The organism is Acinetobacter pittii, assembly GCF_034067285.1.
GTDB lineage: Bacteria > Pseudomonadota > Gammaproteobacteria > Pseudomonadales > Moraxellaceae > Acinetobacter > Acinetobacter pittii_E.
The window spans coordinates 1787819-2249191 of the sequence record NZ_CP139286.1 but is presented as its reverse complement, the minus strand read 5'-3'; the positions used below and the strand labels follow the sequence as shown (position 1 = coordinate 2249191).

Annotated in this window: 433 protein-coding genes, 1 tRNA gene and 3 pseudogenes (1 of these 437 running past the window's edge); 251 read left to right on the top strand and 186 right to left on the bottom strand. The window is 38.4% G+C overall.

From position 1 onward, the window contains the following. Positions 1 to 111 carry the 3' portion of an AraC family transcriptional regulator gene (gene ybbB / locus SOI81_RS10565; protein WP_216968991.1) on the top strand. 642 nt of this gene lie to the left of the window's left edge, so the window shows 111 of its 753 coding nt (coding positions 643-753); the start codon falls outside the window, past its left edge; the stop codon is at positions 109 to 111. 67 nt (positions 112 to 178) lie between these two features. Here the strand turns inward: ybbB and abaF are convergent, their stop codons facing one another. The 3 genes from abaF to yveA all read right to left on the bottom strand — a co-directional run bounded on the left by abaF (position 179) and on the right by yveA (position 4930). After that, positions 179 to 1468: a fosfomycin efflux MFS transporter AbaF gene (gene abaF / locus SOI81_RS10560; protein ID WP_061875057.1), complete on the bottom strand. Its 1290-nt coding sequence runs from the start codon at positions 1466 to 1468 to the stop codon at positions 179 to 181. 158 nt (positions 1469 to 1626) lie between these two features. Next, positions 1627 to 3207 carry an aldehyde dehydrogenase (NADP(+)) gene (locus SOI81_RS10555; RefSeq protein WP_320540679.1) on the bottom strand — a complete coding sequence of 527 codons (1581 nt, stop codon included), beginning with the start codon at positions 3205 to 3207 and terminating at the stop codon, positions 1627 to 1629. Positions 3208 to 3358: 151 nt separating this feature from the next. After that, positions 3359 to 4930: an APC family permease gene (yveA, locus tag SOI81_RS10550; RefSeq protein ID WP_320540678.1), complete on the bottom strand. Its 1572-nt coding sequence runs from the start codon at positions 4928 to 4930 to the stop codon at positions 3359 to 3361. A 450-nt stretch (positions 4931 to 5380) separates the two neighbouring features. Between yveA and sdaA the strand changes: the two genes are divergently transcribed. After that, entirely contained in the window at positions 5381 to 6760 is a 1380-nt protein-coding gene (gene sdaA, locus SOI81_RS10545; protein WP_320540677.1) for an L-serine ammonia-lyase, read from the top strand. A 44-nt stretch (positions 6761 to 6804) separates the two neighbouring features. Here sdaA and paaZ read toward each other — a convergent pair whose 3' ends face one another. After that, positions 6805 to 8907, bottom strand: coding sequence for a phenylacetic acid degradation bifunctional protein PaaZ (gene paaZ, locus SOI81_RS10540; RefSeq protein ID WP_320540676.1), 2103 nt, complete (start codon positions 8905 to 8907; stop codon positions 6805 to 6807). Between the two features lie 265 nt (positions 8908 to 9172). On the opposite strand from paaZ, the gene paaA reads away from it, so the two are divergent. The 16 genes from paaA (at position 9173) to SOI81_RS10460 (ending at position 26083) form a co-directional block, all read left to right on the top strand. Further along, complete coding sequence (gene paaA / locus SOI81_RS10535) at positions 9173 to 10111, top strand: 1,2-phenylacetyl-CoA epoxidase subunit PaaA (protein WP_014206395.1); 939 nt, start codon at positions 9173 to 9175, stop codon at positions 10109 to 10111. A gap of 32 nt (positions 10112 to 10143) precedes the next feature. Then, on the top strand, positions 10144 to 10434 hold the full coding sequence (paaB, locus tag SOI81_RS10530; RefSeq protein WP_000389648.1) for a 1,2-phenylacetyl-CoA epoxidase subunit PaaB: 291 nt from the start codon (positions 10144 to 10146) through the stop codon (positions 10432 to 10434). Between the two features lie 12 nt (positions 10435 to 10446). Further along, positions 10447 to 11202 carry a 1,2-phenylacetyl-CoA epoxidase subunit PaaC gene (paaC, locus tag SOI81_RS10525; protein WP_320540675.1) on the top strand — a complete coding sequence of 252 codons (756 nt, stop codon included), beginning with the start codon at positions 10447 to 10449 and terminating at the stop codon, positions 11200 to 11202. 16 nt (positions 11203 to 11218) lie between these two features. Beyond that, positions 11219 to 11719, top strand: a complete 501-nt coding sequence (paaD, locus tag SOI81_RS10520; protein ID WP_005303779.1) for a 1,2-phenylacetyl-CoA epoxidase subunit PaaD — start codon at positions 11219 to 11221, stop codon at positions 11717 to 11719. A gap of 23 nt (positions 11720 to 11742) precedes the next feature. Further along, entirely contained in the window at positions 11743 to 12804 is a 1062-nt protein-coding gene (gene paaE / locus SOI81_RS10515; protein ID WP_320540674.1) for a 1,2-phenylacetyl-CoA epoxidase subunit PaaE, read from the top strand. A gap of 8 nt (positions 12805 to 12812) precedes the next feature. Then, the gene (gene paaF, locus SOI81_RS10510; protein ID WP_320540673.1) at positions 12813 to 13586 is read left to right on the top strand and encodes an enoyl-CoA hydratase-related protein; all 774 of its coding nucleotides are present in this window, start codon (positions 12813 to 12815) and stop codon (positions 13584 to 13586) included. Then, positions 13586 to 14377 (top strand): 2-(1,2-epoxy-1,2-dihydrophenyl)acetyl-CoA isomerase PaaG, encoded by a 792-nt coding sequence (gene paaG, locus SOI81_RS10505; RefSeq protein ID WP_320540672.1) that lies wholly within the window; start codon positions 13586 to 13588, stop codon positions 14375 to 14377. Before paaF ends, paaG begins: the two co-directional genes overlap by 1 nt. Before the next feature lie 2 nt (positions 14378 to 14379). Beyond that, the gene (paaH, locus tag SOI81_RS10500) at positions 14380 to 15918 is read left to right on the top strand and encodes a 3-hydroxyacyl-CoA dehydrogenase (RefSeq protein WP_320540671.1); all 1539 of its coding nucleotides are present in this window, start codon (positions 14380 to 14382) and stop codon (positions 15916 to 15918) included. A 12-nt stretch (positions 15919 to 15930) separates the two neighbouring features. Next, positions 15931 to 17139, top strand: a complete 1209-nt coding sequence (gene pcaF, locus SOI81_RS10495; RefSeq protein WP_320540670.1) for a 3-oxoadipyl-CoA thiolase — start codon at positions 15931 to 15933, stop codon at positions 17137 to 17139. Between the two features lie 40 nt (positions 17140 to 17179). After that, positions 17180 to 18469, top strand: coding sequence for a phenylacetate--CoA ligase PaaK (gene paaK, locus SOI81_RS10490; RefSeq protein WP_320540669.1), 1290 nt, complete (start codon positions 17180 to 17182; stop codon positions 18467 to 18469). 53 nt (positions 18470 to 18522) lie between these two features. Continuing rightward, a complete protein-coding gene (gene paaX / locus SOI81_RS10485; protein WP_270904005.1) occupies positions 18523 to 19488 on the top strand; it encodes a phenylacetic acid degradation operon negative regulatory protein PaaX in 966 nt (321 codons plus the stop codon). Continuing rightward, positions 19475 to 20080 (top strand): DapH/DapD/GlmU-related protein, encoded by a 606-nt coding sequence (gene paaY, locus SOI81_RS10480; protein ID WP_320540668.1) that lies wholly within the window; start codon positions 19475 to 19477, stop codon positions 20078 to 20080. The genes paaX and paaY overlap by 14 nt, the downstream gene beginning before the upstream one ends. A 75-nt stretch (positions 20081 to 20155) precedes the next feature. After that, positions 20156 to 20539 (top strand): PaaI family thioesterase, encoded by a 384-nt coding sequence (gene paaI / locus SOI81_RS10475; protein ID WP_320540667.1) that lies wholly within the window; start codon positions 20156 to 20158, stop codon positions 20537 to 20539. Between the two features lie 439 nt (positions 20540 to 20978). Beyond that, on the top strand, positions 20979 to 25403 hold the full coding sequence (locus tag SOI81_RS10470) for an RHS repeat-associated core domain-containing protein (protein ID WP_320540666.1): 4425 nt from the start codon (positions 20979 to 20981) through the stop codon (positions 25401 to 25403). Next, positions 25400 to 25630: a hypothetical protein gene (locus SOI81_RS10465; RefSeq protein ID WP_032030681.1), complete on the top strand. Its 231-nt coding sequence runs from the start codon at positions 25400 to 25402 to the stop codon at positions 25628 to 25630. The genes SOI81_RS10470 and SOI81_RS10465 overlap by 4 nt, the downstream gene beginning before the upstream one ends. Before the next feature lie 204 nt (positions 25631 to 25834). Then, positions 25835 to 26083, top strand: coding sequence for a hypothetical protein (locus SOI81_RS10460; RefSeq protein ID WP_000042204.1), 249 nt, complete (start codon positions 25835 to 25837; stop codon positions 26081 to 26083). Between the two features lie 92 nt (positions 26084 to 26175). Here SOI81_RS10460 and SOI81_RS10455 read toward each other — a convergent pair whose 3' ends face one another. Then, positions 26176 to 29364, bottom strand: coding sequence for a DEAD/DEAH box helicase (locus tag SOI81_RS10455; RefSeq protein WP_224991615.1), 3189 nt, complete (start codon positions 29362 to 29364; stop codon positions 26176 to 26178). Between the two features lie 809 nt (positions 29365 to 30173). On the opposite strand from SOI81_RS10455, the gene SOI81_RS10450 reads away from it, so the two are divergent. Both SOI81_RS10450 and SOI81_RS10445 read left to right on the top strand, forming a co-directional pair. Continuing rightward, entirely contained in the window at positions 30174 to 30764 is a 591-nt protein-coding gene (locus SOI81_RS10450) for a TetR/AcrR family transcriptional regulator (protein WP_320540665.1), read from the top strand. Positions 30765 to 30833: 69 nt separating this feature from the next. After that, entirely contained in the window at positions 30834 to 31466 is a 633-nt protein-coding gene (locus tag SOI81_RS10445) for a glutathione S-transferase (RefSeq protein WP_320540664.1), read from the top strand. Positions 31467 to 31544: 78 nt separating this feature from the next. Here the strand turns inward: SOI81_RS10445 and SOI81_RS10440 are convergent, their stop codons facing one another. Continuing rightward, on the bottom strand, positions 31545 to 31829 hold the full coding sequence (locus tag SOI81_RS10440) for a DUF1330 domain-containing protein (protein WP_001277471.1): 285 nt from the start codon (positions 31827 to 31829) through the stop codon (positions 31545 to 31547). Positions 31830 to 31891: 62 nt separating this feature from the next. Further along, positions 31892 to 32554 (bottom strand): GntR family transcriptional regulator, encoded by a 663-nt coding sequence (locus SOI81_RS10435; RefSeq protein WP_320540663.1) that lies wholly within the window; start codon positions 32552 to 32554, stop codon positions 31892 to 31894. A 152-nt stretch (positions 32555 to 32706) separates the two neighbouring features. On the opposite strand from SOI81_RS10435, the gene SOI81_RS10430 reads away from it, so the two are divergent. From SOI81_RS10430 to SOI81_RS10385, 10 genes are all read left to right on the top strand, one after another. Further along, a complete protein-coding gene (locus SOI81_RS10430) occupies positions 32707 to 33309 on the top strand; it encodes an amino acid synthesis family protein (protein ID WP_000420415.1) in 603 nt (200 codons plus the stop codon). Beyond that, positions 33278 to 34069, top strand: a complete 792-nt coding sequence (locus SOI81_RS10425) for an alpha/beta fold hydrolase (protein WP_031947970.1) — start codon at positions 33278 to 33280, stop codon at positions 34067 to 34069. Before SOI81_RS10430 ends, SOI81_RS10425 begins: the two co-directional genes overlap by 32 nt. A gap of 30 nt (positions 34070 to 34099) precedes the next feature. Next, positions 34100 to 35032 (top strand): flavin-dependent trigonelline monooxygenase reductase component, encoded by a 933-nt coding sequence (gene tgnA, locus SOI81_RS10420; protein ID WP_061874540.1) that lies wholly within the window; start codon positions 34100 to 34102, stop codon positions 35030 to 35032. A gap of 2 nt (positions 35033 to 35034) precedes the next feature. Continuing rightward, entirely contained in the window at positions 35035 to 36072 is a 1038-nt protein-coding gene (gene tgnB / locus SOI81_RS10415; RefSeq protein WP_004793333.1) for a flavin-dependent trigonelline monooxygenase oxygenase component, read from the top strand. Positions 36073 to 36083: 11 nt separating this feature from the next. After that, positions 36084 to 37553 carry a (Z)-2-((N-methylformamido)methylene)-5-hydroxybutyrolactone dehydrogenase gene (tgnC, locus tag SOI81_RS10410; protein ID WP_320540662.1) on the top strand — a complete coding sequence of 490 codons (1470 nt, stop codon included), beginning with the start codon at positions 36084 to 36086 and terminating at the stop codon, positions 37551 to 37553. 121 nt (positions 37554 to 37674) lie between these two features. Further along, positions 37675 to 37818, top strand: a complete 144-nt coding sequence (locus SOI81_RS10405; RefSeq protein WP_204084769.1) for a hypothetical protein — start codon at positions 37675 to 37677, stop codon at positions 37816 to 37818. Positions 37819 to 37856: 38 nt separating this feature from the next. Then, on the top strand, positions 37857 to 39263 hold the full coding sequence (locus SOI81_RS10400) for a purine-cytosine permease family protein (RefSeq protein ID WP_000081159.1): 1407 nt from the start codon (positions 37857 to 37859) through the stop codon (positions 39261 to 39263). Positions 39264 to 39288: 25 nt separating this feature from the next. Further along, a complete protein-coding gene (locus SOI81_RS10395) occupies positions 39289 to 40458 on the top strand; it encodes a hypothetical protein (protein ID WP_320540661.1) in 1170 nt (389 codons plus the stop codon). Positions 40459 to 40596: 138 nt separating this feature from the next. Beyond that, positions 40597 to 42054, top strand: a complete 1458-nt coding sequence (locus tag SOI81_RS10390; protein WP_320540660.1) for an NAD-dependent succinate-semialdehyde dehydrogenase — start codon at positions 40597 to 40599, stop codon at positions 42052 to 42054. Next, positions 42051 to 42434, top strand: coding sequence for a carboxymuconolactone decarboxylase family protein (locus SOI81_RS10385; protein ID WP_320540659.1), 384 nt, complete (start codon positions 42051 to 42053; stop codon positions 42432 to 42434). Before SOI81_RS10390 ends, SOI81_RS10385 begins: the two co-directional genes overlap by 4 nt. A gap of 62 nt (positions 42435 to 42496) precedes the next feature. Here the strand turns inward: SOI81_RS10385 and pobR are convergent, their stop codons facing one another. Next, entirely contained in the window at positions 42497 to 43312 is an 816-nt protein-coding gene (pobR, locus tag SOI81_RS10380) for an IclR family transcriptional regulator PobR (protein ID WP_320540658.1), read from the bottom strand. A 141-nt stretch (positions 43313 to 43453) separates the two neighbouring features. On the opposite strand from pobR, the gene pobA reads away from it, so the two are divergent. The 8 genes from pobA to phnX all read left to right on the top strand — a co-directional run bounded on the left by pobA (position 43454) and on the right by phnX (position 52945). Next, positions 43454 to 44668, top strand: a complete 1215-nt coding sequence (pobA, locus tag SOI81_RS10375; protein ID WP_262455908.1) for a 4-hydroxybenzoate 3-monooxygenase — start codon at positions 43454 to 43456, stop codon at positions 44666 to 44668. A gap of 173 nt (positions 44669 to 44841) precedes the next feature. Then, positions 44842 to 45564 (top strand): UTRA domain-containing protein, encoded by a 723-nt coding sequence (gene yvoA / locus SOI81_RS10370; protein WP_224991628.1) that lies wholly within the window; start codon positions 44842 to 44844, stop codon positions 45562 to 45564. Between the two features lie 91 nt (positions 45565 to 45655). After that, positions 45656 to 46693: a putative 2-aminoethylphosphonate ABC transporter substrate-binding protein gene (locus SOI81_RS10365; RefSeq protein ID WP_320540657.1), complete on the top strand. Its 1038-nt coding sequence runs from the start codon at positions 45656 to 45658 to the stop codon at positions 46691 to 46693. Positions 46694 to 46715: 22 nt separating this feature from the next. After that, positions 46716 to 47918: an ABC transporter ATP-binding protein gene (locus SOI81_RS10360; protein WP_320540656.1), complete on the top strand. Its 1203-nt coding sequence runs from the start codon at positions 46716 to 46718 to the stop codon at positions 47916 to 47918. After that, positions 47912 to 49621, top strand: a complete 1710-nt coding sequence (fbpB, locus tag SOI81_RS10355) for a putative 2-aminoethylphosphonate ABC transporter permease subunit (RefSeq protein WP_320540655.1) — start codon at positions 47912 to 47914, stop codon at positions 49619 to 49621. Before SOI81_RS10360 ends, fbpB begins: the two co-directional genes overlap by 7 nt. A 105-nt stretch (positions 49622 to 49726) precedes the next feature. After that, the gene (gene msoX, locus SOI81_RS10350; protein ID WP_320540654.1) at positions 49727 to 50881 is read left to right on the top strand and encodes a TIGR03364 family FAD-dependent oxidoreductase; all 1155 of its coding nucleotides are present in this window, start codon (positions 49727 to 49729) and stop codon (positions 50879 to 50881) included. A 26-nt stretch (positions 50882 to 50907) separates the two neighbouring features. Beyond that, positions 50908 to 52095, top strand: coding sequence for a 2-aminoethylphosphonate--pyruvate transaminase (phnW, locus tag SOI81_RS10345; protein ID WP_320541581.1), 1188 nt, complete (start codon positions 50908 to 50910; stop codon positions 52093 to 52095). A 34-nt stretch (positions 52096 to 52129) separates the two neighbouring features. Continuing rightward, a complete protein-coding gene (phnX, locus tag SOI81_RS10340) occupies positions 52130 to 52945 on the top strand; it encodes a phosphonoacetaldehyde hydrolase (protein WP_151962553.1) in 816 nt (271 codons plus the stop codon). A gap of 206 nt (positions 52946 to 53151) precedes the next feature. On the opposite strand, the gene SOI81_RS10335 is transcribed toward phnX, so the two are convergent. Together SOI81_RS10335 and SOI81_RS10330 are read right to left on the bottom strand one after the other, a co-directional pair. After that, positions 53152 to 54402 carry an MFS transporter gene (locus SOI81_RS10335; protein WP_320540653.1) on the bottom strand — a complete coding sequence of 417 codons (1251 nt, stop codon included), beginning with the start codon at positions 54400 to 54402 and terminating at the stop codon, positions 53152 to 53154. A 61-nt stretch (positions 54403 to 54463) separates the two neighbouring features. Further along, positions 54464 to 55615, bottom strand: coding sequence for an acyl-CoA dehydrogenase family protein (locus tag SOI81_RS10330; RefSeq protein ID WP_320540652.1), 1152 nt, complete (start codon positions 55613 to 55615; stop codon positions 54464 to 54466). 331 nt (positions 55616 to 55946) lie between these two features. Here SOI81_RS10330 and caiB point away from each other — a divergent pair, with 331 nt between their 5' ends. Continuing rightward, entirely contained in the window at positions 55947 to 57164 is a 1218-nt protein-coding gene (caiB, locus tag SOI81_RS10325; protein WP_320540651.1) for a CaiB/BaiF CoA-transferase family protein, read from the top strand. 185 nt (positions 57165 to 57349) lie between these two features. Next, positions 57350 to 58195 carry an IclR family transcriptional regulator gene (gene pcaR / locus SOI81_RS10320; protein WP_013198245.1) on the top strand — a complete coding sequence of 282 codons (846 nt, stop codon included), beginning with the start codon at positions 57350 to 57352 and terminating at the stop codon, positions 58193 to 58195. Positions 58196 to 58260: 65 nt separating this feature from the next. Here the strand turns inward: pcaR and pecI are convergent, their stop codons facing one another. Next, positions 58261 to 59070, bottom strand: a complete 810-nt coding sequence (pecI, locus tag SOI81_RS10315) for an enoyl-CoA hydratase (protein WP_320540650.1) — start codon at positions 59068 to 59070, stop codon at positions 58261 to 58263. A 285-nt stretch (positions 59071 to 59355) separates the two neighbouring features. On the opposite strand from pecI, the gene SOI81_RS10310 reads away from it, so the two are divergent. After that, on the top strand, positions 59356 to 60327 hold the full coding sequence (locus SOI81_RS10310) for a nitronate monooxygenase family protein (RefSeq protein ID WP_320540649.1): 972 nt from the start codon (positions 59356 to 59358) through the stop codon (positions 60325 to 60327). A gap of 58 nt (positions 60328 to 60385) precedes the next feature. On the opposite strand, the gene SOI81_RS10305 is transcribed toward SOI81_RS10310, so the two are convergent. The 6 genes from SOI81_RS10305 to dcaE all read right to left on the bottom strand — a co-directional run bounded on the left by SOI81_RS10305 (position 60386) and on the right by dcaE (position 66956). Next, positions 60386 to 61558, bottom strand: coding sequence for an MFS transporter (locus SOI81_RS10305; RefSeq protein WP_320540648.1), 1173 nt, complete (start codon positions 61556 to 61558; stop codon positions 60386 to 60388). Positions 61559 to 61621: 63 nt separating this feature from the next. Next, positions 61622 to 62464 carry an IclR family transcriptional regulator gene (dcaR, locus tag SOI81_RS10300; protein ID WP_000081480.1) on the bottom strand — a complete coding sequence of 281 codons (843 nt, stop codon included), beginning with the start codon at positions 62462 to 62464 and terminating at the stop codon, positions 61622 to 61624. A gap of 107 nt (positions 62465 to 62571) precedes the next feature. After that, entirely contained in the window at positions 62572 to 63777 is a 1206-nt protein-coding gene (gene dcaF, locus SOI81_RS10295) for a 3-oxoadipyl-CoA thiolase (protein WP_005069941.1), read from the bottom strand. Positions 63778 to 63791: 14 nt separating this feature from the next. Continuing rightward, the gene (gene dcaH / locus SOI81_RS10290) at positions 63792 to 65315 is read right to left on the bottom strand and encodes a 3-hydroxyacyl-CoA dehydrogenase (RefSeq protein ID WP_320540647.1); all 1524 of its coding nucleotides are present in this window, start codon (positions 65313 to 65315) and stop codon (positions 63792 to 63794) included. A 61-nt stretch (positions 65316 to 65376) separates the two neighbouring features. Beyond that, a complete protein-coding gene (dcaG, locus tag SOI81_RS10285; RefSeq protein ID WP_239976101.1) occupies positions 65377 to 66138 on the bottom strand; it encodes an SDR family oxidoreductase in 762 nt (253 codons plus the stop codon). A 29-nt stretch (positions 66139 to 66167) separates the two neighbouring features. Then, positions 66168 to 66956, bottom strand: a complete 789-nt coding sequence (gene dcaE / locus SOI81_RS10280; protein ID WP_016141391.1) for an enoyl-CoA hydratase — start codon at positions 66954 to 66956, stop codon at positions 66168 to 66170. 311 nt (positions 66957 to 67267) lie between these two features. Between dcaE and SOI81_RS10275 the strand changes: the two genes are divergently transcribed. From SOI81_RS10275 to dcaY, 6 genes are read left to right on the top strand one after another with little or no spacing between them, the layout of a single operon-like run. Further along, a complete protein-coding gene (locus SOI81_RS10275) occupies positions 67268 to 68422 on the top strand; it encodes an acyl-CoA dehydrogenase family protein (RefSeq protein ID WP_004793088.1) in 1155 nt (384 codons plus the stop codon). A 58-nt stretch (positions 68423 to 68480) separates the two neighbouring features. Then, positions 68481 to 69764 carry an MFS transporter gene (dcaK, locus tag SOI81_RS10270; protein ID WP_239976102.1) on the top strand — a complete coding sequence of 428 codons (1284 nt, stop codon included), beginning with the start codon at positions 68481 to 68483 and terminating at the stop codon, positions 69762 to 69764. A 47-nt stretch (positions 69765 to 69811) separates the two neighbouring features. Continuing rightward, positions 69812 to 70480: a 3-oxoacid CoA-transferase subunit A gene (dcaI, locus tag SOI81_RS10265; protein ID WP_016141389.1), complete on the top strand. Its 669-nt coding sequence runs from the start codon at positions 69812 to 69814 to the stop codon at positions 70478 to 70480. Then, entirely contained in the window at positions 70480 to 71133 is a 654-nt protein-coding gene (gene dcaJ, locus SOI81_RS10260) for a 3-oxoacid CoA-transferase subunit B (RefSeq protein WP_016141388.1), read from the top strand. The genes dcaI and dcaJ overlap by 1 nt, the downstream gene beginning before the upstream one ends. 38 nt (positions 71134 to 71171) lie before the next feature. Then, positions 71172 to 72488, top strand: coding sequence for an outer membrane trimeric porin-like protein DcaP (gene dcaP / locus SOI81_RS10255; protein WP_239976103.1), 1317 nt, complete (start codon positions 71172 to 71174; stop codon positions 72486 to 72488). An 18-nt stretch (positions 72489 to 72506) separates the two neighbouring features. Beyond that, entirely contained in the window at positions 72507 to 73724 is a 1218-nt protein-coding gene (dcaY, locus tag SOI81_RS10250; RefSeq protein ID WP_239976104.1) for an MFS transporter, read from the top strand. 20 nt (positions 73725 to 73744) lie between these two features. Here the strand turns inward: dcaY and SOI81_RS10245 are convergent, their stop codons facing one another. Then, complete coding sequence (locus SOI81_RS10245) at positions 73745 to 74194, bottom strand: PaaI family thioesterase (protein WP_163119317.1); 450 nt, start codon at positions 74192 to 74194, stop codon at positions 73745 to 73747. A gap of 305 nt (positions 74195 to 74499) precedes the next feature. On the opposite strand from SOI81_RS10245, the gene SOI81_RS10240 reads away from it, so the two are divergent. Together SOI81_RS10240 and SOI81_RS10235 are read left to right on the top strand one after the other, a co-directional pair. Next, positions 74500 to 76302, top strand: coding sequence for an acyl-CoA dehydrogenase C-terminal domain-containing protein (locus tag SOI81_RS10240; RefSeq protein ID WP_239976105.1), 1803 nt, complete (start codon positions 74500 to 74502; stop codon positions 76300 to 76302). Between the two features lie 196 nt (positions 76303 to 76498). Further along, a complete protein-coding gene (locus tag SOI81_RS10235; RefSeq protein ID WP_239976106.1) occupies positions 76499 to 77302 on the top strand; it encodes a thioesterase family protein in 804 nt (267 codons plus the stop codon). Between the two features lie 72 nt (positions 77303 to 77374). Here SOI81_RS10235 and iorA read toward each other — a convergent pair whose 3' ends face one another. Beyond that, complete coding sequence (gene iorA, locus SOI81_RS10230) at positions 77375 to 80857, bottom strand: indolepyruvate ferredoxin oxidoreductase family protein (protein ID WP_239976107.1); 3483 nt, start codon at positions 80855 to 80857, stop codon at positions 77375 to 77377. Between the two features lie 206 nt (positions 80858 to 81063). Between iorA and SOI81_RS10225 the strand changes: the two genes are divergently transcribed. Beyond that, a complete protein-coding gene (locus tag SOI81_RS10225; protein ID WP_016141382.1) occupies positions 81064 to 82005 on the top strand; it encodes a LysR family transcriptional regulator in 942 nt (313 codons plus the stop codon). 252 nt (positions 82006 to 82257) lie between these two features. Here SOI81_RS10225 and mvaB read toward each other — a convergent pair whose 3' ends face one another. The 5 genes from mvaB to ivd are packed head-to-tail and all read right to left on the bottom strand — an operon-like array spanning position 82258 to position 88771. Continuing rightward, positions 82258 to 83160, bottom strand: a complete 903-nt coding sequence (gene mvaB, locus SOI81_RS10220; protein WP_239976108.1) for a hydroxymethylglutaryl-CoA lyase — start codon at positions 83158 to 83160, stop codon at positions 82258 to 82260. After that, the gene (locus SOI81_RS10215; RefSeq protein ID WP_239976109.1) at positions 83157 to 85148 is read right to left on the bottom strand and encodes an acetyl/propionyl/methylcrotonyl-CoA carboxylase subunit alpha; all 1992 of its coding nucleotides are present in this window, start codon (positions 85146 to 85148) and stop codon (positions 83157 to 83159) included. Before SOI81_RS10215 ends, mvaB begins: the two co-directional genes overlap by 4 nt. Before the next feature lie 11 nt (positions 85149 to 85159). Beyond that, entirely contained in the window at positions 85160 to 85963 is an 804-nt protein-coding gene (locus SOI81_RS10210) for an enoyl-CoA hydratase/isomerase family protein (RefSeq protein ID WP_000121718.1), read from the bottom strand. Positions 85964 to 85972: 9 nt separating this feature from the next. After that, positions 85973 to 87574, bottom strand: a complete 1602-nt coding sequence (locus tag SOI81_RS10205) for a carboxyl transferase domain-containing protein (protein WP_032052942.1) — start codon at positions 87572 to 87574, stop codon at positions 85973 to 85975. Positions 87575 to 87598: 24 nt separating this feature from the next. Beyond that, a complete protein-coding gene (gene ivd, locus SOI81_RS10200) occupies positions 87599 to 88771 on the bottom strand; it encodes an isovaleryl-CoA dehydrogenase (RefSeq protein ID WP_016141377.1) in 1173 nt (390 codons plus the stop codon). 144 nt (positions 88772 to 88915) lie between these two features. On the opposite strand from ivd, the gene SOI81_RS10195 reads away from it, so the two are divergent. The 5 genes from SOI81_RS10195 to SOI81_RS10175 all read left to right on the top strand — a co-directional run bounded on the left by SOI81_RS10195 (position 88916) and on the right by SOI81_RS10175 (position 95098). Then, a complete protein-coding gene (locus SOI81_RS10195) occupies positions 88916 to 89533 on the top strand; it encodes a TetR/AcrR family transcriptional regulator (protein WP_031969006.1) in 618 nt (205 codons plus the stop codon). Between the two features lie 109 nt (positions 89534 to 89642). Beyond that, positions 89643 to 91337 carry an AMP-binding protein gene (locus SOI81_RS10190; RefSeq protein ID WP_320540646.1) on the top strand — a complete coding sequence of 565 codons (1695 nt, stop codon included), beginning with the start codon at positions 89643 to 89645 and terminating at the stop codon, positions 91335 to 91337. A 71-nt stretch (positions 91338 to 91408) separates the two neighbouring features. Further along, positions 91409 to 92080: a class I SAM-dependent methyltransferase gene (gene cmoA, locus SOI81_RS10185; RefSeq protein ID WP_320540645.1), complete on the top strand. Its 672-nt coding sequence runs from the start codon at positions 91409 to 91411 to the stop codon at positions 92078 to 92080. Positions 92081 to 92358: 278 nt separating this feature from the next. Continuing rightward, positions 92359 to 93642, top strand: coding sequence for a DcaP family trimeric outer membrane transporter (locus SOI81_RS10180; protein WP_320541580.1), 1284 nt, complete (start codon positions 92359 to 92361; stop codon positions 93640 to 93642). Between the two features lie 100 nt (positions 93643 to 93742). Beyond that, positions 93743 to 95098 (top strand): MFS transporter, encoded by a 1356-nt coding sequence (locus SOI81_RS10175; protein WP_320540644.1) that lies wholly within the window; start codon positions 93743 to 93745, stop codon positions 95096 to 95098. 49 nt (positions 95099 to 95147) lie between these two features. Here the strand turns inward: SOI81_RS10175 and SOI81_RS10170 are convergent, their stop codons facing one another. Then, the gene (locus SOI81_RS10170) at positions 95148 to 96386 is read right to left on the bottom strand and encodes an SGNH/GDSL hydrolase family protein (protein WP_320540643.1); all 1239 of its coding nucleotides are present in this window, start codon (positions 96384 to 96386) and stop codon (positions 95148 to 95150) included. A 111-nt stretch (positions 96387 to 96497) separates the two neighbouring features. Between SOI81_RS10170 and SOI81_RS10165 the strand changes: the two genes are divergently transcribed. Continuing rightward, positions 96498 to 97403 carry a LysR family transcriptional regulator gene (locus SOI81_RS10165; RefSeq protein ID WP_320138020.1) on the top strand — a complete coding sequence of 302 codons (906 nt, stop codon included), beginning with the start codon at positions 96498 to 96500 and terminating at the stop codon, positions 97401 to 97403. Here the strand turns inward: SOI81_RS10165 and SOI81_RS10160 are convergent. Continuing rightward, positions 97396 to 97698 carry a hypothetical protein gene (locus tag SOI81_RS10160; RefSeq protein ID WP_016141369.1) on the bottom strand — a complete coding sequence of 101 codons (303 nt, stop codon included), beginning with the start codon at positions 97696 to 97698 and terminating at the stop codon, positions 97396 to 97398. The genes SOI81_RS10165 and SOI81_RS10160 overlap by 8 nt on opposite strands. A gap of 904 nt (positions 97699 to 98602) precedes the next feature. Here SOI81_RS10160 and SOI81_RS10155 point away from each other — a divergent pair. The 3 genes from SOI81_RS10155 to SOI81_RS10145 all read left to right on the top strand — a co-directional run bounded on the left by SOI81_RS10155 (position 98603) and on the right by SOI81_RS10145 (position 99761). Beyond that, positions 98603 to 98746 (top strand): hypothetical protein, encoded by a 144-nt coding sequence (locus SOI81_RS10155; protein ID WP_016141368.1) that lies wholly within the window; start codon positions 98603 to 98605, stop codon positions 98744 to 98746. 284 nt (positions 98747 to 99030) lie between these two features. Then, positions 99031 to 99441 carry a hypothetical protein gene (locus tag SOI81_RS10150; RefSeq protein WP_320541579.1) on the top strand — a complete coding sequence of 137 codons (411 nt, stop codon included), beginning with the start codon at positions 99031 to 99033 and terminating at the stop codon, positions 99439 to 99441. A 101-nt stretch (positions 99442 to 99542) separates the two neighbouring features. Then, complete coding sequence (locus SOI81_RS10145; protein ID WP_016141366.1) at positions 99543 to 99761, top strand: hypothetical protein; 219 nt, start codon at positions 99543 to 99545, stop codon at positions 99759 to 99761. Positions 99762 to 99879: 118 nt separating this feature from the next. Here SOI81_RS10145 and SOI81_RS10140 read toward each other — a convergent pair whose 3' ends face one another. The 3 genes from SOI81_RS10140 to SOI81_RS10130 form a co-directional block, all read right to left on the bottom strand. Next, positions 99880 to 100185, bottom strand: coding sequence for a hypothetical protein (locus SOI81_RS10140; protein WP_239968989.1), 306 nt, complete (start codon positions 100183 to 100185; stop codon positions 99880 to 99882). A 116-nt stretch (positions 100186 to 100301) separates the two neighbouring features. Beyond that, a complete protein-coding gene (locus SOI81_RS10135) occupies positions 100302 to 100529 on the bottom strand; it encodes a hypothetical protein (RefSeq protein ID WP_016141364.1) in 228 nt (75 codons plus the stop codon). Positions 100530 to 100795: 266 nt separating this feature from the next. Beyond that, complete coding sequence (locus tag SOI81_RS10130; protein WP_320540642.1) at positions 100796 to 101284, bottom strand: CinA family protein; 489 nt, start codon at positions 101282 to 101284, stop codon at positions 100796 to 100798. 316 nt (positions 101285 to 101600) lie between these two features. On the opposite strand from SOI81_RS10130, the gene SOI81_RS10125 reads away from it, so the two are divergent. Continuing rightward, complete coding sequence (locus tag SOI81_RS10125) at positions 101601 to 103013, top strand: iron-containing redox enzyme family protein (RefSeq protein ID WP_224991659.1); 1413 nt, start codon at positions 101601 to 101603, stop codon at positions 103011 to 103013. A 49-nt stretch (positions 103014 to 103062) separates the two neighbouring features. Then, complete coding sequence (gene katE, locus SOI81_RS10120) at positions 103063 to 105207, top strand: catalase HPII (RefSeq protein WP_320540641.1); 2145 nt, start codon at positions 103063 to 103065, stop codon at positions 105205 to 105207. A 56-nt stretch (positions 105208 to 105263) separates the two neighbouring features. On the opposite strand, the gene yhxC is transcribed toward katE, so the two are convergent. Together yhxC and SOI81_RS10110 are read right to left on the bottom strand one after the other, a co-directional pair. Then, positions 105264 to 106142, bottom strand: a complete 879-nt coding sequence (yhxC, locus tag SOI81_RS10115; RefSeq protein ID WP_016141360.1) for an SDR family oxidoreductase — start codon at positions 106140 to 106142, stop codon at positions 105264 to 105266. Positions 106143 to 106282: 140 nt separating this feature from the next. Further along, positions 106283 to 106684: a DUF6367 family protein gene (locus tag SOI81_RS10110; protein ID WP_320540640.1), complete on the bottom strand. Its 402-nt coding sequence runs from the start codon at positions 106682 to 106684 to the stop codon at positions 106283 to 106285. 471 nt (positions 106685 to 107155) lie between these two features. Between SOI81_RS10110 and SOI81_RS10105 the strand changes: the two genes are divergently transcribed. Next, positions 107156 to 108478 (top strand): KGG domain-containing protein, encoded by a 1323-nt coding sequence (locus SOI81_RS10105; protein WP_320540639.1) that lies wholly within the window; start codon positions 107156 to 107158, stop codon positions 108476 to 108478. 62 nt (positions 108479 to 108540) lie between these two features. Here SOI81_RS10105 and SOI81_RS10100 read toward each other — a convergent pair whose 3' ends face one another. Further along, positions 108541 to 108774 carry a hypothetical protein gene (locus SOI81_RS10100; protein WP_002114518.1) on the bottom strand — a complete coding sequence of 78 codons (234 nt, stop codon included), beginning with the start codon at positions 108772 to 108774 and terminating at the stop codon, positions 108541 to 108543. Between the two features lie 286 nt (positions 108775 to 109060). On the opposite strand from SOI81_RS10100, the gene umuD reads away from it, so the two are divergent. After that, on the top strand, positions 109061 to 109672 hold the full coding sequence (gene umuD, locus SOI81_RS10095) for a LexA family protein (RefSeq protein ID WP_016141356.1): 612 nt from the start codon (positions 109061 to 109063) through the stop codon (positions 109670 to 109672). A gap of 73 nt (positions 109673 to 109745) precedes the next feature. Here the strand turns inward: umuD and SOI81_RS10090 are convergent, their stop codons facing one another. Next, positions 109746 to 110357 (bottom strand): LysE family translocator, encoded by a 612-nt coding sequence (locus SOI81_RS10090; protein WP_239975933.1) that lies wholly within the window; start codon positions 110355 to 110357, stop codon positions 109746 to 109748. Positions 110358 to 110514: 157 nt separating this feature from the next. On the opposite strand from SOI81_RS10090, the gene putR reads away from it, so the two are divergent. Next, positions 110515 to 110970, top strand: a complete 456-nt coding sequence (gene putR / locus SOI81_RS10085; protein ID WP_000376213.1) for an Lrp/AsnC family transcriptional regulator — start codon at positions 110515 to 110517, stop codon at positions 110968 to 110970. Positions 110971 to 111026: 56 nt separating this feature from the next. Here putR and SOI81_RS10080 read toward each other — a convergent pair whose 3' ends face one another. Continuing rightward, entirely contained in the window at positions 111027 to 112643 is a 1617-nt protein-coding gene (locus SOI81_RS10080; protein ID WP_239975934.1) for a purine-cytosine permease family protein, read from the bottom strand. A 195-nt stretch (positions 112644 to 112838) separates the two neighbouring features. Here SOI81_RS10080 and SOI81_RS10075 point away from each other — a divergent pair, with 195 nt between their 5' ends. The 3 genes from SOI81_RS10075 to SOI81_RS10065 all read left to right on the top strand — a co-directional run bounded on the left by SOI81_RS10075 (position 112839) and on the right by SOI81_RS10065 (position 117687). Then, the gene (locus SOI81_RS10075; RefSeq protein ID WP_320540638.1) at positions 112839 to 116303 is read left to right on the top strand and encodes an ATP-binding protein; all 3465 of its coding nucleotides are present in this window, start codon (positions 112839 to 112841) and stop codon (positions 116301 to 116303) included. Further along, positions 116300 to 117259 carry a response regulator transcription factor gene (locus SOI81_RS10070; protein ID WP_320540637.1) on the top strand — a complete coding sequence of 320 codons (960 nt, stop codon included), beginning with the start codon at positions 116300 to 116302 and terminating at the stop codon, positions 117257 to 117259. The genes SOI81_RS10075 and SOI81_RS10070 overlap by 4 nt, the downstream gene beginning before the upstream one ends. A gap of 143 nt (positions 117260 to 117402) precedes the next feature. Then, positions 117403 to 117687 carry a GNAT family N-acetyltransferase gene (locus SOI81_RS10065; RefSeq protein WP_017390443.1) on the top strand — a complete coding sequence of 95 codons (285 nt, stop codon included), beginning with the start codon at positions 117403 to 117405 and terminating at the stop codon, positions 117685 to 117687. A gap of 106 nt (positions 117688 to 117793) precedes the next feature. Here SOI81_RS10065 and SOI81_RS10060 read toward each other — a convergent pair whose 3' ends face one another. Further along, the gene (locus tag SOI81_RS10060) at positions 117794 to 117907 is read right to left on the bottom strand and encodes a hypothetical protein (RefSeq protein WP_086263290.1); all 114 of its coding nucleotides are present in this window, start codon (positions 117905 to 117907) and stop codon (positions 117794 to 117796) included. Positions 117908 to 117971: 64 nt separating this feature from the next. On the opposite strand from SOI81_RS10060, the gene artM reads away from it, so the two are divergent. The 5 genes from artM (at position 117972) to SOI81_RS10035 (ending at position 121860) form a co-directional block, all read left to right on the top strand. Continuing rightward, positions 117972 to 118631, top strand: coding sequence for an amino acid ABC transporter permease (gene artM, locus SOI81_RS10055; RefSeq protein WP_016141350.1), 660 nt, complete (start codon positions 117972 to 117974; stop codon positions 118629 to 118631). After that, complete coding sequence (gene yckA, locus SOI81_RS10050) at positions 118621 to 119286, top strand: amino acid ABC transporter permease (protein ID WP_320540636.1); 666 nt, start codon at positions 118621 to 118623, stop codon at positions 119284 to 119286. Before artM ends, yckA begins: the two co-directional genes overlap by 11 nt. A gap of 2 nt (positions 119287 to 119288) precedes the next feature. Beyond that, the gene (gene glnQ, locus SOI81_RS10045; protein WP_320540635.1) at positions 119289 to 120020 is read left to right on the top strand and encodes an amino acid ABC transporter ATP-binding protein; all 732 of its coding nucleotides are present in this window, start codon (positions 119289 to 119291) and stop codon (positions 120018 to 120020) included. Positions 120021 to 120050: 30 nt separating this feature from the next. Continuing rightward, positions 120051 to 120911: a transporter substrate-binding domain-containing protein gene (locus SOI81_RS10040; RefSeq protein WP_320540634.1), complete on the top strand. Its 861-nt coding sequence runs from the start codon at positions 120051 to 120053 to the stop codon at positions 120909 to 120911. Positions 120912 to 120993: 82 nt separating this feature from the next. Beyond that, positions 120994 to 121860 (top strand): cysteine ABC transporter substrate-binding protein, encoded by an 867-nt coding sequence (locus SOI81_RS10035; protein WP_320540633.1) that lies wholly within the window; start codon positions 120994 to 120996, stop codon positions 121858 to 121860. A gap of 53 nt (positions 121861 to 121913) precedes the next feature. On the opposite strand, the gene SOI81_RS10030 is transcribed toward SOI81_RS10035, so the two are convergent. Next, positions 121914 to 122033 (bottom strand): hypothetical protein, encoded by a 120-nt coding sequence (locus tag SOI81_RS10030; RefSeq protein WP_081313448.1) that lies wholly within the window; start codon positions 122031 to 122033, stop codon positions 121914 to 121916. A gap of 76 nt (positions 122034 to 122109) precedes the next feature. Then, on the bottom strand, positions 122110 to 123045 hold the full coding sequence (locus tag SOI81_RS10025) for a LysR family transcriptional regulator (protein WP_024436138.1): 936 nt from the start codon (positions 123043 to 123045) through the stop codon (positions 122110 to 122112). A 91-nt stretch (positions 123046 to 123136) separates the two neighbouring features. Between SOI81_RS10025 and SOI81_RS10020 the strand changes: the two genes are divergently transcribed. Continuing rightward, entirely contained in the window at positions 123137 to 123775 is a 639-nt protein-coding gene (locus tag SOI81_RS10020; RefSeq protein WP_239975944.1) for a LysE family translocator, read from the top strand. Positions 123776 to 123865: 90 nt separating this feature from the next. Here the strand turns inward: SOI81_RS10020 and SOI81_RS10015 are convergent, their stop codons facing one another. Further along, a complete protein-coding gene (locus tag SOI81_RS10015; protein ID WP_239975945.1) occupies positions 123866 to 124603 on the bottom strand; it encodes an SDR family oxidoreductase in 738 nt (245 codons plus the stop codon). Positions 124604 to 124730: 127 nt separating this feature from the next. Between SOI81_RS10015 and SOI81_RS10010 the strand changes: the two genes are divergently transcribed. Both SOI81_RS10010 and SOI81_RS10005 read left to right on the top strand, forming a co-directional pair. Then, the gene (locus SOI81_RS10010; RefSeq protein WP_239975946.1) at positions 124731 to 125633 is read left to right on the top strand and encodes a LysR family transcriptional regulator; all 903 of its coding nucleotides are present in this window, start codon (positions 124731 to 124733) and stop codon (positions 125631 to 125633) included. Positions 125634 to 125661: 28 nt separating this feature from the next. Further along, a pseudogene (locus SOI81_RS10005) lies at positions 125662 to 125763 on the top strand (AraC family transcriptional regulator); the annotation flags it as partial. A 49-nt stretch (positions 125764 to 125812) separates the two neighbouring features. On the opposite strand, the gene SOI81_RS10000 reads toward SOI81_RS10005, so the two are convergent. Next, positions 125813 to 126415: a LysE family translocator gene (locus SOI81_RS10000; RefSeq protein WP_239975985.1), complete on the bottom strand. Its 603-nt coding sequence runs from the start codon at positions 126413 to 126415 to the stop codon at positions 125813 to 125815. 153 nt (positions 126416 to 126568) lie between these two features. On the opposite strand from SOI81_RS10000, the gene SOI81_RS09995 reads away from it, so the two are divergent. Continuing rightward, positions 126569 to 126976 (top strand): DUF2000 domain-containing protein, encoded by a 408-nt coding sequence (locus SOI81_RS09995; protein ID WP_239975947.1) that lies wholly within the window; start codon positions 126569 to 126571, stop codon positions 126974 to 126976. Positions 126977 to 127051: 75 nt separating this feature from the next. Here the strand turns inward: SOI81_RS09995 and yghU are convergent, their stop codons facing one another. From yghU to SOI81_RS09980, 3 genes are all read right to left on the bottom strand, one after another. Then, positions 127052 to 127900 (bottom strand): glutathione-dependent disulfide-bond oxidoreductase, encoded by an 849-nt coding sequence (gene yghU / locus SOI81_RS09990; protein WP_320540632.1) that lies wholly within the window; start codon positions 127898 to 127900, stop codon positions 127052 to 127054. A 33-nt stretch (positions 127901 to 127933) separates the two neighbouring features. Then, positions 127934 to 128560 carry a glutathione transferase gene (gene yfcF / locus SOI81_RS09985; RefSeq protein WP_320540631.1) on the bottom strand — a complete coding sequence of 209 codons (627 nt, stop codon included), beginning with the start codon at positions 128558 to 128560 and terminating at the stop codon, positions 127934 to 127936. Between the two features lie 97 nt (positions 128561 to 128657). After that, positions 128658 to 129563: a LysR family transcriptional regulator gene (locus tag SOI81_RS09980; protein ID WP_320540630.1), complete on the bottom strand. Its 906-nt coding sequence runs from the start codon at positions 129561 to 129563 to the stop codon at positions 128658 to 128660. A gap of 110 nt (positions 129564 to 129673) precedes the next feature. On the opposite strand from SOI81_RS09980, the gene SOI81_RS09975 reads away from it, so the two are divergent. After that, on the top strand, positions 129674 to 130105 hold the full coding sequence (locus tag SOI81_RS09975) for a CidA/LrgA family protein (protein WP_262446616.1): 432 nt from the start codon (positions 129674 to 129676) through the stop codon (positions 130103 to 130105). A 12-nt stretch (positions 130106 to 130117) separates the two neighbouring features. Beyond that, on the top strand, positions 130118 to 130807 hold the full coding sequence (gene ywbG, locus SOI81_RS09970) for an LrgB family protein (RefSeq protein ID WP_320138068.1): 690 nt from the start codon (positions 130118 to 130120) through the stop codon (positions 130805 to 130807). Here ywbG and SOI81_RS09965 read toward each other — a convergent pair. Beyond that, the gene (locus tag SOI81_RS09965; protein WP_320540629.1) at positions 130790 to 132304 is read right to left on the bottom strand and encodes a PLP-dependent aminotransferase family protein; all 1515 of its coding nucleotides are present in this window, start codon (positions 132302 to 132304) and stop codon (positions 130790 to 130792) included. The genes ywbG and SOI81_RS09965 overlap by 18 nt on opposite strands. A 115-nt stretch (positions 132305 to 132419) precedes the next feature. Here SOI81_RS09965 and SOI81_RS09960 point away from each other — a divergent pair, with 115 nt between their 5' ends. After that, positions 132420 to 133061 (top strand): FMN-binding negative transcriptional regulator, encoded by a 642-nt coding sequence (locus SOI81_RS09960; RefSeq protein WP_320540628.1) that lies wholly within the window; start codon positions 132420 to 132422, stop codon positions 133059 to 133061. Positions 133062 to 133097: 36 nt separating this feature from the next. Beyond that, positions 133098 to 133691 (top strand): GNAT family N-acetyltransferase, encoded by a 594-nt coding sequence (locus SOI81_RS09955; RefSeq protein WP_000060344.1) that lies wholly within the window; start codon positions 133098 to 133100, stop codon positions 133689 to 133691. 7 nt (positions 133692 to 133698) lie between these two features. Here SOI81_RS09955 and SOI81_RS09950 read toward each other — a convergent pair whose 3' ends face one another. Together SOI81_RS09950 and SOI81_RS09945 are read right to left on the bottom strand one after the other, a co-directional pair. After that, a complete protein-coding gene (locus SOI81_RS09950) occupies positions 133699 to 134886 on the bottom strand; it encodes an MFS transporter (protein ID WP_239975954.1) in 1188 nt (395 codons plus the stop codon). 9 nt (positions 134887 to 134895) lie between these two features. After that, complete coding sequence (locus tag SOI81_RS09945; RefSeq protein WP_320540627.1) at positions 134896 to 135570, bottom strand: cupin domain-containing protein; 675 nt, start codon at positions 135568 to 135570, stop codon at positions 134896 to 134898. Between the two features lie 184 nt (positions 135571 to 135754). On the opposite strand from SOI81_RS09945, the gene gcvA reads away from it, so the two are divergent. From gcvA to madM, 10 genes are all read left to right on the top strand, one after another. Then, complete coding sequence (gene gcvA / locus SOI81_RS09940; RefSeq protein WP_320540626.1) at positions 135755 to 136669, top strand: transcriptional regulator GcvA; 915 nt, start codon at positions 135755 to 135757, stop codon at positions 136667 to 136669. 109 nt (positions 136670 to 136778) lie between these two features. After that, the gene (gene mdcA, locus SOI81_RS09935) at positions 136779 to 138458 is read left to right on the top strand and encodes a malonate decarboxylase subunit alpha (RefSeq protein ID WP_320540625.1); all 1680 of its coding nucleotides are present in this window, start codon (positions 136779 to 136781) and stop codon (positions 138456 to 138458) included. Continuing rightward, positions 138458 to 139342: a triphosphoribosyl-dephospho-CoA synthase gene (gene mdcB / locus SOI81_RS09930; protein ID WP_320540624.1), complete on the top strand. Its 885-nt coding sequence runs from the start codon at positions 138458 to 138460 to the stop codon at positions 139340 to 139342. The genes mdcA and mdcB overlap by 1 nt, the downstream gene beginning before the upstream one ends. 2 nt (positions 139343 to 139344) lie before the next feature. Next, positions 139345 to 139644, top strand: coding sequence for a malonate decarboxylase subunit delta (gene mdcC / locus SOI81_RS09925; protein WP_320540623.1), 300 nt, complete (start codon positions 139345 to 139347; stop codon positions 139642 to 139644). After that, a complete protein-coding gene (gene mdcD / locus SOI81_RS09920) occupies positions 139637 to 140488 on the top strand; it encodes a biotin-independent malonate decarboxylase subunit beta (protein WP_320540622.1) in 852 nt (283 codons plus the stop codon). The genes mdcC and mdcD overlap by 8 nt, the downstream gene beginning before the upstream one ends. Next, a complete protein-coding gene (mdcE, locus tag SOI81_RS09915) occupies positions 140485 to 141312 on the top strand; it encodes a biotin-independent malonate decarboxylase subunit gamma (protein WP_320540621.1) in 828 nt (275 codons plus the stop codon). Before mdcD ends, mdcE begins: the two co-directional genes overlap by 4 nt. After that, complete coding sequence (gene mdcG, locus SOI81_RS09910; protein ID WP_320540620.1) at positions 141303 to 141911, top strand: malonate decarboxylase holo-ACP synthase; 609 nt, start codon at positions 141303 to 141305, stop codon at positions 141909 to 141911. Before mdcE ends, mdcG begins: the two co-directional genes overlap by 10 nt. A gap of 12 nt (positions 141912 to 141923) precedes the next feature. Further along, on the top strand, positions 141924 to 142853 hold the full coding sequence (mdcH, locus tag SOI81_RS09905) for a malonate decarboxylase subunit epsilon (RefSeq protein ID WP_262456961.1): 930 nt from the start codon (positions 141924 to 141926) through the stop codon (positions 142851 to 142853). A gap of 56 nt (positions 142854 to 142909) precedes the next feature. After that, complete coding sequence (gene madL / locus SOI81_RS09900) at positions 142910 to 143326, top strand: malonate transporter subunit MadL (RefSeq protein ID WP_320540619.1); 417 nt, start codon at positions 142910 to 142912, stop codon at positions 143324 to 143326. Next, positions 143319 to 144083 carry a malonate transporter subunit MadM gene (madM, locus tag SOI81_RS09895; protein WP_320540618.1) on the top strand — a complete coding sequence of 255 codons (765 nt, stop codon included), beginning with the start codon at positions 143319 to 143321 and terminating at the stop codon, positions 144081 to 144083. The genes madL and madM overlap by 8 nt, the downstream gene beginning before the upstream one ends. A 36-nt stretch (positions 144084 to 144119) precedes the next feature. Here madM and mdcR read toward each other — a convergent pair whose 3' ends face one another. From mdcR to cioA, 5 genes are all read right to left on the bottom strand, one after another. Then, a complete protein-coding gene (gene mdcR / locus SOI81_RS09890) occupies positions 144120 to 145052 on the bottom strand; it encodes a LysR family transcriptional regulator (RefSeq protein WP_191899268.1) in 933 nt (310 codons plus the stop codon). A 100-nt stretch (positions 145053 to 145152) separates the two neighbouring features. Beyond that, positions 145153 to 146571 (bottom strand): PLP-dependent aminotransferase family protein, encoded by a 1419-nt coding sequence (locus tag SOI81_RS09885; protein ID WP_320540617.1) that lies wholly within the window; start codon positions 146569 to 146571, stop codon positions 145153 to 145155. A 98-nt stretch (positions 146572 to 146669) separates the two neighbouring features. Further along, positions 146670 to 146804 carry a hypothetical protein gene (locus SOI81_RS09880; RefSeq protein ID WP_000749813.1) on the bottom strand — a complete coding sequence of 45 codons (135 nt, stop codon included), beginning with the start codon at positions 146802 to 146804 and terminating at the stop codon, positions 146670 to 146672. A gap of 14 nt (positions 146805 to 146818) precedes the next feature. Continuing rightward, positions 146819 to 147826, bottom strand: a complete 1008-nt coding sequence (gene cydB / locus SOI81_RS09875; protein WP_320540616.1) for a cytochrome d ubiquinol oxidase subunit II — start codon at positions 147824 to 147826, stop codon at positions 146819 to 146821. Further along, a complete protein-coding gene (cioA, locus tag SOI81_RS09870) occupies positions 147819 to 149264 on the bottom strand; it encodes a cytochrome ubiquinol oxidase subunit I (RefSeq protein WP_016141318.1) in 1446 nt (481 codons plus the stop codon). Before cioA ends, cydB begins: the two co-directional genes overlap by 8 nt. A gap of 643 nt (positions 149265 to 149907) precedes the next feature. Here cioA and SOI81_RS09865 point away from each other — a divergent pair. The 4 genes from SOI81_RS09865 to yaaU all read left to right on the top strand — a co-directional run bounded on the left by SOI81_RS09865 (position 149908) and on the right by yaaU (position 155369). Continuing rightward, positions 149908 to 150726: a hypothetical protein gene (locus tag SOI81_RS09865; protein ID WP_262456959.1), complete on the top strand. Its 819-nt coding sequence runs from the start codon at positions 149908 to 149910 to the stop codon at positions 150724 to 150726. Between the two features lie 118 nt (positions 150727 to 150844). Beyond that, entirely contained in the window at positions 150845 to 152140 is a 1296-nt protein-coding gene (locus SOI81_RS09860) for an acyl-CoA dehydrogenase family protein (protein WP_320540615.1), read from the top strand. 176 nt (positions 152141 to 152316) lie between these two features. After that, entirely contained in the window at positions 152317 to 153708 is a 1392-nt protein-coding gene (locus SOI81_RS09855; RefSeq protein WP_320540614.1) for an LLM class flavin-dependent oxidoreductase, read from the top strand. 194 nt (positions 153709 to 153902) lie between these two features. Then, the gene (gene yaaU / locus SOI81_RS09850; protein WP_320540613.1) at positions 153903 to 155369 is read left to right on the top strand and encodes an MFS transporter; all 1467 of its coding nucleotides are present in this window, start codon (positions 153903 to 153905) and stop codon (positions 155367 to 155369) included. A gap of 60 nt (positions 155370 to 155429) precedes the next feature. On the opposite strand, the gene SOI81_RS09845 is transcribed toward yaaU, so the two are convergent. After that, on the bottom strand, positions 155430 to 156614 hold the full coding sequence (locus SOI81_RS09845) for a hypothetical protein (RefSeq protein ID WP_320540612.1): 1185 nt from the start codon (positions 156612 to 156614) through the stop codon (positions 155430 to 155432). Between the two features lie 440 nt (positions 156615 to 157054). On the opposite strand from SOI81_RS09845, the gene tauA reads away from it, so the two are divergent. The 4 genes from tauA to tauD are packed head-to-tail and all read left to right on the top strand — an operon-like array spanning position 157055 to position 160655. Beyond that, positions 157055 to 158095 (top strand): taurine ABC transporter substrate-binding protein, encoded by a 1041-nt coding sequence (gene tauA / locus SOI81_RS09840; RefSeq protein ID WP_320540611.1) that lies wholly within the window; start codon positions 157055 to 157057, stop codon positions 158093 to 158095. 9 nt (positions 158096 to 158104) lie between these two features. Then, entirely contained in the window at positions 158105 to 158899 is a 795-nt protein-coding gene (gene tauB / locus SOI81_RS09835) for a taurine ABC transporter ATP-binding protein (RefSeq protein WP_320540610.1), read from the top strand. Further along, positions 158896 to 159765: a taurine ABC transporter permease TauC gene (gene tauC, locus SOI81_RS09830; protein WP_320540609.1), complete on the top strand. Its 870-nt coding sequence runs from the start codon at positions 158896 to 158898 to the stop codon at positions 159763 to 159765. The genes tauB and tauC overlap by 4 nt, the downstream gene beginning before the upstream one ends. An 8-nt stretch (positions 159766 to 159773) precedes the next feature. Beyond that, positions 159774 to 160655 carry a taurine dioxygenase gene (gene tauD, locus SOI81_RS09825; protein ID WP_320540608.1) on the top strand — a complete coding sequence of 294 codons (882 nt, stop codon included), beginning with the start codon at positions 159774 to 159776 and terminating at the stop codon, positions 160653 to 160655. Between the two features lie 71 nt (positions 160656 to 160726). Here the strand turns inward: tauD and hyuR are convergent, their stop codons facing one another. Beyond that, positions 160727 to 161458, bottom strand: a complete 732-nt coding sequence (hyuR, locus tag SOI81_RS09820; RefSeq protein ID WP_239975972.1) for an aspartate/glutamate racemase family protein — start codon at positions 161456 to 161458, stop codon at positions 160727 to 160729. Then, the gene (pucI, locus tag SOI81_RS09815) at positions 161455 to 162924 is read right to left on the bottom strand and encodes an NCS1 family nucleobase:cation symporter-1 (RefSeq protein ID WP_239975973.1); all 1470 of its coding nucleotides are present in this window, start codon (positions 162922 to 162924) and stop codon (positions 161455 to 161457) included. The genes hyuR and pucI overlap by 4 nt, the downstream gene beginning before the upstream one ends. Positions 162925 to 163320: 396 nt before the next feature. Between pucI and SOI81_RS09810 the strand changes: the two genes are divergently transcribed. After that, positions 163321 to 164070: a GntR family transcriptional regulator gene (locus tag SOI81_RS09810; protein WP_239975974.1), complete on the top strand. Its 750-nt coding sequence runs from the start codon at positions 163321 to 163323 to the stop codon at positions 164068 to 164070. Positions 164071 to 164110: 40 nt separating this feature from the next. Here the strand turns inward: SOI81_RS09810 and ttdR are convergent, their stop codons facing one another. Continuing rightward, on the bottom strand, positions 164111 to 165001 hold the full coding sequence (gene ttdR / locus SOI81_RS09805; protein WP_239975975.1) for a LysR family transcriptional regulator: 891 nt from the start codon (positions 164999 to 165001) through the stop codon (positions 164111 to 164113). A gap of 196 nt (positions 165002 to 165197) precedes the next feature. Between ttdR and SOI81_RS09800 the strand changes: the two genes are divergently transcribed. The 3 genes from SOI81_RS09800 to SOI81_RS09790 all read left to right on the top strand — a co-directional run bounded on the left by SOI81_RS09800 (position 165198) and on the right by SOI81_RS09790 (position 168087). Further along, positions 165198 to 165884, top strand: a complete 687-nt coding sequence (locus SOI81_RS09800) for a hydrolase (protein ID WP_001043290.1) — start codon at positions 165198 to 165200, stop codon at positions 165882 to 165884. A gap of 109 nt (positions 165885 to 165993) precedes the next feature. Further along, the gene (aepA, locus tag SOI81_RS09795; RefSeq protein WP_239975976.1) at positions 165994 to 167868 is read left to right on the top strand and encodes an amidohydrolase; all 1875 of its coding nucleotides are present in this window, start codon (positions 165994 to 165996) and stop codon (positions 167866 to 167868) included. 57 nt (positions 167869 to 167925) lie between these two features. Next, the gene (locus tag SOI81_RS09790) at positions 167926 to 168087 is read left to right on the top strand and encodes a DUF1427 family protein (RefSeq protein ID WP_000784879.1); all 162 of its coding nucleotides are present in this window, start codon (positions 167926 to 167928) and stop codon (positions 168085 to 168087) included. Between the two features lie 68 nt (positions 168088 to 168155). On the opposite strand, the gene arsC is transcribed toward SOI81_RS09790, so the two are convergent. Further along, positions 168156 to 168584, bottom strand: coding sequence for an arsenate reductase (glutaredoxin) (arsC, locus tag SOI81_RS09785; protein WP_239975977.1), 429 nt, complete (start codon positions 168582 to 168584; stop codon positions 168156 to 168158). Between the two features lie 83 nt (positions 168585 to 168667). Between arsC and SOI81_RS09780 the strand changes: the two genes are divergently transcribed. From SOI81_RS09780 to arsH, 4 genes are read left to right on the top strand one after another with little or no spacing between them, the layout of a single operon-like run. Then, positions 168668 to 168997, top strand: a complete 330-nt coding sequence (locus tag SOI81_RS09780; protein WP_239975986.1) for a metalloregulator ArsR/SmtB family transcription factor — start codon at positions 168668 to 168670, stop codon at positions 168995 to 168997. Positions 168998 to 169002: 5 nt separating this feature from the next. Continuing rightward, entirely contained in the window at positions 169003 to 169476 is a 474-nt protein-coding gene (locus tag SOI81_RS09775; RefSeq protein ID WP_239975978.1) for an arsenate reductase ArsC, read from the top strand. A gap of 10 nt (positions 169477 to 169486) precedes the next feature. Then, positions 169487 to 170533, top strand: coding sequence for an ACR3 family arsenite efflux transporter (gene arsB / locus SOI81_RS09770; RefSeq protein WP_239975979.1), 1047 nt, complete (start codon positions 169487 to 169489; stop codon positions 170531 to 170533). Continuing rightward, positions 170520 to 171233: an arsenical resistance protein ArsH gene (arsH, locus tag SOI81_RS09765; RefSeq protein ID WP_239975980.1), complete on the top strand. Its 714-nt coding sequence runs from the start codon at positions 170520 to 170522 to the stop codon at positions 171231 to 171233. Before arsB ends, arsH begins: the two co-directional genes overlap by 14 nt. A 57-nt stretch (positions 171234 to 171290) precedes the next feature. On the opposite strand, the gene SOI81_RS09760 is transcribed toward arsH, so the two are convergent. Beyond that, entirely contained in the window at positions 171291 to 172193 is a 903-nt protein-coding gene (locus tag SOI81_RS09760; protein WP_016141295.1) for a LysR family transcriptional regulator, read from the bottom strand. A gap of 101 nt (positions 172194 to 172294) precedes the next feature. Between SOI81_RS09760 and SOI81_RS09755 the strand changes: the two genes are divergently transcribed. The 3 genes from SOI81_RS09755 (at position 172295) to ahpF (ending at position 175123) form a co-directional block, all read left to right on the top strand. Then, positions 172295 to 172855 (top strand): chromate transporter, encoded by a 561-nt coding sequence (locus tag SOI81_RS09755; protein ID WP_239975981.1) that lies wholly within the window; start codon positions 172295 to 172297, stop codon positions 172853 to 172855. Then, complete coding sequence (locus tag SOI81_RS09750) at positions 172855 to 173376, top strand: chromate transporter (protein ID WP_016141293.1); 522 nt, start codon at positions 172855 to 172857, stop codon at positions 173374 to 173376. Before SOI81_RS09755 ends, SOI81_RS09750 begins: the two co-directional genes overlap by 1 nt. Positions 173377 to 173557: 181 nt before the next feature. Next, on the top strand, positions 173558 to 175123 hold the full coding sequence (gene ahpF / locus SOI81_RS09745) for an alkyl hydroperoxide reductase subunit F (RefSeq protein ID WP_320540607.1): 1566 nt from the start codon (positions 173558 to 173560) through the stop codon (positions 175121 to 175123). Positions 175124 to 175176: 53 nt separating this feature from the next. Here ahpF and SOI81_RS09740 read toward each other — a convergent pair whose 3' ends face one another. The 8 genes from SOI81_RS09740 to SOI81_RS09705 all read right to left on the bottom strand — a co-directional run bounded on the left by SOI81_RS09740 (position 175177) and on the right by SOI81_RS09705 (position 188727). Then, complete coding sequence (locus SOI81_RS09740) at positions 175177 to 177183, bottom strand: esterase/lipase family protein (protein WP_239975983.1); 2007 nt, start codon at positions 177181 to 177183, stop codon at positions 175177 to 175179. Between the two features lie 115 nt (positions 177184 to 177298). After that, positions 177299 to 178240, bottom strand: a complete 942-nt coding sequence (locus SOI81_RS09735) for an ABUW_2363 family tetratricopeptide repeat lipoprotein (protein ID WP_016141290.1) — start codon at positions 178238 to 178240, stop codon at positions 177299 to 177301. A gap of 105 nt (positions 178241 to 178345) precedes the next feature. After that, positions 178346 to 179164: a serine O-acetyltransferase gene (cysE, locus tag SOI81_RS09730; RefSeq protein WP_016141289.1), complete on the bottom strand. Its 819-nt coding sequence runs from the start codon at positions 179162 to 179164 to the stop codon at positions 178346 to 178348. After that, complete coding sequence (gene trmJ, locus SOI81_RS09725) at positions 179157 to 179996, bottom strand: RNA methyltransferase (RefSeq protein ID WP_320540606.1); 840 nt, start codon at positions 179994 to 179996, stop codon at positions 179157 to 179159. The genes cysE and trmJ overlap by 8 nt, the downstream gene beginning before the upstream one ends. Positions 179997 to 180010: 14 nt before the next feature. Beyond that, a complete protein-coding gene (gene dnaE / locus SOI81_RS09720; protein ID WP_320540605.1) occupies positions 180011 to 183574 on the bottom strand; it encodes a DNA polymerase III subunit alpha in 3564 nt (1187 codons plus the stop codon). A 198-nt stretch (positions 183575 to 183772) separates the two neighbouring features. Then, a complete protein-coding gene (aspQ, locus tag SOI81_RS09715; protein ID WP_014206524.1) occupies positions 183773 to 184840 on the bottom strand; it encodes a type II asparaginase in 1068 nt (355 codons plus the stop codon). Positions 184841 to 185514: 674 nt separating this feature from the next. Beyond that, positions 185515 to 186822, bottom strand: coding sequence for a dicarboxylate/amino acid:cation symporter (locus tag SOI81_RS09710; protein WP_239976782.1), 1308 nt, complete (start codon positions 186820 to 186822; stop codon positions 185515 to 185517). Positions 186823 to 187296: 474 nt separating this feature from the next. Continuing rightward, a complete protein-coding gene (locus SOI81_RS09705; RefSeq protein WP_320540604.1) occupies positions 187297 to 188727 on the bottom strand; it encodes a pyridoxal phosphate-dependent aminotransferase in 1431 nt (476 codons plus the stop codon). 240 nt (positions 188728 to 188967) lie between these two features. Here SOI81_RS09705 and msrB point away from each other — a divergent pair, with 240 nt between their 5' ends. The 4 genes from msrB to SOI81_RS09685 all read left to right on the top strand — a co-directional run bounded on the left by msrB (position 188968) and on the right by SOI81_RS09685 (position 191411). Then, on the top strand, positions 188968 to 189387 hold the full coding sequence (gene msrB, locus SOI81_RS09700; RefSeq protein ID WP_016141284.1) for a peptide-methionine (R)-S-oxide reductase MsrB: 420 nt from the start codon (positions 188968 to 188970) through the stop codon (positions 189385 to 189387). Continuing rightward, positions 189384 to 189869, top strand: a complete 486-nt coding sequence (gene gpo, locus SOI81_RS09695) for a glutathione peroxidase (RefSeq protein WP_016141283.1) — start codon at positions 189384 to 189386, stop codon at positions 189867 to 189869. The genes msrB and gpo overlap by 4 nt, the downstream gene beginning before the upstream one ends. A gap of 8 nt (positions 189870 to 189877) precedes the next feature. Continuing rightward, positions 189878 to 190714 (top strand): AraC family transcriptional regulator, encoded by an 837-nt coding sequence (locus tag SOI81_RS09690; protein WP_320540603.1) that lies wholly within the window; start codon positions 189878 to 189880, stop codon positions 190712 to 190714. Between the two features lie 64 nt (positions 190715 to 190778). Further along, complete coding sequence (locus tag SOI81_RS09685) at positions 190779 to 191411, top strand: LysE family translocator (RefSeq protein WP_320540602.1); 633 nt, start codon at positions 190779 to 190781, stop codon at positions 191409 to 191411. 55 nt (positions 191412 to 191466) lie between these two features. Here the strand turns inward: SOI81_RS09685 and dapC are convergent, their stop codons facing one another. From dapC to SOI81_RS09655, 6 genes are all read right to left on the bottom strand, one after another. Beyond that, positions 191467 to 192636 carry a succinyldiaminopimelate transaminase gene (gene dapC, locus SOI81_RS09680; protein WP_320541578.1) on the bottom strand — a complete coding sequence of 390 codons (1170 nt, stop codon included), beginning with the start codon at positions 192634 to 192636 and terminating at the stop codon, positions 191467 to 191469. 25 nt (positions 192637 to 192661) lie between these two features. Further along, positions 192662 to 195325: a [protein-PII] uridylyltransferase gene (gene glnD / locus SOI81_RS09675; RefSeq protein ID WP_224991722.1), complete on the bottom strand. Its 2664-nt coding sequence runs from the start codon at positions 195323 to 195325 to the stop codon at positions 192662 to 192664. A gap of 27 nt (positions 195326 to 195352) precedes the next feature. Next, positions 195353 to 196570, bottom strand: a complete 1218-nt coding sequence (purT, locus tag SOI81_RS09670) for a formate-dependent phosphoribosylglycinamide formyltransferase (protein WP_320540601.1) — start codon at positions 196568 to 196570, stop codon at positions 195353 to 195355. Positions 196571 to 196672: 102 nt separating this feature from the next. Then, positions 196673 to 197062: a tautomerase family protein gene (locus SOI81_RS09665; protein ID WP_016141277.1), complete on the bottom strand. Its 390-nt coding sequence runs from the start codon at positions 197060 to 197062 to the stop codon at positions 196673 to 196675. Positions 197063 to 197193: 131 nt separating this feature from the next. Further along, on the bottom strand, positions 197194 to 197535 hold the full coding sequence (gene ygaH, locus SOI81_RS09660; protein WP_057105800.1) for an L-valine transporter subunit YgaH: 342 nt from the start codon (positions 197533 to 197535) through the stop codon (positions 197194 to 197196). Between the two features lies 1 nt (position 197536). Next, the gene (locus SOI81_RS09655) at positions 197537 to 198259 is read right to left on the bottom strand and encodes an AzlC family ABC transporter permease (RefSeq protein WP_239976784.1); all 723 of its coding nucleotides are present in this window, start codon (positions 198257 to 198259) and stop codon (positions 197537 to 197539) included. 121 nt (positions 198260 to 198380) lie between these two features. Between SOI81_RS09655 and SOI81_RS09650 the strand changes: the two genes are divergently transcribed. Beyond that, complete coding sequence (locus SOI81_RS09650; RefSeq protein ID WP_025470320.1) at positions 198381 to 198851, top strand: hypothetical protein; 471 nt, start codon at positions 198381 to 198383, stop codon at positions 198849 to 198851. 72 nt (positions 198852 to 198923) lie between these two features. Here SOI81_RS09650 and SOI81_RS09645 read toward each other — a convergent pair whose 3' ends face one another. Together SOI81_RS09645 and ntcA are read right to left on the bottom strand one after the other, a co-directional pair. Beyond that, on the bottom strand, positions 198924 to 199259 hold the full coding sequence (locus SOI81_RS09645; protein ID WP_016141273.1) for a hypothetical protein: 336 nt from the start codon (positions 199257 to 199259) through the stop codon (positions 198924 to 198926). Positions 199260 to 199430: 171 nt separating this feature from the next. Next, positions 199431 to 200138 carry a Crp/Fnr family transcriptional regulator gene (gene ntcA, locus SOI81_RS09640; protein WP_320540600.1) on the bottom strand — a complete coding sequence of 236 codons (708 nt, stop codon included), beginning with the start codon at positions 200136 to 200138 and terminating at the stop codon, positions 199431 to 199433. Positions 200139 to 200230: 92 nt separating this feature from the next. Here ntcA and SOI81_RS09635 point away from each other — a divergent pair, with 92 nt between their 5' ends. Next, positions 200231 to 200752 (top strand): DUF962 domain-containing protein, encoded by a 522-nt coding sequence (locus SOI81_RS09635; RefSeq protein WP_320540599.1) that lies wholly within the window; start codon positions 200231 to 200233, stop codon positions 200750 to 200752. Between the two features lie 46 nt (positions 200753 to 200798). On the opposite strand, the gene ychF is transcribed toward SOI81_RS09635, so the two are convergent. The 8 genes from ychF to SOI81_RS09595 form a co-directional block, all read right to left on the bottom strand. After that, positions 200799 to 201890 carry a redox-regulated ATPase YchF gene (ychF, locus tag SOI81_RS09630; protein WP_004642544.1) on the bottom strand — a complete coding sequence of 364 codons (1092 nt, stop codon included), beginning with the start codon at positions 201888 to 201890 and terminating at the stop codon, positions 200799 to 200801. 93 nt (positions 201891 to 201983) lie between these two features. Continuing rightward, complete coding sequence (gene metI / locus SOI81_RS09625) at positions 201984 to 202643, bottom strand: methionine ABC transporter permease (protein ID WP_239976770.1); 660 nt, start codon at positions 202641 to 202643, stop codon at positions 201984 to 201986. After that, positions 202624 to 203700: a methionine ABC transporter ATP-binding protein gene (locus tag SOI81_RS09620; RefSeq protein ID WP_239976768.1), complete on the bottom strand. Its 1077-nt coding sequence runs from the start codon at positions 203698 to 203700 to the stop codon at positions 202624 to 202626. Before SOI81_RS09620 ends, metI begins: the two co-directional genes overlap by 20 nt. Positions 203701 to 203705: 5 nt before the next feature. Further along, positions 203706 to 204539 carry a MetQ/NlpA family ABC transporter substrate-binding protein gene (gene metQ / locus SOI81_RS09615; RefSeq protein WP_239976752.1) on the bottom strand — a complete coding sequence of 278 codons (834 nt, stop codon included), beginning with the start codon at positions 204537 to 204539 and terminating at the stop codon, positions 203706 to 203708. A 13-nt stretch (positions 204540 to 204552) separates the two neighbouring features. Then, on the bottom strand, positions 204553 to 205383 hold the full coding sequence (locus tag SOI81_RS09610; RefSeq protein ID WP_005304526.1) for a MetQ/NlpA family ABC transporter substrate-binding protein: 831 nt from the start codon (positions 205381 to 205383) through the stop codon (positions 204553 to 204555). A 14-nt stretch (positions 205384 to 205397) separates the two neighbouring features. Next, complete coding sequence (gene soxA, locus SOI81_RS09605) at positions 205398 to 206810, bottom strand: LLM class flavin-dependent oxidoreductase (RefSeq protein WP_239976744.1); 1413 nt, start codon at positions 206808 to 206810, stop codon at positions 205398 to 205400. Beyond that, positions 206810 to 208033, bottom strand: a complete 1224-nt coding sequence (locus tag SOI81_RS09600) for an SfnB family sulfur acquisition oxidoreductase (RefSeq protein ID WP_239976742.1) — start codon at positions 208031 to 208033, stop codon at positions 206810 to 206812. Before SOI81_RS09600 ends, soxA begins: the two co-directional genes overlap by 1 nt. Before the next feature lie 12 nt (positions 208034 to 208045). Next, positions 208046 to 209281 (bottom strand): SfnB family sulfur acquisition oxidoreductase, encoded by a 1236-nt coding sequence (locus tag SOI81_RS09595; protein WP_239976733.1) that lies wholly within the window; start codon positions 209279 to 209281, stop codon positions 208046 to 208048. Between the two features lie 345 nt (positions 209282 to 209626). Between SOI81_RS09595 and SOI81_RS09590 the strand changes: the two genes are divergently transcribed. The 6 genes from SOI81_RS09590 to SOI81_RS09565 all read left to right on the top strand — a co-directional run bounded on the left by SOI81_RS09590 (position 209627) and on the right by SOI81_RS09565 (position 214914). Then, a complete protein-coding gene (locus SOI81_RS09590; RefSeq protein WP_016141265.1) occupies positions 209627 to 210391 on the top strand; it encodes a glutathione S-transferase family protein in 765 nt (254 codons plus the stop codon). Positions 210392 to 210923: 532 nt separating this feature from the next. Next, complete coding sequence (gene gltI / locus SOI81_RS09585; protein ID WP_320540598.1) at positions 210924 to 211817, top strand: amino acid ABC transporter substrate-binding protein; 894 nt, start codon at positions 210924 to 210926, stop codon at positions 211815 to 211817. A gap of 94 nt (positions 211818 to 211911) precedes the next feature. Further along, positions 211912 to 212754, top strand: a complete 843-nt coding sequence (gltJ, locus tag SOI81_RS09580) for an amino acid ABC transporter permease (protein ID WP_224991732.1) — start codon at positions 211912 to 211914, stop codon at positions 212752 to 212754. A 2-nt stretch (positions 212755 to 212756) separates the two neighbouring features. Further along, the gene (gltK, locus tag SOI81_RS09575) at positions 212757 to 213434 is read left to right on the top strand and encodes an amino acid ABC transporter permease (protein ID WP_016145033.1); all 678 of its coding nucleotides are present in this window, start codon (positions 212757 to 212759) and stop codon (positions 213432 to 213434) included. Between the two features lie 13 nt (positions 213435 to 213447). Continuing rightward, positions 213448 to 214191 carry an amino acid ABC transporter ATP-binding protein gene (gltL, locus tag SOI81_RS09570; protein WP_002114298.1) on the top strand — a complete coding sequence of 248 codons (744 nt, stop codon included), beginning with the start codon at positions 213448 to 213450 and terminating at the stop codon, positions 214189 to 214191. 252 nt (positions 214192 to 214443) lie between these two features. After that, entirely contained in the window at positions 214444 to 214914 is a 471-nt protein-coding gene (locus SOI81_RS09565) for an Lrp/AsnC family transcriptional regulator (protein ID WP_016141261.1), read from the top strand. A 45-nt stretch (positions 214915 to 214959) separates the two neighbouring features. Here the strand turns inward: SOI81_RS09565 and SOI81_RS09560 are convergent, their stop codons facing one another. The 3 genes from SOI81_RS09560 to SOI81_RS09550 all read right to left on the bottom strand — a co-directional run bounded on the left by SOI81_RS09560 (position 214960) and on the right by SOI81_RS09550 (position 217175). After that, on the bottom strand, positions 214960 to 215709 hold the full coding sequence (locus SOI81_RS09560) for a YebC/PmpR family DNA-binding transcriptional regulator (RefSeq protein ID WP_016141260.1): 750 nt from the start codon (positions 215707 to 215709) through the stop codon (positions 214960 to 214962). Positions 215710 to 215869: 160 nt separating this feature from the next. Beyond that, on the bottom strand, positions 215870 to 216415 hold the full coding sequence (locus SOI81_RS09555) for a 1-acyl-sn-glycerol-3-phosphate acyltransferase (RefSeq protein WP_057076096.1): 546 nt from the start codon (positions 216413 to 216415) through the stop codon (positions 215870 to 215872). A gap of 187 nt (positions 216416 to 216602) precedes the next feature. Further along, positions 216603 to 217175, bottom strand: coding sequence for a TetR/AcrR family transcriptional regulator (locus SOI81_RS09550; RefSeq protein ID WP_016141258.1), 573 nt, complete (start codon positions 217173 to 217175; stop codon positions 216603 to 216605). A gap of 279 nt (positions 217176 to 217454) precedes the next feature. On the opposite strand from SOI81_RS09550, the gene SOI81_RS09545 reads away from it, so the two are divergent. Beyond that, positions 217455 to 218318 carry an iron-containing redox enzyme family protein gene (locus SOI81_RS09545; protein ID WP_262456921.1) on the top strand — a complete coding sequence of 288 codons (864 nt, stop codon included), beginning with the start codon at positions 217455 to 217457 and terminating at the stop codon, positions 218316 to 218318. Positions 218319 to 218500: 182 nt separating this feature from the next. Here the strand turns inward: SOI81_RS09545 and SOI81_RS09540 are convergent. Both SOI81_RS09540 and SOI81_RS09535 read right to left on the bottom strand, forming a co-directional pair. Further along, positions 218501 to 218577: transfer RNA gene (locus SOI81_RS09540), tRNA-Ile, on the bottom strand. Between the two features lie 1136 nt (positions 218578 to 219713). Further along, positions 219714 to 220598 (bottom strand): LysR family transcriptional regulator, encoded by an 885-nt coding sequence (locus SOI81_RS09535; RefSeq protein WP_320540597.1) that lies wholly within the window; start codon positions 220596 to 220598, stop codon positions 219714 to 219716. A gap of 89 nt (positions 220599 to 220687) precedes the next feature. On the opposite strand from SOI81_RS09535, the gene SOI81_RS09530 reads away from it, so the two are divergent. Continuing rightward, positions 220688 to 221125, top strand: a complete 438-nt coding sequence (locus tag SOI81_RS09530) for a PACE efflux transporter (protein ID WP_320540596.1) — start codon at positions 220688 to 220690, stop codon at positions 221123 to 221125. 60 nt (positions 221126 to 221185) lie between these two features. Here the strand turns inward: SOI81_RS09530 and SOI81_RS09525 are convergent, their stop codons facing one another. The 3 genes from SOI81_RS09525 to yyaM all read right to left on the bottom strand — a co-directional run bounded on the left by SOI81_RS09525 (position 221186) and on the right by yyaM (position 224464). Further along, positions 221186 to 222601 carry a cytosine permease gene (locus SOI81_RS09525; RefSeq protein WP_320540595.1) on the bottom strand — a complete coding sequence of 472 codons (1416 nt, stop codon included), beginning with the start codon at positions 222599 to 222601 and terminating at the stop codon, positions 221186 to 221188. 238 nt (positions 222602 to 222839) lie between these two features. Beyond that, positions 222840 to 223304, bottom strand: coding sequence for a hypothetical protein (locus SOI81_RS09520; protein WP_224991738.1), 465 nt, complete (start codon positions 223302 to 223304; stop codon positions 222840 to 222842). 230 nt (positions 223305 to 223534) lie between these two features. Beyond that, positions 223535 to 224464, bottom strand: coding sequence for a DMT family transporter (gene yyaM, locus SOI81_RS09515; protein WP_239977316.1), 930 nt, complete (start codon positions 224462 to 224464; stop codon positions 223535 to 223537). Positions 224465 to 224558: 94 nt separating this feature from the next. Here yyaM and hvrB point away from each other — a divergent pair, with 94 nt between their 5' ends. Beyond that, complete coding sequence (gene hvrB, locus SOI81_RS09510; RefSeq protein WP_320540594.1) at positions 224559 to 225410, top strand: LysR family transcriptional regulator; 852 nt, start codon at positions 224559 to 224561, stop codon at positions 225408 to 225410. A 64-nt stretch (positions 225411 to 225474) separates the two neighbouring features. On the opposite strand, the gene SOI81_RS09505 is transcribed toward hvrB, so the two are convergent. The 7 genes from SOI81_RS09505 to SOI81_RS09475 form a co-directional block, all read right to left on the bottom strand. Continuing rightward, positions 225475 to 226101, bottom strand: a complete 627-nt coding sequence (locus tag SOI81_RS09505; protein WP_239977319.1) for a sterol desaturase family protein — start codon at positions 226099 to 226101, stop codon at positions 225475 to 225477. 103 nt (positions 226102 to 226204) lie between these two features. Then, positions 226205 to 227203 carry an AraC family transcriptional regulator gene (locus SOI81_RS09500; RefSeq protein WP_239977320.1) on the bottom strand — a complete coding sequence of 333 codons (999 nt, stop codon included), beginning with the start codon at positions 227201 to 227203 and terminating at the stop codon, positions 226205 to 226207. Positions 227204 to 227286: 83 nt separating this feature from the next. Beyond that, positions 227287 to 227466 (bottom strand): hypothetical protein, encoded by a 180-nt coding sequence (locus SOI81_RS09495; RefSeq protein WP_025470319.1) that lies wholly within the window; start codon positions 227464 to 227466, stop codon positions 227287 to 227289. Between the two features lie 566 nt (positions 227467 to 228032). Continuing rightward, the gene (gene papC / locus SOI81_RS09490; protein WP_239977322.1) at positions 228033 to 229052 is read right to left on the bottom strand and encodes a fimbrial protein; all 1020 of its coding nucleotides are present in this window, start codon (positions 229050 to 229052) and stop codon (positions 228033 to 228035) included. Then, positions 229049 to 231505, bottom strand: a complete 2457-nt coding sequence (locus SOI81_RS09485; protein WP_239977331.1) for a fimbria/pilus outer membrane usher protein — start codon at positions 231503 to 231505, stop codon at positions 229049 to 229051. Before SOI81_RS09485 ends, papC begins: the two co-directional genes overlap by 4 nt. A 140-nt stretch (positions 231506 to 231645) precedes the next feature. After that, positions 231646 to 232392: a molecular chaperone gene (gene mrkB, locus SOI81_RS09480; protein WP_320540593.1), complete on the bottom strand. Its 747-nt coding sequence runs from the start codon at positions 232390 to 232392 to the stop codon at positions 231646 to 231648. A gap of 73 nt (positions 232393 to 232465) precedes the next feature. Further along, positions 232466 to 233038 (bottom strand): fimbrial protein, encoded by a 573-nt coding sequence (locus tag SOI81_RS09475; RefSeq protein WP_032053753.1) that lies wholly within the window; start codon positions 233036 to 233038, stop codon positions 232466 to 232468. A gap of 409 nt (positions 233039 to 233447) precedes the next feature. Here SOI81_RS09475 and SOI81_RS09470 point away from each other — a divergent pair, with 409 nt between their 5' ends. Both SOI81_RS09470 and SOI81_RS09465 read left to right on the top strand, forming a co-directional pair. Beyond that, on the top strand, positions 233448 to 233798 hold the full coding sequence (locus SOI81_RS09470; protein ID WP_016141244.1) for a hypothetical protein: 351 nt from the start codon (positions 233448 to 233450) through the stop codon (positions 233796 to 233798). A 63-nt stretch (positions 233799 to 233861) separates the two neighbouring features. Then, positions 233862 to 234074: a hypothetical protein gene (locus SOI81_RS09465; RefSeq protein ID WP_125699525.1), complete on the top strand. Its 213-nt coding sequence runs from the start codon at positions 233862 to 233864 to the stop codon at positions 234072 to 234074. A 49-nt stretch (positions 234075 to 234123) separates the two neighbouring features. Here SOI81_RS09465 and bioB read toward each other — a convergent pair whose 3' ends face one another. Next, a complete protein-coding gene (gene bioB, locus SOI81_RS09460; protein WP_005069622.1) occupies positions 234124 to 235113 on the bottom strand; it encodes a biotin synthase BioB in 990 nt (329 codons plus the stop codon). Between the two features lie 87 nt (positions 235114 to 235200). Next, complete coding sequence (queG, locus tag SOI81_RS09455; protein ID WP_320540592.1) at positions 235201 to 236301, bottom strand: tRNA epoxyqueuosine(34) reductase QueG; 1101 nt, start codon at positions 236299 to 236301, stop codon at positions 235201 to 235203. A 26-nt stretch (positions 236302 to 236327) separates the two neighbouring features. On the opposite strand from queG, the gene SOI81_RS09450 reads away from it, so the two are divergent. Then, the gene (locus SOI81_RS09450) at positions 236328 to 237788 is read left to right on the top strand and encodes an NAD(P)H-hydrate dehydratase (RefSeq protein WP_320540591.1); all 1461 of its coding nucleotides are present in this window, start codon (positions 236328 to 236330) and stop codon (positions 237786 to 237788) included. 4 nt (positions 237789 to 237792) lie between these two features. Here the strand turns inward: SOI81_RS09450 and ruvC are convergent, their stop codons facing one another. Further along, entirely contained in the window at positions 237793 to 238338 is a 546-nt protein-coding gene (gene ruvC, locus SOI81_RS09445) for a crossover junction endodeoxyribonuclease RuvC (RefSeq protein WP_002121356.1), read from the bottom strand. Positions 238339 to 238535: 197 nt separating this feature from the next. On the opposite strand from ruvC, the gene SOI81_RS09440 reads away from it, so the two are divergent. Further along, the gene (locus SOI81_RS09440; RefSeq protein ID WP_238611153.1) at positions 238536 to 239129 is read left to right on the top strand and encodes a helix-turn-helix domain-containing protein; all 594 of its coding nucleotides are present in this window, start codon (positions 238536 to 238538) and stop codon (positions 239127 to 239129) included. Further along, complete coding sequence (yncA, locus tag SOI81_RS09435) at positions 239126 to 239671, top strand: GNAT family N-acetyltransferase (RefSeq protein ID WP_239968378.1); 546 nt, start codon at positions 239126 to 239128, stop codon at positions 239669 to 239671. Before SOI81_RS09440 ends, yncA begins: the two co-directional genes overlap by 4 nt. 79 nt (positions 239672 to 239750) lie before the next feature. Here the strand turns inward: yncA and blaOXA are convergent, their stop codons facing one another. Continuing rightward, positions 239751 to 240572: an OXA-213 family carbapenem-hydrolyzing class D beta-lactamase gene (gene blaOXA / locus SOI81_RS09430; RefSeq protein WP_239968377.1), complete on the bottom strand. Its 822-nt coding sequence runs from the start codon at positions 240570 to 240572 to the stop codon at positions 239751 to 239753. Between the two features lie 392 nt (positions 240573 to 240964). Between blaOXA and fxsA the strand changes: the two genes are divergently transcribed. Continuing rightward, positions 240965 to 241531, top strand: coding sequence for an FxsA family protein (fxsA, locus tag SOI81_RS09425; protein WP_239968374.1), 567 nt, complete (start codon positions 240965 to 240967; stop codon positions 241529 to 241531). A gap of 66 nt (positions 241532 to 241597) precedes the next feature. On the opposite strand, the gene SOI81_RS09420 is transcribed toward fxsA, so the two are convergent. Continuing rightward, positions 241598 to 241792 carry a hypothetical protein gene (locus SOI81_RS09420; RefSeq protein ID WP_239968373.1) on the bottom strand — a complete coding sequence of 65 codons (195 nt, stop codon included), beginning with the start codon at positions 241790 to 241792 and terminating at the stop codon, positions 241598 to 241600. Between the two features lie 259 nt (positions 241793 to 242051). Here SOI81_RS09420 and SOI81_RS09415 point away from each other — a divergent pair, with 259 nt between their 5' ends. Further along, positions 242052 to 242300 carry a hypothetical protein gene (locus SOI81_RS09415; RefSeq protein WP_002121448.1) on the top strand — a complete coding sequence of 83 codons (249 nt, stop codon included), beginning with the start codon at positions 242052 to 242054 and terminating at the stop codon, positions 242298 to 242300. 124 nt (positions 242301 to 242424) lie between these two features. On the opposite strand, the gene metK is transcribed toward SOI81_RS09415, so the two are convergent. Then, positions 242425 to 243591: a methionine adenosyltransferase gene (metK, locus tag SOI81_RS09410; protein ID WP_016141235.1), complete on the bottom strand. Its 1167-nt coding sequence runs from the start codon at positions 243589 to 243591 to the stop codon at positions 242425 to 242427. Positions 243592 to 244127: 536 nt separating this feature from the next. On the opposite strand from metK, the gene tkt reads away from it, so the two are divergent. Beyond that, a complete protein-coding gene (tkt, locus tag SOI81_RS09405) occupies positions 244128 to 246116 on the top strand; it encodes a transketolase (RefSeq protein WP_239976078.1) in 1989 nt (662 codons plus the stop codon). A 56-nt stretch (positions 246117 to 246172) separates the two neighbouring features. Here the strand turns inward: tkt and SOI81_RS09400 are convergent, their stop codons facing one another. Then, positions 246173 to 246580 (bottom strand): OsmC family protein, encoded by a 408-nt coding sequence (locus tag SOI81_RS09400; protein ID WP_239976077.1) that lies wholly within the window; start codon positions 246578 to 246580, stop codon positions 246173 to 246175. Between the two features lie 215 nt (positions 246581 to 246795). Here SOI81_RS09400 and yceI point away from each other — a divergent pair, with 215 nt between their 5' ends. After that, positions 246796 to 247386 (top strand): YceI family protein, encoded by a 591-nt coding sequence (yceI, locus tag SOI81_RS09395; RefSeq protein WP_224991756.1) that lies wholly within the window; start codon positions 246796 to 246798, stop codon positions 247384 to 247386. A gap of 47 nt (positions 247387 to 247433) precedes the next feature. Here the strand turns inward: yceI and SOI81_RS09390 are convergent, their stop codons facing one another. After that, the gene (locus SOI81_RS09390; RefSeq protein ID WP_224991757.1) at positions 247434 to 248024 is read right to left on the bottom strand and encodes a lecithin retinol acyltransferase family protein; all 591 of its coding nucleotides are present in this window, start codon (positions 248022 to 248024) and stop codon (positions 247434 to 247436) included. A 193-nt stretch (positions 248025 to 248217) separates the two neighbouring features. On the opposite strand from SOI81_RS09390, the gene SOI81_RS09385 reads away from it, so the two are divergent. Continuing rightward, entirely contained in the window at positions 248218 to 248976 is a 759-nt protein-coding gene (locus tag SOI81_RS09385; protein WP_239976076.1) for a phosphodiester glycosidase family protein, read from the top strand. Positions 248977 to 249004: 28 nt separating this feature from the next. Here the strand turns inward: SOI81_RS09385 and SOI81_RS09380 are convergent, their stop codons facing one another. The 4 genes from SOI81_RS09380 to putA all read right to left on the bottom strand — a co-directional run bounded on the left by SOI81_RS09380 (position 249005) and on the right by putA (position 255006). Then, positions 249005 to 249235, bottom strand: a complete 231-nt coding sequence (locus SOI81_RS09380) for a hypothetical protein (protein ID WP_239968363.1) — start codon at positions 249233 to 249235, stop codon at positions 249005 to 249007. 248 nt (positions 249236 to 249483) lie between these two features. Continuing rightward, on the bottom strand, positions 249484 to 250569 hold the full coding sequence (gene trmA / locus SOI81_RS09375) for a tRNA (uridine(54)-C5)-methyltransferase TrmA (protein WP_239976075.1): 1086 nt from the start codon (positions 250567 to 250569) through the stop codon (positions 249484 to 249486). Positions 250570 to 250675: 106 nt separating this feature from the next. Beyond that, positions 250676 to 251149: a GrpB family protein gene (locus tag SOI81_RS09370; protein WP_239976074.1), complete on the bottom strand. Its 474-nt coding sequence runs from the start codon at positions 251147 to 251149 to the stop codon at positions 250676 to 250678. Between the two features lie 104 nt (positions 251150 to 251253). Continuing rightward, on the bottom strand, positions 251254 to 255006 hold the full coding sequence (gene putA / locus SOI81_RS09365) for a trifunctional transcriptional regulator/proline dehydrogenase/L-glutamate gamma-semialdehyde dehydrogenase (RefSeq protein ID WP_320540590.1): 3753 nt from the start codon (positions 255004 to 255006) through the stop codon (positions 251254 to 251256). Positions 255007 to 255130: 124 nt separating this feature from the next. Here putA and SOI81_RS09360 point away from each other — a divergent pair, with 124 nt between their 5' ends. Beyond that, positions 255131 to 255619, top strand: a complete 489-nt coding sequence (locus SOI81_RS09360; RefSeq protein WP_004792785.1) for an Lrp/AsnC ligand binding domain-containing protein — start codon at positions 255131 to 255133, stop codon at positions 255617 to 255619. Positions 255620 to 255652: 33 nt separating this feature from the next. On the opposite strand, the gene putP is transcribed toward SOI81_RS09360, so the two are convergent. The 14 genes from putP to SOI81_RS09290 form a co-directional block, all read right to left on the bottom strand. After that, the gene (gene putP / locus SOI81_RS09355) at positions 255653 to 257143 is read right to left on the bottom strand and encodes a sodium/proline symporter PutP (RefSeq protein ID WP_239976072.1); all 1491 of its coding nucleotides are present in this window, start codon (positions 257141 to 257143) and stop codon (positions 255653 to 255655) included. Positions 257144 to 257553: 410 nt separating this feature from the next. Continuing rightward, positions 257554 to 258261: an SIR2 family NAD-dependent protein deacylase gene (gene npdA, locus SOI81_RS09350; RefSeq protein WP_239976071.1), complete on the bottom strand. Its 708-nt coding sequence runs from the start codon at positions 258259 to 258261 to the stop codon at positions 257554 to 257556. Positions 258262 to 258351: 90 nt separating this feature from the next. Beyond that, a complete protein-coding gene (gene gcvH, locus SOI81_RS09345) occupies positions 258352 to 258726 on the bottom strand; it encodes a glycine cleavage system protein GcvH (protein WP_016141224.1) in 375 nt (124 codons plus the stop codon). A 37-nt stretch (positions 258727 to 258763) separates the two neighbouring features. Then, a complete protein-coding gene (locus SOI81_RS09340) occupies positions 258764 to 259789 on the bottom strand; it encodes an AraC family transcriptional regulator (RefSeq protein ID WP_016141223.1) in 1026 nt (341 codons plus the stop codon). 108 nt (positions 259790 to 259897) lie between these two features. Beyond that, positions 259898 to 260338, bottom strand: a complete 441-nt coding sequence (locus SOI81_RS09335) for a MaoC family dehydratase (RefSeq protein ID WP_002121358.1) — start codon at positions 260336 to 260338, stop codon at positions 259898 to 259900. Then, positions 260338 to 262185 carry an ABC transporter ATP-binding protein gene (locus SOI81_RS09330; RefSeq protein WP_016141221.1) on the bottom strand — a complete coding sequence of 616 codons (1848 nt, stop codon included), beginning with the start codon at positions 262183 to 262185 and terminating at the stop codon, positions 260338 to 260340. Before SOI81_RS09330 ends, SOI81_RS09335 begins: the two co-directional genes overlap by 1 nt. Before the next feature lie 364 nt (positions 262186 to 262549). Next, positions 262550 to 263086 (bottom strand): DUF2058 domain-containing protein, encoded by a 537-nt coding sequence (gene yaiL, locus SOI81_RS09325; protein WP_016141220.1) that lies wholly within the window; start codon positions 263084 to 263086, stop codon positions 262550 to 262552. Between the two features lie 3 nt (positions 263087 to 263089). After that, entirely contained in the window at positions 263090 to 263770 is a 681-nt protein-coding gene (locus SOI81_RS09320; RefSeq protein WP_016141219.1) for a YoaK family protein, read from the bottom strand. A 5-nt stretch (positions 263771 to 263775) separates the two neighbouring features. After that, a complete protein-coding gene (gene sstT / locus SOI81_RS09315; RefSeq protein ID WP_016141218.1) occupies positions 263776 to 264978 on the bottom strand; it encodes a serine/threonine transporter SstT in 1203 nt (400 codons plus the stop codon). Positions 264979 to 265384: 406 nt separating this feature from the next. Further along, on the bottom strand, positions 265385 to 265696 hold the full coding sequence (arsR, locus tag SOI81_RS09310) for an ArsR/SmtB family transcription factor (RefSeq protein ID WP_002121379.1): 312 nt from the start codon (positions 265694 to 265696) through the stop codon (positions 265385 to 265387). A 468-nt stretch (positions 265697 to 266164) separates the two neighbouring features. Further along, positions 266165 to 266728, bottom strand: coding sequence for a TetR/AcrR family transcriptional regulator (locus SOI81_RS09305; protein ID WP_016141217.1), 564 nt, complete (start codon positions 266726 to 266728; stop codon positions 266165 to 266167). Between the two features lie 342 nt (positions 266729 to 267070). Continuing rightward, the gene (locus SOI81_RS09300; RefSeq protein WP_239976070.1) at positions 267071 to 268234 is read right to left on the bottom strand and encodes a cupin domain-containing protein; all 1164 of its coding nucleotides are present in this window, start codon (positions 268232 to 268234) and stop codon (positions 267071 to 267073) included. A 30-nt stretch (positions 268235 to 268264) separates the two neighbouring features. After that, positions 268265 to 268858 carry a Maf family protein gene (gene maf / locus SOI81_RS09295; RefSeq protein WP_239976069.1) on the bottom strand — a complete coding sequence of 198 codons (594 nt, stop codon included), beginning with the start codon at positions 268856 to 268858 and terminating at the stop codon, positions 268265 to 268267. Then, complete coding sequence (locus tag SOI81_RS09290; protein ID WP_002121396.1) at positions 268858 to 269241, bottom strand: DUF2237 family protein; 384 nt, start codon at positions 269239 to 269241, stop codon at positions 268858 to 268860. The genes maf and SOI81_RS09290 overlap by 1 nt, the downstream gene beginning before the upstream one ends. Before the next feature lie 138 nt (positions 269242 to 269379). Between SOI81_RS09290 and pgk the strand changes: the two genes are divergently transcribed. The 3 genes from pgk (at position 269380) to fba (ending at position 272095) form a co-directional block, all read left to right on the top strand. Then, a complete protein-coding gene (gene pgk, locus SOI81_RS09285; RefSeq protein WP_239976068.1) occupies positions 269380 to 270567 on the top strand; it encodes a phosphoglycerate kinase in 1188 nt (395 codons plus the stop codon). Positions 270568 to 270690: 123 nt separating this feature from the next. Beyond that, positions 270691 to 270936, top strand: a complete 246-nt coding sequence (locus SOI81_RS09280; protein WP_016141212.1) for a hypothetical protein — start codon at positions 270691 to 270693, stop codon at positions 270934 to 270936. A 121-nt stretch (positions 270937 to 271057) separates the two neighbouring features. Further along, positions 271058 to 272095, top strand: coding sequence for a class II fructose-bisphosphate aldolase (gene fba / locus SOI81_RS09275; protein WP_004702014.1), 1038 nt, complete (start codon positions 271058 to 271060; stop codon positions 272093 to 272095). 121 nt (positions 272096 to 272216) lie between these two features. Here the strand turns inward: fba and surA are convergent, their stop codons facing one another. Beyond that, positions 272217 to 273527 carry a peptidylprolyl isomerase gene (gene surA / locus SOI81_RS09270; RefSeq protein ID WP_239976067.1) on the bottom strand — a complete coding sequence of 437 codons (1311 nt, stop codon included), beginning with the start codon at positions 273525 to 273527 and terminating at the stop codon, positions 272217 to 272219. After that, a complete protein-coding gene (gene ostA, locus SOI81_RS09265; RefSeq protein WP_320540589.1) occupies positions 273527 to 275965 on the bottom strand; it encodes an LPS-assembly protein LptD in 2439 nt (812 codons plus the stop codon). The genes surA and ostA overlap by 1 nt, the downstream gene beginning before the upstream one ends. A 120-nt stretch (positions 275966 to 276085) precedes the next feature. Here ostA and SOI81_RS09260 point away from each other — a divergent pair, with 120 nt between their 5' ends. The 28 genes from SOI81_RS09260 (at position 276086) to pyrF (ending at position 298141) form a co-directional block, all read left to right on the top strand. Then, positions 276086 to 277099 carry an aminoglycoside phosphotransferase family protein gene (locus SOI81_RS09260; protein ID WP_239976066.1) on the top strand — a complete coding sequence of 338 codons (1014 nt, stop codon included), beginning with the start codon at positions 276086 to 276088 and terminating at the stop codon, positions 277097 to 277099. Continuing rightward, positions 277099 to 277788: an N-acetylmuramate alpha-1-phosphate uridylyltransferase MurU gene (gene murU / locus SOI81_RS09255; protein WP_016141208.1), complete on the top strand. Its 690-nt coding sequence runs from the start codon at positions 277099 to 277101 to the stop codon at positions 277786 to 277788. The genes SOI81_RS09260 and murU overlap by 1 nt, the downstream gene beginning before the upstream one ends. An 85-nt stretch (positions 277789 to 277873) precedes the next feature. Further along, positions 277874 to 278506: a 16S rRNA (guanine(527)-N(7))-methyltransferase RsmG gene (gene rsmG / locus SOI81_RS09250; protein ID WP_224991771.1), complete on the top strand. Its 633-nt coding sequence runs from the start codon at positions 277874 to 277876 to the stop codon at positions 278504 to 278506. A 21-nt stretch (positions 278507 to 278527) separates the two neighbouring features. Next, complete coding sequence (soj, locus tag SOI81_RS09245; RefSeq protein ID WP_002121458.1) at positions 278528 to 279310, top strand: ParA family protein; 783 nt, start codon at positions 278528 to 278530, stop codon at positions 279308 to 279310. Continuing rightward, the gene (spoOJ, locus tag SOI81_RS09240; RefSeq protein ID WP_239976065.1) at positions 279307 to 280194 is read left to right on the top strand and encodes a ParB/RepB/Spo0J family partition protein; all 888 of its coding nucleotides are present in this window, start codon (positions 279307 to 279309) and stop codon (positions 280192 to 280194) included. The genes soj and spoOJ overlap by 4 nt, the downstream gene beginning before the upstream one ends. Positions 280195 to 280244: 50 nt before the next feature. Then, a complete protein-coding gene (locus SOI81_RS09235) occupies positions 280245 to 280880 on the top strand; it encodes a MotA/TolQ/ExbB proton channel family protein (RefSeq protein WP_033849857.1) in 636 nt (211 codons plus the stop codon). A gap of 15 nt (positions 280881 to 280895) precedes the next feature. Then, positions 280896 to 281324, top strand: coding sequence for an ExbD/TolR family protein (locus SOI81_RS09230; RefSeq protein WP_016141204.1), 429 nt, complete (start codon positions 280896 to 280898; stop codon positions 281322 to 281324). Further along, positions 281321 to 283048, top strand: coding sequence for a lipid A export permease/ATP-binding protein MsbA (gene msbA / locus SOI81_RS09225; protein ID WP_016141203.1), 1728 nt, complete (start codon positions 281321 to 281323; stop codon positions 283046 to 283048). Before SOI81_RS09230 ends, msbA begins: the two co-directional genes overlap by 4 nt. A 2-nt stretch (positions 283049 to 283050) precedes the next feature. Then, positions 283051 to 284061 carry a tetraacyldisaccharide 4'-kinase gene (gene lpxK / locus SOI81_RS09220; RefSeq protein WP_239976064.1) on the top strand — a complete coding sequence of 337 codons (1011 nt, stop codon included), beginning with the start codon at positions 283051 to 283053 and terminating at the stop codon, positions 284059 to 284061. 9 nt (positions 284062 to 284070) lie between these two features. Next, positions 284071 to 284832: a 3-deoxy-manno-octulosonate cytidylyltransferase gene (gene kdsB, locus SOI81_RS09215; RefSeq protein WP_239976063.1), complete on the top strand. Its 762-nt coding sequence runs from the start codon at positions 284071 to 284073 to the stop codon at positions 284830 to 284832. 13 nt (positions 284833 to 284845) lie between these two features. After that, positions 284846 to 285826, top strand: a complete 981-nt coding sequence (holB, locus tag SOI81_RS09210; RefSeq protein WP_239976062.1) for a DNA polymerase III subunit delta' — start codon at positions 284846 to 284848, stop codon at positions 285824 to 285826. A gap of 10 nt (positions 285827 to 285836) precedes the next feature. After that, positions 285837 to 286178, top strand: a complete 342-nt coding sequence (gene pilZ / locus SOI81_RS09205; protein WP_025470317.1) for a PilZ domain-containing protein — start codon at positions 285837 to 285839, stop codon at positions 286176 to 286178. 17 nt (positions 286179 to 286195) lie between these two features. Further along, positions 286196 to 286969: a TatD family hydrolase gene (ycfH, locus tag SOI81_RS09200; protein WP_224991778.1), complete on the top strand. Its 774-nt coding sequence runs from the start codon at positions 286196 to 286198 to the stop codon at positions 286967 to 286969. Between the two features lie 36 nt (positions 286970 to 287005). Continuing rightward, complete coding sequence (locus tag SOI81_RS09195; RefSeq protein ID WP_016141197.1) at positions 287006 to 287614, top strand: TetR/AcrR family transcriptional regulator; 609 nt, start codon at positions 287006 to 287008, stop codon at positions 287612 to 287614. 6 nt (positions 287615 to 287620) lie between these two features. Next, positions 287621 to 288172 (top strand): type II secretion system protein, encoded by a 552-nt coding sequence (locus SOI81_RS09190; protein ID WP_239976061.1) that lies wholly within the window; start codon positions 287621 to 287623, stop codon positions 288170 to 288172. Further along, positions 288162 to 288542: a type II secretion system minor pseudopilin GspI gene (gene gspI, locus SOI81_RS09185; protein WP_239976060.1), complete on the top strand. Its 381-nt coding sequence runs from the start codon at positions 288162 to 288164 to the stop codon at positions 288540 to 288542. Before SOI81_RS09190 ends, gspI begins: the two co-directional genes overlap by 11 nt. Next, the gene (gspJ, locus tag SOI81_RS09180; RefSeq protein ID WP_239976059.1) at positions 288542 to 289243 is read left to right on the top strand and encodes a type II secretion system minor pseudopilin GspJ; all 702 of its coding nucleotides are present in this window, start codon (positions 288542 to 288544) and stop codon (positions 289241 to 289243) included. Before gspI ends, gspJ begins: the two co-directional genes overlap by 1 nt. A gap of 1 nt (position 289244) precedes the next feature. Next, a complete protein-coding gene (gene gspK / locus SOI81_RS09175; protein WP_239976058.1) occupies positions 289245 to 290204 on the top strand; it encodes a type II secretion system minor pseudopilin GspK in 960 nt (319 codons plus the stop codon). A gap of 228 nt (positions 290205 to 290432) precedes the next feature. Beyond that, positions 290433 to 291029 (top strand): 6-pyruvoyl trahydropterin synthase family protein, encoded by a 597-nt coding sequence (locus tag SOI81_RS09170; protein ID WP_239976057.1) that lies wholly within the window; start codon positions 290433 to 290435, stop codon positions 291027 to 291029. A gap of 53 nt (positions 291030 to 291082) precedes the next feature. Next, positions 291083 to 291796: a uracil-DNA glycosylase gene (ung, locus tag SOI81_RS09165; protein ID WP_016141191.1), complete on the top strand. Its 714-nt coding sequence runs from the start codon at positions 291083 to 291085 to the stop codon at positions 291794 to 291796. Further along, positions 291793 to 292917 carry an enoyl-CoA hydratase/isomerase family protein gene (gene hibch / locus SOI81_RS09160; protein ID WP_080649467.1) on the top strand — a complete coding sequence of 375 codons (1125 nt, stop codon included), beginning with the start codon at positions 291793 to 291795 and terminating at the stop codon, positions 292915 to 292917. The genes ung and hibch overlap by 4 nt, the downstream gene beginning before the upstream one ends. A gap of 4 nt (positions 292918 to 292921) precedes the next feature. Further along, positions 292922 to 293425: a tRNA adenosine(34) deaminase TadA gene (gene tadA, locus SOI81_RS09155; RefSeq protein ID WP_320540588.1), complete on the top strand. Its 504-nt coding sequence runs from the start codon at positions 292922 to 292924 to the stop codon at positions 293423 to 293425. 70 nt (positions 293426 to 293495) lie between these two features. Then, positions 293496 to 293936, top strand: a complete 441-nt coding sequence (locus SOI81_RS09150; protein WP_239968327.1) for an SRPBCC family protein — start codon at positions 293496 to 293498, stop codon at positions 293934 to 293936. 10 nt (positions 293937 to 293946) lie between these two features. Further along, the gene (gene cmk / locus SOI81_RS09145; RefSeq protein WP_016141187.1) at positions 293947 to 294627 is read left to right on the top strand and encodes a (d)CMP kinase; all 681 of its coding nucleotides are present in this window, start codon (positions 293947 to 293949) and stop codon (positions 294625 to 294627) included. Positions 294628 to 294738: 111 nt separating this feature from the next. Next, entirely contained in the window at positions 294739 to 296412 is a 1674-nt protein-coding gene (gene rpsA, locus SOI81_RS09140) for a 30S ribosomal protein S1 (protein ID WP_002121348.1), read from the top strand. 156 nt (positions 296413 to 296568) lie between these two features. Beyond that, positions 296569 to 296871 (top strand): integration host factor subunit beta, encoded by a 303-nt coding sequence (gene himD / locus SOI81_RS09135; protein ID WP_002121337.1) that lies wholly within the window; start codon positions 296569 to 296571, stop codon positions 296869 to 296871. Positions 296872 to 296896: 25 nt separating this feature from the next. Next, a complete protein-coding gene (locus SOI81_RS09130; protein ID WP_016141186.1) occupies positions 296897 to 297262 on the top strand; it encodes a lipopolysaccharide assembly protein LapA domain-containing protein in 366 nt (121 codons plus the stop codon). A gap of 180 nt (positions 297263 to 297442) precedes the next feature. Further along, positions 297443 to 298141, top strand: coding sequence for an orotidine-5'-phosphate decarboxylase (gene pyrF, locus SOI81_RS09125; protein WP_320138561.1), 699 nt, complete (start codon positions 297443 to 297445; stop codon positions 298139 to 298141). Here the strand turns inward: pyrF and SOI81_RS09120 are convergent. Beyond that, a complete protein-coding gene (locus SOI81_RS09120) occupies positions 298138 to 299049 on the bottom strand; it encodes a lysine exporter LysO family protein (protein WP_239968323.1) in 912 nt (303 codons plus the stop codon). The two genes, pyrF and SOI81_RS09120, sit on opposite strands and share 4 nt — an antisense overlap. A 46-nt stretch (positions 299050 to 299095) precedes the next feature. Further along, positions 299096 to 300643, bottom strand: a complete 1548-nt coding sequence (locus SOI81_RS09115; RefSeq protein ID WP_239968321.1) for a flavin-containing monooxygenase — start codon at positions 300641 to 300643, stop codon at positions 299096 to 299098. Positions 300644 to 300764: 121 nt separating this feature from the next. On the opposite strand from SOI81_RS09115, the gene SOI81_RS09110 reads away from it, so the two are divergent. From SOI81_RS09110 to glcB, 3 genes are all read left to right on the top strand, one after another. Further along, complete coding sequence (locus SOI81_RS09110) at positions 300765 to 301787, top strand: helix-turn-helix domain-containing protein (RefSeq protein ID WP_320540587.1); 1023 nt, start codon at positions 300765 to 300767, stop codon at positions 301785 to 301787. Between the two features lie 77 nt (positions 301788 to 301864). Next, positions 301865 to 303007 carry a cell division protein ZapE gene (gene zapE, locus SOI81_RS09105; RefSeq protein WP_057076148.1) on the top strand — a complete coding sequence of 381 codons (1143 nt, stop codon included), beginning with the start codon at positions 301865 to 301867 and terminating at the stop codon, positions 303005 to 303007. A 367-nt stretch (positions 303008 to 303374) separates the two neighbouring features. After that, positions 303375 to 305540, top strand: a complete 2166-nt coding sequence (glcB, locus tag SOI81_RS09100) for a malate synthase G (protein WP_320540586.1) — start codon at positions 303375 to 303377, stop codon at positions 305538 to 305540. Positions 305541 to 305609: 69 nt separating this feature from the next. Here glcB and SOI81_RS09095 read toward each other — a convergent pair whose 3' ends face one another. The 6 genes and pseudogenes from SOI81_RS09095 to SOI81_RS09070 all read right to left on the bottom strand — a co-directional run. Then, a complete protein-coding gene (locus SOI81_RS09095; protein ID WP_320540585.1) occupies positions 305610 to 306023 on the bottom strand; it encodes a biopolymer transporter ExbD in 414 nt (137 codons plus the stop codon). A 19-nt stretch (positions 306024 to 306042) separates the two neighbouring features. Next, complete coding sequence (locus tag SOI81_RS09090; RefSeq protein WP_151747996.1) at positions 306043 to 306465, bottom strand: ExbD/TolR family protein; 423 nt, start codon at positions 306463 to 306465, stop codon at positions 306043 to 306045. A gap of 15 nt (positions 306466 to 306480) precedes the next feature. After that, positions 306481 to 307362 (bottom strand): MotA/TolQ/ExbB proton channel family protein, encoded by an 882-nt coding sequence (locus tag SOI81_RS09085; RefSeq protein ID WP_239968313.1) that lies wholly within the window; start codon positions 307360 to 307362, stop codon positions 306481 to 306483. Between the two features lie 40 nt (positions 307363 to 307402). After that, positions 307403 to 308119: an energy transducer TonB gene (locus tag SOI81_RS09080; RefSeq protein ID WP_239976049.1), complete on the bottom strand. Its 717-nt coding sequence runs from the start codon at positions 308117 to 308119 to the stop codon at positions 307403 to 307405. A 109-nt stretch (positions 308120 to 308228) separates the two neighbouring features. Beyond that, positions 308229 to 310943 carry a TonB-dependent receptor gene (locus tag SOI81_RS09075; RefSeq protein WP_320540584.1) on the bottom strand — a complete coding sequence of 905 codons (2715 nt, stop codon included), beginning with the start codon at positions 310941 to 310943 and terminating at the stop codon, positions 308229 to 308231. A 547-nt stretch (positions 310944 to 311490) separates the two neighbouring features. Continuing rightward, positions 311491 to 311559: pseudogene (locus SOI81_RS09070) on the bottom strand (hypothetical protein); the annotation flags it as partial. 159 nt (positions 311560 to 311718) lie between these two features. Here SOI81_RS09070 and hbpA point away from each other — a divergent pair. The 7 genes from hbpA to SOI81_RS09035 all read left to right on the top strand — a co-directional run bounded on the left by hbpA (position 311719) and on the right by SOI81_RS09035 (position 321995). Further along, the gene (gene hbpA, locus SOI81_RS09065) at positions 311719 to 313509 is read left to right on the top strand and encodes an ABC transporter substrate-binding protein (protein WP_239975646.1); all 1791 of its coding nucleotides are present in this window, start codon (positions 311719 to 311721) and stop codon (positions 313507 to 313509) included. A gap of 15 nt (positions 313510 to 313524) precedes the next feature. Then, a complete protein-coding gene (oppA, locus tag SOI81_RS09060) occupies positions 313525 to 315348 on the top strand; it encodes an ABC transporter substrate-binding protein (protein ID WP_320540583.1) in 1824 nt (607 codons plus the stop codon). Between the two features lie 20 nt (positions 315349 to 315368). Continuing rightward, complete coding sequence (locus SOI81_RS09055; RefSeq protein WP_239975644.1) at positions 315369 to 317381, top strand: M3 family metallopeptidase; 2013 nt, start codon at positions 315369 to 315371, stop codon at positions 317379 to 317381. A 12-nt stretch (positions 317382 to 317393) separates the two neighbouring features. Next, entirely contained in the window at positions 317394 to 318332 is a 939-nt protein-coding gene (gene gsiC, locus SOI81_RS09050) for an ABC transporter permease (protein ID WP_016141171.1), read from the top strand. Positions 318333 to 318339: 7 nt separating this feature from the next. Beyond that, positions 318340 to 319482: an ABC transporter permease gene (gene appC, locus SOI81_RS09045; protein WP_239975643.1), complete on the top strand. Its 1143-nt coding sequence runs from the start codon at positions 318340 to 318342 to the stop codon at positions 319480 to 319482. A gap of 12 nt (positions 319483 to 319494) precedes the next feature. Beyond that, positions 319495 to 321228 (top strand): ABC transporter ATP-binding protein, encoded by a 1734-nt coding sequence (gene gsiA, locus SOI81_RS09040; protein ID WP_239975642.1) that lies wholly within the window; start codon positions 319495 to 319497, stop codon positions 321226 to 321228. A gap of 107 nt (positions 321229 to 321335) precedes the next feature. Next, entirely contained in the window at positions 321336 to 321995 is a 660-nt protein-coding gene (locus SOI81_RS09035) for an SOS response-associated peptidase family protein (protein WP_239975641.1), read from the top strand. Positions 321996 to 322053: 58 nt separating this feature from the next. Here SOI81_RS09035 and SOI81_RS09030 read toward each other — a convergent pair whose 3' ends face one another. After that, entirely contained in the window at positions 322054 to 322422 is a 369-nt protein-coding gene (locus tag SOI81_RS09030) for a hypothetical protein (protein ID WP_016141167.1), read from the bottom strand. A 297-nt stretch (positions 322423 to 322719) separates the two neighbouring features. On the opposite strand from SOI81_RS09030, the gene cysQ reads away from it, so the two are divergent. Beyond that, complete coding sequence (gene cysQ / locus SOI81_RS09025; protein WP_239975640.1) at positions 322720 to 323577, top strand: 3'(2'),5'-bisphosphate nucleotidase CysQ; 858 nt, start codon at positions 322720 to 322722, stop codon at positions 323575 to 323577. 57 nt (positions 323578 to 323634) lie between these two features. Beyond that, positions 323635 to 324369 carry a histidine phosphatase family protein gene (locus tag SOI81_RS09020; protein WP_239975639.1) on the top strand — a complete coding sequence of 245 codons (735 nt, stop codon included), beginning with the start codon at positions 323635 to 323637 and terminating at the stop codon, positions 324367 to 324369. Between the two features lie 57 nt (positions 324370 to 324426). On the opposite strand, the gene rpsT is transcribed toward SOI81_RS09020, so the two are convergent. Beyond that, positions 324427 to 324693: a 30S ribosomal protein S20 gene (rpsT, locus tag SOI81_RS09015; RefSeq protein ID WP_002117906.1), complete on the bottom strand. Its 267-nt coding sequence runs from the start codon at positions 324691 to 324693 to the stop codon at positions 324427 to 324429. Positions 324694 to 324905: 212 nt separating this feature from the next. Between rpsT and yraR the strand changes: the two genes are divergently transcribed. From yraR to cyaA, 8 genes are all read left to right on the top strand, one after another. After that, positions 324906 to 325568 (top strand): NAD(P)H-binding protein, encoded by a 663-nt coding sequence (yraR, locus tag SOI81_RS09010; RefSeq protein ID WP_320540582.1) that lies wholly within the window; start codon positions 324906 to 324908, stop codon positions 325566 to 325568. 15 nt (positions 325569 to 325583) lie between these two features. Next, complete coding sequence (rraA, locus tag SOI81_RS09005; protein ID WP_224991800.1) at positions 325584 to 326090, top strand: ribonuclease E activity regulator RraA; 507 nt, start codon at positions 325584 to 325586, stop codon at positions 326088 to 326090. Between the two features lie 21 nt (positions 326091 to 326111). Next, the gene (locus SOI81_RS09000; RefSeq protein WP_239975637.1) at positions 326112 to 326894 is read left to right on the top strand and encodes a glutathione S-transferase N-terminal domain-containing protein; all 783 of its coding nucleotides are present in this window, start codon (positions 326112 to 326114) and stop codon (positions 326892 to 326894) included. Positions 326895 to 327037: 143 nt separating this feature from the next. After that, positions 327038 to 327970, top strand: a complete 933-nt coding sequence (locus SOI81_RS08995; protein ID WP_239975650.1) for a Dyp-type peroxidase — start codon at positions 327038 to 327040, stop codon at positions 327968 to 327970. 79 nt (positions 327971 to 328049) lie between these two features. Continuing rightward, positions 328050 to 328406 carry a hypothetical protein gene (locus SOI81_RS08990; RefSeq protein WP_239975636.1) on the top strand — a complete coding sequence of 119 codons (357 nt, stop codon included), beginning with the start codon at positions 328050 to 328052 and terminating at the stop codon, positions 328404 to 328406. 134 nt (positions 328407 to 328540) lie between these two features. Then, entirely contained in the window at positions 328541 to 332002 is a 3462-nt protein-coding gene (mfd, locus tag SOI81_RS08985) for a transcription-repair coupling factor (RefSeq protein ID WP_239975635.1), read from the top strand. A gap of 201 nt (positions 332003 to 332203) precedes the next feature. Beyond that, entirely contained in the window at positions 332204 to 332638 is a 435-nt protein-coding gene (locus tag SOI81_RS08980) for an HIT domain-containing protein (RefSeq protein WP_002117900.1), read from the top strand. A gap of 56 nt (positions 332639 to 332694) precedes the next feature. Beyond that, a complete protein-coding gene (gene cyaA / locus SOI81_RS08975; protein ID WP_320540581.1) occupies positions 332695 to 334161 on the top strand; it encodes an adenylate/guanylate cyclase domain-containing protein in 1467 nt (488 codons plus the stop codon). 53 nt (positions 334162 to 334214) lie between these two features. On the opposite strand, the gene fdx is transcribed toward cyaA, so the two are convergent. From fdx to SOI81_RS08935, 8 genes are all read right to left on the bottom strand, one after another. After that, positions 334215 to 334553, bottom strand: coding sequence for an ISC system 2Fe-2S type ferredoxin (fdx, locus tag SOI81_RS08970; protein WP_009387062.1), 339 nt, complete (start codon positions 334551 to 334553; stop codon positions 334215 to 334217). A gap of 17 nt (positions 334554 to 334570) precedes the next feature. Further along, on the bottom strand, positions 334571 to 336430 hold the full coding sequence (gene hscA / locus SOI81_RS08965) for a Fe-S protein assembly chaperone HscA (RefSeq protein ID WP_239975633.1): 1860 nt from the start codon (positions 336428 to 336430) through the stop codon (positions 334571 to 334573). Positions 336431 to 336467: 37 nt separating this feature from the next. Beyond that, a complete protein-coding gene (hscB, locus tag SOI81_RS08960) occupies positions 336468 to 336986 on the bottom strand; it encodes a Fe-S protein assembly co-chaperone HscB (protein WP_005076214.1) in 519 nt (172 codons plus the stop codon). Positions 336987 to 337078: 92 nt separating this feature from the next. Continuing rightward, positions 337079 to 337399, bottom strand: a complete 321-nt coding sequence (gene iscA / locus SOI81_RS08955; protein ID WP_016141156.1) for an iron-sulfur cluster assembly protein IscA — start codon at positions 337397 to 337399, stop codon at positions 337079 to 337081. Positions 337400 to 337429: 30 nt separating this feature from the next. After that, positions 337430 to 337816 carry a Fe-S cluster assembly scaffold IscU gene (gene iscU / locus SOI81_RS08950; protein ID WP_002117907.1) on the bottom strand — a complete coding sequence of 129 codons (387 nt, stop codon included), beginning with the start codon at positions 337814 to 337816 and terminating at the stop codon, positions 337430 to 337432. 67 nt (positions 337817 to 337883) lie between these two features. Beyond that, positions 337884 to 339101 (bottom strand): IscS subfamily cysteine desulfurase, encoded by a 1218-nt coding sequence (gene iscS / locus SOI81_RS08945; protein WP_016141155.1) that lies wholly within the window; start codon positions 339099 to 339101, stop codon positions 337884 to 337886. A gap of 1 nt (position 339102) precedes the next feature. Next, on the bottom strand, positions 339103 to 339576 hold the full coding sequence (locus SOI81_RS08940) for an Rrf2 family transcriptional regulator (protein ID WP_002117915.1): 474 nt from the start codon (positions 339574 to 339576) through the stop codon (positions 339103 to 339105). 109 nt (positions 339577 to 339685) lie between these two features. Then, entirely contained in the window at positions 339686 to 340333 is a 648-nt protein-coding gene (locus SOI81_RS08935) for a hypothetical protein (protein ID WP_239975632.1), read from the bottom strand. Positions 340334 to 340541: 208 nt separating this feature from the next. Here SOI81_RS08935 and SOI81_RS08930 point away from each other — a divergent pair, with 208 nt between their 5' ends. The 3 genes from SOI81_RS08930 (at position 340542) to ppiD (ending at position 343436) form a co-directional block, all read left to right on the top strand. Then, the gene (locus SOI81_RS08930; RefSeq protein WP_239975631.1) at positions 340542 to 340997 is read left to right on the top strand and encodes a phasin family protein; all 456 of its coding nucleotides are present in this window, start codon (positions 340542 to 340544) and stop codon (positions 340995 to 340997) included. Between the two features lie 169 nt (positions 340998 to 341166). Continuing rightward, positions 341167 to 341439 carry an HU family DNA-binding protein gene (gene hup, locus SOI81_RS08925; protein ID WP_001043034.1) on the top strand — a complete coding sequence of 91 codons (273 nt, stop codon included), beginning with the start codon at positions 341167 to 341169 and terminating at the stop codon, positions 341437 to 341439. 131 nt (positions 341440 to 341570) lie between these two features. Continuing rightward, positions 341571 to 343436, top strand: coding sequence for a SurA N-terminal domain-containing protein (ppiD, locus tag SOI81_RS08920; RefSeq protein ID WP_239975630.1), 1866 nt, complete (start codon positions 341571 to 341573; stop codon positions 343434 to 343436). A gap of 60 nt (positions 343437 to 343496) precedes the next feature. Here ppiD and araC read toward each other — a convergent pair whose 3' ends face one another. Then, a complete protein-coding gene (araC, locus tag SOI81_RS08915) occupies positions 343497 to 344429 on the bottom strand; it encodes an AraC family transcriptional regulator (protein ID WP_414017386.1) in 933 nt (310 codons plus the stop codon). A 189-nt stretch (positions 344430 to 344618) separates the two neighbouring features. Here araC and alkM point away from each other — a divergent pair, with 189 nt between their 5' ends. Next, complete coding sequence (alkM, locus tag SOI81_RS08910) at positions 344619 to 345842, top strand: alkane 1-monooxygenase (RefSeq protein WP_239975628.1); 1224 nt, start codon at positions 344619 to 344621, stop codon at positions 345840 to 345842. A gap of 113 nt (positions 345843 to 345955) precedes the next feature. Here the strand turns inward: alkM and acadM are convergent, their stop codons facing one another. The 4 genes from acadM to SOI81_RS08890 form a co-directional block, all read right to left on the bottom strand. After that, complete coding sequence (acadM, locus tag SOI81_RS08905; protein ID WP_016141149.1) at positions 345956 to 347161, bottom strand: acyl-CoA dehydrogenase family protein; 1206 nt, start codon at positions 347159 to 347161, stop codon at positions 345956 to 345958. Positions 347162 to 347184: 23 nt separating this feature from the next. Next, entirely contained in the window at positions 347185 to 348468 is a 1284-nt protein-coding gene (locus tag SOI81_RS08900; RefSeq protein ID WP_239975649.1) for an acyl-CoA dehydrogenase family protein, read from the bottom strand. A gap of 229 nt (positions 348469 to 348697) precedes the next feature. Further along, positions 348698 to 350071 (bottom strand): ABC1 kinase family protein, encoded by a 1374-nt coding sequence (locus tag SOI81_RS08895; RefSeq protein ID WP_016145145.1) that lies wholly within the window; start codon positions 350069 to 350071, stop codon positions 348698 to 348700. A 232-nt stretch (positions 350072 to 350303) separates the two neighbouring features. Further along, positions 350304 to 350606, bottom strand: a complete 303-nt coding sequence (locus SOI81_RS08890; RefSeq protein WP_224991811.1) for a hypothetical protein — start codon at positions 350604 to 350606, stop codon at positions 350304 to 350306. Between the two features lie 190 nt (positions 350607 to 350796). Between SOI81_RS08890 and ybaK the strand changes: the two genes are divergently transcribed. From ybaK to cobS, 9 genes are all read left to right on the top strand, one after another. Next, entirely contained in the window at positions 350797 to 351264 is a 468-nt protein-coding gene (gene ybaK / locus SOI81_RS08885) for a Cys-tRNA(Pro) deacylase (RefSeq protein WP_016141145.1), read from the top strand. Between the two features lie 153 nt (positions 351265 to 351417). Continuing rightward, positions 351418 to 353649, top strand: a complete 2232-nt coding sequence (iutA, locus tag SOI81_RS08880; RefSeq protein WP_239975626.1) for a TonB-dependent receptor — start codon at positions 351418 to 351420, stop codon at positions 353647 to 353649. Between the two features lie 563 nt (positions 353650 to 354212). Beyond that, the gene (gene mtlD, locus SOI81_RS08875; RefSeq protein ID WP_239975625.1) at positions 354213 to 356360 is read left to right on the top strand and encodes a bifunctional mannitol-1-phosphate dehydrogenase/phosphatase; all 2148 of its coding nucleotides are present in this window, start codon (positions 354213 to 354215) and stop codon (positions 356358 to 356360) included. A gap of 103 nt (positions 356361 to 356463) precedes the next feature. After that, a complete protein-coding gene (locus SOI81_RS08870; protein WP_239975648.1) occupies positions 356464 to 357090 on the top strand; it encodes a 2'-5' RNA ligase family protein in 627 nt (208 codons plus the stop codon). Continuing rightward, a complete protein-coding gene (cobU, locus tag SOI81_RS08865) occupies positions 357078 to 357596 on the top strand; it encodes a bifunctional adenosylcobinamide kinase/adenosylcobinamide-phosphate guanylyltransferase (RefSeq protein ID WP_239975624.1) in 519 nt (172 codons plus the stop codon). Before SOI81_RS08870 ends, cobU begins: the two co-directional genes overlap by 13 nt. Before the next feature lies 1 nt (position 357597). Beyond that, positions 357598 to 358659, top strand: a complete 1062-nt coding sequence (gene cobT, locus SOI81_RS08860) for a nicotinate-nucleotide--dimethylbenzimidazole phosphoribosyltransferase (protein WP_239975623.1) — start codon at positions 357598 to 357600, stop codon at positions 358657 to 358659. Next, the gene (gene cobC / locus SOI81_RS08855; protein ID WP_239975622.1) at positions 358646 to 359245 is read left to right on the top strand and encodes a histidine phosphatase family protein; all 600 of its coding nucleotides are present in this window, start codon (positions 358646 to 358648) and stop codon (positions 359243 to 359245) included. The genes cobT and cobC overlap by 14 nt, the downstream gene beginning before the upstream one ends. A gap of 124 nt (positions 359246 to 359369) precedes the next feature. Beyond that, positions 359370 to 360938, top strand: coding sequence for a histidine-type phosphatase (locus SOI81_RS08850; protein ID WP_239975621.1), 1569 nt, complete (start codon positions 359370 to 359372; stop codon positions 360936 to 360938). Between the two features lie 106 nt (positions 360939 to 361044). Then, the gene (gene cobS / locus SOI81_RS08845; RefSeq protein ID WP_320540580.1) at positions 361045 to 361788 is read left to right on the top strand and encodes an adenosylcobinamide-GDP ribazoletransferase; all 744 of its coding nucleotides are present in this window, start codon (positions 361045 to 361047) and stop codon (positions 361786 to 361788) included. Between the two features lie 76 nt (positions 361789 to 361864). Here cobS and SOI81_RS08840 read toward each other — a convergent pair whose 3' ends face one another. Both SOI81_RS08840 and SOI81_RS08835 read right to left on the bottom strand, forming a co-directional pair. After that, positions 361865 to 362974: a 3-deoxy-7-phosphoheptulonate synthase gene (locus tag SOI81_RS08840; RefSeq protein ID WP_271740980.1), complete on the bottom strand. Its 1110-nt coding sequence runs from the start codon at positions 362972 to 362974 to the stop codon at positions 361865 to 361867. A gap of 96 nt (positions 362975 to 363070) precedes the next feature. Further along, positions 363071 to 363955, bottom strand: a complete 885-nt coding sequence (locus tag SOI81_RS08835) for a sulfite exporter TauE/SafE family protein (protein ID WP_239975618.1) — start codon at positions 363953 to 363955, stop codon at positions 363071 to 363073. Between the two features lie 61 nt (positions 363956 to 364016). Between SOI81_RS08835 and SOI81_RS08830 the strand changes: the two are divergent. Further along, a pseudogene (locus SOI81_RS08830) lies at positions 364017 to 364132 on the top strand (hypothetical protein). Here the strand turns inward: SOI81_RS08830 and SOI81_RS08825 are convergent. From SOI81_RS08825 to SOI81_RS08810, 4 genes are all read right to left on the bottom strand, one after another. Continuing rightward, positions 364107 to 364388, bottom strand: coding sequence for a DUF1634 domain-containing protein (locus tag SOI81_RS08825; RefSeq protein WP_224991820.1), 282 nt, complete (start codon positions 364386 to 364388; stop codon positions 364107 to 364109). The pseudogene SOI81_RS08830 and the gene SOI81_RS08825 overlap by 26 nt on opposite strands. Next, positions 364385 to 365941, bottom strand: a complete 1557-nt coding sequence (locus tag SOI81_RS08820) for a PepSY-associated TM helix domain-containing protein (RefSeq protein WP_239975617.1) — start codon at positions 365939 to 365941, stop codon at positions 364385 to 364387. Before SOI81_RS08820 ends, SOI81_RS08825 begins: the two co-directional genes overlap by 4 nt. Further along, on the bottom strand, positions 365934 to 366233 hold the full coding sequence (locus SOI81_RS08815) for a hypothetical protein (RefSeq protein WP_025470308.1): 300 nt from the start codon (positions 366231 to 366233) through the stop codon (positions 365934 to 365936). Before SOI81_RS08815 ends, SOI81_RS08820 begins: the two co-directional genes overlap by 8 nt. A 66-nt stretch (positions 366234 to 366299) precedes the next feature. Then, positions 366300 to 368435, bottom strand: a complete 2136-nt coding sequence (locus SOI81_RS08810; RefSeq protein ID WP_239975616.1) for a TonB-dependent siderophore receptor — start codon at positions 368433 to 368435, stop codon at positions 366300 to 366302. A 222-nt stretch (positions 368436 to 368657) separates the two neighbouring features. Between SOI81_RS08810 and lpxB the strand changes: the two genes are divergently transcribed. Further along, positions 368658 to 369833, top strand: coding sequence for a lipid-A-disaccharide synthase (gene lpxB, locus SOI81_RS08805; protein ID WP_239975615.1), 1176 nt, complete (start codon positions 368658 to 368660; stop codon positions 369831 to 369833). Between the two features lie 31 nt (positions 369834 to 369864). On the opposite strand, the gene SOI81_RS08800 is transcribed toward lpxB, so the two are convergent. Next, entirely contained in the window at positions 369865 to 370734 is an 870-nt protein-coding gene (locus tag SOI81_RS08800; protein WP_320541577.1) for a DUF2797 domain-containing protein, read from the bottom strand. A gap of 39 nt (positions 370735 to 370773) precedes the next feature. Here SOI81_RS08800 and SOI81_RS08795 point away from each other — a divergent pair, with 39 nt between their 5' ends. Both SOI81_RS08795 and SOI81_RS08790 read left to right on the top strand, forming a co-directional pair. Further along, a complete protein-coding gene (locus SOI81_RS08795; protein WP_239975613.1) occupies positions 370774 to 371235 on the top strand; it encodes a DUF6231 family protein in 462 nt (153 codons plus the stop codon). 99 nt (positions 371236 to 371334) lie between these two features. Then, positions 371335 to 371925, top strand: a complete 591-nt coding sequence (locus SOI81_RS08790; protein ID WP_239975612.1) for a YidB family protein — start codon at positions 371335 to 371337, stop codon at positions 371923 to 371925. 112 nt (positions 371926 to 372037) lie between these two features. On the opposite strand, the gene porB is transcribed toward SOI81_RS08790, so the two are convergent. The 4 genes from porB to SOI81_RS08770 all read right to left on the bottom strand — a co-directional run bounded on the left by porB (position 372038) and on the right by SOI81_RS08770 (position 375486). After that, positions 372038 to 373144 carry a porin gene (porB, locus tag SOI81_RS08785; protein WP_239975611.1) on the bottom strand — a complete coding sequence of 369 codons (1107 nt, stop codon included), beginning with the start codon at positions 373142 to 373144 and terminating at the stop codon, positions 372038 to 372040. Between the two features lie 256 nt (positions 373145 to 373400). Continuing rightward, the gene (locus SOI81_RS08780; RefSeq protein WP_320540579.1) at positions 373401 to 373814 is read right to left on the bottom strand and encodes an HIT family protein; all 414 of its coding nucleotides are present in this window, start codon (positions 373812 to 373814) and stop codon (positions 373401 to 373403) included. 17 nt (positions 373815 to 373831) lie between these two features. Next, positions 373832 to 374101 (bottom strand): YARHG domain-containing protein, encoded by a 270-nt coding sequence (locus SOI81_RS08775; RefSeq protein WP_002122146.1) that lies wholly within the window; start codon positions 374099 to 374101, stop codon positions 373832 to 373834. A 299-nt stretch (positions 374102 to 374400) separates the two neighbouring features. Continuing rightward, positions 374401 to 375486 (bottom strand): alpha/beta fold hydrolase, encoded by a 1086-nt coding sequence (locus tag SOI81_RS08770; protein WP_320540578.1) that lies wholly within the window; start codon positions 375484 to 375486, stop codon positions 374401 to 374403. Between the two features lie 135 nt (positions 375487 to 375621). On the opposite strand from SOI81_RS08770, the gene metZ reads away from it, so the two are divergent. From metZ to rnd, 5 genes are all read left to right on the top strand, one after another. Then, entirely contained in the window at positions 375622 to 376809 is a 1188-nt protein-coding gene (metZ, locus tag SOI81_RS08765) for an O-succinylhomoserine sulfhydrylase (RefSeq protein WP_239975610.1), read from the top strand. Between the two features lie 187 nt (positions 376810 to 376996). Further along, positions 376997 to 377233 carry a hypothetical protein gene (locus SOI81_RS08760; RefSeq protein ID WP_224991829.1) on the top strand — a complete coding sequence of 79 codons (237 nt, stop codon included), beginning with the start codon at positions 376997 to 376999 and terminating at the stop codon, positions 377231 to 377233. Between the two features lie 258 nt (positions 377234 to 377491). Beyond that, positions 377492 to 377821 carry a YbaB/EbfC family nucleoid-associated protein gene (locus SOI81_RS08755; protein WP_016141121.1) on the top strand — a complete coding sequence of 110 codons (330 nt, stop codon included), beginning with the start codon at positions 377492 to 377494 and terminating at the stop codon, positions 377819 to 377821. A gap of 9 nt (positions 377822 to 377830) precedes the next feature. Continuing rightward, a complete protein-coding gene (recR, locus tag SOI81_RS08750) occupies positions 377831 to 378427 on the top strand; it encodes a recombination mediator RecR (RefSeq protein WP_002113756.1) in 597 nt (198 codons plus the stop codon). Positions 378428 to 378757: 330 nt separating this feature from the next. Continuing rightward, positions 378758 to 379882, top strand: coding sequence for a ribonuclease D (rnd, locus tag SOI81_RS08745; protein WP_320138275.1), 1125 nt, complete (start codon positions 378758 to 378760; stop codon positions 379880 to 379882). A 454-nt stretch (positions 379883 to 380336) separates the two neighbouring features. Here the strand turns inward: rnd and SOI81_RS08740 are convergent, their stop codons facing one another. Continuing rightward, positions 380337 to 381008 (bottom strand): FMN-dependent NADH-azoreductase, encoded by a 672-nt coding sequence (locus SOI81_RS08740; protein WP_320540577.1) that lies wholly within the window; start codon positions 381006 to 381008, stop codon positions 380337 to 380339. A gap of 121 nt (positions 381009 to 381129) precedes the next feature. On the opposite strand from SOI81_RS08740, the gene SOI81_RS08735 reads away from it, so the two are divergent. The 3 genes from SOI81_RS08735 to SOI81_RS08725 all read left to right on the top strand — a co-directional run bounded on the left by SOI81_RS08735 (position 381130) and on the right by SOI81_RS08725 (position 382860). After that, entirely contained in the window at positions 381130 to 381981 is an 852-nt protein-coding gene (locus tag SOI81_RS08735; protein ID WP_320540576.1) for a LysR family transcriptional regulator, read from the top strand. Positions 381982 to 382078: 97 nt separating this feature from the next. Further along, positions 382079 to 382345, top strand: coding sequence for a hypothetical protein (locus tag SOI81_RS08730; protein ID WP_320540575.1), 267 nt, complete (start codon positions 382079 to 382081; stop codon positions 382343 to 382345). A gap of 179 nt (positions 382346 to 382524) precedes the next feature. Next, on the top strand, positions 382525 to 382860 hold the full coding sequence (locus SOI81_RS08725) for a hypothetical protein (protein WP_031948238.1): 336 nt from the start codon (positions 382525 to 382527) through the stop codon (positions 382858 to 382860). Positions 382861 to 382928: 68 nt separating this feature from the next. Here the strand turns inward: SOI81_RS08725 and SOI81_RS08720 are convergent, their stop codons facing one another. Continuing rightward, complete coding sequence (locus tag SOI81_RS08720; RefSeq protein WP_016145178.1) at positions 382929 to 383093, bottom strand: hypothetical protein; 165 nt, start codon at positions 383091 to 383093, stop codon at positions 382929 to 382931. Positions 383094 to 383608: 515 nt separating this feature from the next. On the opposite strand from SOI81_RS08720, the gene SOI81_RS08715 reads away from it, so the two are divergent. From SOI81_RS08715 to SOI81_RS08680, 8 genes are all read left to right on the top strand, one after another. Then, positions 383609 to 383869, top strand: coding sequence for a YcgL domain-containing protein (locus SOI81_RS08715; RefSeq protein WP_236698568.1), 261 nt, complete (start codon positions 383609 to 383611; stop codon positions 383867 to 383869). After that, positions 383862 to 384248 (top strand): hypothetical protein, encoded by a 387-nt coding sequence (locus SOI81_RS08710; protein ID WP_025470605.1) that lies wholly within the window; start codon positions 383862 to 383864, stop codon positions 384246 to 384248. Before SOI81_RS08715 ends, SOI81_RS08710 begins: the two co-directional genes overlap by 8 nt. A 29-nt stretch (positions 384249 to 384277) precedes the next feature. Beyond that, positions 384278 to 385129 carry a MoxR family ATPase gene (locus SOI81_RS08705; protein WP_320540574.1) on the top strand — a complete coding sequence of 284 codons (852 nt, stop codon included), beginning with the start codon at positions 384278 to 384280 and terminating at the stop codon, positions 385127 to 385129. Between the two features lie 15 nt (positions 385130 to 385144). Continuing rightward, a complete protein-coding gene (locus SOI81_RS08700) occupies positions 385145 to 386332 on the top strand; it encodes a vWA domain-containing protein (RefSeq protein ID WP_320540573.1) in 1188 nt (395 codons plus the stop codon). A 36-nt stretch (positions 386333 to 386368) separates the two neighbouring features. Continuing rightward, entirely contained in the window at positions 386369 to 387574 is a 1206-nt protein-coding gene (gene trpB / locus SOI81_RS08695; protein ID WP_320540572.1) for a tryptophan synthase subunit beta, read from the top strand. 236 nt (positions 387575 to 387810) lie between these two features. Beyond that, positions 387811 to 388818, top strand: coding sequence for a 50S ribosomal protein L3 N(5)-glutamine methyltransferase (prmB, locus tag SOI81_RS08690; protein ID WP_016141110.1), 1008 nt, complete (start codon positions 387811 to 387813; stop codon positions 388816 to 388818). Positions 388819 to 388830: 12 nt separating this feature from the next. Continuing rightward, entirely contained in the window at positions 388831 to 389922 is a 1092-nt protein-coding gene (aroC, locus tag SOI81_RS08685) for a chorismate synthase (protein WP_239969123.1), read from the top strand. A gap of 332 nt (positions 389923 to 390254) precedes the next feature. Then, complete coding sequence (locus SOI81_RS08680; RefSeq protein WP_320540571.1) at positions 390255 to 390989, top strand: hypothetical protein; 735 nt, start codon at positions 390255 to 390257, stop codon at positions 390987 to 390989. Positions 390990 to 391166: 177 nt separating this feature from the next. Here SOI81_RS08680 and SOI81_RS08675 read toward each other — a convergent pair whose 3' ends face one another. Then, complete coding sequence (locus SOI81_RS08675; RefSeq protein ID WP_016141107.1) at positions 391167 to 392396, bottom strand: GGDEF domain-containing protein; 1230 nt, start codon at positions 392394 to 392396, stop codon at positions 391167 to 391169. A 320-nt stretch (positions 392397 to 392716) separates the two neighbouring features. Between SOI81_RS08675 and SOI81_RS08670 the strand changes: the two genes are divergently transcribed. Continuing rightward, positions 392717 to 393469 carry an iron-containing redox enzyme family protein gene (locus tag SOI81_RS08670; RefSeq protein WP_320540570.1) on the top strand — a complete coding sequence of 251 codons (753 nt, stop codon included), beginning with the start codon at positions 392717 to 392719 and terminating at the stop codon, positions 393467 to 393469. 48 nt (positions 393470 to 393517) lie between these two features. On the opposite strand, the gene SOI81_RS08665 is transcribed toward SOI81_RS08670, so the two are convergent. Next, positions 393518 to 394657: a transcriptional regulator gene (locus SOI81_RS08665; RefSeq protein ID WP_320540569.1), complete on the bottom strand. Its 1140-nt coding sequence runs from the start codon at positions 394655 to 394657 to the stop codon at positions 393518 to 393520. A gap of 156 nt (positions 394658 to 394813) precedes the next feature. Further along, on the bottom strand, positions 394814 to 395800 hold the full coding sequence (lipA, locus tag SOI81_RS08660; protein WP_320540568.1) for a lipoyl synthase: 987 nt from the start codon (positions 395798 to 395800) through the stop codon (positions 394814 to 394816). Positions 395801 to 396161: 361 nt separating this feature from the next. On the opposite strand from lipA, the gene acoA reads away from it, so the two are divergent. Genes acoA through SOI81_RS08630 form a run of 6 tightly spaced genes read left to right on the top strand, consistent with a single transcriptional unit; the run spans position 396162 to position 403011 of the window. After that, a complete protein-coding gene (gene acoA, locus SOI81_RS08655) occupies positions 396162 to 397124 on the top strand; it encodes a thiamine pyrophosphate-dependent dehydrogenase E1 component subunit alpha (RefSeq protein ID WP_004792523.1) in 963 nt (320 codons plus the stop codon). Positions 397125 to 397137: 13 nt separating this feature from the next. Next, positions 397138 to 398157 carry an alpha-ketoacid dehydrogenase subunit beta gene (acoB, locus tag SOI81_RS08650; protein WP_239975600.1) on the top strand — a complete coding sequence of 340 codons (1020 nt, stop codon included), beginning with the start codon at positions 397138 to 397140 and terminating at the stop codon, positions 398155 to 398157. A 1-nt stretch (position 398158) separates the two neighbouring features. Then, positions 398159 to 399697 (top strand): 2-oxo acid dehydrogenase subunit E2, encoded by a 1539-nt coding sequence (gene acoC / locus SOI81_RS08645; protein ID WP_239975599.1) that lies wholly within the window; start codon positions 398159 to 398161, stop codon positions 399695 to 399697. Positions 399698 to 399707: 10 nt separating this feature from the next. Then, positions 399708 to 401111 (top strand): dihydrolipoyl dehydrogenase, encoded by a 1404-nt coding sequence (gene lpdA, locus SOI81_RS08640; protein WP_239975598.1) that lies wholly within the window; start codon positions 399708 to 399710, stop codon positions 401109 to 401111. A 26-nt stretch (positions 401112 to 401137) separates the two neighbouring features. Then, the gene (budC, locus tag SOI81_RS08635; RefSeq protein WP_239975597.1) at positions 401138 to 401923 is read left to right on the top strand and encodes an acetoin reductase; all 786 of its coding nucleotides are present in this window, start codon (positions 401138 to 401140) and stop codon (positions 401921 to 401923) included. Positions 401924 to 401952: 29 nt separating this feature from the next. Continuing rightward, the gene (locus tag SOI81_RS08630) at positions 401953 to 403011 is read left to right on the top strand and encodes a 2,3-butanediol dehydrogenase (RefSeq protein ID WP_239975596.1); all 1059 of its coding nucleotides are present in this window, start codon (positions 401953 to 401955) and stop codon (positions 403009 to 403011) included. Positions 403012 to 403061: 50 nt separating this feature from the next. Here the strand turns inward: SOI81_RS08630 and SOI81_RS08625 are convergent, their stop codons facing one another. Then, the gene (locus tag SOI81_RS08625; protein WP_239975595.1) at positions 403062 to 403973 is read right to left on the bottom strand and encodes a bestrophin family protein; all 912 of its coding nucleotides are present in this window, start codon (positions 403971 to 403973) and stop codon (positions 403062 to 403064) included. A 69-nt stretch (positions 403974 to 404042) separates the two neighbouring features. Further along, positions 404043 to 405314, bottom strand: coding sequence for a sigma-54 interaction domain-containing protein (gene ntrC, locus SOI81_RS08620; RefSeq protein WP_239975594.1), 1272 nt, complete (start codon positions 405312 to 405314; stop codon positions 404043 to 404045). Between the two features lie 191 nt (positions 405315 to 405505). On the opposite strand from ntrC, the gene SOI81_RS08615 reads away from it, so the two are divergent. From SOI81_RS08615 to SOI81_RS08595, 4 genes are all read left to right on the top strand, one after another. Further along, complete coding sequence (locus SOI81_RS08615; RefSeq protein WP_239975593.1) at positions 405506 to 406201, top strand: MBL fold metallo-hydrolase; 696 nt, start codon at positions 405506 to 405508, stop codon at positions 406199 to 406201. 12 nt (positions 406202 to 406213) lie between these two features. Next, on the top strand, positions 406214 to 407869 hold the full coding sequence (locus tag SOI81_RS08605; RefSeq protein ID WP_345791151.1) for a TIGR01244 family sulfur transferase: 1656 nt from the start codon (positions 406214 to 406216) through the stop codon (positions 407867 to 407869). A gap of 238 nt (positions 407870 to 408107) precedes the next feature. Continuing rightward, positions 408108 to 408899, top strand: coding sequence for a sulfite exporter TauE/SafE family protein (locus SOI81_RS08600; protein ID WP_239975592.1), 792 nt, complete (start codon positions 408108 to 408110; stop codon positions 408897 to 408899). 109 nt (positions 408900 to 409008) lie between these two features. Then, positions 409009 to 410013 (top strand): homoserine dehydrogenase, encoded by a 1005-nt coding sequence (locus SOI81_RS08595; protein WP_239975591.1) that lies wholly within the window; start codon positions 409009 to 409011, stop codon positions 410011 to 410013. A 30-nt stretch (positions 410014 to 410043) separates the two neighbouring features. On the opposite strand, the gene SOI81_RS08590 is transcribed toward SOI81_RS08595, so the two are convergent. Next, positions 410044 to 410961 carry a DMT family transporter gene (locus SOI81_RS08590; RefSeq protein WP_239975590.1) on the bottom strand — a complete coding sequence of 306 codons (918 nt, stop codon included), beginning with the start codon at positions 410959 to 410961 and terminating at the stop codon, positions 410044 to 410046. A gap of 166 nt (positions 410962 to 411127) precedes the next feature. Here SOI81_RS08590 and lumQ point away from each other — a divergent pair, with 166 nt between their 5' ends. Beyond that, positions 411128 to 411982, top strand: coding sequence for a helix-turn-helix domain-containing protein (lumQ, locus tag SOI81_RS08585; protein WP_016141092.1), 855 nt, complete (start codon positions 411128 to 411130; stop codon positions 411980 to 411982). Positions 411983 to 411987: 5 nt separating this feature from the next. Here lumQ and SOI81_RS08580 read toward each other — a convergent pair whose 3' ends face one another. Further along, positions 411988 to 412374: a winged helix-turn-helix transcriptional regulator gene (locus SOI81_RS08580; RefSeq protein WP_239969149.1), complete on the bottom strand. Its 387-nt coding sequence runs from the start codon at positions 412372 to 412374 to the stop codon at positions 411988 to 411990. Between the two features lie 95 nt (positions 412375 to 412469). Between SOI81_RS08580 and acpD the strand changes: the two genes are divergently transcribed. After that, a complete protein-coding gene (gene acpD / locus SOI81_RS08575) occupies positions 412470 to 413078 on the top strand; it encodes an FMN-dependent NADH-azoreductase (protein WP_320541561.1) in 609 nt (202 codons plus the stop codon). A 76-nt stretch (positions 413079 to 413154) separates the two neighbouring features. On the opposite strand, the gene chrA is transcribed toward acpD, so the two are convergent. Both chrA and pcaT read right to left on the bottom strand, forming a co-directional pair. Beyond that, on the bottom strand, positions 413155 to 414501 hold the full coding sequence (gene chrA, locus SOI81_RS08570) for a chromate efflux transporter (RefSeq protein WP_320541560.1): 1347 nt from the start codon (positions 414499 to 414501) through the stop codon (positions 413155 to 413157). Positions 414502 to 414685: 184 nt separating this feature from the next. Further along, positions 414686 to 415972 carry an MFS transporter gene (gene pcaT / locus SOI81_RS08565; protein WP_016141088.1) on the bottom strand — a complete coding sequence of 429 codons (1287 nt, stop codon included), beginning with the start codon at positions 415970 to 415972 and terminating at the stop codon, positions 414686 to 414688. A gap of 516 nt (positions 415973 to 416488) precedes the next feature. Here pcaT and fatA point away from each other — a divergent pair. After that, positions 416489 to 418690 carry a TonB-dependent siderophore receptor gene (fatA, locus tag SOI81_RS08560; RefSeq protein WP_320541559.1) on the top strand — a complete coding sequence of 734 codons (2202 nt, stop codon included), beginning with the start codon at positions 416489 to 416491 and terminating at the stop codon, positions 418688 to 418690. A 54-nt stretch (positions 418691 to 418744) separates the two neighbouring features. On the opposite strand, the gene aspA is transcribed toward fatA, so the two are convergent. Beyond that, positions 418745 to 420163, bottom strand: coding sequence for an aspartate ammonia-lyase (aspA, locus tag SOI81_RS08555; RefSeq protein WP_239975585.1), 1419 nt, complete (start codon positions 420161 to 420163; stop codon positions 418745 to 418747). 415 nt (positions 420164 to 420578) lie between these two features. Here aspA and SOI81_RS08550 point away from each other — a divergent pair, with 415 nt between their 5' ends. The 4 genes from SOI81_RS08550 to SOI81_RS08535 all read left to right on the top strand — a co-directional run bounded on the left by SOI81_RS08550 (position 420579) and on the right by SOI81_RS08535 (position 423650). Further along, the gene (locus SOI81_RS08550) at positions 420579 to 420761 is read left to right on the top strand and encodes a hypothetical protein (protein WP_032054959.1); all 183 of its coding nucleotides are present in this window, start codon (positions 420579 to 420581) and stop codon (positions 420759 to 420761) included. Positions 420762 to 420871: 110 nt separating this feature from the next. Then, positions 420872 to 421093 carry a hypothetical protein gene (locus SOI81_RS08545; RefSeq protein ID WP_080649678.1) on the top strand — a complete coding sequence of 74 codons (222 nt, stop codon included), beginning with the start codon at positions 420872 to 420874 and terminating at the stop codon, positions 421091 to 421093. A 536-nt stretch (positions 421094 to 421629) separates the two neighbouring features. Next, positions 421630 to 422523 (top strand): LysR substrate-binding domain-containing protein, encoded by an 894-nt coding sequence (yjiE, locus tag SOI81_RS08540; protein ID WP_002113716.1) that lies wholly within the window; start codon positions 421630 to 421632, stop codon positions 422521 to 422523. Between the two features lie 233 nt (positions 422524 to 422756). After that, positions 422757 to 423650 (top strand): LysR family transcriptional regulator, encoded by an 894-nt coding sequence (locus tag SOI81_RS08535; protein WP_003651675.1) that lies wholly within the window; start codon positions 422757 to 422759, stop codon positions 423648 to 423650. Positions 423651 to 423699: 49 nt separating this feature from the next. Here the strand turns inward: SOI81_RS08535 and SOI81_RS08530 are convergent, their stop codons facing one another. The 6 genes from SOI81_RS08530 to SOI81_RS08505 all read right to left on the bottom strand — a co-directional run bounded on the left by SOI81_RS08530 (position 423700) and on the right by SOI81_RS08505 (position 429438). After that, positions 423700 to 424872 (bottom strand): thiolase family protein, encoded by a 1173-nt coding sequence (locus tag SOI81_RS08530; protein ID WP_320541558.1) that lies wholly within the window; start codon positions 424870 to 424872, stop codon positions 423700 to 423702. A gap of 65 nt (positions 424873 to 424937) precedes the next feature. After that, complete coding sequence (atoE, locus tag SOI81_RS08525; RefSeq protein ID WP_046813340.1) at positions 424938 to 426347, bottom strand: short-chain fatty acid transporter; 1410 nt, start codon at positions 426345 to 426347, stop codon at positions 424938 to 424940. A 116-nt stretch (positions 426348 to 426463) separates the two neighbouring features. Beyond that, positions 426464 to 427105: a 3-oxoacid CoA-transferase subunit B gene (atoA, locus tag SOI81_RS08520; RefSeq protein WP_239975583.1), complete on the bottom strand. Its 642-nt coding sequence runs from the start codon at positions 427103 to 427105 to the stop codon at positions 426464 to 426466. A 1-nt stretch (position 427106) separates the two neighbouring features. Next, positions 427107 to 427811: a CoA transferase subunit A gene (atoD, locus tag SOI81_RS08515; RefSeq protein WP_224991855.1), complete on the bottom strand. Its 705-nt coding sequence runs from the start codon at positions 427809 to 427811 to the stop codon at positions 427107 to 427109. Positions 427812 to 428056: 245 nt separating this feature from the next. Continuing rightward, complete coding sequence (locus tag SOI81_RS08510) at positions 428057 to 428938, bottom strand: LysR family transcriptional regulator (protein WP_016145217.1); 882 nt, start codon at positions 428936 to 428938, stop codon at positions 428057 to 428059. A 113-nt stretch (positions 428939 to 429051) separates the two neighbouring features. Then, positions 429052 to 429438 carry a hypothetical protein gene (locus SOI81_RS08505; RefSeq protein ID WP_239975582.1) on the bottom strand — a complete coding sequence of 129 codons (387 nt, stop codon included), beginning with the start codon at positions 429436 to 429438 and terminating at the stop codon, positions 429052 to 429054. Positions 429439 to 429589: 151 nt separating this feature from the next. Here SOI81_RS08505 and SOI81_RS08500 point away from each other — a divergent pair, with 151 nt between their 5' ends. The 4 genes from SOI81_RS08500 (at position 429590) to SOI81_RS08485 (ending at position 434023) form a co-directional block, all read left to right on the top strand. Next, a complete protein-coding gene (locus tag SOI81_RS08500) occupies positions 429590 to 430006 on the top strand; it encodes a DUF2846 domain-containing protein (protein WP_239975581.1) in 417 nt (138 codons plus the stop codon). Positions 430007 to 430470: 464 nt separating this feature from the next. After that, a complete protein-coding gene (locus SOI81_RS08495; RefSeq protein ID WP_174732120.1) occupies positions 430471 to 431892 on the top strand; it encodes a GntP family permease in 1422 nt (473 codons plus the stop codon). Positions 431893 to 431925: 33 nt separating this feature from the next. Then, on the top strand, positions 431926 to 432711 hold the full coding sequence (bdhA, locus tag SOI81_RS08490; RefSeq protein WP_239976369.1) for a 3-hydroxybutyrate dehydrogenase: 786 nt from the start codon (positions 431926 to 431928) through the stop codon (positions 432709 to 432711). A 325-nt stretch (positions 432712 to 433036) separates the two neighbouring features. After that, positions 433037 to 434023 (top strand): AraC family transcriptional regulator, encoded by a 987-nt coding sequence (locus SOI81_RS08485; RefSeq protein WP_004713138.1) that lies wholly within the window; start codon positions 433037 to 433039, stop codon positions 434021 to 434023. A gap of 69 nt (positions 434024 to 434092) precedes the next feature. Here the strand turns inward: SOI81_RS08485 and SOI81_RS08480 are convergent, their stop codons facing one another. After that, entirely contained in the window at positions 434093 to 435436 is a 1344-nt protein-coding gene (locus tag SOI81_RS08480; protein ID WP_320541557.1) for an aromatic acid/H+ symport family MFS transporter, read from the bottom strand. Positions 435437 to 435764: 328 nt separating this feature from the next. On the opposite strand from SOI81_RS08480, the gene tcbE reads away from it, so the two are divergent. From tcbE to SOI81_RS08455, 5 genes are read left to right on the top strand one after another with little or no spacing between them, the layout of a single operon-like run. Next, the gene (gene tcbE, locus SOI81_RS08475) at positions 435765 to 437015 is read left to right on the top strand and encodes a dienelactone hydrolase family protein (protein WP_239976371.1); all 1251 of its coding nucleotides are present in this window, start codon (positions 435765 to 435767) and stop codon (positions 437013 to 437015) included. 12 nt (positions 437016 to 437027) lie between these two features. Further along, positions 437028 to 437813: an SDR family oxidoreductase gene (gene bacC / locus SOI81_RS08470; RefSeq protein ID WP_239976372.1), complete on the top strand. Its 786-nt coding sequence runs from the start codon at positions 437028 to 437030 to the stop codon at positions 437811 to 437813. 43 nt (positions 437814 to 437856) lie between these two features. Further along, positions 437857 to 439095 (top strand): styrene monooxygenase/indole monooxygenase family protein, encoded by a 1239-nt coding sequence (locus SOI81_RS08465; RefSeq protein WP_217487697.1) that lies wholly within the window; start codon positions 437857 to 437859, stop codon positions 439093 to 439095. 28 nt (positions 439096 to 439123) lie between these two features. Beyond that, positions 439124 to 439654, top strand: a complete 531-nt coding sequence (locus tag SOI81_RS08460; protein ID WP_239967754.1) for a flavin reductase family protein — start codon at positions 439124 to 439126, stop codon at positions 439652 to 439654. 53 nt (positions 439655 to 439707) lie between these two features. After that, the gene (locus tag SOI81_RS08455) at positions 439708 to 440655 is read left to right on the top strand and encodes a transporter (RefSeq protein ID WP_239976373.1); all 948 of its coding nucleotides are present in this window, start codon (positions 439708 to 439710) and stop codon (positions 440653 to 440655) included. 57 nt (positions 440656 to 440712) lie between these two features. Here SOI81_RS08455 and eutR read toward each other — a convergent pair whose 3' ends face one another. From eutR to antA, 4 genes are all read right to left on the bottom strand, one after another. Then, entirely contained in the window at positions 440713 to 441771 is a 1059-nt protein-coding gene (eutR, locus tag SOI81_RS08450) for an AraC family transcriptional regulator (RefSeq protein ID WP_239976374.1), read from the bottom strand. Between the two features lie 452 nt (positions 441772 to 442223). Then, positions 442224 to 443258: an anthranilate 1,2-dioxygenase electron transfer component AntC gene (gene antC, locus SOI81_RS08445; RefSeq protein ID WP_320541576.1), complete on the bottom strand. Its 1035-nt coding sequence runs from the start codon at positions 443256 to 443258 to the stop codon at positions 442224 to 442226. A gap of 5 nt (positions 443259 to 443263) precedes the next feature. After that, positions 443264 to 443755: an anthranilate 1,2-dioxygenase small subunit gene (gene antB, locus SOI81_RS08440; RefSeq protein ID WP_163120440.1), complete on the bottom strand. Its 492-nt coding sequence runs from the start codon at positions 443753 to 443755 to the stop codon at positions 443264 to 443266. A gap of 2 nt (positions 443756 to 443757) precedes the next feature. Further along, positions 443758 to 445173, bottom strand: coding sequence for an anthranilate 1,2-dioxygenase large subunit (antA, locus tag SOI81_RS08435; protein ID WP_206221529.1), 1416 nt, complete (start codon positions 445171 to 445173; stop codon positions 443758 to 443760). 221 nt (positions 445174 to 445394) lie between these two features. Between antA and modE the strand changes: the two genes are divergently transcribed. The 4 genes from modE to modC all read left to right on the top strand — a co-directional run bounded on the left by modE (position 445395) and on the right by modC (position 448316). Further along, on the top strand, positions 445395 to 445745 hold the full coding sequence (modE, locus tag SOI81_RS08430; protein ID WP_239976377.1) for a winged helix-turn-helix domain-containing protein: 351 nt from the start codon (positions 445395 to 445397) through the stop codon (positions 445743 to 445745). Positions 445746 to 446216: 471 nt separating this feature from the next. Further along, complete coding sequence (modA, locus tag SOI81_RS08425; RefSeq protein WP_239976378.1) at positions 446217 to 447002, top strand: molybdate ABC transporter substrate-binding protein; 786 nt, start codon at positions 446217 to 446219, stop codon at positions 447000 to 447002. Then, entirely contained in the window at positions 446999 to 447691 is a 693-nt protein-coding gene (gene modB / locus SOI81_RS08420; protein WP_239976379.1) for a molybdate ABC transporter permease subunit, read from the top strand. Before modA ends, modB begins: the two co-directional genes overlap by 4 nt. Positions 447692 to 447695: 4 nt before the next feature. Further along, positions 447696 to 448316, top strand: coding sequence for a molybdenum ABC transporter ATP-binding protein (modC, locus tag SOI81_RS08415; protein WP_239976380.1), 621 nt, complete (start codon positions 447696 to 447698; stop codon positions 448314 to 448316). Between the two features lie 46 nt (positions 448317 to 448362). Here the strand turns inward: modC and SOI81_RS08410 are convergent, their stop codons facing one another. Then, on the bottom strand, positions 448363 to 449967 hold the full coding sequence (locus tag SOI81_RS08410; RefSeq protein ID WP_320541556.1) for a PepSY-associated TM helix domain-containing protein: 1605 nt from the start codon (positions 449965 to 449967) through the stop codon (positions 448363 to 448365). A gap of 2 nt (positions 449968 to 449969) precedes the next feature. Continuing rightward, a complete protein-coding gene (locus SOI81_RS08405) occupies positions 449970 to 450260 on the bottom strand; it encodes a hypothetical protein (protein ID WP_239976382.1) in 291 nt (96 codons plus the stop codon). 413 nt (positions 450261 to 450673) lie between these two features. Here SOI81_RS08405 and SOI81_RS08400 point away from each other — a divergent pair, with 413 nt between their 5' ends. Next, a complete protein-coding gene (locus SOI81_RS08400; protein ID WP_239976383.1) occupies positions 450674 to 451405 on the top strand; it encodes a 4'-phosphopantetheinyl transferase family protein in 732 nt (243 codons plus the stop codon). Positions 451406 to 451447: 42 nt separating this feature from the next. Here SOI81_RS08400 and entS read toward each other — a convergent pair whose 3' ends face one another. From entS to fes, 4 genes are read right to left on the bottom strand one after another with little or no spacing between them, the layout of a single operon-like run. Beyond that, complete coding sequence (entS, locus tag SOI81_RS08395) at positions 451448 to 452698, bottom strand: enterobactin transporter EntS (protein ID WP_239976384.1); 1251 nt, start codon at positions 452696 to 452698, stop codon at positions 451448 to 451450. After that, entirely contained in the window at positions 452695 to 459846 is a 7152-nt protein-coding gene (locus SOI81_RS08390; protein ID WP_320541555.1) for a non-ribosomal peptide synthetase, read from the bottom strand. The genes entS and SOI81_RS08390 overlap by 4 nt, the downstream gene beginning before the upstream one ends. Positions 459847 to 459858: 12 nt before the next feature. After that, positions 459859 to 460074, bottom strand: coding sequence for an MbtH family protein (locus SOI81_RS08385; RefSeq protein ID WP_003651732.1), 216 nt, complete (start codon positions 460072 to 460074; stop codon positions 459859 to 459861). A 29-nt stretch (positions 460075 to 460103) separates the two neighbouring features. Next, positions 460104 to 461303 (bottom strand): enterochelin esterase, encoded by a 1200-nt coding sequence (gene fes, locus SOI81_RS08380; RefSeq protein ID WP_320541554.1) that lies wholly within the window; start codon positions 461301 to 461303, stop codon positions 460104 to 460106. Between the last annotated feature and the right edge of the window lie 70 nt (positions 461304 to 461373).

The following is a 461373-nucleotide window of genomic DNA, read 5'->3' as shown; positions in this document are numbered from 1 at the left end:
CAAATTGGTTTGCGCTGTGGGTATACCGACCACAGTGCTTTTTGTCGTCAGTTTAAGTTGCATACAGGCATGTCACCTACCTTGTATCGAGCCTCTATCAAAAATATTTAGATAAAAAAATTGGGTTGTATAGAACAACCCAAAATGATTATTAAGCGCTTAATTTATATCTTAAAGATTAATCTTTAAAAGCCAATGACCGGCCTTTGGTTTCTTTCACAAGCAAAATCGAGACAATAGAAATCAGACTTGCGGCAACCAAATATAAAGAAATCGGAACCGAGCTATTAAACTCTTTGAGTAATGTCAGGGCAATTAATGGAGCAAGCGAACCTGCCATAATTGGCGCGACTTGATAACAAAATGAAAGCGCCGTATAGCGGATGTGAGTTGGAAATAACTCGGTCATTAATGCAGAGTAAGGCGAGTAGGTCATGGACTCAATAAATAAACCAAGCACAATTGCCAACATAATGAGCCAGTCATTGCCTGTATCCATTAAAGGAAAGCCGACAAACCCCCAAAAAGCAGTAAGTACAGCCCCAATAAGATAAATAGGTTTGCGGCCAAATATATCGCTTAAATGCCCCATAAAAGGAATAATAAAGAAATGGATCAGATGAGCGCCAAACATGAGCAGTAAAATTTGTGAAGTATCTTTATGAACGACTAACTTTAAATAACTGATCGAAAAAGTAACCACCATATAGTACAAAATGTTTTCTGCGAATCTGGCACCGATACCTGCAATAACAGATTTCTTATGATATTTTAAAACCTCAATAATCCCGAGCTGTTGCTTTTCAAGAAGCTGTTGTTTGGCCTGAGCTTCTTTAAATACTTCGGCATCGTCTACATTTTTTCGAATCCATAAACCAATCAGTACAACGACTGCTGAGAACCAGAATGCACAGCGCCATCCCCAATCTAGGAATTGTTCGGGTGAGAGGTTTTTTGAAAGTAACAATAAAACCAGTGTTGCCACTAAATTCCCGAGCGGTACGCCAGTTTGTGGCCAGCTTGCCCAATAACCTCTGCGATCATCTGGACTGTGCTCTGAAACCAAAATGACTGCGCCGCCCCATTCGCCGCCAAAAGCAAAGCCTTGAATTAAACGCAGTATTACTAGGAGTGTAGGAGCCCAATAGCCAATTTGATGAAAGGTCGGAATACAGCCCATTAAAAAAGTAGTGATACCAACAATAATCAGGCTAATTTGCAATAATTTCTTGCGTCCAATTTTATCGCCGTAATGGCCAAACACGAGGCCGCCAATAGGTCGTGCTAAAAAGCCAACAGCATACAGGGCAAAGGCCGCCAAAATACCATCTATAGCATTGCCCGTTTGTTGAAAGAAAAGTTCGCCAAAGACAAGGGCAGAAGCAGTTCCATATAGGAAAAATTCATACCATTCAGCTACGGAGCCGACCATAGAGGCCGCTACTACCTTTTTTAATGTTGTCGTCATATACCAATATCCTTATTTAAAAATATGTTACGCATTAATTTAATGGAGCATCTTGCTATTCATTTTTTGCACTTTTTTATTTAAATAATGTGCGATTACGCTGGAGGCTTTGAACTAAAAAAAGGAGTTCATCTCTTAGATAAACTCCTTTAAAAATATTAAAGAGCAGCTTTACTCATTTCACCATTGACTAAGCGCGCAATACCAAGCGGATTGGCATTTTGAAGGGCGAGTGGCAATAACTGATCTGGATAGTTTTGATAACATACTGGTCGTAAATAACGCTCGATTGCTAAGGTTCCTACCGATGTACCGCGTGCATCTGAAGTTGCAGGATAAGGCCCGCCGTGTACCATGGCATCACAGACTTCAACGCCTGTTGGGTAGCCGTTTAGAAGTAAACGTCCTACTTTTTCTTCAAGTAACGGAATAAGGGTCGCGAATTTTTCAAAGTCTTGCGGTTCGGCAATTAATGATGCTGTAAGTTGACCACGTAGGCCATTTAAAGCTAGAGTGAGCTGCTCTGCGGATTCAACCTCAATTACAATCGTCGTTGGGCCGAATACTTCTTCTTGCAGTAATTCATCATGCTCTAGTAAAAGAGATACATCGGCTTTAAAGAGCTGAGGATAGGCTTGATGACCTTGCTGCGGTTGGCCCGCTAAATGCTCTATTTTGTCATGTGCGAGTAATTCTTTCAGGCCATGCTCGTAGCTTCTTAAAGTACCTTTGTTAAGCATGGTTTGTGACGGTTGCTGGGCCATTGCAGCCGTAAACTGAGCCATAAATTCGCTGAACTCAGGTGATTTAATTCCAATAATTAAACCCGGATTGGTACAAAACTGACCGCAGCCTAAAACCACTGAACCACTAAGTTCGTTTGCGATTTTGTCACCACGCACTTTCAGAGCTTCGGGTAATAAAACCATTGGGTTAATGCTAGACATTTCAGCAAAAACTGGAATGGGTTCAGGACGTGCAGCAGTTAGATCGCACAGAGCGCGGCCACCTTTAAGTGAACCTGTAAATCCAACGGCTTTAATTGCTGGATGTTTTACGAGTGGTTCACCGACACCTTGACCATAAATCATGCTAAAGATGCCTTTTGGCATAGCGCATTTCTCAATCGCACTACAAATGGCGTTTGCAATTGATTCGGCCGTTGCCATGTGACCGCTATGAGCCTTCACAATAACTGGACATCCAGCCGCAAGTGCTGAAGCGGTATCGCCACCCGCAGTAGAAAAGGCGAGAGGGAAGTTACTTGCACCAAATACGGCAACTGGTCCAACACCGATTTTATATTGGCGTAAATCTGGACGTGGAAGTGGTTGACGTTCAGGTAAAGCCAAATCAATACGCGCACCTAAATAGTCGCCACGGCGTAATACTTGAGCAAACAGACGTAATTGACCTGTAGTCCGCGCACGTTCACCGCGAATACGCGCTTCTGGTAAGGCAGTTTCTTGACAGACTGTTGCAATAAACTGGTCATCAAGCGCATCAATTTCACTGGCAATTGTTTCTAGAAAAACAGCGCGTTGTTCTGGCGTAGTTTGTCTAAAAACCGGATAAGCCAATGCGGCTGCTTGAGCGGCCTGATCAATTTCTTCAGGAGTTGCTTGAGCAAACTGATAAGGTAATGCTTCATCTGTTGCAGCATCGTAGCTTGAGACAAACTTATTGCCTGCACTTGAACGTTGACCTGCAATAAAATTTTGACCAGTAATATTTGACATTATCAACCTCACTTTAGAGTAAACGTCAAAAGTGCTTCTTCTGACGTTGGAGAGTTATCAAAGCGAAGGTTTTACATTTGAAATATTGTATTTTGTATACGGTATTAATCAAAAGAAAACCTTAACTTATATGTGTTTAAGCAAGCAATTGCTAAGCTTCATCGTCATTTTTAATCAGTGCTTTTGGTAAACCTGAGCGTATACCCCAGTAGTAACAACCAAGAGAAATCACCATCACTAATAATGTGTCGAATGGCGCTGCCAATAGGTGTGATGCGCCATCACCGAAGCTGCCAAGATAAGAAGCAATAATCATTAGAATGTAGTAAACAAGGAGCCACGCTGAGGACTTTAATTGTTGAGCTAGGCTGACTTCTTGGGTTGGCACATAGCGTTTAAAAATAACGTAGAGTGCAAACAATACGATTTGTGCGCTTAATAACCATGAAATCACATTCCAGCCAGACCAATAGACAATAAAAGATGCAATGACAAAAGCGAGTGGGCCGAGAACGGTAAAGCCTTTTACATAGAATGGACGTTCTAGCTCAGGAGCATTACGACGTAAAGCACCGACTGTGACAGGAGCTAGGGCATAACTTAAAACTAAAGCTGCCGAAACCACAGAAATTAATTTATCCCAAGATGGAAACGGCATAGTCCAAAATACAGAAAGTGCAAATGTTAACCATAAGGCATAACGTGGAATGCCTGATTTTGGATCTACACGTGTAAAAATACGGAAGAATGTATTACTGTTCGACCATGCATAAATGACACGTGGAGTTGCAGCCATATAGATGTTGCCGCAGCCAGACGGAGAAATAATGGCATCTGAAACAACTAACAGAGCTAACCATCCCAAACCTAATAACATGGCAATGTCGCGGTAAGGTAATGGGAATTTGTCACTGAGTCCTGACCAACCATTTGCTAACATATCGGTGGGTACTGCACCCAAGAAAGCAACTTGAAGCACTACATAAATAATCGTTGCCAAAACGACAGATAAGATGAGCGCAAAAGGAATCGTAAATTGAGGACGCTTTACTTCACTTGCCACCGAAATAATTGGCGTTAAACCTAAATACGCAAAAATAATACCACCAGCAGATACGGCACCTTGTACGCCGTGAGCACCCATTGGGGCAAACTCGGTCATTGAAAAGTTTGCAGGTTTAAAATGGTATAGAAGTGCGACCATTACTAAAACTGGTACAGCAAATTTCAATGCACTGATGAGGTTGTTGGCAATTGCAAAGGTTTTTACGCTGTAATAGTTCAATGCAAAAAATACGCATAAAAGCGCAAACTGAAATAACCATCCAATGGTAGTTGGAGACCGGACACCATCATTGACGGCTGTAAGCGAGGGGAACCATGCTGCTGCATATTCACGAGCAGCGACGACTTCAATTGCAATTAAACTTGAAAAGGCAATGACGGTCACAGAACCCAGTAAGTATCCTTGTAAAGGGCCATGTGAAAATACGGGATAACGGATAATACCGCCTGCTCGTGGTAAGGCTGCACCTAACTCACAATAAATAATTCCCAGAATTAAAACGGCAAAGCCGCCAATAATCCATGACAATATACCCGCAGGGCCGGCTTGAGAGGCCACATGACTTGCTGAAAATAACCATCCTGAACCGAAAATGGCGCCTAAGCCAATGAATGTAAGATCCATTAGAGATAACTGTTTTTTAAACTGACTTGTCATTACGTTTTCCTTAACGACAGAACTATTGTTCTTTCATATATCGTATACGATATATGGTTATTGGTAAATAGGGGAATTTTTATTCTATTTGTTGGCAGAGAATGATCTGAATATTATATAAATTGTTGTTTTTAATTAGTTTTAAATAATTTACTTTTCAAGTATATAGTTTAAAAACCAAATATTTTTTATAAAAAATTAGGAACACTACGCTATTTCTTTCGCTTAAAAGAACAATTTTTAAATATTTATTGAGTAAGTTACCATTTAAATTAATGGAAAATTCCATTTTTTTTTAAATATTGAATTAGAAGTTGATTGCGTTGTTTTTAGGCTATGAGCCATTTATTTTCAGTGCTTTATAGTCGGCTTAATGATAATTTTAGAACTATCCGAAAGGACACAATAATGACGAACATACGAATAATAATGAATCGAAGGTAGGACCACGTGTTTATTAGTGTATTTGATCTTTTTAAAATTGGCATCGGCCCATCTAGCTCCCATACAGTTGGACCAATGCGAGCGGCATACAGTTTTGTGGATGATTTATTGAAGCAAAACGATTTACAAGCAACGGTAAGAGTTCAGGTGAAGTTATACGGTTCGCTGTCGGCAACCGGTGTTGGTCATGCGACAGACAAGGCAGTACTGTTAGGCTTAATGGGCTTTGACCCTGAACATATTGATACTCAAGTAAGTACAAGCTTGATTGAAGATGTACTTGAAAATAAAGCCATCCAGCTTAATCAGCAAAAGAGTATTTCTTTTGACTATAAGCATGATGTGCTTTTTTTAGATGAATCTTTGCCTTATCACCCTAATGCAATGGAATTGATTGCGTATAACGAGGCTCAAGAAATTTTATATGCAGAAACTTACTATTCGGTTGGTGGTGGCTTTATTGTTAGCCAAAGACAATTAGCAGACACCCAAACTGAAACCAACGACGTTAAGGTTCCATATCCGTTTCATAGCGCGGCTGAACTTTTAAGCTTATGTAAAACTCATCATTTATCAGTGAGCGAGTTAATGCTTGAAAATGAGAAAAGCTGGCGTAGTGAAACTGAGATTCGTAGCAAGATTATGGAAATCTGGAAAGTGATGCAGCAGTGCATTCACAACGGATTAATTAATGAAGGCATATTACCGGGTGGGTTAAACGTAAAGCGTCGGGCCAAGAAAATTCATGATAAGTTATTAAATAAGAAAAACTCAAACCTGATTGTGACAACTTTTCATGCCATGGAATGGGTTAATTTATTTGCTTTAGCCGTCAATGAAGAAAATGCCGCTGGCGGCCGAGTAGTAACAGCCCCTACAAATGGTGCGGCAGGGATTATTCCGGCAGTTTTATATTACTACGTGACTTTCTCTAAAGACTTTTCCGAAGATAAAGTGGTTCGTTTCTTTTTAAGTGCAGCAGCCGTTGGCATTTTATGTAAACTCAATGCTTCTATTTCTGGTGCAGAAGTAGGGTGTCAGGGCGAAGTCGGCTCGGCGTGTGCGATGGCTTCGGCAGGTTTAGCCGAAATTTTAGGTGCCTCACCTGAGCAAGTGGAACATGCGGCTGAAATTGGGCTTGAACATAATTTAGGTTTAACGTGTGACCCGATTGGTGGTTTGGTTCAGGTGCCTTGCATTGAACGAAATGCAATTGCAGCCGTAAAAGCTATTAATGCAGCACAAATGGCACTTCATGATGACGATGAACATTTTGTCACGCTAGATAAAGTGATTCAGACCATGAAGGAAACAGGCAAAGATATGTCTGAGAAATATAAAGAGACTTCAAAAGGTGGCCTCGCTGTTAACGCAATTGAGTGCTAAAAAAAAAGAGATGGGGACGAGGTGACCCCATCTCTTTTTAAACATTAAGCTTCGCGAGCAACTAAGGTTAAAATGTCGTAAGTTGCGACAAGTTCCCCACGTTGGTTCTTGACTTTAATATCCCACACGACAACGCCATGTGCAGGCTGAGACGGATCTTTTTGTGGTTTAGGTGTTTTTTGTTTACAGGTGAGTTCAACCTGAATGGAGTCACCGATTTTAACCGGTTCAACAAAGCGTAAGTTGTCCATACCATAATTGGCAATCACAGGGCCTTGTGCTGCATCGACAAATAGACCTGCTGCGGCAGACACAATGAAGTAGCCGTGTGCCACACGCTCACCAAAGAAAGACTCGGCCGCTGCGATTTTGTCGGTATGTGCGTAGAAGTAGTCACCGCTTAAACAAGCGAAATTGACAATATCAGCTTCAGTCACTGTACGACGTGCTGTTAATAGGCGTTCACCAATTACTAACTCATCAAAAGACTTTTTAAATGGATGTACGCGGTCTTCGTTAACTTTCGAGCCGGCAGTCCATGAGTGGGTAATTTGAGTCAGGCTATTTGGGGAACCTTGAATTGCTGTGCGCTGCATGTAGTGTTTAACGGCACGAATACCACCTAACTCTTCACCGCCACCTGCACGACCAGGACCGCCGTGTACTAAATGTGGGAGCGGTGAACCATGGCCTGTACTTTCTTTTGCAGATTCTGCATCGAGTACATGCACACGGCCATGCCAAGGTGCAATTTTTTGAATAATCTGCTCAATATTCTCATCGTTATTTTTAACGACAGAAGCCACTAGGCTACCTTCACCACGTGAAACAAGATCGCTAAGCTCTTCAATGTTTTGATATGGCATGAGTGTACATACCGGACCGAAAGCTTCCGTGGTATGAACATTCGTCGCTTGTAAAGGCTGTTCGCACACCAATAAAGTTGGAGCGAAAAAAGCACCTTTTTCAGGATGGTCTGCATTAAACGTAAAGGTCTCGTTGCCACCAAAAACAATTTTTGCATCTTTGCTGAGTTCAGCAACTTTTTCTGCAACGTCATGTTTTTGTTTAATGCTGGCTAAAGCACCCATGGTGGTTTCTTCTTTTTGAGGGTCACCCACCACAACTTTAGCAAGTTTGGCAGTGAGCTTCTCTTGTACAGTTGCTAATAAATTTTCAGGAACGAAAGCACGACGAATTGCAGTACATTTTTGGCCTGCTTTTGTCGTCATCTCATGGAAGACTTCACGCACAAATAAATCGACAGTTTCTTCATTTGCTTCAGGGCTTAAAATTGCGCTGTTTACCGAGTCAGCTTCCATGCTAAATGGAATTGAATATTTATTGAGGTGAGGGTGGTTACGTAGTTTTTGACCTGTGTAGGCGGAACCTGTAAAAGTCACGCAGTCTTGTGGGCCTAACTGTTCTAACAAGTCATAAGTCTGACCGCAAATGAGTTGTAGCGAGCCTTTTGGTAATACATGTGCTTCTTCAATGGCTTTTACAACCGCTTGAGTTAATTGAGCACCATCGGTTGCAGGTTTAACAATACATGGCACACCTGCAAGTAGCGTCGGAGCGATCTTTTCAAGCATTCCCCAAATTGGGAAGTTAAAAGCATTAATGTGAACGGCCACACCCGCTTTAGGACTTAAAATGTGTTTAGCACCGAAAGTTCCATTTTTAGATAGTTGAATCCAACTGTCTTCGGTAATAATTTTTTCGTCATTAAGTTCACGGCGAACCAAACTTGAATAAGCAAATAATGTCTGGATGCCACCTTCAATATCAATCCATGCATCTTTACGAGTTGCACCTGTTGCATAAGCAAGTTTGTAAAACTCTTCCTTACGTTCCAGTAAATATTGGGCAATTTGTTTTAAAGCATTAGCGCGTTGATGAAACGTCCAGTTAGCCAGTTCTGAACCATTTTGTTTGGCATATTGAACAACACGTTTCATATCAATGCCATGACTACTTACGGCATAAATCGGTTCACCCGTAATGGCATGGTAAACAGGACGTAGTTCTTCGCCCGTCGAATGCCATGTTCCATAGACATAAGAAGCAAGGTGAGGCAGTTGATACTCAGACTGCTGAAAATCTGTGTCAGTTGAGGTTCCTTCTAGGTGTGCTTGTTCAAGCATGACCAAACTCCTTTTTTATGTGATACATCAATTATAAAAAATGCAAAAATATGATTCATAATTTCAGATTAATTTGTCAAAAAGTCAACTTTATTTTGATTTGTAAAAGTAAAAAGGTTTTTTACAATTGATTTAAATCTAGTAATTTCAAATATTTAATTTCAAATTATTGGTTGTATTTAATTTGATACTAAAAAAGTGATTGACTTTGTTTTTGGTGTATCGAAAAATAGATTTAAGGGTGATGCCTACAGGGAATGAAAGAATGGAAAACAACTACCAGAAATTTGAACAAAATATTGCCAATGAAATTACGATCGAGGCTAAGGATCAAATGCCTGATGCCTATCGCAAAACATTGATTCGTCAAATCGGGCAACATGGCCATTCTGAAATTGTAGGTATGTTGCCTGAAGGGAACTGGATTACTCGTGCGCCAACTTTAAAACGTAAAGCAGTTTTATTGGCGAAAGTACAAGATGAAGCGGGTCATGGTTTGTATTTGTATAGCGCAGCAGAAACTTTAGGCGCTGACCGTGATGACATGATGGAAAAATTGATTGATGGGAAAATGAAATACTCATCAATCTTTAACTACCCAACTTTGACTTGGGCAGATGTTGCTGCAATTGGCTGGCTTGTCGATGGGGCAGCCATTGTGAACCAAGTTGCACTTTGCCGTACCTCTTACGGGCCATATGCACGTGCAATGGTACGTATTTGTAAAGAAGAAAGTTTCCACCAACGCCAAGGTTTTGAAGCCATGATGGCTTTGGCAAACGGTACACCGGAACAAAAGCAGATGGCACAAGATGCAGTAAATCGCTACTGGTGGCCAGCACTCATGATGTTTGGCCCAAGTGATGAGCATTCTCCAAACAGCGCACAAAGCATGGCGTGGAAAATCAAACGTTTTAGTAACGATGAATTACGTCAAAAGTTCGTTGATAACACTGTGCCACAAGTGTTGCAGCTTGGCTTAGAAGTGCCGGACCCAGATTTAAAGTTCAATGAAGAAACAGGCCACTATGAGTTTGGCGAGATTGACTGGCACGAATTTAATGAAGTGATTGCCGGACGTGGACCATGTAATCACGAGCGTATCGAAGCACGCCGTAAAGCATGGGAAAACGGCAAATGGGTTCGTGATGCAGCAGTGGTCTACGCGAAAAAGCAGCAGCTTGAAGCAAACAAAGTGGCTTAACAAGATTTATGGAAAAATTTGAGGAAATCAAAATGGAAGATAAAAACAACTGGTCGCTCTACGAAGTATTTGTACGTAGTAAACAAGGCTTAAGCCACCGTCATGTAGGCAGCTTAAGAGCACCTGATGATGAAATCGCACTGCAACATGCTCGTGATGTTTATACACGCCGTAATGAAGGAATTAGCATTTGGGTAGTTCGTTCTGAACTGATTAAATCATCACAGCCAGATGAAAAAGCTGAATTTTTCGATCCTTCTTTAGACAAGGTTTATCGTCACCCGACTTTTTACCATATCCCAGATGGCATTGAGCACATGTAAGGGGAATGGCAAATGAATCATTCAGTTTTATCTAAATTCTTATTACATATTGGCGACAGTCAACTGGTTTTATCTCAGCGTTTGGCTGAATGGTGCGGGCATGCACCTGAGCTAGAAATTGATATTGCCTTAGCAAATATCGGCTTGGACTTGTTGGGTCAGGCAAGAAACTTTCTGACTTTGGCTGGTCAATATGATGAAGCTCAACGTGATGAAGACCAACTTGCGTATTTCCGTATAGAACGTGAGTTTTTAAACCTCTTGTTGTGTGAACAGCCGAATGGTGACTTTGCACAAACGATCGTACGCCAGTGGTTGATGGATCATTATCATCTTCATTTATTTACTGCTTTAACGCAGAGTTCACTTCCTGAATTAAGCGCGCTTGCTGTGAAATCTTTAAAAGAAGTGAAGTATCACATCCGCTTTTCGACAAGCTGGATGGAGCGTTTAAGTTTAAGCACAGATGAAGCGCATCAACGTGTACAAGACGGTTTAAATAATTTATGGCGCTTTACCGCTGAGTTATTTGAACTGAGTGCAGACGAACAAGCATTAGTTGCAGAAGGTGTGATTCCAGATTTTTCAAATGAAAAAGAACAATGGAACCAAATCATTGCAGATGAGCTTAAGCGTTTTGAATTAAATGTTGCTGTGAACGATGCTTATCGCCGTGGTGCGAAACAAGGATTGCATACCGAGCATTTGGGTTATTTGTTGGCTGAAATGCAATGTATTCAAAGAACTTATCCGGGAATGACCTGGTAAGACAAGGAGGTGAGCCATGCAAATGATTCGTCATTGCATCGACCAATGTTGGGATGTTCTACAAACGGTCAGTGACCCTGAAATTCCGGTTTTATCGGTTGTCGATTTGGGGATGATCCGTGGTGTAGAGATTAACGATCAACAAGAAATTATTGTTCGTTTAACCCCGACATATAGCGGTTGTCCAGCAACAGATATGTTGAAAGCACAAATTGCTGAAGCCTTTACCGCAGAAGCTTTGACACCAGTCAAAGTCATGGTCGATTTGTCAGAAGCATGGACCACGGACTGGATGTCTGAAGCAGGGAAAAAGAAACTGCAAGTTTATGGCATTGCACCACCTGAAGGGTTGGCGCATCAGTGTGGAACTCACGTTCATTTAAATGATGGTGTCGAGTGTCCACGTTGTAAAAGCCGACATACCCGACTGTTAACAGAGTTTAGTTCTACCGCCTGTAAAGCACTTTATAAATGTCAGGACTGTCTTGAGCCTTTTGATTACTTCAAATGTATTTAAGTCTTTAGATAAGGAAATCAGCCATGAGCCAATTTGTACCATTAAAAGTAAAAAGTATTACACCGCAAACCGATCAGGCAATTTGTATTGCATTTGACGTTGTACCTGAACAACAAGAACAATTTCAATTTCAACCTGGTCAACACTTAACCATTCGCCATTTAACCGAAGCGGGTGAAATCCGCCGTTGTTATTCAATTTGTAGCTATGCAGGCAAAGAAGACATCAGTATTGCGGTTAAAAAAATTGATCAGGGTCAATTTTCAAACTGGGCCAATGATCATTTAAAAGTAGGTGATGTGCTTGAAGTCATGCCACCACAAGGTGTGTTTTTTCAAAAAGCAGCCAAAATCGGCGGGCAAAACTATTTAGGTGTTGCTGCAGGTAGTGGTATTACTCCAATTTTATCAATTGTTAAGCAAGTTTTATTTGAACAGCCTGAAGCTAAATTTACGTTGCTCTATGGCAATCGCTCATGGAAACAGACCATGTTTGCCGAGCAAATTATGGATTTGAAAGATCAGTTTAAAGAACGCTTTCAACTCATCAATATTTTTTCTCGTGAGTTCAACGATAGTGAACTGATGAATGGTCGTATTGATGAAGAAAAGCTAAAACAACTTTTTGATTTTGAAGTGCTTGAAACGAGTTTTGACCATGTGTTTGCCTGTGGTCCAGACGAAATGATGAATGCTGTAGAAAGCACCTTGCCGAACTTTGGTATTGCAAAAGTGCGAATTCACACCGAACGTTTCCATACGGGACAAGCGCGTAAACGTAGTGTTGAAGCGGATGCAAATCGTAAAGAAGAAAAGGTAAACATCATTTTAGATGGTCGTGAGCTGATTGTTTCTGTGGCTCAAGACGATGAAAGTATTCTTGATGCGGCTTTACGTGCGGGTGCTGACTTACCGTATGCCTGTAAAGGTGGGGTGTGTGCGACTTGTCGTTGTAAAGTTATTTCTGGTGAAGTCGATATGTTCCTGAACTATAGTCTTGAAAAAGATGAAGTTGAAAAGGGCTATGTGCTTAGCTGTCAAACCTTACCAAAAGGCCCAAATGTTCGTTTGAGTTTTGATGAGTAGAGGCTGTCATGCAAGAGTTAATCAAAGCCAGCACAGCAACTGACGGTGTTTTGTTATTAACCCTAAACCGTCCAGAAAAAAGAAATGCTTTAAACAATGCAACATTGCAGTGTTTGTGTGAGTTGCTCGAAGAAGCTGAACATAATGCTCAAGTCAAAGTGGTGGTTTTAACAGGTAACGCTCAGTGCTTTGCAGCTGGAGCAGATCTTAGTGAGTTGGCTGCAATGGACGCCGTGTCTTTGCAACTCGATATTCGCCCGAAGCTTTGGCAAAAGATTGATGCGTTTAGTAAGCCGCTGATCACCGCAGTAAATGGCTATGCCTTAGGCGCTGGGTTTGAGCTGGTTTTGCATTCAGATATGGTGATTTGTGGTGAAAATGCCCGTTTTGCTTTACCTGAAATTGGCCTTGGTATGTTACCCGGTGCAGGTGGAACACAGCGTTTAGCGCGCTTGGTAGGGCAACAGCTCACCATGCGCTGGGCCATGACTGGTGAAATGATTTCGGCAAAACAGGCGGAGCAACACGGCATTTGTAGTCAAGTGGTGCCGACTGAATTAACCGTTGAATATGCGGTTCAACTTGCAGCCAAAATTGCCAAACAAGCGCCTTTAGCGATTCGCGTGATTAAACAATCAATTAAAAGTATTCATGAAACGACTTTAAGTCAGGGACTCAAGTTTGAACGTCAAAACTTTGTCTGGCTGGCGGCTACAAAAGATCGAAACGAAGGGATTAATGCTTTCTTTGAGAAAAGAAAGCCAGTGTTTAGAGGTGAGTGATGGACTATCAAAATATTATTGCTGAAGAAAAAAATGGTGTTGGCTACCTAACATTTAACCGCCCAAAAGCACTAAATAGCTTTAACGTTGATATGCACCGTGAAGTGGCTGAGGTTTTAAACCTGTGGACTAAAAATCCGGATGTTCGCTGTGTGGTGATTAGTGGTGAAGGTCGCGGCTTTTGTGCAGGGCAAGATTTAGGTGATCGTGTAGTTGACCCAAATGCTGAAGCTCCAGATTTAGGATATTCCATTGAAACTTACTATAACCCGCTCATTAAAACGATTGTAAATATGCCAAAGCCTGTGATTTGCGCCGTAAATGGTGTGGCAGCAGGTGCAGGGGCAAATATTGCACTAGCGTGTGACTTGGTGATTGCAGCTAAATCGGCAAACTTTGTACAAGCATTTTGCCGCCTAGGTTTGGTTCCAGATTCGGCTGGTACATGGTTTTTACCACGTGCTGTAGGCCATGCGCGTGCGATGGGCTTAACTTTGTTAGGTGACAAGCTCCCAGCAGAAACCGCAAAAGAATGGGGCATGATTTGGGATGTGGTTGAAGACGCTGAGCTTAAAGCAAAAGTGACTGAACTCGCGGAACGTTTAGCGAAACAGCCTACTTTTGGTCTATCTCTCATTAAAAAAGCCATTCATCAATCAAGCAACAACACCTTTGATGAGCAAATGGTGTTAGAGCGTGATTTACAACGTATTGCGGGTCGTTCAGAAGATTATCGTGAAGGGGTACAAGCCTTTATGAATAAACGTGAACCAAATTTTAAAGGGCGCTAAGCATGACAGATTTAGACTTATCTCGTGCCCGAATTGCCGTCATTGGTTCTGGCACCATGGGCATCGGCATTGCCCAGTTAGCCATCGTTAATGGGCACTCGACCGTTTTATATGATCTGGACGCTCAAAAAGCACAACAAGCAGTTGAGGGCTTGGAGCAGACGTTTAAAAAGCTAGTTGAAAAGAGCAAGCTTACACAACAGCAAGCTGATGAAGCCTTAGCGCGGTTAACGGTGGTGAATCAAGTTGAAGCACTACGTGATGCTGACTTGGTTATTGAAGCGGTTGTTGAGAAAAAAGAAGTTAAACAGTCTTTATTTAAGCAACTTGCTGAAATTTGTAGTGCGCAAACCATTTTTGCAAGTAACACATCTTCAATTTCAGTGACTGCAATTTCGGCGGGCATTGCTCACCCTGAGCGTGTGGTCGGCTTACACTTTTTTAATCCTGCACCAGTCATGAAACTGGTTGAAATTGTACAAGGCTTAAAAACCCCAAACAGCTTATGTTTGGCTTTAAAAAACTTGATGATTGGCTGGAAAAAAATTCCGGTACTCACCAAGTCAACTCCTGGTTTTATTGTGAACCGAATTGCACGTCCGTTTTATGCAGAAGGCTTTAGAGCACTGCAAGAACAAGTCACCAGCTATGACCAGCTAGACTATGCCTTAAAGCAGTGTGGCGGTTTCGCGATGGGACCGTGTGAACTGACAGACCTCATTGGGCAAGATGTTAACTTTTCGGTGACACAAAGCGTTTATCAAGAGTTTTTTTACGAGCCACGCTACCGCCCAAGCCTGATTCAAAAAGAATTGGTCGATGCAGGCGCTTGGGGGCGTAAGTCAAAACAGGGTTTTTATAGCTATAACGAAAAAAATCAGTACGAGACTTTTCAACCTCAAACTGTGACTGTCAAACCAGTTGATGTCCATATTCAGCTCAAAGGAACTTGGTCTCAGCTACCTGCTTTTTTAACGCGTTTAGGCTTAAAAAGCGGATCTGCGAGTGATGACAATATTCTTCAAATTGATGATATCGACTTACGTTTGAGCCAAGGTGAGTCTGCCAATATTCATTACCTAAGCCGTAAAGTAGTTTTAATGGATTGGCACCATGATTTTGCACAGGCAGAGGCTTTAGTACTCAGTCATAACGAACTTTGTGAAGCAAGTGACCTCGCTAAAGTTGAGTCTTACTTTGCACAGTTTGGTATTAGCGTGATGTGGATTAAAGACCATCCGGCACTGTTAACCTTACGCACCATCGCTTTACTCATTAATGAAGCCTGTGAAGCAAGTTTACATGGTGTTGCGAGTCTGGAAGATATTGATAATGCCATGAAATATGGAGTGAATTATCCTAAAGGTCCTTACCAGTGGTTGACACAAATGGGCGGTGCTTATGTGCTCCAAACCTTAAATAACTTATATGCACTGTATGGAGAGGAAAAATATCGCGCGAGTATCTACCTCAAGCAATATGTAGCGAAAACTCAAAACATTGCTACTCAATATTCACGTGATATGACCGAATTTGCATAATCAGGAGTCAACATGGAAGACGTTTTAATTTGCGATTTTATTCGTACCCCAATTGGACGATATGCAGGTGCCTTAAGTGCAGTACGTGCAGATGATTTAGCTGCATTGCCCATCAAATATTTAAAAGATAAACACCCGAACTTACCGTGGAATACAGTAGACGAAGTGTTTTTAGGATGTGCCAACCAAGCAGGTGAAGACAACCGTAACGTTGCACGCATGGCAACACTGCTAGCAGGCTTACCTGATAGAGTGCCAGCGATGACGGTCAATCGCCTGTGTGCTTCTGGTTTAGATGCTGTGGGACTTGCGGCGCGCTCAATTAAAGCAGGCGAAGCGCAATTTGTGTTGGCAGGTGGTGTTGAGTCAATGAGCCGCGCGCCATTTGTACAAGCTAAACCAACCGAAGCCTTTAGCCGTACACCTGAAATTTATGACACCACTATTGGCTGGCGCTTTGTAAATAAGCAACTTAAAGCGCAATACGGCACTGACAGCATGCCGGAAACTGCCGAAAATGTAGCTGAAAAATATCAAATTAGTCGTGAAGACCAAGATGCGTTTGCATTACGTAGTCAACAAAAAACGGCTGCGGCACAACAAAACGGTTTCTTTAACGACGAGATTTTGCCTGTCGAGATTGTAGATCGTAAGAAAAACGTTAACGTTGTGAATCGTGATGAACATCCGCGTGAAACGACACTTGAAGCACTCGCAAAACTAAAAGCACCATTTAAAAAAGAAGGCGGCTCGGTGACTGCCGGAAATGCCTCTGGTGTAAATGACGGTGCCGCATGTGTGCTCATTACCAACCGTGAATTTGCAGATACACATGGTTTAAAACCTTTAGCACGCGTAATTGGCATTGCAAGTGCAGGTGTTGAACCCAAATATATGGGTATAGGTCCTGTTCCGGCTGTGCAGAAAATTTTAAAGCAAACAGGTTTAACGCTAGATCAGATGGATGTGATTGAGCTGAATGAAGCATTCGCAGCCCAATCTTTGGCTTGTATGCGTGAACTTGGTCTAAAAGATGACGATGAACGCGTTAACCCAAATGGCGGTGCGATTGCGCTAGGACATCCGCTCGGTATGAGTGGTACTCGCTTAGTGATTACCGCAACACGTGAGCTAAAAAAACGAGGTGGACGCTATGCACTTTGCACGATGTGTGTGGGTGTTGGACAAGGCGTCGCACTGATTTTGGAAAATTTAAATTAATTCAGACGGTTTTTAAAATTACATAATGAGGAGAGAGGCGATGGACAGCCTTACAACGGATAATGTTGAGCAATTAACACTTGCAGAGCTTAGAGAGCTGCAAACTAAACGGTTAAAACACACCCTGATTTTTGTATATGAAAATAGTCCGGTCTATAAGAAAAAGTTCGATGAGGCAGGTGTACATCCTGATGACTTCGTGACTTTAGACGATCTGGCGAAGTTTCCATTTACAACCAAACAGGATTTAAGAGACAACTATCCGTTTGGTATGTTTGCTGTGCCACAAGAGCAGATTGTGCGTTTACATGCATCATCGGGCACAACGGGTAAACCGACCGTGGTGGGTTATACTCAAAAAGATATTAACACTTGGTCGGACATTGTTGCGCGTTGCTTACGCATGGCAGGTTTAACCGCTAAAGATATGGTTCAGGTGGCTTATGGCTATGGACTGTTTACAGGTGGTCTAGGTGCACATTATGGTGCCGAGCGCTTAGGTGCAACGGTTATTCCAATGTCTGGCGGCCAAACTGAAAAGCAAGTTCAGCTCATTCAAGACTTTAAACCGACTGCAATTATGGTTACGCCCTCATATTGCGTGAGCATTATTGAAAAGCTCGAGCAACAATTTGGTACTGCACGTAATACGTCTTTAAAAGTCGGAATTTTTGGTGCCGAGCCGTGGACCAACGAACTTCGCCGTGAAATTGAAGAACGTCTTAATATTAAGGCACTCGATATTTATGGTTTGTCTGAGGTGATGGGGCCGGGTGTTGCGATGCAATGCTTAGGCGAGGGCGAAGGGCTAACCATTTGGGAAGATCATTTCTACCCAGAAATTATTAACCCTGAAACAGGTGAAGTCTGTAAAGATGGTGAACTTGGCGAATTAGTCTTTACCACCATTACCAAAGAAGGCTTGCCGATTATTCGTTACCGTACTCGTGATTTGACCCGTTTACTCGCTGGAGAAAATCTGGCAATGCGTAAAATGGATAAAATTGTGGGCCGTAGTGACGACATGCTGATTATTCGTGGCGTGAACGTTTTCCCAACTCAAATTGAAGAGCAAATTTTGCAAGTTCAGCATTTAGTTCCAAATTATGAAATTTTGGTGACTAAAAAAGGCCATATGGATACTTTGCATATTCGTACAGAGATGTGTCATAACTGTACTATACAGGCCAATCAACTTGCTCAGGAGTTGATGAAACGCATTAAAACCATGATTGGGATTAGCGTTACTGTAGAAGTTGTGACAGAAGCGACCTTACCTCGTTCGGAAGGTAAGGCAAAGCGGGTAATCGATATGCGTCAGATTGCTTAACATCAAGATCATTCAGGGTATAGAATCTATACCCTGAAACTAAACGCCAAGACATGAGTATGAGTGCAAAAATACAGCAAATAATTGATTCTGTTGTAAAGAATGAAACCTTAAGTGGAACTTCGCTTATTTCGACAATTTTTGGAGATTCAGTACTTCATCGAGGTGGAAACATTAGTCTTGCCAGCCTGATTCAGTTATTAGAGCTATTTGGTTTTAATGACCGTGCTGTAAGAACCTCTGTTTTTCGTTTAGTTAAAAATGATTGGTTGTGTTCAGATAAAATCGGCAGAACCAGTTTTTATCGCATTACCGATTCGAGCCGTTCGACTTATTTGCAAGCAGAGCAACGCATTTATAACGACCAGATGAAAGAGTGGGACCATTATTGGGACCTTATTCTGATGTCTAGCCTCGACACTGAAAATAAAGCGTTGTTAAAGAAAGAACTCGAATGGTTAGGATTTGCCAATATTTCGACAAACTTAATGGCTTATCCGGGTTGTAACCGTATTGAACTGCAACGCTTGTTGGTTGACTTAAATATGAGTGAGCAAGTGGTGGTGTTTAAAGCCGAAACTTTGCAGCTCTTTAATAATTCGGTCGATACCATTGGCCGTATGCTCAGAACCAACTGGCCAATCGATGAATTACGCCAAAGATACCTACAGTTTCTTGATATTTTTAGAGAAATTGGCGTGTTGCTGATGCAGGAAAACGAACAACTCGAACCTGTTCAGGCCTTTCAAATTCGAACTTTGCTGATTCATTATTATCGACGGATTTTGTTGAAAGACCCTGCATTACCGCTTGAGTTGTTGCCAACTGACTGGCCCGCGATTAGTGCACGAACGTTATCAATGAATATTTATAAAAAAGTATTTGAACCTGCCGATGAATACTTCTTGTCTGTTGCCGCAACAGCAGAAGGGCCAATGCCAAATGCCACAGCACATTATTGGCGCCGTTTCGGAGGTTTGGTTGCAACAAATGAGAGGGTAAATCATGCCTTGTTATAGTATTGACGGTGTTATTCCAGTTGTAAGTCCAGACGCTTTTGTACACCCAACGGCTGTTTTAATTGGTGATGTGATTATTGAAGCGGGCGTATATGTAGGGCCATTTGCCTCGTTACGTGCCGATTTTGGTCGTATTCATATTAAGGAAAATGCCAATATACAAGATAGCTGCACCGTACATGGTTTTCCGCAAAGCGTGACTTTAGTTGAAGAAATGGGGCACATTGGGCATGGGGCAATTTTGCATGGTTGCCGCATTGGAAAAAATGTTTTGGTCGGCATGAACAGCGTAATTTTGGACTATGCCGAAATTGGTGAAAACACCATTATTGGCGCAAATAGTTTGGTCAAAACCAAGGATGTTATTCCGGCAAATGTACTGGCAATGGGTAGTCCTGCTAAGGTTGCACGTGATTTATCAGAACAAGAAAAAAAGTGGAAAACTAGAGGCACGCAAGAATACATTGAGCTTGCACAGCGCTGCTTAAACTCAATGCAAGAAGTTCAGCCTTTAAGCTCAGAGTTGGATGACCGCCTGACCTATAAGGACTTTAATTCTTCAAGCTATCAGATTAAACAAGATAGTGTTTAACGGCTTTTAATCAGTCGATTTCAATACATATAGGTTTAATACTTAAGGAATACTCGCACGAGTAGGGAGACGTTTGTGCAAAAAATGGAAAATACCGCGGTTGACCAATTCGCAGAGCTATTGGGTGTACAAGTGCTGCATCGCAGTTTTGATGAAGCGCGTTGTCAGCTTAATGTAAAAGACGAACACATGAATGCCTTGGGCGGCGTGCATGGCGGTGTGATATTTTCTTTAGCCGATATTGCTTTTGCGATGGCTTGTAATGCAGGCGATGTGCCATATACTGGCTTACAGGCGGATATTCGCTATATGAGCGGTGCGAAAGATAAGGTGTTATTTGCAACGGCAACCAAGGTTGGCAGTAGTAAAAAATTTGCGCATTATGAAGTGGTGATAACAGACGGTTTGAATAATAGAGTCGCTTTGTTTACGTCTACGTGTTATAGGCTTGCGCCGTAATGTGTGGTTAGTTTGGTGGTTAGAGCTAGAGCAGAACTTAATTAAAATAATAAAAGCGTTGAAAGAGAATAAAGTTAATAAAAATATTGCTTAAATTGTATAAAAAAGATAAGAGCTGACCTTATCTTTTTTTGCCATTTTTAAGTTCTATTAAATGACTAATAGGCTGTTTTTCACAATCGAAATTTGCTTTTTTGTTATATAGATAGAATAAAATTGATTTAGTATTTTTTGTCTTATTTATTATAATCAATACATGCAAGGTAATAATAAAAGAATAACAGTTTCTTCAAATTATAAAATTACATTCTGATTAAGGGTTAAAAATAAATTTAATTAAAGTAGATCATAATTATAGTTTATTAGGCATATATTTTGCTTTGTTAAGCGTACTGTTAATTTTTGTATAAATGAAAAATATACCAACGAGAACATATAAATGAAAAAAATATTATTATTTGTGTGGGCTATATCATACTTGTCAGTCACCTATGCTGCTGATCTAGCTCCAACAATACAGGACGCCCAATATCAGATTTCTAAAGCAGTTATTACTAATAGTTGTGAATCTGGTTTTGATTTACTTTCAGGGAGTAGATCATTCTCTCAACAAGAGATTAGCGGTCCTTTGCCATATATTCGTTCTTATTCAAACCCACTATTACCTGATAGAGAAGGAACGATAGATTACTATAATAAGTTAGGAGGTTATGGTGGTTGGAGTGATAACTATACAAATTATTTAATATATAAAGGAACGAGTACAAGTGGGAAAAAGATGTTCTCACTCAGACTTCCAGGCGAATCAAAAAGAACTTTCTTCTTTGAATATTTAGAAGGCGGGATATATAAATATCAACGTATAGCATCAACTGCTACGACTATTGATAATGTTTCGATGCCTGATAGTGTCACATTAATGAGCAATTTAGGACCATATAGCTTCAAAAAGGTGAATGGTCTAACAGTTGTGAATAAAGATGGGGTGGATTATACCTTTAACAGCGCTGGGCGTGTGAGCAAAGTTGATAATCAGCCATCAGGACAAATAATTACATATACTTATGTGAATAATCAAATTTCAAGAATTAATGATAATAGGAATAATGAGCTTGTATTTACTTATGACACGGCAAATGGCGCATATCTTAAAATCGTACAATATCAAAATGGGGTAGAAGGACAATCGGTTATATATGATGGAACAATGGAGTCAACCCTAAGTTTTGTTGGATCAAGCCAAGTTCATCCAGTTATTAGTAAAATTACTTCTACTCTCACTGGTGTGACGGAATTTGAATATCACAAAGGTTTCCATCCCTTAGTCCGTCAAGCCATATTCGATGACCGGGGGACTTTACCAGAATCTGAAAAACAAAAAATTTATACAGCTACATTTCTTTCCTTTATGCAAACTGTAAAAAGAAATGGTAATTCAGTGATTCTTGTAAGCTCCCAAAATTTTGGTGATGCATTTGAAATTTATGCGGATTTTAGCTTCGATAATAGAATGAAAGTTAGGTATTCAAGCAAAAATGACCAAGGTTTAATCAATGTAACACACGATTTAGAAGGAACACAGCAAACATATTCATTTACTACCAGTGGAAAAGATCAGTTTTCAACCACGACTGCTAGTGATAGTTTTCCATGTATGACTGTGAATAATTTACCCATTAGTCAGATTGTAACGGATAACTGGAATGGGGTAACTTTATCTTCAACTGATAAAAAAGGAGTTCTGACAAATTATAGCTATGATTTACGTAATCGAGTCACAAAAATAGAAGAAGCTGTTGGTACTCCAGCTTACAGGGCTACAAGCTATACGTATGGTAGTTTATCCGATGGCTCAGCCAATTTATTTACAATTCCTACTAAAGTTGTATCACCCAATTTGGAAGTAAATAATATTGTTCACCCATTAGGCGTGATTACCAAACAAACAATAAGTTCCCCATTATCAGGAAGTATTAGCCAAACCACTAACTATACATATAACACTGATGCTAGCTTAGCCAATTATAAAACGTTAAAAAGTATTGATGGACCACGCACAGATGTCGCAGATTTGATTTGGTATGAATATGATTCAAATGCTCAATTAACTAAACAGACTCAGCGGGTTCAAAAGTTAAATCCAAGCTCTACAAAAGATTATGTAAAGACGTACTCAGATTACACTCCTGCGGGGTTTCCTCGACAAGAGAAAGATTTTAATGGTTTAGATACCGTCACTGATTATGATGCTTCAGGTGTTCGTATTTTATCAAAAACAGTTGGGAGTAAGAATTCATCAGGTATCATAACGAATGGTCGTATGACTTCCTATACTTATGATTCACTTGGCCAATTGTTGACGGCCAAAGATCCTTCAAATGCGATCACTACTTTCTATTATGATAGTGCAGGGAGAAAGACAAAAGAAAGTTTGCCTGATGGTTCCAGTAAACTTTATTTCTATGCAACAAATGATGAGCTTAAAACAACAGAATATTATAACTCTGCAGGAGTCTTAGATTATCAGGAGTCAGCAGTTTTAGATCAGAACGGGCGTATCAAAACTCGTTATCGTGGTACTAATCAAGCTATATCCATGACCTATGAATATGATGCAAATGGAAATGTCATAAAAAAAACAGATCAGGGCAATCGTATAGAATCTTTTGTTTATGATGAGTTAAATCGCTTAAAAAGTCACACAAATAAACTTGGATATGTTGATACTCAAAATTTTGATGCATCAGACAATTTAATAAGTAAGAAAGCTCCAAATAATTCAGGATCGACTTCTAGTTTTGTAAATACAAATAAGGTCTCAAATGAAAGTAATACTGATTATTTAGTTAAGAGTTTTACTTATGATAGTGCAAATAATATCACCAAAACAGTTAACTCTAATCGTATATGTGACTTTACTAATTACGACTCTCTAAATCGTATATCTAAGCAAAGTTGTTATTTAAGCGACAACACAACTGAAGAATATCTGAAAGCTGCTTATACCTATGTTTACGATCAGGATGTTTTTGGCAATCTCAATCAGGTTATATATCCCTACAGTGATTGGACAACTAAGCCACTGGGGGTAGATTCTTTTTATAGTTATAACGCTTATGGGGAAGTTGTCGATAAATCACAAACATTGCATAAAGCGGCGTCTACAGGCAGTACTAACGCGATCGCAAAGGTTCGTTATGAATATGATCAATCTGGACGAGTGATTAAACTTACTACGCCAAAGGGTAATATTGTAGAGTACATTTATAATGGGGTAACGGGTTCCCTGACTGATGTAAAATTTAATGGAAAAACCTTAATTACCTCAATTGTGCATAATGCCAAAGGGGAGATTATTGGTTGGAAATGGAGTAATGGGGCAACATATTCAATATCGAACGATACAGCAGGACGCGTAAGTTCTATAAACGTGAATGGCTTTACCCCTAATATTAATTTGGTTTATACCTATCAATCTGCCAAAGCTGATTTAGTAAATACCATCACAGACACAGTTTCAGGTATTAAACAGACATTTACATACGATAATGAAGATCAACTGACCGATTATGTGGTTAGTGGCGGTTCTAGAAATGGTCTAAAAACTAGCTATAGCTATGATAGTAATGGAAACCGGATTAGTAGCACAAATAACCTTGCAGGAACTTATAATTATGGTTTCACCTTAACGACGAATAGTAATAAGTTAAATAGTTGGGTAAAAAACAATACGAGTGTACCGTTTACTCTGCATGCCACGGGAGAGGTTAATACTCTTTCTGATATGTTGACTGGTAATTTTAAGTACGATGGAGAAGGTAATAAGCGTAGAGAAATGGGAGTTCCTTGTACTCACCCAACCACTGGCGCAACAACATGTAATATGTGGTTTGATTATAATCACAAAAATGAAAGAGTATTTTCTTATACCGATAATATTTCTGAGGGACGGCAGTTCGTTTATGATGAAAATAGTCATTTAATCGGTGAATATCGAAATAGCGATCAAGCACAAATTGTTGAATATATATGGCTAGGTGATATCCCTATTGCAGCAGAGATGGCTAATGATCGTTTGATTTATATTTTAACAGATCATAGAGGGTCTCCAATACGAGGGTATGATGCTACAACTAAAGCCAACGTTTGGTCATTGGACACCGGACCTTTTGGAGAAAGTGCGGCGACTGTAAGCGTATCGGGAGTTGAAATTAATTTACGCTTTCCTGGAATGTATTATGATAAGCAAACAGGTTTGTATTATAACCATCACCGATATTACAACCCTAAATGGGGTCGTTATATGGAGCCTGACCCTATTGGACTTGAAGGTGGATTAAATCCTTTTGTTTATAGCAATAATGATCCGATCAATAAGGTAGACCCAAGTGGATTAGGTTGGAAAAAACTTATAGGTAGCCTTTTTGATGATATTTTAGCACCCTTAGGTCGAGAGGCTGTTAAAAGACTTTCCCAAAACTCTTCGAAGGAAGCAGCAAAGCAGACTACAAGCAATCAAGCGAAAAGTGCAGCGGCAAGTAATCAGGCAAAAAGTACAGCTACAAATAATCAGGTGAAGAGTACGGTTTCGAAGGGTAATGATGATGTTACAAAAAATACAGAGCAAGTTCTTATGCGTACCACACGTTCAGGGGACCCTGCTGTACGAATCACTAAGCCAGATGGTTCAGTTATTGATATTTCATCAAAACGTGTAAAGGAATACATCCCTAACACTCATCCTAATGCACCGCCTGGAACATTGAATAAGGTTAAATTTCCTGATGCTCAGCCTAATAGTAAAGGATATAAACGCGATCCAACTTTAGAGGAGTTGGAAATATTAAAGAGGAATAGTAAATGAATAACCCAATCTCTAATGTACAAATTATAGAAGACCCTGAATACGGTGTAATACTAGTTTGTCAGGATTTGGAGCTTGCAGATCAATTTGAAGATTTTTTAACGGAAAAGCATTCTGTGCTTTTCCATATAAAGTTTGAACCAAATCAAGTTTCATTCTTTTTTGGTAAAACAAACAATACTTCAGAGATTAAAGAGTTATTCAATCAATTTATGTTATCTAGTTAAATGGTTAAAGACATTCCTAAGTAAGAGCTTACTATGTTTGATGACTGATTTTTAGTGTAATAATGAGGTCTCGGCCTCTTTATTTAGTTTTAAGTAGTTAGATTTAGAGCAAAACTTAACTAACACGACAGTTTGAGTCGTTTATATATTGATCAATTTAACGACTTAGATATGATAAAAACTTCTTAACTATGGGGTTTTATTATGTCAAAAAATTCAAAACAAACTTCTAATAAGGTCGCTAAATTAGCTTCAGAAGTATTGCGAGATCCATCTTCTTCAGCAATTCAGAAAAAGTTAGCTGGATCAGCTTTAGCACAAACGCATTCTTCTAAACAAACGGGAAATGAAATGGAATCAGAAGCATCTAGAGTACTAAAGAGCGACAAATATAATGACACGACTAAGACTTTAGCTGCTTCATTAGTATCGCAGTCTAATAAAGAAAGATAAGTTATTTCACTTATTAATAATAATTAGCTGTATATGAGTACAGCTAATTATATTGAAAAATATTTAAAGCTAGTATTTTCAATAACTAAGGTTCAACTATTGAAATAGCAGAGAAGCTTTGTTTCTGTCATATCAACTACTGCGGAGTAGGTAGAACTTAGCAAATCTGTCATTTCATTATTTAATGCACTATAGCTAACACCTGGTTGCGCAATTGAGAAGAGGAAGCGAACATTTTTATATTTTAGTTCATCACGAATAGTATTAAGTATAGCTTCATTACCTTTATAAAAACGTTTACCTGCTAATACACCCGTTTTATTTCTTCTTTTTAAATGGCTAATTAGATCCTCAGGTTTCCATTTATATCTAAGAGATACGATTACTTGTCCACACACTTCATAAAGATCTGACAAACGTGAACCCGATTCTTGTTTAGAGTATTTACAGTGTGTAACTTTAAAAATAATTTCTTCTTCAGTTGAATAGATAGCTACAACATCTGCAACTTCACCTGAATTATCATCATTGAATACTATATCTGCATTTTCATTAACATATTTTTTCATGATGTATTCTTGAACAGAATTTTCTCTTATAACTCCCTTCTTATACATTGATTCATGAGGGAAATGTACATTTTCCCATTCTAGGATATGAATTTGATCGGAAGGAATCCTATAAGTAGGTTGAGTATTATAAATAGTATGAATACAGCCACTAATTGTGTCACTATTTGATAGAAATAATGTTGGCGGATAGTTTTCAAAGAATTTCTTTAAAGAAATATCTTCTCTTTTTAAATTTGAAATACAAATTTTTTCATTATCTAGATTTTGAATATTAAAACCATTTTCACCACCTGTCAGCTCTATTGAAAAGTCTAAAGTTTCTATTTCTGTTTTAATAGCGAGATCAATCTTTTTAGAACTCACATTTTTTATGATAAGTTTAGTTTCATAAAGACAGTATTCATGTTGGTCAGTCTTGAGCGTAATTCGATGAATTTTTTCATACAACTCTTCGGCCCAATCAGCGGCTAAAATTTTGATGTTTTCAGGAAATTCAACGATATCTTGCTTTTTAGCAGAGTCTTCAAGAATTTGATCTGAATTAATATTCGGATCAGTTATTAAAGCTCCAATTTGAATACACCATTCTTTCCATTCTTTTAAATCTGCAATTTTCGCAGGACTCCAAATTTTTCCTTTGGCTGAAGCTCCAATACTTATAGGTTTTCCATTACGATAACCTATACCTACAAAATCAGATTTCTTACATTTACTACCTTCTCTAATCTTACTCAATTCAATTGTGACATCAGCACCACTGAATCTTGAATATCGATGCAAGTGATTAGCAGGTTTGAACACACCTGCATGAACTATACTTAGGCGTTTGATATCATTAAAAGATTTGAAAACATCATCTTTATCTATTTTCTTTGCAGTTCCCAGTGAAATGATTTTTACTAAATTATCTATATCAAGTAATTTATCTGAATAACCTAAATACAATAATTTTTTTGATTTATCGAAATGAAGAACGACTAAACCCCAAATTTGATCTTTAATATGATCTGATTTCGCCCATTTCACTTTATCTCTACATTGAGTCGTAAAGTAAAAAACATTTTCCACCTCATTAATAAATGGCTGAGAAAGAGAATAGTATTTTGTATTAAAAGCCTCTCTAAATTTATACCAATCTACTTTTTGGGCGTGGAAACATACAAAGCTTAGGGCCGGAAAAACGATTTTAGGATTTAAATCTATATCAGGAGAATCAAAACCAGATAAAGGCTTACATTCCTGTAAAAAGGCGAGTAAGGAGGCAGCTTGTTCTTTTCTGGTATCTGCAATTTGGCTAATTACGTTTTCCCACCCAGTTCCTTCTTGGAAAAGACTCTCTAATTCCATTGTGAGTTTTTCTTCTGCAAAATTCACAATAAATGATGCATCACCAAGATTGTCTTTCGTGCGTGTAAAACGTCCAATAAATTGTAGCAAGACCGAAATAGATTTATGCATACCATGAACTGCTGCTATTTTGAAATTCGGATAGTCAAAACCTTCCTTTAACATATCGACGCATATAACAATATCAAACTCATGATTTTTAATAGATTCAATTATTTGTTTTTTCCCTGAAACTTTAGAATGAACAAGAGTTATTTTTTCTTCAGGAAACCACATACGATATTTGCCTAGTAAGTCTTCTGCTTTTTCTCTAGTCTCTGCTCTAACCATGACTTTATGGTTATAAAAACCCCTTTGGCGATCTTTATATAATTGATTAATAGCAGTATGAGCTATTTCATAATCTTTTTTACTTGGATGACGTTCATCTACTGAGATTAATGAAATTTTAGAAAAACATTTATCATTAAGAGCTTGTGATAAAGGATAATTGTAAACAACTTTTCCTTGAATCGGTTGTCTATCTAATCGATAAGGCGTAGCAGTAAATTGGACAATTTTTGAGGCTGAAAATAATTGTTTTAGCATATCCCATTCTTTTGCTGTTACATGATGGGCTTCATCAAAATATACATGACTAAAAAAGTTTTTTAATTTATGTTTTATAGCAGAGGGGCTTCTTGCTAAAAGAGCTGGAGTAGAAATAATAACTTCTGCATTTAATAAATATTCAACTTCTTCTTCAGATTTAATAGTCTCTTTTAAAGCAATAATTTTAGGATTTCGAAAATTTTGAGGTATCACACCTAGATCTTTAAGGATTCCCCAACTACTAAATTTTTGAAAGAGTTGTTCTTTTAATTCAATAGTAGGGACAATTACTAATGTTCTTTTAGATTGGTCGACTAATGTTGTTAATAGCATAGTCTCCGTTTTTCCAGTGCCTGTAGGTAAGACTACCGTTGCAGGCTCTTTAGAGAGAGTCCAATGTGCTATTAATGAGTATAGAGCACCAATTTGAGCTGCTCTTAATCTTTCTCCATTTTCATTAATTGCATTAATATTAATTGCAGAGGATGTAGTAATAAATTCAAATAATGGAATAAGTAGATTTTTTTCAACTTTTAGTATTCCTTGATTTCTTTTCAAGGTGGCCTTAAATAAAAGATTTGTACTTAAACTTTTTAAAGTATATGTACTTTTATCTTGATAACAGATGGCGAAAGTATTTTTTCTTTCAGGTAATGCTAATTCTTGGATTTGACCAAGACGACTATGTTTATCCCAATAAGTATAGAGAAATTGATCAAATATTATTTCTTCTTGGAAAAGTTGATGTTGTTCAAAGCTATTTGAAGACATAGTGTTTAATTTCCTTATCATCACTCTTAATTAATTATTATTTTTTTTTAAGAATTGTTAAAGAGAAAAAAGAATTAATATTAATTTATAATAAAGATACAAATTTGATTTAATGGAAAAAAGAACAATATAGAAATATGAAACGAATAAAAAGACAATTAATTTCTAATTTCCCCCTTATATTGCAAAATTAGCACAGCATTAATAGTTAAAACCTTAAGCTTTACACCCCCACTTAACAATAACTCCCTCATTATTTAGCCTTGCTTTTCTAATGATTTAATTTAAAACAAATGGCATTTTGCGTGCTTGACTGCAAAAGGGTTGGGCACTATTCTTTGCCTGCTGGCCACATTGCCAGCCGGTCGTCGCGGACCGATTTTTTCGACCACATCAGGATTATTTCTTCTGAGGAATAGTCTTATGTGTAAACTCCCAGTCTCCTCCCGTAGCGGTAGGACGGGAGAGGGACACCTTCGGGTGTGCTGGAGTCGAAACCAGTCCGCGAACCCTTTCTCGTTCTGCCACCATAATTTTAATGTCTGGCAGAACTCCCAATAAAAAGGAGTTGGCTTTGCACATCCATTATTTTTTGGCTCTCAATGCCAAAAGCTATAACGACACAGCTTAAAAAATTTAAAGCAGCTTGAATGCCCTAAGGTTTTCAGGCTTTAAGTCATTTTTACTTAAAACTTAGCAATAACAAACTTGAGATGTGCCAAGCACAGTCTTTACGGCTTTGCTATGCCTTTTTTTCTCCCAAAAAAGTATCTCGCTGAGAAACAACAAGAATTTATAACGGTAAAACTATGCCAAAGTTAGTACTTTCTTCCCGTGCCATACAAGTCATTAATCAGTCGATTGATTTATTTCACCACCGTGGCTTTCATACGGTTGGGGTAGATCGAATCGTGAAAGAATGTGAAATTACCAAAGCGACTTTTTATAACTTTTTTCACTCTAAAGAGCGGTTTATTGAAATCTGTTTGATCGTACAAAAAGAACGTTTAAAAGAAAAAGTGGTTTCAATTGCTGAGTGCGATCAAGGCACAAACGCGAAAGATAAACTCAAAAAGCTTTATTTTTTACACACCGATGTAGAAGAGCTGTACTTTCTATTATTTAAAGCCATTTTTGAAACGAAACTAATCTATCCAAATACCTATCAAATCGCGGTGAGATATCGAACATGGCTGCTGAATGAAATCTATAGCCAACTTATAAAATTAAACACCGATGCGACTTTTCAAGATGCCAAACTATTTTTATATATGATTGAAGGCGCAATCATTCAGCTTTTAAGTTCAGATGGGGCAGTCGATAGGGAAAAGATGTTGGATGGTTTTTTATGCAGTTTGGTAGGGGATGTAAAGTGCTGGGCTGATAACAAAAAATATTAGACCGGTCGTCTACTAATCTATATAGTGAGGTCTTACTTTGTTGTCCTTTTAGTTTTAAAGAGAAAATTAATGTCTATTATTCTTCATCATTTAAATGCTTCACGCTCATTTCGCATTCTGTGGTTACTTGAAGAAATTAATCAACCTTATGAATTAAAAAGTTATTTTCGAGATAAAACTACAAATCTTGCACCTCAAGAATTAAAAAAAATTCATCCTTTAGGAAAATCACCAGTGATTGAACTTAATGGAAAAGTAATTGTAGAATCAGGTGCAATTGTAGAAATTTTGATTGAAAAGTTTGCTCCTCAACTGATGCCCGCAAAAGATTCAGACAGTTATTTTGATTATTTACAATGGGTTCATTTTTCAGAAAGTTCGGCTATGGTTCCATATTTATTAAATATTTTTAATTCGATTGAGTTAAAAAATGGCACTCAATTAAAGTTCTTGGATCAATATGCGCATACTGAGTTGGATAAAGTATTTTCATATTTAGATCAACAATTAGTAGGCAAAAAATTCTTAGTAGGCAATAGCTTAACGGGAGCAGATTTTATGATTGGTTTCGTAGTCTATGGTCTAATTAATTCTTTAAATATTCGTTCAAAATATCTCAATATTGAACAATATGTAAAAAGTCTAGAAAGCTTAGAAAGCTGGCAAAAAGCTATGTATATAGAACAAAATCTTCATCACTAAACCAATGCCTAAAAACGAAATGCCTTTGAGCACTTAAAAAAGAATTGATTTCTCAAGTAGAGAAATCAATTCAGCAATTTAGATCCCTTCAACAAAACTCACCATAACATCACAGCAGCCTTGGCGTTTACTTTTGGCAAGCTGATATTCAGGTGAAAAATAACATTCACGGGCGGTTTCCATATCTGGAAACTCAATCACCACGTGACGCTCAAATTCTTGTCCTTCTAAAACTTCTGAGGCACCGCCACGGGCAAGAAACTTGGCACCGTACTTTTGAAAAGCTTGCGGAGCAGTAGCCATATATTGTTTATATTGTTCCATATCATGAATGGTGACATGAGCAATCCAGTAAGCAGACATATCATATTTCCCTATAATTTATTAAATAAAGGTCTATTTACCTTTTCCTAAAATTTGTGATTTCACGCATCTAAAATATTTTTTGCGACAGCAGCAGCTTCAGCAATATGTTCAGCAACTGCTTGTTTTGCCTTTTCAGGGTCTTTGTGAAGATAGATGGCTTCACACATATTTTTAATACGTTGATAACCTGAAATTTCACGTTTTGTTGATTTCATGGTCATGGCACGAAGGCGGCTAATTCGGCCATTTAAGCGCTGCACCACTTCCCAAGCAATATGATGATTTGCGGTAGCGAAGATGGTTTGATAAAGCTGGGTTGAAGTTTCAATAATCAGATTGATGTCATCGGCAGCAAAAGCAGCTTTAAGATCTTCTAATAGAAGCTTTAATTTTTCAGCAGTTTTACCATCCAGGTTTTTAGTGCAGTCAACCACAGCACTTTGCTCTAACAAAAGACGAATTTCATAGATCTGTGAAGCGATGTCCCAGTTAAGTAGCGAAACGATAGGGCCTTTATTTGGCAAAATCTCAACTAAACCTTCTGCTTCCAAATAACGAATCACTTCGCGAACCACAGAACGGCTCACGCCGAGTTCTTCACATAACGTTCTTTCAACCAGTCTTTTTCCTGAAGGGAAATAGCCCGTAATAATGGCATTGCGCACTTTATCTAAACACAGCTCTCGTAAAGTTACGGGCGGGTTTTCAATTTTAAGATTCATAAATAATTAAATTTTCCTGTTTTTTAACATGTTGAGTTTCATCACATGTTTTTCAATAAAAATTAGGATAGCAAACTCTTGCTTTTTTTTCAGTATGTATTATGGTATACCATAATACGAATGACAAGATAATTTACTTGCAAGGAAGAGCAATGGAACTCATACGTAAAACAGTGCTTCATGTAGAAACCACTTATGTAGATGGCGGCAAAGAAGCAGCAAAGCCTTTAAAAATGGTGGCAGCCGCAGCGGTTATTAAAAATCCGTGGGCAGGGCAAGGTTATGTAGAAAACCTAACACCGGAAATTCGCCGCATTGCGCCGATCTTAAGCGAACATTTAACCAAGCTTATTCTTGATGAAGTCGGTTCGGGCGAAGCTGTTGAAGCTTTTGGTAAAAGTGCAGTGGTGGGCTTAAATGGTGAACTTGAGCATGCATCAGCTTTAATTCACACCTTACATTTTGGTAATACATACCGTAGTGCTGTTGGTGCGAAATCTTATTTGGCATTTAACAATACCCGTGGCCCAGCAAATGCGCCGATTTTAATTCCAATGATGGATAAAAATGACGAAGGCCGCCGTTCTCATTACTTAACATTGCAATTTGCAATTCCAGATGCACCTGCTGCCGATGAGCTGGTTGTTGTGATTGGTGCAGCAACAGGTGGTCGACCACATCATCGTATTGGTGATCGTTATAAAGATTTGGAAGAGTTAGGTCATGATGTCAAAAACCCTGCAGCTGTCAAATAACCGTATTGCTCACTATTTTGAGCAAGGCGAAGGAGAGCCTCTGGTTCTGATCCATGGAGTGGGAATGCAAGCTGCGGCATGGTATCCACAAATTGAATATTTTTCTAAACATTATCATGTAATTTCAGTAGATATGCCGGGACATGGTCAAAGTACCAAATTACCGGCAGACGCAAAATTACAAGATTTTGTGGAATGGACCATCGAATTTATTACCGCCTTAAATTTAGGGCCTGTAAATTTAGCGGGACATTCAATGGGCTCGCTAATTACCACAGGAGTTAGCGTTACCCGTCCTGATTTGGTTAAACGGATGGCGGTGCTCAATGGTGTATATAAACGTACAACCCAAGCACGTAATGCAGTGATCCAAAGAGCTGAAGAGTTAAAAACAGGTCGTATTGATGTTGAAACTCCGCTACAACGCTGGTTTGGTGAAAGTGAAGTCGAGCGTATAGCGGCAGCTAAAGTGAAATCATGGCTCGAAAATGTCGACTTGTCTGGTTATACCACTGCATATTCTGCTTTTGCGCAAGGCGATGAAACCTATGCAGATGACTGGTCAAAGATCACTTGTCCTGCTTTGGTGTTGACCGGAACGGATGATCCGAACTCAACTGCAGAAATGGCTGTGCAAATGGCGAATCAGGCAAAGCATGGCACTGCAATTGTCATTGAAAATGAACGTCACATGGTGAACTTAACTGCACCTGACAAAGTGAATAATGCAATGCAAGCGTGGTTGGAAACCAGCGTTTAATTTGCCACACATTGCTGAAGGAATATAACAATGAGTGAAATGGATACTATTAATAAAATACGTGAACTACGCGATGCGTTCGGTTCATTTATGACGGGCGTTACCGTGGTCACAACCTGTAAAGAAGATGGAACGCCACTTGGCTTTACAGCGAACTCTTTTGCTTCGGTGTCTTTGGACCCAGCTTTACTTCTAGTGAGTATTGCCAAGACATCAAGCAATTATCATAACTTTGCAAATACCACTCATTTTGCAATCAATATTTTGGCAGAAGAGCAAAAAGATGTTTCGAATACATTTGCTCGTCCAAGCGAAGACCGTTTTGCAAATCTTTCATGGTCAAAAAGTGCTTGCCAAAACCCACTCATCGATCATGTGAGTGCATGGTTTGACTGTACAACTTACCAGGTTGTCGATGCAGGTGACCATGCCATTTTAATTGGTAAAGTTGAAGATTTTGCTTCGACAGGTTTTGCAGGTCTTGGTTATTATCGTGGTGGATATTTTACTCCAGCCAAACTTTCTGCCGAGGTCATTTCTGGTCCTAAAGTGGTGATGAGTGCGATTATTGGTCATGAAAATACCATTTTACTTGAAGAAACTGCCGATCATAAATGGACTATTCCACATGTGATGGTAGATAAAGACGGTGCCGATAAAGCGCTTGAGAAAATCTTTGCAGAATATCAGCCAGATGCTTCTGCCAACTTCATTTACTCTGTATATGAAAACGTTGAAAACCAGCAGCAATATATTTCATTTTTATGCAACACACCCGTAGCTCAAGCCACCAAAGGTCAGTTTGTCGATTTAAATGATCTTGAAAAGCTAGAGTTTGTAGACAGCGCTTTAGAAAGTATGCTGATGCGCTATCGCAAAGAAAACCATCTGAAAACGTATGGTGTTTATTATGGAAATCAGACAACAGGTACAGTTCGTCAAATCGTTAAAGAGGAAGTTTAATCATGCGTTTTTCATTATTTGTGCATATGGAACGTGTTTCTGATCAGCAAACCCAGAAGCAGCTTTATGATGAAATGATTGAGCTTTGTCAGATTGCAGACCGTGGCGGTATGCATGCGGTTTGGACAGGCGAACACCATGCCATGAACTTTACCATTGCACCCAACCCATTTTTAAATCTGGTCGATTTAGCCAATAAAACCAAAAATGTTCGTTTAGGTACTGGCACGGTAGTAGCACCATTCTGGCATCCGATTAAACTTGCAGGTGAAGCTGCAATGACCGACATTATTACCAATGGCCGTTTAGATATTGGTATTGCTCGCGGTGCTTATTCGTTTGAATATGAACGTATGGTTCCGGGTATGGATGCATGGAGTGCAGGTCAGCGTTTACGTGAAATGATTCCTGCCATTAAAAACCTTTGGAAAGGCGATTATGAGCATAACGGTGAATTTTGGCAGTTTCCAAAAACCACTTCAGCACCTCAACCGCTTCAACAACCGCATCCACCAATTTGGGTTGCTGCCCGTGATCCGAATAGCCATGAATTTGCTGTGCAAAATGGCTGTAATGTACAGGTAACGCCTTTGCATTTAGGTGACGAAGAAGTTGAAAAGCTCATGGGGCATTTCAATGCAGCTTGCGAAAAGTTCAATGAAATTCAGCGCCCTGAAATTATGTTACTTCGCCATACCTATGTGGCAGATAGTGAAGAAGATGCTCAACTGGCAGCAGATGAAATCAATACCTTCTATAACTATTTCGGCGCTTGGTTTAAAAATGAGCGTGAAATTAATCAAGGTTTAATCGCCCCTTTAAGTGCTGAAGAAATTGCTGCACATCCTTTTTATACACCTGAAGCGATGCGCAAAAATAACGTGATTGGGCAAGCCCAAGAAGTAATTGACCGCTTAAAAGCTTATGAAGCGATGGGTTATAACGAATATTCTTTCTGGATTGATACGGGCATGAGCTTTGAACGTAAAAAAGCCTCATTAGAACGTATGATCAATGAAGTTATGCCGGCATTTGCATAGAGGCGAATATCATGACAGCAGATTTTCAGCTTTATATTAATGGTCAGTTTGAATCTGGTGCAGCGACTTTTGAAAGTATTAATCCTGCAACAGGTGAAGTCTGGGCACACATGCCGGAAGCTCGAAGCGATGAAGTCAATCGAGCAGTGCAGGCGGCATCTGATGCGTTAAAAGCACCGGCTTGGGCAGGTTTAACTGCTTCACAACGCGGTAAATTGCTTTATAAACTGGCTGATTTAATTGAAAAAGCTGCACCGAAATTGGCTCAAATTGAAACCAGTGACACGGGCAAAATTATTCGTGAAACATCGAGCCAGATTGCCTATGTCGCTGAATATTATCGCTACTATGCTGGTATTGCCGACAAATTAGAGGGTAGTTTTCTACCGATTGATAAGGCAGACATGCAAGCGTGGATTGTTCGTGAACCAGTAGGTGTGGTTGCTGCAATTGTTCCTTGGAATAGTCAGTTATTTTTATCGGCAGTGAAGGTCGGCCCAGCTTTAGCGGCAGGTTGTACAGTCGTGTTAAAAGCCTCTGAAGATGGTCCTGGGCCATTATTGGCTTTTGCTAAATTGGTCCATGAAGCGGGTTTTCCGGCTGGAGTGGTCAATGTAATTACCGGTTTCGGGCCTGAATGTGGCGCCGTGCTGAGTAGCCATCCGGACGTTGCTCATGTTGCGTTTACAGGTGGTCCAGAAACGGCAAGACACATTGTACGTAACTCGGCTGAAAATCTTGCAAAAGTTTCACTCGAATTAGGTGGCAAATCTCCATTTATTGTATTTGCTGATGCAGATATCCAAAGTGCGGTAAATGCTCAGGTCGCTGCTATTTTTGCTGCAACAGGGCAGAGTTGTGTAGCAGGTTCACGCTTACTGGTTGAAGAAAGCATTAAAGATGAATTTGTTCAGCGTTTGGTTGAGCGTGTACAAACCATAAAAATTGGTTTACCTCATGAAATGGCAACCGAGTTTGGACCGCTTTGTACCTTACGCCAACGCCAAAAAATCGAGCAAGTCGTTGCAAGTTCAATCCAGCAAGGCGCAAAACTTCTTACTGGCGGTAAAAGCCTTGAGCGAGCAGGGTATTACTATCCACCGACCATTTTAGATTGCACCGATGCACCTCAAGCAGATTGCATTACCACAGAACTATTTGGTCCTGTTTTATCGGTAGATAGTTTCAAAGATGAAGCGGAAGCTGTGCAAAAAGCCAATAGCACGCCTTATGGGCTGGCGGCAGGCGTTTTCACCACCAATTTAAGCCGTGCGCACCGTATGACCAAAGTCATTGGGTCGGGAATTGTTTGGTTAAACACTTACCGCGCTGTTTCACCACTTGCACCTTTTGGTGGACATGGGCTTTCGGGACATGGTCGGGAAGGTGGCGCAAATGCGGTTTTAGATTACACCGCCACCAAAACAGTTTGGTTACGTACCTCAGATGAGCCAATTGATGACCCATTTGTCATGAGATAAGTCATGACTTGAGGTATGAAAATATAACGGGATTTTAATTTCAAGGATGAAAAAATGAATCAGTCAAACCCAGTAATCGCCTAAAGCTTTAATAGTTGAAAACGTAAAACTAGATGTATCGATGCTTAATCAAGTATTGATTGGACTGGCTTTACCTTTTTCTTGGCTAAAACAACACAAACAGAGAAATCAGCTGTTTGTAAAAGGAAATAAAAAGATGAAGCCGAGTCATATTGAAATGACTTTGGCTGGGCAGATTTTTTGATGTTGAGGAAATGAATTCCTCAAAGAGAGATTAAGGATATGAGCCAAAACGAAAATAGCAATAATGCTTTCGCTATCGAAAGTCATTCCATTGATTATGTTGCTCCCTCTGAACGTAATGGGAAAGTTCGCGATCTATTCACATTATGGTTTTGTACCAATATTGCACCGCTTGCCGTGATTACGGGTGCAATGTCAATTTTAACCTTTAACCTCAATATTGTAAGTGCATTGCTTGCGATCTGCTGCGGACATTTTTTTGGTGCAGCAATTCTGGCCTTAACCTCTGCACAAGGTCCGCAGGTCGGCATTCCACAAATGATTCAGAGCCGCGCACAGTTCGGGCGTTATGGGGCATTGCTAGTTGTACTGTTTACCACCCTCATTTATTTAGGTTTTTTCATCTCTAACATTATTTTGTCAGGCAAAACCCTGCATACCGTTGTTCCTGCCATTCCAGTGCCGACCGCGACCGTGATTGGCGCAATTGCAGCAACCACAATTGGTGTGATCGGTTACCACTTTATTCATAAGTTCAATAAAATTGGAACTTGGTTTATGGGTGGTTCGTTGCTCATCGGCCTCATGATTATGGTGCCGCATATTAATGCAGATGTACTCGCTAAAGGCTCTTTCAATATGAAAGGCTGGTTTGCCATGTTTGGTTTGTGTGCGGTATGGCAAATTAGTTTCTCACCTTATACCTCAGACTATTCACGATATTTACCGAAGTCGATTGGTATTTATAAGCCATTTATCTTTACCTATTTAGGCGCATCGTTAGGAACCATTTTTGCGATGGCATTTGGGACGATTGCGGTCAGTATTGGCTCAACGGCAGATGCCATGGAAGCAGTAAAGTCAGGTACTGGGCTGTTCGGCTATGTCCTTATGATTTTGTTCTTATGCAATATCATTGGTCACAATGCCATGAACCTCTACGGTGCGGTTCTTTCCTGTATTACCTCAATTCAGACTTTTGCAGGGCAGTGGATGCCAAGCCGAAATATCCGAGTCGTGTTATCAATCATTGTGTTAGTTCTAGCGACTTTAACGGCACTTTGGGCATCAAGTAACTTTATTAGTTTCTTCTTGAATGTGATTTTTGCGCTGTTATTTATTTTGGTGCCATGGGTATCTATTAATTTACTAGATTTCTATGTCGTGAATAAAAAGTCTTATGACATTCAATCCATCTTTGCACGTGATGGCGGTATTTATGGCAAATTTAATGCAAAAGCGCTTACGGCTTATTTCATTGGGATCGCGGTACAAATTCCATTCTTAAAAAATGCGTTTTTCACAGGTGCATTGGCCGATGTAATTCCGGATGCGGATATTTCTTGGGTCATTGGATTGGTGGTGAGTCTGGTGGTGTATTACGTCTTTAATCTAGGAAAGATTAAATGTTCAGCTCCCGCATTAAACGCAAAATTACCTCAATAAGCATTGTAGTGAAAGGAATTCCACAATGAAAAAAAGCTATTTACAAGCGGCTCTAAGCGCAGCATTGATAGCCGTAATTTATCCAAGTTACGCAGGTGTAAGTTTTGGAGATACCGATGGTGAATACGGTAAGCTCACCGTATCAGGTTATGTTCGCGCTAACTATCAAGATAAACACTATGGAGAATCTGCTTCTGATCAAAAAATTCGTTTTGATGCTGCGCAGTTAAAACTGGACTACGAGCGTGGACCGTTATTTGGCCATGCGGAATATCGTTGTTATCAATATGACCGTCTATGTGATTTTTCTACGTTGGTTGATGGTTATGTGGGATACAAATTAAATAAAACAGATCAGGTGGTGGCAGGTGTTCAGCCGATTCCATTTGGGCCGGGACGTTTCTGGGGCAATAGTCTATATGGAAGTATGAGCACAACCGCAGGTTTAGAGGATGTTCATAATCTTGGTTTGAACTATCACTTTGAATTGCCGACAGCAACCAAATTTGATGTGGGGTATTTTGCGGTAGATGGTGGAAACTACACAGGTTCTACCCAAGATTCAGGTCGCTATACAGCAAACTACGTGAGTTCAGACGATCCGAATAAAACCGATTTGCAAGAAAAAAACATGTGGGTGGGCCGAGTGACTCAAGATGTAAATCTTGGAATTAATGGTTTAAGCACACAGCTCGGTGGTTCATATTGGACATCAGATATTGAAAATAAAGCCGCTTCGAGTGATGGCCGTCGTCATGCATGGGCACTTTTTGGTAAAGCCAATTATGGCAATTTTAATGTGACCCTTACAGGTGGTAAAAATGATGTAACTAATCAGGATCAGCTCAATCCTAATCAGTCACTCATGGGTTCCTACGACACTGAATATTATGTCGCGAACAAAGGTAAGTTCTATACCGCAGATGTGGGCTACTCTTTCAAAAATGTTAAGCAGATCGGAAACATTACGCCGTACTTTATGTACAGTCAGTACGATAAAGATCAGGACAATATGAAAGATTCGATCCGTAATATTATTGGTGTGTCTATTGACCATAAACAGCTATCTTTGGTGGCTGAATACATCATGAGTAAAAATGACCCGTTCATTGGTGGGACTCAAGATTCATTGGCACAAGGGGATGATAACCAGTGGAATAAGTTGCTTAACTTAACGCTGTTTTATTATTTCTAAAAACATTTAAACATTCGGGCATACCGAAAATTTTTTTAAATTAATTTTTGGTATGCCATAATACAAAGTTGATGGTGAGCTATTTAATTTATCTATCGCTCCACTATCAATGCAGAAGATCTCAACAGGATAATGATCATGCAGCTTAATGAACTCGCTTTATTTCGTCAGCAAGCCTTTGTTGCTGGAAAGTGGTGCGATGCAGACCATCAACAAACATCCGAAATTTTAAATCCGGCGACATTAGAAGTGATTGGTACTGTCCCAAATATGGGTAAGGCTGAAGCCGAGCGTGCCATTGAAGCTGCCAAAGAAGCTTGGCCGCTATGGAAAAATAAAACAGCAAAAGATCGATCAATTATTTTAAAAAAATGGTTTGATTTAATTATTTCAAATGCAGATGACTTGGCTTTTATTTTAACAAGTGAGCAAGGAAAGCCTTTAGCCGAAGCCAAAGGTGAAATTTTATATGCTGCCAGTTTTATTGAATGGTTTGCCGAAGAAGCGAAACGAGTGTATGGCGATATTATTCCAAGCCCATATCCCGATGCTCGTATTGTTGTAAATAAACAGCCTATTGGTGTCGTTGCAGCGATTACACCTTGGAATTTTCCGGCTGCCATGATTACGCGTAAGGTTGCTCCAGCATTGGCGGCAGGTTGTCCTTGCATTGTAAAACCGGCACCTGAAACACCTTTTACTGCCTTGGCTTTAGTAGACTTAGCTGTACAAGCCGGCGTGCCTGCTGAAATTTTTAGTGTGATTACGGGCGATGCGGTTCATATTGGTGATGCGATTTTTGAAAGTGATGTTGTCCGCAAGTTTACTTTTACTGGTTCAACACCCGTCGGCAAAATGTTGTTTGAGCGTTCAGCAAAAACCTTGAAAAAAGTTTCCTTAGAGTTGGGTGGCAATGCGCCGTTTATTGTATTTGATGATGCCGATTTAGATGCGGCAATTGAGGGAGCACTCATTGCCAAATTTAGAAATGCAGGGCAAACCTGTGTCTGTGTTAATCGATTCTTGGTGCAGGCTGGCATTTATGAAAAATTTATTGCCGCCTTAAGCCAAAAAATTCAAAACTTTAATATTGGTAATGGATTAGAAGCAGGGCATGACATTGGGCCATTAATTAATGCCAATGCGGTGAAAAAAGTTGAAGCACATATTCAAGATGCCTTAGATAAAAATGGTCGTCTTGTGATTGGTGGTAAAAAACATACAGCGGGTGAATTGTTTTTTGAACCGACACTGATTGCAGATGTTACCGCTGATATGGATGTAGCAACCCAAGAAACGTTTGGTCCACTAGCAGCTGTATTTAAATTTGAAACCGAGCAACAAGCTGTTGAAATGGCAAACGCAACTGAATTTGGTTTAGCTGCATATTGTTATACCAAAGATTTAGGACGTGCTTGGCGAATGAGTGAACAGCTCGAATATGGCATGGTCGGAATTAATAAAGGCCTTATTTCAAATGAAGTTGCGCCTTTTGGTGGAATTAAACAATCTGGTTTGGGGCGTGAAGGTTCTAAATACGGTATTGAAGATTATCTGGAAATTAAATACACCTTGTTTGGAGGATTGAATATATGAGTAATGAAAAATTTGAAAAGGGTTTAGTAATCCGTAAACAAGTTCTTGGCGAAGAATATGTAAATAATTCAATTAATAATGCCGATGAATTTAATCTACCTCTTCAAGAGTTAGTGACTGAATATTGCTGGGGAGCTGTTTGGGGACGTGAAGAATTAAGTAAGCCTGAGCGCAGCTTAATTAACTTGGCAATGATTTCGGCTTTAAATCGTCCACATGAGTTAAAACTACATGTTAAAGGTGCACTTCGAAATGGCGTACCTAAAGAGAAAATTCGTGAAGTGCTGTTACAAGTAGCCATTTACTGTGGCGTGCCTGCTGCTGTAGATAGCTTTCGTATTGCTAAAGAGGCAATTAAAGAGTTTGAATCTGAGCAATAAACTTTCGGTTTGAATATTAAAAAAAGGCCTTGTTCAAGTGGACGAGGCCTTATTTATATAATTTAAATCAAATTTCTAAGTTCATTTGCCGTGTTGCGTAGCAATGGCAAAATTTGCTGAACCAGATAATCTTCTTGTACACGGTTGGTCTGAGACATGCAGTTAAGCGCCGCAATGGCTTGACCTTGGGCGTTAAATACGGGTACGGCAATCGCAATCACGCCAAGCTCATGTTCTTCTTTAGAAAGACAATAATCTGATAATGAAATGCCCTTAAGCACTTCAAAAAACTTTGACTCATCTATGAGGGTAAAAGGGGTTAAACGCTTTAAACCGTAAGTTTTTACCCATGTGTGTTGAGCTTCTTCAGACAGTGCAGCAAGCAATACTTTACCCGTAGAAGTGGCATGGGCAGGCAGTCGGTTACCTAAATGCATACCGTAAGGGCTAACGCGTAAATTATCTTGCTGCGGTAAATAGCTACGGGCAATGGGTACGACTTCGTTATCGTCTAACACCACAATTGAAAAAGTAAGAGATGTCTGTGCACACAAAAGATTTAAAAATGATTGAGCGACTTTAGGCAGGTGAGCAGAGCTTAAATAAGAACTCGAAAAGCGTAGCACACGATGAGTCAACCAAAAGTAATGTTCATCTGTTTCTAAATAGCCTAAGTATTTTAAAGTTTTTAAATAACGCCTTGCCGCTGTACGACTAATACCAGTTCGCTCAGCCACTTGAGTGACATTAAGCCGTTGCCGATCTGTTCCAAAAGCTTCCAGTAAAGCCAAGCCTTTAGCTAATCCTGCAATGTAGTCATCTTGACGAATTTTCTCATGCGAGGTCGGGTGCTCTAAAAAAGCATCGATAGAAGGCATCCATTCATTCCTGTTATTTTGGTTGTTTCTGTCCGCTATCCGGACAAACTAAATGATAAACGGTTATTTTCGTCTTGGATACATAGTGAACAAAACTTAAAGCCAGTAATTTAAAAGTCAGGATGAAACAAGGATGAAGTTATGGATATTTTAAAGACACAGGTTGCAATTATTGGATCTGGACCAGCAGGGTTATTGCTTGGGCAACTTCTATATAAAGCTGGCATCGATCATATTATTGTTGAGCAACGTAGTGCTGAATATGTGGCTTCACGGATTCGTGCAGGAATTTTAGAACAAGTTTCGGTCGACTTGCTGAAACAAGCAGGCGTTGACCAAAACTTAAAAGACAAAGGATTACCGCATTCGGGCATCGAAATCTTAACCAACGGTGAATTGCATCGGGTTGATTTAGCAGCACTCACGGGCGGAAAACAAGTGACCGTATATGGTCAGACCGAAGTGACTAAAGATTTAATGACTGCCCGTGAAGCAGCACAACTCACTTCATTTTATGAAGCTCAAAATGTACAGGTGAAAGATTTCTACACGGCTCCGAAAGTTGAGTTTGAGTACCAAGGTAAAGCCTATCAAATTCAGTGTGACTTTATAGCAGGGTGTGATGGCTACCATGGCGTCTGCCGCGCCAGCGTGCCCGAAGATAAAATTAAGACTTTTGAAAAAGTTTATCCGTTTGGCTGGCTAGGGGTGTTGGCAGATGTTCCCCCTGTAGCCGATGAACTTATTTACGTACAGTCAGAACGTGGCTTTGCTTTATGCAGTATGCGTTCAGAAACACGTAGCCGTTATTATTTACAAGTCCCTTTAACTGATCACGTCGAAGATTGGTCCGATGAAAAATTTTGGGATGAGTTAAAAAACCGCCTAGACCCTGAAAGCCGTGAAAAGCTAGTGACAGGACCTTCTATTGAAAAAAGTATCGCGCCGTTACGTAGCTTTGTGACTGAGCCAATGCGTTTCGGGAAACTATTTTTAGCAGGTGATGCTGCGCATATTGTTCCACCGACAGGGGCAAAAGGTCTAAATCTCGCTGCCTCTGATATTGCTTATTTATCAAGTGCACTTGTTGAATATTATGTGGAGGGTTCAGAACAAGGTATAAATGAATACTCTGAAAAATGCTTACAACGTGTTTGGAAAGCTGAACGTTTTTCTTGGTGGATGACTCACTTGTTGCATCGTTTTGAAACTGAAAGTGAGTTTGATCATAAGATTAAACAAGCAGAGCTAAGTTATGTACTCGGTTCGATTGCGGGTAAAACTACATTAGCCGAAAACTATGTCGGTTTGCCTTATGAGATTAAGCAAATTGATAGTTTTAAACATGCAAGTTAACAATTAAAAAAGATAAAAGGGCACATAGATGCCCTTTTTCTATAGGAAAATTTAGTTGGAAAAAGTCTGAGATGCGGTGCGCTTTGCTTAAAAGATCAGCATTAATAAAAGCTTTTGTCATATTTTTTCAGTATATTGCTATTAATTTCTTTATTTATAAATTCTAAGTTTGTATGGAACAGGACCAAGCACGCATACCTAAATATATTCCTATTCGCGATGCAATTGCCCACGATATTGAATCTGGTGTATTAGACGCCCACGCAAAACTCCCATCGGAAAGAGTGCTATCTGAGCAATTCCAAACCACTCGGGTTGCTGCACGTGAAGCTTTGCTGGCTTTGGAAACTGATGGTTTGATTTATCGATTAGACCGCCGTGGTTGGTATGTTCGTTCTCCGCGTATTATTTATCACCCTCAATCGACAAAAAACTTTAACCAGTTTGTGATTGAACAAGGCTATGAACCTTCTACAGAAGTGATTTCCAGTGAACTGACTCAGGCCACTTCTTGGGATGCCAAGCATTTAAAAGTTGAAAAAGGGCATCCGATTTATTCAGTTTGGCGTCGTCGCTGTATTAATGGACGTCCTGTGTTGGTTGAGCATTTACGTGTGAATGCAGAGCTTTTTCCCGATTTTTTAACTCATGATCTCAAGCAATCCATTACTTTACTGATGGCAAATGAATATAACTGCCATATCACCAGAGCCGACATTAACCTCTATCCAACAGCTTTATCGGAACAACAGGCCAAAGCGCTTCATGTCAATGTCGGTGCACTCGGTTTATATATTTGCCGTAGTAACAGAAATGAAAAGGGTGTAATTACAGATGTTGACCAAGAATATTGGCTACACGATGTCTTAGATTTACATTTCGAAGCACGAGCATAAAAATACAATCTGGTTTAAACCAGATTAATCAAACTGTCATATAAACCTGTTGAAATACGATCATCAAATAATTGCATTCGATGGTTTGCAGATGAAACAGTATGTTCAACAGACAATTAAACTTGGCACTGCATCAGTTTTAGGTGTGGTGGTCGCTTTTCAAATGGGATGTTCATCAGCAACATCAAAAAACTCAGAAGAAATTACCGTCTATACGGCAGTGGAAGCCGACCAGCTTAAACAATACCAAGAAGAATTACACAAAGCTTATCCAGAGCTAAAAGTAAAATGGGTACGAGATTCAACTGGTGTAATTACCGCTAAACTTTTGGCAGAGCAGAAAAACCCACAAGCGGATGTGATTTTTGGTGTGGCTTTAACCAGTTTGCTGGTCATGGAAAAGAAAGACATGCTTGAGCCTTTTAAACCTGAAGGTGTCCAAAATTTAAAACCCGAATTTGTAAGTCAAAAACCTGTACCGACTTGGACGGGTATGGATGCATGGGAATCTGCAATCTGTGTAAATAAAGTCGAATTAGAAAAACGTAAGTTACCGATTCCAAAAACTTGGAAAGATTTAACCAACCCGATTTATAAAAACCTAATTGTGATGCCAAATCCGGCATCAAGCGGTACGGGGTATTTAGATGTGACTGCTTGGATGCAGATCTGGGGTGAAAAGCAGGCGTGGGACTATATGCAGGCTTTAGATAAAAACATTTCGCAATATCCTCATTCTGGTTCAAAACCTTGCAAAATGGCCGCACAAGGCGAAATTCCAATTGGTATTTCTTTCGGTTATCCAGCATTTAAATTAAAAGCAGATGGCGCACCTTTGGAAGTGGTTTATCCAACTGAAGGGTTAGGTTGGGAACTGGAAGCCTCAGCAATTGTGAAAGGAACCAAGAAATTAAGTAGCGCACAAAAATTTATTAATTGGTCGGTAAGCAAAGCGGCAAATGAAGCTTATGCGCATAACTTTTCAATGGTCGCTTATAAAGGTATTGAAAATACCACCATGAGTTTCCCGAAAAACCTTCCTCAACTGCTTGTAAAAAATGATTTTTATTGGGCGGCCGAACAGCGTGAACGTATTTTGGCTGAATGGTCAAAGCGTTTTGAAAAGTGATCTTTTGAATAAGGGCCTCATTATGCAAATTCCTTCGTCATTGCAATCATCGCTGCTAGGTCAAAACCAAAAGGCCGAGTTAGCAGGGCATTTATTGTCGACTTTAACGACCTATAAATATCCTGAACATGGCCCCTCAGTTTTAGAAGTGGTGGATATTCAAAAAAAGTTCCAACACTTTCAGGCTCTAACACATATTAATTTAGACCTGAAAGCTGGCGAGTTCGTCAGCTTTTTAGGGCCTTCAGGATGCGGTAAAACCACATTGTTACGCATAATTGCGGGTCTTGAAAAACCTGATTATGGAAAGGTTATAAAAAAGGGAACAGATATAACTTTGCTGAGTGCTGAAAAGCGTCACTGTGGCATTGTGTTTCAAAACTATGCGTTATTTCCAAACTTAAACGTTGAAGAAAATATTGCTTTTGGCTTGGACAAAAAAAAGTGGGATAAAGCACAGCGTAATCAACGGGTTCAGCAGTTATTAGAGCTGATTGAGTTACCTGATATTGCAAAAAAATATCCAAATCAATTGTCGGGCGGGCAGCAGCAACGTGTTGCGCTCGCTCGGGCAATTGCACCGAACCCGGATATTTTACTGCTAGATGAACCGCTTTCAGCACTTGATGCTCAGGTACGTCTGAACCTAAGACAAAAGATTCGCTCAATTCAATCGCAGCTTAATTTGCCAACCATTATGGTGACGCACGACCAAGAAGAAGCATTAAGCATTTCTGACCGTGTTGTGGTGATGAATCATGGCGTGATTGAGCAAATTGATACGCCACACAATATTTATTACAAGCCACAAACCCAATTCGTTGCAAAGTTTATTGGGACTATGAACTTTTTAAAAGCTACTTGTGCAGTACCGAATCAGATCAATGTTTTAGGTTTTATTCCTTTAAATTTGGAACAGCAAAAACTTAAAGCAGGGCAAAACTACAGTATGGGTTTTAGGCCCGAAGCTGTCGAGTTGGTAGATGATTTTGGCAGTGACAAAGAATCGCTGTATTTGCCAGTTAAAGTATTAAGCACTGAATTTTTAGGTGCAAAACGCCGTTTATTTTGCGCCATTCATATTGATGGAATTGAGCAGACAAAACACCTTTTGCAAATTGAAATTGAAAATACAAAGTTCAAATCTTTGCAAGAACTCATGTTTATAAAAGTACCTAATCAGCTCATCCATGTTTTTGACGATCAAGGGTATGCACTATGTTAAATGAAACTGCTTCAGCGGTTTTAAAAACACAGCCGCGTCAAAAAACTGAATACTCATTAAGGTCAAATATTGCTTTAGCGAGCGTCGCAATTGCTTTGACTTTAGCGATTATTGCTCCCTTAATAATGCTGTTTCAAAGTGCTTTTTTTGATGAAAATCAAAACTTTGTCGGACTTGAAAACTTTTACAATTACTTTGGTAGTTCCGCTTTACTCAGTTCCGTATTTAACTCTGTGTGGATCGCTTGTACTGCTACTGTCATTACAGTTTTTCTCTCCAGTATTTATGCGTTTGCACTGACCAATGTCAATATTAAAGGCAAAGGCTTCTTTAAATTGGTGGCATTTTTACCAATCTTGGCACCGTCACTTTTGCCATCTTTGGCATTGGTTTATTTATTTGGCAAGCAAGGTGTATTCAAGCCTTTATTGGGTGATGTACAGATTTATGGTCCAATCGGTATTTTAATCAGTTATTGCTTTTGGCTATTTCCAGCAATTTTAATGCTGATGATGGTCTCCTTTAGAAGTGTCGATCAGCGTTTAATTGAAGCATCTTTGTCACTGGGTAAAAATGTCTGGAAGACGCATTATCATGTGACTTTACCTGCAATTCGTTATGGCTTAATCAGTGCAAGTCTGGTGGCTTTTATTTATGTCCTAACAGATTTTGGTATTCCAAAAGTCATTGGTGGTTCATTTAACATGATGGCGCTTGATGTCTATAAACAGATTATTGGTCAGCAAAACATGAGCATGGGTGCAGTCATTTCCATCTTATTATTGCTACCAGCAGTGTTCGTATTTATTTTCGACCGTATACAAAGCAAACGTCATGCACGTTTTCAATCTTTTCAGACTAAACCTTATATCTCTGCGCGTAATAAAAAGCTTGAAGTCGTTCTGAGCATATTTTGTGGCGTAGTTTCGGGTTCGATTTTGCTGATTATCTTTACGGCAATTTTGGCGTCATTTATCCAGTCTTGGCCTTACGATTTGTCTTTAACCTTAGCACACTACAGTTTTGAATATGTCGATGGTGGCGGTTGGGCGGCGTACTTTAACTCGGTTCGTATGGCCTTTTTTAGTACGGTTGTGGGCACGGCACTTATTTTTATGGTGGCACTATTAACTGAACGTTTTAAGGCACATCCACTCATTAAAAACTATGTGCAAGCTTTGGTTTTATTACCTCTTGCAGTGCCGGGGCTAGTTCTAGGTATTGCTTATATTCTGTTCTTTAACCAGCAAAGCAACCCGTTAAATGTGCTGTATGGAACCATGACCATTTTGGTGATTTCAACCATCGTGCATTATTACACTGTACCGCATCTGACTTTAACCAATGCCATTAAACAGATTCCGCTACAGCTTGATCAGGCAGCACAAGCTCTAGGGACATCGAAGTGGAAAACCTTTTGGAAAGTGTATTTGCCTATGTGTTTCCCAGCGCTATGCGATGTATCGGTCTATGTTTTTGTAAATGCCATGACGACCGTATCGGCTGCAATTTTCCTCTATTCACCAGACACCAGTTTAGCGGCGGTGGCCGTTTTAAATATGGATGATGCAGGCGATACGGTTGCTGCTGTTGCGATGAGTATTTTGATTTTAACAACCTCATGTGTTGTCAAACTCATTCATTGGTTGTTTACCCGAAAAATCATGGCAAGAAGCCAACAATGGCGTGAAAGTTCCCACTAAGTGATGTTTAGCTAAACATAATTTTTATTTAACCGACTGAAACGAAATGCTTTGTTCAACAAGGCAAGGGTTTGTTCATCCTAAATTTCGCAAATTGGAAGTCTTATGAATAACGTACAGTTTGATTTAATTGTTGTCGGTGCCGGAATTTTAGGTTTGTCCGCTGCTATACAGGCACAAGAGCAAGGCTTAAAAGTCTGTATTTTTGAGAAAAATGCTAAGCCTGTAGGTGCAACTCGCCGTAATTTTGGCATGGTCGGAACATCGACATTAACCCATCCAGAACAACCATGGCGAAAGTATGCACTTGAAACACGCTCTTTTTACCAGCGTATTCAGGCTGAAACCGATATTTCATTTGAGCAAAGACAAGGCGTATATCTCGCCAATACTGCACTTGAATGGCAGGTTTTAAATGAGTTTGCCGAGCGTGCAGGCACGTACCAGATTCCGGTTCATCTGCTCAGCCATGAAGAACTAACCACACAATTTTCATATTTGAATCCTGAGCAGCAGTTCCAAGGCGGCTTAATCTTTGAGGAAGATTATTCGATAGAGCCGCATGTGATCGGTCAGCGACTATTGGCATATGCTGAAAGTAAAGGTGTGGTGATCTATACCAATGCTTGTGTAGTACAAACCAAATACCAGCAGGAAAAGTGTCAGGTTCATCTGGCAAATGGCGAGATTTATTGGGCAAATAAAGTTTTGATCTGTCACGGTGAGGTCATCGATATTTTATATCCAGAATTGCTGCAAAGTTTGAACCTGAAACGTTGCGGTTTACAAATGGTACTGACTCAACCATTTCAACAAAAATTAAATGCTTCTCTTTATTCAGGTTTATCCATTTCGCGCTATCCAGCCTTTGAAATTTGTCCGAGTCATGATGAGCTGATTAAAGCGTCACAACGAGGATTTGTTAAAGAATTTGGGATTCATATTCTGATTAAACAAAACGAATTTGGTGAACTGATTGTGGGTGATAGTCACGAATACCATCCGCTTGATGAAGCACCTCAATTTGAGCAACGCGAAGACATTAATCAATTTATTCAAGCCTACTGTCATGAAAAATTAGGGCTGACTTTACCTCCAATTCAAAAACGTTGGAATGGTTATTACCTGACCCATGAACATGAGATGGCCTGTGTCACTGAAGCCGAGAACAACATCTTCCTGGTGAGTGCGATCGCTGGCAAAGGTATGACCACTGGGGCTGGATTTATGAAAAAAATATTAGAACAAAATATTTACTAGTTTGTCATCTGGTTTAAACCAGATTGGTGTATATTGAAATTAACGTGAACGAAACGAGCAATCTTATGAACATGCAACCACAAATCGATATGGATTTAGAAAACAAATATCTGCTTTTGACACCAGGTCCATTATCAACTTCTGGGACGGTCCGCCGTGCCATGCAAAAAGACTGGTGTACTTGGGATCAAGAATATAATTCGCTTGTACAAGATATCCGCTCTCGATTGGTCAATTTGGCAACCAGTCAACCTGAAACATATACGGCTGTGTTAATGCAAGGCAGTGGAAGTTTTGCGGTGGAGTCTGTGCTTGGGTCAGCTATTCCGCGTGATGGCAAAATCTTGATTATCAATAACGGCGCTTATGGTGCACGTATGGTGCAAATGGCGCGTTGCCTAAATATTGAAGTGATCGAGCTGAACTATTTAGAAACCCAAACACCAGATTTACAAGAGATTGAACGTGTTTTACAAGATCAAACTATTAGCCATGTTGCTTGTGTGCACTGTGAAACCACCACGGGAATTTTAAACCCGATTCAAGACATTGGCCGTTTAGTTAAATCGGCAGGAAAAATCTGGATTGTAGATGCGATGAGTTCATTTGGCGGTGTGCCAATCGATATCGCAGAGCTTGAAATTGATTTTCTGATTTCAAGTGCGAATAAATGTATTCAAGGTGTGCCGGGCTTTGGTTTTATTTTGGCGAAACGTGATTGCCTAGAAGCGTGTAAAGGTTTGGCACGTTCGGTCAGCCTCGATTTATATGACCAGTGGAACACAATGGAGCAGCATAACGGTAAATGGCGCTTTACCTCGCCAACCCATGTAGTACGTGCATTTTACCAAGCCTTGCTTGAGCTTGAGGCAGAGGGCGGAGTTGCTGCACGTTATCAACGTTATTTACAAAACCAGCAAACCTTATCTCAAGGTATGCAACAGCTTGGTTTTGAATTGGTATTAGGCAATCAAGCACCTCAATCACCAATTATCACGACATTCCTTTACCCGACAGTTGAAACATTTAGCTTTCAGTCATTTTACGAAACCTTGAAAAATTCAGGCTATGTAATTTATCCGGGCAAAGTTACCGACCTCAACTGCTTCCGTATTGGCAATATTGGCGAAGTTTATGTTCAAGATATTGAAGGGCTTCTTGCTGCAATTGCCAGCTACTGCAAGAACCATTTACAGAACGCTGTACCAGCATAGTTTTTAAATCATTTAAATTAAAGGTTAATACATCATGAAGACGAACAATACACAAATTCAGGCTGTTGTTTTTGACTGGGCTGGCACAACAGTAGATTTTGGCTCACGCGCACCTATTTTGGCTTTTATGGCTTTATTTAAAGACAATAAAGTTGAAATTACGATTGAAGAAGCTCGTGCACCAATGGGTTTGGAAAAACGCGACCATATAGCTGCTGTTTTAAAAATGCCGCGTGTAGCAGCAGCATGGCAGGAAGTATATGGGCAGGCTGCAACAGAGGCAGATATTGACCGTTTATATAAAGACTTTATTCCTTACCAATTAAAATCGATTCCAACATGTTCTGCTTTAATTCCGGGTGCATTGGCGACTTTTGAAAATATTAAAGGCCGCGGTGCAAAAATCGGCAGTAACACGGGCTATGCATCAATGATGATTGGACGATTGGTTAAAGATGCTGCCGATCAGGGCTATCGACCGGACTGTATTGTTACTGCCAGTGACGTGAAATTTGGTCGTCCATATCCTGAAATGTTATGGAAAAACTTAATTCAACTTGATGTATCAGACATCAAAACTGTTGTAAAAGTGGATGATACCGTGGTGGGTATTGATGAAGGTTTAAATGCGGGATGCTGGACTGTAGGACTTGCGATTAGCGGCAATGAAGTCGGTTTAAGCTATGAAGAGTGGAGTGCATTATCGACTGATGAACAGATTGTGCTAAAAGATAAAGCCTATCGAAAAATGAATGCTTCGGGTGCTCACTATGTGATTGATAGTGTCGCAGACTTGCCAAATGTACTGGACGATATTGAACGCCGTTTGGGGCAGGGTGAGCGACCTTAAATATAGTTTAGGTCAATATATTTTTAAGCTTAGCTCCCTTGGGAGCTAAGCTTACCTAAAAAATTAAAATGAAGAGTAATAAACTCCACATATTTGAAAATAAGGAGCAACCTTGCAGATTAAACTCCTATTTTCCTCTAACTATCTAAACATATGCTCCAATAGTTAGTTCCATCACCACATATAAATATATGTAATGAATCTTTTTACGACTTTTGTGGGTCGTATATTTTTTCTTTAATAAATAGAGCAGGGATCACACCACAAATCAGGTAAGCTGCACCCATCACGACAAAACCTAAACCAATTGAGCCGCCGGATGCTAAGAAGCCGATAGTTGCAGGAGCTAATGCCGCGCCTAAACGTCCAACATTATAAGCGCCGCCAATGGCTGTACCGCGAATAGCTGTCGCAAAACTTTCGGTCATATAGGTTGCATTTACGCCATAAGGGATGCCATAGAGAAAGCCGAAAGTAATGAGTAAATAAAGAATGTTGCTTGGCGAGTTATAAAAAACAATTAGAGGTAAGAAAATAGCAGTACCGATTGCACCGAATGCATAGGTGAAGCGACGTCCTAATTTATCAGCCATCATGCCTGCAAGGACCTTACCTAAAATCATGGCGGTATATGTACCTACCATATAAGCCGTCATTTCTTTGAACTTCATACCCAGTTCACTTTCTAGATATGACGGCATCCAGTTATTTACACCATAATAGCCAAACTGTAAGAAGCCCGCGGTTAATGCCCACAAGATAAACATATTACGGTTTCGTTTATCTTGGAAAATAAGCTTAAATGCTGAAGACTTCGGAGCGTTTTGCGCCAAAACAGGTTGTTGTAGTCGAGACTTTTGCCATGCTTCTGGTTCTGGTACCAGAATATGCATGAGAACAGCAATAACGACGGGAATAATGGCAACATAAAACAGCATACGCCAGCCATGATCAGGAATAATCCAACCTGCAAGTAAAGTCGCAACAATATATCCAACAGTCCAGCCAGCTTGTAAGGTTCCAAGGACTGTTGTGCGGTAACGTGTTGGGACATATTCGGCCATGAGGGTATTACAGGCGATATAGAGTGAACCCAAACCCAGTGACGCAAAAAATCTTAAAATACCAAACTGAAGAAAGCTTTGAGTAAAACCTAAGCCACAGGTGAGGAGCGAGAAAATTAAAATAGAAATAACTACAATGCGCACACGACCAAATTTATCGCATGCCCATCCCCCAAAAATGCCACCAACAGCCATACCTGCTAATGTAAAACTGCCAAGCATACCTGCCTGTACTGAACTTAATCCAAAATCTGCCTTAATACTATTTAAGCTATAAGACAGCAGCATCAAATCTGCACCATCTACTAATAGGGCCAGAAAAGCAAAAATGAATGCTATTTTCCACGTATGAGGCTGTATACGAGAAAGACCTTCTTTGTAATTTGTAGCCATAATCCATTACCTACATTTGATAAAAAGCACTTCAAGTCGTTTTGAAATGCATTAAATTTGATTAAGATGCAGCGCGAATCATATTTCGGGCAATAATCACTTGTTGAATTTGAGTGGTCCCTTCATAGAGCCGGAACAAACGAACATCTCGATAAAAACGTTCAATGGCATATTCACTGATGTAACCCGCACCGCCGTGAATCTGTACACAGCGATCGGCGACACGACCACACATTTCGGTCGCAAACATTTTTGCACATGAAGCTTCAGTGCTAACGTTATGTCCAGCATCGCGTAGGCGTGCAGCGTCTAAGACCATACATTTAGCGGCGTAAATTTCGGCTTTTGAGTCGGCAAGCATGGCTTGAATGAGTTGAAATTCGGCAATAGGTTGTCCAAACTGCTTGCGTTCGATGGCGTAATTTAAAGAATCATCTAGCATTCGTGTTGCTGCGCCGACACTTAAAGCAGCAATATGCAAACGGCCTTTATCGAGCACTTTCATGGCCGTTTTAAAACCAACACCTTCCACGCCACCAATGAGAGCAGAGGCAGGAATACGACAATTTTCAAAAATCACATCACAGGTATGGGCACCTTTTTGACCCATTTTTTTATCGCGTTTACCAAGTGAAATGCCTGGGGTTTGACTGTCGACAATAAACGCAGAAATACCACCAGCACCTTTAATATCAGAATTTGTACGTGCCATGACTGTAAATACGCCAGCATGGGGTGCATTGGTAATAAAGCGTTTAGTGCCGTTTAACACATAAAAATCGCCATCTTTTACAGCGCTGGTTTTTAAAGAAGCTGCGTCCGATCCTGCGTCTGGTTCGGTTAAGCAAAAAGAACTGATCACTTCACCACGTGCTAAACGTGGCAAGAAAAATGATTTTTGTGCTTCCGTCCCGTCAATAATCAGGCCACTTGAACCAATACCATTATTGGTTCCAATCAGAGAGCGAAAAGCAGGAGAGGTACGACCTAATTCAAAAGCGACATAGACCTCTTCTTCCATTGTTAGGCCAAGACCTTCGTACTCTTCAGGAATGGTTAAACCAAATAATCCCAGCGCTTTCATTTGTTCAACGATGTGTTGAGGAATTTCATCCGTTTCAGCGACTTCATTCTCATGAGGAATTAATACACCTTCAACAAATTGCCGAATCATATCAACAAGTTGATCTAAGGTTTCCTGATCTCGAATCATAGTCTCGTCCTTTTACTACATGCAAAAAACATCAATGTGATGTTCGTAAAATCATCAATATTTGAAGCGATAGTAATCAAAGGATGAACGTAAAACAATATATTTTGAAAATTAATTTCGCAATGCGATACTTTGTTGTTGTTTTATGTTTGGCTAATTTATTGATTTATTTAAGCTATATTTTCTTATGAAAAATCATTATTTTTAGTGGAAAATTAAAGTTTGATTTTTAAAATGAGCTGTGTATATTAAAAATATATATCGCTATGCGAAATTTTAAATGGATAAATTTTCCAATAGGAAATGAGTCACAAAATATAGTGGGATGAAGATGGGTGCTTTAAATGGAATTCGGGTGCTTGACTTAAGTCGGGTATTGGCTGGACCTTGGTGTGGGCAGATTCTTGCCGATTTGGGTGCAGAAGTAATCAAGATTGAAAGACCGAAATTCGGTGACGATACTCGTTCTTGGGGGCCGCCTTGGATGAAAAATGACTCAGGCCAAGACACCCAAGAAGCCGCTTATTACCAGTCCACTAACCGCAATAAGTTATCAGTTGCTATCGATATTGCCAGTTCTGATGGACAAGAGCTAATTAAAGCCCTCATTCAAGACACCGATGTCGTGATTGAAAACTACAAAGCGGGTTCTTTGAAAAAGTACGGTTTGGATTATGAGTCTTTATCTGCCATTAACCCTAAACTGGTGTATTGCTCGATTACAGGCTTTGGTCAAACTGGCCCAAGAGCAGAAGAACCTGGTTATGACTTTATTATTCAAGGCATGGGCGGACTCATGTCAGTTACGGGTGAACGTGATGATTTGCCGGGTGGTGGGCCACAAAAAGTAGGGGTCGCATTTTCCGATTTAGCCACAGGTCTTTATTCTACGATTGCCATACAGGCTGCTTTACTCAACCGCCATGTAACGGGTTTAGGCCAATACATTGATATGGCTTTGCTTGATGTTCAAATTGCCACAATGGCAAATCAGGGAATGAACTATCTTTCATCGGGTAATATCCCGAAGCGTTATGGCAATGCACATGCCAATATTGTGCCTTATCAGGTATTTAAAGCTTCTGATCGTGATTTTATTATCGCGTGTGGAAATGACACTCAGTTTATTCAGCTCTGTCGAAGTATTGGGTTACCCGATTTACCAAATGATGCACGTTTTGCTCGAAATGCAGATCGAATCAAACACCGTGAGGAAATTATCGGGATTTTATCAAAACACTTTTTAACTAAAACGGCAGATGAGTGGGTAGATGCGATCTACGCTGCTAAAGTTCCGGTTGGTGTGATTAATAACTTGGAACAAGCTTTTCAAGAGCCTCAAGTCATTGCCCGTGAAATGTTAGTCGAAATGAATCATCCTCAACGTGAAAAATTGAAGGTAATTGGGTCACCAATCAAACTATCTAGAACACCTGTTGAGTACAAAACAGCACCTCCGTTGTTAGGAGAACATACTCAGGCGGTTTTAGGTCGAGTGGTTTCTTCAGAAAAACTAGCTGAGTTGAAAGAAAAGGGCGTAATTGGATAAGTGGCTTAAAGCGGAAGGTTAAAATTATATTTAAAATCAGAAAATAAAATATTTAACCTTTTGCTTTAACGAGTTAAATGAAGTTATGTTTTAGACGCAGACTAGGATGTTTGCTCTTTTGCTATTTATAGAAAAAATAGATTATAATTTTCGCAGTGCGAAACAAAATATGGATTGGTATGACAATGAACGATGCAGTAGATGCAGAACCGACAGAAAAATTATTAGCGCCGTTAAGGCATGAATTATTACATCCGATTGAAGATATGCAGGATGAAAATGATCGCCAATTTATTACTGCATTAGCACGTGGTTTAGAGCTATTACGTTGTTTTACGCCTAAGCATCAGCATTTGGGCAATCAAGAGCTTGCTCAGATGACGGGTTTGCCAAAACCAACCATTACTCGCCTTACACATACCTTGTCTCGTTTGGGTTATATTAAACAAGTACCTAACTCAAGCAAATTCCAGCTTTCAGTGGGGGTTCTTGCGTTTGGTTATTCCATGCTATCTAACGTGTCGATTCGCTCTATTGCTCATCCATATATGAAAAATTTGGCAGACTATGCTGGCGCTGCTGTTGCAATGGCAACACGCGATCGACTGAATATGATTTATCTTGATGTGGTACAAGGCAAAGGCAATATGACCATGCGCCGTCAAGTTGGAACTTATTTACCGATTCATTTAAGTTCAATGGGGCGTGCATGTTTAGCCGCAATGCCTGAAGATGAAAGAGAGTTTCTGTTAGATGCCATTCGTAGTAAACATAAAGAAGACTGGATCAAAATTAACCGTGATCTAGACAAAGCTTTTAAAGACTACCAAGATTTTGGATATTGTTTTTCGATCGGTGAATGGCATAAAGATGTCAATTCGGTTGCGGTTCCACTCATTCATGAACAACATGGTTTACTGGTGTTTAACTGTGGCGGTCCAAGTTTTATTATGAACCGTGAAAAACTTGAAGAAGATATTGCACCACGTCTTTTACACATGGTGAATAATATTCGCACCGAGATTAGCTAAGCCAATCTGATTTACTTATAAAAGCCAGCTTTGAAAATCAAAGCTGGCTTTTTAGTAGGCGAACTTTAAGCTGTTTGCTTGTGAAAGTTCGGTTTTCTTTTTTCTTTGAAAGCATTTAATGCTTCTTTAAACTCGCAACCTTGCAAACAATGCGAGAAAATAGTCGACTCATGATCAATACGATTGAGTAGATCATCAATTGGCATATCTCTTAGTAACTTTTTACTGAGTTGTAAGGCTTGGCTTGGTTTGTGAGCGAGTTTAATTGCCACATCTTCAACGACTTGATCCAGCTCGGTTGCCTCAAATATTTCATTCACTAAGCCATAATTCTTCGCTTGATCTGCCGAAAACTTTTCACCGAGTAAAATAATTTCTGAAGCACGAGCAAAGCCCAATAATCTTGGCAAGATATAACTTGAACCTGCTTCAGGTACCAGTCCCAAGTTTACAAATGGGAACTGAAAAATAGAGTTTTGGCTTGCATACACAAGGTCGCAATGTAGAAGCATGGTGCTGCCGATGCCAATGGCCACACCGTTTACTTTAGCAATAATTGGTTTTGGAAAGGTTGCCAAGCTTTTTAAAAAAACAATGGAAGCGGGCGGTTCGGAACTTGATGTGTCGCGTGTTTCGAATGCGTTGACATCATTGCCACTGGTAAATGCAGCTCCTTCACCAGTCAGTATAACCACGTGAACGTCTTGATTGGTTGCAGCTTCATTTAATGCCAGACTTAGAGTCGCATACATTTCATAGTTAATTGCATTTTTTTTGGTGGGATTGCTCATGGTGAGCGTTAGTATATTTTTATCAAAAAACTGTTGAATTGAGCCTGTTTTAAGCACGTTTTGAGCTCTATTGTCCTGTTGCATCATTCATTCCTTTAAATTAAATATTTGAAAATTATTTGTTTCTTTTTTACGGAAACTCATACTTATTCAAATAACTTGCCGTCTAAAATTTAAACTTATTAAAATGATGCTATCGAAAAATAATTCCGTTATCAATTATTTTATTTTATATTGTGGTATAAAATTTTGTATTGTGAAATTTTTACCTTAAATCACTTTGAATGATGATGGGATTTGTGCGTAAATAAGCATCTAGCTCTGCGAAGGAAATGAGAAGCTAGCTATAGAACAGTGAGTGGAAATAATATGAAGACCAAAATTACAGAACTATTTGAAATCGAGCATCCTATTATTCAAGGCGGTATGCATTATGTTGGTTTTGCAGAGCTGGCGGCTGCGGTTTCAAACGCGGGCGGTTTAGGCATTATCACTGGCCTGACTCAGCGTACGCCTGAAAATTTGGCAAAAGAAATTGCACGTTGCCGAGAAATGACCGATAAGCCTTTCGGGGTAAATTTAACCTTTTTGCCTACGGTGAATACTCCTGATTATCCGGGTTTTGTAGATGCAATTATTAAAGGTGGTGTAAAGATTGTAGAAACAGCAGGGCGGAATCCTGAACAAGTCATGCCGTATTTAAAAGCTGCTGGCATTAAAGTAATTCACAAATGTACTTCGGTTCGACATAGCTTAAAAGCTCAGCAAATTGGGTGCGATGCCGTTTCTGTAGATGGTTTCGAGTGCGGTGGTCACCCCGGCGAAGATGATGTGCCCAATATGATTTTATTGCCTTTAGCTGCCGATGCATTAGAAATCCCGTTTGTTGCTTCAGGTGGAATGGCAGATGGACGCTCACTCGCCGCTGCTTTAGCGATGGGTGCCGATGGAATTAATATGGGAACGCGCTTTATTGCGACTCAGGAAGCTCCCGTACATGCAAATGTGAAACAGGCGATTTTAAATGCAACCGAACGAGATACACGTTTAATTATGCGTGCGTTACGTAATACTGAACGTGTTATGAATAATGCCGCTGTAGAGAAAATCGTGGCAAAAGAAAAAGTACTCGGCGATAACATTAAATTTGAAGATATTATCGAAGAAGTTGCAGGTGTTTATCCAAAAGTCATGATTGATGGTGATGTTAATGCAGGTGCATGGTCATGCGGTTTGGTCGCAAGCTTGATTCATGATGTTCCGACATGCGATGAACTGGTTAACCGAATTGTCAAAGAGGCAGAAGATATTATTCGCGGACGCTTATTAGGACTTTTATAGAATTATCCTAGCTTCTATAACTCATTATTAACCTAATTTATATACATCAGCACAAGTTTTAATTGTGCTGATTTTTTGCATCACTCACACAATAATAAAGACATAAAACGGCAAAAATTAAACCCAAAATACAGACACCCATCCATCCGTAGTGTTTCCAAGCGTAGCTTCCTGCTGTTGTACCTAAAGCTCCACCCGCAAAGTAACCTGTCATATAAATCGCGTTAAACCGTGAGCGTAATTCTTGATTAAGTTTAAATACGATACTTTGGTTGGTGACATGAACAGCAGAAAGTGAAGCGTAGAGAATGAGTAAAGCAATAATGTAAAAGGCGAAGTAGTAGGGTAAAAGTGAAAAAAGAATCCAACTTAAAATAAGCCCGACGCCACAATAAATTGAAATTTTATGAATATAGCCTTGGTCAATAAATTTGCCTGAGAAATTGGCAACGAAAGTCCCTAATACCCCAACAAAACTGAAAAGCCCAATAGTAAAATCGCTAAAAAAATAGGGCGCTGGAGCCAAAAGCAACGACATGGTGGTAAAGGTTAAACTCACACAAGCAAATGTAAAACCACCAATATAAGTTCTGGTTCTTAAACGTCGATTTTGAATAAAAATCAGTGGAAGCGAGCGGATGGTTTTTGCATAGTTTTCAGATTTAGTTGGTGGGAATAACCCAATATTACGGTGCAAAATAAAGGCAATGATAAGTAGTAGAAAACCACTGACCAGATAAATAATGTTCCAAGCAAAAAGCGTAGACATCAATCCTGATAGGGAACGGGCGAGTAAAACCCCCATCATGAGGCCACTTAGTAAAAAACCAACCACACGGCCACTTTGTTGAATCGGAACCAGACTTGCTGCAAGGGGTAATAACAATTGAGCTGAACTGGAAAATAGACCAGTAATGACGGTACCAAGCAGTAAAAGATAAATATTGTGCGAAAAACCGCTAATAATTAATCCACTTGAAGCCAATAACATAAAGATAAATAGCAGTTTGCGCTTTTCTATTATGTCGCCCAACGGCATTAAAAAGAGTAAGCCACATGCGTAGGTGATTTGGGCTAGAGTTGGCACCCACGCTGTAGTTGTTTCGGTTAAATTTAGGCTTACACTAATTGAGTGAATAAGTGGCTGACTAAAATAATTTCCACCTGTGCAAATGCCTGCGGCAATCGCCATTAAAATAATGGTTGGGGTATAGAGTGCGTTTTTCATCATGCCTTAGTCATAATGAAAGTGGAACTTTAATCAACACAACCATGACTGTTTTAAGCAAGATTGTTAGTGCGTTTCATTCAAGGCATCTTGAATGTTGTGCACCATGTGAATTAAACGTGGTCCAATTTCACCTTCAAGTTTTTCCGGATTTAAATGAAAACTTGGCGCACCACAGTTAAAAACATAAAGACCATGTTTGGAGCTGACTAAAGGTACAGCCACCGAGTTCACTTCTTTATGCCACTCGCCTAAAGACAAACAATATCCATAATCTTGGTAATCACGGAAAGCTCGTTCTAAAGAACGTTTTATGGCTGGCCAGTTTTCGGGATTCTTTTGTTTCAACGCATCAAGTAGAAAGTTGCGTTCACGTTCAGGGGTCGCAGCTAAGCATGCTCGGCCCATTGAACTACTATGAATTGGCAAAGTAGAACCAATTGGACGACGCATATTTAATGCAGTTTCAATTTGTACAACATCGATATACACCATATTTAAGCGATCACGTGTTGCCATCGCTACAGGTGCTTGAACATACTGACTCATCTCTTCCATATATTGATGAGCAATATTGCGAATCGAGATGTTAGATAATGCAGCGTATCCTAAAGATAAGACACCAATATCTAGTGTGTATTTGGTCGAGTTAGGCAATTGTTTTAAATAACCTAATGACACAAGGGTATTGGTAATACGTGCAATCGTCGGTTTCGGTAAACCTGTCATTTTTGCTAATTCTTGGTTACCCAGCACCTGATTATTTGCAGAAAAGCATCTTAAAAGTTCTAAACCGCGTGCTAAAGAAGCAATAAATTGTGGGTTATTTTCCCGATGTATATGCGAAATAGGATCTAAACGTATCTCATCAAAATTTATTGGTTTTTCAGTTTCCGTGTTTTGAGACATTCGATCCTCAAATATAATTAAAGCAATAGTTTTGCCATTATATTTCGCTCTGCAAAATAAATCCATTCATCACTGCGCTGTTGTGATGAATGGATATCTGGTGCAGTTTATGAAACGTTTTCAATCACCATTGCAAGACCTTGACCTACACCAATACATAGGCTCACCACGGCATATTTCTTTTTACGACGAATTAGCTCGCGTGCTACTGTTAAGCTAAGACGAGCGCCAGATGCACCAAGTGGATGACCAACTGCAATCGCGCCACCGTTTGGGTTTACACGTGGGTCATTAAAATCAACATTTAAGCCTTTTAAACAAGATAAAACCTGTGAAGCAAAAGCTTCATTAATTTCAATAATATCCATGTCATCTAAGGTAAGACCAGCACGCGCAACGGCTTTTTTAATGGCTTCAATAGGGCCTGCACCCATAATGCGTGGCTCAATACCAGCAGCCGCGGCTGATAAGATTTTTGCCATTGGTTTTAGGCCATATTTTTGACCTGCTGCTTCTGAACCAATCAAAAGTGCTGCTGCACCGTCGTTAATTCCTGAGGCATTACCCGCAGTAACCACGCCACCTTCAAATAGAGGTTTTAACTTTGTGAGTGCTTCAACAGTTGAGCTTGGGCGAGGGTGTTCATCTTCTGAAACGAGTTTAGGCGGTAATTTTTTGCCTTGGAAAACCTCAATTGGAGTAATTTCATCAGCAAAGAAACCTTCTTCTTTGGCTTTTTGATATTTGGCTTGTGATTGAGCTGCAAATAAATCAGCTTGCTCGCGGCTAATACCAAAGTCAGCAGCAACGTTATCACCCGTTTCAGGCATTGAATGGCCGCCGTACTGAGCAATAATTTTTTTATTTGGAAAACGAGATCCAATGGTGGTGTCATAAATTTTTGCATCACGGCTATAAGCACTTTCGGCTTTACCCATTACAAAAGGTGCGCGAGACATACTTTCTACACCACCTGCGATATAGAGCTCACCTTCACCACAAGTAATAGCGCGTGCTGAATCAATTACCGCACCTAAACCACTCGCACATAGGCGGTTTACCGTCTGGCCCGGTACAGTGACAGGTAAACCTGCAAGTAACAGGGCATTTCTCGCTACATTACGACTATCTTCACCTGCTTGGTTGGTGTCGCCTAAAATCACATCTTCAATATCCGCGCCCGGCACACCAGTTTTTTCAAGCAACTTTTGAATGACGGTTGCAGCTAAATCATCAGGACGAATTGAGGCAAGTTCACCTGCATGACGGCCAAATGGACTACGTAAACCATCATAAATATATGCATTTAACATTGAGAAATTCCTTTTCAAGACTCGTGAGTAAAAGTAAGAGGTAAATGAAGTGCGACACGGCGCTGTAACCATGGGCTAGGGCGGTAACGCGGGTCATGCGTAAGCGCTGTTATACGGTTCAGAATGAGTAAGATTTTTTCGCTACCGACTTGATCGCCCCATTCAATTGGTCCAAACGGATAACCTAAACCAAGACGCACCGCGGCATTAATGTCATCTACCGTGGCAACATTTTGCTGGGCAATATCACAGCCTAGATTAATCACCATTGCTAAAACGCGCTGAGCAACAAAGCCAATACTTTCATTAATCATACTCACCAGATTTCCATCTAGATTGAAAATAGAGTGAGCGGCTTGTCGGTATTCAGGTTTGGTAACAAGTGAAGGCATCAAGGTGCGGTGCTTTGCAATGCCATAAAGCATGTCTATAGCAACGGCTTGTTCTGGGTTAATCCCTAAGCGGGTAGCCGCTTGGGTTGTGTCTTCACCGTAGCAAGCGAGTAAACATAAACTATCTGTTTGAGGTTCGGGGTTGATGTCTAGGGCAATATTTTGCTGAGTTAAATAATCTTCAAGCTGTTTTTTATCGTCTAAGAAATCTGCCGCAATCCAAACTTTTGGATATTGCGCTAAACGCTCTACAAACTTGGCAGGTTGTTCACCTGTTTTTGAACCAGTTTCATAATTATAAAAACCTTGATTAACCTTACGTCCGAGTTGCTTGGCGTCTAACATTTGCTTGGTCAGCGGGTTTGGTTTGTAACGGGCTTCTTCATAATACTGATGATAAATCGACTCCATCACAGGATGAGAGACATCAAGGCCTGTTAAATCGAGTAACTCAAATGGCCCCATTCTAAAACCAACGCCGTCACGTAAAATTCGGTCAATTTCACTGATGTCACAGACGTTTTCATTTAAAATTTTAAGTGCTTCGGTTCCATAAGCTCGACCGGCGTGATTAATAATAAATCCAGGGGTGTCCTTCGCAACAACAGGGCGATGACCAAATGCACGAGACAGATCGTTTAAGGCATCAATAATAAGTTGGTCGGTTTTTAAACCACGGATCACCTCGACTACTTTCATGAGTGGAACTGGGTTAAAAAAGTGATAACCCACGACACGTTCGGGTTTTTTGCAGTTTGCCGCAATCGCTGTAATAGAAAGAGAAGAAGTGTTTGAGGCTAAAATGGTATTGTCTGAAACAATGTCTTCAAGCTGTTGCATCAAACTTTGTTTGATATCGAGGCGTTCAACAATTGCTTCTACAATAAGGTCGCAATTTTTTAAATCTTCAATTTGCTGAGCAACAATTAAATGATTATTTGCTGCTGTTGCTTGCTCAGATGTAATTTTATTTTTGTCGACTAACTTTTGAAATGTAGCAGCCAGTTTTTCTTTAGCCTGTTCTGCCGCGCCTGCCTTGACATCATATAAATAAGTAGTATGACCTGACTGCGCAGCAATTTGGGCAATGCCACTGCCCATAATACCGACACCAATCACAGCCATGCTTTTAATATCATAAGTCATGTCGATCATCCTGATAATTAATCTATATTTGAAATTAAACTGAAAAATAGGGCTTGGTGATTTAGCTTAAGCATTGTTTATCACCATCAATTGGTAAGATTTGACCTGAAATAGAGCGTCCGCTATCTGAAGCTATAAATAGGCATAAATCTGCAATATGCTTTGGATTTACAAAATATTTGAGCGACTGATTTTTCAGTGCGTTTTGAGTCACTTCTTCAAGTGAGGTATGGGCTACATCGGCACGGGCCTGTAATACACGTTGAACTCGATCACCATCTACTGCACCCGGAAGAATAGCGTTAACTCGAATATTGTCTGCACCGAGTTCCATAGAAAGCGTTTTGGTAAAACCAATCAGCCCCCATTTTGAAGTGGAATAAGCCAATCGGTATGGATAGCCTAGGCGGCCGGCAATAGACGACATATTTATAATTACGCCTGCTTTTGCTTTTTTTAAATAGGGAATGGCTAACTGGGTAATTGAAAAAGTACTATTCAGGTTTAAATTAATTACCGAGTTCCAATCATCAAAACTTAGTTCATCTGCGGCAACAGTCGGGCCGGAGATACCGGTGTTATTGACTAAAATATCAATACCGCCAAGTTTCTGGACTGCTTCATTAAACATGAGTTTAATTTGCTCATGATCAGCCAAATCACACGTATGTATATGCAGCTTAGGATAATCTTGTTGAAATTGTTCTAAGTTTTTAGCACTAATATCACAAACGAAAACTTCATCATGATTGTTTAAAAAGACTTCAGCAATGTATCGTCCAATCCCTGAACCACCTGCACTAATTAATACTTTTCTACTCATTTTCATTCCTTTGTTACTATCGTTTTAAATTATTTACCTTGATAAGACGGTTTACGTTTTTCAATAAAAGCTTGAACGCCTTCATTTTTATCTTCGGTAGAAAACAGTAACTGGAATGATTTTCGTTCTAGAGTTAAGCCTGCATTTAATGGCACGTCTTCGCTCATGAGTGCAACTTCTTTAATTTGTTGCAGGGCAATAGGAGGCATTTTTGCGAGGCTTTGCGCCATTTGAATCGCAGTTGGAATGGTTTGGTCGTCTTCTGTGACTTGTGAAACAAGACCAATGATATAAGCTTCTTCGGCTTTCACCATAGCACCCGTCATAATCATGCGCATGGCATGAAATTTACCAACCGCACGGAATAAACGTTGTGTCCCACCAGCACCTGGCATTAAACCGACTTTAATTTCCGGTTGACCAAAGGTTGCGCCTTTACCTGCAATAATAATATCAGCGTGCATTGCAAGTTCGCAGCCACCCCCTAATGCATAACCATTTACAGCAGCAATCACGGGTTTAGGGCACTGAGCAATCGCATTCCAATAACGTTCAGTATGACGCAACAACATTTCAGTTGAAGTTGCGGTTGCCATTTCTTTTAAATCTGCACCTGCGGCAAAGACTTCTTCGCCACCTGTGAGCACAACTGCATTGATCTCATCGTTAAAACTTAATTCGGTAAAAGCTTGTGCTAATTGTTTGCGAACCTCTGTATTCAGTGCATTTTTTGCTTCAGGTCGGTTTATTTTTACAATCGCTATTTTTTGAATAGAAAAGTCGACTTCTACGAAATTATTCCCTGTTAATACACTCATTTTTGAATTCCTTGTTTCGCATATCAAAACTATATTCCTTTTATGATGCTTATTTTGGAATTTATTTCAAGTCTTATTTAGTCCATTAGAGCAATTAGGATTTATTAAATAAGCTAAGTATTTGATATTCCGTAATGGTGTGTTTTTAAATTTCGTTTAACGAAATTAATTTTCAAAAAAGCTTGAAATTTGTATTTTTGTTCTCGTACTATGAAACACATCCGCAGTAAACAAGATTTAAAACATGGTATCCAGACAAGCTGGAGATGGCTGATGGGTACGATGGAAATACATAAAAAGGGAGATCACAGATGATCCGTGATGAAGGGATGTTGGAGCAGTTACTTTCAACAATTCGAGATTTTGTAAAAAATGAATTGATCCCTCGTGAAAACGAAGTGGTAGAGAAAGACAAAATTCCGGATGACATTGTGCAGCAAATGCGTGAGCTAGGTTTGTTCGGTCTCACAATTCCCGAAGAATATGGTGGCCTAGGCATCACCATGGAAGAGGAAGTCAGAGTTGCATTTGAACTTGGACAAACTTCACCGGCTTTTCGTTCTTTAATTGGCACCAATAACGGTATTGGCTCAAGTGCAATTTTGATCGATGGCACAGAAGAGCAAAAGCAAAAATATTTACCTCGTTACGCAAGTGGCGAAATTATTGGTTCATTTTGTTTAACCGAGCCTGAATCTGGTTCCGATGCTGCTTCTTTAAAAACCAGTGCCGTAAAAGATGGCGATTTTTATGTATTAAACGGTACCAAACGTTTTATTACCAATGCACCTCACGCTGCAACTTTCACCGTAATGGCGCGAACCAACCCTGAAATTAAAGGGTCAGGCGGTATTTCAGCTTTTTTAGTTGAGGCCAATACACCAGGTATTACATTGGGAAAAATTGACCAAAAAATGGGACAAAAAGGCTCACACACCTGTGATGTAATTTTTGATAACTGCCGTGTACCTGCTTCTGCATTGATTGGTGGGGTAGAGGGTGTCGGTTTTAAAACGGCCATGAAAGTACTTGATAAAGGTCGCTTGCACATTGGTGCGTATAGTGTGGGTGTTGCTGAACGCATGCTAAACGACGCATTGCACTATGCGATTGAACGTAAGCAGTTTGGTCAGCCTATTGCAAACTTCCAGCTGATTCAAGCCATGCTTGCTGACTCAAAAGCCGAGATTTATGCCGCTAAATGTATGGTCCTAGATGCAGCCCGTCGCCGTGATAATGGCGAAAACATTAGTACAGAAGCGTCTTGCGCAAAAATGTTTGCAACCGAAATGTGTGGCCGTGTTGCTGACCGCTGTGTACAGATTCACGGTGGAGCAGGCTATATCAGTGAATATGCCATTGAACGTTTTTATCGGGATGTCCGTTTGTTCCGTCTCTATGAAGGAACCACGCAAGTTCAACAAATTATTATTGCCAAAAATATGATTAGGGAAGCTACAGCCTAATAAAAAATCAAATGCCATGAGGCATGGGATGCCTCATGTTCCTTCTGAGGATATGGATATGACAACAGAAACAGTTACGCAAAATACGGCTAGCAGTGAAGCTATCCAGACACCAAAAAAAATTTGGATTACCGCATTTATATTCGCTTTTTTAACATTGTTGTGTGATGGGGCAGACTTAGGGTTTTTGGCATTAAGCCTGACCAGTCTTAAAACAGAATTTCATTTGACGGGGGTACAAGCTGGAACACTAGGTAGCTTAACGCTTTTTGGATCGGCTATAGGTGGTCTGATTGGTGGCTGGGCGTGTGACCGTTTTGGGCGAGTTCGCATCATTGTGTTCTTTATTGCTTATTCTTCAGTTTTAACCAGTGCACTGGGTTTTGCTGATTCTTATATGCAATTTGCAGTTTTAAGAACCTTTGGAGCGATGGGCTTAGGTGCGCTCTATATTGCTTGTAATATTTTAATGTCAGAAATGGTGCCAACCAAACATCGCTCAACTGTTTTGGCTACCCTCATGACGGGCTATACCTTGGGTTCTTTGCTAGCGACTTTATTAGCAGGACATATTATTCCTGAACATGGCTGGCGTTTCCTGTATTGGATTGCGATTACGCCTGTAGTGTTGTCAATTTTGATGTACTTTTGTGTACCTGAACCAGAGTCTTGGAAAAAATCTCGTCAATTAAAAGCGTTAGAAGTCGCTCAAAGTAACCAGCCTAAAAAACGTCAAAATCCATATCTTGAAATTTTAAGAGATAAGAAACATGGCACCATGTTTGTTCTTTGGATAATTAGTACTGGTGCATTGCAGTTCGGTTATTACGGCGTAAGTAACTGGTTACCGGCTTACTTAGAGTCTGATCTTGGCATCAAGTTTAAAGAAATGGCCATGTATATGGTCGGTACTTTCCTGATTATGATGTTCGCCAAAGTGATTGCAGGAATTATTGCCGATAAATTAGGACGCCGTGCTGTATTCGCCTTCGGAACCATTGGGACTGCCTTATTTATTCCAGTTATTGTTTATTTAAATACACCAACCAACATTTTATGGATGATGCTGTTCTTCGGTTTCCTTTACGGTATTCCATACGCAATTAATGCCACTTATATGACTGAAAGCTTCCCAACTTCCATTCGTGGTTCGGCAGTGGGAGGTGCTTATAACATTGGCAAAGTACTTTCAATCTTCTCTCCATTAACAATTGGTTATCTATCACAACATGGTTCTATTGGCTTAGGGCTTTTAGTAATGGCTGCAGCTTATTTTATCTGCGGGGTAATTCCATTGTTATTTATTAAAGACCGACTATTTAACCCGCAAAAGGCAGAGTGACAGATCAATCTGTCACCTTAAATTAAGGATGAAAAGGGACAAGTGAGATGATAAATAAAATCACCAGTGACATTGAACCAATTTTAAAAGCGATTCCTGATGGAGCAACCATCATGACAGGCGGGTTCGGTGTGACGGGGCAACCTGCTGAATTAATTGAAGCCTTAATTGATTTAGGAAAAAAAGAACTCACCATTGTAAATAACAATGCGGCTTCTGGTGATCGTGGTTTAACTAAGCTCATTATTGCGGGTTGTGTTAAAAAAATGATTTGTTCATTTCCGAAATCTGCTGGGTCAACCGTTTTTCAAGACTTATATCGTGCGGGAAAAATCGAGTTAGAACTGGTTCCACAAGGTAATTTGGCATGTCGGATTCAGGCAGCGGGGGCTGGTTTAGGTGCTATTTTTACTCCGACTGGCTATGGCACCAAAGTCGCCGAGGGTAAAGAAACACGAACTATTAACGGTAAAAATTATGTACTTGAATATCCACTTGAAGCTGACTTTGCATTGATTTATGCCGATAAAGCCGACCGTTGGGGCAATTTAACTTACCGTAAAGCAGCCCGCAATTTTGGGCCAATTATGGCAAAAGCCTCTAAGACCACAATTGTTCAAGTGAATGATACCGTAGAGCTAGGAACGCTTGACCCAGAGTGCATTATTACACCGGGAATTTTTGTTCAGCACGTTGTAAAAGTAGGAGATATCTAATGTCAGTTCAAAAGCGTTCTCGTGAAGATATTGCCAAACTCATTGCTAATGACATTCCGGAAGGTTCTTATGTCAATTTAGGCATTGGCTTACCGACCAACGTTGCTAAATTTTTGCCAAAAGACAAAGAAATCTTTTTACATTCGGAAAATGGTGTCTTGGCTTTTGGTCCACCACCACAACCGGGTGAGGAAGATGAAGACTTAGTGAATGCCGGAAAAGAACTTGTCACTTTATTAGATGGTGGATGCTTTATGCATCATGGTGACTCGTTTGACATTATGCGTGGCGGTCATTTGGACATTTGTGTGATTGGGGCATTCCAAGTTGCGGTAAATGGAGACTTAGCAAACTGGCATACCGGTAAAGCAGATGATGTACCCGCAGTTGGCGGTGCTATGGATTTGGCAGTCGGTGCTAAAACAATTTATGTCTATATGGAACATGTCACCAAAAAAGGTGAGTCCAAAATTGTAAAAGAACTGAGCTATCCAATGACAGGTGAGCAGTGTGTAAATCGTATTTATACCGATTTATGCATTATTGAACTCAAAGACCAAAAAGCTTATGTCACGGAAATGGTGGAAGGCTTAAGTTTTGATGAATTACAGGCAGTCACAGACTGTGAGTTAATAGATGCACGTGTAGCCTAGATTACACACGGAAAAAACGCTTCTTTAAGGATTAAAAGATGAAAAAATTAATTTTAGCTGCAGCTTGCGCTGCGGCTTCAGGGACTATTTTTGCAAATTCTTCAGATACCACAGAACAAAGAATTAATTTGCTAGAAACCGAGCTGCAAAAATTAAAAGCAGAACTTGTTGCTCAGAAACAAACTCAAAATAATTTACAGGTTAAACAGGTAAAGATTGAAGAGAATATCGAAAAAACTAAAGCGACTGTAACAGAGAAGCCCATTGCTCCTTCATGGGTCACTTGGACGGATAATGTAAAGGTTTACGGTATTGCCCGTGTTGATGCAGCGGTCGACTTTAAATCATCACCTGACTCGGGCGGTAGAACAACCAGCAGTCTGTACCGAACACCTTTTGAAAGTGAAAAACGTTCAAATCATGCACGTTCCGATGCCATGATTAATGCAAGTCGAATTGGTGTTTATTTTAATAGCCCAAATAAAGCAGTTACAGGGAATATTGAAGCCGATTTCTTTGATAGCTCTAACATGGGAACAGGAGATGGTAAATTCCGTATTCGTCATGCATTTTTTACCTATAAAGACTGGACCTTTGGTCAAACATGGTCACTCATGTCTAACATGGAAACTCGTACCGAAGCTGTCGATTACACTCAATTTGTAGGAACCTCTTATACACGTACTCCTCAAATTCGCTATGACTGGAAAATCGATGCCAATAATGATTTAAAAGTAGCTTTGGAATATACAGGTTCGAGAGTCTCGGCATTTCCAACTTTAACGGGTCGCTATACTTTTAAACAAGGTCCTTTAACGGCACTTGCTCAAGGCTTTATTAATGAAAAATCTACGGATGTCGCAACTGCTACGGTGAAGAAAGTAAGCTGGGGCGCTGGAGGCGGTTTAAAATATCAACTCACGCCACAACAATCGGTACAAGCAAATTATCAATATATTGTTGGTGATCAAAAGTTTATGCCGTATACCACGCAAAGTGGTTTGGCAAATTCAACAAGTTTAAATGCCGCGGGTGATTTTTCTTTAAACGAAGACAAAACAGATCTGGTGATGAATAAGTTGAATAGCATCAATATTGGTTATTCATATAAATTCAATGAGCAATGGCGTGCAAACTTATCGGCTTCAATGTTTGATTATGATGATGACACGGCTTATGCCAAACTCAACCCAGATGCCAACAAACGTCTAACGGACTATGCCGCGAACGTCTTTTATTCACCGATTGAGCAAATGGATATTGGTATGGAATATCATCAAGGTAAACGAGAAGTGTTTGATGGCAGAACCGCTGATGTATCACGCGTAAACTTTGTATCAATGTATAAATTTTAAAATGGGGCGTAGTTAAAAATGGAAAAAATAGTTGAGCCCAATGCAGAAAATATACTGTCAAAAAGCTTTATTTTTATCATGGCAATGACATGTGGAATTTGTGCGGGTTCAAACTATTATAACCAGCCCTTAATCTATTCAATTGCTGAAGCATTAAGAGTTAATGCAGATCAGGTCGCTTTAACTATTGTGATTAGCCAACTGTCCTATGCGGTTGGCCTTTTTATATTGGTTCCCTTAGGCGACTTCTTTGAAAAGCGTAGTTATATTTGCTTGCTCATGTGTTGTACGGGCTTTGCACAAGTAGGGCTATCCTTAAGTCAAACCTTGCCAGCTTTATATGGCTTTACCTTTTTAGCCACGTTCTTTTCTATTGCGACTCAAGTTTTAGTCCCTTTTGCCGCAGGTTTAGCCAGCCCGAAAAAAAGCCCTCAAGTTGTAGGCACTCTCATGAGTGGTTTGTTCTTGGGAATATTATTGGCACGTTCTATTGCAGGTTTACTTTCTACAGTTTGGTCGTGGCATGCGGTTTATTTAATTAGCGGAATTGTCATTTTGGTGTTTGCTGGGGTAATGTGGGTGAAGTTGCCAGTTGCGCGTAAGTCCCACCAGCTCAATATTCTACAGATTTATGGTTCACTATTTTCATTAGCTGTTCATCAGCCTCATTTACTACGCCGTGGTTTGGCAGGGGGAATTGGCTTTGGTATTTTGGCTCTCATTTTTACCACCATGACTTTTATTTTGGCGAATGAGCCTTATCACTTTAACGATTTCCAGATTGGTTTATTTGGAATTGTTGGGTTAGCTGGTGTATTTGCGACCCCATGGGCAGGTAAGAAAATTGCAGCAGGGCTTGAAAATAAAATTGCAGTGATTTGCATGGGGCTATTAATAAGTGCATGGATACCACTATTTTTTGCCCAGCAGTCTTTGATGGCCTATGCTGTTGGCGTGATTATGGCGTACTTTGGTTTGTCGGCATTTCATGTGCTTAACCAAAATCTGGTCTACCGAATTTCGGCTGAGGCGCGTTCTCGTATTAATTCAATTTATATGACCTTATATTTTGGTGGAGCTGCTTTAGGTTCTTTTATTGCGGTTTATGCATGGAAACACTGGGGATGGGAAGCGTGTGCTGCCTTAGGTTTAGCGATGGCAATGGTGAGTTTTATGATTGATCGCTTAGATTTTTATGAAATGAACAAGATTGCAAAGCAAGAAAAAGCTCCATAAACAGGAGCTTGGATATTTTATTATTTTCGAATAATCATTAAGGTTGCCGAGGCAAAGGCATACACTTTGCCATTTTCATCTACGATTTTTCCTTCGGTACTAATAATATTGCGGCCTGCGTTAATCAACTCGGCTGTCGCATAGTACGACGTATCAACTTGCATGGGACGGATCATTTTTACATTTAAATCAATAGTTCCATAGCCAACGCCATGTTCAAGTAATGTATGAGCTGCGCTGCCTGTTGCTGTATCTAAAGCTGTGGCGCAAAAGCCGCCGTGTACACCGCCTTGTATATTTCTATGTTCTTTGCGAGGAGTAACTTTATAAGTTGCTTTACCTGCGGAAACTTCAACGAGTTCCATTGGTATGGTGTGAGCCATAGGTGATGGAGAAACTTCACCATTTTTTAAAGCGGTTAAAAATTCGAGACCTGTGTATTGCGGGCTTTCCATAAATCGTCCTTGGATGATTAAGCAATCTAATTACCATACTATAAATTGAATTTTTACGGAATGAAATTTTGCTATACAAAATTTAAAATTATTCTTATAAACAATATTCATGATTTTATTTCGAATATTTTTACTTTAAAACATGAGCTTACATTTTATACCTATATTTTGGTGATAATAATTTTATTAAATTAGTGAAAATATATTTTGCTATAAGAAATTTTTTGATATTTTGGTGTGATTGAAACAATAAAAGTCCATTTAAGGAAAAAACGTTATCTGCCCCTATAACAAAGGCAGTAACATGAAAGGGAAAAACTATGCCTTTATATAAAGCTCCATTACGTGATATGCAATTTGTGCTGCATGAAATGCTTCAAACAGAACAGAACTACCAAGGTTTAAGCAAATATCAGGAAAGCGTAAATCGAGAATTAATTGATCAATATTTAGAAGCAGCAGCAGATTTTTGTGAAAATGAGTTGGTACCGATTAACCAAACTGGTGATCAAGAAGGGTGTCATTTAAATCAAGGCGTAGTCACAACGCCGAAAGGTTTTAAAGAAGCCTACCAAAAATATGCCGAGCTTGGATTTACCTCACTAACGGCTGACCCTGAATATGGAGGGCAAGGCTTACCGACATTGCTGCGGATTGCTATTTCTGAAATGTTATGTGGTTCTAATTGGGCGTGGGCAATGTATCCGGGTTTGTCTCATGGCGCGATGAGAACCATTGAGCACCATGGTACTGAGCAACAAAAACAGCAGTATTTGACTAAACTCATTAGCGGTGTCTGGACCGGAACCATGTGTTTAACCGAATCACATGCGGGTTCGGACCTTGGGTTAATTAGAACGAAAGCAGAACCAAATCCGGATGGGAGCTACTCCATTACGGGGGAAAAGATTTTTATCTCGGCGGGTGAACATGATCTTTCCGAAAATATTATTCATATTGTTTTAGCTCGATTACCTCAGGCACCCGCAGGGACCAAAGGTATTTCTTTATTTATTGTGCCTAAATTTAATGTAGATGATGAAGGTAATTTAGAAGACCGTAATAAAGTCGTCTGTAGCGCGATTGAACATAAAATGGGGATTCATGGAAATGCCACCTGCGTACTAAATTTTGATGGCGCAAAAGGTTACTTGATTGGTCCGGAAAATCGCGGGCTCAATTGTATGTTTACCTTTATGAATACCGCACGTATTGGAACGGCAGTACAAGGGCTTGCAGCTTCTGAAATTTCATTTCAAGGCGCATTAAGTTATGCCAAAGAGCGTCTCGCCATGCGTTCGCTATCTGGTCCTAAATATCCTGAGAAAAATGCCGATCCAATTATTGTCCATCCCGCTGTACGTTCAATGTTAATGACCCAAAAAGCGTTTTCTGAAGGCGGCCGTGCACTGGCTTACTTTTTAGCTCAGCATGTCGATATTGTGGAAAGCTCAAATGATCAGCAACAGCAGAAACACTCCGATGAATTACTGGCGTTTTTAACGCCAATTGCCAAAGCTTTTTTAACCGAGTCAGGTAATGAGTCTGCCAAGTATGGCGTTCAAGTATTTGGCGGTCATGGCTTTATTGTTGAGCATGGAATGGAGCAAATTGTACGTGATGCGCGTATCTCCACGTTATATGAAGGAACGACCGAAATTCAGTCTTTAGATCTGCTGGCACGTAAAGTTCTCAAGTCAGAAGGCAAACTTCTAAAAAATATGACAGATTTAATTGATCAATTTATTGGTCAAGCGCAATCCAATGAAGTCTTGAGACCGTATCTAGAAAAATTAGCTGAGCTTAAGCAACAATGGCTGTCACTGACCAAATCGATTGCAGAGAAAGCAAAGCACAACCCAGAAGAAATTGGGGCCGCTTCGGTGGATTATCTTTATTTTTCTAGTTACGTCGTGTTCGCTTATTTGTGGGCGCGAATGGCACAAGTTGCCCATGAAAAATTAGAATTGGGTACACAAGAGCAAGCTTTTTATAAAGCAAAATTAACTACTGCTAAGTTTTTCTATCAAAAACTTCTACATCGTACACAGAGTCATGCTGCTTCTATTGAGTCTGGCGCTGACGCTGTGATGGAACTAGATCAAGATGCTTTTGCATTTTAGTGAATAGTCATTTTTAGAATCACTGGGTGAAATTTATGTGCGGAATTTTACCTAGTGATTAAATTTGTAATTTTAGACTCATGAGTTTTTGGTAGGAAAAACCAGTTGAGCCAAACAAATAGAGGGTTAACATAAGCATTAAAACGTGAATTTTCATCAAATATTGATGTTGAATAAGGACTACGGAAAGAAAATCATGAATGCTTATTATCAATTATTGAATAGAACAATTGGTCCTCAAGGTGAAGTCATTGCTCATTATTGCTCAACTGTTCATGCACAAGGGGCATGGAATCCTCATGAACAGCATATGGCACCTGCAAGTGGCGTAATTGCGGCAGAGTTAGAGCAATTTTCACCACGACAAGATATGCGAATTGGTCGAATTAGTTTTGATATTTTTGGATTGATTGCGTTTGGTGAATTTACGATTAAGACCCATGTAATTCGTGCCGGTAAAACCATCGAATTGATTGAAGCAGAAATGCAAGCGCAAGGTAAAACCTGTATTGTGGCTCGAGCGTGGCGCATGTGTACTCAAGACAGTTCCGCTATTGCGGGGCTTGAAGATCAGCCCATTCATCATCCCGATACCTTTACAGAATGGACGGGCATGAAAAGATGGCCAGGTGGTTTTATCCAGACATTAGTCACTAAAACTGATGATCAGCACCGCGCGGGTAAAGGTATTGTTTGGCTCAATAATGATATTGAAATCGTGGAAGGGCAATCGACCACAGATTTTGCGCATTTAATTGGTATGGTAGATACTGCAAATGGCATTGTACCAAGACAAGAAGGCGAATTTACGTGGGGCTTTCCAAATCTTGATTTGCAAATTCACATGCATCGTTATCCGCAAGGGAAATGGTTAGGTCTAGAAACCGTTCAGCAATATGGGGCTGATGGTATTGGTTTAACTAGTGCAGTTTTACATGATGTGTATGGTCCATTTGGACGAAGCGAGCAGATTTTGACGTTACGTAAAATGGCTAAATAAATTTTTGAGCCAATAAAAAGTCATCCCTAAGGATGACTTTTTTATTTCGAGATTTAAATTTTAAGCAATTTCTTAGCTACGTACTTTAATGAGTGTTGGTGTAAGTTCATCCCAACGCTGTTTTGCAGCATCCATTGCTTTCATTTTGATATGACCATAACCACGAACTTCTGCCGGTAATTTTGCAATTTGTTCAGCAACTGCCAAGTTATGATTGTCTGGTGCTTCAACAAGTGCTTCAACAAATGCGATGTAACGGTCACGCCAAGCTTGTTCGTGTTGACGCTCTTCTTGACGCGCAAATGGGTCAAGGAAAGTTTCACGAAGCCATTGTAAGCGAGCAAGCATCATCATTGGGAAACGCATCCAGTAACCAAACGCACGTTTACGAACATTTTTCAGACCACCGAGTAACGCTGGTGGAGCAAGATGATACGTTAAACGTAAGCCTTTACCGAATTGGGTTTCGATCGATTCTTTAAAACTTTTACCTGTTAACAGACGTGCAACTTCATATTCATCTTTATATGCCATAACTCTATAAAGCTGAGTTGCAATCGTACCTGTTAATTCTTCAGGTAACTTTTTAGCTGCCAGTTCTACAAGTGTACGGTATTTAGTTGCGTAAGCTTCATTCCAATAGTCCGTTAGACGAGCAGAACGGTCTTCAACAAGTTCAGCTAAAGTTTGCGGAGTTTTGGTTTTTGGCATTGCCGCAAGTAAACGTGCAGCTAAAGTTGGGTCACTTGCAAGATGACAACCCACGCGGAAAGCCTCAAGGTTCTTTTCAACAGCCGTACCATTTAAGCGAATTGCTTTTTCAATACTTTCGCGCAGTAATGGAATACGACCAGATTGCCATGCCATACCGAGTAATAACTGGTTGGTATAAATTGAATCACCTAAGAGTAGTGTTGCAATGCGAGCTGCTGGCAGAGAAACCAGTTGACCTTGACGAACACGACCACGAAGGCGGTCAATTAAATCGCTAATAGGCGCATACCAGTCACGAGATTTAATAAACTCAGAGGTAGGAGTACTGTCTTCATTCACAATGACTAAAGCATCATCTTTTAAGCGAGAGAGAGCAGCGCTACCACCAGCGACTACGGCATCAGCACCGATGAGTAATTCACATTGACCTGCTGGAATTTTAGTAGAAGAAATTTGCTCATCACTTGCTGCAAGTTGTACGTATGAATAAACCGTACCACCTTTTTGGGCAAGTCCAGCCATGTCCATAACACGTGTTGCTTTGCCTTCTAGGTGAGCTGCCATACCAAGCAGTGCACCAATCGTCACAACACCCGTACCACCAATACCGCCGACCATAATACGACTTGGAACGTCATATAATTGAGGAATAATTGGTGATGTTGGCCAGCCTGCGCCAATGCCTTCAAATTTAGCTGGACGTTTCATATCACGTGTATGAACAGTCACAAAACTTGGGCAGAAACCTTCAGCACAAGTGAAGTCTTTATTACAGCTACTTTGGTTAATTTGACGTTTAGTACCTAAAGCTGTCTCTACTGGTTCAATAGATAAACAGTTTGATTTTTTCGAACAGTCGCCACAACCTTCACAAATATCACTGTTAATGTATAAACGTTCAGCTGGGTCAGGGTAGACATCACGTTTACGGCGACGACGTTTTTCACTGGCACAGGTTTGTACATAAATTAAAGCGGTTACACCTGAAACTTCACGTAATTCGCGTTGAACTGCATCAAGTTCATTACGATGGCGAATTTCTACGCCCGGTGCAATGCCGTCTTCTTCGTTTAATAATTTAACTTCATCAGTCACGATGACTTGTTTTTTAATACCTTCCGCAGCAAGCTGACGAGTTAACTGCGCAACACTCAAATGCCCATCTACATGCTGACCACCTGTCATAGCGACTGCATCGTTGTAGAGGATTTTGTAGGTAATATTCGTTTTTGCAGCGATAGATTGGCGAATTGCTAAGTAACCTGAGTGGAAGTAGGTTCCGTCACCAAGGTTAGCAAAAATGTGTTTTTCATTGGTAAATGGTGATGCACCAACCCAACTTACGCCTTCACCGCCCATTTGAGAGAATGTTTCGGTACCACGGTCAAGTGAAACAGCAATATAGTGACAACCAATACCGCCCAGTGCGCGGCTACCTTCAGGGACGACTGTTGAAGAGTTATGAGGGCAACCACTACAGAAATACGGTTTACGTTCAGCAAGATCAATGACACGTTTTGATTCTTGTTCTGCTTTTAGCAGTAAGTCAATTCTGCTTTGGATTTGTGTTTTTAAGCTTTCTGGAATATCGAGTTTTAAGAAGCGAGCAGCCAGCATTTTTGCAATTGGTTCTGGTTGGTACTCATAGTGACCAATGAGAGGTGCTTCTTCAATAGTGGTACTCCATTCACCTTTACCATCAGTTGCTTTACCAATGACACGAGGACGTTTGCCATCAGGCAATGAGTACAGCTCGTCTTTAATTTGCGTCTCAAGAATTGGTCGTTTTTCTTCAATAACGATGAGCTCTTCTAAACCTTCGGCAAATTCACGAATGCCTTGTGGTTCTAAAGGCCAAATCAGACCAACCTGATAAACACGTAGCCCAAGCTGTTGGGCAGTTTCATCTTCAATACCTAAAATACGTAAGGCTTCAATGGTATCTAAATAACCTTTACCACTTGCGGCAATACCGACACGGGCATTTTCACAAGGCCATGTTACGGTGTTGATTTTATTCGCGCGAGCATAGGCCAAAACAGCAGGTAAGCGATATTTATAAAGGCGTTCTTCTTGCTGAATGCCATGATCTGGCCAACGAATATTAACGCCGCCCTCTGGGAAATTAACATCTTCTGGGATAACCGGAGTAACACGGTCTAAGTCAACATGAACTGACGCGGAAGTTTCAACAATTTCACTGACCAGCTTCATTGAAGTCCATAGACCAGAAAAACGTGAAACGGCAATGGCGTGAACACCAAAGTCTAAAATTTGTTGAACGGATGTTGGGTAGAAAATTGGAATACCACAACCAATCATGACATGTTCAGACTGGTGAGGGATTGTAGAAGATTTACATGAGTGGTCATCACCAAATAAGGCAACAACACCACCACGTTCAGAGGTACCAGCTAAGTTAGCATGGCGGAGTACATCGCCTGAACGGTCAACACCCGGGCCTTTACCATACCACCATGAAGACACTCCATCATATTTGCCTTGGCCAGAAAGATTAACTTGTTGCGTACCCCAGATTGCGGTAGCAGCCAAGTCTTCGTTTACACCAGGTTGAAATACAACATTATGGGATTTAAGTAATCCTTGAACTTGCCAAAGGAAACTATCATAGTTACCAACAGGAGAACCGCGATAACCAGAAATAAAACCAGCAGTATGATAACCATTCAACGCGTCACGGCGAGTTTGGGCAAGAGGCAACCGAACAAGTGCCTGAATACCGGTCATATATGCTGTACCGTTATCACTTACATATTTATCTTCAAGTGACACATCCTTTGTTGCAATAATATTTGGAGTGACTTTTGTAGCTATATTCATTTATATCTCCTTAGAATTTTTAGTAGCTCGGACTACTTTCTTTTTTCAACATCCAGTTGAATATTTGGAGCAAGTGACATACGAAATAAAAAAAGATCGGTTCCTCTTCTTAAAAAAAGAATTAGTGCCAATGTATGTACATTTAGTCATTGTGGTTGATCTAAACTGGTGCAACAATCCGTAATTTAGGAAAAGATATTTACGTTATGCGCAAAAATCTCGATGGTGGACTATTGCATGCGATGCATGCATTCCTGAAAGTGATTGATAGCGGGAGTTTCACAGCAGCAGCTGAGCAGATGGATCTGACCACAGCACAGGTTTCACGTCTTATCAGCGAGCTAGAAACACGCTTAGGTACAAAATTAATACAACGCTCAACCCGCCAGCAGGCACTCACCGACATTGGTGCGACTTACGCTGAGCGCTGTCGCCAAGTCATTTCAATGGTAGATGAAGCGGAGTCAGAAGTAACAGGAACGGCATCTAAACCCAAAGGGCGTTTACGTGTATTAAGCATGGGAAGCTTTGGGCATCATTATGTCTTTCCAGTGATGGCCGAGTTTTGTAAGCATTACCCCGAATTAACGGTGGAATATACGACTTCACAATACGTCCCAGACCTGTTGGCAAAAGGGGTCGATGTCAGTCTTTATCTCACTGAATCATTAACAGACTCTCGTTTTGTTGCACGTAGAATAGGCACTATTTTTTCTGTTTTATGTGCTTCACCTGCGTATCTCGAGAAACATGGTGTACCGTCTTCTCCAGAAGACTTAAAAAATCATGCTTGTTTACGCTTGGTAAACCCGTCTATTACGCCAGATTGGCACTTGTTAAATGCAAAGGGTGAGTCTTATCAAATAGATACTGGCGGGCAACTCATTGCAGATAATCCAGAGTTGTTATTAGATGTGGTGCAACAGGATATGGGAGTCGCGTTATTGCCGATGTTCTCGGCTTTAGATGCGGTTCAAAATGGAAGATTATGTCATATTTTGCCTGAGTGGCGTTCGCCCGATATTGGAGTTTATACCTTATTGCCTTCACGCCATTTTATAGATGCCAAAACACGTGCATGGTTAGATTGGGTGGAAGAATATATTTCTCCAAGAATCGAAATGGATGCATCTTATTTTTATAAATAATGAGGTAATTTTTTTAAGGATTACAATTGAATAAGGATGAAGAATAATACAGATTAGAATAAAAATAGGGTAGAAAATGCTTCTTTTGACAGAGGCATTTGATACAGAGATAAATGATAAATTTTAAAAAAATTGCGCAAAGATATTTAATCCCAATTCCTGAACGAAATGAGATAAAGATGAGATGGGATGATCTGGTACTTCGCCTAATATTCAGCCTTATACCAGATGCTAAGTGATTTTAATTTATGACTATGCACACTTGGTTTGCCAATAAGCATTTGCATAGTTCGACAAGTTTTTTCGGTTTAACACATTGCTAATATTTTGGCTGGCCTGCATCAGTTTTTCTAAATCAATGCCAGTTTCAAAACCCATGTGAGACAGCAAATAGAACAGATCTTCGGTCGATACATTGCCCGAAGCTCCTTTGGCATAAGGGCAACCGCCCAGTCCTGCAAGAGACGAGTCAAAAACACGAATGCCTTGCTGTAAAGACTGATAAATATTGGCAATTGCCATGCCGTAGGTGTTGTGGAAATGCCCAGCCAAAACCTTGCTGTCGAGTTCAGCAAGGCAAGCTTGCCACACCTTTTGAACGCGATCTGGAGTAGCTGTGCCAATAGTTTCACCTAAAGATACTTCATAGCAGCCTATGTCATAAAGTCGTTTAACAACTTTCACCACTTGCTCAGGAGCAATTGCGCCTTCATAAGGACAATCGACTATACAAGAGACATAACCGCGCACACGGATGTTATGTGCTTTTGCAGCAGCCATGACATCGCTAAACTTCTCAAAGCTTTCGTCGATTGAGCAGTTAATGTTTTTACGTGTAAAGCTTTCAGAAGCTGCAGTAAACACCGCAACTTCTTTGCATCCTACCGCTTGAGCAGTTTCAAAACCTTTAATATTTGGAGTGAGCAGGCTAAATTGCACATCTGTTGTTTGAGGTAACAGCTTAAATAGCTCATCACTTTGAGCCATTTGTGGTACCCATTTTGCCGAGACGCATGAACCCACTTCAATTGATTTCAGGCCTGCATTAATCAGGTCATTAATGAAGTTTAAGCGTTGTTCAACAGTTAAAGCCTGCTTTTCGTTTTGGAGGCCGTCTCTGGGACCGACCTCCACGATTTTGACAAATTCACTCATGCAACTTCCTCCTGCGCAGGCTGAAATTCCACAAGCTCATCGCCAGCTTTGACCTGATCGCCGACTTGGAAGTAGGAGTCTACAATTACGCCGTCTTTAGGAGCGCGGATGGTATATTCCATTTTCATGGCTTCAAGCGTCATTAAAATATCGTCTTTCTTCACGCTGTGATTTGCACTGACTAGCACTTGAGTGACCACACCCGGCATTGGTGCTTTTAAGTGACCTTCATCGGCTTGGCTATCTGCCTGATTAAAGTCTTGGCGAATATAAGCAAACTTATAGCTTTGTCCATTTTGGAACAAGGTAATGCCTTGCTGACTTTGGTTAAAAGATAGCTTTTGCTGAGTTCCATTAATTTGAACAGACGCCGTATGTGCATCAATCAATTGCCCGGAAATCGGGTAGCTTTGACCGTTATATTCTGCGGTGAAGCCATCGTCATTTGAAGCAAATTTAATTTGAATATTTTGGTTTAAATAGTTCAGTTTGATACTGTGCTGATAAGCAATATTTAAGCGCCAAAGTGGTTGAGCCTGCCAAAGCTGTTTTTGGCTTGAACTGTTGTTATTAAGTTTGCTTAGAAACTCAATGAATGCCGCTGCTACTACAAGTTCTGGTTTGATTTCTTCAGGACTAAACAAGAAGTTTTGTTCACGCTGAATCAGATTGGTATCAAGCTTGGCTTGTTTAAACGATTCGCTACGAACGATTTTTTCAAGGAAAGCAATATTGTTGCCTAAACCATCGACATGGAATTGGCTTAGGGCATGTTGCATTTGAATGAGCGCAGCTTCACGGTTTTTACCCCATACGATCAGTTTGGCAATCATTGGGTCGTAATAGGTCGTGATTTCATCGCCTTCAACAATACCGCTGTCTACACGCACATATTGGTTTTGAGTTGGGTAATGCAGATAGTCAATTTTACCAATTGCAGGTAAAAAGCCTTTTTCAGGTTCTTCAGCGTAAATACGTGCCTCGAGCGCATGTCCGTGAATTTTTAATTCGTTTTGTAGTTTAGGCAAAGGTTCGCCATAAGCCACACGAAGTTGCCATTCAACCAAGTCTTCACCTGTAATCATTTCAGTGACTGGGTGTTCGACTTGTAGACGAGTATTCATTTCCATGAAATACGCCGTACCGTCTTGTTCCACAATAAACTCAACCGTACCAGCACCAACATAATTTACCGCACGTGCCGCATCAATTGCAGCTTGGCGCATTGCATCGAGTTTTTCGCTTGGCATTTGTGGAGCAGGGGCTTCTTCTAGCACTTTTTGGTGGCGACGTTGTACAGAGCAGTCGCGTTCAAACAAATGTACATAGTTGCCATGTGTGTCACCAAACACTTGAACTTCAATATGGCGCGGTTGAATCACATAACGCTCAATCAAGACATCATCATTACCAAAGCTCGATTTGGCTTCACGCTTACAAGAAGCTAAGGCATGCAGAAAGTCTTCACTGCGTTCAACCAGACTCATGCCTTTACCACCACCGCCAGCACTGGCTTTAATTAAAACAGGATAACCAATTCGGTCTGCCTGTTGCTTTAAAAAGTCGGCATCTTGGTTGGTTCCGTGATAACCCGGTGTTAAAGGAACACCTGCTTTTTCCATTAAAGCTTTAGAGGTCGCTTTTAAGCCCATTGCCAAAATGGCATCAACTGGTGGGCCAATAAAGCAAATATTGTGCTGTTGGCAAGCGAGTGCGAACTGGTCATTTTCTGAAAGGAAGCCGTAGCCTGGATGAACCGCTTGGCTGCCTGTATCAATTGCTGCTTGAATAATACGGTCAACCTGTAAATAACTCTGAGTTGCAGGGGACTGACCAATATAAACCGCTTCATCGGCAAGTTTGACATGTTGTGCATTTGCATCTGCATCGGAGTAGACGGCAACTGTTGCAATACCTAATTTTTTAGCTGTGCGAATTACACGGCAGGCAATTTCGCCACGGTTCGCAATTAAAATCTTTTCAAACATGATGATCGTCCTTAATTGTTGTTATTCGAGTTAGAAACCCAAGCAGGCTGCTGTTTATTTAAAAAGGCACTCAGACCTTCTTTTGCCTCGCTGCCTTGACGAACTTGAGCAATATGATGTGCTGTCTGTTGCAGCAAGTCATTGCTCATGGTCTGGTTGCTCACCATTTGAATGAGTTGTTTTGATGCCGCTTGAGCATGCGGACCACCGAGTAATAGAGCATCAATAATTTCTTGAACTTTTTTATCTAAGTCTTCGGCATCTGCAACTTCGTGGGCCAAACCGATTTGTTTGGCTTCACGTGCTGAAATTCGCTCGGCAGTTAAGAAGTAACGAGAGGCTTGTCTTGCGCCAATTGCACGAATTACATAGGGACTAATGGTAGATGGAGCAAGCCCTAAACGAACCTCAGACGTTGCAAACTTGGCATCCGTACTGGCAATGCAAATATCACATGCTGACGCTAAGCCCATGCCGCCACCAAAGGCAATGCCATGTACTCGGGCAATGGTCGGTTGCTTAAGTGTTGCAAGTGCATCAAGCATTTGTGCAAGTTTTAATGCATCTGCTTCATTTTCTGCTGAAGATGCCTGACCTGCCTGTTTCATCCAGTTCAGGTCGGCACCTGCCGAAAAGCTTTTGCCGCGACCCGCTAAAACTACAACACGAATATCATCACGGGTATTGATTTGCTTAAAGCAGGCATGTAGCTCTTCAATGACTGTCGTATTAAAAGCATTGTGCAATTCAGGACGATTCAGCCAAACATAGGCAACCTGACCTTGTTGTTCGAGTTGTAAAAATTGATAGCTCATATACACCTCTTACATGCGGAACACGCCAAATTTGGTTGGCTGGATTGGGGCATTCATTGCAGCAGCAAGACTTAAACCAAGTACTTGGCGAGTTTGAGCTGGGTCAATGACACCGTCATCCCAAAGGCGCGCAGAAGCATAGTACGGATGACCCTGACGCTCGTATTGTTCGCGAATTGGTTGTTTAAACTCGTCTTCTTCTTGCGCTGACCACTCGGCACCTTTTTGCTCAATCTGGTCTCGTTTTAAAGTTGAAAGTACGCTTGCTGCTTGTTCGCCGCCCATTACTGAAATACGAGAGTTCGGCCAAGTCCATAAAAAGCGTGGTGAATAAGCACGTCCGCACATACCGTAGTTACCCGCACCAAATGAACCACCAATAATCAGGGTGAGTTTTGGTACATTTGCGGTAGCAACTGCCATCACCAGTTTGGCGCCGTTTTTTGCGATCCCTTCATTTTCATACTGGCGACCAACCATAAAGCCCGTAATGTTTTGTAGGAATAACAATGGAATATTGCGCTGCGTGCATAGCTCAATAAAGTGCGCACCTTTTTGTGCAGACTCAGAAAATAAAATTCCGTTATTGGCAATAATGCCGACTGGCATACCGTAAAGTGAAGCAAAACCCGTAATCAATGTTGAACCAAAACGTGCTTTGAACTCATCAAAACGAGAGCCGTCTACAATACGTGCAATCACTTCACGAACATCAAAAGGTTTACGCGCATCGCTTGGCACCACGCCATAGAGTTCTGAAGCATCAAATAGCGGTTCATCAACTTGTTTATTTAAGTCATTTGGCTTTTTATTTAAGTTAGCAACAATGTTCCGCGCAATCGCAATGGCATGTTCATCATTTTCAGCTAAATGGTCAGCTACACCCGAAAGACGTGTGTGTACATCGCCACCGCCTAAGTCTTCACTGCTCACCACTTCGCCAGTTGCAGCTTTTACTAGAGGAGGGCCGCCTAAGAAAATCGTACCTTGGTTACGGACAATAATCGTTTCATCAGACATGGCAGGAACATACGCACCGCCAGCGGTACAGCTCCCCATCACCACAGCAATTTGAGCAATACCTAGGCTCGACATGCGTGCTTGGTTATAGAAAATACGCCCGAAATGATCGCGGTCTGGGAAAACCTCATCTTGCATTGGCAAATAAGCACCACCTGAATCCACCAAATAAATACAAGGCAAGTGATTTTGTTCGGCAATTTCTTGTGCGCGTAAATGCTTTTTAACTGTAAGTGGGTAATAGGTTCCGCCTTTAACCGTTGCATCGTTGGCAACGATCATGCAAGTGATACCGTTGACTTGACCAATACCCGCAATCACACCTGCGGCAGGAACATCATCTTCATAAACGTTATACGCTGCCAACTGTCCAATTTCTAAAAATGCCGTGCCCACATCAATCAATTGATCAATACGTTCACGGGGTAAAAGTTTACCTCGAGCCAGATGTTTTTGACGGGCATTTTCACCGCCGCCTAACGCAATACGCTGGGCAACTTGTTTTAGATCTGTGACCAATGTTTGCATGGCTTGCTGGTTTGTTTTGAAGTCTTCACTTCGAACATTAATCTTGCTTTGTAATTGGTTCATAAGATGCATCCTTATTTATAATTATTATTTGGTTTCATTGAAGAGTTCGCGGCCAATTAACATACGGCGAATTTCAGAAGTTCCGGCACCAATTTCATAAAGTTTTGCATCACGCCATAAACGGCCAGCAGGGAACTCATTGATATAACCGTTGCCGCCTAAAGTTTGAATTGCCTCACCAGCCATCCATGTCGCTTTTTCAGCAGCATATAAAATGGCGCTTGCCGCATCTTTACGTAGACTGCGGTCATGGTCAGCTTTATCACATGCAGCACCAACGGCATAGACGAGAGCTTTACATGCCAACCAAGTTGAATACATATCGGCAAGTTTACCTTGCATAAGCTGGAATTCACCTAAAGCTTGGCCAAACTGTTCGCGTTGATGTAAATATGGAATGACCACATCTAAACAGGCATCCATAATACCTAAAGGCCCGGCACTTAAAACTGCTCGTTCATAGTCCAAACCGCTCATCAGTACTTTTGTACCGTTACCCACACCACCGAGTACGTTTTCAGCAGGTACTTCTACATTGTCAAAAAACAGTGGGTAAGTGTTAGAGCCACGCATGCCGAGTTTGTCTAAATGATTACCATGGCTAAAGCCTTTCATGCCTTTTTCAACTAAAAAAGCAGTCATACCTTTCGCTCCAGCTTGCGGATCAGTTTTGGCATATACCACTAATACGTCTGCATCCCCGCCGTTGGTGATCCACATTTTTGAACCATTTAAAACGAAGTGATCTCCTTTTTGCTCAGCACGTAATTTCATGCTGACCACATCAGAACCTGCATTTGGCTCAGACATCGCAAGGGCACCTACATATTCACCGGAAATCAATTTTGGTAAATACTTTTGTTTTTGCTGTTCGTTACCGTTACGGTTAATTTGGTTTACACATAAATTAGAATGAGCACCGTAAGACAAACCAATAGCTGCCGAAGCACGAGAAATTTCTTGTAAGGCAATAATATGAGCTAAATAACCCATATTGGCACCGCCGTATTCTTCAGAAACTGTCATACCTAAAAGGCCCATATCTCCGAATTTCTTCCAGAGATGTGCAGGGAATTTATTGTCTTGATCAACTTGTTGGGCAATCGGTGCAATTTCCTTTGCACAAAATGCGGCTACTGAATCTTGAAGCGCAATTAAAGTTTCATCTAGACCGAAATTCAAGCTGCGTAGGTTCATGATGTTTTCATCCTATTGGTTATATTTGTTGTCCATAAAATATTTTGTGGATATCTGATATGTACCATACAATGATTTTTTAAAAAAGTGAATACAGATTCATAAAATGATTTACAATTCATTTTATTTGTTAGAGAATAAATTATGAGCTATAAACGATCATCTTTAATGCAGGAGCGGATGGAGCAAAATCGTAAGTCGATTTTGAGTTCAGCCAGAAAATTAATTTCAGAGGGAGGGTTTAAAGACGCGCAAATACAAACAATTGCAGAGCAAGCGGGTGTATCAAGTGGACTGGTTTATCGCTACTTTGATAATAAAAGCCAAGTGCTGATTGAAGTTTTGTCTGAGGCTATTAATACAGAGTTATTGGTCATCGATTCGATTACCGAAAGTGAGTTATCGGCAAAACAGAAATTACATAAGGCGGTGGCGACCTTTGTAAAACGGGCACTGAATAGTCCTCAGCTTGCATATTCACTCATGTTTGAACCCGTCGATTCAACGGTTGAGCATGAGCGTTTTCGTGTGAAGCAATTGATTAAACAAAGTATTAAAAAAATACTAGCAGATGGAAATGCAAGTGGTGAGTTTGTCTTGGATGATTTAAACACAGCAGCACTTTGTGTTGTAGGCGCCATGACCTATGTGGTGGTTGAACCTCTAGATCCAGCTCAAAATACAAAGTTTGATCATGCCCACAAAGACTATTTTTCAAAACAGATTGCTGACTTTTGTGTAGATGCTGTGCAGAGGAAATAGGGCAGATAAAGGATAAAACAACACAAAATAAGTAGTTTGGAAAAGTAGTTGCAGTAACAAAAATTAGATCAGGTAAGAAGAGAATAAAAGAATCAAGGAGAATGATTCAATGCAACAAGAACGGTTAAGCTACGCCTCGGGACCAAGCACGCAGCCCTTATTGGGTATGACCATTGGTGAACAATTTGATCAGGCCTGTCGGCAATATGCTGAAAAGGAAGCAATCGTTAGTTTTCATCAAAACAGACGATTAACCTATAAAGCTTTGCAGGATGAAGTAAATGCCTTTGCTTGTAGCCTTTTAAAATTGGGATTAAAAAAAGGAGATCGGTTAGCCATCTGGTCGCCCAACTGTGTGGAATGGACAGTTACCCAATTTGCAGCTTTTAAAGCAGGGATTATTTTAGTTAATCTGAATACAGCTTATAAAAGCCATGAACTTGAATATGTGTTGAATAAAGTCTCATGCAAAGGATTGGTGATTGCTTCTCAATTCAAAACGACTGATTACCAAGAATTACTGACAAAAATTGCCCCAGAATTAACTAACTGTGGAGACAAAGTGCTCAGTTCAGCGCGACTGCCACATTTAAACTTTGTCATTAAAATTGATGATCAGCAACATACGGGTATCCATCGCTTTAGTGATTTAGTCATTACACCAACATCAGAACAACTAGAAGAGTTAAAACAGTTAACCAAACAGCTCCAGTTTGATGAAACCATTAATATTCAATTTACTTCAGGTACAACAGGTAATCCTAAAGGGACAATGTTGACCCATCATAATATTTTAAATAATGGTTATTTTGTCGGTGAAGGCATTCGTTTAACCCCTCAAGATAAAGTGTGTATATCTGTGCCGTTATTTCATTGTTTTGGCATGGTCATGGGGAATCTAGCCTGCGTTACGCATGGTTCAACCATGGTCTATCCATCGGCAGTGTTTAATCCTTTAGAAACTTTAAAAGCGATTCATCAAGAACGTTGTACGGCAGCTTATGGCGTGCCAACTATGTTTATTGCCACCTTAGAACATGAACAGTTTAATGAGTTTGATCTATCGAGCTTAAGAACGGGCATTATGGCAGGTAGTCCTTGCCCACGTGAAATTATGCAGCGAGTTATAGACCGTATGCATATGTCTGAAATCACGATTTGTTACGGTATGACTGAAACCTCGCCAGTAAGTGTACAAAGCTCGGTAAATGACTCGATTGATAAACGAGTAAGCACAGTTGGACATGTTCATCCGCATGTTGAAATTAAAATTGTCGATTTAGAAGGGCAAATTGTTCCGCAAGGTACTTTAGGTGAGCTATGTGTTCGCGGTTATTCAGTGATGGCGGGTTATTGGGGCGAAGAAGAAAAGACTCGAGAAGTGATTGATGCTGCTGGTTGGATGCATACCGGTGATATTGCCGAAATGGATCAAGACGGTTTTATTAAAATTAAAGGCCGTATTAAAGATGTCGTGATTCGTGGTGGGGAAAATCTCTTTCCAAAAGAAATTGAAGACTTTTTATATACTCATCCAGATGTGAGTGACGTACAGGTCATTGGGCTCCCAGATGCGAAATATGGTGAAGAACTCTGTGCTTGTATTATTTTGCACGAACATCATCAAATTGATGAAGACAGTATTCGCCAATTCTGTAAAGAGCATATCTCTCATAATAAAGTGCCGCGCTATGTCCGATTCTTTAATGAGTTTCCAATGACTGCTTCAGGCAAAGCGCAAAAGTTTAAATTGCAGGAAATTATGCGAGCTGAACTTAATTTAACAGGCAATGTCTTTGACTAAAGAAGTCAAGAGTCCAGTCAAAGTGCAGCGAACTATAAATGTAAAGGCAGTTTAAATAGAGGGAAAACAAAATGGCAAAAGACTTTAATAGCCCAAAGGTAGTCGACGGGTATGACCAACATATTCGTAAATTGATTCCGGGCTATGAAGTGATCCATCTACAGGTGGATGCCATTTTGCAGTCGGTATTGCCACCAAATGCTCATATTTTAATTGTGGGCTGTGGGACGGGTTATGAACTCGAATATTTACTTAAACGACATCCCGACTGGAAATTTACAGCAGTTGATCCATCTTTGACTATGCTGCAAAAAGCTCAGGAACAGGTTGAACTTTTAGGTAAGCCTTCCCAAGTCAGCTTTGTTCACGGTGAAACGTCAGATTTATCTCTTGAGAATTGCTTTGATGCTGCACTTTCTATACTGGTGGCTCATTTTATTTCAGATGAGATAAAACCTGTTTTTTTTAAGAATATTTATGATCGTTTAAAAGAAAAAGCAGTTTTGCTGACCTACGATTTAATGACTTGTGTAAACCCACAGCAGCTTCAAGCACTACGTTATTTATGCTTGGCTCAAGGTTTAACGGAAGAGCAATGTCAAAAAATGTTAGAGCGTATGGACCAAGACTTTTTTAGCCTAACTACTGAAGGATATATAAAACTTTTAGAAAAAGCTGGTTTTGAAAGTGTGCAATCTTATACGCAAATTTTGACGTATCAGGGATTTATTGCAAAAAAATAATGGGTTTGGGAAAGCGTTAATACGGATGTAAAACTTACATATTCTCAATGAGGAAGAGAATATAAAAACTGAAAAAAATTAAAAGATTTAGCTTTACTTAAAACAAATTAAAAAGTGGCTTTTAGGCCGCTTTAGGGAGGTTTTGTCTAAAAAAATATGATCGAAGTCTTTCTTGTAAAAGAAATACAAATTTTTAAGCACCTATTTTAGGTAGGTACCTAACAAAAGGGATGTCGAGATCTTTAAGTCTAATTAAAGATCAAAAGGAAAATTTCATGATGAAAGTTTTAAATACAACGGTTCAAAAAAGCCTGTTGGCTGTTTCGATCACTCTATATGTGTCTTCTGCTTTTGCAGGCCAAACAGATCTTGAAATAGCACAACTTCGCCAAGAAGTGAAAGAGTTACGGGCTATGTTACAAGCTAACATGGAGGCGCAAAAATCTTTATCGCAAGGGCGAGTGGAACTAGCAAATTCAATAACTCCTCAAGCCGTATCGCCAATACAGCAAGGTTTAACCAAGTCTGGTGCAGAATTTAACTTATACGGTTATATACGGGCAGATGCTTCTTATCAAATGAAGGGGGCCTCTACTATGTATAACAATATTAGTGGAGTACCGCTCGAAAATACGCCAGAAGAGTCCGCACAAAAAGACCAGTTGCACAGCACCGTTAATGTGACACGGTTTGGGCTGAATTTTAAAACCCCAACTGCTGCGGGTGAGGTAGGCGGGAAACTGGAAATGGACTTCTTTGGGGCAGCCACTCGTGATCAGTTTCGGATACGCCATGCTTATTTAACCTTTAACAAATGGCTCGTCGGTCAAACATGGTCAACTTTTATTGCTCCAGAATATTATCCGGAAACGATCGATGCAGGCACATTTGTAGGAAGTGCATTATTAAGATCGCCACTGGTTCGTTATAGCGATAACTTAACTGCCAATACAAGTTTTGCTGTATCGGTTGAAGACCCGAAATATACCGCTGCATCAGACCCCGATAACAAAATGCGTTTACCAGCTTTGGTAGGGCGTTTAAATCATAAATTTGCCAATGGTTCGATGCTATCGGGGCGTAGTTTTGTTGCCGAAAAGAGAACCAATAATGATGAGGAAATGTCTTGGGGTGTTGGCTTCGGCGGTAAATATCAGGTTACGTCCGATACATTACTTAAAGCCGATTATTACCATGTCAAAGGAGATGGGCGTTTCCTACTATGGAGTAATAGCGGCTATGCAATAGATGATCAAAACAATATACACAGCAATGAATTTGATACCGTTTCTTTGGGTATCACTCATCAATTTACGCCACAAATTCGTTCAACCTTGGGTTATGGCTATATGAAAGCCAAAGATGATAACCGTTTTGCTGAATTACAACGTAATAGCACCACTCAAAATAAAGAGCTTTGGCAGGGCTGGGTGAATGCACTTTATAACCCTTACAAACCAATTACCTTGGGCGTCGAATATGTTTATGGCGAACGAGAAACTTTTGATGGCCGTAACGGGATTGATAGCCGCTTCAATATGATGGCGAGTTATGACTTTTAATTTATTCAGCAAAACCTTGAATAATCTGTTTTTTCTTTAGGGTGCAATATGTCGTTTTAAAAAATTGAATATGAATTTATCTCACAGAGGAGGTGAGTAAATGACAACATCTAAATTAAATGTAAATGAAGTTATTGATCAGGCCAAATTTACCCCTTTTCACTGGAGTATTTTGCTTTGGTGTTTATTAATTATTATTTTTGACGGTTATGATCTGGTGATTTATGGCGTTGTACTGCCTTTGCTGATGCAAGAGTGGTCGTTAACAGCAGTACAAGCGGGGATGTTAGCAAGTACAGCACTGTGCGGAATGATGTTTGGAGCAATGTTCTTTGGAACTTTGGCAGACAAAATAGGCCGTAAAAATGTAATTTTAATTTGTGTAACTCTTTTTAGTGGTTTTACCTTCTTAGGTGCTTTTGCATCAAGCCCACTTGAGTTTGGGGTACTTCGGTTCTTGGCGGGACTAGGCATTGGTGGGGTCATGCCAAATTTAGTGGCACTTACCTCGGAGTACGCACCTAAACGTATACGCAGTACGCTGGTGGGGACCATGTTTAGTGGTTATGCGATTGGGGGAATTCTTTCAGCCTTAATTGGTAGTTATTTGGTTGAAAGTCAGGGGTGGCAAATTATGTTTTTAATTGCTGGTATTCCATTACTTTTATTACCTGTCATTTGGAAGTTTTTACCTGAGTCTTTAACCTTTTTAGTTAAAACAGGTAAAACTGAACAGGCACATAAAATTATTCAAAAAATTTCACCTGAACAAACCTTAACCATCAACACGCACTTAATGCTTAATGAAGATAATGTGCCAACAGGTAGCTCTGTAAAAGGATTATTTCAACAGGGCCGTGCATTTAATACACTCATGTTCTGGCTCGTATTCTTTATGTGCTTACTCATGGTATATGCCTTAAGTAGCTGGTTACCAAAACTCATGCTGGCAGCAGGGTACTCGCTCGGAAAGAGTATTTTATTCTTGCTTGCCTTAAATGTTGGTGCAATGATCGGTTCAATCGGTGGTGGGATTTTGTCTGATAAATTCCACTTAAAACCTGTAATTATGGGAATGCTGCTATCGGGTGTTCTGGCACTGGTTGGCTTAGGTTTTAACTCACCAGCTTATGTTTTATATGGTTTGGTGACTGTGGCAGGAGCGGCAACGATTGGTACCTCAATTTTGCTTTATAGCTATGTGGCGCAATATTATCCATTAAGTGTGCGTTCTACTGGAATTGGCTGTGCCTCTGGTGTTGGTCGTATTGGGGCAATTGTTGGGCCTATCTTAACGGGTCTGTTATTAGGTTTTGAACTTCCCCATAAGATGAATTTTGTGATGATCGCAATCCCTGCAATTTTAGGACTTTTTGCTGTCATGGTACTTCGAAGACATGTAGCTGAAAAACAGTCCATTACACCAAAACTTAACGTCGAGTTAGAAGGTAATTAATCAATATTGATACAGGTAGGGAGCAAATTCCTACCTGTATCTGGACGTTTTATTTATGAAGTAACTGGTTTACATCGACCAGATTTGCCATTTGCTGATTACCACGGTCATTAGGATGTAAATGATCTCCCGAATCATAAATTGGATTTAATCGATCAGGATGTTTAGGGTCTTTTAAGCCTTGATCAAGATCAAGTACGCCGTCAAATGTATGGCTGGTTCTCATCCAGTGATTAATGCGCTGACGTAATTCATCTTTATTCGGTTGATAGTAATTATCTAAAGGAGTGTTGGGTAAGGCACCTGAAAATGGAAGTAACGTTGCCCCAATCACTTGAATACCTTGGCGATGTGCTTCATCTACCACACGTTTATAGCCTTGGGTTAATGCTTCAAAAGTCGGTATTGGTTGTTTAGGTGCAAATGCGGTACCCGGCCATGAGATATCATTAATACCCACCAGAACAATTAATGTTTTCACTCCAGAATATTGAAATACTTCTTTTTTCAAGCGTTCTAAAGCACTGTCGCCCATACCGTCGTTAAGTAACCGATTTCCTGAAATTCCACTATTAATGACCGCTACTTGATGTGGTGATAAGCGCTTAGCTAAAAAGTCGGTCCATCTGGTATTTGCATCTAAAGTTGCAGTTGCACCATCGGTAATTGAATCTCCAATGACTGCAATAACATGTGCTTTACGCTTCGGTTTTACTTCCACAGCTGACAATAATAATCGCGCAGTGGTAGTTTTGGCATTGCTAGGCGTATTTAAGTTGGCGGTCTGGTTGCCTGTAATTAGCCAACTGGTTTGTTTGGCGTCCCAATGAAAAGTTTTAAATGTAGTTGGCTTTTGAATAAAGGTATTAACCATTAATTGCCCATGATTGGGAACAGGTAGCTGGATTGGATCACTCATTAGCTGTTTGCCAGGTAAAATTTGTGCTTTAAGCTTTCCAGAAAAATAAACTGGATAAGCACTCTTTGATTTAAGGCTTTGTCCTTTGATTAGTCCCACGGTAGTTTTATCAATATAGATCGGTTGATCCCCATATTGATTGGTAAAAATAAGCCTAACAGCTTCACCACCTAAACTAATTTGACTAATTTGTTTGATGGTCTGATTAGATATTTGATCTGGAATTAGAGTCGGAAAAACGAAATCTTTATTCCAAACTTTTTGTGGACTAGCTGCCCAAGTGGTAATCCATTGGCTATTTTGTACTTCTGCTTGCGCTACAGTAGATGATAAAACAAGAGAAAATAGGGCAGATTGATAAAGTTTCATCTCGTGAACTCTTTAAAATAAATTAAAGTTATCTTGAAACAAATTGCTGGCTTGTTATAGCGACATAAGCGGAATAAGATTTGTGAATGAAATTCATAAATAGCTTTTGTTATGTCCTATTTTGATATTAATCGGTCTGGCGAGTTGGCAATTTTTATTCGTGTAGTTGAATTAGGAAGCTTTTCGGCAGCCGCAAGAGCTTGCGACATGACGCCATCTGCGGTTAGTAAGTTAATTTCTCGGTTGGAAAAAAGACTTGGCGTCAGACTACTGAACCGTTCAACACGTCAATTCCAACTCACCAGTGAAGGATGCCAGTTTTATGAGCAAGGTATTCAAATCCTGAACGATCTAGACGAACTTGAACAATCTGTTACTGCAAACCATATGCCGCAAGGGCGAATTAGAATTCATACTAGTCTTTCATATTGGACGCATTTTTTATTGCCTTGTATTTCTCTATTTAATCAACGCTACCCACAAATAGAATTAGAAGCTCATTTAAGCGATGAAGTGATTAATTTGGTTGAGCAAAGAATAGATGTTGCAATTCGTACAGGGCCTTTAAAAAGCTCAAACTTGATTGCTCGTACACTCGGGAGCACGCAGAAACATTATGTATGTTCACCAGCCTATATTGAAAAGTATGGCTGTCCGCAGCACCCAGAAGACTTATATGGACATCAGCTTTTAGATGTAAGTTATCAACGCCAGAATAAAACATGGTTCTTTAAAAAAGACGATCAAGAAATCACGCTTGTCCCCACTAAAGTATTAAGAGTAAATCATGGAGAAGCGATCTTACAGTTAGCACTTGCAGATGTGGGCGTTGCACAGCTTAATGAATTCCAAATCCAAAAAGCTGTAGAGCAAAAACTATTGGTCAAAATTCTTGAAGACTGGAATACCAATGCTTCTGAAGAATTTCATGCCGTCTGGATTGGACATGATAAATATGTTCCTAAACGTGTCAGGGCTTTTTTAGATTTCTTGGTCGAGCATGCAAACATTAGTTAATTGGTTTTTTTCTGGCACTTAACCGACATTGATCCATGGTTTCATTCATTGTTTCCACAAAGTGCATATCCGCATCAATATTTTGTAAGCTTACTTTTGGTAAGTTTTCTACAAACTGTGGCGAATAATGTTTTTCTAAAGAGTTATAAATACAGTTGCATTGTGAAAGTGCACGACCTGCCCAAACACAATGTGTATTAAATTCATTTTTACTAATAGATCTGCAACCTATTAAACTTATAGAACTTATTAATAGGATGCACGTTAAAACAATACGATATAAAAAAAACATCATTATTGCTCTTTGTTGGTTGTTGTTATCGTTCAGTTGGGTTTGAAGATGTCTTAATCTTTAACATGCGTTAAATATTGAGATCTTTTGTCGAGAGAGAAGAGTGTGTGTATGGGCAAAGAAATACAAAAAGTTTTTTAAAACTGTTTTAAGCCAAATAAAAGGGTAGTGAAGAGTAAGAAAAATAAAATAATATAAAATAATAGTCATTAGAGACTCCTTGATAAAAGAAGTTGCGCCCAATCACTGCTATTAATTATGGTGGTGAAACGAAAGAGGGTTAGCAGACTGATACCTAAGAAACCAGCACACCCGAAGGTGTCCCACTCCCGTTCCTCCGTCAAAGGCACGAGGGGCTCCACACCAAAAAACTTGTTTTTAGTGCACTTAGGTAGACGATCTGCTAAAACCGACTGACAAAATAGGTCAGCGGGAGCATCATAAGCTGAGCCTTAAAGCGGGTCAATTGCAAAAATAAAAGATTGGTTTATATAAACAAATATTAATATTTTTAAATTTTTATTAATAAAATAAGGAGTTATTTAGAATTTGAAGTATTGAATAAACATTCAATCAAATTTAAGAAATGAGTTTTAATGTTTATATATCAAATATTTATTAATTGTGTATTTGTATAGTGTAGAGGGCTATTAACTTAATAAGGCATAAGTCTAAAAAGGGTAAGAATTTTTAATTTTATAAATATGATGTAATTAAATAATTAGCTGTTGCCAAAAAATAATCAAAATATCAATTGCAAGAATAGTAAATTTTTTTAGATTTATTTTATTTAGCTTTTTACAAAAGCTTGCATAACCTACAAAACTTAAGAGAACGATAGCGATAGGTAAACATAAGAAAATGTTATTCATAAAGCTACATCTTAAGATTTAAAAGGGTGACCTCAATGTTAAGAATATTTTGTGCAGTGAGTATGGTAGTGACAATTGCAGTTGGTATGAGTGCATGTCAAGATCGGGATCCGCGAGATAATGGGACCCATGGCGCTAATGACCCAACTACTCCTCAACAAATGGATAAAAACTCATAATGATTGTGCTTAAGAAAACTCACTGTTATGTGGGTTTTCTTATCGTTTATTTCTATAAAATATGTAACATAATAAAAAAAGCAATTATATGAAAATATAAAATTAATCAATAAATTAGTGGGTTATTATGTTTATATAAATTTGTTGTTATTGAATTGTGTCTAACATAAATTATAGTTTCAAAAAATTAATAAAATAAACACAATAAATTACTTATATTCATCCAAAATTCATTTTAGTGAAAACAATTTTTTAAAGGTAAGGATATGCCCCAGTAATTAAGGATAGCTGAGAAAATCTATCAAAATGTTAAAGAAAAAAAAGGATTTACAGATGATCCTATGGAAGACCTTAACAATTTGATGATTGAGCTCAGACACGAGATTAAGGGGACAAAGCTTAAACTTTTATACAATTATATTGATTTCGCTGAATTACTGATTAAACCTCTTCAGGAATCTAAAATTAAATTAGATTTAAGTATTATTCCTAAAAGTAAGAATACACAGGAATTTGTGCTGTGGCTTGCAGGTTTTATCGAACGAATTACGACGGGCGGTCAAGAAAAATTACCTCCCATCCGCGCAAAAGTTGCTTTGCCTGCCTATGCATATGAAGAAACATATCCCTCTACGGGAAGCCCCGTAAATAACGGGGAAGAAATTATTGAATACTTTAAGAAAAAAGAAAATTAAATCAATTTTCAGACAAGCCTGATGTGAACACTAGATCAGGCTTAAATAATATTAGAACTTTATTACGATGATGCTCAAATGAATACTTAAGGTGGTTAAGCATGTTTGTATACTTTACGGATGGGACGTGTATTAATGAGTCTGAAATCTATGGGGTAAAAGCCAAATATGAGCAAAATAAGTATGTAGTTGAAGTAACCATTAAACCGACTCATACATTATCGGCATCGAGTGTACAGTTTAAGAAAGAAGTCTTTGATAATGCTCAATTAGCCAATCAATATTTAAATAATAATTTTAATATGCCGCCTTTCTTCTAAAGAGGGGTTCTAAACTGAAGTTTTTAAGAAATTTTAGCAATAAAAAGAGCTTATTTCCGAGGGCCAATAGGAAATAAGCTCATGGCTTTGGACCAATAGAGAATGTGATTAGAAGAAGTTATCTTCCATTCCATGCGTCTTTAATGGCTTGTTTAGCATGTTCCCATTTTAAACGAGATTCAGCTTTTAATTCTTCCCATTTTTGTTCTAAACCGCCTTCGACATCTTCGAATTGGGTGCCTTGTTCCGATTCAGCACGTGCACGATGACCTAATTCATAGGCTGTCGAAAAGTCTCGGTCATAATCGAGGTCTGGGGTAGTGAGCTGAGCTTCTTGATAATAAGGACGAGTAACGTAACTTTCGCGCCAATAATTATGGTCGCCAGCTGGCAGTCGTGCGTGATCGCTATTTTGATCTGTCATCAGTTTTTTCCTCATCTATTATTTAATTTTATGCTTATGGTAAATTTAGGAAGGTGAGGGCACCTTCCTAAATAAAATGAATGACCGCATCAAATGACATTTAAGTCAGCAACGAATTAACGTTGCTGATTATTGTTATTTGAGTTTTGTTGGCCTGAATCTTTTTGATTAGAGCCTTGTTGTTGGCGGCGGTTGTCATTTTGCTGTTGTTGCTGGTTGTTTTGTTGCTGTTGATCGTTTTGCTGTTGGTTGCCTTGTTGCTGCTGGTTGTTACGGTTGTCATTTTGCTGTTGTTGTTGCTGTTGATTATCGCGTTGATTGCTTTGATTATTAGTAGTGCTCATCTTTAATTACCTCATATCATTTATGATGTGTGTTTTATCTGAGAGCTTCAGATAGGTTCATTAAAACATGAAAATTTTTATTGTGTAGCCTTGGGGTGTTACCCTATATTTAACTGTAACTATGATTATTTAATAAAACCTTGATTTCTATAAAATGTAATTTTAATCAATAAACATAATTAATATGAAGATGGATAAAATTACATTTAGGTACATTGGAATTAAGCAAACACTATGATCATTTCCAAATATGTATTTGTTATCTTTTATAAAGAAAAGCTATTTTTATTATCTAATATTATATATTCAATATCTTGGGTAATGTAATAAAGAAGTTGTCTAAGTTTAAGGCACGGTAAACCTTTAAATACTCTTCTAAAGTTATAAAAATTATTCTGATAATAAATAGAATAAAAGAAAGTGCCTACAGGTTTTTCAGCAGTTTCTGAGCCCCCCTTTTTTAGCAATCCGGTACAGGCAACATACAGGTCGGCACGCAAGAGTTCTTTGCCTTTTTTGATCATCTCTACAGTGACTTGCATAGACTCAGGCGTATATTTTTCAATAAGTTCAGGTGAAATATGAAGAGTATTTTCTTTAACACGTAAGTCATAGCTGACTAAACTCCCAATAAGAATGTCACCTGAATAAGGGCTTAAAGAGAAGCGGTAAGCCAGATAACCAGCCGAAGCACTTTCAAAAAATGCGATTTTAATTTTTTCTTGTGCAAGTAATTTGCAACATGAGTTAAACATTTATTTTCTCCTTACAACTGTTTTTAATTTAGTTATAAGATTATTTTTAATTTCTTTTTGTTAATTTTTAGGTCTTTATAATTTTAAAGGTAGGTTAAATGTAAATAAAATTTATAATTTATTTATTTTTTATAAAAACAAACTGTTAAATTATTCTAAAAGTGAGAATGTAAGTTTGTGTTATTTTTTATCTTATTGAATTTTAATGTTTTTAAATTTATAAGTTGTTTCTTGATAACGTAACCTAACAAAGTTACGCTGGGATTATGGTTTAGCTGAAGTATGGTAATTTATATCTCACTAAAGGAGAATAGAAATGCCTGTTGTAGTGAAAAAAAGATTATTAGACTTATTACAAGATAATCAACAGAACTATTACGAATTATTTGTTTTTTTCCTTGATCCTGATATTTCTAGTTTTGAAAAAGAAAAGACAGCAAGAGAATTTCTTATTAAGGAAATAGATAAAATAGATCAAAATGAAATTGATTTTCCTTCCTCTATAAATATGGTTAAAGAATGGTGTGAAAAAGACAATAAAGAAAATTGTGAGCTATTTCAGACCTATTTGAATCGTAGACAAAGTGGAGGTGAGAGAGAGTACTTTAAAAATGTCGGTCAGGCATTTGAGTTTTTAATTAAAGTTTCACCCACTAAAAAAGTAGACGGTGCATGGCTATATAGTTCAGTTCATTACTGGAATGATCCGGTTTTTCATGACCTTATTATTACCTATTTGGAAGAGCTGGGGCTAGGTGAGCCGAAAGCAAATCATGTGTGTATCTATGATGACTTATTACGTAGTCTTGGGCTCGATAGTTTTGATCTACTCTTAGAAGATGAATATTATCATAATGCTGTGATTCAGCTGGCGCTTGGTTATGCTCCATCTGAGTTTATTCCTGAAATTGTTGGCTTTAATTTAGGCTATGAGCAACTGCCACTTCATCTGCTCATCAGTAATTATGAGCTTGCGGAACTTGGTATTGATTCTAAATATTTTAATTTGCATATCACTATCGATAACATTGATAACGGCCATGCAGATAAAGCAATTAAAGTTATAGAAAATATTTACGATAAATATAGAGACAAAGAACACTTCTTTAATAAATTGAAGCGCGGTTTTGCTCTTAATAGCCATGGCGTATCATCTTCTAAAATTATTAAAAATTTAAATCTTGAAGATTTAGTTCTTAAAATTTTAAAAAGAAAAGCGCTTGTGGGTCAGCTCATTCATAACGAAAAAAGACAGTTTGGATGTAAAACCATTAACCAATGGTTATCAAAACCTGAAGACGTTAAAGGCCTGGTTACACATCTCATTGATCATAAATGGATTAAATTTAATACTGACCCCGAACAGAGCGTGTTCTGGCGAATGATTAATGAAGAAAATGGAAAAATGTTTGGGGTATTTAACCCTGTAGAACGACAAATTATTCATGACTGGATTGCTGGTAATGACCATTCTTCTAACTTTTTGGCTTACAGCAGAGAACTAAAAAATAGTCAACGTATTCAAGATTATCTCTTTAGCTATATATCTGATGGCGAACTCGATGCACTTCAGGAACGTATACGTCAAACACCTGATCTTGCCATAAAGATATGTAAGCTGATCCCGTTTTTGGCCCCAGATTCACATCATAAAAGCATTGGTCTATGGAGCACACGTAAATATGTTGAGCTCCTTTTTCCATATTTAAGTTCCTTTAACAAAAACTAACTCTTGGAGTTTTTTAATTCACCCCACGTTTAACTTTAAAACATAGGTAATGAACATGACTGATAATGTTAAATCAACAAATAAAACAAGTGAAATGGCTGGTGCGGACGCTGCAAATAAAGCCAATACTACCCAAAAAACTGAACAATTAGACTCAGTCAGAGATGATGCAACCAATGAGGCATTAACCACAAACCAAGGGGTTAAAATAGCGGATAACCAAAATAGTTTAAGAGCGGGCATCCGTGGTTCGACACTACTAGAAGATTTTATTTTAAGAGAGAAGATTACTCATTTTGACCATGAACGGATTCCTGAACGTATCGTGCATGCGCGTGGTGTAGGTGCACATGGTTACTTTCAGGCCTATGAAGGAAATGAGCGTTTTACAAAGGCGGGATTTTTAACCGATCCAAGTATTCAAACGCCAATTTTTGTACGCTTCTCAACTGTGCAAGGACCACGTGGTTCTGCCGATACTGTGCGTGATATTCGCGGCTTCGCAATTAAGTTTTATACCCAAGAAGGTAATTTCGATTTAGTGGGTAACAATGCACCCGTATTTTTTGTACAAGATGGTATTAAATTTCCAGACTTCGTGCATGCCGTAAAACCTGAACCAGATACAGAAATGCCAACAGGCGCAACTGCTCACGATACTTTCTGGGATTTTGTATCTTTAGTGCCTGAGTCAGCACATGCAGTCATTTGGGCGATGTCGGACCGTGCTATTCCACGTAACCTACGCTCAATACAGGGCTTTGGGGTACATACATTCCGTCTTATTAATGCTCAAGGCAAATCTCATTTCGTGAAATTCCACTGGACGCCTAAACAAGGTTTAAGTGCTTTAGTATGGGATGAAGCTCAAAAGCTTGCAGGTAAAGATCCGGATTTCCACCGTCGAGATCTCTATGAAGCGATTGAGAATGGTGTTTATCCAGAATGGGAATTGGGTGTACAAATTGTCGAAGAAGATGATGAAATGAACTTTGACTTCGATTTGTTAGATCCAACAAAAATTATTCCTGAAGAGTTGGTTCCAGTAACACCAATTGGCCGATTTGTTTTGAACCGCAATGTAGATAATTTCTTTGCAGAAACAGAGCAGGTGGCTTTCTGTCCAGGCCATATCGTGCCAGGAATTGATTTTACAAATGACCCACTTTTACAAGCACGTCTATTCTCTTACACCGATACGCAGTTAAGCCGTTTAGGCGGACCAAACTTCCATCAAATTCCGATCAATAAACCTGTATGTCCATTCCATAATAATCAACGTGATGGTCTTCACCAACATACGATTCACAAAGGGCAGGCTGCCTATCAACCAAACTCAATTGATAATGATTGGCCAGCAGAAACACCACCTGCGGCTTCAAATGGTGGTTTCGAAAGCTATCCTGAAAATATTAGTGGACATAAACTTCGTCAAAGAAGTGAAACCTTTTCCGACCATTTTTCACAACCGCGCCTTTACTACAAGAGCCTTGCGCCTCATGAGCAAAAGCATGTGGTCGATGCCTATACTTTTGAATTAAGTAAAGTGCAAAGAAAACACATCCGTGAGCGCCAAGTTCAACAAATTTTGGCAAATATTGATCTAGACTTGGCTCGACAAGTGGGTGCTAATTTAGGAATCGAAGTTCCTGATTTAACGCTAGATTATAAGAAAACCGCAGTTGAAAAATCGGCTAAATTATCTTTCTTGGCTTTCCCTCCAGAAGATATTCAAGGCCGAAAAGTTGCTGTGCTTATTCATAACCTTGTGAAGTCAGATACACTTGAAGCTATTAAAAATTGGGCGATTAAAGAAGGTGCGGTTGTTCATTTACTAGCGCCGAGCTTGGCTCCAGTAAAAGACCATAAAGACAACATTATTGTGGCTGATGGCATGCAAATGGCTGAACCTTCAATCGCTTATGATGCGGTGATTATTCCTGATGGCGATAATTTAAATGCTGTTATGCAAGATGGCGTAGCGCGCCACTATGTACTCGAAGCTTATAAACATTTAAAGCCAATTGCATTTTTAGGAAATAAATCTGATTTACTTGAACCGCTAGGTTTAGTCGCCGATGAAGGTACGCTAGTTGAAGATGAATTCCAGCAAATTGCTGAAAAATTCAAAAACTTGATTATGGCTCATCGTGTTTGGTCACGAGAACAAATAGCTGCTCACGTACCAGCTTAACAAATAAAAAAAGCCCTGAAAGCTTTAACTTTCAGGGCTTTTTTATATCTTAATGATTAGCCATTAACGATTTGACCACCGTTTACATGAATCACCTGACCTGTAATATAACTTGCATCATCTGAGGCAAGGAAAAGATAAGCAGGAGCAACTTCACTTGGTTGTCCCATTCTTCCCATTGGCGTATCTTTACCAAATTCTGCAACGGTTTCTGCATCGAAACTACTTGGAATGAGGGGAGTCCAGATAGGGCCAGGTGCCACACCATTCACTCGTATACCTTTTTTCTGTTTCATTAAATTGTTCGATAAGCTGCGCGTAAAAGTAGTAATAGCACCTTTAGTACTTGCGTAATCGATTAGCTCATCATGACCTTGATAGCTGGTAATACTGGTCGTATTAATAATACTGTCGCCTTCTTCCATATAAGGAATGGCTTCTTTAGTAAGATAAAACATTGGAAAAATATTGGTTTTAAATGTCTTTTCTAACTGCTCATTACTAATGCTCTCAATTTCCTTTTGTTGATATTGCACACCAGCATTATTCACTAAAATATTAATTTTGCCGTACTGTTGTAGAACTTTATCAATATCTAGTTTTGCAACATCTGGATCAGAAATATCACCTTTTAATAAAAGGCAATGTTGTCCTTCTCTTTCCACGAGCTGTTTGGTAATTTCGGCATCTTGATCTTCTTCAAGATAAAGGATGGCAATATCGGCTCCTTCACGGGCAAACAATACAGCGACAGAACGGCCTATACCACTATCACCACCACTAATAACGGCAACTTTACCTTTTAACTTCTCGCTACCTTTATGGGAGCTTTTTATAATCTCTGGTTCAGGATGCATTTTTTCTTGGTCGCCTGGTTGATGAGATTGAACTTGTGCTGGAGCAGACGTCGGATACTGATTTGTTGAATTTTCCATGTTTTAAATACCTCTGTATGAATATCTAATTTTCATAGGGTGAACTGTTGTTGCGTAAATATAAGTAAAATGAATTTTTTAATAAGTTGTCTTTGTTATTTTATATATAAGGATGTAAAAAAATATTTTAGATTTGAGAATTACATAATATCCATTAATTTAATTTTATTTTTATCAATCATGCTCTCAATAATAGAGCGGTTTCCTGTATCTTCTAACCAATTTTCTATCGGTATATTGTTAGATAAGTCTAATATTTCCTGAATAACTTTTTTTGCTCCCTCTATATTCTGTGGAGCTTTATTATCTTGATGCACTATATTATCGAGCAATAATTTTATATCTTCTTGTTTCATATCTTTTGATTTAATAATGTATAAGTCTCTTTGGAAGGGGTGGCTTGCATGTGGGGGATCTAATCTATAACTCCATTCTTGATCATAATTTTGCCATGAATTCTTAGACTTAATATGACTTAATAGAATTTCTGGAATAGAAATATGAATATATTGTGGAAGTGATGATTGTTGATCTACTTTCATGGCTAACTCACTCAAAATATCTTAAATTAATTTTTAAATAGTATTTTTTATTACTCAAGTAAAGATTTTAAAGAAATGTAATGATATATGTTTCTGTTTTTTAATAAAATTATTTGTTTTTCATTTGTATTTTTTTAGGTGGGGATGTTTCATAGTTTTACTTTTTGTTTTTATTTAAACTGTTTTGTTATTTATATGATAGTTTTAAAACCGATTGTAAGAATATATTTTAATGTGCGCTTGAGTAATAATGAGTGAATAATTATATAAAAGGTAAAGTTGAATAAAAGTTGGAATATATAAATTCTTATTTAAATAATATAGTTATAAAAAATTAAAATTTTAATTTTATATACATTTAAATCGATTGATACAGAGCCTAGGTGGGAAAATATTACAGATCTTCTATCTTAATTAAATCCGTTAACCAAAAGCGGTAGTGACTATAATTAAATATAGGAAGATATAACTATGGCTAATACTAGATATGAAGATGATGATAACAATAGAACAGGTACTTCAAATCGTGGATTTGCAAGTATGGATCCTGAAAGAGTACGAGAAATAGCCAGCAAAGGTGGGCGAGCAGCTCACGCGAGTGGTAATGCACATGAGTTTACTTCTGAAGAAGCTCGTGAAGCTGGCCGAGCAGCCCATGCAAGTGGTAACGCTCATGAATTTACGTCTGAAGAAGCACGTGAAGCGGGTGCTTTAAGTCATAAAAATGACCGTAATGGTCGTGGCCGCAGTCGTGATGATGACGATGATGATGACGATCGCGGTAGCCGCTCAAGTGGCCGTGGTCGCAGCCGTTATGATGATGACGATGATGACGATCGCGGTGGCCGTTCAGGTGGTCGAGGCCGAGGTCGTAGCCGTGATGACGACGATGACGATGATGATCGCGGTGGCCGCTCAGGCGGACGAGGCCGAGGCCGCAGCCGTGATGACGACGATGATGACGATCGCGGTGGCCGTTCAGGCGGGCGAGGTCGTGGTCGCAGCCGTGATGACGACGATGATGATGACGATCGCGGTGGCCGTTCAGGTGGTCGAGGTCGTGGCCGCAGCCGTGATGACGATGATGATGACGATCGCAGTGGCCGTTCAGGTGGTCGAGGTCGTGGCCGCAGCCGTGATGACGACGATGATGATGACGATCGCGGTGGCCGTTCAGGCGGACGAGGTCGTGGCCGCAGCCGTGATGACGACGATGATGATGATCGCGGTGGCCGTTCAGGTGGACGAGGTCGTGGCCGCAGCCGTGATGACGATGATGATGACGATCGCGGTGGCCGCTCAGGCGGACGAGGTCGTGGCCGCAGCCGTGATGACGACGATGATGATGACGATCGCGGTGGCCGTTCAGGCGGACGAGGTCGTGGCCGCAGCCGTGATGACGACGATGATGATGACGATCGCGGTGGCCGTTCAGGCGGACGAGGTCGTGGCCGCAGCCGTGATGACGATGATGATGACGATCGCGGTGGTCGCTCAGGTGGACGAGGTCGTGGCCGCAGCCGTGATGACGATGATGATGACGATCGCGGTGGCCGTTCAGGCGGACGAGGTCGTGGCCGCAGCCGTGATGACGACGATGATGACGATCGCGGTGGCCGTTCAGGCGGACGAGGTCGTGGTCGCAGCCGTGATGACGACGACGATGATGATCGCGGTGGTCGCTCAGGTGGACGAGGTCGTGGTCGCAGCCGTGATGACGACGATGATTATGATGGCCGTGGTCAAAACTCTCGTAATCAAAAACGTGATGCCTACGGACGTTTTACGTCTTAAGCAGAATGTTTTAACAACAAAGGAGGCTTTTGCCTCCTTTGTTGTTAGCTTACTTACTGTATTTACTGAGGGAGAGGTTGTAGGCCTTTTACAATATCAAGATATTCAGACCCGTTTAACCAAAAAGATTTTTTTAAGAATAGTGTCGTCATAATACTTTCGGCTGCTTCGCTATCTGGATTTTCACAGAATAATCCATAGCTTTCACCTAAAACCGCATCATTTTCAATGAGGCGGATATAATAAGCATGTTGCTCATTTGCATAACCTAAAACCGCATCACGTTGATTTTTCATTTCGCATGTCTCCATACCAAAAACTGAATTTAACCAGAATGTTAAGTGTTCAGAATCTCATTTGATAAAAATCAAAAACAGTCAGCGATAAAGACTATTTCAAAATAGGTTTTGATTTTCTTCAAATTGCCATTTCGCTCAAAACATCCCTGTTAAAAACAAAATGGATTAAAATCTGATCATGAGATTTATTGTTATGCAAAAAAAATATTTCGTCAACTTGAAAATGTAACTTTTTCAAGTTACATTGTTTGTGTAGGATTTGAACGGTGATAAGGGAGGCGATATGCCCAAGAAAAAAGAGTTCGAGCATGGTGGTGCACGAGAAAATGCCGGACGTAAAGCACAGTTCAATGAACCCACCAAAGTTATTCGTGTTCCCGAGTCCCAAGTTAACTTTATCAAAAATTGGTTATTGAATAATGTCAAAACCAATAACTTGACCGACTTTAACTCAAAACTTAACGTTCAACCAGTGCATCCGAATAACGATAAAATTTATCACATTCCTTTGGCAACAGAACGTGTTGCAGCAGGTTTTCCTTCACCTGCACAAGATGATATTGAGCAAGCACTCGATTTAAATGAATATTTAATTAGAAATGAAAATGCCACGTTTATTGTCAAAGCTAATTCTTTATCAATGTTAGATGCTGGAATTGATATTAATGATCCGCTTATTGTGGATCGTAGTATTCCCGCTAAATCGGGTGATATTGTAATTGCACTCATCGACAATGATTTCACCGTTAAGCGCTTAATGATTGATACACAATTTCAGCCACCTAAAGTTTGGCTAAAAGCAGAAAATCCTGATTATCAGAATATTTATATTGAAGAGGGGCAAGAACTGGTGATTTGGGGAGTTGTGACGTATAACCTCAAACGAATGAGATAAATTTTTCTTGTATTTTTTTTACTTAAGTTACTGACCCGTGAAGTGAGCCAGTAACTTTTTGCTAAATAACTTCTTAAATTTGCCCAATCAATAAACATGTAGCGATAGCAACCATCAAACCGCCCGAAAAACGGCCCACTAACTGTGCTGCCTGCGGTCTGGTTTTTAAAATGGCCTCTGAACCATAACCCACCATTAAGTAAATAATCGCGCAGCTAATCATGTGTACAACACCAAAGGCAAGAATTTGTGTCGTCACTGACCATGAAGCAGTGGTGTCAATAAATTGAGGAAGCAGGGCTAAAAAGAGCAAAAAAACTTTCGGGTTTAAGCCACTCACATAAACGCCTTTAGTTGCCCAACTTAACCATGACTGCGCTTTTTCAGAATCGGACTGATTCGGGGTAGGAGGGGTAATGAGTAAATTTATTCCCATCCATAATAAATAAGCAGAACCCGCCACCGTGAGAATCATGAGGGCAGTTGGATGATTTGCTACAAGCAAGCCAACACCAGCCGCTACCAATAAAATCGTAATAAAGTGTCCAAATAGCATACCTGCAACAGCGGGTACGACGACTTTGCCTTTAATTCCTGCCGAAATGGCATAGGCCCAGTCTGCCCCTGGCGTAATAATAAAAAGAATAGAGACGCTCCAAAATGTAATAAAAATATTAAAAGCCATATGCTTATCTCGGCAAATTATTTTTCCAAAGGTTTCGCTCGCGGTTTAGAAAAAATTCCTATTCATTCGAACTTGTTGAAAATAATATGCTCATGTATTTAGAATGTGCTTTTAAATGTTTGCTCATATCACACACATTTGGGGTAAATTTTTCTAAATGGATCGCACAGATAAAAAGATTCTTGCTGAATTGCAATTAAATGGCCGATTATCTATTACTGAGTTGGCAGAAAAAGTCGGTTTGAGTATTTCACCTTGTCACAGACGGGTGAAGGCTTTAGAGGAGTCGGGAGCGATTAAAGGTTATCGGGCAGAACTCGACCCCAATTTAGTGGGATTTGAATTTTCAGCGATTGTTTTTATTACGCTTAAAGAAGGTGATAAACAGGCAGTCGAGAAGTTTGAAAATGCCGTGATTGAGATTCCGCAAATTATTCAGGCACAGCGTTTGTTTGGTGAGCCAGACTATTTGCTGCATGTGGTGGCTAAAGATTTGCCGGCTTTTCAACGGCTATATGATGAAAAGCTATCTGCTATACCGAGTGTGCAACGGCTCATCTCAACTATTGTGATGAAAGATGTAGTGCCTGAACGCTTATTTCCGATTGGCTAAAATCATCAGATATAAAAAAAGAAGCTTTAAAGCTTCTTTTTTAGTTTCGAGAGTATTTAAGCGTCGAGTGTTTTACACAAAGAGCAGATCGTGCCGTTATGTTTGTGAGAGAACATAATATCTGGGCGCTCGTAACCTTGCTCACATACGCGGCAGTGGTAAACCGTTGCAACTGGTGTACCTTCAACATCGTAACGTGGTTCTTTAATACCGTCATCATGTGACTTGATGTAGTATTTTCCTTTGGTTAATAAGCCCATGATTGGCGTTAATACAAAAGCAAGTACAAGCGCGATAAGCGGAGAGTAAGGTGCCAAGAAACTACCGAGTAAGCCGAAGAACGCTGCAATTGATAAGCCTGCTGATACAAGGAACGCAACCATACCGACAGGGTTTACATTGTAGAGCATGTCACGGCGGTATTCCGGTTCTTTCGGTGAAAGTTTTAATACATATTTATTAATTGAAATATCTGTTGCAACAACCACAACCCAAGCAATTGCAAAGTTTGAATAGAACCCTAAGATTTTACCCAGTACCGCGAACATGTTGCCTTCCATTAAAGCAAGCGCAATTGCCAAGTTCACCATCACAAACACAATACGACCAGGATAATGTTTGCTAATACGTGTGTAGGCACTTGTCCATGCAAGGGAACCAGAGTAAGCATTGGTCACATTAATTTTAATTTGAGAAATAACTACCAAAATCACTGCAAGTGTTAAAGCTGCCCAGCCCGGAAGCATGTCATGAAACGCTGCATTAAACTGTTGAACAGGTTCAGTGCTGTTTACGCCCGGAATTTTAGTAAGTAAATAGAACCCTAGAAATGCCCCAATAATTTGTTTAATTGCCCCTAAAATCACCCAACCCGGACCCGCTGAAATAACCGCAGCCCACCATGCTTTGCTATTTTCTTTTGTTTTAGCAGGCATGAAACGTAAGTAATCAATTTGCTCACCAATTTGCATGATTAGCGATAAACATATACCAGCACCTAACATGATTGCTGCCATGTCTACAGTTGCGAAACCTTCGTTACCAGTAAAAGTTGCAAACTGGCTGACTAAAGTAGGCTCTTGATAAATCAGATAGGCCACAGGACCAATCATCAGAACGAGCCAAAGCGGGGTAGTCCAGACTTGTAATTTACTTAAGGCTTTCATGCCGTAAATCACCAGCGGTATGACCATAACTGTTGAGATGAGGTAACCTGCCCAAAGCGGAATGCCTAAACCGAGCAATAACCCTTGCGCCATGATTGAACCTTCAAGGGCAAAGAAAATAAAGGTAAAACTGGCGAAAATGATACTGGTCAGGACTGAGCCGATATAACCGAAACCTGCGCCACGGGTAATCAAGTCAAGATCGATGTTATAGCGCGCTGCGTAGTAGGCTAAAGGAATGCCGGTTAAGAAGATAATAATCGCTGCAAATAAAATGGAGAAAACAGCATTGGTTGTTCCGTAAGACATACCAATACTGGCGCCAATAGAAAAGTCAGCAAGATAGGCAATACCACCAAGAGCAGTAATAGCGACAACTTTGGGACTCCAGCGCCGAAAGCTGTGTGGAGCATAACGTAAAGTATAATCTTCTAAGGTTTCATTCACTGCTTTTTGTGAATCTGTACCTTGCACAGTGTCCAGATTTGGATGTTCAGATACACTCATAACATCAATCTCCCAATCATTTTCGGTCAATCAACACAAATATTGATCATTGTTTTTTGATGGTTTTGAGTGTGTGATTTTTGGGAAAAATTGAAAATACGTTATTTTGCGTATATGTGCGTATTCGAGAAAATCGCCATGATAAATGACTTTTGGCATAAGGATTGCTAAGTTTAATGCAGCCACATCCGAAACATGAGTGTTATGCCAGATTCTTCCCGCCCCCAACAAGCGCCACAACGTGTGATCAAAACACGCCGTGAATATAATATTTGGGTGGCAGATGAAAGTATCGAAGATTATGCACTCCGCTATGCACCTACCTCAGTACGTAAATGGTCGCCTTGGACGGTGACCAACACCGCAATTTCGACCGTTAGCTTTTTGGCTATGGAAGCCATTGGGGCGACCATGCTTTGGCAGTATGGCTTTAGCAATGCGTTATGGGCAGCAATTGTCGTATGCACCATCATATTTTTGACCAGTTGGCCGATTAGTTACTACGCTGCAAAATATAATGTAGATGTTGATCTGCTTACTCGTGGTGCAGGTTTTGGCTACATTGGCTCGACCATTACATCTCTAATTTATGCCAGCTTTACCTTTATTTTGCTTGCGTTTGAAGCCGCAATTATGGCGATGGCACTTGAGCTTGCTTTAGGTATTCCGCAAGTTATCGGGTACTTAATTTCTGCCTTAGTCATTTTACCTTTAGTGGTCAAAGGTATTGGTTTTATTAATAAGGTTCAGGCGATCACACAACCAATCTGGCTATTATTGCTGTTATTACCGTGGTTTTTTGTACTTTGGAAACAGCCGCAAATTTTAAGCAGTAGTTTGCATTTTGTTGGGGCGGTTTCAAACTCAACCGATTTCAATCTGTATTACTTTGGTGCGGCGTGCACTCTTATTTTTTCATTTGTGATCCAAATTGGTGAGCAGGCCGACTATTTACGTTTTTTACCGCAAAAAGAAAAGAACAGAACTGCATGGCGTTTTGCCGTTTTTTTAGGTGGCCCATCTTGGATTATTTTCGGATTTCTAAAAGTTTTGATGGGCATGCTGCTGATGGTGTTGGCTTTTCAGCTGTTTATTCCTGTCTCTGAACTAGACAATCCGACTTATTTGTATTGGGTTGCCTATCAACAATTTATTCCAAATACTCAGCTTGCTTTAATTCTCACATTAGCACTGGTTTGCTTGGCGCAAATTAAAATTAATATGACCAATGCCTACGCTGGCTCATTGGCATGGTCAAACTTTTTTGCTCGTCTGACGCATAGCCATCCGGGGCGAATTGTCTGGCTTCTTTTTAACGTGTTTATTGCCATTGTTTTGATGGAAATGGGCATTAGCCACGCGGTTGAACGTATTTTGGGGCTATATAGCAATATTGCTTTGGCATGGATCGGTGCCGTGGTTGCCGATTTAATTATCTGTAAACCTTTAGGTTTAAGCCCAAAGGGAATTGAATTTCGCCGTGCTTATTTATATGACATTAATCCCGTAGGCGTGGGTGCCTTACTCATCGCTTCAGTGTTATCAATGCTGAGTTATTTGGGCTTTTTCGGACTGATGGCAAAAGGCTTGGCGAGTTTTATTGCTTTGGGGAGTGCGGTGTTATGTGTTCCTGTTATTGCTTACTTAACCAAAGGCAAATATTACATTGCACGCCAGCCTGAAAAAATTCAGGCGACTTCGGTTGCTAACTGCGTGGTATGTGAACGGGACTATGAACTTGCTGATATGGCGGGCTGTCCAGCCTATAATGGTACGATTTGCTCATTATGCTGTTCACTTGAAGCACGCTGCCACGACTTATGCAAACCTGACGCGCGTTGGTCAGTACAGCTCAAAAAAGCCATCTGGCACTATTTACCCGAACGTTGGGCCAGCCGTTTAAATAGCAGGGTCAGTTTGTATTTATTACTGACTCTGGGGTTGTCTATTGTTCTGGCAGTGAGTTTAAGTCTGGTTTATATTCAGGAAAAAACCTATTTAGAAACCATTAATGCGGCAGCGGTTCCACAGCTCTTTACACTGTTTGTCAAAATTTACACCATTTTATTTTTATTGATGAGCGTTGCTGCATGGTGGTTAGTGTTAAACGATGAAAGCCGTCGGAATGCCGAAATCGAGACACACCAACAAACGGCATTATTGTTTGATGAAATTGCTGCCCATGAAGTCACTTCAAAGGACCTGCAAGATGCCAGAATTTCAGCAGAGCGAGCAAATGATGCAAAAAGCCGTTATGTCATTGGTATTAGCCACGAACTAAGAACACCTCTAAATAGTATTTTGGGCTATAGCCAATTGCTTCAAAAACAAGAACAGCTTTCAGAGCAAGGCAAAATGGCGCTCGGGGTGATTAGTCGCAGTGGGCAGCATTTGACTTCACTCATTGACGGTTTACTAGATTTAGCCCGAATTGAAACGGGCAAGATTTCTTTAAATGTAGTGGATGTACATTTCCCAAATTTTATAGAACAAATTATTCAAATGTTTCAGCCACAGTTTGAACAGAAGAATTTACAGTTTGTTTATGAAATTGGAGAGAACCTGCCGCACTATGTTCGTACTGATAAAAAACGCTTAGAACAAGTACTCATCAATTTACTAGGCAATGCTTTAAAGTTTACGACGAGCGGTACAATTACTTTGAAGGTTGAGTACCGTTTTCAAACGGCTTACTTTGAAATTAGAGATACAGGCTGTGGTATCGCCGAAGCGGATTTAGAACGAATATTTAATCCGTTTGAACGGGGCAGTAATGTGGTTCAAGGCGGATTTACCGGAACAGGGCTCGGACTACCCATTGTCAAATTGTTGGTCGATTTACTTGGTGGCCAGCTATCTGTGAGTAGTCAGCTCAATCAGGGGTCACAGTTTAAGATTAAGTTTTACTTACCTTCAAAAGAAGTAGTTCATCCAATTTCTAATGTTTACTCCAACCAAATTACGGGTTATCAAGGCGAGCGAAAACGAATTTTGGTCGTCGATAATGAAGCGGTGGACCGAGGCTTAGTCGCTAATTTTCTAAAACCTTTAGGATTTATGATTGAAGAAGCCGAGTCGGGCATTGACTGTTTAAGACATGTACCTATTTTCCAGCCTAATCTGATTTTGATGGATTTAAATATGCCTTTGATGGGCGGGTGGGAAACAGCGCGGTTATTGCGTCAGAATAATATTACCAATGTGCCGATTTTAATTATTTCAGCGAATGCAGGCGAACGTGAGGTCAATCCACAAGATGCCGTCTTAAGTGAAGACTTTATGCTAAAACCAATCGATCTCAATTTGTTGCTGAGTAAAATTGGAGACAAGTTAGGCTTGGTGTGGATTGATTCTAAATCAGATGCACTACTTGAAAATAATGAAGCTCAATCACTTGATGTAAAGGTGTTTAAGCAGGAGCAAGTCGTTGTTCATACATCAATTACACAATCGGAAAATAATGATCTACTCGATTTACCGCAAAGCTTGCAACAGTTAAATGATTTGATTGGACAGGGCTATATTCGTGGAATTCAACAGACTTTAATGCAATGTCGTCAAAATTTTCCGGAGCATAACGAGTTATGGGAACAGCTTGAACAGGCTATTCAAAAATTTGATTTAAAACAAGCCCAACGATTAATTCAGGATAAGCAATGAGTGCGCAACATGTTTCTTTTCAGCAAGCTTCTCCAAACGAGCAGGCTGTTATTCTGATTGTGGATGATGTGCCAGAAAATCTGGGCTTGCTACATGAAAGTCTGGATCAAGCTGGTTATCGCGTGCTTGTCACAACCGATGGGTTAAGTGCTATTGAAATAGCCCACCGATGCTTACCAGATATGATTTTGCTTGATGGCAATATGCCACATATGGACGGTTTTGAAAGTTGTATACAGCTTAAAGCGAGCCCAATTACGCAGTTTATTCCCGTCATTTTTATGACGGGCTTGTCTGAGACAGAGCATATTGTGCGTGGTTTTCAGGTCGGAGGAGTGGACTATGTAACAAAACCACTGAATATTGAAGAAGTATTAGCAAGGGTAAAAACACATTTGGCACATGCCAAACTATTGCAGCAACAAAAGCAGGTGATTGATGCAACGGAAACAGCCATTCTCGCGCTAGATGTTCAGGGTAAAATTGTGTGGAAAACCCAAAAAGCTAGTGATCTACTAAATCAATATTTACCCGAATTAGAAGGTTTTGAAGCAGGCTTAAAAGCTTGGTTTTCAGACTTAGAGCATGAAAAAGACCCAAAAAAATTAACCAGCTGTTCTTATTCGACACCATCTCAGCAATTACAGCTTTTATTGCTTACGCCGTGGCAATCTGAAACGAGCATAGCAAAAAATTATCTGATCCAGATCAAGACTTCTACGCCTGCGTTGGAAATGGCTGATATTTTGAAATACTGTCCGCAGTTGACTCAACGTGAGGCAGAAGTCATGCACTGGTTGTTGTTAGGGAAAACCAATAAAGATATTGCAGAAATTTTGGAGCTTAGTCCAAGAACTGTGAATAAACATTTAGAACATGTTTTTGAAAAACTTTGCGTTGAAAACCGAACTGCTGCTGTGGCGCACATTAATAGTTTGGTGCAAGAATTTCATTAAGTTAATTGAAGATTGTATTTAAAAAGCATACAGACTCGCTGCTAAAAACAGGCTATTTTTTTACACATAAATTTGTTCTTATAGATAAAGATTATACAAAGTCATTTCTAAATAAATATGAGTCGTAATACGAGGAATTCATTGTGAATATTCAACAAAAAGATGATACAAAACACGGCAGCTTTAGCTTACTTGATGGTGAAACCGTTGCTGGTGAAATGACTTATACATGGGCAGGCGAAGGTATGCTAATTATTGATGCCACAGATGTAAATGAAAATTATCGCGGACAAGGCGTAGGCCGCCAATTACTTGATGCGTTAGTTGCCTTTGTCCGTGAAAAAGAAGTAAAAGTAATTCCGCTTTGCCCATATGCTAAATCGGTTTTTGATAAAGACCCAAGTATTGGTGATGTTCTTAGAAAGTAAGCAATAGATTAAAAATAATTAAATAAAAATCGGGCCTGAGTGTCCGATTTTTTATTGGTTTTATCAGTCATCTTTGTTTTAGTGAATATGTTTTAAACAGTTGTATTCAGCTGATTTGAAAGATTTCGATTGCCAAATCGCATTTATCAAACTTATAGAAAAGCTTATCTAATAAAAATAGTTTTAGACCAATTGGGAAAAAAATAAACTCGTTACACAAATATTTAATGGCTGAATCAAGCTAAATATTTATAACGTTTTAATATTATTTTTTGGAATTTTCCTTGAACTGGCAGTATATCCATAGTGTGTTGCCGCAATTTTTCTCTGCAACTTTGACCACGCTGAAAATCTCAATTATCAGCATTATTTTGGCGATTATTGTAGGGCTGATTTGCAGCATTTTAATCACATATCGCGTGCGGGTGCTAAATAGAATTGCCCAGTTCTATATTGAGTTATCTCGAAATACCCCTTTATTAATTCAATTGTTCTTTTTGTATTACGGTTTGCCAAAACTCGGTATCAAAATCGATGGTTTCGCTTGTGGTGTGATCGGACTGACCTTTTTAGGCGGAAGCTATATGGCAGAAGCCTTCCGAGCAGGTTTGCAGTCTGTTGCAAAAGGGCAGATTGATTCTGCAAAAAGTATTGGTCTACAACCGAGTCAAATTTTTAGATATGTCATTTTTCCTCAAGCACTGGCTATTTCAATCCCGGCAATCGGGGCAAATTGTCTATTTCTGATTAAAGAAAGTTCTGTGGTCAGTGCCATTGCTGTGGTTGAGCTGCTTTTTGTCACCAAAGACTTAATTGGCATGGACTATAAAACCACAGAAGCGTTGTTCTTACTCATCATGGCTTATCTCATTATTTTATTGCCCGTGTCTATTTTAACCAGCTATCTGGAGCACAGAAGTCGGAAGGTGAGCCATGGAACTTGATTATCTATTTCAAGCGAATCACCTCGAACGTTTAATGTGGGGACTTTGGGCAACTGCAAAAATTGCATTTATTTCGGTGTTTTTCTCTGCAATTTTCGGCACAGTTTTCGGCGTCATTATGACCTCTAAAAATATAGTCGTTAAAGCGCTGTGCCGCCTGTACTTAGAAGCCATTCGAATCATTCCAATTTTAGTTTTGCTGTTTGTGTTTTATTTCGGCTTTGCGACATGGTTTAACTGGCAGTTTTCCGCAATGTGGGTGTGCGTTGTTGTATTTGTTTTATGGGGTACGGCTGAAATGGGCGATTTGGTGCGTGCAGCCATTACTTCAATTGATCAGCATCAACGAGATTCAGCTTATGCGCTCGGGCTTAATCATGTTCAAACTTTGATCTACGTCATTTTTCCGCAAAGTCTAAAACGAGTAACACCAGGCGCGATTAACTTATTTACCCGAATGGTGAAAACCAGCTCTTTGGCAGTGCTTATTGGTGTGGTTGAGGTCATTAAAGTTGGCCAGCAAATTATTGAAAATTCGCTGTTGACCGTGCCGAGCGCTTCTCTTTGGATTTATGGCTTTATTTTTATTTTGTATTTTCTGATTTGCTATCCCTTATCTCGTTTGGCGGCACATTTAGAAAAGGTCTGGGAGTAATTATGCCTTTGTTATCGATAAAACAATTACAGAAATCATTTGCACAAAGTCATATTTTACAGGGCATTGATCTGGATGTAGAACAAGGAGAGGTAGTTGTTATTTTAGGCCCATCGGGCTGTGGTAAAAGTACCTTACTGCGTTGTATTAATGGTTTAGAACCGATTCAGGGTGGTGAAATCCGTTTAACTGGTTCAGGTGTTTTGGGTAAAGATGTGGACTGGACTAATGCTCGTCAAAAAATCGGCATGGTTTTTCAGAACTATGAGCTATTTGGGCATATGAACGTTATTGACAATATTTTGCTCGGGCCACTTAAAGTACAAAAACGCCACCGCGATGAAGCTGAACAAGTAGCAGATGAGTTGTTAAAGCGAGTTGGACTGTTTGAGCGAAAACTTGATTATCCACGCCAACTGTCTGGCGGACAAAAACAACGTATCGCTATTGTGCGTTCACTGGTCATGCAACCTAAAGTCATTTTACTTGATGAAGTTACCGCTGCGCTTGACCCAGAAATGGTCAGAGAAGTGCTTGATGTAGTCCTTAAATTGGCGAATGAAGGAATGACCATGTTGATTGTGACACATGAGATGTCCTTTGCACGTAAGGTTGCCGACCGCATTATTTTTATGGATAAGGGCAAAATTATTGAACAGGCTTCACCAGAAGAATTTTTTGAACAGCCAAAAACAGAACGAGCGAAAGCCTTCTTAAATATTTTGTCGTACTAAATTTTTATTATTTGAATCATGAGGAAGTGAATGTTTGAACGTAATTCAATAAAAATATTAAGCAGTCTTGCCGTTGCTGGGGTGTTACTCACTGCATGTAGTAAAACGCCATCCACTGAACAGCCAAGTAATGTTCAAGAAGACCATTCTTTAGAACAAGTCAAAAAAAATGGAGTTCTACGAGTTGCTGTTTTTGCCGATGATCCGCCGTTTGGTTATGTAGATAGCGCGGGGAATAATCAGGGCTTTGATGTCGCTTTAGCAAAACGGGTGACTAAAGATTTGCTCGGTGATGAAAAAAAAGTTGAGTTTATTGTGACTGAAGCTTCAAATCGGGTGGAGTTTTTAAAATCAAATCGTGCCGATATGGTGTTCGCGACATTTACGGTAACCCCTGAACGCAAAGAGGTTGTCGATTTTGCCGAACCTTATTTAAAAGGTGCTTTCGGCATAGTCTCTCCTAAAGCCAAGCCAATTACAGATATTGCCCAATTAGAAGGTAAGACCTTAATTGTAAATAAAGGCACCAGTTCAGATACCTACTTTACCAAGCATTATCCTAAAGTGAATTTACTCAAGTTTGAAAGAAATTCGGATGCCTTTAAAGCCTTAACCGACGGTCGTGGCGACGCGATTTCACAAGATAGTACCTATGCTTTAGCGTGGGCCGCAAAGAACCCAAGTTATGTGGCAGGTATTCAGTCTATTGGTGATCAAGAGTTTATTGCACCAGCAGTTAAAAAGGGCAATACCCAACTATTGAATTGGCTCAATACTGAAATCAAGCAGCTCAGAACAAGTGGTGAAATTAAGAAAATTTATGATGAAACCTTGAAACCAATTTACGGTGACTCGGTCAATCCGAATGTGTTTTTAGATGTAGGCCAATAATTTTTAATATCGCTGAAGCAGTGCCTAAAACTAGGCGCTGCTATTTTAAATACGACTTTTACAAGAACGATAGGGTGAAATAATGACAACATTAACATTTCAAAACGTGAAGTATATTTTGGCGGCATCTTTACTGAGTTTAGGTTTAGTTGCATGTGACAAAGGAACTCAGTCTACTGAAAAAACGGCAGATACCACACAAACTGTGTCGAGTATTGAACAGATCAAAAAGAATGGCGTAGTACGAATTGGTGTATTTAGCGATAAACCGCCGTTTGGATATTTAGATGCCCAAGGGAAAAATCAGGGCTTTGATGTAGAGATTGCCAAGCATGTTGCTAAAGATCTGCTCGGTGATGAAAACAAAGTTGAGTTTGTTTTAACTGAAGCGGCTAACCGTGTCGAATATTTAAAAGCCAATAAAGTGGATATTATTTTTGCAAACTTTACCGTTACGCCAGAACGTAAAGAAGTGGTCGATTTTGCTAAGCCTTATTTAAAAGTTGCTTTGGGCGTGGTTTCTCCTAAAAGCCATCCAATTACAGATGTTGCTCAACTGAAAGACAAAACTTTGTTGGTAAACAAAGGGACAACGGCTGATTCATTTTTCACCAAGACTCATCCTGAAATTAAACTACAAAAGTATGAGCAAAACACTGAAACTTTTGATGCTTTAAAAGATGGTCGTGGCGCTGCGCTTGCCCATGATAACTTGCTGGTTTTAGCGTGGGCTAAAGAAAATCCAAATTACACTGTTGGCATTACCAATTTAGGTGAGCAGGACTTAATTGCTCCAGCAGTGAAAAAAGGTGATAAAGAGTTATTGGACTGGTTGAATCAAGATTTAGAGAAACTGGCTAAAGAAGGGGTAATTCATCAAGCTTATGAAAAGACTTTAAAACCAGTCTATGGCGATACGATTAATCCAAAAGATCTATTAGTTGAGTAATCATACTCATAATTTCTAAAGATTAAGAGCCTTCTAAATAGTATTTGCTCGAGCTAGGATTCATCTACAGCCTGCCCATAATTTATAAAGATAATGTTTTGGCAATATTTTTTATAGATGTAAACAGTGGTCAGGTTCTGTAGATGAGAAAGTTTTTTGGTTACTTTTTTCAAAAAAAGTAACAGAATTAGCTGAGTGCTTTAGAGGTTAAAAGGTAGGATTATATCGTGCTAACTCCTTGACTTTATATTACTTTAACTTAAATAAAGTCGGCTCTGCTGCTAATTTATCAGCCAGATATTGAATCAATACACTCAATTTAGGCGGGACATGCCGTGTCGGTGGGTAAAGTAACCACAGCCCACCGCTATAATAAGTCTTAAAATACCAATCTGGTAAAACCTGAACTAAGGTCCCTTGCTGTAGAGCATGGCGTGCAACGAAGTACGGCAAGCTCGCAATACCTAAGTGCTGTAATGCGGCACTTAAACGTACACCCGTATGGTTTGCAGCATAACGCCCACGCACAGCCACACTTATCGATTTATTTCCTTGTTGAAATTTCCATTTTGAGTCACTCGCTTGTTCCCCCAAGTAAATACATTCATGCTGCTTTAAATCATGAGGATGACTCGGTGTGCCATGCTTTGCCAAATACTCAGGTGTTGCACAAACCAAGTGATCAATATCAATAAGTTTTCGACCCATAAGGCCACCTGGTGGTTGCTCTGTAATTCGAAGTGCTAAATCAACCCCATCATCAATCAGGTCTACATAGCGATCTTCTAAAAGCATTTGAATATCAATTTTCGGGTAGCGTTCTAAAAATTCGGGTAAATGCGGATGAATCATAAAATGTCCCACAGCTTTCGGAACACTCATGCGAATAATACCTTCTGGTTCGACATGAAATTGGCCTGAACTTTCCATCACTGCTTGTGCCGCATTCACCATATCTAGACAACGTTGATAAACCTGCTGTCCACTTTCACTTAAACGAAGTTTCCGGGTGGTCCGATAGAGTAAGCGGGTGCCTAAAGCGCGTTCTAAACGGGCAATCGCGCGACTAACAGCAGAAGGTGTTGTACCAAGTTGCCTTGCAGTTTCAGAAAAACTTTCCGACTCGACAACCTTAACGAAAGTCGCCATTTCATTTAACAGAACCAGACTTTGATTTGTGCTCATGAGGCAAAAGTTATTTGGATTTTGATTGGATTATCGCGTCTAAAAAATCGCAATACAATCTTTTAGGTGATTTTCAGGAAATTAAATTGTTATGTGGCAGTTGTATGGACATGAGTTTTTAACGCTAGCGCTCATTCACTTTATGGCGGTGATTTTACCTGGGCCAGATTTTGTGATTACCGTAAGACAAAGTGTGCGTTACGGCTACTTAATTGGATGTCTAACCGCAATTGGTATTGGTGTAGGAATTTCAGTGCATGTATTTTATACACTTGTTGGTATTGGCTTTTTGATTCAACAAAGCGAATGGCTCATGTCACTGATCAGAACAGCGGGGGCAGCTTACTTAGTGTATTTAGGATGGCAATGTTTACGTAGTCAGCCGAATACAAATCTTGAGATCAATAGCCAAACTGATAGTGATGCTCCAAGTTTGTTTAAAGCTTTTACGATGGGTTTTCTCACCAATGCATTAAACCCAAAAGCCACCATCTTTTTTCTGGCAATTTTTACGACGATTGTAAGTACCACCACACCGATGAAAGTTCAGGTTTTTTATGGAGTGTGGATGTGTATGGTTAATGCTATTTGGTTTATGGTGGTGAGTGTGCTGTTTGCACAGCCTATTGTACGTAAACGATTTTTAGAGTTTGGAGTTTATTTTGAGCGGGTAATGGGAGTTTTATTAATTGGGATTGCATTGAGATTGATTTGGGAATTATTTCTTTAATTTAGACTTGTTACGTTTCACAGCATAGCCATTTATAAGTTTGGAATATACTTTACATATTCCAAACTTAGATTAAATATAATTTAAAAATTAAGCAAATCCACCATTTACTCGAATGACTTGTGAATTTACCCAACGCCCATCTGGGCCAGCTAGCATGGCAACTACACTGGCAATTTCTTCAGGTGTTCCAATTCTTTCCAATGGGGCAAGTTTTGCAATAGCCGAAACCTGCTCGTCAGTTTTTCCATTGTAAAAAAGGTCAGTACCTGTCGGGCCGGGCGCAACTGCATTTACAGTAATATTTCGGCCGCGTAACTCATTTGCTAACACATGTACCAAACCTTCTACACCTGCTTTGGATGCAATATAGGGACCATATGCCGGAAAAGATTTAGCAATTACACTGGTTGAAAGCGTAATAATTCGGCCACCATCTGGTACTGTTTCGGCCGCATGAGCCAATATTAAAAATGCACCCCGTAAATTGGTATGAATCACTTTATCGAAATCAGGCAGAGCTTCAGGTGTAATTTTTGCCATAGGCATAATGCCTGCGCTATGAACCACGACATCTAATTGACCATTAATGGCTTTTGCCTGCTGAAATAAACGGCTAACATCATGTTCATTTGCAACATCGGCTTGAATGGCAGAGGCTTGACCACCTTGCTCAATAATATGATCTACAGCTGCTTGGGCATGATTTGCATTGCCAGCATAATTAATGATCACATAAAAACCATCTTGAGCTAGACGTTCGGCAATAGCACGGCCAATACCACGAGATGCACCAGTGACAAGAGCTGTTTTTTTCGAAATATTCATTGTTTAACTAGCCTGTTCGAGTAAGTATGGTTTATTTTAATAATGTAGAAATATGGGATAAAGTCTCATAATTGGATAAGATAATTCCAAATACATTAATAATGTGGTTGGCTAAAAAGAGAGCATTATGGATAAATTTGATACCTTACAGCTTTTTACCCGCATCGTAGAGTTGGGTAGCTTTAGTCAGGCAGCCGACCAATTGAATATCCCACGCGCTACAGCAAGTAATGCCATTAAAGAGTTAGAAAATAATTTACAGTGCCGTTTACTAGAGCGAACTACGCGGCATGTTAGACCATCACTCGATGGGCAGGCATTTTATGAGCGCTGCACACAAATATTATCGGAACTCGATGATGCCGAATCGTCTTTGCGCAATGTCGTGGCACAGCCACGCGGCTTATTACGTATTGATTTATCTGGTGCACATGCGACTAAAATTGTTTTACCCAGTATTGATCAATTTCACGAGTTATATCCCGATATTGAACTGGTAATTAGTACGGGTGACCGTTTAGTTGATCTTATTAGAGAGGGAATAGACTGTGTGGTGAGAGCAGGACGTCTGGATGATTCATCTTTAATTGCTCGGCATTTGGTCGATATGCCGCAAGTCATTTGTGCGAGTCCTGACTATTTAAATAAGTATGGAACACCTTTGCAGCCAGAAGAATTGTTATTACATTATTGTGTTAATTTCTTCTCAACTACAGGTGGACGAAACTATCCAATTGAATTGATGGTTAATGGCAAAAAACAAGATTATTTTTTGAAAAGCTGGATAGCGGTAAATGACGCTGAAAACTATGTATTAGGTGCTTTACGTGGGGCAGGGTTAATTCAGGTGCCACGCTACCATGTGGCCGAACATTTAAAAGATGGGCAATTGGTTGAGGTTTTGTCTGACTGGAAAAGCCCCGCCATGTCGGTTTCTGCATTGTACCCGCAACATCGACAACTTTCGCCACGGGTGCGGGCATTTGTAGCTTGGTTGAGTGACTTATATACAGGCTATTTTTCAAAATAACGATACCGACTCTAATAATCTGGAACGAATTGCAGGTTTTTTTGATCAAAGTCATATGACACGTCATTTTCTAAAAGCCTTCGGTTTGACTACAGCCATATGGCGGATGATCAATAAGCTCTCTTCTTAAACAAGTTATTTAAAAGCCAGCCTGTGTATAGACCGACCTCAACTTTGTTTTAAATTAGATGTATGCCTTTTAAGAAATCATAAAGCATGAATATGCCGGAAATGATCAGCATTATTCCCATGGCTTTGTTTAGGCGGTTAAACCAGTTTTTATTTTTAATTTTTTTACCTAATACTGTACCTGCCCAAGAGTAAAGGCAGGGCGCACCAGCTGCACCCAGTGAAATGAGCAATGACACTAAAAAGATTTGAATGCCAGTAATATGTGCAGTTGGATACATAATCGTGGTTACAGGCAAAATCACTAATATCCCTTTTGGATTTAAGGCTTGTATCCAAAAGCCATTCCAGAAAGACAAAGTCTGAACTCCAGTGGTTTCATCACGAATATCAATGTCCGCCTTTAACATTTGGTATGAAAGATAAAACGTATAAAGTGCACCGAACAAAGCAATATAGTGCAAAGCATTTCTTGGAATGATCGCTGCGCCAATATATCCAAAAATCATGAATAACATCAGCATTGCACAACCAACACCTATAAAAAAATAAATCGTTTTTTTGAATTGTCCTGTTAGCCCAGCATTTAGACCCATAAAATTTACTGGACCGGGGCTATACATCACACTCAAGGTATAAAAAAAGATTTCCATAAACGCATCTACTAAAACAAAACAACCCAGCATAGTGACTCGCAAATTTAGAATCTTGTACGTTTGTGATGGCTCCTGCACAAACGTACAAGACGAGAAAAATCTGAAGAGTCATGATGAGCGACCTAAAGTTATGACTCAGGATAGGGGTTTATGTTTGACACAAAAATTGCGCTGATTGTCCGTAATGATCTTACGACGTGGCAAAGGCTAAATGTGGTGGCTTTTTTGGCAACGGGAATTGCCTCTGCTGTACCTGAAATGTTGGGAAAACCTTATATCGATGCGAATGGCTATGAGTATGGCAATATGTTAGGGCAGCCAATGTTGGTATTTGAAGGGGATTTATCAGGACTACAAAAAGCGCATCGCAAAGCAATTGAACAAGATTTAACGATAATTCCCTATGTACACGCCATGTTTTCTACAGGAAATGATGAGGATAATCGGGCGGTTTTTTTAGCTGAAGATGCGAATCAATTAAATTTGGTCGGAGTGGCGTTAAGAGGTCCTAAAAAATTGGTCGATAAAGCAATTAAGGGGCTTTCTTTGCATCAATAAGAAATAAGATTTTTATTGGAAGAACGATAAAACCCACTGTTTGAGCAAAAGTGGGTTTTATTTTAACAATGAAAATTAAACTTTATCTTGGGTTTTGGTTTCAAAGTCGCTGGCATCATGGCGTTCATGTAACTGTGTAGCTAAATCGCCAAAAGTACGGTTGACCATTCGACCACGTTGTACCGCAGGGCGCGCTAAAATCGCATCTGCCCAACGCTGAACATTTTTATATTGATCGACACCTAAAAACTCTGCGCCGTTATAGACCCAGTTTTTAACAAGACCACCATACCAAGGGAATGCAGCAATATCTGCAATGGTATATTCAGAACCAGCCAAATATTCATGCTTTGCTAAATGTTGATCTAACACATCAAGCAAACGTTTTGTTTCCATGGCGAAGCGATTAACCGCATATTCAATTTTAACAGGGGCATAGGCATAAAAATGCCCAAAACCACCACCTAAATATGGTGCGCTACCCATTTGCCAAAATAGCCAATTGAGACATTCGGTACGTGCAGCAATATCAGTTGGAATGAAAGCTTTAAACTTTTCAGCCAAGTAAAGCAAAATTGAACCAGACTCAAACACTCTTAATGGCGGGTTCTGGCTATGGTCAACCAATGCTGGAATTTTAGAGTTTGGATTAATTTCTACAAAACCGCTGCCAAATTGCTGTCCTTCACCAATTTTGATGAGCCAAGCATCATATTCAGCATCTTGATGTCCTAATGCTAAAAGCTCTTCTAGCAAAATCGTGACTTTTTGACCATTAGGCGTTGCTAAAGAGTAGAGCTGGAGCGGATGTTTCCCTACCGGAAGTGTATGTTCATAACGCGAGCCTGAAGTAGGTTGGTTTAAATCGGTTTTTTCTCCAGTCCATTGCCAAACTTGTGGAGGAATATAGTTTGAATCACTCATTTTTTATCTCGTGTTTGGTGTAAATATAAGGATTTATTTATGTCGTAAGGCAAGCCATTTTCTTACGCTCGGGCGTTGCCACTGCTGTAATGCATAGTTCTTTAAGCGTTCTGGTACAGCATCACTGTTTTGAATAAGACGTTGCAATATTAATGCAAGTTCAGCATCCACAATGCTCCATGAACCAAAAAGAAATTCGGCGTTCGGGGCAAGAAGTTTTTCTACAACAAAGAACAGTTTCTCGGCTGCTTTTAGACCTTGTTCAGAAAGTGGTTTAGATGTGGGCTGAATAAAAATAACATCGGTTGGTCGTTCAGTTCTTAGAGCCACTAGGTCTGATCGGAGCCATGCTTGAATTTGTCGTGCTCTTGCACGCGCTTGGATATCTTTTGGATAGATAGCTGTGTCTGGATAGAGATCTTCAAGATATTCCAAAATGGCAGATGATTCTGATAAAGCAAAATCGTTATGCTCAAGTACAGGCACTTTGGCTGTTAATGACTTTTCGACATAAGATTTTTCAAACTGGCCTTGCTGACCTAAGTTGATGGTTGCTATTTCAAATGGAATTTGTTTTTCATGTAGCCCTACAAAAACTGTAAACGCATAGGGACTTAGAAATTGTGAATCTGTGTAGAGCTTAAAACGTTCATTATTCATTGTTATTGTCCATGTCATAAAACAATCGGATCTAGTCTAAGTGAGCTGATCCAAGATTGGGTAGCTTTTTTGTGGAAAAGCTTTATCGGTTTTTAAATTAAGCTTTAATGTGCTGAAAATGTTGGCGAATAATGCTCAGCCAAGCTTGAACTGCTGGTGAGGCAGGAAGATTCTTTTTCCAAGCCATGACTAAGTGCCATTGAATATTTGGTTTTTCGAGTGGCACTGCTGCAAATAAACTAGGGTCAAGCATATCGGTATAATATTGAGGAAGAAGTGCGATCCCCATACGTTGTAACACCATGTCTGCCAGAAGATGCCATTGGCTGGTACGGCAAGCAATGGTTGGGTAAAAACCATGCTGTTTACATGCATCGAGAATAATACTGTTTAAAGAGAAATTTTCAGGAAACATTAAAAATGATTGGTGTTGTAGCTCTTCTAGATTTATTTTTTTACGGGTTGCCCACGTGGCATCACGACGTAAAAGAACCATTAAAGGGTAGTTACATAGCTCAATGCTATTGAAAATTTGCGTATCAAAAGGCTGCAATAAAACACCAACATCTAACTCGTTATTAAGTAAAGCTTGTTCAATACCGCGTGAACCCACTTCCATAAAAGCCAATTCAATATCAGGCCACTGTTGGTGATAATCAAACAGGGCAGTCGTTAAGAGCTGTGAACCTAAAGGCGGAACGCCAAGTTTTAAAGTCCCTGTTTTTAATTGTTGATAATTTTCTATCTCAAGAAAGATGTTCTGTTCTGCCTGAAGAAGCTCGACTGCATGTTGATAAATGCGTTCTCCAATTTGGGTTAATTCAATTTGTCTTTTTCGGCCGTGCTCAGGTTTGACCAAAAGTTGGACCTGAAGCTGTTCTTCAAGCTGTTGTATTATTTTACTAATGGTGGGCTGAGTCAGATATAACTCGTCAGCAGCACGGGTAAAGCTTTTAGTTTTTACCAGTGTAACGAAGCATTGTAATGATTTTAGAGAAAGCATAATAAAGAATAGATTATTCCATTTTTGAATAATTTTAACATGAATAATTCATATTTAGCAGCTTTAACCAAGATAGCATAATAGTGTAGTTAACCATTTAATTTCGCAAAATGAGTACTGAATCTGCTTCGGGAACACCCACACAACCTTCATTTTTAATTTTAGTTAAACAAATTTTGATTTTGGCTGGATTTTGGTGGGTAGGATATCTATTACATCAAAAACTTGGTGTACCTGTCTCGGCAGGCATTTTAGGGATGTTTTTATTGCTTTTATGCCTGTTCTTTAAAATTATCAAAATGGATCAGGTGGCAATGGGAGCAACTGTTGTTTTAGGTGAACTGTTGCTGTTTTTTGTGCCTGTTGTGGTCGCCGTAGTTCAGTATAAAACCTTGTTTATGACTGAAGGGTGGCAAATTGTCTTGAGCATTGCAGTTGGGACTATTTCGGTCATGCTCAGTACGTGCCTGACGATTCACTATTACAATCGTTTGAAAGCTTATTTACAGGCTCGAAAACGTCTTCAACATAAGCATATCTAAAGAGCAAACGACATGAATATTTGGTCAATTCTTTGTCTGATCTGGACTTTGGTAGCCTATGTTGTGGCAAAGCGGATCTATCAGAAAAATCCAAAACTTTGGTTATCACCCGCAATTAGTGTGCCTGTACTCACCATTATTTTGATGACGATTTTTGGAATTTCATATCAAACTTATGCAGAAGATACCCAGTGGATTGTGAATTTATTAGGGCCTGCAACGGTTGCTTTTGCTGTACCGATTTATCGCTATCGGGAAACGATTCGTAAAAACCTCGGGGTTCTCTCGATTGCGATTATTGTCGGCATGAGTGTAGGTGTGATGTCTGCCTATGAAATGGCACAGTGGTTCCATTTTAGCCCTGAAGTGACCAACAGTTTAATGGCCCGTTCTATTTCAACACCATTTGCCATGATTTTAGCGGAAGATATTCATGGTTCGGCAGCATTGGTTTCTTTATTTACGGTTATTACGGGTTTGGTTGGTATGATCTGCGGCGATGCAATTTTAGCGATTACTAAAATCCGTTCTAATGTAGCCAATGGGGCAGCCTTCGGTAATGCAGCCCATGGTTTTGGTACAGTTAGAGCACAGCAGCGCAATAGTGAAGAAGGTGTAATTGCTAGTTTGACTATGGTTATTGCCGGTATTTTAATGGTATTAATTGGACCATTTGCGATTCATCTATGGTTGGTGCTGTAGGTTTTCCGATGTGGGCTTGGCATGTTGTTGAATAATGTTTGATAGTTTTTTAATGGCTTGTTTCATCAGCTCAGGTTCAAAATCTCCTAAACCGACAATCAGACCCGGACGTTGCTGTTCTTTTGAAAATGTCGGTGAAATTGCTTTAATGGCAATACCTGCATCGACTGCCGAGCTTGCAACGTCAATATCATTAATATGATGAGCAAGCCATAACACCATATGCATGCCTTGATCGCCCGGCTGTAACCAAGCCAGTTCTTGAGGGATGTATTTTTCAATCAAGCCAATAATGTATTCTCGAACTTCTGCATAGACATTTCGAGTCCGTCGAATATGTCGCTCTAAATAACCCTCTTGAATAAAAGCAGCTAAAACATGCTGGTCGGCAGCAGGCGGGTGCCTATCAATTAAGACTCTAAGCCCACAAAAAGGAGCTACCAGTTCTTTAGGCAACACTGCATAGCCAAGTCTAAGGGATGGAAATAACACTTTGCTGAAAGTACCCAAATAAATCACTTGGTCGGGTGCCATGCCTTGTAAAGATGGGAAAGGTTGACCGTTATAGCGAAGTTCGCTGTCATAATCATCTTCAATGATCCATGCATTTTGCTGTTTTGCCCAAGCCAATAAAGCCGTACGTCTTGCTAGACTCATTGGCATACCAAGTGGGTATTGATGAGATGGCGTCACAAAAGCAGCACGTGCATATTTTGCAAGCTTAATGCCAGTTTCAACCTGAATGCCTTCTTCATCGATAGGAACACGAACCATACGAATGTTTTGTACGGTATGCTCAAAAATGGCTGTGGTCCCCCGATAAGCCGGATCTTCAACCCAAACTTCATCTTTTGCTTCAAATAAAATCTGGCTGCAAATATAAAGTGACTGTTGAATGCCAGGAGTAATCACAATTTGGTCAGGTTCGCAGTGTACAGAGCGTGATCGGCGTACATAGTCTGCTATAGCAACTCTGAGTGATAACACACCTTGCGGCTCGCCATAACCCGAAGGAGCACCTGCACCTCGTGATCTAAATTTATTGCCAAACTTACGCCAGATATCACTTGGTTGAGTACGACCGACGGGGACAGATACCGCAAAAGGAACATGAGGAAGTGGTTTAAATTCTTTAAGCACTTTGGCATAAGAACGTGCCGATTTGGTCAAAGATATCGAGTTAGGTTTATTTTCTTTTTGAGAATGTTGCGGTGTAGTTTTTTTAGTTAAAGCATGAGACACATAAGTGCCCGTTCGTGGTTGAGAGTCAAACACACCTTCAGCTAAAAGCTGATCATAAGCTTCAATAATGGTTCCGCGAGCGACACCTAAGGTTAAAGCCAGTTCACGGGAAGAAGGCAATGGATCACCGGGTTGTAAATCACCACTTTGTACAGCTTCACGTAAAGCTTGGGTCAGCTGAGCACTAATCTTTCCTTGGCTTTTATCAATCTTTGCAATAGACGGAAGTTCAACAACTTTTGCCATTCTTGCCATAATTCTGGTCTACTTAAAAAAATACAAAGTGGTTCTTTTTAATAAACCACATAAACCAGAAAATTTACAACACATAATATAAATAACCCTAATATTTACAGCGAGGTCTTGAGTCATGTATATCCCTGATGATTTTGCAGAAAACAGGTTGGATGTGTTGCATTCTCTTATTACAGAATATCCATTTGGGGTGCTTTTCACACATGGAAGTAATGGCTTAGATGCAAATCATCTTCCATTCGAGTTACAGGCAAATGAAGGGAAATTTGGCATGCTACATGCGCATGTGTCTCGAAATAATTCTGTTTGGCAGGACATTAAAAATGGAGATGAGGTACTCGTCGTGTTTCAAGCTGGCGATGCGTATATTTCACCAAATTGGTACCCATCCAAACATGAACAGCACAGACAAGTGCCTACTTGGAACTATAGGGTTGTGCATGCATATGGCAAGGTGACGATTCGAGATGATGAACGCTATGTTCGTGGTGTAGTGGCTCGTTTAACCCGTACCCATGAAGCATCTCAACCTGAACCATGGAAAATGTCCGATGCACCAAAAGACTATCTTGAACCAATGTTAAAGGCGATTGTGGGAATAGAAATTGAAATTACTAAGCTGCAAGGAAAATCAAAACTTGGGCAAAATAAAGAACGCCGAGACATTTTAGGCGCGGCAGATGGCCTATCGACGTCTGGTCATCAAACTATAGCGAATGCCATGTACAGTGTGGCTGAGTTAAATAAACAATTTTGAAAATATAAAATTTTAATATCAATTGAGGAGATAAAGATGTCTTTGACTACACCTGTTGAGTTAGTGGGTGAACACGTTATTTTAAAGCCGCTCGATGTAACTCAAGCTGAAGCGCTCAAAGAGGCCGTTTGCGATGGGGAACTCTATAATCTTTGGTATACCCGTGTGCCAAGACCTGAACAGATGACTGCTGAAATTGAAAGACGTCTTGATTTGCAAAAATCTGGTTCTATGTTGCCTTTTTATATTGAAGACCGAAAAACGGGGCGAGCGCTGGGCATGACAACTCTCATGCATATTGAAGAAGCTCATCGCCGTGTAGAAATTGGTTCGACGTGGTATCGCAAGTCTGCACAGCGTACGCCTGTAAATACTGAATGTAAAAAGCTCCTATTGGCTCATGCATTTGAGACTTTAAACTGTATTGCGGTTGAATTACGCACATCTTCTTTAAATGTTCAAAGTCAAGCCGCGATTGTACGTTTAGGTGCAAAGCTCGATGGTGTGCTAAGAAGCCATCAAATTGTGAAAGATGATATTTTACGGGACACACATGTTTATAGCATTTTGAAACATGAGTGGCCTGCGGTCCGTCAAAATCTAGAATGGCTATTGAGCAAACCGCGTTAAAAAGAATTTAAACAAACTGCTTTTCTCTTTTTTGGCTTAGCCAGAAGAGAGAAGCTGCGGCAATCACCAACCATGGTATTAACGCCATATTCATTGCTTTCCAGCCAAATAAATCCAGTAAAGCACCTGCACTAAACGAACAAATCAATCCCACAACAAAAACGGTCATATCATTAATCGCCTGGGCTTTGGCTTTTTCAGCTACGGAATAGGTTCCTGTGAGTAAAGAAGTACTGCCAATAAATAAAAAGTTCCAACCCACGCCTAATAAAATGAGCGAGATAGCAAAAGATGCGAACTCAATACCTGAGAGAGCAAATCCAATGTAGCAAGCAAATAATAAAAGACCTGCAAACATGATTTTAATTACCCCAAAACGTGCAATTAAATTTCCAGTAAAGAATGAAGGTAGGAACATACCAAGCACATGTAGCTGAATGACGGTGGTAATTGATCCAAGTTCATGGTGTGAATGTCGCATAGCAATTGGTGTGGCGGTCATACCTAAAATCATGATGCCATAGCCTGTTACTGCGCCAAATAACGCAACCAAATAGGTCGGTTGAAAGACAATCTGTTGCCATGGGCGACCAGCAGTAAAGTCAGACTTTTGCTCAACTGTATCGGCAATATGTAGGCTAGATAAAATTCCCATTGCCACAAATGAGATAATACTAATAATTAAAAATGAACCGATATATTCTAAATGTTGAAATAATGGGCCACCAAAACGGGCTAAAGTCGGACCAATCAGTGCTGCAACAATTCCACCTGCCATCACCCAAGAAATAGCACGTGAGCGAAACGCGTCAGTTGCCACTTCACTGGCAGCAAAACGGTAAAACTGAGCAAAGGACTGATAGGCCCCGACACATAGCGTACCCAAAGCCAGAAGCATGAGTGAACTATAAAAAATACCGATTGATGCAATAATGCCGCCGAGTACACCTAAGAAAGCGCCGAATAGAAAACCATTACGTCGTCCTACACGTGCCATGAGCATTGAGGCCGGAAACATCATTAAGGCTGTCCCCAAAAACATAGATGCGATGGGTAGCGTTGCAAGTGTTGGGGTGTTTGCAATATTAGCGCCAGCCAAGCCACCAATGGTCATGACCATGACGGAAACGGTTTGGAAAAGTGATTGAGAACTCGCCAGAATTAATACTTGGCGGTGCATGGTATTTTGAAGCATAACGAGCCTTTAATTATATTCAGCAATAGCTGAGGCTAGGTGTCCGGTTTTTACATAAATAGAAGCGCCAGACAAACCCGCTTGAAAATGGGCATGTGTTTTCGGAGGTAGGCGTATCCATGTTCCAGCGTCATAAACTATTTCTTTATCGACCAACTGACCTTGGGTGATCAAAATTTCGATTCCACCCTCAGCATCTTCCATAAAAAGTTGCTGCGGTTTGAGTTTTTCTAAATAGGTGTGCTCATAACTTGCATCAACCAATATGCAAATTAAACGCGAACCTATTTCTTGCCATTGTGTTGGATCGTTGGTGTTGATTCGTAAAGTTTGATTTTCTGACGTAGGAATTTGCATAAGTTTGACAAAAATCAATGCACCTTCTTCGCTCGACGGTTGATGTACCGACTGATGGGGACTCCGTAAATACCATCCAGCGGGGTAGTGCTGATTTTGATTTTCAGTAAATACGCCTGAAAGTACGAGGATTTCTTCACCATGATGATGTCGATGTTCAGGGAAGATTGTATGGGGAGCATATTTCACCAAACTAGTCGCACGGGCTACTTCATCACCAACACGATCAAGCATGACACGATCAACTTCCCCGTGGGGAGATTTCGCCCAGTGATAGTCTTCAGGTTTGACAATCACAGCCTGTGAAAAATCGGCATGGATCAACATGAATACTCTCCTCGTAAACTAAATTCTCTTTATTCAATAACAAAATAAATAGAATGAATGAGCAAGCCCATTTAAGATGTAAAAATTTAATCATTATGAATAGATTACAGAACATTTTAGAAATAAAGATTTATAAGTACAAATGAGATAATCTATTTCTACAGTAAAGAAAATCTTTAGCGTTATGAATTCACCAGTTTATTTGAATGCCCTCCGTGCTTTTGAAGCCAGTGCACGCCACAAAAGTTTTTCTGCGGCGGCAAAAGAGTTAAATGTTACTCCGGCTGCAGTGGGGCAATTGGTGCGCACACTCGAAGATTGGCTAGGCTTTCCGTTGTTTCATCGGCAAACTAACGGTAAAAATCGGCTGGTCGCTACTGAAATGGCCGAATCGGTTTTACCGGATATTCGGGCGGGTTTTGATAAGCTGACTTTGGCTTTGGAAAAATTAAAGCAAGATTCTCTATCAGGTGTGCTTAATATTGCGGTAAGTCCAGCATTTGCTGAAAAATGGCTATTACCAAGAATTGATCATTTTCAAAAACAATATCCAGATATTGATATTCGTTTAGACATTAACTTGAAAACCGTAGATTTTTTAGAACAAAAAGTTGATGTAGGGGTGAGATATGGTCAAGGCCAATGGCAAGGTCTAGAAGCAGTTAAACTTATGGATGAAGAGGTTTATCCTGTATGTTCACCTGCATTTTTAAATGAACATTCATCTCTCTTAACCCCAAATGATCTGAGAAATATCACTTTAATTCATGATCTTTCTATGGAAAAACATCAACAATTTCCGGGGTGGCAATCTTGGCTAAAAAGTGTAGGTTTGAATGACATCAATATCAGTCGTGGTATGCAAATCAACAGTTCATCTGCAGTTTTACAGGCTGCAATGGAAGGACATGGTGTTGCATTAGCACGTAGTGTTATGGTGCAAAAAGATATACAAACCGGGCGTTTGGTACGATTATTTCCTCAAATTCACTTCTCATCGCCCTTTTCTTATTATTTGGTGTACCGACCGGAATACGCAAATTTGCCTAAAGTCAAAATCTGTCTAGATTGGTTTTTTGAAGAAATTCATCGAATATAAAATTAATCGTTAACCTGAGGTTAATAACGACTCATCTAGGTTGATTGATTGAAAGTCCATAAAGCGTTTTTATAGATTCAGAACAAAACTGCGATCTATAGGTAAACACATGGAAGGCTCAGTTCAGAATAAAGAACGGTTATGGACAAAGCGGCGTCATGCCAAACAACTAAAACTAGAGATGGCAAACCAATATACCGATGGTGTGGTCATTCCAACTCAAGACATTATTAAAGTTTTAGAAACCCTGATTACTCCGGGCGACAGAGTTGTACTCGAAGGGAATAACCAAAAGCAGGCAGATTTTTTATCGCGCTCTTTGGCTCAAACCAACCCTGATATTTTGCATGATTTACATATGATCATGCCGAGCGTGGGACGTTCGGAACATCTCGATCTGTTTGAAAAAGGTATTGCACGTAAACTCGATTTTTCTTTTGCTGGCCCACAGAGTTTACGTATTAGCCAGCTCATTGAAGATGGATTATTAGAGATTGGTGCAATTCATACCTATATTGAGTTGTATTCACGTTTGGTGGTTGACCTTATTCCAAATGTAGTGCTTTCGGCAGGTTTTATGGCAGACCGTCAAGGAAATATCTATACAGGCCCAAGTACCGAAGATTCTCCTGCACTTATTGAACCTGCGGCTTTTAGCGACGGTATTGTGATTGTACAGGTGAATGAACTGGTCGATGATGTCTCTGATTTGCCACGTGTCGATATTCCTGCTTCTTGGGTGGATTATGTAGTTGTGGCAGACCAGCCTTTTTATATCGAACCATTATTTACTCGTGACCCGAAACATATCAAGCCAGTGCATGTGCTTATGGCGATGATGGCAATTCGCGGAATTTATGAAAAGCATAATGTGCAATCGTTAAATCATGGGATTGGTTTTAACACTGCGGCAATTGAACTGATTTTACCGACCTATGGTGAGTCTTTAGGTTTAAAAGGAAAAATTTGCCGGAACTGGACACTAAATCCGCATCCAACCTTAATTCCTGCTATTGAAACAGGTTGGGTTGAAAGCGTGCATTGTTTTGGTACTGAACTCGGTATGGAAAAATATGTTGCAGCTCGTCCTGATGTGTTCTTTACAGGTCGTGATGGTGCTTTACGTTCCAACCGTATGATGTGTCAGCTCGCGGGTCAGTACGCTGTTGATCTATTTATTGGTGCAACTTTGCAAGTCGATGGAATGGGACATTCTTCGACTGTTACCAAAGGACGTTTAGCTGGTTTTGGTGGTGCACCAAACATGGGACACGACCCGCGTGGTCGTCGTCACGATACGCCAGCATGGCTAGATATGCGTTTACAAGGTGCCAGTGAAACTGAAACGTATTTGGCACGTGGTAAAAAGTTAGTTGTACAAATGGTGGAAACCTTCCAAGAGGGTGGTAAGCCAACTTTTGTGGAACGTCTTGATGCGATTGATGTCGCCAAAAACGCAGGCTTACCTTTAGCCCCGATCATGATTTATGGTGATGATGTGACTCATTTACTGACCGAAGAAGGCATTGCTTATCTATATAAAGCAAGCAGCCAAGAAGAGCGTCAAGCCATGATTGCTGCGGTAGCGGGTGTGACCAGTATTGGTTTAAGTCAAGACCCTAAAACGACAGCACGTTTAAGACGTGAGGGTTTGGTGGTATTCCCTGAAGATTTGGGTATTCGCCGTACCGATGCAACACGTGAGCTCTTAGCTGCAAAAAATATTGCCGACTTGGTGACATGGTCTGATGGTTTATATCACCCCCCTGCAAAATTTAGGAGTTGGTAATGATGGCACAAGTTCAATATCAAACGCTCAGCGATAGTCGGCTTTTGGCAAGTTTAGCGGTCGAGGCTTTAATTGATGAAGTTAATTTAACACCAAAGCCCGCCTTGGTAGATCGCCGTGGTAGCGGTGCCCATGATGACCTGACTTTGGAATTAATGGAACGCTCTGCGAAAAGTTTAGGACCCATGTTTAAGGAAATGGCTCAAGCAGCCATGCACCATGGTGAAGTTTGTTTAGCCCTGCGTGAAGACATTGGTGAAATTGGTCGGCAAGGCGAAAACACCATGATGTTGGCGACAGAGGGCATCAATACACACCGCGGTGCAATTTGGGCCTTAGGTTTAATGGTGACGGCGGCGGCAGTAGCACGCACCAATCAACAATATTTATCGGCTGTTGAGCTATGTCAGTTAGCAGGTCAGATTGCCCAGCTTGAAGATCGTTTTATTCCAAAGCAGGCTTTAAGTCATGGTCAGCAAGTACAAAAGAAATTAGGCATCTTAGGTGCAAAAGAACAAGCTCAGCAAGGTTTTCCAACCGTTGTGAACTTTGGTTTAAAGCAGCTTTATCAAAGCCGTAGTAAACCCATGAAAGAAGAGTTCGCACGCTTAGATGCCTTACTTGCCATGATGACTGATCTAACCGATACCTGTGTGCTTTATCGATCTGGAACAAATGGCTTAAAGCGTATGCAACAAGGTGCTCAGCAAGTACTGGATTTGGGCGGTAGCTCAAGCTTAGAAGGTCGTCGCGCTTTGCATCTTTTAGAGATTGATCTACTTCGGATGAAAGCCTCCGCTGGTGGTGCCGCAGATTTGTTGGCAGCAACATTGTTTATAGATCGTGTTCAGCAGTCATCTTTAAAAAATAAAGAGGGATTTTAATAATGGAAACAATTCATTTTGAATTTGTGGCGACAGAGCCACCTGTAAAAAAAGCATTGGTAGGATGTGTCGGCTCGGGCGATTTAGAAATTTTGATGGAACCTGGTGAAAAGGGAAAAGCCTCTATTCATGTTGTCACCTCCGTAGATGGCAGTGCAGCACGTTGGCACAATCTTTTTGAACGAATTTTTACTGCTCAGATACCACCTGCCGTCAATATTGATATTCATGACTTTGGTGCAACTCCCGGTGTTGTTCGCTTACGTCTGGAACAAGCATTAGAGGAGATTGCTCATGACTGATATCGAGAGCTTGTTAAATAAACAGGATTTTATTGAGCTGAGTGCAAGAGAACGTGCCAAAGCATTATTAGATGAAGGGACGTTTCGAGAGTTACTCGACCCATTTGCCCGTGTTATGTCGCCTTGGCTCGTTAAACAGAATATTGTGCCGCAAGCCGATGATGGGGTAGTGATTGCAAAGGGAACTATTCAAGAACAGCCAGTGGTTTTAATTTCAATTGAAGGTTTATTTCAAGGTGGCAGTTTAGGTGAGGTGGGTGGTGCCAAAATTGCAGGTGCCTTAGAACTTGCGGTTGAAGATAATTTAAAAGGTATTCCAACAGCAGCAATTTTACTACTGGAAACGGGCGGCGTTCGCTTACAAGAAGCAAATCTGGGTTTGGCAGCCATTGCTGAAATTCAGGCTGCAATAGTGAACTTACGTCAGTATCAACCCGTGATTGCTGTGGTTGCAGGTAGTGTAGGGTGCTTCGGCGGTATGTCAATTGCAGCTGGACTATGTAGCTATATTGTAATGACACAAGAAGGACGTTTAGGTCTAAATGGCCCACAGGTGATAGAACAAGAAGCTGGTGTACAAGAATATAACGCCAAAGATCGTCCATTTATATGGAGTATTACTGGTGGTAATCAGCGTTTCGCTAGTGGTTTGGCAGATGCTTATGTTGACGATGATCGCCAGAAAATTCGGCAGCAAGTCATCGATTATTTAACTCAAGGCGTGCCTCATCAGCATCGTAGTTCAAATTACTCATTCTATTTAGAAAAGTTACAACAAGTTGATACGGCTGAGCAGATTACCCCAGCACAGGTTCAAGCTTTGTATCAAGGAGAGCAAGTATGAATATCGCCGTTGATACATTAAAAGCATCTACACGTGGTGCACATTGGTTTAAAGCATTTACACAGGGCTTTAAGACAGTTGAAGGTTTTCCAGCTTCAGTTTGGGTAGCTGATGGTCAAATTGATCAGCAAGCGGTACGTGTGGTTGCAGTTGTGCAAGACAGCAATAATCTGTTCCCACGGGCAAAACAAGGAGAAGTTGGACTCTTGGAAGGCTGGAGTTTAGCAAAAGCGGTTGATGAAGTGATTCAAGCCGATGCACAGGCTGAAACTAAACGCGCTATTTTATGTTTGGTTGATGTGCCAAGTCAGGCCTATGGGCGCCGTGAAGAATTATTAGGTATTCATCAAGCTTTAGCGGGTGCAGTAGATAGTTATGCCAGAGCCAGATTGGCAGGCCATCCTGTTGTCAGTTTATTGGTAGGTAAGTCGATGTCGGGAGCTTTCTTGGCGCATGGATACCAAGCCAATCGTATTATTGCCTTAAAAGATTCAGGTGTTATGGTGCATGCAATGGGTAAGGAATCTGCTGCACGCGTTACCTTACGCTCGGTTGATGAGTTAGAGCAATTGGCCTCAAGCATTCCGCCAATGGCTTATGACATTGAAAGCTATGCCACGCTTGGTTTGTTATCTGAACTGTTATCTGTTGAAAACGCTGAACAACCGACAACCGCTGATCTTTCGTTAGCGAAGCAGGCAATTGCACAAGCGTTTAAAGAAATTAATGCTGAGCAATCGAGAGGATTAGAACAAAGACTTCACGGCCAAAACCGTCAGATGTCTAAAAGGGTCCGTGAATTATTGCGTGAGCAATGGTCATGAAACTTAAGCTCGAAGCCCATGATTTACTGTGGGGCATGACGGTCGACTGCTTAGCCGATGATGCTCCGCATTGGGTGAAAGAGGTGTTACTACGAGGCGATCCTATTGTGGTTCGACGGGCAATTACTCCTGAAGATCAGGTGGCGGTAGGTGTAAGGGGGCAATTTCGCTATCAACGATATGCAGCTCAAATGCCAATATCTGCGATTAGCAGACAGCTTAAACCCGAAGCACTGACTTATGTAGATATGCAGCAGTTTGCACATTTGGCAGAACGTTTACAGACCATTTCCAGCATTATGAAAAACTTTTCGGGATGTTGGGGATATACAGGAAGTTTCGGGTTTGAACTGGCAACCGGCATTAAAACAGTTACTCAGCAAAGTGACATAGATTTGTTGATTCGAGCTGAACAACCTTTTGCCAAAAAGCAGGCGATTGAGCTACTCGAAAATTTTCAGCACGCAGGCCTCAATGTGGATATACAGCTTCAACTTCCACAAGGTGGTTTGGCTTTAAAAGAATGGGCTGGGAACAGTGGAAAAGTTCTATTAAAACGTGCTGATGGTGCTGTTTTAGTAGAAAACCCATGGAATTAGGGAATAGATATCATGGCTTCAATTTGGGTATATCCGGGACAAGGTGTGCAACGAAGCAATATGTTGCACGACTTACCTCAAATCGCTCTAGTTAAAGAGTACCTTGAGCGGGCATCAGATGCACTCAAAGAAGATGTCTTGATGTTAGATAGTCCGGCTGCATTGCAATCGACACGTGCAGTACAGCTTTGTTTACTGATTTCAGGTGTGGTGAGTTCAGCTTTATTAACAGCGGAAAACTTAACACCAGATTATGTTGCGGGTTTATCAATTGGCGCATGGTCGGCTGCGGTTGTAGCAGGAGTTCTAAACTATGAAGATGCTATTCGTTTAGTTGCCTATCGAGGTGAACTCATGCAAAACGCTTATCCCACTGGATATGGCATGACGGCACTAATTGGTACAGATCGTGCAGCTGTCGAAACATGGGTCAAACAAATTTATGAAATAACGCCAGAGGTGTTTGTTGCAAATATTAATGCACATAACCAGATCGTTATTTCAGGAAGTTTTGAAGCCATGAACCAAGTTGCTGTTTTGGCAAGGCAACAAGGCGTGGTGGCAAAAAAATTAGATGTATCGGTGCCATCGCACTGTGAATTATTAAGTCAGCAAGCAAAGCAACTTGCAGCGTCTATGGAGGGAGTCACTTTAAAGCAGCCTAAAATACGTTATTTAAGTGGTACAACGGCTCGTACGCTGAGCAGACCAGAACAGATTGGTGATGACTTGGCTTTTAATATGAGTCGAACTGTAGATTGGGAAAGTACCATCCAAGCTGCATGGGAGCGAGGTGTAAGGTTGCAGATAGAAGCTTTACCGGGAACGGTACTTACTACACTTGCACGTCGAACATTTAAAGAAGGAACCGTGTTGTCATTTCAAGGGACACGTATAGATAGCATTCAGATTGCGATGCAAAAAGAACAGCAGAATTATTGATCTTTTTGATTCTGATTTACAAAAGCATAAATGATCCAAGGATATGAGGGATTGTCATGATTATATATGGAGTTGGTTTACTCGCACTTTGCACCTTGGTGGGTGTTATTGTCGGCGATCTGTTGGGCGTTTTATTGGGAGTAAAGTCCAACGTTGGTGGCGTGGGTATCGCCATGATTTTACTCATTTGCATACGGTTATGGATGGAAAAACGCGGTGTTATGACAGTTGAAACTGAAAAAGGCGTTTCATTCTGGGGCACTATGTATATTCCTGTTGTTGTTGCCATGGCAGCGCAACAAAATGTAGTTGCCGCTTTATCTAGTGGTCATATGGCACTGTTTGCTGCTGTAGTTTCAGTTGCAGTTTGTACACTCACTATTGCCGGTTTAAGTCGTTACAACAAAGCAAGCCCTTTACCTAAAGAAGAGGACACCGTATTAAACCGCATTGGAGGTAAAGTTCATGGTTGAATTATTATTAAAAGACTTAACCCATTTAGGTTTAATTACAGCTTTTGCCTTAATTGCCTTAATTATGTGGCTGTCGACCAAGCTCTCTAAATATTTAACCAACGGACGTGTGCATGCTTCAGCAATTGCGATTGTGATTGGTTTGATTTTGGCATGGTTTGGCGGAAAAATGACAGGTGGTGAAAAAGGCTTGACTGACCTTGCGCTCTTTACGGGTGTGGGACTTATGGGCGGTGCAATGCTTCGTGACTTTACCATTGTAGCAACAGCCTTTGAGGTACAAGCGACTGAGGCGAAAAAAGCAGGATTTATTGGTGCCTTCTCTTTATTTCTCGGGACCATTTTGCCGTTTATTGTCGGTTGTATGTTTGCGTGGATTTTCGGCTATCGTGATGCGGTAAGTATTACCACAATTGGCGCAGGTGCAGTGACTTACATTGTGGGGCCAGTGACAGGTGTTGCAATTGGCGCGAGTTCTGAAGTCATGGCACTTTCCATTGCAACGGGGCTGGTAAAAGCAATTTGTGTAATGGTTTCAACACCACTTACCGCAAAATTTATGGGACTTGATAATCCACGCTCTGCCATGATTTTTGGTGGCTTGGCAGGAACAGTAAGTGGTGTTTCTGCTGGTTTAGCAGCGACAGACCGTCGCTTGGTTCCTTACGGTGCGCTTACAGCAACGTTCCATACAGGCCTTGGCTGTTTAATGGGACCAACCGTTTTGTTCTTTGCTGTTAAAGCTTTAGTCGGTTAATCAGTATTTAATACTCAGTCAAAAAGGCCGTTGCTATTAACAACGGTCTTTTTTATTTTTGAAATTAGAGGCAAACATTCGACATTCAGCAATCAGCGCAAGTAAGTTAGGGTCTCGTTCCTTACTTTTTAAAAAGACCAGACCAATTTCTTGTTGCATATGATATTGCTGTTTTAAAGGAATAAGTTTGACCGAACTTTCATAAACAGCAGAAATACGACCAGGTAGTAGAGCAAAACCGACACCTGAGCTGACCATACTAATGAGGGTAAAAATATCATTGACCTGTAAAGCAACTTTAGGTGAAAAACCAGCTTTTTTAAAAATGATGTCGCTGTCGTTATGAGTAGCAAAACCCTTAGTTAAAGTTAAAAAAGTTTCTTCTTTTAAAAGGCTTAAATCAATATCTTTAAACTCAGCATATTTAGAATCTTTATTGACTGCCAAAAAAATGTCGTCTGAAAACATTGGCAAAATTTCAAAGTCATCATCTTGAGTGGTTTCATTAAGAGCTACGATAATGGCATCAAGCTCTGTCGCTTTAAGCTTTTTCACCAAATCCTGATTTGAACTCAGCAAAAGTTGAATATCAAGCTCACTACGTCTGAGCTTAAGACCGCTAATCACATTTGGAATTGTGTTTACCGTCAGAGAATAAAGCGAACCTAAATGTAAAACCTTAGCCGCAAAACCAGCAGCTTCTCTGGTTTTATTTACGGTAATAAAAATGTCTTGTACGATTTTTTGTGCCCGTTCTTCAAAGACATAAGCACTTTTTAAAGGAATGAGGTTACGGCCTTCATTTTTAAAAAGAGGGCAACGCAAAGCACTTTCTAAAGAATGTAAGGCTTTATGAACACTGACATTACTCAACTGCATTTCTGTGGCTGTTTTAGACAAATTTCCACAGCGCATAAAAGCTAAAAAAATCTGTATTTTTTTAAGGGTGAGTTCTTCATCAATTTCCATATTAATTCCTTGAACCTGTTTCCCTGAAAACTATAGATTTGAGTTATAAAGTTACCACAAAATAAAGTCTATAAAATTGTGCTTAGGTCGAAGCATTTCTTTAGAAACTTGCTTCAACTCTTTGTTGAATGGTTTTGATAACCTGATCTAATGCGCTTTGAATTTTAGTGTTCCATTCAAAAGAACAATTAATTCGTAAATAATGCTGCTGTGCGGGTAAAACACTAAACAGAGGGCTTGGCGCAACGCCAATGTCTTGTTGGATGAGTTCTTCATAAATTTGCATGCTATCGAGTTTATGAGGCAATTTAACCCATAGAAAATAACCGCTTGGGTAGTAATACACTTCGCAAGACGTAGGCAGATGTTGCTTTAAATAATGATAAAACTGCTTTTTATAACGCTCAAGTGAAAGTCTAAGTGTACGCAAGTGCTTTTCATAATGATGATGAGATAAGAACTCAACCAATGCATTTTGAATGAGTGCATTGACTGAAATGGTACTCATAAGCTGCAAGTGTTGAATATGGTCTGAAAACTTACCCGCATAGACCCAACCGACTCGAAAGCCTGCGCCTAACGTTTTAGAAAAAGAAGAGCAGTGAAGCACCAGATTTTGTTGATCAAAATACTTCATTGAAAGTGGTTTTTGGCCACCATAAAAAAGTTCTTCATAGACATCATCTTCAATCAAATAAATTTGGTGTTCGTGAAGCAACTTGGCAATTTTATATTTAATGTCATCACTGACGGTAAAACCAATTGGGTTATGGGCATTCAACATGAGCCAACACACCTTTATTGGATATGTTTGAATAACCTGTTCAAAAGCCTCTAGGTCAAAACCATGTTGAGGATGTTCAGGAATGGTAATCACTTTAAGTCCTAAACGCTCTGCGGCTTGCCAAGCTCCATAAAACACGTTTTGCTGTAATAAAATATAATCGCCGGGTTGAGCGACAGCTTGTAGCGAAAGGTTTAGTGCATCCAAACCACCTGATGTAATGACAATGTCATCTGGATCGGTCTGTATGCCTTGCATACAGTAGCGCTGAGCAATTAATTTTCTTAAGGCTAAATTACCGGGAGGCAAACTGGTTGTCTGGTCATAACTTTGTCTTTGACGGGCAAGCTGTCCCATAATTTGAATAAGTTTGGGTGCTGTTAGAAGTTGACTATCAGGAAAAGCTGAGCCAAAAGGTACGACAGACTCATGTTGAATCGATTTAAGATATTTAAAAACTAATGAGTTAATTTCAATTTTAGAATTCAGGGAAACAACTGAATATTGCTCTAAAGGTTTAAGTGCAATTTGCTCGGCAACAAAGTAGCCAGATTTTTCTTTTGAATAGATCAGACCTTGTGATTCAAGCTCCTGATAAGCATTCATTACGGTCATTAAACTAAAGCCAGAGCGTTGTACCTGATCTCTTAATGAAGGTAATTTTTCATGTGCATTTAAAGTGCCGCTCTCAATGAGTTGGCGAATGCTATGAGCGAGTTGTTCTGATTTATACATGTATGAGCTGCACGAAATAACAAAATGAAAGATGCACTTAATCAATAATAAATGCCGTTTGCAGAATCTACAAACGGCATTTGTTTAGAACGATAGATTTACTTTAAGTAAGGGGCAGCATAAATCAATATGACTTTAAACAAACCAGCAATCACAGCTAAGGCTAAAAAACCGCCAAGCCATAATAGAATAAACCATTGAGTTTGATTGAGTTTAACGGATGACTTTTTCATAAAACCCTCCATACTTAATGATAACCTTCGTCACCTACACGCACTTTGTCACGGAATACCCAATAAGAGACAATGGTGTAAGCAATAATAATTGGAATCAGAATTAACGCACCGACCAAAGCAAACATCTGGCTTGAATGTGGTGCTGCGGCCTGCCAGATGGTGACTGATGGCGGAATAATATATGGCCATAAACTAATCACGAATCCAGTAAATGCAAGGAAAACGAGGGCCAATGTATATGCAAATGGCTTAAGGTCATGCTGCTGTTTTTTACATGCTGATAAAATCAGGCCAACAAACAATAAGACCAAAATAGGTACAGGACTAAAATAGAACAGATTTGGTAAAGAGAACCAGCGATCTGCAATTTCAGGATGAGTCAAAGGAGTATATAAACTCACACCACCAAAAATAATGAGCAATGCAATAATCAGCTTTGGCATAAGCTCATACATACGTTGCTGCAAACCTTTTTCAGTTTTTAAAATAAGCCATCCACATCCTAAAGTTGCATACATCGCAACTACACCAATACCTGTAAAGATCGTAAATGGTGATAACCAGTCAAATGGACCACCAGCATAAATACCATTTTCGGTTTTAATCCCTTGGATATAGGCACCCAAAATAATCCCTTGTAGGAAGCTGGTTAAAACTGAGCCCCAAATAAAGGCTAAGTCCCACAGATGCTTGGTACGGTGAGCTTTAAAACGGAATTCAAACGCAACGCCACGGAAAATCAGGGCAATGACCATGAAAATAATAGGCAGGTAGAGTGCTGATAAAACTGTTGAATAAACCAGTGGAAATGCTGCATATAGCCCAGCACCACCGAGTACCATCCACGTTTCGTTACCATCCCAAACAGGGGCGACGGTATTCATCATCACGTCACGTTCTTGGCTGTTCTTAATGAAAGGGAACATAATCCCGATTCCTAAGTCAAAACCATCCATGACCACGTAAATCAAAACACCTAAACCAATAATACCGACCCATATTAAAGAAAGATCAATCATGATGTTTCTCCCCAGATTTTTGATTATCGTCAATGTTTTCATCGACAGCACTGAGTGGACGCATTGGTGTTTTAAAGTGTCCAACGCCACCAGATTCAATAGTTGGTGTATCGATAAATACAGGGCCTTTATTAATGAGTTTTAAGGTGTAGTAAATACCGCTACCAAAAACGATGGTGTATACCACCACAAAAATAAAGAGACTTAGACCCACCTGATCGGCAGAAACTGTATGTGAAAGCCCATCTTTGGTTCGCATAATGCCGTATACAACCCACGGTTGACGGCCGACCTCAGTGGTAATCCAACCTGCAAGCATTGCCACATAACCTGCAGGTCCCATTAATAAAGCGAATTTATGGAACCATGAAGTTTCATAGAGTTTTCCACGCTTACGTAACCAAAGTGCAATGAGTGATAGGGTGACCATGAGTACACCAAGACCCACCATCACACGGAAGCTCCAGAAAATAATGGTTGAGTTTGGACGATCTTCAGGCGCGAACTCTTTTAACCCAGTCACTTGACCATCTAAACTGTGCGTTAAAATTAAACTACCCAAATATGGAACGCCCACTTCAAAGTGGTTACGCTCTTCTTTCATATCCGGAATGGCAAATAACAATAATGGCATCGGCTCATTGTGATTGGTTTCCCAGTGTCCCTCCATTGCTGCAAGTTTGGCAGGTTGATGTTCACGAGTATTTAAACCGTGGTTATCGCCAATCACCACTTGCAAACAAGAAGTCACAAGCACCATCCATAAACCCATCGAGAATGATTTTTTCACCAACTCATCACGACGGCCTTTTACTAAATGCCATGCAGATGTTCCTACAACCAATAATGATGAAACCAAGAAAGCGGCAGCACCCATGTGTGCAAAGCGGTAAGGGAAGGACGGGTTAAAGACAATTGCAAACCAGTCTTTTGGCACAATAATGCCATTTTCGATGGCAAAGCCTTGAGGGGTCTGCATCCAGCTATTGGAAGATAAAATCCAGAACATGGAAATACACGTTCCGATGGCAACCATAAGTGTTGCGAAGAAATGGGCTCGAGGACCGACACGTCCCCAACCAAATAACATAATGCCTAAGAAACCTGCTTCTAAGAAGAAGGCACTCAAGACTTCATAGGTAAGTAAAGGACCAGTAATACTTCCGGCGACGCGTGAAAATTCACTCCAGTTAGTACCGAACTGGTAACTCATGACCACGCCCGAGACCACACCCATACCAAAGGCAACGGCAAAGATCTTAATCCAGTATTTAAATAGATCTTTATAAATCGGGTTTTGGGTTCTTAACCACTTCCACTCTAACACTGCTAAAAAGCAAGCAAGACCGATAGAGGTGGCCGGAAAAATAATATGGAACGATACTGTAAAAGCAAATTGTATTCGTGCTAATTCTAAAGCGGTTAGACCGAGGCTCATAAACTTTCCCCCTGTGAACTAGCTGATGATGGTTGAATGAGTTAAATACTTATTTTCAGGCAACAAAGTATTTTGACGATTAAACTTGCATCTGTGATAAATGTTCTTAGCAAGTAAAATGCCAACAGGGTAAAGCAATATAATTGCTTGATATTTCAAGAGAATAGACTGATTAATTGTTCTCAGTCTGTTAACAAAGTTTATGCTTGATGTTGCATTTGTAAAAAAGCATGTTGCATTGAAACATTGATGAAATATCTGGCGATATGCAATAGATCGTCTCATGAAAACTACCTACCTTAAGAAGTTTCCTTAATCATGCACTTACTATCTTTGTATATGTAGATACAGAAATTTTTTATAAAACTATAACAGTCTGGAGCTGTCATGAGGTGTGCTATAGTTTTTTTTCAATTATCTGTAGCTATGTATCCATTCTTCAAAAGTTCAAAATAAATGAACAAGATTTACGAATGGCCAAAATCACTTTCCAAAACAAAGTGAATGCGACTTTGGGTAATAAGCGCAGAATAGTTTCTTCTCTTTTATTCCTTTGTTGTTTTGCGTGAGGTCTGGTTGTTACGTAGGTTATTAAAGACCTGATTTAAGTGTAGCTCTTCTAAAATAGCTTGGATGTTAAAAAATGTTTATTACTTCTCAACTCAATGTCCTGCATAAAATTATTAAAAATCAGCCTATTCCTGCATCTATATTGGCTCAGTTAGAGCAAACCTACGTTAATTTTGAAGCTACTTTATTAAGAGCGAAAGTACTCAGAGACTTTTCTAAATCTGAAACTGTATATTTAATCCAATCTCATATTGAGCCACAGCAAAGTAGCGTGGCCTATCTATTTTCACCTTTTATTTTTGCAAACTTAAACAAGCCTGCCATTTATACGACACCTGCAACTGCACCTGTACTTTCTATTCTCAATAAATATTATCAAGCAGATAAAAAGGTGCTATTTAAGGTAGATGAAGTTTTAGAAAGTCTAAAAATTTATATTGATTTGGAACTTGCAGAGCTTAATGAAGTTGAGTTTATTTATTTAAGCTTAATCAAAGCTCTGTGTCGAAGTGAGCTTTCTACAGTTTTTTTAATTACAAGTTTAGACATAGATATTGAGCATTTAGAAGCTCTTGAGCAATTTCTAAAGGTCAAAATTTATTGGATTAAAACGACAAAAGATAAGGACTTAAAAAACTTTAATAGCTTAGAAATGCGGAAATTATTATTCAAAAATAAAGATGAAACCTATGTACAGCTATGTGCACAATTTGCTCAGATGAATGCGAAGCTTGTGGGACTATGTGATACCTTCACGACGCATCAAATGACTCATTTAATTGATGATATGTTTTATTCAGAGCATATTTTCGAAAAGCTATCTGTCTATTCAGAATATATGCAAACCTTATTGCAAAGTCAGCATAGTCTTAACAAGAAAGAAATCGCTTAGCGTTGGCATGCTTTTATTGTGCGTTATATAAAGTTTGAATACTGTTATAAAAAAATAATCGTTTTCATGTGAAATAAATATTTTATGGTAAAAGCAAAGCAATATTGGTTTTACTTATATGACAAATTTAAATTTTGAGCATCATCTCGGTTCACTAACGCATGCGGCACTTAGTCAGGCCACAATTATTTCTCGGGTGTGGGGTGAAGGGCCGTCATCACGTTATGATGAGTTGGCACAACATTTCAGACCGACTTTTGCTCGTATTAAAGAAGGGGTTTTAATTCGTGAGCAACAGCATATTTTGCCCTATGAACAACTTCAGTGGCTCAAAGATGTTGGTTTTACACGGTTAAGACTTCCCAAAGCTCATGGGGGCTTTGATGCCACTATTCCTGAATTATTTGCATTGCTCATTGAACTTGCAGAGGCTGATTCAAACTTACCGCAAGCTTTGCGTGTGCACTTTGGTTTCACTGAAGATGTGTTGGTGAGTAAAGATAAAGCTTTTCAACAGCGTTGGCTTAGCCGAATTGCCAATGGGGAAACGGTGGGCAGTGCTTGGTCAGAAGGCGGGAAAGAGTCAATTGATCAATTTGAAACTCATTTGTATCGAGACAGTGACGGAAAAATTCGTGTTAAAGGTCAAAAATATTACACCACAGGAAGTCTATATGCAGACTGGGTCGAAATTGGTGTAACTGACTTAAAGGGTGAATCTGGTTCGGTCGTTGTTCGCCGCGAAGATGAAGGCGTTGAAATTGTCGATGACTGGAACGGCTTTGGTCAGCAACTCACTGCAAGCGGTACAGCATATTTCCATGACGTATTGGTAGATGAAACTGAAATTTTACCTGACGATGATCGCTTTAAATATTCAGCGGCTTACTATCAACTGGTCCAACTGGCAATCATTACAGGTCTAGGACGTGCTGCAACCTATGATGTTTCTCAAGCTGTTGCTAAACGTACCCGAAACTACACGCATGCAAATGCCCAATTTGTAAAACAGGATCCGCAAATTTTACAAGTAGTAGGACAAATCCGTGGTGCGGCTTACAGTGCAGGGGCGATTGTTGAAAAAGTTGCACAAAGCTTACAGCGTGCTTACTTGGCTGCATTTCAAAATAATGAGCAGTTGGAAGAAGAGCAAAATGCGCTTGCCGAGCTTGAAAGTGCACAGTCACAAACGATCATTACCGATTTAATTTTAAATGCTTCTACGATTTTATTTGACGCTTTAGGCGCTTCGGCAACAGACAAAGATTTAGGCCTAGATCGATACTGGCGTAATGTAAGAACTTTATCTTCACACAACCCGAGAGTATTTAAAAATCGAATTGTCGGAGATTTTAGTGTAAACGGCACATTACCACCTTATCAATGGCGAATAGGGAATGTTGCTAAACAGTAAATTATAGTTTTAGATATTAAGCTGCTATTTTAGTGGCTTAATATTATTTCTATTTGTTAAAATAAATTATAAAAATCTATTAGAATAAAATCATATTTTGTTTGGGGTTTATATTATAAAGAAAACCTGAAAATTGCTTTAGTATAAAAATTAAATAAAATGCTGGTTGATATTTTATGACTAAGAAAATTAGTTTTAATGCTTTTGAAATGAATTGTATTGCCCACCAGTCTCCTGGATTATGGCGACACCCTCAAGATCGATCTGTTGAATATAAAGATTTAGAATATTGGACAGATTTAGCACAAATTCTTGAGCGTGGTTTTTTTGACGGTATTTTTATTGCAGATGTGCTCGGTATTTATGACGTTTATCATCAAAGCGCTGAGCATGCCTTAACAGGTGCAGTACAAGTTCCGGTCAATGATCCTTTGCAGATTGTGCCTGCTATGGCGGCAGTCACAAAGCATTTGGGCTTCGGTGTCACAACCTCGATTTCCTTTGAACATCCTTATCCTTTTGCTAGACGTATTAGCACGCTAGACCATTTAACCAAAGGGCGAGTTGGTTGGAATATCGTGACGTCTTACTTGGAAAGTGGTTCGAAAAACTTAGGTTTAAAAACTCAGGTTAATCATGACAATCGTTATGATATTGCTGATGAATACTTAGAAGTCCTTTACAAACTTTGGGAGGGTTCTTGGGAAAAAGGTTCGGTACTGCGTGATCGTGAAAGCGGTATCTTTGCTGACCATAAAAAAGTACATCCAATTCAGCACGAAGGTAAATACTTTACGGTGCCGGGCATCCATATTTGTGAACCATCACCGCAGCGAACCCCAGTACTCTACCAAGCAGGCGCATCTTCACGCGGTCAGAAGTTTGCGAGTCAAAATGCTGAGTGTGTATTTATTGCAGCGCCGTCTAAAATTGCCACAAAAAAAGTGGTGCAGGGTATTCGCCAAAAATTGGCTCAAGAAGGCCGCGATCCGTACTCAGTTAAAATTTATGCACTTTTGTCGATTGTCACTGATGAAACCGATGCAAAAGCACAGGCTAAGTTTAAAGAATATCAAAACTATGGAAGCTATGATGGGGCATTAACATTGCTGTCTGGCTGGTCAGGTGTGGACTTCTCACAATATCAACCAACGGACAAAGTTGAATATATTCAAACCAACGCGATTCAATCTTTATTAGATTCTTATGTAAATGCAGATCCAGACCGTGTTTGGACCATTGAAGAAATTGCAAATTGGAACAGCTTAGGTGGTAATGGGCCTGTGTTAGTGGGTTCGGCAGAAACCGTTTCAGATGCTCTACAGCAATGGGTTGAAGATACCGATATTGATGGCTTTAACTTAGCTTACATTTTGGCTCATCAAACCTTTGCCGATGTAGTTGAGTTTATTGTGCCAGAATTGCAAAAACGTGGGGTTTATCAAACATCCTATACACAAGGAACATTAAGAGAGAAATTATTTGGTGCTGGGCCATATTTGCCTGAAAATCACCGCGGTGCAAAATATCGTAATCTAAAAGAGTTAAAACTTGCTGAGGCGAGTTAATATTTTTGAAAACCTTTAAATAAATAGCTGGTTAAATGCCAGCTTTTATTTTGTCTTTTTATATCGGTTTTATTGCTGAGTTAATAATGAAAAGATAATTCTATAATTTAGATTAAAACATCAGATTAATTTGTTTTTGTATTATGTGAATAATCATTATTTTGTTCCTGTGATCAAAATACAGGAATTATTAAGTGAGCACACAAGAACTCGATCATAACCATCGTTATGAAATTAAATCTCCCGATGATGTTTCACAATTAATTTCCAAATTTGCAGGGAAGGGTAAATCGAATAAAGTTATTTGGTTGGCACTGATTGGGGTGTTTATTGATGCCTATGATTTAACAACGCTCTCATTTGGTATTGAGCAAGTCATCTCTGAGTTTTCTTTAAGCCCTGTCATGACTGGGGTGGTGGCTTCAGCAATTGTCTGCGGAACCATTGTTGGTAACCTGATTGGTGGTTGGCTGACAGATAAAATCGGCCGTTATCGGGTATTTATGGCAGACATGGTGCTCTTTGTCATTGCGGCAATTGTCGCAGGCTTTGCACCGAATGTATGGGTTTTGATTTTAGCCAGATTTATTATGGGAATTAGTGTTGGTATTGATTTGCCTGTGGCAATGTCATACTTATCTGAATTCTCCAAATTTAACGGCAGTAGCAACAAGGCAGCGCGTTTAGCCGCATGGTGCCCAATGTGGTATGCCGCTTCTTCGGTGTGTTTTGGTCTGGTTTTGGCGCTTTACTTTCTTTTACCGCCTGAACATAGCAATTGGTTATGGCGAGCATCTTTAATTTTTGGAGCAGTGCCAGCGTTACTCATTATTTTTATTCGCGGTAAATATTTAACTGAATCACCTATTTGGCTTGCAAACCAAGGCGATTTAAAAGGCGCAGCTAAAGTTCTACAAGAATCCTATGCAATTCATGCAGTCGCTACAGTTGAAAAAGTAGAAAGAATTGCTGAAAAGAAAAAGCGCGAGGGTTTTGCTGTTTTATTTAATAAAACCTATTTGCCAAGAACGATTGTGGCCATTGTGATTCACATTTCGGTGGCATTTCAGTACACGACCATTGCCTTCTTTTTACCTTCTATTTTAACGCGGTTCTTTCATACTGATGTTTTAACAACGATTACCACCACACTTGGGCTTAATTTATTGTTTGCATTTACGGGCGGGCTGTTAGGCGTATTTGTTGCTAGCAGATTTAAATCTCGTCACGTGTTGCTTACAGGTTTTTTACTCCAGTTTATAGCCCTTATTGCCTTAGCATTAATTGGTGAACCCGGTAATAGCTTTTTACTCTACACCGCAATTGGCATGCTAGGTTTATGGCTTTTTGCCGAAGGCTTTGGGCCTGGGGCACAAATGATGGTTTATCCAACCATGGCTTATCCAGCTTCGATTCGTGGTGTTGGTGTTGGCTTTAACCGTGCCGTAACAGGTGTTGCTCAAGCCATTGCCTTGTTTGTTTTACCAATTTGGATGGCGGGTTATAAAACCGATGTTTACCTGATTATTTCTATCTTTGCCTTTATTCCTTTAATTGTGATTGGGCTACTGATTAAGTTTGAGCCTACTGCCCAAGATGTCGATGTTATCGATGAAGATAAAACAGAACTTCCTCTCAGCAATTCACCAGTAATCGACTAGAGTAAAAATAATTATCTAAATGAAATAAAGGCCAACACATGTTGGCCTTTATTTTTGGAGTTAGAAGTAGTAAGCAAAAATCACAAATGCTTTTTTATTCCATTTATCATTGGTTCCACCAGCTGCAAGGCCTTCACTGTCTCCTAGATATGGATCGTGTTTACCCATCAGTAATTCGGCTTGTACTGTCAATTTTTGATAGTTAAAGGCAATGCCGGGAATAAAACGGGTTGAATCTTTAAAGCCATCTTGTTCTTTTCGATAAGAACTATAGTTTAGGTAAGGACGAACAGAGGTAATGGGGCCAAATTGCTGAGGAAATAAATAGCTGAGTTCGGCTGAATAAATCTGACCTTTGGTTGCCGAGTTAAATGAATAATCGAAACCGCCTAAAGTCAGGTGGTCTTTATATTGAGTGTCGGCATTATCGATATCTTGATAACCAGCTAAAAGCTGTAAATTCCATTGGTTGTAATTGGTATTGCTAAAAACTGAATAGACTTGACGATCGCCATCTTGTCCTGAACGTTTGTTTTCAATGGTGGAATACCAAAGAGAAGCACCCAGTTGGGTAGAGAAATTTTCTTGGCCTAAGACATTTTTAAAGGTATGAGCGCCGCGAACAACAATCGAGTTCTTTTCTTTAGTATTGGTGCCTTGCGGTACAGAGTCATCCGCATTGACAGGGTTGATACTAAATCGACTCGAGTCTTTGCTTTTACCTCTATAGGTGCCACCATCGGTAGGGTAAAAGGCAAGTTGTGCTTCATTGGTTCCATCATTGAAATCATATTTTAAGCCAAGGTTGTGTACATCTTCCCAACCCGCACTATTGGCAATGCCTAAATAATAAGTATTTCCCCAAAATCGACCCAAGCCAAAAGGAACGGGGTTTAAGCCAGCAATAATTTTACTGTTGTCATTAATTTTATAACCCAACCACGCATCGGTGAGCCAGTTGGCATCGCCTAAACGTCCATAATACTCATAAACCCGATAATCTAGATGGCCAATCCATTTCGGTGAGTTGTAGTCCAGCCATAATACTGCGTCATTAAAGGAAAATTTACTGGTAGAGGGTTCAGAGTCAAAATCATAAATATATTTAGCCCGAACAGTACCACTTACTTTAAGTTGACCTTCTTCAGCATTGCCAAAGGTAAGGGCTGCATGACTTGAGAGGCTGAATGTAATCAAAGTCGTCGCGATGAATATTTTTTTGAAAGTTGTAGGACGTTTAAACAAGGGATGATTTCTCCTCTTAAAAATAAAAATTAAATTTGCCTCATGTATAAACCAGAAAAAGATTTGTCCAAATCTTAATATTTGCAGAAGATTCAAGATAAAAAGATAATAAAATCTGTACTTTATATAAAAGAATGAAAATTAATTAGATGCAAAACTCTGGATGCGATAAGCAAAAATAAAAATGATGAAATGAATAGGATAAAATACTTACAGGATGTGTGTCAGCCTTTTCTCATCTTATCTTTTGTGAATATCGTTTTTAATTATTGATATATAAGTATTTTAATTTTACCGCTAATCTATATGATTGCTTAAAATTTGCTTTTTACCAAAAGATAAAAACTTATAAGTAAAAGTTATTTATAAAAATTAGATAAGCAACTCATATTTTTTTATTTTTCATTATAAAGTCGGCTGAATACCATGAGCTTATATTATTGAAAGATCATGAAATTATGAGCACGAAGACCAAACCGTTGATTATCACGGCAATTGTAGTAGTCGCAATTGTTGCATTTATCGTATGGCAAAATAAAAAAGACAATAATACAAGTGCTTCAGTTCGTGACAACAAACCTGTTGTGATTGCTTATCAAACTGGGGTTGACCCAAGCAAAGTGGCGCAGGCGAATGGGGATTATGAAAAACATAGCCAGCGGACTATCCAGTGGAAAAAATTTGATGCGGGTTCAGACGTAGTTAATGCACTTGCCTCGGGCGATGTCGTACTTGGCAATATTGGCTCAAGCCCACTTGCTGCTGCGGCCAGCCGTGATTTACCGATTGAAGTATTCTTAATTACTTCAAAACTTGGTGCATCTGAAGCACTCGTAGTAAGTAATAAATCAGGCATTAAAAGCCCTCAAGATTTAATTGGCAAAACCATTGCTGTACCGTTTGTTTCAACCACACATTACAGCCTTTTGTCTGCACTGAAACATTGGAATATTCCAGAAGATAAAGTAAAAATTATTAACTTGCGTCCACCTGAAATTTCAGCTGCTTGGGAACGTGGTGACATTGATGCTGCCTATGTGTGGGAACCTGCTTTAAGCAAAGCTAAAGCATCTGGCACAGTCTTAACTGACTCAAAACAAGTCGGTGAATGGGGCGCTCCAACTTATGATTTATGGGTAGTACGTAAAGACTTTGCAGAGAAAAATCCTGACTTCTTAAAAGCTTTTGTCCAAACTACGCTTGAGCAGCTTGAAAAATATAATCAAGACCCAGCCGCTTACGTTAAAGATACCGATAACGTGCAAAAAATTGCGCAGCTCACAGGTTCCGATCCAAAAGATATCCCGCTTTTATTAAGTGGAAATATTTACCTTGACCACGCTCAGCAAAAACAAACGTTAGATGGTGAATTTGCACAAAATATTTTTGATACAGCGAAATTCTTAAAAGGTCAGGGTAAGGTCGATCAACTGAAAGCCGATTATAAAGGCAATGTGAACTCTTCATTTTTGCAGCCTTAAGGAGTTGTCATGAGTGTATTAGAAGCCAAACATATTCATCTGACTTTTCCTAAACAGCAAAAGCCAGTTTTACAAGACATTAACCTAACCATTGAAGAAGGTTCTTTAACCGTGATTTTAGGTGAGTCGGGTTGTGGCAAAACAACTTTGCTTAATATCTTGGCAGGGTTTCAAAAGCCGAGTTCTGGTGATGTGCTTGTAAATCATGAAGTCGTAATTGGACCAGATGTAACTCGTGCTGTTGTATTTCAAGATCACGCCTTACTTCCTTGGCTAAATGTTGCAGATAATGTTGGTTTCGCTTTGCAGTTAAAAGGTTTAAAGCGCGTAGATATCGAGGCACAAGTAAACGCAATTTTGAAAATTGTGGGTTTAAGTCATGTTGAAAAAGCCAATATCTGGGAACTTTCCGGTGGTATGAAACAACGTGTTGGTATTGCCCGAGCTTTGATCAGTCACGCGCCGTTTATTTTATTAGATGAACCTTTTGCCGCCTTAGATGCTTTTACGCGTGAAAACATGCAGCAGCTAGTGCTCGATTTATGGATTCAACAAAATAAAAGCTTCTTTTTAATTACACATGACATTGAAGAAGCATTATTGCTCAGCAATCAGTTGATTCTTATGACAGCCCATCCGGGCAAAATTGTAGAAACTCTACACCTCGATTTTGCTCAACGATATCGTCAGGGCGAATCTATTCGCTCAATTAAATCAGACCCTCAATTTATTCAGCTCAGAGAACAGTTATTTGAAAGTTTAAGGGCACAAAAACAAAGCGGTAAGGAGGCGTTACCTACATGAACACTAAAGATAACGTCTACGAATATGACAAAGCAGAGCTAAAACTTAAGCCAGATGCGCAAACAGAAAAAGCTTCATTTCTATCTTCATTTTTTGAAAAGCATCGAACTTTGGCGGTCAGCATAATTAGTGTGGGAAGTGTAGTTGCGCTTTGGTTTCTCATTACTGCTTTGCATATCGTACCTGAGCTATTTTTACCGAGTCCACAGGCAGTCTGGCAAAAATTTATATCGGTCAGCCAAGAAGGCTTTATGAAGGCTACTTTGTGGCAACACTTGGCCGCTAGTATCTCGCGTGTTTTTTTAGCCTTGATTGCTGCCGTGGTGATTGGTGTACCACTGGGCTTATGGATGGGTCTGAACAAATGGGTTCGCGCTGTTCTAGATCCTTTGGTTGAATTATTACGTCCAATTCCACCGTTAGCTTATTTACCCTTACTCGTAATTTGGTTCGGTATTGGCGAAACCACAAAAGTACTTTTGATTTTCTTCTCGATTTTGGCGCCTGTCATTATTAGTAGTGCGCATGGTGTGTTAAGCCATCAGCTTAATCGTGAACGTGCGGCACTGTCGCTAGGAGCAAGTCAGTCACAAGTCTTTTGGCATGTCATTTTACCGACGGCATTACCTCATATTATTACCGGTATTCGTATTGGTTTAGGGGTGGGCTGGTCAACATTAGTTGCAGCAGAGTTAGTTGCAGCGGATCGCGGTATTGGTTTTATGGTGCAATCCGCAGCGCAATTCTTAATTACCGATACGGTAATTCTGGGCATTATTGTGATTGCGATTGTCGCAGTTAGTTTTGAGCTGTTGTTACGTTGGTTACAAAAACAGTTTTCTCCTTGGTATGGTCAGCAGTTGTAGTAAAGAAGATGAATACAGTAGTAGCAAACTTAAATATTGAAGTGATCAAGCCTACCATTGGCGCAATTATTCACGATATTGATTTGAATGCGTTAAATGAACAAACAAGGCAACAAATCCAGCAGGCTTTGCTTGATCATCAAGTCATTTTTTTTCGAAAGCAACAATTAGTACCGCAAGCACAGGCAGACTTGGCACGTAGTTTTGGCAGCTTACATGTGCACCCGATTTATCCTTCAATTGAAGATGTACCTGAAGTGATGGTGCTCGATAGCTGGAAACAAGATTTGCGTGACAATGAACTTTGGCACACAGATGTGACTTTTAGTAAAAATCCACCTTTAGGTTGTGTGTTGCAAGCTATTAAAATTCCACCTGTAGGCGGTGACACGTTGTGGTCGAGTAATACAGCAGCTTTTAAAGGGCTCTCGCTTGAGTTACAGCAAAAATTACGTGGCTTAACTGCAACACACGATATTCGTAAGTCTTTTCCGATTGAGCGTTTTGCTCATAACGAAGAAGAACGTGAAAAGCTTTTGCAAACATTTAAGCGTAACCCACCAGTGGTTCACCCAGTAGTGCGTACTCATCCGGTTACAGGTGAGCCTTTGTTGTTTGTAAGTGAGGGCTTTACCACTCGAATTAATGAGTTACCTGAACAAGAAAGTGAGCAGTTGCTTAATTTCTTGTTTGAACATGCGACTCAAGAGCAGTTTCATTTGCGTTGGAAATGGCAAGATGGTGATGTCGCGATTTGGGATAACCGTTGCACACAACATAAAGCATTATTTGATTATGGCGATGCCCATCGCATCATGCACCGTGCAACTATTAATGGCGATGTACCATTTTATAAAGAAGAAAAACAACCAGAGTTAGCAGAGGCTTAATTCTTTTATACTCTATGTTTCAATTCCAACGCCGCATTTTGAGTTGGAATTGAAACAGTAAGTTATCTCTATTATGCTCCAAAACTAGACAATATGCCTGTGTAGTTCTTTACAGGAGGCAAGGCCCAATCACCAATTTTGCTGGTTTTTAAATTTAATTGAACTAACATTTCAGCTTGTTTAACTGCTGCTGCAACGCCGTCAATAACAATCACTCCCAACTCGTTTTGTAGCTTTAAACATAAATCACTCATGCCTGCACAGCCTAAAACAATCGCATCGCTTTTATCTTCTGCGAGTGCTTTTTTGCACTCATCTCGTATGGTCCTATAAGCGTCTGAGTCAGGAAGCTCCAACTCTTCAACTGCAATGTCACAAGCTCGAACATTTTTACAAAATGGTGTAGCCCCATAGCGATGAGCCAGATGCCAACTCATATTCACTGTGCGTTGTAAGGTTGTGACCACACTAAAACCAGTACTTACATAACTTGCAGTTCGCATAGCTGCTTCGGCAATCCCGATCACAGGTGCCGAAGTGATTTCACGGGCAGCATAAAGCGCGGGGTCACCAAAACAAGCAATAACATAAGCATCTACGCCTAGAAGTTCACCTTGGCGAATTTCTTCTAAAACACCTACTGCGCTTAATGCTTCATCATAATAACTTTCAATCGTTGCAGGGCCCATTTGAGGACTCACTGCAATAATTTTAGTATCAGAACCTGCGACTATCTTGGCTGATGCAGCAATTTTGTTAGTCATGCTTTGTGTGGTGTTGGGGTTAATAATTTTAATTTTCATTGTGCTTTTGCCTTAGTCATTGCCGATTTAGTATGGCCAAGCGGTTGGTTCAGAAACCGATAAATGACAAAACCAAATCCCATCCCAATAAACCATGTGAAATTAGCCAGCCCAGAGAGTTGTGGTAAAAGTACGCAGAGAATAGGAATTAATGAAGCTGGAATTAAGGCATAAAAGGCAGAGTGGTTATAACCATTTTTGTACCAATACGAGCCTTGAGTATCTAAAGTATATAAATCATCTACCACGATTTTTTGTTTTTTAACGAGGTAAAAATCGGCGAGCAAGACACCAAAAAGTGGACCAATAAATGCACCTAAAATATCAATGGTGTAATGGATTACTTGAGGGTTATTAAATAAATTCCATGGCGTAATAAAAATTGAACCCACTGCTGCAATCATTCCACCCATGCGCCAGCTAATTTTACTCGGTGAAACATTAGAAAAATCAAAGGCCGGTGAAACAAAGTTAGCGACAATATTAATTCCGATGGTGGCAATCATTAAGGTCAAGCTGCCTAAAATCACCACAAAAGTATTATCAAGTTTACCGACCATCTCGACAGGGTCTGTAATGAGCTTGCCGTACACTGGCAAAGTTGCTGCAATACAAACCACAGTAAGTAAAGAAAAACCTAAGAAGTTAATCGGTAGTCCAAGAAAGTTGCCCATTTTAATGGCCTTAAAGCTTTTGCCATAACGAGAGAAGTCGCCAAAGTTCAGCATAGGCCCTGAAAAATATGAAACAACAAGCGCAATAGCACCAATCATGACTGGTACAACTGCAAAACCGTCGTATTGAACCCCACTCAAGTTTAAATCAATATTCTGCCAGCCAGCTTTCCAGATCAGCCATATTGCCATGGCAAACATTACGATGTAGACAGCCGGACCCGCCCAGTCAATGAACTTACGAATGCTGTCCATGCCCGACCAGAAAACAATCGCTTGTAGTAGCCAAAGCAGCATGAAGCCAACCCATCCTAAATAGGAAAGCCCAAGAAACCCGTAATTTGAAACATCGGCATAGACTGACCATTCTGGAAAGAACTTTAAAATAACCAATAAAAAGGCACTGGATGCCAAATAGGTTTGAATGCCATACCATGCGACAGCAATAAGCCCACGAATAACGGCAGGAATATTGGCACCAAGCACCCCGAAGGTTGCGCGGCAAATAACAGGATAGGGCGTGCCAGTTTGTTGGCTAGACTTGGCAATGAGGTTTGTAAAAAACTGAACTATAGCAATACCGATCAGTAAAGATAAAAGTACCTGCCAGCTATTGAGCCCTAGTGCAAAAAGGCTCCCAGCCATGACATAACCGCCGACACTATGAACATCGGACATCCAAAAGGCAAAAATATTATAAGCGCCCCACGTTTGCTTTTTTAAAGGAGCTAGGTCTTGATTTGTCAGTTTTGCATCATAAGAAGGTTTAATTATTGCTTCCGTATTATTCATCTTGAACACTCACTTCTTTAAGATGGAGGCACTTTCAGCAGCATTGTTGTTCTGTCTAAAAGAATGAAATTAAAATTGTGTACAATGTGGTATTTAAATTGTGCACAATTCCAATTGAGCAAAAGTTATGCCAAATTTAAGAAGTAGCGTTTATGAGTCATTAAAAATGGTATGAATTTTGGATATGAAGAGAGAGATTTCTAAAATGAGAAGGACTGATTTTTTAATAAAAAGTAAATAAATTTAGTGATATAAGTTGATAGTTTAATAACAAATATTAAATTGTTTAGCTCAACATAAGCGTTGGGGGAATGAGAGAAATATTTCCAACTGCTTAAGTTAAACTTACACTATTCAAAATAGATAAAGTTCTAAAAAGAGGAGACATTAATAAAAATGGAGAAATCAATGTCATCGAATGCACCAAAAAAAGCTGTAGAAATGAGCAATGATGAAATTGATGACCATATATATAATGCAATTGTAGATGCTATTTTAAATCGACAACTCGCACCTGGCGCACGTTTGGTTGAAGCACCTTTGTGTGAAGCATTTGGTGTAACGCGAGGAGTATTAAGACGTGTCTTCGTGAAACTTGCACATGATAAGGTGATCGAAATTCAGCCCAATCGTGGGGCACTCATCGCAAAACATAGTGCTCATGAAACAAAAGAGGTCTTTGAAGCACGCAGCATGCTTGAAATCGCCACGGTAAAAAAGCTAGCTCAAAAGTCACATAACCTAGATTTTAGTGAGCTTCGAGGCTTAGTAGACCAAGAGTCTCATGAGCGTTTAGCTGGCAATTGGGCTGAGTGGATTAAGCTATCAGGTCAATTTCATTTAAAACTTGTCGAGGCAAATCAGAATACGATCATGACCAGTTATTTGCAGACGCTTATTGCGAGGACTTCGTTATTAATTGGGTTATATGAAATTCCAAAACATAATAATTGTTCAGCAGATGAACATCGTGCGATTTTAGATGCCATTGAGCAAGGAAATGAAAAATTAGCTACTCAATTGATGGAGGAGCATTTAGAACACTACGCGACGACATTTATTGAAGAAAATAGCACAGCATCCGTAGAGCAAAATTTATTAAATTTATTTAAAAATAAGAAAATTGAAACCATTCAAACTAACTAAAAAATAATGGGCCAATTCTTCTGGAAAAGGCCCAGTCCCTTTATTTTATAGGAACGATTTGTTGCGTCAGAAAGTCAATAAATAGTTTTACTTTCTTCGATAGAATTTTACGGTTTGGCCATGTCACATATAAGTGAAGGGGTTGACTGGTGTAATCCTCCAAACACTTCTGTAATTTACCTTCTTTGTAGTAAGGTTCAGCAATAAACTCAGGAAGAAAGACAATGCCGTGGTCTTTTAGGCACATATCTAATAATAATTCACCATTATTACAGGTCATCACTGGGAAGCAATTGAACGACACTTCTTTCTGATCTTTTTGGAAAATCAACTTTTTATGCCGACTATCTTGATAGTAAATTAGAAACTTATGTTCTTTAAGTTCTTCTAATGAGTCTGGTAATCCATGCTGATTAAAATACTCAGGTGTTGCATATAGATAGCGCTGATAGGTATTTAATATTTTACTATTTGCCAAATTTGGAGGAGAGCCATCTACACGAATGGTTAAATCAAATTTATTATTATTCATATCTAATAGCTGATCAGTCATGAATAAATCAATTTTGATGCTGGGGTATTTCTCTATAAAGTCTGAAATGATCTGTTGAAGAAAAATATTGCTAAAAGACATTGGTGTATTGAGCTTGAGTTCACCTTCAGGATATTGCTGGTTATAGCTAATTTCATAGGCAGCCCACTCGAACTCACTTAAAATGACTTTACTATGCTGATAAAACTTTTCCCCACAAGAGGTAAGGTTCATCTGTCTGGTGGTGCGGGTTAATAGTGTGGTTTTTAGGTCATTTTCGAGGTAGCAAACACGTTTGGCAACCAAGTCGCGAGAGATATCAAGTGCTCTAGCGGCACTACTAAAATTCCCATGTTCTACGACACTTACAAAAGTGGAAATACAGTCTAATCGATCCATGGATAAGCGAAAGTTAAAAAATATATATCAATGATTAAACTATAAAAATTAAAAAGCAATCATTGTTTTTATTGTATCCATACAGCATACAGATTCGTGCTGATTTGCTGTCTATGCTTTTACATTTTTATCTGTTTTTATAGTGACCAGTAAGCAATTTTAAAGCATTACTCATAAGGAATAATGGAGTTTACCCATGAATAAGTCACTTTTAGAACAACTTTCACCAACGAATTGTCAGGTTATTTTTATTGATCATCAGCCACAAATGGCTTTTGGGGTACAGTCAATAGATCGTCAAGTATTAAAAAATAATACTGTAGGGTTAGCAAAAGCAGCTAAAACATTCAATATTCCTGTCACCATTACCACGGTTGAAACAGAAAGCTTCTCTGGCCATACCTATCCAGAACTTTTAGATGTATTTCCAGATGCTCCATTACTAGAACGTACTTCAATGAATTCATGGGATGACCAAAAAGTACGTGATTCGCTTGCAAAAAATAATCGTAAAAAAGTGATTGTTTCAGGTTTGTGGACTGAAGTGTGCAATAACACCTTTGCTTTTGGTGCCATGCTTGAAGGCGATTATGAAATTTATATGGTGGCAGATGCTTCTGGTGGTACATCAAAAGAAGCACATGACTATGCGATGCAACGCATGATTCAAGCGGGTGTTGTTCCTGTAACTTGGCAACAAGTATTACTTGAGTGGCAACGTGATTGGGCACACCGTGATACGTATGATGCAGTTATGGCAATTGTACGTGAGCACTCTGGTGCTTACGGTATGGGTGTGGACTATGCCTATACGATGGTACATAAGGCGCCTGAGCGGACAACGTCAAAACACGAAGTACTTGCACCAGTTCCGGCAAAATAAAACAGAACTGATTTAGGTAAAGGCATGTCTAGTATTTAATATTTAAGCGATATTAATACAGATATGCTTTTATTTTTTAGAACGATAATTCACAAGAATGGAGTTCAGAATGACCGAAATAAACCTCATATTCAAAAACGGTAAAATTACAACGCTAGATCCTCAAAACCCTGAAGTACAAGCAATAGCGATTGCAGATGGTAAAGTCGTACGTACGGGTACAAATGATGAGGTTATGAAGCTCGCTACTCCAACAAGTAAAGTTGTAGACTTAAATGGTCGTCGCGTTATACCGGGTCTAAATGACAGTCATCTGCATATTATTCGTGGTGGCCTAAATTACAATATGGAGCTGCGCTGGGAAGGTGTACCATCCGTTGCGGATGCACTACGCTTACTTAAAGAGCAAGCAGATAATACGCCAGCGCCACAATGGGTCCGTGTAGTAGGTGGCTGGACTGAGTTCCAGTTTGCTGAAAAGCGTTTACCGACTTTAGAAGAAATTAATAAAGCTGCGCCAGATACTCCTGTGTTCGTTTTACATTTATATGCCAGTGCTTTGTTGAACCGAGCAGCACTTGATGTATTAGGCTTTAATAAAGATACACCGGATCCGCCGGGTGGCAAGATTGTACGAGATGAAAAGGGTGAACCAACTGGTCTGTTGCTCGCAACTCCATCCGCTATGATTTTATATTCGACTCTAGGTAAAGCGCCGAAATTGCCAGTTGAAGATCAAGTCAATTCAACTCGTCATTTCATGCGTGAGCTGAACCGATTAGGCATTACTTCCGCAATTGATGCGGGTGGTGGCGGTCAAAATTATCCTGAAGATTATGATGTGATTAAGCAATTGCACGATCAAAATCAAATGACGGTTCGAATTGCTTATAACCTATTTGCTCAGAAGGCAGGCCAAGAGCTTGATGATTATCGCCGTTGGACCGAAATGACATTTCCGGGTGATGGTGATGAGCTATTTAGAATGAATGGAGCAGGTGAGAACCTGACTTGGTCGGCAGGTGACTTCGAAGATTTCTATGAGCCACGTCCAGATTTACCGGAAAAAATGGAAGGTGAACTCGAAGCTATTGTAGAGCACTTGGCTGAAAAGAAATGGCCATTCCGTATTCATGCAACCTATGATGAAAGTATCAATCGTTTGCTCAATGTATTTGAGCGCGTCAATTCAAAACAGCCATTTGCAACTCGATTTATTATTGACCATGCCGAAACCGTATCTGAGCGTAATATCGAACGTATAGGTGCGTTGGGTGGTGGTATCGCCATTCAACACCGTATGGCATATCAAGGTGAGATTTTCGTAAAACGCTATGGTGCTGAGGCTGCTCAGGCAACGCCACCTGTTAAAAAAATGCTAGAACTCGGTGTGCCTGTGGGTGCGGGCACAGATGCGACCCGTGTTGCATCCTATAACCCTTGGGTTTGTTTGTATTGGCTAAGTACTGGTAAAACAGTCGGTGGTTTGCCACTCTATGATGAAAAAAATCTATTAGACCGTCAGACAGCACTCAAACTCTGGACTAAAGGTTCGGCTTGGTTCTCTGGTGAAAAAGATGTTAAAGGTTCACTCACAGAAGGGGAACTTGCTGACTTGGTTGTGCTGTCCGATGACTACTTCAAAGTTGAAGCAGAAGATATCCAGTGGATTGAGTCTGTACTCACTGTTTTAGGCGGAAAAGTGGTATATGCAGGAGCAGAATTCAAGCAAGAAGATCCGCCGTTACCGCCAGCATCACCAACATGGTCGCCAGTAAAACGCTTCGGTGGACAATGGCGTTTATCTGAAAACCGTAATGCACCATCCAATCAGTCACTACAGTCACAAAGTGCATTGTGCGCATGCGCCAGCAGTTGTGGCATGCATGGACATAGCCACGCTTGGATGCTTGATGTTCCTGTAAATGATAAGGACAAAACATCTTTCTGGGGCGCACTCGGGTGTTCTTGTTTTGCATTTTAAATAAAACAGTTTGGGAACCTGCTTCGTTAAATGGCTTGTTTCCTTAAGGTATGTACGATGAAAATGTACTTGTTATCTTTGGCTGTAGGGTTGCTCGTTGGTGTCTTATATTACGTCTTAAATGTTAAGTCACCAGCTCCTCCTCTTGTTGCATTAGTGGGGTTATTAGGCATGGTAATAGGAGAGCAACTTCTTCCTTTTATTAAGTCTTATTTTTAAACCGTTTCACTCAAAAAAGCTAAATGGTGTTGTGCCATTTAGCTTTTTATATTGATGAGTGTCTTCAATTATTTTATACGACGGCCTTGCTCATCAATAATGACTTCACCATCTTCTTTTGCGAAATAGCCTAAGTTTTGTGAATCTAAAATGTCCAATACAACCTCAGAAGGGCGGCAAAGACGTGTGCCTTTGGATGTAACCACAAATGGGCGATTAATTAAAATTGGGTACTGAACCATAAAATCAATTAACTGTTCACAGGTCCAATGCTCTTGTTCCAGTTCTAAATCTTTATACGGATCAACATTTTTACGGATTGCTTCACGTACAGTTAAGTTTGAATCCCTAATAAGTTGAATTAGTTCATCTTTACTGGGTGGTGTTTTTAAATATTCAATAACGATAGGCTCAAACCCCGCATGACGAATGAACGCCAATGTATTGCGTGATGTGCCACATGCAGGGTTATGATAAATCTTCACTAGTTCCGCCATGATAATTATTCATTGAATTAAGATATTGCATTTATATATGGATATCCGTATATTTGCAATAACGAATATAAGTGGCTGCACATATGATCACTCAAGTCGATTTCTTTAAATGTCTTTCTGATCAAACTCGTTTAAACATTCTTAAGTTAGTTCTGAGTAAACAAAATATCTGTGTCTGCGAGCTAACTGAACAGCTTGAGTTGAGCCAACCAAAAATTTCCCGACATTTAGCCCTATTACGGACCCATGGCATCCTTCTTGATTCAAGACAGGGGCAATGGGTGTATTACAGCGTTAATCCTGAACTGCCGATCTGGGCAATCAACATTTTGAATATTTTGGCGCAGCAAGATGACGATGCAATGAAACCATTGTCTGGTCAGCTAGGGTCTATTTCTACCTTTTGTGAGTAAAGATCATGAAATTTCTATTTCTATGTACGGGTAATAGTTGCCGTAGTATTTTGTCAGAAGTTTTATTTAACAGCCGCGCACCAGAAGGGTGGAATGCTTATAGTGCTGGTAGCAAACCTTCCGGTCAGGTACATCCGCTAACGATTGAAACACTTGAAAATTTAAGTTTATCTACAGATGGCTTATGGAGTAAAACGATTGATGATTGCGAGCAATATCAATCAGATGTAGTGATTACTGTTTGTGACTCAGCAGCGCAAGAAGCATGCCCATTGTATTTAGGTGGTGCAATTAAAGCACATTGGGGCTTAAGTGACCCATCACATCTCGACTTACCAAAAGAAGAAAAACTCAAAGCGTTCCAAAATACTGTTGATCATATTAACCGCCGTTTAGATGCTTTATTTGCATTAGACGTTGCACATTTGAGCCGTTCGCAACTTATTAATGAAATTAACCAAATCTCGCATATTGATTAAAGAGAATGACATGGCCAAATCTAAGCTATCATTTTTAGATAGAAACCTAACGCTATGGATTTTTATTGCTATGGCTTTAGGTGTAGCCATTGGTGTTTTCTTTCCTCAAGCATCAATGTCTTTAAATCAGCTCAGTGTAGATAACGTTAATATTCCAATTGCGATTGGTTTAATTTTAATGATGTATCCGCCTTTGGCAAAAGTAGACTATGCAGCTTTGCCTGAAGTGTTTAAAGATAAGAAAACACTCGCTTTGTCTTTAATACAAAACTGGATTATTGCTCCAGTCTTAATGTTTATTCTTGCGGTTATTTTTTTACATAGCTATCCAGAATATATGACGGGTCTCATTCTAATTGGGTTAGCACGTTGTATTGCAATGGTTTTGGTTTGGAATGGCTTGGCATGTGGCGATAACCAATATGTTGCAGCTTTGGTCGCCTTTAACAGTATTTTCCAAATTTTATTCTTTAGCACTTATGCATGGCTATTTCTGACCTTTTTGCCTCCGTACTTTGGTGTGGCAGGACAAGTCATTAATGTCGATTTTTGGACTATTACCCATGCTGTATTGGTGTATTTGGGTATTCCATTTTTAATGGGTTTCTTGACTCGTCTAGTTTTAGTTAAGGCAAAAGGTTTGAATTGGTATCAAACCAAGTTTTTACCAAAAATTAGCCCGTTAAGTCTAATCGCCTTACTCTTTACTATTGTCGCCATGTTTAGTTTAAAAGGTGGCGATGTGGTGAGTTTACCTCTAGATGTATTGTTAATTGCTGTCCCACTGACGATTTACTTTGTGGTGATGTTCTTTATCAGCTTCTTTATGAGTAAACAGATGGGGAATAACTACCCACGTACGACTGCCATTTCATTTACCGCAGCGGGTAACAATTTTGAGCTCGCTTTAGCAGTGGCAATTGCAACATTTGGTTTAGCTTCTCCGGTTGCTTTTACTACAGTAATTGGACCATTGGTTGAAGTTCCGGTTTTAATTTCACTCGTTTCAGTTTCGCTTTGGTTAAAGAAAAAGTATTTTTCACATGAACAGTTCTAATAATGATTTAGCAAATGTAGAGCTAAGCCTTTTGGATAAGCCTACATTCGAAGAAATACAAGCACAGCAGCTTGAACATCCACCCCGTATTTTATTGTTATATGGTTCTAACCGTGAACGCTCTTATAGCCGTTTTGCTGTGCTAACTGCTGGGCGTATCCTTGAATACCTAGGTGCCGAAGTCAAAATTTTTCACCCTAAAGGTTTGCCTTTGCCCGAAGATGCAGCAACTGATCATCCAAAAGTACAAGAGTTACATGAACTTTTGACTTGGTCAGAAGGTATGGTGTGGTGTTCGCCTGAACGTCATGGGGCAATGAGTTCAATTTTAAAAGCTCAAATTGATTGGATTCCTTTAGCTGGCGGAGCAATACGTGCAACACAAGGTAAAACCTTAGCCGTTATGCAAGTCAGCGGTGGTTCACAGTCTTTTAATGCCGTGAATCAAATGCGTATTTTAGGACGTTGGATGCGCATGATTACCATCCCAAATCAGTCTTCTGTTGCTAAAGCTTTTTTAGAGTTTGAAGAAGATGGCAGTATGAAACCATCCTCTTACTTTGACCGAATTGTTGATGTCATGGAAGAACTCTATAAGTTCACTTTATTAACACGTGGGCAAAAACAGTACCTGACTAATCGCTATTCGGAGCGTAAAGAATCGGCAGAAGAGCTATCAAAACGAGTAAATCAAAAATAAAAAGTTTTATCCCAAAAAGTGCTCTAGTTAGAGCACTTTTTATTGAGTGTTTTGAGACTAAGTCATTGTAGGTAATAGTTTTTGTAATAATTCAATAAAGTTTGAAACTTTGGCCGAATTTTCATTTTCTCTGGTAATCAAGTAAATAGGCGCATTCAGTTTTATTGAATGATCAAACTCGCGATAAATAATTTCATGATCCCAAAAATTATGCATTGAGGCTGGCACAATAGTAATGCCAATTCCGGCAGCAACTAAATTTAATGTTGCGGTAGGACGCGGCGCTTCTTGAATAATGCGTGGACTAAAACCTGCCTGATAGCAACTATATAAAATATTGTCATATAAACCTTGCCCAGAAGAGCGACGGTATAAAACAAAATTCTCATCTGATAAGTCACTTAAACTAATTTTCTCTTTTTGCGTAAGAGGATGTCCTATAGGCAATGCAACCACCATCGGCTCATCTAATATATGTAAGTGTTTTAACCCAATATCACGGCTGATCGGTGCTCTTAAAAAAGCAATATCTAGCTTTTCTGAAATTAACCAGTCCAGTTGTTTTTGACTGCCTGCTTCTTCAAGTTTGGTTTGTACTCCTGGATATATTTCCCGATATGAACGTAATACTAATGAGATAAGCGGATGTAAGCCGGCTGAACTAGTAAAACCAATATTAAGTTGTCCCGTTTTACCTTGGCTAACATCTTGGACTAATTGGGGTATATGTCTGGCATGTTCTAATAAAAGTTGTGCTTCTTTAAATAAGGCTAAACCTGCTTCTGTCGGTTCAATTCCACGCGGTTGACGAATAAGTAATTGAGTACCGAGTTCTTGTTCAAGTTTCTTGAGTAAACGCGTTAGAGGCGGCTGTTGAATAAACAAACGGTTTGCTGCATGAGTAATATTTCTTTCTTCAACCACCACCACGAAGGCATGAAGCTTATGTAAATCTAACATAGGAATACCTTTAGGGTATGGTTAGTGAAAATAAAAGCATTTGTAGATATATCATAAAAGTATCATTCTATCTTGGTCAGTTAAAGTGAAAAGTAACGAAAATGAACCATGTTGAGATTGCCGTGCAGAAGGAGAGCGTACCGTCCTGCACAGAGTTATTTTTAGGTTTTTTAACATTAGGTTTAATTGGATTTGGTGGTGTATTGCCTTTAGCACGTAAAGTTGTTGTAGAGCAAAGGCAGTGGCTAAGTCCTGAAAAATTCACTGAGTTACTTGGTCTATGCCAATTCCTACCAGGTGGCAATATTATTAATTTATCTGTTGCGATTGGGATGGAATTCCGCGGTGTCCGTGGAGCCGCGAGTGCACTCATTGGCCTCATTTTTGCTCCAACAGTCATTGTCGTACTTCTGCATTATGTCTATGAACAGTTCCAAGATAATTTAATGGTTAAGCATCTTTTCGAAGGGTTAGGTGCAGCAGCAGCAGGGCTTTTGGTCGCAACCGGCTTAAAAATGTTGAAACCATTGTTGCGTAACCCAATAGCGATGTGTGTTGTCGTGGCGGCAATTATCAGTATTGCTTTTCTAAAAATCTCCTTGCTTTTGACCATGCTAATTTTGTTGGCTCTTTATTCAACTATTATTTGGAGACGTGTGTAATGGGCGCAGTTCTACTTACTTTAGCCATCATTTTTACTCAGTTGTCTCTTATTGCATTTGGTGGTGGGAATACGATTTTGCCCGAAATGCAACGCCAAGTGGTTGATATTCACCATTGGATGACAGCACAAGAATTTAGTGCTCTGTTTGCTATGGCTCAAGCAGCACCCGGTCCAAATATGATGATTGTACCGTTGGTAGGGTGGCATGTAGCAGGGTTGTCTGGTCTACTCGTGACTTCTATAGCTAAATTTTTACCTTCATCGATTATTACTGTGTTTGTAATGAGAGGTTGGTCAAAATTTAAAGATAAAAAATGGCGCCGTGTTTTACAGCTTGCTTTACAACCTGTCACTGTTGGAACGGTGCTTGCCAGTGCTTGGATTATCTCTGAGGCAGCGGCAATAAATACTTTACTTATTATTATGGTAGTCATTGCAACTTTATTATCTTTAATTAAAAAAGTTCATCCCTTGCATGTCCTGATTGCTGGCGCTGTATTTGGCGTGGTCTTACTCTAGTTTAACCAGTTTGCTGACCTGCGCTGGGATGAGTTCAGGTTGGCTTTTTTTGATTTGAAGTGAATAATAATAAAATCTAAAAAACCGATTAAATACATAAAAACATACTGTTTTACCTATTTTATGTTTTAACGTACTATGCATCTATTGAAAGAATTTGGATGCATTGGAGTAAAAACAGATGTTAGATCAAAATATTAAAACTCAATTAAAAGCTTACTTAGAACGTTTAGAAAGTCCAATCGAATTAGTTGCTGCTTTAGATGAGTCAGATAAAGCTGCTCAAATTAAAGAGCTGGTGAGTGAAATCGCCGAGCTTTCTGACAAGGTCACTGCCCGTTTTGATGGCAACAATACACGTCGTCCAAGCTTTGGTGTGGCTAAAGCAGGTGAACAGCCTCGTGTGTTTTTTGCAGGCTTACCGATGGGTCATGAGTTTACGTCTTTGATCTTGGCACTGTTACAGGTGTCTGGCTATGCACCTAAAGTGTCAGATGAAGTGCTCAACCAGATTAAAGACTTAAACCTCAAAGCCAACTTTGATGTGTTTGTATCATTAAGCTGTCATAACTGTCCTGATGTAGTACAGGCGCTTAACCTGATTGCCATTTATAACCAGAACACCACAGCAACCATGATTGACGGTTCATTCTTCCAAGACGAAGTTGAACAACGCAAAATCATGGCTGTACCGATGGTATTCCAAGACAACGAACACATTGGTCAAGGTCGTATGACCCTTGAAGAGATTGTGGCGAAACTTGACACCAATTCTGCTGAAAAAGATGCAGCAGCACTCAATGCCAAAGATGCCTTTGATGTATTGGTGATTGGTGGTGGGCCTGCGGGTGCAACAGCAGCAATCTATGCGGCACGTAAAGGCATTAACACGGGCATCGTGGCTGAACGCTTTGGTGGTCAGGTCATGGATACCATGGACATTGAAAACTTCACCTCTGTGCAAAAGACACAAGGTCCTAAGTTTGCTGCCGAGATGGAAGCCCATGTCCGTGAATATGATGTCGATATCATGAACCTGCAACGTGTGAGCAAAATCACAGGTGCCAACCAAACTGAAAACGGTCTGGTTAAAGTTGAACTTGAAAACGGTGCAAAACTTGAATCGAAAACAGTGATCCTTTCAACAGGTGCACGTTGGAGAGAAATGAATGTACCGGGTGAGCAAGAATACCGTACCCGTGGTGTAGCGTATTGCCCACACTGTGATGGTCCGTTGTTCAAAGGCAAACGTGTCGCAGTGATTGGTGGCGGTAACTCAGGTGTTGAAGCTGCGATTGACCTTGCAGGGATTGTTGAGCATGTGACACTGGTTGAGTTCGATACCAAACTTCGTGCAGACCAAGTGTTGCAAAACAAATTGCATAGCTTGCCAAACACCACTGTGATTATGAATGCGTTAAGCACAGAAGTGCTGGGTGATGGCTCACAAGTGACTGGTCTTAAATATAAAGACCGTGCCACTGATGAAGAGCATGTGGTAGAACTTGCAGGGATCTTTGTACAGATTGGTTTACTGCCAAACACTGACTTCTTGAAAGACAGTGAAGTTGAGTTAACCAACCGTGGTGAGATCATTGTCAATGACCGCAACGAAACCAATGTTCAAGGTGTATTTGCTGCAGGTGACTGTACCACTGTACCTTACAAGCAAATCATTATTGCCACAGGTGAAGGTGCTAAAGCATCACTCTCTGCGTTTGATTACATCATCCGTTCTGGGCAGTAAAATTTAATACTAAAACGAAAGAGCCAAAGGTTATCCTTTGGCTCTTTTTCTTTTTATGGTTTATATAAACCATGTTCGACTAAATGTTCTCGTAAAATACGACGCAGTTCTAATACAGCTTGTGGTGTAAGCTGGATTGAGTGACCACCTGGAAGAACTTTTTCTGACTTTGCTCCGTCTAAGTGAGCACTTTTATACGGAACGATACCATCGGTAATTACATTTGGATCATCGCTCTTGGTTATATTTCCCATAATTGAATGGAAAACTAAGCCTTGGTGTGGATTAATATCTTTTGTGAGTTCCATAAATTTAGATTGATGACTTAAATCGCTTGGTCCATTTTGAATCAAACCATTGTCAATATTACTCAAGAAATCTTTAACATCTAAATTTTCGGTTGTCAGAGAGGTGGCTACAGCCGACAAAAATGCACCCGGTAAGCGAATAATTTTACGCGCTGCTAAGGTAAACCAACGGTCTGCATAATCTGTACCTCGATGAGGGGAAGCTAAGAAAATTGCGCGATCAAAATTATTGATTGAATGCATTTGCAATCGTTCAGTAATCATTGGATGTTTTTTAAAGCGATTTTGCTGGCGGATCGTCATTAGCTCTAAGGCTGGTTTAGTAATATCTCCATCACTCACCAGTAAACGGCTAATAATGCCTCCCATGCTATGTCCTACAAGAACAGCATCATGGGCGGCCGGGTCGCTTGGGTTTAGCGAACTAAAAGCTTGTTTGAGTAGTGCATAAATTTGGAAACGGCTTTCCAAAATTGGCATGTTAGTTGAATAAAAGACTTGCCAAACTTGATAATTGTCTCTTAATACCGTATCGCCCATAACATCATTGGTGAGCGCAATCCAAGCTTCGGGGCTACTTGCCAAACCATGTACTAATACAATAATTTTCTTATTTGGATTGTATGGTTCAAGCATGTAGAGGTGCGGCATAGTTAAATGCTGATCGCGGTCAATCAGACTTAAATAGGCTGCGACTCCTAGGTTGTTTTCGGCTAACCATAGACCATAAGGCGCTGAAAAGTTAGCAGCTAGAGGATATTGTTTACCAGCTACCTTAATATTATCTGTCCGATATGGGTCGTAAACTCGGATTACGAATTCAGGATTATTAATAATTTCTTCAACAGTATTTGCGTGTTTTGGTTCAGCTACAATCGTCGCAGCTAAGTAGCGTGCATGATGAATATTTGGATTCACACCATTTTTATAATTGTATTTAAGGGGATCTAAAATATATTCATTAATATCTTCGCTTCCTGAACTCGGGAAAACAGCCACAAATTCAGACCCAAAGCCATCACGGCGGTTAATAGTTCTTAAACCTGAAAAATTTAAGTTATAACTTGAAATTAATTTTTCTAATTTTTGACCTGTTAACTGTCTATGAAACTCAAAGTCAATTGAGTAAACACTTTTACCAATGTGAATTTGTGGTTCAACCACATTTTTCTTGGGGTGCCTTAAATCATAAACACTGACCATTTTGGCAATTGCTTGATTATAGAAGTCGCGAATTTGAACCTGTCTATTATCAAAAATACGGTCATTAGGCTGACGTTTTGTTGAAAATAGATACGCGTAGCTATAACGAATACTTTTATCGAGTAAATTTAATTGCTGGTCTAAGCAGTTATCATAACTATTCTGGATACTCTTTTGTTCTTCTTCAGATTTATGTTTGGTAAATCTACTTACTTTGCAGTCAGAGCTATCTGATAAAGCCATTGCTTTTGCGAGATACATCTCACTTGCAGCTGATAAGAATTGTTCATCTAAAATTTGAGGAAGGTTTTTGAGTTGATTTACACAGGTTTCAGGGGTGTCTGTACAAACTTTAGCTTCCTGACCCGACATAGATAAAACATTCAGGCTTGCTTCGCTGAGTTTATCTTGCGTAAGAATACTATTACGTTCATTTGCAATCGTTACATTTAAAGCTTGCTGTTTAACATTTACGACCTGACATCCACTCAGAATTGAACCGAGTAGCATGACCGTCAGCAGTGTTTTGTTTCTTTTTATTGAAAACATTAGGGTCAAAATATAGTGGCTCAATGGTAGGTAGATCATACAAATTTTAAAGTAATTTTCAAATGATCAAATATAAAAAAGGGCTGTCAAAACAGCCCTTTTTAAATCATTAAACTTACTTTTTAGGTGTTTGTGTAGGAGTAGCAGGAGACATAGCCGGGTTAGTCAAAACTTGCCATACATTCCAACGACCTTGTTTTTCAATTTCTTGAATTAAACGATCAGCAACTTCAGCTTCATCTGGATATTTAACTTTATAATTCTTCAATGTCTGAATCGCGTTTTTCTTTTGCTCCATCGCAATATAGTTATTGGCTGCAGCTAGATATGCTTCTTGGACATTACCTTTAATGGCTTTGTCTAAATATGGAATGGCTTCACGTTGGCCGCCACCTTCAGATAAACCAAAACCAAACCAGAAGTTTGTTTCCGCATCATCTGGATTAATTTTTAAAAGTCTTTGAGCATATTCTAAAGATTTAGTGGTATGAACAGTACCTAAATCAAGGTTACGTGCAAGAACACTTGCTTTAAAAGCACGAAGTAGAATATCAAATGATGCATTTTCATTTGCAGCAAGTGTATCGAGTTGCTGTGTTACTTCTTTAAGCTTACTTTCAAAGCCTTTACGTTCCTGACGGTCAGTAAAGCGAGGTGGGTAGTGACGTGCTTTACCTTCTACTAACTGTAAGAAGTCATCAATAGACGTTACGTCAATTTCATTCTCACCCGCTAAAACTGCATATTTCATTGAGCGTTGTGAATTATTTACAGTCGGAACAATGAGTTTGTTAACATCGAGAGTAAGCTGTTTGGTCGGATCATCTTGACGATTAACCACCATTTTTGTTACAGGCTGTGCAGCAGCATCTTTTAATGCAACTTCAAATGCCGGTGGCTGATCATAGTTAAAAGGATTTAGTGCATAAAAAGGAGGAGTAAGCTCTGGTTCCTTGAAAACAAAAGGCTCAATTTTTTGTTGTTTTACAGGTGCCATTGTACAAGCGGTTAAACTTGAGGTCGCAAGGAGTATATATGCCAAAGGCTTAAAATTCATAGGATCTTCCGTTCATTTTAGTAAAGTCAGATTTGGTACAGGTAAGTCTAGGAAAAGCTAAACCGACATGCAAGGGTAAGCGTGTTACATTATGAATCAAGAATATTACGTTTTTGATGTCTTGGTTTGCGCACCGCATTCACGACGAACTTCTTCAAGAATTTTTAACTCTTCATCGCTAAAAGGTTGCTGATCCTGACTTTCTTTTTTAAAACTAGGGTCTAGCTCTGATAAACGCTGACATAAATTATTCATACGTGTTTCATTGTGCTGAATACGATCAAGTAAAACTCGCATACCATCTAAAATAGGGTCTGACTGATCAGCAGCCGTGGTCGCATATGGGGCGAAACCAATACTTTGTGCATAATCACGACGACGTTCTTCATCTTTATCTTTAGTTTTGTCTGCATCTTTATAAATATAGCGAGCAGGGTTGCCTACAGCAGTCACACCGGCAGGAACGGCTTTAGTTACAACTGCATTTGAACCGACTTTTGCACCTTTACCCACCGTAAATGGGCCTAAGATTTTCGCACCCGCACCAACCACCACGCCATCTTCTAAAGTTGGGTGACGTTTGCCGGTCTTCCATGTTGTACCACCTAAGGTTACCCCATGATAAAGCGTTACATCGTCGCCAATTTCAGCAGTTTCACCAATCACAACACCCATGCCATGATCAATAAAAAAACGCTTACCAATTTTAGCGCCTGGATGAATTTCAATACCTGTTGCAAAACGGCTAAATGAAGAAAGTAGGCGAGCTGCACCTTTACAATCTTTTTGCCATAATTCATGCGCGACACGATGCATCATAATTGCATGAATGCCAGGGTAGGTGGTAAGAACTTCGAGTGTATTGCGTGCAGCAGGATCTCGCGCAAATACAGCCTTTATATCTTCTTTAAGCTGTTTAAGCATTGGGTTGATCCTCCTTGTCAGATAATGCTTTTTTCCATTTACCACTTGTTAGGGCTTGTACACGACTAAAAATACCGCGAAGTAAATGATATTCCATACGATCTAATTGTATACGACCAAATAAACGACGCAAGCGTAAAGGTAATAAACGTGGATTGTCTGGATCTAAAAATTCAATTTCAGTCAACATTTTTTCTAGATGAGGATAAAACTCTTCCATTTGTTGCTGAGTCACCAATGGTTCATCCCATTGCATGCTTTGACCTTGAACTAATGACATTTCTTCTGCATCTTGGTCCACGTTTTGTTGCTCTAGAGCAGACATGCGAAGTTCGTAACATACGACTTGGATTGCTTGCGCAACATTTAATACGCCATAGTCAGGATTTACAGGAATTGTTAAATGATAATTGGCCAGTGCTAATTCTTCGTTTGTTAAACCACGATCTTCACGGCCAAAAACAATCGCAATTTGTTGCCCTTGAGTGGTAGCTTTAATGGCTTCTTTAGCTGCAGGTCGTACATCAAGTAGAGGCCAAGGAATGGTGCGGCTACGTGCACTTGTTCCAAACACTAAATGGCAATCTTTAATGGCATCTTCTAAAGTATCTACAATCTCAAGATGTTCAAATAAATCTTGAGCACCAGCAGCGAGCGCTTGTATATCTGGATGCGGATATGTTTTTGGAGCAACCAGAACTAATTTAATTAGTCCCATTGTTTTCATGGCACGTAAAGCGCTGCCAATATTAGCAGGCAAAGTGGTATTTACCATGACAATACGCACTTGTGCTAACTGTTTTGACACAGTAGTGTGATCAAACGAACTCATAAGATTTCCAGAAATTACGAATATTGAGAAACTTCGCTTTGGTATAAATCCAATGCATCGTCCATGGACATGCCTGCAGGAGGAGAGGCAACAGTTTGCGGACGGACAGGTTCTGCTGCTTTAGCTGCTTTCGACTTTACTTGATATTCAATGTAAATATTATCTTTACCAAAATAATCTCTGAGTTTAGCAAGTAATTCATCTAGAGGAGCGACTTTCCATTGCGGACCAAGTTGAAGCTCTGCTTGAGCATAAGGTTGATCTATCAGGAGTTGTAAGGTGATATGTTGATGCATATCTACATTGCAAAATGGCAAGATGATATTTTGCAGATCTTTTGCCAAAGTAGCTTGCATAAACTCTTCTGCTAATTTGATCTGAATACTATTGGCACGTTTTTGTCGTATTTCATTTAAAGTAAAGGCTTTGTTCAAACGTCCCATTGGACGATCAAAGCCTTCTCTTTCATAAATTTCGCCTTCAAAGACGACAACGCGCTCAACTTGGATAATATCTTTAAAACGTTGGAAACGTTCATGATTACAACTTACTTCAATACGAGCGGTACCGTCATCTAGTACGATAACTACACGGTTTGGAAAGTTTGCAACGTCAATCACTAGTCCTGCATAAACTGTTGTAACACCACGACGTGTAGCCGTAATTTCATTAAGTTTTACAGGAATAAAAGCTTTAAGTTCTTGTCGGTAAACATCAATTGGATGGCCCGTTAAATATAACCCAAGCGTATCTTTTTCGCCTTTTAGACGAACTTCATCACTCCACGGTTTTACCGGTTTAGCTGGTTTACGTTGAACTTCTTCAACTTCACCAAACAAATCCATAATACCGCTTTCACGGTTACTGCGTGCTTGTTCGGCAGCTTGCACAGCTTCAGGCAATTGAGCCATCAAGCTTGCACGTTCGATTCCTAAGCAATCGAGTGCGCCTGCACGGATTAATGCCTCTAAAGTACGCTTATTAATTTTTTTCAGATCAATACGATGGCAAAAATCAAATAGATCCGTATAAGGGCCAAACTGTCGACGAGAGTCAATCACGGACTGCATGGCTTGCTCGCCAACACCTTTAATCGCACCTAAACCATATACAATCGTTTTATCATCGCTCGCATGGAAATGATAAGTCGACATGTTGACGGATGGTGGTAAAACTTCTAGGCCATTATTTCGGCAGTCATCAATTAAAAATACAACACTGTCGGTGTTCTGCATTTCCGATGACATTACCGCTGCCATAAACTCAGCAGGATAATGAGCTTTTAACCATGCAGTATGGTAGGCAACGAGGGCATAAGCAGCAGCGTGAGATTTGTTAAAACCATAGCCTGCGAACTTTTCCATATAGTCAAAGATATGGTTGGCTGTACTTTCGTCAATTCCTTTTTCAGCAGCACCTGCTAAGAAAATTTGACGCTGCTTAACCATCTCCTCAGGTTTCTTTTTACCCATTGCACGACGTAGTAAGTCAGCGCCACCGAGTGTATAACCCGCACAAATCTGTGCCGTCTGCATAACCTGTTCTTGGTAAACCATAATCCCGTAAGTTGGTTCTAATACACCTTCAAGAAGGGGGTGAAGATATTCAAAATCCCCACCATGCATACGGTGAATAAAGTCAGGAATCAGGTCCATTGGGCCAGGGCGGTACAATGATACGAACGCAATAATCTCTTCAAATTTACTTGGACGTGCTTCTTTAAGCATTCGTTTCATGCCGACGGATTCAAACTGGAATACCGCGGTTGTATTTGCATCGGCAAAGACAGAATATGCTTTAGCATCATCAAGTGGAACATGCGAAATAATGAGTGGATCATTACTATCGCGGTTTTTATTGATATTTTGAATTGCGTCTTCAATAACGGTTAAGTTACGTAAACCCAAGAAGTCGAACTTAACGAGACCGGCTGCCTCTACATCGTCTTTATCGTATTGCGCAACACGGCTGGTTCCGTCTTCATCACAAAGTACAGCCGAGAAATCGGTAATCTTACCCGGTGCAATGACAACACCACCAGCATGTTTACCGGTATTTCGGGTAATACCTTCTAATTTTAATGCCATTTCCCAGATTTCACTGGCATCGTCATTATCTGGATTAGATGGATTGGTAACAATATCTTTAAGCTGAGGTTCCATCTCAATAGCAGTGGCTAAGTCTACACCAAGTGGTTTAGTAGGTACCATTTTTGAGATACGGTCAGCTAAACCGTAAGATTTACCTAATACACGGGCAACGTCACGAATCGCACCTTTTGCTGCCATCGTACCGAAAGTTGCAATTTGCGAAACGGCTTCACGTCCATAAGTGCGTGAAACATAATCAATAACGCGGTCACGTCCAGCAATACAGAAGTCGACATCAAAGTCGGGCATCGAAACACGTTCTGGGTTTAAGAAACGTTCGAAAAGTAGATCGTAACGAAGAGGATCAAGATCGGTAATTTTTAAACTATATGCAACAAGAGAACCCGCACCTGAACCACGGCCTGGACCCACAGGAACGCCGTTATTTTTTGCCCATTGAATGAAGTCCATGACGATAAGGAAGTAACCCGGGAACCCCATTTTCAGGATAATACCGACTTCATAATCAATTCGTTCATCGTAAGGCTTACGAATTTCTAGCCAATCTTCGCCACGTTTTTCGACAGGGTAAAGATAATCTAAACGTTCTTCTAAACCTACTTTTGACAAATGTTCAAAGTAAGTGTCGATGGTAAAACCATCTGGAATTGGGTAATCAGGTAAAAAGTAGGTGCCAAGTTGTAGGCTAACATTACAGCGTTTTGCAATGTTATAGGTGTTTTCGATAGCACTTGGGATATCAGAAAACAATTCGATCATTTCATCGGAGGTTTTAAAGTGCTGTTCAGGGCTATATAAACGTGGACGACGATCATCTGCTAATACATAGCCATCAGCAATACAAACACGAGCTTCGTGTGCCTCAAAATCTTCTTTTTCTACAAAGTGCACATCATTATGCGCAACTACACCCACATTATAGTAGGCAGCAAGTTTTGCGGCCTCTTGAATAAAATCTTCTTCACCAGGACGGTCAGTACGTGTTAAAGCAAGATAAACACGATTACCAAATTTTTCGATCCATGCTTCTAAAAGAGGAGCTGCTTTTTGAGGGTTAGATGAACAAAGCATCTGACCCACATCACTATGCTGGCCAAGTAAAACGATAATATCTTGATGCTGTTCAAGTACCCATTCTTTTTTTACACATGGAATACTGAGTTGTTGACCTTCAATAAAACCGCGTGAAACGATTTCGGTCAGACTTTTCCAGCCTACATTACTCATTGCAAGTAAAGTTGCACGATGTTGTGCATCATCAAGGCGGATTGTGCTACCTAAAAGCGGTTTAATCCCTTTTTTTAAACAAGAATTATAAAATTTTACCGCTGCATGCAGGTTTGAAAGGTCGGTTAATGCCAGCGCTGGCATTTGGTCTTTAACCGCAGCGTTGACCAAGTCAGGTATGCGAACTATCGACTCTGTAATCGAAAATTCTGTATAAATACCGAGATGAACAAACTGCATAAACCAATCCTTAATACGACTGCAGCATAGTTTAGCACGCAAAGTTAAAACGAAATGCTTAATATTTTGGCAAACTGTTAAGGATTTTATTATTTAAGAAGAATGATTTGAACATCTATTGTACAGATTTAATATAAAAGAGCTTGTTTTTATTAAATAGGACCAGTCCAAACCTTATGTTTGGACTGGTTGAAAAGCTTAGTACTGCCAGAACATGCGTTGAATTTCTTTCGTATCATTCGTCTTAGTAAGAGCTAAGGCTGCAAGAAGACGCGCTTTTTGTGGGTTTAAATCATGTGCTGCTACCCAACCATATTTAGAGTCAGGTTGTTCTGCATCACGTAATACAAAACCTTGTGCAACACGTGACGAACGGATAATTTGGATACCGTTTTTGTCGTGAAGATTTTGTAAGGTTGGTACGATATATTTTGGTACAGAGCCGTTACCTGTACCAGCGTTAATAATCGCTTTAGCACCAGCTTTTGCATATGCTTCATATGCATCTGGAAGCATAGAGTCCGAACCATAAACGATCTGTACAGTTGGAAGTGCATCGCCTTTAATATTTTCAATATTAAATTCTGAAGCATTGGTGTGACGTTTTACAGATTGTCTGAACCAGTACGGCTTGCCTTCAACTAATGTACCTAAAGCACCCCATTGGCTAACAAAAGCATTTGTATGGATGTTAATGCCTTTAGTTACATCACGTGCAGCAAAAATAGAATCGTTCATGAGAACCATAACGCCCTTATTTTTTGCATCATCGGAAGCTGCCAAAGCAACTGCACTATAAAGGTTAAGCGGACCATCTGCTGAAAGAGCAGTTGAAGGACGCATTGAACCAACAAGTACAATTGGTTTATCAGTATGAACAACCAAATTTAAGAAAAATGCTGTCTCTTCTAAAGTATCTGTACCGTGGGTAATCACGACACCATTAACAGATGGCTTTTTAACAAGTTCATTAACTTGACGAGCAATTTCTAATAATTCCTTATCAGTAATACTCTCAGAAGCGATTTGTAATGCCTGAATACCAGTTACATTTGCTAAATCTTTGATTTGTGGAACTGCGTTGATTAGCGTATCAACAGGAACCTTTGCAGCAGTATAAGTTGCACTGTTTGCCGAGCTTGCGCCAGCACCAGCGATAGTACCGCCAGTTGCAACAACAACAACATTATTTTTTGCATAAAGTGGGAGAGAGCAGGCTAATAAGCCCATCGCTAAACCTAAAGATTTAACAGTTTTAGTCAACATCGAAAATATCCTTATGAAGTGACGAAGTAAAAGTTTGTTGAATAAGTCTGCTTTTCCTAAGCAAAATACATACCATGTAAAACATATTCATAACTTGTTTGAATAAGAAGCATCCCTGAATAGCATTTTGTTTCATCAACAATAGCTTAGTCATTGCTTTTATTTAGCGTTAATAAATAACATGAATAAAATAAAAAATCTATTAAGTTTTTCTAATTTATCTCGATTTGTTTATTTTTTAATATAAGTAAAACAAATGATTTTTTTATCTTTATAAAATTAAAAAATAATAGGAGAGATAGAACTTTAATTTACTATTTGGTGTTTTTTATGTTATTGATTTTTTATTGTTATAATTTAATTTAACTATTTTTTATAATTTTTAAAAATGAACTAAATATTAATTTTATTAAATTAATATAATTAAACGCGAATAAAATGAATTAAAAATTAATCATTTGATATTCATTTTCAATAATATAAATTTTGTTTGCGTAATTTTTATTCTATTTTTAAGGTTTAATTTAAGAAAATTTAATAGTACTTTAAAATCATTATTTAATATAAAAATATGTGCGTATTTCTAACCCTTAACTTGAGAATAAAAAAAAGAGCAATTTTATAAGGTCATATAAAATTGCTCTTAAGTTGGGAGAGTGGGAGAAAAGAGAAACTTAAGCGATCGTTTGTTCTTGAGTTGATTTAATTAATACAGATTCTGGTAATTCTTCAGTATCGGTCACTTTGTCGCCTTCAAGCTTGGCAACAACTGCGGTCGCAATACTGTTACCTACTACATTTGTTGCAGTACGGCCCATATCAAGGAACTGATCGATACCGAGCAATAAAAGGATGCCAGCTTCAGGCAAGTGGAACATGGTGAGTGTTGCTGAAATAACGACAATTGAAGCTCGTGAAACACCTGCAATACCTTTACTTGTTACCATGAGAGTTAACAAAATTAAGATTTGTTGAGTAAAGCTAAGATCAATGTTGTACGCTTGAGCAATAAACAGTACTGCAAACGTGGTGTACATCATTGAACCATCTAGGTTAAATGAATAGCCTAAAGGTAATACGAAGCTCGTTACTTTCTTAGGCACACCAAACTTATTTAGTGCATCCATTACTTTAGGGTAGGCTGATTCGCTTGAAGCTGTAGCAAAAGCGAGCGTTACAGGTTCACGAATTAATTTGCCTAAGCGAAAGATATCTTTTTTAAGTACGATTGCACCGACAGAGAATAAGATGATCCACAGTAATAAAAGACCGAAGTAGAACTCTGCGATTAAGATGCCATAATCAACAATCAAACCTAAACCCTGTACTGTAATGGCTGAAGCGATTGCTGCAAATACTGCTACAGGTGCAAACATCATGACGTAATCGGTAATGCGGAACATGATCTTGCTTAGTTCATCAGTCAAACGAATAATCACTGAATCTTTTTCTTTGCCTTGATTTACAAAAGCGAGAGCTGAACCAAAGAAAATAGAGAAAACAAGGACCTGTAAAATATCATTATTTGCCATTGCTTCTGTAATGCTGCGAGGGAACACATGGCTGATGAATGATTGCAGGGTAAAACCACTCGTTGTTGGAAGAGAAGCGCCACTCAATTGCTGAGCTGTTGGTAATGCTAAATCTAGAGCCGCACCAGGTTGGAAAAAGTTTGCTAAGCCCATGCCGATCGCAAGCGATACAAACGAAGCGGTAATGAACCAAGTCATCGACTTAACGGTAATACTGCCGATTGATGTTGATTTTCCCATTGAGACAATGCCCGAAACAATTGTGGCAAATACCAATGGAGCAATAATCATTTTGATAAGACGCAAAAAGATGTCTGTACCAATGTTGAAATAAGAAGCGATCTGTTTGAGTTGTTCACCTTCATTGAAGAAGTGGTGACAAATCCAACCTGTTAGTACGCCAAGTAAAATAGCAATAACAATATACTTGAGCAATTTCTTTTGCTTCATATGAACCTCTATCCATTTGATTCAATCATCCTTTGATGGGATTTGGATAATTGAAAGCTTTCCTTGTTAGTTCAGTCCGGTCGTTTTAACGATTTTATCTTCCTAGATCTGTATCTGTTTTAACCGAATCGAATATGGCGATGTTGTTATGGAGAGGGATTGTTGCTCGATTTTGAAGCAGTGTGAAATGCAAAAATATATTGAACCATGCATTTTTTGCATAATAAAAATTGGCTAAGTTAACAGAATATAAGTAATTTTGAACGTATGGTAAAAAATATATGGATAAAAACGTGCACTATCTTTTACACTTAAAAAAATGAATAGGTGTACAAAAATATTTTAACTTCAATATCTTATTTTTGGAGAGTAAGGTGTGGGGAAGCTCTATAATTCTTCTTTTACAAAAATGAATAAACCAGAATTATAAAAAAGGCACCTAGTTTAAGATGCCTTTTTTATTATGCATTTTTTTTAACGACGGTTGGCTAAGAAACGGCCTAGTCGTGTAATTGCTTCACGTAATTCATTTTCGGCAGGTAGGAAAACCACACGGAAATGATCGGGTGTTGGCCAGTTAAAGCCCGTGCCTTGAACCAATAAGACTTTTTCCGCGCGCAGCAAATCAAGCATTAATTTTTCATCATCTTCGATTGGGTAGATGTTTGGATCGAGGCGTGGGAAACAGTACATTGCTCCATCTGGTTTTACACAGCTCACCCCAGGAATCTCATTAAGCATTTCCCAGGCGATATTACGTTGCTCGTATAAACGACCACCGGGACGGATCAAGTCATTAATAGATTGATAACCGCCTAGGGCAGTTTGGATTGCATATTGAGCTTGAACGTTTGCACATAGACGCATTGATGCCAACATGTCTAATCCTTCGATATAGTCGGCAGCACGGCTTTTATCGCCAGTGATTGCCATCCAACCTGAGCGGAAGCCTGCAATACGATAAGCTTTTGATAGGCCGTTAAAAGATACACAAAGCTGGTCGCCCGCTAATGATGCTACTGAAACATGTTCAATACCGTCATAAATAATTTTGTCGTAAATTTCATCGGCAAATAAAATTAGATCATATTTTTTCGCAAGCGCTACAATCTGTTCAAGAATATGACGTGGGTAAACCGAACCCGTCGGGTTATTAGGGTTAATGATGACAATACCACGAGTATTCGGAGTAATTTTACTTTCAATATCAGCAATATCCGGATACCAGCTATTTTCTTCATCACATTTATAGTGAATTGCTGTACCGCCTGAAAGATTAACGGCTGCTGTCCAAAGTGGGTAATCCGGCATTGGAATAAGCATTTCATCTCCGTCATCTAATAGGCCTTGCATAGCCATGACGATGAGCTCAGACACACCGTTACCCACATACACGTCATTAACGTGCATATTTAAGATGCCTTTTTGCTGGTAGTACTGGCAGATCGCTTTACGTGCCGGAAAGATACCTTTTGAATCTACATAACCAATCGCATTTGGTAGGTTTAAAGCAACGTCATTAATAATTTCTTGTGGTGCTTCAAAGCCAAATGGAGCAGGGTTACCGATATTCAGCTTAATAATTTTATGTCCTTGCTCTTCCATTTCATTGGCGGCTCGCAATACTGGTCCACGAATGTCATAGCAAACATGCTCAAGCTTCGATGATTTTTTAATTTCTCGAGAAGTTGGCATGGATTGGAGAGTAGCAGTATTTTTAGACATAGCTGGATTCACTTTTGCATATCGGTATAAATAACTTTTAAATGTTTTAACTGTTACCAAATTCAGATCATGTTGATCTTTCAATAGTTCAACAATTTTTTCATGGGTAAAACCCGATTGTTGATATTGTTTAATAACTGGTAGTAGTTGCTGGAAAAGCACACTTTTTTTCTGAGACATGTTTTGTCCTGTACAACCGTGCCACACAAGAATAGCACCATCTTTGCTTCCTTGGAAGAAAATAAAATGTAAATTTGCTTACTTTTACTTTTGTATTTTGCTTACTTTTTGCTTTCTATGGCTTAGTTGTTTAAATTCCAACAATTTTTACGTTCAGAGACTAGTGTTTTTTTGATGAATGGCGTAAATATAAAATACGTTTATCAATTTATGTTTACATCAGAATAAAAGGTGCAGGTCATGGGAAAAGTTAATAAAACAGACCGAGAATGGCAAAGAGAGTTATCACCTGAAGAATATCGGATAACGCGACAAAAGGGCACTGAACCAGCATTTACGGGGCAATACTGGAATACGAAGCAACATGGTACATATGTATGCCGTTGCTGCGGTGCAGAATTGTTCTCATCAGATACAAAATATGACAGCGGGTGCGGCTGGCCAAGTTTCTTTCGTCCGATCAATGGTGCTGTCATTGATGAACATGAAGATTTAACGCATGGTATGGTCAGAACGGAAATAGTTTGTCATGATTGCGAGGCTCATTTAGGGCATGTATTTGAAGATGGACCACAGCCGACTGGTTTGCGCTATTGTGTAAACTCGGCATCATTACAACTGAAAACACAAGAAAAAAATGATGAGGAAACCTATCCATGAGTAATATTTATCAGTTTGAAGCTGAGCTATTAGAGGGTGAAGTTAAGCAATTGGCTGATTACAAAGGTAAAGTTTTACTAATTGTAAATACTGCAAGTAAATGTGGTTTTACACCACAATTTGCTGGTCTTGAAAAGCTTTATGAAAAATATAAAGATCAAGGATTAGAAATTTTAGGTTTTCCCTGCAATCAGTTTGGTGGGCAAGATCCGGGAACTAATAAAGAAATCGGTAGTTTTTGTCAGCGTAACTATGGGGTGAAATTTCCCATGTTTGCTAAAGTTGATGTAAAAGGCCCGGAAGCCCACGTGATTTTCAGATATTTAACACGTGAAGCTAAAGGTATTTTAGGCAGTAGTAGTATTAAGTGGAACTTCACCAAATTTTTGGTAGGTAAAGATGGTGCTGTTCTAAATCGCTATGCACCTACGACTAAACCAGAAGCTTTAGAAGCTGACATTGAAAAAGCATTGGCGAGTTAATCGTTTAAATGAGCGCTATTCCTCCAGCCTTTGAGTTTTGGCAAGATGGGCGAATGCCGTATGTTCAAACTAGAAGGTCTTGTTTTAGCCGAACATGTTATAAGTCACATAGTCACCCAACCTTTTCTATTGGGGCTATCGATGAGGGGAATAGCGTTTTTCAAAGCTCATTTGGTACGTCCCAAAAGATTAGTGCTGGTACTTTGGTTATTGTACCGGCACATATTGAGCATTCATGTAATCCTTTGCCAGATCAAGCTTGGAGCTACCAGATGCTACATTTGGATATCTCATGGCTTAAGCAATGGTTTACAGAGTTTCAAAAAGAGGGCTTTGATTTAAATTTACCCCAGCATAGACCCCTTATTATAAAAGATGAGTCTTTATATCAGGCTTTTTCTATTATGAATGAGACTTTATTCGACCCTCAAAAGTTAATTATTGAAAAAGAACAATCATTGATTTATTGCCTTACTCAATTATTACTCCCTCATTTCATATTAGAAGAAATACAGAAAACTCAATATTTGTATGAAGATTTCTTGGACTTAATTAATATTATTAAATCGTCAGAGCGATTTATTTCTTTAGAAGCGCTTGCTGAGCAGGTAGGCCTGAGCCGATATGCAATCATTCGTTTATTTAAAGCCAATGTTGGCCTAACACCACATGCATTTCAAATTAATTTAAAAATTAATCAAGCTAGAGCCCAGTTGAAACAAGGAATTTCACTCGTAGAATTGGCAATAAATTTAGGTTTTAGTGATCAGAGCCATTTTCATAAAGCTTTCAAAGCGCATACAGGAATCACTCCTCGTCAGTTCCAACTTGCAGCCGCGCAATAATTTACAAGAAATTAATTTTCGCTATTTTTAAGCTACTCCATACAGTTTTAAAGATGAAATCGTTATGGAAGTTTTTTTGGTTATTGCCTTTACCCACTTTTTAGCATTGTTATCTCCAGGTCCAGATTTTTTTCTTATTCTTACTAGTCTTTTGCAAAAAGGTCGTCGTTATACCTATGGTGTTGTTTTAGGAGTTACCTTGGGCAATGCCTTGATCTTAATGGTTTGTCTATTTGGATTTATGATGCTTGGCAATTTAAGTACAACCATTCTTTTAGTACTTAAATGGATGGGGGCTGGATATTTAGCTTATCTGAGTTTTCTTTGTTTTAAAGCAGCCCAAGGTGCTAACGTAAATATGACGGTTGAAGAAAATATTTTGGTTAAACAAGAGTTCAGTTATAAAAATAAGATTAAAAGCTTAGCTTTGGGTTTGCAGTCCAGTCTTCTAAATCCTAAAAATATAATGTTCTACAGCAGTTTAATGCTGCTTATTCAAAAGGATGTTAGCTTATTTCAAAAATTGCTCATGAGTACATGGATGGTCGGAGTGGTTTTAATCTGGAATATCTTATTGGTTAAACTACTTGCTCAGAGACGAGTTTTAGACAAGATTAAGCGCTCTGCGACAGGTTTATACTATTGTTCTGGTATCGCTTTTATTATTTTTGCTGTACTTTTGATTACATATAAATAGTGTTGTAGCCCAGTTGTACGACCTGAGGAAAGGGGTACAACTGGTAAGAAGACGCTTACAGAATCGCTTTTAAACGCTTAACCACTTCTTCACATTGTGCTAAGTCTGCCACTAAAGCCATGCGTACATGGTTGGCGCCTGGGTTACCTTGCTCGGTATCACGAGATAAATAACGACCCGGTAAAACTTTAATGTGTGCTTTTTCCATAAGCATTTTGGCAAAAGTTTCATCATTATCGACTTTTAACCAGTAATAAAAACCAGCGTCTGGCTTTTGTAATGGAAGTAAATGTCCTAGCTCTGATTGAAATAAGTCAAATTTTGCACGATATTGCTTACGGTTTTCTTCAACATGGTTTTCGTCATTCCATGCTGCAATTGATGCAAGCTGATGTTGAACAGGCATTGCCGCGCCGTGATAGGTACGGTATTGCAAATATGGTTTTAATAGTTCAGCATCACCCGCTACAAAACCTGAGCGTAGACCCGGTAAATTTGAGCGTTTAGACAGTGAATGGAAAACGATACAGTTCTTATAGTCATCACGACCAAGTTCAGCACAAACTTCTAATAGACCAGTAGGTGCTTGGTCGAACCAAAGTTCTGAATAGCACTCATCGGAAGCAATAACAAAATTATATTGATCAGATAAGGCAATCAGCTTTTTGAATTGTTCTTTAGAAAGTACCGTACCTGTTGGGTTGCCCGGTGTGCATACAAAAAGAAGAGCTGTCTTTTCCCAAACTTCGGCTGGTACAGCATCAAAGTCGCCTAAGTAACCATTTTCTTCAGTGCAATTAATGAAGTAGGGCTTTGCACCAGCAAGTAATGCGGCACCTTCGTAAATTTGATAAAACGGGTTTGGCATCACCACATAAGGTGCATCTTCACGATTAATTAACGCCTGTACAAAAGAGAAAATACCTTCACGAGTACCAGACACAGGCAAAATGTGGTTTTCAGCACTAATATTGTTAAGTTTAAAGCGCTTGGTTAACCAATCTGCAATGCTTTGGCGAAGCTCAGGTAAGCCTTTGCTGTTTGGATAAGTTGATAGATGGTTAAAGTTATCAATAATAGCCTGTTTAACAAACTCTGGTGCTGGATGCTTCGGTTCGCCAATTGATAAAGGAATCAAGGGAAGGTTAGCAGGAGTAGTATCCTTAAAAAGTTGGTTTAACTTTTCAAATGGATACGGGTGTAATAACGACAAGCTAGAGTTCATTAAACAGTTACCAAGTAGTTGAGTTTCAGTGCTGACAAATTTGATTAGATGCTTCATCTAATGCAGCTTTCAGTTTTTCCGAGAAGAGTTTGACCTCTTCGTTATTCAGCGGTTTTCCATCCTTTTTGGTGACAAAGAAAATATCTTCTGCACGTTCACCTAAAGTTGCGATTCGAGCTGAATGGATGTCTAAACCTTGCATCATAAATAAACCACCCACGCGTGCAAGTAGGCCAGGATGATCAAGTGTTGAAATTTCGACCATATTTTGCTGTAACGCTTCATTCAATGTTACGTCGACTGTATTTTCAATATCAAAGTGACGTAATTGACGTGGAATACGGCGCTGCATGAGCCCTGGGTATTGATCTGGTTGGCTAAGTGCCTTCACTAATGCATTTTTAACCGTTTCTTCACGTTCTGGGTCAGTAAGTAACGTACCGAAACGATCAAGTACAACATAGGTGTCTAAGCTAAAAGCTGTACTTGCGGTGATAATTTTTGCGTCTTGAACGTCTAGGTTCATTCGGTCTAAAACTGCAACAGTGGTGGCAAACAGGTTAGGTTGATCGCGTGTATAAATAAAGATCTGTACTGCATCTTGAGCTGCTTTACGGTGAGCACGCAAGAGGACTAATGGCTCAGGATTATCGCCGTGTTTTAAAATGGCTTGTGTGTGCCATGCAATTTCATCTGCCGATTCTTTAATGAAGTATTCATCACCAAGTTCTTGCCATACTTTTTCGACATCTGCCAATGAGAAGTTATTTACCAGTAATTCACTTGCTGCAAATTTGGTATCTTCAATCAGCATTTGATAATCAACAGGACGACCTAAACCGGTACGGATTACATCACGAGCATGCGTATAAAGTTGACGCATAAGAGAGGCGCGCCATGTATTCCAAAGTTTTGGGTTTGTCGCATTAATATCGGCAACTGTTAAAGTGTATAGATAATCGAGATGCTCCATATCACCAAGTTTTTCAGCGAAATCTTTAACAACATCCGGATCGGAAATATCTTTTTTCTGAGCTGTTAAAGACATGAGTAAATGGTTTTGAATGAGCCATGCAATTAATTTACATTCACGCTCTGTAAAGCCATGTGCACGTCCAAACTCAATAGCATCTTCTGCACCAAGTTCACTATGGTCACCACCGCGACCTTTTGCAATGTCATGGAATAAAGCAGCAATAAACACAATATCTTGACGGGCAAGACGTTGGAAAACAGAACTTACCACAGGGAATTCTTTAGCGAATTCGGGTTCTCTAAAACGGTTTAAATTGCGAAGTAATAATAATGTGTGAGCATCGACTGTATAGATATGGAATAGGTCATATTGCATAAGACCCATAATTTGGCCAAAAGCAGGAATGTAGTTTCCTAAAACACCATAACGCTTCATCGCAACCAAAGTATCATATAGACGATACGGTGAACGAATAATCGACATAAATAGTGCTTGATGCTCCGGATTGTCGCGATAACTTTGGTTGATTCGTTTCGCAGCAAGAATGAGTAAGCGTAAAGTCCGGGCGCGAATGCCTTCAATATCTGGTCGATTGGCTAAAATATAGAACAGTTCTAAAATCGCGCTTGGGTGTTCTGCGAATATTTTATGATGCTGTACGGCAAGCTTATTGTCGACAATTTTAAAATGATTGTTAACTTCTTCAATTTTGCGTTCGTAGTTTGGTAAACGAGGGGTAATGACCGATTCGCTAAAATACGCCAGTAGCATTTCATTGAGTGTTGAAACCTGTTGTGCTGTACGGTAGTAGCGTTTCATGAATTGTTCAACACCGTAATTTACAGGTTGACCTTCTTGGCGCACATACCCAAATTTAGCGGCGATCTCTCTTTGGTGGTCAAAGAGTAAGCGGTTTTCATCACGTTTGGCTAAACGGTGTAAATGGTGACGGATTTCCCAAAGAAAACTTTCAGCTTCTTCTAAAACTGCAAGTTCAAACTCTGAAATGAAACCTAAATGCACTAAATCATAAATACGGTTTACTCGGAAGTGGCGTTTAGCAATCCAGCCAATCTGGTTAATATCTCGGATACCACCTGGTGCATTTTTAATGTCAGGTTCTAAATTACTTTCTGTATTATTGTGTTGGTGATAACGCTTGGCTTGCTCTGCCATTTTTGCGTCATAAAATGTTTTGTCTGTCCACGTTTGCGAAACAATACGGCGAGGCCATTTTGCAAGTTGGCTATTGCCCGTAATTAATCGCGCTTCAATTAAAGTGGTTGCAACGGTTAAATCGGTCGCGGCTTGTTCAACACAGCTTTGAATGGTGCGAACGCTAATACCGGGTTTGAAATTACCAACGTCCCATAAAGAGGAAATAAAAGTAGAGATGCGTTTTTCATTTTCTTCGTTAATTTCATGTTCCGATAAAATCATGATATCAACGTCAGAATAGGGCAACATTTCACGTCGCCCATAACCACCTACCGCAAATAAGCCGAGTCCAGTCTGGTCGAGTTCGGCATGTTTCCATAAAAAGATCAGTGCTTCATCAACGAGGTCTGAGCGCGCTTTAATTACATCCCGAATAGATTGCCCATTTTCATATGAATCTTGCAATTGCTTTTCTACATCCGTTCGCCACTGATTAATGGCTTTAATATCATGATGGCTTGTAACGTAGTTCAACAATGGCGATGTATTGATCATGAAAATAGGTCTACCAATAAATAAATATTAAGAGTTGGTTTTTACGCTTACTTGATCAGCGGTTTCTTTCGCTAAAGTACGAGCAAGATCGGTGTTTTCTGCACGTGCAGTTGCTACACCCATACGACGGCGTTTGAAACCTTCTGGCTTACCAAACAATCGTAGGTCAGTATCTGGATTGGCTAATGCTGTATTTAAACCGCTAAAGCTTAAGTTGTTGGCATCTACACCCGCATAAATCACTGCACTTGCAGCTACACTGTGACGTGCTGTATTTACAGGTAAACCTAAAATCGCACGGGCATGTAACTCAAATTCGCTTTGAAATTGCGATGCTAGTGTTACGAGGCCAGTGTCGTGTGGGCGAGGTGAAACTTCACTGAACCAGACCTTATCGCCTTTAATAAACAGCTCTACACCAAAAATACCACAACCACCCAGTGCTGTTGTCACTTTATTTGCAATACGTTTTGCTTCTTCAAGTGCAGCCGCAGTCATGGGCTGAGGTTGCCAGCTTTCTACATAATCACCGGCATCTTGGCGGTGACCAATTGGATCACAGTAATGAGTTTCAATTTCGCCCGATTCAGGATTTTTAGCACGAACGGTAAGTAAGGTAATTTCAAAATCAAAGTCAATTTGAGATTCAATAATGACCGTGCCTTGGTTAACCCGGCCACCTTGCATCGCATATTCCCAAGCAGCATCGACCTCGTCAAAGCTTTTCACACGAGACTGACCTTTCCCTGAAGATGACATGACTGGTTTTACAAAGTTTGGATAACCAATATCATCACAAGCAGCACGGAAACTTTCTAGAGAGTCAGCAAAACGATAAGCAGAAGTAGGTAAACCAAGCTCTTCAGCCGCAAGACGACGAATGCCTTCACGGTTCATGGTGAGATTTACAGCTTTAGCAGAAGGAATCACAGTTGCGGTTTGGTTTGCTTCAATTTCAAGTAAAACTTCTGTGGCAATTGCTTCAATTTCAGGGACAATTAAATTCGGTTTAATTTTTTCGATGAGCTGTTTTAACTCAGTTGGATCGGCCATGTTGAGCACATAAGAGTAATGTGCAACTTGCATGGCTGGTGCATGATCATAACGGTCGGCTGCATGTACTTCTACACCAAGGCGTTGTAAGGAAATTACAACTTCTTTACCAAGCTCTCCTGAACCTAACAATAAAACTTTAAATGCAGAAGATTGAAGTGGGGTACCGAGTGTCACGCTCATGCGAATCATCCTGACAAAATTATTTTTTTAAGCATAGCAGAACTTATGGTCGAGTTAAGCCTTATAACGCATAAAAAAAGTAATTTTGTCGGACAATTAAAAATGTACTTTTTAGATATTCACTTGATAGTTTAAGAGCAACTCATCTCCATTTTTACCACGGATGCCCCAATTTTCCTTAGGTGTTTCAAAAATAGTGATTTCGATATCTTGAGGTGCAATTTTGCATTGTTCTTGAATATTGCGAAATAGGGTTTGAATGAGTTGCTTTTTAGTCGCTGGACTGCGCCCTGCAAACATTGAAAGCTCAATAATAATATAATGTTGGCTTCGGTCAGAAGGGTAAATGAAATTCCCTGGTTTAAGACTAATAAAACGTTGAAATCTTTTCTCAACAGGATATTTCAATTCTTCAATAAGTGCTTGATGGATTGCATGAGAAAGCAGTTCTCGATACTGCATAATGGTTTGTTCATTTGCGTAAATTTTAACTTGTGACATTTTTATCTCTATTAAGTAGCTAAGGTTATCTTTTTAATCAATTCAAAAATTAGATTTTTCAAGCCAGAAGTTTCAATCTTAAATACTTCTGGCTAGGTTTTATTTTATATAAGGAAGATCAGTTTATCTATTTATAAAGGTAAATAAGTATAGATCAGGCCATAAACAATTGCGGCAGTTAAAGTTGCCGGTACAATTTTCTTAAATTTAAAATAAAGACCTGCTAAAACCAAAAAACCAATCAGCATCGCTAAGCTTTTATCTGGGGTTTCAAGGAGTGGTGGAAGAGTTGCAACCACAAGCATAGCGCTAATTGCGGAGATACCAATACTTCCTAAAGCAATTTTGATCCAGACTGAGCCGCGTCTTTGCTGCGAACCCTGTAATTTTTGTATTACAAAAAATGGCCCGAAACGTGAAGCAAAGTTGGCAATACCCACAATAATGCCTACCAGAATAATTTCTAGGTTCATATTAAACCTCTACCTCATCATGCTGTTTCAGCACGTAGTGTTTAAACAGACCAGCTAAAATGCCTGAAAGAATGCCAATAAAAATAGCCGCTGATAAGTTAATCCAATAACAGGCCAAGGCTGAAACTAATAACGATACAGCAACAACAAGGCTATGCTTTCGCTCAAAAGCCGCTAATAAAAAACTTAAAAATAAAGCAGGTAATAAGAAATCTAAAGCTGCTTGTAAAAACTTTGGAAGATGAGCGACTTGATCGGCAAATAATCCGCCCAACAAAGAACCGGATGCCCAAGCCATCCAACTAAATAGACTTAAGCCCAGCATCCATGACTCGGACCATTGCTGTCTGCGCTGTGAAAGTTGGATCATTCCGCTGGCAAAAACTTCATCCGTTAAGCCCCAAGCCCACACTGCCGTTTTCTTAAGATTTAATTTATTGGGAATCAAGTTGTATAGAGCAGGTCCATAAAGGACATGGCGAATATCGAGGGCAATAACTGTTAATGCTGTTAGCCAGATGGATGAACCACTAGCCAAAAGTGCAACAACCAAAAATTGGCTAGCGCCGGCATACATTGAGCAAGATAGAAAAAAAGCTTCCCATGGTGTAAAACCAAACTGGGATGCAGAAACGCCAAAGGCAAAAGAAACGGGTAAATAGGTGAGTACGATAGCTTGGCTATCTTTGGCGCCTTGCCAAAAAGTTGCCGTTTGGGCAGGCATCAATTGTTGTTCGGACACAATACACCTTGGCAATAAACCAAATGATAAAAATACTTGAAAGATTGAGTATTGTAGCCGAATTTAATAGCATAGTGCCGAAATGTTTAATCGGCAGTTTGATATGTTCAAGGCAAAGATTCGTTTAGTTTATATCGCCATGATGTGTGCAGGTATTTTTACATTGCAGGGCTGTGATAATGGTAATCAAGGTGCAGAAAAAAAAGTAGAAATTAAGCCAGCACCGAAACTAACCAATGATGCAACTGTTTATGCTCAAAAAGCATGGACATTAATTAACACGGTTGAGCATTTAGTTTATGAAAAGCAACTCAGCCAAATCGATGACAAAGTTCGTAAACCGTTACGTCAATTAAGTACGGACTGGCGTATCAATGTAAAAATGACAGATTCGGTCACTGAAGGAAAATATGCGCTTTGCCGTAAAGCTTTAACGAGTCTAGATGTATGGGCGCGCGAAACGCTTGAAAATAATAGTTCGGTTGCTCAAAAACAGGCAGATTATGAGCGTGATAAACAGCAGTGTAAGGAAGCGATTGAAAATCCGAATTTAGGAAACACATCTCCTAAATAAAGCCTATACATATAAAAAAGCGAGATGATCAATCTCGCTTTTTTGCTTTAAACGATAGTGGGTGAATGATAATTATGGTTTTGTTGCAGCTTTAGCTGTGTTGGCAGTTTTTACAGCATCTTGCTTCATTTGGTGAGTCATTTGATGTGATTCATGTTGTGCATGAGTCGCACTGGTCATTGCGTCATGTTTTTGCGTAGTTAAATCTTTTTTTACATCCTGTTTAGTTTTAGCTGCTTCTTTCTTCACTTTTTGAGCGGTAGCTTTTCCATGTACTGCTACACATTTTCCACCTTTATGATTTGGTCCTGTACCACCTTGTAGTTGAGTTCCTTTAGGACATGCAAATGCCGAAACACTTAACATAGCCAATACGCCTGCTGTAAGAATTGTTGATAATTTTTTCATGTTAATCAGCGCCTTGTTGAGTATTATTGCTCAGCTTGAGTGTAGGGTGAAAATATCTGCTTTAACACATTTATTTTGTGGAAATAGAGTTTGAACAATGTGTTGTTTTGCAGTGTTATCTAATTTTTTAATTTAATTTTAAGTTTTTATTATTTAGCCGCTTTTAAAAAATTAGGATTGTGCTTGAGCAACTCCTTTCAATCTCTCAATATCTAAAATCTCAATTTTTCTAAAAGCAATTTTGATGATCTTTTGTTTTTCGAGTAGGTTCAGTTCATGATTGATCGTCTGCCTAGATGTGGTCAGCATATTGGCCAACTGTTCTTGAGAAATATGAATTTGACGATCTTGAATAACAATATGATTGCCATATCCTTCTAAAATGAACAGAAGACGTTGAGCCAGCCTTTGAGAAATACTGCGTGTTTGTATCGCAATCTGTTCTAAGAAAACATACCTGAGTTTTTGGCTAGTTAATCGTGCAAGGTAGTACCAATAATAGGGATTTTCATTGAGTAGGTCATTTAAAGGCTTCGCGGGAATGTGCAGTATTGTACTTTTTTTCAAAGCAATTGCGTCATGTGATCGCGGCTCATGGTCAATCAATGATATTTCACCAAACCACATAATCGGCTCAGCAATAGCAGAAAGAGCTTCATTACCGTTTACATCGACATAACCCAAGCTAATTGAGCCTTCAAGTACGGTATAAATGCCATCAAATACATCTTGAGCATGGAAAATATAGCTATTTTTCTCAAAGGTGATTTGCTTGCCATGTTCTAAAATAAAGTTTTGGAATGTTTCTGGAAGCACACTAAACCATGTGTTTTCTTTTAGTCGGTTAATATAAATTAGGTCCAATATCCGATCATCCATGAAAAAATTCTTTACTTTGTCAAATAGCTGACAACTTTAAGTTTTCCTTATATGTACAGTATGACTATATGGAAGTGAATAGGGAATAACTCATGTCAAATCTGGAGCAACAACTTAGCAAATATGCGGCTTATCATTTAAATCATAAAAATATATTGACGCATTTTATTGGTATTCCACTCATCGTATTTTCAATTTTATGTTTAACTGCGAGAGCTGGAGTCGATATTGGTAGTTTTAAACTGACTTTAGCCATGCTGTTGATTGCAGCTAGTACCATCTATTATTTTATTTTAGATAAAGTTTTTGGTTTACTCATGCTAATTCTTTTGGCCGCTGTGTATCCACTGGCGAGCCAAATTGCCGAGTTTTCTTTAGGACAATGGTTAGCGGCAAGTATTGGTTTCTTTGTAGTGGGTTGGGTCTTTCAATTTGTGGGACATTATTTCGAAAAGAAAAAACCTGCTTTTGTTGATGATGTGATTGGACTCGCGATAGGACCGCTATTTGTATTGGCAGAATTTATATTTATGCTAGGTTTTAGAAAGCCTTTGCATGCGCGTATTTTACAAGAGGCGCGCAGTAAACGAGAGACGATGGATTTAAGTCATTAAACATAAAAAAAGCCCCAATATGATGGGGCTTTTTTTGAGCTTTAACTTATACGTTAAAACGGAAGTGCATTACATCGCCATCTTGAACAACGTAAGTTTTACCTTCTAAACGCCATTTACCAGCTTCTTTAGCGCCGTTTTCACCGTTGTATTGTACGAAGTCATCATATGCAACAACTTCAGCACGGATAAAGCCTTTTTCGAAGTCAGTGTGAATCACACCAGCAGCTTGAGGAGCAGTTGCACCAACTTTTACTGTCCATGCACGTACTTCTTGTACACCTGCAGTGAAATAAGTCTGTAAACCTAAAAGTGCATAACCTGCACGAATAACCACATTTAAGCCCGGTTCTTCCATGCCCATTGCTTCTAGGAACTCAGCACGATCTTCATCTTCTAATAATGAAATTTCAGCTTCGATTTGGTTGCAAAGTGGAACAACAATTGCGTTTTCTTCCGCAGCAAGTTTTTTTACTGCGTCTAAGTGCGGATTGTTTTCAAAACCGTCTTCTGCAACGTTTGCAATATACATGGTTGGTTTTAAAGTCATTAAACCAAAACCGCGAACTAATTTACGTTCATCATCAGACAAATCAGCCGCGCGAGCTGGTTTACCTTCGTCAAGTAAAGGTTGGATTTTTTCTAAAACTGCTTTAGTTGCTACAGCTTCTTTGTCACCGCCTTTAGCAACTTTAGTTAAACGTAAAATTGCTTTAGCAACCGTTTCAAGATCGGCAAGTGCAAGTTCAGTATTAATAGTTGCGATGTCGTCTAATGGATCGATTTTACCATTTACGTGAATTACGTTTTCGTCTTCGAAACAACGTACAACATGAGCGATTGCATCAGTTTCACGGATGTTAGCAAGGAATTGGTTGCCTAAGCCTTCACCTTTTGATGCACCAGCAACAAGACCTGCAATGTCCACAAATTCCATTGTAGTTGGCAAAATACGCTGTGGTTTAACAATCGCAGCAAGTTTGTCTAAACGTGGATCTGGTACAGGAACAATACCTGTGTTTGGTTCAATGGTACAGAAAGGGAAGTTTTCCGCTGCAATCGCTGCTTTCGTTAATGCATTGAAAAGGGTAGATTTCCCTACGTTTGGCAGACCAACAATACCGCAATTAAAACCCATGAAAACCACTCACAAATGTGTAAATTAAAAATTGTCGCTGATTTTACATGAAAGCCATGACAAAGTCATGGCTAGAGCAGGGTTGTATTGCGTTTAAACTTTACGTTTATCAAGTTGCTGGGCTAATGCATCGCCAGTTGCTTGTACCAACATGACTAAAACAATGAGCACAAAAATTACAGCCAACATAATTTGCATATCAAAACGTTGATAACCATAACGATAGGCAATGTCCCCTAGGCCACCTGCACCAATAGCACCAGCAATCGCAGAGGAGTTAATCATAGTTACAATAGTCACGGTAAAGCCTGCAATAATTCCCGGTAAAGCCTCTGGTAAAAGCACATGCCAAATAATTTGTTTACGGTTACAACCCATGGCCTGTGCCGCTTCAATTAAGCCTTGGTCGACTTCGCGTAAACTGACTTCTGCAATACGTGCAAAGAAGGGAATTGCTGCAATGGTCAATGGAACAACGGCAGCCCAAACCCCGTAACTTGTACCCACAATCCAGCGAGTAAGCGGAATCAGTGCAACCATTAAAATAAGAAAGGGTACGGAGCGAGTAATGTTAATGACCCAACCCAAAGCTTGATTAATCTTTTGTGATGGATGAATGCCGTGCTCAGATGTACTGACTAAAACAACAGCAATAGGTAAGCCAATTAAAAAAGCAATAAATGCAGATGCACCTACCATGAGTAAGGTATCTACGGTTCCAGTAATTAATAAATCAACGAGCTGGTCGTGCATAGCCAAGTACCTCAAATTGTGCAATTGCAGTTGATGCGTCTTGTCGTATAGATGAAAGATCAATTTCTACGTTAGGAATACCCACTAAAAGTGAACCAATAATGTGCCCTTGAATGGTATCGACCTGACTTTGATATAAATTGACGGGTGCTTTAAATCTAGCAAGTAGTTCTTGAATATCTGGAACCTGATGTGCTTCAGCTTCATATTTCAGTTTTACAATAATATGAGTTGAATCTTCATCTGGTAGAGGACTGATTTTAAAAGGCAGAGTGATCTGCTCAAGGTTTAACAATTCTTGGGTAATTTGCTGTTCTGGTCGTGAAAATACGGACCAGACTTGTCCAGCCTCGACAATTTCACCTTGGTTAATCACAACGACTTGATCACATATTTCTCGAATGACCTGCATTTCGTGTGTGATGAGTACAATTGTTAGACCAAGTTCCTGATTAATCTTTTTAAGTAAAGCCAAAATAGTAGCGGTACTTTCTGGGTCAAGTGCTGAGGTGGCTTCATCACACAGTAAAATTTCTGGGTGGTGAACAAGTGCACGTGCAATACCGACACGTTGCTTTTGCCCGCCTGAAAGTTGTGATGGATAATGACCAGACTTATCTGCAAGACCTACGAGTGCCAGAACTTCATTTACACGTTGATCGATATCTGCTTTGTTATAATTGGAAACCTTTAAGGGCAATGCCACATTTTCCCAGACCGTTTTTGCAGACATCAAATTGAAATGTTGAAAAATCATTCCAATACGTTGGCGAGTTTGAATAAGCTCGGAATGACTCAATTCAGCAATGTTTTGTTGATGAATATGAATACTGCCTGTATTCACTTGTTCTAAGCCATTTAAAGTGCGGAGTAACGAAGATTTTCCCGCACCACTTTTACCAATAATGCCTAAAATCTTACCTTGGGGAATATCAAGGTTAATCTCTTTTAAAGCATGCAGTTTTTGACCCTGCGATTGGTAAAACTTATTTAAACCACGAATTTTGATATGAGGTAGAGAAAAATCAACTTGTGATCCAAAACTCACCATTGTCATTCTCCTTATTTCCAGCCTTGAAACCACATACCTTGGCCAAAGTCTTTATCCAGAATATCTTGTGCTTTTTTTGAGTTCTGGAATGCTTTAACAAAGGTTGCAAGTTTTTGGTTTTTATCTTGGTAATCGCGACGGGTTACAAACAAAATTGCATATTTTTTATCGATTGGATCTAAAAATAATGCGCTATGTGGGTCGGTTACCTTTGCCATTTTTAAGTAGTGAGGGAAGCCGAAAATTAAATCGACATCGTTATATGCATGTGCGGTTTGAGGGCCTTCAACCTCAACAAAGCTTAGCTGTTTAGGATTAGCAATAATGTCTTGAGTGGTTGAAAGTTCATTATTAATGTCTTTAAGCTGAATTAAACCTGCACGGTGCAATAAAATTAAAGCACGGGCTAAATTGACCGGATCGTTTGGAATAGCAACACGTGCATTTGTAGGTAAGTCTTTAAGTGATTTATATTTTTTTGAATATAAACCCACATGACTTCCTGAGCCCACGGCAAATGCATGTAAGTCATAACCCGTTTCTTTTACAGCATTACGTAGAAATACGCTTTGCTGGAAAAAGTTTGCATCAATATCACCGTTTTGTACGGCAACATTTGGTGCTCGCCAGTCAGAAAATTCAACGAGTTTGACATGAACGCCTTGCTTTTCTACTTCATTGGCAACGCTTTGTAATAACTCAGCATAAGGTGGGCTAATGCCAATTGTTAAAACATCATCGGCTTGTTTATTTTTAATATAACGGTAACCGACAAGGCCCAGAACTACGATAATTATCGTAATTCCGAGTAACCAAGGCTTATGCTGTTTGAACTGATTCGCCATAATCTTTCCGTTATTACTTCCAGCCAGGGAACCAAAGTTTTGGCCCAATCTCAGCATCTAACACAGCTTTAACTTTTGGCGAGTTTTGATAGATCTCAACAAATTTCTTTAATTTGTCGCCCTTGTCCTGATAGTCGTCACGCACCACAAACAAAATCGCGTAACGTTTATTGGTATTGTCATCTAGTAAAAGTGCACTATCAGGGTCAGCTGTTTTTGCTAAGCGCAAGTAATGTGGGTAGCCAAAAGCCAAATCAACATCATCAATTGCACGGGCAGTCTGTGGTCCTTCAACTTCAATAAATTGCAAGTTTTTAGGGTTTGAAACCACATCTTTGAGTGCAGATAAATGATTGTTTGAATCTTTAAGCGTAATTAATTTAGCTTGCTGTAAAAGTAGTAGGGCACGACCTTGATTCACTGGATCATTTGGAATGACTACACGTGCGTTTTGTGGCAATTCATCAAGGCTTTTATATTTCTTTGAATAAAGCCCCACATGTGAGGCTGCACCCACTGCAAATGCCTTTAGTTTAAAGCCAGTTTCTTTAATCGCATTGTCTAAGAAAGGCTGATGCTGGAAAAAGTTCGCATCAATATCCCCATGATTTAAAGTAATGTTTGGTGTATTCCAGTCAGAAAATTCAACCAGTTTCACATTTAAACCTTGTTGCTTTGCTTCATCAGCAGCAGCTTGTAAGGTTTTTGCAAATGGTGGGCTAATGCCAATCACAAGTTCATTTGAGCCACTTTGACGGTGTTTATTCCAAAAGAATAAAGCAACAAAAAGGACTACAACGACTAAGCCTACGCCTAGCCATTTTTTAGAGGCTGTTTGAGCCATGTCTATCTCCAAATTTAAGCGGTTATTTCTTCAATTGTTGTTAGGTTTTTGCTGTTGTTATAGGGACTACATCGGAACGCTTGAACAGGGTGTTGTTCTGGTAATTGATCACCCCGATTAAAAATTTTGTTCCGCAGTGAACCCGTTTTATATGCAGTTTTATAGCGACCACGTTGTTGTAGCTCAGGAATAACCAAGCGAATAAAGTCGTGGTGAGACTCAGGTGCAACTGTACGTGTCAAATTAAAGCCATCAATATCTGTCTCATCTAAAAGATGAATTAAGTATTCAGCAACTTCTTCGCCACTACCCACGATGAGGGGATAACGACCACCTAAAACATGCTGAGCTTTTAAGTCATTTTTCGTGATTTGTTGCTCTTTAAATTTTTCGGTAATCGAAACAATACTGTTACTTTTCTGGTAAGGAATTGCTTCATCATCGGCAAATTTACTTAAGTCGATACCAGTTGAACTCGCATAATGCGCTAAGCCTGCTTCAGGGCTTGCGTACTGACGGTATTCATTCAGTTTTTGTACAGCCAGATCATGTGTTTCGGCAACAACAACGGTTATGCCAACAAAGACTTTAATGTCATCCGCTGAACGGCCTTGCTGTTCGGCAAGAGCACGAATCTTTTTCACTTGTTCGCGTATTTTTTCGGGTTTATCCCCGCCAATAAATACACATTCAGCATGACGAGTCGCAAACTGCATACCTTTTGGTGAAGCGCCTGCTTGAAATAGGGTTGGAGTACGTTGCACAGAAGGAGACACCTGAAACACACCTTCACTCTGGTAATACTTTCCATGGTGGTGAATGGTGTGCACTTTGGATGGGTCTGTAAAAACGCGTCGTGCTTTATCTTTTTTAACTGCGTCGTTTTCCCAAGAACCTTCCCAATATTTGTAGCAAAGTTCTAAAAACTCTTCGGCTTGTTCATAGCGAGCATCGTGGTCTTTTAAACCTTTTTGGCCAATTAGACGTTCTGCACTATCTAGATAACCTGTCACGATATTCCAGCCAATACGGCCTTGAGTTAAATGGTCAAGACTCGCAAAGCGGCGGGCAAATTGATATGGATGCTCATAGCTTAAGTTCACAGTGACTCCAAAACTTAAGTTTTGAGTAACTGCTGCCATAGCAGAAATGAGTGTAGATGGGTCATGGCTCGGAAGCTGAATGGACTCTTTTAGTGTTAGATCTATACCATTTTGATAGACGTCATACACGCCTGTAATATCAGCTATAAACAAACCATCAAATAAACCACTTTCTAAGGTTTTGGCTTGTTCTGTCCAATAGCTCAACTCATTAAAACGGTGTGATTCATCACGTGGATGTGTCCATAAGCCATGATTGATATGCCCGACACAGTTCATATCAAAGGCATTAAGTAAAATCTCTTTCGCTTTAAAATCTGTCATTACAATGTCCCCCGACGAGGTGGTAGAACACCGTTAAGAACATAGTTCCCAATAAAGTAATATTTCCAGCGTGCAGCGTCATGCAACGTATGTACGCGTGCATTGCGCCAGAAACGGTCTAAACCATCTTGTGACTGACTTCCACGACTACCAGCAAGTTCAATCAGCTTCGATGATGCTTTGAGAGCTGTATCGCTACTATGGGCACGTACTTTGGCAACATCGATGGATGCTTTTGCAATGCTTTCAGGTGTGGTTTCAATTTTTGCGGCGTCAATTGATTGAGCTGCCTGTTTTAATAACACTTCACTTGCTCGTACATCTACCGCAATGCGTCCTAATTCATAAATCGTTAAAGGATCTTGGTTTGCAGTTTCTACATTTGAATCGATCCATGGGCGAGCTTGATGCACTCTTTGCAAGCTTTCTTTAAAGGCCGCTCGAGCAATGCCTACCTCAATTGATGCATGCATAATTTGGGCAAAAGGACCCACTAAGGTTGGTTGTAAAAATGCAGTATCAAAAGGAATGACATCATCTGCATCGACAAAAACCTGATCAAATTTAACCGTGCCGCTACCTGTGGTTTTCTGTCCAAAGCCAGACCAGTCATCAACAAGTTTTAGTCCTTGTGAACCACTTTTTACAAATGCTAAATACTCTCGACCTGCATCGTCTAAAACTAAGGTTGGAATACGGTGAGCAAATAAACTTCCTGTGCAGTAAAACTTTTCACCCTGAATCAAATACCCATTTTCATGCGGACGGATATTGGTTTGTTTATGAGTTGAGGTTTTAGTTTTGAATTCAGCAAGGGCATTACCAAAGCGAGTACCATTCAACACTTCGCCGTATAAACGTTGTTTCTGAGCTTCTGTGCCTGTATTGCGCAATACTTCTAAAGCATAGAAATGGTTCTGTGGAATTTGTCCAATTGAACCATCGGCACCGCTTAAAAGTGCAATCACTTTAGCAACAGTATGACTGGAAACTTCGGCACCGCCATATTGCTTTGGCACTGTAATTGCCCAAAGACCTGATTGGCTCAAAGCATCGATTTCGGTATACGGTAGAATCCGTTTAGCATCTCGCTCAACTGCAGTTTTTCTAAATTGTTCAGCAAACTGTTTTGCAACTTCTAAAGCTTCAGCATCATTTTGAATAATGTGTGCTTGGCCAGATGCCGATGTTTGTTTCGTTTGAACCGATTGATATGAAGTCATGACAATTTCTCCTTAAATCCAGGCATGGCGGGCAGGGAAGTGACCATTAAGGTAATAATTGCCAATGGCATGTAATTTCCAACGAACAGGGTCGTGTAAAGTATGTACTCGGGCATTTCGCCAATGTTGATCTAAATTGTGTTGGCTTAAGCTTGAACGGCTACCGCCTAGCTCTAATAATTTTTCAGAGATTTGTAGAGCAGCATCATTGGCATAGACTTTTGCTTCTGCGACCAAAATTGAAGCTTTTGCTACTTGTTCATCAGTCACAGTTTTAAGTTGATCAAGTTCATCTAAATATTCAGCAGCTTCATCGAGTAATAAAATGGCCGCGTCGAGCAAAATATTTAACTTACCCACTTCTTGTAGGGTGTAGTGTTCAAAACTGGCTTTTTCAACATTTGCATCAATAATTGGACGTGCTTTATGGATAGTCGATAAAGTATCGTCAAAAGCAGCTTCCGCTATACCTACATCAATCGCTACTTGTAATAACTGCGAATAAGCACCGCGATAAGTTGGGGTTTGCGTCAATAAGCGTTCATCAAAAATAAGCTCAGGATTAACTCCAACATGAGTTAATTTAACCGTACCGCTTGCTGTAGTACGCTGACCAAAGCCATTCCAGTCATTAATGACTTCAATGCCTTGAGCATCTTGGTTAACAATGACTAAAACGACATGGCCCTCAGGATGAATGGCTTTAATTGCAAGCCAATGCGCAAAACTTGTACCTGTCGAATAAAATTTTTCGCCATTTAAAATATATTTACCGCTTTCAATAGTAAGCGTGGTTTTTAAGGTTTTTGAGTCATGGGTATTTCGTTCGGGGCCACCGTTGGCAAGACGTTTACCCGCTAATATTTCTGAAAAAATAAATTGTTTTTGTTGTTCTGTGCCCATGATTTCGATCAGGTTTAACAGGCTAATCTGATTTTGTGGAATCTGACCAACATTCGCATCGCCTTTACTTAAAATACGGAAAACTTGAGCCAAAGTTTTATTAGAAACAAAAGCTCCGCCATATTTTTTTGCAATGCGAATTCCGCCTAAACCTTTTTGGCTAAAGCTTTCAATTTGCTCATACGGTAATAAGCGTTGTTGATCACGTGTATTACGACCCTCTAAAGCAAAATCAGCTACTTGATAAGCAGCATTAATCGCTTGTTGATCATTTTGAATGATTTGGACGTATGCCGTCGTTTTAGATAGAGAATTAGACATAATGACACCTTGTATTGCTGTCACTACCTTACAAAAGAAATATTTTTCCACTAAACGAGGACTTATGCTCAGCTTATGAATAAAAATGCAAAGCACTTTTTTTGATTTTTAATAGATAAATAGAGATATAGAAATATATTGAAAATCAATAAATTATAATTTTTATCTGTAAAATGAATAACTAAAAAGGTTTTAATATGAAAAAGAGCTATAAGTACGGTAAAAAAAGATATAAAAAATATAGACCTAACTGTCAGTGAAAAATGAGCACAATATCCATTGTTTTCATTAAAAATAGCTTCTAAAGTATCTACTTACCATCGACCATTTTTGTACAAATAGTCAAATAAAAATAAACGTGGAGATTTTATGCGGGTTTTGTATCAGTTTCCTTTGTCCCATTATTGTGAAAAAGCTCGCTGGTTGTTAGACCATAAAGAACTTGATTATGTGGCTCATAACTTAATTCCAGGATTTCATCGTGCTTTTGCACAACTCAAAACAGGCCAAAATTTATTGCCTATTTTGAAAGATGATCATCAATGGATTGCTGAATCGACTAAAATTGCACTTTATCTGGATGATACCTATCCAGAGCACTCACTGTTACGTCGTGATGAACAATTAAGACAGCAAACATTAAAAATAGATAGTTTGGCTGATGAGCTAGGTATTCATGTACGTCGTTGGGCTCTGGCTCACACTTTGGCACATGGTGACCATGCTTTAGAAATTATGATGGGTGAACAAGGCTATTTGCGTCAGTTTGAAAAAATCTCGAAACCCTTTCTCAAGACACTGGTAAAAAAGAACTATAAACTTGAAGAGGAGTTAGTGAGTCAGTCAAAAGAACGTATGGATGAACTCATAAATGAACTAAATAACTGCTTAATAGAAAATCAGGCACGTTATATGGTGGGTGATCGCTTAAGTCTTGCTGACATTTCTGTATGTTCTATGCTTGCTCCTTTATTGGAAATAAAGGGTACGCCGTGGGAACGCGAAGAGGCGGAAGATGCTTCAGAAGAGTGGAATAACTATCAGCAAAATTTACTCGATTTACCTCTTGGTCAGTATGTTTTAAGAATATATCAAACTGAGCGTAATGCGCGTGTAGATTGGCGCGGAATTTAAAGTCATAAAATGCCCTGAGAAAATCGGGGCTTTTTTTATCTTTCATAATTAATTTATTTATTCATGTATTACTATCAATTTTCTAAATGATTTTTATCAGGCCATTTGTTTATATTATTGTACTAACTAAACGACTTTTAACTCTATAAATTTAATTTTACCTAAATGACTAATAATTTTAATTTTTATGATTTTTTGGAAAATACAATTTTTCTAAATACTGTTTTTAGCCAAAGTTAAGCCACTTTATTGTGCGTGTGTTTACATTGTAATCAATAATTGCCACATTTAAGTGTAAATAGATGAGCTTAATAATAGACAGAAGATTAAAACATAGATTAAAGTAGAAACATGTGAGCAGTTTTAAAGGTATTAATTCTGCAAAACAGATTGAATAAAATAAGTGAAGCAAATGGATGTGTCCTGCTTGGAAAAGTTGGCTCGATAATTGCAATTTAATAATAAATCACTCTATTGCCCTATATGAATGATTCTATAGATAAATAGAGAGAATGATCATCAAGGAGTTCTTATGAAACGTTCTGCAACCTCTCTCATTATTTCAACATTTATGCTTTGTACGGTTGGCGCTACTTCTCAAATTCAAGCAGCAGATACATTAGCTAAAATTAAAAGTACCGGAAAAATCGTAATTGGTCATCGAGAATCTTCAGATCCAATTTCATATGTTGTTGCAGGTAAACCAGTAGGTTATGCAGTCGATATCTGTAACCAGTTTGCAAATGACATTAAAAAAGAATTGAAAATGCCTGGGTTAAAAGTTGAATACAAGGCAGTAACATCATCAACACGTATTCCTGAGCTTTTGGCAGGCAATATCGATATGGAATGTGGTACGACTACAAACTCTAAACAACGTCAGCAACAAGTTGGTTTCTCAACAAACTACTACGCAACTGAAGTACGTATGGCTGTTAAAGCGAGCTCTGGCATTAAGAGTTTAGCAGACTTAAATGGTAAGGCAGTGGTTACTACTCAAGGCACTACATCTGACAAATACATCAAGATGAATGAAAAAGGTCAGGCTGTTAATGTTCAAAATATTTATGGTAAAGATCATGCTGACTCTTTTGCCATGATGGCATCTGGCCGTGCTGCTGCATTTGTAATGGATGATAATATTTTAGCAGGCTTGATCGCTAAATCTTCTACACCTAAAGCGTTTGCAATTGTTGGCCCAGTACTTTCATCTGAACCTTACGGCATTATGCTTGCTAAAGATGATCCAAAATTTAAAGCAGTTGCAGACCGCACTGTAAATAATTTATGGAAAACTGGTCAAATGGACGCTTTATATAAGAAATGGTTCTTATCACCAATTCCACCAAAAAACACGAATTTGAACATGCAACAAAGTTCATCTTATAAGAAATTAAAAGCTCACCCAACAGATGCAGGAATCTAACTGGATCTTTTTGTCCTAAATTTACTTGTGCAAGTGTAAAAATTCATTTGCACAAGTGGTCTATTTTCTAAAGATATTAATTTAAGGGGCAAACATGTCAGTCGGCTCGCTAAACTGGACTATATTCTGTGCGGAGTCTAATGAATATGGTGTCGATAAAGCCGCATGGGCAGAATCAGTTTGTAAAGCTATTGGTAGCTCAAGCTACAATGCTTATGCTGAGGCACCCACATGGTTACAAATGTTAGGTTCAGGCGTGTTCACTATGATTTGGACAGCTGTTATAGCCTTTCTTATCGCATTTTTATTAGGTTCTCTCCTCGGGGTAATTCGTACATTACCTAACAAACCTCTCGCATTTATCGGCAATTGTTACGTTGAAATTTTCCGTAATATTCCACTTATTGTGCAATTATTCTTCTGGGCTTTTGTTTTTCCTGAATTTTTACCGGACAGCTTAAGTGCAGGTAGTGGGGATGTAGTTGCTGGTGGTTGGTGGAAAAATATTTTGAATCAGCAACCTGCGGTTATTGGTGTTTTTGCATTGGGTCTCTACACGGCTGCTCGTGTATCTGAGCACATACGTGCCGGTATTAATACTGTTTCTCGTGGACAGAAGTTTGCAGCTTCCGCTATGGGTTTTACGACAGCACAAAGTTATCGTTATGTCATTTTACCGGTTGCATATCGTACTGTATGGCCAACGATTACGTCTGAAGCAATGAACGTTTTCAAAAACTCAGCTGTTTTATATGCATTGAGTGTGTTGAATTTCTTTGCTTATACGAAAACCATGCGTGAAGAAACTTCTCAGGACATTATCATTCTTATTCTCTCTACTCCTGTTTATTTAATTATCACTTATAGCATTAAGTTTGTGATGGCATGGATTGAGAAACGAATGGCTGTACCTGGTTTGGGTTCAGGAGGTAAGTAATCATGGATTTTTCTTTATTACAAAACCCTGATGTGATTGCAGCACTCAAAGAAGGTTTCATTTTTACGCTTACCGTAACGGTATTGGCAATGATGGGCGGTATCCTAATTGGAACCCCATTGGCAATGATGCGTTTATCTAGCAATGCTATCGCCAGCAATTTTGCAAAATTTTATGTTGATCTGTTTCGTGGTATTCCACTAATTCAGGTGATCTTTATTTTTTACTTTTTGTTGCCGAAAATTTTTGAGTTTCAATCTGATACCTATTGGGGGCCGTTGTTCTCAAGCGTTGTGACTTTTGCGATTTTTGAAGCAGCTTTTTTCTCGGAAATTGTACGTTCCGGAATTCAGTCTATTTCAAAAGGACAGGTCCATGCAGGCTATGCGCTAGGGTTTACCTATGGTCAATCAATGCGCTACGTGGTTTTACCTCAAGCCTTCCGTAACATGCTCCCAGTATTGTTAACTCAAACAATTATTCTATTTCAGGACATCTCATTAGTTTATGTCATTAGTGCACCAGACTTTTTAGGTCGTGCAGATACATTGGCTAATACTTATGGGCCTGAAACAAAAGCAACATTCTATTTAATCGTCGCTGTAGTGTATTTCTGTAGCTCGTTTGTGCTATCGCATTTAGTCAAACGCTTACAGCAAAAAATTGCCATCATTCGCTAATTGGAGATTTTAAATGCCAATGATAGACATCCAACATATCTCTAAATGGTATGGTGATTTTCAGGTTTTAACAGATTGCACGACGAGTATTGAAAAAGGTGATGTCGTTGTTGTGTGTGGACCATCTGGTTCAGGAAAATCAACACTCATTAAAACAGTAAATGCTTTAGAACCATTTCAACAAGGTGACATTATTGTTGATGGGATTTCGCTTAAAGATCCAAAAACAGATCTTGCTAAATTTCGTTCAAGAGTAGGAATGGTCTTTCAGCACTTTGAACTTTTTCCACACATGACTGTTTTGGAAAATTTGACGATCGCTCAGGTTAAAGTGTTAAAGCGCTCAGTTGCAGATGCTCGTGCAAAAGGATTGAAATATTTAGAGCGTGTAGGTTTACTCGCTCATAAAGATAAATTTCCGGGTCAGTTATCAGGTGGTCAGCAGCAACGTGTAGCAATTGCACGTGGTTTGTCTATGGATCCAATCTGTATGTTGTTTGACGAACCAACTTCTGCACTTGATCCGGAAATGGTCGGTGAAGTACTTGAAGTTATGGTGCAACTTGCACATGAAGGCATGACCATGATGTGTGTTACCCATGAAATGGGCTTTGCTAAAAGAGTATCTAACCGCTTAATTTTTATGGATGAAGGTAAAATTTTAGAAGACTGCCCAACGCATGAATTCTTTGATAATTTAGAAGCTCGCCATGAACGTGCGAAACTCTTCTTGGAAAAAATTCAGGCAATGCACTAATATCCTTAAAAAAGAGCCTTTCAAGGCTCTTTTTTTTAATCTCATTTCTCTAGAAGTTATATTTTGCTAAGAGATAGATACTTGAATAGCTTCCCATATTAAAGGTGTGCGAGTAGAAAGTGTAGAAGGATTTGCAGGTGCATTTGATTGGCAAAGTTGTTTTTAGCTGCCTTTAAGCCTTTGTATTTTCAATGCAGAAGTAGTCGTATAGGGTATACTGTCGTTATTGTAAAATTCTGGCTGGAGATAAGAATGGAGTTGGACCGTTTTGATAAACAAATTCTAGAAATTTTGTCTCATGAAGACCTAAATTTGAATGAACTTTCAGAACGGATCAATCTGTCAGTCAGTTCTGTACATCGTCGTATCAAACACCTGATTGAAGCCAACATTATGGGCCAGCTCAAAAGGGAAATTAACTTTAGTAAGCTTGGATTTACTTTACATATTTTATTGCAAGTTTCATTAAGCAAGCATGATAGTGAAACGTTTGACAAGTTTCTTGCTGAAATAGAAGCAATTCCAGAAGTCACTAATGCTTTTTTGGTGACAGGGCAAAGTGCTGATTTTATTTTAGAACTTGTAGCGCGTAACATGGATGACTACAGCGAAATTTTGTTAAGACGTATTGGAAAAATTGACAATGTTGTTGCTTTACATTCAAGCTTTGTCATTAAAAAATATAATGTGTTTAACTGCTATAACTTACTTAATAAACTATAAAAAAACGCACCAGATGGTGCGTTTTCTTTCATTCAAATGTCTGATTTAGGCATCTAATTGAGCTAAAACCTCATCCGAGAACTCAACGTTGGTATAAACGTTTTGTACATCATCGAGATCTTCAAACATATCGATCATTTTTAGAATTTGTTTTGCTTGATCAACATCTGTAATTTCAGCTTTTGTAGATGGACTCATCACAACTTCTGCGTTGTCAGATTTTAAACCAGCAGCAGCGAGAGCATCTTGAACTTCACCAAAGGTCTCAGGTGAAGTAATTACTAAAATTTCATCTTCTGAAACTTCAATATCTTCAGCGCCAGCTTCTAAAGCAACTTCCATGATTTTATCTTCTAAAGAAACATCTTCAAAAGTAATCTCACCACGTTTAGTAAATAGATAAGATACAGAACCCGCAGTTCCTAAGTTACCATTTGTCTTACTAAAGCAGTGACGTACGTCTGGTACGGTACGGTTTAAGTTATCTGTCATTGTTTCAACAAGAACAGCAACACCACCAACGCCATAACCTTCGTAAGTTACTTCTTTTAAATCATCATTATCTTCACCACCAGCACCACGTTGGATCGCACGGTTAATGGTGTCACGTGTCATATTAACTGAGAGTGCTTTTTCAACTACTGCACGCAGACGAGGGTTGCTAGCAGCATCTCCACCACCAAGTTTGGCAGCAGTCACAATTTCACGAATATATTTAGTAAAAACTTTACCGCGACTTGCATCTTGTTTCGCTTTACGATGCTTAATATTGGCCCATTTAGAATGACCCGCCATGGACGTGAACTCCAAAAAAGAAAATGCAAAAGTGCTAGAATATTAGCATAGGCATGGTTTTGTTGAAAACTGTTGCCCTGCGTTTTGTTAGCCAATTGAATAAGAACAATAAGCTTAAGATCTAATGACTGAGATTAGGTCAAATTAAGCCCAATTTGATTTAGTTAATTTTCACATCTATATCAAATTGTGCATATAGTTCTTTAATTGTTTCCAAATCTTTTTGTAAATCTGTTGGATAAATTTTACCTAAAATCCCACCTTGTTTACTTCGAGCATTGGCATACATTAAAACGATTGGAACATTGGCTGCTTTAGCAATATGCCAGAAACCGGTACGGATAGGTTTGCGTTCCGAACCATCTTTAGCACGAGTAGCTTCAGGAGCAATCACCAAGTTAAAAGTTTCATGCGTTTGAAATTGTTCAACCATCTGAGAAACAATATCTTTACTTGCTTTGCGATCAACTGGAATACCACCTAGCTTTTCTAAAAGTGGTTTAAGCGGGCCTTTAAAAAGTTCCTTTTTTATTAAAGTATGAATTTTTATATCTAAAATTTGGAAGAGGGCAATCGATAACACTGCATCTAGATTTGATGTATGTTCAAAGCCAATAATAACTTGTTTTTTCTCAAGAATTTGAGGATCTACATTGTAGGTCCAACCAACGGCTTTAAAGATAGAATTACCTAGAAATTTTTTCATAGATCAGTGCAAGTTGATAAATTTTCAGGATTCTAATATGAGTTTGTAGAAAAGCCTAGAGAAATTATGAAAGCTAAAGTAGGGCACCAAAATTAAGGATGAAGTAAGCTCTAAATTGTTTGAAAATTTATTTTTTATTTTTCTCTCAAACTTTTTATGAAAATAATAAACCTGAAGAATATTAAAACTATGAGACTTGCTGAGGGATCTCTTCATTAATTAAATATTCAATATATTGCCAAATCTTTTCTGGATTAATCAGGTTTTTATCCGTGGTGCCATCAATAATCATTCCATCAATAATAGAAATAATAATATGAACAAGAGGAGTAGGATTTTTTATACCTAATTGAGTGAGCTTTTCATGCAATAAATTAGTGAGCCATTTTGTATATTCGTAAAATGGTTCACGAATTGAAGTATATTGTTTAGATACTTCAATAAATGCTTTTTTAAATAAACATCCATTAAAGGTTTCGCTATTGATCCACTCAATATACCAATTAAAAATAATATGGATTTTTTCAAGAGGGCTGGCATCTTGATGTAAATTTAATTGTGCATTGATTGAGTTTTGAATATTTATATTGCGATGTTGCAAACACTCCATAATTAAATTTTCCTTTGAAGGAAAATATTTATAAAAAGTCATCTTTGCAACATTTGATTCAGCAATAATACGGTCAACACCAGTAGCATTGTACCCAATCTGATTAAATAAATTTAAAGCAGTATTTATAATATCTTCTTTTTTTGACATTACTATTCCATATAGTTAAAACTAATTATAACTTAATCTAAAATATTAAATTTTTAATACAAATTATGATAATAAAAAACTGAAATTGATTCAAGTTTATATTGTGATAATGATTATCATTTAATTGGATTTTTTTTAAATTTTCTATTTGATTTCGTATGATTTTACTTCTAATATTAATTAATGATGGAACATGTTTAAATATTAATTTAAGTCATTGTTTTTATAATAAAATATGTAAAAATCGGACAGGCTTTAATAAGTTTAATGAGAGCGGATATGCCTAAGAAATTTGAGAATTTTAATAATCCTAGAAAGAAAGCACTTGCAGGGATGAAGCAAAGCATTTCAGCCGAATTATGGGAAAAAAATTTAAACTTTTTGACCCGTTTGAGGGCGAAAATTGCTGAACACCCTGTATCTCATCATTCGGCAATTGATACTTTAAATAATGGCAAAATTAATAAAGAAGATTTAAAAAAAATTCATTTAGAATATCGTCACGCAATTGTTCAAACTTTCACCGATGCTTTGCTCATGGCACAATTTCAAACAAAACAATTAGAGCCAAGATTACATGCAGGTGCAAAAATGTATCCGCGCTTTCTTTTGAGTTTAAATATTTTTGATGAGTTTGGATTTCGTCCAGGTTTAGATAAAGACGGTTACTATCAGGGGAATCCTGAATATGCTCACTATCCGCTATTTGAAGATATATTGAATGATTTTGGTATTACAGAACAAGATCGCCTCACGTATCAACCCTCTGAAATTGCAAAGCAAGTTAGGGTGTTTTTAGAAAATGCTTATGATGACTATAAGGCTGTTTCAGCGTTATTAGCAGTTGCAGAGGAAGAAGTTATTCTTTATAGCCCACCGTTACGTAAAGCCACCAAAGCAGTAGGTCTGGACGTGGAGGGTGGTGGTTATTACCATGTACATGGGATATCTGAGGATGAAAGTGCAGAAGCCGCAGATGATGACCATGAAGAAGACTTATGGTATGTCTTGATGCAAGCTTGTACAGAAGAAGATTATAACTATATTGAAAAGTTATGCTTAGAGTATTGTGATTTGTGGGAAAAGTTTTGGGATGCTCAGTTAGAAAATACAGAGCTGATGCAGAAGCAAATTTTAGCTTAATAGAAGAAATAGGAATATTCAGTTTAGAAGAAAGGTATTTAAAAGCAGTTAAAACTTTAAGATAAAATAAACTTTACAATTTGTTAATTAAGTTTTGAATATTGTTTAAATGAGCGAAAACTATTCTATTTAGATAATTATTAAAAAACCCCATAAACTTTTTAGTTTATGAGGTTCGAATTTGGTGGGCCCACACAGACTTGAACTGTGGACCAACGGATTATGAGTCCGCTGCTCTAACCAACTGAGCTATAGGCCCTATAAGTCAGAAAAGCTTTTAATCTCAAGGCTTTTCAGTGCGTGCAATACTAATCAATTTTTTAATTAAACACAAGTCATTTTCTGAAGTAGACGTAACGCAAAATCAAAATTATTGTGATTTATTGGTTAAATATTACAAGCGATAGCGATTCTAGCGTATGTTTACTTCATGAGTAAAGTGAACTTAGTTATTTATCGATCAATTAGAACTTATTGCAGCAGTTTGTCATGTTAGTGATATAAATATTCTTTCAATTGTATGATTAAATTATATAGAATGTATTTGTTTGAAATGTGATCATTTTTGTGTTTTATTTGTTTGTAGTAAAGAATAATATATTAGGTAAACTTAGTCAAAATACCTAAATATAAACAAAATATAAATTTTTATGTATTGAAATTAAATTATAAAATATAGAAAGCATCATTTCAAAAATCATATCTATTGAAAAATACTGTCTATAATTTTAATTTATTAGAATTCTAATGAAGTGTTTGTAAATGTATAATATTAAAAAATTATTCGGTAAAATAACTTAAATGAGGTATTGTTAATAATTTTTAGAGCAAATATAAAATTAAAAATTTAGAATAAAGTTATTTACAATTATATTGGTAAAAAGTTTAATTGAAGTAGTAAGGCAATTACTTCGAATATAAAAGTAATGAATAAATGTATTTCCAATATTTAGATATGTGAATTTAATTAATTTAAAAATATAATATTTAACCTTTATTTGTTGACTGTCTTTTTCTAAAAGCGGATAAGCCTTTTAGGGAAGAGAATGGAAGTTTTTATCATTGAAAAAACCTTCTTTTTTCAAAAATATTTTTTATATAAAACTTAAAGAATAGCTGTCATCGCAACAATGTAATTCTTTGTATCTAATCAACTTTATTCTTGACTAAAACACTTGGTTTTAATAAAGTATAAGTGTATTTTTTACAAAATAAAATATTATTGCTTAATCCTGAAATACAGTAAGAAGCCTACTTTTTGAGTAGGCTTTTTGCTATTTAACAATAATGGTAAAAATAGTACAGAATAATAAGCCCAAACTTTAAAAAAATAGATTTAGCAAGAATTGGCCTCATAAAAATACCTATAAGTTTTTATGATTCACATATGAAAATTTATAAATTTTCTTGAATAATTTGAATTAGCTCGCGTGCTGCTTTAGGTAAAGGGCGATCTTGAAGCCAAATTAAATAGATTGATAGGGGTAAATGATTTTTTGTATTTTTAAAATCTAAAAGCACTAAATGACCTTGATCGATTTTTTCTTGTACTAGAGATAAAGGAAAATTTCCCCAGCCGAGTCCTGCTTCAACCATATTAATTGCTGTTTGTAGACTATTCGTTTTCCAGTACATTGCACCAATAATTGAACGGGGATCTGTCATTTCAAGTTCACTACTCGCCACAACAATTTGTCTAATATTGATTAACTCCTCAATAGAAAACTGCTTTGATTTTTCTTGTAGAAGAGTATGGCTAGACGAAATAGTAGCCACTACTGTTTCAGACATTACCAATTGTAGATTCTCACGCATTTTTATATTGAGGTCTGAACCTGCTAAGCAAAGACTAATTTGCTCTGTATAAAGTAAATTAACAATGTCATCTTGAGGTGCAGTAATAACTTCTATATTCAGCAAGGGAAATTTATCAGCTAACTTTTTTATTGAATTAAATAATAATTTGGTATTTACGTCTGAGACCACCCCAATCCGCAATTTACTTTCAAGTCCTAAAGAAAGTTCATGTGCGTGAGTACTAAATAGCCTAAGTTGTTCAGAAATAATCCGTGCTTGAGGTTCCAAAGCTAATGCTGTGGCGGTTGGAATGACCTTGCGAGGGGTACGCTCAAATAAGGTGTAACCCAATTCTGCCTCTAAATTAGCTATGGCCATACTTACTGCTGAGGGTACCCGATTTAGTTTACGGGCGGCTGCAGAGAAAGAGCCTGTATCGAGTACGGTAATAAATAATTCAATATTTTCACTGTTAAAATTCATTTTGATATCAGTTGAACTGAAAGCTATTAACTTTATATATGATTTTTACTGAAATTAAAATATAAAGAATTAAGCAGAGTTTGTTGATTATGCAAGGTATAAAGCGTCGAATTGTATATGTATCTTCTTACGAAGTAATCGGAATGATTATTTCATCAGTAGGATTAGCGATTTTGGCAGGTGATAGTGTTGAACATACAGGACCACTCTCTGTCATGATTACAACCATCGCTGTAACTTGGAACTTTATCTACAATATTTTATATGAGAAGTGGGAAGCCAAACAAAGCAGTAATGTCCGTACAGTTAAGCGTAGAGTGGGGCATGCTATTGGTTTCCAACTTACCTTAGTCTTATTTTTGATCCCTCTTATTTCTTGGTGGATGGATATTTCTCTGGTTGCTGCTTTTTGGTTAGATGTGGCCTTTATTATCATTATTCCTATCTACACTTTTATATTTAATTGGAGCTTTGATAAGTTATTTGGATTGCCCATTTCGGCACAAGCTAAAGTTCTAGAAGAATAGTCGCCAAATCACATTAATAAGCTATCAAGGTGATCAATTTTGATAGCTTATCTAGTTTAATTATTTGATTTGATCAATCACTAATTGTTTTGAAAATTTGATTTGAGCTTTTTTGGCGAAAATATAGTAAATCAAGGCAGTAGAGATAAGGCCTACAAGCCACGATAAATCGATTCCTCCTAACATTGCCGCAATTTGACCTGTATAGAATTTACTATCAATAAATGGCAGTTGAATCAAAATACCTAAAAAGTAGCAGGTAATCCCAATCCGATTCCAACGGCCATACTTGCCGTTTGGATCATAGAGCGCATCTACATCACATTCTTCTTTAGAGATAAAGTAATAATCAACCAGATTAATAGCGCTCCATGGAATAAAAAAGGTAAGTAAAAATAAAATAAATGCTTTAAAAGCAGTTAAAAAAGTATGCTCACCTATAATTGCGATAACGGTTGAAATTACAACCATAGCAAGGACAATGAGTAATCTGGTTATTTTTGAGATTTGATTCGTCGATTTGAAACTATTCCAAACCGTAGCAATACACATAAAACTACCATAGGCGTTTAAGGTCGTCAGAGTAACTTTTCCAAAAGCAATACTAAAATATAAAAAGGTAACAACTAGAGCAATTGGATTCATACCAACAACATATTGAACTTCATTTCCAACAAAATTGCCGTTTGCAACCTGAGCGATCAAAACACCTAAGCTCATAGAAATTTGTGAGCCAATTAAAGAGCCTAAGCCGACAGCCCAAAAAACACGAGATGAAGATGTTTTAGTTGGAAGATAACGAGAATAATCTGCAACATATGGTCCAAAAGAGATTTGCCAAGAAGCAGAAAGTGAAACTGCTAACAAAAATGAAGACCAACTGAAATGACGTACGGCTAAGAGTTCAGAAAAATCAGAAAGTGCTAAGATTTGAGTCAGAATAATCACAAAAGCGATCAAACCAATAATACTAGCTACTTTGCCTACCAAATGAATTAAACGGTATCCAATCGTTGCGAATAAAATAATTAAACTTGCATAAATTAAGATGCCAGTTGTATTACTGACATGTGCTAGATGTGCAATTGCTTTACCGGCTAATACCTCTCCAGTTGCGGTAAAGCCAATATACATGAGGCAAACGAGTATGATTGGAATACATGCACCATATACCCCAAATTGCACACGACTTGAAATCATTTGAGGGAGGCCAAGTTTAGGACCCTGGGCAGCATGTAGCGCCATGACGGCAGCACCAAAACATTGTCCTACCAATAAACCAATAATAGACCAAAAAACATCTCCACCTAAAACAACGGCAAGAGCACCTGTCACAATGGCTGTGATTTGTAAGTTGGCACCGAACCATAGGGTGAATTGAGCAAAAACACCTCCATGTCTTTCATTTTCTGGAATAAAATCAATGCTTCGATTTTCTATGAAACTATTATTAGATTTCCCAGCCGATGAGTCCATTTCACTCTCCTTATCCTTTAAGAGTCACTCTATTCTTATTTATTCATATCTGTACAATCAAATACACACATGTATATACAAGTAATTTAAAAAAGAATCAAACATTTTTTAAAGTTTGAGTAATTAAAAATGACTTAAATTATTAATATATAAAATAAAAATATTCGTTTGAGATTATTTTTTAAATTTAAATAATAAAAAAACAATATATAAAAAGCCCTCTCTAGAGGGCTTAATTTTATGCATTTGCATCTAAAACCAGCTGAAAATAAATAGGTAGTTCAGAAAATTGTACCAGTTGGGTTTTATCTTCTTGTTTAAAATAATATTGATAATTTGGAGTTTCTAAATGGTTATCTAGATATTGGGTTGCATCAGTAAACTGTGCTTTTGCAATAGGCTTATCTTTTTTGCATTTAATAATAACGGGGTTTACAGAGTTTAGTTTTACAGGAACACCATTTTCAAATTTAGCAGTTTCAATTAATAAGGAAATTTTGAAATCTCCGAAGGTTACACAAAAGTGCCCTCCATTTTCTGTCTTAATTTCTCGGTCAGAGAAAAGATCCTTAAATAAGTTCTTTAGAGATTCTCTATGCTTATCTAAGGCAACTTGAAATTCATGATCTCGTTGCTCGATCTTTTCTTGCTCTTCTTGTAGCAATTTTGCTTGCTTTTCAATTGTTGTAAAATCCAGCTTCATTTTAATATCTCCTTTGGTTGTTTTAAAACTATATATGGCAATCTTTTATTAAGTTTTAAAGAAACATACAGTATTTGTTACAACGGAATAATTAAGATGAGCTTTTGTATAAATCATTACCAAGGTAAGAATATATTTGAAAATATAAGAACTTAAAGAGATTATTGTTATTTTATATTTGAAAACGCTGCTACATATTAATGATAGATTTTAATGTAGCAGCATATTTCTTATTCTGTACAGTGTTTAGCCATAAGTGGAGTAGTTTTAATTTTTAAAAAACCTCCACTACTCATTACACCAAGCATCACCAAAGCTGTTCCTACTAACTGCCAGATATTGAGGGACTGTCCAGTAAGTAGAGCAATTATCATACTGAACACAGGCACAAAGTTAAAAAAGACAGAAGCGCGACCAGCACCTAACTTTTGTATGCCATTAAACCAGAATAAATAAGCAATCATGGTAGAGCAGATCACGACATATCCCATCGCTAAATGTGCATTTACAGGTGCAGAGGCAATGGCTGAAAGAGGATCTTCAAATGTCATACTCAACAGAACCAGTGTTATTGCTCCAAACATCATAGAAAAAGTTGTTGTTTCTAGTGGGGTAGCATTCTTTACATAACGACGAGACAGCACATTTGCGAGACAGAATCCAAATGCGCCCAATAATATAAATAGATCTCCAATGTCTATTTTTAGGTGAAGTAAAGTTGTTATATGGCCCTGACTAATCACAAGTAAAACGCCACTTAAGCCGAATAAAACGCCTAAAAATTTACTCGTGGTAAGTTTTTCACCATCTAACATGATTGTCATTAATAGGGTCATTAACGGTGTAGTTGCCATAATTAGAGCACCGTTCACGGCAGATGTTGTTTGCAATCCATAAAAACAGCCTATGTTGAAGCCTGCAATTCCGATTACCCCTATAATCAGATAGATCGCTAGATTCTGTTTTAAGGCTGTCCATCTAAGCTGACCCGTTATTGAAAAAATTATAAGCAAACTTAGACTTGCAATCGAAAATCGTTCAGATGCAGCAGATAACGGAGGCATATGTTGAATAATATAAGACATTGCATTAAATGCTGAACCCCAAAAAAACATTGTTAAGACAACACCAGCATAGGCATAAGCCACCGTTCTGTTCATGGACAAGCTCCCATTAAGAAAGGTTTTATTCTGGGCAATTACATAAAGGTGTACAATTCCATATAAATACACTTCTAATGTGAAAATTTGCACAATGATTGATTGGGAAAATTTACATTACTTTTCAGTTTTTACCGAAGAAAAGTCACTGTCTGCGGCTGCACGAAAATTGGGAGTAGACCATGCCACTGTGTCTAGAAGAATTGCTCAGTTAGAACAGAATTTAAAACTCAAATTAGTTGATCGTAGACCGCGTACCTACATTCTAACTCCTGATGGCGAACGACTTGCCCAGGTGGTTGCTCGTATGATGGAAGAAACTTTTTCTATCGAACGTTTAACCCAGGCGGGCCAGCAAGAAGTCATGGGAAGTGTTTCTATTAGTATGCCTCCCTTAACTGCAGCGCATCTGATCATGCCTCATCTGGATAAATTTTATCGTGATTATCCGCAATTAAAATTGCGGGTGCTCGGCGACGTCCATTATGTTTCTTTGCAGCATAGTGAAGCTGATATTGCGGTAAGGTTCGGACGTCCTAAAGATGAGAATTTAGTAGCGCGTAAAGTTGGTGAAATTCCTTTTGGAATATATGCGGGGCCAAATTATTTAGCTTCAACAGAGCCTGAAAATTACGAATGGATTAGTGTGGAAGTCGGAGGAGTACATGGTCAAAAACAGCAGAAGCTAAAGGAACATTTAAACTATAAAGACCCAATAATGGTTACTAATCATCCTGAGCTACAGTGGAGAGCTGCATGTGGCGAAGTCGGGTTAGCGGTTTTACCTGATTTTTTAGGCGCATTTAGCAATTTGGTTAGATTGCAAGATGATTATCCAATGAGTGCTGAAATCTGGTTAGTTACACACGAAGATTTACGACATAGTCCTGCTATACGAGTCGTATTAGATTTTCTTATGTCTTGCTTTGAGCCTTTTAAAGTCTAATCTGTGAACTATTTATTTATATAAAAGCTGCTGGAGTCTACAGCTTTTATATTGGGATAAATTTTCAAGCCAGACTTACTTCTATTCCTTTACGTAAATTAGATTGGTCCTGATTGGAGTTTAAATCAATCTTGGCATACGATTTGGCAAATATGCGTCGAGCAGCAAAATTAATCGGTTTTTCTAACAGCTTTGGTAATTTGATACCTAAGGGATTAGTTTCAGTCTGAGATACTTCAGTAGTGACCCGAGTTCCCATAATATAGTCAAACCAAGGTTTGGTAACACACCAGTTAGCATTTTGATTGCTTGTCATATGATGATCATAGTGCCAAGGAATACGTTTTTTTGCATATTCAGGGTCTAAATGAGCCTTTGAATGTACACGCCAATAATTCCACAACCCATAATAAAGCCCAGCTGTAAAAAAGGGTGCTACAGGTAAAAAAATAGTGGCGGCCCCAGCTAACCCAAGTAAAGCGGTTTTTTCGTTATACATTTCAGCATTTTTAAACATTGATTCAGCATAACCTTCATCTTGAAAGCCATTTAAACGAGCGCGCTTATGATGCGCAATATGGGTGAAAAATGGACTATTACGGTACTGACTTGGATATTCATGTAACCAAACTTTATGAAAGTACCATTCAAGACCATTTGCAACGAAAATACCTACAGGGAACCCGAGCATATTGACTACTTCTCATCAATTACAATTTAAAGCCATTGTAAAAGAAGGGAGATTTATCTCTTTGACCTAATAGGCAATAGAGTAATTGCCTTTAGAATCAATTTTACTGTTTCTGTTTGCGCTGGCGATATGCGCTTGGAGTTTCACCAGTCCAACGTTTAAAAGCCCGTGTAAATGCTGAGGGTTCAGAAAAACCAGTTAAATAAACAATCTGATCAATAGTTTCTTGCGTATGCGCAAGCAAGCGTCTAGCAAGCTTTTCTCGATGTTGGTTTAAAATTTTCTCGTAATTGGTGTTTATTGCTTGTAAATCAGCACGTAGGGTACGTGGGTTACGATTTAATTTCTCAGCAATAAATGTTTGATCGAATTCCCCCGATTCGAGTAACCCATTGCTGAGTAAGCGCTCAATCGCATAAACAAGTTGATGTTTTTCTAAAGTTGATAGTTGTTGTTCAGCAATTGTTTCATGAATTTTTAATAATTCTGGTTCAGCTGCTGGTGATGTTTTATTTAATAATGCGCTAGGAAAAATTATAGCACCTTGTTTTTGATTTAAAATTACCGGGCAATTCCAAGCTTCTTGATAACTGTTAGCTGAAGCACCTTGTTGATACGGTAAGGTAATTTGACTAGGTCTAAACTCATCATTTGTAATATATTTAAAAAAATTAAGAAAAATACCAATTCCACATTCAAGGTAATGTCTTACAGGATGTTCAAAACCAACCAAAGTTGCTATATCTTTTTCAATAGTTAAAGAAAGGTGAAAGACATCGGTTAGAAGGGCCTGATACTTTAAAGCACGTTGTAAACCTTCACCAAAAGTAGAACTGCTTAAAAATAAATACTCAATAACTAATCCTCTGAAAGCAGGCATTTGGCTACCTACATGTAAGCCAATATCTGGGTCCTTACTTATTTGTTCAGCAGCTGTCCAGAACCTTTCTTGAGTAGAGTTATTTCTACGAATATTTTTATCTGGCGGTTGATTGGGTAAATTAACGCTTGCGAATATAGAAGCGGCATCTAATCCCATCTGTTGCATAGTCTGATAGGTCATCCATAAAAAAATTCCAGCATCAGAAGAACTTTTTGACATATTTTTATAGTAATTACCCAGTAAATTATAGGATGCATTCAACCATGATTTTATGGTTAATACGATATTTTTAGAATTTATAATTAAGCATCAGGAAAGATACCTGCATCTTCGCGTGCTTGCTTTAAAGCTAATATAAAAGATAGCAATAAAAGTAGACCTATTAAGAACAGAAAGAAATCAATTTTACTAATTGCACACCCTATGCTGAAGGCTCCTAGACTTAATAAAATAATACATAATATTTTCCAAAAAATGAGCATGTTACGTTCTAGTGAAAAGCCTAAGATCTTGTTTGTAATTGAAGGGGATTTCTAAATTTATTTATGTTTTTTTTCTTATAAATTATGTAATTCTTTATAATTGTTATAAACACTAATTTTTAATATTTGAATTTAAGTTATTGAAATTATATTAAATATTTTTAATCTACTTAAAAATGGATCTTTTAAATTTTCTTAAAATTAAGTTTTTATTAATTAATAGAATGATAATTCTTTAGAAACACTATAGAATAGCTGTTTTGAAATTAAATATACTTTTTAAATTTATTTAAAACAATGGGTTACTTTATTTTTTTAACTTTTTAATAAAAAAAAGACTTGATTTTTGAGCTAGATTTTGGAATTATAGTCAGGCAAATTGTGATCTATTTCCCACAATTTGTATTTCAGGTTAAGTGGTTATCACTAATGCTCATTTGCTATTTTCGCTTATGAGCATTTTTTTATGGAATTTTTTAATATAACTACAAAGTTTTAAAAAGTTAAAAATTTAAGTTTTTAGCAACCTTTAATTTTTTATTTTTAATAAATGGTATAGGGGGGAATTAATCATATTGAATAGTCACCGTTGCTGTTGCGGTAACTATACCTGCGCTCACATTAGTTGCTGTTTGATAGTAACGAGCAGTTAAGGGAATATCATATTCTATAGTTTGGTTAGAATTGACCGTGCCTATATTTTGTTTGGCTGTTTTTTGAATAGGGCTTTTAGCGCCATTCATATTCCATAGCAGTTCTACACCCACACCATTGGCTTTGTTTGAATTTGCAGCACTATTATTAATGACCTGATTATTGGTGGGGTCAGAGTTATAATCAAAACTTAAGCTGATCGTGTTGCTCGTAGCTATACCAGAGTTATTTTCGCCGCCATTACATAAAATGGATAAGTTAAAACTCTGTTCACCTTGTGTTGAACCAATCGCTTTAAAACCTGACTTCATAACATTAGGAAGTTGCACAGGGGTATCTATACCATTTTGAATTTCACATGATGAGGATGCGATTAAAATAGGGGCATTACTTAATACGGTAGTGGTTAGAAATGGGCGATTCTGTTGCCCCGATACATAATAAGTACTGTAACGGCCTGCTACTAAGGCGCCTGAACCTGTTGTCATCGCAGTTTTAATTAATTCCATAACAAAATACCCTGGAGAAAGCGTATAGGCTGTATTGGGTGTTAATGTACGTCTATATGGATAATATCCAGAAAAATCTGAAGCATCTGCAGCTTCACGATAAAGACGAATACCAATACCGGGAATATTGGTTGCATAGACATTATTACCTATTGGACTAATTGGATAGTTTAAGGGGAGAGCTGCAATAATTTGATCACTCGCACGATTACATGTTGCACTTGAGTTATTTGGAGAGATCGAAAAAGTATTCCTTTGTAATATAGTTCCTATAGGATCTGTCGGTTTTACAACGATTTTACCAATGTTCATTGGAATATCGACAGTGGTAAATCCTTTACTTAAAGTACAATTTGCATTTGTATGGTTATAAGCAAATAGACTCACCGCTAAAAATCCAATTTTTTTTAAAATATTATTCATTTACAGACTGCCTTTGTCATAATAATTGGTTGGTTGTTATGCTTTATTTGATCGGTTATATCGTATTCAAGTTCGCATTTTTCTGTACTCTTATCTCCCCATTTCACATATAAACGGCCATGGCTTAAGGGTGTTCTTAAATAAATACGACTGCCTTGTGCGACAATGCCTATTACTTCGTTATTCTGGTTATATACCTGTGCGGCAAAAGGTAGATGTGAACCATCTAATGTTGTTGTATTAATAAAAAGTGCATAACCTTTTTTTGTTGAGAATTGAACTTTAGTGATTGAGCCTGCATAAGGTGCGATACGTAAGCTACTTTCAGCTAGCTCAACTTGTGTAGACATATTCTGCGGGTCAAGGCTAATATCATTCATACGGTAGGGTGTAACATACGGAATAACGGCATACCCTTTTTTATTAATGCTTAGTCCTGGCGTATTCCCGACTTGTGCTCCTGTTGCATCTGGCGCGTAAACTAATACCATTGTTTGAGCTTGGTCTGGTCCAAATAGTAGTCCTTGGGAGTGTGCAACGAGATTGCCACTTAAGTTAAGCATTTCTTGTTGATAGGAATCTGCATAACTTATTGAAGCGCCTATGGTTGTGTAGTTTGTTTTATAGTTACCATTAATATTGAGATTCGTTTGCCCCTGATCTTGACTAGAAATTGATGCACCGTAGTTCAAACGACTTCCTGTAAACCCGCTTAAGTTTAAAATTTGGCTATCTTCACTTAGAACACTATTCAAATTTAAAGAGGTTTTTTTAAAATCTAATGGAAAGGATAGGGACGCTAGGTATCGAGTATCTTGGCCAGCCCGCCCATCAGCTTGGGTAATTTCGCTATTAATTGCAGATAAACTATAAGTTAAATCTTTAAATTGATTGCTATAACCTAATTGGAACTGCTTATTAGGAGTAGATTGATTCCAATAATTTGTCCACGAGCCTACTAAATAGAAATTTCCCCACTGGTTTGGAAGGGCTTGATTCAAAGTAAGCTGGAATTCACTTTTTTGTTTGCCTACTGAAAAACTATCAATATTTTGTTGTTGTAAGTCTCGAATTAAAATTGCATCACGCAATTTGAGATAGTTTTCTGTTGAATAACGATAAGTTGCTAATGTTAAATTGGTATGCGTTGGAGAAAATAGCTTACTGTAACTTAAACGATAACTTTGCCCCGCCATTTTAGGCTGTTGAGCAAATTCGGCATTTGAGTGAGTGACATCGAAAGAAATAGCTCCAATTGGTGTTGAAAAAGCTGTACCTAATAATACAGAGAAATATTGTTGTGCCCCTTGAGCTGAACTATAAGCCGTGAGGTAATTATTAATTCCTCGTTGATATTTACCCTGTATTAACCATGGAGTTAATTTAACGTTTGAATCGCGAAATTGTCCTAAAGTGAATGAATATCGACTCATTTGCGGGCGCAGCATTTCAATGACAGAAGCATAGGGAATAGCGAATTTCTGAATTACGCCATTAGATTCAATTACCGAAACTTGTAGCTCGCCTCCAAATCCTGTTGGATAGAGATCATTAATTTCAAAGTTTCCAGGCGGTACTGTTGTCTGATAGATTAAATTACCTTGTTGTCTAACCTCGACTTTTGCATTGGTTTTTGCATAACCTCGGATTCTTGGAGCATAACCCACCATACTATTTGGAAGCATTCGGTCATCACTTGAAATATTTACGCCGCGATAGGGTAAGGAGTCGATAAAATCACTATTAGTAAAATAATCTCCTAAGGTCACAACACCATGAATTTGGGGAAAGGCCTTTTGTACATATGTATTTGTTGATGTATAAGAAGAATTATTGGATTGAGAGCTGGACTGGCTTTGCCATTTCCATTGTCCATTATGGCGAAACTGCCAACTTGCTAAATTCGCTCCAAGATTTGTTCCCATAAAAGCATATGTATTTTCACGCTGTTCATTCACTATTCGATATGCTGTTGCGTTATAAGTTAAAAAAGCCGCGTTAATACCGCGATCCCACAAGTGTGGATCGATATAGCCCTGCGCATTTTTTTCTAAGACTGCTTGCGGAATTGAAATATCAAGTCTTAAACGGGAACTATCAAATAAATAAAAAGCATTATCTATCCATGAAGCGAGAGCTTTGCACGAAGCCGATGAAGTAGAAGCTTTTTGAATCAAAACATCAGCTTTTACACCATATTCAAATAACATGGCTTCTGTAAAACATGTTTCAGCATTTGTGTTGGGAGTTAGGGCATTAAATTGCATGCGCCGTTTACCTAGCCATTGACCATTCACATAGATATCTAAGCTGTATTCACCAGGTAAGATCGGGTTTCCGTATTTGAAGCGAGCTATATCAATTTTTTGTGCGTTACCGACTAAGAAATTACTATCAAATTCGGCTTTTGAGAAATGTGAAACATCAGTATTATTTTCAGCATATGCAGCCACAGACATGAATAACGTAATACTTGATACGATGTAACAAGTAAAAGGGCTTTTTAAACATATATAAGGTATAAACCATTTAGACATAGTTTTAGAGCCTATTCATGATAGGTAGTTAAATTTTCTTAAGTAATACAGTGAGGTTAGAACTTTATTTGGTGCTCAACTCGTCCACCGTAATCATTGATATATACAAAACTCATATCTGCTAAGTTTTTATTTTTTATTTTTATTTTATCCTCTGAAAAAGGGGCAATCATTATACCTTGCTGTAATAAGTCTGTTTTATGACCTTCACTTGTTTGAAAAATTGAAGTAATAGTGAGGAAAAACGGCGTAGGATTTTTTATTGCAATATATTGATCATTTATTTTCCATTCGACTTTGTCACTGAGTTGATCAACATTTTCTTTTAGGTCTGTAGGACGATAAAAGAATTTAATTCTTGAGCGAACAGCGAGTTGCAAAAAATTATTAGAGGTAGATGTGGCTTGGTCTTTTTGTTGAGTTTTCCCTTCTGGTTTAGGAGGTATATCTAAAACATTAAGCCAAAAAATCGATTCTTGTTGCTGGCTAAGTTGAGATGAGGTTGGTAAAGCTGTAATTCTTAAGGTTTGTCCCTTAGTTGCTTCTACCCGCGAAATCGGTGGTGTAATAATGAAGGGGACATTTGCTTCATCTGGTGTTGACTTGGCATTTCCATCATCAATCCATGCTTGGACAAGAGACGGGGCAGTACCGTTATTACTCAGTTGTAATGTGATTTCACGTGCATTTGAAGGATAAATGACACGTGTACCATGTAAAACAATTTCAGCATGACCTGTAGTAGTTAGTACTGCCTGTAGGCAAACTAATCCCCAAAAAAATTTACGACCACGAAAAAGCATGAGTCATATTCTCAATAATAAATAATAGGTAGGAGATAGCTTCTATTCATGAATAGAAGCTTCAATTTTAATTTTATTGATAAATAATCGTGTATTTTACTTGCGATGTTACCGTACCAGCAGTAGAAGCACCTGTAGCATAATATTCAGCATAATAGTTAAGGTCAGCACTACCACCTGCTGAAACATTTACCCATTGTGAATTAGTCTGTGTTTCATTGGTGCTTGTAGCAAGTACAGGAATGACAGCATTATTACTGCCAAGTAATTGAATATTCACATTTGTTGCTGCACCAGAGGTGGCTTGGTTTAATAACCGACCCGTATTAAAGTCAACGGTAGCACCGGGTTCAAAATAAGTTGCAACCTTACCTGCAGCGGCACAGTTCGTTAAGTTAATTTGAAAAGGCGTACGACCAGCCACATCACCTGCATTCTTTAAGGTTTGAGATGAAACGGTAGGTAAATTGATTGTTAAATTTTTATCTCCAGTATCAATAGTACAAGTATTATCCGTAACAAGACCATTAATAGTAATTGTGCCATCTGCAGCTTGTGCATTTGCTATATTTAAGAGAGAAACAGCCGCCATAAAAATAAATTTTTTCATAAAATCCCCAGAATAGCCCTTTAAAATAAAATCCATTACTTTTCAGTAAGTTTATTCTGATTAAGTAAGGCGAAGGAAATATATCATTTTTCAATCAAAAAACAAGAAAAACATTATATTTATATATATTTTGATCAATTAATTTTTATTAAGAGCGAATGGGTGAGATATTTTTTATCATTTGGTAAAATAATTACCTACTATTTCATTAAAATAAAATTAAAAACTTAAAATATTTAAGTGTTTGTATTTTAATAAATTAATTTAAATTTAAAATATTTTTTATTATAAAATTTCTAAATATGTTGTTAAGTGGTTGTTTTTAAATATTAAATTTATTTTTTATTTAACTTGTGAAATAATTTATTTTTTTAAGAATTTTTTAAGATTCAATTCCTACTGTTTTAGTTGTAATTTAATAAAAGATAATCTGGAGTTCAGTTCCATGAATAGTATGAAGTATAGCTATAAACCTAATTACTTTTTCTTTGCTCATAAATTAGTTTTATTTTTAAAGGATTATCTCATTAAGCATCCGACGGAACAGCAAACAACCTTTAACTTGCAAACGATTTATGACATCTTTAGTCATGATCTTGCTTCGAGTACGACGAACCTTGAAGGTATTTTAAATATTGCAGATGAATATGTCTTTGAAACAGAAGATGGCTTACTTCCACTAATCAGTAAGCATTCAGTCAATCTCAAAAATCATGTGCTTTCTTTAGAATTTTCACCTCAAGCTTTGGCAAGTCTATTGTCGGGGCGTTCGTTGGTAAATCCTAAAGCAGCTTAGATTTTCTTTTAAGGTAGAGTGAACTCATATAAAATTCATAAAATTTATTTTTAAGAGTTATTTATGAGTAAAGACTTTAAAGCTTTAACTTATATTGCGGATGATAATATAGCAGATACAGTAACTTGGCTCTTACACCATCAAGATGTTTTTGATTCTTTTAATTTTGATGTATTGAGCCAAGAGTTCACAGTAACGCATGCGGCAGGCAGGGATATTATTCGAGTCGGAACTTTCCTGAATGCCACTTACGGGATATTAGTAACTTCTATATAAATGAAAAAAGCCCTGAATGATCAGGGCTTTTAAATTTTTAAGTGTTAAGTTAAGCACTCATTGCATCTACTGATAAATCGGCAACCGTTGGTTTTGGCTTTTCAGCAGTTAAACCTAATTTATTAAATAAAGCTTGGTCTTTACCTTCACCAGCATTTGGTGTGGTCAGTAATTTATCGCCAGAGAATAACGAGTTTGCACCAGCCATAAATGCTAAGGCTTGGTCTGAATCACTTAATGATTCGCGCCCTGCAGAGAGACGGATATAACTATGTGGCATGATAATACGTGCAACAGCAATAGTACGGATCCATTCAATGACATCAAGCTTTTCAACATCGGCTAAAGGCGTTCCTTCAATAGGAACAAGCATGTTGATTGGCACAGATTCAGGGTGAATTGGTAGGGTAGCGAGTTCATGTAATAAACCAATTCGGTCTTCACGACTTTCGCCTAAACCTACAATACCGCCACTACAAACTTTCATACCAGCTTGACGAACATAATCAAGTGTATTTAAACGATCATCAAAAGTACGGGTACTAATGATGTGAGAATAATACTCGCGAGATGTATCTAGATTATGGTTGTAATAATCTAAACCAGCAACTTTTAGGCGTTCTGCTTGGGATTGGTTAAGCATACCTAAAGTCATACAGGTTTCCATACCCAATGCTTTAACTTCGCGTACCATTTCTAAAACATAAGGCATATCGCGCTCATGTGGGTTACGCCAAGCAGCACCCATACAAAAACGTGAAGAACCTGAATCTTTGGCAGCTTTCGCTTCACTAATCACTTTTTCAACAGCAATACGTTTTTCTGCTTCTAATTTTGATTCGTAATGTGCCGATTGTGAGCAGTATTTGCAATCTTCAGGACATTTACCCGTTTTAATAGATAAAAGGGTACTGACCTGAATCGAATTGGCAGTGAAGTGCTCACGATGTACTTGCTGAGCCTTGAAAACTAAATCCAAAAAAGGTTGTTCATATAAAGCTTGGATTTCTTCACGATTCCAATCATTACGTAGAGTCATTGTCATATCCATGATGATGGCATTAATTCACTACACATAATCATACAGAATTCGTATTAAAGCTATAGGGCAAAAAACATCATTTTTTTAATTTGATGACTGAACTTGGCTGAGTTGTTGTTCAATTGCCCAATCAATATGCACATTGACAATTTCGTCATGTAAATTCTTGCCATTTTGTAGCTGATCTACAATTTCTTTTGAATAAGGTGCATTGCCTAAACCGATGGCAATATTACGTTTAAATGATTGATAACCTGTCCGGCGGATAGGGCTACCTTCTGTATTGGCTAAAAAAGTGGCTTCATCCCACTGCCAGATATCAAGCAGACTAATATGATCTAATCCATGCCTAGGGTTGAAATCGGTAATTGAAGCTTTTTTCGCAAAGCTATTCCATGGGCAGATTAACTGACAGTCATCACAACCAAAAATTCGATTACCAATTCCTGCACGTAATTCTTCAGCAATAATTCCTTTATATTCGATAGTTAAGTATGCAATACAACGTCTGGCATCTAGCATATAAGGCTCGACAATCGCTTGTGTCGGGCAAATATCGATACACGCGCTACAAGTACCACAATGTGCTGTTGCCGGTTCATCAAAAGGTAAGTCAAGGGATGTAAATAGCTCGCCTAATACAAAAAAAGACCCTGATTTTTTATGAATAAGTAAAGTATGTTTGCCTGTCCAACCCATTCCAGCACTTTCAGCTAATGATTTTTCAAAAATAGGTGCCGAGTCTGCAAAAGGACGAGATTCAAAATCGCCGACTTTTTCACGAATCCTTGTCGCTAAGGTTTTCAATCTACCACGCATGACTTTATGGTAGTCACGGCCACGTGCATAACGGGCGATAATGGCCGAGTTTGGTTCAAAAGGTACATATCGTGGTTTTGGAGATTCCACAAGATAATTCATACGGACACAAATAATACTTTTTGTGCCAGGAACTAATAATTTTGGATCAGCTCGCTTTTCTAGATTTTCTTCTAAATAGGTCATGTCTGCATGATAACCACGTTCTAGATACTCCAAAAAACGTGGCATTTGCTCTTGAGCATCTGGTTTGGCAATGACACAATCAGCAAAACCTAATTCTAATGCTTGAGCTTTGATCCATGCTTTTAATTCATGCGGATCAAGTTGTTGCACTGCAATGCGTGATGTGTCGGAAGATGTCATAAACCAAAATGCAAGGGGATAATAATATGCAGGCGGTAGTTTACCATAGCGATGATATTCGAGCATGGGAGCAGCGTTGGTTTGCTGCACAAAACTCTTCATTAGGTTTAATGCAACAGGCAGCTTGGTCAATTGCTCAGCAGCTTATTGAACTTTTTAAAGATCAGACTATCAATAATATTGCTGTTTGGTGTGGACAGGGCAATAACGCGGGTGATGGTTACTTTATAGCAAGTTACCTTAAACAAGCTGGATTTCAGGTTGAAATATTTGCGGCTCAATTGGGCGAGTCAAATGATTTACATTGTGCAGCGCAATTCGCTAAAGAAATGAAAGTCCAAATTCATTCAAACTTTGATGTGGAAAGAACATTCGATTGCCATATTGATGCGTTATTTGGCATAGGGTTAAATCGCGAATTAAATAGTGATTGGCAACAAGCGATTCAAAAGTTTAATAAACAAGTAGGCCTAAAAATTTCGATTGATATACCGAGTGGTTTACAAGCAAATACAGGACAAGTCTTACCTTTCGCAGTGAGAGCTGATCATACCTTTACCGTTTTAGGGCTTAAAGCAGGATTATTCACAGGACTAGGTAAAGAATATGTAGGAAAAATTCATTTAATTAATCTAATTCCTATAGACCACGAGTTGAAACCTGTGGCTTATTTGGCTCCCACAAATATTAAACTTCCTCAGCGTATGGCATTCGGGCATAAGGGAAGTTACGGGCATATTTTAGTGATTGGTGGACATGAGCAAATGGGTGGAGCAGTCATTATGGCTGCTGAAGCTGCCTTTTATGCGGGTGCAGGAAAAGTGACGGTGGTTTGTCATCGTAATCATCATCAAGCTATTTTGTCGCGGGCGCCTAATATTATGCTTCGTGATATTAATAGTTTAAATGAAAACAATATTAAAGATATTTTATCTCAGGTCGATGCAGTATGTTTTGGAATGGGGTTAGGGCGTGATGAGTGGGCTAACCAAATCTATCAGCAATGGTTTAATTTGTTAAATCAAAGTACACACCTAGAAACTGTTTTAGATGCTGATGCTTTGTGGTTTCTAGCAAAACAACCTGAAAAATTGGGTGCGCATATTTATGCGACGCCTCATCCGGGAGAAGCTGCTACCTTACTTGGTTCTTCTACAGCGCAAATTGAAAATGACCGCATTGCTGCAATTTATGCATTACAACAAAAATATGCAGGCCAGTGGGTACTTAAAGGTGCAGGTAGCCTAATTTTAGAGAATAACTTGTATATTTGTACACAAGGTAATGCTGGAATGGGAACGGGTGGAATGGGTGATGTGTTAGCTGGAATGATTGCAAGCTTGAAAGCCCAGTTCCACCAAGATATTGTGTTACATGAGATTGTTACCCTTCATGCCCAAGCAGGAGATTTTTTAGCTAAAAATGGTATGCGTGGCTTGCAGGCTTTTGAGATGAATCAGGCAATTACTCAAGTGGTAAACCAATAAATTTTTAACGTCTGCGACTGCTAGAGCGGCTTCGACCACGTGCCATACCACCTAAGGCATTTAAAACTGACAGTTTACTCATACTTCCCGATGCATGAGCATGGCAAATGGCAGCAGCAAGGGCATCCGCTGCATCGGATTGAGGCTTAATCGTCAAATTAAGTAATCGCATGACCATCATTTGAACTTGCTCTTTATCGGCAGCGCCATAACCAACCACAGATTGTTTAATTTGACGTGCAGTATATTCTGCAACTTGTAAATCTAAATTAACTAATGCGGCTATGGCAGCACCACGAGCTTGCCCCAGTTTTAAGGCAGAGTCTGGATTTTGAGCCATAAAGACTTGCTCAACCGCAGCTTCAGTAGGGCCATGAAATTTTACAATGCGCTCAACGCCAGCAAAAATACGTTTTAAGCGTTCTGGCATTTCTTGAGTTTCTGTTCGAATTGTACCAGCATCAACAAAACGCAGTTTGCTACCATCTTTTTCAATGATTCCATAACCTGTTAAGCGTGAACCTGGGTCAATTCCAATAATCAATGCCATGTGAAGACTTATATAAGTAATTTAAAGAGTATTGTTACATAGCCAAAACGGTTATGCATGAGTAATTTAAAGAAAGCCGTGATGAATGGTTATTTTTCGGTTTTTATCTTACCCATCTATATTGTTTAAAATCATTTGATGTATTTCTATTTTAATGGAATACTTATCTATAATTTTGGAGTTTGCGTCTGTGCTAGATGGAAGATATTAATATACGCATTGCGCAGCAAGTACGTGAACTACGTCTAGCGCGTGGATATACGCTAGATGTTCTTGCTACCCGATGTCAGGTAAGCCGTTCTGCAATTTCACTCATTGAAAGAGGTGAGGCAAGTCCAACAGCGGTTGTCCTTGAAAAACTGGCAAATGGTTTAGAGGTTCCTTTAACTCAGCTATTCGCCACTTCACAAAATAATCAGTCACCACAACCTATAGTTCGACGTATTCAACAATCAGAATGGAAAGACCCTGAAACAGGATATATTCGCCGTCAAGTCTCTCCTCCAAATTGGAAGTCTCCATTTCAAATTGTTGAAATTGAATTTCCAGCTCATGCCCGAATTACTTATGAAATTAACGAAACCTCTAATGTTGTACAGCAACAGCTTTGGGTGGTTGAAGGGCAAATTGATATTCAATTAGGTGAAGCTTGTTATGCCTTAAGCAAAGGGGATTGCTTAGCAATGCAACTCAACCAACCTGTTATATACATTAATAATTCAGCTCAAGTCGCTCGCTATATCTTAGTCGTCTCTAGTCAACTCATATCTGCCGTTAAGGAATCTTTATGATCTATTCCCTCAATTCTAATTTTCGTTTAATTGATTGTAATGAAGCAGAACATGCAGCGGCTATATTAGAGATACTGAATGAGGCAATTATTAACTCTACAGCACTGTATGATTATGTACCGCGCTCAATTGATTCAATGAAAACATGGTTTTCAGTCAAAAGAGAACATGGTTTTCCAGTGATTGGTATTGTGGATGAGACAAGCAAGTTATTGGGTTTTGCGAGTTGGGGAACCTTTAGAGCTTTTCCTGCCTATAAATATACTGTTGAACATAGTATTTATATTCATCATGAACATCGTGGCAGCGGATTAAGCAAAATTCTAATGCAAGAATTGATTAAGCGCGCTCAAGAGGCCGATCTACATGTATTGATAGGTTGTATCGATGCAACCAACCAAGCGAGTATCGGTTTACATGAAAAAATGGGCTTTATCCATGCAGGTACTTTTAAGCAAGTAGGTTTTAAATTTGGCCAATGGTTAGATGCTGCTTTTTATCAGTTAAATTTAAATACACCACATACGCCAGTTGACGGATAAATAATAAGGTTTTCAAATTTCAAGTTTTAAAATAACCCAGCTTATAAGGATGAGTATAAGCTGGGCTATAAAGTTCAAATTATAAAATACCTAGCTGTTCTAATCCTTTATAAGCAATTTCTTTTCGAATAGAACTAGGTGTTCCTTTTTTCATTTCTAAATTGAGTGAGAACGCTACAATTTCTCCTTGTGGTTGAACGACCCAGCCTGTTAACCAGCCCACTTGAGGCTCCACATCCCATCCCCAACCGCTTTTAGCGTAAATTTTACGTCCGTTTTTTTCTTCTACGAACACCATAGATTGAACTTGTTCTTGTACATTTTTGCTAAAGGGAAGAGTTTTATGTGCTAATTCATAAGCAAACTGTGTTTCCTGTTGAGGCGTAATTTTGAGTGGACCTACAAGCCAAAAATCATCTACTTTTGAACCAATATCAGCATTACCGAAGCCAATACGCTTGACCTCTTTGGACATAAGATCAAGGCCAATTCGTCGAGCTAGTTCTTGATACACAGGAATAGCAGAAGCTTTCATGGCATCACCTAGAGTCATATCCTTTTCCCAATCAGGAAATAAACGCTTTTGTCCATCCCATTTAAACACTTCAGTTGTTGTTGCTTTATGATGTTCAAGACCAATTAAAGCATTTAGCATTTTAAAGGTAGATGCAGGGACATATTCGGTTGATGCCCTTTTTAGATCATTGCCATAAAGTTCCTCTGTATTTCCGCGCTTAATAACCAAAACACCTGTGGTCTGTGCTTGATCAAACAGAGATTTTATTTCTTTTGAATTTTGATGAGTAGAAATAGCGTGTATTTGCTGCTGTTGTACTGTATTGAAAGAACATGCTGACAAAAATATGGTACTAATGGCAAAGAAAAGAGCTTGTTTAATCATAAGGCTATGTTGGTTTAAAAGTATTATTCTTTAATTTAACTTGAATAGCGGTGCTTTTAGATAGAGAAAGTGTAAGCTATTTGCGTGAGTCGTCACTTAAATATCATTTTTAATCCTTTAAAAGCCATACATATTCAAAAAAGCTAAGACTTTTTATTTGACTAAAAACTGATTGTGAGAGAGCTATACTGTTTAAATAGAGTAAAAAAATTAAAATCTGATAAAAGTCGCACTTGATAAACCAGATAGAGCACTCATTAATAATAAAGCATGTTTGTTTTTATCGAGTTAAAATCAAATGTACTCTAGTATTGCAGACTCTGGCTGATTCGATAGGGTTGGGGCAAATAAAACTGCAATGAATTTTCTTTTTGAGATAGATAAAGTTTTACATGAATTTACTTCTTATTGTAGTTCTGGGCGCGATTGTTGAAATTGCCGTATGGATTGGCGTAGCACAGTTCATCAGTGGATGGTATGTGTTCTTTTGGTTCATTTTTGCTTTCTTTATTGGTTTGGGGCTTATTCGCAGAAGTACTGCTGGTATCATGCCTCAATTACAACAAATGCAGATGACAGGCCAGCTTGGTAATGATCCGGCAGTAACTAAAAAACTTGCTTATGCTTTTGCAGGTTTCTTATTAATGTTGCCAGGTCTTGTTTCTGATGTGTTAGCTGTTTTAATTCTGATCCCTGGTGTTCAAACTGCTTTCCGTAATATAGCAATGAAAACTCTTGCAAAGCGCCAACAAGCTATGATGGATAAAATGATGGGGGGTATGGGCGGTAATATGGGCGGACAAAACCCATTTGCTGATTTAATGCGCCAAATGCAAGATATGCAGAATCAACAAGGTGGCAATAGTCAAGGTCAATACCGTGATTCAAGCATTATTGATGGTGAAGCTAGAGAAGTTACTCCAGATCATAAGAAAATTGAACATAAAAATAAGGACTAATAGTTACCTTATTTAAAGGCCTAAACCTCCAGAGTTTAGGCCTTTTTTATTTTAAGTAGATATATATTATTTATTTAGAGACTCTTCAGTCCCGCTAAGATCTTTTTGAGCCAATTCAGTTTGGTCTTCTTGTGGTTTTGTTGGAGGTTGATATTTGTTGGAAGCTAAGGCAGTTTGCTTATTTTCTGATTGTTGATAACCTCGACTTCGGTTGGCTCTTTCGCGAAAGCCACCTTTATTAATGAGCTTTGTATGTGACATGCATTTGCCTCAAATGTGAGATTATTCGCTTATTTTAACAAATTAGACAAAATATCAAAATAAGAAAAATAGTCCTATAAAAATAATATTTAACTTATGTTTTTGTTTTTAGGAAATATTTTTTAATTGACTCAATTGTTCATCTAGATTGAATTATCTTTTCATTTCACATAGGATAAATATAAAGGATGTATAAATTAAAAAATGTAGCAAACCTATTAAAACAACAACGGTTGAAATGAGGGAAGGAGGGTTACCTATGCTATATCAATACCATTGTGCGTGTTGCGACAAAGTTGTGGCATCAACAGATAAATCATGCCCATACTGTGGCTCACAACATATTCGAAGTCCTTATGGCTTATGGATGTTTTGTGTGATGGCTTGTCTAGCGGTTGTCGTTGTATTTAAAGTTGTCCATATCTATATCCAAAACCATCAAGATACTCCTACACAGTCAACATTACTTGATGTATTAAATCAGGATGATAAAACGACAAGACAATAAACTTTGATTACAGCTATAAATGATATGGCGTCAAGGATGATTGCTAGAAGACTAAACCCTACATACCATAGAGTTTTAAGTATAAAAAAGCCCGCTCAATCGCGGGCTTTTTTATGACGGCATATTAGAGACCAGCAGCATCTTTAAGGGCATCAACTTTATCAGTTTTTTCCCAAGTAAATGCAGAGTCTGAACCTTCACGACCAAAGTGGCCATAAGCCGCAGTTTGTTTGTACATTGGTTGAATAAGGTTCAACATACGAGTAATACCAAACGGTCTTAAATCGAAGTGGTCACGTACAAGTTGAATAATCAACTCATCAGAAACTTTTGCTGTACCAAAGGTATTAATTGAAATTGAAGTAGGTTCTGCTACACCAATGGCATAACTCACTTGAATTTCACATTTGTCAGCAAGACCAGCAGCTACAATATTTTTTGCAACATAACGACCTGCATAAGCAGCAGAACGGTCAACTTTAGACGGGTCTTTACCAGAGAAAGCACCACCGCCGTGACGAGCCATACCACCGTATGTATCAACAATAATTTTACGACCTGTTAAACCACAGTCACCTACAGGTCCACCAATTACGAACATACCTGTTGGGTTAATATGGAATTTAGTTGCTGCATGGAACATTTCAGCAGGGATGATCGGTTTGATAATTTCTTCAATAACCGCTTCTTTAAGCTGGCTTTGAGTAATTTCAGGATCGTGCTGAGTAGATAAAACAACAGCATCTAGACGTACAGGCTTGCCATTTTCATATGCAAAAGTAACTTGGCTTTTTGCATCTGGACGTAACCATGGAAGTGCACCTGAACGGCGAAGTTCAGCTTGACGCTCCATTAAACGGTGAGCATAAGAAATCGGCGCAGGCATAAGCACGTCTGTTTCACGGCTTGCATAACCGAACATTAGACCTTGGTCACCAGCACCTTGATCTTCAGGTTTTTGACGGTCTACACCTTGAGCAATTTCAGGTGATTGTTTACCGATCATATTGATTACAGCACACGTTGATCCATCAAAGCCAAGATCAGAGTGGTGGTAACCAATACCGTTAACAGTATTACGAACAACAGCTTCAACATCAATATTAGCAGTCGTTGTCACTTCACCTGCAAGTACAACAGCGCCTGTTTTTACCAGTGTTTCACAAGCAACACGTGCGTATGGGTCTTCTTTTAAGATTGCATCCAAAATAGCGTCGCTAATTTGGTCGGCCATTTTATCGGGATGACCTTCGCTTACAGATTCCGAGGTAAAAACAGCGTACTCGCGCATGAAAGTCCTATCTTGGTTATTTCAAAAGACATAATATGTTACATCGACTTGAGCTTGAGGACCAGTTCATACTGACTAAAAAGCATGAATTTATTTCATTTATAGTGTGTTTTAATTGATAAGTGTATTAGTAAAATTGATATAGAGAGTTATAATTTAAAGTATTTATATTTTAACAACTTGTTGCTAGTGTATTTTTTAGACATGTAAATCAATAAAAAGATGCTATCTGAAAATTTGGACTTTAAAGAAAACTAATACGATCAGCTTATGCAAGATGAGGGTAATATTTTAACTATATATCAAAAACTAACAGGGGAAATACTTTGAAATTTGAGTACTCTGCAGAGAAATGAGCATTGTTTTATATAACTTAAAGATTCAAATGTTTTTTGTGTAACCAAGAAACGGTTAAAAATAAAGAAATATACCTTGTTGGGGTTTACCCTAAGCCTTTTTTTTAAGACAATATAGCGGCATTGAATGGTTATTCATCTTCTTCTTTTCATCAATCTATTAAAATTGGATTCTGATCTATGACGACCCCTTTAAACGAACGTCGTATTGCAAATGCAATTCGTGTATTGGCAATGGATGCTGTGCAACAGGCAAACTCAGGGCATCCAGGTGCTCCAATGGGGATGGCAGATATTGCTGACGTCGTCTGGCGTGAGTTTTTAAATCACAACCCAACAAATCCACAATGGGCAAACCGTGACCGTTTCGTTTTATCAAATGGCCATGGGTCAATGTTGCAATACGCTTTGCTTCATTTAACAGGTTATGATCTTTCAATTGAAGATTTAAAACAGTTCCGTCAATTGCATTCTAGAACTCCTGGTCATCCTGAATATGGTTATGCACCGGGTGTAGAGACGACAACTGGTCCTTTAGGTCAAGGTATTGCTAATGCTGTTGGTTTTGCTTTAGCAGAAAAAACATTGGCTGCTCAATTTAATAAAGATGATTTAAAAGTTGTTGACCATTTCACTTACTGTTTCTTAGGTGATGGCTGTTTAATGGAAGGTATTTCTCACGAAGTATGTTCTTTAGCTGGCACATTACAACTTGGTAAATTGATTGCTTATTATGATGATAATGGTATTTCAATTGATGGTGAAGTAGAAGGTTGGTTCAGTGATAATACAGAAGAGCGTTTCAAAGCCTATGGTTGGCAAGTTCTTCGTGTAGATGGTCATGATGCTGATGCGATTCGTCAAGCGACAATCGAAGCAAAAGCTGAAACTCAAAAACCAACAATCATTATGTGTAAAACCATTATTGGTTTAGGTTCACCAAATAAACAAGGTAAAGAAGACTGTCATGGTGCGCCATTAGGTAAAGATGAGATTACTTTAACTCGTGAAGCATTAGGCTGGAACGAAGAAGCATTTGCTATTCCTGCTGATATATATGCTGCATGGGATGCGAAAGCAAAAGGTAGCGAGTCTGAAGCAGCTTGGAATGCGGTATTTGCACAATATCAAGCAAAATATCCAACTGAAGCAGCTGAGTTACTTCGTCGTATTAGTGGTGATTTACCGGCAGAATTTGCAGCTCAAGCAGATGCTTTCATTCGTGAAACAAATGCGAAAGGTGAGACAATTGCAACACGTAAAGCAAGCCAAAATACATTACAAGCATTTGGTCCTTTATTACCTGAATTGTTAGGTGGTTCTGCTGACTTAGCGGGTTCTAACTTAACACTTTGGAAAGGTTGCCAAGGTATTCAAGAAAACCCAGCGGGTAATTATGTATACTATGGCGTACGTGAATTTGGTATGACTGCAATCGCTAATGGCGTTGCATTACATGGTGGTTTCGTTCCTTACGTTGCAACATTCTTAATGTTTATGGAATATGCACGTAATGCAGTACGTATGTCTGCATTAATGAAACAACGTGTAATTCATGTTTATACACATGACTCAATTGGACTAGGTGAAGATGGCCCAACTCACCAACCGATTGAACAAATTGCTTCATTACGCGGTACACCTAACTTAAATACATGGCGTCCTGCAGATACTGTAGAAACTGCAATTGCTTGGAAATCTGCTTTAGAACGCAAAGACGGTCCTACAGCACTTATTTTCTCTCGTCAAAACTTACCATTCCAAACACGTTCTGAAGAACAAATTCAAAACGCTGCAAAAGGTGGTTATGTACTTGCTCAAGAAAAAGGTGAATTAAAGGCAATTATTATTGCAACTGGTTCTGAAATTTCTTTAGCAATGGAAGCTTATGCACAACTTGAAGGTGTGCGTGTAGTTTCTATGCCATGTGCAGAAGAATTTATGAAACAAGATGCTGCATATCGTGAAGCAGTATTACCAGCTCATATCCGTGCGCGTGTGGCAGTTGAAGCAGCTCATGTTGACTACTGGTGGAAGTTTGTTGGTCTTGATGGCAAAGTAATTGGTATGACAACTTATGGTGAATCTGCACCAGCAAAAGATTTGTTCCAATTCTTTGGTATTACAACTGAAGCTGTTGTTGCAGCAGTAAAAGAATTAACTGCTTAAATATTAGAGTAGTGTAGAAAAGCGCTCCTAGTGGAGCGCTTTTTTTATTTAAAACTTTAAATGCTAAGTTCTGTTTGGATATTAATCTGAGAGGTTAATAATTTATGAATAGGGCAGTTCTCGGCAACTTTTAATAAGCGCTTGTGTTGATCTTCAGTGAATTCACCTTTGAGTGTGATTTTTCGTTCGATATTATTTTGGCCTGCTTGTGGTTCACCATTGGGGTTTAATACTAAATCCACTTGAACATGATCTAGCTTAATACCTTTATGGTTTGCATACATTTCTAATGTAATGGTGGTACAAGCACCTAAAGCAGATAATAAAATCTGAACTGGGTTTGGAGCAGTATCTAGGCCACCTTTATCAGTTGGTTCATCTGCAAACCATTGATGACCTGAAGGATCGGTGAGAGTTACTCGATATGGGGTAGAAGTACTTTGTGCTTGAGCAGTATTAGCCATGTTTTACCTTATTATGAATTAATAAATTTTAAGTAAAAATGAAATTCTAGAATTCGAACACGGTATGACAGTACCGCTATTTTATAATATTAGTTTTAAATAATAACTGTAACGCTTTTATTGTTGCATGGATGAAACATATCGTTTTATAAAGAATGGTGAATTAAATTACTTGATGTATACACTAACGACTATATCAATAAGGGATACGAAAAATGCATCTTAAAACATTAAGCTTCGGTTTGGCAGTAGCATTGGCTAGTTCAGTTACTTTAGCTGCACCAGTAGACTACAAAATTGACCCAACACATACAGCTACTGTTTTCTCATGGAATCACTTTGGTTTTTCTACTCCAAGCGCTAACTTCTCGGATATCCAAGGTGTAATTAAAGTTGATAATGCTAAACCAGCAAATTCGTCTGTAAACGTAACTATTCCTTTAAGCAGCGTAAATACAAACGTGCCTGCTTTAGATAAAGAATTCCAAGCAGAAGCTTGGTTTAATGCGGCTAAATATCCAAACATTACTTTTAAAAGTACTAAAGTTGAAACCAAAGACAAAAAGCACTTTAAAATTACTGGTGACTTAACTGTTAAGGGTGTAACTAAGCCTGTTGTACTTGACGCTGTTTTAAACAAGCAAGGCGAACACCCAATGGCGAAAGTTCCAGCGATTGGCTTTAATGCTACAACTTCATTCAAGCGTTCTGACTTCGGTTTAGGTAACTATGTGCCGAATGTAGGCGATAAGATTACTGTAAATATTACCACTGAAGCAACTGCTGCTAGCGCAGCTAAAAAATAAGTTATAAGTTTTCTAAAAAAGCTCTCAAATATGAGGGCTTTTTTTATTTAGGCTGATTCTTTTTTATCCGGATCTATAAATACTAAAGGCGCTGAAGGATCGATATTTCTTTTCTGAGATTTTTCTCTTAAAAATTGATAAGTAGGGACTTTCCTTTTTGCCTGATCACGTAATTTCTTTTTAATATAAAGCACCAGAGCAAAACACGTGGTGGCTACGGTCAGCATCATGCCATTCATATAACTCATGATTGAGCTTACATAACCAATGGTCGTTAAACGATGCATCATCCGTTCAACTTGGGTACTACTTTCAATGCCGGTAATTGCCCAGCTACATAGATGTTCACAGTTATTAATAATGAGATGGTAGTGATTTTCGTGCATACGCGAACGCATGCGGCGAACCACAATTTTCCCTTTATAACGTGGTCTGTCATATGAACGGACGTGTATTGTTTTTCCATGTGAGAATGCATCTATTGAGGTGATTTCAATTGGACGTTTTTTGATGAAATGAGCTAATCCGGAATAATGGATAACTCGACCTCTCCCTGCATATATACCATGATGGCTATAGCCGAGATGCTTTACGATGAGGTGAGCCCCTAAAGGGTAGCGTTTATTCGGTTGTTGCATGTTTACGCTGATCCAATAAAGTGTAAATGGCTTTTATTGAAAAGCTGCTAAACATTATAACCAATATCAGCAATTTGGAGTGTATTGATTACGTCGAATGAATGAGTTTGATGCATATCCAATCTATTCATATTTCTTGTATATAATTTAGTTACTTAATATGAAGGAAAAATGTCATGTCAGGTGTTATTCAATGAAATGGGTAGTTGGGTGCTTCGCTTTGTATGGGCTTTTGTTTCAGGCCGCATATGCTATAGATTACCAGCAAATTCAAACTGTAGAAGGTGATCAATACGAGGTAGTTTCGATCAACGAACTTAAAGCATTGCGCTTATTTTTAAAAAATCCTCATAATCAACAATATTACAAAAGCTTTAACACTATTCAGGAACAATTAAAACAATGTGAGCAACTTAGCTTTGCAATGAATGCAGGGATGTTTCATTTAGGGTTTTCTCCAGTAGGGTTGTATGTTGAACAGAGTAAGGTGATTCAGCCCCTAAACAAGAATAAAGGATTTGGAAATTTCTTTTTACAGCCGAATGGTGTGTTGGCTTGGAACAAAAAACAGGCCTATGTTTTAACTACACAACAATATAGCCGAAAAAACTTGAAAGTTGATTATGCAACTCAATCAGGTCCGATGTTAATTATTAATGGAAAGATAAATTCCCTTTTTGTAGTGGATTCTCAATCAAAGAAAATTCGTAACGGTGTTGGTATTCGAAATAATAAACTCTACTTTGTAATATCGAAGAATAGCGTGACTTTCTATAATTTTGCCGAGTTCTTCCAAAGAAACCTTAAAGTAGAGCAGGCTTTATATCTGGATGGCTCTATTTCTAGTTTATATGTGCAAAAGAACAAGCGGAATGATCACCAATTTGAATTGGGTCCAATGGTGGGCTGGGTAGATCAATCGAGTTGTAGGTTGAAGAGAAATGAAATGTAAAAAAGCCAGTACAAGACTGGCTTTTTAATTAATGAATAGATGGTTTTTGAGCGACTTCATTTAACTCTTTTCGGCTATAACCACGGGAAATAAGAACTCTTTTAATTCCCTTAATGACATCTTCATCTGTTGCTTGTGCTAGCGCACTTAGAAGTTGTTCATTAGTTTTACATGAGCAGTCATTTTCAACACAAGCAGTTTGATTTTTATGCTCGTTATGCTGTTGATCTGCTAAGAACAGCTTTTGCCAAAAACTCATAGAGCCTTCATATACAACCTAACATAGCTCGAAATATAGCCAATTTAAAATAAAATACAAGACTCTATAAGTGATAATTCCACCAGTTGAACTCGAGAATTTTCGATAGGAATGCTTGAGTTAAACGAAATTATGACACACAGATAACTTGATATTTTTTGAAAATTTAAATACTTAAATAAAAAAACTTTAAAAAATAAGGAGGTATATAACCTCCTTATTTAAAAATTTACAATGAAAGATTTTGTTTAAATCTTCTCAAGTAAAACACCAGACTCTACATGATGTGTATAAGGGAACTGATCAAATAAGGCAAATTTAGTCACTCGATGAGTTTGACTGAGTGTTTTTAAATTTTCATATAAAGTGTCAGGGTTACATGAAATGTAGATAATACGTTCAAAACCTTGTAAAAGTTTTAAAGTCTCATCGTCAATTCCTGCGCGTGGAGGATCTACAAATACCGTATCAAAGTCATAACTTTGAATATCAATATTTGCTTCTTGTAGACGACGGAATTCTCGTTCACCTTGATAAGCCTGAGTAAACTCTTCAGCAGATAGACGTGCTACCTGAATATTATCAATCTGGTTCTGTTCGATATTCCATTGAGCTGCATAAACAGATGATTTTGCAAGTTCAGTAGCCAGTACTCGTTCAAATTTTAAAGAGAGTGGAAGGGTAAAATTACCATTACCACAATAGAGTTCTAATAAGTGTTTTTTCGATCCTTCAGCTGCATCACATGCCCATTGCAGCATTTTTTTGCAAACTTGAGCATTAGGCTGGGTAAAGCTACTTTCGATTTGTTTATATTTAAATGAACGATTTAAAAGTTCGAATTCTTCAACCACGAAATCATCGCCAATAATAATTTTCTGGCCACGACTACGGCCCATAATTTTAATATCTAATTTTTCAGCAAGCGCTTTAGCGGCTTGTTCCCATTCCTGATCCAGTTTACGGTGATAGATTAAGGTAACTAACATTTCTCCGCTAAGAGTTGCGAGAAAATCAGCTTCAAATAAACGATTAGAAAGCTTAGGTTCAGCTTTAAGTTCTTCCAAAAGTTTTGGCATTAAATTATTGATGCTTTGATCTGCAATAGGAAATTCATCAATACGTACAACAGTTTTTTGCTTGTCGTCATCATTACGCTCAAACATGGCATAGAACATATCATTTTCTGTGTGCCAGATACGAAATTCAGCACGCATACGGAAATGTTGTTCAGGTGATTCAAACACTTCTAATGTAGGTGGTGTAAATTCAGAAAATTGAGTAATAATGCGGTCAATTTTAGCTTGAAGTTGTTGACGATAAGAAGAGGTCATAGACAATGAAAATTTAGACAGAATCAAATAGTGAATGGTATCAAAAAAATTGAACTTGCAGGAGCCAATTTTAACCAGATATTTATAAGAGAAAGGAATGCTGAGACTAGGGTTGATTTAAAACGCGATTAATAAAATCTGATTTTACTGCTCTGTATTGATCGTGATCTAAATGGCCACACTGTAATTTTAATTGATTATATTCATTGACCAATATGGGTGACTCTATAAGCTTATTTTTAAATGTTAAGAAAAATGTGAATATTGAATCTGATACTACAATTTGAAAAGCAACATCATCGTCGTTGAGTGACTCGAGCATACAAAGCTCATGCGTTCTTAGTGTATTTGGCTTTTCGATAAAGTTGAGTGTTTTTAGGCGTTCAATTGCGCATTCAAATTGCTCAGGCATAACTTCAATATAAATATCTAGATCACCTTTAGAAATTGCATTTGGAATAGCGGATGAACCAATATGCTCAATTTTGGCAAATGGTAGAAGGGCGCAAATAGCTTTGTGATATGAATTAAAAAGTTGAGTGCATCTTTGTTGATATTTTTCTGGTTTTAAAAAGACCATTATTAGAATCTCGAATTGATAAAGTTTATATATTTAATAATAGATTAGTTGATTAAATAAAAAAGCCCAAATACTGAGATTTGGGCTTTTTAGAAAGTTAGGTATTAATCGGTCATTGTCATTAAGCTTGCGTTACCACCAGCCGCAGCTGTATTCACACTAATTGCACGTTCAATCACTAAACGCTCAAGTGGAATAGTTTCATTCGGCTCAACATGGGTAATACTAACAATTGCACCAGAACGAGTAGCAATCTCTTGCTGTAATGAGAAGATCTCTTCGCGATTACCATGATGTAAAACTGCATCAAAATCATCTGATGAGATGTTTTTAACTGTAGTAATTGCAGCAAGTACATCTTTTGGCAAAGTTTGTTTGTATTTTGCCAACAATGGACTATTTGGCATTACGGCCGCTTGGCTACCCACTGCAAAAATTGCGAGTAACTGATGCAATTGATTTTGTTCTGTATCAGCGATTGAAAGAACACGATGACGCGGCAAAATAATATATTGGTTACTTTCCCCAGTAGGGCCTTGTAACTCATAGAATTTACCAACACCAAATGGTTCGATATCACGATTTGCTTGCGGTAAATGCTGTTTCGCCCAATTTTGTAAGCTCTGATAAACCTCACGGTTAAAGCCTTCAAAAGCAGTTTGCTCAGTTTTCATGGCAAATGGTGTTGCCAATACTTTGTTTGAACAATGTTGCATTAAGCGATACATGTAAAGCGGACCGCCAGCTTTTGGACCTGTACCAGATAGACCTTCACCACCAAATGGTTGAACACCAACAACAGCCCCAACAATATTGCGGTTGATATAAAGGTTACCCACTTCAGCATGCTGAATGACTGTTTGGATGGTTTCATCAATACGGGTATGTAGACCCATTGTTAAACCATAACCTTTGGCATTAATGCGAGAAATGAGTTGTTCAAGCTCACCATACTTATAGGTAATGATGTGTAAAACTGGACCAAAAACTTCGCGTTGTAAGTCATCAAGATTAGGAAGTTCAATTGCTGTTGGTACAACAAAAGTGCCTTTATCTAATTCATTCTGGCTTGTTGCACCGAACATCAACTGATGTACCGGATAGCCTTTAGACTTCATTTTTTGAATGTGCTGGTCAATCGTTTGTTTTGCTTCGTCATCAATAACAGGACCAATGTCAGTTTTTAAAATTGCAGGATTACCTACGATCAACTGTTGCATTGCACCTTTAAGCATTTTAATCACGGTCGCAGCACTGTCTTCTTGTACACATAAAATACGTAAAGCAGAGCAACGCTGACCCGCACTATCAAAAGCAGAACTTACAACATCAAGAACGACTTGTTCAGTTAATGCTGATGAGTCCACAATCATTGCATTTTGACCGCCAGTCTCTGCAATGAGAGGAATAGATTGGCCATTATCAGATAAACGTTTCGCAACTGTCTTCTGCAAAATTTTTGCAACTTCAGTCGAACCTGTAAACATGATGCCATCGATACGGCTATCTTGGCTAAGCTGAGCACCGACTGTCTCACCGCGGCCAGGAAGTAGCTGTACAGCACCATGTGGAATACCGGCTTCCCATAAAATCTGAACTGCTTGAGCTGCGATTAATGGCGTTTGTTCAGCAGGTTTAGCAATAACACAGTTACCACTCACTAACGCAGCAGCAATTTGGCCAGAGAAAATTGCAAGAGGGAAGTTCCATGGGCTGATACAAAGTACCGTACCTAGTGGCTGAATAGCTGTATTTGCTGGTAGGTTTTCAACTTGAGTTGCGTAGTAACGTAAGAAGTCTACAGCTTCGCGAACTTCTGCAATCGCATTGGCATAAGTTTTACCGCTTTCACGGCAGAGTAAAACCATCAATTCTTGAATGCGGCTTTCCATAAGGTCAGCTGCACGTTTTAAATATTCAGCACGCTGCTCTTTAGGTGTATTTGACCATTCAGATTGTGCTTGTTCCGCTGAGCTAAGTGCAATTTCGACATGCTTAAGATCAGCTTCTTGTACATAACCAACAATTTCATCATTTTGTGCTGGGTTTGTAATTGCAACAGAATGACCTTGCTCTAATGAATCGTTATTTGCCAATAATGGATGGCTTTGCCAAACACGATTACGCAATTCTTGAGCTGTACTATCTAGAGCTGCAAGTGGAGCATCATTTGCTAAATCATAGCCTTTAGAGTTTTTACGAAGTGTTCCGTACATATCTAAAGGTAGAGGAATTGATGGATGTTTTAAACCAATCGATCCTTCAAGCTTTGCTGCATTACGAATGTCGTAAATTGGAGACTGAATAAGGTCATCAACTTTAAGCGTTTTATCAGCAATACGGTTAACGAATGAAGTATTCGCGCCATTTTCAAGTAAACGACGAACTAAATAAGCCAACAAAGTTTCATGGTTACCAACAGGAGCATAAATACGGCATGGCACGCCTAATTTATTTTGCTCGCGTGGGCCCACAACTTGCTCATAAAGCGGTTCACCCATGCCATGTAAACATTGGAACTCATATTGACCAGCATAATATTTGCTTGGATCAGCTAAATGATAGATGGTTGCCAATGTTTGAGCATTGTGAGTTGCAAATTGCGGATAGATAAATTCTGGCGCAGCAAGTAATTTTTTGGCACAAGCGATATAAGATAAATCTGTATGTACTTTACGGGTGAAGACAGGGTAGTCATCCATACCTTCGATTTGCGCTTTTTTAATTTCACTATCCCAATACGCACCTTTTACAAGACGGATCATGAGGCGCTTTTGACTGCGTTTAGCAAGGTCAATAATGTAATCAACCACGAAGAAACAGCGTTTTTGGTAAGCTTGAATAACGAAACCAATGCCTTTCCAGTTTGCAAGTTCCGGCTCAAAGCAAAGACGTTCAAGTAACTCAAGAGAAATTTCTAAACGTTCAGATTCTTCTGCATCAATATTTAAACCAATATTGTATTTTTTGGCCAAAAGAGCGAGTTCAAATACTTTGCCGTAGAGTTCTTTATGAACACGTTCAATTTGCGCACGTTGATAGCGAGGATGTAAAGCAGAAAGCTTAATTGAAATACCCGGGCCATCATATACACCTTTGCCATTAGAGGCTTTACCAATTGCATGGATGGCTTGTGTGTAATCGTTAAAGTAACGTTCAGCATCATGTTCGGTTAAAGCTGCTTCACCCAACATGTCATAAGAATAGCGGAACCCTTTATCTTCAAGCACTTTGGCATGGTCTACAGCTTCTTCAATGGTTTCACCAGTCACAAACTGTTCACCCATCATACGCATTGCAACGTCAACGGCTTTACGAATAATACCACGACCACTACGTGCTAAAAGGCCAGTAAGTACACTTGAAAGACTAGTTTGCTTTGGAGTTTCCATCAGCTTACCAGTTAACATGAGACCCCATGCCGCAGCATTTACAAACATTAAGCTGCTTTGGCCAACGTGTTCTTTCCAGTTACCTTGATTGATTTTATCTCGAATAAGCAAATCACGTGTTGCTGAGTCTGGGATACGAAGCAATGCTTCGGCAAGACACATGAGCGCCACGCCTTCTTGTGAAGAAAGAGAGAATTCTTGTAATAATCCTTGAACAATACCTGCTTTACCCGAAGAGGTCTTACGTTCACGTAAATTATTGGCAAGATTAAAAGCAAGGTCATAAATTTTATGATCTAAATCATCAGATACCGCAGCAGCTTGTAATAGCTCTTCTACAGCTTCCGGTTCAGCACGTCGCCAAGCTGTATTGATGCGTTGTTCAAACTCACTTTTATCGTTGAATTCGGTGATATAGCCTTGGTGAGATTTATCCATTTGATGAAAAGTATCCATTGTGTTCATATCTGTTTCCGCCAACCAGCTCTCGTAAACTCATCTTGAGTAGAGAGGTTTAGATAATTTATCATTACAGAAGAAACACCGAATAACTCACTATATTTAGCCCATTTTTTAGAGGAAAATTCAGATGAATGGCCCAATATTAAGCCTTGACCGCACTGATTTAAAAATTTTGGATATTCTTCAAACAGATGGGCGAATTTCTAATAGTAAATTGGCGGAACTTGTTAACTTGTCACCAACAGCGGTGATGGCACGAGTTCAAAAATTAACGAAAGATGAATTCATCTTAGGATATGAAGCTAAATTAAATCCGGTTAAATTAAACGCAAATTTTTTGGTGTTCGTTGAGGTGTTATTAGATAAAACGACACCTAACGTTTTAGATGAGTTTATTGATGCTGTGGTTCACTATCCAGAAATTGTTGAATGTCATATGGTAAGTGGTGGCTTTGATTTTTTAATTAAATTACGTAGTGGCAGTATGGAGGAGTTTAGACGCATTGCGGGGCAGGTGCTGTGGCAATTGCCGGGGGTAAAAGAGACTCGTAGTTATCCAGTTATGCAAGTTGTAAAAGATACTTCAAAAATTAAAATTAAAACCAAAAATAAATAAAGGGGCCGAAGCCCCTTGATCTATTTCAATGAATTATACGCTTTCTTTGTAGAGTTCATCTGCTTTTTCGAAGCGTCCAGTTACTGTTGTATTTGGCGCTTTAGTTAAAAGACTCACTACAATGATACTGATAAATGCAAGGATAAAGCCTGGAATAATCTCGTAAACACCAGTGTCTGCGAAAAGGTTTTTCCAGCCAATAACTACTACTGCACCAACGATCATACCCGCTAAAGCACCTTGTAAATTCATACGTTTCCAGAATAATGACAAGATAATAAGCGGACCAAACGCTGCACCGAAACCAGCCCATGCATAAGCAACAAGACCAAGAACTTTACTGTCTGGGTTTCCAGCAAGAACAATCGCAAGAATAGCAATCGCAAGAACCATAACACGGCCAACCCATACAAGCTCTTTTTGAGATGCATTTTTACGGATGAAACCTTTGTACAAATCTTCTGTCAATGCACTTGAACATACCAAAAGCTGGCAGCTCAATGTACTCATCACAGCAGCTAAAATCGCAGCCAGAATGATACCTACAATCCATGGATTGAATAAGATTTTAGTCAATTCCATAAATACTGTTTCAGGGTTTTTGCTTACAACTGCTGCTAATTCAGGATGTTGCTGGAAGTAAGCAATACCGAAGAAACCAGCGCCGACAGCACCAACTAAACATAAGATCATCCAAGTCATGCCAATACGACGAGCAGCAGGAATTGATTTTACAGAGTCAGCAGCCATGAAACGCACAAGAATGTGTGGCTGGCCAAAGTAACCTAAGCCCCATGCCATGGAGGATAAAACCGCTACTACACTTAAATCTGAAATAATATTAAATGCATGCGGGCGAGCAGTTTCAATGAGCGTAACGAAATGAGTCGTATCGCCAATTGCAAGATAGGTTACGATTGGTGTTAACAACAGAGCAAAAATCATTAAGCCAGCTTGGAATGTATCAGTCCAGCTAATTGCTAAGAATCCACCAATACAAACATAACTGATGGTCGCAATAGCACTGAGCCAAATAGCCGTGTTGTAAGACATTCCGAATAAATTTTCAAATAGACGGGCGCCTGCTACCATGCCTGAAGCACAGTAAATTGCAAAGAAAACCAAGATAATAACCGCAGAAAAAATACGGAGTACTTTTTTCTGATCGTCAAAACGGCTTGTAAAATAATCTGGCAAAGTCAGTGCATTATTTTGAACTTCAGTATGAACGCGTAATCGACCAGCAACCAGTAGCCAGTTAAGCCAAGCACCGATAATAAGACCAATTGCAATCCAAGCTTCAGATAAACCAGAAAGATAAATCGCGCCTGGTAAGCCCATGAGTAGCCAGCCACTCATGTCTGATGCGCCTGCGGATAATGCAGTAACGAAACTGCCTAAACTACGACCACCGAGAATATAATCTGAGAAGTCGCTTGTAGCACGGTAGGCAAATAAGCCAATGAGTACCATTGCTACGATGTACACCATAAACATGATGAGGGTGGGATCAAAATAGCTCATAATGGATGTGTGTCCTTATATCCATAATCCGTGATTGTAACCTAATCCAGGTCGCTGTTTTCTTGTACGGCATTCAAGAGGTTGAGATTCAACCACAAAAGAATTTTTTTGCTCTGTTATTTTTTTATTATATTTTTGTGTATTTGTGTAATTTGAAAATATGGCTTTTATGAATTAAAAATTATGATATTAATCATTGGGTTATATTTTTTTAATAGTTATTTTTAAAAATTTTTTTGGGAAAAAGTGATATTTTAGAAAATAATTAAACTTATATTGACTTATAAACAAGCAATTGATCGAAATTTTTCTATAGAAACTTAAAATAAAGTACGTGAAATTGGCAAAAAAATAATCAATTAATAATAATTTTTATTCAAACTAAATTTTTTAAGTATTAAAAAAGACAGTTATTTGACTAAATTTTCAAAAAGTTCATACATTCCTTGAGTCGCAGACATCTTTAATAATTCATATTGTTTGGGAACACGCAAATGATCTGCGTTTGGATCTATATAGTAAGCTTTACATTGATCTGAAATTTCATGTACTAAAGCCGCAACTGGATATACACTTAATGTGGACCCAATTACTATAAAAATATCCGCACTTTGCACTAATCTAATTGCTTCTTCATAAGCAGGTACAGCTTCACCAAACCAGACAACATGTGGACGCAATGGATAGCCATCTAGGCAAAAATCTTGTTCTAAATCTAATTTCCAGCCATTAATTTCATAAAATTGAGTGGTAAATTGTGCATTAGGCCCCGAACTTTTTGCTAAACGAATATTTCCATGCAAATGTAAAACGTTAAGACTTCCAGCTCTTTCATGTAAATCATCAATATTCTGAGTAATTACTTGTACGTCAAAATAATCTTGTAGTTTGGCAATATATTGATGAGCTGAGTTAGGTTCAGATTCTAAAATATTTTTACGTCGTTCATTGTAAAAACGTTGAACTAAAGCAGGGTTCTTTTGCCATGCTTCAGGTGTGGCAACTTGTTGGATATCGTAATTTTCCCATAGACCATTACTATCACGAAAAGTGCTAATTCCACTTTCGGCACTCATACCAGCGCCTGAAAATACAACAAGTTTTGTCATAGAAGTCACCTATTCATACCACTAATTTTAAATAGATAAAGAAAAACCAGTTTAAGACTAAACTGGTTTTTATCAAATATTGAAAACGATGCCTATCTTTTATAAGCCAGCTTCATATTCTGAATTTGTTAAAAGTTTTTCAACATCTGCAATATTGTCTGGTTTAATTTTATAAATCCAGCCTTTGCCATATGGGTCTTCATTTACAAAGTCAGGATCATCTTCAAGATCACTATTCACTTCTACTACTGTACCTGACACAGGGGCGTGAATATCAGATGCTGTTTTTACTGACTCAACTACACCAGCTTGTTCGCCAGCGGTAACTTGGCTTCCAACTTCTGGAGTTTCAACGTAAACCAAATCGCCAAGTTCATCTTGTGCATGATCGGTAATCCCTGTAATAACAAGATCACCCTCAATCTTTACCCACTCGTGTGTACGTGCATACTTCAGTTCCGAAGGATGATTCATGGTAACTCCTTAAGCTTGTGTCCAATAGTTTTAAACATTATAAGTATGGGTCTTTACGCCAGTTGCTCGGGCTGCGGCCACTCCAGCGTTTAAAAGCACGGCTAAAATTTGCAACGTCCGAATAGCCAAGTTCATCTGCAATTTGTTCAAGACTATAGTCTGTACGTGAAAGCAAAGAAGTTGCGTGTCGATAGCGCACTTCATCAACTAATGTAGAAAATGAAGTTCCTTCAGCCGCTAATTGACGTTTGAGTGTCCGGTCTGACATATGTAGACATTCAGCTACATTTTCGATGCTTAAATAATGTTGTTCAGAATTACTTAAAATATCACGAACACGCATTGCTAAACGGCGGCGTTCACCTAAAGCAGAAAGTTCAGCTTCACATTGATTAATGGCAACTTGACTGGCGATTGGATCTGAATTGATTAATTTGAGTCCTAAGTATTTTTTATCAAAACTTGAAATTAAATGGGGTTGATTAAAGCGAATTGTGCTGCTTAATTTATTTCTATACTTTTCAAAACCTTCTGGTTCAGGAAAATCTAAATCTACATCGCCGGCTAAGTCTTCAATACCCGTAATCGCTTTGGCCATGCTCATAATACCAATGGTCAAGCCTAAAACGATTTCTGTACGTAAGGGCTCAAGTTCAATATCACATTGTAATTGTAAGGTCGCTTTGGGGCCAAACGTTGAAAAATAGAGTTGTAAAAAGGGTAAGCGTAGTTGAATAAAGCGTGCTGCAAGAGCAATTGCTTCGGTAATATCCTTAGCTGTCATAATTGCATAGCCAATGAAGCCATGAATCGAAATACGCATTTGAGTACCGAGATGGTAACCCAACGTAGTTTCACCAGTTAAATTAAGAGCGTGTTTAACCAGTTCATTTGCTACAGGTGTAGAAATACGATAATCAGGATCGGCCAGTTGCTCACTAGTAAGATTAAATGGAGCAAATAATGTTTCATCGTTATATCCCCAACGTGAAACAACATCTAATAGCAATAAGCCATAGACTCCTGGAATACCCTGATCTTGACGAGCTGAGGTAATTTTCATATGCGTTCCATTGCTCTCATCAATTTGTCACATGCATTTCTTACACATCTTGTCATGAAATATAATCTGAGTTTATAAAAACTGTTAGACAATCATATCAACCATGTTTTAAACATTCTTTTTAAAGACAACAATTTTTGTTGTTGAAATAAGTAATACGTCGCCATTTTGATTTAAGGCTTGTGTAACGTAACTTACAATACCACGATCCAATTTTGTTTTGGATGGTGTGATCGCTGAAATTTCAGCTTCAACATGTATTTTATCACCCGGTCGAGTAGGGCGTGGCCACCGTAAACTTGATTCCGAACCGATTAAGCCACCGTGAATCGGCATACATTCTGTCCATAACCGCATAGTAATTGCAGAAGTATGCCAACCACTAGCAGCGATCCCCTGAAAAATTGGATCGTGCTTAGCTTGCTCTTCATCTATATGGAAGGGTTGAGGGTCATATGAGCTTGCGAATTTTTTGATTTCATCTAAGGTAATTTCATATTCACGGCTAATGAAGCGATCACCAATTTTCAAATCTTCTAAATAAAGCATTAATCTTGACCCTGTAATACTTTTTGCTCAATTAAGAAACCGCCTGTTTGTCGCTTCCATAATTGTGCGTATATACCATCCTGCGCAATTAACTCTTCATGAGTTCCTTGTTCAGCAATTCGACCTTCATCAAGAACGATTAAACGGTCCATTTGTGCAATAGTAGATAAACGGTGAGCAATTGCAATAACGGTTTTATCAACCATCAGGTCATTTAAACTTGCCTGGATTGCTGCTTCAACTTCTGAATCTAATGCACTGGTTGCTTCATCTAAAATGAGAATAGGAGCATCTTTTAAGAATACTCGTGCAATAGCGATACGCTGTCTTTGACCACCAGAAAGTTTGACACCACGTTCACCTACCTGAGCGTTATAACCATTACGTCCTTTTAAATCAACTAATTGCGGAATAAATTCAGCAGCTTTGGCTTTATTTACAGCATTTTCCATATCTGCATCAGACGCATCTGGACGACCATACTTAATATTTTCTGCAACTGAGCGATGTAATAAAGAGGTATCTTGAGTAACTAAAGCAATATTAGCTCTTAGACTATCTTGAGTTACATCTTCAATATTTTGTCCATCAATTAAAATTGCACCTTGTTTAAGATGGTAAAAATGTAAAAGTAACTGAATTAACGTCGACTTTCCTGCGCCGGAACGTCCAACAATACCTATTTTTTCGCCTGCTTTAATATGTAAGTTGAAGTGATCAATTACATTTTTATTGTTATAAGCAAAGCTTACATCTTTAAATACAATCTCGCCTTTGGTGACGTTCAGTGATTTTGCGTCCGGTTTATCTTGAATATTGATTTTTTTACCTAATGTTTGCATACCATCTTGAATGGTGCCGACATTTTCAAATAAGGCTGACATATGCCACATCATGAATTCAGCCATACTATTAAGTTTTAAAATCATTGCAGTCGTTGCCGCGATAACACCTAATGCCGCTAAACCTTGAGTCCATAACCAAACAGAGGTACCAATTACACCTACAAACAAAACAGCGGACAACATATTAATGCTGACTTCAAAGAGGGTACCTAAACGCATTTGAGCATAGACTGTAGTCATAAACTCTTTCATTGATGCTTTTGCGTATTGGCTTTCACGACCAGCATGAGCAAATAATTTTACAGTTTGAATATTAGTGTACGCATCTGTTACGCGGCCAGTCATGATTGCTCTAGCATCGGCTTGTTGCTGAGAAACTTTACTTAAGCGAGGGATAAAGAACCAGGCGCTTAATAAAAATAGACTCAACCAAACTAAAAGAGGAATAAGCAAGATCGGCGAAATTGCGCCCAGAACAATACTGACCGTAATAAAGTAAATGCTGACATAAGCCAACATGTCACCCAAGATAATCCAGAACTCACGGATTGCTAATGCTGTTTGCATAACCTTGGCAGAAAGTCGGCCTGCAAAGTCATTATGGAAAAAGTCCAAACTCTGTTTCAATAAAAGATTATGGAAACGCCAACGCAAACGCATTGGAAAAGTACTATATAAAATCTGATGTTTGATAATAGATTGTATATTTACAAAAAAGATATTAGTAAATAAAACAGCAATCAAAATGAGTAGATCAGTAGCATGCTGATTTAAAAAGCTTTCGGGATGACTTTTACTTAACCAATCTACGAGTTGCCCAATCTTTGAAAAAAGTAAGGCTTCAAAACTTGCAGCACCTGCTGTAAAAAGAATAAGTAAAAATAAATAAGGGCGCACGCCTTCCGTAGCTTGCCAAACAAATGGGAAAAAACGAGTCGGTAAAGGTTCATCCAAACCTTTAGTTGGGTAGGGATCTACAAGTTTTTCAAACCACTTCAGCATGAATTACTACCTTTAAGACAAAAGCCACTTCATTAAATCTTTGCAATTTAATTTGCAAAAAGTCAGTTAGATCAATATCACTTAGGGTTTCGATCTTGTGAGTATGTGCAAATACACATGAACTGATTATGTTATACGTCTTTAATTGATAGATGACGCAAATATTGGAGACCTGAAGAAATCTTCAAGAACGTCGCGAGGACTAAAATATTATTCATTATATCGAGATTAATAGATAAAGGGTGAACGAATTTATTCTTTAGGTATTTTTTCTTCGTATTTTGAACATTTGTTAAATTGCTAGTGTCATACATAGAACTGAAAAAGGCCTTTAGATTAGTATCATAAAGGCCAAATTATGGTATTACCACATTAAGTCATCTGGAATAACATATGCTGCATATGGATCTTCTTCATCGGTAGCTTGTTCATTTTTCTCAGCATTATTAATTAAAATGAAACCCTGCATTTTTTGATCAATTTTTTCAGCTAACGCTTTCGGAAGATAGGCGTATTGATCTTGATCTTTAGCAATGACTAAACTGCCAGCAACAAGTGCGTTATAAACTTGCTGAGATAGATAAACTTTTTTGATTTTATTTTCATCAATAAATTGATAAGCCACATCGCCAGCAAAATCAGTAATTTTATGTTGCTTAATCATCTGAATGATTGATGCTTTAAGTGCTTTTTCTTCAAGCTGTTTCTGTTTTTCTAAATTTAAAGCCTGATCTTTAGCTAATTTTTCTTGTTGAGCTTTTTCAATATTCGCTTTGATTTCAGCCTCATCACTGAGTCCAAGACGTTGTTCGTGATGAGCTTGTTTAGTTAATTTTTTTGCTTTTTTATTATCAACTAAACCAGCTTTGAGTAGCTGTGCTTGTAAGGCATTTTTAACCATGTCTTAATCCTTATGTGAAGTTGAAGTGCTATAAAAATAAACTACCCAGTAAGAGATACTTAAGGTTAAGCTTAAAATTGCCGGCAATAAAAATGATTGTAGTTTCAAATATGGATGTACTACAGCGGCAAGAATCCCACCCAGTAGAAAGCCAGCAAAAATAAGTAAATGTAAAACAATACGTCGTTTTTCTACAATTAAGCCTCTGGCTTTATATCCAAGCGCTAAACCAATATCTGTCAATACACCGGATAGATGGGTGGTGCGGATGATCGTTCCTTTATAGTGGCTTACCATCGCATTTTGTAAACCCATTGCTGTACATGCCCATAATAATCCATAGCGCGGAAAATAAGGAAGTAATAGCCAGCAAAGAAAAATAAAGAAGGCTACAAGGCTCAAAGGTAAACCGTAACGACGATCTAGTCGAAAATGACTGCTGCCTAAAATAAAACCACTATAAAATGAACCGCAAACATAACAAATAATCACCAGAAGCAAAAAAATAATATGCTCTGGTTGCCACTCTACCAAACTCATCGCTAGCATACTAACGTTGCCAGTCATATGTGAAATCGATTGATGTAAAAGGGTAATTAACCCTAATACATTAATCATTCCAGCATTAAATGCCAGTAAAAAGGCTCCAAGTTGGAACCAGTTTGGTAGGCGCTGAAGTGGCATTTCGTTTATGAAGTTTGCTTAGAGCGAATATCTACAGCTGCGGTAAATAAAACATCTGTAGAAGAGTTAAGCGCTGTTTCTGTAGAGTCTTGCAATACGCTAATAATCATGCCAATAGCCACAACTTGCATAGCAATTTCTGTTGAAATTCCAAATAAACTACAAGCTACCGGAATCAGAAGTAAAGAACCACCTGCAACACCAGAAGCACCACAAGCCGAAACAGTTGCAACAACTGATAGGATAAGCATTGTTGCAAAATCAACATGAATTCCAAGTGTATGTACAGTTGCGAGTGTTAGGACGGTAATCGTCACTGCTGCGCCTGCCATATTTACTGTTGCGCCTAAAGGAATAGACACACTTGCTGTAGATGGATTAACTCCTAAGCGCTCTGCCAAATCTAAGTTAACTGGAATATTGGCTGCTGAGCTACGTGTAAAGAATGCAGTAATTCCACTTTCTTTTAGACACTTAAATACGAGAGGGTAAGGGTTTCCGCGTATAGTAAGGGCAACAAGAAGAGGATTAATAACTAAAGCAACAAAGAACATAGTTCCTAATAGCACTACTAATAATTGTGCGTAGCTCTCAAGTGTTGCAAGACCAGCATCAGCAAATGTTACGGCAACTAACCCGAAAATACCAACAGGAGCAAAAGCAATTACTTTATGGATAATAGCACTTACAGCATGTGAAATATCCTGCATCACTTGTTTTGTCGTGTCTGAACTGTGGCGCATAGCTAAACCTAGGCCAATTGCCCAAGCTAAAATACCAATAAAGTTAGCTTCACTAATTGCTTGAACAGGGTTTGCAATAAAGCTTAAAAGCAAATTTTTTAATATATCTGCGAGACTACCAGGCGCTTGTAAATCATTATGTGAAATTGTATTGAGGAATAACGTGCTTGGAAAAGAAAGGCTAACAATCACAGCTGTGAAAGCAGCAAGCAACATACCGACCACATATAAAATCATAATAGGCCGTAAGTTCGCACTATGACCTACTTGAAAGTTGGCAATAGAGGAAAGCACCAATACAAAGACTAAAATAGGAGCAACCGATTTTAAGGCTTTAATGAAAAGCTCACCAAATAAACTTAAGTAAGGCGTAACGTTTGGAAATAGTAATGCAACGCCTATCCCTAGAATAATGGCGATAATAATCTTAGTGACTAAGCTTAATCGAGAAAAGAATGCAAGCATATAAAGGCCTTATTAACCTAATCATGGCTAAAGGTTGAACAAGCGAAGTATTTTATACTTAAGTGATGTGAATCTTAAGCTTTTTTATAATAACAATAAGTTTTTATAGTTGCTGGTAATATTAAACTGTTGTTTTTATTATTTTTAATTTTAAATCTTAATTTTTTTACTTAGTGGTTTTGTTTGTTAATTGCTCATTAAAAAAACTTGTGATATCAAAAAGCTGTGAAACTCCTAAACTGCTTAAAGAAGAATAGACTGAAAAGATTTATCGTGGTTACGATTTGGGAAAAGCTACGCGAATTTTCAAAACTTTGTGCTTCGACTAAACTCTAAGCTTTCAAGCTGAAAAATCGCATATTTCAGGAAATTACTACTATTATTATAAATTTATAATTTAAAAATATTATTTACTTGCACAGTACAGCTGGTGAAGAGTATTTAAAATTGAATGCATATTGTCATCCTTAATAGAATAAAAAATTTGCTTACCATCACGACGGGTGGATACAACATCACTTTTGCGTAGCATCATAAGTTGTTGTGAAAGAGTAGGCTGGGTAATTTGGGTCTTCTCTTCAATTTGAGAGACATTTAACTCCTCATAAGCTAAGTGACATAAAATTAATAAACGATCTGTATTAGCCAAAGATTTGAGAATTCCAACGACTGAATCAGCCGCATTTTTCATTTCTTCAATTTGGAGTCCATCTTTCATACTTTATACCTATATCAATATAGCGGGCATAGTATAGATTGATCTTACGAAAATGAATGTAGCAAAACTAATCAATCCAATTGTTTTTGTTGAAAAGCAATATAAGTGGAATTGATAAATAAGCAGTCTTTCTAATTAAAAACAACTGTTTGTAGTTATTTTGTGTCTAAAGTGTTGCGTTGTGTTATAAGTGTAATTGTTAAGTATAATTGAATTGAAGTCAACCTAAAATAATTCCAATTCAGTTCCAATAAATAGTTAAATCTAATTTATCTTTAAGCAAATGATAAAAAATGATTGAGTTTTTATTTTTTAAATATATAATCTGTTTTGTACAGACAGGTCTGTATATTTTGGTTTAGTAAGGTCGAAAAAAACGTCTAAATTTGAACCAAAATGACTTTCAGACGCAGCGTGATACATAAGAAGAATCATTAAATATAAGAAGAAGAATATCACGCTTTATTTTTATGCAGCTCTTTCAAAGTCGATTAACTTTTCTACTCGAGTCCAGTAATCATTAATCTTTATTGAACCATGTTCAACTTGGGCTTGTATGGTCATGCCTTCCAAGATATTAACTAATAACAAGGATAGGGGAACTGGTTCTTTTACCTCATACTGGTTAAGCAAGTTTTGCATGAGTTGAGTTAACCAAGCTTTATATAAAGTTGCTGGTTGATGCGTTGAAGGATATTGTTTTAAAACTTCTTCCAAAGCCTTTTGAAACATACAGCCATTAAAATCTTCACTATTAAACCAGTCGGAATACCATAAAAAAACTGCTTTAATTCTTGCAAGAGGGTCTAACTCATCATGTTTTGATAAGGCTGCGGTAAGAGAGTTTTGTAAAAGCGTATTACGTAGAAGTAGACACTCTTCAATTAATTTTTCTTTTGATGGGAAATGCTTATAAAAAGTCATTTTTGCAACGCCAGATTCATTAATGATGCGATCTACACCTATAGAATTATAGCTATACGAGTTAAAAAGTCTTAATGCGGTGTTAATAATGTCATCTTTTTTCGACATATTTTAGCCTCTCATAAATGAATTGCTATTAGCTTGAACGGTGATCTTTATCAATGAGAATCTAGATGGCTTAATTTTACAAGGTATTGTTTGTTATTGATAGAAAAAAGATATTATTTTTTAAACGCTGAAGTTTTACTTTTTAAGGAAAGAGTAAATAATTTCTAGAATATATTTTTAAATAATTTGGCTTTCGAAATTTCTAAATTACATTTCAAACTTCTTGAAGTTAATCATTTTTTAACATAAGTTTATTTAAAATTTTAAAGCAATATTGACTAGAATCTATTTAAAAAAAATGGACTTTTCATTTCCATAAAAAGTCCATTTTCGTAAAGCTTATTATTCTGAAGGTGGTAATAACATCAGAATAGATTCATTGAGTAAGTAAGCAACATTCTCTAGAACTTCAAGATCATTAAACTCGCTATTGAAAGCTAGACTTTCTCCATTAGCAATAGCTTTTAATTTTGGTGCAAAATTTTCAGCTATACATAATGCTTCGCCATTTCCCCAAAAGTTTAATGCCTCATCTTTTTCCGTATAGAGCAAGCGGGAGGCTGGCTCTAATAGAACTTCATAACCCTCGTATAAAATCTCTTTAAGATCATTAGCTTCGATTTCATCAGGTTCAGGAATGTTATCTGGATATTTAGGTTCACTCATGTAAGACATGATTGCTGCATCAAGCGCTGAGGAATCTTGTAACTGTGCTAAAACTAAGTCTTTGAGGTAGCTCAGTTCAGTTGCATTCATTTCGCCAATTTGGCTCATTTGTTTGCGTGCGATATCTATAACAGGATTTTGCAATAAAGTATTAGCTGAAAACTGATCACTAATACGCTCCATCATTCCTGCAACGTTTGGCATGCGAAAGCCAAAAGAGAAAGTTAAACAATCATCTTCAGCAACGCCATAATGTGCCATTCCGGGTGGAACATAGAGTAAATCGCCTGGTGCTAAAACCTCATCAAATTGCACGTCTATTTCTGGTAGAAGTTTTAAAGGTTGATTTGGCACAAATGCAGTATTTACATCACACATTTGCCCTAACTGCCAGCGACGGTGTCCGTGACCTTGAACTAGAAACACATCATAAAAATCAAAATGTTTTCCAACTGAACCACCTTTGGGAGCATATGACACCATAATATCGTCACGGCGCCATTGAGGAATAAAAGGAAATTTTTTCCAAAGTTCAGAAAGATCGAAAGAGTAGTGATCTACTGCCTGTACTAACAGAGTCCATAATTTGGGTAGCTTTTGAAAGTCACCTTTGGTTAAAGGTGAAGACTTTACGTGCCATTCATTTGGATTTCTATCTTTTTGGCGAATGAGTCGGGCACTTGCATGTTCTTCTAAAGCAAGTTCTTGCACATCTTGGGGCTCTAAAAGACCTACAATCTCTGGCAATCCGTTACGTACCAACAAAGGTTTTTTTTGCCAATATTCTGCTAAGAATTGTTCGGCAGTAATACCGCCTAAAACTGTTAAAGGTTCTGTCATGGAAATAACCTATTTATAAAACATTTAAAATTAAGGAATTTGTAGCTCAAGCTGCCTTAAAATATGGCAAAGTTGAATCATAGGAAGCCCCATAAGTGTTGTCTGGTCTTGGCCTATCATTTTTTCAAACAAGCTAATTCCCAAACTTTCACACTTAAAGCTACCTGCGCAATGTAGTGGCTGATCTAATAAAACGTATCGTTCAATTTCAGCTTGATTCAGGTTTCGAAATTTAACTTGATAATGTTCAACCAGCGTTTGTTCAAAGTTTCTATCAAGCCATTGCACGCTAAGAGCTGTACTAAAGAAAACAGTTCGACCAGAATTATTGGCTAGTTGTACTTTAGCATTTTCGATAGACAGTGGTTTGCCAATAAAGTCATGCGGAGCATGTTCTCGCCAAGCAACTTGATCTGAACCAATAACAATCGCATTAGGATTTTGTGCAGCAATCACTTGGGCTTTTGTGAAAGCGAGCCTTTTCGCAAGTTCATCGGCATGGGTTTCACCACGAGGATTTTCATCAATATCCGGACTTACACAGATATAATTAATTCCAAGACGATTCATTAAGTCTTTGCGAGTTTGACTACTGGATGCCAAAATAATTTGTGGCTGTACCATTACACTGCAAATTCCATTAAAACATCTAAGGGTACATAGCTTAATACAGCTTGATGACATGCATGTATTTTAATAGGAGGGGCTTCACCAGCTTGATAAGCCTCTACCCAGCGCGTTACACAGATACACCAGAAATCACCTGGTTTTAGACCTGGGAAACCTACTTCTGGTAAAGGCGTGATGAGATCATTGCCAATTTTTTGAGAAAAATTTAAGAAATCAGAGGTCATTTGTGCACAGACTGTGTGTTGACCAAGGTCTGTTACTGCAGTGTGGCAAAAACCATTTCTAAAATAGCCTGTAATAGGGTCAAAGCAACAACTTGCTAAAGGTTCCCCTAAAACATTTAAGCGATTGATTTGCGGATCTGGATGAATAGACATAATGGGTGAAATATCAAATAACTACCTCTATCATAATCAAAACTGGGGCTTTCTACAGCTTTTATGCAAAAAAACTAACCTTTTTTGATGTAATCATTTAAAATTGGCGCGTTTTTAAAATCATAAAGAGAGCTTTACATGAATTTTCAGCGTATGACTGACCTAAACTTAACAGGCAAACGTGTCCTTATTCGTGAAGATTTAAACGTTCCTGTCAAAAATGGTGTGATTACTAGCGATGCTCGCTTACGTGCAGCATTACCAACGATTAAAGCTGCTTTAGATAAAGGCGCAGCAGTGATGGTATTTTCACATCTAGGTCGTCCTGTTGAAGGTGAACCAAAGCCAGAACAATCACTTGCACCAGTTGCTGCTTATTTAACAGAAGTATTGGGCCAAGAAGTTAAATTATTAACAGATTATCTTGATGGTGTTGAAGTTGAAGCTGGTCAAGTCGTATTGCTTGAGAATGTACGCTTTAACCATGGCGAAAAGAAAAATAATCCAGAACTTGCTCAAAAGTATGCTGCATTATGTGACGTATTTGTTATGGATGCATTTGGTACTGCTCATCGTGCAGAAGCATCTACGGAAGGTGTAGCTCGTTTCGCTCCGGTAGCAGCAGCTGGTCCTTTGTTGGCTGCTGAATTAGATGCGTTAGGCCGTGCAATGCAAACTCCTGAAAAACCAATGGTTGCAATTGTTGCTGGTTCTAAAGTTTCGACTAAGCTTGATGTTTTAAACTCACTTTCTAGTATCTGTGATCAACTGATCGTTGGTGGTGGCATTGCAAATACATTCTTGGCAGCTGCTGGTTTTAACGTTGGTAAATCATTATATGAAGCTGACTTGGTTGAAACTGCAAAACAAATTGCTGCTAAAGTAAGCGTTCCGCTTCCTACAGATGTTGTGGTTGCTGATGCATCACAAATTAATTTTGAAGATTTCTTAGGTTCTTTAGCAGCAGCTCAAGCTGTTGTGAAGAAAGTAGAAGATGTGACTGCAAATGACATGATTTTAGACGTGGGTCCTGAAACTGCTAAAGCATTTGCTAATATTTTAACAACATCAAAAACGATTCTTTGGAACGGCCCAGTGGGTGTATTTGAAGTAGATCAATTTGGTGAGGGTACAAAAGCACTTTCCCTTGCGGTTGCACAATCTGAAGGATTCTCTATTGCTGGTGGTGGTGATACATTGGCAGCGATTGATAAATATAATGTAGCTGAGCAAATTGGTTATATTTCTACAGGTGGTGGTGCGTTCCTTGAGTTTGTTGAAGGAAAAACATTGCCAGCAGTGGCTGTTCTACTTGAACGTGCTTAATACTGTTATATAAAAATAAGAAGGGATTGGGTGACCAATCCCTTTTTCATTGATAAGTCATTAAATTGTCATATATCTGCAATAAAATAATGAGTATTAAATCACCAACTGTGGACAATAGTGATGAATTTAAAGCTTACATTTGCTGCTGTGTTAATTGTACCGATGATGTTGACTGCTTGTGCTAAGAAAGATGAAGCCTCTCAAGCTGGACAAGAATCGGCAGCTTCTACTGCTGTTTCTGAAAAAGTAACGCCTGAGCAACAAGCAGCAATTGATGCGATTGATAAGCCGGTGCTAGATGAAAAGAATACAGATGTAGCTGAAGGGAGTGCGCCCAGTGAGGCTGCTGCTTCAGAAACACATTAATTTGTTGTTTTTTGTTAAAAAATCCCTGCAAATGCGGGGATTTTTTTTGAAATACTGTGATTTGTTGCTGAATTGAAATAAATGACAGGGTAGAATAAGCCGCACTACCTGGGAGGATATTATGGCACTCATTTCAATGCGCCAGCTCTTGGATCACGCTGCTGAACATAACTACGGCGTACCAGCATTTAACGTAAATAACTTAGAACAAATGCGTGCAATTATGCTTGCCGCAGATGCAACCAATTCACCAGTAATTGTTCAAGCATCAGCTGGAGCTCGCAAATATGCAGGCGCTCCATTCTTACGCCATCTTATTTTGGCTGCAATTGAAGAATGGCCGCATATTCCAGTGGTAATGCATCAAGACCATGGAACAAGCCCAGAAATTTGTCAGCGTTCAATTCAGCTTGGCTTTAGCTCAGTGATGATGGACGGTTCATTAGGTACAGATGGTAAAACACCTACATCGTACGAATACAACGTTGATGTAACTCGTAATGTTGTTGCTTTAGCACACGCTTGCGGTGTTTCTGTTGAAGGTGAAATTGGCTGTTTAGGTAGCCTTGAAACTGGTATGGCTGGCGAAGAAGATGGTGTTGGTGCTGAAGGTGTACTTGATCACTCACAACTTCTTACTTCTGTTGAAGAAGCGACTCAGTTTGTTGCCGATACTAATGTAGATGCATTGGCGATTGCTGTGGGTACTTCACATGGTGCTTACAAATTCACTCGTCCACCTACAGGCGATATCTTGGCGATTGACCGTATTAAAGAAATTCATGCGGCATTACCAAATACTCATCTTGTTATGCATGGTTCAAGTTCTGTGCCACAAGAATGGTTGAAAGTAATCAATGAGTTCGGTGGTGATATTAAAGAGACTTATGGCGTACCTGTTGAACAGCTTGTAGAAGCAATTAAACATGGTGTTCGTAAGATTAATATCGATACAGACTTACGTTTAGCATCTACTGGTGCAATTCGTCAGTTTATGGCTGAAAACCCAGCTGAGTTCGATCCACGTAAATACTTTGCTAAAACTGTAGATTCAATGAAGCAAATTTGTATTGATCGTTATGAAGCATTTGGTACGGCTGGAAATGCTGACAAGATTCGTCCAATTTCTTTAGAGAAAATGGTTGATCGTTATAAATAATTCCCATTAGGGTCTAATTTATAGAAACCGGTTATTTATATAACCGGTTTTTTTATTGGGTAAATTTCATTCATAAAAAAACCTGTGATAAACACAGGTTTTTTTATGACAAGAGAAGAACTTACTTTTGTAAATTCTTTTTATCTAGACTTGGATCTTTGATTTCTACATACGCATTTGCACGTACTTCACGTAACCAGCTATCAATTTCGGTGTTAAATTGACGTTCACCTAAAATCTGACGTGCCATACGCACTTGATATTCATGAGTCATATCTTTTTCGCGTTTGTCTGTCACTTGTAAGATATGCCAACCAAATTGAGTTTGGAATGGTTCACTAATCTGACCTACAGAAATCTCCTGCATTTTTTTATCAAATTCAGGCACCATCATTCCAGGTGTTACCCAGCCTAAACTTCCGCCATCACGTGCGGAGCCTGTATCATTTGAATAGGTTGCAGCTAAGGTTGCAAAATCCTCACCAGCTTTTAAGCGTTTATAGATGTTATCAATAATTTGCTTGGCATTCTCAGGACTCACTACTTCAGATGGTTGAATAAGAATGTGGCGAGTTTGAAATTGAGGTACTAAAGCTTTTTGCTCATTTTGTTTACGTTCAAGAAGCTTTAAAACATGCACACCATCACGTACCGATACTAAGTCAGTTGTTTGACCATCTTGTAATGGAGTAATGCGGGCAGCAAGTTCAGCAGGAATATCAGACAGTGGACGGAAACCCATATCAGCACCTTCAACTTTTACATTTGTGGTTGAAAGTTTCTTTAATGCATTTATGTCATTACTTTGTGCAAGCTTTGAACGCACTTCTTGAGCTACAGATTGAACTTCCTGTGCATTATCACCAGAAATACGCATATGAATCACATGTGCTTGGTTGCCTAACGCAGCTTGTCCCTGAGGGGATTTTAAGAAGTTCTCTACATCTTGATCACTGATTTTAATACGAGACATGACTTGTTGTTGACGTAAACGGCTAATCGCTAGATCTTCAGCGATTCGACTACGTAAACTTTCATAAGTCCCTGGAGCCATAGCGTCTAGTTTTTGCTGGAAAGCTTCTAAACTTTTAGACCCAGATTGACTAGCTACTTTGAGTACAGCTTCATTTAAGCTCTTTTCATCAGGTTTGATGCCATATTTTTTAACTTGCTCAAGCTGTGCTTGACGCAAAATTAATTGATCCAATACCTGAAACTGTAAATATTGCTGAGGTGGAACTTCTTTTTTTTGTGCTTGCAGTTCATGAGCTGCTTCAGCCATACCTTGTTGAAGATCGCTTTTTAAAATTACGCTATTGTCCACAATTGCCACAACTTCATCAGCGGGTTGGGCAAAACTATGCATTGATGAAGAGATTAGGGCAGCAAGTGTAGTTGCTTTAAAAAACTGTTTAAGATGCTTTGTCTTCATTAACGTTGTGTCCAAGATTGATTAATTTTGTTAAAACCTAAAACGCGATTTTCAAGTAAAGACGCGAGTTTATTGTTTAAACCACCTAAACCTTTTAGTGTAACTTCAGCCATGATCGCGCGCTTTTCACTAACATCTGGAGATTTTGGATCGTCTAGATCGTTATAATACGAGCGGCCGTAGACAGAAATACCCCAGCAACATGACTCATAGTTAACTCCTAGTAAGAGTTCACGAGCAACATCATTGTCCATGTCATATTGTACGTGGCCCATAATACGCCAATTGTCTTTAATTGGTTGTATAAAGGATGCAACAACTTGGTCGTAAGTATCTTGACGGCCAGGAATGTCTTTACGATAGAAATAGCCTAAGTTGTATAGATTTCCTTTGTCACCAGTATAGTAAAGTTGGAAATCACGTTGAGCGTTGTCGCCATTCGACATCCATGCTGAGTTAGCCGCAATAGTGAAGTTTTGATTAAGTTGGCTAGATAGGCTAACAACAGGGCCAGTATTACGCTCGGTGTCAAATTCATCTTGCTGTTTTAAAGTGACACGGCGATCTTCGAAATAATAACTTTGACCAACACTTGCACGTAAACGCTCTAAACCTACTGTATCGAAGAGGCTGTAACTTACACCTAATGATAAGAAGTTATTGTCTTCAAGGCGGTCATGTCCATAAAAACGGTATGGATTAAATAACTGATCATAACTAATTGACGCACTTGTCGAATCAAAGTTAGGGTAGCCATCCTGATTTTTGTATGGCGCATATGCGTAGAAAGCACGTGGTGTAAGTGTTTGTAAGTACTTACCATCACGCTCAAAATTCAGTCCAGTATCCAAAGTAAATTGTGGCACAATGACTGATTTATTTTCAGAACCGCCATCTAAACCTTGAGATGCGATACTGTCCTTATCATAAAACGTTTGAATAGAACGTACTGAAACTTCAGGAATCACAAAAGCTGCTGGTGTACGGTAGTTATAACGTGTTGCGAACTGGTTATAAATACGTGTACCACTACTTTCTTGAGCAGAGCCATCATTAATCGATTTCTTAAAGTAAGCGGTATCGTTGTTAAATTCGTATTGTAAGCCTAATGGATTGCCAGTGACGTAATTTAATAAGAATTGCGGCAATCGTGCATAAGGTTTATCTGCATCTGCAACTTCTGGGTCAAGCGTCTGGAAATCTTCGACTTTAAGCTGTGCTTTTAAACCCGGAATACCATGTTGATAGTTAAGTTCCCATGCTCTACGTAAGTTAAGATCTGTTTTAGAGTTAGGGCTACTATCTAAGTCAGAGAAATAATCTTTATCTGATGCATAGTTATATTCAAGGTTGGTAGACCACTGATCGTTAATTTCCCAGTTATGTAAAAAATGGAAATCTTTACGATCTTTATCGTCATAACCTTTGTCAGATGGCAAGATGCCACCCCACATTTCACCCGCGCCAAAGCCGTCGGTTAAATAACGGAAGTCACCTTTTAACATTGCACCACGATCTGCTAAATAACGTGGAGTAAGTGTCAGATCATAGTTAGGGGCAAGGTTTAAATAGACCGGAACAGAAAGTTCAACACCACCATCGTTTGAGAAACCAAACTGTGGGTTGAGAATACCGGTAGTACGGCGGTCGTCAATTGGGAAGTTAAAGTAGGGAACAGCTAGAACCGGAACATCTTTAACATATAGTTTTGTCCCGCGAGTTACACCGCGTCCAGTTTCCTGATTTAACTCAATTTTATTTGCTTGGATTTTCCAGCCCGGTTTTTGGCCGGGTGGGCATGTTGTATAGGTTGCATCATTAAGAACCATAACATTTGGTGAGGTTCTTTCGATTTTTCCTGCATGACCATGGGCGTGTTGTTGCTCAGAAATATAAAAACTATTATCTAAATTCCCGGTTTGGGTTTTTAGGTTGTAATTAATTTCATCACTCTGTGAAAGTAACCCGCCTTGAGCTAACTGTACTCGACCTTGTGCATGTGCAAAGGTTTGGGTTTTATCAATCGTTACCTTGTCAGCGCGAACGGTGCGTCCTTCCTGATCAATAACGACATCACCTTCTAAAACAGAATCACCCGCTGGATTGTAATGTCCGTAGTTAGCCGTAACGACAGAAGTCGCTTTGTCGGCATCTAAAGCTTTTGTCTCAGGGTTAATCGGTGTAACCCATGTACCTTGGCAAAATGCCGAGCTTAAATATTTATTGCCACGAAGCTGAGCTTCAGGTGCAGATTTATCAACATAGTATTGCTGAAAAAACTCTTGGCCTGGGTAAGCTTCCTTGATGCTCGCTTTAAGTTGATTATTGTCTATATTGGAGACAACATCAGTTGACTCAGCATAACTTGATTGTATGGAGCCACATAAGAGCGTAAAAATAGCTGTCGCTAAAGGATTAAATTTAAACTGATGCTTCATTGTCTCATTAACCAAGTATGCTAATTCACAATTAATTATTGTCGCATCATAGAGAAAAAGTTTATAAGTGGCTACACTTAACCCTTCAAAAATCTCAGCTTGTTTTAGATTTTATTGCAAATGAATACACAACGTGAACAATTGATATATACATGGCTTACATCTGTTCTGGAAAATGATCAATTTAAGATCGCTTTTTTAGCAGGTGATGCAAGCTTCCGCCGTTATGCGCGTATCGAGTTACAAAATAAAACTTATATGCTCATGGACGCCCCTCCAGAAAAAGAAGACTGTGTTCCGTTTGTGACCATTGACGAATTTTTTGCAGGTCATGGTGTGCGTGTACCTCAGATCATCGCAAAAGATTTGACTCAAGGTTTTCTGTTATTGGAAGACTTTGGTGATGTACTTTTATCGACACTATTAACTGACGAAACAGTTGATAAATATTATGAACAAAGTTTCAAGCAGCTTATTCAGTTGCAGTCTATAGATGGTGCTAGTCAGTTCCCAGCGTATTCCTACGAAAAATTAATGTCGGAAATGCAGCTACTCACAGATTGGATGCTGCCATCGCTTGCTATTGAGCCGACTGTTGAGCATAAAAAAACGATTGATGATGCGTTTGATTTCTTAGCTCGTGCCGCGTTAGCCCAACCGCAAGTGATCGTACATCGAGATTTTCATAGCCGTAATTTGATGAAAATTACCAATGAGCAAGAGTTGGGGGTCATCGACTTTCAGGATGCTGTTATTGGTGCTGATACATATGACTTAATTTCGATTACTCGTGATGCATATGTTCAATGGAATGCTGAACGTGTTTATCAATGGTTTAAAGTGTTTTATGACCTATTACCAGAGTCGACTAAACAAAACCGCAGTTTTGATCAATTTAAACGTGATGCAGATTTAATGGCTATTCAACGCCATATTAAAATTTTAGGCATCTTCGTTCGTTTATTTGAACGTGATGGTAAGTCTGGTTATTTGAAGGATTTGCCACGTGTCATGTGGTATTTACTTGAAGAAAGTCGTGGTTACGCTGAACTTGAAGAGTTTATGGTGTTTATGAATAACATAGTGATGCCTAAATTTATCGAGAAATATGGTAGCTATGAGGTAGCAGCATAATGAAAGCAATGATTCTTGCTGCTGGCTTGGGCAATCGTATGCGTCCTTTGACTTTACATACGCCTAAGCCTTTACTTGAAGTAGGTGGTAAACCATTAATCGTATGGCATATTGAAAAGTTACAAAAAATTGGTGTAACTGAAATCGTTATTAATACTGCATGGTTAGGTGAAAAACTTGCTTCAACATTGGGTGATGGTTCTCAATTTGGGGTCAAAATTTTATGGTCTCATGAAGGTGAAGGCCTAGAGACGGCTGGCGGAATTATCAATGCATTACCTCTTTTAGGAAACGATCCATTTATTTTGGTGAATGGAGATGTTTGGACTACGATGGATTTTGCTCCTCTTTTAAATGTTCAATTAGGTGATAAATTAGGCCATTTAGTATTGGTTGATAATCCTCCTCAGCATTTGAAAGGTGATTTTGTTCTGTCTAATGGTTTAGCTTATACCTTTGAGCAAGAACAAAATGGAGCTGCTTTTACCTATAGTGGTATTGCAATTCTTTCTCCAGACATGTTCTTAGGGCTCGAAAATGGTAAGCGTCCACTTGCGCCTTTGTTAAAACAAGCCATGTTGGAACATCGGATTAGTGCTGAGAAAATGCATGCAAATTGGGTTGATGTGGGAACGCCTGAGCGTTTAAATCAACTAGATCAGCAAATTAAGCAGGGCTTATACGATTAACTGAATAATCGCTAAGCGGTAAATACTGTGCCGATTTATAGAAATCGGTATACTTTGGCAAATTTTTTTGAGATGACTTGCAGCTATGCATCCTTTTTTCCAAGAATTAAAGCAAGGTAGTCAGGCATTAGGCCTGAACTTAAGCGACGAAGCATTGACGCTCTTGTTGAAGTATCAGGATGCATTAGTGCTTTGGAACAAAGCATATAATCTGACAGCAATTCGCGATCCGAAAGAAATGTTAGTGAAGCATTTGTTGGATAGCTTAAGTATTTTGAAAGATTTGCCAGAAGGTCGATTACTCGATGTTGGTACTGGTGGTGGTATGCCAGGCATGATCATTGCATTATGTCAGCCAGAACGTAACTGTGTGCTACTTGACTCAAATGGTAAAAAAATCCGTTTTTTGAAACAATTTATTGCTGATCTTAAATTGAGCAATGTTGTGGCAGTACAAACACGTGTTGAGAACCAAGATACAATTGATGAGCTTGGACAGTTTGATGTCATCACAAGCCGTGCTTTTGCTTCTTTAACGGATTTTGTAGATGCAGCTCAGCCATACTTACATCAGGGCAGTATTATTGCAGCAATGAAAGGAGTTGTGCCGGTTGAGGAAATTGAGCAGCTTAAGCCAGACTTTTCATGTAAAGTGATTGAGCTGAATGTACCAAGACTTGATGAACAACGTCATTTACTTTTACTTCAACGTATTTAAATAAAAAGTATTAGGGTTACCATGGCTCAAATTATTGCGATTGCAAACCAAAAGGGTGGTGTTGGTAAAACAACGACTGCAGTAAATCTTGCAGCGTCTCTAGCTGTATTAAAGAAACGTGTATTACTTGTAGATATGGATTCACAGGGTAATGCTACGATGGGGTCCGGTATTCAAAAGAACGATCTTTTGTATTCAATTACGGATGTACTACTTGGTGAAGTGCCAATTGAAACAGCTATTCAAAAAGCTGAAGTTGGATATAAAGTTTTAGGTTCTAATCGTGAGCTTTCAGGTGTTGAACTTGCTATTGCAGAGCAAGAGGGCCGTGAGTTCATTTTAAAAAATGCTTTGAATGAAATTAGAAACTCATTTGATTTTATTATTGTGGATTGTGCTCCAAGCTTGAGTTTAATTACAGTCAATGCTTTAGCGGCTGTAGATAGTGTAATTATTCCAATGCAGTGCGAATATTATGCGCTAGAGGGTTTAGCTGATTTAACCCAGACCATTGATCGAATTCAAAAAGCATTAAATCCTGATTTAGAAATTATTGGTGTATTACGTACAATGTACGATGCACGAAATGCCTTAACACGTGATGTATCTGCAGAGCTAGAACAGTATTTCGGCAAAAAACTTTATGATACTGTTGTTCCACGTAATGTCCGCTTAGCAGAAGCGCCAGCACATGGTTTACCTGTGATCTATTTTGAGAAAAGTTCTAAAGGTGCAGTTGCATACTTAAATCTTGCGGCTGAGATGTTAAAGAAAAGTAAAGTGAAGAAAGGAAGTAAAGTATGAGCATCAAAAAACGCGGATTGGCTAAAGGACGTGGTTTAGATGCATTACTTGGTTCAATTCAAAAAGAAAAATTACAACTTGAAGCACAGGCGCTTGACCACGGACAGTTGAAGCAAATTGATGTAAATTTATTAAAACGTGGTGAATATCAGCCGCGTCGTTTTATTCATGAGCACGATTTACAAGAATTAGCATCTTCTATTGAAAAACATGGAGTGATGCAACCTATTGTCATTCGTCCAGTGGATGATGAAGCACATCCGTACGAAATCATTGCTGGTGAGCGTCGTTGGCGTGCTGCACAACTTGCAGGTTTAACTGAAATTCCTGCAATTGTTCGTGATTTAAATGATCAAGTTGCTATTGCTTTAGCACTCATTGAGAATATTCAACGTCAAGACTTAAACCCGATTGATCAAGCAATAGCTTTACAACGCTTCCATGATGAATTTGGCTTAAGCCACCAAGAAATTGCTGACACGGTAGGAAAAGCACGTACTACAGTAAGTAATTTACTACGTTTGTTAAGTTTGGCGGATGAAATTAAAGACTTCATGCAGCAAGGTCTACTTGATATGGGGCATGCTCGAGCTATCTTGACTTTAAAAGGTAAAGATCAATTAGACGTTGCTAAAATTGTAATTGAAAAAGGTTTATCTGTTCGTCAAACAGAGCAATTGGTGCGTGATAGAAGTGAACCTAAACAGGAGAAGGAAAAAGCACCTGTAGCACCAGATATTGAGCAATTAACGCAAAAATTATCAGAGCGTTTTGGTGCTAATGTAAAAATTGATCACAATCAAAAAGGTAAGGGTAAGCTTGTTATTCATTATCATACCTTAGATGAGTTGGATGGTATTTTAAATATTTGTTTGCCTGATTAATTTGCATTTGGGTCATATATTTCTAATTTTATATTCTTGGGGAAGAAGATATGTGGGAACTTGTGAGAGCGGGTGGCTGGTTAATGCTGCCTTTAATTCTATGCTCGATTTTAACTGTTGCGATCAGTATTGAGCGTTTTGTTCGGTTAAGACGTTCACAAGTTCTACCCAAAGCATTAATTGATGATAGTTCTTTAAGAACTGAAGATATTGTGGAAAATTTGGAACAAAATGTAGAAGTGCAAAACAGCGCATTGGCTCACATTTTAAAAGCAGGTTTTGATCATCGTGAGCATGGTGAGCAATTTGCACGTGCCCAAATGGAAGTGGCAGCTTCTCAAGAAATTTCTTATTTAGAAAAAAATATTAATTTCTTAGGAACTTTGAGTGCAGTGGCACCTTTACTCGGGTTGTTGGGTACGGTAGTTGGGATTATTGAATCATTCCTTGTGATTGATTTTGGATCGGCTGGTAGCCCAAGTTTAATGATTCCAGGTATCTCTAAGGCGCTTATTACCACAGCTGTGGGAATGTTAATTGCGATTCCAGCTTTAATCGCGTATCGCTATTTCCAGAGAGTGGTCCAAGATTATGTGGCTGAACTCGAACAGCAATCGACTTTATTTCATGCCTCATTATTCTATAAACGTTCATCGTCTATAGCAGAACACCGTCGTGTTGGGTAATGGGTGAATAACCAGATGAAATTTAAACGTTCTCAGGTCGAAGACATTCATATCAATTTAACGCCCATGATTGATTGTTTGCTGTTCATTTTGGTTTTTTTATTACTGTCGACTACTTTTAATCAGCCAAGTCGCATCAATTTAACGTTACCAGATGCACAAGGTGTTCCACCAAAACAGTACGATCAGAAAATTGAAGTCGTGGTAGACTCTGCTGGTCATTATGCTGTAAATGGTCAGGCACTTTCGTCTAAAGAGGTTGCTGATCTGAGTACTGCGATTAAGCAAGTTGCTCAAGAGCGCCGTGATTTTATGTTCATCATTGCTGCGGATGCTAAAGCGTCTCATCAGGATGTAATTCGCGTTATGGATGTAGCAGGACAACTCGGTTTTGTTAACATCAATATTAGTACCAAAGTTCCTTCTAGAGGTTTTTCTGAGTGAATCAAGATTTTAAGGTTTATTTGCGTCTCATTGCCTATTTAAAACCTTATTGGGGCGTGGCCTTATTAGTTCTTATCGGGTTCGGTATTAACTCAGCAACAGAAGTTTCCGTTGCTAAATTGATTAAATTTATTATTGATGCAATCCAACACAGCAGCAGAGCTGATTTGGATTGGTTCCCATTATTAATCATTTTATTAGTTTTTTTCCGTGGTTTAGGCCTTTTTATGGGCGGTTACTATACTGCGGTGATTTCACGTAGTCTGGTTTTTAGTATTCGACAAGAAGTTTATGCCAAGCTTTTAAGATTACCTGCACAATATTACTTAGATAATTCATCTGGTCATATTACTGCCAAGATTATGTATAACGTTGAGCAGCTAACAGCAGCTTCTTCGGAATCATTAAGAACCATCGTTAGGGATGGAATGATTACCCTTGGGCTATTAGGTTATCTGTTTTATACCAATTGGCGCCTTACGTTATGTATTTTTGTATTTTTACCAGTCATTGGCATATTGGTACGTAAAGCCTCAAAACGAATGCGAAAGCTTTCTTTACAAGTCCAAGATACGATGGGCGATGTGAACCATGTTGTCCAAGAAAGTATTAATGGTAATGCGGTAGTAAAAAGTTTTGCAGGTGAGGAATCTGAACAAGCACGATTCTATAAGTCATCGGAAGAAAACTTAAAGCGTGGTCTGAAAATGGTAATTGTGCAAAACCTGAATAGTCCAGTGGTTCAGGTGGTGATGGCTTGTGCTATGGCCCTTATTGTATGGTTAGCTTTACGTCCACAAATTTTGGGTAGTACGAGTGCTGGTGAATTTGTAGCTTACATTACAGCAGCTGGTTTGTTAGCAAAGCCAGTTAAAAACTTGACTGATGTTAATGAAAAGTTACAACGCGGTTTAGCGGCAGCTCACTCTGTTTTTGAATTATTAGATTTGCCTGAAGAGCAAAATAATGGTCATTTGAAACCTAAATTAAATGGTGCGATTCGTTTTGATCATGTGGCATTAAATTATGCTGATGGCGTACAAGCAATTAAAGATTTCTCTCTAGATATTCTTCCTGGTCAAACTGTAGCGTTAGTTGGTCGTTCAGGTGCTGGTAAAAGCTCATTGGTTAACATGTTGGTACGTTTTCAAGAGGTATCAAGTGGGCAAATTTATTTAGATGGTGTGCCAATTAATGACATTGATCTTTCTTGTCTGCGTACACAAATCGCAATGGTAAATCAGCAAGTTGTATTATTTAACCGTACTGTTCGTGAAAATATTGCTTATGGTCAGTTGCAGAGTGCCTCAGACGAGGAAATTCATGCTGCTGCAAAAGCTGCATATGCACATGACTTTATTATGAATTTACCAAATGGTTATGATACTGTCTTGGGTGCACAAGGCCTAAACTTATCAGGTGGACAACGCCAGCGAATTGCTATTGCTCGAGCTATTTTAAAGAATGCTCCAATTTTAATTTTAGATGAAGCTACAAGCGCTCTAGATAATGAATCTGAACATTTTATTCAGCAAGCATTTGATGAAGCGATGCAAGACCGTACAACTATTGTTATTGCTCACCGTTTATCAACAATTGAAAATGCTGATCGTATTGTAGTGATGGATCAAGGGCAAATTGTTGAACAAGGTACTCACCAAGAACTCCTCACAAAACATGGTGCTTATTATCAATTACATCAACGTAATTTCGAGGATAACTAAGCATGTCATTAGCCCAGCTAATCCAAAATGCATGGAATAAGCAATCAAGTTGGTTGGTTGCTTTACGTCCATTATCTTGCTTGTATCGTGCTGGGTTTCTATTCAATCGTAATCTTTATCATTCAGGTTTTAAGCCGGTTTATAAAGCACCTGTGCCTGTGATGGTTATAGGTAATATTACAGTGGGAGGAAGTGGGAAGACCCCATTATTAATACAACTGGTGAATTATCTACAGCAGCATAATGTAAAAGTGGGGGTAATTAGTCGGGGGTATGGGGGTAGTGGTCCTTTTCCCATGTTAGTTACCTCAGGAGCACAAGTCGCTCAGGTCGGAGATGAGCCTGCATTAATTGTTCAGGCTACAAGTGTACCAATGGCGGTGGGTCCTAATCGGCAGGCTGCTATAGAGCTATTGCTTAAGTCATCAGAAATAGATTTGATTATCAGTGACGATGGGCTACAGCATTGGGCATTAGGACGGCAAATAGAGTGGATTGTACTCGATCAAAATCGTGGTCTAGGTAATAAAAAATTATTACCCGAAGGCTATTTACGCGAACCTGTTGAGCGTTTAGAAACAGGAACGGTGATTGAGCATACTTATAAACCCGTTACAGAATTAAATATGCACCTCGAGGTAGGACAGCCATATTTACTCAATCCTTTGTCTAATTCTAAACCCAATTTCAATCCTGAGAATAGTTATCACGCTGTAGTCGGTATTGGCTTTCCTCAACGCTTTTATCAAACACTTAAAGATTTGGGTCTGAAACAATTTCAAGAACACGCATTTCGTGACCATCATGATTACACAATTAATGATTTGATTTTTAATGATGACCTGCCGCTTGTTACAACTGAAAAAGATGCGGTTAAATTATTAGCATTACTTGAAAAGCATCCTGAATTTAAACAGTCTATTTGGGTGGTTCCTGTTAAAGCCGTCCTGTCTCCACAGTGTTATCAGGTTTTAAAACAGCAATTGCAAGAACTTGATATTCAATTATCTTAGGTAGAAAAAATGAAACACATCGTCATTCCAGCACGCTTCTCAAGTTCGCGTTTGCCAGGTAAACCATTGTTGCTTATTCATAACCGTCCTATGATTTTACGTGTAGTGGATCAGGCAAAAAAAGTCGAAGGTTTTGATGATCTGTGTGTGGCAACAGATGACGAGCGTATTGCTGAGATTTGCCGTGCAGATGGAGTTGATGTAGTTCTTACGAGTTCGGATCATCCTTCAGGAACAGATCGTTTAAGTGAAGTTGCTCGTATTAAAGGCTGGGATGCAGACGATATTATTGTAAATGTTCAAGGTGATGAACCTTTGTTGCCAGCTCAACTTGTCCAACAAGTTGCGAAACTTTTGGTAGATAAACCAAATTGTTCAATGTCTACGTTGTGTGAGCCGATTCATACCTTAGATGAGTTTCAGCGGGACAGTATTGTAAAAGTAGTCATGTCTAAACAAAATGAAGCATTATATTTTAGCCGTGCAACTATTCCTTATGATCGAGATGGGGCTAAGCAGGCTGAACCGACTTTACATACACAAGCATTTCGTCATTTAGGTTTGTATGCTTATCGAGTGAACTTATTACAAGAGTATGTAACATGGGATATGGGTAAACTTGAAAAGCTTGAGAGTCTTGAACAATTACGTGTTTTAGAAAATGGTCATCGAATTGCAATCGCTGTAGCCGAAGCAAATTTACCACCCGGTGTGGACACACAAGCTGATCTTGATCGCTTAAATAATATGCCTGTTGAATCTTTTGAATAAGCGTTAATTTTTAATGAATCCGAATGTAACTTCAAAGGTTTATCCTTGGCAGCAAACAACATGGGATACCTTGACTACAAGGTTTCCCAATATTGGACATGGCCTCTTATTTTACGGCAAGCAAGGGTGTGGGAAACATGCTTTTGCTAAGCATTTTTTAGCGTGGGTGCTTTGTTTAAATAAGCAGGCGCAAGGCCCTTGTGGGGAATGTAGCAGTTGCCAATGGCTAAAATCAGACACTCATCCCAATTATGTTCATATCACAACGGATGAAGAAAATAAAAAGCAGAATGCAAAAATTAAAATAGAAAAGATACGTGACTTACTACCTTTCGTACAACAAACGGGAGAAGGTTGGCGCGTTATTGTGATTGAACCTGCTGAGGCGCTTAATTTGGCATCCTCAAATGCTTTACTAAAGACTTTAGAAGAGCCGGGAGAGCGTGTTGTTTTAATTTTGTTGGCTGATCACTACCTTAAATTACCAGCCACTATTCGTAGCCGTTTACAGCATTTTGCTTTGGATCGTATCTCCTATGAGCAAGCTACATCATATTTGAATGAACATTTATCTGAGATTGCAGAAGTACAACCAGATTTATTACTTGGTTTATCCAATGATATGCCTTTACAAGCAATAGAAATTGCTAAAAGTGACTGGTTTGCGAAAAGGCAGATTTTCTTAAATGACTGGCTTAAGATTGTTGCTCAAAAAGATATGCCTCTATTTTTCTCTGGCAAATGGCAAAAAGAATTAAGTTTTAATGATTTTATAATGCTTTTTGAATACTTGTTGGGTGATTTAATTTGTGTCAAGCTAAATCAACCACAGAAAAATACTGATTTAGATTTTGATCAGTTAAGCTCATATTATGATTTAGAAAGCTTATTTAATATTTATAATGAATTACAACAAGCAAAAAAGCTTGTTGAGCAAAATGTACAAAGTCAACTAATTATAGATCAGTTGTTTATAACGTTAATGAATATCTAAGGGGAAGATGATGCAGCCGCAAATGGGGGGGATTATTCAGGTAAATATTCCTGATAAAGCTACTTTACAAGCAAGCTATATGGGGTATGTGCAAGGTGGAGGTCTATTCGTACCATCAAAACAAAAGGTAAAGATGGGACAAGAAATTTTCATTTTGGCAACTTTGCCTGAGCAGTCTCAAAAAATTCCTCTAACAGGTAAAGTAATCTGGATCTCCCATAAGCAAAGTGGATTTAAACCTCAAGGTTTTGCTATTCAGTTGAGTGGAGATAAGGGAATTTACTATAAAAACGAGGCAGAACGAGTTTTGGCTGGTAGTATGTCTCTAGACCGCCCAAGTTATACCATGTAATTAAATAGGAAAGAAAAGTGTTTGTTGATACGCATTGCCATTTAACGATGTTGGATTTAACGCCTTATAACGGTGATCTGGATCTTGCGCTTGCAGCAGCGCGAGCAGAAGGAGTGTCTAAATTTATGGCAATTTCCGTAGATCTAGATGACCATATTGCACTAGCAGAAATTGCAAAAAAACATGAAGACGTTGGTTATACGGTCGGCGTACATCCTTGTGAAGATGTAGATACTATGGCACGCGCAACAACCGAATATTTAGTTGACTTAGCTCAATCAGAAAAAGTATGGGCTTTAGGTGAAACTGGACTGGATTATTATCACAGTACAGATTTTATTGAGGAGCAAAAGGCATGTTTTGCAAGACATATCCAGGCTTCAAAAATTGTAAAAAAACCAGTTGTCGTTCATACCCGTTCAGCAAAGCATGATACGGTAGATATTATTCGTGCTGAACACTCAACACATGGGATTCTGCATTGTTTTACTGAGGATTGGGAAACGGCTAAAGCTGTGCTGGATTGTGGTTATTATATTTCTTTTTCCGGCATTGTGTCATTTAAGAACGCGCAAGATCTAAGAGATGTAGCTAAGCAGGTTCCCCTAGATCGTCTTTTAATTGAAACAGATAGTCCATATTTAGCCCCTGTTCCATATCGTGGTAAAACAAATGAGCCAAAATATGTGCCTTATGTAGCCAAAGCGCTCAGTGATGTATATGATAAATCGGTTGAGGAAATTGCAATGATCACCTCACAAAATTTTGAGAACTTGTTAAAAGCAATTTAGGTTATAGAAACTATATAAGAGAGTAATTGCGTGAAGATGGATCGTCAGGCTCAGTTCCGAGCAAGAGAAGTATTAATATTTCAGGTTGCGGAACAATTATTGCTAGAAAATGGCGAAGCTGGAATGACACTTGATGTCCTGGCTGCTGAGCTTGATTTAGCAAAAGGAACTTTGTACAAACACTTTCAAAGTAAAGATGAGTTGTACATGCTGTTGATTATTCGTAATGAGCGTATGTTACTTGAAATGGTTCAAGATACTGAAAAGGCCTTTCCAGAACATTTAGCTTTTTTTATGTTGCACCATTTACATCATCCTGAGCGAACAGTTTTATTTCACCAAATTGAAGAAAAACTCTCAATCACTGCTCAAGGTGTCCATCATCTTTTTCATGAGCTTTATCAGGTCCGTAAACAGCGATTGCGAATTATCATTCGTATGACAGATCATTATTTAGAATCTATTCAAAGTAATATGACAACTCGTGATTATTTGGCTTCTATTTGGTCATTAACTCATGGTGCAGCAGCTATTCTCAATTCAAGTTTTTACCAACGGTATTTAGGTTCAAGAGACACTTTGAGAGTGGCTTATATTGATCAGGCATTAGCCTTACCTAAACAAGCTGTTGAACAATATGCTTAGGTCGATATGAAAACTCAATCACCTAAATCCCAAAAAGGTTTTACGCTTATTGAAGTGATGGTGGTGATTGTTATTATGACGATTATGACTTCACTTGTCGTACTTAACATTGGTGGGGTTGACCAAAAGAAAGCAATGCAAGCAAGAGAGCTATTTTTGCTTGATATACATAAAATTGGTAAAGAGTCGCTTGATCAATCTCGTGTTCTAGCTTTATCCACTCTCAGCGAAACCGACGTTTCACCATTTTCTTATGAACTGTATGAATATCACGACCAGAGTAAATTACAGGTTCAAGATATAAAAAATCGCTGGCAAAAATATTCAGAATTTACTACGCGGCAACTGCCTAAACATGTATCGTTTACAGTACAACCTTTAGATACGCAAAACTATTCAAAAGCTACGAATACCGATTTAATTGGAGGGCAAGCTCCTCAGTTAATCTGGTTTGGCAATGGTGAAGCTAAAACCGTTAAAATCCAGTTCTACTTTGAGCAAAAACCAATTGGTTCAGAAATACAAATTGATCATTTGGGTAAAATAAATGAAATCTAAAGGCTTTACTCTATTAGAAGTGATGGTTGCTTTAGCAATTTTTGCAGTGGCGGCTGTCGCGCTAACTAAAGTAGCCATGCAATATACTCAATCTACCTCAAATGCAATTTTTAGAACAAAAGCACAGTTTGTTGCAATGAATGAAGTTGCTTTAATGGAAATAAATCAGGAATGGCTTGAAGGTACACAAAGTAAGCAAGTGACTTCTCAAGGCGAGACTTGGCAGATTGATAAATCTGCGCAATCTACAATTAGTCCAAATGTTCAAAAAGTAGATGTACAAGTTAGTTTATATGATTCTGATAAGGGGAAAGTTCAAAATGGTATTACCCACTTGGTATTTTTTAATTATCCAATGAAAGCGAAATAATGATAAAAAATAAATATTTTTGCTCTCAAAGCACAGCTCCTCGTCTTGCGGCACGATCGAGCAGTGCTCGATTAATTCGTGCCTCAGGATTTACTTTAGTTGAGCTTTTAGTTTCGATTGCAATTTTTGCTATTTTGTCTCTGTTGGGTTGGAAGGTTTTTGATTATTTACTAAAGGTCCGAGATCGTAATACTCAACATGAAGTGCAGTTGTTTGAATTACAAGATGCTTATCAACAAGTTTTGCGTGATACTTTGCAGATTATACCTTTGTCAGCAAATCAAGGCGGGCAATTACATCCAGCTCTAGAGCTTAATAATCAAGTTCTTCGTTTTAGTAAGGCAGGTGTTACTGACCCTTTAAAGCAAGGATTATCACCTTTTGAGCGTATTGAATATCACTATGACCCTGACCAAAAAAAGCTTTATCGTCTTAAATATAGTAATTTAAATACTTCAAATAGAGAACAGCCTCTATCAAGTACACTGTTGAGCCAAGTTGAACAATTTCAAATTATGGTGTTGACACCGCAAGAAGTGACCAGGTGGCCAGAAATTAATCTTGACCCTACAAAATCTGAAGAATTTAAAAAGTTACCGAAAGGCATAAAAATACAACTCACGGTTGCAGGTGTAAGTTATGAGTGGGTTTATAGTTTGAATCAAGGGGTTTCATCGCTCTCCAAAGAAGGAGGAGGGTGATATGTTGCAATATAAAAAGAATCAGCAAGGTGTAGCTTTATTAACCATTTTAATTATGGTTGCTTTGGCTACAATTTTAGCTGCCTCTATTGCAAAGCATCAAACTAATACCATGGAAAATACGGGTTATTTGATGCGTCAAAATCAGTCATTACTTTATGCAAAAAGTGCAGAAGCTTTTTTTTCTGAGTTGTTAATTCAAGATACAAATAATGCTGGTGGTATTGATCATTTAAAGGAAAGCTGGGCACAACCGATGCCACCTTTCCCAATAGAAGATGGAATCGTATCGGGACGTTTACTAGATGAATCAGGTAAATTTAATCTGAACAATTTAACGACCAATGAAGGTACGGTAAACGAAGCTGCTAAAAACTGGTTTGAGCGGTTGCTTGTGCGTGTAGGTTTGCCGGCAGAGTTAAGCCAAGCAGTTATTGATTGGCAAGATCCAGATGACGAACCATCTGGACCTATGGGAGCAGAAAGTAACTATTATGAAGGCCTTGATCCTGGCTATTTTGCTTCAAACGCTAAATTTCATCGTATTGAAGAGTTGAAGTTGGTAAGAGGTTTTGAAGGGAAAAAATATGATTTAATTGCACCATACATATCGGCATTACCTGAAAATACAAAAGTGAATATTAATACTGCATCACCATTAGTATTAGCGAGTATTGATCAAAAATTAGATTTAGGGACTATAGAAAAAGAACTTCAATCACGCCAACAAAATTTAAAATTCTTTCAAAATATTGATGAATTATGGCAATTGAATGCTTTTTCAGCAGTTGATACACAAAAGAAAACTGAAGTTAATAGCCTTTTAGATGTGAATTCGAGCTTTTTTCAGGCACAAATTGAGGTTGTGTTGAATAATAGAAAAAGACAGTTTACAAGTGCCTTAATGCGCAGCGATAAGCAGGTTTATGTATATTCTAGAAATATGGCGCCTTTTAACTAATTGAAAATTTATAATTTATTTGCTTTTGGTGGAATATCGAGGTTTGTAATTATAAATTTTTCTCGAGTACATATTGGAATAAATCTAAATTTTTTATATGCGTAGCTTCAATGTTTCTTCACAAGTCTTATCATACTTTTTGCTAATTGTTTCTAATTGAAAAGTGGTGCGAAATTTTCGTCTTTTGCTTTATAATAATGTTCTTAGAAGGAATGATCGATTTGGCACATGTTAATTCGTAAGTTATTTAAGTTTGAAAATGCACATGTTGTACGTAACTGTACATCGGATCGTTGTAAGCGATCAATTCATGGACATAGCTATAAAGTTGAATTATTGCTTAAAGCTTCGAAATTAGATCATGGGCAAATGGTTTATGATTTTGGACTCCTAAAGGGAGTAATAAAAGATCTTTTCGATAGCTTTGACCATGCAATCTGTTTTTGGGAAAAAGATGATCCCCAATATATTGATGCATGTCAGTCTTTTAGTGCTCGTTGGATTTCTTTACCAGTTTCACCGTCGGCTGAACAGTTTTCACGTATATTCTTTTATCTAGCTCAGCAAGTTTTGCAATCAACAGTCACTCAAAATGGGGAAGGTGATGTTGAAGTGTATTCTGTTATTGTTCATGAGACTGATACTGGATATGCTCAAAGCTTTATTGAAGATATTCAAAACGAACAAATGGGTATTTTAAGTCTCGATAGAATTGTTTTTTCAGAACAAATTCAGATAGAGTGGGCAAATCCACGCATGTATGAAGACTTGAAAACAGGGATTAAATTTAATAATCCTCAAGTTGATTTACAAGTCGAAGTATAAATCGAATTACTTACAGTATTTGTAGAATTGAAAATTGATCTAGGATGACATTAATGCAATTAACTGAGCAACAGCAAGATAAACTCAGTAAAGTTCAATTAGAAGAAAGTTGGAAAAGATCTTTAGCACCTTTTCTATTAAGTCCTCAGATGGATAACTTGCGCGATTTCTTATTTCAACAGAAACAAGCTCAAAAAATAATATATCCACCGAGTAAGCAAATCTTTAATGCTTTAAATACAACACCATTGGCTGAAGTGAAAGTTGTGATTTTAGGTCAAGATCCATATCACGGCCCAAATCAAGCCAATGGATTAAGTTTCTCTGTTCAAAAAGGTATTGCATTACCGCCATCTTTACGCAATATTTTTCATGAATTACATACAGATTTAGGTATTCCAGCTCCTCGCCATGGCGACTTAACAAAATGGGCTAAACAAGGTGTACTCTTGCTCAATAGTGTGCTTACAGTTGAAGCTGGACAGCCGACTTCGCATCAAAAGCAGGGTTGGGAAGCCTTTACTGATGAAGTTATTGATGTTTTAAATGAGCAAAGAGAACATGTAGTATTTATTTTGTGGGGTGCTTATGCGCAGCGCAAAGGACAACGTATAAATAGAGATAAACACTTGGTTTTAACAGCCGCTCATCCATCACCTCTTGCTGCAAATAGAGGGGGGTTTTTCGGATGCAAAGTGTTTTCAAAAACAAATCAATATTTGAAACAACATGGCATTGAGCCCATAGACTGGCAATTGGACGCATGATGAACTCTCCCAATGTAAATAACTATCACCCGGACTTGGTGGTTGAAGAAGCAAAAAATGGCTGGCGTATAGTACGTTTGAATCGTCCTAAATCATTACATGCTTTAGATGAATCAATCGTAACGGCATTATTGCGTGTATTTGAAGATTTCCGTGATGATGAGCGTGTTAAAGCAATTTGGTTAGATTCAACTACACCAAAAGCTTTTTGTGCAGGTGGCGACGTTAGAAAATTACGTCAACTTGTTATAAATCAAGAAGTAGATACTGCAAATAAGTTCTTCCAACAGGAATATGCTTTAGATCTACTCTTACATAATTATGCTAAACCAGTCGTTGTTTGGGGTGAAGGCTATGTGATGGGCGGTGGTTTAGGCTTGTTTATGGCTGCGCCATTTCGTCTAGTAACACCATATTCACGCTTAGCAATGCCTGAAATTAATATTGGTTTATATCCAGATGTTGGGGCGAGCCGTTTCTTGGCTGATCGTGGTCCAATAGGTTTGTTTACCGGTTTAACTGGTTCAATCATGACAGCTGCTGGAGCATATAGCATCGGTTGGGCTACACATATTTGTGAAGCACAGCGTGATAATGTTTTGCAGAAAGTTTTAAATATTAATTGGGCTCATTATCCTGCAGGGGATTTTCGAGCAATTGATGATACTTTAAATAGCTTGCACCGTCCTGTTGCAGCAGGTCCATTGCAAAACTCACTTGATGTAATTCATAGCGTTTGCCGTGGTTTCAATTTTGAACAAGATTATCAAGCGATTGTTAGTTTGCGCGATGCGAGCAGTGATTGGTTGCGCCAAGCGAGTGAAAACTTGCAAAAAGGTTCTCCTAGTACAGCGGCAATTACTTGGTTACTATGGCAATGGGGCAAACAAATACATTCATGGGATGAGGTCTTTGACTTAGAAGCTCAGATTTCTGAGTGGAAAATACGTCATCCTGACTTTGTGGAAGGTGTTCGTGCGCGCTTGGTGGATAAAGACTTATCACCAGAATGGAAGCAATGTGATGATCTAAGCTTAAGAGGTATTTTGGCTGATTGTCCACCGGTGACTTCAATAGATAGCTGGAATGCCTTACTTAGACAGCACGGTGTGATCACCTAAACTAATGACTGAATATAGTGATGAATACTGGATGCAGCTTGCTTACGAGCAAGCTGAATTAGCTGCTCAAAAGGGAGAGATTCCAGTTGGAGCAGTTTTGGTGAGTGAAAATCGACTAATTGGAGCAGGTTATAATGCTCCTATTACTTTGTTAGATCCAACTGCACATGCAGAAATTCAAGCTATTCGGGCAGCATGTTCCTCATTAGAAAATTATCGATTACCTGAAGATACAACTTTATATGTCACTCTTGAACCGTGCACGATGTGTGTAGGTGCATTAGTACATGCGAGAATCAAACATGTAGTTTTTGGCACACCCGAACCTAAAGCAGGTTCCTTGGTAAGTGCACGCCAGTTATTGCAGCAAGGTTATTACAATCACAGGTTTACATTTCAGAATGGCTGTCTGCAAGAAAAATGTGCTCAGCAACTTAGTCATTTTTTTAAACAAAGGCGTGAGCAAAAGAGACAAGAGAAACAACAAAAAACGTCCTTAAATGATTAAAAAATAACATGTGCTTATGGCAAACTAATGCGGTTTTAATGCTATGATTCTATTTAATAAGGACTATTCAATGCGTAATGTAATTACCGTAAAAAAAGAATTTAATGCCCCTCTTAGTGATGTATTTAACTTGCTCTCTAAGCATTCAACTTATAATACTGCTTTTGCACCTTTACAAGTTGTGCGTGTAAAAGACTCAGCTGATTCTAAAAGACCTGATGGTTTAGGCTCAGTTCGACGTATGGGCTTTGGTCCAATCAAGCCCCTTAAAGAAGAAATTACATTGCTTGAAGAAAATAAAAGTATTGAATATAAATTAATAGATAATCCTTTGATTAAACATCATTTAGGTAGAATCGAGTTTTCTGAAATTACCCCATATATTACTTTAGTTACATACCGCATCGAGTTAACGGCAAAAGCGCCAGTGGTAAGTAAATTAATCCTTGCACAGCTAAAACTAGCCATTACACTAGGCTTTTCGAGATTAGCTAAAGCAGTTGCTTCTTAGTGAGAGTTCAATGACAGTTCAAATTATTACTATTGATGGTCCGAGTGGTTCGGGTAAAGGAACATTGGCTGCAAAACTTGCAGCACATTATCAATATCATTTACTTGATTCGGGTGCGTTATATCGTTTGTTAGGGTTGTCATTACATAAACACGATTTATTAGAGAAATTAGATAGTCAGCTTGATGAATGTATTCAATATGCACGTCAACTGGATATTAAATTTGAGACTTCTGCATCAGGGATTTTGGTTTTTTTGGATGGTGAAGACGTGTCTCAAACAATTCGTACAGAACGAGTTGGTGAATACGCATCAAAAGTTGCAGTGGTTCCAGAGCTTAGACAAGCGTTATTTGAAAGACAAAGAGCTTTTGCGCAAAACCCTGGTTTAGTTGCAGATGGTCGTGATATGGCAACATCTATCTTTCCTGAAGCAAACGCTAAAATTTATCTGACAGCTTCGGCTGAATCGCGTGCTGAGCGAAGAGTAAAACAGTTGCAGGGTATGGGGCTAGATGCTAAAATAAACGACATTTTAGCTAATATACAGGCGCGTGACAAAAGAGATATGGAGCGAGAAGTTGCTCCGCTCAAGCCAGCCAAAGATGCTTATATCATTGATAGTTCGGAATTAACGATCGATCAGGTATTTAAGTTAATGGTTGATTATGTCGATAGCCGTACTATTTAGTAAATAGAATTATCAGTTGAAGCATAGCTTGATCAGTCTATAAAGACTATGTTGATACTTAACTAAACCGGCCTTGTCTGATCCAAGACCGCTGAATTTATCAGGTATATCATGACCGAATCTTTTGCAGCCCTCTTTGAAGAAAGTGAATTAAACCTCAACGTTGAAAAGGGTGCAGTCATCCAAGGTGTTGTTGTAAACATCGATAGCGACTGGGTAACTGTTGACACTGGCCTAAAGTCTGAAGGCATTGTTGACCGTGCTGAATTTTTAAATGAACAACGTGAACTTGAAGTTCAGGTTGGTGATACTGTTGACGTAGTTGTTGAAGCACTTGACAACGGTATGGGTCAAACAGTTTTATCACGTGAAAAAGCTAAGCGTGCTGAAACTTGGACTAAACTTGAAAAAATCTTTGAAGATGGCGAAATCGTTACTGGTGTTATCTCTGGTAAAGTTAAAGGCGGTTTCACTGTTGACATCGGTCCTGTTCGTGCATTCTTACCAGGTTCATTAGTTGACACTCGTCCTATCCGTGACACTACTCACCTTGAAGGTAAAGAGTTAGAGTTCAAAGTAATCAAACTTGATGCTAAACGTAATAACGTTGTTGTATCTCGTCGTGCTGTTATGGAAGCTGAATCTTCAGCTGACCGTGAAGCATTACTTGCTCAACTTGAAGAAGGTCAAACAGTTACAGGTACTATCAAAAACCTTACTGATTACGGTGCATTCGTTGATCTTGGCGGTATTGATGGTCTTCTACATATCACAGATATGGCTTGGAAGCGTATCAAGCACCCTTCAGAAGTTGTTGAAGTTGGTCAAGAAGTTACAGTTAAAGTACTTAAATTTGACCGTGAACGTAACCGCGTATCTTTAGGCCTTAAACAATTAGGCGAAGATCCATGGTTAGCGATCATGAGCCGTTACCCTAAAGGTTCTATCGTTAAAGCTCGCGTAACTAACTTAACTGACTACGGCTGTTTCGCTGAAATCGCTGAAGGCGTTGAAGGTTTAGTTCACGTTTCTGAAATGGACCACACTAACAAAAACATCCACCCATCTAAAGTTGTTCAGATTGGTGATGAAGTTGACGTTATGGTTCTTGAAGTTGATGAAGAACGTCGTCGTATCAGCCTTGGTATCAAACAAACTCGTGCTAACCCATGGGAAGAGTTTGCTAAAGCTCATGAGAAAGGCGAAAAAGTATCTGGTACTATCAAGTCTATCACTGACTTTGGTATCTTCATTGGCTTGAACGGCGGTATCGACGGTTTAGTACACTTGTCTGATATCTCTTGGAACGAGCAAGGTGAAGAAGCTATTCGTCGTTACAAGAAAGGTGACACTGTTGAAGCTGTTATCCTGTCTGTAGACGCTGAAGGTAACCGTATCAGCCTTGGTATTAAGCAATTGAACAGCGATCCGTTCAATGACTTCTTAGCTGCTAATGAACGTGGTGCTTTAGTTAAAGGTACTGTAACTGCAGTTGATGCTCGTGGCGCAACTGTTAAGTTAGCTGACGAAGTTGAAGCAACTCTTAAAGCTTCTGAAATCAACCGTGACCGCGTAGAAGATGCGACTAAATTCTTAGAAGTTGGTCAAGAAGTTGAAGCGAAGATCATTAACGTTGATCGTAAATCTCGCTCTATCAACTTGTCTATCAAAGCGAAAGACGAAGCTGAAGAGAAAGAAGCAGTTGCTAGCTTGCGTACAGCAACAACAAGTCAAGACAATGGTCCTAAGACTATTGGTGACTTGATCAAAGCACAAATGAAGTAATAAGTTAACAAAGTACAGTTTCATGTAACGGAATTGTACTTTTTATACAAATTACTGTAAACGGTAGCCTAGTATTCAACATACTGCGCTACCGTTTTGTATTTAAACAGGTTATTATCGAACGACATAGAGTAGCAATAAATAACGAGGTCGTAGATGACTACTGAAGCTCTTAATAAGTCTGATTTGATTGAACGCATTGCGCTAAAAAACCCACACTTAGCTGAACCTTTGGTGGAAGAGGCGGTTAAAATTATGATTGATCAAATGATAGAAGCACTATCAACTGATAATCGAATTGAAATCCGTGGTTTTGGTAGCTTTGCTTTACACCACCGTGATCCAAGAGTTGGTCGCAATCCTAAAACAGGAAAATCAGTTGAAGTTGCAGCTAAAGCTGTTCCACATTTCAAACCCGGAAAAGCCCTTCGTGATGCTGTAAACGAATCTGGGAAATAAATAAAATTTATAAGTCGGGGTGCCTATGCGTTATATTTTAATTGCATTGCTTATTGTTGTATTTGGCTATTCTTTAGCACTTGTTTTGCAAAATCCAACAGAGCTTTCTGTTGATTTGTTATTTACTCAAGTTCCTGCTATGCGTTTAGGCTTATTATTGCTACTCACATTAGTACTAGGAACAGTGGTCGGTCTTTTACTAGGTGTACAGGTTTTCAGAGTATTCCAAAAAGGTTGGGAAATTAAACGCCTGCGTAAAGATATTGAACATTTAAGAAAAGAACAAATCCAAAGTGCTCAATTAGCAGCAGCAGAAGCAGCTGCTAATGTAAGACATGAAAAAACCGTTGTAGATATTTATCCGCAAGATAAAAATTCTACTCCGCTATAATCCCCGTACTACTCTTTATTGATGAGTAAAGAGTAGTATCGCCCTAATGTAATCCATTCTTCTTTTATTCTTCTAAATATAAACTCTTTTAGTCTTATCGCTTTTAAATTTGGAAAGCGAGCATCTACATTCCTTTATTCCTTCATGATTTGTCTATTATAATAACGCTGATTTTATATGATGGAAGAAAGTCTCTTGAGTATCATTGTTGCGTTAGATGCAAAAAGCCAATATGACGCTTTAAAAATTGTTGAACAGCTTGACCCTGCTTTGTGCCGTGTAAAAGTAGGTAAAGAGCTTTTTACTCATGAAGGCCCCTCTGTTGTAAAAAAACTCCAAGAACAAAATTTTGAAGTTTTCCTCGACCTTAAATTTCACGATATTCCTAATACTACAGCTCAAGCTGTTTGTGCGGCAGCTGATTTAGGCGTATGGATGGTAAATGTTCATGCTTCAGGTGGTCGTAAAATGATGGAAACCTGTGTTGAACGTTTAAAAGCAGGTAACTATCAAACTCAACTTATTGCTGTGACAGTACTCACATCAATGGGCCGTGAAGATTTAAAAGATATTGGTTTAGATATTGAACCTGTAGAGCATGTGAAGCGCTTAGCTCAATTAACTAAAGAAAGTGGCTTGGATGGGGTGGTTTGTTCTGCTCAAGAAGCTAAGATTCTTCGCGAATTGATCGGGCAAGACTTCTCTTTGGTAACACCAGGAATTCGCCCAGAGGGTTCTAATGCAGACGACCAAAAACGTATTGTGACTCCAAAGCAAGCTATGCTTGATGGTTCTACACATCTGGTTATTGGTCGACCGATTACTAAAGCAGAAAACCCAACAGAAATGTTGAAATCTATTTTGGCTTCAATTGCCTAAAGATTTAGGAATAAGCTAATTAACAACGGGGCGAGTAGGCTTAATAATAAGCCACTCATCATGGCATGTGGTACATAATGTGTACCGCATGACTGTTTTACCATTGCTAAGGTAACATCCATTGACGTTGCGCCAGCGCTTGAGATAGCAGGGCGTGGAAAACGCCAACCCATGGTATACATTAGAAAAATAGCAACAATTTCTCTAAATAAGTCAGTTAATAAGGCGATTCCACCCAACTCTGCTGAATGTAATTGCGTAAATAAGATCCCTGACATTGAATACCAGCCATAACCTTGTGCTAAAGCTAAAGTTTCATTAAGTGTAAAATGCTTGTGAAGTAAATAGTAATTCAAAAAGCCCGCTATACATGACCCTAGAAAAGCAGCTAAAGGTACAATTAAAATTTTCCAGCTTAACCATGTACGGTTAAAATGAGTGAAGGCAAGTTCAATACCAATTAAGAAAATAAATAGTAATAATAAATACCAACTATTAAATGCCATATGTGAGTTGAATTGAGTGGCAATAGCTCCCAATAAAACACCTATCCCTAATGCAAAAAAAGCTTTTGCAATATTTTTTAAAGCATTTACAAAAAGCTGAAGTGAGATTTTCCCTTTAACACTTTGTTTATCAAAAATTGTATAGGCCAATAAACAGGTAAAGAAAGAACCGAAAGATGTTGTAAGAGCAATAATAATCGCTGGTGGGAGTATGGCAGAAGGATTCTCAATTTGGTCAAGGGCCAATGTTAATTCTAAAGCTACACTCGCTAAGAGAATATAAGAAAAATAGGGAAGTATTTTAAATATGAAGTGTCGGATATTTAGAGATAGTTTTGGAGCTAAAAAATAACCGGAAGCAAGTGCTAAAAATATTTGAATGATGAGATAAAAGGATTGCATATAATAGATAGATTGTTATCAACCTACCTATTATGTCTTGAATATTTTAAGCTGCATAGCTCTGTGAATTTTTATTTAAAAGTAAGTAATCTTTGGACTTAACTTTACGTGTTTCTAACCAATACTTCCATGTGTAAGTTGGCCATAGAGAAAAGTTCTTTCCATCGGCAGATTGATACCAGCTACTACAACCACCAGCTTGCCATACAGTTCCTTGAAGCTGCTTTTGAACACGTTCATTAAAAGCGTCTTGAACTTCTGGTTTAATCTCAATTGCTTGTTGACCAGATTTTTCTACAAGTTGAATAAGCTGTAAAATGTAATTTACTTGAGATTCAATCATAAAAATAATCGAATTATGACCTAAAACAGTATTTGGCCCGACGAGTTGGAATAGGTTAGGAAAATTCTTGGTCATTATTCCATAATAACTTTCTGCACCATCTTTCCAAGCTTGTTTTAGCTCGATTTGATTGCGTCCAATACAGGTGAAATGTTTTAAATAAATACGTGGGTCAGTAATAAAACCTGTACCGTAAATTAAACAATCAATAGGTCGTTCTTTACCATCTTTAGTAATAATACTGTTTTCTTTAATCTCTTGAATGCTATCAGTGACTAACTCAACATTTTTTCGGTTAAAGGTAGGAAAGTATTTATTTGAGATAAGAATACGTTTACATCCCATGACGAAGTCAGGTGTGAGTTTTTTCGCTAGCTCTTTATCTTTGACTTGAAAACGTATGAATGCTTCTGCCAATTTTTGGCCATATTTCATGATTTGAGGTTGAACAATTGGCACAACGCGAGATTCATTACTCCAGTAAAGACGACTACGATGAATTTGGCGATAAATATTTGAAGATTTGAATAATGCTTTACTTAAGCTTGAATATTTGCGCTCATCTCGCGGTATGACCCACGCAGCCGTTCTTTGAAATACATAAAGTTGTTTAACATCTTTAGCTATTTCAGGAATATATTGTATCGCACTGCCGCCCGTACCAATAGATGCGACTGACTTGCCGTTCAAGTTATAGTCGTATTCCCATTGTGAGGAATGAAATACTTTCCCTTTGAATTTTTCGATTCCTTTGATAGGAGGAATTTGGGGAATGTGTAAGGGACCTGAGGCAAAAACTACAAATTGAGCTTCTATAGAAGGCTGGTCCTTAAAATCTAGAGTCCACACATGACGTGTTTCATTATATTGGACATGAGTTACGTCATGCTTAAACTTACAGTAATTTTTAATTTTATATTTTTCTGTAATATTCTGAATATATTCAAAAATTTCTGGACCTTCAGCATAGCGTTTGGTCCAATCGGTCTTTGGTGCAAAAGACAAGGAATACATATGAGATTGAACATCACACGCTGCACCTGGATAGCGATTTTCTCGCCAAGTTCCACCAACATCATTTGATTTTTCTAAAATAACAAAGTCATGCTGTTGATTTTGTAGTAAACGGATTGCCATTGCTAGGCCACCAAATCCAGCCCCAATAATAGCGATTTTAGTTTTTTGAATAGCATCTTGCTTTGCGTTTAGCATTGGAAACCCTGCATAAGCTGAAAAGAGGATTGCACGCAAGACTAACGTTTTTTGATCAGTTTAAACATGATTGTATCGACGTGAAAATTGATAGATTAGGCAATTAATTTTCTTGCTTCTTTATAGTAAAACATTTCAGTCTAGGGAAATTGATAGAAGAATGAAACGGTCGATACTTGGTTTAATCTATTTAATTCAAGGAATGCGCAACGCTGGCATTGATGTCGACTCACGTTTGGCCGATATAGGTATTAAAGTTGATGCTTTAGACCCAAGTTCTACAATTCATGATCGTCTTGAATGGGATATTCAACAAATTATTAGTAAAAATGTTGAGCCTGAAAAGGGATTATTTATTGGACAGCATTACGCTTTAGCAGGGTATGGACCCTTGCTTATGTTGCTTGTTACAAGTCATGATATTCAAACTGCTTTAAATAAAGGTATAAAATATCAAAAACTTACTCACTTATTTGGTAGCTTAGGTTTATACGAAACTGATGAGCGCACCATTCTAAATTATTTGCCTGTTGATTTGAAAACTGAAATTGGTCAGTTACGGGCACAATGCGAAGTCTCGGGGACTTATAAGTTTATTCAAGATATTTATACGATGATGGGATTACAAATGCCTACGATGCGTATAGAACTTCCATTTGAAAAACCAACTGACTCAGATACTCTATCTCGCTATTTTGCATATTATGGCGAAGATGTGCATTTTAATGGTAAATATGCGGCGTTTAGCCTAAGTAAGGATGTACTTGAAATCAAGATTCCTTCCGCCGATATCATTACACATCGTATTTATGAATCAAAATGTATTGCAGAAATAACAAGATTAAGTCAACAAGATCATCAAACTCCACATATCATACAATGTGTACAAGATTATCTTGAGTTGCAACAAGGAATTATCCCGAGCATGGCAGAAACGGCTTTTGCATTGAAAATGCCTGAAAGGACATTAAGGCATCAATTGCAACAGCTAAATACGAGTTATAAGCAAATTCGTGAACAAATTATCAAGAATAAGGCATTGAAGCTTATGGAATATAGGGAATACTCAATGGAGGTCGTTGCCGAATTACTCGGCTATTCTGAACCAGCGGCATTTAATCATGCTTTTAAACGATGGTTTGGGCAGAGTCCTCGACAATATGCAAAAGAGTCATCGTCGTAACTCTTGATGCTAAAAGCTAATGTGGTTGAACAAAATGTTCGCTATACTCTCATCAGTTAAAATTGAAATAAAACGATATGTTAAATTTAAAATCTTCTCATAGTACTGCATTCACTCCTTCTTCCCCAGCAGAACGCTATGCTGAGGCTTTAGCTTCAGGCCAATTTATGGCAGATGAAGCGCAAGCACAGGCAGTGCAAGAATTAGATCGCGTATGGAAGGAACTTTTAAACCGTTATAAAGCCTCTAAAAAAGCTTTCCGTCGTTTTCGTCGCCAAACTTCACCTAAGGGTGTATATATGTGGGGCGGAGTAGGTCGTGGAAAAACTTGGCTGATGGATCAATTTTACGAGTCTGTGCCATTTCGCCGTAAAACGCGTATGCATTTTCATCATTTCATGCAACATGTTCATAAAGAGCTAAATAAGCTTTCAGGCCAACGTAATCCGCTTGAAATTGTAGCTGACCAAATTTATAAAGATGCTGTTGTTATCTGTTTTGATGAATTCTTTGTATCAAACGTAACAGATGCAATGATCTTGAGTGATTTATTCCAAAAATTATTTGTCCGCGGTGTGACATTAATTGCAACATCAAATATTGCCCCAGATGGCTTATATAAAAACGGTATTCATCGCGATCGCTTCTTACCAACAATTGAAATGGTTAAAAAGAACTGTGCTGTTTTAAATGTAGATGCGGGCGTGGACTATCGTCTACGTGTACTAAAACAGGCTCAATTATTTAAATCACCATTAAGTAATGAAGCACAAAACTGGATGTCAGAGCGCTTTAATGCATTAACTCATACACAAGCTCATTCTCAAGAGCCGATTGTGATTAATAACCGTGTTGTCGAGACACTCGGACATACAGAAGACGTGTTGTGGTGTGAGTTTTCTGAACTCTGCTTTAAACCACGTAGCCCAGCAGATTTTATTGAAATTGCAAATATTTATAATACGGTTCTAGTCAGTAATGTTCCTCATTTGACAGATTTCTTGTCAGAAGGTACACGTCGTTTTATTTACCTAGTCGATGAATTCTATGATCGAGGTGTGAAATTACTTTTAACGTCTCAAGATAGTATTATTGATATTTATCAGGGTGAAAAATTAGCATTTGAAATTGAGCGTACGCGTTCACGGTTACTCGAAATGCAATCTGACGAATATTTACATTCTGAACATCGTCATATTGATGATACTAAAAACGCATAAAAAAATAGATATAAAAAGCGCTCTAAACAGGGCGCTTTTTTTACAACAAAAATTGATAAATTTAGTTAAATAGTGCTTTTTCGCACTGTAAAGTTTGATATAACTAAATACGCTTTAGAAAAACAAGATAGTGAAATTTTTTGTCTGTTAACAAAAAGTCTAGTTTCAGTATCTTTAAATATTGAATAAATTGTTGGGAATCCTAGTTAGAATTTTAATATTTCCTTTATAGAAAAATTTATCTTTGTCAATAGTTTTACAAGGGAAAATGCTTACTATTTAGGAATGTGATATTAGTATTCAGCTTAATTTAAATCGGTATACTAGGATTCTCTTGGTATAAAAAGTAGCAACTTCAGGAAAGACAATGACTGCACGTATTCAAAAAGGCAAGTTAGCGATTGCTAAAGAACTTTACGATTTTATCGAAAATGAAGCTTTACCAGGTTCTGGTTTAGATAGTGAAACTTACTGGAAGAACTTTGAGCAAGTTGTTGTCGATCTTAGCCCAAAAAATAAAGCATTATTGGCTAAGCGTGATGAATTACAAGCAAAAATTGATGAATGGCACCGTAACAACAAATTTGAATTAGGTGCTTATAAAGCGTTCTTAACTGAAATTGGTTATTTATTACCGGAAGTTGAAGACTTCCAAATCACAACTGAAAATGTTGATGAAGAAATTGCGTTGTTGGCAGGGCCACAGTTAGTTGTACCTGTACGTAATGCACGTTATTGCTTGAATGCAGCAAATGCTCGTTGGGGTTCTTTATATGATGCACTTTACGGCTTCGATGTAATTTCTGAAGAAGGTGGAGCTGAAAAAGGCAAAGGATATAACCCTATACGCGGTGCAAAAGTTATTGAGTTTGCTAAAAATTTCTTAAATGAAGTTTTCCCACTTGCGCAAGGTTCACATGCAGATGCAACAAAATATGCGATTGACCAAAATAAACTTGTTGTAACTTTGAAAGATGGTTCAAAAACAGGCTTAGCTCATGAAGCTCAGTTCGTTGGTTTCAACGGTGAAGAAGCAAATCCTTCAGAAGTCGTACTATTAAGCAATGGTCTTCATGTCATTATTGAAATCGACCCTTCTAGCCCAATTGGACAAACTGATTCTGCTGGTGTTAAAGATTTAACATTTGAAGCGGCAGTAACCACAATTCAAGATTTGGAAGACTCTGTTGCGGCTGTGGACGCAGAGGAAAAAGTTGAAGGTTACCGTAACTGGTTAGGTTTAATGAAGGGTACGCTTCAAGAATCTATCGAAAAGAATGGTAAAACGATTGTTCGTGATTTAAATAAAGATCGCGAAATTAAAAACTTAATTGGTGGAACTACAAAACTTCATGGTCGTTCACTTATGTTACTTCGTAACGTAGGTCACTTAATGACTAACCCAGCTATTTTAGTAGATGGGGAAGAGATTTTTGAAGGTATTATGGATGCATTGGTAACACCATTGTTATCAATTGCTGATATCCGTAGTACAAACGAAAATAAGAACTCACGCAAAGGTTCTATGTATATTGTTAAGCCAAAAATGCATGGACCAGAAGAAGTTGCGTTTGCTGTAGAGCTATTTGAACGTGCTGAACAGGCGATTGGGTTGCCACCTAAATCATTAAAAATCGGTATTATGGATGAAGAGCGCCGTACATCTGTAAACTTGAAAAACTGTATTGCTGCTGCTAAAGACCGTACGATCTTTATTAATACTGGTTTCATGGACCGTACAGGTGATGAAATCCATACTTCTATGGAAGCTGCGCCAGTTGTTCGTAAAGAAGCTGTTAAAACACAAAAATGGATTGCTGCTTACGAAAACCGTAACGTTGCAATAGGTTTGAAATGTGGTTTACAAGGTAAAGCACAGATTGGTAAAGGCATGTGGCCAAAACCAGATAGCATGAAAGATATGTTAGCAACCAAAGCTGCACATCCAAATGCGGGTGCTTCATGTGCTTGGGTACCATCTCCAACAGGTGCTGTACTTCACGCGATGCATTACCATCAAGTGAATGTAAAAGCACGTCAAGATCAGTTAAAAGCTGAAGAAATGTTGTCATTAGATGACTTGTTAACTCCTCCATTTGCACCAGAAACAAACTGGACAGCAGAAGAGATTAACAATGAGCTTGAAAATAACTGCCAAGGTATTTTAGGTTACGTTGTTCGTTGGGTTGACTTAGGCGTGGGTTGTTCGAAAGTTCCTGATATTAATAACGTAGGCTTAATGGAAGACCGTGCAACCTTACGTATTTCTTCTCAACACGTTGCAAACTGGTTACGTCACGGTATCGTGACTCGTGAACAAGTTGAAGAAGTGCTTAAACGCATGGCAAAAATTGTTGATGAGCAAAATGCGAATGATTCATTGTATAAACCAATGGCTGCTAACTTTGAAACTAACATTGCTTTCCAAGCAGCTTCAGACCTTATCTTTAAAGGTTGTGAACAGCCTTCAGGTTATACTGAGCCGTTACTTCATGCTGCTCGTTTAAAATTAAAAGGTTATACAGGTGACTAATTTTAACCTGTCATAAAAAAAGCCTCTTCGGAGGCTTTTTTATTTGAAAGAATAAATTAAATGTATGACTTAATTATTACTCACAATTCCAATTTTAGTGACCCCTAAACGCTGTGCTGTAGCCATGACCATTGCTACATTTTTATATTCAGCCATTTTGTCTGGTTTGAGTTTGATCTGGTCTTGATCTTTTTTGGCAACAACAGTTTGAAATAAAGTTTCTAATGCCGTACGGTCAGAAACCTCTTGGTTATTCCAAAACACTTTACCTGCTGCATCAATTCTTACATCAATTACTTCCGGTGGCTTTTCATTTGTTGGTGGTGGTGTCCCATTTGGTAAATTAATATTAATCGCGTTGTTTGGTGCAGGTATAGTAATAATAAACATAATAATAAGTACCAGCATGACATCAATAAGCGGTGTCATATTGACTTCCAACATTACATCGTCATCATTATTTGAACCGACATTCATACCCATAAAATTCTCCTTAAAATCATTACGGGGAGGCTGGTGGGGTAGTAACAAAGGCAATTTTGCCAATACCAGCTTGTTTGGTTGTACTAATGACCTGATCTATCGCTTCAAAATGGGTAAGCTGATCTCCTCGAATATGTACCTCAGGCTGTGGTCTTTTTTGTGCCACGGCTTGTAATTTTGCTAACAATATTTCTTTATTCGGTACATAACTTTCGTTCCAGAAAATATCTCCTGTCTTATTGACTGAGAGTTGAATATTTTCAGGCGTGGTTGCGTACGGAGTATTTTTTTCTTCTGGTAGTTTCACTGGAACCGTATGTGTAACTACTGGAATAGTAATAAGAAAAATAATAAGTAAAACCAACATGACATCTACCAGAGGTGTCGTGTTAATTGTTCCAATCATTTCATCATCATCTTCAGAACCAACACTCATACCCATAATGTTTGCTCCTGATTATTTAATATTACGGTTAACTGAATTATTGGTATTAATTTCTCCACTTAATAAAACCGCGTGTAAATCTGAGCCAAATGAACGGACATTTTCCATAACAGCTTTATTGCGGCGAGTAAGCCAGTTGTATCCCAGTACAGCAGGTACTGCGACTGCAAGACCAATAGCCGTCATAATTAAAGCTTCACCAACGGGGCCCGCAACTTTATCGATAGATGCTTGACCTGAGATACCGATGGCTGTTAATGCGTGATAAATTCCCCATACAGTACCAAAAAGTCCAACAAATGGTGCAGTAGAACCTACCGTCGCTAAAAAGGCTAAACCACCACCTAAATGATTTTGTATTTTTTCAATTGCGCGTTGGATAGAAATGCTTACCCATGTATTAAAATCGATTCGTTCAAGTAAAGAACCGCCGTGTGATTTAGTTGAATTAATGCCTTTTTCTGCAATAAAGCGATAAGCACTACTTTGTTCTAAACCTTCCGCAGCATTATCAAGGGAAGTAGCCTCCCAGAAATGTTTTTCAGCTTCTTTGCCTTGGCGTTTGACTTTACCTTGCTGCAATAGTTTAGAAATGATGATGTACCAAGTTCCAATCGACATGAGTACTAAAATAAATAATGTAGACTTAGCAACTAAGTCACCTTCACGCCAAAGGGCTTCTAGACCATAAGGATTTTTAACAGTTTCACTCGTTGCGGGCTTTGGTGGTGGGGTTGGAGTATTTGTATTTGATGTGGCTTCAGTGGTTGCTGTGGCTACAGGTGCATTGCTTGTTTCTTCTGCGAAAACTGAGCTTAATGGAAATAACGAGCAAGCTGCGATTAGACTTGCAGAAGCGAAACGAACTAAAGGTTGAGTTGATTTTTTCATCATATATCTCCAATATTTTTTAATTTCTTACTAATTCAATTGTTTATTCAATTACGAATGGATATTCAATTTCATACCAATCTTGCTGAGGCACACCATCTTTCATTGCTGGTTTGAACGTACATAAGCTGTAAGCTTTAGTTGCCGCCTTATCTAAAATTTTGCTACCACTCGATTTTTTTACTTTGGCATCAATGACTTTGCCGGATGTATCAACTAAAACACGTATACGCACCGTTCCTTGTTCTTCATTCATCAGTGCTTCACGAGGATATTCCGGTTTTTCACAGCCAGCAGAGCCTTCCGAAACTCCACGACTTACACCAGCTGGTTTTGGTGCCGGCGCAGCAGCCACTGGAGCTGGTGCAGCAACAGGGCTTGGAGATGGAGTGCTAGGTGCCGCAGCAACTGGGGTAGCCACTTTAGTCGGTTGAGCCACTGGTGTCGTTTTTTGTACCGGTGTTGCTACTTTCTCTACTTGTTTAGGCGGCTCTGGAACCTTGGCAACTTTTTCTACTATTTTGGGTGGCTCAGGTGGTTTTTCCTTTGGTTTATGCTCTTCCGGCTTTGGTGGAGGAGGCGGCGGCTTAATATCCTGAATAATTTGTAATTCCACAGGTTTTTCTGCTGGTTTTTGAATATTGTTTGCTAAACCTGACATCAGAATATAGGCAACAAGAAGATGCAGAAAAATGACTGCAGCAATACCAATTAGGCGTTTGGCAGATTTATTTTCTATGTCTGTAAAAGTCATGCCCATAGTTACTCCTGAAACTGTAGACAAACAATTTTTTAAATGACTGTTTGGCTAAGAATGAGTATTTGTTCTGCAAACTAACTGTTGAGAGTTATATTTGCAGAACAACCATTTAGAACTTATATGTACCTCGTACAAAGTAGGTACGTCCTAAAGGATCTGCGTAACGTGGGTCATATCCCATTTGGAAGTTGTCACCAACATTTGAAGCAGGAGGGTCTTCATCAAAGATATTCTTAATACCTGCTGTAACTTCTAGATTTTTAAAGCCTTTGTATGTTCCTGAAATATTATAAATTGTATAGTCGCTTACTTTATGATCGCGATAACCTTCCGCAACAGAAGAACTTGAATTTTGGTCATCGTAACCACGAGTGAATTGTTGTTGGAAATTTACACCCCAGTTTTGGTAATTCCAATATAAATTAGCAGTATGTTTCCAACGAATAATTGGAGCATCTCCAACATATGCTCCTAAACTACTAATCCATTCCCCATCTTTTTCATTTTGATATTTATATTTAATGACATAAGTTCCATCAATTCCAAAACCAAATCGACCTGTTGCTGTCATTGGTGTTATATAGTTTAAACTTACATCAACTCCTGAAGTTTTTAAGTCACCCATATTGTCTTGAGTTGTAATGATATGATTAAGTGTTCCATCTGGATTACGTACGAACTTATCGGCATATTTTGTTGGATTGTTAAAAATATCACCTTCAGGTAATGCTGCTATTTGGTTTTCAACTTCAATATTAAAGTAGTCTAAAGTTAGAACTAAATTCTTAATTGGTTCTAGAACCAAACCAGCTGTAAACGATTTTGATTCCTCAGGATCAAGATCTTTATTTCCTCCATTTTTGCGGTCAAATTGGGTTTCGCAATCACGGCTGGCAACACCACCAGGTGGAAGAGTATCTCCTGGATTTTTAGGAGGGCCATTCGGACAAAGTACAGGATCATTATAGTAAGCTGAAGTATTTGTTATAGAGTTAGGAGCATTTACTTCCCATAAAGTTGGTGCTCTAAATCCTGTGCTATAAGAGGTACGAAACATTAATTGTTTAATTGGTTCCCAGCGAAGTGCGAATTTAGGATTAAACGTATCTCCGAAATCACTATAATCATCGTAACGGGCTGCAAGTTGAGCCTCTAATGTTTTATGTAATGGAATATGCAGTTCAGTAAAGACTGCTTTAATATCTCTTTTTCCTTTATTTGTAGGTTCATCAGGATCAACCCCTGTACTTGGTGCTTGACTAGCCACTTCAGAAACCACGTTTGAGGTCCATTCATCATGGCGATAGCTAGCTCCTACTGCAAAACCAACGTCACCTGCTGGTAATGTAAATATAGGTCGACTAGCAGTGAAATCAACAGTAGTTGAATCAACATCTGCTTTTAAATAAGTACCAGTTACGCCCAGTGTATCCCATAAACCCGCATCTTTTGGTGCTTGTGGTCCAAAAGGGTTTAAAACCCCATTATTTAAAGCTTCTTGAGTTTTTTTGTAGTTAAGATATCCACTGTTTAGCCGGTCTTCTGCTTCGCTATGAGCATAAGTAATACCGGTATTGATATCCCAACCATAAGCTTCGCCTTCTAAACCACCGAATATTCGATGTGACTCATTAATACTAGAACTAACACGATTACCAGCTTGAGAACGAATATAAAGTTCAAGTGGGCCACTGACTTTATTCATAGCAGGTGTAATTCCATTACCTGGATAATATTTACTATCAGGATTCAATGTTAAATCGAAGAAAACGTCTGGAGCGACAGAAGTAGTAATTTCATTGCGTGCGTAAACATATTCTGCTACAGCATTTAAATTGTCATTTAGCTTAAAAGTAGCGCGTCCCAATGCTGAGATATCTTCAGTTTTTGGAACAATTCCAATCACTGCTTGACTGTTATAGCGGCAGAATCCACCTTGAGCGTACACGAGCGGGTTATTCCCGCATCCAGTTGCTGCATATGGGTTTCCTTCGGTACCAGTTTTTGTGTCATAAAAGTTAGCAGGAAAACTACCACTACTACCTTTTGTAATACCTAACTCTGGCAATAATCCTCCGCGTTTACTAACTTTACGATCTTTAGCCATAACATCGTTGCCATGTCGATAATCAACGACACCAAAGATATTGAAGCCATTTTCATCAAGATCACCATAACCACCAAATACGCTTACATCTTGTGTATCCCCCCCATTTTGCTCTGGTTGTGTCAAACCTCCACTGATGTTTAAACCAGTAAATTGTTTTTTAGTAATGAAGTTGATTACACCACCAATCGCATCTGTACCATAAATTGCTGATGCTCCATCTCGTAAGACCTCAATGCGATCTAACATAGCGAGTGGAATAATATTTAAGTTTGTGACGCCGCTATCATATGCATTTGCAGCCAACCGACGACCATTAAGTAAGATTAAGGTTTTATTGGCACCAATTCCTCGGAGATCTGCTGCTGACCCTACAGTTCCACTAGCGCCTACATTTTGCGCAGTAACAAAACTTGATTGATTTGCACTGATTTTTGCTAAGGCCTCTTCGGTTGTTGTCACCCCTTGTTTTAAAATTTCGTCAACTTTTACGATAGTAATGGGCGAAGCACTTTGTGCTGCAACCCCTTTAATTGAAGAACCTGTCACCGCAACTTTTACGACTTTTGTTGGTTTTTCATCGGTACTTGATTGTTCTGTTTCTGCTGCTTGTGCCATCGTAAGACACATCATGCTTAAACTAAGGGTGCTTAATTTAAGAATTGTTTTGCCAATCTTGGGGGTTACCTGAGATCGAACATTGTATTTTTTTTTCATCGTGGATTTGATCCCTTTTTGTTGTCGTTAGCGATATTGCTGGAAAGTTTTTAAGCAAAGCAAGTGCCAACTATATATTTTTCTTTTTTTAGTTTATGCAAAATATTGATATATATTGATTTTATTATGGTTGAGTAGGGTGCTTTAGCTTTTTTGAGATAAAAATAAATTTTCCATTTGGAAAAATTTTTGATGGTGGCGAAAAGTTTCAAATTTATTTGTGTAAAAAATATACATTACTAGACTCTTCACATGCTTTTTAAATAAAAATGTATCGTTTTAGAGCTTTTTAATAGGTAATGTTATAATATTTATAATTATGTGGTTTAATTATAATTTAATTATTAATCAATAAATTATTTAAAAATTATGTGTAAAGTAAGCTGGTTCTAATGTGGATCATAATTAATTTTTAATGTATTTTATTTGTGCATTTAAGGTGTGAGATGATTAACTTATATGAATATAATATTTGGCAAAAAGTTACTTTTATTTATATAGTTCAAATGTTTTTAAGTATCTAATAAAAATATGAATTTTTAATATTTTAAAATATTTTAAGATGGATATTAATAAATGGCATGAAATTCGCTTTATATTCAATAGTTATAAAACTCTAGGTATTTAAGTTTATTTTTCCATTTGATCAAATAAAAAGGTGATAAAGGAAAGTGAATTTTAAAACCTAAATAGGCCTATCTGTCGAAAAAGAACTTTTCTTATGCAGATTTAGATGTTACTCAAAAGGATAATATCTTTTAAAAAAACTAATTACGTGGGTATGAACTTGAAATTAAAATTTTTTAAGCTCGCCATTTTAAGTCTGGCTATTACATCAGTCCCTTGTGCTTACGCAATTACGCCAGCACAACCAAACAAAATTTTGCACGTTGCCTATGAAGCCCCAGATGATGGTTTCGATATGGTCAAGACTACTAATTTCTATAGCGCGAGTATTGCTGAAGCCATATTTGAGCCTTTACTCAAATATGATTATTTAGCAAGCCCATTACAGTTAGTTCCCTATACGGTAGAGAGCCTGCCCAAAGTGGAACAAAGCGGTAAAGTTTATACTTTTAAAATTAAACCCCGTATTTATTTTACTGCGGACCCTGCTTTTAAAGGTAAACGCCGTGAGTTGGTAGCTGAAGACTATGTGTATGCAATTAAACGTATTTTAGACCCCAAAAACAGAGCACCTTCCGTTTCTTTTCTGGATGGAAAACTGGTAGGGGCCGATGTAGTTGTAGCTCAAGCAAAAAAAACAGGAAAATTTGATTATGCTGCGCCCATTGCTGGGATCAAAGCGCTTGATCGATATACTCTGCAATTTACTCTCACTCGCCAAGACTTCAACTTTCCTTATATTCTTGCCTATATTACCTTTGGTGGCGTTGCTAAAGAGGTTGTTGACTATTACGGTGATCGTATTGGCATGCATCCAGTTGGTACAGGACCTTATATGTTAAGTAAATATGTACCGAGAAGTAAGGTCGAATTAGTTGCCAATCCTGATTATCGAGGTTTTGTCTGGAATTTTAAGTCAACAGGCACGCCGTGGGATAACCAGCTTATTAAAGAAATGAGCGGTAAGAAAATGCCCCAAATTGGTAAGGTTGTAGTCAGTATTATTGAAGAACAACAGTCACGATGGTTAGCTTTTCAGTCTGGTCAATTAGATTTTGATAGACTTACAGCAGATGCTGTTCCGCAAGCTTTAGATGGAAATCAACTTAAGACTTCTTTTCAGAAAAGAGGAATTAAGCACTTCCCATATAAGGAACCTGAAATGACCTATACGATGATGAACATGCGTGATCCGGTCATTGGTGGTTTTAACCCGGAAAAGATAGCTCTGCGTAGAGCAATTACTTTATCGTACAATCAAAAAGAAAGTATAAAACAGGCTTATAAAGGGCAAGCAGTTAGAGCAGAAATGTTTATACCTGAAGGTGTAAATGGCTATAACCCTAAATATAAAAGTAGCGTAGGGTACAATCCATTATTGGCAAATAAATTACTTGATTATTATGGTTATAAAAAAGGTGCTGATGGTTATAGAACCCAGCCAAACGGGAAACCTTTAATTTTAAAAATTAATACAGAAAATAGCTCGGCCTCAGTTATCCACTCCGAACTCTGGAAAAAGAATCTGGATGCGATTGGCATTCGAGCTGACTTTAAGGTGAGTAATTTTGCAGATAACTTAAAAGCCGCAACTCAATGTAAATATATGATTTGGAGTGGCGCATGGATTGCTGACTATCCTGAGGGAGATAATTTTGCACAATTACTGTATGGACCAAATGCTGGTCAGGGAAATCATGCTTGTTATCAGTCTAAAACTTATGATGCGCTTTATACTCAGGCCATCCATTTGCCGCCTCAACAACGCTTACCATATTACGAAAAGCTTAACCGCCAGATTGAAGCTGATAATCCATGGATTGTTCATGTAACCCGTATTCGTAACTGGTTAGTACGGCCACAAGTTCAGGGTTTTAAACCCCATCCTATGATGAATACAAACTGGCAATATCTTGATATTACTCCTATTAAAAAATAATTTTAGATAAAGATCATGATGACTGAAAATTTACAACAAAAGCTCAAGCATTGTAGTATCAGCTTGCTATTCGCTAGTATGGCCTTAACGGGATCTACAAGTATTTTTGCGAAAAGCCCAGCCGATCCAAACAAAGTTTTACGTTATGTATTTCCAACAGCTGAAACAGGTTTCGACCCCGCGTATATCCATGATTTATATTCTGCACATGTAACCACATCGATATTTGAAACTTTATATACCTATGATTATTTAGCAAGGCCGGCAAAGCTTATTCCGCAAATAGCAACCGCTATGCCAGAAATCAGTGCTGATGGTCTGACCTATACCATTCACATAAAAAAGGGTATTTATTTTACACCAGACCCTGTTTTTAAAGGTAAACCAAGAGAATTAACAGCCAATGATTATGCGTACTCTTTTAAGCGTTTATTAGACCCGAATTTACGTTCTCCAAATAGCTGGTTATTAGAAAACAAAATTGAAGGTATGGATGCGTTAGTCAAAGCAGCCAATAAGTCCGGAAAATTTAACTATGATCAAAAGGTAAGTGGCTTACAAACACCGGATAAGTACACTTTGGTGATTCGTTTAGTTAAACCCGATTATAACTTTCCTTTATTATTGGCTCATGATCCGACAGGTGCTGTGGCACGCGAAGTTATCGAAAAATATAAAGACAAAGCTGGTTATGTAATGGGTCATCCTGTGGGTACAGGTCCTTATGTACTGAGCAAGTGGGTACCAGCATCGCGCATTGTTTTAAAGGCGAATCCTGATTATCGCGGCTTTACCTGGAACTTTACTGCTAGTAGCCCTGAAGATCAGGCAATTGTAAAACGCCTTAAAGGTAAAAAAATGCCTCAAATAGGTACAATTGATATTCAGGTGATGGAAGAAAACCAATCACGATGGCTAGCATTTCAGCGTGGTGAGGTTGATATATTTCAGCTTGAAGGCCAACTGGTCGCAAAAGCGGTTAAAGATGGTAAGTTAAGGCCTGAGCTTGCTAAAGAAGGCGTGCAGTTATCCCGCATTGTTGATCCTGAAATTAGCTATATTTATTGGAATCTTAAAAATCCAGTCGTTGGCGGAATGAGTAAAGAAAAGATTGCTTTACGCCGTGCAATAGCAATGTCTCGTTCAATAGATCAAGAAATTAAATTAGTAAGAAATGATGATGCTCAGCGTCTACATTTTCCAGTTCCACCCGGTGTGGTGGGAAATGACCCTCAATATAGAACCAGCACACCATATTCGGTGAAAGCAGCAAATTTACTATTAGATCGATATCACTATAAAAAAGATGCATCAGGTTGGCGGACACAACCAAATGGGAAACCTCTTGTTATTGAGTATATGGCGCGTAGCGACAGTATTGGGCAACAAAGTGCTGAACTTTGGAAAAAGAACTTAGATAGTTTGAACATTCGAATGGTCTTTAAACCCATGCTTTTTGCAGACCTCATTCGAGCGCAAAAACAATGTGAAGGGATGTTTGGGTCTTCTGCGTGGATAGCCGATTATCCAGATGGCGATAATTTTATGCAGAATTTTTATGGACCTAATACACACATGACAAACTGGTCTTGTGGTTCTACACCAGAATTTGATCCGTTGTATCGCCAAACCCAACAAATGCAAGCAGGTCCTGAAAGAGATGCGCTCTATCGCAAAATGACACGTCTACTAGAAGTGTATATGCCCGCTCAAATCTCTTATGCACGTTACCGAAATATGCTGGCTCAACCAAAAATCATTGGATATAAAAAACATCCAATTTTACATGCTGAGTGGATGTATTTCGATATTGATACAAATACTAAATCTAATCATTAAGTGAAAAAATTGGAGATAAAATGAAAAACAACACACTGAAAATGATAACTTTATCTATGTTGACCATGAGTGTAAGTCAGTTTGCAACGGCAGAGACAACACGTCCTACTTTGCCATTACTGAAAGCACAACAACTTCCAGCATGGTGTGATGCAAATTTAAAAAAGATTCAACAGCAGATTACAGTCTTTGAAAAAACACCTGTTAAGAATAATGCAGCAGCGGCACCTATATTGGCAAAATGGGATAAAATTTTTGCCCATTTTGAAGATTTTTCAGGTCCGATAAGTCTATATAGTAATGTAGATCCAGATGCAAAATTGCGTAAGGCCGCAGAGGACTGTGAAATCAAAATTAATCAATTTCACACTGATATATTTCAAAACCCAAAGCTCTATAATTTAATTAAAAATACGCAAGCAACAGATCCAATTGACCAAAAATACCGCCAAGATATTCTCAGTCAATTTGAAGATACTGGTGTTCAATTAGAACCAGCAAAACGTGCACGAATGAAGGCTATTCTGGATGAGTTGACCAAACTCGAACAAGAATATGCACGTAACGTCCGAGATAATCCGGAAAAACTTGAGTTTACTCCTGAAGAAATGAAAGGGTTGCCTCAAAGTTATATTTCAGCATTGAAGAAAAATGCTAAAGGCAACTATTTATTAGGTTTCGAATATCCGGAATATCGTCCATTTATGGAGCTCGCGGATAATGATGATGCCCGAAAAAGATATCAAATTGCCTTTACGCGACGTGGTACTGAACAAAATTTAAAACTACTTACACAGGCAATAGATTTGCGTTATGAGCTTGCGCAGTTATTTGGAAAAGCAAGTTATGCAGATTGGGTTTTAAAAGACCGTATGGCTAAAACACCTGACGCCGTAAATCAGTTTTTGGCAGAAGTACAAAAAACTGTAGCTCCACTTGAGCGCAAAGAAGTAGAAGAACTGCGCGCATTTAAAGCGCAAACATTAAAAACGCCATTAGAAAAAACCGAGATCACCCGTTGGAGCGAAGCTTACTGGAGTGAAAAACTTCGTAAGAGTAAATATCAGATTGATCAGGAAAAACTTCGTGACTATTTTCCGACTTTAGCTGCTCAAAAATGGTTATTTGCTATTTCATCTGACCTTTATGGTATTGATTTTAAACCTGTCAAAGTGAAAGCATGGCAAAACGAAGTTGAATATTACGATGTAGTTGACAAAAAGACAGGAAAGCTTCTTGGCGGTCTGTATATGGATAAATTCCCTCGTGAAGGGAAATATGGTCATGCTGCGGTTTGGGGAGTATACGGTGGCAGCACTTTAACCAATCGATTACCAGTTTCAGCATTAGTCACCAATTTTAACCGTAAAGGTTTAAACAGTGATGAGCTAGAAACTTTTGTTCATGAATTTGGCCATGCTTTACATGGCATATTATCAAATACACGTTATGCCAGTCAGTCGGGAACATCCGTAGAGCGTGATTTTGTAGAAGCACCGTCTCAAATGTATGAAGAGTGGGCACGCCGTAAAGAGACTTTATCTAAAGTGGCTGATTACTGTGATCCAGCATGTCCACGTGTTGATGACGAACTCATTGCTCGTTTAAAAGCTGTACATAACTATGGTCGTGGTCTGCGTTATGCACGTCAGACTCTTTATGCGCAGTACGATATGTCATTGCATACTGCCGATGCATTAAAAGTAAAGCCTTTAGAAAATTGGCAAAAAATGGAAGCTGCTACAGCGTTAGGTTATGTACCAACAACAGAGTTTCCTGGGCAGTTTGGGCATTTAATGGGCGGTTATCAAGCAGGTTATTACGGCTATATGTGGTCTGAGGTTTTAGCTTTAGACATGCTTTCTGCGTATGGGGACAACCTTAATAATCCACAAGTTGGACAGCGTTACCGTCAAACCATTTTGTCACAAGGTAGCCAAAAACCAGCAGCTGAATTAGTTAAAGATTTTCTTGGCCGTGAACCTGATAACAAAGCGTTTTTTAATGAAATTACCGGACAACGGGTTAAATAAGGAATTATCACTATGCTGGCATATGTTATTCGGCGTTTATGGCAGATGATTCCAACTATGTTGGGGGTAGTCTTACTTATTTTTATTCTTTTTAACTGGGTAGGTGGCGATCCTGCTTATATTTTAGCGGGCAAGATGTCTAATCCTGAGCAGATCGAAAACATTCGTAAGCAGCTTGGTGTCGATCAGCCTTATTACGTTCAGCTCTGGATTTTCATTAAACAAATACTAACTTTTGATTATGGAGCGAGTTGGAGTACGGGTGAACCTGTTTCCCAAATTATTTTAACCCGATTAGGACCGTCGCTTACGCTTCTAATTCCACTGACTATTTTACAGACGGTTATTTCAATTATTTTAGCTTTGGCTGTTGCAGCGGTACGTGGCTCTCTAACCGACCGTATGGTCATGATGCTATGTACCATCGGCATGTCGATCAGTATTTTAGTTTATATTATCGTTTTTCAATATGTTCTGGCGTATCAGCTAAGTTGGTTCCCTGTACAAGGCTGGAGCGATAGCTTTACTGATAATTTATTTAAGTTTGCCTTACTACCGATTCTCATCATGCTGGTGGTGAGTATTGCACCGACTTTGCGTTTATATCGTAGCTTTGTGCTTGATGAAGTTAATCAGGATTATGTTCGAACAGCACGTGCTAAAGGTGTAGGTGAAAGCCGAATTTTAGGCGTACATGTGCTGCGGAACGCTTCAATTCCCATTATTACCGACGTGATGTCAACTTTACCTGCATTACTCATAGGCGCATTTTTAATTGAACGCTTTTTTGGTATTCCTGGGATTGGTCGAGAGGTGATTATTGCAGTTGAGCGGAGTGATTTTCCTGTTATTAAAGCAATTACAGTTTACATCGCAGCTGCAACCATGATTTTTAACTTGATTGCCGATTTGGTCTACAAAGTGGTTGATCCACGTGTACAGTTGAAGTAGGTGGGCTATGCTGAGCGTTTTATCAAAAAGAAAACAACAAACAAAAGCGGAAGCTCATTCATCTGGCCTGTGGAAACTTGCCATGCGACGTCTTCGGGCCGACAAGATCGCAATGTCATCGCTAGTGATTGTATTGTTTTATTTTATTATTCTGGTTCTATCAATGACAGGTGTGATTGCATCTGACTGGAATAAAGAGGTTGCAGTAAGTTATGCACCACCTACATTTATAGGCGCAGACAAGACAACAGGTGCAGGGCAAAATGCTGCGGTGGTTGATGAGGAATTACCAGAAAATCCTGTCGATCCCTTAAAAGATGTAATTCATCAACTTAAGGCTGAAATTAAACAAGAGAAGAGCTCCGACAGCGCGATTAATTATTATGGTGTTGTAGATCCATTAGCTGATGATATGAAGGCCATTGATCAGCAACTTGGTGGACATTTACTTGATCAGCAAAGTGAACTTAAAAGCACACTTATATTTGGAGCTGACAAATGGGGACAAGACGTCCTTAAAAAGACTATTAAAGGTGCTGAAACATCAATCATTGTTGGGGTGATATCCGCTTTACTTGCGGTAGGCATCGGTACACTTTTAGGCGCAATTTCTGGATATTTCGGTGGTTGGGTGGATGATATTCTCAACTGGTTTTATAACATTTTTACCTCAATTCCATATTTATTATTAGTTCTCGCTATTGCTGCTGTACTTCAACAAAAAGGCATTTTATCTATTGTTCTGATTTTAGGTTTAACGGGCTGGACGGGTGTTTATCGTTTAATACGTGCCGAATATATGAAACATACTGCACGTGAGTACGTTCTTGCTGCTAAGGCAATTGGCGTTGGACACTTCCGCCGTATGTTCATTCATATTTTTCCTAATGTCAGCCATATCGCTTTGGTCCAAATGTCAATTCTGGTGGTGTCTTTCATTAAATCTGAGGTCATCTTGAGTTTCTTAGGTTTTGGTGTGCCAGTAGGTGTAGTGTCTTGGGGGAGCATGTTAAATGAAGCACAAAGTGAACTTCTTTTAGGTAAGTGGTGGCAGCTTGTCGCAGCTTCTGTTGCGATGGCTGTTTTGGTAACGGCATTTTCAATGTTTACTGATGCACTTCGTGATGCATTAGATCCAAAACTAAAATAAGAGGAAATCCTAATGTCAGAACAAGAAAATCAGAATGCGCCGTTGCTGCATGTTAAAAATTTACGAGTGAGTTTTAAAGGTGAAGATAAACAATATATTGAAACCGTGAAGGGAATTAGCTTTGATATTCCTGCAAACACCACGGTTGCTTTAGTAGGTGAGTCGGGTAGCGGCAAATCAGTTACTTCTTTGGCAACTATGGGCTTACTGCCTGTAGGTCAGAGTAAAATTGATGAGCAAAGTAAAATTATATTTGAAGGCAAAGATTTGCTCAGCTTATCTCGTACAGAGATGCGTAAAATTTGTGGCAAAGATATTGCCATGATTTTTCAGGAGCCGATGTCATCATTAAATCCTGTTTTTACGGTTGGCAATCAAATTGCAGAAGTGTTGTGTTTGCATATGGGGTTGAGCCGTAAACAGGCCCGACAACGCGTTTTAGAATTACTTAAAGAAGTAGGTATTCCTTCACCTGAAACTAAAATTGATGCCTATCCAAATCAACTTTCGGGTGGTCAGCAGCAACGTGTCATGATTGCTATGGCGATTGCGTGTGAGCCTAAACTGCTGATTGCGGATGAACCGACTACAGCACTTGATGTCACGATCCAAAAACAGATTATTGATTTACTCGAGTCATTGCGTAAGCGCCGTCAAATGTCGATGCTTTTTATTACTCACGATTTGGCATTGGTCGGTGAAATTGCAGATAAAGTTATTGTGATGCGTCATGGCGAGATTAGAGAGCAAGGCGTGGCTGAACAGGTTTTAGAACAGCCTAAAGATGTATATACTCGAGCATTACTTTATTGTCGTCCGCAAATGTCACAACGGCCTTATCGTTTGCCTGTTACCAGCGATTTTATGCGTCAAGAAGACAATATATTGGTCGAACAAAGTTTTGACGTTTCAGGAATTCCCCAGCGTAAACGGGGTTTAAATGGCGATGAGCAAATCATCTTAGAAGTAAAAGATCTGAAAAAAAGCTTTTATAGTCGTAAAGGTCTATTTGGCAAAGAAGAGTTTCAGGCTGTTAAAGGAGTTTCTTTTAAACTTGCTAAAGGAAAAACTTTAGGTTTAGTCGGTGAGTCAGGTTCAGGTAAAACGACCGTTGGGTTGTTACTCATGCGCTTACATCAAGCCTCTGGAGGGCAAGCTTTCATCGAAGGTAAAGATATTCTTTCATTAACTGAAAAAGAGTTTGCTAAATATCAACGAAAGATTCAGATCATTTTTCAAAACCCATATGCCTCTCTTAATCCACGTTTTACCATTGGGCAGATATTATTAGAGCCTATGCAAATTCATGGTATTGGTAAAGATGATGCGGAACGTAAACAGATTGCCCTTGGACTGCTTGAGCGAGTCAATTTACCTGAGCAAGCTTATTATCGTTACCCGCATGAGTTCTCGGGTGGGCAACGCCAACGTATTGCCATTGCACGGTGTTTAACGCTAAAGCCTGAAATTTTGATTTGTGATGAATCGGTTTCGGCCTTGGATGTTTCAGTTCAAGCACAAGTACTAAACTTATTACAAGACTTACAAGATGAGTTTGGGCTTAGTTATATCTTTATTTCACATGACTTATCGGTTGTGAAATACATCTCTGATCAGGTGATGGTTATGAATCATGGTGAGGTTGTTGAAATCGCTAACTCAGATGAGCTCTATGCACATCCTCAACATGACTATACTAAACGATTATTGCAGGCCATTCCTCAAGGAATTCAGCACATCTCATAAGCGTAAAGTTATGTCGTTAAAGGCACTTTCTAGTGCCTTTTTATTTGGTTTATAGGGCAAATGCTTATAAAATATAAAAAGTAAATATAGAGTATTTTATTCTTGCTATGTGCGCTAACTTTAAACCTTTAACGCTTGCTCAATTGCAGCAACTTCAGTTACCTGAAGTTGGCTTTAGCTATGCCGAAGAGGTTTATCCTGCTGGAACAATGCCATTATTATTTAAATCATCGCAAGGCCTTGAATGGCGTGAAGTGATGTTTGGATTGGTTCCAAAATGGGCTGAAGCTACCAATATAGCAAAACATACTTATAACGCTCGTCATGAAACAATCTTCCAAAAACCGAGTTTTCAAGAAGCTGCGCTTAAATGTAAGTTCGGTGTGATTCCAGTGACCGAGTTTTATGAAAGTAAATATATAAATGATAAGCCAGAGCGGTGGGGTGTGCGCCGTAAAGATGGGCAAGCTTTTTTTATTGCAGCAATTTATGAAATTTGCAAAATAAATGAAACGATTATTCGTTCTGCAAGCATGTTGACCATGGACGCTATAGACCATCCAATGATGAAAGACTTTCACGAACCAGGTGACGTTAAACGATCAGTGATTGTAATTCCACATGATCGTTTGGAAGAGTGGTTAAGTTTAGAATCGCCTGACATTTCAAGTTTTATTGAGGGCTTTCCCGTCGAAGAATTTGAATGCTCTCATGTACCAAAAGAAAAAATTATAAAACCTACACCACAGTTAAGTATGTTTGACTAACTTACTTAAAACTAAGAGGAGGTTATTGATCTCAATTTGAATCAATAACCTCTATGTTTTATTCAATATTTTTACTTAATGTTTGTACTTCAGAATCTTCAGCCAAATAGGTCAATTCAATAGGCGAAATCACAAAAGTCGTATTATCTGAGGTCTGTTTAAATACGAAGCCATATTCAAAAGATTGGCTATTTTTACTTGGTAACCAGAATAGATAAGGACAACCTGTATAACTCCCATCCCAACCCATTTCTCTAGCTAAAGCCAAGGCTGTATCAGATTTCGCTATGATTTCTTTAAGTGATTCTTTATCTCGTTGAGAGACGTCACCATCATCATCTGCAAAGGTTTGTAGAAACTCAGTTAAGGGCTTAAGGTCTTCCCAGTTATGTTCTATTGTAGAGAAATGATATCCATATAGCATCATGTGCACTTTCTTCCATCTTGTTATTGTGTCTTTGAACATACCAAGAAATATATGAAAAGGAAATGGATAAATCTGGTTTAAGTTGTTTATTTTTCATAACTTATAGATTGTTTTTTGTACGGAATAAAAGCTTTTATAAACATTATAATTATTCATATTAACTATATAGCGTACGCTCAAAGCAGTGCTCGCCTAATGATTAAGATAGATTACTATTTTAGTAAATCAAACTGTTGGCGAATATTGAATTGTTCATAATTCACCTATAATAGAATTGAAACTATATCGAGCATATTTATGTTTATAACAACTACACGCCCACAAGATAACTTAATTAATCAACTTCTGCCTATTTTGGAACAGGCGAGCCAAATTTTATTAGAAGAATATCAAAACTATTCTGCGGGTTATGAGTTTACTATTCATGAAAAACAAGATGATTCACCTGTAACCCAAGCAGATCTAAAGGTAAATAGATTTTTACTAAAACATCTTGCAGAGATTACTCCAGAGTTGCCTGTATTGTCTGAAGAAAGTGATTATAGTGCTCGACATGAATGGTCTACTTGTTGGATGTTAGACCCACTCGATGGAACCAAAGAATTTATACATGAACGTGATGAGTTTACGATTAATTTAAGCCTGATTAAGGGTAAAGAAACCGTTTTTTCGGTTATTGCTGTGCCATGCGAACAAGTGGTGTACTTAGGATATCTGCAAGATTTACCTTTTAAATATAATTTTAGCCAAAAACAATGGTATCAATATCAGGTCAATTCAACTTCGTTAGATACACCTATACAAATAGGACTTAGTCACGGTAGTAAAAATCCAAAATACCAAAAATTTATTCAACCTATTGAAAAAGAACATCGCATTATTCGACGAGAAGCTGGGAGTGCCTACAAATTTTGTATGATGCTAGAAGGTGAAATAGATATTTATCCACGCTTCCATCCCACTTCTGAATGGGACACAAGTTCAGGTCAAGGACTATTAGAAAGTATAGGTGGCGGCTTACTTACTCTGGATGGTAAGCCTTTTGAATATAACCAAAGAAACACGGTTTTAAATAAGGGCTTTATCGCTTTTCGTGATGAGGAAAGTAAAAAAATAGCATTTGAAGCTTTAGCCCAATCAGGTGTTATAGATTGAGAGTTATGCCAGACATGTTATAGTGGCAAAGTATTGAAAAAAGATGACAAGATAAAAATGGCACTCGATTTATTGCCTAAAAGTATGTTTGAAGCAATTGATTTATTGCCCGATGCTTCAACTCCTGTAACCTTATTTACGCGCCATTCTTTAAGAGAACTTGTAGATGGGCAGGGCTTGGCTGGATATGATCTCCAACTTACTCCTCAGGGGCGTGAGCTTGCACAGGCATGGGGTAATTATTTAATTAAAAATACAGATCGTGTTATTCAGCATTGTATTTCAAGTCCAATACAACGCTGTGTCGATACGGCTGCGCTCATGATTGAAGGGGCTGACGATGTAAACCCTCAATCTAATACACATACGATTGAAATTATTGAGCAAGGTCTACTTGTTGAACCAGGTAGTTTTGTTTTGGATATAAAACAAGCAGCTCCTTATTTCAAAAAGCAAGGTGCGTTAGGTTTTATTAATAGTTTTGTAAATAATGCATTGCCTGGCATGAAACATCCGATTACTGGGGTTTTAGATGTACTAGAGCTTATTTACCGAACTCATCCTAAAACCCAAGGTGGCCTTAGTTTAGCCGTCAGTCATGACACGATTATTGCTGCAATTGTTGCTGTAATTTCAGGTGAGAATAAAATTAAGAAAGAAGACTGGCCTGAAATGATGGAAGGGTTATTTGTATGGTTTGAAGGTGAAGAGTTTCCAAATTGTAAATTAAAGTGGATTTGGAGAGGAAAGGCCTACGAACTGAATGTGGCTAAATTTCATAAAGTACTATAAGCTCAAAAACGATAGATAATAAAAAAAGCCCTATTGGGCTTTTTTTACATGTTCAAATTAGTTAGCTAACGCTTTAACTTGAGCATTTAAACGGCTCTTATGACGAGCAGCTTTATTTTTGTGGATGATGCCTTTATCAGCCATGCGGTCGATTACAGGTACAGCTTTTTTGTAAGCTTCTGTAGCAACAGCATAATCACCACCAGCGATTGCACTTAAAGTACGTTTGATGTAGGTACGAACCATAGAACGCAAGCTTGCGTTGTGTTTACGCGCTGTAACGTTTTGGCGCGCACGTTTTTTAGCTTGAGCAGAGTTTGCCACTCTTGCACTCCTTGAAAATAAGTTGGTCTGGGCGGGCTGTGGTCAATTCAGTAAACTGATGTAACCATCACCAGCCCGTAAACAAGTGCCATATTGTGATGAATCAACACCGTGAAGTCAAGCCTTGCGAGCATTTTAAGCGGTTTTAGGGGCTGCTAAAACGGTAAGAAAAGGTTAAATTTGATACAAACTTAAAGAGGGTTGGATAAAAAATGACTATAAGTGCTAAAAAAGCAATTGTGATAGGTGCTACTGGACTTGTGGGTTTAGCTCTTGTTGAACAGCTTGAGCAAACACCCGAATTTGAAGAGATTACAGTAGTCGTGAGAAAAGAATCACAACTACTTAATACATATAAAAAAGTTACTCAACTCGTTATAGAAGATTTTTTATTGCTCAATGACGAAGATGTGAGTGGACATACTCATGCATTTAGCTGTTTAGGAACAACATTAAAAGTCGCTGGTTCAAAACAGGCCTTTTACGCTGTGGATTATGAAATCAATGCTCATTTAGCAGACCTAGTGCAAGACAAGCACATTCATTTACTGCTTGTGAGTGCTCTTGGCGCAAATGCAAATTCTCTAATTTTCTATAATAAAGTGAAAGGACAGTTAGAAGATTATATTGAAAGTTTAGAAATCGAAAAATTATCTATTTTTAGACCGTCTTTACTGATTGGTAAACGTAGTGATGTCCGGTTTATTGAAGACATAGGGCAAAGTCTTTTTAAGTTTATTGAGAATAAATTACAAAAACCATTCAAATATAAGCCTGTAACTGCAGAGCAATTGGCCCATACGATGGTCATAGCGGCGCTAACGCAAATTGAAGCTTTTAAACGATATGATAATCTGAACATACAACAAACGTGATAATGGAGTATTTAAGTGTCGACAATACCATTTGTAACTTGTGATTTATTAGATGATAACCCTGAAAAAAACTTGCAGGTCGTAATTCCATCGATGGATGGAAAGTTCTTTCAAAGTTATGGGGCGCGTAAAACATTTGGAGGGCAGGTTGTAACCGTAAAGTGCTTTGAAGATAACTCACGAGTAAAAGAGTTATTAGCAACAGATGGTACAGATAAAGTATTAGTGGTAGATGGTGGCGCCTCTATGCGTTGTGCGCTTATGGGTGACATGATTGCTGAATCAGCGGTTAAAAATAATTGGAATGGTGTGGTGATTTACGGTTGTGTACGTGATGTTGATGCACTTGCAACTTTGGATTTAGGCGTACATGCATTGGCTGCAATTCCCCAAAAAAGTAATCGTAAAGGCATTGGTGAAGTAGATATTCCTTTGTATTTTGGTGGAGTCACAATTCAATCTGGTGATTTTATCTATGCGGATAATAATGGAATTGTGATTGCAAAAGAAAAATTAGTCTAATTCTCTCATACAAAGGAACGCATGATGGTGATTCATCAAATTAAAGTACTTCAAGCAGTTATATCTGCAATTGCCGAAGGTGGTAGAGGTGTTACAGGAACAGCATTTCCACAGCAACCTGTAAAAGCTTTAAAGCTATATGAATTTGAAGGTTCACCATTTTGCCGTCGCGTTCGTGAAGTGATTACACTTTTGAATTTGGATGTGGAAATTTATCCATGCCCTAAGGGAGGAAAAAAGTATCGATCAGTTGTAAAAGAAAAAGGCGGCAAATTACAATTTCCTTTTTTAATTGATGAAAATACTGGTGATCAGCTATATGAATCACAAGATATTATTCATCATTTATTTAAACACTATGGTAAGACAGGAAAAACACCTCAGAAATTTTCGAGTTACCCAAACATGCCTTATGTTGCAGTTGCAGGGACTATCTTAAATGGTGCTCGTGGAGTTTGGATAAATAAAAAAATTGTTGATAGAGCTGCGCCTGAGCAAAAACTTGAGTTGTGGAGCTTTGAGGCGAGTCCGTATTCACGAATTGTAAGAAGTCTACTCTCTGAACTTGAGCTTCCATATATTTTGCATAATGTGGCAAAAGAGAGATGGCAAGATATGGGACCTGCTATTTTTCGCTTAAAACCAGGGAAATATATACCTTTAAAAGATGGGAAAAGGGAAAAGCTATTGCCTATTATGCAAGGTAAAATGCAAGTGCCATATTTGGTAGATCCAAATACGGGAGTGAAGATGTTTGAATCTGCTCAAATCGTAAAATATTTAAAAAAGCAGTACGGACATTAATTAAGGTTAATGTGAGCAAGAGTTTAAGGCATTTTACTTAAACTCTTATGAATATTAGATTTTATGAAGGTATGTATGAAAAGAAAGTGAATATGCTAAATTAACGAGGTTAAATACCTAAAAAGGCATATTTTATGGAATGTATGAGAATTCAACCTGTAACGAGTGCTCCCGGTGAAAATGCATTATTTATTGTGTTGGGGCTGGCTCAAGGTGATTCTGTAATAGAAAAAGTAAAAGATTTTGCTGCTAATTTTTCAGCATTAACTCGAAGTCTCTTTAATCGTTATCCGGATAGTAAATTTAATGCTACTTTAGGTTTTAGCTCAAATGCATGGGATATTTTATTTCCAGAGCAAACAAAGCCCCAAGAGTTACAACCATTTCAAGAAATTAGAGGTCCGAAATATACGGCTGTTTCAACTCCAGGGGATTTATTTTTTCATATTCGTGCTGATCGCCAGACTTTATGTTATGAGCTGGGTAATATAATTAATCAACAGCTTGGTAAAGTAACGTATCCAATTGATGAAGTTCATGGCTTCCGTTATTTTGACGGACGGGCAATTATTGGCTTTGTGGATGGGACTGAGAACCCTGAACCCGTTATTGCAGCGCAGTGGGCATTGGTCGGTGATGAAGATCCTGATTTTATGGGCGGAAGTTATGCTTTTATCCAAAAATATATGCATGATATGGATAAATGGCGTTCATTAACCGATGAAGAGCAAGAAAAAGTGATTGGCCGTAAAAAGTTCAATGATGTTGAGCTCAGCGATGATGAAAAACCTTTAACTGCTCATAATGTTGTAAGTAAAGCTCACGATGCAGAAGGCAATGAACTTAAAATTATGCGAGCTAATATGCCTTTTTCGAATCCTTCTAGAAATGAATATGGCACGTTCTTTATTGGCTACTCGCGTAAATTTAGTACCACCCGACAAATGCTTGAAAATATGTTCTTAGGAAATGAGCAAGGTAATCTTGACCGATTACTTGATTTTAGTACTGCCCAAACGGGAACTCTATTTTTCGTACCAACTGTGGATTTTCTGGATGATTTAGGTGATGAGTAATCATTAAAAATAAGCTTAAATGGTGGAGGTCAATAGATTACCTCCACTATGTACATTGAAATTAATATGATGTGATGAAATGTTTAAAAAGTTAACACAACTCTTCCAAGGCTCGAAAGAGACACCTGAGCAAATTTATTTACAAGAGAATCAACTCAGGTTTGATTCCGAACATGGCCCGATGATTAAAAATGTCGTGATTAATGAAAAGTGGTCAGAGCATCTTGAGTATTTTTCAAATCGTAAACTACAGAATTTTGATAATCTACCTAAACTATTTCAAATTACGCCACAAATTAATGAAAAAATTGATTTAGAGATTGCAACGCAACGCTATGTAGAAAGGTTAGGAAATACAGAACAAAAGTTACTTGAGCTTAAAGTGGTTATACAAATATTAAATCAATATTACGTTTTGTTTTTGCGTGATAAATAATCATAGTTGATTGATTAAAAAATATAAAAATTAGAGCGAAGTAGTAGTTTGATTTTCAAAAAAATAACTCATTTCACTAAAAACATCATGCTACTATTGAGCTCATATCTTCTTAGCTGATAAAAGCCATATACATGTTTCAACAAGAAATCTCTCAATTGAATTTACAACAGCTCAAAGCCGGTGAAAAGCGTTGGGTAGGGTCGTTATTAGGTTCATCTGCTGCATTATTATTCAAAGAAATTGCTATTCAGCATTCATCTTTACTCGTGGTGGTGGCTCGAAATAACCAACATGTTGCTCAGTTAGAAAGTGAACTTGAATTTTATGGCATAAAACCGACAATTTTCCCTGATTGGGAAATTTTGCCGTATGACCGTTTGTCACCTCATCAAGATATTGTTTCGGAACGTCTCGCAATTTTATCTAATATGCCGCAAAAGGGTGTCTTGCTCATTTCAGCGAGTACTTTAGCTCAGAGAGTTGCACCATATTCTTGGGTTTTAGGTGAGCATTTTGATATTCATGTGGGGCAAAAATTTGATTTAGAACAACAGAAGTTACGGTTAGTACAAGCAGGCTATCATTTAGTAGACACGGTTTATGATCACGGTGAGTTTGCTGTACGTGGCAGCATTATGGATATTTTTGCATCTGGTCAGGATGCGCCTATCCGTATTGACCTGTTTGATGATGAAATTGATACATTAAAATTCTTTGATCCAGAAACGCAAAGAACCACCACAACTTTAAAAAGTTTTACAGTTCTTCCAGCGAAAGAGTTCCCTTTAAAAGAAGCTCGTTCGATTTTCAGAGACCGTTACTCTGAACTTTTTCCGACTGCAAATCCTAAGAAAAACCCCATTTATCAAGATGTTCTTGATGGAATTGCATCTCCGGGAATTGAGTTTTATTTACCATTATTTTTTGATAAAGCTCAAATGCAAGCTCAAAGTACACTGACAACGTATTTACCAAAGAATTGCATTGTAATTACAACTAGTGATGTGGACACTGATTTAACCAGTTTTTGGAAAGAAGTTTTCCGTAGATATGAAGATAGACGTCATAACGCTGATCAGCCAATTCTACCTCCTGATGAATTATTTATTGCGCCAAACCACTTGCTTAGTGCTTTAAATCAGTTCCCACGTATGCTTGTGAGTGCTGAGCCAGTTGAAGAAAAAGCTGGAGCTTTAAATCTCAAAGTTGAACAACCTCCTAAGCTGGCAGTAGATCCGAAAAAAGAAAAACCATTTGCGGTAGTTAAAAAATATATTGATGAAGCGAACCATCCAGTTTTATTGGTTGCAGAAAGTGCTGGTCGTCGTGAAAGTTTAAGAGATGGTTTACGTGCCAGTCTGGGAGATATTCCTAGCGTAGATAGTTTTGAACAGTTCCAGAAAAGTCAGTTTGCGATTGCGATTACTAATGCGCCATTAGACCGTGGTTTGCTTTTAACCGATCAATTGTCTGTTATTTCTGAAAATCAGTTATATGAGCACCGGGTAGTCCAACGTCGTCGTAAACGTCAGCAAGAAGTTTCAGAAGAGTTCTTAATTCGTAGTTTGACCGAATTAAGTATTGGCGCTCCTGTTGTTCATATTGACCATGGTGTAGGGCGTTATGCTGGGTTAATTACTTTAGCAATTGAAGGGCAAGATTATGAATTCTTGCAATTAGACTATGCTGAAGAGGCAAAAGTTTATGTGCCTGTGACTAACTTGCATCTTATTAGCCGTTACAGTGGTGGAGATCCGGACTTAGCACCATTACATAAAATTGGAACTGATGCGTGGAGTAAAGCAAAACGTAAAGCTTTAGAACAAATTCATGATGTTGCAGCAGAGTTGTTACATATACAAGCACGTCGGCAGTCAAAACCTGGTTTTGGCTTTGAAATAGATCAGTCGCTTTATATGCAATTTGCGAGCGGATTTGCGTATGAAGAAACCCTTGATCAGGCCAATGCTATTGAAGCGACGCTTTATGATATGCAACAAGCTAAACCGATGGACCGACTTGTTTGTGGGGATGTTGGTTTTGGTAAAACTGAAGTTGCGATGCGTGCAGCATTTGTTGCCGTGCAAAATGGTAAACAGGTTGCTGTTTTAGTACCGACGACATTGCTTGCTCAACAGCATTATGAGTCTTTTAAAGATCGTTTTGCTGACTGGCCTGTTCGTATTGAAGTGCTCTCACGCTTTGGTTCAAATAAAACGCATACGAAAAATATTGAAGACCTTGCTGAGGGCAAAGTCGATATTGTGGTAGGCACCCATAAACTTTTACAAGAAAATGTACAGTTTAAAGATCTAGGCTTAATGGTGGTTGACGAAGAACACCGTTTTGGAGTGCGTGATAAAGAGCGTATTAAAGCATTACGCGCAGATGTAGATATGTTGACGCTTACAGCTACACCAATCCCACGAACTTTAAATATGGCTTTTTCGGGAATGCGTGATTTATCTATCATTGCTACACCGCCAGCCCGTCGTTTAGCTGTTAAAACCTTTGTACAAGAACATACCGAAGCATCTATTAAAGAAGCGATTTTGCGTGAATTACTACGTGGGGGCCAAGTATATTTCTTGCACAATGAAGTTGATACGATTGAAAGAGCTGCTGAAAATATTCGTGTGCTTGTGCCCGAAGCTCGTGTGGCAGTGGCTCACGGACAAATGAGGGAAAGAGAACTTGAGCAAGTCATGCAACAGTTCTATCACAAAGAATACAATGTATTGGTATGTTCAACCATTATTGAAACCGGTATTGATGTTCCAAATGCCAACACTATTTTGATCGAAAGGGCTGACAAACTTGGTCTAGCTCAATTACATCAACTGCGTGGCCGTGTGGGGCGGTCACATCACCAAGCTTATGCTTATTTATTAGTTCCTTCGATAAAGCATCTAAAAGGTGATGCTGAAAAACGTCTTGATGCAATCCAACGTGCTTCAACTCTTGGTGCTGGTTTCATGTTGGCTACAGAAGATTTAGAAATTCGCGGCGCAGGCGAGCTTTTAGGCGAGCAGCAAAGTGGTTCAATGCAGGCAATTGGTTATAGCTTGTATATGGAAATGCTTGAAAAAGCTACTAAGGCGATTCAACAAGGGAAAACGCCGAATTTTGATGCACCTTTATCATTAACAGCAGAAATTAATTTACACATTCCTGCACTGATTCCAGATGATTATTTAGGTGATGTGCATCAGCGTTTATTATTCTATAAGCGTATTAGTAATACAGATACCCAAGAAAAACTCGACAATATCCGTATGGAACTGATTGACCGTTTTGGAGTTCCACCGCAATCAGTTAAACACTTATTTAGTGTTCACCAAATTCGACTGAAAGCTGAACAGCTAGGTATTACTAAAATCGATATTAATACCCAAGGTGGCAATATTGAATTCTCGCCTGATACACCTGTTCAGGCCATTAGTATTATTCAACTCATGCAAAAGCATCCAACCTATTATCGTATGGAAGGTGGTCAGCGCTTAAAAGTGATGGTTCAGCTTGAAGAACAGGAAAAACGAATTCAATTTATTAATGATTTGTTAGCGAAATTATTGAATGAATTACATGCTTAAAACTTGTTTTAAAGTGATTTCAACTCAACAAGAATCTTTTGTATGTTAATAACAGAATTTTATGCACGTTTTCTTGGTCTATTCGGGGAATAAGTGCATAAAATCATTGTTATTTGTAATCAAACCAGACACTAGCAATACTCACATTAAAACTGATGTGATAGTATTAGCCATTATTGTTTATTGTCATTTATAAAAGATATGTTTAGTTTGCATCCACAACTTGCTCAAGATACTTTTTTTGTAGGCGATTTTCCGCTTTCAACATGTCGTTTAATGAATGATATGCAATTCCCTTGGCTGATTTTAATCCCTCGTGTGCCGGGAATCACAGAATTATATGAGTTGAGCCAAGCCGACCAAGAACAGTTTTTGCGCGAATCAAGTTGGTTATCTAGCCAGCTATCTCGTGTATTCCGTGCTGATAAAATGAATGTTGCAGCCTTAGGGAATATGGTGCCTCAATTGCATTTCCATCATGTTGTACGTTATCAGAATGATGTTGCATGGCCTAAACCAGTTTGGGGTACACCAGCTGTTCCATATACAAATGATGTGCTGGCTCATATGCGTCAAACCCTTATGCTTGCGCTACGTGGTCAAGGCGACATGCCTTTTGATTGGCGCATGGACTAAATCAATGCAATGCCACATTTATATGAATGTGGCTACATTGAGGTGTGGAGGATAGGGTGCAATTAGAGAGGTTTATCGATAGAGAGCCTAAGCAGTTTGCATATTTTCATCGTTTGATGGGATATTCAATTCTGTCATTAATTTTAGTGATCTACGCTTTTACCTCACCAAATACAAATTATCAGATCTATATTCCACCTCTTTTTCTATTTCTGCTTTTTATTAGCTCGAAGTTAGAACACTGGCTTCAGTACCAATTCGATAAAAAAACTCAAAAAAGTGTTTTCTTTGCAATCGATGCAATTGTTGTAGCAGTTACTTTGGCAGGACTGCATCTTAATTTAGTGCCTACATTCATTGCACTTTTTGCATTGTTTTATTCAGCAATTAATAGTCGTATTTCTTTCGCAGTCATTTGTTTAACGAGTTTGTTAGGCGCGATTATTTTTTATTTAAGTACTTTTTTCCTATTTGGTTTTTATACATATTTTGAGCCTACTAGCCAAGAGTTGACAGTAATAACACTCCTTGGTTTGGTTATGTTTATTACCATTGGAAATTATTACCAGCATCGCTGGGTTAAAAAAATCAGTCAGCAGCGTCAACATTACTATGACCAAATGACCCGTTATATTGCTTTTGCTAATCAGCTAAGCCGTTATGCGCCACTACAGTTGTGGCAGTCTATTATGCGCGGCGAGGCTGAAGCAAAGATTGAATATAAGCGTAAAAAAATGACGGTGTTTTTTTCTGATATTCAGGGTTTTACAGAGTTATCAGAAACTTTAATTCCAGATGATTTAGCATTCTTGCTTAATGATTATTTAAGTCATATGACTGAAATTGCTAAACAGTATGAGGCTACTGTCGATAAATTTATGGGGGATGCTATCCTCATATTTTTTGGTGATCCAAATTCACAAGGTGTAGAACAAGATGCTAAAGCTTGTGTAGAAATGGCAATCGCTATGCGTCAGCAAATGAAATTGCTACGTGAGCGCTGGAAAAAAATGGGTTACTCAGCCTTACATATCCGAATGGGGATTAGTACTGGTTATTGTCACGTAGGGAATTATGGGGCAACACATCGCATGGCTTATACGATCGTTGGTCGTGATGTGAATTTAGCGGCTCGTTTGCAATATGCTGCTGAAATAGATGAGATTTTAATTTCAGATGATACTTATCAATTAATTAAGAGTGATTTCCTCTGTGCTCCTAAAACACCGATTTACCTAAAAGGTATTCAAGGTGCGGTAAAAACATGGCAAGTAATGGAGAAATATACAGGGAATAAGTCGGATCATCAGCAATGGTTTGACTATGAGTATAAAGGTTTCCATTTGGTACTTAATTTAGAAGAAGTACAAAACTATGAATATCCTGAGTTGGTAGAAGTACTTGAGAAGATGATTCAACGAATTAAAGTTCAACAAACTCTAGTAAATACTCAAGGTATTGCACAGTTGAGACTTGAAGACGAAGTTAAACCTTTAGAAATAGATCCGCAAGACCAAGTTTAGAGTTTATAAAACATAAAAAAGCTGCTTTAAAAGCAGCTTTTTTAATGACTCGATTAATGATTTTCTGAAGCGTGGTTGATTGTATATTTAGGGATCTCAATTTCTAAATCTTCATCAACAATTTTTACTTGGCATGAGAGGCGAGAATCTGGTTCAAGACCCCAAGCGCGATCTAAAAGATCTGCTTCAACATCATCCATTTCTTCTAGGCTATCAAAACCTTTACGAACTACTACGTGACAGGTAGTGCAAGCACATGACATGTCACATGCGTGTTCGATTTTAATTCCTCGATCAAGCAAACTTTGGCAAAGATTTGCATTTTGTTCAACTTCAAATTCTGCGCCTTCGGGACAAAATTGAGCGTGAGGAAGTACTTTAATACGGGGCATATTGATCACCTATACCTTTAGTTTGAATTTGACCAATCTTCAAGTTTTGTACCTTTTAAGGCGTGGTCAATATGTCGATTCATACGTAGTGCAGCAAAAGCATCACTATGTACTTTAAGTTGTTCTACAGCTTTTTCAATTGCTTGGATATCATTGCCTTCAAGTTGTACTTTAAGCGAATTTTCAGCGGCTTTAAGTGCTTCGAGTTGCTCATTATTGAGTAAATCAGCATCCACTTTCAAAGCTTGTTCTAATGCTTCAAGCTCCCGTTGGGCTTCAACTTTGGTTTCTTTTAAATGACGCAGATTTTTATCTTCTTCCGCGTGCTGGAAACCTTCAATTAACAAGCGTTCAGTGTCAGACTCTGATAAACCATAAGATGGTTTAATATCAATTTGAGCTTGAACACCTGAAGTTGTTTCACGAGCTGAAACCGTGAGTAAGCCATCGGCATCTACTTGAAAGGTAACTTCAATACGGGCTTGACCAGCAGTCATTGGAGGAATGCCATGAAGAACAAATCTTCCTAATGATCGACAATGCTCGACTAAATCTCGCTCACCTTGAACTACATGTATAAGCATGGCTGTTTGGCCATCTTGATAAGTAGTAAATTCCTGGCGACGAGCAACTGGAATAGCTGTATTACGTGAAATAAGACGCTCCACTAATCCACCCATGGTTTCTAAACCAAGAGAAAGAGGAGTGACATCCAAAAGTAGTGAGCCGTCTTGGCTGTTTCCAATTAACTGATTAGCTGTAATGGAAGCGCCAATTGCAACTACTTCATCAGGGTTAATTGTACAAAGTGGTTCTTGTTTAAACACATTACGAACTGCTTGTTGAACAGCATAAGAACGGGTAGAGCCACCTACTAAAACAACGTTTTGAATATCTGATAATTCAAGTTTTGCATCACGTAAAACACGTTTGCAAACACTGATTGTTTTATCTAAAGCAACTTGAATGATGCTTTCAAAGGTTGAACGATCAAGTGTTAGTTCGTTTTCAAGTAGTTTTAACTGAACCGATTCTTGTGTAGATAATTGTTCTTTTGCTTGACGAGCAGCCACAATAAATACGGCATAGTTTTCATCGCTTAGCGTATCAATGTTTAGCTGTTTTTTAGCCCATTTAACAATAAGACGGTCTAAGTCATCACCACCTAAAGCAGTATGGCCACCAGTAGCTAATACTTCAAAGACACCTTGTGAGAAACGTAGGATTGATACGTCGAAAGTACCACCCCCTAAGTCATAAATCACATAATTGTGATCTGTGGCTAAATTCGTTTCCTGATCTAAACCATAAGCCACAGCAGCAGCTGTTGGTTCATTTAGAAGGCGTAATACATTTAAACCAGCGAGCTGTGCAGCATCACGTGTCGCTTGGCGCTGAGCTTCATCAAAGTAAGCTGGAACAGTAATTACAGCACCATTTACTGGGTTTTGTAAGCTAGATTCAGCGCGTTCTTTTAGTTGTTTTAAAATTTCAGCTGAAATTTCAACAGGCGTTTTGCGACCAGAACGTGTCTCGAAAGCTGGCATCTCATTTTCAGAACCCACTAACTCATAAGGGTGTTGAAATTTGATATCTGCTTTTGAGCGTCCCATAAAACGTTTTACAGAAACGATTGTATTTTTTGGATCAGCAATAATGAAAGGCTTTGCTTCTTCACCATAGTGAGTGATATCACTTCCATAGTGCACAATAGAGGGTAGAAGTCTTCTTTCTTTTTCGTCGTTGAGGACTTTTGGTTTGCCTGATAACACTGTCGCAACTAGAGAATGTGTTGTTCCTAGGTCGATACCAATCGCAATGCGGTGTTGATGTGGGGCACTGGATTGACCCGGTTCAGCAATTTGCAAAAGTGCCATGAGTTAAATCCTTTGAATATAAATTGAAAAAAGCAAATTAAAAATCGTCATCTAAATCAAAGTTGTCTTCATCATCCAACAATTGATCTTCTGCTTTTTCAATATCGTTAAGAACGCGCTGAAAGAAACGTAATTTACGTACAGTATCTCGAGCTTCACCCCAGTCTTCATCTGAGTAATCAATTTTAAACTCGCGAACTAAACCCTCAATCCACTGAAACACTTCTTGTTTAAGAGTGCTTAAATGCTCTTGTGAAGTTGCTTCATCAAGTTGTTCACGGAGTTCTAGAGCTGATTGCAGAAACTCAAAATCACTAATAGATTGATCTAGGTGATGGTCTTGCTTTTTTAATGCTAGAAGATAAGCAGCGCGGCTATCTACTTGCGATAGAACTTTAAAAGCTTGATTGATTTCACTTGATTTGATCAACGCCTGATCTTTATCTTCTGCTTTATCTGGATGATATTGCTGCTGCAAGCTTAAGAAGCTAGATTTTAAGCTCGCCAAATCGATATCGAGTTCTACGGGTAAATTGAACAACTCAAAATGATTCATTAGAAAGGAGGTCCACGTTAATTAAATACATTAAAACAGTGCTATAAAAAGACACTGTTTTAATGAAAAGGATGGATGGAAGGAGAAGTGGTTTATACAGTGAAAGACTCACCGCAACCACATTCACCTTTCTTATTAGGATTGTTAAATTCGAACCCTTCATTAAGGCCGTTCTTAACGTAGTCCATTTCTAAGCCTTCTAAATAGACTAAGCTTTTTGGATCTACAACAACCTTAACGCCAAATTGTTCGAAAACTTGGTCATGCTCATCGATAGAATCAACAAATTCGAGAACATAAGCCAACCCAGAACAACCAGAAGTTTTCACACCCACGCGAATGCCTTCACCCTTACCTCGGTTTTTAAGGTAATTGCTAATATGAGTCGCAGCATTTTCAGTTAAATGAATCATGAAAACTCCAACGTTTACAATGGTAACAAATTAAGCTTTAGATTTTTTACTGCGGTAATCATCAATCGCAGCTTTAATTGCATCTTCAGCTAGTACAGAGCAGTGAACTTTTACTGGTGGAAGTGCAAGCTCAGTTGCGATATCAATATTTTTGATTGCCTGAGCTTCATCAAGAGTTTTACCTTTTAACCACTCAGTTACAAGGGAACTTGATGCAATTGCAGAACCACAGCCATAAGTTTTAAAACGTGCTTCTTCAATCACGCCGCTATCGTTTACTTGAATTTGTAAACGCATTACGTCGCCACATGCAGGTGCACCCACCATGCCTGTACCTACATTTTCAGAGTTTTTGTCTAAAACACCAACATTACGAGGGTTTTCGTAATGATCAATTACCTTTTCGCTATAAGCCATTTCGCTTCTCCAAACCTCGGGGTCAGCCTAAAATTAATATGAGGGTAAAAACACTAATTTCAATGAATTAGTGTTCAGCCCATTCAACTGTAGAAAGATCGATACCTTCTTTATACATATCCCAAAGCGGAGAAAGTTCACGTAATTTCTCAACAGCGGCTTTGGTAATTGTAAGCACGTGATCAATATCTTCTTCAGTTGTGTATTTACCAAAACTAAAGCGGATTGAACTGTGTGCTAGCTCATCAGATAAACCTAATGCGCGAAGAACATATGAAGGCTCTAAGGTTGCAGAAGTACAAGCAGAACCACTTGATACTGCAGCATCTTTAAGAGACATCATTAAAGATTCACCTTCAACAAAGTTAAAGCTGACATTTAAATAGTTAGCAACGTTTTGAGTTGGGTGGCCATTCAAGAAAACTTGTTCAAGATCTTGTAAACCATTCCAAAGCTTGTCGCGAAGCTTACGGATACGCTCTTGTTCTGCTTGCATTGTTTTGCCAGCAATTTCAAAAGCTTCACCCATACCTACAATTTGGTGTGTCGCTAAAGTACCAGAACGCATACCACGCTCATGACCACCGCCATGAATTTGTGCTTTTAAGCGCACACGTGGACTACGACGTACATATAATGCACCGATACCTTTTGGACCATAAATTTTATGAGCAGAGAAACTCATAAGATCAATTTTCATAGTAGATAAATCAATTTCGACTTTACCAGCCGCTTGTGCTGCATCTACATGGAAGAATGTTTTATTGGCACGTGTTAATTCACCAATCGCTGCTACATCTGTAACTGTACCAATTTCATTGTTCACCATCATCAGTGAAACAAGAATAGTATCTGGGCGAAGGGCAGCCTTAACCATTTCAGGAGTAATTAAACCTGTTTGTGGCTCTGGCTCTAAATAAGTAATTTCAAAACCTTGTTCTTCTAATTCACGACAAGGATCTAGAACAGCTTTATGTTCAATTTTACTTGTAATGATATGTTTGCCTTTAGATGCATAGAACTGAGCTACACCTTTAAGGGCAAGGTTGTCTGACTCAGTTGCACCAGAAGTCCAAACGATTTCACGTGGATCAGCTTTAATTAAATTTGCTACTTGCTCACGTGCATATTCAACTTTTTCTTCTGCCTGCCAGCCATAAGCGTGGGAACGAGACGCAGCATTACCAAAGGTACCGTCGAAAGTTAAACACTCCATCATACGTTCTGCAACTTGCGGATCTACTGGAGTGGTTGCTGCGTAATCAAGATAAATTGGACGTTTCATATCAAATACCTGTACCCGATAAAAGAGCTGAATCTGTGCCAGTCACATTTTGGCGTAATGCAACAGTTTGAACGTTGTCTCGGCTAATGAGATCGGCAAGAGAGATTTTTGCTAAATAGTCGGCAATATGATGAGAGAGTTCTTGCCATAAATCGTGAGTGAGACACATTGCACCATTCTGGCAGTTACCTTTGTGGTCACAACGTGTTGCATCAACGGTTTCATTTACGGCTTCAATAATTTCTAACACAGTAATTTCATCAGCATTTCGAGCCAAATGATAACCACCATTTGCACCACGAACACTAGAAACTAACCCATGACGCTTAAGTTTTGCGAATAACTGTTCTAAATAAGCAACTGAAATGGATTGGCGTGCGGCAATTTCGGCGAGCGTGATCGTTTGTTCAGTTGGCTGCAAAGCTAAATCAAGTAGAGCAGTCACTGCGTAGCGACCGCGAGTTGTAAGGCGCATGATTCGATACACATGTTAAGACTAGATAATAGGATTTTATGAATCCCGACTAAAATAGTCAAGTTTTTTTATTTTTAATTCAAGTATAGGAACAAAATGGAAAAATAAATTAAACAACCAACAAATTATATATGAAATAAGCAATAAATATTAGGCTAATTATACCAAAGGAGAGGTTAATGTTTCGTTGGCGTCGCTGTAAACGGGTAATTCGATTTTGATATTGTTTAATTTCTACATGAAGTGAATTAATTTCTGATCGTTGTTGATCAATTTTTTCAAGTAAAGGTGCAATCTTTTTATGCGAAGCAAGTGTTTCAGCTTCATCATCAACTGCATTGAACCATTGTTTCCAGTCTGCAAGTAACTTAGGTAGTGTTAAGTGAGAAATTAAATCTAGAAGTTCCTTTTTAGTTTCTTCATCTCCATCAATACGCATATTGTTAAGACTGCGCTGATTTGAAAAACCGAAAATTTTAATGAGGTCAACCAGAGTACTATTGATTTCAAGATCAATACGTCTGTCAAAAGAGTGGATATCGAATAACAAGCCTTTCTCTGTAAATTGAACATAAAAGTCAAAAAAAGGCAGATAGCTGTTAATACGAATTGTTGTTTTGTTTAAGATAAACTTTTTCGCTTGCAAGCGAAGAGCACCATCGTGGGTGAGAATAAATGAAAAGAAAGTTTCTAAAATAATTAGAACAATATTCAGCAACAGACGCGGATGTTTTTGTCTTTGTTGCGTTTCACTCATAAAAGTTTATCCTTACAAATAGCAATTAATTGAAGAATGGGACATCCTATCCCAAACTTAACACAATGTCGTGTTAAATATATTTACATGACTTAATTGCTTTGTAGAACAGTTTTGTAAATGGATCAAGTCTTTACTTTGATATTATAGAAATATTTTGTGGTCAAATCAGTCATCATTTCTCTCATCTGATTAGGAGTTTAGATTAATGGATAATGCAAATATAGATAACCATACAGAAGATTCAGGAGAAAAAAATAAATTAAAATCAAGAGGTTCAAGAAAATCGGCATTGGATTTTAGAAAGTATACTAAGCAAATTTGGTTGGCGGGACTAGGGGCATTTTCACGTGCGGAAGAAGAGGGCAACAAACTCTTTGATTCCTTGGTCAAAGTTGGTGAAGAGTTAGAGTCAAAAACTGGGGACTTGGCCGATAATACTGTAGGTAAAGTTACAGAAAAAGCTAAAGAATCTGTATCTGAAACAAAAGATAAGGTAGAGAAGATTCTTGATACGAGTGTTAATCATTCTTTAAACCGAATAGGACTAGTCACTCCGAAGGATTTACAACACATTGAACAGCTGCTTGTACAACTGCATATTAAGGTGGATGCTTTAATAGAAGAAAACCAGCAGTTGAAAGCAAAATTGAATAAAAAGTAAAAAAATGTTGGGATTTAGCAAATATATAACAGTTTTTTAGCATTTATTTTTGCTAAAAGCCCTGCTCTAGTATTGCGTTTTCCCCTAAAGCATTGCTATAAAGGCGTCATGGCCTTTTAAACTATAGCCTTGGACCTTAAACAAACGATATTAAGAGGATGTTTTATTCATGAATAAATCAGAATTAATCGATGCAATTGCTGAAAAAGGGGGAGTATCTAAGACTGATGCAGGCAAGGCACTCGATGCGACAATTGCGTCAATTACTGAAGCACTTAAAAAAGGTGACACAGTAACTTTAGTTGGTTTTGGTACTTTCAGTGTTAAAGAACGTGCTGCACGTACTGGTCGTAACCCTAAAACTGGTGAAGAGCTTCAAATTAAAGCAACAAAAGTACCAAGCTTCAAAGCTGGTAAAGGTCTTAAAGATTCAGTAGCTTAATCTTTTAAGATGAATAAACGCGCCAATATAGGCGCGTTTTTTATTAAAAATCTGAATTGATCAATATTGCTCATTCATTGATTGTGGTTTTTCAGTTAAAATTCTCCTCGAAATAAAATATTGGAATACTTATGGAATCGTTTCGTACAGTCATTAAGGGTTGGCTCGGCAAAGTCCTTCTAATTTTGTTTTTGACCCCTTTAGCACTTGTAGGTATTGAAGGATATTTTAATAGGGGAAACAAGGCTGATGTTGCAAAGACAGTAAACGGCCAAGAAATATCTAAAAAAGACCTTGAAACTTTAACTCAGTCTTACAAACAACAATATTTAGCTGCTGTTAAAGGTGATGAGAGTTTACTTAATTTGCCTGTTATTCAGGCTAAGGCACTCGATATTTTAGTGTCGCGTAATTTATTGATTCAGCAAGCGGAAAAATTAGGTATTTCTTTGAGTGATACTCAAATTGAGCAAATGTTAGCTCAACAGCCTAGTTTGCAAGAGAATGGTCAATTCTCACAAAAACTCTATGAAAATTATTTACGTTCGATCGGCATGACAAGCCAAGGTTTAATTTCAAGCCTACGTCAAGATCATGCTTTAAAAATGTTAACTTCTACATTTGCTGATTACTCTCTAGTAAGTAAAGTTGATCTTATGCAAATTGCGAATTTGCAAACTGAACAACGTACTTTGCATTTAGCTAGTATTAAATTAGATAGTTACAAAACAGGTTTAACTGCCTCTAATCAAGAAGCTACAGATTATTACAACAAGCATCAAAATGAATTTAAGCAACAAGCTTCGGTTGATGTGGATTATGTTGTGTTATCTCCTTCAATGGTAGCTAAACCAACTCCTGCAACTGAAGCTGAACTTCAGCAGGCTTATGCAAAGTTTGTTGAAACTCAGAAAAAAGATGCTAAGCGAACTGTGAAGCATATTTTAATTACTACTGATGCTCGCGATGATGCAGCAGCTCAAAAGCTTGCAAAAGAAGTGTACGCAAAAATTCAGGGCGGACTTTCATTTGCTCAGGCTGCATCTCAGTTTTCTGAAGATCCTAGTTCTAAGGCAAAAGGTGGTTTAGTAGAAGCATATGCACCAGGTGTTTTCTCAGATGCATTTGATAAAACTGTCTTAAGTTTGAAAAATGGGCAAGTTTCACAGCCAGTAAAAACACAATATGGTTACCATATTATTGAAGCAGAAACGCAAGCGAACCAAATCCCTTCATTTGAAGCTGAGAAGGCACGTTTAACTGCTGAGGTTGAAAAGAATAAAGTTGCGACTGTTTATTCAGATACCGTAAATAGTTTGAATGAAACGATTGTTGGCAATGATTCTTTAGAAGCGGTTGTACAAGAAGTAAAAGGTACAAAAGTTGAATCATTAAATGGTGTAACTTTAGCTACTCAAAATCCATATTTAAGCGATCCAAGCGTCAAAATTAAATTATTTAATGATGATGTGAAGAATGGTGACCGTAATACTTCCTCTAATATTCAGTTAGCGAATGGTGATACGGTATGGGTTAAAGTACGTGATTACCACGCAGCTGGTGTAAAACCATTAGCGCAAGCGATGAATGAAGCGAAAGCAAAAGTTATCGATGAAAAGGCGCGTAAGGCTGCTCAAGCAAAAATTGCTACTATGTTGACTGAGTTTAAAACTCAACTTGCAGACCAAGTGGTTGCTAAAAATAAAGTCGCATTTGAGTCAGCTGGTGTATTTACACGATCACAAGGTTTAAAACGAGAAATTGAACGTGCTGCATTTAGCTTAGCTACCCCTAAACCAGGTATGTGGTCTGTTACAACAGCAAACTTACCAAATGAGCTTGTAGTCGTTGCAGTTTCAAATGTAAATTCATCAGCTGTAAATGCTATTCCTGCTGATCAGTTACAACAGTTAAAACAACTTTATCGCCAATCACGTGGCCAACAAATATTGGAAGATTACAGCCAATATCTAAAATCACGTGCAAAGATTAAATAATAATTTAATCAAATAAAAAAAGCGCTTCGGCGCTTTTTTTATTTTCTATTAATCGAGAGGTTATTCGATATATTGCTGTCGATATTGTTTAGGTGATAAATCAAAACTTCGTTTAAATGCTTGACTAAAAGCAGTTTCAGATGAGTAGCCAACTTTGTTTGATATTTGCTGAATTGATAAGTTACTTGTACGTAAATATTGGCTAGCTAAACGAAAGCGATAATGTTGCAAATAAGTTAGAGGCGGTTCACCAATAATACTGCTAAATAGATTTGCGAATTTGGAACGTGACATACAGCATTGTTCTGCTAAAGATTCAACGGTCCAAGCCATTTCTGGTTGGCTATGAATAGCAGATAGGGCATTACTCAATTCAGGGTGAGTTAAGGCACTTAGCCAGTTTTGTTGATCAGTCATTTGTTGAACGTGATCACGTATACATTCAATAAGAAGAATACTGACTAAATGATCAATAATTTTGTCATGACCTGGCCTAATTTTTTGAGTTTCAATCGCTAAAAAATAAAGTCCAATTTGTAGCCATTCAGGTGGGTTGGTTTGATTTTCATGTTGAATATGCATAATACATGGCAATGCATTAATCAAAGGACCTGCCATATGAGTATCAATCTGACAGCGTAAACATAGCAATAATGTTTTATCCGGAGAAGAAGTGCCAAACTCGATCGCGTCTTGTCTATGTCCGTTAAAAAGTGAAGTGATATCTAGAGAATCTACTAATTTGCTGGCTGTTGATTTTGAATCAGTGGCACTATGTGCTTTTCCTGAAGGAATTAAAATAATATCACCAGCTGTCGCAATTATTTTTTCTGATGCATTAAGTTGAATATATACTGAACCAGTTAAAACAATATAGGCAAGTAAAGCAGATTGATCTTGTGTTTTAAAAGCCCATTCTCCTTGTGCTTTTAAATAGATGTATTCAGACTTATTAAGGTGAATATCATCAAAAAACTTACTTAGTGCATCCATCTTTAAATGATCAATCATTATTTTAATAAAATTATAGTGAGCTATAAGAATAGATCAACATGTGTTTTTAGGACAAAAAAGTGGAAGAAAATGCCAAAGACTTTAACATAGGTTTTTTGGACGGTTACTACTGTTAAGTAAACACTATTTCTTTAACTATATAGATATATAGAAAAAGGAAATATGACTATGAATGCACCAGTGAATGTTCAGCAAGAACTTATGCCAGTGCCTACGTCTATGCGTGAGATAGATCGTAAACGCTTTTTATGGATGATTAGTCCCGCTTTACCTGTAATTGGTTTAGGTATTTTAGCTGGTTACCATTTTGGTCCACGCCCATTAAAAAAAGTTTTCGCTTTAGGTGGCCCACTTTTATTACATGTTGTGATTCCCGCAGTTGATACTGTTATTGGGAAAGATGCACGTAATCCGACTGATGAAGAAATTAAGCTTTTAGAAAAAGATCCATATTATTCACGCCTTGTAAAAAGTTTTATTCCTTTACAGTATGCCGCAAACGCTTATGCATGTTATTTAACAAGCCGTAAAACCACGTCATTTATTGATAAGATTTTACTCGGTGTTTCGATGGGTGCGATTAATGGTATTGCCATTAATACCGCACATGAGTTAAGTCATAAACATGATCGTATAGACCATATTTTATCTCATCTTGCTTTAGTGCCTACAGGTTATAACCATTTCCGTATTGAGCATCCATATGGCCATCATAAACGTGCAGCAACGCCTGAAGATCCTGCTTCTTCACGTATGGGCGAAACATTTTATGAATTCTGGCCACGTACGGTTGTAGGTTCTTTTAAATCTGCGATTGAAATCGAGAAAAATCGCTTAAAACGTAAAGGTAAAGAATTCTGGTCAGGTGATAATGAATTATTACAGGGTTGGGGAATGAGTGCGGCCTTCCATGCTTCTATGGTAGGAATTTTTGGTAAAAGCACAATTCCATATTTAGCGACACAAGCATTTTATGGCATTAGTCTTTTTGAAATTATTAACTATATTGAACATTATGGCTTGCTGCGCCAGAAAAAAGAAAATGGTCAATATGAGCGTACAATGCCCGAGCATAGCTGGAACAATAATAACGTCGTAACAAACTTATTCTTGTATCAGTTGCAGCGTCATTCAGATCACCATGCTTATCCAACTCGTCCATTCCAAGCGCTACGTCATTTTGATGAAGCTCCAGAATTACCAAGTGGTTATGCAAGTATGTTATTACCAGCATTGATCCCTTCATTGTGGTTTAAAATAATGGATAAGCGAGTTTTTGATCACTATAAAGGTGATTTAAACAAAGCAAATATTTCTTCAAAACGTCGTGCAAAAATCTTCAAAAAATTTGGAGTAGTAGACCAATCATTAGAACCAACAACTGTTAAATAAATAAAAACTTAAGTCCTGAAATATGAAAACCCTCTTATTATTCTTAATGAGAGGGTTTTTAGCTTCTAAAATTTGGAAATGGGTAAGGGAATACTGAAATTCCCTTTACTCTATTATTTTAGTTCACTCGATGATTTACCAAGTTCACGACGTGCAATAATTAATTGTTGTATTTGCTGTGTACCTTCAAAAATATCAAGAATTTTTGAATCACGCGCCCATTTCTCAAGCAACTCATCTTCGTTATAGCCAACACTTGCTGCTAATTCTACACATTTTAAAGTGATTTCATTCCCAACACGACCTGCTTTTGCTTTTGCAATAGAAGCCTCTTTAGAGTTTGGCTTTTTATTATCTGCCATCCATGTGGCTTTTAACATGAGTAGGCGAGCAGCTTCCCATTCAGCTTCCATACGGTAGATCTGTGCTGTCAGGTTAGAAGCATGCAGGTAAGGGGTGGAATAGTCAGGATCTAGCTGATCTTTAAAAATCTCTTTAATACGCTCTAAAGAAGCTTTTGCGCATCCAATTGCCATTGCTGCAACTAAGGGACGAGTATTGTCAAAAGTTTCCATTACTCCAGCAAAGCCTTTCGCAACATCGACTTCGGCATTACCTAAAAGATTCTCGGCTGGTACGCGGCAGTCAATAAAACTAATCACGGCTGTATCTGAAGCTTTAATTCCCAATTTATGTTCGAGGCGTTCAACCTTCATTCCGGGCGTACCTTTAGGTACGACAAATGATTTAATTGCTGCACGTCCAAGTTTACGATCGAGCGTAGCCCAAACAACGACAGAATCTGCACGTTCGCCTGAAGTTACAAAAATCTTTTCACCATTTAGAATGTAGTCATCGCCATCTTTAGTTGCTGTGGTACGGATAGCTGCAGAGTCAGACCCGCAACCAGGTTCGGTAATGGCCATTGCTGCCCATGTTCCTTTGAACCGTTCTAATTGCTCATCATTTGCGACAGCGGCAATTGCTGAGTTTCCAAGACCCTGACGAGGCATACTCAGTAATAAACCCGTATCGCCATAACACATCTCAATAATGCCAAGAGCGGTTGACATGTTGGTTCCATTACGAATACCTTCATTGTCTGTATCACCACGCTTTCCAGCACCCGCAGCTCCAGCATTAATCCCTTCGCCGCCTTCATTCATACCATCAATGAGAGAAGCGAGCATATCAAGTTCTTTTGGATATGCATGCTCAGCTTTGTCATATTTACGAGAAATAGGGCGTAAAACATTGATCGCAACATCACGTGCTTGATCAATCATCATTTTGAATTTTTTAGGATTTTGTAAATTCATTAAAGTATCCTCTGATTGATCGCTTAAGCATGTAAGCCAGATTGTAAAATTGCAGTAGCCCGTAAATCGCGGTACCAACGTTCAACTGGATGTTCTTTTGTAAAACCATGTCCACCAAGAATTTGCACACCATCTGTACCGATTTTCATGGATTTTTCAGCACAAAGTAGATGAGCTAAGTAAGCTTCGCGGTGAAATGGTTTGCCGGACTCTGCAAGGCTTGCAGCATTTAGAATCAACATACGCATTGCATCAATTTCAATAGCCATATCAGCAATCATGAAAGCGACACTTTGACGATGAGAAATAGGTTCACCGAATGCAGTTCGTTCATTGGCATATTTAATACAATAGGCTTTTACAGCTTCACATGTACCGACAGCCATTGCACACCACATTAAGTTGCCTAAATCTAAAAAGACGGTGTAATCAAAATCTGTTGCCCCTAATCGTAGAGCAGGAGTGTGATTAAAGCGAAGAGTTGCTGTTTCCGTCGCTTTAAGGCCCATGGCCGGAGTGTTTTTAATAGAAATAGTTTCGTTACTCTGTACGACAAACATATCGGGTTTACCGTTAAAGTCTGCACTTACCAAAAACACATCAGCCAAATCACCTAAAATGACTAAGGTTTTTTCACCCTCTATAAAATATTGATCATTTTCAAGAGAAGCTTTTGTTTTTAAAGTATAAGGATTAAATGCTGGGGTAGCTTCTTGTACTGCAAAGGTTGCGGTAATATCTGCGTCTTCTGCAAAACATGGCAAATACATTGATTGAACTTCAACAGAACCCCAACGTGTGATTGCATTAATAACGCTAAAGGTACTGAGTAATCCTGCTGTAAGGCTAAAATCACCTTCAGCTAATTTTTCAGCAATTAATAAGTTACTAACAATATTTTGTTCGGTCGCTACACCACCTAATGCTTCTGGAAGTGCATAGTAATTGAGTCCTAAATCTTCAACATATTGCCAAAGACTTTCAGGAAATTGAGCGGCCTGATCAGCATCATGAGCCAACCCCCATAAGACTTCTTGAGCAAATTGAGACATTGCCTCAGAAGTCATTTGTTGTTCTTCAGTTAGGCTTAAATCAAATAGATTTTTTTGTTGACTAGGCAAACGTTGTTGAGAAATTTGTTTGGGTTTAAATGCTTTTTGAGTCTGTGTTAATGCTCTAAAACCAGCTTTTGAACCTTGATAAAGAGATTTTTCAACAAATTTACGCAACTTGAGTTGATCAAGTACATCGCTTCCAGCCAATCTAGTGATCAGCGATAAACCCAAACCCTGAGCTTTATTGATCATACTTGTCATGATTATGGTGTCCTAACACATTGTTATTGTTTTATGCTGACACGCCTCATAGTAAAAAACTATGTCGTTACTGACATTCGAAAAATGAGTAGATAAAAGGTAAATAAAAAATAATTAAGTTGTAGGGTACTGATTTTATTTATTTAAATTTATTTTAATATTGGGTAAGTTAAGTGGAATTGACTAGAATGACATAGAATCATTCTAGTCTTTCACTAAATCAAGCAAAGTTACGAATCATACGTCGTACATTGGTTTTTGCATCAATCACCGTCATAAACGTATAGGCTCCGATAAATTTACGGCTAATAAACATAAATTCTTTTGGAGGAACCGAAAAATAACGAGATGCCATTGATTTACTCGCTTGCTGCATAACACGGCTGTGGAGCTGACTTTTCTTCCAGTCATAACGTTCGTGTTCATCCATAAGGCCGGCAGGCATATCTGGATTATTTGCAGGAGTACTAAATGCCTCTGTCGCGAGTAAGAATACATCAGCCATACCCGGTTTAATACTTTCAGGCATTGCATCAAAAAACTCGTAACCAGTCATGGCTTTCACCATTGCATCTTTATTATGCTGATAACCTGCTTGAATGAGTTGACGTGCAACTGTTAGCAAGTGTTCATCAAACTGACGAATAGCACCAAAATCTAATAATACAATTTTGTCCTGAACATCTTGTCCATTACCTAAACGTACTAGGTAATTACCAAAGTTAGGATCAGTTTGCATTTCACCCCATTCAAAAATTTCACGAACCGCAATTTCTAGCGAAGCTTCACCAAGTTGATTGCGACGTTCTTGAGGTAATGACAGCATAACCGGGCTGTTAATTGGCACGCCACGTTCAAAAGTCATGCAGAGTACTTGATTGGTACAATATTCATCTACAATTGTTGGAACAATATAGCGCTCATCATCTTTTAAACGTTCACCAAAGCGACGAGTAGTGGCGGCTTCAACACCATAGTCAACTTCACGATGCATCATTTCACGTACTTCATCAAACCACTGATCAAATTCACGGGTTTGTGGCACCATACGCGTTAGTTTAAGCATGTTTTTAAACAAGCTCATATCGGAGTCAATTGCATTTGCAACGCCAGGATATTGAATCTTTAAAACTAATTCTAAGCCATCTGATTTGCGCGTTGCACGGTGTACTTGCGCGAGAGAGGCAGTACCGATTGGCTCATGATCAATAGTTAAATCATTTAATTTAGCGCCTAATTGCTCTTGAAGATGTGGCTTAATTGCAGGCCAATCTAATGCAACTGTCTGGTTATTTAAGGTATTTAACGCTTGTGTAATTTCTTCAGGTAAAAAATGTTCACCATAAAGGGCCATCATTTGGCCAATTTTAACAATAGAACCCTTAAGTTTACCTATTTCAGAAACCAGATAATTAGCTTGTTCGCTCATCGCTTTTTTACGTTTCTTTTCTTTTTCTTCCTCATTAGAAAATATAGAAGAGGCACTTGCAGTTGCCCAACGTGTTCCTGCAAGTAAAGAAGCTTTCGCGATTGATAAGCGTCGATCCATGGAAGAAGTTTTTAAACTCTTAAGCTTATCTTTCTGATTTGACATGAAAATAGAATCCTATGCGCATCATGCAGCCAAACGCTGGTGATCTAAAATTGTAACGAATATTACATGTTTTGAGCGTATTAAAATAGTTCTCTCAGACTGAATGATCAGTCGAAATAGCTATCTTTATTTCAATAATTTTAAAATAGCCTAAGCAATTTTAAAATTGAAGAAACTTACAGCGTTCAGATGAGTAAAAATAGGGTAAATGGATCTTTTATAACCACTTAGATTACATTTTAAATTGAATCTTAAATTCAGATTTTTGCATCAAGTGAAGTCGATTAGTCTGAATATGCTGTAACAACATTTGTTTGACGGAATCATGCATAAAACCAAGTGCATGAGCTTTTACAATAATAATGCTAGGCAAGGTATAGAAAAAATACTTAACATCGTCGAGTGTGGCGTTATTAAAAACACCTTGTTCAACTAACGTCTGCTGCAAAAACTGCTTTTCATTTAATACATAATCTGAAGATTCATCCCAAAAACGGTGACGCATAGCCATCAGATTGTTGTGTTTATAACTCATAAAATTGTCAGCTCAGACTTCAACTCTAAATAAAATATATGGAGTCGAGTCCTGAATATCAAGTTGAGATTATTTTTTATTCAGTTGCTCTTTGATTTTTTATGTAATTCTTGTAAATAGCCTAAGCAAATTTAAAAATTTTTTAAAAAAAACTATAATCGAAACAATTTCATCTCTAACACTACTTATTATGACTCCTGCATGTAGACTGTTAAAAAGTAATAAAATTGAATTTTCAATCCATGAATATGAACATGATTCAAATGCTAAAAGTTTTGGACTAGAAGCCGCAGAAAAACTAAATTTAGACGTAAGGGAAGTATTCAAAACCTTAATGGTGAGCGACGATAAGAATTATTTTGTTGCTGTATTGCCAGTTAATCATCAATTAAATTTGAAAAAAGTAGCTACGGCGTTTGGCTGTAAAAAATTGCAGATGGCGAACCCTAAAGATGCTGAACGTCTAACAGGGTATTTAGTCGGAGGAATCAGTCCTTTAGGTCAAAAGAAACGTTTAAAAACTGTTATTGATGCATCTGCACAAGAGTTCAGCAAAATTTATGTAAGTGGCGGGAAACGGGGATTAGATATTGGCTTAAACCCTAAAGATTTAGCACAACTCTTAAACGCTCAGTTTGTTGATGTAATTGATGAGTAAAATCAATCTCTTTCTTATCTCATCTAATTAATTCCCCGATAATATAAGTAAGATTTATTTAATAAAAACAATTCTCATTATTATTTATATTTAGTATTATTCCGAGCTTTATAAAACTTAACTAATAACTTTTGGGCTAGGAGAAAGGGAAAAATGCATCCATATAAAAAGGTTGGGACAAACTCAAATCATCTAATGCGTGCTGAATCACAATATTTTAAATTAAAACCTTGCTGCCTTGCTCTAACAGCAATATTTACACAACAGGTTTATGCGAATACAAATATTCAAGAAGAATCTATTAATAATCAAACGACACAAAAGCATGTAGCCCAATTGCAAAAAATTATAGTGACGGCGACAAGAACACCCAAAAATATTGCTGAAATTGCAGGTACAGTTCAAACGATTGAAAAGCAGCAAATTGAACAACAGGCTACAGCTGGACGAAAAATTGCTGATATTCTAGCTCAGTTAGTTCCATCACTAGGCGTGAGTAGTGGAACAACTACTAACTATGGGCAAACAATGCGCGGTCGCGATGTCATGATCATGATTGACGGAGTATCGCAAAATGGATCACGCGATGTTGCTCGGCAGCTAAATAGTATTAGTCCAGGCATGATTGAACGTATTGAAGTCCTGGGTGGAGCTACGAGTATTTATGGATCAGGTTCTACCGGTGGGATTATTAATATTATTACGAAACATGCTGATTCGACTAAACCAGTAAGTTTTGAAACCAAACTTGGTATTACATCTTCTGATACATTTCGTGGAGATAGTCTAGCTTATGAAATTGGCCAATCTATTTCATTTAATAAAGATAATATAAATGGTTTCTTAGGGGCTAATTTCACTAGTCGCGGATCTCAGTTCGATAGCCATGGTGATCGTATTGCTATAGCACCTATGCAAGGTAGCCGTCCTGATACTGATACAATTGATATTAATAGTCGTATAAATATAGATTTAACTGATAACCAATCACTAAGTTTGGGTGCACAGTACTATAAAGATGAACAGGATACGAATTATGGTCCAGATTATGGAAAAAATTATATTTATGGAGGAGCACCTAATTCCTATATTGGAAAAAAGGGATTAGAAATAACTAATCAACCTTTTACAGAGCGCTATGCATTTAATACTCAATATCAAAATAAAGATATTTTAGGTCAGATCCTAAATCTCGAAGGATATTACCGTAAAGAAAGTGCTCGTTTCTTTCCAGTCTTTTTAGGAGGAGAAGGCACAGAAGCAAAACAGTCTCAATCTGAAATCGAAGTTACTGGTCTGCGCTCAACGTTACAAACTGATCTGAATATTATGAATCGTGATCTTAATTTAACTTATGGTTTAGATTATGAACATGAAAAAGATCATCAACATTATGAGCACTTCACAGCATTTAATACAGGTTTGATATATCAACCTACAGGTAAAACTTCCGATGCTGGCCCAAATACAACAATTCAAAGTGCTGGCGTTTTTCTACAAGGTGATTACGCTTTAACAGAGCGCATGAACGTACAAGCTGGTACTCGTTATCAATATATTAAAGCTGAAACCGAACAGTATTCGACTAAAAATGGAATACAGCCAAGCGGATCTGTAAATGACGATGCTGTTTTATTCAATTTGGGAGCGATATATAAATTAACAGATGAGCAGCAAATATTTGCTAATTTCTCTCAAGGCTTTAGTTTTCCAGATGTACAACGGATGATGCGTGATGCATTTAATATTTCAACAGCTAATATCCAACCTATTAGTGTAAACAGCTATGAACTAGGCTGGCGTTTACAAGGGGAGCAGAGCCTAAATCTAGGTATAACAGGTTTCTATAATACCTCAGACAAAGTGGTTCAATTCTACAAGAACAGTAATAAAGAAACTGTTGCTGAAGTTATGGACAAAGACCAGCGTGTATATGGTGCTGAACTAACGGCGACTTACCCATTTATGGAAGAGTTTAAAGTTGGGGGGACGCTTGGTTATACGCGAGGTCAATATAAAGATACGGATGGTAAATGGAAAGAGTTAAATGCTTTTCAGGTTTCACCAATAAAAGGTACTGTTTTTGCTGAATGGAACAGTGATGAGGGATATGGCACTCGTGTGCAAATGCTTGCTATAAAAGGTACAAATGAAGCCGTAAAAGATGGCTCACTTTCAGCTGTAAAGATTAAAGGCTATAGCACGATGGATGTGTTGGCACATTTTCCCGCATGGAAAGGACGTATAGATTTTGGTGTATATAATGTTTGGAATAGAGACTATCGAACTGTCTATAGTCAACAAGCAGAAAAAGTATATGGGCTTGTAGAAAGTATTCCAGCTGAAGGACGTACTTACGGTCTTAGTTATACATTTAATTATTAATGTGAAGCAATATAGGGAATATCTATAAATTATAGGTATTCCTTAATAAATATAAAAAAATAGCAAAATAAACTTGCATCATCAAATGAAAATGATTATCATTATCCTTATTGAGAGTTAAGGAGGGTTCTAAAAATTAATTATAGTGCGTACCACTCTAACGTTAAGTTTTTAGTCGATTTAAAGTTATACCAGCGACTCCAATAACAATAACGCTGAAAGATGAGTTGATTTCTGGTATGTGAGCACCTGCAAGATATTATAACAACAGGCAGGTTCAACTAGCGGTAAATGGAACTAATAAAAATAAACATTATCAGCGCAACAAAAAGAACTAAACAAAAGCAGCAGGCGAGGAAGGCCTGCTGCTTTTGTATTTAAGGTTAATTTCATAGTTATTCATATATTTCAACTGTTTTAGACTTTTAACTCTACTGAGTAACAGATGGATTATATTTTTGATTAAAAAATAACCACTAATGTTTCATTTATTAACATCCTACCTTTTTAGGCATTTTTTTGTATACCCTGAATAAAACATGATCAAAAAAAGAGGTAAAAACGTGCTTATTTTTCATGGAAAACCTGTTCATGGAGCTATCTTCGATATGGATGGGACAATGTTTGACACTGAGCGATTACGGTTTCAAACATTGCAACAGGCATCTCAAGAACTCATTGGACAGGAGTTTTCTCACGAATATTTAATGCAATGTTTGGGTTTAAGTGCAACTACTGCTGAGCAATTAGCTCAACGGTTATATGGTGTAAATGTTCCCTATAAAGAAATTCGAAAAAAAGCTGATGAGATGGAACTCGAACATATTCGAAAACACGGCGTGCCTATCAAAAAGGGTTTAGTTCAGGTTCTAGAACGTTTACGAAAATCTGGGTTAAGAATGGCTGTTGCCACATCAAGCCGTAGAGCAATTGCCGAAGAATATTTAATTAATGCCAATGTATATAAATTTTTTGATGTAATTACCTGTGGTGATGAAGTAGAACAAGGAAAGCCACATCCAGAAATCTTTTTGAAAGCTGCTAGCCAACTTCACTTAGACGCTAATCAGTGTCTTATGTTTGAAGATTCTGAGAATGGTTTAACCTCAGCTCACACTTCAAAAGGTCTAACGATTTTATTAAAAGATATTAAAGAGCCTAATGATGAAATGCTGGAAAAAGCGCATTTTTATTATGATCAGATGTATGACTTCTTAACAGATCTCGACCAGTTTATTCCTGTTATGGATATGCCTGAAATACAGGAACCTTTTCCTCAAAGTTTGAATCAATTGACAGTTGGGATACATGGTTTCGGTGCTATTGGTGGTGGTTACATAGCACAGATCTTGTCACATTGGGATGGATACACAAAACCAAAGAGAATTATTGCTTCTACACGAAATAGTCTTTTTCGCGAAGCTGTAAATGCATTTGGGAACTATAGTATTCGTTATGGGCAATTTTCTTATGATGAACGTATTGAGAATATGACCATTGTTGATTCTGAAAATGAACAACAAATGTTAGAGATGTATACTCATTCCAGTTTGATTGCACTTTGTTTACCTGAGCAAGCTATTGAAGCTGAATCAAAAATAATTGCAAAAGGGCTGTATGCACGTTTTAACTCGCCACTTAAAACATGTATTGAACCGCTCACTTTTCTAATTATTTTAAATAAAGTCAGTGCGAAATATTTGGTTATGAAGCATCTTAGAGAAGCTCTACTAGAGTTAACCAACGATGAAGATGTTACTGAGCATATTTTAAAAGAGCATTACTTTTGCGATACCGTTGTAAACCGCATGGTTTCAAAGCTATCTAATCAGAATTTATATCGCCAACTTCGTATTAAGCACCATTTTCTTGAACAGCATTTATCTGATGTGGAGCATGAAGAACAGGTCGAAATTGAAGAGTGCAATAAGCTGACCCAAGATCAGCAAAATCAGGCTTCCGTATACATTGATAACATGCGCCGTAATTTCCAGCCAGGGCATATTTTACAAAGTATGGACTTAGTTCTGTTTCATAGCGAAACGGATATGCCAATTTATGTAGAGAAAGGCAGTCCTTTACTCGAAAAGCTACGTCAAGTTGTCTTGGTTAGTCAGATTACGGACATCCAATTAATCAAAAATCGTCTCTGGAATGGCGTACATGCCATGCTTGCCTGGTATGCCTCATTAATGGGGTATGAATCTATTGGTGTTGCAATGGGAGATCATTCGGTTAAAGCATTTGCAGAGAACTTAATTAGAGAAGTAAAACAGGGCCTTGCCATAGTCTTACCTAATTATGCAAAAGATCTAGATCGAATAGCACAAAGCTTTTTAGACTCATGCGAATATGCATTTAAAGACCCTTGTCAACGAGTAGCGAGAGATCCACTACGAAAATTAACTCATAATGAAAGAGTAATTGCATCAATTGAGGTAAATATTAGCCATGATTTGCCTTATAAAAATTTATTAAAAGGAGCTGCTTTAGGTTATGCCTATGCGATTCAATTTTTAGAAATTGAAGAGACTGATGCAATTAAACATTTACACCAGCAAATTCAAAAATTGGATATGGGTACGATTCAAAAAAGCCAACTTGAAGCTGAGTTAACGGAATTAGTCCAATATTTATTTTCTGAACAAGGCAAACAACCTTTGGAAATGAATATGACCAACTCCAAAAATACACACACTCAATATGCTTAAGTTCTTTTAAGTAATTAATCCCACAACTAAAAGGCAAACATGCTTTAATACGAAACATAAATGATTTTGAATTAAAGCTGTGCTGCTAAAACCTTCGACTTTCATGGTGCCAACATCTATACGGGATTATCCTGAATGGCACCTTGGGCGTCAAAATTATGCTTTATGGTATTTAGAAATTAATGATCAAAAATTAGTTAACTATCTAAATACTTTACGTGCGCACTTTTCAGAGTTGTTATTAGAACCCAATCTTCGTCAATTTCATGTCACATTGTTTATATGTGGATTTTTAACTAACGAGACTAAAACTTATAGTGATGACTTTAGTTTCAGTGAATTTGAGCAGCAAAGCGAAATTTTAAAAAAAGAAAATATTGCACCATTTCGATTAAAAATTGGTTCAGTTGATAGTTTTACTAGTGCTTTATTTGTAGAAATCCAAGACACTGAAAATATCTTATCTCATATATGCCAAAAGCTTGGCCTAGTTTCTAATGAAATTGCGGCTTTAGATTATTATCCGCACATCACATTAGGGCTATATAAAAAAGATTATAGTAGTGGTTTGATTTTGCAAAAAATTTTTCAATTACCTGTACAATACAAAAGAGCTGAATTTGACCTTAAAGTTGAGCATTTAACGTTTGGTTATTATCAGGCTCAATCTTTACAAGGTAAATTATATCCATATCAGCATTTGTTTTTAGGTGATTCATGTTGCAATTGATTTTAGGTGGTGCCCGTTCTGGTAAAAGCCGACTGGCTGAACAAACGGCAATATCTATGCAATTAGCTGTCACTTATGTGGCGACGGCACAAGCGCTTGATCCAGAAATGCAAAACCGAATTGTGCATCATCAAAATCAGCGTCCTGCTCACTGGTCTTTGATTGAAGAACCATTATTTTTAGCAAATGCTCTGCAACGAATTGATCGGCCTAACCAAATTATTTTGGTGGATTGTTTAACGCTTTGGCTAACCAATTTACTAATGTTAGAAGATCAGAGTGTTCAACAATTTGAGTGTGAGAAGTTGTTAAAAGTTTTACCCACACTTCAGTCAGAAATCATTTTAGTAAGTAATGAAACTGGGCTGGGGGTGGTACCACTTGGTGAGATTAGTCGCCGTTTTGTAGATGAAGCAGGAAGGCTACATCAAGCATTAGGACAAATTGCAGATAAAGTTGTGTTTTGTGTAGCTGGTTTTCCAATGATTTTAAAAGGTGAGAAATAAAATGAACTGGTGGTTAGAATCTATAGAGCAACCTAATTTAGATGCAAAACAACAAGCTGAGCACCACCAACTCCAACTTACTAAACCTAGTGGTGCGTTAGGTGATTTAGAACTGATAGCAGTTAAACTTGCCAGTTTACAATCAAATGCACATCCAGAAGTTAGCCACCCATGGATTACAATTTTTGCAGGCGATCATGGAGTGGTTGAAGAGAATATATCTGCATATCCTCAAGCAGTAACTCGTCAAATGCTGCAAAACTTCACGACTGGTGGCGCAGCAATTAGTGTCATTGCCAAATATCATCAAGCTCATTTGCAGGTCATTGATTGCGGTACAGTCGGTGAGGCATATGAATATGCAGGCGTTGAATGTCATTGTATTCGTGCTGGTACTGCAAATTTTGCCAAACAAGCTGCGATGAATGCTGACGAATGTCGTACTGCTTTAGAGTTAGGTAAAAAAAGCGTAGATATGGCTAAGGCCAACGGCGCAGATATTTATATTGCGGGTGAAATGGGAATTGGAAATACCTGTTCTGCCTCTGCTTTAGCATGCCTTTTATTAAATGATACTGCCGAGCAATTGACTGGAGTTGGTACAGGAATTGGCGCCGATCAGTTAAGACATAAAATTGAAGTAATTGAACAAGCAATCGAGCTTCATCATAAACATGTTATTGGTGATGTTTTCAAAACATTGTGCGCAGTTGGTGGTTTAGAAATTGCAGCAATCGTCGGTGCTTACATTCGCTGTGCGCAAGTGGGGTTGCCTATCATTGTCGATGGTTTTATTAGTTCTGTAGCAGCTTTATGTGCAGTACGAATGAATCCTAAAGTACGTGACTGGATGTTATTTGGTCATCAATCGGCAGAATATGGCCATCAGCGTATTTTACAAGAACTCAATGCTGACCCAATTTTAAAGATGAATTTACGTTTAGGTGAAGGGAGTGGTGCAGGTGCTGCTTTGGCATTAGTCAAAATGGCATGCGTATTACACAACCAAATGGCTACCTTTGCCCAAGCTGCTGTAAGCGGGGATAAAATTGAGCAAATTTAAAATTGATTTGCTTAGACATGGTGAAAGTCAATATAGCCATACTTTACGTGGCCATTTAGATGATGAGTTAACAGCAAAAGGTTGGCAGCAAATGCAGTCAACTATTGAGCAAGTTGCAAATCAGCCATGGGATATTATTGTAAGTTCCTCATTAAAGCGCTGCGCTTGTTTTGCTGAGCAACTTGCGAAGACAACTGGACTTCCTTTATTTTTAAATCATGACTTAAAAGAAATGTATTTTGGAGATTGGGAAGGCGTCTCAACTCAGCAAATTTATGACACCTCACCAGAATTACTGGCAAATTTTTGGCAAAAGCCAAGTCAATATTGTCCACCTCGCGCAGAAACATTAATGGAGTTTCAAACAAGGGTTCTTAAAGGTTTTCAGGATTTACTTGCACATATGCAACAACAAAACTTACAGCATGCATTGGTTGTTACACATGGCGGTGTGATTAAGCTATTGGCTTGTTTGGCTAGACAACAATCTTTAGATGATTTACTCAAAATGCCTGCAGAGCTTGGAAAATTATATTCACTCGAATTTTATGAAAAAGATGATCAATTAAACTTTATATTGATATAGCCTTTTTATATTTCTATACACTTGTAAGTTATTATTTTTATACAGATATTTACTTTAAAGTAATAGAACTGTCATTATTAAAATCTAAGATACGAACATTTCTAATTAATAAACTATCTGACTTATGAATATTTTATTTAAAACAACGATTCTTTCAGCCTCATTATTACTTGCGGCTTGTAACGATAATAATGATCAAGGTGTTCAAAACCCACCGAATACAAACCCATCAAAATATTATCAAACAAAAACACCTTATCAACCGCAACAAGACTTAAAAAGCTACGAACAAGTGCCAAATGGATTCCAGCCTGTTTTTACAGAATTAGTAGCACGCCATGGTTCGAGAGGACTCTCAAGTCTGAAATATGATTTAGCACTTTATAATTTATGGAAACAGGCAAAAGCAGAAAATGCCTTAACACCGTTAGGTGAACAATTAGGTGTTGATTTAGAAGCAATGATGAAAGCCAATATCTTATTAGGCTATGGGGTGGAAGGAATCCGCCAGTATGGTTATGGAAACGAAACCATGACGGGTATCTTAGAACACCGTGGCATTGCAGACCGATTATTACAGCGCTTACCAACTCTTTTAAATTCCCAAGCCTCTATATTGGTACAGAGTTCTGGGGTAGATCGTGCGGTTGATAGTGCTAAATTTTTTACTGCTGAACTCATCAAACAACAGCCTCAGCTTAAAGATAAAATTGTTCCAGCGACTTATACTAGTTTATCGAGTGAAAGTGTACCAAGCGTTGAAGATGGTGGCGTTGATCGTTTTAAACTTTACTTTCATAGTTTGAATGCAGATGAGGATTTAAACCAACCACTGAGTGCTAGCCAGCAGAAAATTTATGATGCTAGTCAGGCCTATCAAGATTTTGAAGAAAATAATAAAGATTTAGCCCAAAAGTTGGATGAGTTATCAAAGAATACTCAAGCTGAAAAAATTGCTCAAACAGTACTGAACCCGATTTTTAAAGCAGAATTTATTAAAAAACTCGGTACAACAGGTTATAGCTTTAGTAATACCGGGGCCATCACGGTAACTTCCCCAAAAGGTGAGCAAATTACAGAAAAAGGTAAGGGTAAAAATACAATTGCTAGTGCAGTTGATGCAGCAGCTTATATTTATGACCTCTATTCAATTTCTGGCGGTATGAAAGAAGAGTTAAAAGGTGTCGATTTTGATAAATATATGCCGTTAGAAGCCGCAAAGTTTTATACTGAATTTAATGATGCCAATGATTTTTATGAAAAAGGCCCAAGCTTTACAGAATCAAATCAAGTCACCAGTGAAATCGCCCAAGGTTTAAAACAAGATTTATTCCAACAAGTTGATGCCGTGGTGAATAAGGCCCAGCCTTATAAAGCCGTTTTACGTTTTGCCCATGCTGAAATTATTATTCCTTTGGCGACTAGCTTAGATTTGCATAATATGATGCAACCTTTGCCAATTCGCCAGACTTATAATTATTCAACAAGCACATGGCGTGGTGAAGTGGTTTCACCTATGGCGGCAAATGTACAGTGGGATATTTATCAAAATAGCCAAGGTAATACTTTGGTCAAAATGCTTTATAACGAAAAAGAGACTTTATTTAAATCTGCTTGTAACTATGCACGTTACACACCCACCAGTTTTTACTACGACTACATCAAATTGAAACAGTGCTATCAAATGCAATAGATTTTCAATTTTTGAAGTCTTTAATGGGAATAGGGATTGCTATTCCCATTTTTATTTCTTCATAATTCTATTTGTTTTTAAATATAGATCAGTTAGAGACTTGGATATGACACCTTTTTGGATTGCATTGCAATTTTTAACTGTTCTGCCTATTGAGCTAAAGACAATACCGACGGTGCAACAAAATGGTCGGGCTATTTTATTCTATCCGCTGGTTGGGCTGATTATTGGTGGCATACTTTTTATTACGGCCTGTCTTTTTGCCAAATTACCCATTCTTTTACTTACGGCAATCGTACTCACTTTATGGATTTGGCTGACAGGTGGATTGCATTTAGATGGGCTAGCGGATACTGCAGATGCGTGGGTAGGTGGTTTTGGTGACAAGCTGCGTACTTTACAAATCATGAAGGATCCAAGTTGTGGCCCAATTGGAGTACTCAGTTTAGTCATTATTTGTTTACTCAAATTTGCACTGATTTATGTGTTGATTGAACAGCATCAAACGTTATTTTTAGTCTTTGTTCCCATCCTTGGACGCGTAGTGCCATCTATTTTGTTTTTAACTACGTCATATGTTCGTGAAAAAGGTTTAGGCCGTTCTTTGACAGACCATTTACCTAAAACGACTTCTTGGATAATAGCTGGGTTGGTTCTACTATTGGCTTTATATTGGGAATGGCAAGGGCTCATCGCCATTATTGGCTTTTTGATCAGCCTGGTTTACTTAAGACATCTGTTTATTAAAAGAATTGGCGGTATTACAGGTGATACAGTAGGGGCAGCAATTGAGCTTAGCGAAACCGTGCTACTTTTTGCTTTTGTGGTGAGTTATTTTTATTTAGTTTGATGTTGAATTCCGACAAAGAAAAATAAAAAAAAGCCCTCAAAAATGAGGGCTTAATTGATCTACTTAAAAAGATGAATTAACGATTTGGTAAAACGTCTTTTAAAGCTTCATGCATTTCAAGTAATGTTTTTTCAGTAGTTTCCCAGTCAATACAGCCATCAGTTACTGATTTACCATATTCAAGATCACAAAGATTTTCAGGAATATCTTGGCGACCACCTTTTAAGTGACTTTCAACCATAATACCGACGATTGACTTATTACCATCTAAAATTTGTTCAGTAATATTTTTAAGCACAAGCGGTTGTAAGTACGGGTCTTTATTTGAGTTGGCGTGACTCGCATCGATCATGATTTTATTGCTAACTTTAGCTTTTGCTAAAGCATTTTCTGCTTCTGCAACCGAGCCTGCGTCATAGTTTGGTTTGCCATTACCACCACGTAATACAACGTGTGCATAAGGGTTACCACTGGTATTAATAATTGAAACTTGACCATCTTCGTTCAAGCCTAAGAAACTATGGCCATATTTAACAGATTGCATCGCATTGGTTGCAACAGTTAAACCACCATCTGTACCATTTTTAAAACCTACTGGTGAAGATAGACCAGAAGACATTTCACGGTGAGTTTGACTTTCGGTTGTACGTGCACCAATCGCAGACCATGAAATTAAGTCTTGGTAATACTGTGGTGAGTTAGGGTCAAGTGCTTCAGTTGCACATGGTAAACCTTTTTCATTTAATTCAAGCAACAGCTTACGACCAATACGTAAACCTTTTTCGATGTTAAATGAGTCATTCATATCTGGGTCATTGATTAGACCTTTCCAACCAATTGTTGTACGTGGTTTTTCAAAATAAACACGCATAACTAGATATAGAGTATCTTTAACCTTTTCGCTTAGCGCTTTTAAGCGATCAGCATATTCGTGAGCAGCTTTGGGATCATGAATAGAGCAAGGACCAATAACGACAAACAGACGCTTATCTGAACCATCTAAAATATTACGAATAGTTTCGCGGCCTTTTAGAACAGTTTGTGAAGCAACATCAGATAAAGGAAGTTCTGACTTAAGCTCATTTGGTGTTACAAGAGTTTGAATGCTTTTAATATTAACGTCGTCGATATCTGGCTTTGAAACGGAATTTAAATGTGTAGTCATTGCTGTCACTGGTTCGATCATACTAAAGGTTGTTTTGTGTACTGAATATACCATGAAATAATTATGAAAATACTACATCGCATGGTATTTCAGTTTGGAAAAATCCTATTGATTTTACTATCTTTCAGTCGAGTTGCTTGTTTTTTCGGCAACCACGGCTTGTTGTACCACAGGTGCTTTCGGTTTTGCTTTGACTGGGTGAACCATAAAGTTAACACCGAGGGCAAATAGAGTAATCCCTAAAATTTTTCGGATTAAACGTTCCGGCATACGAGAGCTAATTAATGTGCCAATGATAATTGCCGGAATTGAACCCACTAATAACCACATTAGAAGGTTAAAGTCGACGTTACCCGCACTCATGTGTCCTAGGCCAGCGACTAAGGTGAGCAATACAGCATGTACAACATCTGATCCGATAATGCGAATCATTGGTAAGTTCGGGAACATGATCACGAGTGCCATGATCCCAAATGCACCGGCACCAACCGAGGAAAGAGTTACGAATACGCCTAAAATGATGCCCATAATCACGATAAAGCTACGTTTTTTATGGATTGCTAACTGCTCATTTTCAGTTTGGATAGTTTCTTTATTACGGAATTTATTAAAGAACTTCTCAATACGAGAACGGAAAATAATAGACACACCTGTTAAAGTCAGCATAAAGCCTAATACCATGGTTAACACAGACTTATAGTGTGTAGACTGACTTAAATAGTGTTCAAGTACCCACGCAGTACCGAAAGATGCAGGAATACTACCTACTGCTAACCATAAAACAATTGGCCAGACAATATTGAGCTTTCTAGCGTGAACCATTGATCCGCAAAATTTTGAAATTGCGGCATAAAGTAAATCGGTACCAATTGCGATATGTGGTTCAATTCTAAAAAGACTAATTAAAATTGGCGTCATTAATGATCCACCACCAACTCCTGTAATCCCTACACAGAAACCAACTAACATACCCGCTAAGATAAATTCAAAAGCACCAGACATCTTTATCGCCACTTATCACGAAACGCAGATATCTTATTCCTTTTAGAGATAAACAGTTGTCATGAATAATGATTTACTTATGCAAAAAAAAGCTAAGCAATGAAAATTTTGCTCAGCTTGTACTATTTTTCATCATTTTTAAAGAAAATGATTATTTTGATGACTTTAGTGGATTAACTAAAAGTATAAAAATAAAAGTTAATGGCGTTGCGAAGATCCACCAACTCACAAAACCAATTGAAAATTTATATTGGTGAATAAGAATAAATGCACATAAACCAAATAATATGAATGCAGCGACTTTAAAGTGTCGGTAATACTTTTGAGCCAACGATTTGAAATGTCCTGTTGATTTTGGCGATCTATATTTCTCGCTCGCCATAAATAGCAAATACATTCCTAATAAAATTAAGATGAAAGCTATAACAATCATGAGCTCACCTCAGTATTTAATTTATTTAGCTTTTTTTGAATTTTTCCTACAGCCTTATGCTGAATAGGTTGAATTTTGCAGAATATAAAAATGGCTAATGCTGCAAATATCCACAAAAACACATCTACACGTGCAAAGGTCAAATAATCACTGAAATTTTGTACATAATCATGTTTGACCAAATAACTTAGATTTAAGATTGGAAGTGCAATACTGAGCATAATAAAAAAGCAAAGCTGAGTTCGCCATAAATGCTGCTTTTTAGTGATTAGTGCAGTGATTAAGCTGATTAACCAAACCAAGAAAAAGCTATAAACTTCATAATTGATCGTGGTTGAAGTGACTGTAAATAACCGATTAGCGCTTAAATAGGCGACAGTTGCACAAGGCAATCCAACAAATGCCGCAACATTTAAACGGTCAACTAAATAATGTCCGAAATGAAACTTACTATTTTTATTTTGAATTTGGCGTTTAAGACTCCAAAGTAACAAACCAGAGGCAATCATTACACAGCCTAAAATGCCCGAGAAAAAGAATCCTAAGCGAAGTAAAGGTTGAGCAAATGTCGCCATGTGTAAGCCATAAACACCCGCATTTAGCGTTGCAATAGGACTATTATTACGTGTATCTGCCAAGACTTTGCCAGTTGAAGCATTTAATGTAATTTGAGCCTGATTACGGGTGATGGAGTGATCTTCTTTTTGAAGAAAAGTAATTTGAGCTTGATTAGTATTCGGGTTTTTTACACTAATCGTTGATAAAGGTTGATTCCCCCAACTTTGTTGAACTTGGTTTAGTAGCTTATCGATAGCTAAGTTTTGAGCAGGCTGAATCGATTGATTCTCAAGTACAGTCTTTGTACGAATCTCAGTAAAATACTGATAAGGGTTTTGGGGGTAAATCTTTTGCATTCCCCAAGGCAGATATAAATAAAAGAAAATAGCTAAGCCTGTAAACGTAATGGTTAAAAAGAAGGGTAGTGCAACGACTGAAGAAATATTATGAAAGTCTAACCATGAACGCTGAGACTTAAATGTACGTAAAGTAAAAAAGTCGGTGAATATTTTTTTGTGGGTAATAATGCCTGAAATCAAAGCGATCAGCATAATAAATGCGGCAAGACACACCACTAATCGTCCAACGATGATTGGAATACCAAAAAGTTGGTAATGGAAACGGTAAAAAAAATCGCCGCCTAAGGTCGCCGAAAGTTGTAGTTCTTTACCTGTATTAGCATCAAGTGTGGCATTACCATAACCGCCGTCAGCTTTTTCCCAATACATAGTGTTGACGGGACTTTCTGGTGTTGCAACAGTTAAATACCAAGATTTGGCGTCTGGAGCGTTTTCTTGTAAATATTGATATGCTGTTTTAATAGCAATATCTTGCTTTACTTCATATTGCGCTAGTGCAGGCTGCATCCATAAATTAATTTCGTGGCGGTAATAAGATAAGCTACCCATTAAGAAAATGGCAAACACCAGCCATCCAAAAATTAAGCCAGTCCATGAGTGTAGCCATGCCATAGATTGACGTATACCCTTATGCATAACCCACCATACGTGTCACAGAAAAGAAAAGGGCGCACAAAATGATCGACAGCCCAGTGAGTTTCAAAAGTGATTGAATGCAGAAACCAGCAATTACAAAGACGACGTAAAATAAAATCGCTATAAATGCCGCGAGATATATAGCTTCAGCTTTGTCGAGGGACAAAAGGAAAATTCCAGTGAGTCCAAGACTTAAATAGGCCATACACGCAAAGCCCATACCGAAAACTAGCAAGAATCGATAGAAAACTTTTATACGATATGACACTGGGAGATTTACAGTTTTGGACATCTTGACTGACACATACACAAAGAATAATAAGTAAAGCCAATCCCTAAATTGGGATTGGCTACGATATTAATATTTAAACTTTACAGCAACTGTATAGTTAGCAGAAGGACCATAAAAAGCTTGGCCATCTGGAAAACTATTTAAATATTTTTTGTCAAAAATATTATTACCATTTGCCTGAAGCGTAATATGATCGTTGACTTCATAGCTCGCCATTAGATTGACTAAAGCATATGCATCTTGTTTAATCGTACTGTTAACATTTGAATCATATAACTTTATCCCATCTTGCCACTGTAAGCCTGCACCAACTTTTAGCTTTGGTAAAACTGGTGGCGTGTAGGTGGTTAGCACGTTAAGTGTCTGGTTTGGATTATAAGTTCTTGCCTCGCCACCATTCTTAATATCTTTAATACTAAATTGAGCATAGCCGAAAGAAAGATTCACATTATTTGTGATTTGACCTGATAAGCCGACTTCTACCCCTTGTGATTCTAAATCACTCGTTGGTACTTTTCGATTAAGTGGATTTCCATCAGAGCTACGTAGAGGGTAATTATTTTGTTCAGTTTTAAATACTGAAAGTGTTCCTGTTAAGCGGTCATCTAGCCATGAGCTTTTTACACCCATTTCATAGCTTTTACCCTCAATAGGTTTTAAAGCTTGATTGGTATCTTTATCAATACCAGTTTGAGGACGGAAAATTGAGGTGTAACTCATATAACCCGTATATTCAGGTGTAAAGTTATAGGTTAGTCCAACATATGGCGAGACTTTACTTTCACGATATGACATTGGAGAGCTATAACTTTCGCCTTTACTTTCAGCTTGAACATAGTTTGCGCCAAGTAAAAGTTTTAAATCTTCATTGAGATGTAAACGTGTCGCCGCATAGATTGAGTTAATATTCTGCTTATAGTTCGCGGCTTCCGTAAAATCTGACCATGTTATAGATTGTGGTGTCCAGCTTGCCCAATCCGTAGTGGTTGCTTTTATAACATTATTATCGTTAATTGTTCCTGTAGATTGTTTGTCTTGCTGATGATTACGTACATAGCTATAGCCTAGAGTTGCCTCATGTTCTCGGTTAAATAGTCTGTAGCTGCCTTCGAGATTAAAATCTACGGCATGTTTTTCTTGATGTTCTTGACCACCCCAAGGAGTTAGAGAAACACCTGAACCGTCAGCTTTTGGATAACCATAATAATAAAGAAGACGGCTATTATGCTTCGTATCAAGATAGTTGTAAGTTAGCTTAGCCGTCCATAGGTCATTAATTTTTTGTTTTAATTCAACAAAAGCATTTTGCGTTTCATTATCCCAGTGCGCCCAGTCAGGGTTTGGATTATATGAGCGAACATATGAAATTTGTTTACCATTGGCATCTAATAAAGGCAGAGAACCCCAATTATTTGCATTAGGTTTATTTTGTTCTTGGCTATAACCTGCGGTAAGTAAAGTGCTATCTGTTAAATCAGCTTCAATAATACCTGCGAAACCATTTTTCTCAGAAGAATAACGGTCAAGGTAAGAATCACCAGTTTGCTCATAGCCCATAATACGGCCACGTACTTTTCCACTCGGTATAATTGCGCCAGAAACATCAGCTTCATAGCGCTGCGTATCCCAAGAACCATAACTTACACCACCACTTGCTTGGAATTCTTGAGTCGGGCGTTTTCTAATATTGTTAATTGTTGCGCTTGGATCACCAAATGCGTTAGTTAAAGAGTCAGCTCCTTTAACTACTTCTACACGATCATAAAAATAAGTATCAGGATTTGTATTGCTATAGTTATAACCTGAGAGGGGAAAGCCTACGCCGTCAGTTAATATATTTGAAATTTCAAAACCACGAGCCATATAAGTAGTCCGCTCGGTCTCTTGATTAGATACGGTTACCCCAGGCGTGTTCCTTAAAACATCTCGGGTACTGCTAAGCCCGAAATCTTCAATTTGCTGACGAGTAACGACATTAATAGTTTGTGGAGTTTCTTTAGCCTCAATATTAAGCTTGGTTGCGCTACTCGAGTTTTTAACATTATATGCTTTAGTTTGTTCCGAAGACTGCTCAGCATCTGATGCTTTAATTTGAATTGTCTGTAAAGCTTGTACCTCTGAGTCTTGAGCATAAGAGAGGTTCGCATAACAAATCGCGCAGGCGATTACGGTAAGCTTAAATGGTCGAGGTGGGATATTCATAGGATTAAAGATAATGTAAATAATTCTCATTTATTTTATTGTTTGTGAATGTAAGCTACAATTCAAATAACATTGTTAATTTAGATTAAAAAGTAGGTGATGAATGTAATTTTAGATAGTAATAATCCATGTATTACTTTTAATACCGAGATTTCTTTCGAGTTCAAGATTGGGAAACCTATATGCTAGAATGCGTTATTTCAAATTCTTGGGTAATTCGCCTTGGCAAATCGAAAACTTAAAATAGGCATTGTAGTTGGGGAAGTTTCTGGAGATACGCTTGGCGTTAAGCTTATGCGTAGTTTTCGAGAACAAGGAATCGATGCCGAATTTGAGGGAATCGGTGGTCCTCAAATGATTGCTGAAGGTTTTAACAGTTATTACCCAATGGAAACTCTGTCTGTGATGGGGATTGTTGAGGTCTTAAAAGACTTAAAAAAGCTATTCGCCGTGAGGGATGGTCTAATCAGTCAATGGACTCAAAACCCAGTTGATATTTTTATTGGAATTGATGCACCTGACTTTAACCTCAGACTTTCAAAAAGTATTAAGGAAAAGAATCTTCCAATAAAAACTGTTCAATATGTGAGCCCTTCGGTTTGGGCATGGCGTCAAGGACGTGTTCACGGCATCAAACAGAGTATCGATTTAGTACTGTGCTTATTTCCTTTTGAAAAAGTCTTCTATGATCGATATGAAGTTCCAGCAGCATTCGTAGGACATCCATTAGCTAAACAATTACCGGTTGAGAATCCGATTCAAATTGCCAAACAACAATTAGGTATTGATGAAAATCAGAAACATATTGCTTTGTTACCAGGTAGCCGAAAAGGAGAAGTGGAACGACTTCTTCCTATGCTGCTGGGTGCTGCTAATATTTTGAATACGAGACATCCAGACATTCAATTTTTGATTCCCGCTATTAATGATGCTCGTAAACAACAGATTGCACAGGGTGTCGAACAATTAGCACCTCAGTTAAAAGCAAAAATTCATATTTTAGAAAATACGGATAGTGAATCTAAAATTGGCCGTATGGTCATGAATGCGAGTGACATTATCGCTTTAGCATCTGGAACGGCGACATTAGAAGCAATGTTAATGCACCGACCGATGGTCACTTTCTATAAATTGCATTGGTTAACTTACTTAATTGCCAAGTTTTTAGTGAAAATTCCTTATTATTCTTTACCTAATATTATTGCGGGTAAAAAAGTAATTGAAGAACTTATTCAAGCCGATGCAACACCAGAAAATTTAGCAGCTGAAATAGAAAAACTGATGAATGTGGAAACTGCTCAAATTCAAGTGATGCAGCATTTAACTATGCATAAACAGCTTATTTCTGGAAATACGGAAGATCCGGTTCAAGTCATCTTAAATGTGCTCGAAAAATAAAAAAAGGCATTCTTATGAATGCCTTTTCTATTTATGCACGTACGATGAGCTCGTAACCCGTATATTTACGAATGTTGATAACACCAATGTCAAAAATTAAATATTGGCCTTTAATACCTTGTAATACACCGCGAATTTTTGGTGTTTTATCCAGATTTAGAGACTTAATTTTTTCAGGATATTGCTCAACTGGGTAAACAAACTCACGTGGTAATTCATTTTCTAATAATTCAACAGTTTCGTTAAATTCAAGGTTTTGACTGAATTCCTCACGAATAGATTGAATTTTAGGTGCAAACTCTTCAATTAATTGATCACGCTGTTCAATCATATTTAAAGGCTCAGCTTCACCTTTAAGAAGTTTACGCCAATCTGTCTTATCAGCAATTAAAGAGCCAAACATGGTTTCAAGTTGACCAGATAAACGGCGTGATCCAACTTTTAAAATAGGTAAGGCTTGAGTTGCGCCTTGATCTAACCAACGACCTGGCATATGGCTAACGCGGGTAATTCCCACTTTTAAAGCACTAGAGTTTGCCAAATATACAATATGAGGCTGGAAACAAACATTATGGGCAAAACCATCTTCACGACATGTGCCTAAATGATAGTGACATGTTTCAGGTTTCATAATACATAGGTCACATTCCGCTTTGGTTTTAAAACATTTAAAGCAGTGACCTTGAGAATAAGATTTCGGTGTTTTAGTGCCACATGAAGTGCAATAAATATTACCTGTCCATTCGATTTCTAGTTCTTGTCCTAACTTAAAAGGAAGATCAATTTCTGAACGGTCTAATACAAATTTGTATTCAACATTTGCCTTGGTTGTCTGTTGATCAGTTACACTAGCATCTTTTAGGCCTGCATGCATTTTATGGCAAATGCCTTGTAGTTCCATAAAGTTTAAACTCACATCTTTCAATTAAGGGTTGCAGTTATGGCTGAACAAAATGTCATCACTTCTATGCTAGACGATTTATCAAACGAACAGCCCATTCATACTGCACTTTGTATTGGCCAGAAAATTGACCAGAATAACGCAATTCAATGGCACTATTTTACCGTAACTGAGCTTTTAAGTCTGCCTTTTACTCAGCGTTATGATTTGGGTTTTGTATTGTTCGATACTGAGGAAATGCAGAACATCAGCGATATGCAAAAATCACAATTATTAGTGAAGCTAAGAGATTTATTAGCAAAACGCATTGTTGTCGTGAGCAAGCGCAGTGATGAACAGTTATTACGTTCTTTAGGTTTTACGCAACTCATTGATAAAACTTCACATGATAGTGATTTAGCTTTATGGCAATTTAACATCTTGACCTATAAACATGTGCCAGATTGGTTTAATTCAAAATTTTGGGCAAATCCAGAAAACTGGAATAAATTCCGTTGGTAAAAGAGCATTAAATCTCTTTCAAAATTTAACAATTTGGCTTTTGCTGTCTTAACAAGAATCCGCGTATGCTCATGTATAAACCATACATAAGAGTTACACATGACAAATTTAAGCAACATTGTAGAAGTTTTGGCTAAGCAAGCTTTAGGTGGGAATCAGCAAGCAGCAGGTCAAGGTGGTTTAGGTGGAATTTTAGGTTCAGTACTCGGACAAATGGGCGGTAATAATTCATCTGGTACTCAAGGTGGCTTGGGAGGCGTACTAGGTTCTGTATTAGGACAAGTCACTGGCAATAACAACACACCTCAAGCAGGTGGCGGTGTACAAAGTTTATTAATTGCAGTTGTGCCTTTAATCTTGGGTTGGGTGCAGCAACAAGGTGGTTTACAGGCTGCATTAGAAAAGTTGAAAGGTGCGGGTTTAGGAAGTCAGGTTCAAAGCTGGGTTGATCCAAATCAAAGTAATAGCGAAGTTCCGACTCAGCAATTACAGAGTTTATTTAATCCAGCCGATATTGAACAAGTTGCCGAGCAAGCCCAAGCACCAAAAGAGCAAGTTTACGGAGCAATTGCTTCAGTCTTACCTCAGGTTATTGATTCATTAACACCTCAGGGTGACAGTACAGATCATCAAGAAGCAAATCAAGATATCCAAAACGTTATGAACCTTGTAAGTGGTTTCTTAAAATAAGGTATAAACTTCAAAAAAGCCGATAACTTTTATATCGGCTTTTTTATATTTAGTACCATAAAATAAAAGGGCATGAGCCCTTTTATTTTAGATATGAATCAAACATAACTGATTAGAAGTTATATTCGATACCAGTACCTACAACAGTTTGCTTGTCGTCATCATTCAGCCAGTCGCGTTTTTGTTGAGCAACAATGCCGTAGAAGCGAGCTTGTTTATTGATTTGGTAATCAAGACCTAAACCGTACAAGTCGATTTTACGATCCGCTTGACCACTTACTTGTGTTTCAGCTGAAGCATATTCTGCTTTCACTTTAAGTTTAGTGTTAGGAATTTTATAAGCAGCTGTTACTGCATATGCTTCTTCCTCTAAACCACGGTAAGCTTTACCAGCTTTATCGATTGAACCATCTGATTTATATGATTGACCGTATGCAGTTAAGTCATCAGTAGGTTCAGCATGTTGCCATAAAGCACCTACCACAAAACCAGATTTTGCGATGTCATAAGAACCAGTTACACGGTAAGCATCTGTATAGACATCTTTTAGGCCATAAGCAGCATATTTACCTTTAATACCGAAGTCACCCGCGGCAGCAATTGCTAAACCAAGATCTTTGTTTTCATAGCCAAGCGCAGTTGATACAGAGTCGAAACTATCATTTTTGCTATCTTTACCAGTTTCACCTGATTTGCTATCAGAAGTGCTTTCACCAGTTTGAGCCATGATGTTGAATGTTAAACCAGCTAATAATTTAGGGTCTAATTCAAAACCGATCACATTGTCTAAACGGTTTTCACCGTACATGATATTAGTAATATCTAAACGTGTATCGTCATTAAAGATGTCTTGGTTACCGCCAGCAGCAGTTTTGAAGTAAGAGTCATACTTACCAACTTTTAATGTACCAACACCTTCAGTTTTTAAACCAATAAAACGGTTACGTGCGCTAAGGTCAGTATCAGAACCCGAACCATCAGTAGAAATTGCCCACTCGGCTAAATAAACAGCAGATAATTTGTCAGTTAATTTCTCTTCGCCTTTAACCCCAATACGAGAAGAGTTTGAGTTAATTTCGGTAACGTCACTTTTTCCATCGAAATTTTTATTATCAACTTGGTTAATAGAAACATTTAGTTTGCCATACAAAGTTGGCGCTGCTTGCACCGCGTTTATGCTCAAAGTTGCAACTGCGGCAGCGAGTAGCAATTTCTTCATTGAGATTTCTCCAAAAGGTATTTAAAAAGGGCGTATGCCTAGCCTAACTATTTATTTTGTAGTTGACTTGTGTACAAAAAGTTACAAAAGCTCACCAACTTGCTAAGCAGTATCGGCAAATTTTGTGACAGGGAAGTGAAGAATAAATGACAGTTTTATGACGCTTAAAATTTAGAAATAAATTAGTTTTTTCTTTTTTTATAATTCTTAAAACGAAAAAAAGCGGAGTCTAAACTCCGCTTTAATAATTGAAAAATCAAAGAGCTGCTTTAATTTTTTCCGCTAATTCTTTAATTTTTTCTTGATCACCTAACTCTACAGCATGGCGTCCAAGTTGATGCACATTTGTTGGAATAACGTGAAAATGAACATGGGGGACAGTTTGTCCCGCCGCTGCTCCAGAAAGTTGCATTAAGACAATACCTTCTAAATTGAGTGCTTTTTCCATTGCCTTAGCAATCTTCTGGACAATTTGTATGGTATATGCCGCTGCTTCAGGAGGTAAATCTAAGAGTGTTACGGCTGGTGTTTTTGGAATAACTAATGTATGACCATCGGCTTGAGGCATAATATCCATAAAAGCTAGAACTTGATCATCTTCATAGACTTTTATCGCAGGAAGTTCTCCGCGTAAAATTTTTGCGAAGATATTTTGATCATCATATGCCATGTATTATTCCTTTAAAATTATTTACATTTCAATTCTTTCTGACGTTCTTTAATAGCGTCAAGACGTTGCTGCTCTTTGTCAGAAAACTTTGGTTTTGTCGTATGACAGTTTTCATTACCATATTTCTCTTTTGCATCAGGATCTTTAAAACAAAAGCCTTTTGATGCATAAATCAAATTGTAATCGTCTTGCAATTTTTGACATTCTTGCTCAGGTGTTGCAGCTTGTACGCCTAAACTAGCAATGCTCACCATGCCAGTAAAGACTGCAACCATAAATTTATTCATGAGCTTTTCCTCAGTTAAAGGTATGAACCTGTACTCAATATAAGGTTTATTGCCAAGATTTCAATGACTATTAATTACTCAAGTGTCATTTTGGTTTATAATTTGTTCAAATAATAAATAAAATTATTAGATATCAATAACTTGAAAATATTAAATAAAAACATAAACTTAACTAAAAAATTATATGTTTTTCCATAATCTAATGGTTGTTGAACGTCTTATAATCGTTATTGATGAGCAAAAAGAATACTTAAATAGATCTACTAATAAATTCCATAGATTGAATCCTGATCTTATCCTTAAATTTTTGTTGAGCGTTCGGTCAGCCATTTCGCTAGTTGTGGCCAGAACTCAAGAGCACTTGCCTGACTCGACATTAAGCCTAAATGACCGCCAGGGATAAGCGTAAACGTAACATCTTGGCTACTTGTCAACTCACTTAATGGAGATGCAGCGTCAGCAGTTACCAACTGATCACTACGGCCAGCACCAACCAAGAGAGAGCAATCTATATTTTTTAATTCAATTTTCTGATCTTTTAGCTGAATAAAGCCGTGTTTCAATGGATTTTGTAACCACACATTGAATAACATGTCCTGATTAATTCCACCCGGATAATCAATCATATTATTTAAAAAGTTACTGAGGGTAGCATGCTCTTGTACAAATTGCAGGTCGTCAAGATTTTTTAATAGTTGAACATGGCCATCAAACCAACCTTTAGGATCAAGAATTTTGAAACCTAATGAATTTAAAATTCCTGGGCTATGAATCAAACGTTTTGGTAATCCAGCATAAACACGGTCCTGAATTTTTTTATTGCGACCAATAAAATGATTCATGGTTCGATAGAGCTTCCCAATATAACCAGAGGCATAACTGTCTATTGGACTACCAAGTACAATAAGATTTTTAACATGCTTAGGTTGATTGAGGGCGGTGTATAAAGTAACGAATATACCAGCCATACTCCATCCATGTAGCGAGATTTGTTCACTTCCTGAATGTGCTCGAACAAGTTCTATTGCTTTAGGAATAAAATCTTTAATAAATGATAAAAAGTTAAGGTGTCTATCTTTAAACTTTAAACGCCCCCAATCAACTAAATAGACATCAAAACCTGCATTTTGGAAGTATTTGATAAGAGAACGATAAGGGTATAAATCATAAATTGCCATATTGATGGCTAAAGGAGCCACAAATACTAAAGGCTCTTTAAATTGTTTATTTGCCGCAGCGTAATAGCGAATCCGGGTTTGATTGAACTCCCCAATCACTTCAAAGGGAGTGCTTTGTGATAGTACCAATGATTTTGGATGAAATAGTCGGGTAGAAAGGTGCTTGATTTGACTTTGTTCAGAAACAAGGGACTTTAAGCGTTTCATCTTGCTTTACCAACTATTTACTAAAGTTGAATAAAGTCTAAGCGATAATTTTAAGGTTTACCTTGACCTTAAATACCTTAGACACTCAAAATGATGATAGTTTTTTAGTACATGACCAGTAAAGGCGCACATTTAATGAACCAGTCTGATGATTTAGAATACCAACTTGATACTTTAGCCATTCGTACCGGACATACTCGTAGTTTTGAGGGTGAGCATGGCGAACCGATTTTTTTGACTTCATCATTTGTATATGAAAACGCAGCTGAAGCTGCAGCAAAATTTTCTGGTCAGGTTCAAGGAAATATCTATTCTCGTTTTACTAATCCGACTGTATCGATGTTCGAAAAACGCTTAGCAGCTTTAGACGGTGCTGAGCGAGCTGTTGCAACAAGCTCGGGAATGGGCGCGATTTTGTCAGTTGCTATGGCATATTTAAAAGCTGGTGATCATGTTATTTGCTCAAGAGCAGTTTTTGGATCAGTTGTTGCCTTATTTGAAAAATATATTGCTAAGTTTGGTGTAGATATTACATTTGTTGATTTATGTGATTTGAACGCATGGAAAAATGCTGTACGTCCCGAAACTAAACTTTTTTTTGTTGAGTCGCCGTCTAACCCTCTAGCAGAGATCGCAGATATTCAGGCGCTTGCAGATATTGCCCATGCAAATGGTGCCTTACTTGCAGTTGATAACAGTTTCTGTACACCTGTTTTGCAGCAACCATTAAAGTTCGGGGCAGACCTTGTAATTTACTCGGCAACCAAATATTTAGATGGGCAAGGGCGCGCTTTAGGTGGTGCTGTTGTGGGTAATCATCAGTTATTAGAAGAAGTTTTTGGTGTTGTTCGTACGCTTGGACCATCAATGAGTCCATTTAATGCATGGGTTTTCTTAAAAGGTTTGGAAACTTTACGCTTGCGTATGAAAGCACACTGTGAAAGTGCTCAAATTCTTGCAGAATGGTTATCTAACCATGAAAAAGTAGAGAAGGTTTACTATGCTGGTCTACCAAATCATGCCGGTCATGAACTTGCTGCACAACAGCAAAAGGGTTTCGGTGGGATTGTATCCTTCGTTGTTAAAGGCGAGCGTGAAGGTGCTTGGAAGGTTATTGATAATACTAAGTTTATTTCGATTACCGGTAACTTAGGTGATGTGAAGTCAACAATTACACATCCGGCAACTACGACACATGGCAAACTTTCTGTTGAAGCAAAAGAAGCTGCAGGTATTCAAGAAGGTTTAATTCGCGTATCTGTAGGTCTAGAAGATATTAATGACATCATTGGTGATATTTCACGTGGGTTAGATCTCATTTAATTATTTTAAAATTTTTATCGAAACTATTTTAGTTGCTTAAAAGCCATCTCATGAGTTGAGGTGGTTTTTCTCTAAAGTTACTTAATTTTTACAATTGCAATAAAAAAACTACATTTTATTTAAATCGTAATGCCGAGCAAAGGTTATAAAGACTTTAAATCAAACTAAAATAAATGTGAGTTTTAAAATGCTTAAGCCTATTGCTATTGTTGTTGTGGTGGGGGTAGTTGGTGTCATTGGATACAAATTATTAACTAAACCTACGCAAAGCCCCGCATCAAATGAAACGACATTGTTAATCAGCAATGCTGAGAAATCAGTACAAGAAGCAGACGAGTCTATTGAAAAAGCGAATAACTCTTTCAAAAAAGTTCCTTTAAGCGAATATCAAACAATCAAAGATGGTTTGCAGGCGTCTCAATAATCCTCTAAAGCACTTAAATCCTAAAGAAATGGCAGCTAATTTTGCTTTTGTCATGTATATGGCTGCGTCCAACAGAGCTAGAGATACCGATAGAAAACATTACTTTATTGTGTCAGAATTACGGATTAATTTGAGTTCAATGTACTAGCCTATATAGATTTTGATCAATAAGGCTAGCTCAACGAGATTAAGTTTTTATAAAGTATTGGCAGAAATGAATAATACTTTAAAGATTTGATAGAGATACGGAGTAAGGTTATGAATATCAATATGCTCATGCAGCAAGCGCAGCGCATGCAAAAAGATATGGAAACAAATATAAAAAAGGCTAAAGAAGAGCTTGCTCAAACTGAAGTTCAAGCAGAAGCTGGCGGTGGTTTGGTTAAAGTAACAATGACTGGCCGTTATATCGTAAAACGTATCGAAATTAATCCAGAATTACTTCAAGATGAGCCAGACATGATTGAAGACTTAATCGCTGCTGCGGTTAATGATGCTGTACGTCAAGCAGAAGTGATTTCTGAAGAAAAAATGCAAAAAGCAAATTCTGGTATGGGCTTGCCACCTGGCTTAGCGGGCATGTTCTAAGGAAATTCAGTGTTTAGTGATAGATTTGAACAACTCGTTCAAGCTTTACGTATATTGCCTAGCGTTGGTCCGAAATCGGCTCAACGTATGGCTTTACATCTTTTGATGAAAAATCGAGAAGGTGCATTTGCATTAGCTCATGCTCTACATGAAGCTTCAAGTTATATACATGAATGTAGTGTTTGTCATTCTCTGACTGAACATGAAATTTGTGATATTTGTGCCTCAACAGACAGAGATGATCAATTATTGTGTGTAGTTGAATCACCAGCAGATGTGATGGCGATTGAGCAAAGCGGCAGCTTTCGTGGCAAATACCATGTTTTAGGTGGACATCTTTCTCCATTAGATGGTATTGGACCTGAAGAAATTGGTATTCCTTATCTGATTCAGCGTTTAAGCCAAGGTACGATTGAAGAAGTGATTTTGGCAACGAATGCAACTGTAGAAGGACAGGCAACGGCTCATTATTTGGTAGAGGCGACTAAGCACTTACCAATACAAATGACACGTATTGCTCAGGGTGTACCTCAGGGTGGTGAACTCGAGTATGTCGATAGCCATACCTTAAGTCAGGCAGTGCATAACCGCATGAGAATGAAATAAGCATTGCGATGCTTATTTCATTAATACAATATCAATTTAATTGAAAAACTTCTGAATTGAATTCAACTATTAAACATAAATATTATTTTGTTTTTATAATAGTAGAAAGTTTAAATAGAATATGAATATAAGCATGAAAAAGATCTTATAAATTTTATAGAAGGGGTATTTGGAGATAAATTTAAAAATATAAATAAAAGCTCAAAAAATTATCTATTTTCGAAAAATTGTTCAAAAATAGAGTATTCATAAAGGTTTAAGTGGCATTTTTCTGCTTCTATGTTATATATACCAGAGTTTAAAGCACTCTTTGCATTTACTTGAGAAAGCATGTTTCAGTTTATCCAACAGCAAACCGAATTGGTTGATGTTCTTCAAAAAATGGATCAATGTTCAATATATGGACTTGATACAGAATTTATTAAGGTTGACACACTCTGGCCGAAACTTGGAGTATGCCAAGTCAATGTAAATGGCAATGTCTATCTGTTGGATGGTGTTTCATTAGATCTAAGTCAGTTTTGGAAAAAGATCTTTCTCGCACAGCAAAATATTTTTCATGCATGTGGAGAGGACATCGACTTAATTTACCATTATGCAGATCAAGAAGATTTGCTTAAAGTGTTTGACACTCAGGTAGGGCTTTCTTTCTTAGGCCATGGCTTGCAAGTGAGTTACCAAGGTGCTTTAAAACTTTGCCTTGATATTGACATTGAAAAAGATCAAACAAGATCTGATTGGTTAGCTCGACCTCTATCGCCTCAGCAACTTTGTTATGCAGCTAATGATGTTTTATATCTAATGAAGTTAGCTCATCATATTCAAGAACAGCTCAAGCAAAAAGGGCTTTATGACTATGTTCTTGAGGATTGTAGTAGCTTAACTAAAGAAATTATTAGTGAAACTCCGACAGAATTACTCTATACCGATGTCGGCAATTATCGTCACTCACGTCGTCAGCTAATGCAGTTACAAAATTTAAGTGAGTGGCGCGAATATATTGTAAAAGCAACAAACCAGCCACGTAGTTTTATTCTTAGAAACTCAACTATGATTGATATGGTTGAAAAGAACCCGCGTAATAGCTTTCAACTTTCGCAAGTGAAGGATATTCGTCCAAATGTGGTTCGTGAATATGGCAAAACTATTTTAGAATTACTTAAAGATCTACCTATCGAAAGTCAGTGGCCAACGAAAATTGCAAAACCTTTTAAAGTAACGTCTAAAGAGACTTTACATAAAATGGATATGGTGCTTGCTCATGCAATAAATGAAACTTCTATTCCCAAAGAAGTATTGCTGAGAAAAAAATGGTTAAATGCTATTCATCAACATGTTCTTTCGCAAGGTGATGAACAAGATTTACCTGATTATTTATTAGGTTGGCGTTATGAGTTGTTAACCCAACCATTAATCCAATTGTTTCAAGAAGAAAAACAAAGTCTATCGATTTAATATCCAACTCTATTTAAATTTAAAAGGCTCATCATGTGATGGGCCTTTTTATTCAATAAATGGCCAATACATTAAGATTTTAATTAATGAGATCTTATTTAAAAATAACTTAATTAAATATTAAAATTATAAAAATGAGTTTTCTGTAGATTATCTAAATAATTATTTTACCTTATAAAATTCATAAAACAATATAATAAAGGGAAAACAATTTAAAATTCCAATAATGAAATAAATTAACTTATACAGTGAGAAAAATTCAATTGCTTAAACATACAGGTCTGTATATTCTTAGTTTTAAGAAAAACAATTTCAACATATATAATATATAACTATAAGTTTGTTTCGGTGCAGAAATAAAAAGCCTACCCAATAGGGTAGGCTTATTTATTTTTATTGGTCTAATATTAATCTAACTTAATTTTAAAATTTAAGTATTAATATTCTCTAAATTCTACGTAAATGAATGAGCAATTTCGGACACAACTTTTTCAGCTTTGTGATAAGCATTTTCTAGTGACGATATATACCGATGATCACCAAACTCTTGATATTCAGAGGTAATTTCATAGATTTTCTCTACACCTAAATATTTACTGAGTGTACGAATATGAGGTAAAAGATGACTCATGTTGTTTCTGATACCATCCTCCTCAAAACCAAACTCTCCGCTCGAAGTGATAATAATTAATGTTTTACCAGACAAAAGAGGTTGTAAAGGAAAGTCTCCTCGAGCAAGGTCAAAATCAAAAGTTTTATTAATCCGAATAATTTGATCAAACCATGCTTTAAGCTGAGCAGGCATACCGTAATTGTACATAGGTGAAGAAATTACAAGGATGTCTGAATTTGAAACTTCTGCTATTAATTGATCTGATATAGATAAAACATCGTGTTGAGCTTGTGTTCTGTTAGCTTCAGGGGTGAATACGGCAGCGATCCATTCTTGAGTAATAAATGGTGGAGGATTCATTCCCACATCACGATAGATATATTCATCTATAGGCAGCTGTTTTTTCCATGAATTGATCAATCGAGTAGCAATATTTTTAGAAATCGAATTATGATTAGGATTAGGGTTAATCGCAGCTCTTACACTAGCATCTATATGTAATATTTTACTCATCGTTAGTTCCATAAAAGATTAAGATTTAATTTATTTTGAGTTTTAAAAGATAAGTAGACAAACGAGAAAATTACATTTATAGATGAGTTTGGTTCACCTATAAGTATTATTGGGAGAAAGTATGCAAGTTTCTTTGCAGGCCCTTAAAGCATTTGAATCAGCAGCTCGATTGGGTAGTTTTAAGTTAGCCGCTGAAGAACTTTCGCTCACACCAACTGCAATTTCGCATCATGTTACAAATCTAGAAAGCAGATTAAATGTTGATTTATTTCACCGACAAGTAAGAAAAATAACGCTTACAACAACAGGAGAAAGACTGGCTGGTGCAATTTCCGAAGGATTTCGTAAAATTGAAGATGCCTTAGATGAAATAACGGTAAATGGAAACGTAGTGAGAGTGGCGAGTACGTCCTCACTCGCTGCAATGGTATTAATTCCTTCAATAAATGAATTTTATCAATTGCATCCCGATATCTCAGTGGAATTTTCTACGGGTGAAACTTTAGACAATCACTTATATACATTACCTATTCGATATGGTGATGTATCTTCAGTACCTTCTAAAGATGTCCTTAAATATGAGTCTTTTAATGTATTTGGCGTATCTAAACTCGCTCTGTCCAAAGATACGAGTGAGCCAATAACTTTATTCACCACAGAATGGAAAAATAAAGGATTACCAAGTCCACCATTAGAGAGCTGGCTTGAGGTGAATGGATGGGACCAAAAGAGGGTAACTATTAAGAAGTTTGATCAGGAGATTTTTGGGATACACGAGGCTTTATCTGCCAATGGGTTAGTATTTTGTTCTGCTATACTGACCCATAGGTTTGTTAAAGCCAATCTTTTGCAGGAATTCGAAACTAAACCCATTCAATCAGAGCTGTGTTACTACATTCCAAATAGGGAAGATTTTAAAAATAGAAATGCTAGAAAATTTATCGATTGGGTAGAACATTTATTCAATCAATAAACTTATATCTTTGATTGGTTTTAACTACACAACACTAAAACTTATATAGCCTTTTTATGTTATAAAATTAGATAAATTAATAATTAGAGAGATAAATATGCTTAATAACTTTAATGCTGAACAAGCTCGTCAAAACGCTAAAAACTTTAAAATAAATCAAGACGTCATATTGGAAAAAATTTTAACTGGTACTGAGTCTGAATCTAAGGAGGGGAAGCGAAAAACAACTTTCTGGTTTCCTGTTGATGCTATAAGTCCTGATCATCTTACATTGGTGGAAGAGGAGCTTAAAAGTAGAGGGTTTAATGTCTCAACTGATATTGAACATTCAGGTACCACCATCACAATTGAAATAAGCTTCTAATTATTGATTGTTTTAACTAAACCACCCTTAAAAAAGAGTGGTTTTTTTATTACATGATTTATCGTGAGCTAAAAGAAGTTAAATATAAATTTATTTACAATTAAAATTATATTAATCAAGATATTATTTGACAGGTTCTATCTTCTTCTGTAGCTTTACTTTTTGAGTGGAATATGGATATGAACTTCCAAACAATACTTTTATCTTTCAAAAATCAATCTACTGGTACAGATGCATTTAAGGATTTAAAAAATGCTTGTGAGCAGTCTCTTAAAGAATCTAAAGATACAAAAGAAAAAGCAGCAGTTTACCTAATCTACGGTTTCGCACGTAGTTACGTAATATTATATGAAGATGAAGCTGTAACAACCGAATTTGCTCATACCTCTAAAACTAAGCTTATTGCCTATATGGAAAGCCTTAACCAAGCTTTATTGAGCCAAGATGATAGCGCTATTTTGAATGCTTTAAATCTGGTAAGCAATGACTATATAAAAAGCTCTCGAGTTTTCTAAACATTATTGATTTATTTTTGATGAAAATACTTCTTTAGCCAAAGCTAAAGAAGTATTTAATGTTTGTTTTAGTGAGACTTTTTCTTACCGCCACCATCTTGTTTATTGACGGTAGACCATGCAATTCGTTCGGCTTCTTCTTGAGAATGACCTCTATCTACTTCACTTTCAACAATATGTTTGGCCTGACGTTTTTGTTTTGCTGTATAAGCACTTTTATCACCACGAGGCATAATTTTGTCCTCCATATCTATGAACAAGATACTTATTATTGAAACATATTCAGATAATAACTAAGTTAAGTAACGTCTGGTGATGTGTAGTGAAGTGGTTAAAAGTTTTAATTAAATGTATGTGTCTCTATAAGGGGCGAATAAATTTAATAATATATTTTTCAAACATCTAAATAGTAATTTAAAAATTTACCAATAAAGAAGTATTTGATAATGAATACTTTTTATAAGTCCTAAAACTGGTTTTATTTTAGTAAAATAGATTTTATATTTTAATATTTAAAATCAATAGGTTAAATTGTTTTTGTAAAATCTAATCCCTGTTTAGAACAAAGTTATTATCGACCTTAATCAATGTTGTAGGTTAATATTTCTCAAGAATTAAAAAAACGACTGATGCGTAAACAAACCTGCGTGTGTGTGTCGTTTTTTTTCATGTATGCTGTCCTTAGTTCAAGAGTTGATTTGAAATGCACTGTGATATTTATAGATCGAGCAAAAAAGATGAAATGTACATGTATATTGCTCGTCCAAACTATCCTGACGATGCGGAGCAAGCTGATCCGTTTGAAAATGTTCCTGAAGCTGTTTTACAAGCGTTTGGTCGTGCAACGTTTGTCATGCATTTAGAGTTGGCTCCAACACGTAAATTGGCGCGTGTTAATGTTTTACATGTTTTAGACTCATTACAAACAAAAGGTTTCTTTATTCAGATGCCGCCAGAAGGGTTAATTAACCCGAATGCAGTTGAACCAGAGGGCTTACGTGGTGCGTGAAGATCAAACTGGAATAATGAATCAATTATTTTCTTTTTTGGATGTTATTCCTGAAGGTGTTATTGCTTTAACAGCTTATGGAATAGGCGCTATTATTGCTTTGTGGTGTTGGTGGCGATTAATGCGCCGTCTTCCTACAACTCTTGGTGCAATTAGCTGGCTTGTCGTTTTTGCTATTTTAGTCACACCAACCGTGTCTGAAGGGCCGAATGCATCTGTGGCACCTGCTATTTTTGGACTTCTTTTTGGTGTTTTAACTAAAGATAGTCCGTTAATTTGGTCGAATTTATCTTTAATTCTGTTTGTCGTTGGTCTAGGTTTGGTGATTGGATATTGTTGGTCAAAATATTCAACAAACAAAAACATGCGTTCCATCTAACCATTGAAATAGAAAAATAAGGTCTTTACATGTCTGCTGATACCCAACATTTTACTGGTACAGATCAATATATCGCGACTGATAGTCTTAAGCTCGCTGTAAAAGCAGCTCGTGCTTTGCAAAAACCTTTACTGGTTAAGGGTGAACCGGGCACGGGGAAAACTTTACTTGCTGAACAAGTAGCAGAAAGCTTGGGATTAAAATTGATTACTTGGCATATCAAATCAACAACCAAAGCGCAGCAAGGGTTGTATGAATATGATGCGGTTTCTCGTTTAAGAGACAGCCAGTTAGGTGATGATCGAGTTTACGATATTAAGAACTATATTAAACCCGGTAAATTGTGGGAAGCTTTCACGAGTGAAGAGCGTTGTGTTTTGTTAATTGATGAAATTGATAAAGCTGATATCGAGTTTCCAAATGACTTGCTGCATGAACTCGATAAAATGTCTTTTTATGTTTATGAAACCAATGAAACAATTACCGCAACACAGCGCCCAATTGTAATTATTACTTCGAATAATGAAAAAGAATTACCCGATGCTTTCTTGCGTCGTTGTTTCTTCCACTACATTGAGTTTCCAGATGAAGCGACCATGCGAGAAATCATTGCGGTTCATTTCCCCAATATCTCTGCAACATTGGTGAACGAAGCTTTACAGGTATTCTTTAAACTCCGTGAAATTCCTAATTTGAAGAAACCGCCATCGACTTCTGAGTTAATTGATTGGTTAAGTTTACTCATGGCAGATGATATGCCAGAAGATGTATTACGCAATCGAGATACATCTAAAGCGATTCCACCTTTATATGGTGCTCTCATCAAAAACGAGCAGGATGTGCAACTTCTCGAACGCTTGGCTTTCATGTCTCGACGTTAAGGGAGGGAGTAACCCATGTTTGTGCGGTTATTTTACACCTTACGTAAATATGGTGTTCCAGTTACGACTCGTGAACTCATTGATTTAAACCGTGCAGTGAGTGAAGGCTTAGTTTTTGCCGATCAAGAAGAGTTTTATCAGCTTGCTAAAACTATTTTAGTTAAAGATGAGCGCTTTTTTGATAAGTTTGATCGTGCCATGAAAGATTACTTTGATGGCATTGAAACTTTTGATCTGGATGAGTTACTCAAGCAAGTTCATAAATTACCAAAAGACTGGTTCGATTTAGAACTTCTCGAAAAGCATTTAACACCAGAGCAAAGAGCTGAACTCGAAAAAGCAGGTTCCTTAGAAGAACTGATGAAAATGCTGGAAGAGCGGTTACGCGAACAGCATAAGAAACACCAAGGTGGCAACCGTATGGTTGGCACAGGTGGAACTTCACCTTTTGGAGCCTTTGGTGACCATCCTGAAGGCGTACGCATTGGTGGACCAGGCCGTAAACGTTCTGCGGTTAAAGTCTGGGAACAGCGGAAATACCAAAATCTAGATGACGACCAAGTTCTTGGAACTCGTCAGATGCAAATTGCTTTACGACGTTTACGCAAATTTGCTCGCCAAGGCGCAGCTGAAGAGTTAGATGTTGACGGAACTATTCGAGAAACAGCCAAACAAGGTATTTTGGATGTTCAGATGGTGCCAGAGCGTCGTAATCGAATCAAAGTACTCATGTTGTTTGATGTGGGCGGTTCAATGGATGCTCATATTGCTCAATGTGAAAAACTCTTTAGTGCTGCTAAAAGTGAGTTTAAGACACTCGAATACTTTTATTTCCACAACTGTCTTTATGACTATGTCTGGAAAGATAATTACCGAAGAACTGCGACCCGCATGAATACGTGGGATTTGTTTCATACCTATGGACGTGACTATCGTGTAATTGTCGTAGGTGATGCCAGTATGGCACCGTATGAGTTGAAATCGGTGGGTGGCTCGGTTGAATATATGAATGATGAAACAGGTGAGGTTTGGTTACGTCGCCTACGTCAGCATTTTGATAAAACAGCGTGGTTAAACCCTGAAACGGAAGGGTATTGGCATTACACTCAAACAATTGGTTGGATTAAAGAGATTTTTGAAAATCATATGTATCCAATGACGCTAAAAGGCATTGAGGATTTAACGCGCTACCTTTCTCGATAAACTTGATAACTTTAATAATTTAAAAAAGAGGATGATATGCAACATCAAATTAATGGTATTGCTTTACCGAATGAACAGGGATTCTTTGGTGAATATGGCGGTCAATTCATTCCGCCACATTTAAAAGAAGCAATGGATGAAATTAATGTTGCTTATGAAGAAATCCGCCATACAGCGGAATTTCAAAATGAACTATCAGATCTTTTTTCAAATTATGTAGGCCGTCCAAGTCCTTTATTTCATGCTAAGCGTCTGTCAGAACAGTTAGGCGGTGCGCAAATTTATTTAAAGCGTGAAGATTTAAATCACACAGGTGCCCACAAAATTAATCACTGCTTGGGTGAGGCCTTACTTGCTAAATATATGGGCAAAAAGAAGGTTATTGCTGAAACAGGTGCGGGTCAGCATGGGGTCGCTTTAGCAACGGCTTGTGCTTTAGTGGGTATTCCATGTGAAATCCACATGGGACAAGTCGATATTGAAAAAGAGCATCCTAATGTGGTCAAAATGAAAATTTTGGGTGCTCGTTTGGTAGCAGTTACACGTGGTACAGCAACTTTAAAAGATGCCGTAGATAGTGCATTTGAAGAATATTTAAAAGATCCTAAAAACTTTATATATGCAATTGGTTCTGTAGTTGGACCACATCCATTTCCAAAAATGGTTCGAGATTTTCAATCGATTATTGGTAATGAAATTAAAGAGCAGACACATCATCGTTTTGGAAAAAATCCGGATTATGTGGTGGCATGTGTAGGGGGCGGTTCAAATGCGATTGGCGCTTTTACCGCATTTTTAAATGATTCGGATGTGAAATTAGTCGGGATTGAACCAGCTGGACATGGTTTAGAGACCAATATGCATTCAGCAACGCTAACTTTAGGTAAGCCAAGCCAAATTCATGGTATGGCGTGTTACGTGCTTGAAAATGAAGCTGGTGAACCGTTACCTGTGCATTCTATTGCTTCAGGATTGGACTATCCGGGTGTTGGGCCACAACATAGTTTCTTAAAAGATTTAGGCCGTGTCGAATATAGCACTGCAACTGACCAAGAATGTTTGGATGCTTTTATGACCTTATCTCGTGTTGAGGGCATTGTTCCTGCACTTGAAAGTTCACATGCAGTCGCTTGGGCAATTCGTGAAGCGCCAAAGCTGTCGAAAGAAACCATGATTGTGGTTAATCTCTCTGGACGTGGAGATAAAGACTCTGATTATGTAGCAGAGAAGCTTAAGCTTTAAGCCAACTCAAGACGAAAAGCGGTCAATATTTAAAGACCGTTTTTTTATTTTAGAAATTAAATTTATGGCTACTTAAAACTTCATTATTTCTTAATTAAAACAAAGTATTCTAATTTTAAGCTGTGATTGTTAGAGATAGGTGTGTAAAACACTGGTTCACAAGGCAAAGCGTTGCGTTGCTTGGTATCACTCAGTAGAATAGTCACTTTGCAAAATTTGCCTTTGGAGACGCCTAAGTGGAGCGACCGACGATTAGCCCTGAACATTTACAGGAAGCTGCTGAAAATTTATCAACAATTCGAGATTTTATTCGTTTTGGGGTATCAGCATTACGTCAACATGATGCACATTTAGGACAAGGTACTGAAGATTATTTTGCAGAAAGTTCTGCATTAGTTTTACAAACCTTATCTCTTGAATGGTCAGCAGACGCAGAAATTCTAGATGCCAAGTTATTACCAAGTGAAAAAGCAGAATTTTTAAGTTTGTTAGAACGTCGTATTAATGATCGTATTCCAACTTCTTATTTATTAAATTTAGCTTACTTCTTTAATAAGCCATTTTATGTAGATGAGCGTGTACTTATTCCACGTTCACCAATTGCAGAGTTAATTGAGCAACGTTTTGCACCTTATTGCTTAGATGAAAATGGTCAAATGCGCGAAGCTCTCAATAACTTACCAGAAAATGCAAAGCCTAAGACACCACAACGTATTTTAGATATGTGTACAGGCTCTGGTTGTATTGCTGTAGCTTTAGCTTATGCTTACCCAGATGCTGAAGTGGATGCAACAGACATTTCTAAAGAAGCCTTAGAAGTAGCTTCGATTAATGTTGAACACCACAATAAACAATATCAAGTTGCGTTACTTGAATCTGATTTATTTGCCAAGATTCCAGCTGAAAATCAGTATGATTTGATTGTAAGTAATCCTCCGTATGTTGATGCCGAAGATATGGCTGACTTACCAGAAGAGTTTTTACATGAACCTGAACTTGCTTTGGCAGCAGGCCAAGATGGTTTAGACCTCGTGCGTAAAATGCTTGCTCAAGCAGCAGATTATTTAACTGAAGATGGTCTTATTGTTATTGAAGTTGGTAACTCTGAATGGGCTATGCGTCAGAACTTCAATACTATTGATTTCAACTGGCTTACTTTCCAAAAAGGTGGTTCTGGCATTTTTGCTTTAACCGCAGAACAATGTCGTCGTTATAGAAAACTATTTGAACAGCAACAAGCATAAGGAGTTGTACATATGGCAGGGAACAGTATTGGACAACTCTTTCGTGTAACGACATGTGGTGAGTCTCATGGCGTTGGTCTCATGGCAATTGTTGATGGCGTGCCACCTGGTCTTGAGCTAAACGAAGAAGATCTACAACAAGATCTAGACCGCCGTAAGCCAGGTACATCGAAATTTGCAACTCAGCGCAAAGAGCCTGATCAAGTTGAAATTATTTCTGGTGTGTTTGAGGGTAAAACCACGGGTACACCAATCGGTTTACTCATTCGAAATACTGACCAGAAATCCAAAGATTACGGCAATATCGCGCAAACCTTTAGACCGGGCCATGCGGACTACACCTATACACAAAAGTATGGTTTCCGTGATTACCGCGGTGGTGGACGTTCTAGTGCTCGTGAAACTGCTATGCGTGTTGCAGCGGGTGCTATTGCTAAAAAATATTTAGCAGAAAAGTTCGGCGTTTCGATTCGCGGCCATGTCACCCAAATTGGTAATGAAATTGCTGAAAAATTGGATTGGAATGAAGTTCCGAATAATCCATTTTTCTGTGGTGATGTCGATGCTGTTCCCCGTTTTGAAGCACTAGTGACATCTTTGCGTGAACAAGGTACCAGCTGTGGTGCCAAGCTAGAAATTTTAGCTGAAAAAGTTCCTGTAGGTTGGGGTGAACCTGTTTTTGATCGTCTTGATGCTGATATTGCTCATGCCATGATGAGTATTAATGCGGTTAAAGGGGTAGAAATTGGTGACGGTTTCGCAGTTGCCGGGCAATTTGGTCATGAAACACGTGATGAGTTGACGAGTAATGGCTTCTTGGCGAACCATGCAGGCGGTATTTTGGGTGGTATCTCAAGTGGTCAAACCATTCGAGTCGCTATTGCATTAAAGCCTACTGCAAGTATTACAACGCCAGGGAAAACGATTAATTTAAATCGTGAAGATACTGACGTATTGACTAAAGGTCGTCACGACCCATGCGTAGGTGTACGAGCGACTCCAATTGCAGAAGCAATGTTGGCTATTGTCCTCATGGACCATTTCTTGCGCCATCGTGCCCAAAATGCAGATGTAATTCCACCATTTGCACCAATTGAACCATAGTTATAATTTTTGACTATATTAAATAAAGCCCTATATTTAACCTAAATGTGGGGCTTTTAATTTTTATTAGATTAGAACTTGTTAAATTTTAAATTATTTCTTGTCTTATAATTCCTATACAAATATAATGCCGTGCGATTTATTTTTGAATATATTTATCTTTTAATATTGGGAATTAAAGTTTCATTAATTTACTGAGAGGACTCAATATCTATATTTATTTCTAGAAGCTAATTTCACTAAACTGCTTCTATATAAACTTATTACATATTTAAATTTTATTACTTTAAACAAATTATTTTGAAGTCATCATTGAAATTGGGGAAATATCAATGAATCAATGCACATATAGAATTGGCTGTATGTCAAAGGATAAACTATTGCCAAAAAACTTACAGGCAATGATAAAAGTTATTCATGACTTATCTTTATCTTCTCAGCTATGTGAAAACTGGATATATAGCGATGATAACCCAGATATATATATTATTGATTTAGATAGTGGCTACACCAATATCCTTATTCCTAAAAAAATTAAAATCGTATTAAGTAATAATCCTGAGCTTTTAAAAGGTTACCAATATGGGCTGAAGAGACCAATACGGTATCAGGAACTTTTGAATATATTGAAAGAAGTGGAAAATAACGAGTATTTCCAAAAGACTCATCAAGAGCGTATAGCAAGTAATAAAAATATAGCTTCTAAAGAATTTGAGGAAACAAAAATTTTATATAAACTTGTTTGTTATCCAAACTTTAAAAACATTCATGCGGAGCAGATTGTTAACGTAACTAGAGTTTGTGCTTTATTGTCTATTGAATCAAAAACAGCACAAGAAATTAAGAAGTTTTTGAACTTATCTGTAGATGAAATACAAAAAATTATAGAAATTATTAGAAAAGAGGCCTATCCAAACGATGAAACAATACATGAGAATATTGTTTCAATATTACCATTTTCAAATAAGACTATTCCCAATACACCCCAAAGAATACAACAAAATCTTCTATTTTACTTTTTTAATAAAATCTGGAGAAAGTTGAAGAATGGATTTCTAATAAATTAAAGTATTTCTAAAGTAGAGTAATTAAATTCGATAATTTTTTATAAATTATCTTTAGCTTTTGCCACGGATGGAAAAGCTAATATTGATTACTTATCATTTTGAATCGAATCAAGGAGTGCAAAACAGTAAATTATATATTTATTAATCAAAAAATATTCTCAATATTATTTTGACTCTTTAAGTTAAATCTACAATTTGTTCTTCATTTACAGCGATCTTATATTGATTACGTCCATTCGTTTTTGCTTTATATAATGCATGGTCAGCTCGTGCAACAAAAGCAGAAATTGAGTCGTTTAGTCGTGGAATTGTGGTTGCGACTCCAACGCTAATGGTGACATAGGGTGAAACATCACTACATGGATGCTTAATCGCAATCTTACTAATTGCATTCATCAAACGCTCGACCTGTATTAAAGCTTGCTGCGCATTTGTCATTGGGAATAATAGTAAGAACTCTTCGCCACCATAACGAGCAACTAAATCACCACTACGAGCAGCAATAGAAGAAATTGCAACTGCAATTTCTTTTAAACATTCATCACCTTTTATATGTCCTAGTGTGTCATTGTAAGATTTAAAATAATCAATATCGACCATCATGATGGTAAGGGGAGTTTCATGGCGTAATGCGCGTCGCCATTCATTATCAAGAGTCTCATCTAAATAGCGGCGATTGGCTAAACCTGTAAGTGCATCTTGCTGCGAAAGTAAAGAAAGTTGCTGTGCTTGTTGCATGAGCTCAATACGGTTTAGCTCGATCATGCAGTTTTGTAAATAGTTTTCACGGTGCTGACGGTCAGTTGCATAGGCGAGAGTCATTCCTAGAAAACTACTAAAGGTATAAGTGCGGTTCAGAAAAGTCCAGTCGATTACACCATTTAAGTAGTTACTTACTAAAATTCCAGCTAGTCCTCCTATCCATCCAGCAAATATGGCGGTATAGAAACGCATACCAACAGCACCATAAATAATGACAATTGCATACATCATCGCTGCATGAAAAAGAACATTTTCTTGTCCATTTTCTATAACGTTAATTAAAATAAAAGTAATTGCTACCGCTAAAGCTGAGCCAATTCCTACATAATAATCAAAATACTGATTTAATTTTTTAATAAATGATAAAATCCAAGCAATAAAAATAATTACACCGACCCAAGAATAATAGTTAAACCAGGGTAAAACTTGCTCAGTTGGCAATACTTGATATATACCAAAACTTAAAAATATATATAATATTAAAATAATAGGTGCTCTATAGCGGAACTCATAGGCAGCACCGTTTTGGTATTGAAAACGATAAATCGTTTCAAGCTGCTTTGGAAACCATACGAAATTTAAACCTCGCGTGGTTAATAAATCTATTTGTTCCTGTCCCAATATATTGGAACCCTGCAACTTCATAATTAATGCTCTCTATATTGGAAGTTGTCATAAAATGAGACTTATTTTAAGTAAAGTTCCATCTAAAAATATTGATTATATAATGTGTGGTTTATAGAAAATAATAATACAGTTTTTTTAAAAAAGTAATGATTTTTATCTATGTTAAATGTGATAAAAATCACGACATTTCAATGATTAGCGGAACAATTATCTAAAGATCCACAATCCATCGAAAAAAGTTACAAATGGTCGATTAACGATTGTATCTTTATCATTTTCGGATAGACTTATAGCGTGAAATACAGATGATTGCTGTCATATAAATAGGAAAATTAGCAATGACTGCTCTAAATCAATATGGAATGAATTTAGAAATTACACCGCATAATGAATGGTCACAACGGTTCTGGGACGACCTGTTACCAGCGAAAGAACGGGTGAGTAAACATCCGTTTTTTACGGAAATGGCCAATGGGGGATTGAGCCTAGATAGTTTCCGTTATGCTTTACTTAATTTCTATCCATTAGTCGCCCATTTCCCGTCGTATATGGCTGGAGCATTAGGCAAAGCAACATGTTTTTCTGAGCCTGGAGTTACAGAAGCAAGAGATTGGTTAATCCAAAATATCAAGGTAGAAGAGCGACACTTAAAATGGTATCGCGATTGGGCTGGAGGTTTTGGCTTAACTGTCGATGAGCTTGATCATGTACGCCCACCGGCTGCAATGAATGCGGTAAACCATTTTCTATGGAATATGAGTTATCGTGGAAATTTGGCAGAATGTCTTGCTGCAACAAATTTGGCGATTGAATGGGCAACTGGAGATTGGTCAATTCAGGTGTATAAAGGTATTCATACCTATACTAATCATCCTGAAGTCACGATTGATAAACGTTCTTTAGCTTGGCTGCGCGCTCATGCCCATTATGATGATCTTCATCCATATGAAGCTATGGAGTTGATTAAGCGCTTATGTAATGATCGTCCTGACTGGCAGCAAAAAGCATTTCATGCTGCCGAAGAAGGGCTACGGTATTATGAATTAGCCCTAGACGACTGCTATAAAGTACAGCTTCAGGCTTCTGCTTGATCTCACTTAAAAAAGGGAGAATATCGTATGGATATTCTCCCTTTTATTTTATTCAAGCAATTTTAAAAGTTTAGTTCGATAAGGTGTTTCTTCGGGTAATAATTCAAGCAAACGTTCAACAGCATCTACACGGTCCGGAACACGGCTGACTACTCGTAATAGTTGGTCAATATCTTCAATTTGATAAATCACATGACTCAAGCGAGCATCAAAGCAATCTCTCCATGCACATAAAAATGGACTTTCTGATTTAGATAAAAAACTTCCTCTATAGAGTGTAAGGGTGGTCGATGTGAAACCAAGGTTTAATGCTTGCTCTGCCATTAAAAAATCACATTGAATTTCACAGTTAAGTCGATAGGGCCGTGACTCAATGACACCTGGAATTAAATTTCTAAGTTGAGAAAGTTCTGCTTTTAACGTGGTGGTACTTACAGGCCGGTCACCGTATAACGCATAGTGAAGTTCTTCAAGATTAATCCCTTCGGGACAGAGGGTTAGAATGCATAGAATTTCAATCTGGCGTTGAGTCAATGTAAGGCTGTGTTGGTTATATTGAACTTTGGGCGTTCCAAAGGCCTTAATATACAAAATATTTTTTTGATGTAGCTGAATTGCTTGCTTCACAATATCTGCACATCTTTCAACGGCTAAAAGACCAAGAGAATTATGCTTATGAGATTTAGTCGATAAATTCATAATCCCATAAAATTGACCAGTATGTGTATCGGTAATCGGTGCGGCATAACACACCCAATCCCTGACACTATTCATCTGGTTTTCATGTGAGTAAACGCAGTTCGGTGAGTGAGTATTTAATGCTAAACCTATTGCATTTTGTCCTACAGCCTGAGTAGACCACTGACCACCTTCAACAAAGTGTACTTGCTCGGCCGATGAGCGCATTGGATGGCTACTCCATGTCCAAAGTAGAGTGCCATGAGGATCAGTCACACCAATTGCCATATCGGCATCTTCGGCAATATGCATTAAATTGCGATGACACTCATGAATCGAACGACCAAATAATGAATGTTCCCATTCTTCATTAAGATCAAAAATAGGGGCTGCATCAAGGTCAAGAGATGGTTTCTTTCCTAATTTTTGAGAATGGGATGAAGATCCCGGCCGAAATAAGGACGGAGTAGTGTCTATAAAAGGCGATGATAATTGTTCTGACATATCCATATCGAAATTCCTTTATCATTGAAATGGCGTATCCGTAGCCGCTCAACTGTTATAACTTTTTTATTGTGACTATTTCCTAGTTATCTCCTTACATTAAATAATTTTATAGGTCTTGACCATTAGCCTATTGGATAAGTTTTGTTAATTGCCTATTCCTTACGATAAGACATTTTGTCGGCTGAAAGGTTTTGGTGCTGCTTCTCCAAAATATTGTCGATCAGCAAAATAGCTAGAACGGACCATCGGTGCACTCCAGATATTTTTAAAACCTAATCGTTTACCATGTCGAGTATATCGTTCAAATTCTTGTAAATTTACAAACCGATGAATAGGTGCATGTGATTTTGAAGGCTGAAGATATTGACCAATCGTGACAAGATCTACTTGATAATCTTTTAAGTCATTAAGTAGAGCAAGTACTTCTGCCTCAATTTCTCCTAACCCAACCATTAGACCAGATTTGGTTTTGATATCGGGACAATATGCTTTAAAGCGTTTTAGCAGCTCTAGTGAATGTTGATAGTCTGACCCAGGGCGCATCGCTTTATATAAACGAGGCACTGTCTCAATATTATGATTAAACACATCTGGTGGAGATAAACTCAAAGTTGAAAGCGCTGTTTCTAAACGTCCACGAAAATCTGGTACTAAAATCTCAATTAATGTCTCTGGACAACGCTTTCTGATCTCTTCAATACATTTTACAAAATGTGCAGCTCCACCGTCATGTAGATCGTCGCGGTCAACAGAGGTAATCACGACATATTTTAAGTTTAGGTTTGCGACTGTTTCTGCCAAGTGTTTAGGTTCATCTTCGTCTAAAGCTTTTGGGCGACCATGAGCGACATCACAAAAAGGGCAGCGTCTAGTACAGATGTCTCCCATAATCATAAATGTAGCTGTACCTCCACCAAAACATTCGGGTAAGTTTGGACAGGCTGCTTCTTCGCAAACGCTATGCAACTTTTGTTGGCGCAGCAAATTTTTTATCCGTTTGATTTCTTCAAAATCGGTTATTTTTGCTCTAATCCAATCCGGTTTAGTGGGTAACTCTTCTGTAGGTAAAATTTTAATAGGAATGCGAGCGACTTTATCTGCTCCTCTTAATTTAATACCAGTTTTTGCTTGTCTTTTAAAATCCATATTAATAATTCCATTTTGTTTAAAAATTATTTAAACTCCTGTTTTTTTAATTTAACAACTTATTTAAATCATATTAATAAGTCGCAATCAATTAAATACACAGGGTGTGGCGAGTATTATAAAATAAGAAAGGTTGGTTAAAGGTTTGTTTTTTAACTCAATGAAAATTATAAAAAATTTTTTAAATTATTTTTATGGGTTAAGTTTTTGAAATTAAAAAATTAATTAAGTTTATTTTAAATAAAAACTTTTTAGTCTAATAGATTAATTCTTGATTTTAGATTTAAGTATTTATAGCGAATTAGATTTTCGCTTGAAACTTGGTTGAACTTTTAAAATCAAGATAATAAAGGAAAAGGATATGCAATTAACGGAAGAGCAATTACTCGCAGCATATAAACGCATGCGTGATATTCGTGAATTTGAGGATCGACTTCACGAAGAAAATACCAATGGTGATATTCCAGGTTTTATTCACCTATACAGTGGAGAAGAGGCTGTTGCGGTTGGTATTTGTGAAAACCTAACCGACAAAGACTATATCACTTCAACCCATCGTGGACATGGGCACTGTATTGCAAAAGGTTGTGACATTCACGCCATGATGCTGGAAATTTTCGGTAAAGATGACGGACTGTGCCGTGGAAAAGGCGGTTCTATGCACATTGCCGATTTGGATAAAGGTATGCTCGGTGCCAACGGAATTGTGGGCGGCGGACCTCCTTTAGCAATTGGTGCAGCGTTGACAGCAAAAACCTTAAAAACTGGTGGCGTGGGACTGTCTTTTACAGGTGATGGCGGTTCAAACCAAGGCTTGACCTTTGAAGCAATGAATATGGCTGTTGTTCTTAAACTTCCAGTCATTTTTGTTTTCGAAAATAACGGTTTTGGTGAAGGTACAGGCCATGATTACGCGGTAGGAAGCAAAGACATTGCTGGTCGTGCAGCTGGTTTTGGTTTACCAGCAGTTAAAGTTGATGGTACCGATTTCTTCGCAGTTTATGAAGCGGCTCAAACTGCTATTGATCGTGCACGCCGTGGTGAAGGTCCAAGTGTGATTGAAACCATTACGAACCGCTTTTATGGCCACTTTGAAGGTGACCCAGGCTTGATTCGCTCTAAAGAAGAAGTCGAATTCATCAAAGAAAATAAAGATCCTTTGAAAATTTTCCGAGAAAAGGTCAAAGGCAAAATTGATGAAGCCAAACTAGACGAGATTGATGCAGCATCTAAAGCAAATGTTGATGATGCCGTTGCTAAAGCTCGTGCTGCGGCATACCCACAACCAGAACAACTCCTTACTGACGTCTATGTCTCTTACTAAAGGAATAGTAAAGATGCCAAATAAAAGTTTTCGCAATGCAATTAAAGAAGCCATTGAATCAGAAATGCGCCGTGACCCAACTGTTTTTGTGGTTGGTGAAGATGTGCGCGGCGGCCATGGTGGCAAAAATACCGAAGAGAACGAGCTTGAAGGCTTCGGTGGGGTACTTGGTGTAACCAAAGGTTTGTGGACGGAATTTGGTTCAGAACGTGTGATTGATACCCCAATTACCGAATCAGCGATTATTGGTATGGCCGCTGGTGCTGCGGCTACAGGTTTACGTCCTGTTGCTGACTTAATGTTTATGGATTTCTATGGTGTGTGTCATGACATGCTTTATAACCAAGCCGCTAAATTCCGTTATATGTTTGGCGGAAAAGCAAAAGCACCAATGGTTGTACGTGGCATGATTGGCGCAGGTTTCTCTGCGGCAGCTCAGCATTCTCAGTCACCGTATAACGTATTTGCTGCGGTTCCGGGCTTAAAAGTTGTAGTTCCATCTAGCCCATATGATGTGAAAGGACTGTTAATTCAAGCTATTCGTGATGATGACCCTGTAGTGTTCTGTGAGCATAAAATGCTTTATGACATTAAAGGCGAAGTTCCAGATGATGCCTATACTATTCCTTTTGGTGTAGCAAATTACACCCGTGAAGGGACAGATGTGACCATTATTGCTTTAGGCCTAATGGTACACCGTGCCAATGAAGTAGCAGACAAACTGGCAAAAGATGGCATTTCGGTTGAAGTGGTCGACCCTCGAACAATTTCACCTCTGGATGAAGAAGGAATTTTAGAGTCTATTGCATCGACTGGACGTGTGGTTATTGTGGATGAATCAGCGGCACGCTGTGGCTTTGGTCATGATGTTGCTGCACTGATCGCCCAAAAAGGTTTCCACTATTTGAAAGCACCTGTTGAACTCGTAACGCCACCACATACGCCTGTTCCATTCTCTCCAGTTTTAGAAAAAGAATGGATTCCAAGTGTAGAGCGTATTGAGCAAGCTGTGCGAAAAACATTGGAGGCTTAGGATGAGCGAAATTAAAACGCTGGAGATCCCGAAATGGGGATTATCCATGGAAGAAGGCACGATCGCCCAATGGTTGATTAAAGAAGGTGATAGCTTTAATAAGGGCGATGAAATTTGTGAAATTGAAACCACAAAAATCGTCAATGTGTTAGAAGCGCCTTTTGCTGGAACGCTCCGTAAAATTTTAGCGAAAGATGGTGATACTTTACCTGTTGGTGGTCTTATTGCCGTATGTGCTGATAGTGAAGTTTCTGATGCAGAAATTGAAACGTTTATTGCATCACTAGGTGGTTCAGCAGCTAAAGACCCTGAAGCATCTTCGGAACAGAGTAAAGCGGAAACATCTGCACCTGTTGCTGAAAAAGCAGAACAACCACAGTCTGTAGCTGCAAGTGCTCCAGTTCCAGTAAAGGCTGCTAAAGGTGACTACGCTGTACCCGAGTCATTACAAGGTTATCAAACATCTGATGAGTTGTTTACAACACCGCATGCGTTAAAACTTGCTGAAAAGCATAATGTGAACTTAGCGAAAGTCACAGGTTCTGGCCGTGAAGGACGTATTAGTGTTCAAGACCTCCAGAAAGCTGTGCAGGCTGCTGGAGGTCAGTGGCCTGATATTAAACAGCAAACTCAAGCTAAAGTAGTTAAATCTACTGCCGACGATAGCCGAGTTTCTGCGACGCCTGTAGCACGTCGTTTAGCAAAACAATGGGGCATTAATTTAAATGACTGCCGTGTTTCAGGCACTCGTGGCCGGGTTTGTAAAGAAGATGTTGAAGCAGTTTATTATCGTAACAACCCAACGTCGGTAAATGAACAATCTGCTCAATGTGCTGTTGCTCAGCCACAGTCGACCGTTACAACTGTGGCGATGAATGGTATGCGTAAAGCGATTGCTTCACGGTTACAGGCTGCTAAACGTAATGCACCGCATTTCCGCCTAGTAGTCGATCTAAACGTAGAAGCTATGCAAAAACTACGTAAGCAAATTAATGAAACTGTGCCACAGGTCAAGCTTTCTATTAATGACATGTTAATTAAGGCAGCTGCAGCAGCACTCATTAAAGTACCTGAGGTGAATGTTCAATTTGATGAGGCGACTCAATCAATTTTACAGTTCTCTCAAGCAGATATTTCGGTAGCTGTGGCAATTCCAAACGGTTTAATTACACCCATTGTGAAAGCAGCGAATCAAAAATCGTTGGCACAGATTTCCGATGACATGCGTGATTTGGCAACGCGTGCCAAGACTGGCAAGTTACAACCTGATGAGTTTCAAGGCGGCAGTTTTAGCATTTCAAATTTAGGAATGTTAGGCATTAAACAGTTCGATGCCATTATTAACCCACCGCAAGGTGCAATTATGGCATTAGGTGCTTCTGAATCTCGCGCTGTTGTTGAAAATGGCAATGTAGTGGTTCGTGAGATTGTCACAGCGACTTTGTCATGCGATCACCGAGTCATTGATGGTGCAGTTGGGGCGAAATTCTTGGCCAGCTTTAAGCAGTTTGTTGAAAACCCTGCTTTAATTTTGGTGTAGGAGAACCCGCATGTCAGAAGCTCAATTTGATTTAATTGTGATTGGCGCGGGACCGGGTGGGTATGTGGCTGCAATTCGTGCAGCCCAGCTCGGGTTAAAAACCGCAATTGTAGAAGAACAACATTTAGGCGGAATTTGCCTAAACTGGGGCTGTATTCCAACTAAAGCTTTGCTTGCAGGGGCAGAGCTTGCAACTCAGTTTAAACATGCCGGACAGTTTGGGTTTCAGGTATCCCAACTCGATTTTGATATTCAAAAGCTTGTGCAACATAGCCGCCAAGTATCAGCTCAGTTAGTACAAGGCATTGATTACTTGCTTAAAAAGAATCAGGTGACTGTGTTTAATGGTCGTGCTCAGCTTACGGCGAAAGAAAAACTTGAAGTGACCGATGCTCAAGGTAACAGTCAGGCTTTGAGTGCGCCACATATTATTTTGGCAACGGGTGCCAAGGCTCGACATGTTCCTCAGCTTCCCGTAGATGGAACATATGTCTGGAGCTATAAAGAAGCGCTTGTTCCAGAGCAATTACCAAAAAGTTTACTGGTTGTAGGCTCAGGTGCAATTGGTAGTGAGTTTGCTAGTCTTTATCAAGACTTGGGGTGTCAGGTCACACTTATTGATTTAGCCAAGCAGATTTTACCAACCGAAGATGCAGAAGTTGCTCAATTTGTCAGAAAGCAATTTGAACAAAAAGGAATGAAAGTCTTAACCGATGCTGTCGTTCAAAGTATTCAGATTGAAAATGAGCAAGTCCACTGTGTGGTTGAAACGGCAAATGATGTTCAAACTCTTGTTTTTGACCGCGTGCTTTCGGCAATTGGTGTACAGCCGAATACCACGGGGCTAGGACTAGAACGTTTAGGTGTAGAACTCAATCCACAAGGTTTTGTGGCAATTGATGACTATTGTAAAACCAACGTAGCAGGGCTTTATGCCATTGGTGATGTTGCTGGAGCGCCGTGTCTCGCTCATAAAGCAAGCCATGAAGCCATGATATGTGTCGAGAAAATTGCTGGTGTGAAAAACGTACATTCACTCGATCGTAGCCAGATCCCGGGTTGTATTTTTACACATCCACAAGTGGCGAGTATTGGTTTAACAGAAAACGCAGCAAAAGCTAAGAATCTACCTATACGTATTGGTAAGTTTTCTTTAACTGCAAATGGTAAAGCTTTAGCAATTGGAGATGCGTCAGGTTTCGTTAAAACGGTGATACATGCAGAGACGGGCGAACTACTTGGTGCACATATGGTAGGCCATGAAGTGACTGAACACATTCAAGGCTTTGCAATTGCTAAATATCTAGAAGCAACTGATGAAAGCTTAGCTCAAGTGATTTTCCCGCATCCAACCTTATCAGAAGCCATGCATGAGTCCATTCTGGCTTCAATGCAACGAGCGATTCATATGTAGAAATTCTGCATTTACAGGAGTTGAACATGGTTAAGGGATTAAAAAATAAGGTCGCTTTAGTCACAGGGGCAGCTCAAGGCATTGGCCGTGGGATTGCCCTGCGCTTGGCGCAAGAAGGGGCACATATTGCATTAGTCGATATGAAACAAGATCGATTGAATGATGTGCAGCAGGAAATTCAGGCTTTAGGTGTAAATGCGAGCACATTTATTGCTGATGTCAGTGACCGCGAGCAAGTGTATGCTGCTATAAATCATGCTGAGCAGGCCCTTGGTGGATTTGATGTCATGATTAATAATGCTGGAATTGCACAAGTTCAAGCGATTGCAGATATCACACCTGATGAATTTCAAAAAATTGTTGATATCAATATTGGTGGAGTACTGTGGGGCATACAGGCTGCAGCTGCGAAATTTAAGCAACGCCTACATAAAGGTAAAATCATTAATGCTTGTTCAATTGCTGGGCATGATGGGTTTGCTTTACTCGGTATTTACTCGGCAACCAAATTTGCAGTACGAGCACTTACCCAAGCCGCGGCTAAAGAATATGCCAGTCACGGTATTACGGTAAATGGATATTGCCCCGGAATTGTCGGAACTGACATGTGGGTTGAAATCGATAAGCGTTTTGCTGAAATTACCGGTGCCGCTATAGGTGAAACTTATAAAAAATATGTGGAAGGTATTGCCTTAGGTAGAGCCCAAACACCGGATGATGTAGCCGCTTTAGTTGCTTTTCTGGCGAGCGAAGATTCGGACTATATTACCGGTCAATCCATTTTAACGGACGGCGGCATTGTCTATCGCTAAAACAACATCCTGATTTGAGGGAGATAATAATGAAAGCAGCGCGTTTTTATGACAGAGGCGATATTCGCATTGAAGATATCCCTGAACCAGAAGTCACACCCGGCACTGTAGGTATTCAGGTGGCTTGGTGCGGAATTTGTGGTACAGATTTACATGAGTTTATGGAAGGGCCGATTTTTATTCCACCGTGTGGACATCCGCATCCTATTTCAGGCGAATCAGCACCGATTACCATGGGCCATGAGTTTTCAGGTGTGGTTTATGCCGTAGGTGAAGGTGTTGATGACATTGAAATTGGTCAGCATGTGGTGGTAGAGCCTTATATTGTGGCCGATGATGTGCCGACTGGACTGGGCGATAATTATCATCTTTCCAAAAATATGAATTTTATTGGTTTGGGTGGGCGTGGTGGTGGTTTATCCGAAAAAATTGCAGTTAAACGCCGTTGGGTGCATCCAATTTCCAATAAAATTCCGCTAGATCAGGCGGCCTTAATTGAACCTTTGTCGGTTGGTCATCATGCCTATGTGCGTAGTGGTGCAAAGGCTGGTGATATTGCACTAGTAGGTGGTGCGGGCCCAATAGGTTTGTTGCTTTCAGCAATTTTAAAAGCGAAAGGTCTTAAGGTCATCATTACAGAGCTAAGTGCAAAACGTAAAGAAAAGGCTAAAGAGTCGGGAGTCGCAGATTATATTTTAGACCCTTCAGAAGTTGATGTTGTTTCTGAGGTCATGAAAATTACTAATGGCGATGGCGTCGATGTTGCGTTTGAATGTAGTAGCGTTAACAAAGTTTTAGATACTTTGGTTGCAGCAGTCAAACCAACAGGCGTTATCGTTATTGTTTCGATTTGGAGCCACCCAGCATCAATTAATGTGCATAGTGTGGTGATGAAAGAGCTTGATGTACGCGGTACGATTGCCTATGTGAATGACCATCAAGAAACGATTAAACTGGTCGAAGAAGGTAAAATAAATCTTGAACCTTTTATTACCCAGCGTATTCAACTTGATGATTTGATTTCACAAGGTTTTGAAACCTTAATTCATAACAATGAGTCAGCCGTTAAGATTATCGTACAGCCCTAAATAGATACTTAAACCTATAAAAAAGAGCGATGATTCGCTCTTTTTTTTTATTAAAGTAAATTGTTGTCTTGGGCTTCAATAATAGGCGGTAATGGCTGCCCTAAAGAGCTTAGAGACTCTCGCTCAATCAAGCGTACAATTGAATCGAGCGGTAAATCATTTTCTTGTAAACCAAAAGGTTCTTCAATTTGAGCACTTAAGGCATCTAAACCTAAAAACATATAAGCGATTAAGCCGACAATAAGCGGTGTCCAGATGCCCAAAGCTGCTTCAAGGCTAAATGGTAATATGAAACAGAAGCAGTAAACGGCACGGTGCAAAAGTACTGAATATGAATAGGGTAAAGGTGTCCCAGCAATTCGGTCACAACCTGCTTGGATATTGCCTAGCTCAACAATATGTCGATTTAAGGTGCTATAGATAATGTCACTAATTTCACCATCTTTGAGTATTTTAACTAAATCTTTTTGAATGTTTTCAAGTACAAATTGTGGTGCATTAATATGCTCGTTTAAATAATTAAGTGAAGAGTTAGTTAAATAGGCATGTTCAAGAAATTTAGTGGGTTCAACTGTTTGTTGACGCAGTCGATCACGCAATAAATTACTAAAAATTAGGACTTGATGAATTAAATGTTCACGTTGTTCATTAGATAGAACATGGCTGTCTCTAACAATATGTCTGGCATTGGCAATTAAAGCACCCCAAAGTTTGCGGCCTTCCCACCATCGGTCATAACACGCGCTATTTCTAAAACCCGTACAAATTGACAGAATCACACCGAAAATCGTAAAACCAATTGCAGGTACGGTAGGAATTTGAATCCAATGATAATAAGAAAGCCAGACCACACAGGCTGAAATAAGTACAACAATGCTCAGCGCAGGCAGAACCTTCGGCAAAATTGTTCCTTTCCAAGCAAATAATAATTTAAATACATTGCTTTTATCACGAACAATCATATAAAGCCTTTGAACTAATGAACCAAACCAAGTGCAGTATGATACGCCTTAGACGAGCCAAATACCTAGCTAAAGCTTATGCTTTTGTCTGTATCGCCAAAGCGTGGTACGGCTAATTCCAAAAATATTCGCGACCATATTCAGGTTGTGGTTATATTTTTCTAAAGCTGCTTGTACATTTTCAGGACTCAGCTCTGTATTTGTCTCGGATAATTTAACGTAATCCTCCGCATTTAAGAGCTCATTGGGTAAGTCTTCGACTTCAATTTCGTCTTTACCATTTGCCATGGTTAATGCATAAAGTAGGGTGTTTTTAAGCTCGCGAACATTCCCTGGCCAGTCATAATTTAATAGAACTTGTATAGCTTTTTGATTGACATGACGCGGCATTGTGTCGAGTTGAGTTGAGCTTTCTTTTAAAATCTGATCGACAATCAGTGGAATATCGACTTTCCGCTCTCTGAGTGGTGGTATAAAAATTGGTATCACACGCAAGCGGTAAAGCAAATCGTGACGGAAACGCCCAGTCTTGGCTTCTTCGCGTAAAGCTTTATGTGTTGCAGTGATAATTCGGACATTGGCTTGAATCGGTTTCTCACCACCTACAGGGGTAAATTCACCTGTTTCTAACACCCGTAATAATTTAGCTTGAAGCTCTAAAGGAATCTCTGCAATTTCATCCAGAAAAAGAGTCCCACCAGCGGCACGTTCAAACACGCCTTTATGGTCACGAATTGCTCCTGTAAAAGCGCCTTTCACATGACCAAAGAGTTCACTTTCTAAAATATTGGCATTGAGGGCAGCACAGTTAATCGCTACAAAAATCTTATTTTTACGCTGGCTATAATCATGAATTGCTTTTGCCACCAGTTCTTTACCACTACCAGATTCACCGCGGACCAGCACTGGAAACTCAGTAATTGCTACTCTTTGAATGATTGAAAACATACGAGTCATTTCTGGTGAGCAACTATTGAAAACTTTAGCCAAGTCTTGCAATTGTTCTGTTAGCGTTGATTGACCAGCAATATCATTTTCTGTGCCAACTGGCTGTAAAATATGTAACTTGCCAATAATATGATGCTCGGCAATATAAATATCATGTTCTTGATAGATAAATCGCTTTCTTATTTTAGGAGTATTGATCTCAAGATATTGATTGTGATGATCTTGAGTAAGCGCTGCCATACTCTCAACAGAAATATCGTCTGTATTAAATTTATAGTGAATTGCGTGAGTCGTTGTGTCTGCTAAAAACAGACTCGCATTTGGAAATAAAGCCTTAAGTTGCTCAAATAATATGTAAAAATCTTGTTCTGACTCAAAATTTAACTTTGCCATTTCATGTGTTTCACAATCGTTTCATTGAAACATACTTGAGTTTCAAGGGAACATCAAGCTTAGTTCATTTTCTTATCTTAATTTTATTAATTAACCTAACAATTTGATTTTTATATTTATTATTAAATTTTAAATAATTGGCACCTTATTTGCAAAATATAGGAAAGAAATAAATTATTAAGGTATAAATCATGTTCTTTAAGCAGTTTTTTGAGCAGGAAAGTTCGACTTATACATATATGCTTGGGTGTGAAGAAACACGAGAGGCTGTTTTAATTGATCCAGTCGCTTCAGATATAGAGATTTATGCAAAAGAATTAGAGCAGCATCAATTTACGCTTATCTATACATTAGATACACATGTTCATGCAGACCATATTACTGCTGCAAATTTACTTCGTGAACGTTTCCATTGCAAATCGGTTTTACACCGAAACTCAGATGTAAGTTGTGGAGATATTTTAATTACAAATGGATGCATGCTTAAATTCGGCAACCTCAGTATTGAAGCGCGTTATACACCAGGTCATACCAATGCGTGTACGAGTTATTTAGTTGAAAACATGGTTTTCACGGGTGATGCATTATTAATTGATGGTTGCGGTCGAACCGATTTCCAGCAAGGTAATGCAGGCACACTTTATGACAGTATACATAAACAACTTTTCAGCCTGCCTGACGACACTATTGTGTATCCGGGACATGACTATAAAGGTCGTTTATCTTCAACAATTGGTTATGAACGCTTAAATAACTCACGCCTAGGTCAAAACCGCTCGCGCGAAGATTTTATTAAATTGATGAATAACTTAAATCTGCCATATCCAAAACAAATCGATAAAGCACTACCTGCTAATCAGGCCTGTGGTTCAACTTCACAATCATAATAAGGTGGCAATATGGAACTTAAACAAGTTAATCAAGATTTTTATGTTGCTGGTCAAATCACTGTCGATGAGGTCGCAAAAATTGCCGATCAGGGAGTAAAAACTCTGATATGTAACCGACCAGATGGAGAAGGTGCAGACCAACCCAATATAATTGAAATTGAAGAAGCAGCTCAGCAATATGGCCTAAAAGTAATTTATCAACCTGTGACGAGTGGCAGAATTACTGATCAGCAAGTTACCGAATTTAAACAGCTTTATCAGAATGCCCAGAAACCTGTTTTAGCGTATTGCCGTTCTGGTATGCGTGCCATCAGTTTATGGGCTTTGGCTGAAGTTGACCCTTCGGATGCAGCACTTTTAGTAGAAATGGGTAATAAGCTTGGATTTAATTTAAAAGGCTTAGTGCCACGTATTTTAAAACGTGATCATGAACCAGCCACTATTCCTTGTTATAGCGTTGTGATTGTTGGTGCGGGGGCTGCAGGAATTTCTGTTGCATCGAGCTTACTGTCTCGTGAACCTCATTTAGATATTGTCATTATTGATCCGGCCGATACCCACTATTATCAACCCGGCTGGACCATGGTAGGGGCTGGTATTTTTAAACCACAAGTAACCGCACGCTCTATGGCAAGTGTGATTCCTTCAAAAGTGAAATGGATGAAAGTTGCCGTTGCTGGATTCGACCCTGAGCATAGTCAGGTTATTTTGGAAGGATGCCAACCCATTCAATATAAGGCATTGGTCGTCTGTCCAGGATTAAAACTCAATTGGCATGGAATTGAAGGTTTAGTTGAAACCTTAGGTAAAAATGGGGTGACATCTAACTATCGTTATGATTTAGCGCCGTACACATGGGAATTGGTGCAACAGCTAAACGGTGGAAAGGCAATCTTCACCCAGCCGCCTATGCCAATTAAATGCGCTGGTGCTCCTCAAAAAGCAATGTACCTTTCAGCCGACCACTGGTTAAAGCAAGGCAAACTTAAAGATATCTCTCTTCATTTTTATAACAGCGGCGGTGTTTTATTTGGTGTGAAGGAGTATGTACCTGCACTAATGCAATATGTCGAAAAATATGGTTCTGAACTGCACTTTAACCATCAGCTTGTCAAAGTAGATGGGCCTGCAAAAAAAGCATGGTTTAAGGTAGTGAACGATGAAAATGCAGCATTGGTCGAAACAGATTTTGACATGCTGCATGTTGTTCCACCGCAACAAGCCCCAGACTTTATTCGTGCCAGTACTCTTACTGATGAAGCAGGCTGGGTGAGTGTGAATCCTCAAACCTTACAACACACAGAACATGCCAATATTTTTGCTTTAGGCGATGTGATGAATGCGCCTAATGCCAAAACTGCTGCTGCGGCACGAGCACAAGCACCCATCGTTGCTGTGAATGTTATAGCCCAGCTCAAGGGTGAACAAAGCTTCTGTGAATACAACGGCTATGGTTCATGCCCACTTACTGTCGAGCGTGGAAAAATCGTTCTGGCTGAGTTTGGTTACGGCGGTAAGCTTCTTCCAAGTTTTCCAAAATGGGTGATTGATGGGCAAAAACCATCACGTTTGGCTTGGCTGCTTAAAGAACAGATTTTACCGCCAATTTATTGGCAAGGCATGCTCAAAGGCCGCGAATGGATGGTCAAACCTGAGCGAGGGTAAACAAAGCAACGCTTTGTCCGAGCGCAAGGCGAAAGCTGTGCTTGAGCGGAAGAGGATAAGTAAAGATTAATAATCTTTACCCGAGCGCAAGACAAGAACTACGTTCGAGTTAAGAGGGTAAACAAAGCAACGCTTTGTCCTGAGAAGCGGTTGAAGCTTCGCAAGAAGACGAGAACTTACTCCCTCATTAACCAGCAGTCTACTGCAAACGATGTATATGCAATTTTAGGCTTTTGATATGTTATTACTTGTCGTTGAAGGCATTGTGATTGGTTTTTTACTGGGTCTCACTGGTGCAGGTGGCGGTATTCTTGCCGTACCTGCGCTCATGACCAGTCAAGGTTGGAGTGTGGCTCAAGCTGCGCCGATTGGATTGTTGGCAGTTGCTCTATCTACACTCATTGGCACCATTGAAGGTTTATTTAAAAAGATAGTTCGTTATCGTGCTGCAATCTGGATTGCCTTAATTGGTACCCCTATGGCACATATCGGCATTTTAATAGCCAATGCGATTCCACCTGTATGGCTCATGTTAATGTTTAGCTTAGTCATGTTTACAGTGGGCTATCGACTCATTAGTAACCGAGTATCAGATTTCCATAATCCGCCGTGTCAGGTCAACCCAAGTACGGGACGCTTTATCTGGAATTTTAAAACGGGAAGCGTTCTTGCAAGTATCGGAATTATTGCTGGGCTTTTAACTGGAATGTTAGGAGTTGGTGGTGGCTTTGTAATTGTACCAGCACTTAGAAAAGTCACAAATTTGGATATGCATAGCATTGTTGCAACTTCACTTATGATTATTTTTCTCATTAGTGGAATGAGTATTGTGATGCATATTGCAGAGGGTTTTCACTATCCAGTAGGCATTACCAGTGCGTTTGCACTCGCATGTGCATTTGGTATGTTATTAGGACGCAGAGCTATTCGTTTTATTCCGTCTGCAATCGTGCAAAAAGTCTTTGCTTTAATGGTTTTTGCTGTCGCAATTTATATGGTCATTAAGATTGTTAATCTAACAAATATCTAAACGATATAATATTTTAACCTTCTCTATAAATAGCAATTTTCCAAAGATGAGATGTTAAAATTATCTTTGGAAATTTGATTTAAACCATATAAATTTTTGAGAAAGCGATATGAAGCGAATTAATGTGGCAATTTGTGGTTTTGGACGGATTGGGCAACAAATTGCAGAGCTTCTTTTAAATCGATCGGCATACTATCAACAAAAATATCAAATTGATGCCCGTTTAATGGGTGTCTGCAACTCATCATCAGGCTTAATTGATCAAGAAGGTTTACAAGCTGCCAAGTGGCTAGATAAAACACAGTATCAAGCAGGCCTAACTGAGCAAAAGTTTTTACAACAGGTTCAAGCAGATGTCATTATTGAGACAGGGCCAAGTGACTATGTGACAGGTGGAAAAGGACTATTTTATTTAAATTATGCTTTAACACATAACATGAATGCGATTGCAGTATCTAAAGGTGCTCTAGTCGTAGATGGTAAAAAATTAATTAACTTGGCACATCAGCACAATAAAAAACTATTTTTTAGTGGTGCGACTGCTGCAGCTTTACCAACTGTTGATTTATTTGAATATAACTTGGCTGGCTGTCAAATTTTAGAAATAGAAGGTGTCTTTACCGGAACCACAAATTTTATTTTGAATGATATGTTGCAACATGAATGTGCGTTTGCAGAATCTCTTGGAAAAGCTCAAGCAAAAGGGATTGCAGAACCTGACAGCTCTTTCGATGTAGATGGATGGGATACCGCTGCCAAAATTACGATATTGGCAAATACTGTTTTGGGAGCTGATGTAAAAATTCAAGATATTCCAAGACAAGGAATCAGTCATGTGACTGCTGATCATATTCGTGATTGGAAAAAAGAAAATCTAATTCCTCGTTTGGTGGGTTTTATTCATAATAAAAATCAGCAAATTCAAACAGGTGTTGAGTTAAGGCTAGTTCCAACACATCATCCTTTTGCTCATCTACAAGGTTCTAATAAATGCATTCGGGTGTTAACTCAAGAAATGGGTGAGCTTGTTGTAAGTGGAGGAGCATCTGCACCCTTAGCTACAGCAGCCGCGGCTTTAAAAGATTTCGAGTTGATGCTAAAAATGAGCTGCTAAAATTAATTATGATTTATAAAAAGCAGGCTTTTATGCCTGCTTCTCACAATTTTTTTGATTATTAAATAACTTTTTTCCAATTTCAAACTTACTAAACATTAGGTAGTTGCCAAGTAAGATTAATAAAATTCCAAATACAGCGTTTAAGGTCCACTCATATCCCTCAAAGAAGGTAGAAACAGTTAGAGCAACTAAGGGGAAGAGCAACGTGCTATATGCTGCTTTTGAAGCACCAATTCTCCCAACCAGAGAAAAATAAGCAGAGAATCCAATAACTGTGCCAAATACAGCCAAGTAAAGTACCGAACTTAAAAATGGGAAATTCATTGGAGGCATTAAATCTTGGCCAGTAAATAAAGCTAAACTTAACATCACTAATGATCCATAAGTCATCGCATAACAGTTTGTGGAAAAGATATTTAGACCACGTTTTTGATGTCTAACACTGATCATATTTCCTAAAGAAAAACCGTAAGTGCCTACAGCACATAGGCCAATACCTAATAATAACTGTGCATTAAATTGGCTATTTATGAGATCATGCCAAAAGAGTAAAACGATGCCACCTAAACCTAAAAGTGCAGCTGGTCCAAAATTTGGTGAAGGTTTTTGCTTAAAAAAGATAAGCGCATTAATGGCATTAAAGAAAACAGCCATCGAAAAAATGACGGACTCTAAACCGCTATTTACATATTTAACGGCGGTATAAAAACAAATAAAGTTTAGGCCGAAAACACAAAGGCCTTGTAGCATACAAAACAAATGATCTTTTAAAGCAATTCGCTGTAATTTTCCTGAAAATAGTAAAACAACCCAAAGTAATAAGGCTGAAATGGCAAAACGCCATAAAATTGCGACGACAGGCGTTGCATAATGGCTCTGAACGGCAATTCCAATCCATGTTGTTCCCCAAATCAACACCACCGCAACATAGAGTAAAATATTCATAAGTTCATCCTCGATTACCAAGCTTAAGTATCTAGGAATGCATAATTTTTCACGTATATATTCTTGTGTTCTACATGCAAGATCTTGCGTTTTTTATAGAACTAAACTAGCTCAATTTTGCTGAATATGGTTAACTTAAGCTCAATGAGATTCGTTTTAATTTTGCATGGCCTATCAAACTTTAGAACAGCTACAGCAATCTAAAGCCAAGCTTCACGAAACTGTGGTGCTTGATGAAAATATGCAACTTGCATTTTGGTCTAATCAGCAAGATCGTGTAAGTGTCTGTAGCGATCACCACACTTTAAGTCTGTATATTCAAGATGGCTATGAAAGCTATCAAAAAACACCTGCGGGCTGGAAAAATGGCGGTGGGCCGGGTCGTTTTTGCTTATTGCCTGAACATCAGGAGTCGACTTGGGATATACGAGGTGGGCTTAAATTCGTTCATTTGTATTATACCGACCAACATTTGCGTGATGTTGCTGAAAAAATATGGGACAAAGAACCCAATCAAATTGAACTAAATGAAGTGGTGTTCAATGACGATGAGCGGATTCGAGCGTTATATCAGTTTTTCCTATTAGATTGTGATTGGAAAGATTCAGCAAACCATTTACAGATGAGTACCACTGCTAGCTTATTGCTCAATCATTTAATTCGAAGATATAGCAATGTGAAGTGGCAGCAACCCGTCATTAAAGGTGGGCTGGCACCTCATAAACTTAAATATATTCAAGACTGGATTGAAGGGCATCTAGACCAAGCATTAACTTTGTCTGATTTAGCAAATGTTGTGAATTTAAGCGAATATCATTTTGCCCATATGTTTAAACAATCTATGAATATGGCGCCTCACCAGTATGTCATGCAAAGGCGTTTAACTAAGGCAAAAGGTTTAATTCAGTCATCTCAACTTTCTTTACAAGATGTTGCTCTTGTATGTGGTTTTAGTTCAGCGAGCCATTTAAGCCATCGCTTTAAACAGTTTTATGGCATAAGTCCTTCACAATTACGTTAAGCATCTCATGTAATTGGTTTATCTTGAGTTGCATCAAATGCAGCCCTTGCCGCATCAATATCCGCGATATGCTGCTGTGCCCATTGGCCTAAAGCAATTACAGGCTCTGTAAGTGAATGGCCCAAAGGTGTTAATTCATATTCAACATGCGGTGGAACTACAGGATAGACCGTACGTTTAACCAATCCATCTCTTTCTAAACCACGCAAACACAATGTGAGCATACGCTGTGATATTCCATTGATATTTCTCTTTATTTCAGAAAATCGATGAGGGCGTGATGCAAGTGTCATTACAATAAGAATGCTCCATTTTTCACCAACTCTAGCCAGAACTTGGCTGACTCTTTGGCAATCTGAGCTTTGTAAATCATGAGGTATGGTTACAGTCATATTACTTGGTTCCCTAAATGTGCCTTCTTGTGCATAAGAATAATAGTAGTAACATAATTAGTTCAAGTAACAATTTTATACTGTAGGTATAAACGATGAAACTACTTCAAATTGACACAAGTATTTTGGGTGAACAATCTGTTAGCCGCCAACTCACCTCATCTGTTATTCGTCAGCTCAGCACAGCTTATCCAGATGTAGAAATTATTCATCATGATTTGGCTTTAGAGCCAATTCCTCATTTGTCTGATGCCGAGTTTTTAGCATGGCAAGGGGTGGAACCTAATAATGAAACAGCGCAACAACGTGTTGCACGAAACAGCCAATATTTGGATGAGTTTTTATCGTCAGATATCGTTGTGATTGGCGCACCTATGTATAACTTTAGCTTTCCATCACAGTTAAAAGCGTGGCTTGACCGCCTATCTATTGCTGGGAAAACTTTCCGTTATACGGAAAACGGTCCTCAAGGTTTAGTAGAGGGGAAACGTATTATTATTGCTTCTTCGCGTGGTGGAGTGTACTCGGCAGGTTCACCAACCGAAGTTTTAGACTATCAAGAAACTTATATTAAAGCGTTTTTCAATTTTATTGGTGTGACTGATATTACTTTTGTGCGCGCAGAAGGTATCGCTTTCGGCCCAGAAGCACGTCAAGCTGCCTTAGATAATGCAGCAGCACAAATCGCACAATTAGCAGGTTAAAAATATAAACAGCCGAGCAGTAATATCATTGTTCGGCTGTGTCTATGGATAATTAAAAAACTAAATCAATAAATAACTAAAAGAAAGTGACGGCTAGTCCAATCAGCGCTGATGCAAAAATCACATACAGCACGTTAATATTAAAGCGGAATAAAGCAATGAATGCAGCTACAGTAATGATGGCTGCGACAGCATCAAAGTGTCCTGAAAAACCCTCTGGCCATAACACATGATAACTAAAAAATAATGCCAGATTTAAAATAACACCAACCACAGCAGCGGTAATGGCAGTAAGTGGTGCGGTAAACTTAATTTCATTATGGGTAGATTCAATAATGGGTGCACCAGCAAAAATAAAGACAAATGAGAAAAGGAAAGTAAACCAAGTTACAATGACAGCACCAAGTGCTCCAGCAAAAAATAGATGCTCGGGTCCAAGTAATGAATGATTAACACCCCCTAAAAAACCAACAAAGGCAACCACCATAATGAGTGGGCCAGGTGTAGTTTCACCTAAAGCGAGCCCATCAATCATTTGAGTTGGTGAAAGCCATCCAAAATGATTTACAGCACCTTGATAAACGTAAGGTAAAACAGCGTATGCACCTCCAAATGTGAGCAGTGCAGCTTTGGTAAAAAAACAAGCCATTTGGGTATAAGAGTGATACCACCCAAAATATGTACCTAAAGCTAAAATTGGCAATAACCATAAAACGATTGCCACAAAAATAAGTTTAGCTAACCGCAACCAATGGAATTTAGCATGCTCTGGCGTTGGGGTATCATCATCAATAAATGCTCGGCCATAATCTTTTTGGCTGGCTCTATGTCCAGCGACTGAAGAAAAAAGTTCTGGGTACTTTTTACTCGCTAAATAGCCAGCAATACCAGCTGATAATACGATAAGCGGGAAAGGAAGCTTTAAGACAAAAATGGCAAAAAACGCAGCAATTGCGACGAACCATAAAAATTTATTTTTAAGTGAACGGCTACCTATACGGTATGTTGCATGAAAGACAATTGCGGTAACGGCAGGCTTGATCCCGTAAAAAATACCCGCAATAACAGGAACATCTCCAAATTTTATGTAAACCCAAGATAGCCCAATTAAAATAAATAAAGAGGGCAATACAAATAAAATCCCTGCAACCAATCCTCCAGCAGTTCTGTGCATAAGCCAACCAATGTAGGTTGCTAACTGCTGTGCTTCAGGACCGGGTAACAACATGCAGTAGTTCAGGGCATGCAAAAATCTTTTTTCTGATATCCAGCGCTTTTGTTCAACGAGTTCCTCATGCATCACAGCGATTTGTCCAGCTGGCCCGCCAAAGCTAATAAAACCAAGCTTGAGCCAAAATAAAAAAGCTTGCCAGAAGGTGACTTGAATAATACTTTCAGGTAAAGGGGATTTTTCGTTTTCCATTTTTATCCCATCAAAAAAATTGATTCATATGGATCAAGAACATTAAAAACTAGTTACTTTTAGTGAATTAAATAAGTTGGATGCACTATGCAGCTATAAGATACAGAATAAAAATGAATTTCTTATTATTTTAAAAAGATATTCTTCTAAAAAAATCTCTAGAAGAATATCTATCTTTTATTTTCTAATGATCATGTTCTAAATAATCGGGTTTTTTAGGAAGCGCAAGGCTACACAAGAAACAGATAATGAGCATGACAATCACATAAATAAAGAAGGTGTTTTCAATTCCAGCGGCTTTGAACTGCAAGGCAACCGAAGGTGCAGAACCACCAAACAGCGCATTCCCTACAGCATAAGAAAACCCTACACCTAAAGCTCGTACATGAGGTGGGAACATTTCTGCTTTTACCAAACCACTAATAGAGGTATAGAAACTCAGAATCATCATCATAAAAATGAGTAGCAAGGCAATAATAATCGGCGAATCTATATAATTAGGCATCCCAATGGCCATGACTGGATAGATAAAAATCGCAGATAATAAGCTAAATGCCAGCATTGAAGAACGTCGCCCAATACGATCCGAAATTGAGCCAAATACAGGTTGAGCACACATATAGACAAATAGTGCGAAGGTCATGATATAACCAACGGTTTTTCCGTCCATTCCTAAATTGGTTAAATAGGTTTTTGAATAAACAGTTTCTACATAAAACGTTAATGAACCAGCCGAGGTATAACCCACCACCAATAAAAAAGTTTTCCAATGCTTTTTAAAGAGCTCTCTTAAGCTCCCAGATTCTTTTCGTTCGCTGTCTTGATGTGAAAGTGTTTCTTCTAAGCGGCTACGTGCCAGTAAAGATAAAATTGCGGCAAAACCACCAATAACAAATGGAATACGCCAACCGCCATCATGTAATTGTTGCTCACTTAAAAATGTTAATAAAATTACGCCGAGTAAGCTGGCAAGTAATTGACCACCAGATAGGGTGACATATTGGAAAGACGAGTAAAAACCACGTTGGCCTTTTAAACCCAATTCACTCATATATGTTGCTACGGCGCCATATTCCCCCCCAACCGATAAACCTTGAAGTAAACGCACTACCAGCAAAAGAAACGGGGCAAATAAGCCAACTTGGTCATAAGTAGGTAGGGCTGCAAATAAAAAAGAACTCAAAGCCATAAGACAAATTGAGATGACCATCGATTTTTTTCGACCATGCCGGTCTGCAATACGCCCAAATACCCAACTACCAATAGGACGCATAAAAAAGCTTGCAGCGAATACCCCCCACACATAGATAGATTTAGTCGTACTATCCATATCTGGTGCAGTTAGAGCTTGAGTAAAGTAGGCAGCAAATACTGCATAGATATAAAAGTCGAACCATTCAACTAAATTACCAGAGGCTGCGCCTACAATCCCACGTATTCTGCTACGTTTTTCTTCCTGAGTGTATGTCATATTTCTTCCATCATTTTGCAGACAAAAACGAGGAATTTTTAGATATGCTGGATAGAAAAAAGAATGAAACTTTAAATATCACTCAATCCTGAGCATGTCCTTAAATTCCTAACCCTTCATTTTTTCTAATTTTAAAATTCGATTCTAGTGAGATTACGTCCTTTTGTTCGATTTAATGATATTTTTACCGATGATCGAACACTTCCTTTGTCTTAACTTAATAATTAATAGTATTTAAAATCAGTAAGCTAATTTAACAACATTATTTTTCTGTTCTATTTCTCCTGTTGAGTACCATTTTTAGCTTAAGTTTATTTTGAATATTTGGTAATGCTTAAAAAGTTATAGCGCCAATTTCTAAGAAAATACATGAAATTTATATAATGATAAGCCCATAAAAGTTGTATCACATTCACTTAATCGAAAAAATACAGAATAAGTTGTTTCTCAATATATGTAGCGGTATTCTTGCGTGGCTAAAAATAGGCTCAGTAGTTACTTCTAGCGCTTCAAATTATGCACGGTATGGCAGGTAGTTATTCAATGGAAAGACGTTCGTTAAATCTTCACTTCATGACATGCTCTAAAACAGCATTGGCTTCATCTATTGCACTCATAACATCTGTCGTCTATGCAAATGAAGCGGAGGTTTCCCAGCTCCCAACCATTACTGTGAACGCCACCCAAAATAATGATGCGCTATACACATCAAAGAAAGTTAATTTATCTGGTTTTCAAACTGGTGATGTAAAGAAGGTTCCGGCATCTATTACAACAATTACTTCTGAACGCATAGCAGATCAACACGCAAAAACTCTAACCGATGTTATTAAAAATGACTCTTCATTGGGAGATGGCTACGCTGCTATTGGCTATTATCCAAACTTTGTAGCACGAGGTTTTGCACTCGATTTAGGTTCAAGTTATCTCATTAACGGTCACACCATACGTGGTGAGCAAAATATTGCTTTAGAAAATAAACAACAAGTTGAAATTTTAAAAGGTATTTCTGCAATTCAAAGCGGAATGTCGACTCCGGGCGGCGTTGTTAACTATGTAACCAAAAGACCTGCCAATATTAAAAACATTACTGTAGATGCAAATTCAGAAGGTGGCTATACACTGGCAACGGATGTAGGTGGTTTTGTTAATGACAATTTTGGCTATCGAATCAATTTAGCGCATGAAAGTATTCATCCAAATGTTGACCATGCAAATGGTAAACGTGAGTTTGGTTCAGTAGCTTTAGACTGGAAAATTAATGATCGCTCTAAATTATTATTTGATATTGAAGCTCAGCATCAAAGCCAACGCTCCGTACCGGGTTATCAACTGCTTGATGGACAAGTACCAACAAATGTAGATCAAGACCGTTTGTTGGGTTATCAGTCTTGGAGTAAACCTGTTGTAAACAACAGTATAAATGCGAGTTTAAAATATCAATACGCATTTAATGATCAATGGAATGGTAGCTTAAGTGCATCTCAAAGCCGTGTTGTGATAGATGATTATAGCGCTTTTCCATGGGCTTGTTATAGTGATGGAGTTTGTCAAATTAATACGTTTGATAAAGATGGTAATTACGGTATTTACGATTTCCGTAGTCCAGATGATACACGTATTACTAACCAGTTTTCTGCTGGGTTAAATGGTCAGTTTAACACTGGCAATATTCAGCATAAAATCGCTTTTGAAATACAACATACTTATAAAACATTGGAGCGCTATAACTCTAACTCAATGGAGCTTAATCCTATTGGAACCGGTAATATTTATGAAGAGACAAAGGATTATGTACCAGCTCAGATTGACTTAAGAAATTACTATAAAGCCTTAGAAAGTGATCAGACAGCATTTACTGTATCTGACCGAGTTCAATTTAATGATCAATGGTCAACGTTACTAGGTGGAAAACTTATTCGCCTTGATGAACAAGCTTATGATCCAGATGGGCAGCAAAGCCGAGACACAGATTTAAATAAGTTTTTACCGCAATTAGCGCTCATGTATAGCCCAACTGCTACGACTAATCTTTATGCTTCATATGCCAAAGGTTTATCAGATGGTGGTGAAGCACCATGGTTTGCTAATAATGCCCTAGAAGTTCTTGCTCCTAAAAATTCTGAACAATATGAAATTGGGATTAAGCAGCAAATACGCAACTTCTTATTAACAGCAGCTATTTTTGATTTAAAGCAAGATAATCAATACAGCAAAGTAAATGCAGATGGATCTTTTGATTTTGTTGAACAAGGTGAACAACACAATCAAGGTATTGAGTTAGGTTTAACTGGTGCTCTAACCGATACAGTTGACGTAAGCTCTGGCATTACATACACCAAATCACGTCTTGTTGATATTGATAGTGACAGCTACAAAGGTCATCAAACTCAAAATATTCCAAAAGTCCGTGCAACTGCGCAATTATCTTATAAAGTACCTTCTGTTGAAGGGTTAAGATTACTGAGTGGTATGCAATACAGTAGCAGTAAATATGCAAATAAAGAGGGAACTGCAAAAGTAGGTGGCTATAGCGTCTTTAATATTGGTGCTGCTTATAAAACAAATTTTGCTGGGCATGACACAACTTTTAGATTCAACATTGATAACTTATTTAATAAGAAATATTGGCGTGATGTAGGTGCATTTATGGGTGATGACTATTTATTCTTAGGTAATCCACGTGCAGCTCAGTTCTCTACAACTTTCATTTTTTAAAATATAGAACAAATAAAAAAGGAGCTTATAAAAGCTCCTTTTTTATTTCAGGAATTAAGCCGACATTTTGGGTTTAACCATATTATTAATCGACAAGATATCATCAAGCACTTGTGCTGATAATAAGCCTTCATTCTGAACTAGAGCCAATACGCTTTGTCCAGTTTCGTTTGCGGTTTTAGCAATACGAGTTGTCGTTTCATAACCTAGGTATGGGTTAAGTGCAGTCACAATACCAATTGAGTTTTCAACTAAAGCTTTACAGTGTTCAGGGTTCGCCGTAATCGTATCAATACATTTACTTTGGAACATGGCCATTGCCTTACCAAGCAAGTCCATAGATTCAAACAGTTTGAATGCAATAAGTGGTTCCATTGCGTTTAACTGTAATTGACCAGCTTCAGCAGCTAAAGTTACAGCCAAATCATTTGCAATGATCTGGAAGCAAGCAAGGTTCATCGCTTCAGGAATAACTGGGTTCACTTTACCTGGCATGATCGAACTACCCGGTTGACGTGCTTCTAAGTTAATTTCATTAATGCCAGTACGCGGACCACTTGAAAGTAAACGCAAGTCATTGGCAATTTTTGAAAGTTTAGTTGCGGTACGTTTTAATAAACCCGATAAAAGAACAAAGTCGCCCATATCTGAAGTTGCTTCGATTAGATCAGGAGCGGACTTAATTTTCTTACCAGAAATTTTTGCAAGTGCCTGAATCGCAAGTTCACGGTAACTATATTCAGTAGTAATTCCCGTACCAATCGCTGTACCGCCAAGGTTCATATAGGCTAAAACATTTGGAATAAGCGTATTAATTTGCTCAAGGTCTTTTTGTAAAGTTACCGCAAAAGCGCCAAACTCTTGACCTAATGTCATTGGCACAGCGTCTTGTAACTGTGTACGACCCATTTTTAAAATATGAGCAAATTCTTGAGATTTATTGCGGAAACTTAAAATCAAGTTATTAAAAGGAAGATTTAGTTCATCTAAACTTAATAACAAACCTAAGCGAATCGCAGTAGGGTACACGTCATTTGTTGACTGCGACATATTAATGTCGTTATTAGGATGTAGATATTGATATTGACCCTTAGAATGTCCCATATATTCTAAAGCCACATTTGCCAATACTTCATTTGCATTCATATTGGTTGAAGTACCAGCACCGCCTTGCATCATATCAATCGGGAACTGGTCGTGAAAATTCCCACGAATAAGCTGATTACAGCTGTATTCAATCGCTTCAAATTTAGTTTGATCTAAGTTTTTAAGATTATAGTTTGCTTCAGCACAAGCAAGCTTTACCATGGCTAAAGCTTTAATAAGGTGAGGGAAATTTCCGACCTTGCTTTGAGTTAAATTAAAGTTTTCTAGAGCACGTAATGTTTGAACTCCGTAGTAGTCGTTATTATTGATCTCTCTATAACCAATAAGATCCTTCTCAATACGGGTGGTAATTTCAGCGTTCATCATTAAACTTCGAATTAGTAAAGAAGATAATTCATATTAGATTTCGAAATGCTTCACTTCTAATGCATTTATCAAGTTAATTATGCATTTTTTGCATATCAAATTTTTAATTTTACAATGAATGCATTAGGAGATTCCGTCTTTAGCTATCAATTCCTATGGAATTTTTCTATTTAAATTAAATACTTAATATTAAGATAAATTTAATTTTATAATTTTTTTTATAAAGTGAAGAATGATCTAATTTTTTGAAATAATCCTTTAAAAAATATAACACTGATTAATTTAAGTGAAATATCAACTTAATTATCTATATTATTGACTTCAAAAGTGAAGATCGTCTAACAAATTTATATAAAAATGTGATGCATTTCACATAAAAAACACTATAATACGAAAAAATTTTAGTTTTAAGTTTATGTTAAAAATCACAGCTGCATTAATTATCTTGGGAAGTTTTACATACTATGTACTTTTCCATGGTGAAGAGAAAAGTGAGTCTAAAACTTCTCGTCTGCTTAAAGAAGCAGAGCAATCTATCGCTTCTGCTGAAACCTCTGTAAATAAGGCTAATAGTATTGTACCCATATCTTATAAGTAGCCGAAGTTGTTAGGTTAACCTTTTATATCATCCATCAAAATATTGTTTTACTTAAACTTTTTTAAAATTTTAGGTAAAAGATTGTATGTATAGAGACAAAATTCATGAGAATGAAGTTTATCGCCTATGATCCCAATTCTGGGGAAAAATTAAACTTAAAAGAGCATATTCACCATATGGATAAATACACCACCTATATCTTTTTTAGCGATGAAAAAGACAATATGGTGTTCAATCCCCAGAAAAAGCAAGTTTTTGAAATTACTCAATATACTTCTAATATGATGGTTGAAATTTCAAGAAAGTTATATTATCTCATTGGTGAATATTAGAAATTCAGTCTTAGATTAAATACTTTAGTAGAATAGTCAGGTTTTTTTGGTTGAGCTATACTGCAAACATATCTTCTGATTTAAATGAATTTATTAGGTCAGAGAGCTTAAATCCTGAAATAGGCAAGATATTAATTTTTCTGTTTTACAGTCCGTATTCTTCCCCAAGGTGCGGACTTTTTTTATTAAAAATAAAACTTGAGTAAATCTTGGGATTATTTCTGTTTTTTATTAAGGCGAAATTTGTTATTTACTTGAATTATATTAACCTTAGTTTTTGATTTAAAATAATTTTTAGAGTAATAATTTTATCTTTTTATGAGTTGTTGAGTTAAATCAAAGTCTTTTATTCTCTTACGCTCGTTTCTATGTCAGAATTATTCAATACCTATTTTTATTGTTTGGCTTTGCCAATCCTCCATCGCATTTTTGCAGGTACTCCCATGTTTTATAGTTTTTATTCATCTATTCAGCTATTTCTTCAGCTTCCCAACCAGACAAATTAAGGACATAAATATAAAAAGGGAATGCATAAAATGAACTTAGAAGTACGTTGGGTAGAAGACCTTTTAACATTAGAGCGTGAGCGTTCTATTTCAAAAGCAGCCGAAAAACGATTTATTAGTCAATCCGCGTTTACACGTAGGATTCAGCAAATAGAAGAGATGATTGGAGCTGAAGTTATTATTCGAAATAATAAAAATAATATTGAATTTACCGACATTGGGCGAATTATGTTGGTAATGTCTAAAAATATTGAGAAGCAGGTAGAAGAAACAGCCAAGCTGATTAAAAATATCAAAAATGAAACCGAATCAACGATTCGTTTCTGTGTTGTCCACTCATTAGCATCAGGTTTTTTGACTACTTTTTTAAAAAAATTCCCAACATTTATGCGTGATTTAAAAATTGAAATTGTCGCGACGAATAGTGGTGAAGGCTTATCTCTTTTAAAGGAAGGCGCCTGTGATTTTATGATTTGTTATGCAGATCGATCTAATATTAATCGGGTTGGTGATGATATTTTAAGTGGCATCAAGATTGCCGAAACAGAGATTGTTCCAGTATCAGCTACCGAGGCCGACCATACGCCTAAGCATACAATTCAGAGTAATTTTTCATTACTTGCTTATAGTAAGCATGCATATTTACGAAAATTGGTAGATCAACTGATCGAAGGCAAACTGATCTATAAAACTTTATATGAAACTGACAATGCCACCAATTTGAAAGAACTTGTACTACAAGGTCTAGGTGTCGCATGGATTCCAAAAATTAATGTAGAGGAAGATCTCGCTACCGGAAAATTGGTCATGTTGGACCATAATGAGTATTGTCTGCCACAAGATATTTATATTTTTAAAAATAACTTGAGTGATAACAAATCAGTTCAGCAAATCTGGAAGGGCTTCCAAACTCAGCATGATTAAAATTTATAATGATATGTGATGTATTCAACATATTTACATACAAAGTAATCAATTAAAGAGTTCATATCTTTGTCTTTGTGATGAAAGGCTTTATAAAGCATTGCTCATGGTCTAGATTCTTTGTTAATTTAGACCATATATCAATAATTCAGAAATTGAGTGGGCATTTTTATATATGCTGTACTTGATTTCATTCCTTTTGAATGGATTATTTGATCCAGACGGAGACAATTTTGTTTGATCTAGATAGTAGATTACTAAATATTTTTTATCATATTTATCGGTTTAAAAGCGTTTCAATGGCTGCCGATGCTATTGGCCTTACCCAACCGAGTGTTAGTAATGGACTCAACAAAATCCGTCAGCATTTTAATGATCCACTTTTTATTCGTGTTGGAAATGAAATGATTCCAACCGAATTGGCTAAAGAAATCTTTCCGCTCATTAGTGAGGTGATTGATAAAGTTGAAAGCATTAATAACTTTAGTGTGAACTTTGATCCGCTAACTTCAGATCAGCTTTTTACAATTGCCATGACAGATGTCTCTCATCTGGTTTTATTACCGCAATTAACCAACTATTTGAAAGAAAAAGCGCCTTTAATTCGCTTAAATATTAGGCCGATTACGCCAGAAACCAGCTACCAAATGGCAAATGGTGAAATTGACCTCGCAATTGGCTTTTTACCCCAATTAGAAGAAGGCTTTTACCAACAAAAGTTTTTTAAACAGCATTATGTGGTGATTAGCTCTAAAAGCCATCCTCGTTTAGACCCAAATAATTTCACTTTAGATGATTATATGCGCGAATATCATATTGATATTGATGCAGGAATTGGGCACTACCATATTAAAAATGAATTACAGAACAAAGGATTGGATCGAAATATTTTAATTCGATTACCAAGTTATTTAGGAGTGGGATTAGTAGTACAAGAAACAGATGCGATTGCAACGGTACCGTATTATTTAAGCCAAGTTTTATTGGTTAGAGAAAATTTACAGATTTTACCGGCGCCTTTAGACTTCCCAACTTATGATGTTAAACAACATTGGCATATGTCGTGCCATCATAAAAGTAGTCATAAATGGTTCCGCCAAACCTGTTATGAACTTTTTAAAGTCTAAAAAAAGAAGGTGTAAGAAAAACGCTTACACCTTCTGCGTGGTTTGATTTTTAGATTTCAATTGCGACAGCTGTAGCTTCACCACCACCAATACATAATGCGGCAACACCTTTCTTTTTACCTAGTCGTTTTAAAGCATAGATAAGAGAAAGAATAATTCTTGAGCCTGTTGCGCCAATTGGATGGCCTAAAGCACAAGCACCACCATGTACGTTAACTTTTGTTTCATCAATACCGAGTTCATGAATTGGTGCCATTGCCACCATTGCAAAAGCTTCATTAATTTCCCAAGCATCTACCTCGTCAACTGACCAACCAGCGCGCTCTAGCACTTTTTGAATTGCACTAATCGGAGCAATGGTAAATTCACTTGGATGCTGTGAGTGAGTCGAAGTTGCAACAATTTTCGCTAAAGTATTTAAGCCATGGCTTTGAGCATATTCTTCTGTGGTGAGTACTAACGCAGCAGCACCATCAGAAATTGAGCTTGAATTTGCAGCTGTAATTGTTCCATCTTTACTAAAAGCTGGGCGTAATGTTGGGATCTTCTCAAGATTGGCTTTTAATGGTTGTTCATCTTGATCGATAACTTCAACACCTTTACGTGTTTTTACTTCAACAGGAACAATTTCTTCTTTGAAATAACCTTCGGTAATCGCAGTTTGCGCTTTTTTAAGTGAAGAAATTGCAAAGTTATCCATTTGCTCACGTGTAAAGCCTTTAGTGTTTGCCATGTCTTGCGCAAACGAACCCATTAAACGGCCTGTTTCAGCATCTTCAAGACCATCTAAGAACATATGGTCCTTAATTTCACCGTGTCCCATACGGTAACCACCGCGAGCTTTCGGCAGAATATAAGGAGCATTGGTCATAGATTCCATGCCACCTGCAACAATAATATTGGCACTGCCTGCTTTTAAAGTGTCTGATGCCATTAGCACCGCTTTCATGGCAGAGCCACACAGTTTATTAATGGTGACTGCACCGACATGATCAGGTACACCAGCTTTACGCATCGCCTGACGAGCAGGACCTTGGCCAATACCTGCACTTAATACGCAACCAAAAATAACTTCATCTACTTGTTCAGGAGCAATACCTGCACGTTGAATCGATTCACGAATGACAGCAGCGCCAAGATCTGGTGCAGTTAAAGCAGATAGGCTGCCTTGAAAACCGCCCATTGCAGTGCGGCTACCTGAAACTATAACAATTGAACTCATCTTAATATCTCTTTTTGATTTATTTGCTAAATTTGCCTTTAGTCGAAACTAAAGGCGCCAGTAAATTAAAAAGTGGGTGGGGTGTAGCTAAGTGTTCTTCCAAAGAACCACAATAAAAATAAAACTAATGGAAAATGCACAACGAGCTGAGTGACTGTAAAACCAATCACATCTTTTGCTTTTAGTTTTAAAATGCCTAACATTGGAAGCATAAAGAAGGGATTGATTAAGTTCGGTAAAGCTTCGGCTGCATTATAAATTTGTACAGACCAGCCTAAATGAACTTTCAAATCATTGGCTGCTTGCATGACATATGGGGCTTCAATAATCCATTTTCCACCGCCAGATGGCACGAAGAACCCAAGGATGGCAGAGTAAATTCCCATCACAATTGCAAAAGTTTCTTTTGAGGCGATTGAAACGAAAAACTCGGCTATATAATGCGACAGCGATAAATCCTGACTATTTAAAGCTTGCGTCATAATAAAAGCGATGCTTCCATAAAGTGGAAACTGAATTAAGATTCCTGATACAGCAGGAACTGCCTTTGAAACAGCATTTAAAAAGTTTCTTGGCGTTCCATGCAACGCTAACCCAAGCATTAAAAACACAAAGTTGTATGTGTTTAAACTTGAAATAGCGATGATTGGATTACTTTTTGAAAATTCAAAAAACATCCAGATTAAGCCTAATGCCACCACAATAATCGTTAAAATAGGCGAGTTTTCTAACCAGTCGCCTGGGCGTGTTGATTTTTCCTCGTGTGGTTTGTCTTCTTCAAACTGCACATCAAAACTGTCAATTGTTTTAACATTATTACCTTTTGGAGCTGACCAGTAAGCAATTGCAATTGAAACAATCACCAAAATAATAGTCATCGCAATAGATTGCCAAAGGAAAATCGTTTCAGTAAATGGAATAACACCAGTTAGGTTGTAAATTGACTCAGGTAAACTAGTTTTATTCGCTTGAAGCTGTGCTGCCGAAGAGCTAATTCCCAGTGCCCATGTTGCTCCCATACCAATAATTGCCGCCGCTGCCGCTGCACGGTAATCCATATTCAGCTCTTTACGTTTTGCTAATGCAATCACTAAAAGTGCTGTAAGAATCGTGCTTACTGCCCAATTGACCAAAGAAATTAATAAGCTGACAGTTGCCACCAAAACAATTGCACCACGTCCAGAATTTGGAATACGCGCCATTTTTTGAATCAGAAACTTTACGGGCTTAGATACAGAGACGACATAACCCACAATAATGAGCATGGTCATTTGCAGAGTAAAGGGAATAAGACTCCAGAAGCCATTACCAAATGAAGTCGCTACATCATGTATCGGCGCACCAATACCTAATGCGGCAACAGAGACAATAATGACGCCAAGTAGAGCAAAAATATATGAATCAGGAAACCATTTTTCAGACCAGTCACTAATCCGAAGAGCAAATCTTTCAAAAATTCCTTGCTGTTTTTCCATAGCTGAAAAAATCCTTCTCGTTCTTATTTATAGACAGCACATCCGGTGCTTAAAAGGGTTAAGACTTAAGCTCACCTCCTAACTTAAGTCTTATCTCGCTAACTAAAAATTAAAATTTACGCGACTAATGTTTTGTGAAACTCAACACCTGTAGCATCTTGAATCTGTTCAAGCGTAACATCTTTAGCAAGTTCAATGAGTTCTACGCCTTGGGGGGTAATGTCCATTACGCCTAAGTCAGTAATTACGCGATGAACCACGCCTTTACCTGTTAAAGGTAAACTGCAGTTTTTCACGATTTTTGGCGTGCCATCTTTTGCACAATGTTCCATAAGCACAACAACTTTTTGAACACCAACAACCAAGTCCATTGCACCACCCATACCTTTGACTTTTTTACCCGGAATCATCCAGTTAGCTAAGTCACCATTTTCAGAAACTTCCATTGCACCTAAAATTGCAATGTTGACATGGCCACCACGGATCATGGCAAAAGATTCTGAGCTTGAGAAAAAGGCAGCGCCGGGACGTGCAGTAACTGTTTGTTTACCGGCATTAATTAAATCAGCATCAACAGTTTCTTCAGTTGGAAACTCACCAATACCTAAAAGGCCATTTTCAGATTGAAGCCAAACATTAATATTTTCAGGAATATAGTTAGCCACTAGGGTCGGTAAGCCAATACCCAAATTGACATAAAAACCGTCTTCTAGTTCTTGTGCAGCACGTTGTGCCATTTCATTACGTGACCAAGCCATTTTATACTGCCTCCGTGCGTATGGTTTTTTGTTCAATGCGCTTTTCTGGCGTGGCATTGAGAATGATTCGGTTGACATAAATACCTGGTAGATGAATCTCATCCGGATCCAATTCACCAATTTCAACAACCTGTTCAACTTCTGCGATAGTAATTTTTCCAGCCATCGCACATTCAGGATTAAAATTTTGAGCAGTTTTACGGAATACTAAATTACCCGCTTTATCTGCCTTATATGCTTTAACAAGAGCAACATCTGCAGTTAAAGATTCTTCTAAAATATAGTTCTTGCCATTAAAGGTACGTTCTTCTTTACCTTCAGCAATAAGTGTACCGACACCAGTTTGTGTGTAAAAGGCCGGAATTCCAGCACCACCAGCACGTAACTTTTCAGCTAAAGTACCTTGTGGGGTAAGTTCTACATCAAGTTCACCATTTAAATATTGGCGCTCGAATTCTTTGTTTTCACCCACATATGAAGAAATCATTTTTTTGATTTGTTTGGTTTGAAGCAAAATACCTAAACCAAAATCATCTACACCTGCGTTATTTGAAATACAAGTGAGACCAGTCACACCACTTTGCTTAACTGCAACAATCAGTTTTTCAGGAATTCCGCATAAACCGAAACCGCCTACAGCAAGTGTCTGGTTGTCAGCAATAACGTCTTTCAGTGCTGCCTCTGCATTGGCATAAACTTTATTCACTCTATTGTTATCCTATATCCCTTAGTAATCTTAGTTTTAGCATCACATTTTATGTTATAGAAGTTAATTTTTTTAAAGGATTAATAAGTATAATCAATGAATGGTATCAAATTACCGACAAAAGATCAGAAGCATATAAAGCAAAATAATTTAAAAATTCATCTCATGCCATTGAAAATTATAATAATTAATAAATTTAGCTTAAGCGTAGGATTAGCTCACTGTAAAATGCAGTGTTTAATTTTTTAAAATTTATATTGAACTAAAGCCTCAATAAATTGGGCAGAAATATTTGAAATTTCAAAGTTCTTTTTATAAACAATTCCTACAGTCTTATGAATAGCTTCATCTTTTAACTCAATCAAAACATTATGTTCTTTATCAATGTGTTTAGCAAAGTGTCTAGGAATAGCACTTACTCCAATTCCATAAGCCACAAAACTTGAAAGTGATGAAATTTGATGACATTCAACTTTTAAGTCGAGCGTTATATTATTTCGCAAACAATTTTGCTCAACTAAATATCGAACAATTGAAGGTTTTTGTAAGGTCACGAATGGATTTGAACAAAGCTCGTGCCATGTGATAGAAGACGATTGAGCAAGAGGGTGAGTCTTAGGTAATAGAGCCAAGAAGTCTTCTTCAAACAGAGGTTTAAACTCTAAGCCTTCGGTGAGATCAGGTTCGAAGCAGATGCCAAGCTCGAAGATACCATCTTGTACTTTTTCTATAATGGTTTCATTTGGAATATCGTGAATTGAAAAATTCAGGTTGGGGTGAAGCTCTAAAAATTGATGAATCACTTCAGGCAAAATTGCATGAGTCACGAAGGGCATTGAGGCGATACTTAAAGTTCCACGATTAAGCTTAAAACGTTGTTTGACATCGTTTTCCATTTCGTCCCAATTGGCGAGTAATTTTTTAGCATATGGAATAAGGGATTTACCTTCTTGGGTAAGCTCGACACGGCGTGTATTACGATTAAACAACTTTCCGCCTAATTCTTCTTCTAGGCTTTTGATGGTGAGGCTTAAAGCAGACTGGCTTAAATGTAGCTCTAGTGATGCATTGGCATAGTTGAGGGTACGTGCAAGAGCTAAAAAAGCTTTTAATTGTTTAAGCGTCATTTCATTCCTTTAGATTGCTCTGCTCACCTAGAAGGGTAATTTATACGAAAATTTGTCTAATATGATGTTTTTTGACAAAAAATTATGAAAAAAGTAGAGAACAATGTGCTGAGCTACTTTAGTAAGTTATCCAAGCAGAATTCATCAGTGTTATTTGCAAAATATAGAGCCATTCCAACGACATGAAAAAATAAATAACCTAGCCAAATTGCTTGAGGAGCAACTTTTAAGCCTTCTAATAAAATAGTTGTTGAGTAAATTGCTACTAAAAAAGTGAATAAGATGATGTATGTAATACTCGCTACAAACTTATATTTTGGTGCTATTTGAGGAACTTTATACCCAATCAAAATTTGCATACCACAATTTATGATCAGTGCAATTATAGCTACAAGTATTTGTGGCGCATTTAAAAATTCTAAAGAAAGCTGTTCAATGATGAAAATGATTTGCCACAGCACAAACAGGCCCAGAGGGTATAATATAAATTTAAGCCACATAGTTTTTCATTTTCTTATAAAAATTTATATCTGCATTCTATTGAATAACGAAGATAAAATAAATACTTTTTTCAAAAACTTAAACTACTCACGGGGGATTTGTATTATCCTTAACTTTTAAATTTAACTCGTTATTAAAGTGGATAATGTCATGAGAAAAATCATTTTTTTAGGGTTAGTTTTGAGTTTAATTGGGTGTTCAACAGCCCCAGTTGTTTCAAATACAGCAAAACCAATACCTAATGAGAGAGTGTACAATCAGAACTATTTAAAGAAACAGACTCCTGAACAAGCAAAAGTTACTTTTTTAAGAGATAAAGGTTTTCTAGGATCTGGCTGTACTCATGATATTTATGTAAATAACGAAAAAGCATTCTCAATTCGTTCAAACGAAATAGCTACCATTTATCTTGAGCCTAAATATTATATCTTTAGATTAGAAACTGGTGGGGGAATGTGCCCTAATATCGCAACTTCCCAAGAAACAGAAGTCAAACCAGGAGCAGAGATAGAATATCGAATTTTACTTCCATCTGACTTTAATTTAAGACTAACTCGAATGAAATAAAAGTATAAGCGCCTGTGTTTAAGGCAGTCGAATAATATTGAATTTTAATTGAACCTACTCATTATAAAGTGGGTTTTTTATTACGTATAAAAATACTGATCACAGATAAGAAAATATTTATTAAATTAATTTAAAAAATATATTATTTAATTGTCTTTACTAAATAATATGAAATTATTGATTTAATTTACTCAATAATTAATAAGTTTTATAAATTAATAATGGTTTTTAAATAATTTGTTTTTACCAATAAATTTATATAAATAACTGTATTTTATTGATATTTTAAAATTTAAATAAATTACATTGTTTTTAAATATTTTAGTGATATTTTATTTTTAAGCTCATTTACCTATTACCACACATAGATATTGTGATTTTTATCATTTTAGGTTTGGGATAACCTAAATATCTTTTGGTAATTTTATTGAACCTAATATCTATTCTTTAGGGAGAAAGAATATATGTGGGAATTATTCGTAATTCTACTTTCGCTTGGGCTGTTAATGTATACAGCTTACAAGGGCTTTTCAGTCATTCTCATGGCACCAATTTGTGCCTTACTTGCTGTTCTACTCATTAATCCAGCCAATGTTTTACCGTTTTATTCGGGTGTCTTTATGCCCAAAATGGTGAACTTTATTAAAGATTACTTTCTTGTGTTTTTGCTGGGGGCAATTTTCGGTAAAGTCGTTGAAATGTCAGGAATTGCTGAGTCTATCGCACGAACTATTGTGAGATGGATTGGGGCAAAAAAAGCAATTTTAACCGTTGTACTTTTAGGTGCAATTTTAACCTATAGCGGTGTAAGTTTATTTGTTGCTGTATTTGCCATTTATCCATTTGCAAACCAGCTATTTAGACAAGCGAATATTCCAAAACGTTTAATCCCGGGAACCATCGCGCTTGGGGCATTTACCTTTACCATGGATGCATTGCCCGGTACGCCACAAATCCAAAACGTAATTCCAACCACATTCTTTGGCACCAATATTTACGCCGCACCATTTCTAGGAATTATTGGTGCAATTTTTGTTTTATGTATGGGTTTGGCTTACTTAGAATGGCGTCGCCGCGCTGCTGCAAAAGCAGGTGAAGGCTACTCTGGCTTTGGAGTAGACAATACCTCGTCTCAAGAAATTGAAGCCGATATGAACTTGCAAAATAATGGAAGTACGGCGCGTCAGTTTTTAGCTTTTGTACCTCTTATTCTTGTTGCAGTAATGAATAAATATTTGTCTAAAGCAATCAAAGAGTGGTATCCAAATGGTTTTGATTTTGCCACAGTCGGTCTAGCGGATTACACCGTAGATGTTGCGAAAACTGGTGCGATCTGGGCAGTAGGCCTTGCACTTATTGTCGGGATTATTTCTGCAATTTTATTTGATTATCAGCGTGTAGTGACGAATTTCAAAGAGGGCATTAATGCCAGTATTGGCGGCTCACTTTTAGCAGTGATGAATACAGCTTCTGAGTATGGTTTCGGGGCAATTATTGCGTCATTACCAGGCTTTGCTCTGATTAGCCATGCAATGAGCAGTACCTTCACAAATCCTTTAGTGAATGGGGCGGTGACCACAACCGTTTTAGCAGGTATTACCGGTTCAGCTTCTGGTGGTATGAGTATCGCTTTAAGTGCAATGGCTGAACATTATAACGCCGCGATTTTAGCCGCCGGTATTCCACCAGAAGTTATGCACCGTGTGGTTGCGATGGCATCGGGTGGTATGGATACGCTTCCGCATAATGGTGCTGTCATCACTTTACTCGCCGTTACAGGCTTAACTCATAAACAATCGTATAAAGATATTTTTGCAGTCACAGTAATTAAGACATTAGCGGTATTTGTGGTGATTACGGTCTTTACCGTAACGGGTATTGTTTAAATCAGCATGTTATAAGTATTAAGGAGTAAATAAATGACAAAACTTTTAGACGGTAAGGTCGCTTTTATTACAGGTTCTGCAAGTGGTATCGGTCTAGAGATTGCTAAGAAATTTGCTCAAGAAGGTGCCAAAGTTGTCATTTCTGACATGAATGCTGAAAAGTGCCAAGAAACGGCGAACTTACTTAAAGAGCAAGGTTTTGATGCATTATCTGCACCATGTGATGTAACTGATGAAGATGCTTATAAACAAGCCATTGAGCTGACTCAAAAGGCCTTTGGTACGGTTGATATCTTAATTAATAATGCTGGCTTTCAACATGTTGCGCCTATTGAAGAGTTTCCAACGGCTGTTTTTCAAAAGCTAGTTCAGGTCATGTTAACAGGGGCATTTATTGGTATTAAACACGTTTTTCCAATCATGAAAGCTCAAAAATATGGTCGTATTATTAATATGGCTTCAATTAATGGCTTAATTGGTTTTGCTGGAAAGGCAGGTTATAACAGCGCTAAACATGGCGTGATTGGCCTAACAAAAGTTGCGGCATTAGAATGTGCACGTGACGGTATTACAGTAAATGCTTTATGTCCAGGGTATGTAGATACACCATTGGTTCGTGGGCAAATTGCAGATTTGGCTAAAACCCGTAATGTAAGTTTAGACAGTGCACTTGAGGATGTAATTTTGGCAATGGTTCCTCAAAAGCGTTTACTCTCTGTTGAAGAAATCGCTGATTATGCAATTTTTCTTGCGAGTGAAAAAGCAGGAGGGGTAACAGGCCAAGCTGTCGTGATGGATGGCGGTTATACGGCCCAATAATTTAATTGTTTTATAAAAGCCGCTTATTCTATATAAGCGGTTTTTTATTCGTTAAAAATTTACGATCGCCTACTATTCAAAATAATGCTTTATCTCTACTATAAGTTGTTATAAAAAAACTAATAAAATAAGTTTGTTAAGGTATGAAATTATACTTTAAAGGTATTTAACTTATTTCTATTTTTAAAATCTAATAGAGTGTGAGAAAGTAATCTTTACTCTCTTTCTTGATTAGATATTTTTCAGGAAAACTCGTCAATTAAAGGGTATTAATTGGCATACAAGTTGCTTTTTTAGCAATAAGTTTTAGCTAGGTGAAAAGGATATGATATCACTCAGCCAACAGATGGAACTCAATCATTATTCACGCAAAGCTGAATTTGCGCAGAATCTAATGTCCACAATTTGTGGTGAACACCGTCTAGACACAATTTACAAAGATAATCTCGATTTCCACTATGACGGAATGCGTTTGCCCAATAAAAAAATGGCAATCGGCACAATCAGTTATGGTGCAAATGTTGCCATCAACATCTCAAATTTAAAAGCTTATAGCATTAGTTTACCTATACAAGGGCGACAAGCTCTCAACATTCGTGGTGCACATTATCAATCTGATGAAAACAGAGGCCTAATTGTTTCAAATAATGATCAACAAGATCTGATTATCGATAAAGACTGTAGAAAATTTCAGGTGGTTATTCCTGAGCGAAGTATGCAGATTGTCCTTGCAGATTTACTGAATAAACCTATAGAAACGCCTATCATTTTTAACCCTGAAATGCACTTAGACTCTGAGCAACTGATTGGAGCGTGGTGGAAGAATATTCAGAATTTTTTACAGCTAAAATCGCAATATAGCAATTTTTATGGTTTGCAGATGTTATCTGAAGACTATGAAAATTTTGTAATTAAAGCCTTACTATTATCTCAAGAAAACAACTACTCTAAAGCTTTAAAGTCACTCTCACATCAAGATGAGCCAGCTTATATTCGAAAGGTTCGTAATTTTATTATTGAACATGCGCACGAAGAAATCTGTGCAGAAGACTTGCAGCGTTTGGCTGGGGTTTCAAAATCAAAATTGTATGATGAATTTCAACAATACTACGGCACTAGCCCAATGTCGTATTTGAAAAAATATCGTCTTCAACAAATTTACAAAATCTTGAGCACTACAGGAGCAGATAAAAAGGTTTCTATTTCAAAGCTTGCGTATGACTGGGGCTTTAACCATTTAAGCCGTTTTTCTCAAGAATATCGTGAAGAATTTGGAGAAAACCCAAGTGAGACCAAAGGCAAAATTTTCTGATATTTAATTTTCCAAATAAAAAAAACTGATTTAGGCAACTAAATCAGTTTTTTATTTATCGATTAATATTTATAGACTTTCTTCGAGTTTTAACACTTGTTTGTGTTTAGATTTCTCATAAATTACTTTTAGGCTAAGTGCAATAAATGAGATGAAGGTTGGTATTGCTAGAATAAAGAAAATACCGCTTAAGCTTAGGTTGAAAGTGAAAATGAGAGAGCCAAAGAAAGCGCCTAAAATTGCACCGATACGACTGATGCCATGCATCCATGAAACTCCAACCGCGCGGCATACTGCTGGATAGAACATAGCCGCAAGTGGCAGTAATGAAGACTGTGCACCAGCGAGTAAAGCACCAATTAAGAAAATAGTAAGACCCAATAAGAAAATATTTGAGCTCACCAAACCTGCAATAATGAATAGGACGAAAGCAATCAGATATGAATATTTAATGACTGTAGTTGGGTTCAGTTTATCCATGTACCATCCCATAATGGTTGCGCCAATTACACCACCAAAAGGGAAAATCGCGGCAATTAAACTAAACTGTTGGGTACTGAAACCTGCTGTTTTTAAAATCGTTGGCATCCAGCTTGTTAAAAGATAGAACACCAAAAGACTAGTAAAACAGCAGAGCCAAAGCATGCTTGAACCCCAAAGATATTTTCCTAAAACTACTTTAACCGGATTTTCATCCGATGCAGTTTCTGCTTGAGTTAAAACAAGTTTTACAGGCTCTTGAAAAGAATGACCTTGAATGTTTTCTAAGATACGCTGTGCTTTATCTTGTTGATGACGTGTAATTAAGTATTGCGTTGATTCAGGTAATTTAAGCAACAAAGCAACCACTAAAATTAGGGGAATGCTTCCGCCAATAATAATCACTTTGGCCCAGCCATAGCTTTCTAATAGATAAGCTGACAACACACCACCACAAGAAATACCCAGCATAAATCCACAGCCAGCAAGACCTGTAAGAAATGCTTTACGTTTTACAGGCATATATTCTGAGACAATGGTACTGATGTTTGGCATGGCCGCGCCTAGACCTACACCAGTAATAAAGCGATAAATCATTAAGTCTTGAGTTGAATTGGCAAAGCCACACAAAATGGTAAATATCGAAAATAAAAGGCTGGTAAAAACAATAACACCTTTACGACCAAATTTATCGGCTAATGGTCCCGAAATAATTGCGCCAATTGACATACCGACTAAAGCAGCACTTAAAACTGGAGCAAGTTGAGGCTTGGTAATTCCCCAGTCATCTAGTAATGCCGGGGCAACAAAACCAATAATTCCTGTATCTAGACCATCACAGAAAAAGACAAAAAAGCCTAGAATAAAAACCACCCACTGTAAGGGAGACAGTTTTTCGCGATTGATAATCGTATTCGCATCTATCGTTTTCATATGTATTCCTTCTTAAAATTATTTAATTCCCTGAGTAATTCAATGTATTCGTTACAAAACATGTATCTTTGATTGAACTATTTTTAGCCAGTCTTCACTATCCTATAAGTCCTAATCTTCATCCATTTTTTCCAAATTGATAAAAAGCAGTAATTTAATTTTTTAATTTAAGTTTTTGAAATATAGATGTTTCTTTGTTTTTAATTTTTATCCAGTTTGATTGATTTTGATAATTGCGCAGAGATTGGATAATGCTTGCAGCTTTTGGACAGTCTAAAAAAAATTTCAGATAGAAGATAAAGCCATAACAATGTCAGGAGTTGACACTATGGCTGGTCAAACCATTCAAATTAAAACTGCATCTGGAAAGCAGTTCAGTGCATATCTAGCGACGCCAGAAACAGGAAAAGGACCTGGAGTGGTGCTTTGTCAGGAAATCTTTGGGGTGAATGCAGCAATGCGGGAAAAGGCAGATTTTCTTGCAGAAGAAGGCTATACCGTTTTAGTACCTGATTTATTTTGGCGTGTAGCACCTAATATTGAACTGGGTTACACACCAGAAGATTTTCAAAAAGCTTTTGAACTTTATCAGCAATATGACGAAAATCTCGGTGTTGAAGATATTCAAGACAGCTTAGCTTTTTTAAAGACACGGCCAGAATGTGATACCTCTACAGGTCTCGGCGTGGTGGGCTATTGTTTAGGTGGAAAGCTAGCTTACTTGGCAGGCTGTCGACTTTCTGAAGTAGCATGTGCCGTAGGTTATTACGGTGTAGGTATTGAAAAAGCCTTAGATGAGTTAGCTAACGTAAAAGGGCGTTTGGTTTTACATATTGCAGAACTGGACCAATTTACACCGCGAGATGCGAGACAAGCGATTGTCGATGCAGCTAATCAATATTCAAATGTACAAGCTTATGTTTACGAAGGCGTTGATCATGCCTTTGCACGACCAAAAAGCAACCATTACCACAAACCTTCAGCACGCTTTGCTCACCAGCGTACAGTAACAGCTCTACATGAAACGATTGGACCGAAATATGACCTAGTCGCACTCTGGGAAGAGCATATCCGTCATGAGTTCGATACGCGTGACGTCCCCGCAACTATGGCAACAATGGTCGCAGAACCTTATGTCAACCATATTCCAACGTTAACTGGTGGGGTAGGCCAAAGCCAGCTTGCTCGTTTTTATCAGTATCACTTTGTTCATCAAAACCCGAAAGATATGAAGATCACTTCGATCTCTCGTACGGTTGGCTCAACGCAAGTGGTAGACGAGTTCATTATGAGCTTTACACACGACGCTGAAATTGACTGGTTATTACCGGGTGTAAAACCAACTGGTAAATACGTCGAAATTCCAATGTTAGGTGTAATTCAGTTCAGAGGTTCAAAGCTGTGTCATGAACATATTTACTGGGACCAAGCATCGGTGCTCGTTCAAATTGGTTTATTAGACCCAACAGGCTTACCAGTTGCAGGTGTCGAGACAGCGCGAAAACTTCTTGATGAAGATCTTCCTTCCAATACGTTGATGCCATCTTGGTCAAGTAGTGAAGGCAAGCCAGTCAGTTAAGGAGTATTTGCAATGAATATAAATTTAAGAGGAAAAGTCGCTGTGGTAAGCGGCGGTGCAACACTGATTGGTAAAGCTGTTGTGCAAGCCTTAGTCAGTGCAGGTGCTCATGTCGCTATCTTAGATATTGATGCCAAAGGCAAGGCAATTGCAGAAAGCTTTAACCATGATGTGATGTTTATTCAAACCGATTTAACCAGCGATGCGGCTATTCAACAAGCTGTGGCGGATATTCACCAACATTTAGGTGAAGTGAGTTACTTGGTCAATCTGGCATGTACCTACTTAGATGACGGTTTTAAATCTTCACGTCAGGATTGGTTACAAGCACTCGATATTAATCTGGTCTCTACAGTTGAGCTGAGCCGTGCTTTATACAATGACCTAAAAAAGCAACAAGGTTCAATTGTTAACTTTACTTCCATTTCAGCCAAAGTGGCACAAACAGGACGCTGGTTATATCCGGTTTCTAAGGCCGCGATACGTCAACTCACACAAAGCATGGCAATGGATTTTGCTGCCGATGGTATTCGCGTCAACTCTGTTTCACCGGGTTGGACATGGTCTCGTGTCATTGCAGAAGTCAGCGGTAATAACCGCGAAAAGGCCGATCGCGTGGCAGCCGATTATCACTTGCTAGGCCGATTGGGTCATCCCGAAGAAGTCGCCAATGTCGTTTTGTTTTTATTGTCACCCGCTGCGAGTTTTGTCACCGGAGCAGATTATGCAGTCGACGGTGGCTATTCAGTAATGGGCCCTGAAGGATCACAGCCCGCTATTCCACGTTTAGCCGAATAGCACAGCGTTTTAAAAGCACATTTAGAAAATTATGGAGAATATTATGCGCCGTATTGCAATTGTTGGAGCAGGACAGTCTGGTTTACAGCTTGGTTTGGGTTTATTAGATACAGGCTATGACGTAACCATGATCACCAACCGAACTGCCGATGAAATCCGTCAAGGTAAAGTCATGTCAAGCCAGTGTATGTTTCATACCGCTTTACAAACTGAACGAGACTTAGGTTTAAATTTTTGGGAAGAGCAATGTCCAGCGGTAGAAGGTATTGGGCTGGCTTTAGTCAATCCTGAAAATGGTGGTAAAGCATTTGAATGGAGTGCTCGTCTTGAGCGCTATGCTCAATCGGTCGATCAGCGCGTTAAAATGCCATATTGGATGGAAGAATTTGAACGCCGTGGTGGTCGCTTGGTGATTCAGGATGTGGGTATTGAAGAGTTAGAACAACTCGCAAACGACTACGAGCTTGTATTACTCGCGGCTGGTAAAGGTGAAGTCGTTAAACAGTTTGAGCGTGATGATGCGCGTAGCGTTTTTGATAAACCACAGCGCGCTTTGGCATTGACCTATGTCAAAAATATGAAGCCAATTTCCCCATACTCTCGTGTGACTTTTAATATTATTCCAGAAGTGGGCGAGTACTTTTCATTTCCAGCACTTACCGTGAATGGGCCTTGCGACATTATGGTGTTTGAAGGTATTCCAAATGGACCAATGGACTGCTGGCAAGATGTCAAAACACCAGAACAACATCTGCAATGCAGTTTGGACTTACTCAAGAAATTTGTGCCTTGGGAATATGAACGCTGCACAAATGTTGAGTTGACCGATGCTGGGGGTTATTTGGCAGGGCGTTTCCCGCCGACCGTACGCAAACCCGTTTTAACCTTACCGTCTGGCAAGAAGATTTTTGGCATGGCAGATGCCTTGGTGGTGAATGATCCGATTACTGGTCAAGGCTCAAACAATGCTGCTAAGTGTAGCAAAATCTATTTCGATGCCATTTTAGCCAATGATAATCAAAGTTTTAGCGAACAATGGATGGTTCAAACCTTTGAGCGTTATTGGGCTTATGCAGAAAAAGTCGTGGCTTGGACCAATAGCCTATTAGTGCCACCGCAGCCACATGTTGTTGAACTATTAGCAGCCGCAAGCCAAAACCAGAGTATTGCTTCAATTATGGCCAATAACTTTGATGACCCGCGCGCCTTTGCCCCTTGGTGGTTTGATGCAAATCAGGCTCAGGCATTCATGGCTTCAAAAACCGCAGCAAAAGTGGCTTAAGGTCAAAATATCAAAGGGAGAGTTAAAAATGGACACAATTGAAACTTTAGCTTTACAAGTGATTAATGCTGAAAATCCAAGAGAAATCCGTAATTTACTTGGTCAGTTTGCAACTGGCGTTACAGTGATTACAACCCGTGGTAAAGATGGTCGGAAAATAGGTATGACAGCCAATTCATTTTCGTCGCTGTCTTTAGACCCACCATTGATTTTGTGGAGCCTTTCAAAAACAGCGCCAAGTTTATCTGATTTTGTTGAAGCTGAATATTTTGCCATTCACATGTTGGCACAGGAGCATCACCAGCTTTCGGGACATTTCGCTCGAGGTGCTGAAGACAAGTTTGCTGGCGTTGCACATCAGCAATGCAATGCAGGTGTTCCAATTTTGACCGACGCACTCGCAACCTTGGTTTGCCGCAATGTAAATCAGTATGAAGGGGGAGATCACCTGATTTTTATTGGTCAAATTGAACAATACCAACAACGCCAAGGTGAACCATTGGTATTCCATGCCGGAAAGTATCGCATCGCCGCTGAGCATCCAGAATTAGCACATTAATTCACCACAATCACGATCAATCCGGTCGTGATTTTTTTATAGGAAATAAGAAGATGAAAAGCACTTTAATTAAACATGGCTTTTTAGCAGGGACGTTGTTGGGTTTACCATTGGTTTCGCATGCCTATGATTTACCGACTGTAAACTTAGGTATGACCAGCTTTCTCGATGGCGGCTTACCCGCAGGGCCCGGCTGGTATGCTCAAACCTATTTTCAAAATTACGATAGCAATAAACTGATCGATGCCAATGGACAAAAATTAGGTTTACCTAAAACAGATTTAAATTATCAAGTACTGGTTGAGCAGATTAGTTATTTATCGAATGTCCGAGTAAAAGATAAAGCCAGCCTAGGTATGAATTTTTTAATTCCTTTTGTCAGCAAAATGGACATGGATGATGGCTTGAATAATGCTGCTATTAAAGCCCAGAGTGGCTTTGGGGACATCATGATTGGGCCTTTTATTCAGTTCGATCCAGTCATGGGTGCACAAGGGCCGAAGTTTGTACATCGTTTTGAGTTTCAGGTGAATTTACCTACTGGCGAATACGATCAACAAAAAGATATTAACCCAAGTAATAACGCTGTTTCATTCGATCCTTATTGGGCTGCAACGTATTGGTTTAATCCCAAGTGGACCGCTTCAACACGTATTCATTATCTCTATAACTTTAAAAATGATGACCCTAGCTATGCATTTGCTGGAGCAAATGATATGCAAGCTGGGCAAGCAATTCATGCAAACTTTGCAACAGACTATGCCATTACTGAACAATTCCGCTTAGGACTAAATGGTTATTGGCTAAAACAAGTCACTGACACTGAAGTTGATGGTGAAAAAGTCAAAGGTAGACGTGAGCAAGTCTGGGCAATTGGTCCTGGTGCGATGTATAGTTTTTCTAAAAATGATCACTTGGTTGCAAATGCTTATTTTGAGCAAGATGCTGAAAATCGACCAGAAGGTACGCGACTACAAGTTCGTTATATCCATCATTTCTAAGTCATAAATAAAGCCTTTTGTATAAAACAATATAAAAGGCTTTTCTCTATTTTTAGTTTAAGAAAAAATTGAAGTAATTAAGCCTGAACCTTCACTGTGACCAGAGCGGCGAGTCGAAGAGGGTAACTCACCATAGCGGCGTTTATATTCTTGAGAAAAACGGCCTAAATGGGTAAATCCCCATTTAAATGCAACATCAGTGACCGATAGATTTTCATTATGCATGAGTTCTAAATGAGCTTGTTCAAAGCGTAATTCTTTTAGGTAAGACATTGGGGTTGTCCCCAAATAATTTTTAAAACCAGTAAATAGTGTTCTCACACTGACACCCGCATGTTCAGCCAAAATTTCGACATTCAGCGGCTCATGTAAATGTTCTTTAATATAGGCTTCAGTACGCTTCACAAAATAAGGAGAGACTGTTTTTTCTTTATGCTGATCTATTTTATGTAATGCATTATTGGGTTGACCATAAATAAGTGCATTAAATAGATTTGACTCAAATTGTTTAAAGGCTAAAGGGTGATGGAGCGGGTGTTGATCACATGCTAAAGCGTCCATCAATGTTCTAACAAGCTGTAAAAAGTAGGCTCCACTTTGTGTAGCAAAGTCTAATTTAGGATCAAAAACGAGTAAGTTATTTTCAGAATCAGCAATGTGCTGACGGCAATGGTAAGTAAAATCATCCTTTGAAACTTTTAGAATGAGCTGTGGTGAGTTCGCATGCCAGCGCATACGTAAAGATTGTTGAGGAGAAATAAGAGAAGCAACTTGAGAATAAGAAATAAATTTTTGTGAACCAAACTCGATTTCTGCATAGCCCTGAGTTGGGATCTGAATTAAGTAAAAGTTATCAAGGTGCTCTGGTTCAATAATGACATCCGCGCCATATTCTAAGCGGCTAATAGACAATGCGCCTGTTTTAACGTGGTGCATAGTGGCACTAAAATCTCGCTTCTGATGAGAGATTTTAAGATCATGTGGTTTAAAAATTTGCCCGACATTTCGGCAAGTTTCATTTAAATCGTGATGATCAAACACCAGATTATGATTGGTAAAGATAGACTCATTTTGAAAATGACGTCCACTGAGTTCGGGGGAGTTGGCTTGGTTCATATTTATCCCTTTTGGCTCACTCCTGTATTTACTTGTGTTGTAAAAGCTTTAAAACTTCGCTGCACAGCAAGTAAATACGGCACTTAAAAAATTAAGTTACTCGCAAATTATAATGAGATATAAGCAATATACAGACCAATTTATCCGCTAAGTAATATGATTTTCTCAAATTTTTAATTCGGATTTCGTCCATTAATTTAATAAATTCGAGAAATAGAATAGAGGGGCATAAAAGGTGCTATAAGTTAATCTCATCATGATCTTATTCCTTAAGATCTATCAAAATTTATAGCAAATCCGAGCGAACTGGTCAATTTATTTTGTCGGAATTTATTATTTTATGTTATTGATATATATAGTTTTTTTAATTTTAAAAACAAAAATTCAATATACCCTTATAAGAGTATATTGAATCATCCCATGTTTGAGTGGTTTTTAAGCTATTTATACTTTTAACGTGATGTATTGCTCTGTAAAAACTTCTCGCTGTAAATACGGTAGTTTTGCAAAGCTTGTTCATCTAACCAATTTTTCACGGCTTCAATCATTGGTGGTGGGCCACACAAATACATATCAAAAGCCTGTTCAGCCAGCTGATCTTTATTTAAGTGCTCATGGATATAGCCTGCTTTGCCTTGCCAAGCATCAGTTGCTTTAGTCACAATTGGGTGATAACTAAAGTTTGGTAACTGTTCTGCGTAGGCGTGTAAACGCTGTTGTTCACATAAGTCAGTTTCACTATTTACACCGTAGTACAACTGAACTGCAGGTGAGTTTGGTTGATCAACCAAGTTATCAAGCATTCCCAAGAAAGCAGATAATCCTGTTCCACCTGCAACAAAAACCAGTGGTCGTTCTACTTCGCGCAAATAGAAACTACCAAGCGGTGCTTCAATGAATAGGGGTTGTCCAACCTGACAGCGATCACGCAAGTAATTGCTCATGACACCGTCTGGCAATAAACGAATTAAAAATTGCAATTGATTGGTTGCGTTTGGTCTATTGGCAAAAGAATAAGAGCGCCAGTCTTCAGTATCGGGAATTTGCAAACGAGCATATTGACCCGGTAAAAACTGAAGTTGTGCAGCATGACTGCTCGCATCAAGATGCAAAATTGCTGTTGTTTCAGAAACCAGCTCAACCGCAGTCACTTTGGTTTCAATTTTTAAAGTATCACCAGCGTTACAGATAGCAGAATCATGATCAAAATAAAAAGCTGCATCTGATTTTACACGCGTCTGGCAAGCTAACATTTTACGCTCAGCCAAATCACGCTCACTTAATGCATCTTCATCAACATATTCTTGTTCATAAATTCCGGTTTCACATTGTCCCTGACAGGTACCACAAACACCTTCGCGGCAGTCTAACGGCAAGTTAATTCCTTGCCGAACTGCTGCATCAAGCAGTAATTCATCGTTATTTACCGAAATGAAAAAGGTTTTGCCATCGGCAAAGTTAAGTGCAACTGAATGTCCCATTTTTATTCCCCTTAAACGTGATAGAAGTCTAAAACGGAATCAATTTTGTCATTCAGCAAAATGCTGTGCTGACGACGAATACGGAAACTATCTGCGGTTTGACGTAAAAGATAAGTGGCGTGTCCGTAAAAACAGCCTTCTAAGCCTTGACGGTTATAAAGCGTTTGCCATGCAACTTTTGCTTCAATTAATCCATCATCTAGTGTTTTAACTCGAATGTTGTTTATGCTGTGCAAAGTACGTGGTAATGGTGTTGCAGATGCAGCTTTTCCGGTACGAATACGGAATACACGGTCTTCAAGCCCTGTACGGTCTGCATAATAAATATAAGACAAGCCCTGATTTGGATCTTGAACATAGTTATGGTCATCAATCCACTGTGGAATATGATATTCACTATCTTCATCGTAAAGGTCTAAATAGGCATCCCAGTCATAAGCATCGCAAAGCTCTGCCTTTTTGTACAAAAACTGAGATACAGCAAAATGTAGTTCTTGTGACATGGTTACACCTCATCCATTACGGCATTGTTTTCAAAAGTAATATCCTGCATTTTCAATGCTTTCTTGTTTAAGCCGTCGAGCATTAGGCGTTGCCAATGTCCATGTTGGTTTACATAGAGTCCTTCATGGGTAAACTCACGGCCAGTAATAACTGGTTGAATGCCTAAATCCTGTGAGTTTTTGGTCGCGCCATATTCCCAAGACTGACAACCACGCGAAATATCGCTCCAACGTTCAAGTCGTGCCTGAAAACCTTTTTGTTGCTCACGGAATTCAACTAGATCATCCGGCGTACCAAGACCCGACACATTAAAGAAATCTTCAAACTGGCGAATACGGTTACGGCGTGCTTCAGCAGATTCACCTTTAACACCAATACACTGACTAATGACTTCGGTTTTATTCCATGCCACAGGACGAACAATACGAAGCTGTGAACTAATCTGGTCCATAAAGAATAGGCTAGGGTACAAGTTCAAATTTCTTAAACGATGCATTGCCCATTCAGCATATTTTTCGCCATATTTTTCGACCATATATGGCATAACTGTGCTGTAACCCGGACGAACTGTTGGGTTTGGCATATCACTAAATAAAACACTATGGCCGTTTTTAAAACTAAACCAGCCATCGTCAGTTTCTGAGTCACCGGCACCTAACTTGCTATAGTCAAGCGTATCAAGTTCTTCACCTTTTGATGCATTGACTTGCTGACGGTGTTGAACTGTAGAGACATAGTTATAGTGAACAGTGCTGACATGATAGCCATCTAGGCCATTTTCATTTTGTAGCTTCCAGTTACCCGCAAAGGTATAAGATGACTTGCCTTGTAGTACTTCGAGTTCACCTGTTGGCGACTGGTTGACCATTAAATCAAGAAACAGTTTTGCATCGCCCAAAAAGTCTTCTAGAGAATCTGTTGCTTGAGTATCAAGGCTTACAAATACAAATCCACGATAGCTGGCAATACGGCCTTGTTTTAAGCCACGGCTTGATTTATCAAAATCTTCACAATATTCGCCAGGTGCTTTGACTTTAACTAAGCGACCATCTGACTTATAGCACCATGCGTGGAATGGACAAGTAAATGTAGATTGATTGCCTTTAGCAACCCGTGTTAAGGTTGCGCCACGATGTTCACAAGCATTGACCATCGCGTGTAATTCGCCTTTACCATCACGGCTCACAATAATCGGCTGACGACCAATTTGGACTGTTAGAAAATCATGATTGTTTGGAATTTCACTTTCGTGGCATGCATAAATCCAAACCTTTTCAAAAATAAGTTCCATTTCCAAGTCAAATAGTTCAGGCTCGGTAAACATATTACGTGCAATACGAAACACGCCATCGTTAGGACGGAAGTCGATACATCCATCTATAAAATCATTCCATTGTTTTAAATTAGATGAGGTCATTTGCTCAATCCTCCATTCATTCAGCTTTTAACTGATTGAACCGCGATTAAGCCATTGCCTCTATCCGTTTTTTCCAGATCTTTATCCACTTTGTGCAGATTTGATTTTTTAAATGAACTCTTTTTATGAAAGAGTAGAGATTTAAAATTGTATGTGTTTTAACCTATTAAAATTCCTTATAATATTAATGAGCATAAAATGAAATTTTGTGAACTAAGCCCATGAAAGAAAAAAACTTAAAATTACAAATTAGAATTCTTTTAGAGCAGAATATTGCATTTGGTCCGGGTAAGGCAGACTTACTTGAAGCAATTGAAAGAACGGGGTCGATCTCACAAGCCGCAAAATCTATGAATATGAGCTACCGCCGTGCATGGCAATTGGTCGATACAATGAATCAGTGCTTTCAAACGGCTTTAGTTGAAACTCAAACGGGCGGAACACATGGTGGTGGGGCAGCCATCACAGCTCTGGGCCAAAAAGTCTTACAGCATTATCGGCAAATGCAAATTAATGCTCGACAAGCTTTAGAACATGAATATCAAATCATGAGTAGCTATTTAAAAGGTTAAATGAAAACTTTCATAGTGACTCAATTTTTTAATGTGGTATAGCTTTTGCTTAATATAAATTGCACGCTGAAAAAGCACTGCTGCAATTTTCAGTTACACAGACAATGACGTCTATTCTGCACAATCGTAAAAGATGGTCTGGGATAGGCGTTTTTTATTGTGTATCTAAAAAAGTAGTTGGCATAAACGACTGATATTTATGGTTATCTCTATGTGATTTTTGGCATAGGGATGACCATAAAACCAATTAAATTAGACACTAAAGTTTAAAAGAAAATAAGTTTTATATAGTGCTCTTAAATGGTTAGCCTCACTACCGAGTGCACCAAAATGAAGTTTTAAATACAAATTGCGCTATTTACCTTCATTCCGATCATCTATATTTGACGAATTATGCTTTTCATAATTTTTGTATGGCGCTATATTCTTGGGTATATATCGCTGCAAAAAACGACAACAAGGTAAGACATAATGGTAAGTGATAGAAAGATAAAAAAATTAGCTTTAGCTTGTTCAGTCCTCAGCATAGGATTGGTCTTTAATATTCCAGCCAAGGCTGAATCAGTTACTGTTTATGCAGCAGCCAGCTTAACCAATGCCATTAATGATTTAGAAAAAATTTACGAAAAACAAAATAATATAGAAGTCAAAACTTCATATGCAGGTTCATCGACATTAGCGAAACAAATTGAAGCTGGGGCACCAGCCGATGTATTTATCTCTGCTGATACGCAGTGGATGGATTATCTACAAAACAAAAAATTAGTTGCAACAAATGACCGTGTAAATTTATTAGGCAATCGTTTGGTTCTAATTACTCCAAAAGGGCAGTCCTTAAGTGTAAAACTAGATAAAACCACCGATCCAAATAAAGTGTTTACCGGAAAGATTTGTACAGGGGATACTAAAAGTGTGCCTGTAGGCAAATATGCTAAACAAGCTTTTACCCATTTAGGTTGGTGGAACCGTATTGAGCCAAAGTTAGTTGAAACAGAAGATGTTCGAGCTGCATTAAACTTTGTTGCGCGTGGTGAATGTCAGGTTGGGATTGTCTATGCAACTGATGCAGCAATCAGTAAAGACGTAAAAGTAGCTGGCGTATTTCCGGAAAATTTGCATTCGCCAATTACTTATCCTATAGGGATAATTAAAAAGAATCCGAACTCAACAAAGTTCTATCAATTTTTACAAAGCAACCAAGCTAAAGCCGTATTTAGAAAATATGGTTTTAACGTGTTGGTTCCAGTTAAACCATGATGTTTTCTTTAACCCCAGAAGAGCTCAGCGTTCTGCAACTTTCTTGTAAGGTTGCAGCAAGTTGCCTTGTGGTCAGTATTATTCCTGCGATTTGTGTGGGATGGTTTTTGGCGCGTAAAGAGTTTTGGGGTAAGTCATTCATTGAAACATTGGTATTTTTACCTTTGGTTTTACCGCCAGTTGTACCGGGTTATTTGCTATTACAAGTTTTTGGGAGTCGCGGCTTTATTGGGCAATATTTGGCACCGCTTGGAATTGATCTTGCATTTAACTGGAAAGGCGCCGTTCTTGCTTCTGCAGTGATGGGTTTCCCGCTATTGGTTCAATCTATTCGTCTAGCGATTGAACTGGTCGATCAGCGTTTAGAAATGGCAGCAAAAACATTAGGTGCCTCATCTTTAGGGGCTTTTTTTCATGTCACATTGCCTCTTGCCAGCAGTGGTATTTTAATTGGTGCTATTTTATGTTTTTGTCGCAGTTTAGGTGAGTTTGGGGCTACCATTACCTTTGTGGGTAATATTTCAAATGAAACACGTACTTTGCCTCTAGCCATGTATAGCCTAATGCAACAACCCGATACCGAGACCGCTATTCAAAGGCTTATTGTTTTGTCGCTAAGCGTGGCTTTTTTAGCGTTATGGTTTGCACAGTGGTTTCATCGTTATCAAAAGAAGCGTTTAGGACGGTGAGATTATGTTGATTGAATGCCGTTTTCAGCTACAAATGGGTCAATTTCATATTGAACCTAGTTTCCAGTCAGATGCTTCTGTTATTGGCTTATTCGGTGCCTCTGGGGCAGGTAAAACATCAATTCTACATGCCATTGCAGGATTAAATACACCACGCAGTGGAGTCATTAAAATACAGGATCAAACATGGTTTGATTCAAATCAGAAAATTAATTTGAGCACACAAAAGCGACATGTTGGTTTGGTTTTTCAAGATGCTCAGCTTTTTCCGCATAAAACGGTAAAGCAAAATTTATTATTTGGTCTTAAACATCTGTCCCAACAAGAACGTCACTTTGAAGCAGATTATATTATTGAGTTATTAAAGTTAGAGCATTTATTACAACGTATGCCGATTAAACTTTCAGGGGGGGAAAAACAGCGCGTGGCACTGGGTCGAGCATTGTTATATTCACCTAAGCTATTACTGCTTGATGAACCTTTATCAGCACTTGATGCGAACCATAAAGCTGAAATTATTCCTTTTTTTCAAAAGGTAAAACAGGAAATAAAAATTCCGATGATTTATGTGAGTCATGATATTCAAGAAATTAAACAACTGACCGAAACAATGTGGGTTTTATAATTTTTCATATTCCACACATTATTTCAGTCTGGTTAATTCAAGGTTGTTAGCTAGCCCATAAACTGCCTGTTGGAGCAGATTTTAGGCGATCTTGGGCTTGTTGATAAAAACGCCAGAAAGCGAAAGCAAAAATCATAGCTAAGAAATCAACCACTAATATTTCTCCGCTATGTACCCATAAGCCACTTTGAGGAATGAAGTAAGCTAAAAGGGATGTTAGCGGAATCGCAAATAACACTAAAACCAGAGTTAACAGCAGTTGTGGTAGAGCTTTTGCATAGCCAATCACAAAGGTATAAATCAAACTCAGTAGGAAAATCGCATAATAACCATACATAAAGAGGTGATTCATACTTTCAATATTGAAAGCAGCGAAAAGCCAACGACTGGCTAACATTGTGCCCACGACTGCTAAAACACATCCTAAACAGGCGCCTATAGTTAAGTTAGCAAGGAACACTACATCTTTACGTTGAACAGGAACTGGATCTTCAACACGCTTTTGCTTACGTGCACGAGTTTCAACCCAAAGAATGTTGCCCGTATAAAATAAAAAAGCGCCACCGACACCTAACACAAAATAAATCCAACGTACGCCCATACCACCAAAACTTCCAAAATGTAAGCTGAACATAGCGTTGATTAGCTTATTACCGGCATCAGTCTGTGTGTTAATACCTTTATGATTAAAGTGCTCAACTGCATATGGGTTCATACGCATAAAGTCATGATTCGCACCACGCAACATCTGATCTGAACTATAGAGGGCAATACGTGCATTGGCTTTTTCAGGCTTATCCAGACCACTGAACTGGATATAGTCTACTGAATATTCAGGCGCTACTTTTTTGGCTTGAGCTAATATTTGCTGAACATCGATTTGTGTTTGTTTTGGTTGTATAAGTGCCGGGGGAGAACGCTGGAAAACAGGCTGTCCTTTGAGTGCAAGTTGTCCAATAGCATCATAAAAAAAGTCATGAAAAGCAAAGACAATAACGCTAATACTAATAATGATGTGGAATGGTAAGCTGGTAATTCCAATCACGTTATGCGCATCTAACCAAAAGCGCTTTTTATTTTTACCAGGACGAATGACAAAATAATCCTTTACCAAGGTGGGTAATAGAATGATTACCCCTGAAAGCAGGGCAAGAAAATATAGAATCGAAACAACACCCATCACATAAAGGCCTAGACCGTGATGGCCTACCATGCCCGGTATACCTGCTGTTTCATGCAACTGTTCAATTAGCCAACCTGCCTTAGATAAGTTTTCTTGAGCAACGATTAACTGACCTTTATCGTCTAAGCTTGCCATCCACGTAGTTTGAGCAGCATTAAAGCCATCTCCACGTTCATGTTCACTCCAGGTAATGGGCGCATAGTGAAATTCATTGGACGATAAATTTAGTGTGAAGTTCTTTTGCGCAGCAGGATAGGCAGTCTGTACTTTTTGAATGAGTTCATTATATTGGTCGGGTGAGACTTTCGGTAAAACTTGCTGTGTTGGCGTAGCCCACTTACTAATGTGGTGCTGAAACATGCTGAGCCCACCAGCAAAGAAACAGATAAAAAGCAAAATCCCAGCACATACACCCACCCAAGTATGCATGCTTTTTGCTAATTTCATGATGTCTGAACGTACTTTCATGTTTAACCCCGTAATACAAAAATACAGCTATACGCTAGGGCATTGGCAGTCAATAAATAGATAAGCGCTTTTCGCCCAGTCGTAAAAAAATAACTGCCAAACATAATAGGCATCCAAACCCAAGGAACACTCCACATCCCCAATTGCACCAATAAATCCATGGCTATATAAGGTTGGCCTAATAAAACAATCAAATTACCAATCGCGATAGAAAGACTTAGACCAAAAACACCACCAGCAAAAGTTTTACTCCACCAGTCTGGCTGGATCGGAGACTGAATTTTAGCTTTCATGAAACCAGTTTCCGTTTAAAAAGCGCCATAAAAGGGAGAAACGACCAAGCAAAAATGATGAGCATGAACCAACAAAAAGCGGCAACAACTTTTGGTAAGCTTGCAAAGAGTGCAATAAATCCAATGCTTAATAGCACTAGACCCAAATACTTAAAGAGAGTAGGAAGATGTTGAGACAACAGATTCTGGTTGCTATGACTACAATAGATACTGACCGCTCCCAACAGGGTCAAAAAAAGTCCTATAAGTTTCATAATCGATGTTTATAAGTAAATTAAAATCAAAATTTACCCAACAGTATAAGTAAATAATAATTATTATCAAATGATAAATATAATTATTTATAGATTTGCAGTATGTAAGTTAAGATAGAAGATAACTCATTAAAAATATTTATTTTGAAGCCGAATCCAGTGAGTCATTATCTATACATTCCTGAACCACTCAGTAAATCAATTTATGAAATTTCGAACCCTATTTTTCTTACATCCGAGCTATTTTGTTATGGTCTAGATTTATCAAAAACGCATCATTTGCATATAGACCAGCAATTAGAGCATCCCCTAAAAATTGCTCAAGCGCGTGTCGAACGTAAAAATGAGTACTTATGTGGCAGAGTATTAGCTCAGGCAGTTTTAAATCATCATTTCGGTTTAGATCAGCCAATAACCTCGATGCATGAACCTTTGCCTATTTGGCCATCTCATGTTTTGGGGAGCATTAGTCATTCACAAAATAAGTTAATTGTTGCGCTATCTAATAATGCGATTTATTTGGGAATTGATATTGAGCACTGGGTGACCTCAGAATTTGCTCTAGAGAGTGCACATCTTGTTTTAACACCATCTGAGTTTGATTTATGGAAAAATAAAGTGGCTGAGTTTTTTGATTTTGCCCATTATGTGAGCTTAATTTTTTCTATAAAAGAAAGTCTATATAAAGCGGTTTATCCCACTGCAAAGCAATATATCGATTTCTTAGAAGCATCGATCGTTGATATTAATTTTGAAAATCAAACATTAACGCTAACTTTTTTGCCAGAAATTCAAAAGCGCTATCAACTCTTAGAACAATATCAAGGTGGCTGGACTGTAGAACAAGACCATATTATGACTTGGGTTTTTCAGGCACGAAATTTTGCTTAAAACAAAAGAAGGCAACGAATTGCCTTCTTTTTTATTTAGGGTTTAATTTTCTTGTAACTTAGGATCTTGGAATCCTGTTTTACGCATATCTTGAGAGTTGAATAAGAACATAAACCCTACTGCAAAGCTTAATATACCAAAGAAGAGGATACTTCCTGATATAGGTAAAAACCGTGTTAAAAGACCTAAAGTTGTGGTGGCAATTGAGTCACCTAATGCATCTTGTGCAAGCCAGATTGAATTAATACGTCCTAAATATTCATCAGGGGTATGTCCTTGCACAATGCTGTATTGAAGCAAGTTCGCAATCGACATCAAATATCCGAAAACGCATAAAATTGGCAAAGTCACGATTAACCATGGTGAAAGCCCAATCATAATCATGCAGCTAAAAACGCCTAAACACGTATAGAGCATGACCAAGCCGGGTCTGAGTAACCGTGTTGTCCAACCACTGAGTAAAGCACCTAATGTTGAACCTAAAGGCACTGCTGAATACATAAGACCGAGTTCAAATGCACCGCCGTGAAAGATTTCATCTGCCATTTGCGGAAGAATAATGCGAATAGCACTGCTAAAACTAAGCAATGTGCCTATTAAAATCGTGCTACCGACTACTTTATTTTTAAAGACGAATTTAAAGCCTTGGACTAATTGGCGAAGAGGGCTCTCGCCATTTGATGCATGTTGCGGTTTAAGCGCAGGTAGCCCCATTAATAAAAATACAGTAAGTAAAGTACCCACTGTTGAGACCCAATACACGGTCGCAACACCGCTAGCAGCAATTAATATACCGCCGATTGCAGGTGAAATAACGGTTGCAAGACGTACGGATACCATACTAATAGCACGGGCTTGTACAATATTTTCGCGCCCTACAATCACAGGCATAATCGCCATCATTGCGGTTACACCGAGTGCACCAAAGAAACCATCCCATGCTGAAAGGAAATAAATAGCATAGAGCGAAGGTTGCTCAAACATGGCATTAATCGCGAGGCCAGCAAAGCCTAAGCCACATACACCACGTGCCAATAAAATTAGCCATTTTCGATCTTTGCGATCTGACAGCAAACCACCAAGCAATAAACCAATAAACATGGCAATGCCTTCAAAAGCCATTGCAACGGCAACATTTAATGAACTACCCGTAATGTCATAGACTTGTTTTGGAATAGCCACGACTAACATACCAATGGTTAACAATGACAATGTGCGGGCAATAAATACATGTCGGAAATGAGCATTGCGTTTTAAAAGACTAAAATCGGTCAATATAGATTTGAAGCTCATGGCGTGTGCTCCTCTAAACCGCGCGCCTGACAAATCATGCGGTTTAAAATCGGACCAAGTGTTTCAAGCTGCTGCGGAGACAATATATTGGTATGGTCCGCTTCACTCAGTCGAACAATATTGAGTTTTTTGACTAAAGGTGACCATTGTTGTTCTGGTTGAATATACGGCAGCAAGTCTTTTTCAGCGACAACTACGTGTAATTCACCATCAAAGTGCGGCATTTTATAAGGTTTTAATAAACGGACCGCATCGCGATAGTTCGCAAAAATATCCTCTTGTAAACGGCGGGTTTCTTCACTTAAAGCCATATCTGCATCAGCTAAAATATCATTGAAGAATTGAAGCTGTTCTTGTTCAGCTTCAGCATTCATTTCCTCTACCGACAAATCTAACCACTGATGAATTTCAGCAGGGTAAGTGTCTAATAAACCAAGAAAATCAACTTTTTCACCTTGTTCAGTTAACTTCGCTGCAACGGCATAAGCCACAGTGCCGCCAAGTGAATAACCTAGTAACGTATAAGGTCCTGTTGGTTGTTGCTTACGAATAATCTCAAGTTGTTTTTCAACCAGTTCGTCCATATCAGCGCTATTTGCCAATAGACCTTCAGGTCGAGGAGACTGCAACCCAATAATGGGTAATTCAGAGTGTAGATAACGATTCAGCACTGTATATTGCCATGCCGAACCAGAACCCGGGTAGAAACAGAACAATGGATGCCCAGAACCAGAACGGATTGGTAAAATAGGCTGCATGCCAGTTTGTTCAACTTCTGCCAAACGTTCTTGTGTAAGAAGTAAAGCTGCTAAACGTTGAATCGTGACATGACTCATCAACTGGCCAATTGGAATGGTCCGCTTAAATACTTTTCGGATTTCAATTGCAAGCTTCATCACCAAAATGGAATGTCCACCAATCGCAAAGAAATCTTCGTTTACACCAATATTTTGATCTGTATTTAAAACTTGCTGGAATATACGTGTCAGCTCATGTTCAAAAGCAGTGGTAGCGTACTGTTTTTCTGTATTTGAAGACTCTAGCTGCGGTTGTGGCAGTGCTTTACGGTCCAGCTTCCCATTATGACTTAATGGGAATTTCTCAACTAGCATATAGTGTGTAGGCACCATATAAGTTGGAAGCTGTTTCGCCAATTGTTTCTTTAACTGGTCGATGTCCACAGGTGCAGTTGTTTGCAAGTAAGCGACCAATTGAACATCTGCTTTATTTTGCTCAGAAGAGATAGGATGTACAACCGCATCAAGACCACTGAGTAAGCGTAATTGCTGTTCAATTTCACCCAGTTCTATACGTTGACCTCGTATTTTTAGCTGATCATCAGCACGGCCCACATATTGAATACTGCCGTCTGCATGCCAACGGGCAATATCACCAGTACGGTACATGCGTTGACCTGCTGTAAATGGATTTGCCACAAAACGTGTTGCCGTTAAGTCCGCTCGATATAAATAACCCATGGCCAGTTGATGGCCTGCTAAATAAAGCTCACCGTCTACTCCAACAGGTACAGGACGTAAGTATTTATCTAAAATATAAAGCTGGGTATTCCAGACTGGATAACCAATTGCGACGCTACTTTCTTCAGGGTGTAAGCCTAGTGTTGCATCCATACAACTCACATCTACGGCCGCTTCTGTTGGGCCATATAAGTTATGTAGCTCACAACTAAAATGCTCGGTAAATGATTTTGCTAGAGCTGTTGGTAATGCCTCACCACTACAGAACACTCGGCGAATTGGTAAACTTTGACGCTGAGCAGATGACAAAATTTCGGTGGCAGCATTTTCAAAAACAGCCAACATTGACGGTACAAAATGTAATGTTGTTACCTGATATTTTTGAATGAGACTTAATAATGCCAATGGGTCACGGTGTGCATCTATAGGTGCCATCACTAGTCGTGCACCTACTAAATATGACCAGAAAAACTCCCATACTGAAACATCAAAAGTGCATGGCGTTTTTTGCAAAATCGTATCGGTTGCTGACAGCGGATACTCTGATTGCATCCATAAAATACGGTTCACAATGGCTTGGTGAGAAACCATGACACCTTTTGGCTGGCCTGTTGTACCTGATGTATAGATTAAATATGCCGGGTGCTGTGGGGTAATAACTGTCGTTTTATAGCTACTTAAATCAATCTTTGTTTCATCAAATAATTCATTAAAAGCAAAGGTAGCTATTGATGGGTGAACAATAGCTGCTAAATCTTTTTGTTCACCAATCACAAGTTTAGATTTAGCATCTTGCAACATAAATTTGATGCGTTCAGACGGATGTTGTAAATCAATAGGTAAATAAGCTGCACCTGCTTCAATTACCGCCAAAATCGCAATACTCAGTTTGACTGATCTTGGCAGGGCAACGGCAACAATATCTCCAGCCTGTACACCCGCGATTTGTAATTGCTGTGCTAATGCACAAACTTGCAAACGCAGTTCACTGAAACTGAGCTGATGATTTTCATCAGATAACGCCGTTTGTTCAGGCGTAATTCGAGCTTGTTCTCTGAGTAATTGCTGTAACGTGCTTTGGCGAACATAGTATTGGGTTTGATTTGTTTTCTGGACTAAATCGTGTTCTTCAGCCAGCTGTAAGCGATAATGACTTAGAGACGTCTCTGGTTCATTTAGTGCAATTTCAATCAATTGAACCATTCGCTCTAAGAAATGTTCTGGCTGATCAATTACACCACGCTGTTCGAGTAATAGTTCAATTTGATGATCAGGAATAACCAACAAAGCAAGCGGATAATGGCTATAACCGCGATTTGTAATTTTGGAAATAGCAGCATCACCAAGTTTTTGCTGTAAATACTGGTTATCTGGGTAGTTTTCTACAACTAACAAACTATCGAAAAGATTGCCCTGAGCTATCAATTGCTGAATTGCACTTAGTCCTAAACCATCATGTTCTAAATGTTCAACATGCAATTGCTGTAACTGAGGCAATTGTTCCCAAAGTGTTTGCTGCATGTTGAGTTTTACACGCACCGGAATCGTATTTAAAAACAATCCAATCTGCTGCTCTAAACCATTGATAGGTGCCGAACGCCCCGAAACAGGAGTACCAAACACAATATCTTCACGATGAGCATAAATATTTAAAGTCATTGCCCAAATCATTTGCATGAAGACATTGAGCGTGATGCCTTGTTGGCGTAATTTATGTTGAAGTTTTGCACCCAACTCGGCACTTAAACGATATGACGTTTCCTGTACAGCTTGCTGTGCTTGATTAAATAAAATAAGTGGTTGTAAATCAGCTAAATCACGTTGCCATATCGCTTTTGACGTTTCATGATCACGCCCAGATAAAGCTTTAATCACCGTTTCATAACTATGTTCAAGCACTGGCAGTGGTTGGTTAGTTTGCTGATAGGCTTTAATAAAGTCTTGTAAAAATAGTGGAGTTGACCAACCATCTGTTAAAAGATGATGCACCATAATCAATAATTCGGATTGTTCAGGAGCATGTTGAATTAAGGTTGCCCGAATTAAGCCATAGGGTTGGTCAAGGTGAATCGGTTGCTGTAATGCCTCTTGAATGGTTTGCTCAAGTAAATCGGAAGTAACCGAACAAAACTGAACTGGCCAAGCTTGAGTAGGGTGTAATGAATAGATAAAAATAGGTTCTTCAGCTAATTCGCTATCAAAATGCCCACCTAATTGAGGGTGACGTTTTAATACGGTAATCAACGCTTGCTGTAAACGTACCGGATCAATGTCTCCATTCAAGCTCAGACGAGTAAAGGCATTATAATTTGATTGATTTTCTACTTGAGATAAGAACAACATGCCTTTTTGCAAAGGAAGCAAAGGCAAAATCGTGCTGTTTTTTCCATATTTTTCTTGAACTTTTTGTTCTAGGTCCGCTGAAAATAACGGTTTTGAAACGGCCGCTTGTTGCTCATCTAAACGGGTAAGTTGCGGCGCTATAGCGGCAACTGTTTTAAATTGGAATACATCACTTGGTCTTAAGCCGTAACCACGTTGGCGCAATTGAGTACAAAGCATAATAGCCGAAATACTATCGCCACCTGTCATAAAGAAGTCGTCATCAATCCCAATAGCGTCAAGCTTAAGAACAGATGCAGTAATTTGGCATAAAAGCTGTTGCTCAGGCGTTTCGGCTATTCGGCTATGGGTACGAATTTGTGGCTTTGGCAGTGCTTTTTTATCGACTTTACCACTTACATTTCGTGGGAACTCGGACATGACAGTTAGAGCAGAAGGCACCATATATTCAGGTAAGTTTTGACGTAACTGACTTAAATATTGCTGACTTAGTTGTTCACTGGTTTTTTCATCAAGTTCAATGTCTTTGACTACACAGTAACCAAGTAAACGATGACTGTTATTAATCGGTTCTGCAATCACGACTGCGCTTTCAACATTGGTTAAAATCGAAAGTGCATTTTCAACTTCACCAATCTCGACTCGATAACCACGAATTTTAATCTGGTCATCACAGCGCCCCATAAACTCAAGTTTACCCGCACTATTCCAGCGGACTAAATCACCCGTACGGTACATGCGCTGTCCATGTTCAAATGGATTCGCTACAAAGCGGGCAGCACTTAAGTCAGCGCGACCTAAATAACCATTGGCGATCCCAAAGCCAGAAATATACAGCTCACCAATGACGCCAGTCGGGCATCGTTGTAAATGACGATCTAATACATAGGCCTGTGTATTACCAATAGGGTTACCAATGACAGGGCGAGCGGTCTGTTTTAATTCTGCTCGGAAAGTATCAACCGTATATTCTGTTGGGCCATATAAGTTATGAGCAAAAAGCGCTGGCTGAGCATTGAGCTGTTGCCATAAGGCTAGAGGTGCAGCTTCACCACCAATCAAAATAAGACTTGGATGATGCTGATTTTCAACAAATAAGCCGTTTGTCATCATTTGCGCACAAAAAGATGGCGGTAAATCCAGTGTATCGATTTGTCGTTGTTGAATTTCTTGCACTAAGCCAAATGCATCACGACGCATGTTTTCATCAAAAATATGTAGCTCTTGGCCCCATAACATCCAGAAAACTTGCAACCAAGATGAATCAAACGAGAAAGAGTGGGTATGCGCTGCACGTAACGGACGGTCAGGGAAACGCTCATTTACCGCTTCTAATACTGGCCAATAAATGGTTGGTTTATGCGACAAAATGAGATTGAGTAAAGAACCATGTGTGTTCATTACTCCTTTAGGGCGACCCGTACTTCCTGAGGTAAAAATTACATATGCAACATCTTGGAAATCAAATTTACGATTTTCGGCAGAAATATCACTCGCGTCTTGCTTTCGAATTTGTGTTTGAACATCTTCCTGATCAAGATATAACTGCTGAATATTTTGTGGTAGTTGCTGTGCAAGAGCTTGTGTTGTTAATACAAATAATGGATTTGCATCTTCACACATCATTTGCATACGATCGATTGGATAATCTAAATCGAGAGGTAAGAAACTCGCACCAGAATTGAGTACAGATAACATCACCACAACTGAGTCAATCGAACGAGGAATAGCTCCCGCAATCACAGTTTGCTTTCTGGCTCCATTTTCTTGTAAAAAACGAGTCAGTTGATTCACTTTTACTGCAAGCTCAGCAAAACTGAGATGCTGAAGGTTTGGACGTTCACCACTCACAATGGCGGTACGTTCAGGATATTTTTTCACTTGCTCATAAAAAATATCTAAAACATTATTATATTGTTCAGGATGACTAACACGCGGACCAATACCACTTTGGGTCAGGGCGGTAAGCTCTTGTGGTGTTGTAATATTAAAATTGCTACATGGCTGTTCTGGACGAATCAAGGCTTGTTCGAGCAATAACGTTAAGCGTTGACCGTGGTTAAATAGCTCATCTTGTGTATAACGCTGCGAATCTGCACGTAATTCGATAATGAGTTCATGATCTTGAACAATGAAAGAAAACTCAAAATCATCAATTGGTCCTGTAGAAATATGGTGTGTTTTGACCTTTTCCCCATCAATCACCAAGTCTTGATCAAAAGCTTTATAATTTAAAATAGGGCCGTACATTCGTTCATGAATATCGATACTATTTAAATCTCTTAAAATTTGTTCTGCATCGTATTTTTGATGCGGGCGAATTTCTTGTAATTGCTCTTGTACGTGTTGAGCCAAGCTCACCCAACTATCTTTTTCAGCAACTTTAAACTTCACAGGTAGAACATTTACCGTAGGTAAGGTTGAGCGAATCGCTTTTGAACCTAAACGGCGCATAAATGGAATACCGTTAACCAACTCGGCTTTATCGGTCATTTTGTAAATATAATGTAATGACAATGACATCATCATGTCATTCAAAGCTAATTTAGATTGCTCAGCTAAAGCTTGAATCTGCTCTAAAATTCCTGTTGAAAAACGCAGCTGATGCTTAATAAATGTCGCTGTAGTTTTTGCCGCTAAATGATGAGTACTTAAACTAACTGGACTAGGTAAATCTTCACAATATGCTTTCCAGAAAGTTTGGTCTATTTTAAATTGATGGCTATTTTCATAAGCCTGACGCTCAGAAATAACATCATTGACGCCAATGAACGGAGAAATCGAAAGGTCTTTTTCTTCTTGTAATTGTTGATAGAGTTCAACAATACGTTTGGTTAGGTTAATCATGCTAAAACCATCAAGCATGATGTGGTGATAACGTTGATACCAATACACTTTGTCATGCGTCGTAAACAACACCTGACGAAACAGTTGAGATTCACCCGCTTTAAGTGATTTAGCACATTGACGATCTGATGGCATCCAGTCCCATAAACGTTGCTGAGCTTTTTTAGGCGTTAAATGACAAAAATCAAATTCTTCAATTTGAAACTGAACTTGGTTATTAAGCTCAATAAACGGTTGAGATGGGTCAGATGAATACGAAGCAATGACTGTGTCGGCTTCATTTAAGCCGATTTGAATTGCTTTTTTAAATGTGGGGATGTCGACAGTTTTTGGTAGTTCCAAACAATGCGCAATGGTATATAAATCTTCAATTGAACTTAAATGATCGGCAAGGAAAATGCCGAGCTGAGTAGAGGCCAATTCAAAACGAGTGGGTTGTGAAAGGTCCGGAGTAAATTCATTATTTAATGCCTGATTCATGATAATACTCCTTTACGCTTGTTGAAAGGGGTTAATCGCAACCCAGTGCTTTTCCACATATGCAATACACGAAGCCCGTGTATCCGGTCCATGCTGAACATCCCAACCCGACGGCACCTGATGTTGAGCAGGCCATAAACTGAACTCACCTTGTTGATTTTTTAAAACCTGAAAAGACAAACTTTCGTTATCGAAAGGATTAATATAGTTTTCCTGTAAGTTGCTCATGATATTGTTATCCTTGATGAAACAAATGGTTATAGTGAAAGAGTTTTTTGCAATGCCTTAAGCAAGTCGGTACGCCAGTTCACGGCATCATGTCCGCCCTGAAAAGTGTGAAAACTCACTTGATTGAATGATTGCAATTGTTGATAAAGCTGAAGGGCATCGTCCCGCATATCGGTTTCATACGTGCCGGCACTGATATAAATTCGAGTTGTTTTTAATAATGGATGAGATAGGTTTTGAAGCAGTTCTAAAATATTACCTTTGTGTTTTTGCCCTAAAATACTGTTTGAAAAATCTGACCACCAATAAGATCCAGACTGCAAAATCAGGGAAGTAAAAATGGTCGGGAACAACAAAGTACTATGTAAAGCACATAAACCACCTAAACTTTGACCACATAACGTAATGTCTGTTTTGGAAATAAAAGAATATTCTTTTAAGAGTATTTCAATGAGTTCATCAACCAACGCCTGACTAAATGCATCATGGCAGCCATAATCTTGTTGGCGTTGTTGACTATTTAAACTATGAACAAAAACATAAACTGCTGGACGAATCTTATTTGAATTAGACAAATGTTGAATTTCGGGCAGAATTGAAAGCTCTCGACTCCAGATTTGGCCATCAAGCAATATAACGAGTGGCAAGTCTTCTTGAGTTGCTTGATGACTAATGAAAATGTCGACTAAATAGTCCTGTTGGCATAAGCGACTTGACCATTGAAATGTCTTTGTAATAGGGCAATCGCCTATGAAAGCTTTTGTGTTTTCGAGTTGAATTTGATTGATGTATCGGGCCAGATGTCCCGTATAAAACTGATGTTGATTAAATGAGTCAATTTGAGCATTTTGTTTAAGCTCCTTTTGCCACCATGAGCGTCGTGTTGCCGCACAATCTGTTTCTGGCGCTTCTTCACTAGCGGTCACTACAACATAACTACCAGTCCAAGCTAAGGGCAGCTCTATTTCAAAGAAGTACACATTTGTTCCAGCTATATGGCTAAAACGATTCCACTTTTGATAGATAGAAGGGCTTTGTGAATAGATATCGATATAAACAAAAAGGCTTTCTTTGAGTTCAGAACTACGCCAAATAAAGGTACATAGCGCTTTATTTTTTTGTAGGGTGACTAGCGGGCTACCTAGTTTTTTTACGGTATTCCACCAGACTTCACTCCCAACATTGAGTTGTTGAAATAGGGGATGTAAGGGTTGAGAAAATGGCTTCATTTTGAGTCCATCTCGACAAGAAAGCGCGGTCAAATTATCAGAATGATTCTCATTAGTAAATGAAAACAAT

Coding starts and splice junctions, on each gene's coding strand:
- abaF (WP_061875057.1), bottom strand. CDS start 1,468: ATGACGACAACATTAAAAAAGGTAGTAGCGGCCTCTATGGTCGGCTCC.
- SOI81_RS10555 (WP_320540679.1), bottom strand. CDS start 3,207: ATGTCAAATATTACTGGTCAAAATTTTATTGCAGGTCAACGTTCAAGT.
- yveA (WP_320540678.1), bottom strand. CDS start 4,930: ATGACAAGTCAGTTTAAAAAACAGTTATCTCTAATGGATCTTACATTC.
- paaZ (WP_320540676.1), bottom strand. CDS start 8,907: ATGCTTGAACAAGCACACCTAGAAGGAACCTCAACTGACACAGATTTT.
- paaA (WP_014206395.1), top strand. CDS start 9,173: ATGGAAAACAACTACCAGAAATTTGAACAAAATATTGCCAATGAAATT.
- paaB (WP_000389648.1), top strand. CDS start 10,144: ATGGAAGATAAAAACAACTGGTCGCTCTACGAAGTATTTGTACGTAGT.
- paaC (WP_320540675.1), top strand. CDS start 10,447: ATGAATCATTCAGTTTTATCTAAATTCTTATTACATATTGGCGACAGT.
- paaD (WP_005303779.1), top strand. CDS start 11,219: ATGCAAATGATTCGTCATTGCATCGACCAATGTTGGGATGTTCTACAA.
- paaE (WP_320540674.1), top strand. CDS start 11,743: ATGAGCCAATTTGTACCATTAAAAGTAAAAAGTATTACACCGCAAACC.
- paaF (WP_320540673.1), top strand. CDS start 12,813: ATGCAAGAGTTAATCAAAGCCAGCACAGCAACTGACGGTGTTTTGTTA.
- paaG (WP_320540672.1), top strand. CDS start 13,586: ATGGACTATCAAAATATTATTGCTGAAGAAAAAAATGGTGTTGGCTAC.
- paaH (WP_320540671.1), top strand. CDS start 14,380: ATGACAGATTTAGACTTATCTCGTGCCCGAATTGCCGTCATTGGTTCT.
- pcaF (WP_320540670.1), top strand. CDS start 15,931: ATGGAAGACGTTTTAATTTGCGATTTTATTCGTACCCCAATTGGACGA.
- paaK (WP_320540669.1), top strand. CDS start 17,180: ATGGACAGCCTTACAACGGATAATGTTGAGCAATTAACACTTGCAGAG.
- paaX (WP_270904005.1), top strand. CDS start 18,523: ATGAGTATGAGTGCAAAAATACAGCAAATAATTGATTCTGTTGTAAAG.
- paaY (WP_320540668.1), top strand. CDS start 19,475: ATGCCTTGTTATAGTATTGACGGTGTTATTCCAGTTGTAAGTCCAGAC.
- SOI81_RS10470 (WP_320540666.1), top strand. CDS start 20,979: ATGAAAAAAATATTATTATTTGTGTGGGCTATATCATACTTGTCAGTC.
- SOI81_RS10465 (WP_032030681.1), top strand. CDS start 25,400: ATGAATAACCCAATCTCTAATGTACAAATTATAGAAGACCCTGAATAC.
- SOI81_RS10460 (WP_000042204.1), top strand. CDS start 25,835: ATGTCAAAAAATTCAAAACAAACTTCTAATAAGGTCGCTAAATTAGCT.
- SOI81_RS10455 (WP_224991615.1), bottom strand. CDS start 29,364: ATGTCTTCAAATAGCTTTGAACAACATCAACTTTTCCAAGAAGAAATA.
- SOI81_RS10450 (WP_320540665.1), top strand. CDS start 30,174: ATGCCAAAGTTAGTACTTTCTTCCCGTGCCATACAAGTCATTAATCAG.
- SOI81_RS10445 (WP_320540664.1), top strand. CDS start 30,834: ATGTCTATTATTCTTCATCATTTAAATGCTTCACGCTCATTTCGCATT.
- SOI81_RS10440 (WP_001277471.1), bottom strand. CDS start 31,829: ATGTCTGCTTACTGGATTGCTCATGTCACCATTCATGATATGGAACAA.
- SOI81_RS10435 (WP_320540663.1), bottom strand. CDS start 32,554: ATGAATCTTAAAATTGAAAACCCGCCCGTAACTTTACGAGAGCTGTGT.
- SOI81_RS10430 (WP_000420415.1), top strand. CDS start 32,707: ATGGAACTCATACGTAAAACAGTGCTTCATGTAGAAACCACTTATGTA.
- SOI81_RS10425 (WP_031947970.1), top strand. CDS start 33,278: ATGATGTCAAAAACCCTGCAGCTGTCAAATAACCGTATTGCTCACTAT.
- tgnA (WP_061874540.1), top strand. CDS start 34,100: ATGAGTGAAATGGATACTATTAATAAAATACGTGAACTACGCGATGCG.
- tgnB (WP_004793333.1), top strand. CDS start 35,035: ATGCGTTTTTCATTATTTGTGCATATGGAACGTGTTTCTGATCAGCAA.
- tgnC (WP_320540662.1), top strand. CDS start 36,084: ATGACAGCAGATTTTCAGCTTTATATTAATGGTCAGTTTGAATCTGGT.
- SOI81_RS10405 (WP_204084769.1), top strand. CDS start 37,675: ATGCTTAATCAAGTATTGATTGGACTGGCTTTACCTTTTTCTTGGCTA.
- SOI81_RS10400 (WP_000081159.1), top strand. CDS start 37,857: ATGAGCCAAAACGAAAATAGCAATAATGCTTTCGCTATCGAAAGTCAT.
- SOI81_RS10395 (WP_320540661.1), top strand. CDS start 39,289: ATGAAAAAAAGCTATTTACAAGCGGCTCTAAGCGCAGCATTGATAGCC.
- SOI81_RS10390 (WP_320540660.1), top strand. CDS start 40,597: ATGCAGCTTAATGAACTCGCTTTATTTCGTCAGCAAGCCTTTGTTGCT.
- SOI81_RS10385 (WP_320540659.1), top strand. CDS start 42,051: ATGAGTAATGAAAAATTTGAAAAGGGTTTAGTAATCCGTAAACAAGTT.
- pobR (WP_320540658.1), bottom strand. CDS start 43,312: ATGCCTTCTATCGATGCTTTTTTAGAGCACCCGACCTCGCATGAGAAA.
- pobA (WP_262455908.1), top strand. CDS start 43,454: ATGGATATTTTAAAGACACAGGTTGCAATTATTGGATCTGGACCAGCA.
- yvoA (WP_224991628.1), top strand. CDS start 44,842: ATGGAACAGGACCAAGCACGCATACCTAAATATATTCCTATTCGCGAT.
- SOI81_RS10365 (WP_320540657.1), top strand. CDS start 45,656: ATGAAACAGTATGTTCAACAGACAATTAAACTTGGCACTGCATCAGTT.
- SOI81_RS10360 (WP_320540656.1), top strand. CDS start 46,716: ATGCAAATTCCTTCGTCATTGCAATCATCGCTGCTAGGTCAAAACCAA.
- fbpB (WP_320540655.1), top strand. CDS start 47,912: ATGTTAAATGAAACTGCTTCAGCGGTTTTAAAAACACAGCCGCGTCAA.
- msoX (WP_320540654.1), top strand. CDS start 49,727: ATGAATAACGTACAGTTTGATTTAATTGTTGTCGGTGCCGGAATTTTA.
- phnX (WP_151962553.1), top strand. CDS start 52,130: ATGAAGACGAACAATACACAAATTCAGGCTGTTGTTTTTGACTGGGCT.
- SOI81_RS10335 (WP_320540653.1), bottom strand. CDS start 54,402: ATGGCTACAAATTACAAAGAAGGTCTTTCTCGTATACAGCCTCATACG.
- SOI81_RS10330 (WP_320540652.1), bottom strand. CDS start 55,615: ATGATTCGAGATCAGGAAACCTTAGATCAACTTGTTGATATGATTCGG.
- caiB (WP_320540651.1), top strand. CDS start 55,947: ATGGGTGCTTTAAATGGAATTCGGGTGCTTGACTTAAGTCGGGTATTG.
- pcaR (WP_013198245.1), top strand. CDS start 57,350: ATGAACGATGCAGTAGATGCAGAACCGACAGAAAAATTATTAGCGCCG.
- pecI (WP_320540650.1), bottom strand. CDS start 59,070: ATGCAACAGGACAATAGAGCTCAAAACGTGCTTAAAACAGGCTCAATT.
- SOI81_RS10310 (WP_320540649.1), top strand. CDS start 59,356: ATGAAGACCAAAATTACAGAACTATTTGAAATCGAGCATCCTATTATT.
- SOI81_RS10305 (WP_320540648.1), bottom strand. CDS start 61,558: ATGATGAAAAACGCACTCTATACCCCAACCATTATTTTAATGGCGATT.
- dcaR (WP_000081480.1), bottom strand. CDS start 62,464: ATGTCTCAAAACACGGAAACTGAAAAACCAATAAATTTTGATGAGATA.
- dcaF (WP_005069941.1), bottom strand. CDS start 63,777: ATGTTAAATGCATATATTTATGATGGTTTACGTAGTCCATTTGGCCGT.
- dcaH (WP_320540647.1), bottom strand. CDS start 65,315: ATGACTTATGATATTAAAAGCATGGCTGTGATTGGTGTCGGTATTATG.
- dcaG (WP_239976101.1), bottom strand. CDS start 66,138: ATGAGTAGAAAAGTATTAATTAGTGCAGGTGGTTCAGGGATTGGACGA.
- dcaE (WP_016141391.1), bottom strand. CDS start 66,956: ATGAGTGTATTAACAGGGAATAATTTCGTAGAAGTCGACTTTTCTATT.
- SOI81_RS10275 (WP_004793088.1), top strand. CDS start 67,268: ATGATCCGTGATGAAGGGATGTTGGAGCAGTTACTTTCAACAATTCGA.
- dcaK (WP_239976102.1), top strand. CDS start 68,481: ATGACAACAGAAACAGTTACGCAAAATACGGCTAGCAGTGAAGCTATC.
- dcaI (WP_016141389.1), top strand. CDS start 69,812: ATGATAAATAAAATCACCAGTGACATTGAACCAATTTTAAAAGCGATT.
- dcaJ (WP_016141388.1), top strand. CDS start 70,480: ATGTCAGTTCAAAAGCGTTCTCGTGAAGATATTGCCAAACTCATTGCT.
- dcaP (WP_239976103.1), top strand. CDS start 71,172: ATGAAAAAATTAATTTTAGCTGCAGCTTGCGCTGCGGCTTCAGGGACT.
- dcaY (WP_239976104.1), top strand. CDS start 72,507: ATGGAAAAAATAGTTGAGCCCAATGCAGAAAATATACTGTCAAAAAGC.
- SOI81_RS10240 (WP_239976105.1), top strand. CDS start 74,500: ATGCCTTTATATAAAGCTCCATTACGTGATATGCAATTTGTGCTGCAT.
- SOI81_RS10235 (WP_239976106.1), top strand. CDS start 76,499: ATGAATGCTTATTATCAATTATTGAATAGAACAATTGGTCCTCAAGGT.
- iorA (WP_239976107.1), bottom strand. CDS start 80,857: ATGAATATAGCTACAAAAGTCACTCCAAATATTATTGCAACAAAGGAT.
- SOI81_RS10225 (WP_016141382.1), top strand. CDS start 81,064: ATGCGCAAAAATCTCGATGGTGGACTATTGCATGCGATGCATGCATTC.
- mvaB (WP_239976108.1), bottom strand. CDS start 83,160: ATGAGTGAATTTGTCAAAATCGTGGAGGTCGGTCCCAGAGACGGCCTC.
- SOI81_RS10215 (WP_239976109.1), bottom strand. CDS start 85,148: ATGTTTGAAAAGATTTTAATTGCGAACCGTGGCGAAATTGCCTGCCGT.
- SOI81_RS10210 (WP_000121718.1), bottom strand. CDS start 85,963: ATGAGCTATCAATTTTTACAACTCGAACAACAAGGTCAGGTTGCCTAT.
- SOI81_RS10205 (WP_032052942.1), bottom strand. CDS start 87,574: ATGAACCAATTACAAAGCAAGATTAATGTTCGAAGTGAAGACTTCAAA.
- ivd (WP_016141377.1), bottom strand. CDS start 88,771: ATGAACCTACGCAGCTTGAATTTCGGTCTAGATGAAACTTTAATTGCG.
- SOI81_RS10195 (WP_031969006.1), top strand. CDS start 88,916: ATGAGCTATAAACGATCATCTTTAATGCAGGAGCGGATGGAGCAAAAT.
- SOI81_RS10190 (WP_320540646.1), top strand. CDS start 89,643: ATGCAACAAGAACGGTTAAGCTACGCCTCGGGACCAAGCACGCAGCCC.
- cmoA (WP_320540645.1), top strand. CDS start 91,409: ATGGCAAAAGACTTTAATAGCCCAAAGGTAGTCGACGGGTATGACCAA.
- SOI81_RS10180 (WP_320541580.1), top strand. CDS start 92,359: ATGAAAGTTTTAAATACAACGGTTCAAAAAAGCCTGTTGGCTGTTTCG.
- SOI81_RS10175 (WP_320540644.1), top strand. CDS start 93,743: ATGACAACATCTAAATTAAATGTAAATGAAGTTATTGATCAGGCCAAA.
- SOI81_RS10170 (WP_320540643.1), bottom strand. CDS start 96,386: ATGAAACTTTATCAATCTGCCCTATTTTCTCTTGTTTTATCATCTACT.
- SOI81_RS10165 (WP_320138020.1), top strand. CDS start 96,498: ATGTCCTATTTTGATATTAATCGGTCTGGCGAGTTGGCAATTTTTATT.
- SOI81_RS10160 (WP_016141369.1), bottom strand. CDS start 97,698: ATGATGTTTTTTTTATATCGTATTGTTTTAACGTGCATCCTATTAATA.
- SOI81_RS10155 (WP_016141368.1), top strand. CDS start 98,603: ATGTTAAGAATATTTTGTGCAGTGAGTATGGTAGTGACAATTGCAGTT.
- SOI81_RS10145 (WP_016141366.1), top strand. CDS start 99,543: ATGTTTGTATACTTTACGGATGGGACGTGTATTAATGAGTCTGAAATC.
- SOI81_RS10140 (WP_239968989.1), bottom strand. CDS start 100,185: ATGACAGATCAAAATAGCGATCACGCACGACTGCCAGCTGGCGACCAT.
- SOI81_RS10135 (WP_016141364.1), bottom strand. CDS start 100,529: ATGAGCACTACTAATAATCAAAGCAATCAACGCGATAATCAACAGCAA.
- SOI81_RS10130 (WP_320540642.1), bottom strand. CDS start 101,284: ATGTTTAACTCATGTTGCAAATTACTTGCACAAGAAAAAATTAAAATC.
- SOI81_RS10125 (WP_224991659.1), top strand. CDS start 101,601: ATGCCTGTTGTAGTGAAAAAAAGATTATTAGACTTATTACAAGATAAT.
- katE (WP_320540641.1), top strand. CDS start 103,063: ATGAACATGACTGATAATGTTAAATCAACAAATAAAACAAGTGAAATG.
- yhxC (WP_016141360.1), bottom strand. CDS start 106,142: ATGGAAAATTCAACAAATCAGTATCCGACGTCTGCTCCAGCACAAGTT.
- SOI81_RS10110 (WP_320540640.1), bottom strand. CDS start 106,684: ATGAAAGTAGATCAACAATCATCACTTCCACAATATATTCATATTTCT.
- SOI81_RS10105 (WP_320540639.1), top strand. CDS start 107,156: ATGGCTAATACTAGATATGAAGATGATGATAACAATAGAACAGGTACT.
- SOI81_RS10100 (WP_002114518.1), bottom strand. CDS start 108,774: ATGAAAAATCAACGTGATGCGGTTTTAGGTTATGCAAATGAGCAACAT.
- umuD (WP_016141356.1), top strand. CDS start 109,061: ATGCCCAAGAAAAAAGAGTTCGAGCATGGTGGTGCACGAGAAAATGCC.
- SOI81_RS10090 (WP_239975933.1), bottom strand. CDS start 110,357: ATGGCTTTTAATATTTTTATTACATTTTGGAGCGTCTCTATTCTTTTT.
- putR (WP_000376213.1), top strand. CDS start 110,515: ATGGATCGCACAGATAAAAAGATTCTTGCTGAATTGCAATTAAATGGC.
- SOI81_RS10080 (WP_239975934.1), bottom strand. CDS start 112,643: ATGAGTGTATCTGAACATCCAAATCTGGACACTGTGCAAGGTACAGAT.
- SOI81_RS10075 (WP_320540638.1), top strand. CDS start 112,839: ATGAGTGTTATGCCAGATTCTTCCCGCCCCCAACAAGCGCCACAACGT.
- SOI81_RS10070 (WP_320540637.1), top strand. CDS start 116,300: ATGAGTGCGCAACATGTTTCTTTTCAGCAAGCTTCTCCAAACGAGCAG.
- yckA (WP_320540636.1), top strand. CDS start 118,621: ATGGAACTTGATTATCTATTTCAAGCGAATCACCTCGAACGTTTAATG.
- glnQ (WP_320540635.1), top strand. CDS start 119,289: ATGCCTTTGTTATCGATAAAACAATTACAGAAATCATTTGCACAAAGT.
- SOI81_RS10040 (WP_320540634.1), top strand. CDS start 120,051: ATGTTTGAACGTAATTCAATAAAAATATTAAGCAGTCTTGCCGTTGCT.
- SOI81_RS10035 (WP_320540633.1), top strand. CDS start 120,994: ATGACAACATTAACATTTCAAAACGTGAAGTATATTTTGGCGGCATCT.
- SOI81_RS10025 (WP_024436138.1), bottom strand. CDS start 123,045: ATGAGCACAAATCAAAGTCTGGTTCTGTTAAATGAAATGGCGACTTTC.
- SOI81_RS10020 (WP_239975944.1), top strand. CDS start 123,137: ATGTGGCAGTTGTATGGACATGAGTTTTTAACGCTAGCGCTCATTCAC.
- SOI81_RS10015 (WP_239975945.1), bottom strand. CDS start 124,603: ATGAATATTTCGAAAAAAACAGCTCTTGTCACTGGTGCATCTCGTGGT.
- SOI81_RS10010 (WP_239975946.1), top strand. CDS start 124,731: ATGGATAAATTTGATACCTTACAGCTTTTTACCCGCATCGTAGAGTTG.
- SOI81_RS10000 (WP_239975985.1), bottom strand. CDS start 126,415: ATGGAAATCTTTTTTTATACCTTGAGTGTGATGTATAGCCCCGGTCCA.
- SOI81_RS09995 (WP_239975947.1), top strand. CDS start 126,569: ATGTTTGACACAAAAATTGCGCTGATTGTCCGTAATGATCTTACGACG.
- yghU (WP_320540632.1), bottom strand. CDS start 127,900: ATGAGTGATTCAAACTATATTCCTCCACAAGTTTGGCAATGGACTGGA.
- yfcF (WP_320540631.1), bottom strand. CDS start 128,560: ATGAATAATGAACGTTTTAAGCTCTACACAGATTCACAATTTCTAAGT.
- SOI81_RS09980 (WP_320540630.1), bottom strand. CDS start 129,563: ATGCTTTCTCTAAAATCATTACAATGCTTCGTTACACTGGTAAAAACT.
- SOI81_RS09975 (WP_262446616.1), top strand. CDS start 129,674: ATGAGTACTGAATCTGCTTCGGGAACACCCACACAACCTTCATTTTTA.
- ywbG (WP_320138068.1), top strand. CDS start 130,118: ATGAATATTTGGTCAATTCTTTGTCTGATCTGGACTTTGGTAGCCTAT.
- SOI81_RS09965 (WP_320540629.1), bottom strand. CDS start 132,304: ATGGCAAGAATGGCAAAAGTTGTTGAACTTCCGTCTATTGCAAAGATT.
- SOI81_RS09960 (WP_320540628.1), top strand. CDS start 132,420: ATGTATATCCCTGATGATTTTGCAGAAAACAGGTTGGATGTGTTGCAT.
- SOI81_RS09955 (WP_000060344.1), top strand. CDS start 133,098: ATGTCTTTGACTACACCTGTTGAGTTAGTGGGTGAACACGTTATTTTA.
- SOI81_RS09950 (WP_239975954.1), bottom strand. CDS start 134,886: ATGCTTCAAAATACCATGCACCGCCAAGTATTAATTCTGGCGAGTTCT.
- SOI81_RS09945 (WP_320540627.1), bottom strand. CDS start 135,570: ATGTTGATCCATGCCGATTTTTCACAGGCTGTGATTGTCAAACCTGAA.
- gcvA (WP_320540626.1), top strand. CDS start 135,755: ATGAATTCACCAGTTTATTTGAATGCCCTCCGTGCTTTTGAAGCCAGT.
- mdcA (WP_320540625.1), top strand. CDS start 136,779: ATGGAAGGCTCAGTTCAGAATAAAGAACGGTTATGGACAAAGCGGCGT.
- mdcB (WP_320540624.1), top strand. CDS start 138,458: ATGATGGCACAAGTTCAATATCAAACGCTCAGCGATAGTCGGCTTTTG.
- mdcC (WP_320540623.1), top strand. CDS start 139,345: ATGGAAACAATTCATTTTGAATTTGTGGCGACAGAGCCACCTGTAAAA.
- mdcD (WP_320540622.1), top strand. CDS start 139,637: ATGACTGATATCGAGAGCTTGTTAAATAAACAGGATTTTATTGAGCTG.
- mdcE (WP_320540621.1), top strand. CDS start 140,485: ATGAATATCGCCGTTGATACATTAAAAGCATCTACACGTGGTGCACAT.
- mdcG (WP_320540620.1), top strand. CDS start 141,303: ATGGTCATGAAACTTAAGCTCGAAGCCCATGATTTACTGTGGGGCATG.
- mdcH (WP_262456961.1), top strand. CDS start 141,924: ATGGCTTCAATTTGGGTATATCCGGGACAAGGTGTGCAACGAAGCAAT.
- madL (WP_320540619.1), top strand. CDS start 142,910: ATGATTATATATGGAGTTGGTTTACTCGCACTTTGCACCTTGGTGGGT.
- madM (WP_320540618.1), top strand. CDS start 143,319: ATGGTTGAATTATTATTAAAAGACTTAACCCATTTAGGTTTAATTACA.
- mdcR (WP_191899268.1), bottom strand. CDS start 145,052: ATGGAAATTGATGAAGAACTCACCCTTAAAAAAATACAGATTTTTTTA.
- SOI81_RS09885 (WP_320540617.1), bottom strand. CDS start 146,571: ATGTATAAATCAGAACAACTCGCTCATAGCATTCGCCAACTCATTGAG.
- SOI81_RS09880 (WP_000749813.1), bottom strand. CDS start 146,804: ATGAAAAAGTCATCCGTTAAACTCAATCAAACTCAATGGTTTATTCTA.
- cydB (WP_320540616.1), bottom strand. CDS start 147,826: ATGATTGATCTTTCTTTAATATGGGTCGGTATTATTGGTTTAGGTGTT.
- cioA (WP_016141318.1), bottom strand. CDS start 149,264: ATGAGCCTCGGTCTAACCGCTTTAGAATTAGCACGAATACAATTTGCT.
- SOI81_RS09865 (WP_262456959.1), top strand. CDS start 149,908: ATGTTTATTACTTCTCAACTCAATGTCCTGCATAAAATTATTAAAAAT.
- SOI81_RS09860 (WP_320540615.1), top strand. CDS start 150,845: ATGACAAATTTAAATTTTGAGCATCATCTCGGTTCACTAACGCATGCG.
- SOI81_RS09855 (WP_320540614.1), top strand. CDS start 152,317: ATGACTAAGAAAATTAGTTTTAATGCTTTTGAAATGAATTGTATTGCC.
- tauB (WP_320540610.1), top strand. CDS start 158,105: ATGAGTGTATTAGAAGCCAAACATATTCATCTGACTTTTCCTAAACAG.
- tauC (WP_320540609.1), top strand. CDS start 158,896: ATGAACACTAAAGATAACGTCTACGAATATGACAAAGCAGAGCTAAAA.
- tauD (WP_320540608.1), top strand. CDS start 159,774: ATGAATACAGTAGTAGCAAACTTAAATATTGAAGTGATCAAGCCTACC.
- hyuR (WP_239975972.1), bottom strand. CDS start 161,458: ATGAAAATTAAAATTATTAACCCCAACACCACACAAAGCATGACTAAC.
- pucI (WP_239975973.1), bottom strand. CDS start 162,924: ATGAATAATACGGAAGCAATAATTAAACCTTCTTATGATGCAAAACTG.
- SOI81_RS09810 (WP_239975974.1), top strand. CDS start 163,321: ATGGAGAAATCAATGTCATCGAATGCACCAAAAAAAGCTGTAGAAATG.
- ttdR (WP_239975975.1), bottom strand. CDS start 165,001: ATGGATCGATTAGACTGTATTTCCACTTTTGTAAGTGTCGTAGAACAT.
- SOI81_RS09800 (WP_001043290.1), top strand. CDS start 165,198: ATGAATAAGTCACTTTTAGAACAACTTTCACCAACGAATTGTCAGGTT.
- aepA (WP_239975976.1), top strand. CDS start 165,994: ATGACCGAAATAAACCTCATATTCAAAAACGGTAAAATTACAACGCTA.
- SOI81_RS09790 (WP_000784879.1), top strand. CDS start 167,926: ATGAAAATGTACTTGTTATCTTTGGCTGTAGGGTTGCTCGTTGGTGTC.
- arsC (WP_239975977.1), bottom strand. CDS start 168,584: ATGGCGGAACTAGTGAAGATTTATCATAACCCTGCATGTGGCACATCA.
- SOI81_RS09780 (WP_239975986.1), top strand. CDS start 168,668: ATGATCACTCAAGTCGATTTCTTTAAATGTCTTTCTGATCAAACTCGT.
- SOI81_RS09775 (WP_239975978.1), top strand. CDS start 169,003: ATGAAATTTCTATTTCTATGTACGGGTAATAGTTGCCGTAGTATTTTG.
- arsB (WP_239975979.1), top strand. CDS start 169,487: ATGGCCAAATCTAAGCTATCATTTTTAGATAGAAACCTAACGCTATGG.
- arsH (WP_239975980.1), top strand. CDS start 170,520: ATGAACAGTTCTAATAATGATTTAGCAAATGTAGAGCTAAGCCTTTTG.
- SOI81_RS09760 (WP_016141295.1), bottom strand. CDS start 172,193: ATGTTAGATTTACATAAGCTTCATGCCTTCGTGGTGGTGGTTGAAGAA.
- SOI81_RS09755 (WP_239975981.1), top strand. CDS start 172,295: ATGAACCATGTTGAGATTGCCGTGCAGAAGGAGAGCGTACCGTCCTGC.
- SOI81_RS09750 (WP_016141293.1), top strand. CDS start 172,855: ATGGGCGCAGTTCTACTTACTTTAGCCATCATTTTTACTCAGTTGTCT.
- ahpF (WP_320540607.1), top strand. CDS start 173,558: ATGTTAGATCAAAATATTAAAACTCAATTAAAAGCTTACTTAGAACGT.
- SOI81_RS09740 (WP_239975983.1), bottom strand. CDS start 177,183: ATGTTTTCAATAAAAAGAAACAAAACACTGCTGACGGTCATGCTACTC.
- SOI81_RS09735 (WP_016141290.1), bottom strand. CDS start 178,240: ATGAATTTTAAGCCTTTGGCATATATACTCCTTGCGACCTCAAGTTTA.
- cysE (WP_016141289.1), bottom strand. CDS start 179,164: ATGCTTAAACAGCTTAAAGAAGATATAAAGGCTGTATTTGCGCGAGAT.
- trmJ (WP_320540606.1), bottom strand. CDS start 179,996: ATGAGTTCGTTTGATCACACTACTGTGTCAAAACAGTTAGCACAAGTG.
- dnaE (WP_320540605.1), bottom strand. CDS start 183,574: ATGCAGTTTGTTCATCTCGGTATTTATACAGAATTTTCGATTACAGAG.
- aspQ (WP_014206524.1), bottom strand. CDS start 184,840: ATGTTGACTAAAACTGTTAAATCTTTAGGTTTAGCGATGGGCTTATTA.
- SOI81_RS09710 (WP_239976782.1), bottom strand. CDS start 186,822: ATGAAGCAAAAGAAATTGCTCAAGTATATTGTTATTGCTATTTTACTT.
- SOI81_RS09705 (WP_320540604.1), bottom strand. CDS start 188,727: ATGTCTCAGAAAAAAAGTGTGCTTTTCCAGCAACTACTACCAGTTATT.
- msrB (WP_016141284.1), top strand. CDS start 188,968: ATGGGAAAAGTTAATAAAACAGACCGAGAATGGCAAAGAGAGTTATCA.
- gpo (WP_016141283.1), top strand. CDS start 189,384: ATGAGTAATATTTATCAGTTTGAAGCTGAGCTATTAGAGGGTGAAGTT.
- SOI81_RS09690 (WP_320540603.1), top strand. CDS start 189,878: ATGAGCGCTATTCCTCCAGCCTTTGAGTTTTGGCAAGATGGGCGAATG.
- SOI81_RS09685 (WP_320540602.1), top strand. CDS start 190,779: ATGGAAGTTTTTTTGGTTATTGCCTTTACCCACTTTTTAGCATTGTTA.
- dapC (WP_320541578.1), bottom strand. CDS start 192,636: ATGAACTCTAGCTTGTCGTTATTACACCCGTATCCATTTGAAAAGTTA.
- glnD (WP_224991722.1), bottom strand. CDS start 195,325: ATGATCAATACATCGCCATTGTTGAACTACGTTACAAGCCATCATGAT.
- purT (WP_320540601.1), bottom strand. CDS start 196,570: ATGATTCGCATGAGCGTGACACTCGGTACCCCACTTCAATCTTCTGCA.
- SOI81_RS09665 (WP_016141277.1), bottom strand. CDS start 197,062: ATGTCACAAGTTAAAATTTACGCAAATGAACAAACCATTATGCAGTAT.
- ygaH (WP_057105800.1), bottom strand. CDS start 197,535: ATGAACCTAGAAATTATTCTGGTAGGCATTATTGTGGGTATTGCCAAC.
- SOI81_RS09655 (WP_239976784.1), bottom strand. CDS start 198,259: ATGCCTGCCCAAACGGCAACTTTTTGGCAAGGCGCCAAAGATAGCCAA.
- SOI81_RS09650 (WP_025470320.1), top strand. CDS start 198,381: ATGTTCAAGGCAAAGATTCGTTTAGTTTATATCGCCATGATGTGTGCA.
- SOI81_RS09645 (WP_016141273.1), bottom strand. CDS start 199,259: ATGAAAAAATTATCAACAATTCTTACAGCAGGCGTATTGGCTATGTTA.
- ntcA (WP_320540600.1), bottom strand. CDS start 200,138: ATGGATGATCGGATATTGGACCTAATTTATATTAACCGACTAAAAGAA.
- SOI81_RS09635 (WP_320540599.1), top strand. CDS start 200,231: ATGTCAAATCTGGAGCAACAACTTAGCAAATATGCGGCTTATCATTTA.
- ychF (WP_004642544.1), bottom strand. CDS start 201,890: ATGGGTTTTAATTGCGGTATTGTTGGTCTGCCAAACGTAGGGAAATCT.
- metI (WP_239976770.1), bottom strand. CDS start 202,643: ATGCACGACCAGCTCGTTGATTTATTAATTACTGGAACCGTAGATACC.
- SOI81_RS09620 (WP_239976768.1), bottom strand. CDS start 203,700: ATGACAATGGTGAGTTTTGGATCACAAGTTGATTTTTCTCTACCTCAT.
- metQ (WP_239976752.1), bottom strand. CDS start 204,539: ATGGCGAATCAGTTCAAACAGCATAAGCCTTGGTTACTCGGAATTACG.
- SOI81_RS09610 (WP_005304526.1), bottom strand. CDS start 205,383: ATGGCTCAAACAGCCTCTAAAAAATGGCTAGGCGTAGGCTTAGTCGTT.
- soxA (WP_239976744.1), bottom strand. CDS start 206,810: ATGACAGATTTTAAAGCGAAAGAGATTTTACTTAATGCCTTTGATATG.
- SOI81_RS09600 (WP_239976742.1), bottom strand. CDS start 208,033: ATGACTTCATATCAATCGGTTCAAACGAAACAAACATCGGCATCTGGC.
- SOI81_RS09590 (WP_016141265.1), top strand. CDS start 209,627: ATGCGGGTTTTGTATCAGTTTCCTTTGTCCCATTATTGTGAAAAAGCT.
- gltI (WP_320540598.1), top strand. CDS start 210,924: ATGAAACGTTCTGCAACCTCTCTCATTATTTCAACATTTATGCTTTGT.
- gltJ (WP_224991732.1), top strand. CDS start 211,912: ATGTCAGTCGGCTCGCTAAACTGGACTATATTCTGTGCGGAGTCTAAT.
- gltK (WP_016145033.1), top strand. CDS start 212,757: ATGGATTTTTCTTTATTACAAAACCCTGATGTGATTGCAGCACTCAAA.
- gltL (WP_002114298.1), top strand. CDS start 213,448: ATGCCAATGATAGACATCCAACATATCTCTAAATGGTATGGTGATTTT.
- SOI81_RS09565 (WP_016141261.1), top strand. CDS start 214,444: ATGGAGTTGGACCGTTTTGATAAACAAATTCTAGAAATTTTGTCTCAT.
- SOI81_RS09560 (WP_016141260.1), bottom strand. CDS start 215,709: ATGGCGGGTCATTCTAAATGGGCCAATATTAAGCATCGTAAAGCGAAA.
- SOI81_RS09555 (WP_057076096.1), bottom strand. CDS start 216,415: ATGAAAAAATTTCTAGGTAATTCTATCTTTAAAGCCGTTGGTTGGACC.
- SOI81_RS09550 (WP_016141258.1), bottom strand. CDS start 217,175: ATGTCAAAAAAAGAAGATATTATAAATACTGCTTTAAATTTATTTAAT.
- SOI81_RS09545 (WP_262456921.1), top strand. CDS start 217,455: ATGCCTAAGAAATTTGAGAATTTTAATAATCCTAGAAAGAAAGCACTT.
- SOI81_RS09535 (WP_320540597.1), bottom strand. CDS start 220,598: ATGAATTTTAACAGTGAAAATATTGAATTATTTATTACCGTACTCGAT.
- SOI81_RS09530 (WP_320540596.1), top strand. CDS start 220,688: ATGCAAGGTATAAAGCGTCGAATTGTATATGTATCTTCTTACGAAGTA.
- SOI81_RS09525 (WP_320540595.1), bottom strand. CDS start 222,601: ATGGACTCATCGGCTGGGAAATCTAATAATAGTTTCATAGAAAATCGA.
- SOI81_RS09520 (WP_224991738.1), bottom strand. CDS start 223,304: ATGAAGCTGGATTTTACAACAATTGAAAAGCAAGCAAAATTGCTACAA.
- yyaM (WP_239977316.1), bottom strand. CDS start 224,464: ATGAACAGAACGGTGGCTTATGCCTATGCTGGTGTTGTCTTAACAATG.
- hvrB (WP_320540594.1), top strand. CDS start 224,559: ATGATTGATTGGGAAAATTTACATTACTTTTCAGTTTTTACCGAAGAA.
- SOI81_RS09505 (WP_239977319.1), bottom strand. CDS start 226,101: ATGCTCGGGTTCCCTGTAGGTATTTTCGTTGCAAATGGTCTTGAATGG.
- SOI81_RS09500 (WP_239977320.1), bottom strand. CDS start 227,203: ATGTCAAAAAGTTCTTCTGATGCTGGAATTTTTTTATGGATGACCTAT.
- SOI81_RS09495 (WP_025470319.1), bottom strand. CDS start 227,466: ATGCTCATTTTTTGGAAAATATTATGTATTATTTTATTAAGTCTAGGA.
- papC (WP_239977322.1), bottom strand. CDS start 229,052: ATGAATAATATTTTAAAAAAAATTGGATTTTTAGCGGTGAGTCTATTT.
- mrkB (WP_320540593.1), bottom strand. CDS start 232,392: ATGCTTTTTCGTGGTCGTAAATTTTTTTGGGGATTAGTTTGCCTACAG.
- SOI81_RS09475 (WP_032053753.1), bottom strand. CDS start 233,038: ATGGATTTTATTTTAAAGGGCTATTCTGGGGATTTTATGAAAAAATTT.
- SOI81_RS09470 (WP_016141244.1), top strand. CDS start 233,448: ATGAATAGTATGAAGTATAGCTATAAACCTAATTACTTTTTCTTTGCT.
- SOI81_RS09465 (WP_125699525.1), top strand. CDS start 233,862: ATGAGTAAAGACTTTAAAGCTTTAACTTATATTGCGGATGATAATATA.
- bioB (WP_005069622.1), bottom strand. CDS start 235,113: ATGACTCTACGTAATGATTGGAATCGTGAAGAAATCCAAGCTTTATAT.
- queG (WP_320540592.1), bottom strand. CDS start 236,301: ATGACATCTTCCGACACATCACGCATTGCAGTGCAACAACTTGATCCG.
- SOI81_RS09450 (WP_320540591.1), top strand. CDS start 236,328: ATGCAGGCGGTAGTTTACCATAGCGATGATATTCGAGCATGGGAGCAG.
- ruvC (WP_002121356.1), bottom strand. CDS start 238,338: ATGGCATTGATTATTGGAATTGACCCAGGTTCACGCTTAACAGGTTAT.
- SOI81_RS09440 (WP_238611153.1), top strand. CDS start 238,536: ATGGAAGATATTAATATACGCATTGCGCAGCAAGTACGTGAACTACGT.
- yncA (WP_239968378.1), top strand. CDS start 239,126: ATGATCTATTCCCTCAATTCTAATTTTCGTTTAATTGATTGTAATGAA.
- blaOXA (WP_239968377.1), bottom strand. CDS start 240,572: ATGATTAAACAAGCTCTTTTCTTTGCCATTAGTACCATATTTTTGTCA.
- fxsA (WP_239968374.1), top strand. CDS start 240,965: ATGAATTTACTTCTTATTGTAGTTCTGGGCGCGATTGTTGAAATTGCC.
- SOI81_RS09420 (WP_239968373.1), bottom strand. CDS start 241,792: ATGTCACATACAAAGCTCATTAATAAAGGTGGCTTTCGCGAAAGAGCC.
- SOI81_RS09415 (WP_002121448.1), top strand. CDS start 242,052: ATGCTATATCAATACCATTGTGCGTGTTGCGACAAAGTTGTGGCATCA.
- metK (WP_016141235.1), bottom strand. CDS start 243,591: ATGCGCGAGTACGCTGTTTTTACCTCGGAATCTGTAAGCGAAGGTCAT.
- tkt (WP_239976078.1), top strand. CDS start 244,128: ATGACGACCCCTTTAAACGAACGTCGTATTGCAAATGCAATTCGTGTA.
- SOI81_RS09400 (WP_239976077.1), bottom strand. CDS start 246,580: ATGGCTAATACTGCTCAAGCACAAAGTACTTCTACCCCATATCGAGTA.
- yceI (WP_224991756.1), top strand. CDS start 246,796: ATGCATCTTAAAACATTAAGCTTCGGTTTGGCAGTAGCATTGGCTAGT.
- SOI81_RS09390 (WP_224991757.1), bottom strand. CDS start 248,024: ATGCAACAACCGAATAAACGCTACCCTTTAGGGGCTCACCTCATCGTA.
- SOI81_RS09385 (WP_239976076.1), top strand. CDS start 248,218: ATGAAATGGGTAGTTGGGTGCTTCGCTTTGTATGGGCTTTTGTTTCAG.
- SOI81_RS09380 (WP_239968363.1), bottom strand. CDS start 249,235: ATGAGTTTTTGGCAAAAGCTGTTCTTAGCAGATCAACAGCATAACGAG.
- trmA (WP_239976075.1), bottom strand. CDS start 250,569: ATGACCTCTTCTTATCGTCAACAACTTCAAGCTAAAATTGACCGCATT.
- SOI81_RS09370 (WP_239976074.1), bottom strand. CDS start 251,149: ATGGTCTTTTTAAAACCAGAAAAATATCAACAAAGATGCACTCAACTT.
- putA (WP_320540590.1), bottom strand. CDS start 255,006: ATGAACACAATGGATACTTTTCATCAAATGGATAAATCTCACCAAGGC.
- SOI81_RS09360 (WP_004792785.1), top strand. CDS start 255,131: ATGAATGGCCCAATATTAAGCCTTGACCGCACTGATTTAAAAATTTTG.
- putP (WP_239976072.1), bottom strand. CDS start 257,143: ATGAGCTATTTTGATCCCACCCTCATCATGTTTATGGTGTACATCGTA.
- gcvH (WP_016141224.1), bottom strand. CDS start 258,726: ATGAATCATCCTTCGGAACTGAAGTATGCACGTACACACGAGTGGGTA.
- SOI81_RS09340 (WP_016141223.1), bottom strand. CDS start 259,789: ATGAAAATTACCTCAGCTCGTCAAGATCAGGGTATTCCAGGAGTCTAT.
- SOI81_RS09335 (WP_002121358.1), bottom strand. CDS start 260,338: ATGCTTTATTTAGAAGATTTGAAAATTGGTGATCGCTTCATTAGCCGT.
- SOI81_RS09330 (WP_016141221.1), bottom strand. CDS start 262,185: ATGCTGAAGTGGTTTGAAAAACTTGTAGATCCCTACCCAACTAAAGGT.
- yaiL (WP_016141220.1), bottom strand. CDS start 263,086: ATGGTTAAAAATGCCTTACAAGCACAGCTACTCAAAGCTGGTTTAGTT.
- SOI81_RS09320 (WP_016141219.1), bottom strand. CDS start 263,770: ATGCCACTTCAGCGCCTACCAAACTGGTTCCAACTTGGAGCCTTTTTA.
- sstT (WP_016141218.1), bottom strand. CDS start 264,978: ATGCTTGCATTCTTTTCTCGATTAAGCTTAGTCACTAAGATTATTATC.
- arsR (WP_002121379.1), bottom strand. CDS start 265,696: ATGAAAGATGGACTCCAAATTGAAGAAATGAAAAATGCGGCTGATTCA.
- SOI81_RS09305 (WP_016141217.1), bottom strand. CDS start 266,728: ATGTCGAAAAAAGATGACATTATTAACACCGCATTAAGACTTTTTAAC.
- SOI81_RS09300 (WP_239976070.1), bottom strand. CDS start 268,234: ATGACAGAACCTTTAACAGTTTTAGGCGGTATTACTGCCGAACAATTC.
- maf (WP_239976069.1), bottom strand. CDS start 268,858: ATGGTACAGCCACAAATTATTTTGGCATCCAGTAGTCAAACTCGCAAA.
- SOI81_RS09290 (WP_002121396.1), bottom strand. CDS start 269,241: ATGTCTATTCATCCAGATCCGCAAATCAATCGCTTAAATGTTTTAGGG.
- pgk (WP_239976068.1), top strand. CDS start 269,380: ATGAATTTTCAGCGTATGACTGACCTAAACTTAACAGGCAAACGTGTC.
- SOI81_RS09280 (WP_016141212.1), top strand. CDS start 270,691: ATGAATTTAAAGCTTACATTTGCTGCTGTGTTAATTGTACCGATGATG.
- fba (WP_004702014.1), top strand. CDS start 271,058: ATGGCACTCATTTCAATGCGCCAGCTCTTGGATCACGCTGCTGAACAT.
- surA (WP_239976067.1), bottom strand. CDS start 273,527: ATGAAGACAAAGCATCTTAAACAGTTTTTTAAAGCAACTACACTTGCT.
- ostA (WP_320540589.1), bottom strand. CDS start 275,965: ATGAAGCATCAGTTTAAATTTAATCCTTTAGCGACAGCTATTTTTACG.
- SOI81_RS09260 (WP_239976066.1), top strand. CDS start 276,086: ATGAATACACAACGTGAACAATTGATATATACATGGCTTACATCTGTT.
- murU (WP_016141208.1), top strand. CDS start 277,099: ATGAAAGCAATGATTCTTGCTGCTGGCTTGGGCAATCGTATGCGTCCT.
- rsmG (WP_224991771.1), top strand. CDS start 277,874: ATGCATCCTTTTTTCCAAGAATTAAAGCAAGGTAGTCAGGCATTAGGC.
- soj (WP_002121458.1), top strand. CDS start 278,528: ATGGCTCAAATTATTGCGATTGCAAACCAAAAGGGTGGTGTTGGTAAA.
- spoOJ (WP_239976065.1), top strand. CDS start 279,307: ATGAGCATCAAAAAACGCGGATTGGCTAAAGGACGTGGTTTAGATGCA.
- SOI81_RS09235 (WP_033849857.1), top strand. CDS start 280,245: ATGTGGGAACTTGTGAGAGCGGGTGGCTGGTTAATGCTGCCTTTAATT.
- SOI81_RS09230 (WP_016141204.1), top strand. CDS start 280,896: ATGAAATTTAAACGTTCTCAGGTCGAAGACATTCATATCAATTTAACG.
- lpxK (WP_239976064.1), top strand. CDS start 283,051: ATGTCATTAGCCCAGCTAATCCAAAATGCATGGAATAAGCAATCAAGT.
- kdsB (WP_239976063.1), top strand. CDS start 284,071: ATGAAACACATCGTCATTCCAGCACGCTTCTCAAGTTCGCGTTTGCCA.
- holB (WP_239976062.1), top strand. CDS start 284,846: ATGAATCCGAATGTAACTTCAAAGGTTTATCCTTGGCAGCAAACAACA.
- pilZ (WP_025470317.1), top strand. CDS start 285,837: ATGCAGCCGCAAATGGGGGGGATTATTCAGGTAAATATTCCTGATAAA.
- SOI81_RS09195 (WP_016141197.1), top strand. CDS start 287,006: ATGGATCGTCAGGCTCAGTTCCGAGCAAGAGAAGTATTAATATTTCAG.
- SOI81_RS09190 (WP_239976061.1), top strand. CDS start 287,621: ATGAAAACTCAATCACCTAAATCCCAAAAAGGTTTTACGCTTATTGAA.
- gspI (WP_239976060.1), top strand. CDS start 288,162: ATGAAATCTAAAGGCTTTACTCTATTAGAAGTGATGGTTGCTTTAGCA.
- gspJ (WP_239976059.1), top strand. CDS start 288,542: ATGATAAAAAATAAATATTTTTGCTCTCAAAGCACAGCTCCTCGTCTT.
- gspK (WP_239976058.1), top strand. CDS start 289,245: ATGTTGCAATATAAAAAGAATCAGCAAGGTGTAGCTTTATTAACCATT.
- SOI81_RS09170 (WP_239976057.1), top strand. CDS start 290,433: ATGTTAATTCGTAAGTTATTTAAGTTTGAAAATGCACATGTTGTACGT.
- ung (WP_016141191.1), top strand. CDS start 291,083: ATGCAATTAACTGAGCAACAGCAAGATAAACTCAGTAAAGTTCAATTA.
- hibch (WP_080649467.1), top strand. CDS start 291,793: ATGATGAACTCTCCCAATGTAAATAACTATCACCCGGACTTGGTGGTT.
- tadA (WP_320540588.1), top strand. CDS start 292,922: ATGACTGAATATAGTGATGAATACTGGATGCAGCTTGCTTACGAGCAA.
- SOI81_RS09150 (WP_239968327.1), top strand. CDS start 293,496: ATGCGTAATGTAATTACCGTAAAAAAAGAATTTAATGCCCCTCTTAGT.
- cmk (WP_016141187.1), top strand. CDS start 293,947: ATGACAGTTCAAATTATTACTATTGATGGTCCGAGTGGTTCGGGTAAA.
- rpsA (WP_002121348.1), top strand. CDS start 294,739: ATGACCGAATCTTTTGCAGCCCTCTTTGAAGAAAGTGAATTAAACCTC.
- himD (WP_002121337.1), top strand. CDS start 296,569: ATGACTACTGAAGCTCTTAATAAGTCTGATTTGATTGAACGCATTGCG.
- SOI81_RS09130 (WP_016141186.1), top strand. CDS start 296,897: ATGCGTTATATTTTAATTGCATTGCTTATTGTTGTATTTGGCTATTCT.
- pyrF (WP_320138561.1), top strand. CDS start 297,443: ATGGAAGAAAGTCTCTTGAGTATCATTGTTGCGTTAGATGCAAAAAGC.
- SOI81_RS09120 (WP_239968323.1), bottom strand. CDS start 299,049: ATGCAATCCTTTTATCTCATCATTCAAATATTTTTAGCACTTGCTTCC.
- SOI81_RS09110 (WP_320540587.1), top strand. CDS start 300,765: ATGAAACGGTCGATACTTGGTTTAATCTATTTAATTCAAGGAATGCGC.
- zapE (WP_057076148.1), top strand. CDS start 301,865: ATGTTAAATTTAAAATCTTCTCATAGTACTGCATTCACTCCTTCTTCC.
- glcB (WP_320540586.1), top strand. CDS start 303,375: ATGACTGCACGTATTCAAAAAGGCAAGTTAGCGATTGCTAAAGAACTT.
- SOI81_RS09095 (WP_320540585.1), bottom strand. CDS start 306,023: ATGGGTATGAATGTCGGTTCAAATAATGATGACGATGTAATGTTGGAA.
- SOI81_RS09090 (WP_151747996.1), bottom strand. CDS start 306,465: ATGGGTATGAGTGTTGGTTCTGAAGATGATGATGAAATGATTGGAACA.
- SOI81_RS09085 (WP_239968313.1), bottom strand. CDS start 307,362: ATGATGAAAAAATCAACTCAACCTTTAGTTCGTTTCGCTTCTGCAAGT.
- SOI81_RS09080 (WP_239976049.1), bottom strand. CDS start 308,119: ATGGGCATGACTTTTACAGACATAGAAAATAAATCTGCCAAACGCCTA.
- SOI81_RS09075 (WP_320540584.1), bottom strand. CDS start 310,943: ATGAAAAAAAAATACAATGTTCGATCTCAGGTAACCCCCAAGATTGGC.
- oppA (WP_320540583.1), top strand. CDS start 313,525: ATGATGACTGAAAATTTACAACAAAAGCTCAAGCATTGTAGTATCAGC.
- SOI81_RS09055 (WP_239975644.1), top strand. CDS start 315,369: ATGAAAAACAACACACTGAAAATGATAACTTTATCTATGTTGACCATG.
- gsiC (WP_016141171.1), top strand. CDS start 317,394: ATGCTGGCATATGTTATTCGGCGTTTATGGCAGATGATTCCAACTATG.
- appC (WP_239975643.1), top strand. CDS start 318,340: ATGCTGAGCGTTTTATCAAAAAGAAAACAACAAACAAAAGCGGAAGCT.
- gsiA (WP_239975642.1), top strand. CDS start 319,495: ATGTCAGAACAAGAAAATCAGAATGCGCCGTTGCTGCATGTTAAAAAT.
- SOI81_RS09035 (WP_239975641.1), top strand. CDS start 321,336: ATGTGCGCTAACTTTAAACCTTTAACGCTTGCTCAATTGCAGCAACTT.
- SOI81_RS09030 (WP_016141167.1), bottom strand. CDS start 322,422: ATGATGCTATATGGATATCATTTCTCTACAATAGAACATAACTGGGAA.
- cysQ (WP_239975640.1), top strand. CDS start 322,720: ATGTTTATAACAACTACACGCCCACAAGATAACTTAATTAATCAACTT.
- SOI81_RS09020 (WP_239975639.1), top strand. CDS start 323,635: ATGGCACTCGATTTATTGCCTAAAAGTATGTTTGAAGCAATTGATTTA.
- yraR (WP_320540582.1), top strand. CDS start 324,906: ATGACTATAAGTGCTAAAAAAGCAATTGTGATAGGTGCTACTGGACTT.
- SOI81_RS09000 (WP_239975637.1), top strand. CDS start 326,112: ATGATGGTGATTCATCAAATTAAAGTACTTCAAGCAGTTATATCTGCA.
- SOI81_RS08995 (WP_239975650.1), top strand. CDS start 327,038: ATGAGAATTCAACCTGTAACGAGTGCTCCCGGTGAAAATGCATTATTT.
- SOI81_RS08990 (WP_239975636.1), top strand. CDS start 328,050: ATGTTTAAAAAGTTAACACAACTCTTCCAAGGCTCGAAAGAGACACCT.
- mfd (WP_239975635.1), top strand. CDS start 328,541: ATGTTTCAACAAGAAATCTCTCAATTGAATTTACAACAGCTCAAAGCC.
- SOI81_RS08980 (WP_002117900.1), top strand. CDS start 332,204: ATGTTTAGTTTGCATCCACAACTTGCTCAAGATACTTTTTTTGTAGGC.
- fdx (WP_009387062.1), bottom strand. CDS start 334,553: ATGCCCCGTATTAAAGTACTTCCTCACGCTCAATTTTGTCCCGAAGGC.
- hscA (WP_239975633.1), bottom strand. CDS start 336,430: ATGGCACTTTTGCAAATTGCTGAACCGGGTCAATCCAGTGCCCCACAT.
- hscB (WP_005076214.1), bottom strand. CDS start 336,986: ATGAATCATTTTGAGTTGTTCAATTTACCCGTAGAACTCGATATCGAT.
- iscA (WP_016141156.1), bottom strand. CDS start 337,399: ATGATTCATTTAACTGAAAATGCTGCGACTCATATTAGCAATTACCTT.
- iscU (WP_002117907.1), bottom strand. CDS start 337,816: ATGGCTTATAGCGAAAAGGTAATTGATCATTACGAAAACCCTCGTAAT.
- iscS (WP_016141155.1), bottom strand. CDS start 339,101: ATGAAACGTCCAATTTATCTTGATTACGCAGCAACCACTCCAGTAGAT.
- SOI81_RS08940 (WP_002117915.1), bottom strand. CDS start 339,576: ATGCGCCTTACAACTCGCGGTCGCTACGCAGTGACTGCTCTACTTGAT.
- SOI81_RS08935 (WP_239975632.1), bottom strand. CDS start 340,333: ATGAGTGAAACGCAACAAAGACAAAAACATCCGCGTCTGTTGCTGAAT.
- SOI81_RS08930 (WP_239975631.1), top strand. CDS start 340,542: ATGGATAATGCAAATATAGATAACCATACAGAAGATTCAGGAGAAAAA.
- hup (WP_001043034.1), top strand. CDS start 341,167: ATGAATAAATCAGAATTAATCGATGCAATTGCTGAAAAAGGGGGAGTA.
- ppiD (WP_239975630.1), top strand. CDS start 341,571: ATGGAATCGTTTCGTACAGTCATTAAGGGTTGGCTCGGCAAAGTCCTT.
- araC (WP_414017386.1), bottom strand. CDS start 344,429: ATGGATGCACTAAGTAAGTTTTTTGATGATATTCACCTTAATAAGTCT.
- alkM (WP_239975628.1), top strand. CDS start 344,619: ATGAATGCACCAGTGAATGTTCAGCAAGAACTTATGCCAGTGCCTACG.
- acadM (WP_016141149.1), bottom strand. CDS start 347,161: ATGAATTTACAAAATCCTAAAAAATTCAAAATGATGATTGATCAAGCA.
- SOI81_RS08900 (WP_239975649.1), bottom strand. CDS start 348,468: ATGATCAATAAAGCTCAGGGTTTGGGTTTATCGCTGATCACTAGATTG.
- SOI81_RS08895 (WP_016145145.1), bottom strand. CDS start 350,071: ATGTCAAATCAGAAAGATAAGCTTAAGAGTTTAAAAACTTCTTCCATG.
- SOI81_RS08890 (WP_224991811.1), bottom strand. CDS start 350,606: ATGAGTTATAAACACAACAATCTGATGGCTATGCGTCACCGTTTTTGG.
- ybaK (WP_016141145.1), top strand. CDS start 350,797: ATGACTCCTGCATGTAGACTGTTAAAAAGTAATAAAATTGAATTTTCA.
- iutA (WP_239975626.1), top strand. CDS start 351,418: ATGCATCCATATAAAAAGGTTGGGACAAACTCAAATCATCTAATGCGT.
- SOI81_RS08870 (WP_239975648.1), top strand. CDS start 356,464: ATGGTGCCAACATCTATACGGGATTATCCTGAATGGCACCTTGGGCGT.
- cobU (WP_239975624.1), top strand. CDS start 357,078: ATGTTGCAATTGATTTTAGGTGGTGCCCGTTCTGGTAAAAGCCGACTG.
- cobT (WP_239975623.1), top strand. CDS start 357,598: ATGAACTGGTGGTTAGAATCTATAGAGCAACCTAATTTAGATGCAAAA.
- SOI81_RS08850 (WP_239975621.1), top strand. CDS start 359,370: ATGAATATTTTATTTAAAACAACGATTCTTTCAGCCTCATTATTACTT.
- cobS (WP_320540580.1), top strand. CDS start 361,045: ATGACACCTTTTTGGATTGCATTGCAATTTTTAACTGTTCTGCCTATT.
- SOI81_RS08840 (WP_271740980.1), bottom strand. CDS start 362,974: ATGATCGAACCAGTGACAGCAATGACTACACATTTAAATTCCGTTTCA.
- SOI81_RS08835 (WP_239975618.1), bottom strand. CDS start 363,955: ATGTCTGGTGCTTTTGAATTTATCTTAGCGGGTATGTTAGTTGGTTTC.
- SOI81_RS08825 (WP_224991820.1), bottom strand. CDS start 364,388: ATGATTGTTATAGCTTTCATCTTAATTTTATTAGGAATGTATTTGCTA.
- SOI81_RS08820 (WP_239975617.1), bottom strand. CDS start 365,941: ATGCATAAGGGTATACGTCAATCTATGGCATGGCTACACTCATGGACT.
- SOI81_RS08815 (WP_025470308.1), bottom strand. CDS start 366,233: ATGTCCAAAACTGTAAATCTCCCAGTGTCATATCGTATAAAAGTTTTC.
- SOI81_RS08810 (WP_239975616.1), bottom strand. CDS start 368,435: ATGAATATCCCACCTCGACCATTTAAGCTTACCGTAATCGCCTGCGCG.
- SOI81_RS08800 (WP_320541577.1), bottom strand. CDS start 370,734: ATGGAACTACAAGGCATTTGCCATAAAATGCATGCAGGCCTAAAAGAT.
- SOI81_RS08795 (WP_239975613.1), top strand. CDS start 370,774: ATGGCTGAACAAAATGTCATCACTTCTATGCTAGACGATTTATCAAAC.
- SOI81_RS08790 (WP_239975612.1), top strand. CDS start 371,335: ATGACAAATTTAAGCAACATTGTAGAAGTTTTGGCTAAGCAAGCTTTA.
- porB (WP_239975611.1), bottom strand. CDS start 373,144: ATGAAGAAATTGCTACTCGCTGCCGCAGTTGCAACTTTGAGCATAAAC.
- SOI81_RS08780 (WP_320540579.1), bottom strand. CDS start 373,814: ATGGCATATGATGATCAAAATATCTTCGCAAAAATTTTACGCGGAGAA.
- SOI81_RS08775 (WP_002122146.1), bottom strand. CDS start 374,101: ATGAATAAATTTATGGTTGCAGTCTTTACTGGCATGGTGAGCATTGCT.
- SOI81_RS08770 (WP_320540578.1), bottom strand. CDS start 375,486: ATGAAACGCTTAAAGTCCCTTGTTTCTGAACAAAGTCAAATCAAGCAC.
- metZ (WP_239975610.1), top strand. CDS start 375,622: ATGAACCAGTCTGATGATTTAGAATACCAACTTGATACTTTAGCCATT.
- SOI81_RS08760 (WP_224991829.1), top strand. CDS start 376,997: ATGCTTAAGCCTATTGCTATTGTTGTTGTGGTGGGGGTAGTTGGTGTC.
- SOI81_RS08755 (WP_016141121.1), top strand. CDS start 377,492: ATGAATATCAATATGCTCATGCAGCAAGCGCAGCGCATGCAAAAAGAT.
- rnd (WP_320138275.1), top strand. CDS start 378,758: ATGTTTCAGTTTATCCAACAGCAAACCGAATTGGTTGATGTTCTTCAA.
- SOI81_RS08740 (WP_320540577.1), bottom strand. CDS start 381,008: ATGAGTAAAATATTACATATAGATGCTAGTGTAAGAGCTGCGATTAAC.
- SOI81_RS08735 (WP_320540576.1), top strand. CDS start 381,130: ATGCAAGTTTCTTTGCAGGCCCTTAAAGCATTTGAATCAGCAGCTCGA.
- SOI81_RS08730 (WP_320540575.1), top strand. CDS start 382,079: ATGCTTAATAACTTTAATGCTGAACAAGCTCGTCAAAACGCTAAAAAC.
- SOI81_RS08725 (WP_031948238.1), top strand. CDS start 382,525: ATGAACTTCCAAACAATACTTTTATCTTTCAAAAATCAATCTACTGGT.
- SOI81_RS08720 (WP_016145178.1), bottom strand. CDS start 383,093: ATGCCTCGTGGTGATAAAAGTGCTTATACAGCAAAACAAAAACGTCAG.
- SOI81_RS08715 (WP_236698568.1), top strand. CDS start 383,609: ATGTATATTGCTCGTCCAAACTATCCTGACGATGCGGAGCAAGCTGAT.
- SOI81_RS08705 (WP_320540574.1), top strand. CDS start 384,278: ATGTCTGCTGATACCCAACATTTTACTGGTACAGATCAATATATCGCG.
- SOI81_RS08700 (WP_320540573.1), top strand. CDS start 385,145: ATGTTTGTGCGGTTATTTTACACCTTACGTAAATATGGTGTTCCAGTT.
- trpB (WP_320540572.1), top strand. CDS start 386,369: ATGCAACATCAAATTAATGGTATTGCTTTACCGAATGAACAGGGATTC.
- aroC (WP_239969123.1), top strand. CDS start 388,831: ATGGCAGGGAACAGTATTGGACAACTCTTTCGTGTAACGACATGTGGT.
- SOI81_RS08680 (WP_320540571.1), top strand. CDS start 390,255: ATGAATCAATGCACATATAGAATTGGCTGTATGTCAAAGGATAAACTA.
- SOI81_RS08675 (WP_016141107.1), bottom strand. CDS start 392,396: ATGAAGTTGCAGGGTTCCAATATATTGGGACAGGAACAAATAGATTTA.
- SOI81_RS08670 (WP_320540570.1), top strand. CDS start 392,717: ATGACTGCTCTAAATCAATATGGAATGAATTTAGAAATTACACCGCAT.
- SOI81_RS08665 (WP_320540569.1), bottom strand. CDS start 394,657: ATGGATATGTCAGAACAATTATCATCGCCTTTTATAGACACTACTCCG.
- lipA (WP_320540568.1), bottom strand. CDS start 395,800: ATGGATTTTAAAAGACAAGCAAAAACTGGTATTAAATTAAGAGGAGCA.
- acoA (WP_004792523.1), top strand. CDS start 396,162: ATGCAATTAACGGAAGAGCAATTACTCGCAGCATATAAACGCATGCGT.
- acoB (WP_239975600.1), top strand. CDS start 397,138: ATGCCAAATAAAAGTTTTCGCAATGCAATTAAAGAAGCCATTGAATCA.
- acoC (WP_239975599.1), top strand. CDS start 398,159: ATGAGCGAAATTAAAACGCTGGAGATCCCGAAATGGGGATTATCCATG.
- lpdA (WP_239975598.1), top strand. CDS start 399,708: ATGTCAGAAGCTCAATTTGATTTAATTGTGATTGGCGCGGGACCGGGT.
- budC (WP_239975597.1), top strand. CDS start 401,138: ATGGTTAAGGGATTAAAAAATAAGGTCGCTTTAGTCACAGGGGCAGCT.
- SOI81_RS08630 (WP_239975596.1), top strand. CDS start 401,953: ATGAAAGCAGCGCGTTTTTATGACAGAGGCGATATTCGCATTGAAGAT.
- SOI81_RS08625 (WP_239975595.1), bottom strand. CDS start 403,973: ATGATTGTTCGTGATAAAAGCAATGTATTTAAATTATTATTTGCTTGG.
- ntrC (WP_239975594.1), bottom strand. CDS start 405,314: ATGGCAAAGTTAAATTTTGAGTCAGAACAAGATTTTTACATATTATTT.
- SOI81_RS08615 (WP_239975593.1), top strand. CDS start 405,506: ATGTTCTTTAAGCAGTTTTTTGAGCAGGAAAGTTCGACTTATACATAT.
- SOI81_RS08605 (WP_345791151.1), top strand. CDS start 406,214: ATGGAACTTAAACAAGTTAATCAAGATTTTTATGTTGCTGGTCAAATC.
- SOI81_RS08600 (WP_239975592.1), top strand. CDS start 408,108: ATGTTATTACTTGTCGTTGAAGGCATTGTGATTGGTTTTTTACTGGGT.
- SOI81_RS08595 (WP_239975591.1), top strand. CDS start 409,009: ATGAAGCGAATTAATGTGGCAATTTGTGGTTTTGGACGGATTGGGCAA.
- SOI81_RS08590 (WP_239975590.1), bottom strand. CDS start 410,961: ATGAATATTTTACTCTATGTTGCGGTGGTGTTGATTTGGGGAACAACA.
- lumQ (WP_016141092.1), top strand. CDS start 411,128: ATGGCCTATCAAACTTTAGAACAGCTACAGCAATCTAAAGCCAAGCTT.
- SOI81_RS08580 (WP_239969149.1), bottom strand. CDS start 412,374: ATGACTGTAACCATACCTCATGATTTACAAAGCTCAGATTGCCAAAGA.
- acpD (WP_320541561.1), top strand. CDS start 412,470: ATGAAACTACTTCAAATTGACACAAGTATTTTGGGTGAACAATCTGTT.
- chrA (WP_320541560.1), bottom strand. CDS start 414,501: ATGGAAAACGAAAAATCCCCTTTACCTGAAAGTATTATTCAAGTCACC.
- pcaT (WP_016141088.1), bottom strand. CDS start 415,972: ATGACATACACTCAGGAAGAAAAACGTAGCAGAATACGTGGGATTGTA.
- fatA (WP_320541559.1), top strand. CDS start 416,489: ATGCACGGTATGGCAGGTAGTTATTCAATGGAAAGACGTTCGTTAAAT.
- aspA (WP_239975585.1), bottom strand. CDS start 420,163: ATGATGAACGCTGAAATTACCACCCGTATTGAGAAGGATCTTATTGGT.
- SOI81_RS08550 (WP_032054959.1), top strand. CDS start 420,579: ATGTTAAAAATCACAGCTGCATTAATTATCTTGGGAAGTTTTACATAC.
- SOI81_RS08545 (WP_080649678.1), top strand. CDS start 420,872: ATGAAGTTTATCGCCTATGATCCCAATTCTGGGGAAAAATTAAACTTA.
- yjiE (WP_002113716.1), top strand. CDS start 421,630: ATGAACTTAGAAGTACGTTGGGTAGAAGACCTTTTAACATTAGAGCGT.
- SOI81_RS08530 (WP_320541558.1), bottom strand. CDS start 424,872: ATGAGTTCAATTGTTATAGTTTCAGGTAGCCGCACTGCAATGGGCGGT.
- atoE (WP_046813340.1), bottom strand. CDS start 426,347: ATGGAAAAACAGCAAGGAATTTTTGAAAGATTTGCTCTTCGGATTAGT.
- atoA (WP_239975583.1), bottom strand. CDS start 427,105: ATGGCTTGGTCACGTAATGAAATGGCACAACGTGCTGCACAAGAACTA.
- SOI81_RS08510 (WP_016145217.1), bottom strand. CDS start 428,938: ATGACGCTTAAACAATTAAAAGCTTTTTTAGCTCTTGCACGTACCCTC.
- SOI81_RS08505 (WP_239975582.1), bottom strand. CDS start 429,438: ATGTGGCTTAAATTTATATTATACCCTCTGGGCCTGTTTGTGCTGTGG.
- SOI81_RS08500 (WP_239975581.1), top strand. CDS start 429,590: ATGAGAAAAATCATTTTTTTAGGGTTAGTTTTGAGTTTAATTGGGTGT.
- SOI81_RS08495 (WP_174732120.1), top strand. CDS start 430,471: ATGTGGGAATTATTCGTAATTCTACTTTCGCTTGGGCTGTTAATGTAT.
- bdhA (WP_239976369.1), top strand. CDS start 431,926: ATGACAAAACTTTTAGACGGTAAGGTCGCTTTTATTACAGGTTCTGCA.
- SOI81_RS08485 (WP_004713138.1), top strand. CDS start 433,037: ATGATATCACTCAGCCAACAGATGGAACTCAATCATTATTCACGCAAA.
- SOI81_RS08480 (WP_320541557.1), bottom strand. CDS start 435,436: ATGAAAACGATAGATGCGAATACGATTATCAATCGCGAAAAACTGTCT.
- tcbE (WP_239976371.1), top strand. CDS start 435,765: ATGGCTGGTCAAACCATTCAAATTAAAACTGCATCTGGAAAGCAGTTC.
- bacC (WP_239976372.1), top strand. CDS start 437,028: ATGAATATAAATTTAAGAGGAAAAGTCGCTGTGGTAAGCGGCGGTGCA.
- SOI81_RS08465 (WP_217487697.1), top strand. CDS start 437,857: ATGCGCCGTATTGCAATTGTTGGAGCAGGACAGTCTGGTTTACAGCTT.
- SOI81_RS08460 (WP_239967754.1), top strand. CDS start 439,124: ATGGACACAATTGAAACTTTAGCTTTACAAGTGATTAATGCTGAAAAT.
- SOI81_RS08455 (WP_239976373.1), top strand. CDS start 439,708: ATGAAAAGCACTTTAATTAAACATGGCTTTTTAGCAGGGACGTTGTTG.
- eutR (WP_239976374.1), bottom strand. CDS start 441,771: ATGAACCAAGCCAACTCCCCCGAACTCAGTGGACGTCATTTTCAAAAT.
- antB (WP_163120440.1), bottom strand. CDS start 443,755: ATGTCACAAGAACTACATTTTGCTGTATCTCAGTTTTTGTACAAAAAG.
- antA (WP_206221529.1), bottom strand. CDS start 445,173: ATGACCTCATCTAATTTAAAACAATGGAATGATTTTATAGATGGATGT.
- modE (WP_239976377.1), top strand. CDS start 445,395: ATGAAAGAAAAAAACTTAAAATTACAAATTAGAATTCTTTTAGAGCAG.
- modA (WP_239976378.1), top strand. CDS start 446,217: ATGGTAAGTGATAGAAAGATAAAAAAATTAGCTTTAGCTTGTTCAGTC.
- modB (WP_239976379.1), top strand. CDS start 446,999: ATGATGTTTTCTTTAACCCCAGAAGAGCTCAGCGTTCTGCAACTTTCT.
- modC (WP_239976380.1), top strand. CDS start 447,696: ATGTTGATTGAATGCCGTTTTCAGCTACAAATGGGTCAATTTCATATT.
- SOI81_RS08410 (WP_320541556.1), bottom strand. CDS start 449,967: ATGAAAGTACGTTCAGACATCATGAAATTAGCAAAAAGCATGCATACT.
- SOI81_RS08405 (WP_239976382.1), bottom strand. CDS start 450,260: ATGAAAGCTAAAATTCAGTCTCCGATCCAGCCAGACTGGTGGAGTAAA.
- entS (WP_239976384.1), bottom strand. CDS start 452,698: ATGAGCTTCAAATCTATATTGACCGATTTTAGTCTTTTAAAACGCAAT.
- SOI81_RS08390 (WP_320541555.1), bottom strand. CDS start 459,846: ATGAATCAGGCATTAAATAATGAATTTACTCCGGACCTTTCACAACCC.
- SOI81_RS08385 (WP_003651732.1), bottom strand. CDS start 460,074: ATGAGCAACTTACAGGAAAACTATATTAATCCTTTCGATAACGAAAGT.
- fes (WP_320541554.1), bottom strand. CDS start 461,303: ATGAAGCCATTTTCTCAACCCTTACATCCCCTATTTCAACAACTCAAT.